Here is a 451,560-nt window from a genome sequence, read left to right as displayed (position 1 = left end):
TCCGGGGGATCGTCGACCACCCGGAGGAGGTGCGGGTCGAGCTCGTCACCAACCGGCGCGGTCGCACGCTCGAGGTCCGGGTACACCCCGAGGACCTCGGTAAGGTGATCGGCCGGGGCGGGCGCACCGCCACCGCCCTGCGCACCGTCATGGGGGGCATCGGCGGACGGGGCGTGCGGGTCGATGTCGTCGACACCGACCGGTAGGACGCCCTCGGGCAGGCCGCGCCGCGCGTCGGCGGGCCTGCGCAAGCCGGCCCCGGCGGCCGCCACGTCCCCGGCTCCGGCCGGGGACGTCCTCGTCGGGATCGTCGCGAAGGCCCACGGCCTGCGCGGCGAGCTCGCCGTGGAGGTCCGGACCGACTCACCCGAGGTGCGGTTCGCCGCGGGGTCCGTGCTGCGGGCCCGCAGGCCCGGCACCCCGGAGCGGACGCTGACCGTCGAGGGCAGCCGACCCCACTCGGGTCGGCTGCTCGTCCGCTTCCGGGAGGCGCCGGACCGGACCACAGCCGAGGAGCTGCGCGGTCTGCAGCTCCTGCTGCCCGCCGCCGAGCTGCCCGCCCCCGAGGACCCGGACGAGTTCCACGCCCACCAGCTCGAGGGCCTGCGCGCCGAGCTGGTGGACGGCACCGTGATCGGGACCGTGCGCGAGGTCGTGCTCGGTCCGGGCGGTGACCTGCTCGCGGTCGCGCGCGAGGGCCGTCCGGACGCGTTGGTCCCGTTCGTCACCGAGATCGTCCCGACCATCGACCTCCCCGGCGGGAGGGTCGTCGTCGCGCCGCCCGAGGGGCTGCTGGACCTGGACGTCTGAGCAGCTCCCGAGCACAGCGCCCGAGAACAGAACCCGAGAGAGGGGCCCACGGCCGTGGGCCCCTTTTTTCGTGCCCGCGGCGTCAACTTTGGTTGACGCCGTGGCGTCGTCAACGTAGGTTGACGACATGGCGGAAGCGACAGCGGTGGCCGCGGCGGCGTCCAGCAAGGACCCGCACGTCGGCCTGGCGGCGGTGGCGGCGCTCCGAGCGCTGCAGGAGTCCCTGGAGGAGCTCCAGGTCGGCAACGCCCGCGCCCAGGGCTGGTCCTGGGCGCAGATCGCGGGCGTGCTGCAGGTGAGCAAGCAGGCGGTGCACAAGAAGTACCGCCGACTCGGCTACTGAGGGGGATCACGGATGTTCGAGAGGTTCACGGTGACGGCCCGACAGGCCGTGGTGCAGGCCCAGGAGGACGCGCGCGAGCGCAGGCAGCCGGAGATCCGCACGGAGAACCTGCTGGTCAGCCTCTACCTCCCGCTCGACGGCGCGGCGGCAGGCCTGCTGCGGAGCGCCGGCGTCGAGCGGGAGGCGGTGGAGGAGGAGGCCGACCGCCGCGCACGCACCACCGGCGCGCCGGACGCGGGCAAGCTGGCCGTGCTGGGCATCGACCTGGACGAGGTGCGGCGCCAGGCGGAGGAGACCTTCGGCCCGGGGGCGCTGGACCGCACCCGGGCGGGCAAGCAGCGGCGGCTGTTCGGGCACATCCCGTTCGACGCGGCGTCCAAGAAGGCGCTCGAGCTGTCCCTGCGGGAGGCGCTGCGGCTCACACACAAGGAGATCCGCAGCGAGCACATTCTGCTCGGGCTGCTGCACGCGGGCGGGGGTGCGCAGGAGATCCTCGAGGCGCGCGGCGTGACGCTCGAGGGGATGCGGGAGGCGGTCGCGTCGCTGGAGGAGGCGAGCTGACGGCTGTCACACGAGCGCCGTCGGAGGGGTCCGCTCACTCCTCCTCGAAGGTGTCCTCGTGGCCGGTGCGGGCGGACCGGACGCCGTCGATCTCGGACAGCTCGGTCGCCAGGGCGGTGAGATCGCCGCGGCCCGCCAGGCGCAGGGTCACGGCCGCGGTGTCGGCGGTGCTCTCCCGGGCGATCTCCAGGTCCTGCACGGCCCAGCCGCGGCGGGTGCACAGCTGTACGACGGTGCGGAGGATGCCCTGGCCGTCGGCGTAGCGCAGGCGCAGCACCGGCGGGTCGCGGCGGCGGCGCTGGGTCGCCCTGGCCAGCGGGAGCAGGCCGCGCGTCACCACGAAGTGGCCCGCGGTCGCGGCGACCGCCAGGACGGGCAGTCCCGCGCCGCAGGCCGTGCCGATGCCGGCGGCGAGCCAGATGGTCGCCGCCGTCGTCAGGCCGCGGACGGCGTCCTGGCGGACGAAGATCAACCCGGCGCCGATGAAGCCGATCCCGGACACGATCTGCGCCCCGATCCGGGACGGGTCCAGTGCGACGTGGTCGGTGCCCAGCAGGTCGTCGAAGCCGTACTTGCTGACCAGCATGAACACGGCCGCGCCCACGCCGACCAGGGTGTGGGTGCGCAGGCCCGCGCTCTTGGCGCCCGCCTCCCGTTCCAGCCCGATGACCGTGGTGAGCACCAGGGCGAGCAGCACCGGCAGCAGCAGCGACCACTGCGTGTCGGAGGACCACAGCGAGGACACCCGACCTCCTTTGGCAGGATCCGCGAGGTGCGGATCGACGTCGTGACGATTTTCCCGAGCTACCTTGCGCCGCTGCGCGAGGCGCTGCTCGGTCGGGCGATCGACCGGGGGCTGATCGAGGTCGCGGTGCACGACCTGCGGGACTGGACGCACGACGTGCACCAGGCCGTCGACGACTCGCCCTACGGCGGCGGGCCCGGCATGGTCATGAAGCCGCAGGTGTGGGGAGAGGCACTCGACAGTGTGATCGGTCCCGTGATCGACACACCGGCGCGGCTGGTGGTCCCCACGCCCGCGGGGCGCCCGTTCACCCAGCAGCTGGCGCACGAGTGGACGAGCGAGGAGCGGCTGGTCTTCGCCTGCGGCCGCTACGAGGGCATCGACCAGCGCGTCGTCGACCACTACGCACAACGAATGCCGGTCGACGAGGTCAGCATCGGCGACTACGTCCTGGTCGGCGGCGAGGTCGCGGTCCTGGTCATGGTCGAGGCCGTGGTCCGGCTGCTGCCCGGGGTGCTGGGCAACCCGCGCTCGGCGGCCGAGGACTCCTTCTCCGACGGCCTGCTCGAGGGCCCGGCCTACACTCGCCCGGAGGTGTGGCGGGACCTGCCCGTGCCGCCGGTGCTGCGCAGCGGCGACCACGCCGCCGTCGACCGGTGGCGGCGTGACCGGGCTCTCGAACGCACGGCGCGCCTACGCCCCGACCTGCTCGCCGCGCTACCGCCGGACGCCCTCGACGAGACCGATCGGGCGGTGCTGGACGCCCTGGGTGAACGCCCGTAGAAGGCGTCTGGCACTATGGATGAGTTGCCAGCGCCGTACCGTGCTGTGTCGGCGCCTCCCCTTGCGAGGACCGGCGCCCCGGCACGTGACCTGACCGGCGAAGCTTGACGAACCATCTGGACGAGGACGGACCCGCGCGATGAACACCCTGGACGACCTGGACGCACAGATCCTGCGCTCCGACATCCCCGCCTTCCGGCCGGGTGACACGCTCAAGGTGCACGTGAAGGTCATCGAGGGCAGCCGCTCTCGGGTCCAGGTGTTCCAGGGCGTCGTCATCCGCCGTCAGGGTGCGGGCGCCCGCGAGACCTTCACGGTCCGCAAGGTGTCCTTCGGCGTCGGCGTGGAGCGCACCTTCCCGGTGCACACCCCGAACATCGAGAAGATCGAGGTCTTCTCGCGCGGTGATGTGCGTCGCGCCAAGCTGTACTACCTCCGTGACCTGCGCGGCAAGGCCGCGAAGATCAAGGAGAAGCGCGAGATCACCACTGCGAGCTGAGCCCGTCACCCCGACGTGACGGCGCCCTGCCGTAGCCTCATCACGTGGCGTCACCCGAGCTCCCCGACGACCGCCGCGGCAGGCCGCGTCGGGACGGTCCCCCGATGACCGGGGACGGTCCGCCGCCGGGCGCCGTGCCGCTCGCCGGAGAGCGCCCGCAGGGCCGGGTGCCCGGCACCGGGGCCAACGGGGCGCCGTTCCCCGGACCGGCGGAGTACCCGCCGTCCGGGCCGCGGGGGCCGATGCCCCCGCCGCAGGCACTCGGCGCACCACCGAATGCCGGCCACCGCAACGGAGGCCCGCGCAACGGGGTGCCTCCGAACGGTGCCGTTCCGAACGGTGCCGTTCCGAACGGTGCCGTCCCGAACGGGGTGGCGCCGAACGGCGCGATCCCGAACGGGGCGCCCGTGCAGGGCCGCGGCCCGAACGGTGCACCGCCGTACGGTGCGCCCGCGCAGCACGGCAGGCCGCAGGGGCCGCCGCCGCGGCGCGTCCCGCCCCGTCCCGTGGAGGACGACCGCCCGACGGACGTCGTCGCACCCGTCGTCGACACGGGTGAGGACCGCCCCGAGGACCGCCCCGAGGGCACTGTCGACCCGCAGCTGCGGGTGGACCTCGACGCCGTCCCCGGCAGGCACCGCCGCCGCGCGGGCGCGTCCCCGCAGGGACGGCCCGCGGGCGAGTACGTGGCCAAGCGCGCCCCCGGCACCAAGAAGCCCAAGTCCGGGCGCAGGCGCCGCTCCACGTTCTGGAAGGAACTGCCGATCCTGGTCGGGGTCGCGCTGGTCCTCACGATCGTCATCCAGGCCTTCGTCGCCAAGGTGTACGTGATCCCGTCGGGCTCGATGGAGACCACGCTGCACGGCTGCACCGGCTGCAACAACGACCGGGTGCTCGTCGACAAGGTCACCTACCGCTTCACCGACCCCGCCCCGGGGGACGTGGTGGTGTTCCGCGGGCCGGACTCCTGGGTCAACACCGAGTTCCAGGTGGACGAGCCGTCGAGCACGGTCGGGGAGATCGTGCAGCAGTTCCTCTCGCTGATCGGGCTCGCCCCGCCGGACGAGAAGGACTTCGTCAAGCGGGTCATCGCCGTCGGCGGGCAGACCGTGGCGTGCTGCGACTCCCGCAACCGCGTGATGGTGAACGACCAGCCGCTGGACGAGCCCTACATCTACTATCTGCCCGCCGCGGGCCCCGCCCGGCAGATCCCGTTCGGGCCGATCACGGTGCCCCAGGGCGAGCTGTGGGTGATGGGGGACAGCCGCAACAACTCGTCGGACTCCCGGATCGACGGGCACGGGCCCATCCCGGTGGAGAACGTGATCGGCAAGGCTCGGATGAAGGTGCTGCCCGTCAGCCGCTTCGGGTTCATCGACGACACCGACCCGCAGACCTCGGCCCTGCAGAACTCGGCACTGCCGCTGGGCCTCGGGCTGGTCGGCGTCCTGCCGTTCATGCTGGTCAGGCGGCGAATGCTCGACCGCGAGGAGGACGAGTTCCTGCCGCACCCGACCCGTTCCCGGCGCCGGTCGTAGGTGGTCGCACCGACACGGCGGCGGCCGCGCCGGAGGCGTCCCGCCCAGCTCCTCCCGCCCGAGTGGCGCCCCACCCGGGCGACCGTGCGCGCGTCCGCCGGGATGTGGACGCTGCAGAGCACCCTGCAGCGCCACGGGCTCGGCCCGGTCGCCGGGGTGGACGAGGCCGGCCGCGGCGCCTGCGCGGGCCCGCTCGTCGTGGCCGCCTGCGTGCTGCGGCCCGGGGACGCCCGGCGCCTGGAGGGACTCACCGACTCCAAGCTGCTCGGCCCCGCCCTGCGCGAGGAGTTCTACTACCGCATCCTGCGCCGGGCCGAGGACCACGCGGTGGTCGTCATCCCGCCCGCCGAGGTGGACCGGCGCGGGGTGCACATCGCCAACATCGAGGGGATGCGACGCGCGGTCGCCGGGCTGAGCAACCCGCCGGGCTACGTCCTCACCGACGGCTTCCCGGTCCGCGGCTTCGGCAGGCCCACGCTCGCCGTGCCCAAGGGCGACCTGACGGCGGCGTGCGTCGCGGCGGCGTCCGTGCTGGCCAAGGTCACGCGAGACCGGTTGATGGTCGGCCTCGACGCGCAGTACCCGGAGTACGGCTTCGCGATCCACAAGGGCTACAACACCCCGCTGCACGAGGAGGCGCTCGCCGGGCACGGGCCCAGCCCGGAGCACCGGTTCTCGTTCGTGAACGTGGCGGCGGCGGCCGGGGTCGGGCGGTCGGGCGGGGTGGTCCAGAATGGGTTCCCGGACGGGGACACCGAGGTAGGGGGAGAGCAGTCGTGAGCGCCGAGGATCTCGAGAAGTACGAGACCGAGATGGAGCTCACGCTCTACAAGGAGTACCGCGACATCGTGTCGCAGTTCTCGTTCGTGGTGGAGACCGAGCGCCGCTTCTACCTGGCGAACTCCGTGGACGTGGCGCCGCGCAACAGCGACGGCGAGGTCTACTTCGAGGTCCGGATGTCGGACGCCTGGGTGTGGGACATGTACCGGCCCGCCCGGTTCGTCAAGAACGTGCGGGTGCTGACGTTCAAGGACGTCAACATCGAGGAGCTCGACAAGCCCGACCTGCGCCTGCCGGAGAACGACCGCTTCTAGCCCGGGGCACTGAGGCACGAGGCACTGGGGCACTAGCACGAGGCCCCGACGGAACCGGCCCGCCGAGGCGGCGGAACCGGAGTTGTCCACCGGAATCGGGGCCTGTGGAGCAGATTCCCGGTTTCGCTCCACAGGCCTTGCGCGCCGGTCATCGTGTCGGCATGGCAGCGAAGGACGAACTGGGCCGCCGCGGTGAGGACGCCGCGGTCGAGTACCTGCAGAGCAGGGGACTGACCGTGCTGGACCGCAACTGGCGGTGCCGGGACGGCGAGATCGACGTGGTGGCGAGCGAGCCCGGCAGGCTCGTGGTCTGCGAGATCAAGACCCGGTCGGGCACCCGGTACGGGGAGCCCGCCGAGGCCGTCACACCGCTGAAGGCGAACCGGATCAGGGCGGTCACCCGCGCCTGGCTGGCCGCCCACACCACCGACTGGTGCCCCGTCCGGTTCGACGTGGTGGCGGTGCTCATGCGCCCCGGCGGCCCGGTCACGCTCCAGCACTTCCAGGACGCGTTCTGATGGGGCTCGCACGCGGGTGGTCCGTGGCCCTGCGCGGGGTCGAGGGGGTGCCCGTGGAGATCGAGGCGCTCGTCGGCGGCGGCATCCCGGGGGTGCAGATCGTCGGGTTGGCGGACACGGCGCTGCAGGAGTCCGTGCACCGGATGCGCTCGGCGGTCGTCAACTCCGGCCAGGACTGGCCCGGGGTGCGGATCCTGCTCGCGCTCTCCCCGGCCACCCTGCGCAAGTCCGGCTCGCGGTTCGATCTCGCCCTGGCGGTGTGCGTGCTGGCGGGCGCAGGCGTGGTCGATGCGGGCCGGCTCGCCGGGATCGCGCTGCTCGGTGAGCTCGCGCTCGACGGTCGGGTCCGCCCGGTCCGCGGCATCCTGCCGTGTGTGCTCGCCGCCCGGGAGGCGGGGCTGCGTCGCGTGGTCGTCCCGGCGGCGACCCTGCCGGAGGCGGCGCTGGTGGAGGACGTGGAGGTGTTCGGCGCGAGCACGCTGGACGAGGTCGTCGGCTGGTTCGCCGGGGAACAGCAGCTCGAGCGGCCAGGGAGCCCGCCGCCCACGCCGCCCTCGAGGTTCCCCGAGCTGGCGGACGTGGTCGGCCAGGAGGACGCGCGGCGGGCGCTCGAGGTGGCCGCCGCAGGCGGGCACCACCTGCTGCTGCTCGGTCCGCCCGGCACCGGCAAGACCATGCTCGCCCGGCGGATCGTCGGGTTGCTGCCGGAGCTGGAACGCGACCAGGCGCTCCAGCTCGCCTCGATCCGCTCGGTGGTGGGCGAGCTGCCCAGCGACCCGCTGGAGCTCGTCGCGCCGTTCGTGGCACCGCACCACTCGTCGACGATGGCGGCCCTGCTCGGCGGCGGCTCCGGCACGGCCCGCCCCGGCGCGGTCTCGATGGCCCACCGCGGCGTGCTCTTCCTGGACGAGTGCACCGAGTTCCAACCGCACGTCCTGGAGTCCCTGCGCACGCCGCTCGAGGAACGGGAGGTGCGGATCTCCCGGGCGGAGGCCACCGCCATCTACCCGGCCCACTTCCAGCTGGTCGCCGCCGCGAACCCGTGTCCGTGTGCGCCGGTCCGGGACCGGGACTGCGTGTGCAAGTCCGTGGACCGGCGGCGCTACCTCGCCCGGTTGTCCGGCCCGCTGCTGGACCGGGTCGACATCCAAGCGCGGATGCTGCCGGTCATCGACCTGGGTGGGGAGGACACGGGTGAGGACACCGCGACCGTGCGGGCCCGCGTCCTGGAGGCCCGGGCGGCCGCCGCGGAGCGGTGGTCGGCGCACGGGTGGCGCACGAACGCCGAGGTGCCCGGCCCCGAGCTGCGGCGGCGCTTCGGCCTCCCGCGCTCGGTGGTACGGCCCCTGGAGGAGCGGATGCGGGCGGGTGAACTGTCCGCACGTGGCGCAGATCGAGCGTTGCGGGTCGCGTGGACCTTGAGCGACTTGGCGGGCACGAGCTCGCCGGACCGGGACGCGGTCGACGGGGCGCTCTACTTCCGCGAGCGGAGTGCGGCGTGAGCGGGCTCGCGACCGGCGCGGCGGCCCCGCGGTCGGCGGCGGTCGCCGAGGAGGTCCTGCGGGCCCGCGCCTACCTGCTGCGGGTGGCCGAGCCGCCCGCCCCGCACACCGGGCGGTTCGTCGAGGCGGTCGGCGCGGTCGAGGCGGCCGCCGCGATCCGGCGCGGAGACGTCTCGCGGGAGGTCGCGGGGGAGACCTCGGGCCGCCGGGCGGCCGACCGGGCCGACCAGGACCTCGCCGCGGCGCGGGCCGTCCAGGCCCGGCTGCTCTGTCCCGAGGACCCGGCCTGGCCGCACTGGCCGTTCACGAGCTTCGCCCTCGCGCAGAGCGAGGACCTCGTGCCGCCCCTCGCCCTGTGGGTACGGGGCGTGGGCGACCTCGCCGAGCTGTGCGGCCGCGCCGTCGCCGTGGTGGGTGCCCGGGCGGCGACCGGGTACGGCACCCACACCGCGGCGGAGCTGGGCGCCGGGTTGGCCGCGGCGGGGCAGACCGTGGTGTCCGGGGCGGCGCTCGGGATCGACGGCGCCGCGCACCGTGGTGCGCTCGCGGCGGGCGGCCCGACCGTGGCCGTGCTCGCCTGCGGGGTCGACCGCCCCTACCCGGACTCGCACACCGGTCTGCTGGGCCGCATCGCGGCGGCCGGGCTGGTGGTGTCCGAGTACCCGCCGGGGGCGGTCCCGGCCCGGCACCGGTTCCTCGTACGGAACCGGCTGATCGCCGCGCTGTGTGCGGGCACCGTCGTCGTCGAGGCCGCCCGGCGCAGCGGCGCCCGGCGCACCGCGAGCGACGCACAGCGGCTGGGGACCGTGCTCATGGCGGTCCCGGGGCCGGTCAGCTCGGCGCTCTCGGCGGGCTGTCACGAGCTGATCCGGTCGGGGGCCCTGCTCGTCACCCGGGCCGAGGAGGTCACCGAGGCGACGGGCAGGCTGGGGATCGAGCTCGCGCAGGAACCGGACGGGCCGCAGCGCCCGACGGACGTGCTCGATGCCGGCCAGGCCCGCGTGCACGACGCGTTGCCCCCGCGGGCCGCCCGCACGGTCGCCTGGCTCGCGGACGAGGCCGGGTTGACCCCCGACCAGGTCCGCTCCGCGCTGACCGGGCTCGAGCGCCGGGGGATGGCCCGGTTCCAGGACGGTCGGTGGCAGCGCCGGACCCCGGGGGAGGGTGCCTCGTGAGGCCACGGCGTGGCACGTTGACGGCGGCCGCAGGGACCCGCACCGTCTGGGGATGGCCGCCGCGCGCACTCCCGCCCCTGGCCCCGACGGCCCGGACTCCGACGGTCCCGCCGCCCCCGGGCTCGGCCCGGAGGTCGAGTCGGCGATCGAGCGGTTCGCGCGGTACCTGGAGCTGGAACGCGGCCGGTCGCGCCACACGGTCCGCGCCTACCGGTCGGATCTGGCCGCGATGCTGGCCGGGCTCGGCGGTCTCGCCGATCTGGACCTCGCGCACCTGCGGCGCAGGCTGGGGGAGGCCCACCGGGCGGGGGCCGCGCGGTCCACGCTGGCCCGGCGCGCGGCCGCGGTGCGGACCTTCACCGCCTGGGCGGTGCGCGCGGGCCTGCTCGCCACCGACCCGGGCGCGCGGCTGAGCTCACCGCCCGCCAAGCCCGCCCTCCCGGAGGTGGTGCGCGCGGACCAGGCCGCCGCGGTCCTGGACGCCGCCGTGTCCGGGGCCGCCGAGGAGGACCCGGAGGCGTTGCGGGACCTGGCCCTGCTCGAAGTCCTCTACGCGACCGGCATCCGGGTCGGCGAGGCGTGCGGACTCGACCTGGACTCCGTCGACGACTCCCAGCGGACCCTGCGCGTCCTGGGGAAGGGGAACCGGGAGCGGACCGTCGTGTTCGGCGTGCCCGCGGCGCGGGCGCTGGACCGCTGGCGGGCCGTGGGGCGGCCCGTCCTGGCGGGCCCGCACTCGCCGCCCGCGCTGTTCCTCGGGGTGCGCGGCGGGCGCATCGACCCGCGCGTCGCGCGCACCGTGGTGCATCGCGCCATGACGGCGGTGCCGGGCGCACCGGACATCGGCCCGCACGGCTTCCGGCACGCGGCCGCCACCCATCTGCTCCACGGCGGCGCCGACCTTCGTTACGTACAGGAGTTGCTCGGTCACGCTACGCTGTCAACGACTCAGCTCTACACGCACGTGACAGTCGACCGTCTGAAGGTGGTCCATGACCAGGCTCATCCCCGGGCATGATGCTCCCGACGTCGAGTCTGCGCAGCTCACGGGCCGATCGACGAGCGGCGCGGCCGCACTGGCGCACAGCCTGGTCCGGGCCCTGGAGGCCCCGCACGAACCGTTCGCCGTCGTGCGCAGGGTGTCACTGCGTGCAGTCGCGGCGGAGACCGGGGCAGACGCTGCTCCGAGCGGGCGCCACCACGACCTGACGGGCGCCGCACCCGCCGGCGACACGCCCGAGCTGGCCGCCGTTCGCCCGATCGGGCACCCCTCGTCGCCGAACGGCACCTCCACCGAGGAGGAGGGGGACGGTGCGGTCGCGGAGGTGCTGGACCTGCCGGTCTCGCCCGCGGCGCTGCCGTCCGCCACCGGGACCACGGCCGCCGGCGCCGACACCGCGGCCGAGATCACCGCGGGCCTCTGGGGGGACTTCCGGGCGACCCGGGCGCGGGCGGCCCGGGATCGGATCGTCCTCCACTACCGCGGCCTGGTCCGCGGGGTCGCCGGGAAGATGGCCGGCGGGCTGCCGAGCCACGTCGACGTCGCCGATCTCGTCCAGGTCGGCATGTTCGGGCTGATCGACGCCGTCGAGCGGTTCGACCCGGCCCGCGAGGTGCGGTTCGAGAGCTACGCCGCCCAGCGGATCCGCGGCGCGATGCTCGACGAGCTGCGCGCGCAGGACTGGGTGCCGCGCAGCGCCCGGGCCCGGCGTCGCGAGGTGGAGCGGACCCGGGAGCGGCTGGAGGGGGCGCGCGGGCGCAGCGTCGCCGACGACGAGGTCGCCGCCGAGCTGCGGATCGGGCTGCGCGAGCTGCGCAGCGCGCTGCAGCACCGTCAGCTGGTCAGTGTGGAGGCGCTCGAGGCCGGGATCCCGGGGCCGGTGACGATGGCCGACCTGCTCCCGGACGACGAGGCACCCGATCCCGTCGCGGTGGCCGAGCATGCCGAGACCGTCCGGGAGCTCGTCGGTGCCGTGCGGGCGCTCGGCGAGCGGGACCGCCAGGTCGTGCGGCTCTACTACCTGGAGAACCGGACCCTCGCCGAGATCGGCAGGCTGCTCGGGGTCACCGAGTCGCGGGTCTGTCAGCTGCACGCGCGCCTGGTCACGCGGCTGCGCACCCGGCTCATGGAGACGGTCGCGGGCTGACGCACGGCTCCGACTCACGGCAGCTTCCGACTCACGGCAGCGGTAGCAGACGGACGTACCGCGGCCGGAGCAGGACCAACGGGTCGAGGTAGTCCGCCGCCGAGCCCGACCCGCGACGCAGGCCCCAGTGCAGGCACGCGGCCACGGGACAGCCCGCGTGCCCGGGCTCGAGGGTGCCGATCGGGTCCCCGAGCCCGACCCGCACCCCCACGGCGACGGTCGCGGCCACCGGCTCGTACGTGGTGCGCAACCCGTCCGGGTGCAGCACGGACACCACGCCGCGGCCCGCGACGGGCCCGGCGAACACCACCTCGCCCGCCCGCGCGGCCAGCACCGCCTGACCGGGCGCGGCGGCCAGGTCGGCGCCGCGGTGTCCGCGCCCGTAGCGGAACGGCGGCTCCTCGAACCGTCGCGCGACCGCCGGGGCGGGGCGCAGCGGCCAGCCGTACTCGCCGGTCGGCGCGCGTTCGGCTCCGTTCCCCCCGCCCCCTACCCCCAGCCCACCCTCCACCTCCTCCACCTCGGCCGGCGGGAGGGGCGCCGCCGCCGCGACACCCCCGCCCGCACCGCTGATCGCGAGGGCCCCGACCAGGCCCGCCGCCGCCATCCGTCGCCCCCAGCGCATGGGCCGAGGATGCCGGGACGGGGAGGGGGGCGGGAGAATCCGTCCACAGGTGGCCGAATCGGTGGACAACCGCCGGTCACGAGGGTGGTCCCGGGTGAGCCGGTCAGGGGGCCCGGCGTACACTCGGAACCGCACCTCGAGAGATCGAGGTGACTTCGCGCGCTCGCGCGCCCCGCAGCACGATCGCCGCAGCGGGGCCCGGTGACCGGGCGGTCCCGAATCCACGTCCGGCAGGGCGGGGGAGCGGGTTCCGGGAACCGGCGCGGCGCCAGGGCGGGGCCTTCACCGGAGGACCCGCGAGAACCGCCACGCGCGGGGTGGAGTCTCATCCCGCGCCCTACCGAGAGGTGCACACCGGCCATGGCCGTCGTCACCATGAAGCAGCTGCTCGACAGCGGCGTGCACTTCGGGCACCAGACCCGTCGCTGGAACCCGAAGATGAAGCGCTACATCCTGACCGAGCGCAACGGCATCTACATCATCGACCTGCAGCAGACGCTGTCGTACATCGACCGTGCGTACGAGTTCGTCAAGGAGACCGTCGCGCACGGCGGAACGATCATGTTCGTCGGCACGAAGAAGCAGGCGCAGGAGGCCATCGCCGAGGAGGCGGGCCGGGTCAACATGCCGTACGTGAACCAGCGCTGGCTGGGCGGCATGCTGACCAACTTCCAGACCGTGCACAAGCGCCTCCAGCGCCTCAAGGAGCTGGAGTCGATGGAGCAGACGGGGGGCTTCGAGGGTCGCACCAAGAAGGAGATCCTCATGCTCACCCGCGAGAAGGACAAGCTCGAGAAGACCCTCGGCGGTATTCGCGACATGTCCAAGGTGCCCAGCGCGGTCTGGATCGTGGACACCAAGAAGGAGCACATCGCCGTCGGCGAGGCCCGGAAGCTCAACATCCCGGTCGTCTCCATCCTGGACACCAACTGCGACCCGGACGAGGTCGACTTCCCGATCCCGGGCAACGACGACGCGATCCGTTCCGCGGCGCTGCTCACCAAGGTGATCGCGAAGGCGGCGGCGGACGGTCTCCTCGCCCGCTCGGGCGGCAACCGCAACGACTCCGCGGGCGCGGCGGGCAACGGCTCCGAGCCGCTCGCCGAGTGGGAGCAGGAGCTCCTCGCGGGCGGGTCGGACGGCGCGAGCCTGCCGGCAGGCGAGGCCGCCCCGGCGGCCCCGGCGGCCCCGGCGTCGACCGACAGCGCGACCCCCGAGCCCGCGGCCGCCGCTCCGGCGTCCACGAGCAACGGCACCCAGCAGACCGCAGGCTGATCCGCTCCCCGCGGCCGAGCGCATCCCGCTCGGCCGCGGGGACCGGTCCCCGGCCCGCGAACTCCACCGCGAAGGACGAGAAAGCACCGAGATGGCGAACTACACCGCCGCCGACGTCAAGCGGCTCCGTGAGCTCACCGGCTCCGGGATGATGGACTGCAAGAAGGCGCTCGAGGAGTCGGACGGCGACCTCGAGAAGGCCACCGAGCTGCTCCGCATCAAGGGCGCGAAGGACGTGGGCAAGCGCGCCGAGCGCGCCACGTCGAACGGCCTGGTCGTCGCCGAGGGCGGCACCATGGTCGAGCTGAACTGCGAGACCGACTTCGTCGCCAAGAGCGAGGACTTCGTCACCCTCGCCACCAAGATCCTCGGCGTGGCCGTGGACCAGAAGCCCGCGGACGTCGAGGCCCTGGCCAAGGCCCCGCTCGACGGTGGCACCGTGGCGGACGCGATCCAGGCCCTCTCGGCCCGCATCGGCGAGAAGCTCGAGCTCAAGCGCTACATCCACGTCGACGGCCCGGTCGCGGTCTACCTGCACCGCCGCTCGAACGACCTCCCGCCCGCCATCGGCGCGCTCGTCGCGTACGAGGGGTCGGACGCCGAGGCCGCCCGCAACGTGGCGATGCACATCGCCGCGGCGCGCCCCCAGTTCACCACGCGTGACCAGGTTCCGGCCGAGGTCGTGGAGAACGAGAAGCGCATCGCCGAGGCGACCGCCCGCGAGGAGGGCAAGCCCGAGAAGATCCTGGACCGGATCGTCGAGGGCCGGATCACCGGCTTCTACAAGGACGTCGTCCTGCTGGAGCAGGCGTCGGTCCTGGACTCGAAGAAGACCGTCAAGAACCTGGTCGACGAGGCCGGGCTGACCGTCAAGGACTTCGTCCGCTTCGAGGTCGGCCAGTCCTGATGACCGAGGGGATCGACGTCGAGGACCACGGCCCCCGGACGGGCTTTCGCCGCGTGCTGCTCAAGCTCGGCGGCGAGATGTTCGGCGGGGGCGGGCTCGGCGTCGATCCCAAGGTCGTGGAGACCGTGTCGCGGCAGATCGCCGAGGTCGTCGCGAGCGGTGCCCAGATCGCCGTCGTCATCGGCGGCGGCAACTTCTTCCGCGGCAGCGAGCTGCAGCAGCGCGGGATGGACCGCTCCCGCGCGGACTACATGGGCATGCTCGCCACCGTGATGAACTGCCTCGCGCTGCAGGACTTCCTGGAGCGCGAGCACCACCTCGACACCCGCGTGCAGACCGCGATCACCATGGGCCAGGTCGCGGAGGCCTACATCCCGCGGCGGGCCATCCGGCACCTCGAGAAGGGCCGGGTCGTGATCTTCGGGGCCGGTGTCGGCATGCCGTTCTTCTCCACCGACACCGCGGGCGCCCAGCGCGCGCTGGAGATCGGGTGCGAGGCGTTGTTGCTGGCCAAGGGCGTCGACGGGGTCTACACCGCGGACCCGAAGACGGACCCGACGGCCGAGATGTACACCGAGATCACGCACCGCGAGGTGCTGGAGCGCGGGCTCAAGGTCGCGGACGCCACGGCGTTCAGCCTCTGCATGGACAACAAGATGCCGATCATCGTGTTCAACCTGCTGACCGAGGGCAACATCGCCAGGGCGGTGCGTGGTGAGAGGATCGGCACGCTGGTCAGCACGACCGAGAACTGAGTACGAGCCAGGGAGCAGCCCCGTGATCGACGAAACCCTCTTCGACGCCGAGGAGAAGATGGAGAAGGCCGTCGACGTGGCCAAGGACGATCTGGCGAGCGTGCGCACCGGTCGGGCCACCCCGGCGATGTTCTCGCGGGTGGTGATCGACTACTACGGCGCCTACACCCCGCTCAACCAGCTGGCCTCGGTGACGATCCCCGAGGCGCGGATGGCCGTGATCAAGCCGTACGACGCGAGCTCGCTCAAGACCATCGAGACCGCCATCCGCAACTCCGATCTCGGCCTCAACCCGAGCAACGACGGTCAGATCATCCGGTGCGTCATCCCGCAGCTCTCCGAGGAGCGCCGCCGCGAGATGGTCAAGGTCGCCCGCAGCAAGGGCGAGGAGGCCCGCGTCACCATCCGCAGCCTGCGCCGCAAGGCGATGGACGAGCTCCACCGCATCGTCAAGGAGGGCGAGGCGGGCGAGGACGAGGTCGGGCGCGCCGAGAAGGAGCTGCAGGGCACCACCGACAAGTACGTCGCCCAGGTCGACGAGCTCGTCAAGAACAAGGAAGCCGAGCTCCTCGAGGTCTGAATGACCACCTCCCACGGCGCAGACAAGGACAGCCCGCCCCCGGTCACCACGGACCTGCCCGGGTCGGGGCTGCCGGGTGTGCCGTCGAAGTCGTCGCGGTCGGCGCGGCTCGGCCGCAACCTGATCGCCGCGATCGCCGTCGGCGTCACGATGGGGGCGGTCATCCTCGCCTCGCTGCTGATCCAGCGGCAGGCGTTCGTCATCGTGCTCGCGGTGGCCGTGGCCGTGGCCACCTGGGAGCTCCCCGGTGCGCTCCGACACAGCGCGCAGGCCATCATCGTGCCGCTCCCGGTGCTGCTCGTGGGCGGGCAGGCGATGGTGTGGCTGGCCTGGCCGTTCGGGCTCACCGGCTCGGCCATCGCGTTCGCGGTGACCGTGCTGGTCTCGCTGCTCTGGCGGATGTTCGCGGCGGGTTCGGCGACGAATCCGGCGTCCGGCTTCGTGCGGGACGTGGGCGCGGGCGTGTTCACCGCCGCCTACGTCCCGTTCTTCGTCTCGTTCGCCGTGCTGCTGGTGCTGCCGGAGGACGGCGTCGGGCGGGTCCTCACGTTCATGATCTGCGTCGTGGCGTCGGACGTCGGCGGGTACGCCGCGGGCGTCCTCGCAGGCAGGCACCCGATGGCCCCGCGGATCAGCCCGAAGAAGTCCTGGGAGGGCTTCGGCGGCTCGCTGGTCGCCGGCATGGTCGCGGGCGCGCTGTCGGTCCACCTGCTGCTGGCGGGCGTGTGGTGGCAGGGCGCGATCCTCGGCGCCGTCCTCGTCATCACCGCGACGCTCGGCGACCTCACCGAGTCCATGATCAAGCGGGACCTCGGGATCAAGGACATGGGCAACCTGCTGCCCGGCCACGGCGGCCTGATGGACCGGATGGACTCGATGCTCCCGGCCGCGTTCGTGTCCTGGGCGCTGCTGAGCGCCTTCGTCCCCGTCTGAGGCTCGGTCGTCGTGCACTACAAGGGCTTCGGGGGCCAGACCAAGAGCGGGCCGGCGATCCCGAGCCCGAACATCTGGCACTGGCCGGAGGTCTACCAGCGGGAGAACGAGGCGCAGGACGCGGACGGTGTCCTGTGGTCCGCGCTCGCCGAGGCCGCGCCGTGGGCCGGGCGGGACGTCGTCGACGTCGGCTGCGGTGACGGGTTCCACCTGCCGCGCTTCGCGGAGTCGGCCCGCTCGGTGGTCGGCGTCGAGCCGCACCCGCCGCTGGTGGCCCGCGCGCAGGCCCGGGGCCTCGACGTCCGGCGCGGGGGAGCGGAGGCGCTGCCACTGCCGGACGCGTCCGCGGACCTCGTCCACGCCCGCACCGCCTACTTCTTCGGCGCGGGCTGCGAACCGGGGCTCGCCGAGGCCGACCGGGTGCTGCGGCCCGGCGGCATCCTCGCGATCATCGACCTGGACTTCACGGTGGGGCCGTACGGGGAGTGGCTGCGCGCCGACCTCCCCCGGTACGACGCGGCCGCCGTCGAACGCTTCTTCGCCCGGCAGGGCTTCGACCAGCGTCGCGTCACCAGTACGTGGCGTTTCCCGGACCGCGACACCCTCGAGGCGGTCCTGCGCATCGAGTTCGCCCCGGCCACCGCGGCGCGGGCGATCGCCCGGACGACGGGGCTGACCATCCCGGTGGGCTACCGCCTGCACACCCGCCGCACGCCGGCGGGTCTCATCCTCTGACGGCCTGCCCGTCGGACGCTCCGGTGGCGCGGGTGTACTGCTCGAGGACCGCGGTCAGGAGCAGACGGTCCGTGCGGGTCGCCGCCGGGTCGAGGCAGGTCTGGAAGCGCGCGCCCTCGACGAGGGCGAGCACCGCCCGCGCCAGCTCCTCCGGCCCCACCGTGAGGCTGCGGCCCGCCCGCCCGGCGGCGTGGGCGATCAGCTCACCCACCCGTCGCCGCAGGTCGGCGCGGTGCTCGGCGACCTGCTCCGCCACGGCGGGGTGGCGCAACGCGTGCAGGGCGAGCTCGGTCTGCAGGACCTGCCACCGGCGGTCGGCCAGGTGGGCCCGCACGATCTCGCCCACGAAGGCCGTGAGGTCCTCGACCGGGGCGGGCTCGATCTGCTCCAGCGCGGCGCCGAGCCCGGCCACCACCGCCGCGTGCCGCTGCGCGACGAGGGCGAGCAGCAGCTCGTCGAGCGAGGAGAAGTTCGAGTAGAACGCCCCGCGGGTGAACCCCGCCGCCTCGCAGACCTGCTCCACGCTCGTGGCCCCGAACCCGCGCTCGACGAACACCTCCGCCGCGGCCTCCAGCAGCCGTGCTCGCGTGTCCGCCCGTCGCCTGGTCGCCATTGTGACCTCCTGAACAGTGACGATACACCAGTGCATCCAATACAGTGGTGTATCGAAACGGAGGAACGATGAGACGCACCGTCGGACTGGTGGTGGCCGTCCTGGGCTTGCAGCTCGGGTTTGTGCTCAGCTACGTGGGGGCCTTCCACGACCCTCGACCGGACGCGATCCCGGTCGAGGTGGTGGCGCAGGCACCCGTGGTCGAGCAGCTGGCCGCGGGACTGGACGGCACCCTGGAGATCACCGGCGCCGACGAGGCGACGGCCCGCGCGGACCTGCTCGCGGACCGGACGTCCGGGGTCCTGATCGTGGGCGAGCACGAGGACGTCCTGCTCGTCGCGAGTGCGGAGGGCACCTCGGTGTCGGGGGCCGTCGAGACGGTGCTGACCCGGGCCGACGCCGCGCAGGGCCGGACGCTGCGGGTCGAGGACGTCGTGGCCCCCCAGGCCGGGGACGCCCGCGGGCTGAGCGGGTTCTACCTGGTCACCGGCTGGATCGTGGGCGGCTACCTGCTCGCGGCCCTGCTGGGGCTCACCGGCGAGAAGCGGCCCGACCTGCGCACCACGGTCCGACGACTGGGCCTCGCCCTCGGGTTCGCCGTGCTGGGCGGGCTGGGCGGCGCGCTGATCGCCGGACCGGTCCTCGGCGCGCTGACCGGGCACGTCCTGGCGCTCTGGGGTCTGGGCACCCTGCTGACCTTCGCGGCGGCCGCCGTCACCGTGGCGCTCTCCGCGCTGCTCGGCGTGGTCGGGATCGGCGTCACGATCCTGCTGTTCGTGATCCTCGGCAACCCGAGCGCGGGCGGCGCCTACCAGGACGGGGTGCTGCCGGCCTTCTGGGCGACCATCGGCGGGTGGCTGCCCAACGGCGCGGGCGTGGACGCGCTGCGCCGGATCGTCTACTTCGACGGCGTCGGCAGCACCGCGCCGCTGCTCGTCGCCGGTGCGTGGGCGGTCGGCGGCATCCTCGTCGCCCTGCTCACCGCCCGGTTCCGCAACGCGCCCCACGGCCGTCACGAGGCCGGGCACGTCCTGCGGGAGCCGGTCGCGGTGTGAGCGCGTTTCGTGCGCACACTGCTGCATGATCACGGTTTCCGTGCGGTCGGTGCGGTCTCGACCGCGCTGACCGCACAACTTCCGCGGATCATGCCGACGGCCGCACGTTTCGTGCGCTCAGCGCTCCCCACCCCACCGTGACGACACACTTTCGGCGATCATGCAGCACCGAGCGCACGACACGTGCCCAGCGGCCGGCCCGGCTCACCCCGCCGGGTGACGCCCTCGCTACCGTGGGCCCATGAGCCGCACCCTGCGCACCCCCGCCGGGATCCCCCTGCCCCAGCTCGAGCTGCTGCTCGGGGCCGCAGGCTGGGTCGCGGGCACGCTCGGCCTCGGGAGCGGTGGCGGCACCCTGCTCATGGCCGCGGGCCTGCTGTTCAGCGGCTGGTGGTTCACCGTGATCCGCAGGCGCCACGGCCGGGGCGCGCGGCTCCCCCGGGAGCTGCGGACCCGCGCGCTGCGGGTCGTGGCGGCGGTCGCGGTGGTGCTGGTCGCGTTGTCGATCGTGCTCCCGATGATCGGGAACGGCTGGGGCGAGCTGACCGTGCCCCTCGGCGCCGTCGCGATCGGCGTGGGCCTCATCGCGCTGGCGTCGGTCCTGGTGGAGCGTTCCTGGACGGCCGTCGGCGGGGCGCTGGTCGTGCTCGGCGCGGTGGGTGCCCTGCTCGCGCTGAACACCGCGGGCACCGCCGTCCCCTACGGCGTCGTCGGCCTGGGCGGCGCCGCCGTCCTGTGGGCGGCCGCCGCGCGGCGGACCGGCGCGGTCACCGACGTCCGCGAGCGCATCGGCCGCTGACACCCTCGCCGAGCTGCGGCGTACCCTGGTGGGCGCGATGTCCACCTCCCTGCCGCTCGTCTTCGACGCGCCCAAGCGCGCCACCCCGCCCCGCCATCTCGCCGACCTGGACCCCGCCGACCGCAAGGCGGCGATCCAGGAGCTCGGTCTGCCCGCGTTCCGCGCCGACCAGCTCGCGCGCCACTACTTCGGCCGCCTCACCGCGGACGTCGAGCAGATGACGGACCTGCCCGCCGCCGCCAGGGCGCAGCTCACCACGCTGCTCCCGCCGCTGGTCCAGACGGTGAAGGAGCAGGTCTGCGACGACGGGCAGACCCGCAAGACCCTCTGGAAGGGCCACGACGGCACGCTCGCCGAGATGGTCCTCATGGGGTACCCGGACCGCGCGACGGTGTGCATCTCCAGCCAGGCGGGGTGCGGCATGGCCTGCCCGTTCTGCGCCACCGGCCAGGGCGGGCTGCAGCGGAACCTGTCGACCGGCGAGATCGTGGACCAGGTGCGCCAGGCCGCCAAGGCCGCGCAGGAGGGTGCGCTCGGCCCGGACAAGCGGTTGTCGAACATCGTCTTCATGGGCATGGGCGAGCCGCTGGCCAACTACAAGCGTGTGGTCGCCGCGCTGCGCCGCATCACCGAGCCCGCCCCGAACGGTTTCGGCATCTCGCCGCGCGGGATCACGGTCAGCACCGTCGGGCTGGTCCCGGCGATCGACAAGCTCGCGCAGGAGGGCCTGCCGGTCACCCTCGCGATCTCGCTGCACACCCCGGACGACGAGCTCCGCGACACCCTGGTCCCGGTGAACAACCGGTGGAAGGTCGGCGAGGTCCTCGACGCGGGCCGCCGCTACGCCCAGACCACCGGCCGCCGGGTCAGCATCGAGTACGCCCTGATCCGGGACGTCAACGACCAGCCGTGGCGCGCCGACCTGCTCGGAAAGGTGCTGCGCCGGCACCTCGGCACCAAGCGCGTGCACGTCAACCTGATCCCGCTCAACCCCACCCCGGGCAGCGAGTGGGACGCCAGCCCCAAGCCCGTCGAGCGCGAGTTCGTGCGCCGGGTCGAGGCCCAGGGCGTGTCCTGCACGGTGCGGGACACGAGGGGCCAGGAGATCGACGCCGCCTGCGGCCAGCTCGCCGCCGCGAACCGCACCTGACGAACGCCGCTCGTGCGTGGTAAGTGGTGCTCTGGCACCACTTACCACGCACAGGCGCCGCAGGCGCGGGCCTAGAGCCGCTCCCCGGACTCCGCGTCGAACAGGTGCAGGTCCTCGCTCGTCGGGGTCAGCACGACCTGGTCGCCGCGGCGGGCCCCCGTGCGGCCGCCGGTGCGCACGACGACGGGGGTCTGCTCCTCGTCGTCGAGGTGGGCGTAGAGGTAGGCGTCGCTGCCCAACTCCTCGACGACGTCGATCTGGGCCTTCACCCCCGAGCCCGCCCCGTCGCCACCCACCCCGTCGGCTCCGCCCCCTGCCGTCCCCCGGCCGTTCGCCACCGCCCACTGCTCGGGGCGGATCCCCAGGGTGACCGTGTCCGCGGAGATGCGCCCGCGCACCTCGCGCGGCAGCCGCAGCTCCGACGAGCCGATGCGGACTCCCTCCGCCGAGACCGGCAGCGTGAACAGGTTCATCGCGGGCGAGCCGATGAACCCGGCCACGAACCGGTTGGCCGGCTTGTCGTAGAGGTCCGCGGGCGTGGCGAACTGCTGCAGCCTCCCGTCGGCCAGCAGTGCCACCCGGTCGCCCATCGTCATGGCCTCGACCTGGTCGTGCGTGACGTAGACGGTCGTGACCCCCAGCCTGCGCTGCATGGCGGCGATCTCGGTGCGGGTGGAGACGCGCATCTTGGCGTCGAGGTTGGACAGCGGCTCGTCCATCAGGAACACCTGCGGCTCGCGGACGATCGCCCGGCCCATGGCCACCCGCTGCCGCTGGCCGCCGGAGAGCGCCTTGGGCTTGCGGTCGAGGAAGTCCGTCAGCCCCAGCACGTCCGCGGCGGCGCGCACCTTCTCCTGCTGCACCGACTTCTCGACGCCCCGCATCTTCAGCGGGAACGCCATGTTCTCGCCCACGGTCTTGTTCGGGTACAGCGCGTAGTTCTGGAACACCATGGCGATGTCCCGGTCCCGCGAGGGCACCCCGACCATGGTGCGGCCGCCGATGCGGATCTCCCCGCCGTCGATCTCCTCGAGCCCGGCGAGCATGCGCAGGGCGGTGGACTTGCCGGAGCCGGAGGGCCCCACGAGGACGACGAACTCGCCGTCGGCGATCTCGAGGTCCAGCCGGTCCACGGCGGGCTTGGCCCCGGCGGTGTACACCCGGGACGCCTGGTCGAACACCACGTCAGCCACGATGGGCCCCCTTCACTTGACGGCCCCGAAGGAGAGGCCCTGGACGAGCTTGTTCTGGGCGATCCAGCCCGCGATCACGACGGGCAGCGCGCACATCGTGGCCGCGGCGCAGAGCTTGGCGAAGTACAGCCCCTCGGAGGTGATGAACCCGACGAGGAACACCGGCACCGTCGCGGCCTGCGCGGCGGTGAGGTTGACGGCGAAGAAGAACTCGTTCCACGCGAAGATCACGCAGATCAGCGACGTGGCGGCGATGCCGGGGGAGACCACCGGCAGCACGACCTCGCGCATGGAGCGCCACAGGGACGCCCCGTCCATCGAGGCCGCCTCGAGGAGCTCCTTGGGCACCTCCTGGAAGAACGAGCGCATCATCCACACGGCGATGGGCAGGTTCATGGCGGTGTAGAGGACGATCAGCGTCCAGACGTTGTCCAGCATCCCGATGTCGTTGACCACGACGTAGATCGGCACGATCGCCGCCACCACGGGCAGCATCTTCGTCGAGATGAAGAAGAACAGCACGTCCTGGGTCTTCTTCACCGGCCGCAGCGACACCGCGTAGGCCGCGGGGATCGCCAGCGCGAGCACGAAGATCGTCGACATGACCGTGGCGAACAGCGAGTTGAGCAGGTAGGGCCCGATGCCGGCGTCGAACACCTCGGCGAACTGGTCCAGCGTCGGGGTGAAGAACAGCGTCGGCGGGGTGGTGTAGGCGTCCGCCTCCTGCTTGAAGGCGGTGAGCACCATCCACAGGATCGGGAAGAAGAAGCCGATCCCGATGATCCAGGTCAGCACCGTGAGCAGCGCGGGCCCGACCTTGTCGCCGCGCTGCGCGGGCGCGACCTCCTCCTGGACGGGGGTCCGTTCCACCGTCGTGGTCATGACTCCTCCTGGAAGCTGCGGAAGATCAGCCGCAGGGCGAACGTGGAGACGATGATCGTCGCGACGACCACCACCACACCCATGGCCGCGGACTGTCCGATGTCGAAGCCCAGGAACGCGCGCTGGTAGATGTAGAAGGGCAGGTTCGCGCTGGCGGTGCCCGGGCCGCCCTGGGTCATCATGTAGATCGCGTCGAACGTGTTGACCAGGTAGATCGCCCCGAGCACGATGCCCAGTTCGATGAACCGGCGCAGGTGCGGCAGCGTGATCTCGCGGAAGATCGCGAAGGAGCCCGCGCCGTCCACCCGGGCCGCCTCCAGCACGTCGTGCGGCTGGGACTGCAGGCCCGCGAGGGTCAACAGCATCATGAACGGCGTCCACTGCCAGACGAGCGCGACCATCACCGAGGTCAGCGGGAAGGCGGAGATCCAGTCCGTCTGGCCCGCGCCGAAGGGCGACAGCACGAAGTTGATCAGGCCGTAGGTCGGGCTGAACAGCACCGTCTTCCACAGCAGCGCGGCCGCGACCGGCGTGATGAGGAACGGGGTGATCAGCAGCGTCCGGACGACGCCGCGGCCGCGGAACTGCCGGTCCAGTAGCAGCGCGAACGCCAGGCCCAGCACCATCGAGATCAGCACCGCACCCACGGTGAGGAGCACCGTGTTCAGTGCGACGCCGCGGAACTGGCTGTCGGTGAAGACGTTGACGTAGTTGTCCAGGCCCACGAACTGCTGCGATCCCGGGCGGACGAGGTTCCAGCTCTGCAGCGAGTACCAGATGGTGAACAGGAACGGCAGCTGCGTGACGATGATCGTGAAGACCAGCGCGGGCAGCAGCGGGGCGCGGCGGACCCACCCCTCCCGGCCCTTGTTCACGGGTTCCCGCGGGACGATCTCCGCGGGCCTCTCGACGGTGGCGGTCATGATGTCTCCTCCGCTGGAGTGAGCGCGTCGTCGGTCACTGCCCCTCCCGCTGGTAGGACTCTCCGACGGTCTCGGCGTAGACCTGGGCCTGGTCGAGGGCCTCGTCGGCGGTCTGCTGCCCGGCGATGGCGGCCGAGAGCTGCTGGCTGACCCGTGTCCCCATGTCCTGGAACTCCGGGATGGCGAGGAACTGCACGCCCGTGTAGGGCACCGGCTCGACGCTGGGGTTGCGCTGGTCGGCCGCGGCGATCGCGTCCAGCGTCTGCCGGGCGTAGGCCTTCGACGCCTCGACGTACTGGGGGATCTGGTACGTCGACTGCCGGGCGCCGGGCGGGACGTGCTCCCAGCCCAGCTCCTGCCCGACCATCGGGCCGTACTCCTTGGACGTCATCCAGGACAGGAACCGCCAGGCCGCGTCCGAGGTGCCCTCCTCCTCGGCGGTCTTCGGGATGGCCAGCGACCAGGTGTAGAGCCACCCGGAGTCCGGCTTCTCGACGACGGGGGCGGGCGCGTAGCCGACGTTGCCCGCGACCCGCGACTCGGCCGGGTTCTCCACGATGCCCGCGGCGACCGTGGCGTCGTACCACATGGCGGCGTTGCCCTGGCTGAACTCGGTGCCGCACTCGGAGAAGCCCGCGGTCGCCGCACCCGGGACGCCGTAGTTCCGCTGCAGGTCGACGTAGAAGTTCGCGGCCTCGCGGAACTTCGGCGAGGTGAGCTGGGCGTTCCACTGCGGGTCGTACCAGCGGGCGCCGAAGGTGTTGACCATCGTGTCGAACGGCGCCATCACCTCGCCCCAGCCCGGCTTGCCGCGCAGGCAGATCCCGGACATGCCCTTGGACGGGTCGTGCAGCTTCTGCGCGGCGGCCGCGACCTCCTGCCAGGTCGGCTGCGCCGAGAGCTGGATCCCGGCCTGGGCGAACAGGTCCTTGCGGTACATCAGGAACGAGGACTCGCCGTAGAACGGCACCGCGTACATGTGCCCGTCGGGGCCGGAGAGGGCCTGGCGCACGGCGGGGATGAAGTCGTCCTCGTCGTACCCCGGGGTCCGGGCCATCAGCGGGTCGAGGTCCACCAGCCAGCCGTTGGCGGCCCACTGCGGGGTCTCGTAGTTGGAGATCATCACGGCGTCGAACTCGCCGCCGCCGGTCGCGACCGACGCGGTGATCTTCGCGCGTGCCTCGTTCTCGCTCAGTGACACGAACTTCAGCCGGATCCCCGGGTTCTCCTGCTCGAACCGGTTGGACAGTGCGATCGCGTCCTGCATCTGCGGGTTGGAGACGATCGCGATGGTGATGGTCTGCCGGCCGTCTCCTCCGCCGCCGAGCGCACCGGCGCCCGCGCAGCCGGAGAGGGCGAGGACGAGGACCGCGATCACGGCGGTCAGGCTGCCGAGTCCTCGGCGCGGGCGGCGGGGTGGACGGTCGGGCGACCTGCTGGGCGGTGCGGCCACGGTGCCCTCCTTCTCGGGTATCGGCGGTGAGTTCCCGTGCGGCACGTGTTCCATGTCACGCCAGTACGTACGGTAAGGCCAATTTAAGCGCTTGCGCAAGCGCTTACGCATCGGAATGCTGCACCATGGCGTGACGCGGCTCACGAAGCGCGGTACACATCGCGGCGATCATGACACCGGGCGGTCCTCCCGGCAGGGCGAGACGAGAGGTGGTGGCGATGGCGACCATGGCGGACGTCGCGCGGCTCGCCGGCGTGTCGATCGCGACGGTGTCGCACGTGCTCAACGGCACCCGCACCGTCCGCCCGGAGACCCGGGCCCTGGTGCTGGACGCCGTGCGCGCCGCCGACTACACCCCCAACACCGTCGCCCAGGCACTCGCCACCGCCCGCACCACGACCATCGGCCTCGCACTCTCCGCCATCTCGAACCCGTTCCTCGGCGAGCTGATCCACGCCATCGAGGCCGAGGCGGCCCGGCAGGGCTACACCCTGCTGCTCGTCGACCCGCACGAGGACCCCGAGTACGAGGAGGTCGTGATCCGACGGCTGCAGGGCCGCCGCGTCGACGGCGTCCTGTTCGCCCCCTCCGCCCGCCCCGGCGCGGCGCTCGCCCACCTGACCTCCCGCGGGGTCCCGACGGTCCTGGTCGACCGCCTCATCGACGACCGGATGGACCAGGTCGGCAGCGAGAACGTCGAGGCCGTGGCGGGGCTCGTCACGCACCTGGCGGGCGCGGGACACGAGCGGATCGCGCTGGTCGCGGGCCACCCGGGCCTGCAGACGACGCTCGAGCGCGTCGAGGGCTACCGGCTCGGTCTGCGGCGGGCCGGGCTCCCGGTCGAGCTGCTGGTCGACGGCCACTCTGCCGAGGAGCCCGCGCGCGTGGCCACCCATGCGTTGCTCGCCCGCGCCGACCCGCCCACCGCGGTGATCACCGCCAACAACTCGATGACGATCGGCGCGATGCAGGCCTTCCGCGAGGCCGGGCTGCGCGTCCCCGAGGACGTCGCCCTCGCCTGCTTCGACGACTTCCCCTGGGCGGACCTGTTCGCCCCGCGGCTCACGGCCGTCGCCCAGCCCTTCGCCGAGATCGGCCGCGAGGCCGTCCGCCTGCTCCTGCGCCGCATGGCGGATCCCGCCGCGCCGCCGCAGACCCTCCGCCTGCCGCCGCGCTTCGTGCACCGGGACAGTTGCGGCTGCGCCGCCCGTGCGCGGTAAGTGGTGCCAGAGCACCACTTACCACGCACGACCGCCGGAGGCGGCAGACTGTCGCCGTGGACCTGCCCGTCATGCCGCCCGTGAAGCCGATGCTGGCCAAGCCGGCGCCCCGCATCCCCGCGGGGTCGCTGTACGAGCCCAAGTGGGACGGCTTCCGCTCGATCGTCTTCCGCGACGGCGACGAGGTCGAGATCGGCAGCCGCAACGAGAAGCCGATGACCCGCTACTTCCCCGAGCTGGTCGAGGCGCTCAAGGCGAACCTCCCGGAGCGCGCGGTGGTCGACGGCGAGGTGATCGTCGCGAACCTCGACGGCAACACCCTGGACTTCGAGGCCCTCCAGCAGCGCATCCACCCCGCCGCCTCGCGCGTGAACCTCCTCGCCGAGCAGACCCCCGCCAGCTTCGTCGCGTTCGACCTCCTCGCCCTGGGGGACGAGGACCTCACCGCGCAGCCGTTCGAGGTCCGCCGCGCCCGGCTGGAGGAGGCCCTCGCCGCGGCGCGGGCGCCCGTCCACGTCACCCCCCTCACCCGGGACGTCGACGAGGCGCAGCGCTGGTTCGAGCAGTTCGAGGGCGCGGGGCTCGACGGGCTGATCGCCAAGAAGCCCGACCAGACCTACCAGCCGGACAAGCGCGTCATGACCAAGATCAAGCACGAGCGCACCTGCGACGCCGTGGTGGCCGGCTACCGCGTGCACAAGTCCGGCCCCGACCTGATCGGGTCCCTGCTGCTGGGCCTCTACGACGACCGGGGCGTGCTCGCGTCCGTCGGCGTCGTCGGCGCGTTCCCGATGGCCCGGCGCCGGGAGCTGTTCGCGGAGCTGCAGCCGCTGGTCACCGAGTTCGAGGGGCACCCGTGGAACTGGGGTGCGCACCTGGAGGGGGAGCGGGCCCCGCGCAAGAACGAGGGCAGCCGCTGGAACAACGGCAAGGACCTGTCCTTCGTGCCGCTGCGCCCCGAGCGCGTCGTCGAGGTGCGCTACGACTACATGGAGGGTGCCCGGTTCCGGCACACGGCGCAGTGGGTGCGGTGGCGTCCCGACCGGACCCCGGAGTCGTGCACCTACGCGCAGCTCGAGCATCCCGTCTCGTTCGATCTCGCCGAGGTGCTCGGCGCCGACTAGCCCTTCTGTGCTGGTAGACGGGCTGGAGTTCGGGCATCCTTGATCCGTGGCTCCCCATGTGCACGGGCCGGACTGCGACCACTCCGCCGACAAGCCGATCGGCTGGTGGCTCCGGCACGTCGACGGGCTGATCGAGTCCTCGATGGACCGGGTGCTGGCGGACGAGGGGATCGGGCGGCGGCACTGGCAGGCGCTCAACGCCGTGGCGGGCGGCGCGGACACCGAGCCGGCGCTCGATGCGGCGCTCGCGCCCTTCGGGGGCACGTCGCGCCTGGTCCTGGACCAGCTCCGGGCGCAGCACTGGATCCAGGAGATCGCGGGCCGGATCACCCTGACGCCCACGGGCTCCGCGGCCCGCGGGCGACTCGTGGTGGCCATCAGGGACTACCGCGCCCGGATCACCGAGGGCGTGTCGGAGGAGCAGTACCGCACCACCGTGGAGACGCTGCAGCGGATGGCGCGCAACCTGTCCTGAGCGCACGGGTCGTGCGCTCACTGCGGCGAGATCCGGAGAAGTGTGCGCTCAGCGGGACGCCCACGACACCGTGCGCACACTTTCGGTGATCATGCGGAGGGCCGCCGGGCGGCGTGATCGCGGCGGGTGGATGATGCCGCCGTGGCCCTGCCGACCGCCGCCGAGCTGGAAGCGGCTCGGTCGCGCCCGCTCCCGGACGTCCTGCCCGGGCCCGGCGCGCCGTTCAAGGTCCTGTTCTGCGGGATCAACCCCGGGCTGGTGTCCGCCGCGACCGGGCACCACTTCGCCCGCCCCGGCAACCGGTTCTGGCCGGTGCTGCACGAGTCCGGCTTCACCCCGCGGCTGCTCGCGCCCGCCGAGCAGGGCGAGCTGACGGCGTCCGGCCTCGGGATCACCAACATGGCCGCCCGCCCCACCGCCCGCGCGGACGAGCTCACCGACGCCGAGCTCGTCGAGGGCGGCCGGATCCTCCGCAGCCTGGTGGAGCGGGCCGCGCCGACCTGGCTCGCGGTCGTCGGGATGGGGGCGTACCGGACGGCGTTCGGGGACCGGGGCGCGGTCGTCGGGGCGCAGGAACCGACGATCGGGTCCACCCGGATCTGGGTCCTGCCCAACCCGAGCGGCCTCAACGCCCACTACCCCAAGCAGCGCCTGGTCGAGGAGTTCGCCCGCCTCCGCGCGGCCGCCCTCCCCTCGTGAGCGGCGATAGTCGCTGGGGCGACTATCGCCGCTCACGGGACTGGCGCCGCTCTCGGGTCAGGCTTCGTCGAGGTCCGGGATCTCGGAGCCGGTGTCCCGGGCGTCCCGGTCCGCCCAGTCCAGCAGCGGTGTGATGTCGAAGGCCGAGCTGTCGATCTCCGCGTGCAGGTCGCCGAGGGCGGCGAACCGGGCCGGGACGGTGGCGATGGTGAAGTCGCCCGGCTCGGCGTCGTCGATCTCGTCCCACCGGATCGGCGCCGAGACCCGGCCCTCCGGGGTGCCGCGCACCGAGTAGGCGCAGGCGATGGTGTGGTCGCGGGCGTTCTGGTTGTAGTCGACGAAGATCGAGTTCGGGTCGCGGTCCTTGCGCCACCAGGACAGGTCGACCAACGGGCAGCGCCGCCCCACCTCCGCGGCGAAGGCGTGGGCCGCGCGCCGCACCTCGGCGAACCCGTGGGTGGGCGGGATCCGCACGTACACGTGCATCCCCTTGCCGCCGGAGGTCTTCGGGTACCCGACGGCGCCGAGCTCGTCCAGCACCTCGTGCGCCACGTGCGCCACCCGCCGGACGTCCCCGTAGGACGCCCCGGGCATGGGGTCGAGGTCGATGCGCCACTCGTCCGGAGACTCGGTGTCCGCGGCCCGGGAGTTCCACGGATGGAACTCCACCGTGGACATCTGCACCGCCCACACGACGTCCGCGGGATGGGCCACGCACAGCTCGTCGGCGTAGCGGTGGTATCGGGGGAAGTGCACCCGGACGGTCGGCACCCAGTCCGGCGCGCCCTTGGGCAGCCGCTTCTGGTGCACCTTGTCGCCGTCGGTGCCCTTGGGGAAGCGGTGCAGCATGCACGGCCGGTCCCGCAGCGCGCGGACGATGCCGTCCCCGACGGCCATGTAGTAGTGCGCGAGGTCGAGCTTGGTCTCGCCGCGTGTGGCGAAGTAGACGCGGTCGGGGCTCGACAGCCGGACGGTCCGCCCGGCGACCTCGAGCTCGACCGCCTCGCTCACTGCCGCCAGTCGCGCCGCTTGCGGACGTTCAGCCAGACGACGCCGGCCAGGATGACCACCGACGGGACCACGGAGAAGAGGATCTCGGTCCAGCTGGTGTGGTGGCCGATCAGCATCAGCGGCAGCAGGATCGCGACCAGCACGCCGGCGATCGACGTGGCCTTCGGGAACTCCCCGTGCCAGCCCCACTCGGCGGACGGCTCGTCCGCGGGGTCGACCTTCGCGAGTTCGGCGCCCGCCATCTTTCCTCCAGTGTCGAGAGTGCGGGCCTCATCCTGTCACAACACGACGGCGAGGATGATGGGCGGTGATGAACGGATTCCCTCCGCGGTCGGTGCTGGTCCTGGGCTCGACCGGCTCGATCGGCACCCAGGCGCTGGACGTCGTCGCGCGGGCGGGCGGCCGCTTCGTCGTGGCCGGGCTGGCCGCGGGCGGCGGGGACGTCGACCTGCTCGCGGCGCAGGTCAGGGCCACGAACGTCACCCGGGTCGCCGTCGCGGACCGGCGGGCGGCGGCGCGGCTGCGGAGCGAGCTGCCGCACCTGGAGGTCGTCGACGGACCCGACGCCGCCGCCGAGCTGACGCGGACCACCCCCGCGGACGTCGTCCTCAACGGGATCACCGGCTCGCGCGGCCTCGGCCCCACCCTCGCCGCGCTCGAGTCCGGCGCCACGCTGGCGTTGGCCAACAAGGAGTCCCTGGTCGCGGGCGGCCCGCTCGTCACCCGTGCCGCCAAGCCGGACCAGATCGTCCCGGTGGACTCCGAGCACTCGGCGCTGGCGCAGTGCCTGCGCGGCGGCACGCGGGACGAGGTCGCCCGGCTGGTGCTCACCGCGTCCGGCGGGCCCTTCCGCGGGCGCCGGCGCGGCGATCTCGAGCACGTGGGCGTCGACGAGGCGCTGAAGCACCCGACCTGGGACATGGGCCCGGTCGTCACGATCAACTCGGCCACGCTCGTCAACAAGGGGCTGGAGCTGATCGAGGCCCACCTGCTGTTCGACGTCCCCTACGACCGGATCGACGTCGTCGTGCACCCCCAGTCCGTCGTGCACTCCATGGTCACGTTCGTCGACGGGGCCACGATCGCCCAGGCGAGCCCCCCGGACATGCGGCTGCCGATCGCGCTCGCGCTGGGCTGGCCGGAGCGGGTGCCCGGGGCGAGCGCGCCGAACGTGTGGGACGCGCCGCAGAGCTGGACCTTCGAGCCGCTGGACCACGAGGCGTTCCCCGGCGTGCGGCTGGCCCGGTACGCCGGGGAGACGGGCGGGTGCCTGCCCGCGGTCCTCAACGCCGCCAACGAGGAGCTGGTCGCCGCGTTCGTCGCGGGCCGGATCGGCTACACCGCCATCACCGACCGACTGGAACGCGTGCTGCGGGCCGCGGACGGGTGGTCGGAGGACCCCGCTACCGTGTCCGACGTCCTGGCCGCGGAGGAATGGGCGCGGACACACGCGCAGGAGCTCACATGACAGTCGTCTGGACGATCGTCGGGATCGTCGTCTTCTTCCTGGGCATCCTGTTCTCGGTCGCCTGGCACGAGCTCGGGCACTTCGCCACGGCGAAGTGGTTCGGGATCAAGGTGCCGGAGTTCTTCGTCGGGTTCGGCAAGACCGTCTGGTCGCGCCGCCGCGGCGAGACCGAGTTCGGGTTCAAGGCGGTCCCGCTCGGCGGGTACGTGCGGATGATCGGCATGCTGCCGCCCGCCAAGGGCGAGCTCTACGGCCGCAGCCGCCGGACCGGCCCGTTCCAGGGCCTGATCGACGACGCCCGGCAGGCCAGCGCCGCGGACGTCGGCCCGGAGGACGCGGACCGGCAATTCTACACCCGCGCGCCCTGGAAGCGGATCATCGTGATGATCGCCGGGCCGCTGATGAACCTCGTCCTGGCGATCGTGCTGTTCGCGATCGTGCTCATGGGCTTCGGCACGATGACGGCCACGTCGACGGTCAGCTCGGTCAGCCAGTGCGTGCTGCCCGCGGGCTCGCAGACCGACGTGTGCCCGCCCGGTGCGCCGCTCACCCCCGCCGCGGCGGCCGGGTTCGAGCCGGGCGACCGGATCGTCTCGTTCGACGGGCAGACCTTCGACTCGTGGGAGGACACCCAGAAGGCCATCCGCGCCGCCACGGGCACGGTCTCGGTGGTCGTCGACCGGGGCGGGCAGCTGGTCACCCTGACCCCCACCCTGATCACCACCGAGCTCCCCGCGCTCGACGGGTCGAACCACACCGTCCAGGCGAGCTTCCTCGGCCTCTCCCCGCTGCAGGAGATCCAGCGGCAGGGGATCGGGGCCGTCGGCGAGCACATGGTCGACATCGTCGGGCTCGTCGGGCAGAAGCTGGTCGAGATGCCGCAGCGGGTGCCGAACCTGTTCGGCGCGGTGTTCCTCGGCGAGCAGCGCGACCAGGACTCGCCCGTCGGCGTGGTCGGGGCCTCCCGGATCGGCGGGGAGATCCTCGCCAGCGACGCCCCGCCCGCCCAGGAGGTCGCGGCCTTCCTGTCGCTGCTGGCGATGGTCAACATCTCGCTGTTCCTGTTCAACCTGCTGCCCATCCCGCCGCTCGACGGCGGGCAGATCTTCCCGGCGATCTGGGAGGCGATCCGGCGCCGCATCGCCGCGCTGCGGGGCAGGCCGGACCCCGGCCCGGTGGACGCGGCGAAGCTCATGCCGGTGGCGATGACCGTCGCGTTGATCTTCATCGGGTGGAGTGCGCTGGTGTTCGTGGCGGACGTCATCAACCCCGTCCGACTGGGTTAGCGATAATGCCGAGGTGATCTCTCGCCCGCTTGCCGTGTTCGACATCGACGGCGTGCTGGCGGACGTCACGCACCGGCTGCACCACCTGCGGGCCCGCCCGCAGCGCTGGGAGCGCTTCTTCGCCGCGGCGGACGTCGACCCGCTGCTGGACGAGGGCGCCGAGCGGCTGCGCGAGGCCCAGGTGGACTTCGACGTCGTCTACCTGACCGGGCGGCCCGAGCGGAACCGGCGGCTGACCGAGCGCTGGCTCGCCCAGCACGACCTGCCCACCGGCCCGCTCTACATGCGGGAGGACGACGACTACCGGCCCGCCCGGATGATGAAGCGCGAGGTGCTGCGCAGGCTGGCACGCACCCGCGAGGTCGCGTCGGTGCTCGACGACGACCCCGCCGTCGTCCGGGTCCTGTCGGACGACGGCTGGCCGGTCGAGCTGGCCACCTGGCTGCCGCACTCCTCCACGCTGGCCGACGCGCAGGAGAACAAGGGCCGCACCTGACGCCCGGGGGAACGGCGGGTGAACCGGCCCGGGTCACAGGGAGATCGTGGCCGGACAGGCGCATACTGGACGTCGTGAGCGTCTCCCTGGGAATGCCGTCGGCCCCCGCCCCAACCCTGGCCCCGCGCCGGCAGACGCGACAGCTGATGGTCGGGTCCGTGGGTGTCGGCAGCGAACACGCCATCTCGGTGCAGTCGATGACCACCACCCTGACCTCGGACGTCAACTCCACGCTGCAGCAGATCGCGGAGCTGACCGCCGCGGGCTGCGACATCGTGCGCGTCGCCTGCCCGAGCCAGGACGACGCGGACGCCCTGCCCGCGATCGCCCGCAAGGCGCAGATCCCGGTCATCGCGGACATCCACTTCCAGCCGAAGTACGTGTTCGCCGCCATCGAGGCGGGCTGTGCGGCGGTCCGGGTGAACCCCGGCAACATCCGCAAGTTCGACGACCAGGTCAAGGAGATCGCCAAGGCCGCGAAGGACCACGGCACCCCGATCCGGATCGGCGTCAACGCGGGCTCGCTCGACCGGCGGCTGCTGGAGAAGTACGGCAAGGCCACGCCCGAGGCGCTCGCCGAGTCGGCGCTGTGGGAGGCGAGCCTGTTCGCCGAGCACGACTTCCACGACATCAAGATCTCGGTCAAGCACAACGACCCGGTCGTCATGGTCCGGGCCTACGAGCTGCTGGCCGCCCAGTGCGACTACCCGCTGCACCTCGGTGTCACCGAGGCCGGGCCGGAGTTCCAGGGCACCATCAAGTCCGCCGTCGCGTTCGGTGCGCTGCTGAGCCAGGGCATCGGCGACACCATCCGCGTGTCGCTGTCCGCGCCGCCGGTGCAGGAGGTCAAGGTCGGGCGGCAGATCCTCGAGTCGCTCAACCTCAAGCCGCGTCGGCTGGAGATCGTGTCCTGCCCCTCGTGCGGGCGCGCCCAGGTGGACGTCTACAAGCTCGCGGACGAGGTCACCGCCGGGCTGACCGGCATGGAGGTGCCGCTGCGCGTCGCCGTCATGGGGTGCGTGGTGAACGGGCCGGGGGAGGCACGCGAGGCGGACCTCGGCGTCGCGTCCGGCAACGGCAAGGGGCAGATCTTCGTCAAGGGCGAGGTCATCAAGACCGTGCCCGAGCACGCGATCGTCGAGACCCTGATCGAGGAGGCGCTGAAGATCGCCGAGACGATGGAGGAGCCCGGTGCACCCTCGGTGACCGTGGGGTGAACGTCCTGGGTGGTCGGGACGGCGCCGGTGTGGGCAGCACGGCCCGGTTGTGGCACCGTAGAGGGGTGCTGAGGGTCGCCGGTGCGCGGTTGCTCGATGATCGGGACCGTGGGGGCGTTCGTGCTGCCCTCGACGCCGACCCGGTGGCGTCCTGCATGGTCGCCGCCCGGGTCGAGGCCGCGGGGCTGGACCCCTGGCGCCTCGGCGGCGAGATCTGGGCCTCCGGCTCCCGGCTGGAGGGCCTCTGCTTCTCCGGCGCGAACCTCGTCCCGCTGCGCGGCGAGAAGACCGCCATCCGCGCCTTCGCCGACCGGGCCCGCCGGCACGGCCGCTCGTGCTCGTCGCTGGTCGGGCGCGCGGAGCTGGTGCTCCCGCTGTGGGAGGAGCTCGCCGCGTCGTGGGCGCCCGCCCGCGAGGTGCGCGCCGACCAACCGCTGATGGTGCTGGCCGGGGCGCCGTCGGTCGTGGCCGACCCGCTGGTGCGGCCCGTCCGGCTCGAGGAGCTCGACCGCTACCTGCCTGCGGCGATCGCGATGTTCACCGAGGAGGTGGGCGTCGACCCGCGCGCGGGGGACGGGGGCGCGGGCTACCGCGCGCGCGTCGCCGAGCTGATCTCCGCGGGCCGCGCGTTCGCCCGGTTCGAGGACGGCGAGGTCGTGTTCAAGGCCGAGATCGGCGCCATGTCCGCGCGGGTCGGGCAGATCCAGGGCGTGTGGGTGGACCCGACGCGGCGGGGCGAGGGGCTGGGCACCATCGGCACCGCGGCGGTCGTCGAGCGGCTGGGGGCGATGGGCCGGATCTCGAGCCTCTACGTCAACGGCTTCAACACCCCGGCCCGCCGCACCTACGACCGCATCGGCTTCACCCAGGTCGCGAGCTTCGCCACGGTCCTCTTCTGACCGCAGTGTGGCTCCATGATGCGGGTCACGCGAGCAGGTAGCGGGTCCAGGAGTCCGTGACGTAGTCGGCGAAGGACTGCGGGCTCCAGCCGCGCTCGTGCACCAGCAGGACCCAGTACTCGGCGGCGTTCATGCTCCAGACGACGTCGGCGACGTGCGCGTCCGTCAGGTCCGCCCGCAGCTCGCCGGTGCCGCGCAGGTCCGCGGCGAAGCGCAGCATGTTCGCCCGGCGGCGCTCGGCGATCTCCCGCCAGAGGGCGGCGCAGTCCGGGTCGGTGGCGGCGGCGTCGCGCAGCGCCAGGAAGATCGGGGCCAGGCGCTGCTGCAGGGCGGCGAGGCCTTCGGCGTAGAGCCGCAGCTTGTCCGCGGCCCGGGGCGCGGCGAGGGTCCGCCGCACGTAGTCCCGCTGCGCGCCCGGCACCGGCTCGTCCGTGCCGGAGAGCGCCGTCTCCACCAGCTCGCGGAGCACCGCGGGCTTGCGGCCGACCGACGCGTACACGGTGTCCACCGAGACCCCCGCCCGGCGGGCGATCTCCGCGACGGTCGTGGCCGCCCACCCGCGCTCCGCCAGGAGCGACCGCGCGGCGGCGAGGACGGCGCGACGGGTGTCCGCCGCCTGCCGGGCGCGCCGCGGGGAGCGGTAGGGGCGGGGCTTGACCGGCTCGGACACGCGCTCTACCTTAATTCATCCGAAGCTAGTTCGGACGAATAGGGGTCACCATGTACGCCTTCGTGCAGGACGTGCCGATCGACGAGCCGACGTACCGGCGGATCATGGCCGAGATCGGCCCCGAGCCCGTCGCGGGCTCGCTGCTCCACCTCTGCGTCCGGCACGAGGGCGGGCTGCGCTACATCGACCTGTGGGAGTCGGAGGAGGCGTGTGCCGCGGCGTTCGCCGAGCGCATCCACCCGGCCGTCGACCGGGCCTTCGGGGGTGCGCGGCCCGCCACCGAGCCGGTCGTCGAGCGGCTGGAGGTCCTCGACGCGTCGGGTGCGTTGCTGGCCCGGACCTGAGGCTACCCTCGGGCGGTGCGTCGACTCGCTCCCCTGATCGCCGCCTGCGCCGTGGTCTGCGCCTCGGCGGGGTGCGGGTTGTTCACCGACAGCGGGCCCGAGGACACCGTCGCGGCCTACCTCGCCGCCTGGTCGGCGGGGGACGACGCGGGCGCCGCGTCCCGCACCGACGCCCCCGACCAGGCCCGCGAGGCCCTCGCCGCCGCCCGGACCGCCCTGCGGCCCACCGCGGTCACCGGCGAGATCGCGCAGGTCCGCACGGCCGGGCAGCGCTCCGAGGCGTCGGTGAACGTGACCTGGGACCTCGGCGGGGACCGGCGCTGGACCTATCTCACCGCGCTGCAGCTGCGCCCGGACGACGCCGCGGAGACCGGCTGGGTCGTCGACTGGAGCTCGGCGAGCCTGCACCCGGAGCTGCAGACCGGGCAGGCCTTGGCCCTGCGCACGGTCACCCCGGACCCCGCGCCGGTCACCGACCGGAACGGGGCGCCGCTGCTCGCCGCCACCCCGGTCGTCACGATCCTGCTGGACCGGGCGGCGGCGGGGGACCTGAACGCCGTCGCCGCGGCGTTGGCCCGCGCGCTCGGCCCGATCGACCGGGCGATCACCCAGCAGTCGATCACCGACGGCGCGAACGCCGCCCCGGCCGCGCAGGCCGCCACCGTCGCCGTGCTGCGCGAGCGGGACTACGACACCGTCCGCGCCGCGATCTACGACCTGCCCGGCGTCCGCTTCACCAGCTCCACCCGACTGCTCGCGCCGGATGCGGGCTTCGCGAGCCAGGTCCTCCCCGCCGTCCGGACGCACGTGGCGGACCAGGTCAACGGCAGGCCGGGCTGGGAGGTCGACGCCGTCGACGCGCTCGGCAACCCGCAGCGGACGCTCGCCGAGCAGCCCGTCACCCCAGGCACCACCGCGCAGATCAGCCTCGACTCCACGATGCAGACCGCCGCGGAGGACGCGGTGAACGCGCTGCCGAACCAGGTCGCGCTCGTCGCCGTGCAGCCCTCGACGGGGGACGTCCTCGCCGCCGCCCAGAACGACGCGGCGGACTCCGCGGGCGCCATCGCCTTCACCGGCCGCTACCCGCCGGGCTCCACCTTCAAGATCGTGACCGCGAACGCCGCCCTGGGGAGCCTCGGGGTGAACGCGGCCACGCCGCAGCCCTGCCCCGGCACCACGTCGATCGGCGGGCGCGTGGTGCCGAACGAGAACGGGTTCGCGCTGGGCACCGTCCCGCTGGCCACGGCGTTCGCCCGCTCCTGCAACACCACGTTCGCGACGCTCGCCGCGCAGCTGGCCCCCGACGCACTGCCCGCCGCGGGGCTGCAGCTGGGCTTCGGCGCCGACTACGACGTGCCCGGCCTCACCACCGTCACCGGGAACGTGCCGCCCGCCGACGACGTCGTCCAGCGCGCCGAGGACGGCTTCGGCCAGGGCCAGGTCGTGGCCACCCCGTTCGGGATGGCGCTGGTGGCGGCGGGCGTCGCGCACGGCGGGCCGGTGGTGCCGCAGCTGATCCGCGGCGAGCAGACGGCGACGACCGTCGCGGCCACCCGGCCCGACCCGGCGGCGCTGGACCAGCTCCGCCCGATGATGCGCCAGGTCGTGACCGACGGGACCGCGACGGCGCTGCGGAACTCGGGCGAGGTCTACGGCAAGACCGGCACCGCCGAGTACGCCCAGGGCGGGCAGAACCGGGCGCACGGGTGGTTCGTCGGCTACCGCGGGGACGTCGCGTTCGCCGTGCTGGTGGTGGACGGCGGCTCGTCGAGCGCGGCGGTCCCCATCGCGCAACGCTTCCTCGCCGGGTTCTGAGTAGTACCCTCGCCCCGTGCGCACCCCCCGGATCGCCACGCTCGCCCTGGCCGCCGACGCGGTGGCCGTCGTCGTGTTCGCGGCGATCGGCCGCGCGAGCCACGAGGAGGCCGGCAGCCTCGTCGGCCTGGCGGGGACCGCCGCACCGTTCCTCGCCGGACTGGCCGCGGCCTGGGCCACCCCGCTGGTGCGCGCGCAGCCCGCCGGGTTCCGGGCGGGCGCCGTGGTGCTGGCGGGCACCGTCGGGATCGGGCTGCTGCTGCGGGCCGCCTTCCTCGGCAGGCTGCCGCTGAGCTTCGCGATCGTGGCCACGCTGAGCCTGGCCGTGTTCCTGCTGGGTTGGCGGGGTGTCTCGGTGCTCACCGCGCGCCTCGCGCACCGCCGCGCTTCCGTACGATAGGGCCTCGTGACCGCAGTACTCGCCCCTGGCACGCCCACCCCCGTCCGTGACGTCCCGGCGCACATCCCGCGCCCGGAGTACGTGGGGCGCAAGGCGCCGTCGCCGAACCGGGACGGGGACGTGCAGACCCCGGAGACCATCGAGCTGATGCGGGTCGCGAGCCGGATCGCCGCGCAGGCGCTGCAGGCGGGCGGCGCGGCCGTGCGGCCGGGCGTGACGACGGACGAGGTGGACCGGGTGGTGCACGAGTTCCTCGTCGACCACGACGCCTACCCGTCCACACTGGGCTACCGCGGCTTCCCGAAGTCCTGCTGCACCAGCCTGAACGAGGTCATCTGCCACGGGATCCCGGACACCACCGTGATCTCCGACGGAGACATCGTGAACATCGACGTCACCGCGTTCATCGGGGGCGTGCACGGCGACACCAACGCCACCTTCCTCGCGGGGGACGTGTCCGAGGAGGACCGCCTGCTGGTCGAGCGCACCCACGAGGCCACCCTGCGCGCGATCAAGGCGGTGCGGCCGGGCCGCGAGCTGAACGTGGTCGGGCGGGTGATCGAGTCCTACGCCCGGCGCTTCGGCTACGGGGTGGTGCGGGACTTCACCGGGCACGGCATCGCCCGCGCCTTCCACAGTGGACTCGTCGTGCCGCACTACGACCAGCCGGACGTGCACGTCGAGCTCGTCCCCGGCATGACGTTCACGATCGAGCCCATGATCACGCTGGGGACGATCGACTACGACATCTGGCCGGACGGCTGGACCGTGGTGACGAAGGACCACAAGCGCACCGCGCAGTTCGAGCACACCATCGTCGTCACCGACACGGGTGCGGAGATCCTCACCCTGCCCTGACGCACGACGGCCCGCCGGGTCTGGTGATCCGGCGCCCGTGGCCGCACGCTGGGGGCATGACGACGGTCTACGACGGCATCTCCGACCGACTGCGCGGCTGGCTCGAGGAGCAGCCGGTGTTCTTCGTGGGCACCGCGCCGCTGTCCGGCGACGGGCTGGTCAACCTGTCCCCGAAGGGCACCCGCGGCACGTTCCGGGTGGTGGACGCGCACACCGTCGCCTACCTCGACCTGACCGGCAGCGGCGTGGAGACCATCGCCCACCTGCGGGAGAACGGCCGGATCTGCGTGATGTTCTGTGCCTTCGACGGCAGGCCGACCATCGTGCGGTTGCACGGCACCGGCAGCGTGCTGGCCCGGGACGAGCCGGGCTTCGCCGAGGCGCTCGCGGCCTTCGGCGAGCCGGGGACCTCCCGACGCCACGGCGCCCGCTCGGTGATCACCGTGGCCGTCGAGCGGGTCGCGGACTCCTGCGGCTACGCGGTGCCGAGGATGGACCTCGTCGAGGAGCGGAACGTCCTGGACCTGGCGCACGCCAAGAAGTCCCCGCAGGTGATGGCCGACTACCACCGGGAGAAGAACGCGCGCTCCCTCGACGGCCTGCCGGGGCTCTGACTCACTCCGCGGGCGCGCCGAAGATGTCCTGCAGCCGCCGCAGCGTGTCGCGGATGGACTTGGCGTTGACCTGCGGGAACTTGAGTCTCGCGATGCCCTTCGGGAACCGGGAGACCCCGTAGTCGAAGGTCTCGGTGACCCGGGTGCCCTCGGGGACGGGCTCCAGCTCGTAGCGCCAGATCGCCTTGGCCCAGTGGCACCAGGCGATCCGGCGGTCCGGGTCGAGCTCCACCACGTGGTTCGTGATCCGGTACGGCAGGCCGATCTTCATCCTGACGCCGAAGGTGTCCCCGAGGCGCAGGGACGACGGCCCGGAGATCGTCGACTGCACGGACCCGCTGCCGTCGAACTCGTGGTGTCGGTGCGGGTTCGCGAGCAGCGCGAACACCTGCTCCGGCGGCGCGGTGACCACCGCGGAGGCCCACACGCGCCCGTCCGCGATCGTGGCTCTCACCGCAGCGCCGCCAGGGCCTTGTCGGCGTGGGCCTGGAACTGGGTCTCGCTGCCGAACTCCGCGAGGATCTCGCGGTCCTGCCCGATCACGTACGTCCGACGGCGGGTGTGCAGGCCGCCCGGCAGCCAGGCCCGGTAGGCGCCCAGCTCCTTCGCGACCGCGTGGTCGGGGTCCGACAGCAGCGGGTAGCCCAGCGAGTGCGCGCCCGCGAACGTCGCCTGGGCGGCGACGTCGTCCGAGCTGATGCCGACGGGCTGCGCCCCGACCGCGGCGAACTCGGCCGCCAGGTCGCGGAAGTGGCAGGCCTCCTGCGTGCAGCCGCCGGAGCTCGCGATCGGGTAGAAGAACAGGACCACGGGGCCCTTCTCGAGCAGCTCGGAGAGCCGCCGGACGGTGCCGGTCTCGTCCTTCAGGGCGAAGTCGCTGATCATGCCCTGTCTCCTGTCATGGGGACCTTCTTCTTCGGGGGGAGCGGGATGAATCCGCTGGTGCGCTTGACGTAGTCGACATAGCCGGGGCGGCGCTCGCCGATGGTGCTCTCCAGCAGCGTGGCGCCGGTGCCCTTGGCCAGGTTCACGGTGATCGCCGCGGCGCCGAGCACGCCGATCAGACCGGCGGGCTGGTGCAGGGCGAGCAGGGCCAGACCCCACCACACGCAGGCGTCGCCGAAGTAGTTGGGGTGGCGGGTGTAGCGCCACAACCCGCGGTCCATGACCCGCCCCTTGTTCGCGGGATCGGCCTTGAACGTGGCGAGCTGGGCGTCGCCGACGGTCTCGAAGAACATCCCGACGGCCCAGACCAGCACGCCGAGCACCGTCACGACCGTCGGCCAGACACCCGACGCGAAGCCGTGCGGAGGCGGAGCCGACCATCCGTACTGCCCGACCTGGACGGGCAGCGACACGACCCACATCACCACGCCCTGGACGAGGTACACCTTCCGGAAGGCGTGCAGCCAGGGGTTGCCGCGGGCCTCCTTCATGAGCTCGACGTAGCGCCGGTCCTCGGGCTGCCCGTGGTTGCGGCGTCCGATGTGGATCGCCAGCCGGGCGCCCCAGACCACCGTGAGGGCGGTGATCAGCCACTGTCGCCAGGCGTCCCCGGAGCCCTGCGCCGCCACCAGCGTGACGATCGCGATCACGCCGAACCCGCTGCCCCACACCACGTCGATGCCGTCGTGCCGCTTGCGGACGTAGGCGACGGCCAGGGCCGCGGCCATCACCAGGAGCACCGCCACGGCGGTGATCCAGAGGTTGGTGAGGAAGGCGCCCCAGGGGAAGCTCACGGGGCCAGTCTCTCGTAGACGGGCTCGCGCAGCCTGTCGAGCGCGGGGTCGGTGCCCAGGGTGGCGGCGCGGCTGCGGGGGAGTCCCGAGCGTCCCTCGGCGTCCGGTCGCACCAGCAGGATCTGGTGCACCCCCATCCGGTTCTCCTCGAACGCCAGCGCGGCGCCCGCGAGGTAGAGCAGCCAGACCCGGAACTGCTCCTCACCGATCAGCGCGATCGCCTCGGAGGCGTTGTCCTGCAACGTGTCCAGCCAGGGCCGGACGGTCCACACGTAGTGCTCGCGCAGCGAGTGGACGTCGACCGCCTCGAGCCCGGCCGCCTCCAGGAAGTTCAGGGTCTCGCCGAGCGGGCGCATGTGCATGTCCGGGGCCACGTAGGACTCCATGAACGCGCCGCCGCCCGGCGCGGAGTTCAGACCGGACGCCCCGCGGGACATCTGCTGCAGGAGCAGCCGCCCGTGGGGGCGGAGCTTCGAGAACAGCTGGGCGGCGTAGACGGGGTAGTTGTCCTGCCCGACGTGCTCGCCCATCTCGATGGACGACACGGCGTCGAACGGCGGGTCGTCCACCTCGCGGTAGTCCTGGAGCCGGATCTCGACCCGGTCCTCCAGGCCCAGCTCGCGGACCCGCCGCAGCCCGAGGACCCGCTGCTCGGCGGACAGGGTCACCCCGACGGCGGTGACGCCGTAGTGCGTCGCCGCGTGGATCAGCAGGGACGCCCACCCGCACCCGACGTCGAGCAGCCGCATCCCCGGCTTCAGGTCCAGCTTGCGGCAGATCAGGTCCAGCTTGTCCCGCTGCGCGTCCTCGAGCCCGTACTCGTCGGAGGCGTCCTGGGTCCAGTAGCCGCAGGAGTAGGCCATCCGCGGGTCGAGGAGGAACTCGTAGAACGCGTTGGACAGGTCGTAGTGGTGGGAGATGGCGGCGCGGTCGCGCAGGAAGGTGTGCCGCCGCCCGCGCAGCCGCGCCTCCGACGCCGGTGGCCGCGGCCGGGGTCCGAGCGCGCCGAGCCGTGCCGCGGTCCGCAGCGCGGCCAGCTTGTCCGCGAGGGTGAGCGGGCGGGCCCCGACCTTCCAGAACCGGGACAGCCCCTCGGCGATGTCCCCCTCGACGCCCAGCTCACCGGCCACGAACGCCCGCGCGAGCCCGAGCTCGCCCGGGTTCCACAGCAGCCGACGCAGCACCCGGCGGTGGCGCAGCAGGATGATCGGCCCCGGCCCGGGGGGACCGGCGATGGACCCGTCCCAGGCCTTGATCCGCACGGGCAGCGGCGCCCCGAGCACGTGCTTCTCGAGCATCTCCGCGATCCGCGAAGCGACAGACATGGCACCTCCGGTGCTCGTGCGCGGTAAGTGGTGCTCTGGCACCACTTACCGCGCACAGGGGTCAGCGGGTGAGGGAGAGCTGGTAGACGTCGAGATAGCCGACGCGGAAGCCCGCCTCGCAGTACCCGAGGTAGAACTCCCACATCCGGCGGAAGGTCTCGTCGAAGCCCAGCGCGGCGACCTCGGACCAGCGCTCCTGGAAGCGTCGGTTCCAGTGGTTCAGGGTGCGGGCGTAGTCCGGGCCCAGCGAGCGGCGCTCGGAGATGTGCAGGCTCGTGTCCCCGAGGCTGCGCTCGATCGACTCGACGCTCGGGATTAGCCCGCCGGGGAAGACGTACTTGTGGATCCAGGTGTAGTCGTTGCGCGCCACCCGCATCCGGTCGTCCGGCATGGTGATCGCCTGCAGCCCGACCCGCCCGCCCGGCTTGAGCAGGCGGTCCAGGGCGGCGAAGTAGGTGGGCCAGTACTTCTCGCCCACCGCCTCGATCATCTCGACGGACACCACGGCGTCGTAGGACCCGCGGGCCTCGCGGTAGTCCCGCAGCAGCACCTGGACGCGGTCGGCGAGCCCCGCCGCGGCGATCCGCTGCTCGGCCAGCGCCGCCTGCTCGGCGGAGATGGTGATCGTCGTGACGCGCGCGCCGCGGCGCGCGGCCCGGATCGCGAGCCCGCCCCAGCCGGTCCCGATCTCCAGGATGTGCTGGTCGGCGGTGACACCCGCCAGGTCCAGGATGCCGTCGATCTTGCGCTCCTGGGCCGCGACCAGGTCGTCCGAACCCGGGGCGAACCACGCCGCGGAGTAGGACATGGTCTCGTCGAGGAACAGCTGGAACAGCTCGTTCGACAGGTCGTAGTGCCGGTGGATGTTCTCCCGGGACCCCTCCAGCGAGTTCGCCTCCTCGGCGGGCTGGCGCGCCTCGACCCAGCGCCGGGCCAGCCTCTGCAGGGCGGGCGGGATCAGTGTGGACAGGGTGGCGGCGAAGGGCTCCAGGAGGCCCGGCAGGTCGTCCGCGGTCCAGTCGCCGACCATGTAGGCCTCGCCGAACCCGATCTTGGAGTCGTTGCCGAGCCTGCGGAAGAAGGCGTCCGGTCGGACGATCCGCATGGTCGGGCCACCGAGGCCCAGCACCTCGTCGCCGATCTCGACGCGCACGGGCAGCGACCGCACCGCACGCCGGAACAGGCCCTCGGCGATCCGGCCCTTGACCGGGGAACGCGGCACCGTGCCCAGCCCCGGCCACACCCCCTCGTTGGGGCGGGGGACGGCGCGCGTGGGCGGCTGCGGCTCGTGAATGGTCATTCAGACCCCCTCCTGAGGGCGGTGCGGCGGGCGCGGCACGACGGGAAGTCGCTTGAGCCACAGGCGGATGCCGTGGACCCGGATGAGCGCGGAGGTGCGCAGGGTGACGAGTGGGCGGCGCAGCGCCAACGCGGCGAGCGCCGGCGGGGTCGCCGCGCGGCGGGTGCCGGTGACGGTGGCGGTCAGCGCGGTGGTCTCGTTGCGGCGCAACGTGATGGCCAGCGCGAGGCGCTCGCCCGGGGCGGGCAGGGACAGCCGGTAGTCACCGTCGACGGCGAAGAACGGCGACACGTAGAAGGCCTTCGCGGTCTCCGCGCGCTCCGCGGGCAGCAGGTAGCAGTGGCGCTCCCCGTAGGTGTTGTGGACCTCGGCGATCACACACTCCAGCTCCCCGGTGTCCCGGTGGCACCAGAAGACCGACAGCGGGTTGAACACGTGGCCGAGGACGCGGGCGTTGGCCAGCATGAGGATCCGGCCGCCGCGCAGGTCGACGCCCTGCTCGGCGAGGTAGGCGTCGACGTTCTCCCGGATCGTCCGGTCCGGGTCGCCCAGGTGGTCCCGCGCCTCGAACCGGGCGAGCGGACCACCGAAGCGGGGCAGGTCGTCGAGGTCGACGAGCCAGAGATAGGTCCGGTGCGCGAACCCGTAGTCCACCGCCTCCCGACGGCGGTGGCGCACCTCGGCGTCGTAGAGGGCTACCACGTCGCCCCCAGGGACTCGGCGGCGCGGACGCCGGAGAGACAGCCGTCCTCGTGGAAGCCCCACCCGTGGTACGCCCCGGCGAACGCGGTGGTCCCGGTGTTCAGGGCGGGCAGGTCCCGCTGCGCCGCCACGGACGCCGGGGTGTAGCTCGGGTGCTCGTAGGTCATCCGTGCGATCACCCGGTCCTCGGCGACCCGGCCCGCGCCGTTGAGCGTGACCACGTACGGGCCGCCGTCGAGGTGCTGCAGGCGGTTCATGTCGTAGCTGACCAGCACGGAGTCCTCGCCCGCGCAGGTGGACTTCAGGTAGTTCCAGCTCGCCCGGGCCCCCGCGGCGCGCGGCAGCAACGAGTCGTCCCCGTGCAGCCAGGTCTCGTTGCGGGAGTAGGCGAACGCGCCGAGGGTCGCGCGCTCGGCGTCGGTCGGGTCGGCGAGCAGGGCCAGCGCCTGGTCGGGGTGGGTGGCGACGACGACCTTGTCGAAGCGTTCGCCGTCCACGGTGACCCCGCCGATCCCGCCGACCCCGCCGCTTCGGCGGACCGAGCGCACGGGGGAGCCGACGCGGACGTCGGACAGGTTCTTGCGGATCAGCTCCACATAGCTGCGGGACCCCCCGACGACCGTGCGCCACTGCGGGGAGCCGCCGATCGCGAGCATCCCGTGGTGGTCGAGGAAGGTGAACAGGTAGCGGGCCGGGTACTCGAGGCTCAGCTCCGCGCCCGCGGACCACACGCAGGACACCACGGGGATCATGAAGTGGTCGACGAAGTACGGCGAGTACCCGCCGACGGCCAGGAACGCCCCCAGCGTGACGTCCCCCGCGCGGGGGTCGGCCAGCACCCGTCGGGCGTGGCGGTGGAAGCGGACGACCTCGCCGAGCATCCGCAGGTAGCGCGGGTTGCGGGCGTTCGCGGGCGTCGGGAACAGCCCGCCGAGCCTGCGGGCACCCGCGTACTCCAGGCCGCACCCCTCGCAGCGCACGCTCATCGACATGTCCGAGTCCTGTGTGGCCACGCCGAGCTCGGCGAACAGGCGCAGCAGGTTCGGGTAGGTCCGGTCGTTGTGGACGATGAACCCGGAGTCGACGAACGTGCCCGCCAGGTCGTGCGTGTGGGCGTGCCCGCCGAGCCGGTCGTCCCCCTCGAACAGGGTGACGTCGTGGGTGCGCCGCAGCAGGTAGGCGGCGGTCAGACCGGACACACCGGCGCCGATCACGGCCACGGACGTCATCGCAGGGCTCCCAGGGGGACTTCGAGGCCGCCCGGGGTGGGCTGCCGCATGGCGTTCGTGATCGCGGGGTCCTCCGGTTCGAACCCGAGCTCGCCCAGCACGAAGCGCTGCACGAGGGAGTGCCAGTCCGCGGCGTGGCGGAGCATGGCGTGGCCGTCGCCGTGGACGTCGAACCGGGCGACGCGGGTGACCTGACGCGCCCGGACGGCGTAGGCGAGGGACTCGCGCGGATCGGTCATGCGTTCGCGGTCCCCGTGGGCGATGAGGACGTCCCGCCCGGCGAGCTGGTCGACCGGGTCGCTGCCGTCGAGCCAGGGCGCGAGCGCGGCCACGGCCCGCACCTGCGGCGCGCCCGCGGCGTGCAGCACCGCCCGGCCGCCCATCGAATGGCCGACCAGGACGGTGGGGAGGTCCCCGGTCAGGAGCTCGGCCACGTCACGGGCGGCGTCTCGCGCCGGTCCGTTCCAGCCGCGGAGCCGGTAGCGGACCATCGCGACGGCCAGGCCCTCGGTCCGGGCGAGGAGCCGCGCGAACGGCAGCATCCGCCAGTAGGTGAGCCGGCGGCGCTCACCGGACTCCGACGACCGCGACCGTCCACCATGGGCCACGACGACGAGCGCGCGCGGATCCTCGGGCGGCGATCCCACCGGCTCCAACCTGGGCAGACTCACGCACACCTCCGTGTCGGGACTTCCGTGGGGCATCCGTGTCCGACCCGGGGCGCGGATGGCGGTCTGTCCGTCATGTCACAACAGGGAGATCATCGCGCCACCCGGCGTACTCCGCCTGTCGATCGTGGGCGAGGATCGGGGGTGGAACCCGAACGCTGGAGGAGTCTGTGCCCACCCCCGACGTGCCGCCGCTGCTGACCGCCCGGCAGAGACTGCTGCTCACGCTGCGGCGCAAGCGTCGGACCTCGGGGTTCTGGTTCGGCCTGGCGATCGAGCTCATCTGGCCGCTCGTGATGGTGTTCACTCGGCTCGGGTGGAGGGGCGGGCAGCACATCCCGCCCACCGGTGGCGTGCTCATCGCGGCCAACCACGTGTCGGGCTGCGACCCGATCTACGACACCGCGTTCGTCATCGCCCACCGGCGCATGCCCCGGTACCTGGCGAAGTCCGAGCTGTGGACCGTGCCGATCGTGCGCTCGGTGCTGGGCAAGGGGCAGCACATCCCCGTCTACCGTGACTCGGCGCGGGCGATGGACGCCTTCCGCGGGGCCGTCGAGGCCCTGGAGCGCGGGGAGGTCGTGGTGTTCTACCCCGAGGCCACCTACACCGCGGACCCGGACGGCTGGCCGATGAAGGCGAAGAACGGCATCGGCCGGATCGCCGTCCAGTCCGGGGTGCCGGTCATCCCGCTGGCCAACTGGGGCACCCAGGAGGTGCTCTCGCCGAAGGGGAAGGTGGGCCTGTTCAAGCGGGTCAGCCTGGTCGCCGGCCCGCCCGTCGACCTGTCGGAGTTCGTGGGCAAGCCCCGGACCAGGAGCAACCTCGACGCGGCCACCGCCACGATCATGAGCGCCATCACGGGCCTGGTGGCGGACGTGCGGGGCGAGGAGCCGCCGGAGCTGGCCTACGACCCGGCCCGCAAACCCCTGGCCGGCTGACACCCGGCGAAGGATCCTGCATCCGGTGTCACCGGTGACACTCGTTGCAGGATCCTTCACCTCGGGGTTCGCGGTCGTGAACGGATGTCGGCGTTTCCCCGTCTGCCGGGCGGTGGGGCTGGTGGCGGGCCCGTCCGCCGCGTGGTGCCACGGGTTCCTCACCCGCGCCCCCGACACCGTGGAGATCGCGTTCCCGGCGAGCAAGCGCTCCCGGCCGGGGGTGCGGGTGCGCGAACGGGTGTTGGCCGTCGAGGATCGCGCCGTACTGAACGGGTTGCCCGTCGTCGGTCCTGCACGGACCGTGCTGGACACCGCCGTCGCGCTGTCGGACGGCTCGGCGTTCCTGGATCGAGCGTTGCAGCGGCACGTGTCGCTCGACCAGCTACGAGCCGCAGAGGCGCGGATGACCGGGGCGAACGGCGTCGTCGAGGCCCGCAGGCTGCTCGCCGCCGCAGGCGATCGGGCGCACTCGACGGCGGAACGGCTGCTGCTGCGCCTCCTGAAGGAGGCGGGCATCGGCGGCTGGGTGCTGCACCTGCGGGTCGGGCCCTACGAGGTCGACGTCGCGTTCCCGGAGACCCGGGTGGCGATCGAGATCGACGGGTGGGCCTGGCACAGCGACGTCGAGCGGTTCCGCTCGGACCGCCGCAAGGGCAACGACCTGGTGGCGGGCGGATGGACCCTGCTGCGCTTCACCTGGCACGACCTGCACCACAGCCCGCAGCGGGTGGTGGCGGAGATCCGTGCAGCGCAGCGCCGGGCCTCGTGAGCGAAGGATCCTGCATCCGGTGTCACCGGTGACACTCGTTGCAGGATCCTTCACTCGCGGGCCAGGCGCTCCAGGCGTCTCGTGGTCGGCCAGCGGACCTCGCGCGCCCAGCCGAGGCGTTCGAACAGGCGGATGGTGACCGCGCTCAGGTCGACCTGGCCCTTCTGCACGCCGTGGCGGGCGCAGGTGGGGTCGGCGTGGTGGAGGTTGTGCCAGGACTCGCCCATCGAGAAGATCGCCAGCCACCAGACGTTGGCGCTGCGGTCGCGGGCGGAGAAGGGGCGCTCGCCCCACATGTGGCAGATCGAGTTGATCGACCACGTGACGTGGTGCAGCAGCGCGACCCGGACCAGTCCGGCCCAGAACAGTGCGGTGAGCGCACCCCACCAGGACCAGGTGACCAGGCCGCCGAGCAGGGCGGGGAGCAGCAGGGTCAGGGTGCTCCACAGGCCGAACAGCGAGTCGATCCGGCGCAGGTCGGTGTCCTGGAGCAGGTCCGGGGTGAAGCGCTCCTCGTTGGTGAGGTCGCGGTCGAACAGCCAGCCGGTGTGCGCGTGCCAGAACCCCTTCGCCAGCGCGCGCGTCGACGTGCCGAACAGCCAGGGGGAGTGGGGGTCGCCCTCCTTGTCGGAGAACGCGTGGTGGCGCCGGTGGTCGGCCACCCACTTGATCACCGGGCCCTGCATCGCGAAGGAGCCGGCCAGGGCCAGCGCGATCTTCAGCCCGCGGGTGGCCTTGAACGAGCCGTGCGTGAAGTACCGGTGGTACCCGACGGTGATCCCCAGGCAGCAGGCGACGTAGAACACGGCCCCGATCAGGACGTCCGACCAGCCCAGGAAGCCGACGACGGCGGCGAGGGGGACCGCGGCCACCAGCGCCGCGAGCGGCAGGAACACGAAGACGTACACCCCGACCTGCTGGGGGAGCGCACGGCGCCCCGCGAGGATCGGCTTCGGGCCTGCCAGGGTCATGGGGCTCACTCCCGGTGTTCGGCGCGCGGGCGCCGGGCGGATCGGCCCGTCCAGGGTAGGTCGGTCAGATCTCCAGGCCCAGCAGTGCGTTCTCCACGACCTCGGGCAGCGCCGGGTGGATCCAGTACTGCCCCGTCGCCATCTCCCGGGCCCCCAGGCCGAAGGACATGGCCTGGATCAGCGGCTGGATCAGCGTGGACGCCTGCGGGCCCATGATGTGCGCGCCCAGCAGCCGCCCGGTGCCCTTCTCCGCGATGATCTTGCAGAGCCCCGTGGTGTCCTCCATGGCCCACCCGAAGGCGACGTCCCCGAAGCGCTGCACCGTGACCGTGTAGTCCAGGCCCGACATGCGGACCATCTCCTCGGTCTTGCCCACGCTGGCCACCTGCGGCTCGGTGAACACGGCCGACGGGACGTTGCGGTGGTTGGTCTCGAGCGGGGCCTCCGGGTGCAACAGGTTGTGCCCCACCACCTTCGCCTCGCGGTTCGCGACGTGCTTGAGCGCCCACGGGGAGCTCACGTCACCCAGCGCCCACACCCGCTCGGCGCTGGTGCGCTGGAACCGGTCCACCTCGATCCGGCCGTCGGAGTGGGTGGCGATCCCGGCCGCGCCGAGGTTCATCCGGTCCCCGTTGGGGATCCGGCCCGCGGCCACGAGGAGGACGTCGGCGGCGACGGAGGACCCGTCGTCGAGCGCGACGGTCAGGTCGCCCGCCTCCCCGGTGACGCCCGTGACCTGGGTGGCCAGCCGGACGTCGAGCCGCTCGGAGAGCAGCTCGGTGTAGGCCGCCGAGATCGTCTCGTCGTGGGAGCGCAGCATCCTGCTGCCGCGCACGACGACGGTGACCTCGGTGCCGAGCGCGGAGAACACGTGCGCGAACTCGGCCGCGATGTACCCGCCGCCGACGATCACCATCCGCCGGGGCAGCTCGTCGATCCGCATGATCGTGTCGGACGTCTCGTACGGCGCGCCCGCGATCGCCGCAGGCACCATCGGGCGCCCGCCCGCGGCGACGACGACCTGGTCGGCGGTGATCTCGTCCACACCGGACCCGTCGGTCCGCTCCACCCGCAGCGCCCTGGGCCCGGTGAAGGAGGCGTGGCCGAGGTAGACGGTGACGTTGTCCGAGCGCTCGGCGCGGTACTCCAGCCCGCCTTTCGCGATGGGGTCGATCCGGCCGAACACGCGGTCCCGGATGTCCGCCCAGCGCACCTTGTCGATGGTGGCGTCGACCCCGTACCGGGAGGCGTGGCGCACCGTCTCGGCGACGTCGGCGGCGTAGACGTACATCTTCGTCGGGATGCAGCCGACGTTCAGACAGGTCCCGCCGAACACCCCGTGCTCGACGATCGCCACGTCCCAGTCGGCGAAGCGCTCGTCGATGAAGGTGTTGCCGGAGCCGGAACCGATGACGACGAGATCGTGATGGGCCACTCCACGAGGCTAACCGCACGGGTGAACGCGGGCGCGGGCACCGGACCGCCCGCTGCGCGATACTGCGCACATGAGCGAGGACTCAGCCACGCGCCCCGCGCCGGACCCGGTGGCCGTCGAGCCCACGGGGACGGTCGCGGTGCCCACCGACGACACACCGCCCACCGCCGAGCGGACGACGACCACCCCGCGCCGCGCACCCGCGACCCGACACTCGCGGGTCAGCGGGATGTGGGTGGGGCTGATCCTCTCCGCGGTCGTCCTGCTGTTCCTGCTGATCTTCATCCTGCAGAACCTGGAGCCGGTGCGGATCCAGTTCCTGGGCCTGGACGGCACCCTGCCCACCGGCGTCGCGCTGCTGCTCGGCGCGATCGCCGGGATCCTGCTGGTCGCCATCCCGGGCAGTGCACGGATCGTGCAGCTGCGCCGGGCCGCGCGGCGCGGCGCCAAGCGCGCGCAGTAGCGCGGGGCGACCCGGGCGCCGCACGTTTCGTGCGCTCAGTGCTGCATGATCACGGTTTCCGTGCGCTCAGGGCGGTGCGAGCAACGCTGAGCGCACGGAACCGGTGATCACGCGGCGCGGCGGCGCCGGGGAGGACGGCCCTGGCCACGGGGCTGACCGCCACCCTGACCGCCGCCGCCGCCACCGCTGCGGCGTCGCCGCCCGGTGCCCGCGGCGGGCTGCTGCTGCGGGGGCTTCGGCGCCTCGACCGGGATGCCGCTGGGCTCCCGCGCGCCGGTGACGTCCACCAGCGAGGCCGAGCCGGGCGCGGCGGTGCTGACGTCCGGCTTCACCCCCGCCTGCCGCATGAGGGTGTCGACGTCTCGCCGCTCGTCCGCGGTCACCAGCGTGACGACGACGCCGGACTCGCCACCGCGGGCCGTCCGACCCGCGCGGTGCAGGTAGTCCTTCGGGTCGCCCGGCGGGTCGACGTGCACGACGAGGCTCACGTCGTCGACGTGGATGCCCCGCGCCGCGACGTCCGTGGCGACGAGCACGGGGATGCTGCCGTCCTTGAACGCGTCGATCGCGCGGTTGCGGGCGTTCTGGGCCTTGCCGCCGTGCAGCGCGCTGGCCTGCACACCGGTGCGGCGCAGCTGCTTCACCACGCGGTCGGCGCCGTGCTTGGTGCGCACGAAGAAGATCGTGCGCCCCTCGCGGGCGGCGATCTGCTGGACGATCTGGTTCTTGTCGTCCCGCTGCACCAGGAACAGGTGGTGGTCCATGGTCTCGACGGGCGCGGCCGCGGACGCCACGGCCCGGGTCACCGGGTCGTGCAGGTAGCGATCGACGAGGGTGGCGACCTCGTTGTCCAGCGTCGCGGAGAACAGCAGGCGCTGGCCGTCCGCGGGCGTGCGGTCCAGGATGCGCTTGACCTGGGGCAGGAACCCCATGTCCGACATGCGGTCCGCCTCGTCGATCGCGGTGATCTCGACGTCGGAGAGGTCGCAGGTGCCCTCGGTGACATGGTCCGTCAGCCGGCCGGGGGTGGCGACCAGCAGGTCGACGCCGCGGCGCAGCGTGTCGATCTGCCGGTTCATCGACATGCCACCGACGACGGAGGCGACGGTCAGGCCCAGCGCCTTCGCGAACGGCTCGACCGCGTCCATGACCTGCTGGGACAGCTCCCGGGTGGGGACGAGCACGAGCCCGCGCGGGCTCTTCGGCCGCGCCCGCTCCCCGGCGAGCCGGGAGACGAGGGCGAGCCCGAACGCGAGGGTCTTGCCCGAGCCGGTCTGGCCGCGGCCGAGCAGGTCGCGGCCGGCCAGGGTGTCCGGCAGGGTCGCGGCCTGGATGGGCCGGGGGTCGGCGAAGCCCTCGTTCGCCAGGGCCTTGAGGACCGGCTCGGGCAGGCCGAGGTCGGCGAAGGTGGGGAAGCCGCTCGCGGGCGGGGTCCAGAGGACCTCCGGCGGCATGGCCCGACGCTGCGGGGCGGCGGGAGCGGAGCCGCCGCGGGAGCGGCGGGGACGGCTCGAACGGGTCGAGCTGGTGCCGCGGTCCGCAGAGCGGGCAGGGCGGCGGGACGGGCTGGTCACGAGACCTCCGTGGACGGTGGCACGTCGCACGGCGGAGCGGGCGGCGATGGCCGCGCCTTCACGGGACGAGCCCGGGCGCGGATGGGGAGTGCGCCCGAATGGATACGTACAGGTGCGCGCGGTGAGGCCCGGGCGCTCGGCTCCAGTGTAGGGGAGTCGAGCGGCGGGCTGGTGGTCGCACCCTGTGATCTCGCCCCCCCCCGAGACGGCGAACGGCGCGTTCGCTCAGTAGTTGTGAGCGAACGCGCCGTTCGCCGGTCAGGTCAGGCCCGCCTCCGCCACCAGGGAGTGGAAGAGGTGCTCGCCTGCGTCCTCGGCCAGGCCGCGGGCGGTGAACCACTCCGCCACCCGTCGGACGTCCCGGACGAGGAACTCCGCCCCGTGCGGGTTGCCGACGAGGTCGACGACCTGCGGGAGGTCGATCACGACGAGCCGTCCGTCGTGGACCAGCAGGTTGTAGGCGGACAGGTCGCCGTGGGCCCAGCCGAGGCGCGCGAGGCCGTGCAGCACCTCGCCGAGCTGCGCCCACAGGTCGTCGCGCTCGGCGGGTGTCGGGCGCAGCTGGGCGAGCCGGGGCGCGGCCTGCTCGCCGTGCCCGACGAACTCGAGCAGCAGCTCGGTGTCGTCGAGCTGGACGGGGTAGGGGGCCGGCAGGCCCGCCGACCACAGCGTGGCGAGCGCGCTGAACTCCGCGGCCGCCCACTGCCCCGCCAGCAGCTCGCGCCCGAACGCGGTGCGCTGCGCCATGGCGCGGGTCTCCCGCGAGCGCCGCACCCGGCGTCCCTCCTGGTAGGCGGGGTCGCGGTGGAAGGCCTTGTGCGCCCGGTACCGCTTGGCCGCCACGACCACTCCGGAGCGGTCGATCAGGTGGACGTCGGCCTCCTTGCCGGACTTGAGCACGCCCAGCTCGGTGTCGACCGCGCCGTGGGCGGTCACCACCCAGCTCGGGCGGGGTTCGGGGCCGTGCTGCGCGCCGGTCCAGGTGGACCAGCGGTCGCCCTCGGGCGGCAGGTCCGGGTCCTCGGACAGGACGGGGGTGGGTGGGACGAAGTCGTCGTCGTCGAAACGGGGCTTGGGCACCGGGGGTGTCTCCAGACGTGGGGTGATCACCCCACGCGAGCGACCCTCAGCGCGGGGTGCGGATGCGGGTGGGCGCGCCGGGGCGCGCCGCCATCCGGGCGGCGGTCGTCACGTCGGCTCACCTCTTCCACGTCTCTGCCCCGACCGTACGGACGGCGTCCAACGAATTACGGTCGGGCCATGACCACCCGTCCGACCCTGCGCGGTTCCTTCGGCATGTCCGCCTCCACCCACTGGCTCGCGACGGCGACGGCGCAGTCGGTGCTCGAACGCGGCGGCACCGCGGTGGACGCCGCCGTGGCGGGCGGGTTCGTGCTGCAGGTCGTGGAGCCGCACCTCAACGGGCCGGGCGGGGACCTGGTGGCGATGTTCGCGCCCCGCGGCAGGGACCCCCGGGTGATCTGCGGCCAGGGTGCGGCGCCCGCGGGGGCGACGCGGGAACGCTTCGCGGACTTCGACTCCGTGCCCGGCGCGGGCGCGCTGGCCGCGGCGGTCCCCGGCGCCACGACGACCTGGCTGTGGCTGCTGGCCGAGCACGGGACCTGGGAGCTCGCGGACGTCCTGGACTACGCGATCCACTACGCCGAGACCGGTTTCCCCGCGCTGCCGAGGTTGCGCGGGACGATCGCGGCCGTCGAGAGCCTCTTCCGCGAGCACTGGCCCGCCTCCGCGGCGCTGTGGCTGCAGGAGGGGGACACCTTCACCAACCCGGACTGGGCGCGCACCCTGCGCCTGCTGCGGGACGCGGGCGGCGACACCCGGGAGGCCCGGATCGAGGCGGCGCGGCGGGTCTGGCAGGAGGGCGAGGTCGCCGAGGCGATGGCGGCGGCCGCCGCGGTGCCCCACCGGCACTCGGACGGACGCGACCACGCCGGCGTGCTCACCGCCGCCGACATCGCCGCGTTCCGGCCCGCGCTCGAGGAGCCGATGACCCTCGACTTCCGCGGGACGACCGTCGCCAAGCCGGGCACCTGGAGCCAGGGACCGGTCCTGCTGCACGCCTTGGCGATGCTCGACCGGCTGCCGCACCTGGACCCCTCGACCGCGGAGGGCGCGCACACGGTCGTCGAGGTGCTCAAGCTGGCGCTGGCCGACCGCGAGGGGTTCTACGGCGACGGGCGCGGGTTCACGCCGTCGGGGGACCGGGCCGCGCTCGTCGGGGAGCGGTCGGCGGGCTACCGGGTGAGCGAGGGTGGGTACGTGCCGCCGCTCGAGCTCGACGGGCCCCCGCAGGACGGCTCCACGAGCTTCGCAGGCTCCGGGGAGCCGACGGTCGCCCGGGACGGGGCGACGCGCGGGGACACCTGCCACCTCGACGTCGTCGACCGCTGGGGGACGATGGTCTCCGCGACGCCGTCGGGCGGGTGGCTGCAGTCCTCGCCGACGGTCCCCGGGTACGGGTTCTGCCTGGGCACGCGGCTGCAGATGACCTGGCTGGACCCGGCGTCGCCCGCCGCGCTGACCCCCGGGCTGCGCCCGCGGACCACCCTGAGCCCCACCCTGCTGCTGCGCGACGGCGAGGCGGTCGGCGCCCTCGGCACCCCCGGCGGCGACCAGCAGGACCAGTGGCAGCTGCTCTACCTGCTGCGGACCCTCGTGCTCGGGATGAGCCCGCAGGAGGCGATCGACGCACCCGCCCTACACACGACCGCGATGCCGGGCTCCTTCTGGCCGCGCACCTGGACCCCGCACGGCGTGGTGGCCGAGAGCAGGCTCGGCCCCGCGGTGCTCGACGGCCTGCGGGCCCGCGGCCACGAGGTGGTCGACGCGGGACCGTGGAGCCTCGGGCGGCTGTCGGTGGTCACCCGCGACCCGCGCACCGGCGAGCTGGGCGCCGCCGCCAACCCCCGCGGCGCCCAGGGCTACGCAGCCGGTCGCTGAGACCCGCCCGGCTTCGGACGCGTGTGTCGCCCCGGATCAGGCGGGGAGGACGAGGTCCAGGTGGTCGGCCTTGCGTTCGACCGTCAGACCCGCCTTGCGGGCGATCCGGGCCACGCCCGCCGCGTCGCTCGGCTCGGCGCGGGTGGTGGCCAGGAGCCGGGCCAGGCCGCCCTTGTGGGACTTGTTGTGGTGGCTGACCACCGAGCGCGTGCCGTCGGGGCGCTCGGCGAGGACGTTCACCGTGACCGCGCCGGGGACCCGGGCCAAGGCGGCGTAGGAGCCCGAGCGCAGGTCCACCACGAGATCGTCGACCTCGGCCAGGACGGGCTCCAGGACGGGGCGCCACCGCGCCGCGAGAGTGCCGCCGCCCGGGAGCGTCGACCCCGCCGAGAGCCGGTAGGCCGGGATCGGGTCCCCGGCCCGGACCAGCCCGAACAGGGCCGACCCGACGGCGAGGCGGGCGTCGGCCCGGGCGCGGCCCGCCCGGGTCAGGGACCGGACGTCGAGCGCGTCGTAGAGCACACCGGTGTAGCGGGTGATCGCGGGCAGGGTCGGCGAGGTCCACAGCGCCGCGTTGCGGGCGATCTCGGCGTCCTGCCGCTCCGACACGCCGAGTGCCGCGCGGGCGGCCGGCAGGTCCGCGGCGAGCTCGACCAACTCGTCGAGCAGGGGCTTGCGCACCGCGTCCAGCGCCGGGTGCGAGAGGGCGGCGAGGTCCAGCGGCGGACCGTCGCCGCCGGCGAGCTTGGTCTCCGACGGGGGAAGCAGGACGAGCACAGGCCGAGGTTAGTTGTGCCCGTATGACGACCCCGTTACGGTCCCAGTCGTGATCCTCCTCGTGTCGCGCAGGCACGTCGATCTCCTGCGCGTGACCAGCGCCGCCTGTCGCGGGCGCTGACGACCCCGCGCCCTACACCGAAGATCACCTGGAGACCCTCGTGTCCGATCCCGTCGACCCCACCGCCGCCTGGTCCTTCGAGACCAAGCAGGTCCACGCGGGCGCCGCCCCCGACACCGCCACCGGTGCCCGGGCGACCCCGATCTACCAGACGACGTCCTACACCTTCCGCGACACCGACCACGCCGCCGCGCTGTTCGGGCTCGCCGAGCTGGGCAACATCTACACCCGGATCATGAACCCGACCCAGGACGTCCTGGAGCAGCGGGTCGCCGCGCTCGAGGGCGGCATCGGGGCCGTCGCCGTGGCGTCCGGGCAGGCCGCCCAGACCCTCGCGATCCTCAACATCGCGCAGGCCGGGGACCACTTCGTGTCGTCGGCGAGCCTCTACGGCGGCACGTACAACCTGTTCCACTACACGCTGCCGAAGCTGGGCATCGACGTCACGTTCGTCGAGGACCCGGACAACGCCGAGGAGTGGCGCGCCGCGGTCCGCCCGAACACCAAGGCGTTCTACGCCGAGACCATCGGCAACCCGCGGTCCAACGTGCTCGACATCCGCCTGGTCGCGGACCTCGCGCACGAGGCGGGCGTGCCGCTGCTGATCGACAACACGGTGCCGACGCCGTACCTGGTGCGGCCCATCGAGCACGGCGCCGACATCGTCATCCACTCCGCCACCAAGTTCCTCGGCGGGCACGGGACGAGCATCGGCGGCGTCGTCGTCGACTCCGGGAACTTCGACTGGGCGGCCCACGCCGAGCGCTTCCCCGGCCTGACCACGGCGGACCCGAGCTACCACGGGCTGAACTACTCCGAGGCGCTCGGCCCGCTGGCGTTCCTGATCAAGTTCCGGGTGCAGCTGCTGCGCGACCTCGGCCCGGCGATCGCCCCGCTGAACTCGTTCCTGCTGATCCAGGGCATCGAGACGCTGTCGCTGCGGATCGAGCGGCACGTGCAGAACGCGCAGGCCGTGGCCGAGTGGCTCGAGGCCCGCGACGAGGTGGAGAAGGTCTACTACGCGGGTCTGCCGTCGAGCCCGTGGCACGCGTTGGCGCAGAAGTACCTGCCGCGCGGGGCGGGCGCCGTGGTGGCGTTCGACATCCGCGGCGGCGTCGAGGCGGGCAAGAGGTTCGTCGACGCGCTGGAGCTGCACAGCCACCTGGCCAACATCGGCGACGTGCGCAGCCTGGTGATCCACCCGGCGTCGACCACCCACAGCCAGCTCTCCGGCGAGGAGCAGCTGTCGACGGGTGTCGGACCGGGCCTGATCCGGCTGTCGGTCGGCCTCGAGGGCATCGAGGACATCAAGGCGGACCTCGACGCGGGCTTCCGGGCCGCGAAGTCCTGACCCGGTCTTGACGCTCGTGGACGCCCCTCCCGCCACCGGTGCGTGGCGGGAGGGGTCCGATCCCGGCCGACGTCGGTTCCTCGACGTCGGCCCCGTCGCCCTGGACGCCGGGGGCGAGCTGGACGTCCGGCTGTCCTACGAGACCTGGGGCTCACCGGACTCCCCGGCGGTCCTGGTCCTGCACGCGTTGACCGGGGACACCCACGTCACCGGACCCGCGGGGCCCGGGCACCCCACCCCCGGCTGGTGGGGCGACCTCATCGGGCCGGGCCGCGCCCTGGACCCCGAGCGCTACTTCGTGGTGGCGCCCAACGTCGTCGGCGGCTGCCAGGGCTCGACCGGACCGTCGTCGACGGCACCGGACGGGCGGCCCTGGGGCAGCCGGTTCCCGGTGGTCACCGCGCGGGACGCGGTCCGCGCGGAGCTCGCGCTCGCGGACCGGCTCGGGGTGGCGCGCTGGTCGCTGGTCATCGGTGGGTCGATGGGCGGCATGCGCGCGCTCGAGTGGGGCGTCACGGCGCCGGAGCGGGTCGAGCGGCTGATGCTGCTGGCCTCGCCCGCGGCCTCGGCGGCGGACCAGATCGGCTGGGCCGCACCCCAGATCGCGGCGATCAAGGCGGACCCGGGCTGGCACGGCGGGGACTACCACGACCTGCCGCCCGGCGAGGGACCGCACCGCGGGCTCGGCGTCGCGCGACGGATCGCGCACCTGACCTACCGCAGCGGCGCCGAGCTCGACACCCGCTTCGGGCGGGAGGCGCAGCCGGGCGAGGACCCGGCCCAGGGCGGGCGGTACGCGGTCGAGTCCTACCTGGACCATCACGCCGCGAAGCTGGTGCACCGCTTCGACGCCGCCTCCTACGTGCGGCTCACCGAGCTGATGAACGCGCACGACGTCGGCCGGGGGCGCGGGGGAGTGGCCGCGGCGCTGGCCCGGGTCACGGCCCGGACGCTCGTCGTCGGGATCAGCTCGGACCGGCTCTACCCGGTGGCGCAGCAGGAGGAGCTGGCCGCGGGCATCCCGGGGGCGCGGCTGGAGATCATCGACTCGCCCTACGGGCACGACGGCTTCCTGATCGAGTGGGAGACCGTGGGTCGGCTCGCGGGCGAACTCCTCGCCGGCTGACGCTTGGGCGTCCCAAGCACCGCTGAGCGGCGCTTGGGACGCCCAAGCGTCGCTGTCGGAGGGTTTGACGCTTGGGACGCCCAAGCGTCGCTGAGTGACGCTTGGGACGCCCGAGTGTCACTGTCGGGGGGTTTGACGCTTGGGACGCCCAAGCACCGCTCAGCGACGCTTGGGCGTCCCACGCGTCAGGCCGGTCCGACGATCGGCGGGCGCGCGCGTCAGCGGCGGATGCTGACGTGGACGTGGTCGTAGTGCCCGCCCGTCGCGTCCTCGGCGTCGTACACGCCGCCGCCGTCGTACGGGCGGCCCCAGCCGCCGTCCGCGTCGGCGAAGAAGGCGCCGCGGTACCAGATCCGGCCCTGCCAGATCACGTACCGGACGTCCAGCTCGGCGGCCTCGTCCCGCAGGTACTGCGCGATCGCCCAGCCCTCGGCCAGGTCGTCGCCCGCGGCGAAGGTGCCGTAGCGGGTGGGGAAGAAGTCACAGGCCCGGCCCTCGGGATGGTCGCTGGACGGGTTCCAGGCGTGCTCGCTCCAACAGGTCGACTCGACCAGCCCGCCCGCGAAGCGCGCCGTCACGGCCTCGTACGCGGCGAGGGTGGCGGGCGTGACGCAGCCGCTCGACGTCGGGTCGTCGGCGATGCAGCCGGGTGAGGGCTCGGGGGCGACCCGTTCCCGGATCCGGTCCACCGCCTCGAACCGCACCACGGCGACCGCGGCGCCGACCAGCAGGACCACCGCGAGCAGGGCGAGGACGACCCGTCGAGAAGTACGCACTTCACCCGAAACTACACCGAGAACACCGCGATCCCGTTGGGCACCAGGCGCGGCGAGGGGTCCGACGGGTCGTTGACGACCGTGGTCGCGGGGTGTCCGGGGGCGCGGTAGGCCAGGGTGGACGAGCCGCCGCCGTCGAGGTTCAGCCCGTCGTCCAGGCCGAGCTCGGCGAGCAGCCGGGAGAACTGCAGCAGCGTGGCGCCGACGCTGTCGGACTGCCTGCCGTCCACGGTGACCAGGGTGAAGTGCCGCCCGTCGGCACTCACCCCGACACCGCTGCGCGGGGCCCGCGCGGTGTCGTTCAGGTTCTCGGTCGGTCGCCCGTCGCGCAGGATGGGGCTGCCGCCGACCGCCATGTACGGGGCGGCGCCGCTCGCCGGTTCGAGGCGGTAGTCGACGGCGACCTCGTCGCCGACGGACAGGCTGCGCAGCGCGGCCGCCCCTCGGTCGCGGCCGACCAGCGCGGTCTCCCCGGGCGGCAGGGTCCCGCCGCGCGGCGGGCGGACCTCGGCGACCCGACCGTCTCGGACCAGGACCTCGACCTGCTCGGCCGCGCACGGCGCGTCCCGGTCGACGTCGGAACCGCACAGGGTGCGGGCCCGGTCGACCTCGCCCCAGTCGCCGGTGAACACCCCGATCCCGTCGACGGGCACGGCGTGCTGGTTGAGCGCCACGATCGGCAGCGGCGGCGGCTGCTCGGCGCCGTTCGCGACGAGCCGGATCCCGGTGCGGCGCACCTCGCCGCGCAGTGGCATCCGGTCCACCCGTGCGACGCCGTGGTGGTCGGTCGTGAACACGTAGTCCATCTCGGCGCCGTCGACGGCCGGGGCGGCGCGCCTGCCCTGCGGCACCGCACCCTTGACCGGCCTGCCGTCGAGCACGGCCGGTCCCGCGGCCGCGTTGGTGCGGCCGATGTCGAAGAAGTCCCCGTTGATCCCGGCGACCGCGCCGACGCCGTCCGCCATGGTCTTCACCGTCTTGCGGGCCGCGACGGCGCCGGGCCACAGGAGGTTCACCTTCACGGCGGGGTTGGTCAGGTCCACCTCGACGACGTCCGCCTGCACCCGTCCGATGCCGAGGTCGGTCGTGAGCTCGCGGTGCGTGACCCCGGGGCCGACCTCGACGGCGGGCCCGACGGACTCGATGAGCGGCTGCGGGACCTCGTCCGCGGCCGCCACGCCGGGCACGAGCAGTGACATCGCCGCACTCACCGTGAGGGCGAGCCGCCCGATCCGCATTTCTCGTCCCCCCGACGTTGTGACTGTCGGGACGGATGTGATCACGTGGTGCGCATGGGACGGGAGGGGCGTCACTCGTCGGGGCGAGATCGCCACCCCGTCCAGCGATGCGGGCGCCCTAGACTCCGATCATGGCGCCGATGCTCGACGGGATCCGGGTCGTCGACCTGACGACCACGTTCATGGGGCCCTACTGCACCATGCTGCTCGCCCGGATGGGCGCGGACGTGGTGAAGGTCGAGGCGCCGGGCGGGGACGTGGTGCGCCACATCGGCCGCGGCCGCAACCCGGGGATGGGGCCGGTCTTCCTGGCCGCCAACCACGGCAAGCGCAGCATCGGGCTGGACCTCAAGGACCCCGCGGGGCTCGCGGCGCTGACCGAGCTGGTCGCGGGGGCGGACGTGTTCGTCACCAACCTGCGGCCCGCCGCCGTCGCGGCGCTGGGCATCGGGCCCGCCGAGCTGGCGGCGCCGGGCCTGGTCTACTGCGCGCTGCCGGGCTTCGGGGGCGACGGGCCCTACCGGGACCGCGCCGCGTACGACGACGTCGTGCAGGCCGCGTGCGGCCTCGCCGCCGTGCAGGGCGGGGACGGGGAGCCGGAGTACGTCCGCTCGGTCGTGGCGGACAAGACGGTGGCGCTCATGGCCGTCGGGGCGATCTGCGCCGCGCTGGTGAGCCGGGAGCGGACCGGGGCGGGCCGGGTCGTCGAGGTGCCGATGTTCGAGACGATGGCCTCGTTCACGCTGCTGGAGCAGCAGCAGGGACACGTGTTCGCGCCGCCCGAGGGGCCGGTCGGGTACGCGCGCACCGCCTCGCCGAACCGCAGGCCCTACCGGACGGCCGACGGCTACCTCGGCGTCGTCGTCTACACCGACAAGCAGTGGCGCACGTTCTTCGACCTGGTCGGGCGCGCCGACCTCGCCGCCGACCCGCGGTTCGGCACGATCACCGGGCGCACCGAGCACATCGACGAGCTGTACGGGCTGCTCGCCGAGGTGCTCCCGGCGCGGACCACGGCGGAGTGGGTCGAGACCTTCACGGCCGCCGGCATCCCGGCCCAGCCGGTCCTGGGGCTGGACGAGGTGCTCGCCGACCCGCACCTGGCCGCGACCGGGCTGCTCGAACGCGTCGAGCACCCCAGCGAGGGCGGCCTCGACCTGCCCCGGCTGCCGGTGACGGTCGACGGCGCCGCCGCGGCGCCGGTGCGCGGGGCGCCCCGCCTGGGTGAACACGGCGCGGAGATCCTGCGCGAGGCGGGCTTCGCCGACGCCCGCATCGAGGCCCTGCAGCGGGCCGGGACGCTGTTCTGAGCCTCAGCGGATCCGGGCGCCGTAGACCTTCTCGACGGTCATCGTCATCAGTACGCGGCGGTCGGCGACCATGACCTGGCGGTACTCCGCCCAGTCCGCGTGCTCGCCCGCGGCCTTGCGGTAGTAGTCCACGAGCGCCTCGACCTCGGGCGAGTCCGGGGTGGAGCCGGGGCCGACGAGCGTCACCGGGCCCTCGGCGGTGGCCCAGGTGAAGCCGTCCGCGCTGGTCACCTCGAGGGCGGCCCGGGGGTCCCGGCGGAGGTTCGCGGTCTTGGCCCGGCCCTCGGTCATCGAGACCGAGATCGTGCCGGCCGCCCGGTCGTAGAACGGGGTGACGGGCGAGAGCTGCGGCGATCCGTCCTTCTTGATCGTCGCGAGGACGCCGAGGCGGGACTCGGCCAGCAGGGCGTGCAGATCTGCGGTGTCGGTCACATCCGACCCAACCGTCCCGGCGCCGAGGCTGTTCCTCGGACCGGCGCCTCGAGGCCCCAGTCCCGAGGCCTCAGTCCCGAGGCCTCAGTCCCGAGACCCACCGGCCAGCGGCAGCACGACCCGCACCACGCCGCCCGACGGCGTCGGCCCCAGCTCCGCGGTGCCGCCCAGCTCGTCGGCCCGGTGCCGGATCGACGTGAGCCCGGTCCCCGCGGACCACGCGCCCGGGTGGGCGCCGTCGTCGGTGACCCGGACGACCACCTCATCGGCGACGGTGATCTCCACACGGGCGCAGGTCGCCCCCGAGTGCCTGCGCACGTTGGTGAGCGCCTCCGACGTGATCCGGAAGACCGCGACCTCCACCGCGGGCGGGAGCGCGGCGTCGGGCAGGGAGAGGTGCACCTCGATCGGCGCGGCGGCCGCCGCCCGCCTGCGCAGCGCCGCCCACAGGCCGTGTTCCTCCAGCTCCAGCGGGCGCAGACCGTAGACGGTGCCGCGCAGTTCGTGCAGTGCGGTGCGCAGCTCCTGCCGGGCGGTGGTGAGCAGTGCGGCGGCCTCCTCGGGGCGGGTGGCGAGCAGTTTGTCGGCGGCGTCGGCACGCAGGACGGCGCCGGTCAGCAGCGGGCCCAGGCCGTCGTGCAGCTCCCGGTGCAGCGCGGTGCGCTCCCGCTCCCGGGCGTCCAGGGTCGCGGCGCGGGCGGCCCGCAGCTGCTCGGTGAGCTCGACGGCGTGCAGCAGCCGGGCCAGCGGGGTGCCGACCAGGACCAGCGCGGCGCGGTCGTCCGGGTGCAACCGGCGCTCCCCGGGCCGCAGGGCCGCGGCCAGCGCGAACCGGCCGTCGAGGGGGACCGGTGCGGTCGGCGCCGTCGGGTCGCCGGAATCCGCGACGACGACCGCGCCGTCCGTCAGCGCCAGGCGCGGCAGCCGCAGCGCGCGGCGGGTCTCCTCGACGATCGCCGCGGGCTCGCCGAGCCGCCCGTGGATCGCGAGCGCCGTGCTCGCCGGGTCGCCGCGCCCGCCGTACACGGCCCGGCCCACCGCGCGGCGCAGCGCGGCGAGCACGGGCTGGAAGAGCAGGGCCACCGCGATCGCCGCGATCGTCTGCACGGTGCGCCCCGCCTCCGCGGGCACCGCCGCCGAGACCGCCGCGACCAGCCCGGCGTACACCGCGACGACCACCACGACCGCCGCCGTGTGCAGCAGCAGCGCGGAGAACACCGAGAGGATCAGGGCGAAGACCAGAACGTTGAGCAGCGCGGACAGCGCGGTGGCGACCACCCAGACCGTCGGGATGCCGGGCAGCAGGAACGCCGGGAGCGACGGGAGGATCGCCACGAGCTGCAGCACCGCGACCACGACCTGCGCCCACCGGACCCCGCGCCAGGCGGGGACGAGCAGCGCGAGGGTGACCAGCGCGATCCCGCCCGAGAGCACGGCGACCGCCGCGGCGGCGGCGATGCTCCCGGTCTCGTCGGGCGCCACGTCCAGCGCGGGGACGGCCGCGGCCACCGACAGGACCGCGGCGAGCAGCAGACCGATCCGCGACGGCCGCCCGGTCGCGACCGGCCGCCCCGCGCCGGGCTCGGAGCCGCTCACGCCCCCAGCCCGCCGTCGCGCGCCCGGACGATCGCCTCGGCGCGGGTGCTGACGCCGAGCCCGCGGAAGACCGCGGAGATGTGGTTGCCGAGCGTCTTGGGGGCGATGCCGAGGTGGGCGGCGATCGCGGTGTTGGACAGGCCCCGGGCCAGCAGCACCAGCACCTCGCGTTCGCGCGGGGTGAGGCCGGGGAACGGAGCGGGCTCGGCGCGCGGCCCCCGCAGCCTGCCCGCGACCTGCGGCGACAGGATCGCCGACCCGGACGCGACCGCCCACACCGCGCGCTCGATCTCGTCCGGCTCGGCGCCCTTGAGGAGGTAGCCGCGGGCCCCGGCGGCGAGGGCCTGGGAGACGAGCTCGTCCTCGTCGAACATGGTCAGGACGAGGATGCCGGTGTCGGGGAAGCCCGCCGTGATGCGGCGGGCCGCCTCGACGCCGTCGAGCTCGGGCATGCGGAGGTCGAGGATGACGACGTCCGGACGGGTGAGCGCCGTCTCGCGGACCGCCGCCGCGCCCGTCCCGACCTCGCCGACGACCTCGACGCCCGCGAGCGTGCGCAACAGCGCGACGAGACCGCCCCGGACGATGGGGTGGTCGTCGGCGTGGTGGTCGTCGCCGTGGTCGCGGCCCTCGTGCTGCTGGGCACGCTGGTGCTGGGCGTGCCCGCCTGGCGCGGGAACCGGCGGGCGGCCCTGGTGGTCGCCGTGCTGGCGCTGGTCGCCATCCTGCCGAGCCTGCCCGCCTTCGTACTCGCCGCGACGGGTGAGATCCCGGCGGTGGCGGCGGTGGCCGCGACCGTCGGCGTTCTGCTCCAGGTGCTCGCGGCGGTGCTGATCCTGCGGGGCCGATGAAAGCCCCTGGCGGGTCTCAGTAACCTTCCAGGGGTGTTGACCAGGATGTCGTCGCTGTTCCTTCGCACCCTCCGCGAGGACCCGGCCGACGCGGAGGTGCCCAGCCACAAGCTGCTGGTCCGCGCGGGCTACGTCCGCCGGATCGCCCCGGGCGTCTACTCCTGGCTGCCGCTCGGGCTGAAGGTGCTGCGGCGCATCGAGCAGATCGTGCGCGAGGAGATGGACGCCATCGGCGCCCAGGAGATCCAGTTCCCCGCGCTGCTGCCCCGCGAGCCCTACGAGGCCACGAACCGGTGGACCGAGTACGGCCCCAACATCTTCCGGCTCAAGGACCGCAAGGGCGCGGACTACCTGCTCGGGCCCACCCACGAGGAGCTGTTCACGCTCACCGTGAAGGGCGAGTTCTCGTCCTACAAGGACTACCCGGTCATCCTGTACCAGATCCAGACCAAGTACCGGGACGAGGAGCGGCCCCGCGCGGGCATCCTGCGCGGCCGCGAGTTCCTGATGAAGGACTCGTACTCCTTCGACCTGACCGACGAGGGCCTGTCGGAGTCCTACGCCAAGCACCGCGCGGCGTACATCAAGACCTTCGACCGGCTGGGGCTGCGCTACGTGATCGTCGCGGCGACGTCCGGCGCGATGGGCGGCTCGGCGTCCGAGGAGTTCCTCGCCGAGTCCGAGACGGGTGAGGACACCTTCGTGCGCGGGCCCGGCGGCTACGCGGCGAACGTCGAGGCGGTGACGACCCCCGCGCCGCCCGCACAGTCCGTCGAGGACAAGCCCGCCGCCGTCGTGCACCACACGCCGGACACCCCCACGATCGAGTCGCTCGTCGACTTCCTGAACGCCAACACCGACCGCAAGTTCACGGCGGCCGACACGCTGAAGAACGTGCTGCTCAAGACCCGGCAGCCCGGATCCGACGAGTGGGAGCTGCTGGCGATCGGCGTGCCCGGCGACCGCGAGGTCGACATGAAGCGCGTCGAGGCGGGGCTGGAGCCCGCCGAGGTGGCGTTGCTCGAGGAGAAGGACTTCGCCGCGAACCCGTTCCTGGTGAAGGGGTACATCGGGCCGAAGGCGCTGCAGGACAACGGGGTGCGCTACGTCGTCGACCCCCGGATCGTCACCGGCACGGCCTGGGTGACGGGTGCGGACCGGGCCGACCACCACGTCGTGGACCTGGTGTGCGGCCGGGACTTCACCCCGGACGGCACGATCGAGGCCGCCGAGGTGCGCGCCGGTGACCCCTCTCCGGACGGCACCGGTGTGCTCGAGGCGGCGCGCGGCATCGAGATCGGCCACATCTTCCAGCTCGGCCGCAAGTACGCGGACGCCTTCAAGCTCGACGCGCTGGGCCCCGACTCCAAGCCCGTCCGGATCACCATGGGCTCGTACGGGATCGGTGTGTCGCGGCTGGTCGCGGCCATCGCCGAGCAGTCGCACGACGACTCCGGCCTGGTGTGGCCGCGGGCCGTGGCCCCCTTCGACGTGCACGTGGTCGTGGCGCACAAGAGCAACCCGGAGCTGCTCGCCGCGGGCGAGGCGCTCTCCGCCGAGCTCGAGGCGCTCGGGCTGTCCGTGGTGCTCGACGACCGCAAGACCAGCCCCGGGGTGAAGTTCGCCGACGCGGAGCTGATCGGCGTGCCCACCATCGTCGTGGTGGGTCGCGGCCTGGCCGAGGGCACCCTCGAGGTCAAGGACCGGGCCACCGGCGAGCGCACCGAGATCGCGGTCGAGGGCGCGGCGGAGACCGTCGCCGCCCTCGTCCGGGGCTGAGCGAACTGTGAGCGGCGTCATTAGGTAAGGCTCACCTTTCTTCCGCTACCGTGTGATCATGCGGGAGTTGCGGATCGCGATCATCGGAGCGGGACCGGCGGGGATCTACGCCGCCGACACGCTGATGAAGTCCGGCACGGCGTGTTCGATCGACCTGTTCGACCGGCTCCCGGCGCCGTTCGGGCTGGTCCGCTACGGCGTCGCGCCCGACCACCCGCGCATCAAGGGGATCGTCGGCGCGCTGCACACCGTGCTCAGCAAGCCCGGTGTGCGGCTGTTCGGCAACGTGGCGTACGGGCGGGACCTGTCGCTGTCCGACGTCCGGATGCTCTACGACGCCGTGATCGTCGCGACGGGCTGCGAGCGGGACCGGGACCTCGACATCCCCGGGATCGACCTGCCGGGCAGCCATGGCGCCGCCGAGTTCGTGAAGTGGTTCGACGGGCACCCGGACGTCCCGCGGGACTGGACCCTCGACGCCGCGCACGTCGGGGTGATCGGGGCCGGGAACGTGGCGTTGGACGTGGCCCGAGTGCTCGCCAAGCACGCCGACGACATGCTCTCGACCGAGATCCCGGACAACGTCCACGCCGGGCTGCTCGCCAACCGCGCCACCGACGTCCACGTGTTCGCGCGCCGCGGCCTGGCGCAGGCCAAGTTCACGCCGATGGAGCTGCGCGAGCTCGACCACGTGCCGGGCGTCGAGGTGGTCGTGGCACCGGAGGACGTCGAGTTCGACGACGGGTCGCTGGCCGCGCTGCGCGAGTCGAAGCAGACCCAGATGGTGGTCAAGACGTTGCAGGACTGGGCCCTGCGGGACCGCAAGCCCGCGCCGCGGCGGCTGCACCTGCACTTCCTGTCCAACCCCGTCGCGGTGCTGGGGCAGGACCGGGTGAGCGGGCTGCGCACCGAGCGGATGGAGCTGCGCGGCGACGGCGGGGTGCGGGGGACCGGCGTGTTCACCGACCACCCGCTGCAGGCGCTCTACCGCGCCGTCGGCTACATCGGCTCCGAGCTCCCCGAGCTGCCGTGGGACGCCCTGTCGGGCACCCTGCCGCACGCGGCGGGCCGGGTCCTGGACTTCGACGGCCAGCACGTCCCCGGCGTCTACGCCGTGGGCTGGATCAAGCGCGGGCCCGTCGGGCTGATCGGGCACACCAAGGGCTGTGCGCTGGAGACGGTCGGGTCGCTGCTGGCGGACACGCTCACCCCCGCACCGGTGCCCGACCCCGCCGCCGTGGTGGAGCTGCTGGAGGAGCGGGGCGTGCAGTACACGACCTGGGACGGCTGGCTGCAGCTCGACAAGCACGAGCGCGGGCTCGGCGAGGAGCGCGGCCGCGAGCGGATGAAGGTCGTGCCGCGCGCGGAGATGGTCGAGCTCTCCCGCACCGCCTGAGCGGGGTCAGCGGCGGAAGTCGTTCGCGAGCCACCAGTCGTAGAGGGCCGCGGCGTCGCCGTCGGTGCGGCGCAGGTAGCCGAAGGACAGCGCGGCGTTGTCGGACCAGAACAGGTACGCGGCGCCGCTCGGGTCGAGGTAGCAGCCGACCCGGCCCGCGAACCGGCCGTCGACGGAGTAGCCGGTGGCGAGCGTGGCGCCGGTGCGGCACTGCGCGTGCTCGGCGCCCTGCTGCACCGAGACGTTGTCCGCCGTGGCGGCGCCGTCGAACCCGCCGTCGAGCAGGCTCTGCTGGGCGTAGCGGCTGAACGTGGCACCGTCCGGCCCGTCCGCGGGCCCGTTCTCGCACTCGACGTACCCGGTCGCGCCGATGGTCGTGGCGGTCTGCAGGTTCGGGGTGCAGTTCGCGGTGGAGAACCCCGCGGGGAGCGCGGCCAGCAGCTGCGCGTCCTCCGAGCCGGGGACGGCCGTGGTGACGGCCTGCGGCGTGGGCGTCGCGGTAGGGGTCGTGGTCGGCGCCGACGCGCCCGTGATCACCCGGTTCACGAAGTAGCCCGCCACGCCGAGGCCCGCCAGCAGCACGACGCAGGTGACGATCACCGCGGCCAGCCCGGCCTTGGAGATCCCGCGCCGCCGCGGCTCGGGCGGTGGCCCGGTCTGCCAGCCCGGCGCGGTCGGTGGCGCCGCGGCCCAGCGCGGGTCCGATGACGCGGCCTGCTGTGCGTACCGGGGATACCGCGGGTCCGACGGCATCGAGCCGAAGGTCGAGGGCCGCGGGGTGTCGGTGGCCGTCGGCGGCGCCGTGGGGACGGCGCCGGAGCCGACCGCGGCCCGGGCCGCCGCGGCGAGCTCGCCCGCGGTGGCGTAGCGGTGGTCCGGGTCCTTCGCCATCCCGCGCGCGACGACGTCGTCCAGGCCGCCGGGCACCTCCGCGCGCTGGATCAGCGGCACGGGCAGGTGCAGGTGGGCGTGCATCAGGGTGGGCAGGTCGCCCGCGAAGGGTGCCTTGCCGGTCAGTGCCTGGTAGAGCACGCAGGCCAGGGCGTAGACGTCGACGCGGCGGTCCGCGACGACCCCGTGGAAGCGTTCGGGGGCCAGGTAGGCGACCGACCCGGGGACGGTGCCGGAGCGGGTGAGCTGCTCGCCGCCGTCGGACACGCCGCTGGAGCTGGCGATGCCGAAGTCGAACAGGTAGGCGAACAGCTCGTCGTCCGGCCCGGTGAGCAGGATGTTCGAGGGCTTCACGTCCCGGTGGACCATGCCCTCGGCGTGGGCGGCGTCGAGCGCGGAGGCGATCTGGGCCACGACCGAGACGGCGACGGCGGGGGTCAGTGGGCCGCGTTCGGCGAGCCGGGTGCCCAGGTCGCTGCCGGAGACCAGGCGCATGTCGAGGTAGAGCCGCCCGTCGATCTCGCCGAAGCGGTGGATCGGGACCACGTGGGGGTCGCGCAGCTTGGCCGCGGCGCGGCACTCGCGGCGGAACCGCTCCGTGTACTCCGGGTCGTCCGCGAGGTGCGCGGGCAGCACCTTGAGCGCGACCTCGCGGTCGGTCTCGGTGTCGAAGGCCCGGTAGACCTCTCCCATGCCGCCACGACCGAGCAGCGACTCGATCGTGTACGGGCCGAACGTCGTGCCCTCCACACCGCCTCCTCTCCCAGTGTCGAGCGAACGGACGACGGTGTTAGCCGGCGGCCGTCGCGCTGTCCAGGATCCGATCGACGACCGCCGGATCCGGGAGCGGGCTGGACGCGGGCCCGCCCGCGGTGTCGACGTTCACGACGAGCAGCGCCGTGCCGCCGCTCGCCACCGGCGCCGCGAGCACCGCGACCACCCCCTCGGTCGCCAGGCAGCCGTCGTCGACCGGGGCGCGGACCCGCGCCTCGACGACGGTCCCGGCGCCGGTGGGGCGCGGGTCGGACAGCGTCACCTCGGGCGTGTGGCCCGCGGTGTCGGTGTAGAACGACCGGCCGAGCCGGTCGGCGAAGTCCGTGGCGGCCGCGGCGGGCTCGGCGTCGGTCTGCACGAGCGTGCTCGTGGCGGTCCCGCGCTTGTAGCCGTCGCCGCGGCAGGTGTAGGCGGGCGCGTCCGCGCCGCCGCCGAATGTGACGCCCAGGATCCGCACGGTCTCCCCGTCGACCGGGGTCCAGTCGGCGGGCACGGCGTAGCGCAGGTACGGGGTGTCGACCGCGCGGAACCCCGCGGGCACCGACGGGCCCAGGGACCCGATCACCAGCCAGAACCCGCCGGCCAGCAGACCCGCCACGACCAGGATCACCGCCGTCAGGCCCGCGATCCAGCGGCCCGTGTGCTCGGGTCGGGGGCCGGGTGGGGGAGGTGGGGGCGGTGGGGGAGGCGGAGGAGCCCAGGGCACTCCCACCTGGGTGGGGTCGGCCCGGGGCACGACACGGGTCTCGTCGTCGGTCCCCTCCGGATCGGCCACCCGCCGAGCCTAACCGCCCGGGGTCTCGGCGTGATCACGTTCGTCACCCGGCGAGGAAGGAGAGCCGCACGGTCCGGACGGCGTTGTCGACGTTGGTGTCCACCAGACAGACCGACTGCCAGGTGCCCAGGGCCATCCGCCCGCCCAGCACCGGCACGGACATCGACGGGGCGATGATCGCGGGCAGCACGTGGTCGCGGCCGTGGCCCGCGGAGCCGTGCCGGTGCGACCACCGGTCGTCTCCGGGGAGCAGGGTCCGCAACGCCTCGAGCAGGTCGTCGTCGCTGCCCGCGCCGGTCTCGATGACCGCGACGCCCGCGGTCGCGTGCGGCACCCAGACGTTCACCAGCCCGTCCTGCTCGTCGCGGCAGAACTCGGCGATCCGACGGGTCAGGTCGACCACCCGCTCGGTGCCGCCGGTCCGGATCTCGATCTCCTCGCTGCGCATGGTGCGAGCGTAGGGTCCGCTCGTGCGCACGGCCTTCGGTTCGCCCTTCGACGTCCCCGCCGGATACCTGAGCACCGCGAGCGTCGGGGTGCCGCCACGCGCGACCGCGGACGCCGTGGACGCGGCCCTGCGGCGCTGGCGTACCGGCGCGGGCCGGGCCACGGACTTCGACGACGTCGTGGCCCGGGCCCGGGCGGCGTTCGGCCGGTTGGTGGGGGTCGACGCCGACCGGGTCGCGGTCGGCGGCGCGGTGTCGCCGCTGGTGGGGCTCGTCGCGGCGGCCACCCCGGACGGCGCGCGGGTCGCGGTGGCCGAGGGCGAGTTCTCCAGCGTCACCTACCCGTTCGCGGTGCAGGGGCGGGGGATCACCGTCACCGAGGTGCCGCTCGAGCGGCTCGCCGAGGCGGACGCGGACGTGCTCGCGGTGAGCGTGGTGCAGTCGCTCGACGGCCGGCTCGCGGACCTCGACGCGCTCCGGGCCCGCACGGACGCGACGGTGCTGCTGGACGTCACGCAGGCGGCCGGGTGGCAGCCGTTGGACCTCGGGTGGGCGGACGCCGTGGTGGGGGCCTGCTACAAGTGGCTCTTCGCGCCGCGCGGGGCGGCCTGGATGGCGGTGCACCCGCGGCTGCGGCTGGTCCCGCACGCCGCGAACTGGTACGCCGCCCAGGACCCGTGGGGGAGCACCACGGGGCTCCCGCCGCGGCTGGCGACCCAGGCGCGCGGCCTCGACACCTCACCCGCCTGGTACTGCCACGTGGGGGCGGCCGAGTCCCTGGAGTGGCTCGCCGGTCTGGACCTCGCGGCGGTCCGCGCGCACTGCGTGGGACTGGCGGACCGGTTCCGCGCGGGGGTGGGGCTCGACCCCGCCGGTTCGGCGATCGTCCACGTGGCCGACCCCGCCGCCGCCGAGCGCCTGCAGGCGGCCGGGCTGCAGGTCACGGCCCGCGGCGGCGGTGCGCGGCTCTCGTTCGCCCTCTACTCCACCGACGACGACGTCGACCGCGCCCTGGCCGCCCTGACCTGACCTGACCGTGAGTGGCGATGGTCGCTCTGGCGACTCCGCTCACCCACCCCGCCGCCTCCGGCGGCTGCCGGCCCCCGGCCTCCACTCACGGGTCAGCGGGTGATGCCGGGCAGGGGCGGGACGACGGGGAGGGTGTTGGTCGCGAGGCGCCAGCGCGCCGCGCGGGCGGTGCCCTCGCTCAGGGCCTTGAAGGCCGCGGCGCGCAGCGGGACCTGGGTGGTCTGCTCCAGGACCGACCGCCAGGCGGCGAGGACGTCCGCCTCCGCGGTGACGGCGAGGCGGCCCGCCGACAGGGCGTCCGTCACGGGGGCGGGGGTGCGGTAGGCGGGCTCGGCGGACACCGGCCGGGCGCCGACGTCGGTCAGCGTCTGCTCGATCTGCCCGCGCAGTGTGCGGTGCGCCTCGATGTCCGTGCGCGCCACGGCCGCCTGGTCCGGCGGCACGAACGCGACGATCAGCGTGTAGACCCAGAGGGCCGCGTGCTCCGCGGCCAACGCGGCCTGCAGGGCGGCGATCGCCTCCGGGTCCAGCTGGGTGGAGCTCACGTGAGCACCGCCGCGTAGGTCGCGCAGCAGGCGGCCAGCGAGCCGACGAGGCCCACCCGGCCGGTCGGGAGGGTGGCCACCAGCCCGGTCGCCTCGCGGGCCGCGGCGTCCAGCGCCTGCCGCACCGCGGCGAGGTCCACCGGGCCGGTCGGGGCGGGCGCGGGTGCGGGGGTCGCGGTGGCCGAGCTCTGCGGGCCCGCCAGCCGGTCGATCTCGGCCTGCAGCGCGGCGGCGTGGTCGTTGCGCGCCGAGCGCAGCGGATCCAGCCGCGGCGTGAGCGCGGGATCCGCGGTGATCGCGGCGGTGACCAGGGCCGCGTCGACGCGGGCCCGCTCGGCCAGCGGGATCAGGGGGTCCGGGCCGTCGTCCGCGGGGGACGTGGTGCAGGCGGCCAGCACGGGCACCGCCAGCCCCAGGACGACGAGCGCCCGGCGGCGGGTGACCCGGGCGGGGGCCACGAGCGGCTCGGACGACACGGACGACACGGCCTCGCATCCTGCCGTATGCGTTCCGTGGTCGGCCGCGACGGGTCCGCCCGTCCGTCCCGGCCGCCGCGCTAGGCTGGACGGCCGTCCGGCCCCTCACGTTCGCCCGCGTCACCGTCACGTCATCTCGCCAAGGAGTCCCATGCCCCCCGGAGTCCCCGAGCAGCTCCCCGGCTCCCTGCGCGGAGTGCTGGAGCCCCTCGTCGCCGACGCCGGGTTCGAGCTCGACGATCTCGAGGTGCGGGCCGCCGGTCGCAAGCACACCGTCAAGGTCGTCGTCGACGTCCCCGAGACCGCGGAGCAGACCGGCGTTCCGCTGGACGCGATCGCCCGGCTGTCCCGCAGCGCCGCCGCGGAGCTCGACCGCCACGAGCACCTGATCGCCGGGTCGTACACGCTCGAGGTGACCTCACCCGGCGTCGACCGGCCGCTGACCCGCCCGCTGCACTGGCGGCGCGCGCACCTGCGGCTGGCGAAGGTCTCGCTGACCTCGGGGGAGACCGTCGAGGTCCGGGTCGGCACGGCGGGGGAGGACTCCGTCACGGTCGTCGAGGCCGGCGCGAAGAAGCCGGAGCCGCGCGAGCTGGCCTACGCGGACGTGACCCGCGCGGTCGTGCAGGTCGAGTTCAAGGCGCCGCCCGCGGCGGAGGTCGAGGCGCTCGGCGCCGGGAACGGAGAAGGACAGTGAACGTCGACATCGCCGCCCTGCGCGCCATCGAGCGGGAGAAGGAGATCCCGTTCGACACGGTGATCGAGGCCATCGAGACGGCGCTGCTCACCGCGTACAAGCACACCGACGGCCACGAGCCGCACGCCCGCATCGACATCGACCGCAAGTCCGGCCTGGTCCGGGTCATGGCGCACGAGGTGTCCGAGGACGGCGCCGCGGGCCCGGAGTGGGACGACACCCCCGAGGGCTTCGGCCGGATCGCCGCCACCACCGCGCGCCAGGTGATCGTGCAGCGCCTGCGAGACGCCGAGCACGAGCGCACCTACGGCGAGTTCGCGGCGTCGGAGGGCGAGATCATCTCCGGCGTCGTGCAGCGGGACGCCCGGGCGAACGCGCGCGGCGTGGTCGTGGTGCAGCTCGAGGACAACTCCCGCCGCGGCGCGGGGGGCCGGATCGAGGGCGTGCTGCCGCAGACCGAGCAGGTGCCCGGTGAGCGCTACGAGCACGGCGACCGGATCCGCTGCTTCGTCGTCGGGGTGACCCGGGGAATGCGGGGGACGCAGATCACGTTGTCGCGAACGCACCCCAACCTCGTCCGCAAGCTGTTCGCGCTCGAGGTGCCGGAGCTGGTCGACGGCTCCGTCGAGATCGTCGCCGTGGCCCGCGAGGCCGGGCACCGCTCGAAGATCGCGGTGCGCTCCACCGTCCCCGGGGTCAACCCGAAGGGTGCCTGCATCGGCCCGATGGGCCAGCGGGTGCGCAACGTCATGAGCGAGCTGCACGACGAGAAGATCGACATCATCGACTGGTCGGCCGATCCGGCGACGTTCGTCGGCAACGCCCTCTCCCCGTCGAAGGTGGTGTCGGTCACGGTGGTGGACGCCAAGGCGCGCACCGCGCGGGTCGTCGTGCCGGACTTCCAGCTCTCCCTCGCCATCGGCAAGGAGGGGCAGAACGCCCGGCTCGCCGCCCGGTTGACCGGCTGGCGGATCGACATCCGCAGCGACGCCGACCCCCGGGCCGCCGCGGACGCCGAGGCGGAGAGTGTGGCGGGGACGGCGGGGACGGAGTCGGTCGGCTGAGTGCGGACGCGCTACACTCGTCCCCGGCCCGCGATTCGGAGCCGGGACCCGTCCGTACGTGTGTCGGGTGTCGGAGACGCGAGCAGGCCACCGGTCTGTTGCGCGTCGTCGTGGTGGACGGGACCCTGGTCCCGGACCCGCGCAGGCGCCTCCCCGGTCGGGGTGCCTCGGTGCATCCCCGCCCGGAGTGTCTCGACCGGGCCGAGCGCCGCTCGGCGTTCCCGCGGGCACTTCGTGTCCCGGGGCCGCTGGACACCGCTGCGGTCCGGAAGCATCTGGAGCAGCAGGAGGGTGTCGAGATCGTCTCGGCGCCGTCATTCACAGAAGACAAGGTCGACCCGTCATGAGCCAGTCGTGAAGATCGCACCATGAACGTGCATCGACTCTAGGTTCGAGGTCGAGCGGACACCTGCCGCCCGGCCTCTCGTCGAAGTCAGAGGAGAGCAGTGGCAGGCAAGGCCCGCGTGCACGAGCTCGCGAAAGAGCTCGGCATCTCGAGTAAGCAGGTCCTGAGCAAGCTGCAGGATCTGGGGGAGTTCGTGAAGTCCCCCTCCTCCACCGTGGAGGCCCCGGTCGCGCGCAAGCTGCGCGACTCGATGGCAGGCAACGGTGGAGCACAGCGCCGGGGCATCCCCGGCAGCGGCAGCCGTCCGCGCCCCGGACAGTCCGGTGGCGCCCCGACGCCCGGTCCCGGCCCCAAGCCCGGCCCGCGCCCGTCGAGCGCCCCCACCCCGGGTCCCGGCCCCCGTCCCGGTGCGCCCGCGCCCGGTGCGGGCAACCGTCCCGGTCCGCGCCCCGGTCCGCAGAACACCCCGGAGACCCCGGCCGCCCCCGCGCAGCCGGAGGCCCCCGCCGCGAGCGCCGCTCCGGCGGCTCCGGCGCGCCCGTCCGGCGCGCCCTCGGGTCCGCGTCCCGGCCCTCGGCCCGGTCCGGCCCAGCCCGCGCCGCAGCAGCGGCCGCAGGGTGAGGGCGACCGTAGGCAGCAGGGTGGCGGCGCGCGTCCCGGCCCCCGTCCCGAGCAGTCGCGTCCCGCGGCCGCCCAGGGTGGTTCCGGTGCGGGCACCGTGCCCCCGCGCAGCGCCGGGCCGCGTCCCGGCCCGCGCCAGCCGCGCGTCGGCAACAACCCGTTCGGCGTCGGTTCCGGGGCCCCGCCCCGTCCGGCCGCGCCGCGTCCGGGCCCGCCGCCCCAGCAGGGTGGCGACCGTCCGCAGGGCGGCGAGGGTCGCCCCGGTGGCGGCGCTCCGCGTCCGGGCGGTCCCGGCACCGGTGGGCCCCGCCCGCCGCAGCGCTCGGGTGACCGTCCCGGTGGTCCGCGGCCGAACCCGGGCAACATGCCCCCGCGGCCGAACCCCGGCATGATGCCCGCCCGTCCGGCGGGTGGCCGTCCGGCGCCCGGTGGGCGCGGCGGTCCCGGCGGCGGCCGTGGTGGCCCCGGCGGTCGTCCGGGCGGTCCCGGTGGTCGTCCCGGCGGCGGTGGCGGCGGTTTCCGTCCCGGCGGCGGTGGCCCCGGTGGCGGCGGCGCCCCGGCGGGCGGTGGCTTCCGCGGTCGTCCCGGCGGCGGTGGCGGTCGTCCCGGTGCCCGTGGTGGCACCGCGGGTGCCTTCGGTCGCCCCGGTGGACCGGCCCGCAAGGGTCGCAAGTCGAAGCGGCAGAAGCGCCAGGAGTACGACGCCATGCAGGCGCCGTCGGTCGGCGGTGTGCGCCTTCCGAAGGGCTCCGGCGAGACGATCCGGCTCCCGCGCGGTGCGTCCCTGACGGACTTCGCCGAGAAGATCAACGCCAACCCGGCGTCCCTGGTCCAGGTGCTGTTCCACCTGGGCGAGATGGTCACGGCCACGGCGTCCGTCGCCGACGAGGTGCTCGAGCTCCTCGGCAACGAGATGAACTACAACGTCCAGGTCGTCAGCCCGGAGGAGGAGGATCGCGAGCTGCTCGACAGCTTCGACATCTCCTTCGGAGACGACGGGGACGAGGAGGACTGGGTCGTCCGGCCGCCGGTCGTGACCATCATGGGTCACGTCGACCACGGTAAGACCCGACTCCTCGACACCATCCGCAAGGCGAACGTCCGCGAGGGCGAGGCCGGCGGCATCACCCAGCACATCGGCGCCTACCAGGTGCAGACGGAGCTGGAGGGTGTCGAGCGTCCGATCACCTTCATCGACACCCCGGGTCACGAGGCGTTCACCGCCATGCGTGCCCGCGGCGCGAAGTCCACGGACATCGCGGTGATCGTGGTCGCGGCGGACGACGGCGTGATGCCCCAGACCGTCGAGGCGATCAACCACGCCCAGGCGGCCGACGTGCCGATCGTGGTCGCGGTGAACAAGATCGACGTCGAGGGTGCCAACCCGGCGAAGATCCGCCAGCAGCTGACCGAGTACAACCTGGTCGCGGAGGAGTACGGCGGCGACACGATGTTCGTCGACATCTCCGCGAAGCAGGGGACGAACATCGACCAGCTGCTCGAGGCGATCCTGCTCACCGCGGACGCGGCGCTGGACCTGCGGGCCAACCCGAACATGGAGGCCCAGGGCGTCACGATCGAGGGTCACCTCGACCGCGGCCGTGGTCCGGTGGCGACCGTCCTGGTCCAGCGCGGCACGCTGCGCGTCGGCGACTCGCTGGTCGCGGGCGACGCGTCGGGTCGTGTCCGGCGGATGGTCGACGAGCACGGGGACGACATCACCGAGGCGCTCCCGTCGCGTCCGGTGCAGGTCATCGGCCTGACGTCGGTCCCGGGTGCGGGCGACACGTTCCTCGTCGTGGACGAGGACCGGGTGGCCCGGCAGATCGCCGACCGGCGGCGGGCGCGCGAGCGCAACGCCGAGCTGGCCAGCCGCCGCAAGCGCGTGTCGCTCGAGGACCTCGACGCCGCGCTGAAGGAGACCAACACCCTCAACCTGATCATCAAGGGTGACAACTCGGGTACCGTCGAGGCCCTCGAGGACGCCCTGATGAAGCTCGACGTGGGAGACGACGTGGACCTCCGCGTCATCCACCGCGGCGTCGGTGGCATCACCGAGGGCGACATCAACCTCGCCATCGCGGACAACGTCATCGTCATGGGCTTCAACGTCCGGGCCGAGGGCAAGGCGACCGAGCTGGCGAACCGCGAGGGCGTGGAGATCCGGTACTACACCGTGATCTACCAGGCCATCGAGGAGATCGAGCAGGCCCTGAAGGGCATGCTCAAGCCGGAGTACGAGGAGGTGGAGCTCGGCCGCGCCGAGGTCCGCGACGTCTTCAAGTCCTCCAAGTTCGGCACGATCGCCGGTTGCCTCGTGATGAGCGGGGAGATCCGCCGCAACGCCCGCGGGCGCCTGCTGCGGGACTCCGTGGTCATCGCGGACAACCTGCCGATCAGCTCGCTGCGGCGCTTCAAGGACGACGTGGTCGAGGTCCGCGAGGGCTTCGAGTGCGGTCTGACCCTGGGCAGCTACAGCGACATCAAGGTCGACGACGTCATCGAGACGTTCGAGATGCGCGAGAAGCCTCGCGCCTGACCCCCTGATCGGCGGGCCCCGCACGGGGCCCGCCGATCGGGTCTACCACCCATGTATGTAGGAGCACTGGAGTGCGACGTCCTGCTCGGGGACGTGCACTCGCTCAAACAGAAGCGCTCCGCCGTGCGGCCCGTGGTGGCCGAGCTGCGGCGGCGCTTCGCCGTGTCCGCCGCCGAGGCGGGACACCTGGACCTGCACCGACGTGCCCTGATCGGGGTCTCGTGCGTGGCCGCGGACGTGGCCCACGTGCGAGACGTGCTGGACTCCTGTGAGCGGCTCGTGGCCGGTCGCCCCGAGCTGGAACTGTTGTCTGCCCGACAGCGCCTGTTCGGGCCGGAAGAGGACTAGGAGCGCGCCATGGTGGACCAGGCCCGCGCCCGCCGGCTGGCGAAGCGGATCACCCAGATCGTCGCCGAGGCGATCGAGCACACGGTGAAGGACCCGCGGCTGGGGGGCGTCACGATCACCGACGCCCGCGTGACCGGTGACCTGCGCGAGGCCACCGTGTACTACACCGTGCTCGGCCGGACCGTCGACGAGGAGCCCGACCTCAAGGGCGCCGCCGCAGCGCTGGAGAGCGCCAAGGGTGTGCTCCGCACGATGGTCGGGCAGCAGACCGGGATCCGGCACACGCCGTCCTTGGCGTTCGTCACCGACGAGGTGCCGCACGAGGCCGCGCGGATGGAGGAGCTGCTCGCGCGCACCCGGGCCTCGGACGCCGAGGTGGCCAAGCTCGCCACCAGCGCTCGGTACGCGGGCGAGCCCGACCCGTACAAGGCGCCCCGCGAGCCGGACCCGGACGACGAGTGACCACCGAGCAGGAGGCCCGCTGGGCCCGTGCCCGTGCCGCCGACCGGGCCCGTGAGCTCGCGCGGCTGACGGCCGCCGACCGTGCCCGTGCGGTCGACGAGGCCGTCGAGACCGCAGCGGACGTCCTGGACGGGGCCACCCGGGTCGTCCTGCTCGGTCACGTCAACCCGGACGCGGACTCGCTCGGTTCGGCGTTGGCGCTGGGTGTCGCGTTGCACCGGCGGGGTGTGCAGGTGGTCGTGTCCTACGGGGCGGCCGAGCCGGACGAGCTGCCGCCCGAGACGCTGCGCGCGCTCGACGTCGAGGGCCTGCTCCACCGGCCCGCCGACGTCCCCGTCGACCCCGAGGTCGTCGTCTGCTGCGACACGGCGGACCGCCGCAGGCTCGGCATCCTCGCCGACCGGGTGGACGCGGCGGAGACGACGATCCTGGTCGACCACCACGCGTCGAACCCCGGGTTCGGGGACGTCCAGGTGCTCGACCCCCGCGCCGAGGCCACCGTGATCCTGGTGCACCGCATCCTCGACCTCCTGGACGTGGACATCGACCCGGTGATCGGGGCGTGCCTGTACGCCGGGCTCGCCACGGACACCGTCGGGTTCCGGATCGGCGGGCCGGGGCCGCACCGGCTGGCCGCGGAGCTCGTCGAGGCGGGGGTGCAGGTCGAGCCGCTGATGCGCACGCTCGTCGACTCGCACCCGTTCGCCTGGCTGGCCGCGCTCGGCGAGATCCTCGCCGGGGCGACGCTCGACGGTGACCTCGTGCACGCCACGGTGCCGCTCGCGGTGGTCGAGTCGTTCCGGCCGGAGGAGGTCGAGAGCGTCGTCGACCTCGTGCGCACGGCCGTGGAGGCCGAGGTGACGGTGGTGCTCAAGCAGATCGCCCGCACCCGCTGGACGGTGTCGCTGCGCTCGCGCGGCGCCGTGGACGTCGCCGCCGTCGCGGTGGCGCTGGGCGGCGGCGGGCATCCCCGAGCCGCGGGCTTCACCCGGGACGGCGACCGGGAGGGAATCCTCGCGGCGATCCGGACGTCGTTGGGCGATTCCGGACGAAGGTGACACGACCCGTTCACCCGGAGTGCGTACGGTGGGCCCCGTGAGCGCTGATCTCGCCGCGCCGTCCGCACGGCGCACCTTCCTCGCGGCCGCCCTCCGTCGACCCGGCCGGATCGGCGCGGTCTACCCGAGCTCCCCGCGCCTGGCGGGCGTGCTGGCGTCGGTGGTGCCGTCGCGGGGCACGCCCACGGTCGTCGAGCTGGGGCCGGGGACCGGGTCGGTGTCCGCGGTGATCGCCGGGCGGCTGCCCGCGGGGTCGCGCCACCTCGCGGTGGAGCTGGACCCCTCGATGGCGGCCTTCCTGCGCCGCACCCGTCCGGGGCTGGAAGTCGTCGCCGGCGACGCCAAGGAGCTCACCACCCTGCTCGCCGACCGGGCCGCGCACCGCGTCGACGCCGTGATCTCGGGCCTGCCGTGGTCGCTGTTCGACGAGGGCGGCCAGCGCGAGATCCTCGGCCAGGTCGGTGTGGCGATCGGTGCCGAGGGCGCGTTCACGACCTTCGCCTACACCCACACGCTCGCGATGCGCGGCGCCCGCAGCTTCCGCAGGCTGTTGGGCGACCGGTTCGACGAGGTGTTGATCAGTCGCACGGTGTGGCGCAACGTGCCTCCTGCGTACATCTACGTCTGCCGGCGGCCCAAGGGGTAGGTGCCCCTTTGCAGTGACAGCGGATGCGCACTGCTGCGTGCTCGTGCGGATCGGCTGTCACTGCGGCGGACCCGAGGGCAGGTGTCTCCGGCGCCTTTGCAGTGGCAGCGGATGCGCACTGCTGCGTGCCCGTGCGGATCGGCTGTCAGTGCAGCGGACACGGGGGTAGGTGTCTCGGGCGCCTTTGCAGTGACAGCGGATGCGCACCGCCGCGTACCGTGCGGATGCGCTGTCACTGCAAAGGGGCGCTTGGTACACACTGCTGCCCCCCGTGCGGATGTGCTGTCACTGCGAAGGCGCGCCGGTGTGCACCGCCGTCCCCCGGTGCGCATCCGCTGTCACTGCAAAGGGGCCGCCGGGTGTGCACCGCCCTCCCGCCGGTGCGGATCGGCTGTCACTGCAAAGGGGCGCCGGGGACACCCCCGCCGACCGAGGCCGGGCGCGCGGGGGAGGATCGGGGCGTGAGTTCCGAGCCCGCCGCCCACGGCGCCTCACCGCGGCAGGTCGTGCGTCTGGCCCTGCAGGCGCTGCCGGTGCTCGCCGCCGAGCCGCTGTACATCCTGGTCGACACCGCCGTCGTCGGGCGGCTGGGGACGGTGCCGCTGGCGGGCCTGGCGGTCGCCGGGGTGCTGTTCGCGCAGGTCACGACCGCGCTGAACTTCCTGTCCTACGGCACCACCGCGCGCTCGGCCCGCCTGCACGGGGCGGGGCGGCGCCAGGACGCCGTCGTGGAGGGCGTGCAGGCGACGTGGGTGGCGATCGCGGTCGGACTGCTCGTGCTGGGGCTGGGACAGCTGTTCGCGCGGCCCGTCGCGGACCTGCTGGGCGACGGCGGCGGGGTGGCCGACGCCGCGGTCGGCTGGCTGCGGACCGCGCTGTTCGGCGCCCCCCTCATCCTGATCACCCTGGCGGGCAACGGCTGGATGCGCGGGGTGCAGGACACCGCCCGCCCCCTGCGCTACGTGCTCACCGGCAACGGGATCTCGGCCGTGCTGTGCCCGATCCTGGTACACCCGCTGGGCCTCGGGCTGGAGGGCTCGGCGATCGCGAACGTCGTGGCGCAGGTGATCGTCGCCGGGCTGTTCCTCCGCGCCCTGCTCAAGGAGGGGGTGTCGCTGCGGCCGCGCCCGGACGTCATCCGCGCGCAGCTGTCGATGGGCCGCGACCTGATCCTGCGCACGGCCGGGTTCCAGATCTGTTTCCTCTCCGCCACGGCGGTCGCCGCCCGGTTCGGCGCGGCGAGCGTGGCGGCGCACCAGGTCGTGCTGCAGCTGTGGAACTTCCAGGCGCTGGTGCTCGACGCCGTCGCGATCGCCGCGCAGGCCCTGGTCGGGGCGGCGCTGGGCGCCGGGGGAGCCGACCAGGCCAAGGCCACCGGCGCCCAGGTCACCCGCTACGGGCTGTGGCTCGGCATCGGGTTCGGGGTGCTGTTCGCCGCGCTCTACCCGGTGCTGCCCGGGGTGTTCACCGCCGACGGCGACACCCTCGCCACGATCCCGCAGGCCTGGTGGTTCTTCGTCGCGCTGCAGCCGATCGCCGGTGTGGTGTTCGCGATCGACGGGGTGCTGCTCGGCGCGGGCGACGCCGCGTTCCTGCGCACCACGACCCTGGTCGCCGCGCTCGCGGGCTTCCTGCCGCTGATCTGGATCTCGCTCGCGTTCGGCTGGGGCCTGCTGGGCATCTGGACGGGCCTGAGCCTGTTCATGCTGGTCAGGCTGGTGGCCGTGGGCCTGCGAGCTCGGTCGGGGCGGTGGGCCGTGACGGGAGTCGGCTAGGCAGCTCCAGCCGGAACACCGTGCCGGGGGAGCGCCCGGACACCTCGATCGACCCACCGAGCCTGCGCACGATCCGCGCCACGAGGGCCAGGCCGATGCCGCGGGGGCGGTCGGGGGCCGCGGGCTTGGTGGAGAACCCGTGGGCGAAGACGTCGTCCGCGGCGTCGGCGGGGATGCCGGGCCCGGTGTCCTCGACCTCCACGATCCATCCGCTCGCGCCGTCCGCCAGCCGCACCCCGACGGCAGCGCCGGGCGAGCCGTCGGCCGCGTCCAAGGCGTTGTCGACGAGATTGCCGACGAGCGAGACGAGATCGTCCGGCTCGACGGGCGTCTCCGCGCTGGTCTCGTCCTCGACGGTGAACGCGATGTCCCGTTCCGCCGCGGACCAGGCCTTGTCCAGCAGCAGCGCGGCCAGCACGGGATCGTGCACGACCAGGTCCGACGGCCCGCGCGCCCGGTCGACGGCGGCGGTGCCCGCCCGCAGCGCGTCGTCGGTCTCGCCGAGCTGCACGAGGGTGAGCACGGTCTGCATGCGGTTGGCGAACTCGTGGGCCTGCGCCGACAGCGCGCGGGCGCGGTCGCGGGCGGCGTCGCGCTCGCGCAGGACGTCCGCGAGCTCGGTCCGGTCCCGCAGCGTGACGACTCGGGTGCCCTCCCCGGCGCGGGGACCGGCGGCGGTGCGCGAGAGCAGCAGGACCCGCTCGCCCGCCAGTGTCACGGTGTCCCGGACGTCCTCCACACCGCCCGTCGCGAGCCGGGTGACGGCCCGCAACGCCGGGTCCACGCCCAGCTCCACCAGTCTGCGACCTTCGACGGGCTGGTCGAGGCCGAACCCCAGCAGCCGCCGGGCCTCGGCGTTGACGACCACGACCCGGCCGTCCTCGTCGAGCACCATCAGCCCCTCGCGCACGGCGCGCAGCACGGCGTCGTGGTGGGTGTAGGCGGCGGCGATCTCGGCCGGCTCCAGGCCGAGGGTCTGCCTGCGCACCCGGCGGGCGAGCAGCCAGGCGAACGACGCGCCCAGGGCCACCGCCACGGCCGCCACGAGGACGATCCAGGGCAGCTCGCGCGCCACGAGCTCGCTGATCCGCGTCTCCAGTACGCCGACGCTGACCAGCCCGACGACCGGGCCGCCCGAGCCTGCGAACACCGGGACGACCGTGCGGATCGAGGGGCCGAGGGTGCCGAGGTAGTGCTCCGTGTACACCTGCCCGGCGCGGGCCTCGGCGATCGTGCCCAGGTAGGTCTGCCCGATCCGGTCCGGCTCGGCGTGGCTGTAGCGCACCCCGTCCGGGCTCATGATCACGACGAACGCCGTGCCGGTGGCCTCCTGCACCCGCAGGGCCAGCGGCTGCATCGTCCGCGCGACGACCTGCGGGTCGCCGCCCGCCGTCACCGCCGCGACCACGGCGGGATCGGTCGCGACGGACTGGGCGGTGGCCGTGGTCAACCGGGCGGCTGCGTCGGTCTCGAGCTGGCGGGCGCCGAGGACCGCCAGTACGGCGGCCCCGCCGACCGTCACCAGGACCGTGGCCACCTGCAGGAACAGCAGGCGACGGACCAGGCTCGACGATCGGCGGGGCCGGGAGGACATGAGGACAGTGTCTACCGTGCGGACTCGACGAGCTCCTTGTCCTCGGGCTCCGCCGACTCCACCGACTCCGCCCGCTCGGCGTCACGGCCTGCGCCGTGCTCGAGCTCCATCGCCGCGTCGACGAGCGACGGGTCGTCCAGCACCGCGGCGAGCCGCTCGCGGTCCAGCTCACCGTTCCAGCGGGCGATGGCCAGCGTGGCGACGACGTTGCCGATGCAGTTGGTGAGGGCGCGGCCCTCGCTCATCACGCGGTCGATGCCGATGATCAGCGCGATGCCGACGGCGATGGCCTCGGCGGTGAAGAACTCGCCGCCGAAGGCCTGCAGCGAGGCCGCCAGGGTCACCAGGCCCGCACCCGTGATGCCCGCCGCGCCCTTGGACGTCAGGACCATGAGCAGCGCGAGGCCGATCTGCAAGCCGATCGGGAGGGTCTCGCCGCCCGCGTGGATGATGAACAGGGCACCGAGGGTCAGGTAGATGCAGGTGCCGTCGAGGTTGAACGAGTAGCCGGTCGGGATGACCAGTCCGACGGTCTGCTTCGACGCCCCCGCCGCCTCCAGCTTGGTCAGCAGCCGCGGCAGCACCGACTCCGACGACGAGGTGCCGACGATGATCAGCAGCTCGTCCTTGATCAGCCGGATGACCTTGAAGATGTTGAACCCGGCCCACCAGGACACCAGGCCGAGCACCGCGACGATGAAGAACAGGCAGGTGCCCCAGAACACGCCCATCAGCTTGAGCAGCTCACCGAGCGACTGGGTGCCGAACTGGGCCACGGTGTAGGCCATGCCGCCGAACGCGGCGACCGGCGCGGCCCACATGATCAGCTTGATGATGCCGAAGATGACCTTGGCGATGGTCTCGATCGAGCCGACGACGCGGGTGCGCAGCGGCGCGGCCAGCAGCGACACCGAGCAGGCGGTGAGGATCGCGAGGACCAGGACGCGCAGGACCTCGTTCTCCACGAACGGGCCGAGGAAGCTGGTCGGGAGCAGGTCGTTGAGCAGGAAGCCGGTCAGGCCGCCCTGGTCGGCGTTCGAGCCGCTCTCCACCTGCTTGGCCGCGGACTCCAGCGCGGCGGCCGACGGCTGCCCGGTGAAGCCCCCGCCGACGTCGAAGACGTTCGCCGCGAGCAGGCCGAGGGTCAGCGCCACGACGGTGGCGACCAGGAAGTAGAACAGCGCCTTGAGCGCCAGGCCGCCCGCGCGGGCGAGGTTGCCGATCGAGGCGATCCCGACGACCACGGTGCAGAAGATCACCGGAGCGACGATCACCTTGATCATCTGGATGAACCCGTCGGCCAGCCACTTCGAGCCCTTGGCGGCGTCGGGGGCGAGCATCCCGAACACGATGCCGCCGAGAATGCCGACGATCACCCAGAACCAGAGCTGGGTGTAGAACCGCCTCTTCCGCGGCGGTGCTGATGCTTCGGTGGTAGCCACTCGTCCTCCTCGACGTCCGATGCCGGACGGCACGTTAGGAACGTGACCGGCGCCATGTCAGGGTGTGCGCGTCCATAATTGGGCGGGCCTTGAGGTTTCGCTGGTTGGGAGACGTCGGAGAAGTGCGCGCACTGCTGGTCGAGGACGACGCCGTCCTGGGTGGCGCCGTGGCCAAGGCGCTGACCGCGCACGGGTTCCGCGTCCAGCACGTGACCAGCGGGTCCGCCGCGCTGGAGGCCGTGGCCCAGGGGGCGCCGGACGTCGTGTTGTTGGACATGGGCCTGCCGGACCGGGACGGGATCGGGGTCTGTCGGGGGATCCGCGCGGTGTCGCGGGTGCCGATCCTCGCCGTCACCGGGCGCGGGGCCGTCGAGGCGCGCGTGGCCGGGCTGCGCAACGGCGCGGACGACTACATCGTCAAGCCGTTCCTGATCGAGGAGCTGCTCGCCCGGATCGACGCGGTGCTGCGCCGCACCCGCGGGCTGGGGGTGGCGCCCGCGGTGGTCGCGGGCGACGTGGAGATCGACCTCGCGCGGCGCTCGGTGAGCGTCGACGGCGCCGAGGTCGCGTTGGCGCGCAAGGAGTTCGACCTGCTCGCGGCGCTGGCCAGGCGGGAGGGTGCGGTCGTCGCCCGCGACGAGCTGCTCGACGAGGTCTGGGGGAGCACGGACTCCTCCGCGCGCCGCACGCTCGAGGCGCACGTCGGCCTGGTCCGGTCGAAGCTCGGCCGCCCCGAGGTGATCGTGACGGCGCGTGGGGTGGGCTACCGGCTCGGAAAGTAGGGTCACGCGGGTGTCCGGGCTCGTGATCGTCGACAAACCGAGCGGGATGACGTCGCACGACGTCGTGTCCCGCCTCCGCCGCATCCTGCGCACCCGCAAGGTCGGCCACGCCGGGACGCTGGACCCGATGGCCACCGGCGTGCTGGTGTGCGGGGTGGAGCGGGGCACCAAGCTGCTCGGACACCTCGCCCTGGACACCAAGGCCTACACCGCGACCATCCGGCTCGGCGCGTCCACCACCACCGACGACGCCGAGGGGGACACGCTCACCGAGGCGGACCCGTCGGGCGTGACGGACGAGGCGGTCGCGGCGGGCATGGCCGCCCTGACCGGCGGCATCGAGCAGGTCCCGTCCAGCATTAGCGCGGTGAAGATCGACGGCAAGCGCGCCTACGCGCGGGTGCGGGCGGGGGAGGACGTGGTGATCCCGCCCCGCCCGGTGACCGTGTCCGCGTTCGACCTGGTCGAGCGGCGGGGCGCCGAGCTGGACGTCGTCGTGGAGTGCTCGTCCGGCACGTACGTGCGCGCGCTCGCCCGCGACCTCGGCGCCGCACTGGGCGTCGGCGGCCACCTGACGGCGTTGCGCCGCACCCGGGTCGGGCCGTTCGGGCTCGCCCACGCCCGCACCCTGGAGCAGCTGGCGGAGGACCCGGCGCTGTCGCTCGACCTCGCCGGGGCGGTCGCGACCGCCTTCGTGCGGCGAGACGTCGACGAGAGCGGCGCGACGGACGTCTCGCACGGCAAGCGGCTGCCCGCCGCGGGTCTGCCGGGCACCTACGGCGTGTTCGCCCCCGACGGCCGTGTCCTGGCCCTCATGGCGGACGCGGGCGCGGTGGCCAAGCCCGTTGTCGTCCTCGCGCCCGCCGCCTCGTAGGCTGCTGATCGTGGAACGGTGGCGCGGGATCGACTCCGTCCCCTCGGGTTGGGGCCGCAGCGTCGTGACGATCGGGGTGTTCGACGGCGTCCACCGCGGGCACCGGCAGCTGATCGCCCGGGCCGTCGCGGTCGCCGAGGAGCGGGGGCTGCACAGCACCGTCGTCACGTTCGACCCGCATCCCGCCGAGCTCGTCCGGCCGGGGTCGCACCCGGCGGCGCTGACGACCCTCGAGCGCCGGGCGGACCTCGTATCCGAGCTGGGGGCGGACGCCTTCTGCGTCATCCCCTTCACCGCCGAGCTGGCCCGGATGGAGCCCGCGGAGTTCGCCCACGAGATCCTCGTGGACACCCTGCACGCCGCGGTCGTGGTCGTCGGCACGAACTTCACCTTCGGCTACAAGGCCGTCGGGGACCTGGACACGCTGCGCGAGCTCGGCTCCCGGTTCGGGTTCGGGGTGGAGGGGCTCGACCTCATGAGCGGCGCGGGTGTCACGTTCTCCTCGACCTACATCCGCTCGTGCATCGACGCGGGGGACATGGAGGCGGCGGCCGCGGCGCTCGGGCGGCCGCACCGGGTCGACGGGGTGGTCGTGCACGGCGACAAACGCGGCCGCGAGCTGGGGTTCCCCACCGCCAACGTGTCCTGCGCCGAGCACACCGCCATCCCCGCGGACGGGGTCTACGCGGGCTGGTTCACGATCGGCGACCGGCGGCTGCCGGCGGCGATCTCGGTCGGCTCCAACCCGACGTTCTCGGGGCGGGTCCGCACCGTCGAGGCCTTCGTGCTCGACGTCCACGAGGACTTCTACGGCCACGAGGTGGGCGTCGAGTTCGCGCACCGGCTGCGCGGCATGGAGCGCTACGACGGCATCGAGCCGCTGATCGAGCAGATGAACAAGGACGTGGAGCGGACCCGGGAGCTGCTCGGCTGACCGCAGTTTCTCCGTTCCGCCTCGGGGACGGGGGCCGCGGTGCGACGATCGTCGGCGTGGATCCCGAGTCGCTCCTCGCCGCGAACCGCGAGCGGCAGCGCGCGCTCTACGGTGCGCCGATCGGGCAGACGGTGCACCGGGTGGTCAAGGCGCTCGGGATCACCCAGGGGGCCCTCGCGCGCACGGTCGGGGTGAGCCCGGCGATGTTGTCGCAGCTGGTCACCGGGCGGCGGGTGAAGATCGGCGACCCGGCGGTGCTCGCCCGCCTCCGGATGCTCGACGACCGGGCCGCGGGCCCGGCGGTCGCGGCCGACCGCGTCCCGGGGCTGCTGGCGGCGGTGCGGTCGTCGACCCCGGTGGCATGGACAGCGCAGCCGGGGCAGCCGGGGCAGCCGGGGCAGCCGGGGCAGCCGGGGCAGCCGGGGCAGCCGGGGCAGCCGGGCAGGCCGGACCCGTCGGGCCCCGCGGACCGCGCGGGTGACCCGCCGCGTCCCGGGCGGCCCGCCGATCCGACCGAGGCGCTGCGCGCGGTCACCACGCCCGCCCGGCTGGTCGCGGCCGCCGCCGCGTTGGGCACGGCGTTCCCGGAGATCGCGGCGCTGCTGCGCCGGGCCGCCTCGAACTAGTGCCCGTACCCCGCCTGACCGGCTCGAACGGGTGGGTCGGCGCGGGCGGGCGGCGGCGCGCTGGTAGCCTGGACACCGGGTTCGGCTGCAGTCCGTGGCGGCCGTTCCGACCACCCGCCCGAGGCACACCTCGCGGACGGGCCCCACGGACGTCACCACCGAAGGAGACACACGTGGCTCTCGACGCCGCAGCGAAGAAGACGATCCTCGACGAGTACGGCACCCACTCCGGTGACACGGGCTCGCCGGAGGCGCAGGTCGCCCTGCTGACCAAGCGGATCAGCGACCTGACCGAGCACCTCAAGCAGCACAAGCACGACCACCACAGCCGTCGCGGGCTGCTCCTCATGGTCGGCCGTCGCCGCCGGCTGCTCAAGTACCTGGCCTCGGTGGACATCAACCGGTACCGGTCCCTGATCGAGAAGCTGGGCCTGCGCCGCTGAGCACCTCCCGAGGGGGTGGCGGATGCCGCCCCCTCGGGTCGCAGAACTGAACACCGCCACCCTCTGACCGACCTGATCCGCCGGTCCTCGGTAGTGGCCCCCGGAGCACGAGGCTCCGGGCGCTTCGATCGAAGACCGGCTCCGCGGAGGATCCACCGGTCTCACGGGGTGGCTCGAGTCTCGAGGAGAGACACCACTTCATGACCGATCCCATCGAGAACGACGGCGTCCACGAGACGACCGCAGTGATCGACAACGGGAGCTTCGGCTCCCGCACCGTCCGGTTCGAGACCGGGCGCCTCGCGCGCCAGGCCGCCGGATCCGTCGTCGCCTATCTGGACGACGAGACCATGCTGCTCTCCGCCACCACGGCGTCGAAGCAGCCCAAGGAGCACTTCGACTTCTTCCCCCTCACGGTGGACGTCGAGGAGCGGATGTACGCGATCGGCAAGATCCCCGGCTCGTTCTTCCGCCGCGAGGGTCGCCCGGGTACGGACGCGATCCTGACCTGCCGGCTCATCGACCGGCCGCTGCGCCCGTCCTTCGTCGACGGCCTGCGCAACGAGATCCAGATCGTCGTCACCGTGTTGTCGCTGGACCCGCAGGACCCGTACGACGCGCTCGCGATCAACGCCGCCTCGGCGTCGACGCAGCTCGCCGGGCTGCCGTTCTCCGGCCCCATCGGCGGCGTGCGCGTGGCCCTGATCGACGGCCAGTGGGTCGCCTTCCCGCAGTGGGAGGACCTGCAGCGCGCCGTCTTCGACATGGTCGTCGCCGGCCGCGTCGTGGGTGACGACGTCGCGATCATGATGGTGGAGGCCGAGGCCACCACCGAGACGATCGAGCTCGTCGCCGGGGGCGCGCAGGCGCCCACCGAGGAGATCGTGGCGCAGGGCCTGGAGGCGGCCAAGCCGTTCATCCGCAGCCTGTGCATCGCCCAGCAGCAGCTGGCCGAGGTCGCCGCCAAGCCGACCCGCGACTACCCGACGTACCCGGCCTACCAGCCGGACGCGTTCGAGGCCGTGGAGAAGGCCGCCTCGAAGGACCTGGCCGCTGCTTTGGCCGTCGGCCCGAAGCAGGAGCGCGAGGCGAAGACCGACGAGGTCAAGCTCGCCGTGCTCGAGTCCCTCGGCGCGCAGTTCGAGGGCCGCGAGAAGGAGCTGGGCGCCGCGTTCCGGTCGCTCAACAAGAAGCTCGTCCGCCAGCGCATCCTGACCGACAAGGTCCGGATCGACGGGCGCGGGCTCACCGACATCCGGCCGCTGTCGGCCGAGGTCGAGGTCGTCCCGCGGGCGCACGGTTCCGCGATCTTCGAGCGCGGCGAGACCCAGATCATGGGTGTCACCACGCTGAACATGCTCCGCATGGAGCAGCAGATCGACTCGCTGGGGCCGGAGACGCACAAGCGCTACCTGCACCACTACAACTTCCCGCCGTACTCGACCGGTGAGACCGGTCGCGTCGGGTCGCCGAAGCGCCGCGAGATCGGCCACGGCGCGCTGGCGGAGCGGGCCCTGCTGCCCGTGCTGCCCACGCGCGAGGAGTTCCCCTACGCGATCCGCCAGGTGTCCGAGGCCCTCGGCTCCAACGGCTCGACGTCCATGGGCTCGGTCTGCGCCTCCACGATGTCGCTGTACAACGCGGGCGTGCCGCTCAAGGCGCCGGTCGCGGGCATCGCGATGGGCCTGGTCTCCGACACCGTCGACGGCACCACCCAGTACGTCGCGCTGACGGACATCCTGGGCGCCGAGGACGCGTTCGGCGACATGGACTTCAAGGTCGCCGGCACGGCGGAGTTCGTCACCGCGCTGCAGCTGGACACCAAGCTGGACGGCATCCCGTCCGAGGTGCTGGCCGCCGCGCTGAACCAGGCCAAGGACGCCCGCCTCACCATCCTCGAGGTGCTGGGCGAGGCCATCGACGGCCCGGACGAGATGAGCACCTACGCGCCGCGGGTCACCGCGATCAAGGTGCCCGTCGACAAGATCGGCGAGGTCATCGGCCCGAAGGGCAAGATGATCAACTCGATCACGGAGAAGACCGGCGCGGACATCTCCATCGAGGACGACGGCACCATCTACGTCGGTGCCGCCGACGGCCCCTCCGCGGAGGAGGCGATCGGCATGATCAACGCCATCGCCAACCCGCAGCTGCCGAAGATCGGCGAGCGGTTCCTGGGCACGGTCGTCAAGACCGCCGCCTTCGGCGCCTTCGTCTCGCTGGTCCCCGGCAAGGACGGGCTGGTCCACATCTCGAAGCTCGGCAACGGGAAGCGGATCGGCAAGGTCGAGGACGTCGTCAAGGTGGGCGACAAGATCCGCGTCGAGGTCACCGACATCGACAACCGCGGCAAGATCTCGCTGATCCCGGTGGTGGAGGAGGGTGCGGCGGCTCCGGCCGACGCCCCGTCCGACGCCGACGTGGTCGTCGAGGCCCCCGCCGAGGTCTCGAGCTGACCTCCTCCGCACGTCCGGACGCCCCCGGGGTGGCTCGCACCGAGCTCCCCGGGGGCGTTCGCGTGCTCACCGAGCAGGTCGCGGGCGTGCGCTCCGTCGCGCTCGGCATCTGGATCGCCATCGGCTCCCGGGACGAGCGCCCGGACCAGGCCGGGGCGGCGCACTACCTCGAACACCTGCTGTTCAAGGGCACGGGGCGGCGCTCGGCGCAGGCCATCGCCGAGGAGATGGACGCGGTCGGCGGCGAGCTGAACGCGTTCACCGCCAAGGAGCACACCTGCTACTACGCGCACGTCCTCGACGAGGACCTGCCGTTGGCGCTCGACGTCCTCGCGGACGTCGTCACCCACGCCGAGCTGGCGCACACGGACGTCGAGCTCGAGCGCGGGGTGGTCCTGGAAGAGATCGCCATGCGGGACGACGATCCCGAGGACCTGCTCGGCGAGCTGTTCGACGAGACGCTGTTCGCGGCCCACCCGCTCGGCCTGCCCGTGATCGGCTCGGAGGAGTCGATCCGCGGGATGAGCCGCGAGACCCTGTTCGAGTTCTGGCGGGGCGAGTACACCGCCCCCCGGATGGTGGTGGCGGCCGCGGGGAACCTGACCCACGACCACGTCGTCGAGCTGGCGGCGAAGGCGTTCGACGGGCCGGACGCGCGGCCCGTCGGGCCCCGCCGCTCCGGCGGGGTCGCGCTGCCCGCGCGGCGGGCGCTCGCCCTGCGCACGGACGACTCCGAGCAGGCCCAGCTCATGCTCGGCGTGCCCGGTCTCGACCGGCACGACCCGCGGCGCCCGGTGTTGGCGGTGCTCAACGCGGCGCTGGGCGGCGGCCTGTCCTCCCGGCTGTTCCAGCAGGTCCGGGAGCAGCGCGGGCTCGCGTACCAGGTCTACTCGTCGAGCGTGTCCTACGCGGACGCCGGCACCTGGTCGGTCTACGCGGGCTGCGCGCCGGAGCGGCTCGGCGAAGTGGTCGGCGTGGTGCGGGACGTGCTCGCGGGCGCCGCCGCCGAGGGGATCACCGAGGCGGAGGTGCGCCGGGCCAAGGGGTCGCTGCGCGGCAGCACCGTGCTGGGCCTGGAGGACACGGCGAGCCGGATGAACCGGCTGGGCCGCTCCGAGCTGGACCACGGCCGACAGCGTTCGCTGGAGGAGAGCCTGGCCCGGATCGACGAGGTCACCGTCGAGGAGGTCGCCGCCCTGGCGGACGAGCTCCTCACCCAGGACCTCACGGCCGCGGTGGTCGGCCCCTACGACGACCCGGACGACCTCCCCGCAGCCCTCCAGGATCTCGCCTGACCCCCTGCTCCATAATGCGGGCGGGGGTGGGCATCGGTGATCCTCTCGCTCGTCGCGGGTGTGGTGATCGTCCTCGGGTTGGTCGGGGTCGTGTCCCAGGTGCTGCCCGGGCTGGTCGTGGTGCTCGCGGGGGTGGCGGTGTGGGCGATCCCGCGCGGGGACGCGCTGGGCTGGTGGGTCTTCGGGATCGCCGCGGCGCTGCTGGTGATCGGCTCGATCGTCAAGTACACGATCCCGGGCAAGCAGCTCAAGGACGCGGGCGTGCCCGGCCGGTCACTGCTGCTCGGGGCGGTCCTCGGGATCATCGGGTTCTTCGTGATCCCCGTGATCGGGCTGTTCCTGGGCTTCGTCCTCGGCGTCTACCTGGCCGAGCTCGCCCGGCTGGGCAGCTCCGCGCAGGCCTGGCCCTCGACGAAGCACGCGCTGCGCGCGGTCGGCTGGAGCATCGTCATCGAGCTGGCGGCCGGGCTGCTGATGACCGCCGCGTGGATCACCGGTCTGGTGCTCGCGTGAAGTGGGCCGCGGGCGTGTGCCCGAAGTGCCTGCGGAAGGCGTCGACGAACCCGTTCAGCGAGGCGTAGCCCACCCGTCGGGCCACCCCGGCGACCGGCATCCCGTCCGCCAGGTGCGGCAGCGCGGCCTGCAGCCGGACCTGTGTGCGCCAGTCCGTGAACGTCATCCCGGTCTCGGCGAACGCCCGGCGCAGGGTGCTCACCGAGGTGCCGGCGGCGGGGGCCAGCTCGTCGAGGCCGCGGGGGTCGTCGGGTCGGGAGACCAGCCACTGCGCGACGGCGCGCGCCCGCCGGTCGTCCGGCAGCGGCACCGCCACGCCGGGATCGGTCACCGCGCCGACGAGGCCGAAGAACAGCGTCCGGGCCGACTCCTCGACCGCCTGCAGCGCCGGCCCGGACAGCGCCAGCATCAGCTCGCGCAGCAGGGGACCGACCCCGATGACGGTCGGTGCGGTCCAGTCCAGCGGGCACGCGTGCGGCCACACGTAGAGACAGTGCAGGGCGGCGGGCGGGCGGTTGACGACGTCGTGGGCGGCGTGCGCCGGCACGAACAGGGCCCGGGTCGGCGGCAGCACCCAGGTGCGGTCCTCGACCACGGCCGTCGTCAGCCCCTCGCTGACCCAGGCGATCTGGTGCTGCTCGTGGCGGTGCAGACCCCAGCCGCCCGGCTCCGCGGGACCGAAGCGGCAGATCCACATGGAGCGTTCGTCGTCGCCCTCGTGGCGCTCGTACGGGATCACGTCGACCGCGACGGTCATGGCTTCTCCCTGGGGTCGTCTGAGCGCTGAGCTGGTACTCGGCCGCTGGAACTGAGGTTAGCCTCACCGAGCTAACCGAACGACCCCCGTGGAGAACCGTTGAGAACCCGTGTCCTGATCCTGGCGGCGGCCGCCCTCGTGCTCGCCGCCTGTTCGACCGCCGCGCCCGAGCCCGCCGCGCCCGCCCAGGTCACGGTGGAGCACCAGTTCGGCAGCACGACCGTGCCGGCGAACCCGCAGCGGGTGGTCAGCGCCGGGTACACCGAGCACGACACCCTGCTGGCGCTCGGCGTGATCCCGGTCGCGGTGACCGACTGGTACGGCGACCAGCCCTACGCCACCTGGCCGTGGGCGCGCGACGAGCTGGGCTCGGCCACCCCCGAGGTCCTCGAGATGACCGACGGCCCGAACTACGAGAAGATCGCGTCCCTGCAGCCGGACCTGATCATCGCGACGAACGCCGGGCTGGACCGGGGGCAGTACGAGCGGCTCGCGGCGATCGCCCCGACCGTGGCGCAGCCCAAGGGCGACAAGGCGTACTTCGCGCCGTGGGACCAGCAGACCCTGCTGATCGGGCAGGCGCTGGGCCAGGGCCCGCAGGCGCAGGCCCTGGTCGACGGGATCAAGAAGCGCTTCGCCGACGCGGCCGCGGCCCACCCGGCCTTCGCGAACACCCCGGCGGTCTTCCTGCAGGCGCCGTACTACGACGGCAGCGCGATCGCCTACCAGGACGGCCTGTCCACCGAGTTCCTCACCGACCTGGGCTTCACCGTCCCGGCGGACATCGACGCCTTCGCCACCGGAGACGACTCGCGCCAGGCCTACATCCCCATCGAGCGGCTCGACGTGCTGAACTCGGCGAAGGTCCTGCTCTGGGCCACCGAGGACGCCGAGGCCCGCACCGAGCTGGAGGCCCAGCCGATCTACCGCACGCTCGCCCCGGTGCAGGGCGGCCACCTGGTCTTCACCGACGCCACCCTGGCGGGTGCGCTCTACTTCACCAGCCCGCTTTCGCTGCCCTACGTCCTGGACACCCTGGTCCCGCTGCTGGACAAGGCGGTCGCCGGCAACCCGGAGACCAGGCCCTCACTAGGCTGACCCGCGTGATCCGAGTGGCGGTGCTGGGGGCGAAGGGGCGGATGGGGTCCGAGGCGTGCGCGGCGGTCCGCGGCGCCCCGGACATGGAGCTGGTCGCGGAGATCGGCTCCACCGACCCCCTGGACGGCATCGCCGCGGCGGACGTGGTGGTGGACCTGACCCGGCCGGACGTCGTCCTGGACAACCTGGCCCACGTCCTCGGCGCGGGCAAGCACGCCGTCGTCGGGGTGAGCGGGTTCTCCCCGGAGCGCCTCGAGGCCGTGCGGCGGCTGATCCCCGACGGCGTGGGCGTGCTGATCGCCCCCAACTTCGGCATCGGCGCCGTGCTGACCATGCACTTCGCGCAGCTCGCCGCCCCCTTCTTCGAGTCGGTCGAGGTCGTCGAGGCCCACCACGAGAAGAAGGTGGACGCGCCCTCGGGCACCGCGGCCCGCACGGCGACGCTGGTGGCGCAGGCCCGGGCGAAGGCGGGGCTCGGTGCGGTGCCGGACGCCACGACGTCGGACCCGGACGGGGCGCGCGGCGCCGTCGTCGACGGCATCCACGTGCACGCCATCCGCATGCCCGGGGTGGTCGCGCAGCAGGACGTGATCTTCGGCGACGCGGGGGAGACCCTGACGATCTCGCACAACAGCGCGAACCGGGCGTCGTTCATGCCCGGGGTGCTGCTGTCCATCCGCAGCGTGGGGCAGCGCCCCGGGCTGACCTTCGGGCTCGAGCCGCTACTGAACCTGTAGGTCGAGGGTGCCGGCGTGGCGGACCTCGCGGAGCGTGCCGTCTCCGGTGTCGAGGGTGCGCACGGCGCCGTCCGCGGCCCAGCCCGCGCGGTCGTAGAAGCGGCGTGAGGCGTGGTCGGCCTCGGGCACCCAGGCCCGCCCGGTCTGCGAGCCCGCCCGGCGCAGCGCGGCGCCCGCCACGGCGAGCAACCGGCCGCCGTGCCCGCGCCTGCCCCAGCGCGGCTCCACGAGGAGGGTGCTGATCTCGGCGATCGAGCCGCCCTGCCCGGCGTAGTGCGCGGCGGCGCAGAACCCCACCGTCCACTCGCCCTCCTGCGCCACGAACACGTGGAAGGGCTCCCCGGCGTGCACGGCGTCCGCCCAGGTCCGCCGCGCGTCCGGGCTGGTGAGGGCCTCCAGGGCGGCGGCCGGGAGGAGGTCGGCGTAGACCAGCCGCCAGGTCTCGGCCTGGATGCGGACGATCTCGTCGACGTCCGCGTCGACGGCGGGGCGGACCGAGGCGAGGGCCATGCCGCATTCGTACCCTGCCTCACTCACGCCTGGCCGTCGGGGGGCGGGCATGACACCGTCGGTGTCCGTGAACGTTCGTTCGGCGGAACCGGCGGTGGGCCTGCGGGCGGCCTGGCTCGCGCTCACCTCGGTCTACGTCCTCTGGGGCTCGATCTACCTGCTCAACCGGCTGACGATCACGGACGTGCCGCCGTTGCTCGCCGGGTCCCTGCGGTTCCTGGCCGCGGGACTCGTGCTGGGGGTGATCGTGCTGCTCACCGGCGGGTTCTCGGCGTTCGGCATGACCCGCGCGCAGCTGCTCACCTCGATGCTGAGCGGGCTGTTGCTGCCCGCCTGGGGGAACGGGTTCGTCGCGCTGGCCCAGACCCAGATCCCGTCGGGCCTGGCCGCGCTGCTGCTCGCGGTCGTCCCGCTCTACATCGCGGTGCTGCGGACCGTGTTCGGCGACCGCCCCTCCCGCGCGACGCTGGTCGGCGTGCTCGTCGGCCTGGTCGGGCTCGGGGTGTTGGTGTTGTCCGGGCCGGGCTCCGGAGGCACGGCCGGGAGCGCCTGGTGGGGTCCGTGGCTGGTGGTGCTGGCGGGCCTGGGCTGGGCGAGTGGCACCTACGCGACGACCCGGCTCCCGGTCCCGCCCAACCCGTTCGCCATGGCGACCGTGCAGATGGTGACCGGCGGCGTGCTGATGGGCCTCGCCGGGCTGCTGACGGGCGCGCGGCTCGATCTCGCGGCCGTGTCCGGTGTGGCCTGGTGGGCCTGGGTCGGGGCGGCCCTGGCCACCCTCGGCGGGTTCAGCGGCTACGCCCTCGCGCTGCGGGGCCTGCCGGTCTCGACGGTCGCGACCTACGCCTACGTCAATCCGGTGATCGCCGTCGTGCTCGGGGTCGCGCTGGTCGGCGAGCGCTTCTCGCTCCTGCAGGCCCTCGGCGGCGCGATCGTGCTCGTCGCCGTGGTGTTGGTGGTGCGCGCGGAACGGACGCCCGCCGAGCTCCCGGACGCGTCGCCGCGCTGACGGCGCCGAGACCGGCTGGAACTGTCGGTGGCTGCCGGCACGATGCCGGTCGTGAGGACGATCTCGGCCGACGTGGCTCGACGGACCGCGCTCGCCGCCCAGGGGTTCGCGGACCCGCGGCCCACGGGCCCGGTGACCCGGCGGCACCTCGCGCGGGTGCTGGGCCGGGTCCGGCTGCTGCAGCTGGACTCGGTGAACGTGGCGGTGCGGGCGCACTACATGCCGGTCTTCGCCCGGCTCGGGGCCTACCCGCGCGCCCTGCTGGACGCCGCGGCCTGGGCGGACTCGGCCCGGCGGCCGCGGATGATGGTCGAGTACTGGGCGCACGAGGCCAGCCTGCTGCCGGTCGCGGACTGGCCGCTGCTGCTCTCCGGGGCGAAGCGGCCCGGCTGGTGGCGGCACTACGCCGAGCTGGCCGAGCGGGAGCCCGCGCTGGTGGCGGACGTGCTCGCCGCGGTCAAGGAGCTCGGCCCGGTGGGGGCGGGCACCCTGGAGGCCGCGCTGGGCGCGCAGAGCAGACCGCCGGGGGTCACCTGGTGGGAACGGTCGGAGGTCAAGCGGATCTGCGAGTACCTGTTCGGGCTCGGCGCGCTCACCACCGGCACCCGCGTGCACTTCCAGCGCCTCTACGACCTGCCCGAGCGGGTGCTGCCGCCCGAGGTGCTGGCCGCGCACCCGATGGACCACGGGCTCGCCGCCCGTGAGCTGGTGCGCCGTTCGGCCCAGGCGCTCGGGATCGGGACGGAGCCGGACCTGCGGGACTACTACCGGCTCGGGCCCGCCGACTCGCAGCGCGCGGTCGCCGAGCTGGTCGAGGCGGGGGAGCTGGAGCCGGTGGCGGTCCGCGGCTGGCGGTCCCCCGCCTACCGGTGGCCGGGCGCCGTGGTGCCGCGGCGGGTCGAGGGCCGCGCGCTGCTCTGCCCGTTCGACCCGTTGATCTGGGAGCGGGAGCGCACCGAGCGGATCTTCGGCTTCCGCTACCGCATCGAGATCTACGTGCCCGAGCCCAAGCGGGAGTACGGCTACTACGTGTTCCCGTTCCTGCTCGACGGCGAGCTGGTCGCGCGGGTGGACCTCAAGGCGGACCGGGCCGCGGGGGTGCTGCGGGTGCAGGGCGCCTTCGCCGAGCCGGGCGTCGCGCATGCCCGCGTCGCCGCCGAGCTGGCGGCGGAGCTGGACCTCATGGCGGAGTGGCTGGAGCTCGACGCGGTGCAGGTGGGGGAGCGGGGCGACCTGGCCGGAGCGCTGCGCCGAGCGTGGTGAGCCGGGGCCGCTGAGGGGCGCTGCCGCCGGGACCGCCGGGGCGACCGCCGGGGCCGCTGACGCTTGGGACGCCCAAGCGTCGCTCAGCGGTGCTTGGGACGCCCAAGCGTCAGAGCCGCCGGTGCTTGGGCGTCCCAAGCGTCGCTCCGTGGTGCTTGGGCGTCCCAAGCGTCAGAGCCGGGGCCGCGGAGATGCTTGGGCGTCCCAAGCGTCAGAGCCCGGGCAGCCGAGATGCTTGGGCGTCCCACGCGTCGCTCAGCGGTGCTTGGGACGCCCAAGCGTCACCCGGGCCTGGCTCAGACCCCCGCGGTCGCGGCGCGGGTCACCAGCACGTCCCCGCTGCCGGTGCGGCCCGTGATGTGCAGCGGCGGGCTGTCCACCGGCGCGACCCCGCCGACGTCCAGGTCGCTGCGCGCCGAGCCGGAACCCGAGAACAGGTCCAGCTCCGCCGCCACGCCCGCGTGCACGCCGATCCGCAGGCCCCCCGAGCCGGTGGTCAGGTCGAAGCGGCCCGCGTGGGCGTCCGCGACCACGACGTCACCGGAGCCGGTCCTGCAGGTGAGGTCGCCGTGCACCTCCCCGAGCGTGACGTCCCCGCTGCCCGCCTTGATCTGGGTGGACCCGCTGAGCGAGGCCACCGAGACCCCGCCGGAGCCGGTGCGCAGCTTGGCGTCGCCGCCGACGATCCCGAGCTCCACCCGGCCGGAGCCGGTGGTGATCTCGCCGGCGCCGGTGATCTCGTCGACCTCTGCGGTGCCGGAGCCGGTGCGGATCGCGGCCCAGCCCGCCCGGCCGGACACCGAGACGTCCCCGGCGCCGGTCTTCACGGCGAGCCGGGACCCCGCGGGCGCCCAGACCGTGACCGACAGCGGCACGACGCGCAGCGGGAGGTCCTGGGTCGACCGGATCACCAGCCGCCTGGCCTCGGCGTCCCAGCGGACCTCCGCGGCACGCACGGCGGCGGCACCCGGGTCGACCGCGGCGTCACCCGAGGCGTTCCCCAGCCAGGTGAGGATGCCGGTGAGCCCCTGCTCCCACGGGCTGTCGCCGTGCGGGTCGTGGCGGACCTCGGCACGCACCTCGGTGGCGGACTCGTTGAGCTCGACCCGGACCCGCCCGACGTCGATCCCGATCTCCAGCTCGGCGGCCTCGGCGCACGGCCAGGCGTCCTGCCTGCGCACGTCCTCGCGCTCGCTCATCCCTGCACCCACCCCTTCAGCCGGCCGTCGCCGTCTCCGCGGCCGTCTCCGCGGCCGTCTCCCCGGCCGTCTCCCTTGTCCTCCCACGTGCGGTCCCAGCCGCGCCGGTGGCGCTGCCTGCCCGCCAGGGCCCCCTGCACCGCCTGGGAGACCCACGAGTTCAGCGAGACGCCCTGGGCCTGCGCGGCCTGCTCGGCCTGCGCCTTGATCTGCTCGACCATGCGCAGGGTGATGCGGCTGATGTCACCCGCGTCTCCCGGCGGGGTGAACCGCGGCGTCTCCGGCTCGCCCGCCGGGGCGGCGCTGACGGCGACGCGCACGTCCCGCCCGTCGAGCCGCACCTCCACCGTGCGGTCGCCCAGCTCCGCGGTGACCTCGGCGGCCAGGTCGGAGAGGGCGTTCATGATCGCGAGCCGCGCGGCGGGCTCGATGGCCGCGCCGAGCAGCGCGGCCGTGCGCTGGGTCTGCTCGTCTCCCGCGGCGGCGGCGGACGCGAGGTCCTCCCGCAGCTGCGCGACGTACTGGCCGATGTCCATGACACCACTATGGCGTCACGACTGACGTCACGCAACCATCATGGTGACGCCACCACTCTGCCGGTTACAGTCGCCGCATGCAGACGGTTCCGCCGAAGGTCCAGCTCATCGCGAAGACCGAGTTCGTCCCCCCGGCGGACGTGCCCTGGGAGACGGACGCGGACGGCGGCCAGGCGCTCGCCGAGTTCGCGGGCCGCGCCTGCTACCAGTCGTGGTCCAAGCCGAACCCGCGCACCGCGACCAACGAGGGCTACCTGCGACACATCCTCGAGGTGGGCCACCTGTCCGTGCTCGAGCACGGCACGGTCTCCTTCTACCTCTCCGGCATCTCGCGGTCGCTGACCCACGAGCTGATCCGGCACCGGCACTTCTCGTACTCGCAGCTGTCCCAGCGCTACGTCCCGGAGCGGGACGCGGCGATGGTCGAGCCGGACGTCATCGCGGACGATCCCGAGCTGCACCAGATGTTCCTCGACGCCGCCGAGGCCTCGGTGAAGGCCTACGAGCAACTGCTCGAGGGCCTGGAGAAGCGCTTCGCGGACGTCCCGAACGCCACGCTGCGCCGCAAGCAGGCGCGACAGGCGGCGCGGGCGATCCTGCCGAACGCCACCGAGACCCGGATCGTGGTCACCGGCAACTACCGGGCCTGGCGGCACTTCATCGCCATGCGCGCGACCGAGCACGCGGACGTCGAGATCCGCGCCCTGGCCATCGCGTGCCTGCGGCAGCTGCAGGACGCGGTGCCGAACGTGTTCCGGGACTTCGAGATCGGCACGCTGGACGACGGCTCGGAGATCGCCAGCAGCCAGTACGTCACGGAGGGCTGACGGCCCGCGGGGCCGGATCGACTCCCCCCACGGTCCCGTCCTCGGCGCGGAGGACCTCGACGAAAGGTCTCCCGTGCTGCAACGGCCCCGTTCCCGGACCGGCCTGATCGGTCCGGTCGCCGCCGTCGTTGTGCCCTGGCTCTGGTTCCCGCTGCGGGACGTGCTGGGTCCGGTGGGGGACGTCCTCGCGATCCTCTGGCCGGTCGTCGTCGTCCTCGTCGTGCTCGTCGTCGCGGTCCTGGCCTGGCGACGCCGGTGGGCGTACCTCCCCGGGATCGTGTCCCTGCTCGTGGTGGGCGTGCTCGTGGTGCTCGCCCCCTGGCGTCCACAGCCCACCGGGCCGGTCGACCCGACGGGCGCGGTGCGCGTCGCCGCAGCCAACATCACCGGGATGGCGGGCGACCCGGCGGCGCTGCTCGCCGACCCCGCGGACGTCACGGTCGTCAGCGAGGACGCGGGCCCCGTCGACGCCCGCTTCCGCGCCGCCTACCGGTACGCCGTGTACGGCGGCGACCGCGACCGGGGCGGCGACACCCACGGAGTCGGGGTCTACTCCCGGTACCCGCTGCGCGTCCTGCAGGTCGCGGGCCCCGACCTGCCCGGCGTGCGGGTGCGGGTCGAGGCGCCGGTCCCGTTCACCCTCTACGCGCTGCACGTCCCGCGCCCGTGGATCTCCGACCGCGGCTTCGAGGTCACGCCGATGGAGCACCACCGCATCGTCGAGGCGCTGGCCGCGCAGGCCGCGGCCGAGCCGGGCCCGGTCGTGCTCGCGGGCGACCTCAACACCACCGACCGCAGCCGCGACTACCGCGTGCTGACCGGCGTGCTCACCGACGCCGTCCGGGACACCTGGCAGGGCCCGACGCAGGTCACCTCGTGGCGGCTGCTGCTCCTGCGGATCGACCACGTGCTGGTCAGTCCGGGCTGGTGCGGGGACGACCCGCTGCACGTCCCGCTGCCGGGATCGGACCACCAGGCCGTGACGGCGACCGTCGGCCCCTGCCGGTAGGCGGGCGGGGCCGGCGCGGGCCCGCTACCGTCGGGTCGGTGAGCCTGGCCACCGCGGAACGTGCTGCCCTGTCCGACACCCTCGACGAGCTGGGGCCGGACCGACCGACCCTGTGCGCGGGCTGGACGACCCGGGACCTGCTGGCCCACCTGCTCGTCCGGGAGCGGCAGCCCTGGGTGTCCGGCGGGATCGTGGTCCCGGCGCTCGCGCCGCTGACCGAGCGGGCGATGGCGGGCTACGCCGAGACCCCCTGGTCGGCGATGGTGGACGAGCTGCGCGGCGGCCCGCCCGCCTGGTCGCCCTTCCGGATCGGGCGGGTCGACGAGACCGCGAACGGCGCCGAGTTCTTCGTCCACCACGAGGACGCCCGCCGCGGCGAGCCCGGGTGGGAACCCCGCCCCGCCGACCGGGAGCGCGACACGCGGCTGTGGGGGCTCGTGACGCGGACGGGTCGACTGTTCCTGCGCCGCAGTCCCGTCGGCGTCGTGGCCCGCCGACCGGAGGGCGCCACCCACGTCCTCAAGACGGGCCCCGGGCTGGTCACCCTGGTCGGCGAGCCCGGCGAGCTCGTCCTGCACCTCTTCGGCCGGGACGCCGCGCGGGTCGAGATCGAGGGCCTCCCGGCGGACGTACAGGCCTACGAGGCCGTCGAACGGGGGATGTAGCGGGGGAGGTGGAGGACGCCGTGAGCGCGTGACCGGACCGCCGGGAGCCGGGGACGGTACCGTCACCCCCATGAGCCCGACGCCCGCGCGCCCCTTCGGCCGAGTGCTGACCGCCATGGTCACCCCGTTCGACGCCGAGGGAGCGCTCGACCTGGCGAAGGCGGAGGAGCTCGCGACGCACCTGGTGGACCTCGGCAACGACGGGCTCGTCGTCAACGGCACCACCGGCGAGGGGCCCACCACCAGCGACGAGGAGAAGGCGGAGCTGGTCCGGGCCGTCGTCTCGGCGGTGGGGGACCGGGCCACCGTGGTCGCGGGGGCGGGCACCTACGACACCGCGCACAGCGTCCACCTCGCGCGGCAGGCGGAGAAGGCGGGCGCGCACGGCCTGCTGGTGGTCACGCCGTACTACTCGCGGCCCCCGCAGAACGGCCTGGTCCTGCACTTCACCGCCGTCGCGGACGCCACGGACCTGCCGGTGATGCTCTACGACATCCCGCCGCGCTCGGTCGTGCCGATCGAGCTGGAGACGCTGCAGCGGCTCGCCCAGCACCCCCGGATCCTCGCGGTGAAGGACGCCCGCAACGACCTGCGCGTCGGCACCGAGGTGCTGGCCACGACGACGCTGGCCTACTACTCGGGCGACGACCCGGTGAACCTGCCGTGGCTGTCCGTCGGGGCGGTCGGCTTCGTGTCCGTGATCGGGCACGTCGTCGCCGACCGGCTGCGCGCGATGCTCGACGCGTACGAGGCGGGCGAGCAGGACCGCGCCCGCGCCCTGCACTACGCCATGATCCCGCTGCTGCGCGGCATGGGCCGGGTCGGCGGCGCGGTGTTCTCGAAGACGGCCCTGCGCCTGCGCGGGATCGACGTCGGGGACCCCCGCCTCCCGCTGCCCCCGGCCACCGAGGAGCAGGTCGCGCTGATCGCGGCCGACCTCATGGCGGGCGGCGTGGCGCTCGACCCGGACCAGGTCCCGCACACCCGCCCGTTCGACACCGGTCACGGCGCCCTCGGCACCCGGACCACCACCGACCTCGGGGCCGAAGTGGCCTACCGCTAGAACCCCCTGCACTACAGAAGAGAGCACAGCAACCTTGAGTCGTCCCTCCTCCCGCAACGACCGGCGGTCCCGCAACCGGCGGGGCCGCGACCGGTCGCAGGACCGTCCGGCGCCGCCGCCGGAGGTCACCAACCCGGCCGAGCTGCCCGGCGGTCCGCCGCCCGCGATCCCCGAGGGGGGCCTGCGGGTCTACGCCCTCGGCGGGATCGGCGAGATCGGCCGCAACATGACGGTCTTCGAGTACGAGGACCGGCTGATGGTCGTCGACTGCGGGGTGCTGTTCCCCAGCGACGACTCGCCCGGCGTCGACCTCATCCTCCCGGACTTCCGCGCCATCGAGCACCGGCTCGACGACATCGACGTCCTGGTCCTGACCCACGGCCACGAGGACCACATCGGCGCCGTGCCGTTCCTGCTGCGCCAGAAGCCGGACCTGCTGGTCGTGGGCTCGCGGTTCACGCTCGCGCTGGTCGCGGCCAAGTGCAAGGAGCACCGCCTCACCCCGCACCTGCTGGAGGTGAAGGAGGGCGACCGGCTGAACCACGGGCCGTGGGACTGCGAGTACTTCGCGGTCAACCACTCCATCCCGGACGCGCTGGCCGTCGCCATCCGCACCCCCGCGGGCCTGGTCCTGCACACCGGCGACATCAAGCTCGACCAGCTCCCGCTCGACGACCGGCTGACCGACCTCGCGGGCTTCTCGCGGCTCGGCGACGAGGGTGTGGACCTGTTCCTGGTCGACTCCACGAACGCGGACGTCCCCGGCTTCGTCACCCCCGAGCGGGACATCGGGCCGGTGATCTCGGACGTCTTCGCCAAGGCGCCGTCGCGGATCATCGTCGCCTGCTTCGCCTCGCACGTGCACCGCGTCCAGCAGGTGCTCGACGCCGCCGCCGCGCACGGCCGCCGGGTCTGCTTCGCGGGCCGCTCGATGGTCCGGAACATGGCGCTGGCGGGCGAGCTGGACCTGCTCAACGTGCCGGACGGGCTGCTCGTCGACCTCGACGAGGCCATGACCCTGCCGGACGACCAGCTCGTCCTGGTCTCCACCGGGTCCCAGGGCGAGCCGCTGTCCGCGCTGTCCCGGATGGCGCGCGGTGACCACCGCAGCGTCGTGATCCGGCCCGAGGACACGATCATCCTGGCCAGCTCGCTGATCCCGGGCAACGAGACCGCGATCTTCGGCGTGATCAACGGGCTGACCCGGCTCGGCGCCAAGGTGGTGCACCAGGGCAACGCGAAGGTGCACGTGTCCGGGCACTCCCCGGCCGGTGAGCTGCTGTTCCTCTACAACGCGGTGCGCCCGTCGAACGTCATGCCCGCCCACGGGGAGTGGCGCCACCTGCGCGCCAACAAGGCCCTCGCGGTGGCGACCGGGGTGCCGGAGGAGAACGTCGTGATCGCCGAGGACGGCGTGGTGGTCGACCTCGTCGACGGCCGGGCCGCGATCACCGGGCGCGTCGAGGTGGGCCGGGTGTACGTCGACGGCAACCTCGTCGGCGACATCGGGGACACCACGCTGTCGGACCGCCTGGTCCTCGGCGAGGGCGGCTTCATCTCCATCACGGTGGCGATCGACAAGCAGACCGGGCGGGCCGTCTCGCGGCCCACCCTGTCCGGCCGCGGCTTCTCGGACGACCCCAAGGCGCTCGACGCCGTGCTGCCGCTGGTCGAGGACGAGCTCTCCCGCACGGAGAACGAGAACATCACCGACCCGCACCGCGTGGCCCAGGCCGTGCGGCGGGTGGTCGGCAAGTGGGTCGGCGAGACCTACCGCCGCCGCCCCATGATCGTTCCGACGGTCATCGCGGTCTGAGCAGGGGCGCGGGAGCCGCCGTGGCGCGGCTCCCGCCCTGCCCGTGGTGGGTGCCGGCTCGACGACCGCACGTGTCGTGCGCTCAGCGCTGCATGATCACGAGTTGTGTGCGCTCAGTGCGGTCCGGGCAGCACTGTGCGCACGAAACGTGCCACCGCGGCCGGCCCGTTCCCGGCGGTGTGAGCCGGGCGGGGTGTGGCGGTCCCGGGAATCGTCGCCGCGGCCGGTTACCGTGGGCGACATGGCGGGGAGAGGGACGGCCGGGCGGACCGGCGGCGGCGAGGCGTGGGCGACGGCCGGATCCGGTCGGCCGCGCGCGTCGTCGTCGCGGTCCCGCACGCCCGCCAAGCGCACCCCGGCCAAGCGCGCACCCGCGAAGCGGGCGCCCGCCAGGAAACAGCCCGACCTGATCGACAAGGGGATCGACGCGGTCGGTCGCGGCGTCGTCAAGGCCACGCGGTCCGCGGGCCGCGCGGCCGGGCGCACCCGGGAGATCGACCCCGCCCACCGGCGGGACGGGCTGGGTGTCCTGTTCATCGTGCTCGCCGTGATCTCCGCGGCGGGGATCTGGTGGGAGGCGGGCGGCCCGGTGGGCCGCGGGTTCTCCGCCGGCGTCGGCGCGGTGTTCGGCCTGGCCGGGGCGCTCCTGCCGGTGATCCTGCTGATCGTCGGCATCGTGCTGATGACCACGCCGGCCCACCCCGAGGCCCGGCCGCGGATCGCCGTCGGCACCCTGCTGCTCACCCTCGGGGTGCTCGGCCTGATCCACCTGTTCTCCGGCTCGCCGGACGTCCCCGCCGACTGGGCCACCGGCGGCGGGGCCGTCGGGTACGTCGCCGCGACCCCGTTGGCCAGCGGGCTCACCCCGTGGGTCGCCGTGCCGGTGCTGCTGCTGCTCAGCTTCTACGCGTTCCTCGTGCTCACGGCCACGCCCGTGCGCGAGGTCCCCAACCGGGTCCGGCGGCTGCTGGGCAGGCCCGAGGTCGACCCCGAGTCCGAGGAGCCGGTCGCCGAGGAGGAGCCGGTCGCCGAGGAGGCCCCGGCCCGCAAACGCCCCGCCCGCCGCCGCCAGGCCGCCAGCGCGGAGGCGTTCGAGGACGAGCCGACGGAGCCGGAGGAGGAGTACTTCCCGGTCGAGCCCAAGCGTCCGCGCAAGGCCGCCGCGGCCCCGTCCGCCGCCGAGGAGCCGCAGGGCCCGGAGCAGGCCGAGAAGGCCGAGAAGGCCGAGAAGTCCAGGCGCGCCGTTCCCGCCCAGGTCGTCGCCACCCCGCCCGCCGAGGACCTCCCGCCCGAGGGCGAGCAGATGTCCATGGCGATCCGCGAGCCCGTCGGCGAGGGCGCGTACACGCTCCCGCCCGCGGACCTGCTGGAGACCGGGCCGCCGCCGAAGCTCCGCTCCGCCGCGAACGACGAGATGATCGAGCGCATCACCGGCGTGCTCGAGCAGTTCAACGTCGACGCCCAGGTCACCGGCTTCACCCGCGGCCCCACGGTCACCCGCTACGAGATCGAGCTGGGCCCGGCCGTGAAGGTCGAGAAGATCACCCAGCTGACGAAGAACATCGCCTACGCGGTGGCCACGGACAACGTCCGCATCCTCGCGCCCATCCCCGGCAAGTCCGCCGTGGGCATCGAGGTGCCGAACTCCGACCGCGAGATGGTCCGCCTCGGGGACGTGCTGCGTTCCGGCACCGCCCGCAGCGAGCAGCACCCGATGGTGATCGGGCTGGGCAAGGACATCGAGGGCCACTTCCTCTGCGCCAACCTCGCGAAGATGCCGCACCTGCTGGTCGCGGGCTCCACGGGCTCCGGCAAGTCCAGCTTCGTGAACTCGATGCTGGTGTCGCTGCTCCAGCGGGCCACGCCCGAGGAGGTGCGGATGATCCTCGTCGACCCCAAGATGGTCGAGCTCACGCCGTACGAGGGCATCCCGCACCTGATCACGCCCATCATCACCCAGCCGAAGAAGGCGGCGTCCGCGCTGGCCTGGCTGGTGGAGGAGATGGAGCAGCGCTACCAGGACATGCAGGCCAACCGGGTCCGCCACATCGACGACTTCAACCGCAAGGTGCGCTCCGGTGAGATCACGGCGCCGCTGGGCAGCGAGCGGGAGTACCGGCCGTACCCGTACATCCTCTGCATCGTCGACGAGCTCGCGGACCTGATGATGACGGCCCCGCGGGACGTCGAGGACGCGATCGTCCGCATCACCCAGAAGGCCCGGGCCGCGGGCATCCACCTGGTCCTGGCCACGCAGCGCCCGTCCGTGGACGTCGTCACCGGCCTGATCAAGACGAACGTGCCGAGCAGGCTGGCGTTCGCCACGTCGTCGCTCACGGACTCGCGGGTCATCCTGGACCAGCCGGGCGCCGAGAAGCTGATCGGCATGGGCGACGGGCTCTACCTGCCGATGGGCGCGTCCAAGCCGGTCCGCATGCAGGGCGCGTACATCTCGGACGAGGAGATCGCCGAGGTCGTCGGGTTCACCAAGGACCAGGCGGAGCCGACGTACCTCGAGGGCGTCACCGCGCAGAAGCAGGGCGAGGCCAAGGAGATCGACCCGGACATCGGGGACGATCTCGAGGTGCTCGTGCAGGCGGCCGAGCTGATCGTCACGTCGCAGTTCGGCTCGACGTCGATGCTGCAGCGGAAGCTGCGGGTGGGCTTCGCGAAGGCGGGCAGGCTGATGGACCTGCTCGAGACCCGCGGGATCGTCGGGCCGTCCGAGGGATCGAAGGCGCGCGAGGTCCTGATCAAGCCGGACGAGCTCGAGAGCGTCATCTGGCTGCTGCGCGGCGGCGGCGGAGAAGCCCCTTCCGACACGGAAGATTGAAGCTTCTACCAGCGCAAACGTGTGTCATTCGGCTCCGCTGAGTGGCCGTTCGCCGTAACCCCGTGTGGTTGCCCCCACAACCGGGCGTCCGGCGTCACCGTTTCGTGATGTCTCATGGTTGAGTGCTCCCCGGCACTCGCACGGCGGAAGGGCACGCATGTTCTGGAGCAAGCGCGGCAGGGGTTCGCGACGCAGCGACACGGGGCGCAACGCCCTCGTCCCGATCCCACTCACCGGCGGCCTGCTCAGCGGTCAGGTGCAGGACGGCGAGGGGCGACCGCTGGCCGGCGCCCAGGTCTCGGTGCTCGACCGGACCAGCACCCGCATCGTCAACGCGGACACCGACCCGTTCGGCTACTTCACCGCCGCGCTCGTCCCCGGCCAGTACCGGGTGCGCGCCGAGGCAGGCGGGTACCGGGGCAACGGCGGCACGATCGAGGTCGAGTGGGGCAAGCACGCCGAGCTCGGCGTCGTCCGGCTCGACCCGGACGAGTCGCTGACCCCGCCCCCGCCCGGGGTCTTCGCGATCGACCCGGACCACTCCTCGGTCCGCTTCGTCGCCCGGCACATCGGTATGTCGCGGGTCTACGGCCGGTTCAACACCTTCCGCGGCCAGATCCGGATCGCCGAGCCGTTCGAGGACTCGGCCGTGGACGTGGTGATCGAGACGGCCAGCGTCGACACGAACGTCGACGCGCGGGACACCCACCTGCGCTCCGCGGACTTCCTCGACGTGGAGCGCTTCCCGCAGATGCGCTTCTCCTCGACCCGCTTCCGGCGCGGGGTGGGCAACCGCTGGCTCGTCGACGGCGACCTCACGCTGCACGGCCTGACCAGCGACGTCCAGCTGGACGTCATGTTCCTCGGCATGGCCGAGTGGAACGGTCAGCGGGCGGGCGCGGTCGCCACGACCGAGCTGCACCGCGAGCACTTCACGCTGAACTGGCAGCAGACCATCAGCCGGGGCGTCCCGGTCGTCGGGTCGACGATCGAGGTCACCCTGGACGTCCAGGGGGTCCGGCAGTAGGGCCGTGACACTCAGCTGAAGCCGTGCTGCCGCCACGCCTCGTAGACGGCGACGGCGGCGGCGTTCGCCAGGTTCAACGACCGGGAGCCGGGCACCATCGGGATCCGGACCCGGTCGGTGGCCCGGGCCTGGACCGCGGGCGGCAGGCCGCTCGACTCGGACCCGAACAGCAGCACGTCGCCCGGCTCGTACGCGAGGTCGGTGTGGAGCCGGGTCGCCGTCGTGGTGAAGGCCAGGATGCGCGCGGGCGCGGTGGCGCGTTCCAGGTCGTCGAACGTCGCGTGGACCCGCAGGTCCGCGAGCTCGTGGTAGTCCAGGCCCGCCCGCCGGACGTTGCGCTCGTCGAGCGCGAACCCCAGCGGCTCGACGAGGTGCAGCTCGGCACCGGTGTTGGCGGCGAGCCGGATCGCGTTGCCCGTGTTGGGCGGGATCTCGGGGGCGTGGAAGGCGATCCGGAACACGCGAGGTTCGTACCACCCCCACGCTGCGGGGGTTCGGTCAGGCGGAGTTCGGTCAGGCGCTGCGGCGTTCGGCGAGCCAGCCCGTGGCGGTCTGGCCTGCGAGGTCGCGGAAGTCCCGGGCGAGGTGGGGCTGGTCCGCGTAGCCGCAGGTCGCGGCGGTGTCGGCGAGCGTGCGGCCGGTGCGGAGCAGGTCGCAGGCGCGTTCGAAGCGGATCACCCGGGCCGCGGACTTCGGGGTCAGGCCGGTCTCGTCGCGGAAGCACAGCGCGAGGTGGCGGCGGCTCCAGCCGATCTCCTCGGCCAGCTCCGCGATCCGCAGGGTGCCGCCGGTCGCGGTGAGCCGGTGCCAGGCGTACGCCACCTCGGGCCGGGGATCGGGTCGGCGGGCGTCCGCGGCGAGCCGGGCGAGCGCGGCGTCGAGCAGGGCGAACCGGCTCCGCCAGGTCGGGGCCTCGGCGAGACGGGCCCGCAGCCGGTCGGCGCGGGCGCCGATCAGATCGTCCAACCCGACGACGTCGCCGGTCAGCGCGCTCGCCGGGGTCCCGAGCAGCACCCGGGCGCCCAACCAGGTGAGCCGCAGCTGCAGACCGGTCTGCGCGGCCCCGGTGGTGATCACCGCCGGGGCGTCGTGCAGGCCGCCCACCATGCTGGTGAACGAGCCGGGGCTGCGGTCCGGGTCCGGCATCCGGGTGATGTCGACGGTCCCCTCCAGGCACAGCAGGAACGTCAGGTGTCCGCCGGCGACCCCCATGTGGACCCCGGGTGCGGCCGCGGGCATCCGGTAGCCCGAGTACAGGTCGACCAGCGGGCGCAGGGCCGGTGCGGGTCGTGCCCACACCAGCTCCCCGCCCTCCGTCATGCTGCAGGAGGGTAGCGCGCGTCCGAGTCAGACGGCGTACATCCGGACCCAGTCGACCTCCAGCCGGGCGGGGGCGTTCCCGCGGCCGGCGTCGTCGTAGTTGTCGAGCTGGATCGTCAGGTGGCCGCTCGGCATGGCCTGGATCGGGGCCCGGCCGCCCGGCCCGGCGCCACCGCTGAAGGAGAACCACTGCTCGCCGTCGATGAACCCGCGGACGTGCTCCGGCGTCCATTCGAAGGCGATCGTGTGCCACTCGGACAGCGGGGCGCCGCAGTCGGTCTCGCCGGCGAACTCCTGCTGGACGGGCAGGGTCGGGTGCGGGTAGTGCAGCCAGGCCTCGGCGCACGCGGCGCCGGGGGAGGAGTTCTCGAGGAAGTCGTACTCGCCGTCCGCGGGCCACTTCTCCGAGTCCGGCCAGACGATCAGCACCGGGTGGTAGGGGGAGGCCCCGCTCCCGGTCTGCAGGCTGCGCACCCGCATCTCCCAGCGGCCGTACTGCGTGCCGTGCGTGCTGGCCAGCCAGCCGGTGTCGCCGTTCGCGAGGCCGGTCTCGACGAGCACCCCGTTCTCGACGGTGGTGCGCGAGGCGCAGCGCCGTCCGTTGCCGGTGTGGCCGGGCCAGCACTCGCCCGCCTGCACCCACTTCGCCGGGTCGGGGGCGCCGGGCCGGTCGAACTCGTCGGACGCGGGGAGCGGGGTCCCCCATCCGTAGCGCTCCGCGGCGGTGAGCGGGACGGGACGGACCCCGGGGTCGTCGGGACCGTGGGTGGGTGGCGTGGTGGTCGGTGGCGTGGTGACCGGCGTGGTGGTGGTCGGTGGCGTGGTGACCGGCGGGGTGGTGGTGACCGGGGTGGTGGTGACCGGCGGGGTGGTGACCGGGGTGGTGGTGACCGGCGGGGTGGTGGTGACCGGCGGAGTGGTGGTCGGCGTCGGTGTGGCCGGAGTGGTGGTCGGCGCGACCGGCGACGTCGTGGGCACGGGCGGGGTGGTCGTCGGCGCCGCGGTGGTGGGCGGGGTCGTGACCGGCGGTGCCGGGTGGTCGACGGTGCCCACGACGACGGGGACGGGTGCGGGCTCGACCGGTCGGTAGCTGCACATCGTCACCGCGAACGGCGCGGGACCGGCCTGGTCGACCGCGACGGCGATCTCCGCGCGGGCGGCGTGCTCGGGGGCGAGGAAGCGGTCCCCGACCCGGGTGTAGCGCTCGCCGCCCCGGACCGTGACCCACTGCCCGCGGGCGCGGCCCAGCGCGGTGTCGTTCGCGTCGAACCAGGTCGCTTCGAGCCGGGCGGCGCTGTCCGCGGTGCTGCGCAGGTCGACGGTGAGGTCCCAGGACCCCGCTCCCGAGACCGCCCGGTCCGGTGCGTGGACCAGGGTCCGGGCCTCGGCGGGGTGCACCACGAGCTCGTGACCGGCCACGATGTGGGCGGTCGTGGCGACCCGGCTGCCGTCGTCCCCCGGGACCGTGGACCATCCGGCCGCATCGGTGGCGAGGACCGGGTTGCCGCACCCGTTGCCGGGGGTGCCGCTCACCGCGACGCGCTGCGGGACGGGGACGCTCGCGGCGGACACGCCGACGACGCAGGCGAGCAGGGCGAACGAGGACAGCACGGACACACCCGTGCGACGCAGTGAGGTCGACATCCTTCTTCCCGGACGGTGGGGTGCGGCGGCACGCGGGGGACGGCCGACGCCGGGGAGCGTCCACACGCGACGGTGGCCGCGGGTGGACGGGGATGATCATGGACCTCGTCCGCGTCACGGTCTGCCACCGTTCGGGTGACGGATGTGGCTGTTGTGACTCTGGTGACGGCTACGACAGCTCCGACGCCCGGCGGGCGCCACGCTCTCGCAGCCAGGTGACCACGTCGGTCGCGCCGCGGCGTTCGGCGGCGTCCAGCGGGGTGCAGCGCTCCCACTCCGGCAGCCGGTCGAGCCCGGCGCCCTGCGCGAGCAGCAGCTGCGCGGCGGCGAGGCTCCCGCCGTGGCAGGCGTACCAGAAGCAGAGATCGACGTCCTCCACCGCGGCGATGCGGTCGAGCATGCCGAGCGCCGCGGCCTCGGCCTGGCGCACGCGCGCCCCGCGCTCGACCAGCCGTCGGGCGGCCCGGTGCTGCCCGAACGCCACGGCGTCCGACAGGGGGGTGCCGTCCGCGATCACGGCTCCGTCGGCGTCGATGTCCGCGCCCGCGTCGAGCAGGGCGTCGAGCAGCGGGACGTCGTCGTTGCTCGCCGCCCAGTGCAGCGGGGTCTCGCGGTGGAATCCCACGAAGCGCGCGTCCACGTCCGCGCCCGCGTCCAGCAGCACGCCGAGCATCTCGACCGCCCACGCCCGGTGCCCCGGGTGGTCGGCCAGGACGTGGAGCAGGGTGCGGTGCCCGTCGGGGCGCGCGGTGGCCAGGGCCGGGTCGGCCGCGAGCAGGGCTGCCAGCTCCTCGAGCGCCCCCGCCCGCACGGCCTCGACGGCGTTCACAGCGTCAGCATCATGCGGACGTTGCCGAGGGTGTTCGGCTTGACGTGCGCGAGATCGAGGAACTCCGCCACACCGGCATCGTAGGAGCGCAGCATCGCGGCGAACACCTCCTGGGACACGGGGGTGCCGTCGATCTCGACGAACCCGTGCCTGCCGAAGAAGTGCTTCTCGAAGGTCAGCACGAACAGCCTGCGCAGCCCGAGCTCGCGGGCGCCGTCGATCAGCGCGGAGACGATCGCGTGCCCGACCCCCTTCCCGAGGGTCGACGGGTGGACCGCCACCGTGCGGATCTCGCCCAGGTCCTCCCACAGCACGTGCAGCGCGCCGCAGCCGACGACCTCGCCGTCCACCTCGGCGACCAGGAACTCCGGGACCGCCTCGTAGAGGGTGACGATCTCCTTGGCCAGCAACACCTTGCCCGCGTAGTTGTCCACGAGGGACTTGATCGTCACGACGTCGGCGGTGCGGGCCCGCCGGACGGCCACCACTGCCATGGCGACGCACCTTAGTGCCCCGGCCGGGAAGGGCGACACCGCGCTCGGCGGGCTCCCGTCTACCCTGATGGCCGTGACTTCCCCCGCCTCGCCGCGTCGCGCGGCCCTGCTGACGCTGGGCTGTGCCCGCAACGAGGTCGACTCCGAGGAGCTGGCGGGTCGGCTCGCCGGCTCCGGCTGGGAGCTGGCGGAGGCGGACGAGGCGGACGTCATCGTCGTCAACACCTGCGGGTTCGTCGAGCAGGCGAAGAAGGACTCGATCGACACGCTGCTGTCGGCGTCGGACGTGGCGGCGAACCGGGGCGCGAAGGTCGTCGCGGTGGGCTGCATGGCCGAGCGGTACGGCAAGGAGCTGGCCGAGTCCCTCCCGGAGGCGGACGCGGTGCTCGGCTTCGACGCCTACCCCGACCTGGCCGAGCGCCTCCAGGACGTGCTCGACGGACACGCCCCGGTCTCGCACGTCCCCGTCGACCGCCGCACGCTGCTGCCGATCGCGCCCGTCGAGCGGCAGGCGTCCGAGCGGGCGATCCCGGGCCACGACTGGGTCCCGCGGGCCCGGCTGCAGGACGGTCCGGTGGCGTCGCTGAAGCTCGCCAGCGGCTGCGACCGGCGCTGCGCCTTCTGCGCCATCCCCTCCTTCCGCGGATCGTTCGTCTCCCGCGCACCCGAGGAGGTGCTCGCCGAGGCCGCCTGGCTGGCCCGCGAGGGCGTCCGCGAGCTGGTGCTGGTCAGCGAGAACTCGACGTCCTACGGCAAGGACCTCCCCGGCGGCACCCGCGCGCTGGTGGGCCTGCTGCGCGACCTGGCCGCGATCGACGGGATCGAGCGCGTGCGGGTCAGCTACCTGCAGCCCGCCGAGACCCGTCCGGACCTCGTCGAGGTCATCGCGACCACCGACGGGATCGCGCCGTACTTCGACCTGTCGTTCCAGCACTCGTCGAACGCGGTGCTGCGGCGGATGCGCCGGTTCGGCTCCACCGAGGACTTCCTCTCGCTCTGCACGCGGATCCGCACGCTCGCCCCGGAGGCGGGCATCCGCAGCAACGTGATCGTCGGGTTCCCGGGGGAGACCGAGGAGGACCTGGCCGAGCTCGAGACGTTCCTGACCGGCGCGCGGATGGACGCCGTGGGCGTCTTCGGCTACTCCGACGAGGACGGCACCGAGGCCGCGGGCTACGACGGCAAGATCGACCCCGAGGAGGTGGCCGCGCGCGTCGCGCGGATCACCGCCCTCGTGGACGAGCTCATGGCGCAGCGGGCCGAGGAGCGGATCGGCACCGGGGTCGTCGTGCTGGTGGAGACCGAGGAGTCGGACACCGAGGACGCCGTGGGGCGGGCCGCGCACCAGGCGCCGGAGGTCGACGGCGAGTGCGTGTTCGAGGCGGGGGACGTCGAGCTGGTGCGGGGGTCCTTCGTGCGGGCCGAGGTCGTCGACTCCGAGGGCGCGGACCTGGTCGTGCGGGCGCTCGAGGTGCTGGTCGAGGCGCCCGGGCTCGTCGCGGCGGCAGGCGGATGAGTGCCGTGCCGGCGGGGGAGCAGGCCTCCCCGCTGCCGGAGGCGCCGATCCTGAACCTGGCGAACGTCCTGACCGGGGTCCGGATCCTGATCGTCCCGTTCTTCCTGGCGGCGCTGCTGACGTCCGACGGCACGGACGTCACCTGGCGGTTCATCGCCGCCGTCCTCTTCGCCGTCGCGGCCATCACGGACCGGTTCGACGGCGAGATCGCCCGCAGGCGCGGCCTCGTGACCTCGTTCGGCAAGATCGCCGACCCCATCGCGGACAAGGCGCTGATGGGCGCGGCGTTGATCGGGCTCTCGCTGCTGGGGATCGTGTACTGGTGGGTGACCGTCCTGATCCTCGGCCGTGAGATCGGCATCACGCTGATGCGGTTCTGGGTGCTCCGCTTCGGGGTCATCCCGGCCAGCCGCGGCGGCAAGCTCAAGACCCTGGTGCAGACGTTCGCGATCGGGCTCTACCTGCTGCCGCTGCCCGAGGTGTCGTCGGTCGAGATCGTCCGGTGGACGTTCATGGCCGCGGCGGTCGTGCTGACCGTCGGGACGGGCGTGGACTACGTCGCCCGCGCGCTGCGGCTGCGGCGGACCGCGGTGCGCCCGCACTGACCGCACCGACTGCACCGACCGCACGGACTGCACGGACCCGCTCGGTCGCCCGCCTCGCTGTTCGCCCACAGCGGACGGGTCGTACGGGGGCACGCGAGGGCCGGACCCGATACGGTGGAGGGCACGGACGAGAGGGGTGGGCACATGGCTCTGCTGCTGCGTGAGGCGATCGGTGGCAGTCTTCGGCGCGCCCGCACCCTGCGGAAGCGCACGCTGCGAGACGTCTCTCGCGCCGCCCGGGTCAGCCTCGGCTACCTCTCCGAGGTCGAGCGCGGGCGCAAGGAGCCCTCGAGCGAGCTGCTGGCGGCGATCTGCGAGGCGCTGGACATCTCGCTCGCCGACCTGTTGACCGAGGTCGTCGAGGACATGACCGCCGTCGAGTTCGTCGGGCGCACGGAGACGCTGGTCCCGATCGGGCAGCGGCACACCGACCTGCGGCTGGCGCCGGTGCGCTCCGCGATGTCGGGTCGGCCCGGTACCCCGGTGGCGTCCGCGGCCTGAGAGCTTCCTGAGGCATTGTCCGGTTGGTCCGGATCTGCGCGCCCCTGCGCGCGACGACCGGTAGCCTGGAGCCCAGGGTCGCCCCGACGGCGGCCTCCGGACGATCCCCGATATCGTCCGTGCGCGGTGGCGGCAGCCCACGTCGCGATGCCACGATGGCGGTCGCGGGGGGACACGCGGTCCGCTCGACCGGTTTTCGCACTCGGAGGTAGGCGGAGCAGATGGCCAACGGTTTCACAAAGGCCTGGAAGTACCTGATGGCCCTGTTCTCGTCGAAGGTCGACGAGTACGCGGACCCCAAGGTGCAGATCCAGCAGGCCATCGAGGATGCGCAGCGCCAGCACCAGGCACTCTCGCAGCAGGCGGCGGCCGTGATCGGCAACCAGCGCCAGCTCGAGATGAAGCTCAACCGGCAGCTGGGGGAGATCGAGAAGCTGCAGGCCTCGGCGCGGCAGGCGCTGGTCCTGGCCGACCAGGCGCGGGCGCAGGGCGACGAGGTCAAGGCCGGGCAGTACGAGCAGGCGGCGCAGGCCACGGCGACCCAGCTCGTCACGGCCGAGCAGTCGGTCGAGGACCTGAAGACCCTGCACGACCAGTCGATCGGCGCGGCCGCGCAGGCCAAGCAGGCCGTCGAGCGCAACGCCATGCAGCTGCAGACCAAGATCGCCGAGCGCACCAAGCTGCTCAGCCAGCTCGAGCAGGCCAAGATGCAGGAGCAGGCCGCCAAGTCGCTCCAGCAGATGACCGAGCTCTCGGCGCCGGGGAACACCCCGTCGCTCGAGGAGGTCCGCGACAAGATCGAGAAGCGCTACGCCAACGCGGTGGGTGCCTCGGAGCTCGCGTCGAACTCCGTGCAGGGCCGCATGCTCGAGGTCCAGCAGGCGACCGTCGACATGGCGGGTGCCTCGCGGCTGGACCAGATCCGCGCCTCGATGGCGGGCAACTCGATCACCGGCGGCGAGAAGCCCACGCAGCAGATCCCGGCGTCGCCGCAGAGCTCGCCGCAGACCCAGCAGCAGCCCGGCACCGCCTGATCCACGACGAACGGCGCTTTCGCTCACTAGGTGTGAGCGGAAGCGCCGTTCGTGTGTTCGGCCCCCGAGCAGCGAGGCGGCGCGTTGGTTCACACCTCGTGAGCGAGGGCGCCGTTCACCGGGCGGCGGCCTGGCCCTGGCGGCGGCTCAGCGACGGCGGGTGCGGGGGCGCGTGGGGGCCGGGGCGGGGCCCTGTTGGCAGCGCGGGCACCAGTAGGCGGGGCGGGCGTAGACCCCCGCACCCTGCTCGGCGATCTGGATCCGGGTGCGACAGCGGCGGCACGGGCGGTTGCCGCGCTCGAACACCCAGTGTGCCTCGTTCGGGTGCAGCGATCCCGTGGTGGTCTGCTCGGGGCGGTCCGCGTTGGACAGCAGCAGCTTCCGGGACAGGGCGATCACCCCCGGGAGGTCGGGCGTGTCGCGCACCAGGGTCCACGGCGTGAGCCCCAGCAGGAAGCACACCTCGGTCTTGTAGAGGTTCCCGACGCCCGCCATCACCCGCTGCTCCAGCAACACCAGCCCGAGCTCGTGATCGCCCCGCGCCCGCATCCGGCGCAGCGCCTCCGCCTCGTGCGCAGGGCCCCAGGCGGGATCGAGCAGATCGGGGCCCAGGTGCCCGACGAGCCGGTCCTCCTCCGCCGTGGGCAGCAGCTCCAGGTCGTGCAGCGCGAACCCGACCGCGACCCGCTCGGGCACCTCCAGCACCGCCCGCGCCTCGTACTCGGGTCGCCGCCAGCGCATGCCGGGGCGGTAGAGGTGCCAGGAGCCGTCCATCCGGAAGTGCGAGTGCAGGCTGGTGCCGTCGTCGAAACGCGTGAACAGGTGCTTGCCCACCGAGGCCACCCCGGTCACGCCGACGCCGCTCAGGTCGACCGCCGCGAGCCGCGGGTGCCGGATCTCCCCGCGGACCAGCGTCTGCCCGGCCAGCGCCGCGTGCAGCCGCTTCCCGGCCAGGTACACGGTGTCCCCTTCAGGCACGCGTCCGAACCTACCGGCGACCGCACCGCTCGGCGATTCCGACGGCGCGGGTACACGTTTCGTGCTCTCAACGCTGCTCGATCCGCGAAAGTGTGCGCTCGGCGCGGTTGGCACAGCGCTCTCGGCGCACAACCGGTGATCATGCAGCGCTGAGAGCACGAAACGTGCACCCGCCCGGGACGCGCCACGGCACCCGCAACGCCGGCGCTGGTAGCGTCGCTGAGGTGAGAGGGATGGGCTGGGTCGTGGCGCTGCTCGCGCTGTCAGTGGCCGGGTTCGCGCTCACCGCCGCCGAGCCGTCGGTGCTGGTCGGGATCGTGGGGGCCGCGCTGTTCGCGCTCGGGTTCGCCCGGGTCGCCGCGCCGAGCCGCCTGGCCGGGCCGCCCGCCGTCGTCGCGCGGCATCGGCACCACCGCGATCCCGGACGTCGGGTTCCGCGGCTCCTCGACCCGGACGCCCCGGGTCGCACTCGCGCACGTGCTCCGTCGGGTCCCCTCCCGGCGGTGTAGCCAGTCCGCTCCACCGCCGGTGTGTCCCTGACACCCCGACCGGAGGAGACCCGTGCTCGACTTCCTGTACTACCCCGTGTCCGCCGTGCTCTGGTTCTGGCACCAGGTGTTCGGCCTGGTCCTGGGCCCCGACGACGGCGTGGCCTGGGCCCTCGCCGTGATCTTCCTGGTGCTCACGCTCCGGACCCTGATGATCAGGCCGGCGCTGAGCCGACTGCGCTCGGCACACCGCATGCGCGCGCTCGCCCCGCGGCTCACCGAGCTGCGCGCGCGCCACCGCGACGATCCGCAGAAGCTCGTCGCCGAGACGCGCGCGCTGCAGGCCGAACACGGTGTGTCGGCCTTCGGCGGGATGGCCTCCGCCCTGCTGCAGGCGCCGGTGTTCCTGGCACTGCTGCACGTCCTGCGCTACTTCAACCGCCCCGGCCTCACCTTCGAGCAGAACGCCGCCATCCCCAACTACGTGTTCGGCCCCGACGAGGTCCGCTCGTTCCTCGAGGCGCGGCTGTTCGGCGCCCCGCTGTCGGCGTACGTGACCATGCCGCAGTCGCTGCTGGACTCGTTCGGCGGCGCGTCGGTCACGTCGTGGCAGGTGCTGGCGGTGGCGCTTCCGCTGGCAGTGCTCGCCGCCGTCGCCACGCACGTCACGGCGCGGCGCTCGCTGCGCACCCAGCCCGACGCCCCGCGGATCATGCGCGCGCTGCCGTGGGTGTTCCCGCTCGGTGCGCTGGCGAGCGTGCCGTTCCTGCTGGTCGCGGTGCTCGTGTACTGGCTGGCGAACAACGGGTGGACCCTCGTCGAGCAGCACGTGCTCGGGTGCATCGTGGAGCGCGAGGTCGTGGTGGTGCCGGACGCGGTCGCGCCACGCCCGCCGGCCCGCGCACCGAAGCCCGGTCAGAAGCCGGTTCGACGACGGTCGTAGCGTGGGCCGCGTGCGAACCGTCCGCGTGCTCGTCCTCGTGCTCGCCCTCGCCCTGCTCGGCGGGTGCGGGGCGGCGACCACGCACACCGCGAGCTCGGGCGGTGGGCCGAGTGCCACCCTGCCCGCCCTGCGCACCAAGCTGGCCGCGCTGTCGTCGGACGAGTGCGTGACGCAGCCCGGCGCGCAGGCCTACCCGAACTGCGGGCGGTTCGTGCGCGAGGTCCAGAACGTGGTGCCGGCGGCGCGGGCCGAGAGTGGGTCGGTCGCGTCGCCGGACGCGCTGACCCGCGCGGCGGACGCCGTCGACGCGGCCGTGAACCGCCTCGCCCAGGACTCGTGCGTCGGGAACGGCGGGGCCCCGGCAGGCGGCCCGGACGCCTGCGGCCCGGACCTCACGGCGTTGCAGGCCTCGTTCGCGGACCTGGTCACCGCGGTCGGATAGCGGGGTCTGTCCGGTCTGTCCGACCTGCGGAAACACGCGAAACGGACGTTCGCGTACCGCCGCAGGCGCGCCGCGCGCGGGGAGCATGATGATCCTCGGTCGACGGGAGGGGCGGAAGCGGATGCGGGCGGTGCTCGGTCTGGTGGTGGCGGTCGTGCTCGGGTTGGGCGTGCTCGTCGGGGTGCGCTCGCCCGCGGTCGCCGGGGTGCTCGGATCGGACGGGCTCGTGCCCGTCGCCGAGCCCGCCGCGCCGGACCACGCGCCCACGCCGATCGTGCACGTGACCCCGGCGTCGGACCTGAACCCGACGACGCCGATCACCGTGACCGTCGCCGACGGCACCGCGCAGGCCGTGCGGGTCACGGACCCGAAGGGCAAGGCCGTCGAGGGCACCCTCGCACCGGACGGCCGGACGTGGACCTCCACCGGCGAGCTCGCCTACGCGACGACGTACGCCGTGGGTGTGGACACCCTCGACCGCGACCGCGCGCCCGGCCACACCGACGCCACGGTCACGACGATCGCGCCGAAGGCCCAGGCCTACCCCTCGTTCGTGCCCGCGCCGAACTCCGTCCCGTCGGTGGGCGTCGGCCAGCCGCTGGTCGTGCGCTTCGACCACCCCATCACCGACCGCGCCGCCGCCGAGAAGGCGCTCACGGTCACCACCAGCCCCGTCCAGGTCGGGGCCTGGTACTGGATCTCGGACACCGAGGTGCACTACCGGGCCGCGCAGTACTGGCAGGCGGGCACCACGATCACGCTGAAGGCCGCGATGTTCGGCGTCGACCTCGGGGACGGCGTCTACGGCTCCACCGACCGCACCCTGAAGCTGGCGGTGCACGACGCCTGGGTCGCCAAGGCCGACGGCGCCACCGAGCAGATGCAGATCTTCGACAACGGCGCCCTGGTCAAGACCATGAACATCAGCCTCGGCGCGCCCGGGTTCCCGTCGCACACCGGCCCGCACGTGATCTCCGACAAGCAGCCGTCGATCATCATGGACTCCTGCACCTACGGTGTCTGCGCCGGTCAGCCCGGCTACTACAAGGAGAAGGTCGACCTGGACCTGCGCATCTCCAACGACGGGGAGTTCGTGCACTCCGCCCCGTGGTCGGTCGGGCAGCAGGGCAACGAGAACGTCTCGCACGGCTGCGTGAACCTCGCGCCCGCCGACGCCCAGTGGTTCTTCGACCACTTCGGCATCGGGGACGTCGTCGAGATCACGAACTCCGGGGGCCCGCCGCTGCCGGTCTACGACACCTACGGCGACTGGGAGCTCAGCTGGGCCCAGTGGCAGACGGGCTCCTGAGCACCGAGGCCAGGTGCGCGCCCAGCACCCGTAGGCCGAGCGCGAGCGGCGGCTCAGCACCCTGAGCTGGGCCCCTGACGCTTGGGACGCCCAAGCGTCACGCCGTCACCCGGCCCTTTGACGCGTGGGGCGCCCAAGCGTCGCTCAGTGATGCTTGGGGCGCCCAAGCGTCACGCCGTCGCCCGGCCCTTTGACGCGTGGGACGCCCAAGCGGCACCCGCCGCCCGCGCCCCTTGACGCGTGGGACGTCCACGCGGCGCTCAGGCCCGCAGGCGCAGTCCCTTCGGGGTGACGCGGAAGCCCGCCTCGGTCAGCACCTCCGCCAGCGCGGAGCCCAGTGCGCCGCCGCCGTCCGCCCGTTCGACGGCCAGCGAGCCGAGCCAGCCCTCGTGCACGGCGCCTGCCAGCGCCTGGGCGGCCGCGCTCAGCTCGTCCTGGTCGGTGGTGAAGGACAGCAGGGACTTGCCGCCGCGCTCGACGTACAGCGCCGGTGCCCCGTCGACCAGCACCACCAGCGCGCCCGCCTTGCGGGCCGGGCGGTGCTTGGCGTCCCCGACCGTGGCGGGCCAGGGGAGGGCCGCGCCGTAGGGCTGAGCGGGATCGGCCGCCGCGAGCACGACCCGGGACAGCCTGCCCTCGCCGGGCTGCTGCTCGACCGGGGAGGCCCCCACGTCCGGGTTCGACAGCGCCCGCACCCGGTCGATGGCACCGGGGACCGCGAACTGCGCCGCACCCAACCCCTCGACGACGTACCCGCGGCGCACCCGCCCGGAGTCCTCCATCGCCCGCAGCACCTTGTAGACCCCGGCGAACCCGCCGGACACGCGCTCGGTGCCCAGTGCGCCCCGGGTGAGCACGCCGTGGCGCTCCAGGAACGCCTCGGCCTTCGCGTGGGCGCGCCGGGTGGCGTCCGCCTCGCGGTCCACGGCGAGGGCCCAGCGACCCCCGACGGACGGCGGCCCGGTGCGGCTGGGCAGCTGCGGCCTGCCCGCACGGAGCTGGGCGTACCGGCCGCGGCCCGCGGTGCGGCGGGTGCGGTGCGCGGGCCCGCCCCGCCGGGACCCGCCCCCGCTGAGCCGGGCACGCAGCGGGCCGAGGGTGTCGTTGGTGAGCAGCCCGGCCCACACGAGGTCCCAGATCGCGGTGACCACGGCCTCGTCCGTCGGGGCCTCCTCGCCCTGCGCCACGAGACCCTGTCCCGCCAGGTCCGCCAGCCCGCGGAAGAACAGCGCCCCGCCGCCCACCGCGGGCTCCTCCAGATCGGGCTTGCCGAGCGCGGCGAGCAGCGCCCGGTGCAGCGGGGTGCCCGCGATCTCCGGGTCGGGCTCGGGCAGCAGCAGGTCCGCCACGTCCGCGGGGGCCACCGCGAGCCAGCCGTCGCTGCCGGCGAGCGGCCCGCAGCCGGTCCAGGTGACCTCGCCCGCCGCGGTCAGCTCGTCCAGCAGGGCCGGGGTGTAGCCCGGCAGCCGGGCGGGCAGGATCAGCGACTCGAGCGCGCTGGCGGGCAGCGGCGCCCCCGCCAGCTGCTCGACCACGCCGAGCACGTCCTCCGCGCCGGGTGCCCGCCGCATGCGGCCGCGCCGTTCCGGACGCTCCGCCGAGCCGGTCTGCACGCCCTGCCACGCCGGCAGGAACCGCCCCAGCGCCCGCTGCTCCACGGGCTCGACCTCGGCCCGCAGCCGCGCGAGCGAGGCCCGCCGCAACCGCCGCAGCACCTCCGCGTCGCAGTACTCGACCACGCCGTCCGCGCCCCCGGCGGCCTGCGGGCGCAGCTCGCCCTTCACCACCCGGCCGAGCCCGGTGAGCCGGTCCAGCACGCCCGCGACCACCGCGACGCCGAGCCCGAACCGCGCCGCGCACTCGGCGGCGGTGAACGGGCCGTGCGTGCGGGCGTAGCGCAGCACCAGGTCACCGAGGGGATCGGGCACCGGCTCGGTGAACGTCTCGGGCACGCCGACGGGCAGCGGGGCGCCGAGCGCGTCCCGTACCCGGCCCGCGTCCTCGATCGCGACGAAGCGCTCCTCGCCCGCGATGCGGACCCGGATGGCGCGGCGCTGGGCCTCCAGCTCGGCCAGCCACGCCGGGTCGACGCCGCGGGCGCGCCCGTCCGCCACCGAGAGGTCCCCGATGAAGCGCAGCAGGTCGGCCGCCCCCTCGACGTCCTTCGCGTGCCGGTCCGGCGCCGTGCGCTGCAGGGAGGCCTCGACCTCGGCCAGCACCTCGGGATCGAGGAGCTCGCGGATGGCCTCCGAGCCCAGCAGCTCGGCGAGCAGCGTGGAGTCCAGCGACAACGCCGCCGCCCGCCGCTCGGCCAGCGGCGCGTCCAGCTCGTAGAGGAACATCCCGATGTAGCCGAACAGCAGGCTGCGGGCGAAGGGCGAGGGCTGCGGCGTCTGCAGCTCGACGACCTTGACCTTGCGGGACTGCACGTCCGCCATGAGATCTCGCAGGCCCGGCAGGTCGTAGACGTCCTGCACGCACTCTCGCATGGCTTCGAGGGTGATCGGGAACTGCTCGTACTTGCCCGCGACCGCCAGCAGCTGGGCCGACCGCTGGCGCTGCTGCCACAACGGGCTGCGCCGCTTGGGGTCGCGGCGCGGCAACAGCAGGGCCCGGGCGGCGCACTCGCGGAAGCGGGACGCGAACAGCGAGGACCCGCCCAGCTCGCCGACCACGATCTGCTCGACCTCGCCGGGCTCGAGCAGCACGTCCTCCGCGGAGGGCATGATCTCGGTGCCCGCCTCGTCCAGCGCGTCCGGCAGCCGCAGGACGATCCCGTCGTCCGCGCCCGCCGCCTGCACCTCGACGCCGCGCCGCTCCCGCATCCGGGCCGCGATGGCGAGCGCCCACGGCCCGTTGACCTGCGCACCGAAGGGGGAGTGCACCACGAGCCGCCAGTCGCCCAGCTCGTCTCGGAAGCGCTCCACCAGGATCGTGCGGTCGCTCGGGACGTGGCGGGTGGCCTCCTGCTGTTCGCGCAGGTAGGCGACCAGGTTGTCGATCGCCCACTCGTCCAGGCCCGCCGCCGCGGCGCGGGCCCGGGCCTCGGCGTCCGACAGGCCCGCCATCTCCCGGACGAACGCGCCGATCGCGCGCCCCAGCTCGAGCGGGCGGCCGATCGACTCGCCCTTCCAGAAGGGCATGCGCGCGGGCTCGCCCGGCGCGGGGGTGACGATCACGCGGTCGTGCGTGATGTCCTCCACCCGCCAGCTCGACGTGCCGAGCAGGAACGTGTCGCCCACGCGCGACTCGTAGACCATCTCCTCGTCCAGCTCGCCGACGCGGGAGCCGGCGCCGTCCGCACCGCCCGGCGTCATGACGGTGAACAGGCCGCGGTCGGGGATCGTGCCGCCGGAGGTGACCGCCAGCCGCTGGGCGCCGGGGCGGCCCTTGAGCTCGTCGGTGACCCGGTCCCAGGTGATCCGGGCCCGCAGCTCGCCGAACTCCTCCGACGGGTAGCGGCCCGCGAGCATGTCCAGCACCGAGTGCAGGGCGGAGTCCGGCAGCGCCGCGAACGGCGCCGCCCGCCGGATGACCGCGGCGAGGTCCGACAGCTGCCACGGCTCCAGGGCGACCATCGCCACGATCTGCTGGGCCAGCACGTCCAGCGGGTTGCGCGGGTAGCGCATCGACTCGATGGCACCGGCGGTCATCCGCTCGGCCACCACCGCGCAGGACACCAGGTCCCCGCGGAACTTGGGGAACACCACGCCCTGGGAGACCGCGCCGACCTGGTGCCCGGCGCGGCCGACCCGCTGGAGCCCCGAGGACACCGACGGCGGCGCCTCGACCTGCACCACGAGGTCCACGGCGCCCATGTCGATGCCCAGCTCGAGGCTGGACGTGGCGACCACGCACGGCAGCCGCCCCGACTTGAGCTCCTCCTCGACCAGGGTGCGCTGCTCGCGCGACATGGACCCGTGGTGGGCCTTCGCGACGACCGGGGGCGCGCCCCCGCCGACCCCGGACTGGCCGATGGCCTCCGCGGGGAACCGGTCGAGATCGACGGCTCCGGGGGCCGCCTCCTCCGCCTCCTCGGCGGCCAGCTCGTTCAGCTTCGCGGTGAGCCGCTCGGCCAGTCGCCGGGAGTTGGCGAAGACGATCGTGGACCGGTGCTCCCGGACGAGCTCCAGCAGCCGCCGCTCCACCGCGGGCCAGATGGAGGGCCGCTGGGCGCCCCCGGCCGCCGATCCGATGACCTCCTCGTCCGCACTGCCCGGCTGGGGCAGCTCGCCCAGCGCGGCGAGGTCCGGCACGGGCACCTCGACCCGCACCTCGATCGTCTTGGGGGTCTTCGGCTGCACGATCTCGACCGGGCGCGCCCCGGACAGGAACGTGGACACCTCGTCCAGCGGGCGCACCGTGGCCGACAGCCCGATCCGCTGGGCCGGCCGCTCGAGCAGCTCGTCCAGCCGCTCGAGGGAGACGGCCAGGTGCGCGCCGCGCTTGGTGCCCGCGACGGCGTGCACCTCGTCGAGGATCACCGTCTCCACCCCGCGCAGCGACTCCCGCGCGGCCGAGGTGAGCAGCAGGAACAGCGACTCCGGGGTGGTGACCAGCACGTCCGGCGGGGTGCGGGCGAACTGCCGCCGCTCGTCCGCCGGGGTGTCCCCGGTCCGCATGCCGACGGTGATGTCCGGCGCGGCATCGCCGAGCCGCACCGACTCCTGCCGGATGCCGGTCAGCGGGGCGCGCAGGTTGCGCTGCACGTCCACCGCCAGCGCCTTGAGCGGCGAGACGTAGAGGATCCGGCAGCGCCGCTTCGTCGGTGCGGGCGGCGAGGACGCCAGCCGGTCGAGTGCCCAGAGGAAGGCGGCGAGGGTCTTACCCGACCCGGTCGGCGCCACGACCAGCGCGTTGCGCCCCGCCTGCGCGGCACTCCACGCGCCCTCCTGGGCGGCCGTGGGCGCGGCGAAGGCGCCCCGGAACCAGCCCCGGGTGGCGGGGGAGAAACCGTCCAGTGCGCTCACCCCGACCACTATGCCGTCGACCCCCGACAGTTTCCCGTCGACCGAGCACGAGCCGGACGCCCACCGCCGCCAGCGCCACCCCCGGGACCGCCCAGATCCCCGGGACCTCCCCGAACATCAGATAGGCCCAGACCATGGTCACCGGCGGGGTCAGGTAGAGCAGCGCCGAGACCCGCGTGGCGCCGTTCCTGCGCAGGACCAGCAGGTACGTGCCGTAGCCGCCGAAGGTCGAGAGCAGGACGACCCACGCGACCGCGCCCCAGAACCCCGGGTCCGCGGGGGGAGCCGCCTGCCCGAGCACCCCGGTGACCGGCCAGAACAGCGCTGCGGCGGCCGTCACCTGCAGGGCCATCGCGACCAGCGGGGTCTCCGGCGGGTTCCACCGCCGCTCCAGCAGCGTCCCCGCGGACAGCGCCAGCGTGCCGCCGAACGGCAGCAGGAAGGCCCACCACGGCGCCGTCCCCGGTCCCAGGTCCCCGGCCACGACCAGGGTCACCCCGACGAGCCCGGCGCCCAGCCCGATCCGTTGGCGGCGGGTCGTGTGCTCGCCGACCAGCGGCCCGGCCACCGCCACGACCAGCGGCTGCAACGCGGCGACCAGGGCCGCCGTGCCCGCGGGCACCCCCAGCGCGACGCCCGTGACGACCCCGCCGAGGTAGAGCGCCTGGCCCAGGGTGCCCAGGAGGGCCTGCCGCCCGACCGCGCCGCGGGGGATCGGCCGCCGCGCCACCAGCACGGCACCCCACAGCAGCGCGGCCGCGATCAGGTACCGCCAGGCCAGCAGCGTGTCCACCGGCGCATACCCGGTCCCCAGCTCGGCCCCGACGAACCCCGAGCTCCAGAACAGCACGAACAGAATGGGCATGCCCTGCAAGTAACCACACCGGTCGGTATACTCGCAGTGTATGGAGACCACCCCGGCGGGCGAGCGGCTGATCGCCGCGGCGAGCAGGCTGTTCTACCGGCAGGGGATCCGGGCGGTGGGCGTCGACCTGATCGCCGAGACCGCGGGCGTCACGAAGAAGACGCTCTACGACCGCTTCGGCTCCAAGGACGCGCTGGTCGCGCTGTACCTCGAGCGGCGGCGCGGGGTCTGGCAGGAGTTCCTGCGTGACCGCATGACCGGCCGTCCGCTGGTCGACGTGTTCGACGTGCTGGCCGACTGGCTGCGCGACCAGGACCGCGGCTGCGCGTTCGTGAACGCCTACGCCGAGGTCGGGGGCACCGGGCACCCCGCGGAGGCGGTGATCCGGGCGGAGAAGGCGCAGATGCGGGCGTGGCTGGTGGCGCGCGCCGCGGCCGAGGGGCTCCCGGAGCAGGTCGGCGAGCAGCTGCACCTGCTCTACGAGGGGGCGACCGTCCTGGCCACGGCGGGCGGCGTGCCGGACGCCCCCGCGCGGGCCAAGCGCGCCGCGCTCACCGTCTGCGGTTCTGCACCCACCAGCGGATCAGCAGCGTGAGCGAGGCGAGCAGCATGAGCAGCACCACCGCCTGACCGAGCGGTGAGGACAGGCCGGTGGGATCGGACATACCGGTCAGGGTAGCCACGTGGGCGTCGCGCCGCCGTAGTCCGGCTCCGACGGCCAGTGCAGCCGCCGCCCGTCGACCGTGCCGGGCGGGGAGGCGATCGTGAACGGCCCCAGCGACTCCAACCACGGCGCGGGGTCCACGTCGACCGCGTCCGGGTCGGTGCGCGGCAGGCGCTGCAGGTGGGCGGCGGTGCCGGCCAGGGCGAGCCGGACGTGGTGCGTGCCGCCGGACCGCCGCTGGGCGGCGACGGCGAGCAGGGCGCCCGCCGCGCCCAGGTAGCCCGTCGCGTGGTCGAGCACCTGCGCGGGCAGGGCTCCCGGATCCCCCTCCACCAGCGCGATCCCGCACGCGGACTGGACGAGCGAGTCGAACCCGCGCCGCCGGGCCCAGGGCCCGGTGTGGCCCCACGCCGACAGCGTGACGACCACGAGCCCCGGATGCCGCTCCGCCAGCTCCTCGGGGGCCAGCCCGAAGCGGTCCAGGGACCCCGGCCGGTAGCCGGTGACCAGCACGTCGGCCCCCGCGACCAGGTCCTCCAGGGGGAGCTCGGCCACCGCGGACCGCTTGCCCGGCAGCGTCTCCCAGGCCTGGACCTCGATCTCCGGGCGGTGCGGCGGGTCGATCCGCAGCACGTCCGCGCCGTGCGCGGCGAGGGTGCGGGTGGCGACCGGCCCGGCGATCACCCGGGTCAGGTCGAGCACCCGCAGCCTGCCCGGCGGCCGGGGTGCGGCCTCGCCGACGACCCGCCGCTCGACGAGGGGCAGGGCCCCGGCCGCGACCCCGGCGTCCGACGCCGCCCACTCCGCCTCCGTGCGGGTGGCCGCCGCGACCCCGCCCGCCTCGTGCAGGGCGGTCTCCAGCGGCACCTTCTCCCAGGTCCCGATCGCGGCGCGGACCTCGTCGAGCCCGGCGTCCGCGGTCAGACCGAGGACCCGCCGGGCCGCCTCCGCGTGCCACGGGTAGTTGGCGTGCAGCCGGATCCAGCCGTCCGCGGTGCGGTGGAAGGCCGAGAGCGGGTCGAACAGGCTCCCGGGCGCGACCCCGACCTTGCGCAGGTACCGCTCGCTGCGCAGGACGACCGCGGCCTGGCGGGTGTCGATCGCGACGGGCCGGTCGGACGCCGCGAGCAGGGCGGCGCCGATCGCCGCGGTGCCGAACGCGGTGACCGGGAACCGACTCCCGAGCGTCCGGTCGGGCCCCGTGGTCGTCAGGCGGCCCGGCGCGGCGGGATCGCCGCCCAGCTCGGCCCACACCTGCTCGATCATCGCGACCCGATCAGCTGGGCGACGCCGTCGAGGATGCGCGTCAGCCCGAACGCGAACCGGCTGTCCCGGTCGCCCTCGGGATCGTCGGTCTCGGCGAACGCGCCCCCGGTGAAGGCGGCGATCAGCGCCGGGAACCGGCCCGGGTCCAGGTGGGTGGTGAACAGCCGCTCGTAGCTGTCGTCGTCCGCGACCTCGGCGCCCGCGAAGATCACGTCGCCGAAGACGTGCGCGTTGATCAGCAGGATCACCTGCAGCTTCTCCGGCTCGGACAGCGGCGTGGCGCGCAGCGCGCGCAGCCCGTGCTCGAGCCAGGTGAGCTGGTGGGGCGTCGCGGGGGGACCCAGGACGGGCAGGGTCTGCAGGATCCACGGGTGGGCGCGCATGCGCGCGCAGGTGCCCCAGGCCCAGCGTTCGACGGCCGGGCGCCAGTCCTCGTCCGGCTCCGTCTCGCGCTCGGGCGGCGGGCCGACCGCGGCGTCCTGCATGTGCAGGATCAGCTCCTCCTTGCTCCCGACGTGCCGGTAGAGCGACATCGTCGTGAAGCCGAGGGCCTTGGCGATCCTGGCCATCGACACGGCGGCGAGCCCCTCGGCGTCGGCCAGGGCGATCGCGGCCGCGACGATCCGGCCCAACGACAGACCTTCGCGGTCGTCGGGCCTGGCCGTCCAGACGGCTTCCAGGGCGTCCATCGACTCGATCCTACGACGTGTGTATGGCATATACTCGTGTGTATGGCATACACAATCGAGGTCGAGGGGCTGCGGAAGTCCTTCGGGGACCGCCCGGTCCTGGCGGGGATCGAGCTGCAGGTGGCGCCGGGCACCGTCGCCGCCCTGCTCGGGCCGAACGGGGCGGGCAAGACGACCACCGTGAAGATCCTCTCCACACTGCTGCGCCCGGACGCGGGCCGCGTGGTGGTCGCAGGGGTGGACGTCGTCGGCGCGCCCGCCGAGGTCCGCCGCCGGATCAGCCTCACCGGCCAGCACGCGACCGTCGACGAGGTGCTGACCGGCCGGGAGAACCTCGTGATGATGGGGCGGCTGCGGCACCTCACCAAGGCGGTCGCCCGAGAACGGGCACAGGCCCTGCTCGAGCGGTTCGACCTGGTCGAGGCCGCCGACCGGAGGGTGTCGACCTACTCCGGGGGCATGGCGCGGCGGCTCGACATCGCCCTCGGGCTGGTCGACGACCCCGTCGTCCTGTTCCTCGACGAGCCCACGACCGGCCTCGACCCCCGTTCCCGGCGAGACGTCCGGGACACGGTGGCGGAGCTCGCGGCCTCGGGCGTCACCGTGCTGCTGACCACGCAGTACCTGGAGGAGGCCGACCGGCTGGCGGACACGATCTCGGTCCTCGCCGACGGTCGGATCGCCGCCGCGGGCACCGCCGACCAGCTCAAGGCGCTCATCGGCGGCGAGACCGTCGAGCTGGTGCTGCCGGACGAGGCGGCGCTCGCCGCGGCCTCCGCACTGCTGGTCGGCGGCCGGGTCGACGGGCTCTCGCTGCACGTGCGCACCGACGGCACGGCCGCCGGGGTCCGCGAGGTCCTGGAGGTGGTGGCCGGGGTGCCGGTGCTGCGGGTCGCCGTGCACCGCCCGACCCTCGACGACGTGTTCCTGCAGGTGACCGCATGAGCGCCTACTCGAAGACCCCCGGCCCGCTGCTCGACGTCGCCGTCCTGCTCGGGCGCAGCCTGCGGCACTCCGCGCGCAGCGTCGACGCCACGATCTCGGCGATCGTGCTGCCCCTGCTGATCCTCTGCGTGTTCGTGTTCGTCTTCGGCGGCGCGATCGACCGGGGCGGTGAGTACCTCACCTACGTCGTGCCCGGGGTGATCGTGCTGTGCGCGGCGTTCGGCACGGCGTCGACCGCGGTCGCGGTCAACCAGGACATGACGACCGGGGTGATCGACCGGCTGCGGTCGCTGCCGGTCGTGGGCTCGGCGGTGCTGGCGGGGCACGTGGTCGCCTCCGTGGTGCGGAACGTCGTCTCCACGGCCGTGGTCGTCGCCGTGGCGGTCGCGCTCGGGTTCCGGCCGGTGGCGTCGCTGTCGGACTGGGTCGCCGTGCTGGGTCTGCTGGTGCTGTTCATGGCCGGGGTGTCGGCGCTGTCGGCGGCGTTCGGGTTGCTCGTGTCCTCGGTCGAGGCGGCGGGCGGGCTGTCCTTCGTGCTGCTCTTCCTCCCGTACGTGAGCAGCGGTTTCGTGCCGCCGGAGACCATGCCCGCGGTGCTGCGCGGGTTCGCGGCGCACCAGCCGATGACGCCGCTGATCGAGTCGGTGCGGGCGCTGCTGCTCGGGACGCCGGTCGGGTCCTCGGCCTGGCTCGCGGTGGCGTGGTGGGGTGGCTTCGGGGCGCTGGGCGTGGTGGCCGCGGGGCTGCTGTTCCGTCGCCGTGCGCGGTGAGTCCGTGCGCCGAGTCCGTGCGCCGAGGTCCGTACGCTGGGGCCGTGCGACTGAGCCAGTTCCGGACCCTGATGCACGACGAGTTCGGCGAGATGCGGGCGGGTTCGCTCGCCCGTGACCACGTGTTCTCCGAGCTCGGCGGGCGGACGGCCGACCAGGCGATCGCGGCGGGGATCGACCCGAAGCGCGTCTGGGAGGTCATCTGCGTGGCCTACGACGTGCCGCCCGCCCGGCGGCTGGGCCGGGACGACTGACCCGGTCCTCGGGACGTCGGGCGGGGCGGTCGGGCCGCTGGGCGCGGCAGGGTAGCCGATCGGCGTGTCGGGTTCGCTTCGAACAGGCGTTCGGCTACGGTGTTGTCCACACCCGGCCCCGGCCGTCCACAGCGGGGGCGTGAGTGTGAGAACTGTCGGTGGGCTCCAATACGGTTCCTCCGTGGCTCCCCGGAAGACGTCGAACACATCCACCCCGGCCCCGTCCCGCACCGAGCGAGGTAGTCAGATGAGCACTCCCGACCGCGAGAAGGCGCTCCAGCTCGCCCTCGCCCAGATCGAGAAGAACCACGGCAAGGGTTCGGTCATGCGCCTCGGCGACGACACCCGCCCGCCGATCGGCGTGATCCCCACCGGGTCGATCGCGCTGGACGTGGCGCTCGGTGTCGGCGGGCTGCCTCGCGGCCGGGTCGTGGAGATCTACGGGCCGGAGTCCAGCGGTAAGACCACGGTCGCGCTGCACGCGGTGGCCAGCGCGCAGGCCGCGGGCGGCACCGCCGCGTTCATCGACGCGGAGCACGCGCTGGACCCGGAGTACGCGAAGGCGCTCGGCGTCGACACCGACGCGCTGCTGGTCTCGCAGCCGGACACCGGTGAGCAGGCGCTGGAGATCGCGGACATGCTGATCCGCTCCGGCGCGCTGGACATCATCGTCATCGACTCGGTGGCCGCGCTCGTGCCCCGCGCCGAGATCGAGGGCGAGATGGGCGACAGCCACGTCGGCCTGCAGGCCCGGCTGATGAGCCAGGCGCTGCGGAAGATCACCGGTGCGCTGAGCCAGTCCGGCACCACCGCGATCTTCATCAACCAGCTGCGCGAGAAGATCGGCGTGATGTTCGGGTCCCCGGAGACCACGACCGGCGGCAAGGCGCTGAAGTTCTACGCGTCCGTCCGCCTGGACATCCGCCGCATCGAGACCCTGAAGGACGGCACCGACATGGTCGGCAGCCGCACCCGGGTCAAGGTCGTCAAGAACAAGGTGGCGCCGCCGTTCAAGCAGGCGGAGTTCGACGTGCTGTACGGCGTCGGCATCAGCCGGGAGGGCTCGCTGATCGACGTGGGCGTCGAGCAGGGGATCATCCGCAAGTCCGGTGCCTGGTACACCTACGAGGGCGACCAGATGGGGCAGGGCAAGGAGAACGCCCGGAAGTTCCTCAAGGAGAACCCGGACATCGCCGCCGAGGTGGAGAAGCGGATCAAGGAGAAGCTCGGCATCGGCGCGGTGCTCGACGCGGACGTCGACAAGGTCGAGCCGCTGCCTGCCCCGGTCGACTTCTGACGGTGGGATCGGGCACGACCCCCGCCTCCGGGCGGCGCCTGTCGATGGACGACCTCGCCCCCTCCGCCCGTGCGGAGGTGGCGGTGGCGTCGTTCGACGACCCGACCGACGAGCCCGCCGACGAGGGTGGGGGACCGGCGGAGCGCACGCGATCGGGCCCCGCCGCGGTCGCGGACTTCGGCGATCTCGCCCCGGCTGCGGCGCCTGCGGACGGGGCGCCCCGGGACCCGGGGGGACAGGACTCGCCAGCACAGGACCGGGCAGCACAGGAGCCGGCCGGTCCGCGCGCCCCGACGCTCGTCGAGTTCGGCGAGCTGGCGGCGCCGAACCGGCAGCCGCCCGCCGAGCTGGGCGGGCTCGCCGCGCCGGTGGAGGGGGCTCCCCGGCTCACGATGGAGGACCTGCGCTTCGGGCGGTCGACGCGCGGGCGGGGCTCGGGTCGTGAGGCGCCGTCGCGCGGCCGCGCCGGGTCGTCCCGGTCGCGGCGCACCTCGGACGACGCGCCGGCGCTGGACACCGAGTCCGCGGCCTGGGAAGCGGGGGAGTTCACCGCCGTCGGAACGGACCCGGAGCGACCCACCCGTGAGCGTGGCCGCGGTCGCGCCCGCTCGCGGCGGGAGCGCCCGCAGGAGCCGGTCGAGGACACCCGCAGCCCGGAGGAGCAGGAGGCCGCGGCCAAGGAGATGTGCCTGCGGCTGCTGACCGACCGGGCCCGCAGCAAGCACGAACTGGGCGTGAAGCTGAAGCAGAAAGGCGTCGCGGACGAGATCGCCGAGCGGGTCCTGGAGCGCTTCGACGAGGTCGGCCTGATCGACGACGAGGCCTTCGCCGGGGCGTGGGTGCGCTCGCGGCACCGCCACCGCGGTCTCGGCCGCCGCGCGATCGCCCAAGAACTGCGCCGCAAGGGCGTCGACCGGGAGGTCGCGGACGAGGCGCTCACCGAGGTGGACGACGAGGCCGAGGCGCTCCGCGCCCGCGAGCTGGTCGACCGCAAGCTCCGCACCGCCCGGGTGGACGGCCCCGACGAGCGCCGCAAGGTCGGCCAGCGCCTGGTCGGCATGCTCGCGCGCAAGGGGTATCCGTCGAGCATCGCCTACAGCGTGGTCCGCACCGCCCTCGCCGAACACGGCGCGGACGAGGACGAGCTCGGCCCCGCCGCGGACACCTGAGCCCCGCCGTCGGGGCCCCGGGCAGCCCCTTGACGCTTGGGACGCCCAAGCGTCACTCAGCGGTGCTTGGGCGTCCCAAGCGTCAGGCGCCCGCTGCACCGCGTGGTGCTTGGGCGTCCCAAGTGTCGCTGGGTGGTGCTTGGGCGTCCCAAGCGTCAGGCCTTCGCGGCGTCGCGTGACGCTTGGGCGTCCCAAGCGTCACTGACCGACGCTTGGGCGTCCCGAGCGTCAAGGGGGCTGGGGCGCTGCGTGGTGCTTGGGCGTCCCCAGCGTCAGGCCCTCAGCCGAGGAGCCGGGTGAGATCGTCCAGGACCAGGTCCGCGCCGAGCGGGCCGAGGCCCAGGAACCAGACCGTGTCGTCGACCTGCTGGGCGTGCCCGGCCGCCACCGCGGGGATGCGGGCCCACAGCGCGCCGTTCACCACGGCGTCCTGGCCGGTGGTCTGCGGGTCCCCGTAGCTGGAGTAGAAGATCCGGTCGCCCGCGGCCTGGTCGATGCGTTCCTCGGAGATCTCGGTGGCGAGCTCGTCGAAGTCCTGCGTCGGGGGACGGGGGAGCCCCACGTCCTGGAGGATCACGCCGATGAACGACAGGTTGCCGTAGAGCCGCAGCCGCCCGGGCATGAACCGGACCAGCGAGATCGTGGGCGGGGCGCCCGCCAGCCGCTCGCGCACCGCGTCCGCCTTGGTCTGGTAGGCGTTGAGCAGCTCGACGGCCTTGTCCTCCTCGCCGAGCGCGGCGCCGACGAGCCGCAGGTTCTCCTTCCACGGGAACCCGGGCCGGATGCTGAGCACGGTCGGCGCGATGGCCGTGAGCTGCGGGTAGAGCTGTTCGACCCGCAGCGCACTGCCGAGGATCAGGTCCGGCTGCAGCGCCGCGACCCCTTCGAGGTTCAGCGGGTCCAGCGGTCCGAGCCGGGTCACGCCGGGGATCCGCGGCTCCAGGTAGGGCGAGACCTTCCCGTCCGGGCTGGCGACGCCGACCGGGGTGATCCCGAGCGCGAGCACGTCGTCGAGCTCGCCGGTGTCCAGGACGACCACGCGGGTGGGCTTGGCCTCGAGTCGGGTCTGCCCGGCGGAGTGCGTGATCGTCCGGGGGAAGACGCCGGGCGCGACGTCCGCGCCGAGTGCCGCGGTCGCCGCGTCGGCCGTGGAGAACCGGGCGCCGCCGGTCGCGACGTCAGTGTTCCCCGATCCGGACACGGCGGGTGCCGCGCACCCGGCCGTCAGCGCGGTGATCAGGAACAGGAGTGCGGTTCGGGAGCGCCAGGACGTCCGGGGGGACGCCGGGTGGCGGGGGAGTGGGGACATGGGACCTCTCCAGAGGATGGGGAGGTGGTGGGTGGTGGCGTCGTCCGGGGGAACGGGGTGGAGCAGGGTTCAGCCGCCGCGCAGCCGGGCGGCGAAGAACCGGTGGACCTCGGGTTGGACCTGCAACCCGCGGTGGCCGATGCCCGGGAGCACCGCGAAGTCGACGCCGATGCCGTGGGCCTCGAAGTTCGCCCGCAGCGACCGCAGCCGGTCGATGCGGGTGTCGCCCCCGGCGTCGAGCCCGGGTTCGGCGATCTCCCGGGTCTCGGTGTCCGCGGCGCCGACCACCATCTGGACCGGCACGCGGCGCAGCCCGTCCACGTCGACCGGGCGCCCGAACCGCTCGAGGACGTCGGCGGTGCCGAGCCACCAGGGGGTGTCCGGGTCGATCCGGGTGACCCGACCGGGCGCGCCGATCGACACCGAGGCGAGCCGCTCGGCGTGCAGCAGCGCGAACCGGTGGGCGAACTGGCCGCCGCCGGAGAAGCCGTGCAGGTGAAACCGCCGCCCGCCGACGCCGATCTCCTCGAGCATCGCGAGCAGGACGAGGTCGTAGCGGGTGCCGCGGAAGGCGAGGCGCTTGTAGCCGGAGAGGTCGCCGGGCTCGTCGGCCCCGGCGGGGAACAGCGGCGCGACGACGAGGCAGTCGTGCTCCTCGGCGAACCCGCGGTAGGCGTCCCGGTAGCGCTCGGCCATCCGCTGCGTGCCGTGGACGACCACCACGACGTGTCGGGGTTCGGCCGGGACGTAGAGGAAGTAGGAGAACCGGCGGTCGACCTGGGCGGCGAAGAGCGGGGAGGGTCCCCGCGAGTCGAGCGCCGTCGTCATGTCGCGAACACTACAGTTCCTGTAGTGGCGACGACAACGCTCCTGGAGCGGATCCGGGCGGTGCGGCTGACCGCGGCGGAGCAGCGCGTGGTGGACCACCTGCTGGGCGCCCCGCGACAGGCCATCTTCAGCACTGCCGGGCAGATCGCCGAGGCCGCCGGGACCAGCGACGCGACGGTGGTGCGCACCGCCCGCAAGCTCGGCTACGACGGCCTGCCCGGCCTGCGGGAGAGCCTCACCGACCACGTCGTGGGGGTGACGGGTCCGGCGGTCCTCGCCCGCGCCGCCGCGACCGCCACCCCGGAGGGCGTGCTCGCGCAGGTCTTCGCCGACGCCGCGGACCGGCTCGCCCGCACGGCCGCGGCGGTCGACGCGCGGGCCTTCGAGGCGGCCGTCGAGCTGCTGGTCGCGGCGGAGGAGGTCGTGGCGTACGGCATCGGCCCGTCCGAGCTGCTCGCGCGCTCGCTGGCGCTGCGGCTCACCCGCGCCGGTCGCCGGGCCCGCGCCACCGGGGCCTCCGGCTTCCGGCTCGCCGACGACCTCATGGGCCTGCGCCCCGGCACGGCCGTGGTGTTGTTCCTGCCGGGCCGCCGCACGGTCGACGCGGAGGTGGTCCTGCAGCACGCCCGCGCCACCGGGGCGAGCTCCCTGCTGGTCACGGACTCGCTGCAGCTCCCGGCGGACGTCACGCTGCCCGCCGCGCACGGCACCGGCGACCTCACCGGCGAGACCCTCACGGCGGGCGTCCTCACCGACGCCCTCCTCCTCGCGGTGTCGGCCCGGGACGAGCAGCGCGTGGTCGCCGCCGACCAGACCCTGACCCGCCTGCGCGAGTCCCTTACCCGCGACCGCCCCTGACCAGCACGAACCCTCAGCGACTGGTGATCACGGCAGGTGAAGATCATCAGGCGCCCAGGGTCGAGCGAACCCGCTCCGCCGACCCTGAGCGCCTGGTGATCGTGCGGGGGCTTGATCACCAGGCGCTCAGGGTCGGCTGTGCCTGCGCTCCCAACCCTCAGCGCCCGATGATCACTGCTCGGGGCGGTGCAGGACCTGGACGTCCGCGGAGAGGCCGCCGATCGCGTCGACGGTGCTCACGAAGTTCAGCAGCACGTCGATGAAGGCCTGGGCGGCGTGGGTGGGGGCGATGTCCGTGCGTCGGGCGAGGGCGACGGTGCGGTAGAGCGGCGGGGTGAGCACCGTGCGGCGCAGCCGGGGGCGCCCCGCGAACACCAGGTCCGGCACCACGGCCACGCCGGTCCCCGCCTCGACCAGGCGCAACACCGCGTCCATCTCGCCGCCCTCCACGGCGAACTTCGGCGTGACGCCCGCCTCCCGGTAGGCCTCCAGCGTCACCTCCCGCAGGTCGTAGCCCTGCCGGACCATCACCAGCGAGCGCCGGGACAGCTCGGTGACCGTCATCGACCCCCGGGACGACGGCGGCCGCCCCGACCGCGGCGAGGCCACCGACAGCCGCTCCCGCAGCAGCGGCAGGGTGTGCAGCGCGGGGTCGACGCCGGACGGCGGCACGATCACCAGCGCCACGTCCAGGGCGCCGCGGGCGAGGTCGCGGACGAGGGACTGCGAGCCGTTCTCGGCGAGCTCGAGGTGGATCTCGGGGTGCCGTTCGTGGAAGAGCCGGAGCACGTCCGCGAGCAGCCCGATGCACATCGACGGGGTGGCGCCGACCCGCACGCGACCCGTCCGCAGGCCCGCGAGCTCGGCGACCGCCGTGCGGGCGGTGTCCATGTCCGCGAGCATCCGGCGGGCCAGGGGGAGGACGGCCTCGCCCGCGGGCGTCAGCGAGACGGTCTTCCCGCGGTTGACCAACGGCGCCCCGAGATCGTCTTCCAATGCCCTGAGCTGGCGAGACAGTGTGGGCTGCGCAACACCCACCACGTCGGCCGCCCGAGTGAAGCTGCGCACGTCGGCGACCGCGACGAAGTACGCGAGCTGCTGAAGTGTCACGCGTATAGCTTACGTGCATAGATCATGGCGTCCTCATGCATTGGACGGCATCCCCCCTGAGTAGTGCACTGGGCGCCGTGGCGACACAGGTGTCTACGGGAGGCTCGGCGAAAGCCTCCGCGACCCCGGCACGGCCCAAGCGGCCGTTGATCCCGGCGGTCCTTCTCAAGTTCGTGATGGCCCTGAGCGGTTTCGTGCTCGTGGCCTACCTCGTGGTGCACATGATCGGCAACCTCCAGATCTTCTGGGGGCCGACGGCGATCAACGGCTACGCGGAGTGGCTCCGGACCCTGCTCGAGCCCGTGCTCGGCTGGGAGGGCTTCGTCTGGGTGGTGCGCATCGCCCTGCTGGCCTCGGTGATCGGGCACATCTGGGCGGCGACTCTGCTGGCCCTGCGGGCCAAGCGGGCCCGGCCGGTCAAGTACGCGGCGGGCAACAAGGTCAAGGGCAGCTACACCACGCGCACGATGCGCTGGGGCGGCGTCATCGTCCTGCTGTTCGTGATCTACCACATCCTCGACCTCACGGTCGGCGTCGCGAACCCGGTCGGTGCCCACCTCAAGCCCTACGAGAACATCACGGCCGGCTTCGCGCCGGACCGCTGGTACGTCACCCTCTTCTACGTGATCGCGCTGCTCGCGATCTGGTTCCACCTGCGCCACGGTCTGTGGAGCGCGATCCAGACCCTGGGCTGGAACAGCAACCGCCGCGAGAAGACGCTCAAGGCGATCGCCACGGTGTTCAGCACCGTGCTGATCGTCGGCTTCCTGATCGTCCCGATCTCCGCCACGTTCGGATGGATCTGACATGAGCTACTCGGACTACACCGTCGGCGCACCGGTCGTCGACAAGGCCGCCCCCGACGGTCCCATCGAGACCCGGTGGGAGCGCCGCAAGTTCGGCGTCAAGCTGGTCAACCCGGCCAACAAGCGCAAGGTCAAGATCATCGTCGTGGGCACCGGCCTGGCGGGCGGCGCGGCGGCGGCGACCCTGGGCGAGGCCGGCTACCACGTCACGAGCTTCTGCTACCAGGACAGCCCGCGCCGGGCGCACTCGATCGCGGCGCAGGGCGGCATCAACGCGGCGAAGAACTACCGCAACGACGGCGACAGCGTCTACCGGCTGTTCTACGACACGGTGAAGGGCGGCGACTTCCGCGCCCGCGAGTCGAACGTGCACCGCCTCGCCGAGATCTCCCGGCAGATCATCGACCAGTGCGTGGCGCAGGGCGTCCCGTTCGCCCGCGAGTACGGCGGTCTGCTCGACACCCGCTCGTTCGGTGGCGTGCAGGTCTCCCGCACCTTCTACGCCCGCGGGCAGACGGGTCAGCAGCTGCTGCTCGGCGCGTACCAGGCCCTCGAGCGCCAGATCCACGCCGGCACCGTGAACATGTACCAGCGCCACGAGATGCTGGAGCTGATCGTGGTCGAGGGCCGGGCGCGCGGCGTCGTGGTCCGGGACATGGTCACCGGCGAGATCTCCTCGCACCTGGCCGACGCCGTGGTCCTGGCCACCGGCGGCTACGGCAACGTCTTCTACCTGTCGACGAACGCCAAGGGCTGCAACGTCACCGCGAACTGGCGCGCGCACCGCAAGGGCGCCCTGTTCGCGAACCCGTGCTTCACCCAGATCCACCCGACCTGCATCCCGGTCTCCGGCGACCACCAGTCGAAGCTGACCCTGATGTCGGAGTCGCTGCGCAACGACGGCCGCGTGTGGGTCCCGAAGCAGCTGGGCGACACCCGCAAGCCCAAGGACATCCCGCACTCCGAGCGCGACTACTTCCTCGAGCGCAAGTACCCGAGCTTCGGCAACCTGGTCCCGCGGGACATCGCGTCCCGGGCGGCCAAGGAGGTCTGCGACGAGAAGCGCGGGGTCGGCCCGTCGGGCCTCGGGGTGTACCTCGACTTCGACGACGCCATCCAGCGCCTGGGCCGCAAGGCCGTCGAGGCCAAGTACGGCAACCTCTTCGAGATGTACGAGCGGATCACGGGCGAGGACCCGTACGAGATGCCGATGCGCATCTTCCCCGCCGTGCACTACACGATGGGCGGGCTGTGGGTCGACTACGACCTGCAGAGCACCATCCCCGGGCTCTACGTCGCGGGCGAGGCCAACTTCTCCGACCACGGCGCGAACCGCCTGGGTGCCTCGGCGCTGATGCAGGGCCTGTCCGACGGCTACTTCGTCCTGCCGGTCACGATCGGCGACTACCTGGCGTCGAACAAGCTGCCCGAGGTCGCGCCGGACGCCCCCGAGGTCGTCGAGGCCGAGGCGGCCGTCCAGAGCCGCATCGAGAAGCTGCTGTCGATCAACGGCAACCGGACCGTCGACTCGTTCCACCGCGAGCTCGGCCACATCATGTGGGACTACTGCGGCATGGAGCGCACCGAGGAGGGCCTGCTCAAGGCCATCGACCTCCTCGCCGAGCTGCGCCGCGAGTTCTGGAACAACGTCAAGGTCCCCGGCACGGGGGCGGAGCTCAACCAGAGCCTCGAGAAGGCCGGCCGGGTCGCCGACTTCATCGAGCTCGGCGAGCTCATGTGCCTGGACGCCCTGCACCGCAGGGAGTCCTGCGGCGGCCACTTCCGCGCCGAGAGCCAGACCGAGGACGGCGAGGCGCAGCGTGACGACGAGAACTTCGCCTACGCGGGGGCCTGGGAGTACACGGGTGCGGGCTCGGCCCCGGTGCTGCACAAGGAAGAGCTGAACTTCGAGTACGTCCACCCGACCCAGCGGAGCTACAAGTGAAGGTCAACCTGCGCGTCTGGCGCCAGAAGGACCCGGTCGACAAGGGCCGCATGGTCGACTACACCGTCGACGACGCGTCGGAGGACATGTCGTTCCTCGAGCTCATCGACGTGCTGAACGAGAAGCTGATCCTCTCGGGCGAGGAGCCCGTGGCGTTCGACCACGACTGCCGTGAGGGCATCTGCGGCATGTGCTCGATGGTGATCGACGGGCAGCCGCACGGCCCCGAGCGGTCCACCACGACCTGCCAGCTGCACATGCGGAAGTTCAACGACGGCGACACGATCACCGTCGAGCCCTTCCGGGCGGGCGCGTTCCCGGTGATCAAGGACCTGGTCGTCGACCGCGGCGCGTTCGACAAGATCATCCAGGCCGGCGGCTACATCTCGGCGAACACCGGCTCGGCCCCCGAGGCGCACTCCACCCCGGTGCCCAAGGCGGCGGCGGACCGGTCGTTCTCCGCGGCGGCCTGCATCGGCTGCGGTGCGTGCGTGGCGGCCTGCCCCAACGGCTCCGCGTCGCTGTTCCTCGGCGCCAAGCTGACCCACCTCGGCGAGATGCCGCAGGGTCAGCCGGAGCGCTGGGAGCGCGTGGTGAACATGGTCGAGACGCACGACGACGCCGGCTTCGGCGGCTGCACCAACACCGGCGCGTGCGCCACGGCCTGCCCGAAGGAGATCCCGCTCGACGTGATCTCCCAGCTCAACCACGACTACCTCAAGGCCACCGTCGGCGGCCGCAAGAAGTGACCCGTGAGTGGCGATAGTCGCTCTGGCGACTATCGCCACTCACAGGTCGGTGGAGCCCGGAACCCCTGGTGGGGGCCGGGCTCGTCGTGTTGCGTGAGTACCCGCGCACGGAGTGTGACCTCCGTCTCGTGTCCGCGAATGTTCCCGACCCGACACCCTCGCGCTGTGATCTGCGTCGTACCCTCCGTGTGATCCGCACGACAGGCAACGACGCCGAACGAGGGACGACGTGTCATCCACCACTGACATGGCGGCCGGCCGCGCACAGATCGCGGCACGGACGCTCCGCACGGACCGCTGGTGGCTCCCACCGCTGCTGAACGTGGCGGGACTGGGCGCCTGGGTCGTCTACGCGACCGTCCGCGCGTTCATGCAGAACTGGTACTTCGTACCCGAGTACAACTACCTGACGCCGTTCTACTCACCGTGCGTCTCGAACGGCTGCGTGGAGCAGGCGGCGCACTTCGGCCGGTTCCTACCGGACGTCTGGTGGCTGCCGTACGCGGCGATCTCGCTGCCGTTCCTGCTGCTGTTCCGGCTGACCTGCTACTACTACCGTAAGGCCTACTACCGGGCCTTCTGGGGCAGCCCGCCCGCGTGCGCGGTGGCCGAGCCGCACGGCAAGTACACCGGCGAGACCCGCTTCCCGCTGATCCTGCAGAACCTGCACCGCTACTTCTTCTACATCGCGGCGCTGATCTCGCTGCTCAACACCTACGACGCGGTCAAGGCGTTCATCAAGGACGACGGGTCGTTCGGCCTGGGTCTGGGCAACATCATCCTGGTCGCGAACGTCGTGCTGCTGTGGCTCTACACCGCCTCGTGCCACTCCTGCCGGTCGATCATCGGCGGCAGGCTGAACCACTTCTCCAAGCACCCGGTGCGCTACAAGGCCTGGGTCGGGGTCAGCAAGCTGAACGCCAAGCACATGCAGCTGGCCTGGGCGACGCTCGCGAGCCTGGCGATCACGGACGCCTACATCATGTGCGTCTCGGCCGGCTGGTTCTCCGACCTGCGGATCGTGGGGTGAGCGGAATGGACAGGAACGTCGAGACGCACGAGTACGACGTCGTCGTCATCGGGGCCGGGGGAGCGGGCCTGCGGGCCGCGATCGAGGCCCGGCTGCAGGGCAAGCGGGTCGCGATCATCTCGAAGTCGCTGTTCGGCAAGGCGCACACGGTGATGGCCGAGGGCGGCTGCGCGGCGTCGATGGGCAACGTCAACCCGAACGACAACTGGATGGTCCACTACCGGGACACCATGCGCGGCGGGAAGTTCCTCAACAACTGGCGCATGGCCGAGCTGCACGCCAAGGAGGCCCCGGACCGCGTCTGGGAGCTGGAGACCTACGGCGCGCTGTTCGACCGCACCAAGGACGGCAAGATCAGCCAGCGGAACTTCGGCGGGCACACCTACCCGCGGCTGGCGCACGTCGGCGACCGGACCGGCCTGGAGCTGATCCGCACCCTGCAGCAGAAGATCGTGTCGCTGCAGCAGGACGATCACAAGGTCACCGGGGACTACCAGTCCCACCTGCGGGTCTACCACGAGTGCACGATCACCGAGCTGCTCAAGACGGACGGCCGGATCGCGGGCTGCTTCGGCTACTTCCGCAACGACGGGCGGTTCGTGCGCTTCGACGCGCCGGCGATCGTGCTGGCGACGGGCGGGGTCGGCAAGAGCTACCAGGTCACCTCGAACTCCTGGGAGTACACCGGGGACGGGCACGCCCTGGCCCTGCGCGCGGGCGCCACCCTGATCAACATGGAGTTCCTGCAGTTCCACCCCACGGGGATGGTCTGGCCGCCGTCGGTGAAGGGCATCCTCGTCACCGAGTCGGTCCGCGGCGACGGGGGCGTGCTGCGCAACTCCGAGGGCAAGCGGTTCATGTTCGACTACATCCCGGACGTGTTCAAGGAGCAGTACGCCACCACCGAGGAGGAGGGCGACCGCTGGTACACCGACCCGGACAACAACCGGCGCCCGCCGGAGCTGCTGCCCCGGGACGAGGTGGCGCGGGCGATCAACTCCGAGGTCAAGGCCGGGCGCGGGTCCCCGCACGGCGGGGTGTTCCTGGACATCGCCTCGCGGCTCAAGCCCGAGGAGATCCTCAAGCGGCTGCCGTCGATGCACCACCAGTTCAAGGAGCTGGCGGACGTCGACATCACCAAGGAGCCGATGGAGGTCGGCCCCACCTGCCACTACGTCATGGGCGGGATCGAGGTCGACCCGGACACCGGCATGAGCTCGGTACCGGGGCTGTTCGCCGCGGGGGAGTGCTCGGGCGGGATGCACGGGTCGAACCGACTGGGCGGCAACAGCCTCTCCGACCTGCTGGTGTTCGGGCGGCGGACCGGGCTGTACGCGGCGCAGTTCTCCGAGGGCGCCCGACCGGCCGTCGCCCGGGAGGACGTGGACGCCGCCGTGGAGCGGGCGCTGCTGCCGTTCACCACGGCCGCGGAGCAGGGCGAGAACCCGTTCGTCGTGCAGCTGGAGCTGCAGAAGTGCATGCACGAGCTCGTCGGGATCATCCGCAAGGAAGACGAGATGGAGATGGCCCTCAAGAAGCTCGAGGACATCGCCACCCGGACCCGCACCGTCGTCGTCGAGGGGCACCGGGAGTTCAACCCCGGCTGGCACCTCGCGCTCGACCTGCGCAACATGCTGCTCGTCTCGCTCTGCGTGGCGAAGGCGGCCCTGGAGCGGCAGGAGAGCCGCGGCGGGCACACCCGGGACGACTTCCCGGTGATGGACTCCGACTGGCGGCACATCCTGCTGGTGTGCAGCGCCCTCGGCGAGGACAACGTGGAGCTGACCCGCAAGGAGCAGATACCGATGCGGCCCGAGCTGTTCGACCTCTTCGAGCTCGACGAGCTGAAGAAGTACTACACCGGCGAGGAGCTCGGGGGGCACCGCGCATGAGCCACTGGCATCACTTCAAGGTGTGGCGCGGCGACCAGGGCGGCGGGAAGCTCGAGGACTACCCCGTCGAGGTCAACGAGGGCGAGGTCGTCCTCGACATCATCCACCGCCTGCAGCAGACCGAGGCCAACGACCTGGCCTGCCGCTGGAACTGCAAGGCGGGCAAGTGCGGGTCCTGCTCGGTGGAGATCAACGGCAAGCCGCGGCTGGCGTGCATGACGCGAATGAGCACCTTCGCCGACGACGAGGTCGTCACGGTGACCCCGCTGCGCACCTTCCCGGTGATCCGGGACCTGGTCACGGACGTCGAGTTCAACTACGTCAAGGCCCGCGAGGTCCCGGCGTTCGCGCCCCCGGAGGGTGTGGCGCCCGGGGAGTACCGGATGCAGCAGGTGGACGTGGAGCGGAGCCAGGAGTTCCGCAAGTGCATCGAGTGCTACCTGTGTCAGAACACCTGCCACGCGGTGCGGGACCACGAGGAGAACAAGGAGGCGTTCTCCGGCCCGCGCTACCTGATGCGCATCGCCGAGCTGGACATGCACCCGCTCGACGCGGCGGACCGCAAGGACATGGCGCAGGACGAGCACGGCCTGGGCTACTGCAACATCACGAAGTGCTGCACCGAGGTCTGCCCCGAGCACATCAAGATCACCGACAACGCGCTGATCCCGATGAAGGAGCGCGTGGTGGACCGCAAGTACGACCCGATCGTCTGGCTGGGGAACAAGCTCTTCCGCAGGTAGTCGACCCCGGCGCATTATGGAACCATAATGCGCCGGGAGAGGGCCTAAAGCCGCGTTATGGAACCATAATGCGCCGGGCGGGTCACAGGCCCATTTGTCGGCGGATCTCGGCGAGCTTGTCCTTGCCCTTCTGCTCGCGCTCCGCGAACTTCTGCTCCGCCTCCTCGACCTCGGCGGTGCGCAGCTCCTCCCAGCCCATCGCCGTCGCGGAGCGGCCCTCGATCTTGTCCCGCACGTAGTCCAGCGTCGGGACGCCCTGGTCGGTGTAGTCCGTGGCGACGGACGGCGGCGCCCAGGGCTCGGCGGTCACGGGCTCGGCCTCGACGATCTCCGCGTCGACGGGTTCGACGGGCTCGGCGGGTTCGGCGGCGGGTCTGTGCTCGGGGGTGCTCATCGGCGACTCCTCGACTCGGCTGACCCCACGCTACCGGCGTCGGCGAGACTGGCGCGGTGCTGCGGGTGCGGGAGGTCGTCGTCGTGTTCGACTCGGCGTGTCCGCGCTGCTCCCGGATCGCCCGCGAGCTGCCCGGCTGTGTGACCGTGCCGGTCCGGGCGCGCGCGTGCGCCGAGCCCCGCCTGGGCGAGATCTACCCCAACCTGCCCGCGGTCGTCGGGGCCTGCGGCGCGCCCGCGATCGGGATCCTCCGCACGGACGGACAGGTGCGGTGGTGGACGGGCCTGCGCGGCGTCGTCGGGCTGCTTCCGGTGCTGCGCCCGGGTGGGCTCCGCCACGCCGCGGCGCTGCTCCGGGAGGCCGCCCGCCGTCGGTGAGCCACGGGCGTGGCGCGCCCCCGCACCCGGCGCAGGGACTAGCGTGATCCCCGTGCCCACCGTGACGCCCTTCGGTTCCTGGCCCACCCCGATCTCGTCCGAGCTGGTCGTCGCCGCCGCCGTGCGGGTGTCCGGGGCGCGGACCGACGGAGACGCCGTGTACTGGGCCGAGGGCCGACCGAGCGAGGGCGGGCGCACGCAGATCGTCCGCCGCGACCCGGACGGCACCACCACCGACCTGCTCCCCGAGGGCTTCGACGCCCGCACGGCCGTCCACGAGTACGGCGGCGGTGCGTGGTGGGTCCGGGGCGGGGTCGTCTGGTTCGCCAACTGGGCCGACCAGCGCCTGTACCGGCTGGCGCCCGGCGGCGAGCCCGAGCCGCTGACCCCCGAGCCCGCGACCCCGCGCGCGGACCGGTACGCGGACGGTTTCGTCGCGGGCGACTCGCTGCTGCTCGTGCGGGAGCGCCACGAGGGCCCGAAGGCCACCGACGTCCGCAACGAGATCGTCCGGCTCTCGGGCGGTGAGGTCGAGGTGCTGGTCACCGGCCCGGACTTCGTCACGAGCCCGAAGCTGTCCCCGGACGGGGTCCGCCTGGTCTGGATCCAGTGGAACCACCCGTCGATGCCGTGGGACGACACCGTCCTGATGGGCCGCAACCTGGAGAACGGCGACGAGGCCTACATCGCGGGCGGCCCCGGCGAGTCGGTCATGGAGCCGCAGTGGCAGCCGGACGGCTCGCTGTGGTTCCTCTCCGACCGCACCGGCTGGTGGAACCTCTACCGCTGGGTGCCGGGCCAGGACATCACCCCGGTCGTCGTGCTCGACGCCGAGATCGGCGTCCCCGCCTGGCAGCTCGGCACCTCCCGCTACGCGGTGCTCCCCGGCGGCCGGGTGGTCTTCGCTCGCTGGTCGAAGGGCTACGACGGGCTGGCCGTCCGCGAGCCGAACGGCGAGTACGTCGAGCTCGACCTGCCCTTCTCGGCCATCGGGTCCGTGGCGCCGTACGGGATCGGCAGCGTCGTCGTGGTGGCCGGCACCCCGACCGAGGAGCCGGGTGTGCACGTGGTGAGCGTCGACGGGGACGTCGAGACCCTGCACGCCCCCCGCGACCTCGGGATCGACGACGGCTACCTCTCCGTCCCCCAGGCCGTCTCGTTCCCCTCGACGGACCCCGCGGGCGAGCCCCGCACGTCCCACGCGCTGTTCTACCCGCCCGCCAACCCCGAGCACGAGGGGCCGGAGGGCGCGCTGCCGCCGCTGCTCGTCGTGATCCACGGCGGCCCGACGGCGGCGGCGCTGCCGGTGCTCTCCGTCGCCGTGCAGTACTGGACCAGCCGCGGGTTCGGGGTGGTCGACGTGAACTACGGCGGGTCCACCGGTTTCGGCCGCGCCTACCGCGAGCAGCTCAAGGGGGCCTGGGGGATCGTGGACGTGGCGGACTGCCTCGCCGCGGCCCGCTACCTCGCCGCGACCGGGCGGGTGGACGGCGAGCGGCTGGCCATCCGCGGCGGCTCCGCGGGCGGGTACACCACCCTCGCCGCGCTGGCCAGGCCCGACACCCCGTTCTCCGCGGGGGCGGACCACTTCGGCGTCGCGGACCTGGAGGCGCTGGCCGCGGACACGCACAAGTTCGAGAGCCGCTACCTCGACGGGCTGGTCGGCCCGTACCCCGCCGCGCGCGAGACCTATGTGGAGCGCAGCCCGATCCACCACGTGGCGGACTTCCACACCCCGCTGATCGTGCTGCAGGGCGCGGAGGACGCGATCGTGCCCCCGAACCAGTCCGAGGCGATCGTGAACGCGCTGCGGGAGCGGAAGGTCCCGGTCGCCTACCTGCTGTTCGAGGGCGAGCAGCACGGCTTCCGCAAGGCGGAGAACATCACCCGCGCCCTCGACGCGGAGCTCTCCTTCTACAGCCAGGTCTTCCGCTTCGCCACCGACGTGGAGCCGGTGGAGGTGGAGAACCTGCCGAGATGAACCTCAGCCACGTCCGGACGGGGTCCGGACGTGGCTGAGGTTCAGCTCGGCGAGGTGGTCAGCCGCCGGTGACGGCACCGACGGCCGCGTCCGCCTCCTGCTCGGCGTCCGCGGGGGCGGCCGCGGTCTTGCGGCCGCGGGAGAGCCTGCGCTCCACGTACTCGGCGAGCTTGCCGAGCGAGTAGTTGATCAGGATGAAGATCGCCGCGACGACCACGTAGGTCTGGATCGGGTTCTGCAGCGTCTGGATGATGATGTTCGCCGTCCGGACGAACTCCTCGTAGCTGATGATGAAGCCCAGCGAGGTGTCCTTGACGATCACCACGAGCTGGCTGATCAGCGCCGGGAGCATGATCCGGAAGGCCTGCGGGAGCAGGATCGAGCGCAGCACCTGGCCCTGGGTCAGGCCCAGCGAGTAGCCCGCCTCGGCCTGGCCGCGGGGGAGTGCGTTGATGCCCGCCCGCACGATCTCGGCGATGATCACGCAGTTGTAGAGCGTGAGGCCGATGACCAGGTACCACATGATCGGCAGGTCGATCCCCACCTGCGGCAGCACCCGCGCCGCGAAGAAGATCGCGATGACGACCGGGACGCCGCGCAGGAACTCGATGACACCGACCACGAGCCAGCGGTAGTAGCGGTTCGCGGTGACCCGGGTGACGGCCAGCAGGGTGCCGATGACCAGCGAGAACACCAGGGTGAGCCCGGCCGCGGACAGCGTCGCGACCAGGGCCTGGCCGAACAGGTTCCACACCGGGCCGAAGTCGCCGTTGGTCGGGTCCAGCAGCGGCCCCCACTTGGCGGCCGTGAACTGGCCCTGGTTCGCCAGCCGGACGATCACGAACACGACCACGCCCAGCACGATCACGCCGGCGACGATCGAGGAGATCAGCGTGCGGGTGCGGGCCTTCGGGCCCGGCGCGTCGTAGAGCACGGAGGTCATCGGGCCACCGCCAGCTTCTTCTCGAGCCGGGCCAGGCCGATGCCGGCCGGGATGGTCAGGACGAGGTAGCCGAGCAGCACCCCGAACAGGGTCGCCGCGGCGGCGTAGCCCTGGGCGGAGGTCAGCGTGCTGCCGACCGCGAACAGGTCGCCGCCGATGCCGAAGGCGCCCGCGATGGCCGAGTTCTTGATCATCGCGATGATGACGCTGCCCAGCGGCGGGACGACCGTCCGGAAGGCCTGGGGCAGGATGACCAGCGACAGCGACTGGGTGAACGTGAGGCCCACCGCGCGGGCGGCCTCGGCCTGGCCCGGGGGCACCGAGTTGATGCCGGAGCGGACGGCCTCGCAGACGAACGCCGAGGTGTAGAACGTCAGCCCGGCGACGCCGAACCAGAAGTACGAGCCGTTGACGCCGAGCTCGGGCAGCCCGAAGGCCACCGCGAACAGCACGACCGCCAGCGGGGTGTTGCGGAAGACGGTCACCCAGGCCGAGCCCAGCGCCCGCAGCGGGGGCACGGGGGAGACCCGGCAGGCCGCGATGACCGTGCCCAGCACGAGCGAGCCGATCGCGGCGAAGACGCAGAGCCGGAGGGTCCCGAGGAACCCCGAGACGTAGAGGGGGAACTGCTCGATCAGGACGCCCACGGCGCTCCTCCTGGTGGACGCGAGCCCGCCCGCCGGTCCGTGGACCGGCGGGCGGGCTCAGGGGGTCACGTGCAGGCGCCTGCGGCGGGCAGCGGCGGAACGTCCGGCGAGACCTTCGACAGCGTGTTGTTCCAGGCCGCGGCGTAGGTGCCGTCCGCCTCGGCCTCCTTCAGCGTCTGGTCGATGAACTGGCAGAAGGCGACGTCGCCCTTCTTGATGCCGATGCCGTACGGCTCCTCGGTGAACTTGTTGTTCACGAGCTTGAAGGCGCCGTTGGAGTTCTCCACCAGGCCGGTGAGGATCACGTTGTCCGTGGTGACGGCCTGGACCTGGCCGGTGCGCAGCGCGTCCGCGCACTTCGAGTACACGTCGAACAGCACGATGTTCGCGGGGTCGACGTACTGCTTGATCTTCTCGGACGGCGTGGAGCCGGTGACCGAGCAGACCTTGGCGTTCGCGGCGCGGAGCGTGTCCGGACCGGTGATGGCGGAGTTGTCGGCGGCGACCATCAGGTCCTGACCGGCGACGTAGTACGGACCGGCGAAGCTGATCCGCTCCTTGCGCTTGTCGTTGATCGTGTAGGTCGCGACGACCATGTCGACGCGGTCCTGCTCGATGACCTCCTCGCGCACCGCCGACGGGGTCTCGGTGTAGGTGATCTTGTCCGCGGGGATGCCGAGCTTCGCGGCGACGATCTTGGCGATCTCGACGTCGAAGCCCTGGGGGTTGCCGTCGAGGCCCTTGAGCCCGAACAGCGGCTGGTCGAACTTCGTGCCGAGCCGCAGCGTGCCCGCCTGGGCCAGCTTCGCCATGGTGGTGCCCTCGGGGAAGGACGCCCCCTCGGCGACCGGCGGCGCGGAGGTGGCACCCCCGCCGAGCTGGGACGAGCCGCCGCCACCACACGCGGTGGCGGCGACGACCACCGCGGCGGCCGCGACGGCCACCTTGGCGAGTCGGTTGAGTCGCATGAGAAAATCCCTCCGGGAGAGCGGTACGGCGTCAGTGGGTGAGGATCTTGCCGAGGAAGTCCTTGGCGCGGTCGCTCGTCGGGTTGGTGAAGAAGTCGTCCGGGGTGGCGTCCTCGACGATCTCGCCGTCGGCCATGAAGATCACCCGGTGCGCGGCGCGGCGGGCGAAGCCCATCTCGTGGGTGACCACGAGCATGGTCATGCCCTCCTTGGCCAGGGTGGTCATGACGTCGAGGACCTCGTTGACCATCTCCGGGTCCAGCGCCGAGGTGGGCTCGTCGAAGAGCATCACCTTGGGGCCCATGGCCAGCGCGCGGGCGATCGCCACGCGCTGCTGTTGCCCGCCGGACAGCTGGGCCGGGTACTTGTCCTTCTGGTTCGCGATGCCGACCCGCTCGAGCAGGCGCATGGCGTTCTTCTCCGCCTCGGCCTTGTTCTGCTTGCGCACCTTCGTGGGCGCGAGCATCACGTTCTCGAGGATCGTCTTGTGCGCGAACAGGTTGAAGCTCTGGAACACCATGCCGACGTCCGCCCGCAGCCCGGCGAGCGCCTTGCCCTCGGCGGGCAGCGCCTTGCCGTCGATCGCGATCTCGCCGCCGTCGATGGGCTCGAGCCGGTTGATCGTGCGGCACAGCGTCGACTTGCCCGAGCCCGAGGGGCCCAGCACCACGACGACCTGGCCCGCCGCGACCTCCAGGTTGATGTCCTTGAGGACGTGCAGCTCGCCGAAGTGCTTGTCGACGGCCGCCATGCGGATCATGGGGGTACCGGTCTCGGTCATGGACGGCCTCCAAGGGTGATGGTCGGCTTCGCAAGCTCCGCCTCCGGCATGGGCGGACGCTAGGGCGAATCGGACATCCGAGTCCATCACCTTGGGCAAGCTTTAGGGTTTCAGTCTCATCACGGAACTCGCGAACGGAGTGAACGTGCACATCCTTCTGGTGGAGGACGACGACCGGGTCGCGGCCGCGCTGCGTCCGGCGCTGCACCGGCACGGGATGAGCACCACCCGTCTCGACCGCGGCCGGGACGCGGTGGAGCACCTCGCCGGCGTCGACGTCGTCCTGTTGGACCTGGGCCTGCCCGACGCCGACGGCGTCGACGTCTGCCGGGCGATCCGCGAGGCCAGCGACGTGCCGGTCATCGTGGTGACCGCGCGCGGGGACGTCGAGGACCGGATCGTCGGGCTGCACTCCGGCGCCGACGACTACGTCGTCAAGCCCTACGACGTCGGCGAGCTCGTCGCCCGCATCCACGCCGTGCAGCGCCGACGGGGTCCCGAGACCGCCGAACCGGTGGACCGGGTGGTGACCGCGGACGGCGTCGCGATCGACCTCGGCAGGCACACCGTGACCGTCGACGGGACCGAGGTCACGCTGACCCGCAAGGAGTTCCAGGTCCTCGCGCTGCTCGCGTCGGCGCGCGGGACGGTGTGCACCCGCACCCGGATCGTGGCCGAGGTGTGGGGCCGGAGCTGGCCGGGGGCCAACCGCACGCTCGACGTCCACGTGGCGACGCTGCGCACGAAGCTCGGCCGCCCGGAGCTGGTGCAGACCGTGCGCGGGGTGGGGTACCGCCTGGGGACGTCGTGAGGCGGGGACAGTCGTGAGGACCCGTCTGCTGGTCATCGTCTGCGTGCTCGTGGGGCTGCTCGCCGTCGGGCTCGGGGTGCCGCTCGCGCTGTCCAACTCCCTCGCCGCCCAGCAGAGCCTGTTCATCGACCGGCTCACGGACACGATCTACTTCGCCTCGCGCGCCCAGCGCCCGATCACCGAGGACACCGCGCCCGGGCTGGCCGAGGAGCTGGCCCGCTACGACGAGGTCTACGGCGTGGCGGTCACGGTGGTGGACCGCGCGGGCACGGTCGTCGCGGCGTCCCGGCCGGACCCGCCCGAGCTGGACGCGGACGGGCTCGACCGGGTGCAGGTCGCCCTGGCCAGCAGACGCTCCGCGGCCCCGCCGCTGATCTGGCCGTGGGACACCCGGCCGCTGGTGCTCGCCGAACCGGTGCTGGTCGACGGCGAGGTCCGCGGCGCGGCGATCACCGTGTCGCCCACCGGGTCCCTGCGGGTGCAGGAGCTCCAGGTCTGGTCGCTGGTCGCCGCGCTGGTGCTGGTGTCGGTGGGGCTGGGCGTCCTCGTCGCGCTGCCCGTCACCCGCTGGATCCTGCGGCCGGTGCGCCGGTTGGACGAGGGGACCGGGCGCGTGACCAGCGCGGTCCTGGCCGGGCGACCCGCCGAACCGGTGTCCGACGGCTCCGGGCCGCCCGAGCTGCGCAGGCTCACCGCGTCCTTCGACCGGATGGCCGAGTCGGTGACCCAGGCGCTCTCGACGCAGCGGGCCTTCGTCGCGGACGCGTCCCACCAGCTGCGGAACCCGTTGACGGCGCTGCGGTTGCGGTTGTCCAACATGGACGGGCGGGTCGCCGCGGACGCCGCCGAGGAGCACGTCGCGGCCATGGAGGAGGCCGAGCGGCTCTCCGGGGTGCTCGACGGGCTGCTGGCCCTGGCCCGCGCCGAGCGGGACGCGGGCGTGGACCGGGAGGCGGACGTCGCGGTCGACGCGATCGTCGACGACCGGCTCGACGCCTGGCGTCCGCTGGCCGAGCACACGGGTCTGCGCCTGCTGCGTGGCGGCGTGCGGGGCCTGCGGGTCCGCATCGCGCCCGGCGGGATCGAGACCGTGCTCGACGCGCTGCTCGACAACGCCGTCAAGTTCACCCCGCCCGGCGGCGCGATCACCGTGACCGTGCGCCCGGTGCGCGACTCGGACCCGGCGCTCGTCGAGATCGCGGTGCTGGACACCGGCCCCGGCATGGCGCCCGAGGACCTCGACCGGGCCGTCGACCGCTTCTGGCGGGCCCCGGACCAGTCCAACGTGGAGGGCTCGGGGCTGGGCCTGGCCATCGCGGCCCGCACCGTGGAGCTGGCGGGCGGCGTCCTCACCCTCGATCTCCCCCACGGCGGCGGCCTCCGCGTCTCCGCCGCCCTGCCCCGAGTCCGCTGAGGTCGGGCGCCCGAGTCGGACGGGCGCGTCAGTCGGGGAGGTCGGGGGCGGCGCGCAGCAGGGTGGCGAGGGCGTGCAGGGACCGCTCCAGCTGCGCGGGGGAGGGGGCGGAGAGGGCGAGGCGGACGGCGTTGGGGGAGTGGGCGGGGATCACGGCGAAGGCCGCGGCGGGCGTCACCGCGATACCCCGCCGGGCGGCCGCGGCGACGAACGTCTCCGCACGCCAGGGGTCGGGCAGGGGCAGCCAGGCGTGATAGGCCGCCGGGTCGGCCCGGAGGGTGGGCAGGATCCGGCGGGCGAGGGTCTGGCGGGCCGCGGCGTCGGCGCGCTTGCCGGCGACGAGGGTCTCGACGACGCCGTCGGACAGCCAGCGCGTGGCGGCGGCCACCGCGAGCCCCTGGGGCCCGTAGCCCGCGGTCCGCGCGGCGACCCCGATCCGCTCGGTCAGCTCCGGCGGGCCCGCGACGAACCCCAGGGTGAGGCCGGGCGCCACCCGCTTCGACAGGCTGTCGACGACGACCGTCCGTTCCGGGGCGTGCGCGGCGAGGGGGCCCGGGTCGGGGCGCAGGAACGAGTAGACGGCGTCCTCGACCGCGACGACGTCGTGCGCGCGGAGCACCGCGGCCACCGCCGCCCGCCGTTGCTCCGACATGGTCACACCGAGCGGGTTGTGGAGCGTGGGTTGCACCGAGACCGCGTGCACGGGTGCCTCGGAGCACACGGCGTCGAGGGCGTCGGGGACCATGCCCTCGTCGTCCAGCGCGACGGGGACCGCGACCAGCCCGAGGCGGTGGGCGATCCCGCGGACCAACGGGTAGGTCAGCGCCTCGACCGCGATCCGGCCCCCGGTGGGCACGAGCCCGGCGAAGGCTGCGCCGATGGCCTGGCGCCCCGACCCGGTCACGATCAGGTCCGGCGGGGCCCAGCCGGGGCGGGCCAGCGCCCGTCCGGCCTGGGCGCGCAGCTCCGCGGTGGCCCGGACGCCGAGCGGAGCGAGGGCGGCGGCGAGGACGTCCGGCCTGCTCAGGCTCTCGATCGCGGGGGCGAGCAGCCCCGGCTGTTCGGGGAGGACCGGGAAGTTCAGCTCGAGATCGACGGGCGCGTGGGCGGGCTCGGCGAGCGCGGGCTCGGGGGTGGGCGCCGCGGCCCGCACGAAGGTCCCGCGCCCGACCTCCCCGACCACGACGCCGCGGCGGGTCAGCTCGGCGTAGACCCGGGCGGCCGTCGACACCGCGATCCGGTGGTCGCGGGCGAAGCGGCGCTGGGTGGGGAGGCGGTCGCCGGGGCGCAGCCGCCCGCGGGCGACGTCCGCGGCCACCCGGTCCGCCAACGTGCGGAAGTCCACGATTGCTCCGAGATCATTGTCGTCCTTGATCCGAGCATTGTGCCTGCTTACGGTCGTGAGCGGGAAGTGGTGCTCCAGCACCACTTCCCACTCACAGGCACCGGAGGTGCAAGACGATGGACACCGTGATGTTCGTGCACGGGCACCCGCTCGACGGGCGGGTGTGGGGGCCGCAGGCGGAGGCGGCGGCCGCGGCGGGCTACCGGGTGCTGAGCCCGGCGCTGCGGGGGTACCGGGACGGCCCGCGGGCGGGGCCCGTCGTGACGATCGCCGATCACGCGGACGACCTGGCCGCCGTCGTCGGTCGTGCGGTCGGCGGAGTCGGCGGGGTCGGCGGGATCGCAGTGGTCGGGGTGTCCATGGGCGGGCAGATCGCGCTCGAGCTGTACCGGCGCCACCCGGGCTCGGTCGCGGCGCTCGTGCTGTGCGGGACCACCGCCGCGGGCGAGACCGCGCAGGGCCGGGCGGACCGGCTCGCCCAGGCCGAGCGGCTGGAGCGGGACGGCATGGTCGGCCACACGCACCGGACGCTGCCGCTCATGGTGGGGCCGGCGACGTCGCCGGACACCCAGGACCTGGTGCGGGACATGATGCTGCGCACCCCCGCCCGCGGGGCCGCCGCCTCCCAGCGCGGGCGCGCCGACCGCGCCGACCTCCGCCCGCTGCTCCCGCGGATCGCCGTGCCCACGCTGGTCCTGGTCGGCGACGACGATCCGTACGTCCCGGTCGAGCAGGCCGCGCTGATGGCCGCCCGGATCCCCGGCGCGGCCCTGCGGGTGATCGCCGGGGCCGCGCACCTGCCGAGCCTCGAACAGCCCGCGGCCACCACCGACGCCCTGCTGGGCCACCTCGCCCGCGTGGGAGAACCCTTGCGCGCCGGGGCGTGTTCCTAGAACTCCATCAGGTTGTCCCGGAAGTGTTCGTGGGTGTAGGCGGTCCGCACCCGGCCGCGGCGCTGCAGCGCCGGGACGAGCCCGTCGCACACCCGGACGGCGAGGTCGCGAGACATGCCGCCGGTGATCAGGAACCCGTCGCCGCCGACCTCGTCGATCGCGGCGCACATGGTGTCGGCGACGGTCTCCGGGCTGCCGACGAGGGGCAGCGACTCGATGGTCCAGCGGGCGGCGGCCTCGCGCAGGGTGGGGGCGTCGGCGGACCGGCGGAGGAAGTCCGCGAGGGTGCTGCGGTGCCCGTTCGTGGTCACCGCGGGCACGGGCCCGTCGAGGTCGAAGCCGGAGAAGTCGTTCTCGGTGAGCGCGGACAGGTGGGCCAGCGCCGCCTCGGCCAGCCACTCGGTGTCCTCGGCCAGGTGGGCGGCCAGGGAGCGGGCCAGCGCGTCGGTCTCCGCCAGGACCGGCGCGACCACGAAGAGGATCTTGCAGCTGTCGGGGTCGCGGCCGAGCCGCTCCATCCGGGCGCGGATGTCCTCCCGGTAGGCCTTCATCCCGGCGACCCCGTCGGCGGAGGCGATGATCGTCTCGGCGTGCGCGGCGGCGAACTCCCGGCCGCGCGTCGAGCCGCCCGCCTGGCAGTAGACGGGGCGGCCCTGGGGCATGGGCAGGGTGTTGAGCGGTCCGCGGCTGCGGAACCACTTGCCCTGGAAGTCGATCGGCGCGACCTTCGTGTGGTCGACGTAGCGGCCGGTCGCGCGGTCCATCACCAGGGCGTCCGGCGCCCAGGACCCCCACAGCCGCTCGACCAGGTCGACGAACTCGTCGGCGCGGTCGTAGCGCTCGTCGTGGTCGGGCAGGGCGTCGAGCCCGTAGTTCTGCGCGGCCCGGTCCTCGCTGGAGGTCACGATGTTCCAGCCGACCCGGCCGGAGGAGAGGTGGTCGAGCGTGGCGAGGCCGCGGGCGAGCAGGAACGGCGGATAGAGCGAGGTGGACATCGTCGCGACGATGCCGAGCCGGTCGGTGTGCTGGGCCAGCGTGGCCTGCAGGGCGACCGGATCGTGCTTGGGCGCGTACAGGCCGTGCTTGAGCTCGGTCTCCAGGCTGCCCGCGTAGCAGTCCGGCACCATCGAGGAGTCCTCGATCATGATGTAGTCGAAGCAGGCCCGCTCCAGCATCCTGGCGAAGTCGACGTGGAAGCGGCCGTCGGGCCAGGTCGCGCCGATGTCGCCGCCCCAGGGGCCGCGCCAGGAGGCGTTGCCGGAGAAGTTCATGAACCACCCGAGGTGGAAACGGCGGTCGGTCACGGGTGCACTCCCAGGGTCGGCGGGGCGGGTTCGGGCGGCTCGACGCGGGCGGGGTCGCGGCGCAGCCCCAGCACGCCGAGGACCGCGCCCACCGTGAGCAGGACGACGAGGGCCTGGTAGGGACGCACCCCGGACAACAGACCCACGAGGGTGATCAGGACGGCGCCGCCGATCTGCTGCGCGCAGGTCAGCACCGCAGACGCCACGCCGGTCCGGCCCGGCGGGATCCCGTCGACCGCGCGGACGGCCAGCGGGACCATGCACAGGGCGCTGCCGGTCGCCAGCATCGCCATCGGCACCAGGAGCAGCGGATCGGCCGCCCCCGTGCTCGGCGGGGCGAGCGCGACCGCGGCCCAGACCATGCCGGCGGCGGCGAGCAGGCACCCGGCCGGCACCAGGACCCGGTCGGGAACCCGGCGCAGCAGCCGCGGCGTGGCCGCCGTGGTCAGCACCATCACGACGATCACGGGGGTGAAGACGAGCCCGGTCGCGGCGGGCCCGAGCCCCCAGTCGCGCTGCACCACCAGCTGCAGGTGGATGAACGCGGTGTGGGTGCTGCCGAACACCAGGGCCGACAGGGCGTACGCGGTCGGGCGTCCGCGCCCGGCGAGCAGCCCGAGCGGTAGGACGGAGTCCGCCCCGGCCCGTCGGACGACGAGGACGGCCGCGACCGCGCTCAGCAGGCCGCCCGCCACCAGCCCGGTGAGGACCGGCCACGGGACGGCCTCACCGGACAGGCCGACGGCGCCCAGCAGCATCGCCAGCGCGGCCCCGGGGAGCACCACCTGCCCCACCCCGAGCCGGGGCCGCTCGCCCGCCGGACCGCGCAGGCCCGGCAGGGCGAGCAGGCAGGGGAGCAGAGCCGCGCAGAGCGGGAGGTTGACGAGGAACACCCACCGCGTGCCGAGCCATTCGACCAGGAGCCCACCTGCCGTCAGGCCGATCCCGCCGCCGACCAGGCCCGCCCCGGTCAGTCGGGCGACGGCGCGGTTGCGCCGCGCGGGGTCGGGAGCCAGCTCCGCGATCACCGCGAGCAGCCCGGGCACGGTGGCCGCCGCGGCCAGCCCCTGCAGGGCGCGGCCCGACAGCAGCGTCGCCGGACCGGTCGCCAGACCGCAGAGCAGGGACGCCAGCCCGAACACCCCGACCGCCACGACGAGGACCCGGCGGGCGCCGAACGCGTCCGTGAGCCGCCCGCCCGCGAGCATCCCGGACCCGAACGCCAGCAGGTAGGAGACCAGGACCCAGCTCAGTGCGGTGTCGTCGAGGCCGTACTCGGCGCGGATCCGGACCAGCGACACGTTGACGACGGTGCCCTCGAGCATCACCAGCACCTGGGTGGCGAGCAGGGTCGGGGTGACCAGCCACCACCGCGGCCCGGATCGCGTCGGACCGGTCCGGACGGACATCGCGCCCGACCTCAGAACGCCAGCAGGTTCTGCCGGAACGTCGGGTGCTCGTAGGACGAGCGGATGAGTCCGCGCTTGCGCAGGGCCGGAGCCAGGCCGTCCGCGATCTCGGTGATGTTGCGCCGGGTGACGGGCATCGCGACCAGGAACCCGTCCCCGCCCGCCTCGACCATCGCCTCGCCCATCTGGGCGGCGACGTCGTCGGGGGTGCCGACGAGCTCGATCGACTCCTGGACGGTGTGGTTGAGGATGGACTCGCGCAAGGTGGTGCCGGAGCGCCGGTAGTCGTTCATCGTCGACTGGTGGCCGTTGTTGCCCGAGAGGTCGGGGAAGGGCTCGTCGAGGTCGAACTTCGAGTAGTCGGTGCTGGTGAAGTAGCTCATGCCGGCGAGGATCGCCTCGATGTTGTCGGCCTTGGCCTGCCGCTGGCGCTCCTGGCGCGCCTCGGCCTCCTCCCGGGTCTCGCCGAGCACCGGCGCGATCAGGAACAGCACCTTGGCGTCGCTCGGGTTGCGGCCGAAGCGCTCCATCCGGGCGGAGATGTCGTCCCGGTAGGCCTTCATCTCCTCGACCCCGCGCACCGCGGCGATGATGGTGTCGGCGTTCTTCGCACCGAAGTCCCGGCCCGCGGGGGAGCCGCCGGCCTGGCAGATCACCGGGTGGCGCTGCGGCCCCGGGATGGTGTTCAACGGGCCGCGGCTGCGGAAGTACTTCCCCTCGAAGTCCACCGTATGGATCTTGGTGTGGTCGGCGAAGAGGCCTTTCTCCTCGTCCATCCGCACGGCGTCCGGCTCCCAGGAGTCCCACAGCGCGGTGACGACCTGGACCCACTCGTCGGCCATGACGTAGCGCTCGTCGTGCTCCACGTGCGCGGTCAGGCCGTAGTTCTGGGCGGCCTGGTGGGGGCTCGCGGTCACCAGGTTGAGCCCGACGCGGCCCTCGGTCACGTTGTCGAGGGTGGAGAACAGCCGGGCGGCGAGGAAGGGCGGGTAGAACGTCGTCGCGACCGTGGCGACGATCCCGATGTGCTTGGTCGCCGCGGCCAGCAGCGGGACGAGCGGGACGGGGTCGAACCGGATCGTGCCGCCGTTGTAGACGCTGGACTCGAACGTGCCCTTGTAGATGTTCGGGAGGACCGAGGAGTCCTCCATCATCATGTAGTCGAACCCGGCCCGCTCCAGGGAGACGGCCATGTCGACGAACAGGCCCGGGCGGCCCACGTCCTGCGTCGCGTTGCCCGACCAGAGCCCGTTCCACTGGTAGACACCGAACCCGGTGCCCAGGAACCATCCCATGTGGAACATGTCGTGTCCTCCTCGCGCCACCACCCGGTCCGTCCGGTGGTCCGGGCGGCTCCGCGTCCGCCCGGCACCGATGACACCCGCGGCCGGTGTCCGGCCGATATCCCCGCCGTCGCGGTTCGATTGCGCCGGAGCCCGACCGTGGCGGCGCAATGACCTGGGCACCGGCGCGCCGCGCACCGGTCATCGGGGCTGTCGAGGATCGGCGGCGGCGGGGCACCCCGCCGCCCCGGTTCCCGACCCGAAAGGGCTCCCATGACCGTCGTGCCGCGTACCTTCTCCGACTCCGGCCGCCCGCTCGGCGTCGGGATCTCGCTGGGCCGGGCGAGCGAGCGCTTCGCCGACCAGCTCGAGCTGGCCCGCCGCGCCGAGGCGGCCGGGTTCGACATGGTGACCGTGGGCGACAACGGGGTCGAGACGTTCGCCATGATGGGCGCGCTCGCGGTGGCGACCGAACGGGTGCGCCTGGTGTCCTCGATCGCCGGCTGGAGTCACAGCCCGGCCACGATGGCGCACGCCGCGTCGACCGTGCAGAACCTGTCGTCGGGGCGCTTCGTGCTCGGTATCGGGGCCACTCCGCGCGCCTGGGTGCGGGACTGGCACGGCATGGAGTTCGACCCCGTGGTCCCCCGGATGCGCGAGTACGTGATCGCGCTCCAGGCCTGCCTGCGGGCGTCCTCGGAGGCCCCGACCGCGGTCGACGGCCGCTGGTTCCCGACCCACGGCTACGCGAACTGGGACGTGGTCCAGTCCGCGCCGCCGCCGGTGCTGCTGGGGGTCACCCTGCCCCGGATGACCACGCTGGCCGGGGAGGTCTGCGAGGGCGTCATGATCAACTCGATCGTCCCGCTCGAGCACATCCGGACCCGCTCGGCGGCGCAGCTGCGGGACGGCCTGGCCGCCGCGGGCCGCGCGCCCGAGGACCGGACCGTCGGGGTCGGGCGGTTCGTCGGGGTGCACCCCGACCGGAGCCGGGCCTACGACCTGGTCCGCGCGCAGCTCGGGTTCTACTTCGCGATCCCCTACTTCCGCACCGTGCTCGCCGACCACGGCTTCGAGGCCGAGCTCGCCGCGGGCGAGGCCGCGGTCGCGGCGGGGGACCCCGCGGCGCAGATCGCCGCCGTCAGCGACCGGATGGTGGACGCCATCGGGCTGGCGGGCACCCCGGGGGAGGTCCGCGAGAAGCTCGGCGCGTACGAGGGGGTCGTGGACTGGGTGGTCCTCGCCGGGGGGATGAACCTGCCCCCCGCGGAGGGGCAGGCCCACACCGCGCGGATCCTGGAGACGTTCGGCGCGGTCACCGCGGTCGGCTGACCGACCCGACGAGCCCGGCGCGGCCCAGCTCCAGGGCCCGCCGGGTGTTGGCCGCCGCCCGGTCCCGGGGGAGACCGAAGGCGGTCACCAGCTCGACCCAGTCGACGACGCCTGCGTACCCGGCGATCCCCGCCGCGACCTCGTCCGCCGTGCCGGTGAGCGCGATGGCGTCCACCATCCGGTCGCTGACGGCGGCGACCTGCGCCGCCGCGTCGCCCGCCGCCACGGCGGCCTCCCCGGCCGCCAGCTCGGCCGCGAAGCCGAACGGCTCGAGCAGCGTGCGGAAGTACGGGACGGCGAAGTAGAAGGCCAGCCCGGGGCGGACCAGGTCCCGGGCGCGCCGCGGGTCGTCGTCGATGCCGACGTAGCGCAGCGTGCCGACCCGCAGCGCACCGCGTTCCCGGCCCGCGCGGCCCAGCCCGGTCGCGATCCGCTCGGTGGCCGCGCCGGACAGCCACGCGTGCGGGTGGATCCCGTTGAACACCAGGCCGTCCGCCACCTCGGCACCGAGCTCCGTCATCCGGGGCCCGGTGGCCGCCAGCAGCATCGGCACCTCGTGGCGGGGCAGCGCGGGGCCCGGGAAGCCGGTGGTGCGGTGGTAGCGGCCCACGGTCGCGGTGGGCCGCTCCGGGGTGGCGTCGAGGGCGTCCCGGGTGGCGAGCAGGTACTCCCGCATCCGGGCGAGCACCGGGTCGAACGCCATCCCGTGCCAGTCGCGGGCCCAGGGCCGGGGCATCGGCCCCAGGCCCAGGGTGTACCGCCCGCCCGACAGGTGGGCCACGGTCGCGGCGGCGTGCGCCGTGGTGACCGGGGTCCGCGCCCAGGTGGCGATCGACGACACGATCCCGATCCGCTCGGTCGTCACCGCCACCGCGGCCGCCGCGGTGAAGGTCTCGGTCCCGGAGTCGCCCGTGGCGACGAAGTCCAGTCCCGCCGCCTCGGCGGCGCGCGCGGACCCGACGACGTCTCGCGGGTCCACCGCGATCCCGACGGCGGGTGCCGACGGCGCGCCCATCAGAAGGCCAGCAGGTTGTCGCGCAGGTACGGCGAGTCGTAGCCGTCCCGGATGAGCCCACGCCTGCGCAGCGCGGGGGAGAGCCCGTCGGTCAGCTCGGCGATCCGGCGCCTGCTGAGGTCCCCGGTGAGCAGGAACCCGTCCCCGCCCGCCTCGGCCATGACCTCCTCCATCTGGGCGGCGACGGAGTCCGGGGTGCCGACGAGCTCGACCGACTCGCTGACGTTGTGCGTGCTCGCCAGCTCGCGCAGGGTGCGTCCGGCGCCCGCCGTGGCGTAGTCGGCCATCGTCGACCGGTGGCCGTTGACCCGGGCGGCGACGTCCGGCATGGGCGCGTCGAGATCGAAGGCCCCGAAGTCCACGCCGCTGTAGTAGGACATCCAGAACAGGTTGTCCTCCAGGACGGCGTCGCTCATCGCCTCCTTGCGCGCCTTGCGGTCCTTGGCCTGGGCCTCCGTCTCACCGAGCACGGGCTGCACGAGGTAGAGCACCTTGAGCTCCGACGGGTCGCGCCCGACGGCCCGCATCCGCGCGCTCATGTCCTCCCGGTAGGCCTTCATCGCCTCGACGCCCAGCACCGCGGACACCACGATGTCCGCGTGCTTCGCGGCGAAGTCCCGCCCCGCAGGCGACCCGCCCGCCTGGCACAGGACCGGCCTGCCCTGCGGGGACGGCGCGGTGTTCAACGGCCCGGCGCTGCGGTACCAGCGCCCCTGGAAGTCCACCGCGTGCACCTTCGCCGGGTCGGCGAACATCCGGCGCGCGCTGTCGGCGACGATCGCGTCCGGCTCCCAGGAGCCCCACAGCGCGCGCACCAGCTCGGCCCACTCGTCCGCCATCGCGTAGCGCTCGTGCTCGACCTGCCGGTCCAGCCCGTAGTTCTGCGCGGCCAGGTGGGTGCTGCCGGTCACCAGGTTGGCGCCGACGCGGCCGCCCGTGAGGTGGTCGAGCGTGGCCATCAGCCGGGCGAGCAGGAAGGGCGGGTAGAAGGTCGTCGCCACCGTCGGGATGATCCCGATGTGCCGGGTCCGCCGGGCGATCACCCCGGCGTAGCAGACGGGGTCCAGCTTGGGGGCCGCGGTGCCGGTCCGCAGCCCGTACTCCATGGTGCCCTGGTAGGTGTCGACGACCTGGGAGGAGTCCTCGAACACGATCGCGTCGAACCCGCCCCGCTCGAGGGACTCCGCGACCTCGGCGTAGTAGCGCGGGTCGGTCCACTCGGTGCGGGCGCGCCCCGCATACGGGCTGCGCCAGGTGTAGGGGGCGATGCTGGAGAAGATCCCGAGATGGAACACGTCAGTACTCCAGGAGGTGGTCGCGGAGGGTGGTGCCGGTGTAGCCGTCGCGGATCAGCCCGCGGCGGGCGAGCTCGGGGCCGAGGCCGTCGGCGACCTCGGCGACGTAGTGCCGGTCGACCGGTCCGGTGACGAGGAACCCGTCGCCGCCGACCTCGGCCATGACCTCGCCCATCTGCGCGGCGACCGAGTCCGGGGTGCCGACCAGTCGGACCGACTCCACCAGCCGGTACGCTCCGGCGGCCTCGCGCAGCGGCCGGTCCGCCGCGGCGGCGAAGAAGTCCGCCATCGTGCTCTGGTGGCCGTTCGTGACGAGGTCGGCGGGCAGCGGGAGATCGGGGTCGAACGCGGCGAAGTCGATCCCGGAGAAGTACGACATGCTCGCCAGCAGGAACGTCGGGTCGGCGGCCTGGGCGGCGTCGGCGGCGGCCCGCCGCTGCCAGGCGTCGGCGTCGGTGTCGCCGAAGGTGGGGCTGACGATGAACAGCACCTTCACCGAGTCCGGGTCGCGCCCGGTCGCCGCCGCCCGCGCCCGGACGTCCGCCCGGTAGGCCTTCATCGCCTCCACGCCCTGGACGAGGGCGATCACGGTGTCGGCGTGGGCGGCCCCCAGGTCGCGGCCCGCCGCCGATCCGCCCGCCTGGCACACCACGGGTCGGTACTGCGGGCCGGGCACGGTGTTCAGCGGGCCGCGGGAGCGGAAGAACCGGCCCTCGAAGTCCACCCGGTGGACCTTGGTGTGGTCGGCGTAGACCTCGGCGAAGCGGTCGGGGACCACCGCGTCGGGCTCCCAGGACTCCCACAGCGCCCGGACCAGCCGGATCCACTCGTCGGCGCGCGCATAGCGGTCGTCGTGGTCCGCGTGGCGGTCCTGGCCGAAGTTGCGCGCGGCCTGGTGGGTGCTGGAGGTGACCAGGTTGATCCCGGCCCGTCCACGGGTGACGTGGTCGAGGGTGACCGCGAGCCGGGCGGCCAGGAACGGGGGGTAGAACGAGGTCGAGACCGTCCCGACCAGCCCGATGTGGGACGTCGCGTCCGCGATCACCGGGAGGTAGGGGAGCGGGTCGTGCTCCGGCGCGCTGAACGCCGCGCGCAGCGCGTAGTCCCGCGACCCGCCGTAGGTGTCGCTCACCTGCAGCGAGTCCTCGAACACGAGGTAGTCGAAGCAGGCCCGCTCGAGCGACCTGGCCACGTCGACGTAGAGCTCGGGGCCGACCCAACCGGTGCCCGGCGCGCCGCCCCAGGTGCGGCTGCGCGGGCCCAGTTCTGCACCGAGACGTTGCCGAACCAGCCCATGTGGAACATCGGTCCTCCTCTGCGGAACGCGCCGTGTCGCGCGGAAGCGTCGAGCCGCAGCGAACCGCGCGGACGTTCCGGGCGGGCGCGCGCTCGGTTTCCGGCTGATTGCGCGGACCGCCGGGGCGGGGCGTCCCCGGGCGGCGGCCTCAGGCGCGCAGCATCACGCGGTCCCCGCGGAACGCGCTGTGCACGATCTCCACCGGCCCGTGTGCGTCGCTGCGCACCGTCGTGCCGATCAGCAGCGGGCTGCCGGGCTCGATCTCCAGCAGCCGGGCGAGCGCGGCGGGGCAGGCGACCGCACGGACCCGGGAGCGGGCGACGGTGTCCGGGTGCCCCCCGCGGGCCGTGGGGTCGGCGGGACCGTCGAGACGCTGGTAGCGGGTCCGCACGAACAGCGGCACGTCGGTGCGCCCCAGCTCCTCGACGACGGCGAAGCGGGCCTGCTGCGGGCCGGGGGCCGACAGGTGCTCCCCGACGTGGCGGACGGTCTCGACGACCCACGGCTCGCCGCCCGCCGTGGTCCGGGGCTCGAGATCGAGGTCCAGCACCCGGTGCGCCACGACCGTCCCGAACCGGGGCGCCCGGCTGACCAGCCCGTCCTCGGCCAGCATCTGCAGGGCGCGGCGGATCGAGTTGCGGCTGAACCCGTAGCCCGCCACCAGCTCCTCCTCCACGAGCTGGGGCCGGGCGTCGGGCCAGTCCCGCAGCGAGACGCGCAGCCGGGCGTAGGCCCGGTGTGGGCTCGACTCGTGCTGCTGGCGGGCAGCGGCCCGCAGTCTGCGGTGCTCGGCCCGGCGCCGGTCGATCTCACGGGGTCTCACGCGGTCCTCCCCTGGTCCGGGCGGGTATGGGGGACGCCGCTGTCCGTACGCGGGACCCGGCGGGGACGCGTACCCCGCCATGGTCGTCGGCGCGGGCCCGCAGGGCCAGGGGGCACCCGGCCGGCGCAAACGGATCGCTGCACCCGGAAACACCACCGTCACACCGGGGGCGGGCTCAGTGGCTAGCGTCCCGGGGAGGGAGCCCGAACGGAGAGGAGTACACGGCGGTGAACGTCGATCGCGGACCTGCGTCGACACCTCGGGAGGGTCCCGTGCCGGGGGCCGCCCGGGACGAGCTGGACGAGCTCTGGGCCGTCTCGGCCGAGTCCACCGGCCCCTCCGGCGAGGCCCTGCTGGTCGTGCCCGCCGACCAGCTGATCCCCCCGGAGCTCATCGCCCCGGGGAGCGGCCTGCGCACCGCGGTCATCGAGCGCCGTGAGGTCGAGCCCGGTGAGGTGCTGCGCGGGGTCATCGGGTCGCCCGGGCAACGGGTGGTGCTCATCGAGCAGCTGGGCACCCTGCACGGCGAGCCGCTCTACGTCGTGTCGAGCTACCACGCCACGGATCGGCCGGACGTGTTGAACAGCGGCTGGGACACGCTCAACCTGCACGGCGACTTCTGGACCCTGCAGGAGGCCTTCACCGAGCTGTTCGGCACCGAGCCGGGGCCCGCCGAGCTGAGCTCGCAGGCCGTGCGGTGCGAGGAACGGACCGCGCGGCTGCTGGGGCTGACGGTCGGGGCGCCGGTGCTCCTGCGGGAGATCCGGCTGCGGGACGTCGCCGGGGTGGTGCGGGTGATCGTCTACGTGCACTACCGGGCCGACCGCGTGGTGCTGGAGGAGTCCTGAGCGGTGCGGGGCGGTGGGGTCCACCGCCCCGCACCGGGGTCAGGCGGGGTTGAGCGCCGTGTAGTCGACGGCGCTGTCGGTGCGCCAGGTCAACCCGGACAGGGTGGTGCGCATCGCCGTCGTCGGCTTGGTCTTGGCGATGTACACCGTCGAGGCCGAGCCGAGCCAGATCCGTTCCGCGGCGTTCCAGTAGGTGCCCGCGGCGGCGCTGAGCGCGTCACCGGCCTGCACACCGGAGTTCACCGTGGCGTAGAACGAGTCGTCGGACCAGTTGGCCAGGTTGGTGCTCGATCCCTTGGTGGTCCCCAGCAGCAGCTCGTAGGGCGGGGAGAGGGAGATCGCCGACCCGGAGTTCAGCGAGGCCTGCGCCTTCCAGGTCTGCACCTTGTCCGAGTACTGGACCGGCGGCAGCGAGTCGACCGTGATCCGGAAGCCCGCGTCGGCGGCCGCACTCTGGATCGCCACCGCCGCGTCCTCCATGCCCGGCATCGAGTTGTTCACGGTGAGCGCGACGTCGACCCCGTTCGGGTAGCCCGCGGCCGCCAGCAGCTGCTTCGCCTTGGCGGGGTCGTAGGTCCACTTCGGCAGCCCGGCCCCGGTGTAGCCGGGGGCGTCGGGTGACAGGAACGAGTTGGTCACCTCGGCGCGGTCCTTGAACGCCTGCGACACGATCTGGTCGTAGTCGATCGCATACGCGAACGCCTGCCGGACGGACTCGTCGGTGAAGGGCGCCTGGCTGGTGGTCAGGGAGACCGAGATGAAGTTGTTGGCGGACAGCTGGGGCACGACCACCGACGAGTCCGCGGCCAGGTCGGTCTGGTCCGAGGCGCGCAGCCCGAGGGCGATGTCGGCGTCCCCGGAGCGCAGGGCGCTCGCCCGGTTGGCCGGGTCGGCCACCACCCGCCGGATGATCCGCTTCACCTTCGGCTCGCCGAGGGCGTAGGTGGGGTTCGCGGTCAGCACGGTCTCGGTGCCCGCGGTCTGGCTCTCCACCCGGTAGGGGCCGAAGCCGAAGTCGAAGCGGCCGCTGGAGTACTTCGTGGCCCAGGGGTCGTCCGCCGTGACGTGCTGCTTGAGGTAGGTGGAGTCGTAGATCTGGCCGGTGATGTCGGCCATGGTGGACAGCAGGGTGAACGTGTCGCCCGCGCTCGGCACGGTGACCGAGACGGTGTACTGGTCCACCTTCGTGAACTGCTTCGCGGGGTCGGTCAGGGCCGGGGCCACGACGTAGGGGGTGACCGAGGTCGGGGAGCCGAACTTGCGCTCGTAGGACCAGATGACGTCGTCCGCGGTGAGCTCGTTCCCGTGCTCGCTCATCACCCCCTTGCGCAGGTGGAAGGTGACGGTCTTGCCGTCCGGGGAGACGTCGTAGGACTCGGCGAGGCGGCCCTCGAACGTGTAGAGGTCCTGCTTGACCACCCCCGCCTGGTCGGTGGCGACGTAGGGCTTGCGGATGAGCGTCTCGTTCAGCGCCAGCGACAGGTCCATGAAGTCCAGCGAGGAGGACCAGCCTGCGTCGAAGGAGACCTGGGTCGCCTGGTCGGGGGTCACCACGACGACGGTGGAGCCGTCGTCGCCGGTGGCCCCCTGCGGCGGCGCGGAACAGGCCGCGGCGAGGGCGAGCCCGACGAGGGCCGCCACGGCGGCGGTCAGTCTGCGTCGGCGCCGTCCGCGGGCGGGACGGGGATCCTGCGCGGCGTGATCCGGGGGCGGGAGCATGGTCGGTCCTTCCTGGGGTGGGGGTGGGTGCGGGTCCGCCGGAGAATCAGTCGGTCCGGGCGAAATGGGCGGACACGACGTCCGCGAGCAGCTCGGGCGCCTCGTCGGCGACGTCCATGCCGACGTCGCCGAGGTCCGCGAGCAGGACGGTGTCCGGATGGGAGGCGGCGACGGCGCGGGTCTCGCCGTCGAGCATCTCCCGGGCCCCGGTCAGGCCGAGGACGGGGATGCGGACCGCGGCGAGCAGGGCGAGGTGGTCCGTGCGGCCGACCGCGTTGTGCCCGTCGGGGCGGTGCTCGGCGCACTGCAGCATCTCGGTGAGCGACCGCGCCATGACCGGGCCCAGCACCGGCCCGGCCGTGTGTGCGACGCGGTTGCGCCACCAGGCGTCCACGTCGTCGATGAAGTCCGGGCCCCAGACCGGCGGCGGCTCCGTCGCGAGCTCGCGGGCGAACTCGGCGGAGAGCACCGGGATGCCCCACATGGCGAGCGAGCGGACCCGGTCGGGGCTGGTCGCGGCCAGGGTGAGCCCGACCGAGGCGCCGGTGTGGTGGCCGAGCACGTGCGCCGCGTCGATGCCGAGGGCGTCCAGGACGTCCAGCGCGGCGTCCGCGTAGTCGCCGAGCCCGGCCGCCGAGGGGACGGGCGTGACCGGGTCGGACGCGCCGTAGCCGGGCAGGTCCATCGCGACGACGCGGTGGCCGCGCTCGGCGAGTGGCCCCAGCAGCGCCGACCACATCGCCGACGAGCTGGGGACCTGGTGGAGCAGCAGGACCGGGGAGCCGTCCTGCGGCCCCGCCGTGCGCAGGTGCACCTGGCCGTGTCGGGAATCCACATAGGACTTACGGGTGACGGTGGTGGTGACGGTGACGGACATGGCGCTCCTCGACGGGCGGGTCGGCTAGAAGGCGAGCAGGTTCTCGCGCAGGGTGGGGAAGGCGTAGCCGTCCCGGATCAGGCCGCGCCTGCGCAGCTCGGGCGCGAGGCCGTCCGCGATCTCGGCGATGAACCGCCGGTCGACCCGACCCGAGACCAGGTACCCGTCCGCGCCGGACTCCGCGACCAGCTCGCCCATCTCGGCGGCGACCGCGTCCGGGGTGCCGGTGAACGACAGGACCGGCAGCGGGCGCGAGGCGATCTCGCGCAGCGTCGTGCCCTCCGGGTGGCCCTCGGTGAGCCACGCCAGGGTGGACTTCGCCGCGTTCGTCTGGACCCGGGGGACCGGGGCGTCGAGGTCGAACCGGGAGAAGTCCTGGCCGGAGGCGAACGACATCATCGCCAGGTTCGCCTCCACGTTGGCGGCCACCGCGGCGGACTGTGCGCGGCGCAGCTCGGCGGCCTGCTCGGCGCTGTCGGTCAGGGCGAAGCTGCAGATGAACAGCACCTTGACGTCCTCGGGGCGGCGACCGGCCGCGACGGCGAGCGCGGAGACGTCCTCCCGGTAGGCCTTCATCTCCTCGACCGTGGTGACCTGGGCGATGATCGTGTCGGCGTGCTTGGCCCCGAACTCCTTGCCCGCCGCTGACCCGCCCGCCTGGCAGAGCACGGGCCTGCCCTGCGGGCCGGGGATCGTGGTGAGCGGTCCGCGGCTGCGGAAGTACTTGCCCTCGAAGTCGATCGGATGGACCTTGGTGTGGTCGGCGTAGATCCCCGCGTCGGGGTCGGCGCGGACCGCGTCCGGCTCCCAGGACGCCCACAGCCGGTTGCAGACCTCGACCCACTCGTCGGCCATCGCGTAGCGCTCGTCGTGCTCGATCTGCTCGCGCAGTCCGTAGTTCTGCGCGGTGCGGACGTTGTGCGAGGTGACCAGGTTCGCCCCGATGCGCCCGGCGGAGAGGTGATCGAGGGTGCTGAACAGTCGGGCCGCGAGGAAGGGCGGATAGAACGTCGTGGTCACGGTCGCGATCAGCCCGATGTTGCGGGTCTGCGCGGCCACGGCGGCGACCAGCGGGATGGGGTCGTGCTTGGGCGCCAGCCGGGCGGTGCGCAGCGCGTAGTCCATCGAGCTCCCGTAGGCGTCCGAGACGAACGAGCCGTCCTCGAACATCAGGTAGTCGAACCCCGCGCGTTCGAGGGAGCGCGCCATGTCGACGTAGAGCTCCGGTTGCGTCCACTCCGTCGCACCCCGACCCGACCATCGACCGTTCCAGGACTGCACCTGGTAGCTGAGGAACCAGCCCATGTGGAACATGCTTCACCCTCACTGTCGCCGTGTCGTCTGTTCGGTCCGCCCCCGGCGGACCACCGCCCACCCGCTAGCGGGTCGGTCGCTCGAAGAAGGTCCGGGAGGCGAGGGAGACCGACGCCACCGTCGCGGCCAGGGCGGCCGCCGGGAACGCGGCGGACCACCACCGCCCGGTCAGCGCGTCGCTCACCCCGCGGGTGAGCATCGAGCCCCACTCCGGGGTGGGCGGCGGGAGCCCGACGCCGATGAACCCCAGCGCGGCGGTGAGGATGACACTCACCGCGAAGATCACCGAGGTGTTCTGCAGCGCGGGCCGCGACGCGTTCGGCAGGACGTGGCGCAGGGTCAGCTCCCACTCGCTCATGTCCTGCATCCGGGCGGCGTCGAGGTAGGCCTCACCGCGGACCCGGAGCACCTCCGTGCGCACCAGCCGGACCTGGACGGGGCACAGGATCACCGACATGGCCACGGTCAGGGTGAGTCCGGTGGCCCCGTAGAAGGACACCACGATCAGCCCGGCCAGCACGGCGGGAACGGCCTCCACCAGGTCCACGATGCGGGCGGACCCGCGGGCCACCGCGGCCCGCGCCCCGCGTCCGGACTCGCTCATCCCGATCGTCAGCCCGAGGACGAGGCCGATCAGGGTGGCGCCGACGGTCGTGCCGAGGGCGATGAGCAGGTTGGTCCGGGCGGCGGCGATCGTGCGGGAGAACACGTCGAGGCCCGCGGAGTCGGTGCCGAAGAGGTACGGCGCGCCGGGCGGCTGGGAGACCGGGCCGATCACCCGCTCGGGGTCGAACGGGACCACGAACGGCCCGACGACGGCGACGAGCACCACCAGGGCGAGCGGCACCAGCGCCGCCGTCCGGCGGGACAGCAGCGGGCGCGCGACGGACGGACGGGGGGCGGCGGTCGGGGCCGACATCATGCCTCCACTCGGGAACCGGGACGCCGCCGCGGGTCGATGACCATGTTGCACAGGTCGACCACCAGGAAGACCAGCAGCGCCATCGTGGCGATGACCATCAGGAAGCCCTGCAGGGCGACGTAGTCCGACGCGGTCACGGCGTCGACGGCGTAGGTGCCCATGCCCGCGAAGCCGAACAGGGTCTCCAGGACCACCGCCCCGCCGAGCAGGTAGCCGAAGAGCGTGCCGCACATCGCGACCGCGGGTGGCAGGGCGCGGCGGTACACCGACAGGACCACCCCGATCCGGCTCGCCCCGGAGGCGATCCGGAACCGGGTCGGTGCGGCGTCGATCGACTCGCCGAGCGACGACACCAGCAGCTTGATCAGGATCGGTGACTGGGCCAGGGCCATCACCAGGACCGGCAGGGCCAGGTGCCGGGCCATCGACCAGGTCGCCGCCCAGTAGGTCTGCAGGATCGTGTCCAGGAACGGGAAACCGGTGATCACGTTCGGGGGGACCAGGCCCGCATCGAGCCTGCCCAACGGCGCGGGCACCACGTGCAGCGCGGTGTAGAACACGAGGAGCCCGGCGACGGCCAGCACGTACTCGGGCACCGCGCCCGCCGCCCTGGCGTACGCGGTGATCACCCGGGACACCGGGTTGTGCGGGTGCCACACCGCCACGTACGAGGCGACGAGGCTGAGCAGGACCGTCGCACCGAGACCCATCAGGGCGAGCTCCACGGTCCCGAAGAGCCGCTGGCCGAGCTCGGTGGCCACCGGCGCCCCGGTGGCGAGCGAGGTGCCGAGATCCAGCCGGGCCAGCTGGGACAGGTAGCGGCCGAGCTGGTCGAACAGGGACCCGTCGAGCCCCATCGCCGTCTGCATCTTGGCGTAGGCGGCATCGTCGTACTGCTGGCCGAGCTTGGCGCGGACCGGGTCGCCGGGGATGGAGCGGATCAGCAGGAAGCTGACCGCGGTGAACACCAGCAGGTGCACCGGGAGCACGGCCAGCCTGCCGAGCCACCACCGGTTCCGGCGCACGACGGCGACGAGCGGGGCGAGCGGGGCGGCGGGGGGCGCCGCAGGGGGCGCTGTGGAGGGCGCCGTGGGGGGCGCGGCGGCGGTCACGAGGCCACCGCCCGCTGGGGGTGCGCCGCGAGCAGGGTGCGGGTGTAGGGGTGTTCGGGAGCGTGCACGAGCCGCGTCGCCGGGCCGTGCTCGACGATCCGGCCGCGGTGCATCACCACGATCTCGTCGCACAGGAACGCCGTCGCGGGCAGGCCGTGGGAGATGAACACCAGCCCGGTGCCCGCGGCCGCGCTCTCGGACTTCAGCAGGTTGAGGATCGCCCCCTGGACCGAGACGTCCAGGGCGGAGACGACCTCGTCGCAGACCAGCATGCGCGGCCGGGCGACGAGGGCGCGGGCGATCGCGAACCGCTGCCGCTGCCCCCCGGACACCTGGTCGGGCCTGCGGTCGGCCATGGCCGGGGCGAGCCCCAGCCGCGCGAGCACCTGCTCGGTCAGCTCCTCGGCCTCCTCCCGCGAGACCGTCAGCAGCCTGCGGGCCGACGTGGTCACCGCGTGGCGCAGGGTGTGCCGAGGGTCGAAGGAACCGGTGGTGTCCTGGCCGATGTACTGCACCTCGCGGCGGAACCCGGAGCGGCCGGGGCGGGTGCCCAGCACGGTCGACAGGTCCAGCCCGCGGTACTCGACGGCGCCGGAGGTGGGGCGGTCCAGGCCGACCAGCATCCGGCCGAGCGTCGACTTGCCCGAGCCGGACTCCCCGACGATCCCGGTCCGCACGCCGAACGAGAACCGCGCGGTCACCTCGTCGACCGCGCGCACGCCGTGGGCGCCGCCGAAGGTGCGGACCACGTCCCGGGCGCGCAGCTCGCCGTGGCCGGGACCCTCGTCGGGTGGGGTGGGTGTGCTCATGCCGGGGCCGCCGAACCGACGAACTGTTCCAGCGTGGGCAGCAGGTCCGCCTCGACGTCGCCGAGGGTGGGCACGCAGCGCAGCAGGCCGCGCACGTACGGGTGGGCGTCCGGGCGGTCGAGCCGGTCCGACGGGCCGTCTCCGACCAGGTCGCCGCGATACATCACCAGGGTGCGATCGGAGTACTCGGCGCACAGGTGGATGTCGTGGCTGACCATGATCACCGCCGTGCCGAGCTCCATGGTGAGCTCGGTGAGCAGGTCCATCGCCGCGCGGGCGGTGGAGGCGTCGAGCGCGCTGGTGGGCTCGTCGGCGATCACCAGGCGCGGTCGGCCCGCGAGCGCCAACGCCAGCATCACCCGTTGGCGCATGCCGCCGGACAGCTCGTAGGGGCGGGCCGCGAGGACGCGCGCGGTGTCGCGCAGCCCCACCCGGGTCACCCAGTCGCCCGCCGCCACCCGGGCCTCCCGGCGGCTGCACCCGGTGTTGGTCCGCAGGACGTCCGCGAGCTGGCTGCCCACGCTCCAGACGGGGTCCAGCGAGGTCATCGCGTCCTGGAACATCATCGAGACCCCCGGCGTGCGCGGAGGCAGCCGCGGCCGTCTGCCGCCGCCTGCCCGCCCCAGGTCCCGACCGTCGAACCGGACGGACCCCGAGACGGTGACCGCGGGATCGAGGAATCCGGCGATCGCCAGCGCCAGGGTGGTCTTGCCCGACCCCGACTCGCCCACGACGGCGATCCGCTCGCCGCGGGCGACCCGGGCGGAGACCGCGTTCACCGCGACCACCGCGGACGCGCCGCTGCCGTAGCTCACGGTGAGGTCGTCGATCTCCAGCAGCGCGCCCTCGGGGGCCGCCGGAGCGGAGTCCTCCGCGGCGCCCGCGTGGGCGGACGTCCGCGGGTCCGCGGGATGTGGAACACCGAGCTGAACACCGAGCGTCACGGGTACCTCCATCAGGGTGGGCTCGGCAATGCTCGGATCGCGGTGTTTCTGGCCCCACGCCGGTGGGTAACCTGCTCGTTGCGCCACGCACGGTTGATGACGGGCACGAGGCGGCTAGGCGACTAGGCGACCTTGCCCGCGCGGTAGAACCGCTCCGCGCCGGGGTGCAGCGGGACGGGCTGGGTGCCGATCGCGGAGCGCGCGTCGATGGTCAGCGCGGCCGGGCTGGCGGCGGCGAGGCGCGCCTGACCGGCGAACATCGTCTGGACCAGTGCGGCGGCCAGGTCGTCGTCCGTCCCGGCGGGGACCAGCAGGAAGTTCCGGACGAACAGCGTCGCCACCGGCTCCCCGATCCCGTAGGCGGACGCGGGCACGGTCCCGGGGGAGTAGACGGGGTAGGCCTTGCGGACGTCCTCCAGGACGTCGGTGAGGTCCAGCAGCCGGATCGGCAGCGCCGCGGCGAGATCGGTGATGCCCGAGGTGGGGAGCCCGCCGGACCAGAAGAACGCGTCGACGGTCCCGTCCCGCAGGGCGGCGATGGAGTCCGCCAGGCCCAGCTGCCGGACCTCGACGCCGTGGTCGGGGTCGATGCCCGCGGTGCGCAGCAGGCGTCGGGCGATCTCGTAGTAGCCCGAGATCGGCGTGCCGACGGCCACGGCCAGCCCGCGCAGGTCGACCAGCCGCCGGGCGGGCGAGTCCCGCCGGACGACGACGTGGACCGCGTCGTCGTAGATCCGGGCCAGGGCGCGCGGGGAGCGCGGATCGCCCGGCGCGTCCACCGCCAGCCGCTCCGCCGCCGTGTCGACCTGGCTGAACGCCACGTCCGCGGTGCCCGCCGCGAGCCGGTCCAAGTTGTCGACGGAGCCCGCCGTGGTCAGCACCTCGGGGGTGGCGCCGAGCTGCTCGGACCAGATCGCGGCGAGCGTGCCCCCGAGCCGGTAGTAGACGCCCGCGCCGACGCCTGCGGCGATCGTGAGCCGCCTGCCGTCGTAGGGCAGGCCGCAGCCGGCGAGCGGGCCGACGAGCGCCGGGACCGCCAGGCCCGCCAGGACGCGCAGCGCCGTCCGGCGGTCCAGGTGCATGGCGGCATCCTCCCGGACCCGCACCCCCGCCGTCATCCCGGTGCCGACGGTCGGTGCCGACGGTCGGTGCCGTGGCCTCCCCTCGCGGGGCCTACCCTCGTGGGGTGACCCGCAGCTACACCATCCGCACCTACGGGTGCCAGATGAACGTGCACGACTCCGAGCGCATGGCAGGCCTGCTCGAGTCGGCGGGCTATGCGCGCGCGGAGGACCCCGGCACCGCGGACGTGGTCGTGTTCAACACCTGCGCGGTGCGGGAGAACGCGGACAACAAGCTGTACGGCAACCTCGGGCACCTGCGGCCTGCCAAGGACGCGAACCCGGACATGCAGATCGCCGTCGGCGGCTGCCTGGCGCAGAAGGACCGCGAGACCATCACCCGGCGCGCCCCGTGGGTCGACGTGGTGTTCGGGACGCACAACGTCGGGTCGCTGCCCACCCTATTGGAGCGCGCCCGGCACAACGCCGCCGCCGAGGTGGAGATCCTCGAGTCGCTGGAGGTCTTCCCCTCCACACTGCCCGCCCGCCGCGACTCCGCCTACGCCGGCTGGGTCTCGATCTCGGTGGGCTGCAACAACACCTGCACGTTCTGCATCGTGCCGTCGCTGCGCGGCAAGGAGCGCGACCGGCGCCCCGGCGACATCCTCGCCGAGGTGCAGGCGCTCGCCGCGGACGGCGTGCTCGAGGTGACCCTGCTCGGGCAGAACGTGAACGCCTACGGCTCCGAGTTCGGCGACCGGCAGGCGTTCGCGAAGCTGCTGCGCGCCTGCGGCGAGGTCGAGGGGCTCGAGCGGGTCCGGTTCACCTCGCCGCACCCGCGGGACTTCACCTCCGACGTGATCGCCGCGATGGCCGAGACCCCGAACGTCTGCCCGCAGCTGCACATGCCGCTGCAGTCCGGGTCGGACCGGGTGCTGCGGGCCATGCGCCGGTCGTACCGCTCGTCGCGCTTCCTGGACATCCTCGACGAGGTCCGGGCCTCGATCCCGGACGCGGCGGTCTCCACCGACATCATCGTCGGGTTCCCGGGGGAGACCGAGGAGGACTTCGCCGCGACCCTCGACGTCGTGCGCCGCGCCCGGTTCGCCCAGGCCTTCACGTTCCAGTACTCCCCGCGGCCGGGCACGCCCGCCGCGGACCTGCCCGACCAGCTGCCCAAGGCGGTCGTGCAGGAACGCTACGAACGGCTCGTCGCCCTGCAGGAGGAGATCTCCTGGGCGGAGAACCGCAGGCTCGAGGGCAGCACCGTCGAGGTGCTGGTGGCCACCGGCGAGGGCCGCAAGGACGGCGCGACCCGCCGGATGAGCGGCCGCGCACGGGACGGCAGGCTGGTGCACTTCGCGCCGGGGACCGCGACACCCCGACCGGGCGACCTGGTCACCGTGACGATCGACTACGGCGCGCCGCACCACCTGGTGTCCGACGGCGGGGTGCACACCCACCGCCGCACGCGGGCGGGAGACGCGCACGAGGCGGGACAGCGGCCCGGCGGCGCGCCGACCGGGTTGGGGCTGCCGGGGTTCGGGAAGCCTGCCGCCGAGCCGGTGGCAGCGGGATGTGGGGTTCGGGGATGAACGACAAGGCACCCTGGGAGCGCGGCTCGAACGGCGGCTCGGGGAACGGCGGCTCCGGGAACGGCACGGACCTGTCCGCGCTCGAGACCGAGCTCGCCGGCGTCGCGCGGCGGGTGGAACGGCGGATCGACCCCGGCGTGGCGGCGCTGGTCGCGGCGGTGGGGGTGCTCGCCGTCGTCGGTGGCTTGCTGCTGCCCTGGGTCGGGTCGACGACGGGCTGGCAGCTGCTGGTCGGGGTCGAGAACCTCGGCCCGCTCCCGCGGCTGTTCACGATCACGGCCACCGTGTTCGGGCTGGTCGCGTCCGTGCTGGCGCTGACCACACGCCTGTGGGCGATCGCGTTCACGGCCGCCGTGGGCTGCGGCATCTCGACCGTGACGGGCGTGTGGGCGATCTGGACCCGTCAGTCCGGCGCGCTGGAGGGCGTGGTGGGCCCCGGCCCCGGGCTGATCCTGGCCGCGGTCGCGGTGGCCGTCCTGACCTTCACCTGGGCGAAGATCGCGCTGCAGCGCGGCTGAGCGTCAGAGGTTCTCGGCCGACTGCTGCGCGGCCTCGAGCCACTCGCGCCACTGCGCGGCCTGGTCCTCGGCCTCCTTCGCCTTCCGCGCGTTCCCGGCCGCCCGGGCCTTCTCGGCCTGCGCCTCGAACTGCTCCACGCGCTCGCGGAACTGGGCCACCCGCGCCTCGGTCTCCGGGTCCGTGCGCCGCCACTCGCGCTCGGCGGCCTGCTTGACCGCGTCCTCGACCGCGCGCAGCCGCTGCTCGAGGGGTCGGATGTCGTCCCGCGGGACCTTGCCGATCTCCTCCCACCGCTCCTGGATGCCGCGCAGCGCGGCCCGGGCGGCGTCGGCGTCCGCGGTGTCGATCTTCTCGGCCTCGGCCAGCAGCGCCCGCTTCGCGGCGGCGTTGGCCTCGAACTCCTCGTCCCGCTCGGCGAACATCGAGCTGCGCCGCTGGAAGAACGCGTCCTGGGCGCCGCGGAAGCGGTGCCAGAGCGCGTCGTCCGTGTCCTTCTGCGCGCGCCCGGCCGCCTTCCACTCGGTCATCAGGTCGCGGAAGCGCGCGGCGGTGGGCCCCCAGTCGTCCGACGACGACAGGGCCTCGGCCTCGGCGACCAGCTCCTCCTTGCGGGCCTTCGCGGCCCCGCGCTGGCGGTCGAGGTCGGCGAAGTGCGAGCCGCGGCGGCGGTTGAACGCCTCCCGGGCCCGGGAGAAGCGCTTCCACAGCGCCTCGTCGGTCTTGCGGTCGATGCCCTTGATGGCGCGCCACTCGTCGAGGATCGCCTTGTAGCGGTCGCCCGCCTGCTTCCACTGGGTGGACTCGTTCGCCATGGCCTCGGCCTCGGCGGCGAGCTCCTCCTTGCGGGCGACGGCGGCCTGGCGGTGCTGGTCGCGGGCGTCCTTCGCGGCCTCGACGGCGTCGGACGCCATGCCGACGAGCTCGTCGAGCCGCTTGCGCAGGCCCTCGACGTCTCCGAGCACGGCCGCGGTGTCGAGGCCGTCACGCAAGGCCTTGGCGCCGGTCAGGGCGTGCTTGGGGTCGCCGCCGCCGGTCGCGAGCCGGGTGACGAGGAGCTCGGTCTCGGCGAGCAGGTCGTCGAACCGGCGGGCGAAGTGGGCCAGGCCCTCGTCGGGAGCGCCCGCCTGCCAGGAGCCGATCTCCCGCTCGCCCTCGGCGGTGCGCAGGAAGACCACGCCCTCGGCGTCCACCCGACCCCAGCGGCGGGGGTCCTCCGACGCCGCGGAGACCGGGGAGGGCTCGACGGGGGCGGCCGCCGGGACGGGCGAGGCGCTCGGCGCCGGCGCGGCCGGGCGGGCGCCGCCGGGCGGCGGGCCGGGGCGGGGGCCGGGCCTCGGCGGGCCGGGGCGCGGCGCGGCGGGGCGCGGCGCGACCGGCTCCGCCTGCGTTGCAGGCGGTGCCGGATCCGTGGCCTGCTCCGGTGCCTGCCGCTCGTCCGGGGTGCTCGCCCCCGCGGGCCCCGGGGCCTGCTCGGCGGTCACCTGCGTGCCGGCGTCGGGCGCCGGGGTGGGGTCCCCGTCGGCCGTGGTGCCGTCCTCCGGTCCGGTCTGCTCGTCCGACACCGTCGTCCTCCCTCGTTCGGGCCCGCCGGGCCGGCGGGCGCCCCGCCCCGCGGTGGACCCGCGGGGTGGAGCCGTGCACGAACCGGCCGGGCGCGACGCGCCCGCCGGTCGGCGAATTCAAACAGGTCAGCGGGGCAGGGGGAACCGCAGCGCCCCGGACGAGACCGCGACCGGGCACCTCGGCGCGCCGAGGAGCGCCGGATGCGACCCTCCGACGTGCCCTCGCTACCGAGGGTCACGGCGCGGCGGTGGGGCGGCCCGGGCGGCACGCACCGCATACGCTCGACCGCGTGCCGTCCGTGGTCGTCGTGGTCCCCCAGCCGCCGCTGCTCGTCCCGGAGCTCGCCTCGGGGGCCGCGAGCGAGACCGCGGAGCTGCGGGCGGCGGTGCGGGAGGCGGCCGCGCGGATGGCCGCCGTGACCACGGACTGGGTCGCCGTGGGCGCGGACGTCGAGCGCCGGACGGTGGAGCACGCCGTCGGGACCTTCCGCGGGTTCGGCCGGGACGTGCGGGTCTCCCTCGCGGGGGATCCCGGCGACCCCGATCCCGAGCTGCCGCTGCCGCTGCTCGTCGCGGGGTGGCTGCGGCCGGACGGGGTGACGATCCGGGGCGAGCTGGTCGCCGCCGACACCCCCACCGCGGACTGCCTGCGACTCGGGCGCTCGCTGGCGGCCGAGGGCCTGCTGGTCGTCGGCGACGGTGCCGCGACGCACACCGAACAGGCCCCCGGCCATCTGGACGAGCGCGCGGAGCCCTTCGACGCCGCCGTCTCCAAGGCCCTCGAGCACGCCGACCCCGCCGCCCTGGCCGCGCTGGACCCGGGACTCGCCGCCGAGCTGTGGGCCGCGGGCCGCGCGCCCTGGCAGGTCCTGGCGGGCGCGGCGGAAGGCCGCGACTGGCGGGGTGAGCTGCTGTACTCCGGCGCGCCGTACGGCGTGGCCTACCACGTGGCCGTCTGGACGCCGGCATGAGACTGGTGTGCGTCGTCGGGCCCACGGCCACGGGCAAGTCCGACCTCTCGCTCGACCTCGCCGAGGCCCTCGACGGCGAGGTGGTCAACGCCGACGCCATGCAGCTCTACCGCGGCATGGACATCGGGACCGCCAAGCTGCCCGTCGCCGAGCGGCGCGGGGTCCCGCACCACCAGCTCGACGTCCTCGACGTCACCGAGGCCGCGTCGGTCGCGGCCTACCAGCGACACGCCCGCGAGACGATCGAGGACCTGCTCGCCCGCGGCCGCACGCCCGTCCTGGTCGGCGGGTCCGGGCTCTACGTGCAGGCCGTGGTCGACGAGCTGGAGTTCCCCGGCACCGACCCCGAGATCCGGGGGAGGTGGGAGCGCGAGCTGGCGGCCGTCGGGGCCCCGGCGCTGCACCTCAGGCTCGCCGAGGTCGACCCCGCCGCCGCGGCGAACGTGCTGCCCGGCAACGGGCGGCGGATCGTGCGCGCCCTGGAGGTCGTCGAGCTGACCGGCAGGCCCTTCCGGGCGACGTTGCCCGGGCAGCGCGTGCCGCGCTACGACGCCGTGCTGATCGGGGTCGACCGGGAGACCGCGGAACTCGACGAGCGGGTCGAGCGGCGGGTCGCGCTGATGCTGGAACAGGGGCTGGTCGAGGAGACCCGGGCGCTGCTGGAGCGGGGGCTGCGAGAGGGCCGGACGGCGTCCCGGGCGCTCGGCTACCAGCAGGTCGTCGCCGCGCTCGACGGCACCTGCTCGCTCGCGGAGGCCGCGGCGGACACCGTGCGCGCGACGCGGCGGTTCGTGCGCAGGCAGCGCTCCTGGTTCCGGCGCGACCCGCGCGTCCACTGGCTCGACGGCGCCGATCCGGACCTGTCGGCGCGGGCTCGTAGGCTGGTCGCGTGATCCCGTTCGTCAAAGGCCACGGCACGGAGAACGACTTCGTGGTGCTGCCCGACCCCGAGGCGCGGCTCGACCTCACGGCCGAGCGCGTGGCCGCGCTGTGCGACCGGCGCCGCGGCCTGGGCGCGGACGGTGTGTTGCGGGTCGTGCGGTCCGCGGCGCTGGGGGTCGACGGGCCCGAGTGGTTCATGGACTACCGCAACGCGGACGGCTCGATCGCCGAGATGTGCGGCAACGGGGTGCGGGTGTTCGCCCGCTACCTGCAGGGACAGGGCTGGGCGGGCGGCGAGGTCGGCACCCGCGCGGGCGTGAAGAGCGTGACGTTCTCCGGGGACCGGGTGTCGGTGGAGATGGGCCCGGCCGTGGTGTTCGGCGAGTCCGTCGCGCGCGTCGGTGGGGTGGAGTTCGCGGGGATCGCGGTGGACGTCGGGAACCCGCACCTGGCCTGCGTGACCAGCGCGGACATCGGCGCGCTCGACCTCACGAGCGCACCCTGGCGCGATGTCGAGCTGTTCCCGAACGGGGCGAACGTCGAGTTCATCGCCCCCGCCGCGCAGGAGCCCGTCGCGATGCGCGTGCACGAGCGGGGCGTGGGGGAGACCCGGTCCTGCGGCACCGGCACCGTCGCGGCCGCGCTGGCCTCGCTGCGGGCGGCCGGGCGCTCGGCGGGGCGGCTCGCCGTCGACACGCCGGGCGGGCGGCTGGAGGTGACGGTCCGGGACGGGGGCGCCTCCACGGCGTTGCACGGGCCCGCGGTGCTGGTCGCCCACGGTGAGCTGACGGCGGACTGGTGGGAATCGACGGGACAACCGGCCCGTTCGGTGGGACACTCGACGGCACGATGACTGAATCCCCCCTCATGCAGGACCCCACCGTCGGCGAGCTGGAGCTCGAGGAACGTTCCTCGCTCCGCAGGGTCGTCGGACTCTCCACCGAGCTCGCGGACGTCACCGAGGTCGAGTACCGGCAGCTGCGCCTGGAGAAGGTCGTGCTCGTCGGGGTCTGGACCGAGGGCACGTCCGAGCAGGCCAACCAGTCGATGGTCGAGCTGGCCCGGCTGGCCGAGACCGCGGGCTCCCAGGTCATGGACGGCCTGGTGCAGCGGCGCCAGAAGCCCGACCCCGCCACCTTCATCGGCTCCGGCAAGGTCGACGAGCTGCACCACGCCGTCGAGGCCGCCGGTGCGGACACCGTGATCTGCGACGGCGAGCTCTCGCCCGGCCAGCTGCGCCAGCTGGAGGACAAGCTCAAGGTCAAGGTGATCGACCGGACCGCCCTGATCCTGGACATCTTCGCCCAGCACGCCCGCTCGCGGGACGGCAAGGCGCAGGTCGAGCTGGCCCAGCTCTCCTACCTCCTGCCGCGGCTGCGCGGCTGGGGTGAGGCGCTGTCCCGGCAGGTCGGCGGCCGGGCCGCGGGCGGTGTCGGCATCGGTGGCCGCGGCCCCGGTGAGACCAAGATCGAGCTGGACCGGCGGCGGATCCGGCACCGCATGTCCAAGCTGCGCCGCGAGATCACCGCGATGGGCAAGGTGCGAGACACCCAGCGCGGCAGCCGCCGCCGGCGCGAGGTGCCGAGCGTCGCGATCGTCGGCTACACCAACGCGGGCAAGTCCTCGCTGCTCAACGCGTTGACCGGGGCCGGGGTCATGGTGCACGACGCGCTGTTCGCCACCCTCGACCCGACCACCCGCAAGGCGGAGACGCCGGACGGGCGGGCGTACACCCTCACCGACACCGTCGGGTTCGTGCGGCACCTGCCGCACCAGCTCGTCGAGGCGTTCCGGTCCACCCTCGAGGAGGCCGGGCAGGCGGACCTGCTGGTCCACGTCGTGGACGCCTCCGACCCGCTGCCGGAGGACCAGATCGCCGCGGTGCGCAAGGTGCTCGTCGAGATCGGCGAGGAGCAGGGCGGCGTGATGCCGCCCGAGCTGCTGGTCGTGAACAAGACGGACGCCGCGGGCGACCTCGCCCTGGCGCGGTTGCGCCACCTGCTGCCGGACGCCGTGTTCGTCTCGGCGCACACCGGGGCCGGCATCGCACGGCTGCGGACGACGCTCGCCGAGCGGCTGCCCCGGCCCGAGGTGGACCTGGAGCTGCTCGTGCCCTACACCGAGGGCGGGCTGGTCGCCCGGATGCACTCCGAGGGTGAGGTGCTCTCGTCGGAGCACGTCGCCGAGGGGACGAGGCTGCACGTCCGGGTGGGCCCGGAGCTCGCCGTGGCGGCCGTGCCCTTCGTGGTCGGCGGCACCGTCCCGGAGCCCGCCTCCAGCGCGGTGGGCTGAGCACGCACGTCCATGGCACCGGACGACCCCGTCCATGATCCACGACCGGGGAGCGGGGCGGTCGGATTCCGACCGCCCCGCTCCCGACGGGTGGATCGTCGTGTGCGGGCGGCTCTCGTCGCGCTGGCGGCGCTCGGGGTGAGCCTGGTCGGGGTGCCCGCGGCCGCCGCGACCCCCGCCGCGCCCGAGGATCTGTGCACCGTCACCGACTCCCGGCTGACCGAGCTGTCCGGTCTCGCCGTGCACGACGGCGAGATCTGGGCCATGGCCGACGGCGGGCGTCGGGTCACGGTGTACCGGCTGGACCCGGCCGACTGCGCGGTCGTCGACACCCGGACCGCCGAACTCGACCCGTTCGACGCCGAGGACCTGGCCGTGGCGCCGGACGGCACGTTCTGGGTCGCCGACACCGGCGACAACAACCGCGCGCGGGAGACCGTCGCGCTGCTCGTCGTCCCCCCGCGCGATCCGCCCCGCCTGCACCGGCTCGTCTACCCGGACGGCGCGCACGACGCCGAGGCGGTCCTGCTCGGCGCCGACGGCGTCCCGGTCGTCGTGACCAAGGAGGTCACGGGGATCGCGGGGGTCTACCGGCCGGACGGCCCGCTCGCCGAGCCGGGCCCGACGCCGCTGCGCCGCGTCGGCAGCGTCGGGTTCGCGCGGTCGGAGACGCGCGGAGGCCCGATCGGGGCGCTCGGCGCGTTCACGGTGACCGGTGGGGCGGTGTCGCCCGACGGGCGCGTGGTCGCGGTGCGCACCTACACGGACGCGTGGCTCTACCGGGTGCCGCCCTCCGGTGACCTGGTGGCGGCCCTGCAGACCACGCCGCTGCAGGTCCCGCTGCCGGACGAGCCGCAGGGCGAGGCGATCGCGTTCCTGCCCGACGGGACCCTGCTGTCGGGGTCCGAGGCACGCGGGCGGGACGGCAGGCTGCGGGCCGTGCCCGGCGCGGTGGACGCCGCACTGGCCGCGGCGCCGCCCGTCCCGACCCCGCCGCCCCCGGCCGCCGCGCCGCCCGAACCGGCGCCCGAGTGGCGGCCCGCCGTGATCGGCGGAGGAGTCGCGGTGGTGGTGCTCGGCCTCGCCGCGGGCGCGCTGGCCCTGCACACCCGCCGCCGCTGACCACCGGCCGCGCCCCCGGGAGACTCGCGTGTCCGGAACGGGGGACTCGCGGGAGGATCCGCGAGTCCCCCACTCGGGACACGCGAGTCGGATGCGCCGCCCTGTGACGTGCTGGTTACAGCCTGCGCACCGGCGCCGTTCGGAGGGTCCACCCGACCTACGCTGGCCCGGTGCCGATCGTGACCGCCTACGAGGACACCCCGGGCGGCCACGACGCCCTGGTCCTCGGGGTCCAGCTGGCCCGGCTGACCGGGCTGACCGCCGTCGTCGCGACGGTGTACCCGACGGACGGGCTGGGGTACTCCGCGGTCGCCCGCGACCCCCGGTGGCGGGACAAGGCCGAGGAGGTCGCGCTCGCCCGGTTCGGCCGGGCCCGCGAGCTGATCGGCGGGGACGCCCTGCCGGAGTTCGCCCCACTCGGCCCCGGACCTGCGGCGACGGTGCTCGCCGAGTACGCGGAGGAATCCGGGGCCGCCGTCCTGGTCGTCGGGTCGACGGGCGGCGGCCTGCTCGGACGGCTCGCCCCCGGCAGCACCGTGCACCGGCTCCTGCCCGCTGCCCGCTGCCCGGTCGCGATCGCCCCCCGCGGCTACCGGCACACCGCGGCCCAGGGCATCACCGTGATCACCGTGGCGTACGACGGCACCCCGGAGGCCGACCGCGCCACGGTCCTGGCCGTCCACCTCGCCGGCCGGACGGGCGCGGCGCTGCGGTTCGCCGTCGTCGCGGCGACCGAGGCGGACGTGCCCGCCGCGACCGAGATCGCCCACAAGGGGATCGCCCAGGCGCCCACGGAGATCGACGCGCTGACCGACGTGGTCGTCAGCCGTCCCGGCCAGTCGGTCGGGGCCACCCTTGCCGACCTGTCCGAGCGGACGGACCTGCTGGTCGTGGGCTCGCGCGGCTACCCGACCATGCGCCGGATCCTGCTCGGCGGGGTGGCGGGTGTGCTGGTCCGCAGCGCCCGCTACCCCGTGATCGTGGTGCCCGCCCCCGACTGAGCCGCTCGGGTCAGAGCCTGCGCAGCACCGTGACGACGCGACCGAGGATGGTGGCCTCGTTGCCGTCGATCGGCTCGTAGGCGGGGTTGGCGGGCAGCAGCCAGATCTGGCCCGCCGTGCGCTTGAACGTCTTGACCGTCGCCTCGCCGTCGATCATCGCGGCGACGATCTCACCCTGCTCGGCCACCGGCTGCTGCCGCACGACGACCCAGTCGCCGTCCATGATCGCGGCCTCGATCATGGAGTCGCCCTTGACGTGCAGAAGGAACAGCTCGCCCTCGCCGACGATCTCCCGCGGCAGCGGGAAGACGCTCTCCACCGCCTGCTCGGCCAGGATCGGCCCACCGGCCGCGATGCTGCCCAGGACCGGCACGAACGCGGGCGCGGGGCGCTCGGTCAGCACGTCCGGCTGGTCCGAGGAGGTGCCCGCCTCCTCCTCGGGGCTGCGCACGTCCACCGCACGGGTGCGGTTGGGGTCGCGGCGCAGGTATCCCTTGCGCTCCAGGGTCCGCAGCTGGTGGTGCACCGACGACGTGGAGGTGAGGCCCACCGCGTCCCCGATCTCGCGCACGCTGGGCGGGTAGCCGAAGCGGTCGACCCAGTCCCGGATCACCGCCAGTACCTTCCGCTGCCGCGGGGTCAGCGTGGTGGGGTCCGCCGGTGGGTCCGGAAAGGCGCGCACCTGTCCGGTCTCGCCGCCGGCGCCGGACTCGTCCCGTGCCATCTCCCTGCCGCCTCCTCGTGTCCCGCTCGCTCGTGCCACCCGATCGACCCCGCTCGGCGAGAGCGGCGAGGTCGGCCCGGCCGACCCGTCAGGGGTCGCCGGGGGTCCGTCGGGTTCGGACGGTAGCCCGGATCCGGTCGTTCGCCAAACACATGTTCGAACGACACGCCGATCGTGGCGGCGCGGGAGGGGTGACGCGCCCGGCGGTCGATGGTAAGAACTCGCACGGACGTTCGAATCGAACATGCGTGCGAGTGGCGCGCGGCGGAGTGGGCTCGCGGGTGCGGGCAGGCGGGAGAGCGGCGATGGACCGGTCGGCTGGCGGGGTCGTGGAGCTCGAGGGCACGAGGGTCGGCTCGGGGGTCGGCCCAGGTCTGGTCGCGGGCGGCGGAGTGCGGCGGTCCGGGACCGGCCCGCGCCCGGTCGGCCCCCGTCCCGTGCGTCCGGCCGCGGCGGGGGAGCGGGTCGCCGTGCTGCGCCGCGGTGTCGCGGTCGGCGCCGCGGCGGGCGGTCCGGGCGGCGTCCGGCTGCTGGAGACGGAGCGGTGGCGGCGCGGTGGCCGGGGCACGTGGTCTCAGGGCGTCGCCGCGCCGGCGCGGCCGTCGTCCACCGGTGCTCCCGACCTCCGGCGGCGCGCCGTCCAGGACGTGCCGGGCAGGTCCGGGCCGGTGACGGCGCGGCGCTACGCGCTGCGCCGGGCGGTGGCCGCGGCGGTGCTCGGCCTGGCGTCGATGCTCGTCGTGGTGGGGTTGGGCCTGGTGGGGCAGGCCTCGGGCGCCGCGCACACCCGGGCGGAGGTGCCGAGCGGCGTGGCGGCCGTGGTGGTCGAGCCGGGGGAGACGGTGTGGGACCTCGCGCGCCGGGAGGTCCCGGAGGCGGACGCCGCCGCGGTGGTCGAGCGGATCGTGGCGGACAACGGTCTCGGGTCGGCCGCGGTGGGTGTGCTGCCCGCGGGCACCGTGGTGCGCGTCCCCGCCTGACCGGTCCTCCGTCGTCCATCGGGGTGAACCCGCGGGTGTGCGGCACCGGTTTTTGTCGGTGCCCGTTGCTAGACATCGCACAGGCGTTCGATCGCCGCCCCGGACATCCGGTTCGGGCCGGTCGGCGCGGGTCGGGAGGCCGTGATGGAACTCGGGAACGCGGTGCGGGCGGTCGAGCGGACCGGTCGCGGCGAGGAGGGGCGCCCGGCCTGCGCGGGCGAGCGCCGGGGGCCGTCGCGCGCCCGGTCGGAGCGCGAGCGGAGCCAGGGGTGGGGCGGGGGCGCGGGCGCACCGCACGCCTCCGGCGCCCCGGCCTCGTACCGGAGGGCGCACGCGGCGGCGGTCCCGGCCGCGGCCCCCACAGCGCCTGTGGTGCCGGCCGCTGCGGCGCTGCGGGTCCTCGGCGCGTACGCCTCGGGGGCCAGGGCCCTGCGCCGGGCGGACGGGCCCGCGGTCCTGCCCGCCTGCCGTCCCGCGCGGCGACAGTCCTCGACGATCGGGGGCCCGTGCGTCCCCACCCGCAGGCCGCGGTTGGGGCGCGGCCGTCCCGGCGGGGCGCGTCGGCTCGCGGGGGAGGTGCGGGCCGGGCTGACCGACCGCGTGCTCGCGGCGGTGGCGGTGGCTCTGGGCTCGGCGACCGTCGTGGTCGTCCTCGGTCTCCTGGCGGACCTGGCGGGCGCGCGATGAGCCGCGCCGCGGGGGTCGCCGCGCGCGCCCGGTTCGCGCGGCCCGTGCGGTGCGCCGGGAGGGGTGCGTCGCGCGACCACCGCGTTCGTCGCGGTGTGGCCGCGCCCGGCGGTGGCGGCGAGCGGGCCCCCGGTTCGGGGGCTCGACCGGGCACGGCGGGTCTCCGGTCGTCCGACCGTGCGCGCGAGCTGGTGCGAGTGAGGTCGCTGTGCGTCCGTGTGGGTGTCGCGCGGCGTGGGGTGCGCACGGTGCGTGCTGGACCGGCCGCCGGTTCGCGACACACCGCGGGCGGCGACACGCCGTCCGCGTGACACGGTCTCGTTCCCCGCATGCGACCCGCCGGTCGTCGACGCGACGAGCGGTCCCGGCGCCCGCCCGGTCTCCGGCGGGCGGTGTCGGCGCCCCGGCTCGATGGTCATGACCTGCGGGGCGTCACGGGCTGTCGCCGGCCGGGCACGGCCGCACCCGGGGCGTGGTCGCGGGCCCGGGCGTGACAGGTTCGTTCCCGATCGGGGGAAGTCCGGCGAGCGGTGCGCCACGGCATTGGCGGTACCCCCACATCTTGTGGTTACATCCGTGTCGTTCGCCTACAGCTTGGGTTTGTGAGTCGATCCGGGCCGACAAGCCGAGTACGGTGGAGAGAGGGAGGGATCCGCAATGCGATGCCCGTTCTGCCGCCACTCGGACTGCAAGGTGATCGACTCTCGCGAGGTCGAGGAGGGCGCGGCGACCCGTCGCCGCCGTTCCTGCGCGGCCTGCGGGAAGCGCTTCACGACCGTCGAGGAGGCCGTCCTCGCGGTGCTGAAGCGCAGCGGCGTCACGGAGCCGTTCAGCCGGGACAAGGTGGTCTCGGGGGTGCGCCGGGCGTGCCAGGGCAGGCCGGTCGACGAGGATGCGTTGCAACAGCTGGCGCACCGCGTCGAGGAGGCCGTCCGGGCGGGCGGTACCGCGGAGATCCCCAGTCACGAGGTGGGGCTCGCGATCCTCGGACCGCTCAAGGAGCTCGACGAGGTGGCGTACCTGCGCTTCGCGAGCGTGTACCGGTCGTTCTCGTCCATCGAGGACTTCGAGAAGGAGATCGCCGACCTGCGCACGGCTGCCGGGGAAGCAGCCGCGTCGTCGGGTCGCGCCCAGCGGGACCCACGACCCGCCGGGTGAGGACCAGGGGCCGACCCGTTCGCCGAGCGAGCACGGGCGAGCCGACCCCGTCACGCAATCCGCCCCGCCGCCCCAGCCGGCGGGACGCGGTGACGTACGGACGCGAATGAGGGAGAGCATGACGGAGACCGTCGGGGCGGAGCCCACCGAGAGCGCTGCCACCGCAGCGTCGAAGGGCTCTGCGGGGGGCAACGGACGGGGCCGCAAGTCCGCGTCGTCTGCACAGACCGCGCAGGCCGCGCAGACCGCGCAGTCCAAGAGCCGCCGGGGCCTCACCGTCGAGCGGCTGCACACCACGCCCGGGGTGCACCCGTACGACGAGGTGACCTGGGAACGCCGGGACGTCGTGATGACGAACTGGCGGGACGGGACGATCAACTTCGAGCAGCGCGGGGTCGAGTTCCCCGACTTCTGGTCGCTGAACGCCACGAACATCGTGACCAGCAAGTACTTCCGCGGCGCCGTCGGCTCGCCGCAGCGCGAGTCGAGCCTGCGCGCCCTGATCGACCGGGTCGTCGGCACCTACCACCGGGCGGGCGTCGAGCACGGCTACTTCGCCACCGACGAGGACGCGGAGATCTTCGCCCAGGAGCTGACCTGGATGCTGCTGCACCAGGTGTTCAGCTTCAACTCCCCGGTCTGGTTCAACGTCGGCACCGCGTCCCCGCAGCAGGTCAGCGCCTGCTTCATCCTCTCGGTGGACGACGAGATGGACTCGATCCTGAACTGGTACCGCGAGGAGGGTCTGATCTTCAAGGGCGGCTCCGGCGCCGGTCTGAACCTCTCCCGCATCCGGTCGTCGAAGGAGCTGCTGTCCTCCGGCGGCACCGCCTCGGGCCCGGTCTCCTTCATGCGCGGTGCGGACGCCTCCGCGGGCACGATCAAGTCCGGCGGCGCCACCCGCCGCGCGGCGAAGATGGTCGTGCTGGACGTCGACCACCCCGACATCGTCGAGTTCGTCGAGACCAAGGCCAAGGAGGAGGCGAAGATCCGCGTCCTGCGGGATGCGGGCTTCGACATGGACCTGGGCGGCTCCGACATCACGTCGGTGCAGTACCAGAACGCCAACAACTCCGTCCGGGTCACCGACGAGTTCATGCACGCCGTCGAGGGCGGGACCGACTTCGGCCTCCGCTCCCGCACGACCGGCGAGATCATCGAGCGCACGGACGCCCGCACCCTGTTCCGCGGCATCGCACAGGCCGCGTGGGAGTGCGCCGACCCCGGCATCCAGTACGACGACACGATCAACGACTGGCACACCACCCCGGAGTCCGGCCGGATCACCGCGTCGAACCCCTGCTCCGAGTACATGCACCTGGACAACTCCAGCTGCAACCTGGCGTCGCTGAACCTGCTCAAGTTCCTCGACGAGGGCGGCCGGTTCGACGCGCCGCGCTTCGCCAGGGCCGTCGAGCTGATCATCACCGCCATGGACATCTCGATCTGTTTCGCGGACTTCCCCACGGAGCCGATCGCGGACACCACGCGCAAGTTCCGCCAGCTGGGCATCGGCTACGCCAACCTGGGCGCGCTGCTCATGGCGACCGGTCACGCCTACGACTCCGAGGGCGGCCGCGCGCTCGCCGCGTCGATCACCTCGCTGATGACCGGTGCGGCGTACAAGCGCTCCGCCGAGCTCGCCGGCGTCGTCGGCCCGTACGAGGGCTACGCCCGCAACGCCGAGTCGCACCAGCGCGTCATGCGCAAGCACGCCGCGGCGAACGACGGCTACCGCACCTTCCCGGCCAGCACCGCGATCCAGAAGCTGGCCACCATCACCTGGAAGGAGGCCCTGGCCACGGGCGAGCGGAACGGCTGGCGCAACGCGCAGGCCTCCGTGCTGGCCCCGACCGGCACCATCGGCTTGATGATGGACTGCGACACGACCGGCATCGAGCCGGACCTGGCGCTGGTCAAGTTCAAGAAGCTCGTCGGCGGCGGCTCGATGCAGATCGTCAACCAGACGGTCCGCCGGGCGCTGGACCAGCTCGGCTACCAGGCCGAGCAGGCCGAGGCGATCGTCGAGTACGTGGCCGAGCACGGGCACGTCGTGGACGCGCCGGGCATGAAGCCGGACCACTACGAGGTGTTCGACTGCGCCATGGGCGAGCGCTCGATCGCGCCCATGGGCCACGTCCGGATGATGGCCGCGGTGCAGCCGTTCCTCTCCGGCGCCATCTCGAAGACGGTCAACATGCCCGAGGCCGCCTCGGTGGACGACGTCGAGAAGATCTACCTCGAGGGCTGGCGCCTCGGCATCAAGGCGCTCGCCATCTACCGGGACAACTGCAAGGTCGGCCAGCCCCTCTCCGCGGGGAAGCAGGCGAAGTCGTCCGCGGAGGCGGAGAAGGCCGAGCCGCAGGTCGTCGTCGAGCAGCGGCCGGTCCGCAAGCGGCTGCCGAAGAAGCGCCCGAGCGAGACCATCTCGTTCACCGTGGCCGGCGCCGAGGGCTACCTGACCGCGGGCTCCTACCCGGACGACGGCCTGGGCGAGATCTTCGTCAAGCTCGGCAAGCAGGGCTCGACCCTGGCCGGTGTGATGGACGCCTTCTCCATGTCGATCTCGGTCGGCCTGCAGTACGGCATCCCGCTGGAGTTCTACGTCTCGAAGTTCAGCAACCTGCGCTTCGAGCCAGCGGGCATGACGGACGACCCGGACGTGCGCATCGCGACGAGCGTCTTGGACTACCTGTTCCGCCGCCTGGCGCTGGACCACCTGCCCTACGAGAAGCGCGCCCAGCTCGGGATCTTCTCGGCGCAGGAGCGGTCGGCGCAGGTCGAGCAGGACTACTCGAGCCCGGCGGAGCTGGACCTCGAGACGGTCCGGTCCACGGTGGACGTCACCCCGCCGTCGGCCACCCCGGCGGGCGTGAGCCCGGCACCGGTCGAGGTAGGCAGCTCCACCGAGCTGCTCGAGCTCCGGCTGGGCAAGGCCGCGGACGCCCCGCTGTGCCTCACCTGCGGCACCAAGATGCGCCCCGCGGGCTCCTGCTACCTCTGCGAGGGCTGCGGCTCCACCAGCGGCTGCAGCTGACAGCGCGTGATCGTCGGCCCGCCCCTCCCCGAGGGGCGGGCCGACGCCGTCTCCACCCCCGGGCCGCATCGTGGCTCCGCATTGGCCGTGTCGACCGCCGGAAACGACAGTCGTGGCTCCACAACGGCCGGGTCGGTCAGGTCGCGGAGCGGGCTCCGGGCGGCTCTGTTGGGGTGGTGCGCAGGAGCTGGCGCCACTGCTCCGGGCTCCAGCGGGCCGGTTCGGTGGCGGCCAGGAACTCCTCCAGCAGGCTCGTGAAGCGCTCGGGGGAGGTGTGGAACGGGAAGTGGCCCGCGTCGTCGAAGATCTCGAACCGGCTGCCCGGCATGGCGGCGTGGGCGCGGTGCCCGTGCTCGACGGGCACGATCGCGTCCCGCCCACCCCACACCAGCAGGGTCGGCATGCCGCGGGTGAGGTAGCAGCGGTCCAGCATCGTCACGACCTGGCCGCGCCAGTCCACGACCGCGCGCAGCGTGCGGATGAAGGCGGCGCGGGAGGTCGCGTCGGGCAGGGCGTCGACGATGCGGAGCATGTCCTCGGCGTCATGCCCGAGGTCGGTGCCCAGCGCCCGCATCAGGCCCACGGCGGCGCCGACCTGCCACCGCATCGTCGGCAGCCGCAGCGCGTGCAGCGCGGCCGCTGCGCCGGGCAGCGTCATGGCCCGCAGGACGGGGTTGACCTCCGGCCCGGCGCCACCGGAACCGACGAGGACGAGCCGCTCGGTGCGGTCCGGGAACTGGTAGGCGAACTGCATCGCGACGCCGCCGCCGAGGGAGTGCCCGACCAGCGTCGCCCGGGTGACCCCGAGGACGCCGAGCAGGTCCCGGATCCCGTTCGCGTACGCCGCGACCGAGTAGTCGGCCCGCGGCTTGTCCGAGTGCCCGTGCCCGAGCAGGTCCGGCGCGATCACCAGGTGGGTGCGGGCGAGCCGCTCGAGCACCGGCGTCCAGGTCCGTGAGCTGTCTCCGATGCCGTGGACCAGCACGATCGCCGGACCCGACCCCGCGACCCGGAACGCCCGCCGGTAGCCGTGGACGGTCCGGAAGCGCAGCTCCGCCTCGCGCGCGGGCACCACGCCGAGTCGACCCGCGACGGGTTGCACGGTCATGGCGCGACGGTAGGACCGGGTGGTCACCGCCGTGTCTCTAGTGTGTGACGCGTGCGCTTCCAGCTCGTCCCCGCCGCCTACGTGATCCTCCGCCGGGACGATCACGTCCTGCTGCAGCTCCGCCGCAACACCGGCTACCGCGACGGGTTCTGGGCCACCGCCGCGGCCGGGCACGTCGAGGAGGGCGAGACGGTCGTCGAGGCCGCGCTCCGGGAGGCCCGCGAGGAGCTGGACGTGGTGCCGACGGACCTCACCCCGGTGACCGCGATGCACCGCACGGGCACCCGCGAGCCGATCGACCAGCGGGTCGACTTCTTCTTCACCTGCACCCGCTGGAGCGGCACGCCCCGCCGGATCGAGGAGGAGAAGTCCGCCGGGATCGAGTGGTTCGCGCTCGACGCGCTGCCCGAGAACGTCGTCCCGCACGAGCGGTTCGTGTTCGACCGCCTCCGCACGGGCCTGCCGCCGATCGTCGAGTTCGGGTTCGACCCGCGCGTCAGCCCAGCCTGACCACCGCGCCCCAGTCCTCCTGGGGCAGCTCGTCGACGACGGCGGTGACCTGCATCCACGTCAGGTCCACGATGCCGTGGTGGGTCGTCAGGAAGGCGGTGTCCGCGGCGTCGCGTCCGGTGTGGATCCGCACCATCGACTCCCGCGGGGCCAGGCCGGTGGCGTCGACCAGCCGCCAGCCCTCGCCGTCCCACGCCTCGACGACCGCGTGGAAGTCCATCGGGGACAGCCCCGGCGCGTAGACGGCGACGAGCCGGGCGGGGACGTCGAGGGCCCGCAGCAGCGTGGTCACCAGGTGGGCGTAGTCGCGGCAGACGCCCTCGCCGAGCAGCAGGGTGTCCACGGCGTCGTCGGTCGGTTTGGAGGACCCGCCGACGTAGAGCAGCCGTTCCCGCACCCACCGGGTGACCGCGTCGATGCGCGCGCCCGCGCCGTGGACGTCCCCGAACTCGCGGGTGGCCGTGAACAGCAGCCGGTCCGACGGGCAGTAGCGGCTGGGGCGCAGCGCGAGCAGCCGCTCCCGGGCGTCCGACCCCGGCACCTCGCGCCGGCCGTCGACCCGGGCTGCGTAGTCCACCGTCAGGTCTCCCGGTGGGCAGTCGAAGAGGTGGGTGCGGTTGCCGAGCTCGTCGATCAGCTCGGTGGGTGCGGGCAGGGCCCCGCCGTCGAGGGTGAGCGCGAGCCGCTCGTCGGCCCCGCCCGCGACGGCGATCTGCAGCGCGAACAGGGCCTGCTCGGAGACGGACAGCTGGAGCCGGGCGGAGAGGTCGCGTCGCATGTCTGAATCGTCGCAGCCACGACGGGCGGCGGCGACTCGCGGGCCGCCGGGTCAGCCCGCCTCGTAGCGCGCGGCGCTGATGTGGCGCTCCACGGCGGCCTGCTGCACCCGGAACGAGCGCCCGAAGCGCACGGCGGGCAGCTCCCCGCTGTGGACGAGCCGGTAGACGGTCATCTTCGACACCCGCATCCGCTCGGCGACCTCGGCCACGGTGAGGAACGGCGCGCCGATCATGTCCGAGTGGTCCTCTGCTGACATCCCCGTGTCCTCCGCCTTTGTCCGATACAGGCTGTCGTGTCACCTGTGGTGCTGCTGTGACGGAAGAGTAGTGGACCCAGCGTCACCGACCGAGCGATCGATGCTTCCCGAAAGGGTGGAAACGACCGGAACGGGCACTCCTCGTGACGGCACCGATGCGCACAGTGACAGGGCGGTCGGCGTGAAGGCGCTGAGGGTTTCACCCCGACACGCCGACATCGTTAGGCCACTCGGAGTAATTCGGCGCCGTAGTCTCCGCGCATGTTCCCGGTCCGGGCCGCGCTCGCCGCCCTCGTGGCGACGACGCTCGCCGCCGGCGTCGGACTCGGCCTGGAGGACTCCCCGCCCGCGCCGGCACCGCCCGTGCCCACCTGCGCCGCCACCGGCCCGTACGCGCCGCCCCCGACCGACAGTGTCGGAACCCCCGCGGGCCTGACCCTCTGCCCGGTGCGCGCGGCGCTGGAGATCCGTACCCCCGGCGCGGTACTCGACGGCCTGGACCTGGTCGGCGGCGTCGTCGTGGCGGCCCCGGACGTGGTGATCCGGCGCAGCCGCATCACCGGCGACGGGAGCACCCCCGCGGGCGTCCGCACGGTCGGCGACGGGGCGGTGCGGATCGAGGACAGCACGGTGACCGGCGACTTCACCGACGCGGCCGTCGACGGTCCCGCCTGGGTGGCCGAGCGCATCGAGATCACCGACGTGGCCGCGGACGGCGCGCGCCTGGGCCCCGGTGCCACGCTGCGCAACAGCTGGCTGCACGACTTCCGGGCCCGACCCGACCGGGAGATCGACGCCGTGACCCTCGCCGGGGGAGACACCGGGGACGTCTTGGTGGAGGCCAACCGGGTCACGCTCGGGCGCGGCCCCGGCCTGGGCAGTGCGGTGCTCGTCGACCCCGCGGTCGACGCCCGGCACCAGTCGGAGGAGCGCGAACCGCTGCGGAAGGGCCCGGTGCTGGTGCGCGGCAACGAGCTCGGCGGCGGCGAGTACACCCTCCTGCAGGACCCCGGCGGCGGGGACGCGAGCGGCGCGACGGTCCGGATCACCGGCAACCGCTTCCATCGCGACGCCGCGGCCGCGACCGTCCGGATCCGCGGCGGTGCCCACCTGGCCGACAACGTGTTCGTCGACGGGGGAGAGGTCCGGCGGTGACTCCCGTACCCGATCGACACTCCCGGCGGCGGGCGACACGCCGCCCCGACCGCGTCAGGCTGGCGGTGATCGCAAGAGTGGGGCACAGTGATCACGCACAGTTTCCGAAGCGAAGAGTCACAGACCGCTGTGAAGACGCGTGGGCGTTGGGGAAGACGATCCACGTCTGTCAGAGCGGAGGTCTGCAGTGGTGAGTACACGCGGCGTGGTCCACGTCCACTCGTCGCCGACTGCGGTCTGCCCGCACGTCGAGTGGGCGGTGTCCGGCGTGCTCGGGACACGGGTGTCGCTCCAGTGGAGCGCGCAGCCCGCCGTCCCCGGGCAGATGCGTGCGGAGTTCAGCTGGTCGGGTCCGGCGGGCAGTGGCGGCGCGCTCGCCGGTGCCCTGCGGGCGTGGCCGATGCTGCGCTTCGAGGTGACCGAGGAGCCCAGCTCCGGGGTCGACGGGCAGCGGTTCTGCCATGTCCCGGGCCTCGGGCTCTGGACGGGCCGGATGAGCGCGAACGGCGACGTCATGCTGGGGGAGGACCAGATCCGGGCCCTGATCGCCGAGGGTCCGGCCTCGGGCATCGCCCAGCGGCTGAGCCACGCGATGGGTGAGGCGTGGGACGAGGAGCTCGAGGCCTGCCGCTACGCGGGCGACGGCGCTCCGGTGACCTGGCTGCACCAGGTCGGCTAGCCGAACGCACCATGGAGCCATAACCGTCGAGTCCGGGCGTCGGAACGACGGTTATGGCTCCATGGTGTCTGGCTACTTGGTGAACAGCAGGCTGGCGTTGTGTCCGCCGAAGCCGAAGGAGTTGTTCACCGCGGCGGTGAGCTCCATCTTGCGCGGCTCACCGGCCACGACGTCCAGCTCGACCTTCTCGTCCTTGTTCTCCAGGTTCAGCGTGGCCGGGATGATCCCGTCCCGCACCGACAGCAGGGTGAACAGGCCTTCGACCGCACCCGCGCCGCCCACCAGGTGCCCCATGTTGCCCTTCGGGGCGGTGAGCACGGGGTGGTCGCCCAGCGCCTTGCGGATCGCGTTCGCCTCACCCACGTCCCCGACGACCGTCGAGGTGGCGTGGCAGTTGACGTGTCCGACATCGGTGGGCTCGAGCCCCGCCGTCCGGACCGCGTTCAGCATGGCCCGGCCCTGTCCGCCGCCCTCGGGATCCGGTCCCGTGATGTGGTAGGCGTCCGACGTCAGGCCGATGCCCGCCAGGGTGCCGTGGATCGTGGCGCCCCGCGCCTCGGCGAACTCGCGCCGCTCCAGCACCATGATCCCGGCGCCCTCGCCGAGCACGAACCCGTCCCGCCCGGTGTCGAACGGCCGCGAGGCCTCCTCGGGCGCCTCGTTGCGCTGGGAGAGCGTGCGGGCCTGCACGAACCCGGCGACGGTGATGGGGGCGATGCACGCCTCGGCGCCACCGGCCACCACCACGTCGACCTCGCCCGCCTTGAGCAGCCGGTACGCCCAGGCCATGGCCTCCGCGCCCGTCGCGCACGCGGAGGCGGGGGAGTGCACTCCGCCCTGGGCTCCGATCTCCAGCGAGATCATGGCCGCGGGCCCGTTCGGCATGAGCATGGGCACGACCAGCGGCGTGACCTTGCGCAGGCCCTCCTGCTCCAGCAGGTCGTCCTGGTCCAGCAGCGTGGTGACGCCGCCGATGCCCGTTCCGACGACCACCGCCAGCCGGGTCGGGTCGACCCGCGGTTCCTCGCCCTTCTCGACGGCGAGCCCGGCGTGCGCCCACGCCTCGCGGGCCGCGATCATTGCGACCTGCTCGGCGCGGTCCATCCGACGGGCCTGCACGCGGGGCAGCACCTCGGACGGGTCGACCGCGAGCTGGGCGGCGATCTTCACGGGCAGGCCGCGGGCCTCCACCCAGTCGGCGGTGATCGCCCGGACCCCGGACTTCCCGGAGAGGAGCGCGTCCCAGGTGGAGGCGGCGTCCCCGCCGAGCGGGGTCGTCGCGCCGTAGCCGGTGACGACGACGTCGGTCATGAAGGGCCTTCCTGCGGCAGGGACAGCGGACTTACTGGTTCTTCTCGATGTACGAGACCGCGTCGCCCACGGTCTTCAGCTCGGCGAGCTGGTCGTCCGGGATCTTGACGCCGAACTTGTCCTCGGCCTGCACGGCGATCTCGACCATGGACAGCGAGTCGATGTCGAGGTCGTCGACGAAGGACTTGTCGGCGCTCACCTCGGCGGTGTCGATGCCGGCGACCTCTTCGACGATCTCGGCGAGGCCGGCGAGGATCTCGGTGCTGTCAGCCACGGGGTTACTCCTTGTGTGTGGGTGGGAAATCCAGGGGGAATCTACGGGACGCGGACGACCTGGCCCGCGAAGGAGAGGCCCGCGCCGAAGCCTACGAGGAGCGCGATCTCCCCGGAACGCACCGTCCCGGCCGTGCGCATGTGGTCGAGCGCCATCGGGATGGACGCGGACGAGGTGTTGCCCGAGTGGATGATGTCGTCGGCCACCCGCATCTCGTCGCGGGCGCCCTCCTTGCGGAGCCGCTTGGCCACCGCCTCCACGATCCGCAGGTTGGCCTGGTGCGGGACCAGGACGTCGATGTCGGCGGGGGTGAGACCCGCCTTCGCGATCGCGTCGAGCGCCACGGGGGCGATCTTGGTGGTGGCCCAGCGGAACACCGACTGGCCCTCCTGGAAGAGCTTGCCGGTGGTGTCCTCGAGGATGTGGATGACCGGGGCCATGTCCCCGGCGCTGCCCCACGAGACCGGCCCGACGCCGACCTCGTCCGGGGTCTGCGCGCCGGTGACGACGGCCGCGCCCGCCCCGTCCGCGAAGATGATGCAGGTCGAGCGGTCGTCCCAGTCGATCCAGTCCGACAGCTTCTCCGAGCCGATGACCAGCACGTTCTTCGCGCTGCCCGCCCGGATGAGGTCCGCGCCGGTGGCGAGCGCGTAGCAGAACCCGGCGCAGGCGGCGTTGAGGTCGAAGGCGGCGGGGGCCTTGATCCCGATCCGGTCGGCGGTCTGCGCGGCGGCGTTGGGGATCGGCGCCGTCATGGTGCAGGTGGCGACGATGACGGTGTCGATGTCGGTCGGCGCGAGCCCGGAGTCCAGCACCGCTCGCGAGCCCGCCTCGACGGCCATGTCGACGAGCGAGGTGTCCTTGTCGGCGATCCGGCGCTCCACGATCCCGACCCGGTCCCGGATCCACTGGTCGTTCGTCTCGACGCGGAGGGCCAGGTCGTGGTTGGTGACGACGTGCTCGGGCTGGGTGCTCCCCAGGCCGATGATCCGCGCGCCCGGTACCGGTGCGGGCAGCTGGAAGCTCACGCGTGCTCCTCGATCAGCGCGGCGGCCTTCTCCAGGTCGTCCGGGGTCTTCAGGGCCAGGGTCGCGACCCCCTTGAGGTCGCGACGCACCAGCCCGACCAGGGTGCCCGCGGGGGGCAGCTCGATCACCGCGGTCACGCCCAGTGCGCCGAGCGTGGCCATGCAGGAGTCCCAGCGCACGGGCCGGGTGACCTGCGCGACGAGCAGGTCCAGGGCCTGCGGGCCGGACTTGACCACCGAGCCGTCGGAGTTGGTGAGCAGGGGCCGCACCGGGTCGTCGGGCGCCAGCTCCGCGGCGGCGGCCCGGACGGCGTCCTCGGCCGGGGCCATGAACCGGGTGTGGAAGGCGCCGGCGACGGGCAGCACGGCGGCCCGCCGCGCTCCCTCCGGAGGCGCCGCGGCGAGGGCGTCGACGGCGGCCTGGGGGCCTGCGGCGACGATCTGACCGGCCCCGTTGCGGTTGGCGGGGTCGAGGCCCAGCTCGGCGAGCCGGGCCAGCACGACCTCCTCCTCACCGCCGAGCACGGCGGCCATGCCGGTCGGCTCGAGGGCGCAGGCGGCGGCCATCTCCCGGCCGCGGATCGCGGCGAGCCGCACGGCGGCGTCGGGGCTGAGTACCCCGGCGACGGCCGCCGCGGCGAGCTCGCCGACGGAGTGGCCTGCGGTCGGGGCGGAGTCCGGGACGGTCAGGTGCGCCGCGGCGAGCAGGGCGTTCACGACGACGAGGGGCTGGGTCACCGCCGTGTCCTTGATCTCGTCGGCGTCGGCGGTGGTGCCGAGCCGCACGAGATCCAGACCGGTGGCCTCCGACCAGGCGGCGACGGTGTCCGACGCCCCGGGGAGCTCCAGCCACGGCGCGAGCATGCCGGGGGACTGCGACCCCTGACCGGGCGCGAGCAAGGCGATCACGACTGCAGAGCCAACACTGCGCGGGCCGCGAACGGAACACCGCCGCGCACCACGATGGGGTGCCGCATTTGTAAGGTTCCTCCAATCGCACGACAACGGGCGACCTCGGACCGGGTCCGGTGGTTCGGGTACCCGGCCTGGTCAGGGGCTACTCCCGGGCTCCGCGAGACGCCCTGCCAGCAGGGCCGTCCGGAGCACGTGGGCGTCCCGGGGATCGGTGGCCGAGCGGCCCGTGAGTTCACTCACGCGCCGCAGCCGGTAGCGCACGGTGTTGGGGTGGACGAACAACGCCCGCGCGCACCCCTCGAGCGACCCGCCACCCTCCAGGTAGGCCGCGAGTGTGCGCAGCAGCTCCCCGCCCGCGGCCTCCACGGGCGCCACGACGGACTCGACGAGCCCCCGCACCGCCGTCGGATCGCCTGCGACGGCCCGCTCGGGCAGCAGCTCGTCGGCGTCCACCGGCCGCGGCGCGTCCGGCCAGCCCGGGGCGGCGCGGAGCCCGGCGAGCGCGGCCAGCGCGGACGCGTGCGCGGCGGCCAGGTTCGCCGCCACCGGTCCGACGACGACCGGGCCCGGTCCGAAGTCGGCGACGATCGGGGCCAGCGCCCGGTCGGGGTCACCCGCCGCCCGGCCCCGGGGCTCGGTCAGCAGGAGCACCAGACGGCTGCCCTGGACCCCCACGAGTACCTGCCTGCCGAGCCGGGTGGCGTGCCGTCGCATCTCCGAGAGGACCTCGGCGGCCTCCTCGCCGCCGTCCTCCGGGGGGCTCCCGACCATCACGCGGACGGCCGCGCCCGGGTCCCACCCGATCGTCGCCGCCCGGGACACCAGGGCGTCGTCGGTCTCGCCGCGGATCACCCCGTCGACGACGAGGGCCTCCTGCCGGGCGTCCCAGGCGCCGCGGGTCTCGGCGGCGTTGGCGTAGACCGTGGCGGCGGCGAACGCGATCTCGCGCCCGAACCGGAGCACGGCCTCGACGAGCGTGCGGTACTCGGGCTCGTCCGCGGCCAGCGGCGGCAGGCGCTCCTCCATCACCTCGGTGGCGATCCGGACGAGATCGACGGTCTGGCGGAGGCTGAGCCGTCGGGCCAGGTCCTTCGGGGCGATCCGGAAGGCCTCGGCGGTGAGCCGCATGGTCTCGCCGGGCTCCCCGAACCAGGCGACGAAGTTGCTGATCCCGGTCTGCGTGACCAGCAGCACGCCCGCGCGCTGGTCGGCGGGGAGGCGGGCGAACCACGGCTGGCCGTCCTCCATCGCGGACAGACAGGCCGCGGCCAGGTCCCCGGTCGCGCGCTCCAGGCGCCGCAGCGTGGCTGCGGACACCGCCTGGACGTCGGACAGGGTCATGGGGGAAGCATGACACGCATGCGGGTGCTGCGACGGGGTCTGGAACGGGCCGTGACGGTCCACGAGGGCTGCGAGGCCCGGCACGGGTTCTCCTTCGGCGCGCACTACGACCCGGACGACGTGTTCTTCGGCGCCCTGACCGCGCACAACGACGAACGGCTGGCCCCCGGGGCGGGCTACCCGACCCACCGGCACGACGAGGCCGACCTGGTCACCTGGGTCGTCGAGGGGGAGCTGCGGCACACGGACTCGCTGGGGAACTCCCACATCCTGCGGGCGGGGGAGGCGCAGGTGCTGGCCGCGGGTACGGGCGTGGAGCACGCGGAGTTCGCGGCGGGCGCCCAGCGCTGCCGGTTCGTGCAGTCCTGGCTGGTCCCGGACGCGCTCGCGTCCCCGGTCCTGCACACGGTCGACCTGCGCGCGGCCCTCGCCGGCGGGCGCCCGGTCCTGGTGGGGGCGGGGTCGGCTCCCGGCCCCTTCGCAGTGACAGCGGATCCGCACGCCGCCGCCGGTGCGGATGCGCTGTCACTGCAAAGCCGTGCGGGGGCACGGGACTCCGCCGCCGGTGCGGATCCGCTGTCACTGCAAAGGGACACGGGGGCAGCGGACTCCGCACCCCGCGCGGATCCGCTGTCAGTGCAAAGGGAGACGGGGGCACGGGACTCTGCCGCCGGTGCGGATGCGCTGTCAGTGCAAAGGGGGACGGGGGCACGGGACTCTGCCGCCGGTGCGGATGCGCTGTCAGTGCAAAGGAGCGCGGGAACACCCCTGCCCCTCCGCCGCGCGGACGCCGCACTCTGGGCCGCCCGGCTGCCCGCGGGGGCGACCTGGGACCTGCCGCCCGCGCGGTTCCTGCACGTCTTCGTCGCGCGCGGCAGCGCGTCCCTCCCCGCCGGAGAGCTGGGGGAGGGGGACGAGCTGCGGCTCACGGACGAACCCGCGCCGACGCTGACCTCGGGCGGCGCGGAGCTGCTGGTCTGGGCGATGGGCAGCGACCTGCGGCCCTGAACGGCGACCGCGGCGGACCGTAGACGTCGAGAACCGGGGTGACCCGGTCTCGCTGGTCACCCCGGCTGTCGACGACGTACGGATCGTTCGCTGACACGCACCGCGAGCAGGCAGAAAGCGGAACGGGTTGTGCGCCGGTAGGTGGTGGAGAAGGTCTCCAGACTCAGCCGATCGGCGTCACCTGGGTGGCCTGCGGGCCCTTCTGGCCCTGCTCGATGTCGAAGGACACGCGCTGTCCCTCGTCGAGGCTCTTGTAGCCGTTCACCTGGATCGCGGAGTAGTGCACGAACACGTCCGCGCCACCACCGTCGGGAGCGAGGAAGCCGTAGCCCTTCTCGCTGTTGAACCACTTGACGGTGCCCTCTGCCATTCTTGCTCTCCTCGTGCGTGCTCACGGGGCCCACGCCCCGGGAAACGCCGACCGGCCACTACTGTCCGTGCCCTGGTCGGAGCGGCGATTCCACCGTCGGTGGGTCGACGCTGGGCGGAGCCTAGCGTGATTCCCGTCGCTTGCCGAGGGGTCGCGAGCTGCGTATTCGTCCCGGAACCGGGACGAAACACGGGAGCGGTCACCTGCCGCCGGGGAGAGGGCCGTTCGGGTGATCCTCTTCCCCGGCGGAGGGGGATCGGCTAGGCGACGCCGCTGTCGGAGGTCTGCGGGCCCGCCGCGCGCGGGTCGTCGATCCGGTACTTCGCGGCGGCCTCGGCGGCCGCCCCCTTCTCGACCTCGCCGCGCGCCGCGAGCGAGATCAGGGCGCCGACGACGATCGACTCGGCGTCCACCGCGAAGTGCCGCCGGGTGGCGGGGCGGGTGTCGGACAGGCCGAAGCCGTCCGTGCCCAGCGACAGGAACGGCGCGGGCACCCACTGCCGGATCTGGTCCGGCACCGCCCGCATCCAGTCCGACGACGCCACGACCGGGGCCTCCGAGCCGCCGAGGACCTGGGTCACGTACGGGACCTTCGGCTCGGCGTCCGGGTGGATCAGGTTGTGGTGCTCGGCCTCGACGCCGTCACGGCGCAGCTCGCCCCAGGACGTCACCGACCAGACCTCGGCGCCGACGCCCCACTCCTCGGCCAGGATCTCGCGCGCCTTGACCGCCCACGGCAGCCCGACGCCCGAGGCCAGCAGCCGGACCTGGGGCCCGTCCGCCCGGCCGGACTCCAGGTACCGGTGGATCCCGCGCAGGATCCCGTCGACGTCCACGTCGGACGGCTCGGCGGGCTGCTGGTACGGCTCGTTGTAGACCGTCAGGTAGTAGATGACGTTCTCGGCGTCCTCGCCCACCATGCGCCGCAGGCCGTCCTTGACGATCGCGGCGATCTCGAAGCCGAACGCCGGGTCGTAGGCCACCACGGCCGGGTTGGTCGAGGCGAGCAGCAGCGAGTGGCCGTCGTTGTGCTGCAGGCCCTCACCGGTGAGCGTGGTCCGCCCCGCGGTGGCGCCGACGAGGAAGCCGCGCGCCATCTGGTCCGACGCCGCCCAGATCGAGTCGCCGGTCCGCTGGAAGCCGAACATCGAGTAGAAGATGTAGACCGGGATCATCGGCTCGTCGTGCGTGGCGTACGAGGTGCCGACGGCGGTGAACGAGCCGACCGAGCCCGCCTCGTTGATGCCCTCGTGCAGGATCTGGCCCTGCTCGGACTCCTTGTACGCCAGCATGAGCGAGGCGTCCACGGAGGTGTACTGCTGGCCGTGCGGGTTGTAGATCTTCTGCGTCGGGAACATGGAGTCCATCCCGAACGTGCGCGCCTCGTCGGGGATGACCGGCACGATCCGGTCGCCGACGCCCTTGTCCTTGATGAGGTCGCGCAGCAGCCGGACGAACGCCATGGTGGTGGCGACCTCCTGCTTGCCCGAGCCCTTGCGGACGGTCTCGTAGACCTTGTCGCCGGGCAGCACGAGCGCCTTGGACGTCGTGCGGCGCGAGGGCAGTGCCCCGCCGAGGGCGCGGCGCCGCTCCTCCATGTACTTGATCTCCGGCGCGTCCGCGCCGGGGTGGTAGTACGGCGGCAGGTACGGGTCCGCCTCGAGCGTGGCGTCGGTGATCGGGATGCGCTGCTCGTCCCGGAACTGCTTGAGGTCGTCCAGCGTGAGCTTCTTCATCTGGTGGGTCGCGTTGCGGCCCGCGAAGTGCGCCCCCAGGCCGTAGCCCTTGATCGTCTTGGCCAGGATCACGGTGGGCTGGCCGTTGTGCTCGGTCGCCGCCTTGTAGGCCGCGTAGACCTTGCGGTAGTCGTGCCCGCCGCGCTTGAGTCCCCAGATCTCGTCGTCGGACAGCGGCTCCACGAGGGCCTTCGTCCGCGGGTCGCGGCCGAAGAAGTGGTCCCGGACGTAGGCGCCGTCGTTGGCCTTGTAGGTCTGGTAGTCACCGTCGGGCGTGGTGTTCATGAGGTTGATCAGCGCGCCGTCGCGGTCCGCGTGCAGCAGCGCGTCCCACTCGCGGCCCCAGATGACCTTGATGACGTTCCAGCCCGCGCCGCGGAAGAACGACTCCAGCTCCTGGATGATCTTGCCGTTGCCGCGCACCGGGCCGTCGAGCCGCTGCAGGTTGCAGTTGACGACGAAGGTGAGGTTGTCCAGTCCCTCGCCTGCGGCCACCTGGAGCAGCCCGCGGGACTCCGGCTCGTCCATCTCGCCGTCGCCCAGGAAGGCCCACACCCGCTGGTCCGAGGTGTCCTTGATGCCGCGGTCGCGCAGGTAGCGGTTGAACCGGGCCTGCATGATGGCGTTCATCGGGCCGATGCCCATCGAGACCGTGGGGAACTCCCAGAAGTCCGGCATCAGCCGCGGGTGCGGGTAGGACGGCAGGCCGTGGCCCCAGCCGCCGTGGCTGACCTCCTGGCGGAACCCGTCGAGGCGGTCCTCCGACAGACGCCCCTCGAGGTAGGCGCGGGCGTAGATGCCGGGGGAGGCGTGGCCCTGGATGTAGACCTGGTCACCGCCGCCCGCGTGCTCCTTGCCGCGGAAGAAGTGGTTGAAGCCGACCTCGTAGAGCGTCGCGGACGACGCGTACGACGAGATGTGCCCGCCGACCCCGATCCCGGGCCGCTGCGCGCGGTGCACGGTCATGGCGGCGTTCCACCGGATCCAGCGCCGGTAGGAGCGCTCCGCGTCCTCGTCGCCGGGGAACCACGGCTCCCGGTCGGTCGGGATCGAGTTGACGTAGTCCGTGCTGGTCAGCGACGGGACGCCGACGTGGCGCTCGCGGGCGCGCTGCAGGAGGCGCAGCATCAGGTAGCGGGCGCGCTGCTGCCCGGCGTTGTCGAGCGCGGCGTCGAACGAGTCGAGCCACTCGGCCGTCTCCTCGGGGTCGATGTCCGGGAGGTGGGCCGCGAGACCGTCGCGGATGACGTGAACGCGCTGGGGGTCGGTGGGGCCGGTCAAGGGGTCTCCCTGCGTGGCTCGGACATGGTTCGGTGCAGTCTGCTCGCGTCGTTGCCGCGGTGCGCGACGGGGACACGGCCGATGCGCTCTATCGTGCCCCTCTCGGCGCGAAGTCGGTACGACGGTTGCGCAGGGCAGTGCGGTCGTGTTCGGATTCCGCATCCGAACACGGTCTTCGGCGGCGCAGTGGTGTGCCGCCACCGACAGGGAAAGAGGTGCACGCGTGGTCGCCGCGGAAGATGCCGGACGCACGTCCGACATCGCCGGCAAGCTCGGCATCGAGCCGGGCCAAGTCGTCCAGGAACTGGGATACGACTCCGACGTCGACGAGGCGGTGCGCGAAGCCGTCGAGGACGTCACCGGTGAGGACGTCCTCGACGAGGACGCCCAAGAGGTCATCGACGTCGTCCTGCTGTGGTTCCGCGAGGGGGACGGCGATCTCGTCGACACCCTCGTGGACGCGCGCGGGATGATGGCCGACGAGGGCACCATCTGGGTCCTCACCCCCAAGACGGGGCGGCCGGGGCACCTGGAGCCGAGTGAGATCGCGGAGGCCGCGCCCACCGCGGGCCTCGCGCAGACCTCCAACGTCACCCTCGGGGACTGGGTCGGGGCGCGCCTCGTGCCACCGAAGGCCGCCCGGAAGCGGCCGCCGGCCTAGGCTGACCGGGGAAGACCCCCGATCGTGCCGAAGGAGAACCCATGTCCGTCGAGGTGGGGGCGCAGGCCCCCGACTTCACCCTGAAGGACCAGGACAAGCAGGACGTGACCCTGTCGTCGTTCCGTGGCGACAAGGCCGTCCTGGTCGTGTTCTACCCCTTCGCGTTCTCCGGCATCTGCACCGGCGAGCTGTGCACCGTGCGGGACGACATCTCGACGTTCCAGAACGACGCGGTGCAGGTCCTCGCCGTCTCCACGGACCCGACCTTCGCCCTCAAGGCGTGGGCCACCGCGGAGAACTACACCTTCCCGCTGCTGTCGGACTTCTGGCCGCACGGTGAGACGGCGAAGGCGTACGGCGTGTTCAACGAGACCGCGGGCATGGCCGTCCGCGGCACCTTCCTCGTGGACACCGCGGGCAAGGTCGCGTTCGCCGAGGTCAACGGCCCCGGCGAGCCCCGAGACCAGGACGCCTGGAAGAAGGCCATCGCGGCGCTGTAGTGCCGCGGAGCCTGCAGGCGTGCCGCTGTCGCCGAGCTGCGGATGCCCGACGCAACGGTCGTGCATCCGCAGCTCGTGACAGGGTCGCCCCGCAGCGTTGTACCGTGAGGAACGCCGAAAGGCACCCGGGCGTGTAGCTCAGCTGGAAGAGCTCCTGGTTTACACCCAGGCGGTCGCAGGTTCGAGTCCTGTCGCGCCCACCCACATGGTCGCCTCCGAGGCTCAGCGGAGGAGCGGGTCTCCCCGGGTCACACACCTGCCCGGGGAACACGTGGTCATGTCAGCGACGGTTCCTGAGGAAGGAGACGTCGTCGTTGCCGATGAGGTCGGGCACGGTCCAGCCGTCGAGGTCGTACTCGGCCAGGCACTGCTCGGCCAGGCCTTTCATGGCCGCGGTGTGGCCTTGGGCTTCGGCGGCGAAGAGCAGTTCGGCCTTGACGTTCTCGTGGTTGCCCGAGTAGTTGCGTTCATACAGTTCGTGACGGCCACCGAACTCGGATCCGACGGCGTCCCAGAGGGCTTTCATGACCTTGACCCGGTCCACGGCCTCGTAGCCGTTGGAGCCGCGGACGTACTTGTCCAGGTAGGGGCGGACCTCGGGGGTTTTGAAGTCGATGGAGTGGGAGTTGAGGTAGATCAGCCCGGAGGCGACGTCGGACTCGATGATCTCCTTGATCCGCGGGTAGGCCTGGATCATCAGCATCCGGTAGGTGAGCCCGAAGTCGAGCTTGGGCAACAGGGCGCCGTTGGTCCACTCGTCGGGGTTGCGGGCCATGGCGTCGGCGAGGGCGTGGAAGGTGTTGCGCCAGCCCACGACCTCCCCGACCCGGGTCTGCACGCCGCGGAAGTCCTTGCTGCCGGTGATCTCCAGGGCCTTGAGCAGCAACCCCGCAATGAAGTCGATCTTGGTGGCGAGGCGGATGCAGCCGTGGAAGGTGAACCGCGGGATGAACCCCGACACGGGGAAGAACCCGTTGATCTTGTCGATGTCGCCGTAGAGGAACACGTTCTCCCACGGCACGAGGACCTTGTCGAACACGAAGATGGTGTCGTTCTCGTCCATCCGCGAGGACAGCGGGTAGTCGAACGGGCTGCCCATCACGGCGGCCTGCTGGGTGTAGCTGGTGCGGCAGATCAGCTTGACCCCCGGTGCGTCCATGGGCACCGTGCAGATCAGCGCGAACTCCTTCTTCTTGATCGGGAGTCCGTAGTGGGCGATGAAGTTGTAGTTCGTGATCGCCGAGCCGGTGGCGACGACCTTGGCGCCGGAGACGATCAGTCCGGCGTCGGTCTCCTTCTCCACCTTCATGAACACATCGCCCACCTCGTCCGGGGGCAGGTTGCGGTCCACGGGCGGGTTGATGATGGCGTGGTTCCAGTAGAGGACCTTCTCCTGCGACTCGCGGTACCAGCGGCGCGCGTTGTCCTCGAACGGTGCGTAGAACTCCGAGTTCGCCCCCAACGTCCCCAGGAAGCTGGCCTTGTAGTCGGGTGAGCGGCCCATCCAGCCGTACGACATCCGCGCCCAGGTCTCGATGGCCTCGCGGTCCTGGAGGATGTCCTCGACCGAGTGCGGGGACCGGAAGAACGGGTGCGTGACCCCGCCGTTGCCGGTGTCCGTCGGCACGGTCAGCTTGTCCTTGGTGGCCGGGTCGTGCAGCGCGTCATACAGCCGCGCGGTCATCCGGACCGGGTTACGGAAGGCCGGGTGGGTGGTCACGTCCTGCACCCGCTCCCCGTACACCCACACCTCCCGCCCGTCCTGGATCGACGCGATGTACTCGTCACCGGTCATCGGCGCCGTCACGGTGGGAACATCAGCCGGGCGGTCCTGCTGGATCGTCATTCTCGAACCCTTCTTCAGCGGGGGGACAACGGGTCTGGCGAACGGATCAGGCTGCGTGCGGACGCAGCGGGGTGAAGGCGGTCGCGGCGTCGAACCAGCCCGCCTCGGGGGAGTCGAGGGAGCCCGTCCAGTGCAGACCGGTCTCGACCGGACCGATCTCGCGGAAGGCCCCGCAGTAGAACAGCAACGGTTCCGCGTCGGTGACATCGATGTGCTCGACCTCGCCGACGACGATGAGGTGGTCCCCGCCGTCGTAGGTGCGCCAGGGTCGGCACGAGTAGACCGCCGACGCCCCGACGAGCACGGGTGCGGTGGGCCCCTCGGCCCACTCCGGCCCGGGGTCGGCCGGGCGACCCGCGAAGTGCCAGGCGGTGTCGACCTGGTCGGCGCCGAGCACGTTGACCGCGAACGGCGCTCCGTCGAGGAAGCCGCACGCCTTCGACTTCCGGGTCAGCGTGACCTGACAGAGCGCAGGCTCCAGCGAGACCGCGGTGAACGCGTTGACCGTGGCGCCGTGCGGGGTGCCCTCGTCGTTCCGGCAGGTCACGACCGTGACGCCGGTGGCGAACCGACCGAAGGCGTTCCGTAGGTCACGGGGTGGGACCGTCATCTCGCGCACCTCCCTGTGCGGTGTGAACGCTATGCGTACACTCTGAACGCTTTGCGTTCACCCGCTGGAGAGTGCCGTACGCCACTGGGCCGGTCAAGTCCCGGCGTCGGATCCGGTACGGAAGAATGGGGTCGATGGCGGTGGAGGGTGGCGACCGTGACTACGTGCAGAGCCTCGAACGGGGCTTCGCCGTGCTCCTCGCCTTCGACGAGGAGCTCACCCATCCCACCCTCGCCGAGCTGGCCGCGAAGACCGGTTTCTCGCGGCCCGCGGTCCGCCGACTGCTGATCACCCTGCAGCGCCTGGGGTACGTGGCGAACGACGGCACGCGATGGTCACTCACCCCGCGGGTGCTCAGCATCGGCCAGCACTACACCGCGACCCGCGCGATGATCGAGTTCGCCCAGCCGCACCTGCTGCGACTCGCCGAGCGCACCGGCGAGTCCGCCTCCCTCGCCGAGCTCGACGGGTTCGACGCCGTCTACGTCGCCCGCGTCCCCGTGCGTCGGATCATGAGCATCAACGTCGCCGTCGGTACCCGCGTGCCCGCGCACGCCACCTCCATGGGGCGCGTCCTGCTGGCGTGGTCCGGGCCCGTCGCGGTCACCCGGTTCCTCGAGCAGGCGCCCCTCAACGCCTTGACCCGGCGCACCGTGACCGACCCGGCTCAACTCAGGCTCGTGCTCTCGCAGGTGCGCGGGGACGGCTTCTCGATCGTCGACGGTGAGTTGGAGGAGGGTCTGCTGTCGGCCGCCGCGCCGGTTCGCGACCGGACCGGGCGGGTCGTCGCCGCCCTCGCCTCCTCCACGTCCGCGGGGCGTCTCGCGCCGGACCGACTCCGCGACGAGACGGTCCCGTTGCTGTGCGAGATCGCCGACGGCCTGTCGGCACAGCTGGGTTACGACCCGCGCACCACGTCCGTGCCCCGAGACGGCTTCTTCTGAGCCGAGGGACCGGGAGTCAGCGGGTCCGGAGCCCGTCGACGACCACGGTGAGCATGCGAGCGAGCTGCGGCGCAGCTCTCCGGGTCAGCGCGACTGGTGGGCGCCGGTCATGATCTCGGCGAGATCGTCCGGGGCGAGGAAGGACGGCGGCGGTGGCGGGCCCCAGTGGAAGAGCCCGCGCGCGCCCTCGAGCGTCTCCGGTGACCAGAGCTGGTCGTCGAGGATGCTGTCCATGTCGGAGTAGTACTCGGAGAAGTTTCCGGCCGGGTCCTTCAGGTACCAGAAGAAGTTCGATCCCGCGTGGTGGCGGCCGAGTCCCCACACGTGGCGCTCGGGGTTGCCCTCCAGCATCGCGAACGCGCCCCGGCCGACCTCGTCGACGTCGTCGACCTGCCAGGAGCTGTGGTGCAGGAAGGTGACCGGCGCGTGGAGGACCAGCAGGTTGTGATGGTCCGTCGAGCAGCGCAGGAAGGCGCCGTGCCCGCCGATCCGGTCGCTCACCCGGAACCCGACGAGGTCGGTGAAGAAGCGGACGGTGGCCTCGTAGTCGGTCGACCCGAGGACCACGTGGCCGAGCTTGCGCGGGCGGACCGGGGTGTCCCGCAGGACCCCCGGGGCGCGGCCCGTGCCGCGGTCGATGCGGCCCGGCCCGTTGTAGGGGGTCGCCGGGGTCGGGGGCTGTCGGATCGGATCGGCGATCCGGACCGCCACCCGCGTCCCCGTCACGGGTTCGACGGTGCGCGCACCGGTCCCGTCCTCCTCGACCGGGACGCCCGCGCCCCGCAGCCGGTGGGCCACCCCGGCGACGTCGTCGAGGTGGTCGGCGCCGATCGACACCTCGACCAGCCGGCGGGTGGGTGCGTGCACGATCCGGAGCTGCCGCCCGCCGTCGGTACTGGACAGCCAGCCGTCCGCCTCCGGCGTGAGGCCGAAGTCGGTGTAGTAGACGGCCGTCGCGGCGACGTCGGGCACCCCGATGGTGATCGAGTTCAGTCGGTGGAGCGGCATCGGCCCTCCCTCTCGTCCGGTGAGCCGGGCGCTCAGGCCGCGGGGGCGACCAGGCGGTGGCGCATCTCGCCGATCCCGCGGATGTAGGTCACGAGCTCGTCGCCGATCTCGAGCCAGCGCTGCGGGGTGCGGCCGAGGCCGACGCCCGAGGGCGTGCCCGTGAAGATGACGTCCCCGGGCAGCAGCGGGGTCACCGCGGAGAGCCGGGCGACCAGCTCGGGCACCGGGAAGACCATGTCCCGGGTCCGGCCCTTCTGCATCTGCTCCCCGTTCACGAGGCACCCGAGCTCGAGATCGTCTCGGTCGGGGAGCTCGTCGGGGGTGACCAGCACGGGGCCGATCGGGCCGAACCCGGGGTGGGACTTGCCCATGCTGAACTGCGGGGCGGGCCCGGACGCCTGCAGGATGCGCTCGGAGATGTCCTGGCCGACCGTGACGCCCGCGACGTGGGACCACGTGTCCGCCGCGGCGACCCGGTGCGCGGGCCTGCCGATGACGACGACGAGCTCGACCTCCCAGTCGACGTGCCCCGGCGGGCGGGTGATCTCGCCGAAGGGGCCGGTCAGGGAGCTGACGAACTTGGTGAAGACGGGGGGGTGGTCGGGCACGGCGAAGTTCGACTCGGCGGCGTGCTCGGCGTAGTTGAGGCCGATCGCGAAGACCTGCCGCGGGGCGGGCGCCGGGTTGCCGAACTCCTCTTCGGCGACCTCCCGCACGTCACCGTTCCCGGTGGCGGCGAACTCGAGGACGGCGTCCCAGTGTTCGTAGGCCTCCTGCGGGTCGGCGGGCAGCCGGCCACCGCTGGCGGCGTTCAGGTCCACGACTCGACCAGGGCTGACGACCTGGTGGAGCCGACCGGAGATGCTGGCGAATCGCACGCGACTGCTCCTCGGGAACGAGGGCCGTGGCCCTCTGTTCCGGGCCGACGACCACACCGGCTTCGGTGTCGGTGGGACATGTGTACGCGGCGGACGCTCGAAGCGTCAAGCATCTTTCGAAAGTTGTTCCTTGGTTCGTATCAGCGTGTAGGGTGCGATCCGTGGCCAGACAGGGAGCGTCCGGGACCCGGACCGACGAGGTGCATCGCAGGCTGCGCAGCGACATCCTCGCCGGGCGTCTGGTCCCGGGGTCGCGGCTGAAGTTCCCCGAGCTGTGCGAGACGTACGGGGTCAGTGTCGGCGCGGCACGCGAGGCCCTGACCCGGCTCACCGCGGAGGGCATGGTCAAGACCCAGCCCCATCAGGGCTACATGGTCACGCCGCTCTCGCACGAGGACCTGGCTGACCTGACCCGGGCCCGGATCGAGATCGAGTCGCTGGTCCTGCGCCTGTCGGTGCAGGAGGGGGACGTGCAGTGGGAGTCTCGCGCCGTCGCCGCCCACCACGTGCTCGAACGCGCCGTGTTCCTGAGCGACGACGATCCGGACCACCCCACGGACGAGTGGGCGGCCGCGCACGCGAGGTTCCACCTGGCGCTGCTCGACGGTTGCACGAACCGGCGCCTGCTCGACGTCGCCCGCGCCCTGCGCGAGGAGGCCGAGCTCTACCGGCAGTGGTCGGTGTCGTTCGGCCAGGAGCCCGACCGCGACCTCGCGGGGGAGCACCGCGCGCTGCTCGAGGCCTCGGTGGGCAGACAGGCCGATCTCGCCGGGCAGCTGCTGCGCGACCACATCGCCCACACCACGTCGCTGCTCATCAGCGTGGCCACCGACGAGCCGATCCGAGCCGCCGCACCTGCGCGCGCGGACGAGCGCGCCGGCTGACGCGTCCCGACCGACCCACCCCGGTGTCGATCCGACCCCCGACCGCGCGATCCGTCAGTCCGAGGTGGACAGGCTCCGCGTGATGCCTGCGGCGGCGACCCGCAGGGCGGCGACGAGGCGGGGGCGCACGCGGCGGAGATCGGGGACGACGAGGCCGAGGGCGGCCACCACCGAGCTCCGGGAGCCGGCCCCGCCCGTCAGGTGGACGGGGACGGCGACCGAGCAGGCTCCCGGGCTCATCTCCTCGACCGTCTCGGCGTAGCCGTCCCGGCGGGCCCGCGCGAGCTGCTCGGCGAGCCTGCCGGGTTGGGTCACGGTGTACGGGGTGATCCGCTCGAGCGACCCGAGGACCTCGCGTTGGACGGACTCGGGGGCCCACGCGAGGAGCACCTTGCCGACGCCGGTGGCGTACAGCGGCAGCCTGCCGCCGACCCGGCTCACCACGGGGACCGACGCGTTCCCCGAGATGCGGTCGAGGTAGACGGCCGCGGTGCCGTCCCGTTCGGCGAGGTGGACCGTGGCGTGGGTGGCGGCGTAGAGGTCCTGCAGGAACGGCGCGGCGACGTGGCGCAGCTCGGTCTGGACCGGGGCGAGGAGCCCGATGTCCCAGAGCCTGCGCCCGATGACGTAGCGGTCCCCGCGGCGGTCGAGCCCGCCGAGCTCGACGAGCTCGGCGGCGAGCCGGTGGGTGGTGCTCAGCGGGAGCGCGGCTCGGCCCGACAGCTCGGTGAGGGTGAGGGCGCGGTGGGTCGCGTCGAAGGCGGCGAGGACGGCGAACAGGCGCGCACCCACCCCGGCACCGGGGGTGGAGAGGTTCCCCGCCATCCACACCTCGTCTCCTCGGCCCTGACCTGGGCAGGGTACGCGGGGAGGGGGCGTTCAGAACCCGATGGGCAGGCCCGCGTAGTTCTCCGCCAGCCCGGTCCTCCCGGCGGTGCTCTGGGCGACCCAGCGGAGCTGGGACAGCTGCAGCTGGGCGTCGAACGGGTCCCCGGACTGGTGCAGCATGGTCGTCATCCACCAGGAGAAGTGCGTGCAGCGCCACACCCGGCGCAGCGCCGCGTCCGAGTAGGCGTCGGCGAGCGCGGGTTCCTTGTCCCGGAGCAGGGCGGCGAGCGCGGGGGCGAGCATCGCGACGTCCGCGACCGCGAGGTTCAGGCCCTTCGCGCCCGTGGGCGGCACGATGTGCGCGGCGTCGCCCGCCAGGAACAGCCGGCCGTGGCGCATCGGCTGCTGCACGAAGCTGCGCATCGGGAGCACGGACTTCTCGGTGAGGGGCCCGGGGGTCAGCGTCCACCCGTTCTCGCCGTGGCCCAGCCGGGTGGCGAGCCCGTCCCAGATCCGGTCGTCGGACCAGTCCGCGATGTCGGTGCCGTTCGGAACCTGCAGGTAGAGACGGGACACGGTGGCCGAGCGCATGGAGTGCATCGCGAAGCCGTCCGGGTGCCAGGCGTAGATCAGCTCGTCGGTGGACGGTGCGACGTCCGCCAGCACGCCCAGCCAGGAGTACGGGTAGGTCCGCTCCCACGACTGCTTCGCGCCGTCCGGGACGGCGGCGCGACACGGGCCGAACGAGCCGTCGCAGCCGACGACCACGTCGGCGTCGAGCCGCTCGGCGGTGCCGTCCGGGCCGGTGAAGGTGACGTACGGGTGATCGGTCTCGATGTCGTGCACGGCCGTGTCGGTGACCTCGTACCGGATCTCCTGGCCCGCGGCCTCCCGGGCCCGGCCGAGGTCCTTGGTGACCTCGGTCTGGCCGTACACGGTCACGCTCCGCCCGACCAGGTCGACGAAGTCGAGGTGGTGCCGCTCGCCGGGCCACTGCAGGTAGATCCCGCGGTGCTCGTCGCCCTCGGCCGCGAGGCGCGCGCCCAGCCCCACCTCGTGCAGCAGGTCGACGGTCGACTGTTCGAGGATCCCCGCCCGGATGCGCGCCTCGACGTACGCGCGCGAGCGGGTCTCGACGATCACGGACTCGACCCCGGCCCGGTCGAGGAGGTGGGAGAGGAGCAGACCGGCCGGACCTGCGCCGACGATGGCGACCTGGGTACGCATGCGGTCACGATCGCAGGAGGTCCGCGGACGGACCAGCCGATCCTTCCACTCAGTGGAAGGTGTGGCCGGCGGTCAGCTCCGGGGTTCGGGGGTGAGGGCGCCGTCGAGCATGCGGGCGAGGGTCTCGGTGAGGACGTCGACCCCGGTGCACAGGTCCTCGTCCGCGGTGAACTCGGCCTCCGCGTGCGAGATGCCCTCCACGCTCGGGACGAAGAGCATGACGGTGGGCACGAGGTCCTTCATGTTGGTGGAGTCGTGCCCGGCGCGGGTGCGCACGATCATGCTGGAGACACCCAGGTCCTCGGCCACCGCGCGGGCGAGCTCCACGCCCTCGGCCTGGTAGACGTGCCCCCGCCAGGTGTGCGCGAAGCGGCGCTCGATCGCGACGTCCGCCTGCAGCTCGATCTCGGCGAACCGGGCCCGCAGGGCGTCGTCCGCCTCGGCGAGCAGCTCGTCGGAGGGGGAGCGCAGGTCCAGGTGCATCCGCACCTCGCGGGCCACCACGACCGGGGAGTTCGGGTAGACGGTCAGCTGGCCGCACGAGGTGTGCAGCTCCTCGCCGAACCGCTCCGCGAGCTCCCGCAGCGCCACGACGATCAGCGCCGCGCCGTACAGGGCGTCCTGGCGGTCGGCGATGGCGGTGGCCCCGGTGTGCCCCTGGCTGCCGACGACGGCGATCTCGTACTTGTTCGCCGCCCAGGTCCGGTCGACCAGCCCCAGGGTGGTGCCGGACTTGTCCAGCTCCCGGCCCTGCTCGATGTGGATCTCGGCGTAGGCGGCCACCCGCCGCTCCGGCCCGAACACGTCGGTCTCCCCGCGGGCGCCGATGTCGTCCAGCGCCTCGGCCACCGAGACGCCTGCGGCGTCGGTGGTGGCCAGCGCGGTGTCCAGCGGCAGCTCGCCGACGAACACCGCACTGCCCATCATGGACGGCTTGAACCGGCTGCCCTCCTCGTTGAACCAGTTCACGACGGCCACGTTGCACCGCGGCGTCGTCCCGGTCTGCGCGTAGTGGCGGCGCAGCCGGTCCGCGGCGTGGGCGGCGGCGAGCACGCCGTAGGCGCCGTCGAACCGCCCGCCGCGCGGCTGGCTGTCCAGGTGCGAGCCTGCGAGCACGTACGGGGCGCCGGGGCTCAGTTCGAGCAGCCCGAACATGTTGCCGATCCGGTCGTGCACCACGGTGAAGCCGCGGTCGGTGAGCCACTCCGCGAGCCAGGCGCGGGTGGCGGCGTCGTCGGCCGTCGCGGCCTGCCGTTCGACGCCGCCCGCGGGGGTGGCGCCGAACGCGGACATCGCGGCGAAGTCGGCCAGCAGCTCCCGGTCGGCCGCGGGGGAGGTGCGGGGGGTGGTCGGAGCGGACACGGGGGACTCCTCAGAGAACGGCCGCGCCGACGGGCCGGATCCCGGGGATCACGGTGTCGCCGTACGCGTGCAGGGTCTGGTCGATGCCGTCGTGTTGCAGGTAGAGCGCGAACTGGTCGACACCGAGCGCCGCCAGCTCGGCCATCCGCTTGACGTGCTCGTCCGCGGTGCCGAGCACGCAGAAGCGCTCCACGATCTCGTCGGGCACGAAGGTCGTGTGGGTGTTCCCCGCCCGCCCGTGCTCGTTGTAGTCGTAGCCCGTCCGCCCCTCGATGTAGGCGGTGAGCTCGCGGGGCACGTCGGACTCGCCGCCGTACTTGGCCACGATGTCGGCCACGTGGTTGCCCACCATCCCGCCGAACCAGCGGCACTGGTCGCGCTGGTGGTCCCGGTCGGTCCCGACGTAGGCCGGGGCGGCCACGCAGATGGTGACGTCCGCGGGGTCCCGACCCGCGTCCGCGGCGGCGTTGCGGACCCGCTCGATGGTCCAGGCGGCGATGGCGGGGTCGGCGAGCTGGAGGATGAACCCGTCGGCGTAGCGGCCGGTCAGCTCCAGGGCCTTGGGGCCGTAGGCCGCCACCCACACCGGCAGCCGGGAGCGCCCCGCCCACGGGATGCGCACCTCGGACCCGTTGACCATCGCGCTGCGGCCGTTGGCCAGCTCCCGGATGACCTGCACCGAGTCCCGCAGCGTGGCGAGCGTGGACGGCTTGCCGGCGAGCACCCGCACCGCGCTGTCGCCCCGGCCGATGCCGCAGACCGTGCGGTTGCCGTACATCGAGTTCAGCGTGGCGAAGGTCGAGGCGGTGACGGTCCAGTCCCGGGTCAGCGGGTTGGTCACCATCGGCCCGACGGTGATCGTCCGGGTGGCCGCGAGCATGGCCGAGTGGATGACGTACGGCTCCTGCCACAGCATGTGCGAGTCGAACGTCCAGGCGTGGGTGAAGCCGCGGTTCTCCGCCTGCACGGTCAGCTCGACGAGCCGGGACGCGGGCGGGTTGCACTGCAGGACGATGCCGAGGTCCACAGTCGCTCCTAGATCAGGTTCTGGGACAGGTCGCGCTTGACGAACCGGCCGTCGCCCTTGCGGCCCCGGTACTCCCCGCCCGCCACGACGACCTTGCCGCGGGACAGGACCGTGTCGACGGCCCCGTCGATCTCGAAGCCCTCCCACGCGGAGTGGTCCATGGCCATGTGGTGGGTCTTCTCCAGGCCGATCGAGGTGTGGCCCGCGGGGTCGTAGACGACGACGTCCGCGTCCGCTCCCGGCGAGATCACGCCCTTGCGCGGGTACATGCCGAACATCCGGGCGGGGGTGGTGCAGCAGACCTCCACCCAGCGTTCGAGGGAGATCCGCCCGCTGACCACGCCCTGGTACATGAGGTCCATGCGGTGCTCGACGCCGCCGATCCCGTTGGGGATCTTCGAGAAGTCCCCGAGGCCCATCTCCTTCTGCCCGCGGAAGCAGAAGGGGCAGTGGTCGGTGGCCACGGTCGTCACGTCACCGGTGCGCAGGTAGCGCCACAGCTCGTCCTGGTGGCCCTCGGCGCGCGAGCGCAGCGGCGTGGAGCACACCCACTTGGCGCCCTCGAAGCCCGGCGCGCCGAGCTGCTCCTCCAACGACAGGTACAGGTACTGCGGGCAGGTCTCGCCGAACACGTTGCGGCCCCGCCCGCGGGCCTCGGCGATCTGGGCGAGTGCCTGCTTGGCCGAGACGTGCACGACGTAGAGCGGGGCGCCGGTCACGTCCGCGAGCATGATCGCGCGGTGGGTGGCCTCCTCCTCCAGCTGCCAGGGCCGGGAGACGCCGTGGTGGTACGGGGAGGTCTCGCCGCGGGCGAGGTGCTGGGTGACCAGCTCGTCGATGGCGATGCCGTTCTCCGCGTGCATCATCACCAGCCCGCCGTTGCCCGCGGCCTGCTGCATCGCGCGCAGGATCTGGCCGTCGGTGGAGTAGTAGACCCCCGGGTAGGCCATGAACATCTTGAAGCTGGTGACGCCCTCGGTGACCAGCTCGTCCATCGCCTTGAGCGCCTCGGCGTCGACGTCGCCGAGGATCTGGTGGAAGCCGTAGTCGATCGCGCACTCGCCCGCGGCCTTCTCGTGCCACTCGGCGAGGGTGTCCTGCACCCGCTGCCCCGGCGTCTGGATGGCGAAGTCGACGATCGTCGTGGTGCCGCCGTGCGCCGCCGCGCGGGTCCCGGTCTCGAACGTGTCCGCCGCCGTGGTGCCGCCGAACGGCATCTCCATGTGGGTGTGGCCGTCCACGCCGCCGGGGATCACGTACTTCCCGGTCGCGTCGATCACGGTGTCGACGGCGCCCGCGAGGTCGGCGCCGAGGGCGGCGGAGCCGGGCTCCACCAGCGCCGCGATCCGTTCGCCGTCGATCAGGACGTCGATGCGTTGCCGCCCGGTGGCCGACACGACCGTGCCGCCCCGGATCAGGGTCGTTCCCATGGCCGGTCCTCCGCTCACTTCTCGGCGAGCTCGGCAAGATAGCGCTCGGTGGCCGCGCCTGCCTTGAGGAACCGCCGCTCGGCGTATGTCTTCTTGATGAACCGCTGCTCCCAGTCGTAGACCGAGACCGCGTCGAACCGCGGGCCCTCCGCGCCGACGGTCGAGGCCAGCGGGTCGATCACGGTGTCGACGGCGGGCAGGTGGAAGGTGGTGAGCGTGGTGCGGTGCCCGGCCGGGTCGGTCGAGGCGATCACGCGGTGCCGGGTGGCGGGCCAGCGGCCGTTGGTCCACCGCATCATCAGCTCGCCCATGTTGATCACGAGCGCCTCGTCGACCACGGGGACCGACACCCATGCGCCGTCCCGGTCCTTGACCTGCAGGCCCTCGTAGGTGCCGCGCTGGTGCAGCATCGTGAGCGTGCCGCCGTCGAAGTGCTCGTCGAAGATGACCGTGGGGTCCTCGCGCAGCGGCGCGCCGCGCGGCGGGTAGTAGTTGATCGAGCAGCTGGACGCGTTCGGCTCGACGAGCGCGTCGAAGTAGTCGATCGGCATCTCCAGGGCCACCGCGAACAGGCGCATCAGCGCCGCGCCGAGCTCCTGGGTGCGGGCGAACAGGGCGCCGACGGCCGCCCGGTAGCCCGCGACCTCGTCCGGCCACACGTTGGGGGAGAAGAAGTCCGCGTAGTCGGCGGGCACCCCGGCGGCCTCGGCGGCGGCCGCGTCGTCGAAGTGGCTCGCGTGGACCCGCAGCGAGCGCACCGTGCCCTCGGCGTCGATGTTGGTGGTCAGCCCGCGGTAGGGGTGGCCGACGGGGGAGACGAGCGAGTCCCGGTACTCCTGCGGGGTGTTCGCGAGCTCGACGGACTTGGCGTAGACGGCGTCGATCAGCTCCCGCGGCACGCCGTGGCCGGTGATCTGGAAGAAGCCGGAGTTCACCGCGGCCTCGTTCACCTGGCGCGGCGCGGTCTCGAGGTCGGAGCCGTCCAGGAACGACGCGACGTCGATGACCGGGATGAAGTCGGCGGGGACCTGGCTGCTGGTCATGGGGAGGACCCTTCGTCGGGAACGGACGGTGGGGACGGTGGCTCAGGCCGCGACGGTGCGGCGGAACTTGCCGAGCAGGTGCGGGCCTGCCTCGACCGGTGCGTAGCGCGGCGTCTCGCCGGGGGCGAGGCAGGAGGGCAGGCAGCGGACGTCGGCGTCCCAGTTGGCGTTGGCGAAGAAGGGCACGCTCTGCCTGCGGGCCGCGGCGGCCGCGCCCTCGACGGGGTTGACGACGCGGTGCAGCGTGGAGCGCCACCGGTCGTTGGTCCAGCGGGCCATCAGGTCGCCGATGTTGAGCACGTAGGCGCCGGGCACCGCGGGGACCGCCGCCCAGGCGCCCGCGTGGTCGAGGACCTCGAGGCCGCCGACGGCGTCCTGGCGCAGGATCGTGAGCAGGCCGTAGTCGGTGTGCGCGCCCGCCCGCAGCTGCCCCTTGGCGAGCGGCACCGAGGTGGCGGGGTAGTTGATGGCCCGCAGGGCGTGCGGGGAGCGGTCGATCTTGTCGTCGAAGAACGTCGCGGGCAGGTCCAGGCCCAGCGCGAACAGCCGCATCAGCCGGGCGGTCAGCGCGGTCATCGCCGCGGTGTAGGCGCGGGCGGCGGGCTCCAGCTCGGGCAGGTCCTCCGGCCACCGGTTCGGCGTGTGGATCGCGGCCTCGTCCGGCCCGGACAGCGGGTGCGCGGGCGGGTCCATCGGGCCGATGTTGAGGCTCTCCTTGACGTCGCCGGGTGCCTCGTCGGTCCCGGTGGAGCGGGCCAGCGCCTCGGCGCCCGCCGGGATGTAGCCGTACGGCTCGCCCGGGCCGGGACGCAGGGCGAGCTTGGCCTCCGCGGGCAGGTCGAAGAAGCGGGTGAAGGCCCGCCAGGCGCGCTCCTCGACCTCGGGGTCGACGCCGTGGCCGACGATCTGGAAGAAGCCGACCTCGCGGCAGACGCGGTCGAGCTCGGCGGCGACGACGGCGTCGTCACGGTCGAGGTCGATCACGGGGACGTACGCGGACATGACATGCCCTCTCGCTCGGCGGCGGTACGCAGGCAGCGCGTTATGCGTATAACGGCAACCTAGGCCGTGATCGGGGGCTCGCACAATGCGGTGCACGTCACCTCGCAACCAAGCGGGAGAGTCACTGCCGTCAGCGGTGGTTATGCGTCTAACATCGTCGCCGTGGACGTGGGGGAGCGGATGTCGCCGCCGAAGGGCCGGGTCAAGGCGACCGACGTGGCCGAGCACGCCGGGGTGTCGATCGCCACCGTCTCCCTCGTGGCCAACGGCAAGGCGGAGGGGCGGGTCTCGGCCGCCACGGCGGCGCGGGTGCGCGCCTCCATCGCCGCGCTCGGCTACGTCGTGAACCCGGCGGCCCGGTCGCTCGTCACCGGGCGCCACCATCGGGTCGCGCTGGTGGCCCACGACATCGCCAACCCGTTCATCGCCGCCACCGCCGCGGGCGTCGGCGAGGTGTTCGGCAAGGACATGCAGCTCATCCTCGCCGCCGCCACCGGCGAGGACGGCCCGCCGGACATCGCGACGATCTCCTCGTTCGGCGTCGACGGGATGCTCGTCAACATCGCCGGGATCCAGGACGACCCCCAGCTCGGCGAGGCCGGGTTCCCGGTCGTCGTGCTCGACGAGTCGCAGGGGCCGCCCGGGCTCTCCCGGGTCTACTTCGACGTCGGCATCGGCGCGACGCAGCTGTCCGAGCACCTGGCGGGGCTCGGCCACCGCGTCGTGGTCTACCTGGACTCCGAGCGCGTCCGCGAGACGTTCGACGACCGCCGCGAACGCTTCACCGCGGCCTTCCGGCAGCACGTCCACCGGGCCAAGATCGTGTCCGCCCGCTCCCGGATCGACATGCACGTCGCGCAGGCGCTCGTCGCCCGGTCGCTGCCGAGCTGGCGGCGCCAGGGCGCCACCGCGATCGTGACCGCCACCGACGTGCAGGCCTACGGGGTCCTCGCCGCCCTCGCCGCGGCGGACGTGGAGGTCCCCGGCGCGCTGTCGGTGGCCTCGTTCGACAACAACCCCATCGCCGCCGTGACCCACCCCCCGCTCACGTCGGTCGACCTCCCCGCCCGCGAGCTGGGCCGGGAGGCCGCGCTGCTCGTGGTCGACCAGATCGAGAAGGACGCGCGGCCGGGCCGCTCGGTGATCCTGCCGACCTCGCTGGTCGTGCGGCGCTCCACCGGCCCCGCCCCGACCTGATCCCCACTCCCAGGATGGTGCCCCCGTGTCCCCACCCGTCCCCCCGTCGCCGGGCCTCGTCGTGACGGTCGGCGACGTCGTCGAGGACGTCGTCGTCCACCCCGCCGGACCCACCCGCGTCGGCACCGACAACCCGTCGACGATCGTGCGGTCGCGCGGCGGCAGCGCCGCCAACGTCGCCGCCTTCGCCGCCGCGCTCGGCCCGGCCCGCTTCATCGGCCGGGTCGGCGAGGACGCCCTCGGCGCGGCCCTGGCCGCCGACCTGCGCGCGAGCGGCGTCGAGCCGCGGGTGCAGCGTGCGGGCCGCACCGGGTCGATCGTGATCCGCATCGAGCCGGACGGCGAGCGCACCATGTTCCCGGACCGGGCCGCGGCCGCCGAGCTCGCCGACGTCCCGCCCGCCTGGGTCGACGGCGCCGCCGCCCTGCACGTCTCGGCCTACGCGCTCGGGACCCCGGCCTCGGCCGCGACGGTGGCCGCCCTGGCCGACTGCGCCCGCACCCAGGGCGCGCTGCTCAGCGTCGACGCCAGCTCGGTCGCCCTGCTCGATGACCTCGGCGTGCAGCACTACCTGGACCTGCTCGCCCACCTCGCACCCGACCTGCACTTCGCGAACGCCCAGGAGGCCGCGCTGGTCCCGGCCGCACGGATCACCGCGCTGGGCGCCGTGGCGGTGGTGAAGAACGGGCCGTGGCCCGTCACCGTGCACCGACCCGGCCTGCCGGTCGCGCAGGTGCCCGTCCCGCCCGTCGAGCGGGTCAGCGACACCACCGGCGCGGGGGACGCCTTCGCCGCGGGGTACCTGCACGCCGTCCTGACCGGCGCGGACCCCGAGCGGGCCGCGGCCGCGGGCAGCGCGCTCGCCGCGCGGGTCCTCGCCGAGCCGGGCGCGATGCTGGCCCCGGCCGCGGAGGTGACGGTGTGAGCGTCCCCGTCGTCCCCGTCCTGCTCGACTGCGACCCCGGGCACGACGACGCGTTCGCGCTGTTCGTGGCGCTGGGGCACCCGGGCCTCGACCTGGTCGGGGTCACCACGGTCTGCGGGAACCAGACCGTCGAGCGGGTCACGGCCAACGCCGCGAAGCTCCTGGACCACCTCGGTGTGGAGGGCGCTCTCCCCCTGGCCCGGGGTGCCGAGCGCCCGCTCGCCCGCGATCACCGGGCCGCGCCGGACATCCACGGCGAGAGCGGGATGGACGGGCCGGTCCTGCCCGCGAGCAGCCGCGCGCTGGACCCCCGACCCGCCGACGAGCTCATCGTCGACCTCGTCCGGGCCCGGCCGGGCACCGTGCTCGTCGCGACCGGGCCGCTGACCAACCTGGCGCTCGCCCTGCGCCGCGACCCGGAGATCGCGCGGCTCGTCGGTGGGGTCGCGATCATGGGCGGGGCCGTGACCACGGGGAACGTCACCGCCTCGGCCGAGTTCAACATCTACGTCGACCCGGAGGCGGCCGCCGAGGTCTTCGCCGCGCCGTGGACCGTGACGATGATGGGCCTCGAGGTCACCCACCAGGCGCTGGCCACCCCGGACGTGCGCGCCCGGCTCGCCGCGCTCGGCGGGCGCGCCGCGGTGCTCGGCGGGGAGCTGCTGGACTTCTTCGGCGCGCGCTACCTGCAGCACCAGGGCTTCGCCGCCCCACCGGTGCACGACCTGTGCCCGATGGTGCACCTGGTCGCGCCCGAGGTGTTCACCACCGTCGAGGCGCCGGTCGCCGTCGAGGTCGCCGGGGCGCTCACCCTGGGGCGCACCGTGGTGGACCTGCGGGACTCCCCGCCCGGCCCCCGGCACGTCGTGGGCCTGTCGATGGACGCCGAGCGCTTCTGGGACGTCGTGCTGGAGGCGGTCGCGAGGCTGCCCTGAGTCGGTGACGCTTGGGCGGCCCGAGCACCGCTGAGCGACGCTTGGGCGGCCCGAGCACCGCTGGGTGACGCTTGGGCGGCCCGAGCACCGCTGAGCGACGCTTGGGCGGCCCGAGCGCCGCGGGCTGACGCTTGGGCGGCCCAAGCACCGCTGAGCGACGCTTGGGCGGCCCAGGCGTCAGGGCCGGGTGGCCGCCAGGTCCGGCTGCTCGGCCATGATCCGCTCGTAGAGGGCGGAGAAGCACAGTTCGGCGTACTCCACCGTGTGCTGCTCGGCGGTCAGCGTGGCCGCGGGCTCGGAGATGGGCACGGGCGTGCCCGCGGCCCGGGCCAGCAGCTCGCTCTGGAAGCAGCGCTCCATCGCCACGAACCACCACACCGCCGCCTCCAGCGAGGCGGCGGCCGTGAGGTGCCCGTGGTTGGCGAGGATGAGTGCGCGGCCCTCCCCGAGCCGGGCGGCGATGCGGTCGCCGTAGACCCGGTCCAGGACGACGCCGTCGAACTCCTCGAACACTGCGTGCCTGCCGTGGAAGGCGCAGGCGTCCTGGGTCAGGGGTGCGAGCGGTGTGTGCAGGCAGGCGAAGGTCTTCCCGTAGGGCGCGTGGGCGTGCGCCGCGCCGTCGACGTCCGGTCGGGCCGCGTGGATCGCGGAGTGGATGCAGAACGCCGCCCGGTTCACCGCGCCGTCACCCTCGACGACCTCGCCCGCCGCGTCGACCCGGATCAGGTCGTGGGGGAGCACGCCGCCGAACCAGCGGCCGAACGGCGCGACCCAGAACGTGTCGGGCTCGAGCGGGTCGCGCACGGTGATGTGCCCGGCCGCCCCCTCGTCGAAGCCGAAGCGCGCGAACAGGCGGTACGAGGCCGCGAGCCGGTGCTTGCGGACCGCCTGCTCGGTGGCCGCGGGGGAGAGTGTCGTGGTCATGCAACGCTCCATGAGGTTATTCGTTTTACCTCGTGCACCGTAGTCGCGCACGAGCCGACGGAGACGAGAATCCGCAGGTCGAAACAGCTTCGCCACCTGCGCGAAACATTGGTCGGGGAGGCGGCGACAGAGGTGACCAGCGCCACAGAGCGGCCCGTTCCCCTGGATCACGTTATGCGAATAACCTTCCGACCGCAGGGCTGACGGCCCGCCTGAACTTCCCCTGATCTCCGCTGATCTCCGCTGTTCCCCCCGAGGGCGCGGCCCACCGCCGGCGCGCTCCCACCACCGTCGACCTCCAGGAAAGAGGGACGTCGTGAACTGGATCCCCGCTCGACCCGGTGCCCGCCGCCGGGTCACCACCGCGCTGGCGAGCGCGGCGGTGCTCGGCGTCGTGCTCGCCGGCTGCGGCGACGGAGGCGTCGACCAGGCCGCGCCCGCGGGCGGCACGGACCGGCCCGCCCGCTCGGACTACTCCGCCTGCCTCATGGTGAGCAGCCTCGGCGTCGCGGACCGGTCGTTCAACCAGCAGGCCTGGGGCGCGCTGCAGAGCGTCGCCTCGGCCACCGGCATCCAGGTGAGCTACCTGGCCCAGTCCGGCTCGATCGACTACCCGCAGATGGGCGACCAGTTCGTCCAGCAGGGCTGTGACCTCATCGTCGGCATGGGCTTCAACACGACCGAGACGATCGAGCGCCTGGCCCCGCAGAACCCGGACATCGACTTCGTCCTCATCGACGACGTCGCGGGCGTCGACCTGCCGAACGTCAGCTCGCTGCACTTCCGCACGGACGAGGCCTCCTTCCAGGCCGGCTACCTCGCCGCCGGGATGAGCAAGACGGGCACGGTGGGCGTGGTCGGCAACGTCTCGATCCCGCCGGTCGAGCTCTACCTCGACGGCTTCGTCAAGGGCGTCGAGCACTACAACCAGGTCAACGGCACGTCGGTGAAGTCGGTCGGCTGGGACCCGGCGGCCCGCACCGGCACCTTCGTCGGCAACTTCACCGACGCCAACCGGGCGCGCCTGCTCGCCGAGTCGGAGATGCAGCTCGGCGCCGACGTGCTCATGGTGCTCATGAGCGGCGGCGGTACCGAGGCCGTCCGCGCCGCGGGTGGCCCCGCCGCGGGCCGCTACCTGATCTGGCCGGACAACGACGGCTGCGTGAGCAACGAGGCGAACTGCGACCTCTTCCTCACCAGCGTGCTGAAGAACATCCAGACCAGCCTCACCGACGTCGCCACGAAGGCCGTCGACGGCGCCCTGCCCGCGGGCACCTACGAGGGCACCGTCGAGAACGGCGGCGTCGGCCTCGCCCCGTTCCACCAGGCCGACGCGGCCGTGCCGCAGGCCCTGCGCGACCAGCTGAGCCAGGTCGGGACGGCCATCGTCGACGGTTCGGTCCAGACGAGCGCGGCCGGCTGACCCCGCGCACCGCGGGCGGCCCTCCGGTCGCCCGCGGTGCCGGCCCGAGGAGGGAGGTACTCGTGGTGCGACCCGCTACGGCGCAGGCGCCACCCCGGCAGGACACGGCCGCGGTGGTGGAACTGCGCGGGGTGAGCAAGGTGTACGGCACGCTGCGGGCGAACGACGGCATCAGCCTGTCGGTGCGCCCCGGCGAGATCCACGCGCTCGTCGGCGAGAACGGCGCGGGCAAGAGCACGCTGATGGGCATCCTGTCGGGCACGGTGCGGCCGGACGAGGGCCGCGTCGTGATCGACGGCGAGGACGTCACCGGGTTCGACGCCAAGGGCGCCATCGCCCGCGGGGTCGGCATGGTGCACCAGCACTTCCGGCTCGTCGGCGCGTTCACCGCGGCGCAGAACATCGCCCTCGGCGACGAGCCGCTGACCCGCCGGGGCCTGCTGGACACGGCCGCGGCGCGGCGGCGGGCCGCGGAGGTGTCCGAGCAGTTCGGGCTCGTGCTCGAGCCGGACGCCGTCGTCGAGGACATGTCGGTCGGCATGCAGCAGCGGGTGGAGATCGTCAAGACGCTCACCCGGGACGCCCGCATCCTGATCTTCGACGAGCCCACGGCGGTGCTCACCGACGAGGAGGCGGCGTCGCTGTTCCGGACGCTGCGCAGGCTGCGCGACGACGGCCGCGCCATCGTCTTCATCACCCACAAGCTCCGGGACGCCCTCGCGGTCGCCGACACGGTGTCGGTGCTGCGCCGCGGGCGCCTGGTGGCCACTCGCGATCCCGCCTCGACGAGCGTCGAGGAGCTCGGCACGCTCATGGTGGGCCGCCGGGTCGGCGGCGCCGAGCGGGCCGCGGACCTGGTGCCGCCGGACGCCCCGGTGCGCCTGTCCGTGCGCGGCGTGACGATGTCCAGTCGCACCCTGCACGGCACCCCGCTGCGGGACGTCGACCTGGAGGTCCACGCGGGCGAGGTGCTCGGGGTGCTCGGCGTCGACGGCAACGGCCAGCACGAGATCGTCTCGGTGTGCACCGGGGCGCAGACCCCGGACGCGGGCGAGGTGGTGCTCGACGGGACCCCGCTGACCGGGGCCGGACCCGCGGCGTTCCTGGCCGCGGGCCTCGGCGTCATCCCGGCCGACCGGCACGCCGAGGGGCTGGTGCTCGGCATGTCGATCGGCCGCAACCTGGTGCTGGACCGGCGCCACGACCCCCGCTTCTCCACGTGGCGCTCGCTCTTCCTGCGCGAGCGGGAGATCCGCGCGCACGCCCGCCGGATGATCGAGAAGTACGACATCCGGGCGCAGTCCCCGGACCAGCTCGTCGGCAGCCTGTCGGGCGGCAACCAGCAGAAGGTCATCGTGGCGCGGGAGATGGAGCGCGACCTCACCGTCATGGTCGCGGCCAACCCGACGCGCGGCCTGGACGTCGGCTCCATCGAGTTCGTGCACGGCAGGTTGGCCGCCATGGCCGGGGCGGGCGGTGCCGTGCTCGTCGTGACCTCCGACATCGACGAGGCCGTCGCCGTCTGCGACCGCATCGCCGTCGTCAGCTCCGGTGTGGTCACCGGCGTGGTGGCGGCACCGTTCGACCGGGACCGCATCGGCGTCCTGATGGGAGGCGACTGATGGTGATCGAGGCGCAGGCCCCCGCCGCGCCGCCGCGTCCGGGGCCCTCCCCGCGGCGCTCGGCCCGGGACGTCCTGGCGGCGGCCTACCGGTGGATCGGCACCCGCAACCAGGGCGTCGTCCTGCTGTTGTCGCTGGTCACGGGGTTCGCCGTGTCGGCCGTACTCATCGTGGCGACCACGGCGGACATCCGCATCGCGCTCGGCGGGCTGTTCCGCTACCCCGGCAACGCGCTCGCCGTCACCGGCGAGGGCCTCTGGTCCTTCTACACCGGGCTGTTCCGCGGCGCGATCGTCGACCCGGAGATGCTCGGGCGGGCGCTCGCCGATCCCTCGGTGGCCGCCTGGCGGCGGGCGCTGACCCCGCTGGGCAACACGATCACCGCGGCCGTCCCGCTGGCCATCGTGGGCGTCGGTCTGGCCATCGCCTACCGGTCGGCCGCCTTCAACATGGGCGCGCACGCCCAGATGGTCGGCGGCGGCATCGGCGCCAGCTGGGTGGCGTTCGGGGTGTCCGGCCTGCCCTGGCTGCTGCACGTGCTGCTGGCGATCGTCGCGGCGGTCGTGGGCGGGGCGCTGTGCGGCCTGCTGCCGGGCCTGCTCAAGGCCGTGACCGGGGCCAGCGAGGTGATCGTCACGATCATGTTCAACTACGTGATGGCGAACGTCCTGGTGTTCCTGCTGTCCTCGACGTTCTTCCGCGCCGAGGGCAACGGGGTGGCCAACCCGGTCGGGCGGGTCACCCCGCCGTCGGCCGCGCTGACCGACCTGGTGCCCTTCCTGCCGGTCAACACCGGCGCGATCGTGGCGCTGCTCGTCGTCATCGCCGGTGCGGTGCTGCTCAACCGCAGCAGGCTCGGCTTCGAGATGCAGATCGCGGGCGCGAGCCCGCGGGCCGCCGACGTCGCGGGCATCCGCCGCAAGGTGGTCGTCGTCTGGGCCTTCGTGATCTCCGGCGCGGTGTGCGGGATCGCGGGTGCGGTGCAGGTGCTCGGCGTCTCCCAGCAGCTGCAGGTGGAGTTCGGGCACACCATCGGCACGCTGGGGATCCTCGTCGCGTTCGTCGGGAACACCCGCCCGGTCGGGGTCGCGGGCGCGGCCCTGCTCTACGGCGCCCTGCAGGCCGGCGGGCTGACCGCCCAGCTGGACTCGGGTGTCAGCTACCAGCTCACCAACGTCATGCAGTCCCTGATCGTCATGTTCGTGACCGCGCCCGCGCTCATCGCGGCGATCTACCGGCTGCGCGAGAGACAGGGGGCCTCCCGATGACGCGCGCGGACACGCCGTCGAACACGGGCGCCCGGATCGACGAGGTCACCCGGTCGCTGGCCGAGCGGCTCGCCGAGCGGGCCCGGCGCAAGGCGTCCTGGTTCGTCGCCGCCCTCGCCGTCGGGCTGGCGCTGCTCGCCTGGAACGGCGGCGGGCAGCGCACCGACCTCGCGCTCGGGGCCTCCTCGGCCTCGACGGTGGTGACGGCACCGGTGTGGGTGTTCTGCGGCGTCGGCGCGCTCGTGGCGGCGGGCTGCGCCGTCGCGGTGCACCGGCTGCGGCGCGCGACCGGCCGGGTCCACTCGGTCCCGGTGCTCGTCGCCCTCGGGGTGCTGGCCGGGGTCGTCGGGGTGGTCGCGTGGGCGGCCCGCGGCAGCCAGGCGAGCCTCGGCGGCATCCTCGCCCTGTCCGTGGTGGCGGCGGTGCCGATCATCCTGGGCTCGACGTCCGGGGCGCTGGCCGAGCGCAGCGGCACCTTCAACATCGCCATCGAGGGGCAGCTGCTCGTCGGGGCCTTCGCCTCGGCGCTCGTCGCCTCCGTCACCCGCAGTGCGTGGCTGGGTCTGCTCGTGGCGCCGCTGGCCGGTCTCGCGCTCGGCGCGCTGCTCGGCGTGCTGACGATCCGGTTCCGGGTGCCGCAGGTGGTGGCCGGGTTCGTGCTGGTCGCGCTGGGCACGAGCCTGACCGCCTACCTGGCGGAGCAGATCATGGTGCCGGACCTCGCCACCTACAACTCGCCCCCGGTGTTCGCGGTGTGGCAGATCCCGCTGCTGTCGGACATCCCGGTCGTCGGGCCCGCGCTGTTCGCCCAGGGGCCGATCTTCTACCTGGCCGTGCTCATCGTCGTCGTGGTCGAGTTCGTGCTCCGGCGCACCCGGCTCGGACTGCGGGTGCGGGCCGTGGGGGAGGCGCCGCAGGCCGTCGAGAGCTCGGGCATCGACGCCAAGCGCATCCGGTTCTGGGGCACCGCGGTGTCCGGCGCGATCGCGGGCATCGGCGGCGCGGCCCTGACCATCGGCTCCGCGGGGCAGTTCGTCGCGGGCATGAGCTCGGGGCTCGGGTTCGTCGCGCTGGCCGCGGTCATCCTCGGGTCCTGGCGGGTGGCCCAGGGTGCGGCGTCGGCGCTGCTGTTCGGGTTCGCCTCGTCGGTGTCCGCCGTGTTCGGGCTGCTCGCCGTGGCGATCTCGCCGCCGCTGCTCATGACCGCGCCCTACGTCGTCACGATCCTGGTGGTGGCGGGGGTCGTCGCGAAGGGCCGCGGCCCGGCCGCGGCCGGCGGGGTCCTGGACTGAGCGTGCCCGGCCCGTCCCCGACCGTCGCCCTGCCCGACGACGACCTGCGCGCCCTCGCCGGTCCGTTCCCGTCCGGGGTCCGCACCGTGGTGTGGGACTGGCGGGAGCCGGGCCCGGTCCCCACCGAGGTGACGCTGCTGGTCAGCGAGCACAGCCCGCGCCCGCCCGCCCCGGAGGTCCTGGCCGCGCTGCCGCGGCTGCGCCTGGTGCAGCTGCCCTCCTCCGGCGTGGACCCCTGGCTCCCCGTCGTCCCCGCCGGGGTGGTGCTGTGCAACGGCCGCGGCATCCACGGCGCCGCCACCGCCGAGGCCGCGGTCGCCGGGGTGCTCGCCGTGCTGCGCAGGCACGGGGAGGCGCACGACGCCCGCCGCGCACGCCGGTGGGAACCCCTGGTCGTCGAGCAGCTGGGCGGGAGGCGGGTCACCGTGGTGGGCGCGGGGGACGTCGGCGGGCGGATCGCCACGATCCTGCGGGCCTTCGGCGCCGAGGTCGCCGTCGTCGGGCGGACGCCCCGCGCCGGCGTCACGACGCAGGCCGACCTGCCCACCCTGCTGCCGGCCACCGACGTGCTCGTGCTCGCCGTCCCGCTCACCGACGCCACCCGCGGGCTCGTCGACGCCGCGGTCCTGGCCGCGCTGCCCGCCGGGGCCGTCGTGGCCAACGTGGCGCGGGGCCCGGTCGTCGACACCGACGCGCTCGTGGCCGAGGTGGCGCGCGGGCGGCTGCGCGCCTACCTCGACGTCACCGACCCCGAACCCCTGCCCACCGACCATCCACTGTGGCACCTGCCCGGCGTCGTCCTCACCCCGCACACCGGCGGCGGCGAGACCGCCTGGCGGCGCCGCTTCGCCGAGCTCGTCCGCGAGCAGGTCCGCCGCGCCGCCGCGGGCCTGCCGCCGGTCAACGCCGTTCCCACCGTCCCCGCCTGACCCCTCCGGAGGAGAACCCATGTCCGTCGCCGTGTCCGACGAGGTCCGCACCGCCCTCGCCGAGGGCCGCCCGGTCGTCGCGCTCGAGTCGACGATCTTCACCCACGGCCTGCCCCGCCCGCGCAACCTCAAGGTCGCCACCGAGGCCGAGGCGATCATCCGGGACGCGGGCGCGGTGCCCGCCACCATCGGCGTGCTGGACGGCGTGCCGCGGGTCGGGCTCGCCCCGGACGAGATCGCCCGGCTCGGCGAGGACGACACCGTCGTCAAGATCAGCGAGCGGGACCTGCCGGTCGCGGTGGCCCAGCGCCTCTCCGGCGGCACCACCGTCGCCGCCACGGCCGTGCTCGCCCACGGGGCCGGGATCGCCGTGTTCTCCACCGGCGGGCTCGGCGGGGTGCACCGCGGGGCCGCGACGACGTTCGACGAGTCCGCCGACCTCGTCGCGCTGGCCCGCACCCCGATCCTGGTGATCAGCGCCGGGGTGAAGTCGATCCTCGACGTCGGCGCCACCCTGGAGCGGCTCGAGACCCTCTCGATCGGCGTGCTCGGCTACCGCACCACGGCCTTCCCCGGTTTCTACGTCCGCGACTCCGGGCACGCGATCTCCCACTCGGTGCAGACGCCCGAGGAGGCCGCCGCCGTGCTGCGGGCGCGGGACGCGCTCGGCATCCCCGCGGCGATGCTGCTGGCCAACCCGGTCGCCGAGGCGGCCCAGCTCGACGTCGAGGAGCACCGCGCCGTGCTGGCTGCCGCACTGGCCGCGGCCGAGGAGCAGGGGATCACCGGCAACGACACCACGCCGTTCCTGCTCGACTGGATCCAGCGCGCCACCGACGGCCGCAGCCTCGACGTCAACGTCGAGGTCTACCGCGGCAACGTCGCCCTCGGCGCCGCCGTGGCCACCGCGCTCGCGGGCGCGTAGTCCCGCGCCGGGTGGCCGGGCCCGTCAGCGCCGGGGATCGCGTTCGGCCCGCTCCCGGCGGAGCCCGTCGAGGTCGTCGGCGGCCAGGGCGGTCCAGAACCGCAGGGCGGCGTGCTCCATCTCCAGCCCCAGCTCGAGGGTGATCATGCGCGGCTCGGCCCACGGCTCCCGGCCGTGTCGGGCGACCATGTCCTCGTAGTCCGCGATCCGGCTCTCGTGCTGGCGGATCTGCTCGCGGGCCAGCTTCGGGACGTCGTCCGGGGAGCCGGCCTCGTTGAAGAACAGCTTGAGCTCGGCGACGTCTCGCATCTCGAAGTGCTCGGGGGTCGGTGCCGCGAGCCAGTCCCGCAGCGCGGCGCGACCCTCGTCGGTCAGCGAGTAGGTCTTGCGGCGCCGGCCGCCGTCCTCGGTGTCCAGGGCGAGCAGGCCCGCCTCGGCGAGCCGGTCCGGCTCGGAGTACAGCTGCGCGTGGGGGAAGTGCCAGAAGTAGCCGACGGAGCGGCTGATCGCCCGCTTGAGGTCGTACGGCGTCGAGGGCCCACGCAACGCGATCATCCCCAGGACCAGGTACGAGGTCGTGGACAGTCGCATCGGCTCTCCTCTCGTGCCGGCCGGCGCATCGCGGACTCTAGTGCCCCGTACGGGAAGGTTTAGCGCCGAACTCGGCGACCCAGTCACGCGTGGGTGGCGCCACCCCGGAGGACCGGACCCCGGGCTTCCCTTCTAACAGTCCGAAACGTATGGTCTGAAACAGACGTACGACGACGAGGGGGTCGCATGGACCTGGTGACGACGCTTCGGTGGGCGGTCGAGCGCAACCCCGACCGGCCCGCAGTGCGGGGGACCGGCCGATGGCTCTCCTACCGGGAGTGGGACGCGCGGACCGACCGGCTGGCCGGGGCCCTGCGCAGCCTCGGTGTGGAGCGGGGGGCGCGGGTCGGCCTGGTGATGCACGGCGGCGAGCAGCTCGCGAGCCTGCACCTGGCCGTGCAGAAGCTCGGTGCGGTCTCGGTGCCGCTCTCGACCCGCTTCGGGACCGAGGAGCTCGGCTACTGCCTGGGAGACGCCGATGTCCGCCTGGTGGTCGCGGACGCCGCGCACGCCGAGCGGGTCGCGGCCTCCGGCCGGGGTGACCTGCTGCGCGAGGTGACGGCCGTCGACGCGCTCGCGGAGCGGCTCGACAGCCCGACCTGCGTGGTCCCGGCGGACGAGGACGTCAGTGTGATGCTGTACACCTCGGGCACCACCGGGAAGCCGAAGGGCGTGCCGCGCACCCACCGCGCCGAGCACCTCGCGGCGGTCGCGCACGTGATGCAGACCCGGCAGCGCCAGGGCGTCCCGACCCTCGGGGTGATGCCGCTGTTCCACACGATGGGCCTGCGCACCCTGCTCGCCTCCATCGTCGTCGGCGGCACCTGGGTCGGTCAGCCCGCGTTCGACGCCGACGAGTCGATGCAGCTGATCCTCGACGAGCGGATCGGCTCCCTGTACCTGGTGCCGACGATCTACTGGTCGCTGCTTCGCACGGGCAGGCTCGGCGACGCCCGGGCGCTGGACAACCTGGCCTACGCGGGGGCCGCCATGACCCCGTCGCTGGCCGAGAAGCTGGTCGAGCAGGTGGCACCCGCCTCGTTCGTCAACCACTTCGGCTCGACCGAGATCTACACCTTCACCATCGGGCCGGACGTCGCCGCCAAGCCCGGCTGCGCGGGCCGGGCCGGGCTGTTCTCCCGGGTGCGGTTGATCGCCCCGGACGCGGGCGCCCCGGTCGACGAGGAGGTCGAGCGCGGGGCGCAGGGTCAGGTGATCGTCTCGATGGCCTCGCCCGAGGCCTTCGGCGGCTACTGGAACCGGCCGGACGCGAACGCCAAGGCCATCCGGGACGGGTGGTACCACACCGGTGATCTCGCGATCGCCGACGAGGACGGGGACCTGTGGGTCTCCGGGCGCACCGACGACATGATCAACTCCGGTGGCGAGAACATCTACCCGGACGAGATCGAATCGGTCCTGGCCCGGTGTCCCGCGATCGACGACGTCTGCGTGGTCGGGCTCCCCGACGAGCGCTGGGGGCACGCGGTGACCGCGTTCGTGGTCCCCGTCCGCGGGGCCGACCCGCTGGCCACCGCCGAGCAGGCGCTGGCCTGGGCGCGGCAGGAGCTGCCGTCGCTGAAGCGGCCGAAGCGGGTGATCGCCGTCGACTCGATCCCGCGCTCCGGGGTCGGCAAGACGCTGCGCCGCACGCTCGCCGCGGGCGAGTACGACCTGAGGGGAGAAGCACGTGTCTGATGTCGTGGAGGCCACCCGCACCTGGGTCCCCAGCCGGGACGAGGACGCCGCGCTGGTGACCGGTCGGGGCGCGTTCCTCGACGACCTGGACCCGTTGCCCGGCACGCTGGTCGCCACCGTCGTGCGTTCCACCCGTCCGCACGCCCGGCTGCGCTCGGTCGACCTGAGCCGCGCCCGGGCCCACCCGGGGGTGGCGGCGGTGATCGGCCCGGAGGAGGTGCGCGCCGCGCTGCGGCCCTTCCCCCTGTCGACCGGCGCGGTGATGCCGTACCTGCCCACCGGCGTGGACAAGGTGCGCTTCGTCGGCGAGCCGATCGCCGTCGTCGTCGCCTCGGACCGCTACGTCGCCGAGGACGCCGCCGAGCTGGTCGCCGTGGAGTACGAGGAGCTGGGCGCCGTCACGGCGGCGCGCGCCGCGCTGGAGCCGGACGCCCCGCTGCTGCACGAGGACGCCGGGTCGAACGTCGCCACCGACCGCACCTTCTCGTTCGGCCCGGTGGAGGAGCGGTTCCGGGACGCCGCGCACGTGGTGACCGGCCGCTACGACTTCCCCCGCTACTCCTCGGTGCCGATGGAGTGCTACTCCGTGATCGCCCAGTGGCTCGAGGGCGACGGCGGCCCGTCGGTGGAGTGCTGGGCGAACTTCCACGGACCGTTCTCGATGGTCCCGGTCATGGCGGGCGCGCTCGGGATCCCGACGTCTCGGGTGCGGTTGCACGTCCCCGCGGACATCGGGGGCAGCTTCGGGATCAAGGCGGGCATCTACCCGTACGTCGTGCTGATGGCGCTGGCCTCCAAGCACGCGGGGACGCCGGTCCGGTGGGCCGAGGACCGCGTGGAGCACCTGATGGCGAGCTCCACCGGCGCGGACCGGGCGATGACCTTCTCCGCCGCCGTCGACGCCGACGGCACCGTCACGGCCCTGCGCACCGACCTGATCGACAACGTCGGCGCCTACCTGCGCCCGCCGGAACCCTCCACGCTCTACCGCTGCTACGGCAACATCACCGGGCCCTACCGCATCGACGCGGTCGAGATCCGGGCCCGCGCCGTGGTCACCAACACGATGCCGACCGGGCTGAACCGGGGCTTCGGCGGCCAGCAGCTCTACTTCGGTCTGGAGCGGCTGATGGACGCGGTCGCCGCGGCGACGGGGCTCGACGTCGTCGAGGTGCGGCGCCGGAACCTGGTGTCGGCGTTCCCGCACGAGACGGCGACCGGGGGCGTGTACGACTCCGGTGACTACGCCGCGGCGCTGGACCTGGTCGTGAAGAACGCCGACCTGGCCGAGCTGGAGCGCAGGCGGGAGGCGGCCCGGGCCGCGGGCGCCTTCTACGGCATCGGCACCGCGCTCGTCGTCGACCCCTCCGGCACCAACATCGGCTACGTCGGCCTGGCCACCCCGGCCGAGGAGCGCAAGCCGGGCCGGGACAAGTCCGGCTCGACCGAGCACGTCCGGATGTCGGTGGACCTGCAGGGGATCGTGACCGTGCTGCTGGGGTCGGTCCCGCAGGGGCAGGGCCACGCCACGGTGGCGCGCAAGGTCGCGGCGCAGCGGCTCGGGCTGCCCCTGGAGCAGGTGCGGGTGGTCGTCGACATGGACACCGCGACGACCCCGTGGACGGTCACGTCCGGGTCGTACTCCTCGCGGTTCGCGCCGCTCGTCACGAGCGCGGTCGTCGCGGCCGCGGACACCATCGCCGCCACGGTGAAGGCGGCCGGGGCCACGCTGCTGGAGGGGGCCGACCCGGGCGAGCTGACCCTGCTCGACGGGAAGGTCGTGCACCCGGACGGTCGCGCGGTCGCCTTCCGGCACGCCGCAGGCGTCGTGCACTGGGACCCGGCGTCGCTGCCGGACGGCGTGCCCGCCCGGCTCTACGCCGAGGCCGAGTTCTCCCCGCGCGAGACCCGCGCGGCCACGGCGGACGACCGGATCAACTCCTCGCTCTGCTACGGCTTCGTGGCCGAGATCGTGGCGGTCCGGATCGACCCGGACACCCTCGAGATCACCGTGGACCGGGTGTCCTCGGTGCACGACGCCGGCACCGTGCTCGACCAGACCCTGCTCGACGGCCAGGTGTACGGCGCGCTCGTGCACGGCCTCGGTGGGGCCGCCTACGAGGAGTTCACCCACGCCGACTCCGGCCAGCCGACGGCGGCGACGTTCCTCGACTACCTGTGCCCGACCAGCGCGGAGGCCGGGTTCGACCTGCGCACCGACCACGTGGTGACCCCGTCCCCGCTGACCCCGCTCGGCGCCAAGGGCTGCGGTGAGGGGTCGTCCATGAGCTTCCCGGTGGCCTACGCCAACGCCGTCGCCGACGCGCTGGCCCCCCACGGGATCGAGATCACCCGCCTGCCGCTGCACGGCGAGGTACTGCACCGACTGCTCACCGAGAAGGAGAACTCCTGACATGGCACTCACCGGCGGCGACGTCGTCCTGGAGCGCGCGCACGACGGGCGGGTCGCGTACCTGACCCTGTCCCACGGCAAGTACACGGTCGTCACCATGGAGATGCGCAGGCTCGTCGCCGAGCGCTTCGCCGAGATCGACCGGGACCCGCAGATCCGCGTCGTCGTGGTCCGCTCGGACGGCGAGCACTTCACCTCCGGCGGCGACATCGCCGGGTTCATGGAGGTCGAGCCCATCGACCTCACCGACCTGGGCCAGGACGTCACCGCGCCCGCCCGCAGCACCAAGCCCGTCATCGCCGCGATCGACGGCTACTGCTTCGGCGTCGGCCTGGAGATGGTGCTGTCCTGCGACATCCGGCTCGGCACCCCGCGCACCCAGCTCGCGCTGCCCGAGATGAACCTCGGCATGATCCCCGGCTCCGGCGGCACCCAGCGCCTGGCCCGGCTGATCGGGCTGTCCCGGGCGAAGTTCCACATCATGACCGCGACGCGGATCCAGGCCCAGCAGGCGCTCGACTGGGGCATCCTGGCCGGCCTGCACGACGACCGGGACGCCCTGTACTCGGCCGTCGACGCGCTGGCGCTGAAGATGGCGGGCTTCTCACCCGCCGCGCTGCGCACCGCGAAGGAGGTGCTCGACCGCGGCGTCGACGGGCCGCTCTACACCGGCATCGAGCTGGAGCGGAAGGCCTACTCGATGCTGCGGGCGACCGCGGACTTCGCCGAGGGCGTGAAGGCGTTCGGGGAGAAGCGCGCCCCGCACTTCACGGGGCGCTGATGAAGGCCGCACCGTTCGCCTACGTCCGCCCCGGCAGGCTCGACGACGTGCTCGGCGAGCTCGCGGGCGGGGACGGCAAGGTCCTGGCAGGCGGGCAGTCCCTGGTGCCGGTCCTCGCGATGCGGCTGGGCCGCCCCGGCACGCTGGTCGACATCACGGCCGTGCCGGAGCTGGCCTCGGTGGGCCCGGACCAGCACGGCTACCGGATCGGCGCGGCGGTGCGGCAGCGCGCGGTCGAACACGACCCGGCGGCCCGGGCTGTCCCGCTGATCGGGATGGCCATGCCGTTCGTCGGGCACCGGGAGCTGCGCAGCCGGGGCACCGTCTGCGGCAGCCTCGCCCACGCCGACCCGGCCGCCGAGCTGCCCGCCGTCGCCTGCTGCCTGCAGGCGACCGTGGAGCTGGCGGGCCCGGCCGGGCGGCGCAGGCTGCCCGCCGAGGAGTTCGTGACCGGCGCGATGACCACCGCGGCCGGCCCGGAGGACGTCGTCGTCGCGGTGACGTTCCCCCACGCCCGGACGGGCGAGGGGTACGGGTTCGCCGAGATCGCCCGCCGGCACGGTGACTTCGCCCTCGCCGGCGTGGTCACCCGGGTCCGGGTCGGTGCCGACGGCGGGGTGACCGAGGCCCGGCTGACCGGGTTCGGGATCTCCGACCGGGCCGTCACCCGGGACGTCACCTCGCTGCTCGCCGAGCACGAGGACGACCTGCGCCCGGCCACCGCCGCGCTGGCCGACGACGTCGTCGACACCGGCGGGGACACCCACGGTTCCACCGGCTACCGGCGCCGGTTGTTCGGAGTGCTCGCCGCCCGCGAGCTGTCCCGTGCGCTGCAGCGCGCCCGGGACCGGAAGGAGGGTTCATGACCACGGTCGAGCCGAGGCACGACGGTCTCGCAGGCCCCGCTCAGCCCCGCGACCGCGTCGCCGCCGACGAGACCGTCGGGATCACGATGACGGTGAACGGCACCGAGACCACGGTCACCGTGCCGCCGCGCGCGCACCTCGGTGACGTGCTGCGGGAGCAGCTCGGCCTCACCGGGACCCACCTGGGCTGCGAGCACGGCGTCTGCGGCATGTGCACCGTGCTCGTCGACGGCGAGGCCGCCCGGGCCTGCCTGCTGTTCGCGGTGCAGTGCGAGGGCGCCGAGATCGTGACCGTGGAGGGGCTGGGCACGCCCGACGACCAGCACCCGCTGCAGCAGGCGTTCTCCGCCCACCACGCGCTGCAGTGCGGCTTCTGCACCCCCGGGATGCTGATGAGCAGCTACGACCTGCTCACGACCACTCCCGAGGTGGAGAGCGAGGAGCTGCCCGAGCAGATGTCCGGCGTGCTCTGCCGGTGCACCGGCTACCGCGGGATCCTCGCGGCCGTCGACGACGTGCGGCAGCGGTACCCGGACGGCGTCCCCGGGCCACGGGCGTGCGGCACGCGCACCCTGGTCGGGCGGGGGAGCGGCGGCGGGACCGGCGCCGCGGCCGCGGGGGAGGACGTCCCCGCGGCGGCACTGGCACAGGAGGTGCGGCTGCCGTCCGGACCGCCGTCCGCGGTCGTGGACGTCACCAGCGCCCTGGGTTCCCCGGTCGAGCGGGTCTGGGCCGTGCTCGACGACTTCGACCTGCTCGCCCGGTGCCTGCCCGGGGCGCGGCTGACCGAGGTGCTCGACGGCGACCGCTACCGCGGCCGCGCCGTCGTCGCGCTCGGCCCGGTGAAGCTGTCCTTCGACGGCCTGGCCCAGGTCGTCGAGCGGGACCCGGCCGCGCACCGGCTACGGTTCCACGCCCAGGGCGCCGACGCGGGCGGCAGCGCCACCCAGGCGGACGTGGTGCTGGCGGCCGAGGCCGGGCCGGACGGCGGCACGGTCCTGACCGCGCACGCCGACGTCCACCTCACCGGTCGGGTCGCGCAGTTCGGCCGGGCGCTGGCCGGGGACGTCTCGCGCAGGCTGTTCGAGCAGTTCGCGGCGAGCGTCGACGAGGCGGCGGAGACCGGGTCGGTCACCGCGCCGAGCCGCGGCGCGCAGCTGCGCCTGGTGGCGGGGACCGTCCGGGACACCGTCCGCGCGCTCGTCCGCCGCGGGTTCGCGCGCCTGCGGCGCTAGGGACACCGCTAGCGCACACCAGAACGATCGCAAGGAGGCGACACGATGACCGCACCCGAGGGTGGCCCCACCGACGGCTCGACCACCGCCGCGCCCCCGCGGCGGCCCGCCCGCCGCATCGAGCCGGGGCCGGGCATCCGGTCCGGGCTGCGCGCACTGCCCCGACGGCTGAACCCCGCGACCGTCGGGGCCGGCGTGGTCGCCGCCGTGTTCGGCTGCACCGGCCCGGCGCTGATCGTGATCGACGGCGCCGCCGCGAACGGACTGCCGGGACCGCTGATCTCGTCCTGGATCTTCGGGATCTACGTGTTCGGGGGGCTGATCTCGCTGCTCCTCGCGTTGCGCTACCGGATGCCGATCGTCGGCGCGTACTCCATCCCGGGCGCGGTGCTGGTGGTCGGGGCGCTCGGGACGTTCCCGTTCTCCGCCGTCGTCGGGACGTTCCTCGTCGCGGGCCTGCTCGTGCTCGTGCTCGGGCTGTCCGGGCTGATCGGCACGGTGTCCCGATGGCTGCCCCAGCCGATCGTCATGGCGATGATCGCCGGCGCGCTGGTCCGGTTCGGGACCGGGGTGGTCACCGCGGCCGAGTCCGCGCCCTGGATCGCCGCGGCCGCGATCGTCGGGTTCCTGCTGCTGTCCCGGTTCGTGCCGGTGGTGCCCGGCGCCCTCGGCGCCCTGGTCGCCGGGGTGATCGCGGCCGCGGCCACGGGTGGGTTCGCCACGCAGGCCTCCGCCGTGGACGGCTGGACGGCGCCGGTGCTCGTCGCCCCGACGTTCGACGTCGCCGCGATCCTGGCCGTCGGGGTCCCGCTGGCGGTCCTCGTGATCGCGGCGGAGAACGCCCAGGCCTACGGTGTGCTGCTCAGCCAGGGCTACCGGCCGCCGATCAACGCCATGACCGTCGCGAGCGGCGTGGGCGGCCTGCTGGCCCCGCTGACCGGGGGCCACAACGCCAACATCGCCGGCCCCATGACCGCGATCTGCTCGGGCCCGCAGGCGGGGCCGGACCCCGACGCCCGCTATGCCGCGAGCGTCGTCAACGGGGTGCTGTTCATCGCGTTCGGCGTCCTCGCCGGTGTCGCGGTCACGGCGGTCACGGCGCTGCCGTCCGAGCTGGTGGCGGTCGTCGCGGGGCTCGCCATGATCGGGGTGCTGGTGTCGTCGTTCCGGGGCGCGTTCGGCGAGGGCCGCTTCCGGATCGGCGCGCTGACCGCACTGGTGGTGGCGATGAGCGAGGTCGCGCCGCTGGGGATCTCCAGCCCGTTCTGGGCGCTCGTCGCCGGGGTCGCGATCTCGGCGGTGCTCGAGCCGGGGGACTTCCGGGTGCGGGCCGAGACCGACTGAGCCGGGATCCCGGGCGCACGCCGGACACCCGAACGGGTGCCGCGCGTGCGCCCGGCGAAGTATCTGTACTAGCGTACGAATTGTGGATGGCCGCCACAGCCGAAGCGCCCGGACCCGGGCCGCGCTGCTCGATGCCGCGATCGAGATCATCTGCACCGAGGGCGTCGCCGCCGCGACCCAACGGGCGGTGGCCGCGCGGGCGGGCACGTCGCTGGCCTCCACGACCTACCACTTCAGCACCGCGGACGACCTGCTGGTCGCCGCGTTCGAGCTGACCTGCAGCCGCACCCTCGCCGACTTCCGCAGGCTGGAGCAGGAGGTCGTCGCGCGCCGGATGACGCTCCTCGACGCGGCGATGGAGCTGGTGGGCCGCGCGCCCTACGGCACCCACGTGCCGGCGGACGGCGTCATCCAGCTGACCCTGACCGCGATCCACGAGCCGCGGCTGCGGCCGATCGCGGACGCCTTCGTCGAGGGCTTCTCCGCCCTGTTCCGGCCGCTGGTGCAGCCCCCCGCCGCGGCGGACACCCTCGTGCGCGCGCTGTCCGGGCTGATCCTGCACGAGATGGCCCGCGGCGCCGCCACCCCCACCGCGACGATGCGCGCCGACATGGCGCGCCTGTTCGCGGCCTTCGGCATCCCCGTCACCGACACCGACCCAGCCCGTCACGAGGAACCGGAGTGAGACATGACCACCACCACGACCACGACGACCGCCGCGTGGCCCAGCGGCCGATCGGGTCACGACGCCGTGCTCGCCCAGTTCGGCGACGGTCGCGCCGACCTGATGCGCTGGGCGCTGACCACCGGTGACCCGCTGGCGGACGCCGTGGTCACCGAGATGCACGAGCTCGGCACGGCGGTCGCGCGACCGCTGCTCACCCGGGGGATCCAGGACGGGCTCGGCTCCCTCGACGATCCGCCGCCCGCGCTGGCGGCGTTCCTGCACCAGACCGAGACGCCGCCCGCCTACGCGGACGACCACCTCCTCGACCAGGCGTCGCGGCCGTACTTCAGCTCGCCGACCCCGGTCCACATCCTCTCGCTCAGCGCGGGCGCCCTGGTCCGGGTCTACGAGTCCCCGTCGATCGCGAAGGTGCTCTCCACGACCGGCAGGCTCGTGGACCGCGCGGAGAAGCGGCTCACCGAGACCGGCACCTGGGTCACCCAGGCGATGCTGCCGGGCAACCTGCGCCCCGGGAAGCCCGGGTACGTCGCGACGCTGCACGTGCGGATGCTGCACGCCCACATGCGCAAGCTGGCGCTCGACCGCGGGTACGACAGCACGGTCGACGGCGTGCCGATCAACCAGGTCGACCTGGCCCGGACCTGGATGGACTTCACCCTCACCGCCTACACCGCCGAGGAGCTGATGGGGTTCGGGCTCACCGGGCGCGAGCTCGACGGTCTGTACCGGTACTGGTGGCACGTCGCCCACCTGCTCGGCGTGGATGCCCGGCTGGTCGAGGGGATCACCGGCAACCAGGCCGCCCGCCGGGTCGACGACCTCCTGCAGGCCGTGACCGGGCCCGTCTCGGACGACTCCGCACGGCTCGCCGACGCGACCCTGGACTCGATCGCCTCCCTCCTGCAGCAGTTCCTGAAGCTGCCGCCGCGCCTGTCGCGGCCCGCCCTCGACGCCCTCACCCGCCGGATCCACGGCGCCTCGATGAGCGAGGACCTGCAGATCGCGCCCGAACCCGTCGCGGACGCCGTGCTCACCCCCGTGATCGCGGGCTTCCGTGCGGCCCGCTCGGCCCGTCGCCGGTCGCCGGAGCGCTGGGAGGCCGCCATCGACGCGAACATCGCCGCCGAGCGGGCTCGGGGGGACGCGAAGGCCGAGCCCACCGCCTACGAACGGGGCGCCACGGGATCGGAGGACTGAGCGCCGCTCCGCCGGCGGGCCGTCTCGCGGGTGGCGCAGGTCGAGGACCGCGGCGGCGACGGTGAGGTGGTCAGCGTTCGGTGAACCGGCGCATGTGGGTCTGCGGTTCGCCGGTGGTGAAGGCCGCGCCGAACTCGGCCACGCTCGCGCGGGTGGCGTCCTCGATGGACTGGGACTGCCACTCCCGGAGCAGCCGCTTCTGCTGCCGCAGGACCTGCGGGCCGAAGCCCGCGAAGCGCTCCGCGTGCGCGGCGATCCGCGCGTCGAGCCCGTCGAGCGGGACCAGCTCGTCCACCAGACCCCAGGTCAGCGCGGTGGCGGCGTCGATGGGCTCGCCGGTGAGCAGCATCCGGGAGGCGCGCGCGGCGCCGACCAGTCGCGGCAGGAGCGCGGCGTGGATGACCGACGGGATGCCCAGGGCCACCTCGGGCATCCCGAACCGGGCGTCCTCGGCGGCGATGCGCAGGTCGCAGGCCATCGCCAGCTCCAGCCCGGCGCCCAGGGTCCAGCCGGGCAGCCTGCAGACGACCGGGGTCGGGAACAGCCGGACCGCCTCGCACAGCTCGCGCAGCCCGTCGATGAACACCTCGGCGGTGCCCCGGTCGAGCCCGGCCATCTCGTAGACGTCCGCGCCGGCGACGAACGCCTTGTCCCCGGTGCCGCGCAGCACCAGGACCCGCAGGTCGGACCGCGCGAGAGCGGCGAGCGCGGCGCGCAGGTCGGCGACCACGGGGGAGCCGAGGACGTTGGCGGAGGTGGCGTCGGTGATCGTCAGGGTGGCGATCCCGGACTCGACGACGGCGTCGGCGTGGGTCATGGCTCCATCCTCACCCGGGCCGGGTCAGGGACCTCCAGGAGGCGGTCCGGGTCGGCGAGCACCTCGGCCAGGACCGCCTCGGCAGCGCCCCGCACGGTCGCGGCGTCCCCGTGGCGGGAGGCCACGACGCGCTCCGGCGGATGCCCCATGCAGCGGGTCGCGAGCTCGGCCTCCACCGCGGGCAGCAGGTGGGGGACGAGCTCGGCGAACAGCCCGCCGAGCACCACGACCGGCAGGTCGACGACGTTGACCACCGACGACAACCCCACGCCCAGCGCCGTGCCCGCCCGGCGGACCGCCTCGACCGCACTCGGCTCGCCCCGCTCCAGGGCCCGCCGGAGGGCGGCGAGGTCCGCGCACCCGCTCGTCGCGAGCAGCGCGTCCCGGCCTGCGAACTGTTCGACGCAGCCGCGGCCGCCGCAACCGCAGGCGGGGCCGTCCGGCTCGACGACGACGTGCCCGATCTCGCCCGCGAACCCGCGGGTGCCCCGCAGCACCCGCCCGTCGACGACGAGCCCGCCGCCGATGCCGACGTCCGCGGAGACGTAGATCAGGTCGGGCGCGACGTCGAGATGGGCGAGCGCACCGAAGGTCGCCTCGTTCCCGACCAGCACCCGCCGGGGGGTGGGGGCGGGTGCCGGGCTCAGGGTGGGGCGGGTCCCGTCCAGGGCGGGGAGGTTGGGGGCCCGCACCACCACCGTGTCGTCCGGTGTGCCGCTGAGCAGGGCGGGGAGGGCGAGGCCGGTGCCGAGCACCGGTCGTCCCAGCTCGGCGGCGAGGCCGGCGGCGACCTCGGCCGCGCCGGCGTAGATCGCGTCGGCGGTCAGGGCGCGGTGGTCGCGGGGCACCCGGCGCCTGCCCGCGGACACGCCGTCCAGGCCCGACGCCCCCGCCACGACGGCGTCGACCTCGATCGACACGCCGACGGCGACGGGCGAGCGCGGCCCGAACCCCACCGGCCGGGCGGGCCGCCCCGGTCCGGCCGGCGCCGCGGTCTCCTCGACGAGCACCCCGACACGGACGAGGGGGTCCAGCAGCGAGGCGACGGTCGCGCGGGTCAGACCGGTGCGGCTCGCCAGCGCCGCCCGGGAGGCGGGTCCGGCACGCAGGGCCGCGAGCAGCAACCCGAGGTTGTGACGCCGGAGCGCGGCGGGCCCGATCGCGCGGGGCGTGGACAGGACGACCTCCCGAGGGATCGGCGCCTCCGGCGCTCGTGAGTGGTAAGTGGTGCCAGAGCACCACTTACCACGCACGGGCGCCGAAGGCGCGGGTCGGGTCAGCGGGCGCCGGTGAGGTGTTCGAGGGCCAGCTGGTGGAGGCGGACGAAGCCGTAGCCGCGTTCGCCCGCGGCGTCCGGGTCGTAGTCCTCGAAGGCGCTGCGGTCCGCGAGCAGGTCCTGGAGGGACTCGCCGGGGTCCAGGGTCGGCAGGGCCAGGTCCGGGATGCCCGCGAGCGCCTGCGCCTGCACGACCTCGGGGTCCGCGCGGAAGGCCGCGGCCCGCTCGGCCAGGATCAGGTAGGTGCGCATGTTGGCCGACGCCGAGTCCCACACCCCGGTGATGTCCTCGGTGCGCGAGGGCTTGTAGTCGAAGTGCCGGGGCCCCTCGTAGCCCGCGGTCTCCAGCAGGTCGACCAGCGCGAAGGCGTTCAGCAGGTCGCCGTGGCCGAACACCAGGTCCTGGTCGTACTTGGCGCCGCGCTGCCCGTTGAGGTCGATGTGGAACAGCTTGCCCGCCCAGAGCGCCTGGGCGATGCCGTGGGCGAAGTTGAGCCCGGCCATCTGCTCGTGGCCGACCTCGGGGTTCACCCCGACCAGCTCGGGGTGCTCCAGCCGCTCGATGAAGGCCAGCGCGTGCCCGACCGTCGGGAGCAGGATGTCGCCGCGGGGCTCGTTGGGCTTGGGCTCGAGGGCGAACCGGATGTCGTAGCCGCGGTCGAGGACGAAGGCGCAGAGCAGGTCCATCGCCTCGGCGTAGCGGTCCAGCGCGGCCCGCACGTCCTTCGCGGACTCGTACTCCGCGCCCTCCCGGCCGCCCCACAGCACGAACGTCTGCGCGCCGAGCTCGGCCGCCAGCTCGATGTTGCGCAGCACCTTCCGCAGGGCGAACCGGCGGACGCCGCGGTCGTTGCTGGTGAAGCCGCCGTCTTTGAACACGGGGTGGGTGAACAGGTTGGTCGTGATCATCGGGACGACCATCCCGGTGCTCTCCAGGACCTCGCGCAGCCTGCCGACCTGCTTGTCCCGGGTGGACTCGTCCGGGCGGAAGCCGAACAGGTCGTCGTCGTGGAAGGTCAGGCCCCAGGCGCCCCGCTCGGCCAGCCGGTGGACGGCCTCGACGACGTCGAGCGGGGGGCGGGTCGCCTCGCCGAACGGGTCGCGGGCCTCCCACCCGACCGTCCAGAGACCGAAGGAGAACCTGTCCGCGGGGGTGGGCGACCTCATCGTCCGCTCCTTTTCGATGGAACCTGAACTAATTCGGCCGGACTGTAGCCCCGGAGGATCCGGGGCCACAACCCTCAGCTGAGCCGCTCGTAGACGACGGCCATGCCCTGGCCGCCGCCGACGCACATGGTCTCGAGCCCGATGCTCTTGTCCTTGGCGCGCAGGCCGTTGAGCAGGGTGGTGGTGATGCGGGCGCCGGTCATGCCGAAGGGGTGGCCGACGGCGATGGCGCCGCCGTGGACGTTGAGCTTGTCCCCGAACGGGTCGATGCCCAGGTCGCGGGCCGAGGGGATGACCTGGGCGGCGAAGGCCTCGTTGATCTCGACGAGGTCGACGTCGTCGATGGTCATCCCGGCGCGGGCGAGGGCCTGCTTCGAGGCCTCGACCGGCCCGTAGCCCATGATCTCCGGCGACAGCCCGGTCACCCCGGTCGAGACGACGCGGGCGAGCGGGGTCAGGCCGAGGTCGCGGGCCCGGGTGTCGGACATGACGATCAGGGCGGCGGCGCCGTCGTTGAGCGGGCAGCAGTTCCCGGCGGTGACGAACCCGTCAGGGCGGAACACCGGCTTGAGCTGGGACACCGCCTCGTAGGTGACGCCGGCGCGGGGCCCGTCGTCGGTGCTCACCGTGGTGCCGTCGGGCAGGGTGACCGGGGTGATCTCGCGGGCGTAGAACCCCTCGTCGATGGCCTGCTCGGCGAGGTTCTGGGAGCGGACGCCGAAACGGTCCATGTCCTCGCGGGTGACGCCCTTGAGCCGGGCGAGGTTCTCCGCGGTCTGCCCCATGGCGATGTAGGCGTCCGGGAGGACGCCGTCCGCGCGGGGGTCGGTCCAGGTGTCGGTGCCGGACTCGGCGGTGGCGACGGTGCGGGCCTCGGCGTCCGCGAAGAGCGGGTTGTGGGTGTCCGGCCACGAGTCCGAGCTGCCCTTGTCGAAGCGCGACACGGTCTCCACGCCGGCGGAGACGAACACGTCCCCCTCGCCGGCGCGGATGGCGTGCATGGCCATGCGGGTGGTCTGCACCGAGGAGGAGCAGTAGCGGGTGACGGTGGTGCCGGGCACGGTGTCCAGGCCGAGCAGTACCGCGACGATGCGGCCGAGGTTGTTGCCGGACTCGCCGCCGGGCAGGCCGCAGCCGAGGATCAGGTCGTCGATCTCGGTGGGGTCCAGCGCGGGGACCTGGTCCAGGGCGGCCCGCACCATCTGGACGGTGAGGTCGTCCGGTCGCATGCTCGCCAGCGAGCCCTTGCGGGCGCGGCCGATGGGGGAACGGGCGGCGGCGACGATCACTGCTTCGGGCACGGTGTCTCCTTCGACGTGGAACGAGATCACCTTAACGGCGGGGTCCCCCGGGCCGACTCCTCTGCGAGAGGAAGGACACTGACGTGGACGACATCGCCGGCGCGCTCGACAGCCTGCTCGCGATCACGGCGGTCGCGGCGTTCGCCCCCCTGCTCGCCGGGCTGGTCCCGAGGCTGCCGGTGCCGCAGGTGGTGCTGCTGCTGGCGGGCGGGATGGTCATCGGGCCGCAGGTCCTCGGGCTGGCCTCGCCGACGGCGGTGGAGCCGCTGGCGGACCTCGGGCTCGGGTTCGTGTTCCTGCTCGCGGGCTACGAGATCGACCAGCGGCTCTACCGACAGGACGCCGGCAGGCGCGCGATCATCGCGTGGTTCGCGTCGCTGGCCCTCGGGCTGGCGGTGGTGGGCCTGCTGACCTGGCTCGGGGTGGTGCGCGCGTTCGTCCCGGTCGCCCTCGCGATGACCACCACGGCGCTGGGCACGCTCGTGCCGATCCTGCGCGAGAACGCCATGCTGCGCGGCCGGTTCGGGAGCTACCTGCTCGCGGGCGGGGCCGCGGGGGAGCTGCTGCCGATCCTGGCGATCGCGGTGTTCCTCGGCATCGGCAACCGCTGGGTGGCCCTGCTGTCCCTGGGCACGGTCCTGGTGCTCGCGGTGCTGCTCGGCTTCGCCACCCGGGTGCTGCGCCCGGGCGGGCGGCTCGCGGCCGTGTTCACCGAGCGCCAGCACGAGACCAGCCAGATCCAGCTGCGCTTCACCGTCCTGCTGTTGGTGTTGCTCCTCGCCGTCACCGAACGCTTCCATCTCGACGCCGTGCTGGGCGCGTTCGTCGCGGGGATGGTGCTGCGGCGCTGGGCGGGCGGGAGTGCGCCGGTGCTGGAGGAGAAGCTCGACGTCACCGGGCACGGGTTCCTCATCCCGATCTTCTTCGTGTACTCCGGCATGACGATCGACCTCGACGCCATCGCGCAGGCGCCGCTGCGGCTGCTGCTGTTCTTCGGGCTGATGGTGGGGATCCGGGGGCTGCCCGCCCTGCTCGTCTACCTCGGGGTGCTGTCGCTGCGCGAGCGCGTGCAGCAGGCGCTGGTCACCGCCACCGCCCTGCCCCTGGTCGTCGCGCTGAGCGAGATCGGGCTGCGCAACGGCACGATGCTGCCCGAGAACGCCGCGGCCCTCGTCGGCGCGGGGATGCTGACCGTGCTGGTCCTGCCCGCGATCGCGGTGGCGCTGCGCCGCCCCGAGCCCGTCCCGCTGCAGCAGGAGCCGGAGCAGGGCGTGCTCTAGTGCGGTGACCACGAACGTTCACCGGTCCTCGCGGGCCCGGGCGGCCCCTCGCGGCGTTGCCCCCGCACCCCGGTACACCCGGTACAGGCGGCGCGGGGGCGCCTTGCGAGGAACCACCCGGATCCCGCGATCACCCGGCGAACGTTCGCGGTCACCGCACTAGCGAACGATCGATCTGGACGCGGGCGGTCCCACCGCGCAGAATCCCTCGTCGATGGACATCACCTATCCGCCCGACGCCGAGCGGTTCCGGGCCCGCATCAGGACCTTCCTCGCCGAGAACCTGCCTGCGGGCTGGGCCGGGGTGGGCGCCCTCCCGCCGGACGAGCGGGCGGAGTTCGCCACCCGGTGGCGGGCCACGCTCACCGAGAACGGGCTGGTCGCCGTCTCCTGGCCGAAGGAGTACGGCGGGGCCGGGCTCACGGACGTCGAGCAGGTCGTCCTGGCCGAGGAGCTCGCCCGCGCCGGCGCCCCGAGCGGCGGCGAGAACGACGGGTTCGGCATCGGCATGCTCGGCAACACGCTGATCCAGCTGGGCACCGAGGAGCAGAAGTCGTACTTCCTGCCGCGGATCCTGTCCGGCGAGCACCGCTGGTGTCAGGGCTACTCCGAACCGGACGCCGGGTCCGACCTGGCGGGCCTGCGCACCCGCGCCGTGCTCGACGGCGACGAGTGGGTGATCGACGGCCAGAAGATCTGGACCTCCGCCGGGCACACCGCCAACTGGATCTTCGTGTTGGCCCGCACCGACCCGGCGGCGCCGAAGCACAAGGGCATCACCTTCCTGCTGGTCCCGATGGAGCAGCCCGGGGTGGAGGTGCGGCCGATCGTCAACGCCGCCGGGCACTCCCTGTTCAACGAGGTGTTCTTCACCGGGGCCCGCACGCGCGCGGACCTCGTCGTCGGCGGGGTCGGCGGCGGGTGGCGCACGGCGATGACGCTGCTGGGCTTCGAGCGCGGCGGCCAGGTCACCACGCAGGCGATCGAGTTCGCCCGGGACCTCGACCGGCTCGTCGAGCTGGCCCGCGACCGCGGCCTGACGGGCGACCCGCGGATCCGGGACGAGCTCGCCTGGTGCGCGGCGCGGGTGCAGGTCATGCGCTACCGCGGCCTGCGCGGGCTGACCGCGCTGCTGCAGGGGTGCACCCCGGGGGCGGACGGCGCGATCAGCAAGCTGGTCTGGAGCGAGTACTTCCAGCGCTACACCGAGCTGGCCGCCGAGATCCTCGGCCCGGAGCTGCTCGCGCCGACCGGGCCGGGCAGCGGCGAGGTGCTCCGCGTGGCCGAGGTCGGCACGCCCAACTCGTCGAGGGCGTGGGTCGACGAGCTGCTCTACGCCCGCGCCGGGACGATCTACGCGGGGAGCTCGCAGGTGCAGCGCACGATCATCGGCGAGCAGCTGCTCGGCCTGCCGCGCGAACCCCGGCTCGACGGCGGCCCGTTCGCCGAGATCCGCCCCGGGAAGGGTGCCTGATGGACTTCGCCTACGACGCCGAACAGGACCAGTTCCGCGCGAGCATCCGCAGCTTCCTCACCGACCACGCGGACCCCCGCGCGGCCGACGGGCACGACGGCCCGCTCTGGCAGCGGTTGTGCACGGACTTCGGCGCGGCCGGGCTGCACGCCCCCGAGGAGCACGGCGGCGGCGGGTTCACGCTGGTCGAGACGGCGCTGGTGCTCGAGGAGCTCGGCCGGGCACTCGCGCCCGTCCCGGCCTGGGGCACGGTGGCCGCGGCCGAGGCCGTGCTGCGGCTCGGCGGCGCGGACGTTCGCAAGGAGGTGCTCCCGCCGCTGCTCGCGGGGGAGCGGATCGGCGCGTTGGCCCTGGTCACGGAGGCGGACCTCGACCCCGCGCGGGTGCCCGTGCGGGCGGACGGCGGGACCCTGACGGGCACGGTGCCGGTCGTGCCGAACGGGCACGTGGCGGACGTGCTGGTCGTCCCGGCCCTGGTCGGCGACCGGGTCGTGCTCCACGTGGTCACCGAGTTCGAGGCCGAGCGGCAGGACTCCCTCGACCTCACCCGCCCCGTCGCGGCCGTGCGGCTCACCGACGCCCCCGGGACCCCGCTGGACGAGGGGGACCTCGACCGGCTGCTCGACGTCCTGCGCGTGCTGCTCGCCGCGGAGCTGCTCGGCACCGCCGGCGCCTGCCTGGACGCCGTGGTGGAGTACGCGAACACCCGGGTGCAGTTCAACCGGCCGATCGGCTCGTTCCAGGCGGTCAAGCACCGGTGCGCGGAGCTCGCCGTGGAGCTCGACGCCGCCCGCGCCGCCGTGATGTTCGCGGCGCTGGCCGCGGCCGAGGACTCACCCGAGCTGGCCACGGCCGCGCCGGTGGCCAAGTTCCAGGCCGCGGACACCGCGGTGGCCTGCGCCGCGGCGTCGATCCAGATCCACGGTGGCATCGGCTTCACCTGGGAGCACGACGCCCACCTGTTCTACCGCCGCGCCCTGACCGGGGCGGCCCTGCTCGGCAGCAGCGCCCGCCAGCGGGAGGTGCTCGCGAGCCGGCTCGGCTTCTGACGCCGGGGGAGGGAGATCGGCTCGACGGGATCGAGCGCAGGGGGCGGCGTCCGCGAGGGCCGCTGCCCCCACCCGCCCGAGCGCCGGTTCGCCGCGCTCGGGCCGGCCGAGACGCTGGAGCTAGCGTTCGACGTGCGCCCGCACCGCTGAGCCGTCCTCGCTGGTCCAGCCCTTCTTCTGCGCGTAGGCGAGCATCCCGGCGAGGTCGTCCTCCCAGCCCGCGGGGACGGTCCCGGCCAGCCTGCGGATCGCCGCGACGTCGATCATCACGTGCTCGCCGTCCGGCAGGACGGCGCCGAGCGCGGCCCGCTCGACGGCGGCGGCGAGGTCCGCGCCGCCCAGGTCCGACCGGACGGAGAAGGCGGTGACGTTCTCGGGCTCGACGAGCTCGGCCGCGTCGGCGGTGAGGCGGAAGTACATGAGCCCAGTATGGGTCACCGCAGGCGTGCGGAAAGATCTCTCCCGTGGCGACCCCCGTGTACCTCGACTGCGACACCGGCATCGACGACTCACTGGCCCTGCTCTACCTGCTGCACTCGCCCGAGGTCCGGCTGCTCGGGATCGGCGCGGTGCACGGCAACATCGACGCCGAGACCGCCGCGCGGAACACCCTGGACCTCCTCGCGTTGGCGGGCGCGGAGGTCCCGGTGGCGATCGGGGCCCGGGACCCCCGGGCCGGGGTGTACGCGGGCGGGGCGCCGCACGTCCACGGGGTCGACGGGATCGGCGGAGTCGCCCTCCCGCCGTCGGGCCGGGCGGCGGTCGCGGAGTCCGCGGCCGAGATGCTGGTCCGGCTCGCGGCCGAGCACCCGGGCGAGCTGGAGGTCCTCGCCGTCGGGCCGCTGACCAACCTGGCCGCCGCGCTGGACCTCGACCCGGACCTGCCCGCGAAGGTGCGGCGGGTCGTGGTGATGGGTGGGGCGGCGCAGACCTCGGGCAACGTCTCGGCGGTCTCCGAGGCCAACATCCACAACGACCCCGAGGCGGCGGCCCTGGTCGTCGCCGCGCCGTGGCCGATCGTGCTGGTCCCGCTGGACGTCACCATGGCCCACCGGTTCACCGAGGCGGACCAGGCGGCGTTGGCGGCCTCGGCCGATCCCGCGGCGCGCGCCGTCGGGGACATGCTCGACCAGTACTTCACCTTCTACCAGGGCGTCTACGGCGTCCGCGGCTGCGCGCTGCACGACCCGCTGGCCGCCGCGCTGCTCGTCGGCGGGATCACCGCCACGCACGCGCCCGCCGTCCCGGTCGTGGTGGACGACACCCACGGCCCCGGCCGCGGGCAGACGCTGGTCGACCTGCGCCACCAGCGCAGCGGCGAGACCGACGTGCCGGGCGCCCACGTGCGCGTCGTGCTGGACATCGATCCGCCGCTGGCGCCACACCTGCGCGAGCGGCTGCTGGCGCGGTACGGTCCGTCCGTGGGGTGAAGCAGGCCGCCCCTCCCTGACCCGGGAGGAGTGCACCCATGACGCTCGCCGAATCCGCACCGATGGGCATCGCGGTCCCGGCCGCGGGGTTCTACACGATCACCCTGCGCGGGTCGCTGGACCGGATGGTCGGCGCCCGGTTGCTCCGGCTGGTCGATGCCCGCCTGCAGATGGCCACCTACGGCCACGCGGTCACCCGGCACGTGCTGCTCGACGTCAGCGGGCTCGAGGCCGTCGCCCCGGGAGGCGAGGCCGCCCTGCGGCACGCCGCGCACGCCTGCGACCGCCGCGGCATCACCTTCGACCTGGTCGGGGCCGCCGCGGTCGGGCCGCACCTGGGCATCGGGGCGCGGCAGGCGCTGGCGCGGTACCGCAGCTTCCCGGACGTCCCCGCGGCGGTGGCCGCCCTCAGCGACTGACCAGCGCGGCCACGATCTCCAGCTCGCGCCGGTCGCGCGGCGCGGGGACCAGGACCACGCCCGCATCGAGCCGCACGCCGGCGAGGGGGTGGGGGACCGCCCATCCCTTCCCGACCGCGTCGTAGGCCCACGCCGGGGGCAGCGCGACGTGCACGCTGCCGTCGGGGTGCAGGTGGGCGCGCTCGCGGGTGGCCGGGTCGACGTAGGGCCCGTGGTCGGCGAGCAGGGAGCGGGTGCCCGGCGGGCCGATCGCCGCGGGCGCCCACCGTCGGGTGTCGAGCCGCTGCCACAGGGCGTCGGACAGGTCGGCGCCGCAGGCGACCGGGAGCTGCGGCAGGTCCGTGGTGGTGTCCGGTGGGCCGCCGGGGCGGGCGGGCAGCCTGCCCAGGCCCGGCCAGTCCGCCTCCGGCCCGTCGGGCAGCGGGTTCTCGCCGTGGGCGTGCAGGTGGTCGAGCCGGTCGCCGAGCCAGCTGCCCGCCGCCCCGACGATCTCGCCCGCCAGCTGCGCCGCGGACGCGGTGCGCGCCAGCCGGACCGGGGCCCCCGACTCGCGCCGCAACCAGTGGCGGGTGCGCGCGGCAAGGTCGGAGCCCTCCTCCTCGGTCGCCTCCGCGAGGAACACCGGCACGCCGCGGAGCGCGCCGGACGGCAGCTCGCCCGCGGGCAGGGCGCCGTGCAGCAGGACGGCCCCCGAGAACCGCTCGGGCGCGGCGAGCAGCAGCGCGCCCGCGACCGTGACGCCGGTGCGGAAGGCGAGCAGGAGCACCGACCGGTCGGGATCGCCCTCGCCGCCCAGCCAGCCGAGCAGCCAGTCGACGGTCGACGCGAGCTCGGACTCGTCGGTGAACCAGGTGTAGCCGCGCGCCGCGGGCCGTGGCGCGCGCACCGCGGCGTACGCGACCGGGCCGTGCGGCAGCCACGGCGAGATCTCGATCATGGAGTGCTCGCTCGTGCCGTTCCCGTGCACCACCACGACCAGCGGCGCGGCGGGGTGCTCGGAGCCCCACCGGGCCACCATCGGCTCGCCGAGCGTCATCCGCCGGACGCTAGCGGCGGCCCCGCCACGCCGCCGTCTCAGTTCGAGGCACCCGCGGCGGCCACCGTCGCGGCGGTCCGCGAGTCGACGTGACGCCCCGGCCGTCCGCCCGTTCGTCTCCGGCCTGCTACCGCCGACTGGTCGGTGAATCGACATTCACCGAATTCGTTTCCGCGGCCGCGCGGAGCGCCTAGGGTCGAATGCGCGAGTCGAACGTGGACATGCTCGAAGGAGTGCATGGTGCGTACCAATCCGCTGTATGCGAATCCGGTCGTCCGTCGTCGTCACGCCCTGTCCACAGTGGGCGCGGGAGCCGTTCCGGCCTGGTGGGCCCCGCGCGCGGCGGGAAATCGCAGTTGGTGGACAGCACGCTGGGCACGTCCCGGGAATTGACGCCACCGCGCGACCATTCGAGAAGAAGCCCGAGGTCTCACCCTCCCGCCGGCGCTCCCGAGCCGGCACGATCGCTCTACCGAACGATCGCTCAGGGAGGAGTGCGCGTGAACGACCTGACGGGTCTGGTCGCGGTGGTGACCGGGGGCAACGGCGGAATCGGCCTCGGCATGGCGACCGGCATCGCGAAGGCGGGCGGCGACATCGCGATCTGGGCGCGGGACGCCGCCAAGAACGCCGACGCGGTGAAGCGGCTGACGGACGTCGGGGTGAAGGCGATCGCCCTGCAGGTCGACGTCACCGACGAGGCGCAGGTGGGCGAGGCCATGGAGCGCACGGTCGCCGAGCTCGGACCGCTCGGCTGCATGATCGCCAACGCGGGCACCTCGGACCGCACCCCGGTCGCGGACCTGTCGCTGGAGACCTGGCGGCGGGTGCACGCGGTCAATCTCGACGGCGCGTTCCTGGTGTGCCGCGAGGCCGCCCGACGGTTCATCGCGCAGGGGACGGGCGGGTCGATGGTCGTCGTCAGCTCGATGATCTCCCGCTACGGCGGGGTCGGTCAGGGGGCCTACGCGTCGAGCAAGACCGCGATGCTGGGGCTGAGTCGCACCCTCGCCGTCGAGCTCGCCCGCCACCGGGTCCGGGTCAACGCGCTCGTCCCGGGCTGGACCCGCACGGGCCTGTCCGAGGGCGGCTACCAGGACGAGCGCTTCCGGGACGCCACCACACGCCGCACCCCGGCCCGCCGCTGGGCCGATCCCGCGGAGTTCGAGCGGGTCGGTGCCTACCTGGCCGACCCGTCGCTGACCTTCCACACGGGCGACGAGATGGTCGTGGACGGGGGATACTGCGTCTTCTGACACGGGTAGCCTCGCGCGGGTGAAGCGTGCGGGGACGGTCGGGGCGCTCGTGGGTGCCGCAGGCGCGGCGGCGGCGTGGGTGGCGAAGGACTACCGCCGGTGGCGGGCGCTCGATCCCGTCGACGTCCCGGCCACCCCGGTCGGCTGGGCGATCGTGAGCGGGCTGCGGCTGCGCGCGCGGGACCCGCTGCGCTGGCGGGACCGGGGGAGCGGGGACGTCAGCCGCGGGCTCGTGCAGCTCGAGCCGCGCCCGGGCGGGCGGCCCGCGGTGGACCCGCACCCGATCCCGCACCGGGTGCTCGAGCAGCACGCGGACCAGGTGTCGACCGCGGCGCTGGCCGCGGCGCTCGCCGAGTTCGAGGAGCGCCCCGAGCTGGAGACGCGTCCGAGCGCGCACTCGCGGGGGCGCACGGCCCTCGCGGTCCGCGGCGGTGCCGAGATCGCGCACCTCCACCCGGCGGACGGGTCGATGCACGTCGCGCTCTCCCCGCTCGACGCCCGCGTGGTCGTCGCCCGCCGCTGGGGCGAGTTCCACCCGCTGGCCGGCGTGGCCCGCGGGCTGCCCGAGGGCTGGGTGCTGCTCTACCCGCCGCAGGACCCCGCGGCGGTGGAGGCGCTGCGCGCCGTCCTCGCCGCCGCCGTCGGACACGCGCTGGATCCCGCACCCCGGGAGGCGGAGCCGGACCGCGAGCCCGCGACGGTCCTGGGCGTGCCCACCGTCCCGAAACGCTCCCCGAGATGAACCTCAGGGCGATTCGAGCACGGTCGGAATCGCCCTCAGGTTCATCTCGGCAGGGATCTGGCGCACGGGCCGGGGGCGGGCAGGGCTCGTCCGGTGAGGGTGCCGAGCAGGAGCATCGCGCCCCACGGGCCCGCGACCCACATCGGCCAGAAGTACAACGCATGCCCCGCGCCCAGCGAGGTCGCCACCCAGATGATCAGGCAGATCGCGCTCGTCGCGACCCAGGGCGCCCAGGCCGCGCCCACCGGGAGCCGGCGCGCCGTGGGTACCGACGACGACGGTGTCGGTCGGGGCACCGCGGACGGCAGGTCCGCCGTGACCGCCGCCAGGTCCGCGGCCGTGCGGGCGGCGTAGGCGCGGTCGACGCGCTGCTCGTACTCCGCGAGCGTGAGACGACCGGTGCCCACCTCGTCCGCCAGCCGTGCGGCCGTCCGTTCCCGCTCCGCGTCCCCGATTCGCACGTCGCTCATGACACGCCCTCCCCGTCGGTGCGGGGAAGTCTGCACCGGTCGGATGCGACATGTCAAGCTCGACATGTCGACTCAGGCCGGTGGCACCGTGCACTGCAGGACGAGCATCGACCGGGGGATGACCCGCAGGCGGGCGTTGGACTTGTGGCTGCGGCGCCGGGCCCCCGCCAGCAGCGGGTCCGCGGTGTCGACGACGGTCTCCCAGGCCCGGCCGTAGCTGTCGTCGGGCAGGTAGCAGGTCACCTGCTGGTGGCTGGCGTTGACCAGCAGCAGGAACGAGTCGTCGATCACCTGCATGCCGAGCATGTCCCGGTCCGGGATGCCCTGGCCGTTCAGGTAGATCATCAGCGACTGGGTGCCCGCGCGCTGCCAGTCCTCGTCCGTCATCTGCCTGCCGTTGGGCTTCAGCCAGGCGATGTCCTCGATGCTGGAGCCCTCGATGGGGCGGCCCTGGAAGAAGCGCTGCCTGCGGAAGATCGGGTGCTTCGCGCGCAGTGCGGTGAGCCGGGCGACGAAGTCGGTCTGGACGTCGAACTCCCGCGCCCGGGTCCAGTCCACCCAGGCCAGCTCGTTGTCCTGGCAGTAGACGTTGTTGTTGCCCTGCTGGGTGCGGCCGAGCTCGTCACCGTGGGCGAGCATCGGCACGCCCTGGGACAGCAGGAGCGTGGCGAGGATGTTGCGCTTCTGCCGCTCGCGCAGGGCGTGCACGGCCACGTCCTCGGTGGGGCCCTCCGCGCCGTGGTTCCACGAGCGGTTGTGGCTCTCCCCGTCCCGGTTGTCCTCGCCGTTGGCCTCGTTGTGCTTCTCGTTGTAGGACACCAGGTCCTCGAGGGTGAAGCCGTCGTGCGCGGTGACGAAGTTGATCGAGGCGATCGGACGGCGGTTGTCCGCCTCGTAGAGGTCCGACGACCCGGTGAAGCGCGCCGCGAACTCGCCCAGCGAACGCGGCTCGCCGCGCCAGAAGTCCCGCACGGTGTCCCGGTAGCGCCCGTTCCACTCCGTCCACAGGGGCGGGAAGCCGCCGACCTGGTAGCCGCCGTCCCCGACGTCCCACGGCTCGGCGATCAGTTTGACCTGGCTCACCACCGGGTCCTGGTTGACCAGGTCGAAGAAGGCCGACAGCCGGTCGACGGCGTGGAACTCCCGGGCGAGGCTCGAGGCGAGGTCGAACCGGAACCCGTCGACGTGCATCTCGGTGACCCAGTACCGCAGCGAGTCCATGAGCAGGCGCAGCGACTCGTGGTGGCGGACGTTGAGGCTGTTCCCGGTGCCGGTGGTGTCGAAGTAGTAGGCCTCGTCCCCGTCGACGAGCCGGTAGTAGGCCTGGTTGTCCACGCCGCGGAAGGACAGCGTCGGGCCCAGGTGGTTCCCCTCGGCCGTGTGGTTGTAGACGACGTCGAGGATGACCTCGATCCCCGCCCGGTGCAGCGCGCGGACCATGGACTTGAACTCGGTGACCTGCTCGCCGCGGGTGCCGAAGCAGGCGTAGCCGTTGTGCGGGGCGAAGAAGCCGATCGTGTTGTAGCCCCAGTAGTTGCGCAGGCCCTTGTCGGCGAGGGTGGAGTCGTGCACGAACTGGTGCACCGGCATCAGCTCGACGGCCGTGACCCCGAGCTGCTTGAAGTGGTCGATCATGACCGGGTGGGACAGGCCCGCGTACGTGCCGCGCACGTCGTCGGGGATGTCCGGGTGGCGCATGGTCATGCCGCGGACGTGCGCCTCGTAGACGACGGTCTCGTTGTAGGGGATCCGCAGCGGCCGGTCGCCCTGCCAGTCGAAGTACGGGCTGATCACCACCGAGGTCGCGGCGTACGGCGCGGAGTCGGTGTCGTTGAAGCTCGACGGGTCCCCGAAGCGGTAGCTGAACAGCGCCTCGTCCCACCGGTACTCCCCGTCGACCGCCTTGGCGTAGGGGTCCAGCAGCAGCTTCGCCGGGTTGCAGCGCTGCCCGCGGGCCGGGTCGTAGGGGCCGTGCACCCGGTAGCCGTAGCGCTGCCCGGGCCCGACGCGCGGCAGGTAGCCGTGCCAGATCAGCCCGTTGCGCTCGGGGAGGACGACCCGTTCCTCGCGGCCCTCGTCGTCGAACAGACAGAGCTCGATCGAGTCGGCGACCTCCGAGAAGATCGCGAAGTTGGTGCCGCCGCCGTCGAAGGTGGAGCCCAGCGGATAGGGCGAGCCGGGCCAGATGTGCACCCCGTGATTCTGCCGGTACGTCACCGGGCCGCGATCTCCTGGGTGCCCACGGCCGCCAGCAGGTCGAGCCTGCTACGGGCGTCCGTGCCGGGGCTGGGGGTGAACACGACGACGCGCAGGTTGCTCCCCCGGGTGGCCAGGGTGTCGCAGTCCAGGTCGATCGGGCCCACCTCCGGGTGCTCGACGACCTTGTGCGAGCCCTGGTGCTCGGCCACCACCCGGCGCCCCCAGAGCTCCCGGAACCACGCGGACCGCTGCAGCCTCGTGAGCAGCGCCGCGAGGTCGGATCCTCGGGATAGCGGCTGGTGGTGGTGCGCAGGTCGGCGACCATCGACTCGGCGAACGCGGCCAGCTCCTGCGCGGTGTGCCGGACCCGGCCGTGCACCGGGCTCGCCTCGAACAGCCCGATCAGCGTGTTGCGCCGCTCGGCGGGGAGCGTGCTGGGATCGCCGAACGTCGCCGCGAACAACGTGTTCCAGTGCAGGAGGTTCCAGGTCGCGTCGTAGACGGCGAGCGGGTGGCCCGCGAGCTGGTCCATGATCCGGTGGACGCTGCCGGGGATCACCCGCGGGATCCGGGCGGGGTCGGCGGCGTGCCCGGCGAGGCGCATGAGGTGGGCCTGTTCCGCGTCGTCGAGCTGCAGGGCGCGGGCCAGGGCGCCGCAGACCTGCGCCGACGGGGCGCCGGCCCGGCCCTGCTCGAGCCGCACCACGTAGTCGATCGAGATGCCGGCGAGGATCGCCAGCTCCTCGCGGCGCAGGCCGGGCGCGCGGCGGACCCCGTTGCGCGGCAGCCCGACGGCCGCCGGGTCCAGTCGGTCCCGCCACGTCCGCAGCGCCGTGCCCAGGTCGTCGTTCACGGGTCCATCATCCGTCCGGACGGCCCGGACTGCCTGGGAAGAGCGTTACCAGGCTGCGGCGCGTCGGAAGGGGCAGGCTGGAGCCCATGAAGGACGACACCCTGACCCTGGCCGACGACCTCGTGCTGACCCGCATGGGGTACGGCGCGATGCAGCTCGCGGGACCCGGCGTCTTCGGCCCGCCCCGCGACCGCGCGGAGGCCGTGCGCGTGCTGCGCACCGTCGTCGACCTGGGGATCACCCACATCGACACCAGCGAGGCCTACGGCCCGGTGGTCACCAACGAGATCATCCGCGAGGCCCTGCACCCCTACCCGGCGGACCTGCGCCTCGTCAGCAAGATCGGCGCCCGCCGCGGGCCGGACGGCTCCTGGAACCGGTCCGACGATCTGCGCGAACAGCTCCTCGACAACCTCGCCCAGCTGGGCGTCGACGCGCTCGACGGGGTCAACCTGCGTGCCATGTCCGACGAGCCGATCGGCGAGCTGTTCGCGGCCACCGTCGCGCTGCAGAAGGAGGGGCTGGTCCGACACGTGGGCCTGTCCAACGTCACGGCCGCGCAGGTCGCGGAGGCGCGGGAGATCGCGCCGATCGTGTTCGTGCAGAATCTGTACAACGTCGCCCACCGCACGGACGACGCGCTGATCGACTCCCTCGCAGCCGACGGGATCGGCTACGTCCCGTTCTTCCCGCTCGGCGGGTTCACCCCGCTCCAGTCGGACACGCTGGCCCGGGTCGCGGCGTCCCTCGGGGCCTCCCCGCAGCAGACCGCGCTGGCCTGGCTGCTGCAGCGCAGCCCGAACATCCTGGTCATCCCGGGGACGAGCGCGGTGGCGCACCTGCACGAGAACGTGGCCGCCGCGGATCTCGAGCTGCCCGCCGAGGCCCTCGCACAGCTGGACACGATCCAGGGCTCCTGGTCCCCGGCCCACTGACGGGGGCTGTCAGGGATCGCGACTACACCGGAGGGCATGAGGATCCTCGTCACCGCACCCACCGGAAACGTCGGCACGCACGTCGTGCGGGTGCTGCTCGCCGCGGGCCTGCGGCCCCGCCTGCTGGTCCGCGACCCGGCGCGGCTGCCCGTCGGGGTCCGGTCCGCGTGCGACGTCCGGGTCGGCGACCTGACCCGCGCCGACGACGTCCGGGCCGCCGCCGAGGGGATCGACGCCGCGTTCTGGCTGGACACGACCCCCCACACGGCCGAGGACCCGATCGCGGAGTCGGCCGCGCTCGGGGAGGTGTTCGCGGCGGCCCGGGTGCCGCGCGCGGTGTTCGTGTCCAGCAGCGGGGCCGAGCGGGGGAGCGGGGCCGGGCACCTCGACGGGCTGGCGGCGATCGAGCGCGCCCTGATCGGCGACGTCTGCGTGCTGCGCTGCGGGTACTTCGTCACCAACCTCCTGGCGGACCTCCCCGGAGACCGACTGCACGGCACCCGGGACCCGCAGGAGGCGTTCCCGTGGGTCGCGCCGCGAGACATCGGCGAGGTCGCGGCCGCCCGGCTGCTGTCCGACCGCTGGTCCGGCCGGGTCGTCCAGGGCGTCTACGGCCCGCGCGATCTCTCGTTCGCGCAGGTCGCGGGCATCCTCACCGACGTGCTGGGGCATCCGGTCGAGTACTCGCCGAGCTCCGACGACGAGCTGCGTGCGATGCTCGCCGAGCTGCCCTCGAAGGCCGTCGAGGCCATCGTGGGGATGACGGCCGGCACCCGCGGACGACCGCTCGACCCGCCGCGCGGCGTCGAGAGCACCACGCCCACCACGCTCGCCGAGTGGGCGGTGGCTACCCTGCGGTAACCGTTCCAGCGTCGGAAGGCCGCCCCATGGACTTCACCCTCCCCGAGACCGCCCTCGCCGTGCAGGAGGGCGTCCGGGCGATCGGCGCGAAGTACGACCACGCCTACTGGTCCCGGTGCGAGGACGAGCACCGGTTCCCGTGGGAGGTGTGGTCGGACCTGGGCCGGGGCGGCTGGCTCGGGCTCACCGTCCCCGAGGAGTACGGCGGCGGGGGCCAGGGGCTCCTGGAGCTGGCGGTCGCCTGCGAGACCCTCGCCGCGTCCGGCGGCACGGGCGGGATCTTCCTCTACATCCTCACGCCGGGGTTCGGGGCGACGACCCTCGCCCGGCACGGCACCGCGGAGCAGAAGGCGCGGATCCTGCCCGGTGTCGCGACCGGCGAGACCCAGTTCTGCATGGCGCTGACCGAGCCGGACGCCGGCAGCGACGCCCTGCGCATCCGCACCCGCGCCGTCCGGGACGGCGGCGACTTCGTGATCGACGGACAGAAGATCTGGATCTCCGGGCTGGAGAACGCGGACTGGATGGTGGCGATCACGCGCACCGTCCCCGCGGCCGACGCCAGGCCCCGGACCAGCGGTTTCACCCTGCTGCTGGTCGACGTCAAGGAGGCGGTCGCCGCCGGCACGCTGCGCTACACCCCGATCCCGAAGCTGGGGTCGAACGTGGTGACCTCGAGCCAGGTCTTCTTCGACGGGGTCCGGGTGCCCGCCGAGAACGTGCTCGGCGAGGTCGACGGCGGCTTCGCCGTGCTGTGGGACGTCCTGAACCCCGAGCGGGTGCTCGCCGCCGCCGGGGGAGTGGGGACGGCCGACGCGGCGCTCGACGTCGCCGTCCGGTACGCGAGGGAACGGGAGGTGTTCGGCCGCCCCATCGGGGCGAACCAGGCCATCCAGTTCCCGCTCGCGCAGATCAAGGCGAAGACCGAGCTCGGCAGGCTGATGACGTACAAGGCCGCGTGGCTGTTCGACCGCGGGCTGCCCTGCCACGCGGAGACGAACATCGCGAAGCTGACCGGCGCGCAGGTGGGGTGGGAGGCCGCCAACCAGGCCTTCCAGACCTTCGGGGGGATGGCCTACTCGAAGGAGTACCCCGTCGAGCGGCTGTTCCGGGACAGCCGGATCGCCAAGAACATCCCCGTCGCCGAGGAGCTGGTCCTCGCCCACATCGGCACCCAGGTCCTCGGCCTGCCCCGCTCCTACTGACCTCGGGAGTGGCGGCCGGGGGACGGCAGCCGGCGGAGCCGGCGGGGTGGGTGAGCGGAGTCGCTGGAGCGACTATCGCCACTCACAGGAGGAGGGGGGTGCCGGAGTCCAGGAGCAGGCGCATCGACGGAGCGCCGTCCGGGGTCAGGGAGACGCCGGGGAGCCTCGGGCCGGGTGGGGTGGCGCCGGTCAGGCGGGTCGCCACGATCCCCGTCGCGCCGGACTTGTGCGGTGGGGTGAGGCGGTGCGGGAGGGCGGCGAGCTGCTCGTCGCTCAGCTCCGCGACGGCCAGGAACGGCATGTCCGGGGTGCCCTGGTGGATCGCGAGGGTGGGCCCGTCCGGCACGGTGTGGCGCCGCCAGTCGCCGTCGGGCGGGGTGCCGCGCAGGACGACGCCGTAGGGGTAGGCCTCCCGCGCGCAGCGGGCCGCGAACCCCAGGTCCTCCACCCCCGGCTCCTCGATCCACAGCAGCTCGACGTAGTGCCGCGGGAAGCGCACCCGCCGGTTCCGGGTCCCCTGACCGGCGTGTCGGGTGCCCTCGTCGAGGAAGAACCCGACAGGCGGCTCGGGCGGCCCGGGCAGGAAGGCGATCACGTGGTCGAGTTCGAGCATGGGGGGTATTCAACCCGGGTGATCGATCGCTTCGACGGCTGGATCTCCGGGCTCGGCACCCCTGCGGGACTCCGTGTGGTGGTGGGGCACTGGCCGCGCTCGCCGCTGGGCTCCTTCACCGACGTGATGGTGGAACGCCCGGACGGGCACCGGCTGCTCCTCGCCCCCTCCGAGCCCGTCGCCGAGTTCGTGACCGCGACCTACACCTTCGACGAGGTGCGGCTCGGCCCGGTCGTGCACGTCGAGCGCGGGGACCGGCGACAGGTCACCGCGGGGCCGCTGGAGTGCGCGTGGCGCGTCGGTGGGCGGGGCGCCCTGGGGTGGCTGCTGCGTGCGGTCCCGGGCCCCCTGCAGACGGACCCGCGCTGGGTCGCCGCGATCGACGTCGTCGCGCGGCGGGTCCTGCCCGGCGTCCGGACCGTCGGGTCCGCCGGGCAGGGCCGCCGCGAGTACTACTGCGCCCGTGACCTGCACCGCGTCACGTCGGCGGTGGTGCGGTGGGACGGGGTCGACCAGGGTGGGCTCGCCCCGGTGGACCCGCCGGTCCGCTTCGGGTTCGGCTCCACCCCGGCCACCCCCGCCCACACCCGGATCACCACGCTGGTCTACAGCGCGGCGAGGTAGGCGATCGACGGGGCGAAGAAGTACTCGCCGCCCTTGAGCGTCACGGTCTGCGGGAACACCTCGGCGGGCCGCAGCCCGGGGCCGCCCCAGGGCACGGGGCACGGCGGGAGCGACGGCCGGTGGCCCTGCCCGATCACCGGGTCGAGGCCGGGCTGTTCGCCGGCCTTCGGGAACCCGGCGAAGTCCGCCCAGTTGGCCTGGGTGAACTCGAACTGGTCCACCACACTGCTCATGTACGCCATGAACAGCAGCCCGACCCCGCCGGTCGGCCGCAGCGCCGGGTCGATGTCGGCGTTCGGTCCGTCGTAGCGCTCGCCGTAGGTCTGGCCGCGGCGGGCCATGATGTGCGAACGCTCGCCCTCGACCGCCTCGAACCCGCCGGTGCCGCGCGGGTTGGTCTTGCGGATGTGGGCGAAGTGCGGGCACTTCAGCCCGTCGGGGTCGCCGTCGTACCCGAAGTCGTTGACCACGTGGGGGTCGCCCGCCTCCTGTCCGGACAGGACCACCGGCGTGCCGTCCTCGAAGCGCCCGACGATCAGGGCGCCCGCCCGCTCCCGGTCCGGCTCGGACAGCGCCAAGGTGTCGGCGAGGTGCTCCTCGGCCGTCTTGAACGCGCGGACGTTCTGCTCGAGCTTGCGGAACACGAAGTAGCTGCCGAACCTGTTCGCCGACTCCGGGACGAGCACCTGCTTCAGCGGGAACGCCGGGTCCCAGGCGGTCTTGTCCTCGGCCGCGATCTCGGCCTCGACGAACAGGGGCTGGCTGCGGCCGTCGACGTAGCCGAAGTGCTCGATGCCGTTGCCGTCGGCGTTGTGCTGCCCGCGCCCGGTCTCCCGCTGCAGCACGGTGACCGTGGGCGGCAGGACCGCCCGGACCGCGTCCTCCGCGGCCTCGACGTCGTCCGCCGAGACGCCGCCGATCAGCACGACGGCGTGGACGTCCCCCTGGTAGCCCGCCTCCCACGTCTCCTGCGCGGGGTCGGCCAGCTTCGCCGTGCTGGACTTCATCCCGCCGCGGAAGGCGGTGTCGGTCGGGGCGTCGGCCTTGCGGCCCAGGGCGCCGTACCCCGACGCCGACAGCGCGGCCCCGACCCAGACCGGGCGGATCGGCAGGTGCGCCTTGAAGGCGGCGGTCTCCCAGCGCTGCACCGCGTACGGCTTGATCATCGGGGCGAGCGCGCGGAGGAACGCGCAGCCGTCCGCCGCGTCGCCGAAGTGCACGAACAGGGCCAGGAACCGCTCCCGCACGTGGCCGGAGAGGATGTTGGCCTGCAGGGTGTCGAGCGCCTCCTCGGTCGCGGGGTCGAGTGTGGTGGGCAGGGACTTCTCGAGATCCATCGCTCCTCCTGCGTCGGTGTCGGGCAGGGAGGAGAGGCCGGTGGGTGCCCCGCAGAGACGTCCGGCGGGTACGCACAACTGCGTACCCGCCGGACGGATCAGCAGGCCGGCGTGAAGTTCTCCCGGTGGATCAGGCGCGGCGCCATCCGCCTGCGCTTGAACGCCTTCACCCCGGCGTCCACCATCGCGGGCGGGCCGCACAGCCAGCCCGACCAGCCGCGGGCGCTGGGGACGTCCTCGACGAACGCGTCGGTCGGCAGGCCCGAGCGGTGGTCCGGGTCCGGCTCGTGCGAGAGCACCGGGAGGAACCGGAAGCCGGAGTACCGCGCCGCCAGCTCCGCCATCGCGTCGCCGTCGTAGAGGTCCGCCGCCCCGCGGACGCCGTGGTAGAGGTGGATCTCCCGCCCGGGGTCGCGGGCCAGGGCGGTGCGGGCGAGCCCGACCAGCGGGGCCAGGCCGGTACCGCCGCCGATCATGACCATCGGGCCCTCGGCGTCGTCGAGGACGAAGTCGCCGAACGGCCCGCTGACCTCGATCTCGTCGTCGACCCGGAGGGAGTCGAAGATCCACCCCGCGGTCGCCGCGCCACCGGGGACGAGCCGGACGTGCAGCTCCAGGACCTTGTCGACGTCCGCGGTGTTCGCCAGGGAGTACTGCCGCCGCACCCCGGACCCCGGCACGGTCAGCTCCACGTACTGCCCGGCGTCGAACGCGAGGGGCTCGCCCAGGGCGATCCGCAGCCGTCGGGTGTCCCGGGCGACGTCCGCGAGCTCCACGACGGTCCCCACCAGGTCCCGCAGGGGATGGGCGGTGCGGCCCGCCGCCGCGGCGGGCCCGTCCAGGGCGAGGGTGAGGTCGGAGCGGGGCCGCGCCTGGCAGGCCAGCGCCAGGCCTGCGGCCCGCTCCGCCGCGGTGAGGGTGTCGGCGGGGGAGTCGCGGTGGTCGACGTCACCGCGGACCACCCGCAGCTTGCAGGTGCCGCAGGTCCCCTGGTTGCAGGAGTTCGGCATCCAGACCCCGGCCCGGAGGAAGGCGTCGAGCAGGGGCTGGTCCGGGCCGCAGGGGACGGTCCGGTCGCCGAGGGCGGCTCCGAAGGTGGGCGCGGTGGACGTCATGGGGGTCAGACCTCCCAGGTGACGGGCAGGGCGGTCGGGCCGCGGAAGCCCCAGCCCCAGAACTCGACCTCGGCCGAGGTGTCCCGCTCCATGTTCGGGATCGCCTCGAACAGCTCCTCCAGCGCGATCCGCATGACGTGGTTGGCGTAGTAGATGCCGGCGCAGGCGTGCCGGCCCGCGCCGAACGCCAGGTGCGGCAGCGGCGGGCGGTGCAGGTCGAAGCGGGTCGGCGCCTCGTACAGGCCGGTGTCGTGGTTCGCCGAGCCGTAGGACTGGATCACCGGGGTGCCCTTCGGCAGGTCCACGCCCGCGAGGTGCACGTCCGCGGTGGTGATCCGCGCCGTCGCCGACCAGATCGGCGAGGTCCAGCGCATGCCCTCCGCGATCGCCCGGGGGATGAGCGCGGGATCGTCGACGACCTGCTCGAACTGCTCCGGCTCGCCGAACAGCCCGACGAGCGTGGACGCGATGCCGTGGCCGGGCTCCTGCATGGCGCCGAGCAGGTACACGTAGATCGTCGGGTAGATGTACTCGCGGTCCCGCGTCTTCCCGGGCGGCATGCCGTCGTGGAGCCAGTGCGAGATCGCGGTGTCCGCGGGCTCGGTGATCCACCGGTCGATCAGCGGGTCGACGGCGGCCTTGATCTCCTCCTTGGCCCGGTCGCCGTCGAGGAACCCCTCCGGGTTGGCGAACTCGCCGTCGGCCGTCATGGCGGCGTTGGTGAAGGAGCGGTTCAGCCGGGCGAACCAGTCCCGCAGGGTGTCCGACGAGACGTCCGTGAGGCCCAGCAGGTCACCGAGGGACCGCACGCTGACCGGCTCGGCGTACTGCCCCACGAGCTCCGCGCGGCCGTCGTTCTCGAACGCCTCGACGTACCGGCGGGCGATGGGGCGCACCAGGTCGTCGACCCAGCGGTCCACCTCGACGGGCTGCAGCTGCGGCTCGACCATGCCGCGCAGGTCGGCGTGCACGTCGCCGTTCACCCCGATGATCGCGGGGTGACCGAACGTCCGGCCGCCCGCCGGGGTGATCACGGCTTCGAAGTCCGGGCTGGTGGCGATCTCGCGGCAGAGCTCCGCGGTCGAGGCCACGTAGGAGCCGAGCACGGGGACGTAGGCCAGCGGGGCCTCGGCCCGCAGCCGCTCGTAGACGGGGTAGGGGTTGCGTTCCAGCTGGCTCATGGTGATGTCGTCGAGCCAGCCCAGGTCGTTCTCGGTCGTCGTCATCGACGTTCCTCCACAGGGATCCGAGTCGGCGGTGTCCGGGATGGCCGCGAAGGTAGGTCCGCGGCACCGCCGCGACGACACGGATCGCGCGGATCCGAGACGCATCGCGCGCCGGGTCGCCCGCGCTGCGCTGGGCTACCATCCTCGGCATGCCCGCACGCAGTGGTGCGACGTTCCGGGACTGGCAGCGCGCCTCCCAGTCGGTGGCGGCGGCGTACTTCCCGCACGAGCTCACGCCGCTGGGCGGCGGGGGCGACCCGCGGCTGACGTTGCGCACGGTGGACCTCGGCCCGGTGCTCATCGGGTACGTCGGGTGGGGTGCGGACGTCGCCGTGGCCTGCGACTATCCCGCCGCCTACGAGGTCAACCTGCCGCTGACCGGGCACCTGGAGAGCCGCGGGCGGCACGGCACGGTCACCTCCGTGGCCGGGCAGGCCACCGTCTTCCGGGCCGACACGCCGTCGTTGATCAGCCACTGGGACGCCACCTGCACCGTCCTCGGCGTGAAGTTCGACCGGGACTGGATGGACCGCGAGGCCGAGCGGGTCCTCGGCAGGCCCGGGACCGTCGGGTCGCTGCCCGACCAGGTCCGGCTCGACGCCGCGGGGCCGGGTCGGGACTGGCGGCACCTGGTCGCCGGCCTGTCCTCGCACGCCCGCACCACGCCGCTGTTCTCCGACCAGCCCGTCGTGCGGGCCCAGCTGGCGGGGGCGGTGTCCGCGGGCTTCCTGCTGGCGGTCTGCCCGGAGGACGGCGGCCCGCCCGCGCGGCCGCGGATGATCAGCCGGGTGGTCGACGCGGTGGCGGACGACCCCGCCCGCGCGTGGACCGCCGCCGAGATGGCGGACGTCGCGGGCACCTCGGTGCGGCGGCTGCAGGACGGGTTCCGCCGGTGGATGGGCTGCACCCCGACCGAACACCTGGTCGCCGTGCGGCTGCACCGCGCCCGCGCCGACCTCGCCGCCCGGCCGGGCCTCACGATCAGCCAGGTCGCCGCGGCCTGGGGTTTCTCCAGCGCCAGCCGCTTCGCCGCCGCCTTCCGGCGCCGCTACGGTCACCCGCCCTCCGCCGCCCGCTGACGGCGGACCCGGACCCTGAAACGATCGTTCGGTTGACGGCGGCGGCTAGCATGGCCCGATGGACTCGCCTGTCACCCTCGAGCGCGACGGCGCCGTCGCGGTCGTCACGCTGAACCGGCCCGAGCGGCGCAACGCGCTGACCGTCGAGCTGAAGGAGGCGCTGCACCAGGCGCTGGCGGAGGTCGCGGCCGACCCGGACGTCCGCGCCGTGGTGCTGGCGGGCAGCGGCAAGTCGTTCTGCGTGGGGCAGGACCTGGGCGAGCACGTGAAGTCCCTGCGCGGTGACTCGGCCACCTCGTTCGACACCGTGGAGAAGCACTACAACCCGATCGTCACGCTGCTCGCGACGATGCCGAAACCGGTGGTCTGCGCGATCAACGGCGGGGCGGTCGGGGCGGGCCTCGGCTTCGCCATGGCCTGCGACCTGCGGATCGCGGCCGAGGGCGCCACGTTCGCCACCGCCTTCTCGGCGATCGGGCTGACCGCGGACTCGGGACTGTCGGCCACGCTCACGCACTCGCTCGGCGCGGCCAGGGCCACCGAGCTGCTGCTGCTCGGCGAGTCGTTCGACGCGGCGCAGGCACTGGCGTCCGGCCTGGTCCGGTCGGTCGTCCCGGCGGACGAGGTGCTCGGCGCGGCGCTCACGCTCGCCCGGAAGCTGGCCGCCGGGCCCACGCTGGCCTACGCCGAGATCAAGAAGGCCGTGGCGATCGGGGCGGTGTCCTCCCTGGACACGGTCCTGGCCGCCGAGGCCGCGGGGCAGGCGCGGCTGGGCGTCACCCGGGACCACCACGAGGCCGTGGAGGCGTTCCTCGAGAAGCGCGCCCCCGCGTTCGAGGGGCGATGACGGCCCCCACCGGGCGGCGCCGACCGGCCTACGACGCGGCGTCCCTGCTCGCCGTGGCGGTCGCGGAGTTCAACACCCGCGGCTACGACGCCACGTCGATGGAGGACCTCTCCCGCGCCGCGGGCATCACCAAGTCCAGCTTCTACCACCACGTCTCGGGCAAGGAGGAGCTGCTCAAGGCGGCTCTCACCCGGGCCTTGGACGGTCTGTTCGGGATCCTCTCCGAGCCGGAGTCGCTCTCCGGTCCGGCGCTGGACCGCCTGCGGCACATCATCTACCGGCAGGTGGAGGTGCTGCAGTCGGAGCTGCCGTACGTCACGCTGCTGCTGCGGGTGCGGGGCAACACCGAGACCGAGCGGTGGGCGCTCGCCCGCCGCCGCGCCTACGACGCCTCGATCGCCTCGCTCGTCGCCGAGGCGGTGGCGGACGGTGAGGTGCGCGCCGGCGTCGAGCCCTCGCTCGCCGCCCGCCTGCTCAGCGGCACGGTCAACTCGATCAGCGAGTGGTACCGCCCCGGCCGCCCCGGCTCCGACGCCCTGCCGGGTGAGGTCGTGCGGATCGTGGGCGAGGGCATCATCCCGCCTGCGTAGCGTCCCCGTAGGCCGCGGCGATCTCGTCGGAGCCCATCCACCGCGCGTAGGCGGGGCCCTGCGGCCAGCCCTCGGGGGAGTCCTGCCACTCCTCCCGGCGGCCGTAGGGCAGGACGTCGACCAGCGCGAACAGGTGGCTGAGCTGCTCCACCCCGCGCCCGTTCGTGTGCCAGGTCCGGTAGACCCGGTCGCCGTCGCGCAGGAAGACGTTGACGCCGAAGCCCTCGTTCGGCCCCGCGCCGACGTCCGCGCCGAACGCGCTGCCCGCCGTCGAGTACCACTCCATGCGGTTGCCGACCTCGTCCCGGTAGGCGAGCGCGTCGGCGATCGGGCCCTGGGTGACGATCACGAACCGGGCGCCGAACTTCGCCAGGCCCGCGAAGCGGGTGAACTGCGTGGTGAAGCTCGTGCAGCCGCCGCACTGCCACCGGGCCCCGTCCTCCCACATGTGGTGGTAGACGATCAGCTGGTCCTGGTCGCCGAACAGGTCGACCAGCCGGACCGGCCCGTCCGGGCCCTCCAGCACGTAGTCCGGCATCTCGACCATGGGCAGCCGCCTGCGCTGCGCGGCGATCGCGTCCAGCTCGCGCGTGGCGGCCTTCTCCCTGGTCCGGAGCGCGGCGAGCTCCCGCTCCCAGGTCTGCGTGTCGACGACGGGCGGTCGTGCGGTCATGGGTCCTCCCGGTTCGGTGGAGCTTCGGTGACGTCGTGGGGGTGGACTCTCCCGGGGCGCGGAACTCATCGTTCGGTCGGGGACGGCACGGGTGCGGCTGCGGCGCGAGTGCGCCCGCAGTAGCGTCGAGCTGATCACGACACTTCGCGAAACGAGGCACCCCATGGCCCTCTCGGCCGGCGACACCCTTCCCGAGGTCACGCTGACGACGATGCGCGACGACAAGCCCACCCCCGTCACGAGCACCGAGGTGCTGGGCACGGGCACGGTCGTGCTGTTCGGCGTCCCCGGCGCCTTCACCCCCACCTGCTCGGACCAGCACCTCCCCGAGTACGTGCTGCGGGCGGACGAGCTCAAGGCCAAGGGCGTGGACACGATCGCCTGCGTCTCGGTCAACGACGCCTTCGTCATGGACGCCTGGGGCAAGTCCCGGGACACCGGGGACGCCGTGCTCATGCTCGGCGACGGGAACGGCGACCTCGCCAAGGCCCTCGGGCTCACCCTGGACGGCACCGGCATGGGCCTGGGGCTGCGCAACCAGCGCTACGCGGCGGTCTTCACCGACGGGGTCGCGAAGGGTGTGTGGGTGGAGAGCTCGCCCGGCGACGTCACCGTCAGCTCGGCCGACGCCGTGCTCAAGTCCCTCTAGGCGGGTGTGGGCGGGGTCATAGCCGAACTGAGCGGTCGATCAGTCAGGGTGGACCCGTGCTGCGCGTGGTGTGTACCGAGTTCGGAGACCCGGAGAAGCTGACGCTCGTCGAGGAGCCCGACCCCCTGCCCGGGCCCGGTGAGGTCCTCGTGGGCGTCGAGGCCGCGGGGGTCAGCTTCGTCGACGGGTTGATCGTGCAGGGCCGCTACCAGGTGAGGCCGCCGCTGCCGTTCACCCCCGGGTCGGCGGTCGCGGGCACCGTCCTCGCGGTCGGCGACGGTGTGGACCCGGCGCAGAAGGGCACCGCGGTCGTCGGCTCGGTGCTGGGGTTCGGCGGGTACGCGAGCCGTGCCGTCCTGCGGAACCCCGTGTCGCTGCCGCCGGGTGTGGGTCCGGTCGTGGCCGCCTCCGCGCTCGAGTCCTACTGCACGCTGGTCTTCGCCGTGACCCGCCGCGTGGCGATCGCGCCGGACGAGTGGGTCGTCGTGCTGGGTGCGGGCGGCGGGATCGGGCTGGCCGCGGTGGACGTCGCCCGCAGCCTGGGCGCGCGGGTGCTGGCCGTCGCGTCGAGCGCGGAGAAGCGGGCGGCGGCGGTCGCGGCCGGCGCCACCGAGGCGATCGACTACACCGACCTCAAGGACGGCATCCGTGCGGCCACGGGCGGCGGCGCGGACGTGGTCGTCGATCCCGTCGGGGGCCCGGCGGCGGAGTCCGCGCTGCGCGCGCTCAGGGCGGGCGGGCGGTTCTGCGTGCTCGGGTTCGCGAGCGGCGAGATCCCGCGGCTGCCCGCCAACATCGTGCTGCTGCGCAACCGCACGGTCGTCGGCGTGGACTGGGGGGACTGGGCGCGGGAGGTCGGCGGGGCCGAGGGTCAGGCCGCCCTGCTGGCGGACGTCGTCGGGCGGATCGGGCGCGGTGACCTGCACCCGCCGCAGCCGGTCACCGCCCCGTTGGCCGAGGCCGCGCAGATCCTGCGCCGCTACGCCGACCGAACGGCCGTCGGCAAGTACGTGCTGGTCCCCTGATCCTCGACGGCGAACGGCGCGTTCGCTCACCAGGTGTGAGCGGACGCGCCGTTCGTCGGGTCACCAGATGCGGACGCGGGCCTCGGGGGAGGTGTAGAGCGCGTCGTCGGGGGAGACCTCGAACGCCTCGTGGAAGGCGTCCAGGTTGGTCACCACCGCGTTGCAGCGCAGGTCCGGCGGGGAGTGCGGGTCGACGGCGAGCCTGCGGACCGCCTCGGCGTCCCGGGTGGCCGCCCGCCACACCTGGGCCCACCCGACGAGCACCCGCTGCAGCCCGGTGAACCCGTCGATCACCGGGGCCTCGGTGTCCCCGAGCGCGATCCTGTAGGCCTTGATCGCGATCGTCAGCCCGCCCAGGTCGCCGATGTTCTCGCCGACCGTGAGCGCCCCGTTGACCTTGTGCTCGGGCAGCCCGGCGGGGGAGAGCAGCGAGTACTGCTCGATCAGCGCGCCGCTGCGCTTGTCGAACTCCGCCCGGTCCGCGGTCTCCCACCAGTCGGTCATGTTGCCGTCGCCGTCGTAGCGGCTGCCCTGGTCGTCGAAGCCGTGGCCGATCTCGTGCCCGATGACGGCGCCGATGCCGCCGTAGTTGGCCGCGTCGTCCGCCTCGGGGTCGAAGAAGGGCGGCTGCAGGATCGCGGCCGGGAAGACGATCTCGTTCATCCGCGGGTGGTAGTAGGCGTTGACCGTCTGCGGGGTCATCAGCCACTCGTCCTTGTCGACGGGCCCGCCGATCCGCGCGAGGTCGTAGTCGAAGTCCCACTCCGCCGCCCGCAGCATGTTGCCGAGCAGGTCGTCCCGGGAGACGACGAGCGACGAGTAGTCCTTCCACCTGTCGGGGTAGCCGATCTTCGGGCGGAACTTGCCCAGCTTCTCCAGCGCCCGCTCGCGGGTCTGCGGCGACATCCAGTCCAGCGTGGAGATCGACTGCCGGTAGGCCTCGACGAGGTTCGCGACGAGCTCGACCATCCGCTCCTTCGACGACGCCGGGAAGTGCCGCTCCACGTAGAGCTTCCCGACCTCCTCGCCGACGGCGCCCTCCACCACCGAGACCCCGCGCTTCCAGCGCTCCCGCAGGGCGGGGGTGCCGGACAGGGTGCGGCCGTAGAAGTCGAAGTCCTCCTCGACCACGGCGTCGTTCAGGTAGTCCGCGCAGGCGGACGCCACCCGGATCGACAGCCAGGCCTTCCACTGCTCCAGCGGGAGCTCGGCCCACAACCGGGCCGCGGCCAGCACGAAGGCGGGCTGCCGCACGACGACCTCGTCGAACGCGCCCTCCGGGGCCGCGAGCGCGGCGTGCCACGCCGACCAGGGGAACTCCGGGGCGTTGGCCTGCACCGCGGGCCAGGTCATCAGGGTGTAGGTCTTCTCGGCGTCCCGGTTGGTCACCCGGTCCCAGGAGATCGCGGCGAGCCGCGTCTCCAGGTCCAGCACCGTGGCGGACTCGTCCGGCAGGCCCACCAGGGCGGACAGCCGGGACAGGTGCGTCAGGTACGCGGCCCGGATCTCCGCGTACTGCTCCTCGCGGTAGTACGACTCGTCCGGCAGGCCGAGCCCGGCCTGCGACAGGTGCACCAGGTAGCGCGACGAGTCCTTGGCGTCGGTCCCGACGAAGGCGCCGAAGAGCGCGGCCCGGCCCTGCCGCTGGCGGCGGCCGAGCACCCCGGCGAGCTCCTCCTTCGACGACGCGTCCGCGATCTCCGCCAGGAGCGGCTGCAGCGGGGCGGTGCCCAGCTCCTCGATCCGCTCGGTGTCCATGTAGGAGGCGTACAGGTCGGCCACCCGGCCCTCGCGGACCTCCTCGACGATGGCCCGGACGTCCTCCTCGGCCCGGTCGCGCAGGTCCCGGAAGGCGCCGTCCTGCGCCCGGTCGTCCGGGATCACGTGCCCCGCGAGCCACTTGCCGTTGACGTGGGTGAACAGGTCGTCCTGCGGGCGGGTGCCGGTGTCCACCCAACGCAGGTCCAGGCCACTGCGGCGCTGCTCGGTATCGGTCACCCGGCCATCCTGCCTAAGCGGGCGCCGTGCTCGCCACGGGTCGACGGTAGGAGTCCCGCGCCGCCCGGCCGACCTCGAGGGTCCGCAGGTGCGTCGCGCGGTCGGTCCGCGTGGGCTGGGTCTGCACGAGGAGCGTGGTCGCCCAGCTCAGGGCGGGGTCGGCGCGCAGCCGGGCGGTCACCTCCGCGGCGGGCTCCCCGGCCCGGACCAGCCGCGACACCGCGACCCGCGGCTCGCCGACCGACCGTCCCCAGAACCGCTCCAGGTCCACGGCGGCGCCCTGCGGCCTGCCCGAGATCACCCCCGTCCCGCGGGCCGCGGCCGCGTCGACGCCCCGGGCCGATCCCGTCGCCCACCACATCCGGTCCAGCAGCCCGGGCGCGTCCGGCACGAGCGTGATCCCGCCGAGGACGGCCCGCAGCTCGTCGACGGCCGCCGCGGTCTCGGCGTGCCGACGCTCGTGGTCGCGCCCGAACAGGGCCGACGCGGCCGGGTCCGACCCCGCCCCGACGCCGAGCTCCAGTCGCTCGCCGGACAGCGTGTCCAGCACGGCGGCGTCCTCCGCGACCCGGCGCGGGTCCTCGAGTGCCACCGCGACGACACCCACCCCGAGCCGGATCCGCTGCGTGGCCTGCGCGACCGCCGCGAGCAGCACGAACGGCGACGGCAGGTACCCCTGCGCCTCGCTGTTGTGGTGCTGGGCGACCCAGAACGAGTCGTAGCCCGCCGCCTCCGCCGCCACGGCGAGGGCCACGGTGTCGCGGTAGGCGTCGCGCGGCGAGCCGAGCCCGCCGACGTGCGTGAGGTAGCCCAGCTCCATACCTACGCAGGGTATCGATCAACGTACGCACGGTAGTCATCGGGCCCGGTGACGGCGACCACCCTTGCCGTGCCGCTGCGCGGGCGTCACGATCGGCACGTGGACCTTCGGCTGGTGGCGCGACTCTACGTCGACCTCTGCCGGACGGCCGTGGCGCTCTGTCGGTGACCCCGTCCCCGTCCCCGTCCCCGCCCCCGTCCGCACCGCTCCCGAGGAGCCCCGCCGTGTCCCCGCTGTCCCCCGTGTCCCCGTCGTCCCCGCTCGCCGCCGTCGACCTGACCCTCGAGCCGCTCGGCCCGCGCTTCGGCGCGATCGTCCACGACGTCGACCTGGCCACCGCCTCCGACGCCCAGGTGGCCGCCATCCGCGCCCGGCTCACCGAGCGCAAGGTGCTGTTCTTCCGCGGCCAGCACGCCCTCGACCCGACCGGCCAGGTCCGGCTGGGCAACCGGATCGGCGAGCTGACGGCGTCCCACCCGGTGGTCCCGGGCATCGACGACGAGCACACCGAGATCTACGCGCTGGACTCCGCGGACAACGGCTTCTCCGACGTCTGGCACACCGACGTCACCTTCATGAAGCGGCCGCCGCTGGGCTCGATCCTGCGGGCGGTCACCCTGCCGGCCGCCGGCGGCGACACGAACTGGGCCGACCTGGAGCTCGCCTACGAGTCCCTGTCCCCGGCGGTGCAGCGCCTCGCCGACGAGCTCGACGCGGTCCACGACGGCAACCGCGAGTTCGGCTACTACCTCGCGCAGCGCCGCCAGGGCCGGGGCAGCGTCTGGGAGGGCGAGACGGTCACCAGCCTCGAACCGGTCGTGCACCCCGTGGTGCGCGTGCACCCCGAGACCGGGCGTCGGTCGCTGTTCGTGAACCCCGGCTTCACCGAGCGGATCCAGGGCGTGTCGGACGCCGAGAGCAGGCACCTGCTGGACCTGTTCTACGCGCACCTCACCAAGCCCGAGCACATCGTGCGCCACCGCTGGGCCGAGGGGGACGTCGCGATGTGGGACAACCGCTCCACCGTCCACTACGCGAACCGCGACTACGGGGACGCCCGCCGCGTGATGCACCGCGTCACGCTGCGCGGGGACGCGCCGGTCGGGGTGGAGGCGCTGCGCTCCCAGGCGGTCTGAGCGCCGGCTGGGGATAGGTAGCCTGGCTCGTGTGAGTAGACCTCTGGCCGGGTTGCAGGTGGTGGAGTGCGCGAGCTTCGTCGCGGGACCGACGGGCGGCATGACCCTCGCCCAGCTCGGTGCCTCGGTGATCCGGATCGACCCGCTGGGCGGCGGGTCGGACCATCTGCGCTGGCCGGTGGACCGGGCGGGTGACTCGTTCTACTGGGCCTCGCTGAACAAGGGCAAGCGCTCGGTCGCCGTGGACATGCGCTCCGACGAGGGCCGCGCCCTGGTCACCGACCTGATCGCCGCGACCGGCGTGCTGGTGGACAACGTCGTCGGGCGGCGGTGGATGGCCCCGGAGACCCTGCGCGCGAAGCGGGCCGACCTGATCCACGTCCGGGTGCAGGGCTATCCGGACGGGCGGCCCGCCGTCGACTACACCGTCAACGCCGAGGTCGGGATCCCGCAGATCACCGGGACCGAGGAGGGCGCCGCGCCGGTCAACCACGTGCTCCCCGCCTGGGACCTGGTCACCGGTCTGTCGGTGTCCACGGCCGTCCTCGCCGCGCTCTACGCCAGGTCCACGACCGGCGAGGGGGCGTTCGTGGAGCTCGCGCTCTCGGACGTCGCGCTGGCCGGGGTGGCGAACCTGGGCTGGCTGTCGGAGGCCGCCGAGCGGGGCACGGAGCGCCCGCGACACGGCAACCACGTGTACGGCTCGTTCGGCGTGGACTTCGCCTGCTCGGACGGCCAGCGGGTGATGGTCGTGGCGCTGACCCCCGGCCAGTGGTCCGCCCTGACCTCGGTGACCGGGACCGGCGAGGTGTTCGCCGCGCTCGAGCAGGCGCTCGAGGCGGACCTGACGAGCGAGTCGGAGCGCTACCGGCTGCGGGACACCATCGCGGCCGTCCTCAAGCCCTGGTTCCTGGCCCGCGACTCCAAGACGGTGTCCGACGAGCTGGACACCGCCCGCGTGCTCTGGGGCCGCTACCAGGGCATGACGGACGTGGTGGCCGCCCACCGCACCGGCGGGCACGCGGTCCTCGCGGACCTGGAGATGCCGGACGGGACGTCCGCGATCACCGCCCGGTCGCCGCTGCGGTTCGACGGCGACCACGGCGACGCGGGCGCCACCCCGGTGCTCGGCCGCGAGACCGACGAGGTGCTGAGCGAGGTGCTGGGCCTGTCCCCGGCCGAGCTCGGCGGGCTGCACGACCGCGGTGTGGTGTAGCGGCTTCGCCGCCCGTGCGTGGTAAGTGGTGCTCCAGCACCACTTACCACGCACGACTCTCGGCTCAGCACTCCACGACGGTCAGGGCCAGGCCGCCGCGGCTGGTCTCCTTGTACTTGCTCTTCATGTCCCGGCCGGTCAGCCGCATGGTCCGGATGGCCTTGTCGAGGCTGACGTGGTGCACGCCGTCCCCGCGCACCGCCATCCGGGCCGCGGTGATCGCCTTCGACGCGGCGACGGCGTTCCGCTCGATGCAGGGGATCTGGACCAGGCCGCCGATCGGGTCGCAGGTCAGGCCCAGGTTGTGCTCGATGCCGATCTCCGCGGCGTTCTCCACCTGCTCCGGGCTGCCGCCCATGACCTCCGCGAGCCCGGCGGCAGCCATGGAGCAGGCCGAGCCCACCTCACCCTGGCAGCCGACCTCGGCGCCGGAGATCGAGGCGTTCTCCTTGAACAGGCTGCCGACGGCGGTGGCGGCCAAGAGGAACCGGACGACGCCGTCGTCGTCGGCGCCCCGGCAGAACCGCCGGTAGTAGTGCAGGACCGCGGGCACGATCCCGGCCGCGCCGTTGGTGGGGGCCGTGACGACGCGCCCGCCCGCCGCGTTCTCCTCGTTGACGGCCAGGGCGAACAGCGTGACCCACTCGGCGGGGTCCGCGTCCTCCTCCTGCAGCGCCGCCCGCATGTCGGCCGCCCGCCGTCGGACCTGCAGGCCGCCCGGCAGCACCCCGGTCGTCGTGGACCCGCGCTCGACGCACTCCTGCATCACCGCCCACAGCGCGAGCAGCCCGTCGCGGACCTCGGCCTCGGTGCGGCTGGCGCACTCGTTGGCCAGGGTGAGCGCGCTGATCGACAGCCCGGTCTCCCGGCAGCGCGTGAGCAGCTCGGCCCCGGTCGAGTAGGGGTGCGGCACCGCGACGGCGGGTGGGCGCCACGCCTCGCCGTCGACGACGAACCCGCCGCCCACCGAGAAGTACTCCGCGGTCAGCAGCGTGGTGTCCCCGGCGGTGGCGGTGAAGCGCATCCCGTTGGGGTGGAAGGGGAGCACCCGCCTGCGGTGCAGGATCACCTCCGGGGCGGCGGCCTCGTGCACACCGGCCAGACGGATGCGGCCGGTCCGCTCGACGTCCGCCACGGTCGACGACCGCGGGTCGACCGTCTCCGGCTCCTCCCCGGCCAGTCCGCGCACCACCGCGCCGACGCTGCCGTGCCCCTTCCCGGTCGCCCCGAGGCTGCCGAACAGCTCCGCCCGGACACGGACCACCCGGGGCAGGAGCCCCTCGCGCCCCAGCCGCTCGACGAACAGGCGCGCCGCCCGCATCGGACCCACCGTGTGAGAGCTCGACGGCCCGATGCCCACGGTGAACAGGTCGAACGCGGACACGGTCATCCGCGGTGCTCCGCCCCGGTGTCCGTGCGCCACTCCGTGGCGGTGTCCGTGCGCCACTCCGTGGCGGCGTCGAGCAACCACTCCGCCAGGTACGCGGCGAACGAGGACCGCACGAGGATGCGGTAGTCGTTCTCGCCCAGGCAGAGCAGGATCACGTTCGCCTGGCCGAGCGTGGTGACCGCCGCCGAACCCGCGCCGAACACGCGCGGGTGCAGGTCGATCGCGCACCCCGTCTCCAGGACGTCCCGGGCGTGGGCCCCGCGCAGCCGGATCGTGGTGCGCTGCGCGGAGACGTCCGTGCCGCCCAGCTCGGCGGCGGAGCGGAACGGGCTGGTCCGCAGGACCTCGTCGGGGCCGAGCCACACGGCGTCGAACCCGTCGTCCGCCACCCAGGTGTTCGGGCGCAGGGCGGTCTCGCCGCGGACGCTCGTCATCGTGTGGAACGGCTCGGCCAGGAGGGCGACCGAGTCCGGGAGCTCGGCGAACCGGGCGGCCCAGCCGTCGAGCGCGCCGGTGCGGGTGAGCGTCTCAGCCATCGCGGCGGGTCCCCTCGGGGTCGACGAGCACGGATCCGGTGACCTCGACGGGGACCAGGTCCCCGGCCACCGGGACGGTCAGCCGCTCGCCGATCCGCGCGTGCCCGCCCTTGACCAGGGCCAACGCGAACGTGCGGCCGAGCGCGGCGCTGCGGTAGCTGGACGTGACATGGCCGAGCATCGGCACCGGGGGCGGCGGCAGCTCCTCGGTCTGCTCGACGATCTGCGAGCCCTCCGGCAGCTTCACCGTCGGGTCCAGCGGCAGCAGCCCCACGAGCTGCTTGCGCAGCGGGTTGCGGTTCTCCGCCCGCGCGAACGACCGCTTGCCGATGAAGTCGACCTTCTTCGTCGAGACCGCCCAGCTCATCCCGAGGTCCTGCGGGGTCACGGTGCCGTCGGTGTCCTGCCCGATGATCGGGTAGCCCTTCTCCGCGCGCAGCACGTGCATCGTCTCGGTGCCGTAGGGGGTGATCCCGTACGGCTCGCCGAGCGCGATCAGCCTGCGCCACAAGGCGGGGGCGTGCCAGCCGTCGACGTTGACCTCCCAGGCCAGCTCGCCGGAGAAGCTGATCCGGGCCAGCCGGACCGGCACGCCGTCCACCTCGGTGTCCTGCCAGGTCATGAACGGGAAGGCCGCGGCGGAGACGTCGACGTGCGGGGCGAGCGCGCCCACCACGTCCCGGCTCCGCGGCCCCACGACCGGGAAGGTCGCCCACTGCTCGGTCACCGACGTCAGCGTGACGCGCAGGTGCGGCCACTCGGTCTGCAGCCACTCCTCCATGTGGTCCAGGATCGGCGCGGCGCCGCCGGTGGTGGTGTAGACGAGGAAACCCTCGTCGTCCAGCCGCAGGACGGTGCCGTCGTCGATCACCATGCCGTCGAGGCCGCACATCACGCCGTAGCGGACCCGGCCGGGCCGCAGGCTGGACATGAGGTTCGTGTAGATCATGTCGAGGAAGGCGCCCGCGTCCGGGCCGCGGACCTCGATCTTGCCGAGCGTGGAGCCGTCGAGGATGCCGACGTCCCGGCGGACCGCCGCGCACTCGCGCAGCACCGCGGTGTCCATGTCCTCAGTGCCACCAGCCTCACCGGGCAGCGGGTAGTACCGTGCCCGCTTCCACTGGCCGACGTCCTCGAACACCGCCCCGCGCGCCACGTGCCAGGCGTGCAGCGCCGTGGTCCGGACCGGGTCGAAGAGCTGCCCGCGCTCCCGCCCGGCCAGCGCCGCGAACGCGACCGGGGTGTACGGAGGCCGGAACGTGGTGGTGCCCAGCGACTCGATCGGCACCCCGAGCAGCTCGGCGGTGATCGCGCTCGCGAGCACGCCGGAGGTCTTGCCCTGGTCGTGCGCGGTGCCGATCGTGGTGTAGCGCTTGACGTGCTCGACGCTGCGCAGCCCGGCCCCCGTGGCGCGCGCGATGTCGGCGACCGTCGAGTCGCGCTGCAGGTCGACGTACTGGCGCGCGGGGTCGCCGTCGGTCCGCCACAGGACCAGGTTGGTGCGGGGGAGGGGCTCGGGGGTCTCGCCCCGGCCCTCCGCGAGGCACCCGGCGAGGTCGAACGTCCCGTTCGCGGCGCCGACCACGGTCACCCCCGCCAGGGCCTCACCCGGTCGGAACGCGCCCAGCTCGGCGTCGTAGCGCAGGGCGCCGCGGACGTGCGAGAACAGGTGGGAGGTCGGGTTCCAGCCGCCGGAGAGCAGGAGCAGGTCGCAGGGCAGCTCGCCCTGGTCGGTGAGCACGTGGCTGATCGCGCCGTCCGGTCCGGCACCGGTCCCCAGCACCAGCCCTCGTGCGCGGCGATAGTCGCCGGAGCGACTATCGCCGCGCACGGGGCGGGGGTCGAGGAGCGTCACTTCCGCGCCCGCCCCGGCGAGGTCGGCGGCGGCGTCGTAGGCGGCGTCGTCGCTGGTGAAGACCACGACCCTGCGGCCCGCGAGCACCCCGTACCGGTGCAGGAGGTCGCGCGCGGAGGCGGCGAGCATGATCCCGGGACGGTCGTTGTCCGCCACCACGATCGGGCGCTCGTGGGCGCCGGTCGCCACGACCACGTGCCCGGCCCGGATCCGCCAGACCCGCTGCCGGGACAGGCCCTGCGGCGCCGGGGCCAGGTGGTCGGTCCGGCGCTCCAGGGCGAGGACGAACCCGTCGTCGTAGTGGCCGAACGCGGTGGTGCGCAGCAGGATCCGCACGTCCGGGTGCGCGCGCAGCTCGGCGAGCGTGTCGGCGACGAAGTCCAGCGCGTCCCGGCCGCAGATCCGTTCGGTGCCGGTCAGCGAGCCGCCCGCGGCGGGGCGGTCGTCCACCAGCACCACGCGGTCGCCGCGGCGGGCCGCGGTGCGGGCGGCGAGCAGGCCCGCGGGGCCCGCCCCGACCACCAGGGTCTCGCAGTGCGCGTACCGGCGGTCGTAGCGCGCGGTGTCGGGGACCTCGGCCAGCCGGCCGCGACCGCCGATCGAGGAGGCGACCAGGCCGTCGACCAGCTCGATCGTGGTGGCGAGCAGCATCGGCTCGGGGAAGGGCTCCTCGACCTGCACGAGGCCGGTCGGGTCCTCGCTCCAGGCGGCCGTGACGCCGCGCGGGCGGTCATGCTTCACGCTGCGCGCGATCGTCCGGACCCCGTGGGCGAGCAGCGCCGAGGCCAGCGTGTCGCCGGGGTGGCCGGTGTAGGAGACCCCGTCGAAGGTGAAGCGCAGCGTGCGCGTCCGGTCGACCCGGCCGTACCCGTCGACGCGCGTCATCGCGAGAACCGGTAGGTCGCGGTGTCCCGGACGGCGGTGAACCAGCGGCGGCAGCCCGCCGCGTGGCTCCAGCGCTCCTCGAAGCGCCCCTTGGGGTTCGCGCGGACGAACACGAAACGCCCCCACTCCTCGTCGGTCAGGGCGGCGGGGTCCGCGGGGTAGGCCACCCCGGCCTGTCCGCCGTAGTGGAACTCGACCTCCTCGCGGGGGCCGCAGTACGGACACTCGATCAGCTGCATGACGGCTCCTAGTGGGCGACGGCCGCGGCGCCGTGCTCGTCGACGAGCGCGCCGGTCGTGAACCGGTCGAGGGCGAACGGGGCGACGTAGGGGTGCGGGCGGCCGTGCGCGACGGTGTCCGCCAGGCACCACCCGATGCCGGGGGTGGCCTTGAAACCGCCTGTGCCCCAACCACTGTTCAGGTACACGTTGGCGTAGGGCGTGTGCCCGACGATCGGCGACGCGTCCGGGGTGACGTCCACGATCCCGCCCCACGTCCGCAGCAGGTGCGCGCGGGCGAACACCGGGAACAGCTCCACCGCGGCCGCCATCTGACGCTCGATGATGTGGAAGGCGCCGCGCTGGCCGTAGCCGTTGTAGGAGTCCACACCCGCGCCCATCACCAGCTCGCCCTTGTGCGCCTGGGAGACGTAGACGTGCACCGCGTTCGACATGACGATCGTGGGGTGGACGGGCTCGAGCAGCTCGGAGACCAAGGCCTGCAACGGGTGTGACTGCAGCGGCGCCGGGACGCCCAGCATGTCCAGCAGCACGGACGTGTGCCCGGCCGCGCACAGCGCCACCGTGCCGCAGGCGATGTCACCCCGGGTCGTCCGGACTCCGGTGACCCGGTCGCCGTCGGTCTCGAAGCCCACGACCTCGCAGTCCTGGATCAGGTCGATCCCGGCCTCGTCGGCGCGGCGGGCGAACCCCCAGGCCACGTAGTCGTGCTTCGCGATGCCCGCGCGCGGCTGGTAGGTCGCGCCGTGGACGGGGTAGCGGATGTCCCCGGACACGTTGACGATCGGGCAGATCTTGGCGACCTCGTCGGGGGAGAGCCACTCGGCGTCGATCCCGTTGAGCCGGTTGGCCTCGACGCGGCGGACCGAGTCGCGGACGTCCTGCTCGGTGTGGGCGAGGTTCAGCACGCCGCGCTGGGAGAACAGGATCGGGTAGCCGAGGTCCTCCTCCAGCCCCTCCCACAGCTTCAGCGCGTGCTCGTAGATCGCCGCGGACTCGTCCCACAGGTAGTTGGAGCGGATCAGGGTGGTGTTGCGGGCCATGTTGCCGCCCGCGAGCCAGCCCTTCTCCAGCACCGCGACGTTCGTGATCCCGTGGTTCTTCGCGAGGTAGTGCGCGGTGGCCAGGCCGTGCCCGCCGCCGCCGACGACGACCACGTCGTAGCTGCGGCGAGGGTCCGGTGTACGCCAGAGGAAGTCCGGGTGCTCGGGAAGGTTCTCAGCCATCAGATCTCCGGGTAGAGCGGGTGGCGGGCGACGAGCGCGTCCACTCGGGACCTCAGCGCGGCGAGGTCCGGGTCGGGGCGCAGGGCGAGGGCGATGACGTCCGACACCTCGGTGAAGTCCGCCTCGGTGAACCCGCGGGTGGCGAGCGCGGGGGTGCCGATCCGCAGGCCGGAGCTGACCATCGGGGGGCGGGGGTCGAAGGGGACGGCGTTGCGGTTGACCGTGATCCCGACGGCGTCGAGCCGGTCCTCGGCCTGCTGTCCGTCGAGCTCGTGGTGGCGCAGGTCGACGAGCACGAGGTGGACGTCCGTGCCCCCGGACACCACGCTCACGTTCTCCTCGGCCAGCAGCCGCGAGGCCAGGATCCGGGCGCCGGCGAGGGTCCGCTCCTGGCGCTCGCGGAACTCGGGCGTGGCGGCCAGCTTGAACGCCACCGCCTTCGCGGCGATGACGTGCTCGAGCGGCCCGCCCTGCTGGCCGGGGAACACCGACGAGTTGAACTTCTTCGCCAGGTCGCCTCGGGCGAGGATCACGCCGCCGCGCGGCCCGCCTAGCGTCTTGTGCGTGGTCGAGGTGACGACGTGGGCGTGCGGCACCGGGCTCGGGTGCAGCCCCGCCGCGACCAGGCCCGCGAAGTGCGCCATGTCCACCATGAGGTAGGCGCCCACCGAGTCGGCGATCCGGCGGAACTCGGCGAAGTCCAGCTGCCGCGGGTAGGCCGACCAGCCCGCCACGATCAGCGTCGGCCGCCGCTGCAGGGCGAGCCGCTCGACCTCGGCCATGTCGACGCGGTGGTCCGACTCGCGGACGTGGTAGGCCGCGACGTCGTAGAGCTTGCCGGAGAAGTTCAGCCGCATCCCGTGGGTCAGGTGCCCGCCGTGCGCGAGGTCGAGGCCGAGGATCGTGTCGCCGGGGGAGAGCAGGGCGGCCATGGCGGCGGCGTTCGCCTGCGCGCCGGAGTGCGGCTGGACGTTGGCGTACTCGGCGCCGAACAGGGCCTTCAGCCGGTCGATCGCCAGCTGCTCCACGACGTCGACGTGTTCGCAGCCGCCGTAGTAGCGGCGGCCCGGGTAGCCCTCGGCGTACTTGTTGGTGAGCACCGAGCCCTGCGCCTGCAGCACGGCCAGCGGCGCGACGTTCTCGCTGGCGATCATCTCGAGGGTGTCCCGCTGCCGGGCCAGCTCGGCGGTGACGGCGGCGTGCACCTCCGGATCGGCCTCGGCGAGCGGGAGTCCAAGGGCGGAGCGGGTGGCGAGCGACATGGCGTGCTCTCTCTGGTCGGCACGTACGCGTGGACTGGTATATCAACCATGGGGTACGGTGGCCGCGAGGTCAAGGGGGAGTGCGGATGAGCGTGACGGCAGAGCTCGGCGCGGGCGAGTCGCTGGCCGACCGCGCGTACGCGGCGATCCGGGACCGGCTCGTCATGCTGGAGATCCGCCCCGGCGACCCGCTGAACGACGACCGGCTGGCCGCCGAGCTCGGCACCGGGCGCACCCCGGTGCGCGAGGCGCTCAAGCGGCTCGAGGTCGACCGGCTCGTCGTCGCCTATCCGCGGCGGGGCACGTTCGCGACCCCCGTGGACATCACCGACCTGGCGAACCTGTCCCAGGTCCGGTTCGTGCTCGAGCCGCTCGCCGCCCGCGCGGCCGCCCGGGACGCGGGCGCGGCCGACCGCGCCGCCCTGCGGGAGCTCGCCCGCACGATCGCCGGGCTGGACCCCGAGGGCGACCCGCGGGCGCTGCTGCGCGCGGACGTCGAGGTCCACCGGGCGCTCTACCGCGCCACGGGCAACCCGCACCTCGAGGACGTCTGCGTGCGCCTGGACAATCTCGCCACCCGGATCTGGGTCCTGTTCCTCGACCGCCTGCCCGCGCTCCCCGGCCACGTCCACGAGCACGCCGACCTGTTGGACGCGGTGGTGGCGGGCGAGGAGGACAGGGCCGAGGCACTGGCCCGAGCCCACGTGGAGGGCTTCGAGCGCAGCATCCGCGCCCTCCTCTGACGCACTATGGAACCGTAACGTCCGTTTCGAGGCCTCGGATCGACGTTATGGTTCCATAGTGCGTGGGCTAGAAGCGGCCGCCACCGCCCCGGCGCCCGCGGGATGCCGAGCCGCCGAAGCTGCCGGGGGAGCGGCCGCCGCCGAACCCGCCACCGCCGAAGCCGCCGCCTCGGGACCCGCCTCGGTAGCCGCCGCCGCGCATGGCCTCGTTGAGGATGCCGCCGAGCACCAGGCTGCCCAGGTCGACGCCGGTGCTGCCGCCGCCCTGGGTGGGTCCGGACCAGCGGTTCACGTCCTGGCGGGCCAGGTTCAGGGCCTCGTTGCCGAGGGACTCGGCCTGCTGGGCCTCGCGCAGGGCCGCGGTGGGGTCACCGCCCGCGGTGGCGGCGGCGAGGTGCCGCTGCGCCTCGGCGAGCCGGGTGCGGGCCGGGGTCCCGATGGCGCCGCGGCGCGTCGACACGAAGTCCGACGCCGCCGACACCGCGGCGCGCGCGGAGACGAGGGTCTGGTCGAGCATCGCGGCCGCCCGGCGCGCCCGCTCCTCCGCCTCGCGGGCCGCCGCGATCGCCTGGTCCAGGGCGACGTTCGCCTCGTCGAGCAGGTGCAGGGCGGCCAGCGGATCGGGTTGCGCGGCGGTCGCGGCCTGCTCGGCGGACTCCAGGGCCGCCCGCGCCCTGGCGAGCACACCGGCGTCCACCCCGGACAGCGCCGAGGCCTCGGCGAGGTCCTGTTCCACCTCGGCCCGCGCCGCGGGGATCCGGCCCGCCGCCTCGACGAGCTCGGTCTCCCGGCGTCCCACGCCGTCGAGCAGGGTCTCGGCCTGGGTCAGCGCGTCCTCGGCGGCCCGTCCGTCGACGACCGCGTAGGCGGGGCGGGAGGCGCCGAGCTGGGTGCGGGCCTCGCCGATCTCCTTCTCGGCGTCGGCGAGCAGGGCGTGCGCCTGGGCGAGGTGGTCCGCCACGGGCTCCAGCGCGGCGGGCGCGTAGCGGGCGCCGAGCCGCGCCCACGCCGCCTCGACCTCGGGGATCCGTGCGGTCAGGCCGAAGTGCCGCGAGGCCAGGCCGTCGACGTACCCGCCCGCGTCCGCCTCCAGGGCGCGCATCCGGTCGAACGCCTCGACCTGCGCGTCGAGCCGGTCGTCCGCCTGCGTGGCGAGCCGGAGGATCTCCGCGTGCAGGGCGCGCTGCTGGGGCTCGGTCTCGGGGATCTCGTCGTCGAGCCGCTGGCGGATCTCGAAGGCCGCCAGCATGTCCGCCCGCGACGCCTCCAGGGCGGCGACGAACGGGGCCACCGCCTCCTCGCCGAAGTGGCCGCGGGCGGCCGCCAGCTCGGTCTCGGAGGTGCCGACGGCGTTGTCGACGTCCAGCAGGGCCTGCGACGAGCGGAAACCGAGGTCCTCGGTGGACTCTCCGGGGAAGGGGTCCGCGATCTGCTCCTCCTGCGGGGCGGGAGCGGGCGCCGCCTTCCTCCGACGCCGCGAGACCAGGTACGCCCCGCCGCCGACGACCACCGCGCCGCCCACGACGTACGGCACGACCGAGCCGCCGGACCCGCTCGACGAGCCGCCCGTGCGGAGCCCGTCGGCCAGCGCGACCGCGGCGCCCGCCCAGTCCGACCGCGCGAGCAGGGGCTGCACGTCGTTCGCCTCGATCGCGTCCGTGGCGGACGCCGACAGGGGGAAGCCCTGGTCGAACGAGGTGCCGTACACCCGGTCCCCGGTCGCCACGGCGAACAGCACCTGGTTGCGACCCAGCTGGGACGCCTGCGCGGTGGCCTCGGCCCAGGCCTGTCCGTCCCGGCCGTCGAACGAGTCGACGTAGACGACGTAGAGCTCCCAACCCTTCTCGCTGCGCAGCTGCGCGGCCGCCTGCGTGATCCGCGTGGTGTCCGCGGGGGTGAGCACCCCCGCCCGGTCGGTCACCCGGTCCGGTACGCGGAAGGGCGCGTCGGCCGAGGCCGTGCCGACGAACAGCAGGAACGGCAGGACGAGAAGGGCGGCAAGGGCCGCGAGCCGGCGCAGCGTCACGCGTCCATCTTGGCCCCTCAGGCCCCGCCGATCACCAAGGCCCGCAGTTCCAGGGCGATCCGGTCCCGCAGCTCGGCGTGGGCGGCGGCGGCGCGGTGCTCCTCGGCCTCCAGGTCCGGGTAGCGCCAGACCGGCCGCGAGCGGTACTCGTCCGGCTCCCAGGAGTAGCGCGGGTGGACGTGGGCGTGCAGGTGGGGCCAGCTGTTGCCGAGGATCTCGTAGTTCAGCCGCCGGAACGCGGGGTCGCCGCGCAGCGCGGTGACGACCGCCTGGCCGAGCAGGGCGAGATCCTCCAGGAAGGCCGTCCGCTCGGGCGGCTCGAGATCGGTGAGGTGGTCGGCCTCGCCGCGGTGGATCAGCAGGCAGTAGCCCGGCAGCTTCTGGTGGTCGCCGAACACCGCGTACCCCGACACGGTCTCGCCCACCAGGTTCTGGGGCTTCTCGCCGCGCCGCAGCGCGGCCAGCCTCCCGTCGCTCATGGGGGCAGGCTATTGGCTCGGGGCCGTCGGCGCCGGACCACCGGCCCCCAGCAGGGCTGCGAGCCGCTCGAGGTCCTGCCGCACGGCCGCGACGTCCCGGGCCAGGTCCTCGGGGGTCATGTCCGGCCGCTGCCGGACGGTGAACAGGACGTCGCAGCCGTCGCCGTTGGGCAGGACGCGCAGCGGGTTGGACACGACCTCCCCGCCCGGCAGGGTGACGTCGTGGTCCGCGACGCCGTGCTCGTTGCGCGGGGCGAAGGCGATCTCGACCTCGCCCATGGGGGAGTCGGTCACCCAGCGCCCCTCGCGGAGCTCGACCGTCGCCCCGGCGAGCCCGGCCGCCCAGCGCGGGAGGTTCGTCGGGTCGGTCACGAAGGCGTAGACGGCCTCCGCGGGCGCGGCGACCTGGACCGCGACGTGGGTACTCGGCACCGTCCCTGTCACGGCAGCTCCAGCAGGAACGAGTGGCCCTGGTGGGGCTCCAGCTCCACCAGGAACGCCCGCAGGTCGTCCACCACCCCGGCCTCCTTCTCGGTGAACATGTCCACCACGCGGGAGCCGGGCACGAGGTGCTCGCTGCGGATCGTGCCGGTCACGGCCTCGGGGCTGAAGTTCAGCACGGTGACGTGCTGGTCGCCGCCCTCCAGCTCGTGCACCATCACCAGCATGCCGCGGTGCGAGACGTCCGGGACGTCGATCTGGCGGCTCGTGGCGATCCCGTGCCGGGACCGGACCGCCAGGATCGCCTGGAGCTGGCGCAGGAAGCTGCGCTCGTCCGCGAGCTGCTCGGGCAGCGGGCCGTAGAGCGAGCGGCCGCGCGGCATCCCGGCGCTGGACTTCACGGCCTGGGGCGCCACGCCCATCAGGTCGTGGGCGGCCCGGTTCATCCAGCGGGTGTCGCCCTCGGCGATCAGCTCGGCGACGTCCTCCGCGGGCAGGGTGAGCATGCCGGTGAGGTCCCACCCGGAGAGGGCGAAGACCCCGGGCTGCAGGGCGTTGAACATGGCCAGCAGCAGGTGCACCCGCATGATCGCGGGGACGTCCGCCTCGGTGATGTCGTCGAGCGAGCGGAAGCCCAGCGTGGCCGCGATGACGGTCGCCGTGGTGCAGGCGATGCCGTTCGTGGTGAACACCCGGTTGTAGTCGACGCTCACCAGCGTCTCGGACAGGTCAGCGCGGATCCGCTCGGCCAGCTGCTCGCCGGTGACGTCCTCGCCCGCGAACGGGTAGACGTCGTCGCGGTGGCCGGTGGCCCAGTGCAGCAGCTCGTAGGTGAGCTCGTCGTGGTTCTGCAGGGCGTGCACGAGCCCGGCCGGGTCGACGCCCAGCTCCAGGGACGTGCGCAGGGTCAGCCGCAGGAACTCGGTGTCCGCGGTGACCAGCGCGTGGTGGTAGGCGGGGCGGTTGACGAAGTCGTAGGACAGGTCCGCGCCCGCGGCGGAGGTGGCCCGGATGTCGTCGATGGTGAGGTTGAGCTCCTGGAAGGTGAACCCGCCGACCTTGCGGACCATGGAGCCGATGAGGTGGTTGGCCGCGGCGCTCAGCGGGTGCCCCTCCGACCAGGCGGGCATGCCCTCCGCCGCCTTCTCGACGCCGAGGAACCCGTTGGCGTCCAGGCGCAGCGCGCCCGCGCCGAGGTCGGCCAGCGAGTGCAGCGCGTCCCCGATGACCAGGCGCATCCCGGCGAAGCTGGGGTCCAGCCAGTTGATGGAGGGCTGCCCGTCCTTGAAGTAGTGCAGGTACACCCAGCGCCGTGAGACCCCGTCCACGCCGATCACCGGCTTGGTCGCGCTCCAGTTCGTCTCCTTCACCCCGGGCGCGTAGAAGATGACGCGCTGCAGGCGGCCGATGATGTAGCCGGCCTTCTCCAGGGCCTCCTCGGTGGCGGCGTCGAGGTTGGCGGAGTCCCGGCCCGCCGGGACGTCCGGCAGCAGGTCCCAGTCCTCCTCCTCGATCTCCACCATGTGGTAGATGCCGGGGTAGTCGGCGTGCTTCATCTCGGCGAGCCGGAAGTCCGCGCCCTTGCCGGTGTGGCCGGGGACGATGTCGTCGATGATCGTGCCGCCGGACCAGGTGGCCATGCCGCACATGGCCCGGAACTCGGCCTCCGTGCCGAAGGCGGGGTCGATCTCGGTGGACATCCGGTCGAAGTGGCCGTCGACGGAGCTGGTGAGCTGCCAGCCCGAGATGCCGCCCGCCCGCTTCACCGGTCCGGTGTGGACGGCCTCGATGCCCACCGCGGAGAAGACGTTCCAGAGCGCCTCGTCACCCAGGGCGCCCAGGAAGGACTCGCCCGGCCGGGTGATGAACGAGATGGGGTAGGCGGTGAACCACACCGACGCCGTCTCGACCGCCTGGCGCGGGCCGGGATCGGCGAAGGGGTTCTGCCACATCGAGCCCTGGCCGGAGAACTGGCGGGCGATCTCGTTGGCGTCCGCGAGCATCGACTGGCTGAGCAGCCAGGACACGTAGGCCGGGTTCTCGCCGGTCGCGGCGCCGTCCTTGGCCACCGAGCGCCGGACGACGGGTGTCTTGGCCCGCGCGCGGTGGCGCAGCGTCCGCGGCCGCGCCGGGTACTCGTGCTCCGCGTAGGTGATCTCGCTCGGTTCGTGGGGTGCCTGCTCGGGCGTCCGGCCCGATGTCTGCAGCCCCTGCTCGTCCGTCATCAACGCTCCGTGCTCGCCTGGTGCCCGCCTCAGCCGGGGGAGGTGTACCACCCACCCCGACGAGGCAACGACGGTGACGCGCCCACGATGCGCCGCGCTCCCTGTGATCGCATGCCGAGCGGTCAGCCGCGCAGGGAACGGACCATGCTCCGGAGTATCCGCAGGGCGCTCTCCCGGTCGGCCTCGGTCAGGCCGGACAGCATCCGGACCTCGACGGACCGCACCGCGGCGGTCGCCTTCGCCAGGCTCCGCCGCCCGCTGGGCGTGAGCCGCGTCGGCAGCACCTTGCCGACGGGTGCCTGCGCGGGCCGGGCGACCAGGCCCTCCCGTTCCAGCGTCTGGAGCAGCACGTTCATCGACTGCCGGGTCACGAACGCGCCCCGCGCGAGGTCGGAGTTCGACAGGCCCGGCCGCTGGGCGAGCAGCTCCAGGCAGGAGTAGCGGGTCACCGTCATCCCCAGCGGGCGCAGCACGTCCTCCATCGCCAGGCGCAGCGCGCTCGACGCCTCCTTCAGCAGATAGCCGAGCGACGTCTCGAGAACGACGCCGTCGACCTCGTCTTGACTCATGTCAGGATTCTGACATAGCCTGGCTCGTGTCAGAAAGCTGACACGAAACGAGGAGTGCCACCATGCCCGTCACCGGCCCCGACTTCATCTCCCTCCAGGCGCGCGACCTCGCCGCCTCGCAGGCCTTCTACGAGCGGTACCTCGGGCTCGTCCGCGCGCAGGCCGGGCCGCCGCACGCGGTCGTGTTCGAGACCGAGCCCGTCGCGTTCGCGCTGCGGGAGGTCGTGCCCGGCACCGACCTCGACTCCGCCGCGCACCCCGGCATCGGGGCGGCGATCTGGCTGCACGCCACGGACGTGCAGGCCGTCCACGACGCGCTCGTCGCCGACGGGCACACGATCGTGGCCGAGCCGATCGACGGCCCCTTCGGGCGCACCTTCACCTTCGCCGACCCGGACGGCTACCGGATCACCCTGCACGACCGCGCCTGACGCGCGCCGCAGGCTCAGTGGCCGCAGCCGGAGGCGCCGCCCGCGGTGTGCCCGAGGCCGAACGGGTCGAGGTCGCGGGTGTCCCCGCGCGGGGTCCAGCGCCCCTGGACCTCGTGGTAGTCCCCGGCCGGGCCCTGCTCGGCGATGCTGCGCACCGCCGCCACCAGCCGGTCCACATCGGATGCGGTGGTGTTCAGGCCCAGGCTCACCCGGACCGCGTCCGCGCCGCCCGCCAGGCGGGCCAGCAGCGGGTGGGCGCAGAACCGGCCGTCCCGCACGCCGATGCCGTGCTCGGCGGACAGCGCGGCGGCGACCAGACCGGCCGGGACGTCCCGCACCACGATGCTGACGACCCCGACCCGGTCCTCGGCGTCCGCCCAGATCCGCAGCGGCACCACCTCGGCCACCTCGGCCAGGCCCGCCGTCAGCCGCTGCAGCAGCGCCCGCTCGTGCGCGGGCACCGCGGTGTCGATCACCGGGTCCAGGGCGCGGCAGGCGGCGGCCAGGGCGGCGGCGCCGAGCACGTTCGGCGTGCCGGCCTCGTGGCGGTGCGGCGCGGGGGCCCAGGTGACCTCGGCGGTCGCCCCGGACACGCCCACGGCCTGCACCGCGCCACCGCCCGCGAGGTAGGGCGCGGCCACGTCCAGCCAGTCCCGACGCCCGACCAGCGCACCCGCGCCGTAGGGGGCGTAGAGCTTGTGCCCGGAGACCACCACGTAGTCGACGTCCCAGGCGGCGATGTCGACGCGGCGGTGCGGGGCGAGCTGCGCGGCGTCCAGCACCACGCGGCACCCCGCGGCGTGCGCGAGGGCGGTGATCTCGGCGATCGGCGGGATCTCGCCGGTGACGTTCGACGCGCCGGTGATCGCCAGCAGGGCGGTGGGTCGCTCGGTCAGCGCCTCGGCGAGCCGCTCGAGGGTCTCCGCGACCGTGTCCGCCGCGGCGAGCACGCGGTGGTCGCCGCGCCAGGCGAGCAGCGTGGCGTGGTGCTCGAGGTCCAGGCAGAGCGTCGCACCCGGCACGGCCCCGGCCAGCAGGTTCAGCGCGTCGGTGGTGTTGCGGGTGAACACCGTGACGTCGTCCTCGCGGGCCCCGAGGAACCGGGCGACCGTGCCGCGGGCCGCCTCCAGGACCGAGGTGCACACCTGGCTGGCGTAGCCCGCGCCGCGGTGCACGCTGGAGTAGTAGGGGAGCAGCTCGGCGACGTGGTCGGCGACCGCCTGCAGGGCGGGCGCGCTCGCGGCGAGGTCGAGGTTGGCGTAGGGCACCGTGCGCCCGTCGACCAGCGGCACGGGCAGGCCGGTGCCGACCAGGGCGGGCAGTGCGACAGCGGCGGGCGGCGCGACCGCGGCGCCAACGGGTGCGGTCGGGGCGGCACAGGGCGCGACGGCGGTGTGGGACATGGTGATCCTCCCGGATCCGTGACAGGACCCGGCGCTGCACGCGGGTCCGCGCTTGCCACCGCGGGTTCGCGGCGGCCAGGTCGTCACCCGGAGCACCCCACCGCGGAGGAGGGTTGCCGACCAGCGAGCCGGGGCTTGACGCTGGCACTCATGACCTGCCGACGACGGTAGGCAACCGATCCGGCCCCGGTCAAGTGTGATCCGGGAAACGCCGAAATGACTGGACATTGTCGGGTCGAGCTCCCAGGAATGGTGGCCGATTGTCTGTTCTAGGCGGCGGCGCGCAGATTAACGGCGGATTTCCCCGGCCGGATCGGGAAATCGCGACCCTGGGTGATCATGGGGCCGTGCCAGCGGGCATCGTGTGGGCTTCCGTCGGCCTCCGAGCCCTGGTGAGATCGTCGTGCCGTGATCGGTTCCCGGGCAGGGGAACACGATGGGGTGAGAGTGGGTGCGACCCGCGCCGCGTGGGGACCGAGCCGTTTTCGGCGTCGAATCGCGTGGCCCCGGTCACGATTTCCGCCATTTCGGCCGTCCCAGACGCACCGGACAATGTCGATCTCGGGGGGCGCTGTTCGCCATTGCTCCATACGGGTGGCACAGTCCTCGGCATGCGCCTCACCACCACCTTCGCGGTTCGACGCCACGTCGACCTGCGCCGCGTGGCGAGCGCGCTGTGTAGCGCGACGGTGAGCTGAGGTCCGGGGCCGTTCGGCGACACCGCCGCAGACCCCGCCTCCCCCTCCTCGCTCCGACGCACCCCCGCGGTGCGCCAGGTTCGCGCCCGACCCGCCGTCCCGCCGTGTCCCAGGGCTCCCCGCTCCACATCGGACACCCCGGCGACGCGGGTCCCGCCGAGCCGTCCGCTCCCCAGAGAAGAAGGAATCACCATGTCCAGACTCCGAACGCGCCTGCTCGGCAGTGCCGTCCTCGCCAGCGCGGGACTCGCCGCGCTGGCGGGCACCGCGCAGGCCGCGACGCCGGACCTCGTGCCGGACCTCGCGCCGGTGCTGTCCGCGCCGACCGGGATCGACCCGGCGCCCGCCCCCACGGCGCCCTACGTCGAGCCCAGCCAGACGTACTACGACGACCCGCTGAACCAGCAGCTCGACTTCGCCCCCGCCGGCGTGCCGATCGCGGGCCTGATCAAGTCGGTCGCGGGCGCGCCCACCCGACTGCTCCCCAGCTGATGCGCGGCGCACGCAAGGTCCTGCTCGGCCTGCTGGCGGTGGGGGTGGTCGCCGGGGTCACGGCGATCCCGAGCGGCGACGCCTACGCGGACGTCCAGACGGTCCGGTCCTCGATCAAGGGCGCGGACGGCAAGGACTACTGGGTCGAGAACAACCTGGTGGACACCGCGACGAAGCCGGACGCGGGCACCCGTCCCGAGTACATGGTCGTCTGGGCCGGTGACGAGAACGTCGCGGACACCGTCGTCCCGGACGTCAAGAACCTGCCCGGGTCGCTGGCGAACCCGCTCGACAAGGCGCGCAACGCCCTGCCGGGGCCGGACTTCATGGCGGTCGTCGACGTCACCAAGGGGTCGGCGAACTACGGCAAGGTCGTGAACACGGCCACCGTGGGCCCGCTGGTCGAGAACGAGCCGCACCACATGCAGTACTCGTGGCGCAAGGGCGACAAGATCTACGCGGGTGGCCTCTTCTCGGCGGCCACCTACGTCTTCGACGTGTCCGCGCTGCCGGAGCTCAAGCTCTCCGGCATCAGCCTCCCCAGCCAAACCCTCTGCGGGTCGGTGCCGGACGCGTACTGGGTTCTGAAGGACGGGACCGCGTACGGGACCTACATGGGCGGCCCGGTCGTCCCCGGTCCCTGCACCTACTCGAACGGCGAGGTGCGCACCGGCAACGGGTTCGCGGGTACGCCGGGCGAGGTCGTGCGCTTCGGTCCGGACGGGCAGAAGCTGGTCGAGGCCCCGGCCGCGACCCGCACCCCCGAGGACCCGACGCAGTGCCTCAACATGCCGGCGCTCGGGCAGCCCAGCTGCGCGAACCCGCACGGCATCCAGGTCCGCGAGGACCTGAACACGATGGTCACGAGTGACTACGCCGAGCCGCGGACGATCATCCTCGACCCGGTGAAGGCGCCGTCGCCGTACCTGCGTCGACCCACGGTGCGGACCTGGGACATCTCCGACCTGAACCACCCGAAGGTCAAGTCGGTGTCCTACCTGCCGACCGGTCCGCGCTCCGGCGCGGGCGACCCGCTGCACAACGAGAACCGGGCCGCGATGGAGACCACCGTCACCAACCTGCCCGGCCACAAGGGCGCCTTCGCCCAGACCATGCAGGGCGGCGCGCTGTTCTACACGCCGGACATCACCGTTCCCGAGCCGGAGTGGAAGGAGATCTACGACCTCTCCGCCGCGGTGAAGGAGCTGGACCCGAAGGCGGGCGACAACGGCGGACCGTCGTCCAACGGCGGCTGGCTGCAGACCAGCCCGGACGACAAGACGCTCTACCACGCGATCATCGGCCGCAAGCCGGGCGCGCTCGGGCCGACCGACCCGGGGACGAACGGCGGCGTCATCGCGCTGGACATCGAGAAGCTGGTGAACGCCGGCACCGACGCCCAGTGCTCCATCGACACCGAGGCCGAGATCGCGGCGGGCGGCGCCGAGTCCGACTGCCCGACGCTCAAGGGGCACCAGACGATCAACCCCGGCAAGGCCGCGGGTGGTCCGCACTGGGGCGCGCTGGACACCCTCGAGCTGGGGGCCGACGGCTTCTACCACCAGACCGACCAGCCGAAGCGGCTCGCGACCGCGAACTACTTCGTGGCGCGCACCGGCACCGACGGTGACCACCGGGTCTGCCTCGTGGACATCGCGCAGGACGGGTCCCTGACCCTCGACGCGGACTTCAAGGACGAGAACACGGGTGACACCTGCATCTCGTTCAACCGGGAGCGCTGGCCGCACGGCGCCTTCGGCAACGCGAAGCCGCACTCGATGCTGTTCGTCGCGAACGATGCCGACATCAAGTAGGCGTCTCCTGGTCGTGCTCCCGCTCGCCCCGCTCCTCGCGGTGGCGGGCGGGGGCACGGCCTCCGCCCTCGACGCGGGCTCGCCCACCTCCGCCGCACGTGCGGCTGCGGCGCTGGGGGAGCAGGCGGGGGCGTTCGCGGTGGGCCTGCGGGTCGCGCTGCTAGTCGGGACCGCGCTGGTCGCGGGCCTGGCACTGGTCGGGCTCGTCGCCCCGGCGCCCGCCGGTCGGCCCGGGCGCGGCATCCGGGTGACGGGCTGGGTGGCGGCGGGCGTCGTGGCCGTCGCGGCCGAGGTCGTGCACCTGACCGGGGACGTCGCGGTGCTCGGAACGGTCCTGCAGGTGGTGGCGGCCCTGGCGGCCGCGGCGCTGATCGGGTCCCGCTGGGCCGCCCTCCCCGGGGCGGTCCTGCTGGGTCTGCTGGCGGTGCAGCTCGGGTCGGTCCGGACCGGCCTCCCGTTCCTGCTCGACGTCGCGTACGCCATCGGGGCCGCCGCCCTGCTCGGCGCCGCGGCGACGCTCGCCGCGGCCCGGCGCGGGTCCGCTGCCACGCGCACGCGAGTCGCCCCTCCCCAGGGGACTCTCGAGGCGCGCCGCTCCCGCGAGAACGCAGAGGCCCCGACGGTGCAGTTCGCGGCCGTGGCGTCGGGCGCCGCCGTCCCGGACGAGCCCGCCGGTCGGGGCGGGCCCCCGCTCGTCCCGGTCGCGATCGTCGGCGGGCTGCTCGCGACGGCGGCCGCGCTGGCACAACTGCTGGTCAGCGGCCCGCAGACGAGCCACGACCTGGTCGGCAGCCCCTACGGCCTCGCCTCGCTCGCGGCGGTGGCGCTGCCGCTGCTCGCGGTCGTGGGCGTGGCGGTCGCGGCCCGGCCCGAGCGCACGTTCCGTGCCGGCGGCGCGATCGCGGCGGCACCGGGCGCACACGACTCGCGAGCGTCCGGCGCCGAGCACACGACACCGGCGCTCGGCGCCCCGCGCCCGGGCCGCGAGCTCGCCCGCATCGGGGCGGTCGTCGGCGGCGTGGGGCTCGCGGCGGCGTCCGTGCTGGCGGCGCTCCCGCCGCCCGGTCCCGCACCCGTACCCGGCCAACCGCTGCTGCGGACCGTGGCGAGCGGCGGCGAGACCCTCGCCGTGCTCGTCGCGCCGCTGCGGCCGGGACCCAACCTGGTGCACGTCTCGGGGGACTACACCGCCCCGGCCGCGACCACCCCGGTCGCGCACCACCACGGAGCCACCCCGGCGACGGCGACCGTCGCCGCCGGGGACGCCCCGCCCGTCCCGATCACGGCGCGGGACGGCGCCGGGGGCGGCTGGGCCGTCGTCGACCTGCCCCCGGGGAAGGGCACGCTGACGCTCGCCGTCGGCACCGGGTCGGCGACGGTCCCGGTCGACACCGGGACCGCGCCGGAGCAGGCCGGGGCGCTGGTCGGCCCGGACGGGCCGGAGTGCGCGTCCGCCCTGCTCGGGGACCTCGCCGGGCAGCGGCCCGGCACCCCCGCGCCGGAGGTGGGCGCCTGCCCGTCGGACGCCCTGTCCGAGGCGGACGCCGACGCGCTGCGGGCGACCGTGCGCGGCATCGTCGACCGCGGGGTGGACCGGATCCGGCTGGTCGCCGACGACTCACCCCGCTCGGTGCAGGCCGCCGCCGTCGTGCACGAGGCCGCCCCGGACGTCTCCTACTCCGACCGGCCCGACCCGGACTCGGCGCTGGTCGTCGTGTCCGGCTGGGCGCCCGCGCGGGCGGCGCTGGACGACGCGTCGGCCCGCGCGCTGGAGACCCCCACCCACCTGGGTGGGACCTACCTGGCGCCCTGGCTGCTGACCCCCGGAGTCGTCACGGCGACGGCGTCCTCGGTGCTGCCGCTGACGTTCGACCCGCAGGACACCCGGTCGCGGAACTACGCGGGAGCCGTCGCCGCGCTGTTCCCGGGTGAGCCGCCCGCCACCGCCGGGTACCTGGCGTGGGCGCGGCACGAGGGCGTCCCGCCCGCCCCGCGACCGACGCTCTACGGCGCCGCCCCGGTGGACGTGCCCATGACCAGCACCGGCGAGCACCACGCCGGCACCCCCAACCCGGCGTCGTGGTTCCCCGGCGGGACCGTCGTCCCGGTCTCCGCCCCACTCGACTAGAGGAGTCACCGTGTCCGTACTCACCGACCTGCGCGCCACCGAGCGCGCGGCGTTCGGACCCCAGGACCGCAAGGCCGCGCCCGTCCAACCCGTCCCGACCGCCGCCGCGGTCCTGCTCGCCGCCCTGTTCCTGTGGGGCGTCTCGCGGGTCGCGCCGACGACGATGGTGCTGACCGGCGCGCTCGGGCTGCTGCTCGGGTTCACCCTGTTCCACTCGCGCTTCGGCTTCACCTCCGGGTGGCGCCAGCTGGTCGCCGTGGGGCAGGGCGCGGCCATCCGGGCGCACATGCTGATGCTCGGCGTGGCGACGGTCCTGTTCGGCGTCATCTTCGCGACCGGCATCGGCCTGTCCGGCGACCCGCGGGGCTATGTCAACCCGGTCGGCATCGGGCTGGTCGTGGGCGCCTTCCTGTTCGGCGTCGGGATGCAGATCGGCGGCTCCTGCGCGTCCGGCACGCTGTTCGCCGTCGGCAGCGGGCAGTCGGCGATCGTGCTGACCCTGTTCGGGTTCGTCGTCGGCTCCGTCTTCGCCGCGCTGACCTTCCCCTTCTGGACGTTCGTGGTGCCCCAGGGCATCCCGGTCGACCTCAGCACGGTCTTCGGCATCCCCGGCGCGGTCGCGGTCTCGCTGCTCGTCATGGTGCTGATCGCCGGCGCCACGTACGTGGTCGCACGCAGGCGGAACCCCCCGCCCGTCGAGCGTCCGCCGTCGGCGGCGGGCCTGGCCCGTGCGCTGCGGGGCTCGTGGCCGATGTGGGTGGGCGCGATCGCGCTCGCGGTGCTGAACGCCGGCGTGCTGTTCGTGTCCGGCCAGCCGTGGGGCGTGACGTCCGCGTTCGGGCTCTGGGGCGCGAAGGTGCTGCAGTGGTTCGGGGCCCAGCCCGAGAACTGGGCGTTCTGGCAGGTGCCCGCCAACGCGAAGATGCTGGCCGGGCCGGTGCTCGCCGACCGGATCTCGGTGCTGGACATCGGGATCATGGTGGGGGCGCTCTTCGCCTCCGGCGTGGGCGGCGCCTTCCTGCTGCACAAGCGGATCCCGTGGCGGATCGCGGTGGGCGCGGTCGTCGGCGGGATCCTCATGGGGTACGGCGCGCGGCTCGCGGGCGGCTGCAACATCGGCGCCTACTTCTCCGGGATCGCCTCGTTCAGCCTGCACGGCTGGATCTGGGGTGTGGTCGCGCTGGCCGGGACGTGGGTCGGACTGCGGCTGCGGCCGCTGTTCGGGCACACCAACCCCAAGCCGGTCGACTCGCTGTGCTGAACACATCATCGAAGGGACACACCATGATCCGCAGCTCCACCACCGCCGTCCTCGGGGGCGTCGCCCTCGCCGTCCTCGGGGCGGGTCTGACCGCCACCACCGCGAGCGCGGCCCCGGTGATCGCCGAGCCGTCCACCCCGCCGGCGGAGACGCCGGTCGCCGGCAACCCGGTGTGGGTGACCGACCACCTCCCGGTGCCGATCGACGACCCGACCCTGGGCGTGTTCGACCTGCTGGCGCCGGTGTACGGCGCCCTCGGCGGGGTCAACTGACCCACCGCACCGTGGAGCCACGGCGGTCGTTCCGAGCCCCGAGAACGACGGTCGTGGCTCCACACCGCGTCGGCCGTGACGGAGAGCCGATTGACGCCCCCGCCTCCGCCCGGCACGATCACGAGCACCTGAAGTCATCGATCGTTCGTTCAGTGACTCGTGCGCCGACGCCCGCCGGGCCGGCCCGCGGATCCTGGGCGGGGACGGGAGTGCGGATGCGGACGCGGTTCACGGAGCTGTTCGGGGTCGAGCACCCGATCGCCCAGGGGGGCATGCAGTGGGTCGGGCGCGCGCCGCTCGTGGCGGCGGTGGCGAACGCGGGGGCCCTGGGGTTCATCACGGCCCTGACCCAGCCGACGCCGGAGGACCTGCGTGCGGAGATCCGCCGCTGCCGAGAGCTCACCGACCGGCCCTTCGGGGTGAACCTCACGATCCTCCCGGCGATCACGCCGCCGCCGTACGCCGAGTACCGGCAGGTGATCATCGACGAGGGCGTGCCCTTCGTCGAGACGGCGGGCGCGAACCCGGTGGACCACCTGCCGCACTTCCACGACGCGGGGATCAAGGTCATCCACAAGTGCACCTCGGTGCGCCACGGCGTGAAGGCCCAGTCGCTCGGGGTGGACGCGCTGTCGATCGACGGCTTCGAGTGCGCCGGGCACCCCGGTGAGGACGACATCCCCGGCCTGATCCTGCTCCCCGCCGCCGCGGACGCGCTCGAGATCCCGTTCATCGCCTCCGGTGGCTTCGGGGACGGCCGCGGTCTGGTCGCGGCGCTCGCGCTCGGCGCGGACGGGATCAACATGGGCACCCGGTTCATGGCGACCGTCGAGGCCGACATCCACCAGAACGTCAAGGACCGCCTGGTGGCGGCCCAGGAGCGGGACACCCAGCTGATCTTCCGGCAGCTGCGCAACACCTCCCGGGTCGCCGACAACGCGGTCTCCCGCGAGGTCGTCGAGAAGCTGAACGCCGGCGCGACGTTCGAGGAGGTCCGCGACCTCGTCGCGGGCACCCGCGGCCGGCAGGTCTACGAGACGGGCGACCTGGACGCGGGGATCTGGTCCGTGGGCATGGTGCAGACGCTCATCCGCGACGTCCCGACCTGCGCGGAGCTCGTCACCCGCATCGTGCGGGACGCCGAGCAGATCATCACCGAGCGCCTCGCCGCCGCCGTCGGCACCACGGCGGCCGCCTGAGCGCCCTGCCACCCACGCGCATTGTGGAGCCACAACTGTCGTTTCGGGCCCCGAAAACGACAGTTGTGGCTCCACAATGCGTCAGGCGACCGTGCGTCAGGCGACGGCGCGGACCGTCACCGTCTCGTCGCCCTGCGGGGCGCCCATGAGCGGGTCGCCGTCGCACACCAGCAGGCCGCGGTCGGCGAGGTAGCGGACGTGCGAGGCGGTCTCGGCGAGCGCGCCGATCCGCATCCGGCCGACCTCGTCCCAGGGGCGCGACCAGGTCAGCTTCGCCGTGACCTCCCACATCGTGGGGCGGCCCGCCTCCCGGACGATGTCGAGCAGCTCGGCGCAGCGCTCGGCGTGGTGGGCCTGCAGCGCGCGGGCCCGGGCCGCGAGACCGCGGAAGCGGTACTCGTGCGCGGGCAGCGCGGTGAGGCCGCCGAGCTCCTCGTCCTGGCGGGCGACCTTGTCCAGGGAGTCCAGGAAGGTGGCGAGGGCGGGGGAGTCCGACTGGTGCGGTGTCATCCCGATGTTGGGGGTGATCCGGGGCAGCACGTGGTCGCCGGTCAGCATGACCCGGGCGTCGGTCTCCAGCAGGCAGATGTGGCCCGGCGTGTGCCCCGGCGTCCAGACGGCCGTGACCCGCCTGCCCGTGATCGGCAGCGGGTCGCCGTCGGCGAGCAGCACGTCCGGCCGGGCCATGTGCTCGAGGTCCGCCCGCCACGCCTGCGGCCCGGTGAGCTCGTCGATCTCGGGCTCCGACGCGCCGCACCCGCACAGCCAGCCGGCCATGGTGTCGCTGCGCCCCACCGGGGAGCCGCGCTCGGGGAGCGTGGCGGCCTCCTCGGGGTGCATGGCGATCCACGCGCCGGAGCGCTCGGCGAGCCTGCCGGACAGGCCGTGGTGGTCCGGGTGGATGTGCGTGGCCACGATCCCGACGACGTCCTCGGCGCGGGCGCCCGCGGCCGTGAGGCCCGCCTCCAGGGCCGACCAGCCCTCGGGGCTGTCCCACCCCGGGTCGACCACGACGACCCCGTCGTCCGCCGGGATCAGGTAGGCGAGCGTGTAGCGCAGCGGGTTGTCCGGGATCGGCACGGGGACCGACCACATGCCGGCCTCGAGCCGCTCGACCGGCGGGAGCACCCGCGCCATCCAGGCCTGCTGCTGCGCGGTCCCGACCACCTCGACGCCGCCCGTCACCGGCCACCTACTTTCGACACGCTGAACGTCCGATATCCACTGGCGACGGTAACCTCCCGCCGCGCGCTCACTCAACCGCCCGTAACAGGAAGGTGACGAGGCGCTCCGCGTACCCGTCGACGTCGATGTCGCCGCGCCGGGCGTCCGGCGTGGACGTCGTGTGGATCATGACCCCGCCGCAGAGCGCGTCCAGCAGCAGCGTGGGGGAGGTGTCGCGGCGGATCTCGCCGCGCTCGATCCCGCGCCGGATCATCGCGCGCGCCGCCTCGAGCCGGCTCCGGCGATGGGTCTCCCAGGCCTCCGCGACGTCCGGGATGGTGAGGTACTCCACACCGAGCCGCCGCAGCGCCTGGCCCTCCGCGCCGAGATGGTGGACGAGCAGCTGGCGCGCCAGCGCCAGCAGGTCGCCGCGCAGCGTGCCCGTGTCGGTGTCCAGGACGAGCGGCACCCCGTCCGCGAGCGCGGCCCCGAGGAGTGCCTCCTTCGTCGGCCACCGCAGGTAGATGGCCGCCTTGCCCACGCAGGCGAGCCGGGCGACCGCGTCCACGCTGAAGGCCGCCCACCCGTGGTCGGCGTAGCGGGTCACGGCCGCCCGCAGCACCCGCCGGTCGACCTCCGGGTCCCGCGGCCTGCCCGCCGTCGTCGCGCTCATGAGACGGCCAGGCTATCGGGTGATCCCGGCGGCTCACGTTGCATGCCACAAGCATCGGAGTTAGCTTGCATGTAGCACGCAAAGGAGAAGAGTCGTGATCAGCACGTCGACCGCCGCCGACCTCATCGAGGTGATCCGGGACGTCGTCGCCCTCGGCCGGGCGGCCCGGCAGGCCCCCGAGGGGGAGCCCGGCGGCCCCTGCGCGGTCCACCACGCCCAGGCGGGAGTGCTCGTGCTCCTGCACGAGGAGGGCGAGCAGCGGCTGGGCCGGTTGGCCGGGTCCCTGGAGCTCGACGCCTCGGTGATCAGCCGTCGGGTGGCCGTCCTGGAGGAGTCCGGCCTGGTGGTCCGCCGCCCGGACCCGGACGACCGCCGGGCCCAGCTCGTCGGCCTGACCGACCAGGGCGCCGAGGCACTGCGCTGCTACCGCACCGCGCGCGCCGAGGAGGTGGCCGCCGCCCTCACCGACCGGGAGGACGCGGACGTCGCCACCCTCGTCGCAGGTCTGCGCGGCCTGCTGACCGATCTGAGCCGGATGCCCGCCCCCAGGCACCGCACGCCCGTCGGCTGAGCGCCGACACCGAGAGTCGAGGAAGTATGTCCAGCCCCACCGCCGCCACGGCCACCGCCCCGGTGACCGCGCAGGACAGCGGCACCATGACGCAGCGCCAGGTGGTCCAGGCGCTGTCCGGCATGTTGCTCGCGATGTTCACCGCGTTCCTGTCGGCGACCATCGTGTCCAACGCGCTACCGGTCATCATCACCGACCTGCACGGCTCCCAGAGCCAGTACACCTGGGTCGTCACCGCGACCCTGCTGGCGTCCACGGCGAGCACCCCGATCTGGGGCAAGCTCTCCGACCTGTTCTCGAAGAAGCTGCTGGTCCAGCTCGGCATCGTGCTGTACATCGGCGGCTCGGTGCTGGCCGGTTTCTCGCAGTCCGTCGAGACGCTGATCGCGTGGCGCGCCGTGCAGGGCCTCGGCCTCGGCGCCCTCCAGTCGCTGATCATCATCGTGATCGCGGCCATGATCAGCCCCCGCGAGCGCGGCCGCTACACCGGTCCGATCGCCGCGGTGATGTCGCTGGCCACGGTCGCGGGCCCGCTGATCGGCGGCCTGATCGTGGACAGCCCGCTCGGCTGGCGCTGGTGTTTCTGGGTGGGTGCGCCGGTCGCGGTCGTCGCGCTGATCGTCGTGCAGCGGACGCTGAACCTGCCGGTGGTCAAGCGCCGGGTGAAGATCGACTACCTGGGCGCCGCGCTCATCGCGGGCGGCGTCTGCGACCTGCTGATCTGGGTCACGCTGGCGGGCGACGAGTTCGCCTGGACCTCCGGCACGTCCTGGCTGCTGCTCGGGATCGGCGTGGTGCTGTTGGCGCTGGCCGTGTTCGTCGAGTCGCGGGCCGCCGAGCCCATCGTGCCGCTCTACCTGTTCAAGAACCGCACCACCACGCTCGCCACGGTCGCGAGCATCGCCGTCGGCGTCGCGATGTTCGGCGGCGCGGTCTTCCTGGGGCAGTACTTCCAGATCGCCCGCGGCTACTCGCCGACGGCGTCCGGCCTGCTGACGCTGCCGATGATCCTGGCCTCCACGCTCTCGGCGACGTTCTCCGGCATCCTGATCACCCGCCTCGGCCGCTGGAAGGCCTTCCTCGTCGTCGGCTCGATCCTGATGGTCGTCGGGTTCGGGCTGCTGGGCACGATCGACCACACCACGGACATGGTGCTCATCGGCGGGTACCTCGCGGTGCTCGGCCTCGGCATGGGCATGACGATGCAGAACCTGGTGCTGGCCGTGCAGAACACGGTGCAGCCCTCGGACCTGGGCGCGGCGTCCTCGACCGTGACCTTCTTCCGGTCCCTCGGCGGCACCGTCGGGGTCTCCGTGCTCGGCGCGGTCCTCGCCTCGCAGGTCGCGGACCGGACGGCGGACGGCCTCGCCGCGGCGGGCGTCGCGGTGCCCGAGGGCGGCGCGGGCGCGGACGTCAGCCTCGCCTCGCTCAACGACCTCCCGCCCGCGCTGGGCGACATTGTCCGCGGCGCGTACGGCGACGGCACGGCCACGATCTTCCTGGTGGCGGGCGCGCTCGCGATCATCTCGGTGCTCGCGATCGTGTTCATCAAGGAGGTGCCGCTGCGCACCCTCAGCGGCATCCAGCAGCAACAGGCCGAGTCCGCGGGCGGCGCTGAGACCACCGCTGAGATCACCGCAGAGACCGTGGTCGAGCCGGTCCGCGAGCCCGTCTGGCACCAGGGCCGCCACGCCCTGCACGAGAGCACGCCGCGCGCCGCGGCCGACCCGGACGGCATCGGACCGGCGGTGTACGGCTTCGTCGGCACCGCGGGCGGAGCCGGCATCGGGTCCGCGGTCGTGACCCTGACCGGGCCGGACGGCGTCCAGGTCGGCCGGGCGGGCACCGCCGCGGACGGCGGCTTCGAGTTCCACCTGCCGACCGGCGGGACGTACCTGCTGGTCGTCGCGTCCGGAGCGCTGCGGCCGTCGGCCACGATGGTCGCGGTCGCGGACGCCCCGGTGCGCCACGACGTGGTGCTCGGCGGCGGCGTCGAGGTCACCGGCACCGTGCGGCCCGCCGTCCCCACCACGCTCACCGCGATCGACGCCCGCGGCGACGTCGTCGGGGTCGCCCGCACCGACGCCGGGGGCCGGTACCGGATGGACGGGCTGGCCGCCGGCACCGTCACCCTCACCGCCGCGGGGGAGGGGCACCCGCCGGTCGCCACGACCGTCACCCTCACCGACGGCACCCCGCTGGTCCACGACGTCACGGTGCCCGACCGGGCCACGCTGCGCGGCACGGTCACCGCGGACGGCACCGGGCGCGGGGTGCCGGAGGCGGTCGCCACGCTCGTCGACCCCGACGGGCACGTGGTCGGCTCGACCACCACGGACGCCGACGGCCGGTTCGGCTTCGACGACCTGCCTGCCGGCCGCTACACGCTGACCGCCGCGGGGTACGCCCCGGACGTGCAGGTCGTGCGCGTCGAGCCGGGCGGCACCACCGACGTCCGCGTGGCGCTCGGTCCGGCGGGCGGGCCGGGGTACGACACGGCCCGCCGCGCCGACCGCGACACCGAGCTGGAGGCGGAGCTCGACGCCGAGCTGGACACCGGACCGGTCCGGGTCCAGCCGGTCGCGGGCGACTGACCCGGAGACGGATTGGACAGCACCGACGACGACGGCCCCCGCACCCACGGTGCGGGGGCCGTCGTCGTCGGCCGGGCTCAGGCGACGGTGGCCTCGAGGGTCACCGGGATGTTGCCGCGGGTGGCGTTGGAGTACGGGCAGACCTGGTGGGCGGCCTCGACCAGCTGGTCGGCGGTGGCCTGGTCCACGCCCGCCAGCTCGACGTACAGGGCGACGGACAGCGCGAACCCGCCCGCGTCGTTCGGGCCGATGCCGACCTCGGCGGACACCGACGAGTCGGTGACGGGTGCCTTCTGCTGGCCCGCGACCAGCTTCAGCGCGGAGTGGAAACAGGCGGCGTAGCCGGCGGCGAAGAGCTGCTCGGGGTTGGTGGCGCCGCCCGCCCCGCCCATCTCCTTCGGGATCGCCAGGTCCTGGTCGATCTGGCCGTCCGACGAGCGGACGTGGCCGTTGCGGCCGTCTCCGGTCGACATGGCGGCGGCGGTGTAGAGGGTGGACACGGGAGGCCTCCGAGGGGGTAGAACGATCGGTCTCTTCGAGCCTGGCACGAGCGGTCCGAAAGCGCAAGACCGATCGTTCTTTCTGCTAGCCTGGCGCCCATGTCCGTGCTCTCTCCCGCCCGGGAGCGGCTGCTCGCCACCGCGTCCGCGCTCTTCTACGCCGACGGCATCCGCGCCGTCGGCGTGGACCGGGTGATCGGCGCCGCGCAGGTCACGCGCGCCACCTTCTACCGGCACTTCCCGAGCAAGGACGACCTGGTCGTCGCCTACCTCGGCGCCGTGGACCGGGCCGTCCGCGCGGTCGCCGACGCCGCGCCCGAGGGGGCGGCCCGGCTGCGCGCCGTCGTCGGGGGGATGGGCGAGCAGCTGTGCACCGAGGGCTTCCGCGGCTGCGCGTTCCTCAACGCGGCCGCCGAGTTCCCGGAGCGGGACAGCCCCGTGCACCGTGCGGTCGCCGCGCACCGCGCCTGGCTGTCCGAGCTGTTCGTGCACGAGCTCGCCGTGGTGGGCCACCCGGACCCGCAGGCGGGCGCCGCCCACCTGATGATGCTGCGCGACGGTGCCATGGTCGCGGGCTACCTCGGCGACCCCGCGGTGGCCCGGGAGACGCTGCGGCGCGGCCTGGAGGAGATCCTCGCGGCGTGAGGGTGCGCGCGAGACGTGATCGCACGTTTCGTGCGCTGAGGGCGGCATGATCGTTGTTTGCGTGCGCTCAGTGCGGTCGGCACGACGGTGAGCGCACGACACGTGCGATCACCACAGCCGCTGCGGGACCCCGCCGATCCACACCGCCCGCACGGCCGCGGCGGAGGGCTCGCGCAGGGCGTCGGCCAGCGGGGTGTGCAGCAGGACCAGGTCGGCCCGCACGCCCGCGGCGACGCGACGTGCCGGCGCGCCCGGGGTCGGCGCGAGATACCCCGCCAGGGCCTCGGCGGCCGTGATCGCCTCGTCCGGTCCGAGCGGCGCCCCGTCCGGTGTGGACCGGGTGGTCGCCGCGGCGATCACCGCCCAGGGGTCCACCGGCCCGTACGGGGCGTCGGAGGACGGCGCCACCGCCACGCCCGCGTCGAGCAGGCTGCGGCAGCGGTAGAGGTCCCCGTGGTCGGCGACCGGGACCTCGCGGCGGAAGGCGTCGCCGCGGTCGGCGAGGAACCCCGGCTGGGTCACCACGGCGAGGCGGCCCAGCTCCCCGATCAGCTCCGCGGGCACCATCGCCGCGTGCTCGACGCGGTCGCCCGGGAGCACGCCCGCCACGTGCAGCGCGACGAGGAGCAGGACCAGCGACTCCCGGGTCACCGAGTGCACCGCCACGGGGCGCCCGACGGCGTGGGCGGCGCGGATCCGCTCCACGAGCTCGTCGAGCCCCGGCAGCCCGGAGTCCGCGAGCACGATCTTGTACGGCCCGGCGACGACCCCCGGGGGAGGCGCGGCGCCGAGCGCCACGCCGAGCAGCGTGAGCCGCTGCGGGACCACCGCGAGGGAGGCCGGGTCGGCGAGGTCGGGGGTGGCGTCGGTCAGCGCGGTGAGGCCGAGGGACGCCAGCTCGGCGCCGAGTCCGCGCAGGTCGGGCGGGTCGGCGGCGGGGAGGCGGGCACGCAGCCAGTCGTCGGCGCGCAGGACCCGGCCGGTGGGCGCCCCGTCCCGCAGCTCGACGCCCGGGTGGTCCGGCGGCCCGATCCGCGCCAGCGCCGCGCTGTTCAGCACCCACATCGCCCCGCTGCGGTGCTGGATCCGGACCGGTCGCTCGCCGTGCAGCCGGTCGAGGACGGCGGCGTCGAGATCGTCCCCGGGATAGCCGACGCCGCGGACCCAGCCGTGGACGTCCGCCTCGGCCGCGCGCAGGGCGACGGCCAGCGCGGCGTGGTCGGCCGGACAGCGCACCGACCGCCGGGCCGCGGCGAGGGCGTGCAGGTGCAGGTGGTGGTCGTGCAGGCCGGGCAGCAGCGCGCCGCCGCGGCACTCGACGACCTCGACGACCTGCACGACCTCGGCGGACCCGCGCTCCCGCGCACCGACCGCCACCACCCGGCCGCCGTCCACCAGCACGTCCGTCCGTGTGCCGTGCACCTCGGCGTCGCGGAGCAGCAGGGTGTCGGTCATGCCCGCAGACCGAGGTCGGCGAGGACCGCGGCGGTGTCGGCCCCGAGCGCCGGGCCGCCGGACGGGATCTCGCGGTGTCGGGGGAGCGGCGCCTCCTCGACCGGGCCGCCCGCGCTGCCGTCGAGGGTGTCCGCGACCACCGCGGTCATCGAGACGTCGTGCAGCACACCGGGTGCGCGCACCGCGAGCGCCGCCGCGGTGAGGCCCGTGAGCGGGTCGGCGATCGCGTCCCCGACGAACACCGGCAGGCCGTCGCGGTCGAGCGCGACGAGCCCCGCGGCGGCGGCCACGTCGTCGCCGAACCCGACCCGGTCCGACGCCCGCCCCGCCGCGGTGATCGACACCCACGTCGAGCCCCGCGCCACCGCCTCCTCGGCGTGCAGCCCCCAGGCCCGCAGGGCCCGCGGACGCGACCCTTCGATCACCACGTCCGCCGCGGCGACCAGCGCGTGCAGCGCCGCCCGGTCGCGGACCGGGTCCAGCACCACGGAGCGCTCGCCGTGGTGGAGCAGCGCGTGGAAGCGGGGCTCGCCGCGCCGCGCGCCGTCGGGCCGCTGCGGGGTCTCGACGGTCACGACCGCCGCGCCCGCGCGTCGCAGCAGGTGGGCGCACAGCGGACCCGCCCAGAGCGCGGCGAAGGACACGACCAGCCGCCCGCGCAGGTCGGCCCGCCCGGCGGAGGCCACACCGGGGGGCCCGGGGTGGGACGACGGGTGGGACGACGGGTGCGCGACGGGCGCGGCGGCGACCCCGAGGAGGGTGGCGCGCTCGGCGAGCTCGGCGGCGGGCATGACCGCGAGGGCGGCCCGCAGGAGCGGCCAGGGATCGTCGTCGGGGAGCGGGTGCTCGACCAGGGCGCCGAGCAGGGCGGGATCGTCCGGCCGGGCGCAGGAGACGGCCGCCCAGCCGTCGGACAGCGGGACCAGCCTGCAGGCGCCCCCGACGGAGGTCCGGCCCGCGCGGGTGCGTCCGGTGAGGGCGGCGCGCTCACCCAAGAGCGCGGCCCCGTCGATCCCGAACATCGCGCCGAGCCCCGCGGCGACCGAGGCCGCACGCCCGGGCGGGACCAGCGGCGGGCCGTCCGGATGCCCGGTCAGGGCCGCGACCCCGCAGGCCAGCCAGTCCGCCCGCGCGTCCACGCCGCGACCCTACCGACCGATCGGCGCGGCACTACCCTGCGAGCACCATGACCGTGCCCGTCCTCGCGCCCGCCGAGCTCGCCGAGCTGCCCCCGCTCCTCGACGGCGACGGGGGGATCGTGCACCCCCTCGTCGCGGTGGACCTCGACGGGCCGGGCGACTCGGTCCCCGCGGGCGACCGCATCCTGGTCGGGATCGGCACGCCGCGGGCGCTGTGCGCGGACCTCGACCTGACGCTGGTCACGACCGCCACGGACCGCACGCAGGTCGCGGTGGCGGACCCGGCGGCCGCCCTGGCGCACCTGGACGCCGTGGTCGCGGCGAACCCGCAGGCCTCGACGGTGCTCGCCGGGCTGCTGCGCTGGTCGGGCACCCTGGACGTCCCCGCCGCGCTCGACGCCGAGTCGCTCGCCTACTCCACCCTGCTCGGCGGGCCCGAGTTCGGCCGCTGGCTCGCCGCCCGCGGCCCCCGCCCGCTCCCGCCCCCGGTCGCCGACCCGGTGCTCGCCGCGCGGGAGGGGGGCACCCTGCACCTCACCCTCAACCGGCCCGAACGCCGCAACGCCTACGGCCGCCTGCTCCGGGACGCCCTGGTCGGGCTGCTCGACCTGGCGCTGCTCGACCCGACGGTCGAGCGGGTCGTCCTCGACGGCACGGGCCCGGCCTTCTGCGCCGGGGGCGACCTCGACGAGTTCGGCACCACCCCCGACCCGGTCACCGCGCACCTCGTCCGCACCCGGGCGGGTGCCGCGCTGCCCCTGCACGCCCTGCGCGGGCGCGTCGAGGTGCGGTTGCACGGCGCGTGCGTCGGTGCCGGCATCGAGCTGCCCGCCTACGCCGGGCGGGTCGTCGCCGACCCCGACACGGTGCTGCGGCTCCCGGAGGTCGCGATGGGCCTGATCCCCGGCGCGGGCGGCACGGTCAGCATCCCGCGCCGCATCGGCAGGCACCGTGCGCTGTGGTGCGCGCTGTCCGGGCTGCCGGTCCCCGCCGCGACCGCACTGGAGTGGGGACTCGTGGACGCGATCGTCCCGGCTCGTGCCAGGCTGTCCCCATGAGCGACCCGGACAGCTTCGACACCGAGAGCGACCAGCTCGAACCCGAGGACACGTTGATGGACACGGGTGTCGCCGACGTGCTCGACGAGGGCTACTCGCCGCCCGAGCGGCCCTGGACCGCGGACGAGGACGCGACCCTCGACGAGCGGCTGGCGCGCGAGCTCCCCGACGAGACGGTGGAGGACGAGGACGACGAGGACCCGGACTGGGAGGCGGACACCGACGACACCGACGGGGAGCTCCTCGACGACCAGGTCGGCGAGCGCCGCTCGGGCCGGTTGGTCGACGCGGCCGAGGGTGGGCTGTCCGACACCGACTCCGACGCCTGGGCCTCGGACGTGGGCATCGACGGCGCCGGGGCGTCGGCCGAGGAGGCCGCGGTCCACGTCGTCGACGAGTGATCCGGGGACGACCCGGAGGGCTCAGGCCTTCTCGAGCTCACTCTCCAGCTTGAGGACGGTCGTGCCGTCCTCCTGCACGAGGACGTAGGCGGGGTTGTCGTCGGTCCCGTTGCGGGACTGCTTCTTGCCCTTGATGGTCTTCTCGACGCGGTCGGTGTGCACCGAGTCGACCTTGCCCTCGCCCTGCCCGTTGCCCCAGTTCCACGCGACCCGGGATCCCTTGCGGTACTTCGCCATGCGCGGGGGATCCCCGCCGGTGCGGGCGCCGAAACCGGGGCCCTGGGTCAGGCCGGCGTCAGGCGGTGCGTCAGGCGCTGTCCCGGGGCACGAGCCGGGCCGGGAGCCGCCGCACGGCGAGCTCGGGATCCCACCGGCCCTCGAGGGCGGCCAGCACGGCGTCCGCCATCCGGGACTCGTCGGCGGCGAGGTCGGCGCTCACCGTCGTCAACCGCGGTCGGACCAGCTCGGCCTGCGGTTCGTCGTCCGCGGCGAGGACCGCGACCTGCTCCGGCACGCGCACGCCCGCGTCGACCAGTGCGGTGAGGATGTGCGCCGCGTGGGTGGTGGTGGCCCCGACGACGCCGTCGGGCAGGGTCCCGTCCGTCAGCCAGGTCCGCACCAGGACCGCGGCGGTGTCGCGGTCCGGGCTGAACGGCACGCGCCGGGTCTCGGCGCCGCCTGCCTCGGCGGCGGCCTCCGCCTCGTCCATCCGGTGTCCGAGGGTCTGCCGATCCACGAGCCGGGAACAGCCACCGAGCACCACGATCCGCCTGCACCCGCGGTCCAGCAGGTGCTGGGCGGCGGTCCGACCGAGGTCCCCGTCGTCGATCACGACGGTCGCGGTGAGGTCCGAGGGCGTGTGCGACAACGCGATCGGCACGGTGCCCGCCTCGGCGAGCATCGCGACGCTGTCCTCGGTGTAGCGGTCCAGGGTGGCCACGACCGCGGCGGGCCGCAGCGCCAGCCACGACCGGGCGGCCGGGATCCCGGTGACCGTGGGGTCGCCGTGGATCAGGAAGGTGTAGCCCGCCTCGCGGACGTCTCGGGCCACCTGGATCAGGGTGACGAACGACAGCCCGCCGCGCAGCACGGCCGCGCCGTCGACGTGGCCCACCACGAGGTCGCTGCGCCCGCGTCGCAGCGACCGTGCGCTCACGTGCGGCACGTAGCGCAGCTGCTCCGCCGCCTCGAGCACCCGCGCGCGGGTCGGCTCGGGGATCCGGGCGCCCGGCGTCCGGTTGAGCACGTAGGAGGCCGTGGCGCGCGAGACGCCTGCCTGCCGGGCGACGTCGCTCATGGTCGCCGCGCGGGGACCGGTCGAGTCCCCGCGTCCGCTTATACCGTCCACGAGGGAGATCGTGCAGCAGCCCGCTCCGACACGATCGGGTCCTCCCCGCACCCACACGGGCGAGATCACCGCGCTCACCCGTGGTGACCCGAGTGCGCCGTCCGAGCGTCGGCGCCGTCCCCGTTCAGGGGGTGGAGCGTGACACCTGTTGCGGCTCAACGGGTGGCGCCCCGGGGGTCCGGGCGCGCCCCACGTGCGCGAGGTGGGGTCCGCCATGTCGGGCAGACACGGCGGGGCCGCGGCGCGCACACTGGCGCGCTCGACCGGGGATCGGGCCCGGCGCGGGAGGAGCGGCATGACGGTGATGGTGGCGGTACCGGACTCGCCCGAGGGGCGGACGGCGCTGTCGGCGGCGATCGACGAGGCGCGGCGGCGCGCGACCGACCTGGTCGTGCTCAACCTGGCGCTCGGGCCGCTGGACCTGGTGGGCATGCCCACCGACCTGACGATCACGGTGAAGGAGCGCACCGGCTACGCGGACCTGGCGGACTGCGTGCTGGCCGCGCTCGACGAGCACGCGGACGCCGTCGACGTCCTCGTGATCGGCATGAAGCGGCGCAGTCCGATCGGCAAGGCGCTGCTCGGCTCGCTGTCACAGCGGCTGCTGTTGGAGGCCGAGGTCCCGGTGCTGGCGGTGAAGCGCTGACCCGTCCGACGCGCTGACCCGTCCGACGCGCTGTCCGATCCGACGCAGAACGAGGCCGGCCGACCCGTTCCTCGGGTCGGCCGGCCTCGTCGTCGGGTGGCGCGGACTACTTCTCCTCGGCCGCCTGCTCCTCCGCCGCGGGGGCGGGGACGGTCACCGGGATGCGGGTCGCACCCGGCGTCTGCGGCTCGGTGTAGGCGCCGGCCACGCGCACCTTCAGCACGCCCGCCTGGTAGGTGGCGCTGACGGCCTCGGCCGTGACGTGCTCGGGGAGCGCGAAGCTGCGGCGGAAGGAGCCGTAGCGGACCTCGCGGAAGCGGCGTGCGCCGTTCTGCTCGGAGCGCTCGTCACGGCGCTCGCCGTGCACCAGGAGACGACCGTCCTCGACGTCCACCCGGACGTCCTGGGCGGTGTCGATGCCCGGCAGCTCGAGGGCGACGACGGCGTCGTCACCGTCGCGGGTCACCTCCGCGGCGGGGGTGAAGCCGGTCTGCCGCTGCACCGGCACCGGTGCGAAGGCGCGGCGGACGAGGGCGTCGAAGTCGGCGAAGAAGGGGTCGCGTCGGGTCAGGGTGCTCATCGGATGCCTCCGTTGTTCTGCGTTCCTGACTCACTAAACATGAGTCGGTTCCGCTCAATTCCGGAGCCGGACCGAGGTGATGCGAGTCACCGACGTGACCTCTTCGGGAACGATTCAGAAGATCAGCGCGTCTTCGGTACTGTAAGTGCATAACTGAGGAGAGGAGGACAGCATGACCACGTTCTGGACCACGGTCCGCCGCACCGCACGTCGTTTCGACGACTGGACGCTGCAGGCGTTCAACCCGCAGTACCCAGTCGGCTCCCGGAAGTGAGCCCGGGAGCCGACCAGGGCTCCTAGTGAGAGGGGCCGGCAGTGTCGCCGGCGGTCCCCTCGATCTCCGCCGCGGGTGCCTTCACCGGGCGCAGCCGCACCCAGGTGAGGAAGAAGACCGCGAGCACGAGCATCGCGATCCCGGTGTCCAGGTTGATGTTCCAGCCGCCCGCCTTGTCGATGTCCGCCTGCGTCGTCGAGAACAGGCCCAGGACGAGCAGCACGATCCCGTAGACGCCGAACATCAGGGCGAGGATCGTCCGCAGGTCGAACAGGCGCGAGGCCGTCGTCGAGGCCGGGGCACTGTGCCCGGTGGCCGGACCGTCCGGTTCCGTCATGTCGTCCGTCCTTACCAGAAGAGGATGTAGAGGATGGCGGTCAGGACGAGCACGCCGACGCCCAGGGTCACGGGGCTGCGGTACCAGCCCGCGTCCTCGCCGTGGGTCTCGTGGGTGCGCTCCTCCTTCGACGTCAGGCTCCACACCAGACCGGTCAGCTCGGCCGCGGGCCGCGGCGTGCTGACCATGGAGACCGCCACCGCGACCACCACGCCGACGACGAACGCCGCGCTGGCCCCGACGAAGCTGCCCGCCTGGCTCGACAGCGGGAGGACCCCGGTCGTGACCAGCACGTTCACCGCGACGGCCGCGGCCGTGCCCGAGAGCAGGCCGATCCACGCCGACGTCCCGGTCATCCGCCGCCAGAACAGGCCCAGGATGAAGATCGCGAACAGCGGCGCGTTGAAGAAGCTGAACAGCGACTGCAGGTAGTCCATGATGTTGCCGGACCCCGAGGCGATGAACGCCGTGCCGATCGCGATCACACAGCCGATGACGGTGATCCAGCGCCCGACCTGCAGGTAGTACTTGTCCGACTTGCCGGGCCGCACCCAGTCCTGCCAGATGTCGTAGGTGAACACCGTGTTGAACGAGCTGATGTTCGCCGCCATGCCGGCCATGAACGCCGCGAGCAGACCCGCGATCGCGACGCCCAGGATCCCGTTGGGCAGGACCTCCTTCATCAGCAGCGACAGCGCGTTGTTGTACTCGACGTCCGTGGTGCCGCCCGCCTTGAGCGTGACGATCTGCGGGACCAGGACACCGGCGATCATGCCGGGGATGATGATGACGAGCGGCAGCAGTGCCTTCGGGTAGGCGCCGATCAGCGGGGTGCGCTTGGCCGCCGACATGCTCTTGGCGGACAGCGCGCGCTGGACCTCCGCGAAGTTCGTGGTCCAGTAGCCGAAGGACAGCACGAAGCCGAGACCGAACACGATGCCGATCACCGAGAGCGTCGGGTTCGCGATCTCGGTCAAGGTGGTGCCGGGCCAGGACGACAGCTCCTCGGCCCCGCCCGGGCCCGCGGTCACCGCCGCCTTGAGCCCGTCCCACCCGCCGACGCGGCTGAGGCCTGCGATCGTGAGCGGGATCAGCAGTGCCAGGATCACGAAGAACTGCAGCACCTCGGAGTAGATGGCCGCGGACAGCCCGCCGAGGGTGATGTAGGCGAGCACGATGAGCGCGGCGATCGGGATGGCGAGCGCCAGCGACCAGCCGAGCAGGGCCTCCAGGAGCAGGCCGAGCGAGAACAGGTTGACACCCGCGATCAGCACCGCGGAGAGCGCGAAGATCACGGCCTGCACGCGCTGGGTGGTCCGGTTGAACCTCTTGAAGAGGAACTCGGGCACCGAACGGGCCTTGGAGCCGTAGTAGAACGGCATCATCACCAGGGCGAGGAAGACCATCGCCGGGATCGCGCCGATCCAGTAGTAGTGCACCGTCGGGATGCCGTACTGGGCCCCGTTGGCCACCATGCCGATCAGCTCGAGCGCGCCGAGGTTCGCCGAGATGAACGCCAGGCCGGTCACCCAGGCGGGCATGGACCGGCCGGACAGCAGGAAGTCCAGGCTCGACGACACCGACCGTCGGGCCGCGTAGCCGATGCCCAGGACGAGCAGGAAGTAGAACGCCACCAGGACGTAGTCCAGGGCGTTGGCGTCGAGCCGGAGGTCGGTCTGTTGGGCGAGGATCATGGGTGGCCTCGCAGCCGTCCGGTGTGCATAGCGGCTCCCTCGCCGATGTCCGTGCGATCGTGTCGCGCCGGAACATACCCTCTCCGCCGACGAAGTGAACATTATCCGACAGACTGAATCGGTGGAGTCTGTGCGGTACGGGCGGGTACGGCCCCGCAGGTCCGTTGACGCTGGTTCGAACGCGTTGCATTGTGTGCGGTGTGAACGGCGGTCGAGGGTGAGCCTGCTCGCCCGGCAGCGCCAGGAGCTGATCCTGGAGCAGGTCCGGGAGCGCGGCGCCGTGCGCGTCTCCGACCTCGCCGAGCGGTTCGGCGTCTCGGACATGACCGTCCGCCGCGACCTCGACGTCCTCGCCCGCCGCAGGCTGGTCGCCAAGGTGCACGGTGGCGCCACCGCGCTCGGGGTCCCCAGCACGCACGAGCCGGGCTTCGTGGAGAAGTCCGGCCGTCAGCAGGCGGAGAAGGAGGCGATCGCCGCGGCCGCGGCCGAGCTCGTCGAGCCGGGCACCGCGATCGGCCTGTCCGCGGGCACCACCACCGCCGCCCTGGCCAGGGCCCTGCTCGAGGTCGAGGGGCTGACGGTCGTGACCAACTCGATGGCGGTGGCCGAGGTGTTCAGCGCGGAGCGTCCCGGGCGCACGGTCATCCTCACCGGGGGGATCCGCACGCCGTCGGAGGCGCTGGTGGGGCCGGTGGCCGTGGCGGCGCTGCGGACCCTGAACCTCGACGTCGTGTTCCTCGGCGTGCACGGGATGAGCGCGGCGAGCGGGTTCACCACCCCGAACCTGATGGAGTCCGAGACCGACCGGGCCCTCGTCGAGGCCGGACACCGGCTGGTCGTGGTCGCGGACTCGACGAAGTGGGGGACCGCCGGGATCTCGACGATCGCCGAGCTCGCCGAGGCGGACGTGCTGGTCACCGACAGCGGCCTCGACGACGAGGCCCGCGCGGTCCTCGCGGGCGAGGTCGACCAGGTGGTCGTCGCCGAACCCCGCTGACGCGGTCGTGCGTGGTATGTGGTGCTCTGGCACCACTTACCACGCACGGGCGGCGCAGCCGCCAGACCTAAACCCGACGGGCGCCCGAGTACGGGAAGCTGCTCATGTCCGAGATCTTCACCGGTTCGCCGCTGGTGCTGGCGTGCAGGATCTTGCCGCCGCCCATGTAGATGCCCACGTGGCTGACCGGCTGGTAGAAGAAGACGAGGTCGCCGGGCTGCAGGTCGCCCTTGGCGACCGGGGTGCCGAACGTCGACTGGGCCGCCGAGGTGCGCGGGATGGTGATCCCCGCCTGCTTGAACGCCCAGCTGGTGAGGCCGGAGCAGTCGAAGGCGTTCGGACCCGACGAGCCCCACGAGTACGGCGCCCCGAGCTTGGTCTGCGCCGCCGCGAGGGCCTTGGCGCCGAGCCCGGACACCCCCGAGATCACGTCGCCGACCGAGGCGCCCGCGGCGGCCTTCTTCAGCGCGTCCGCCCGGGCCTGCGCCTCGGCCGCCTTCTTGAGGACGTCCGCCTGCGCGGTGTTCGCGTGGCCCAGCACCTGGGGCAGGGCGCCCAGCGCGGAGCCCAGCGCCGTGGCGCTGGTGCCGTCCGTGCCGACCGGCGGGACCGCCGGGATGACCTGCGTGACCTGGGTGGCCTGCGCGGCGAGGTCCGCGCCGGTCGCGGTGGCGCCGTCTCCCGCGGCGTCCGTGCCGTCGGTGAGTGCGGGCAGCACGTCGTCCGCGGCGGCGAGGTGGAACGCGCCCGTGGCCTGCGCGATCTCCTGGGCCGGATTCGGCATGCCGGTGAGCAGCGCGGACGCGCCCACGGCCCCGACACCCGCGGCCGCGACCATGGCCCGGGGCGAGCGCAGGACGGCCGGGAAGGTGCCCGTCAGGCCGCCGGCCACGCTGCGGAACGCGCCGGTGACCCCGGCGCCGGTGAAGAACGAGCCGGTGAGCCCGGCGGGCGGCTCCGGCGCGGCGGCCGGGAACGCCCGGGTCGCCTCGTCCACCGGGGCCACCGGGGTCTCGGGGGACCCGGCGCGGCGGGCCCGACGGCCGCCGGAGGGCGGCGGGACGTCGCCGGAGAGCCGGGAGATCAGGTCGGCGGCCGAGAGGCCACCGGACCGGTCCTCGGCGCTGTGACGGGCGGCCGGGACGAACAGGTCGAAGCCCCTCGGGGACAGGGCCACGCTCGCGCCTGGTGCAGTCATGCAGTCGTTCCTCGCCGTCCACGGGCGGGAGCGCTGGGGAGCGCCGCCTGTACCTGCCCCGTGCCGGGGAGTGGGCGCCCGGGGGAGTGTCGGCGGGCAGGTGGGACGGGCCGACCGGGCGTGCCCCCGGACGCGGTTCCCGGAGGCGGGTACGACCGTAACCGGGCCGTGATCGGGACGCGCCCCGAACCGTGACCCGCGCGCCGACCGGTCGGCTCTCCGGGACGAGACGTCGTTTCCGTCGGCCGAGAGCCGTTCGGCGCCTGGTCAGCGTGTCGTGCTCGCGTAGAGCGCGCGGAGCCGTTCGGCCCAACCGCCCGCCTCGAAACGGTCCAGATAGCGGGCGCGGGCGGCGTCGCCGAGCCGCGCGCGCAGCGCGGGGTCGGCCGCCAGCTCCGCGACGGCCTCGGCGACGGCGTCCGCGTCGAGCGGGACGGTCCGGCCGGTCTCCCGGGTGACGATCTCGGGCAGGCCCCCGGTCCGGCCGGTCACCGCGGGGATGCCCGCGGCCAGTCCGCGCACCGCGGCCGTCGGCATCACGTCGGTGCGGGTCACGTGCACCTGCAGGTCCGCGGCCTGCAGCAACGCGGCCGGGTCGGGCAGCGGGCGGAAGCTCACCCGTCCCGTCAGCTCCTCCTCCCGGCCCACCCGCGCCTCCAGCCAGGGCCGCAGCGGCCCGTCCCCGGTGAGCACGACGCGGACGCCGAGGTCCTCGGGCAGGGCGGCGACGGCGTCGAGCAGGAGGTCCTGGCCCTTGCCCCGGCGCATGGGGGCGGCGGAGACGACGAGCACGTCGTCCGCGCCCACCTGCAGCGCCGCCCGGGTGCGCGCGCGGTCGGGCAGCGGCGCGGGATCGGTCACGCCGTCGGGCAGCACGACGAGGCCGTGCGCCGAGCCCGCCACCCGCCGGTACCAGTCCACCTGCAGCCGCGAGACGGCGATGGTGCGGGTGACGAACCGGGCGCGGGCGGTGGTCTTGGCCGCCCGCCGCAGCCGGTCCAGCCTGCCCGCGGGCTCCTCCTCGATCCGGTGCAGCGTGGAGAACACCGGGATCCGCAGCCGGGTGCCCGCCGCCGCGCCGACGACGTCCGCGTTCGGGGCGTGGGTGTGCACCAGCTGCGCCCGGTGCGCGCGCAGGGTGTCGAGGAGCGCGGGCACCGCCCGGGGGTCCCAGGGCGCCAACCCCTCCTCGACCACGACGGCCCCGGCCGCGCGCAGCGCCTCGGCCCGGCGGCCCCCGCTCCCGGTCAGGGCGACGACGACGAGCTCGAGCCCCGCGCCCGCCGCGGCGCCCGCCAGTGCGGGCAGCCCGTACTCCCCGTCCGCGGGGTGCAGCGTGTCGACGAGGTGCGCGACTCTCACCGAGGATCTCCTCACCGGGCTGTCACCCGATCGTGGTCGTGGAGCGGCCGAGGGTAGCGAGAATGCCCCAGACCGGCCCGAAGATCCCTCGCCCGGCGGGCCGGTTAGCGTTCCCCCTCGGTGCGCGCGCTGATCCTGGACTCACCCCTCCTCTTCGGGTGGCTGCCGACGACCCTGACCTGGCTGGGCGTCGGCTCCCTGGTGTTCCTCTTGGTGCGGTTCCGCAGGCGCTGGTGGACGCGCCGGGTGCCGCTCATCCTGCTGGTCACGGGCCTGGTGCTGGGCGCGGCGGCGATCACCTTGGCGGTGTGGGCGCCGTTCCCGGACCCGCTCGGGTGGCGGGTCTGGATGTGGAGCGGGGTGGGCGTCGGCGCGCTCGTCGCCGGGACCGTCGGCTTCGGGGGCCGGTGGTGGCGCCGGGTGCTGATCGTCCCCGCGGTGGTGCTCGTGCTGCTCACGGCGGGAGTGAAGATCAACGCCGTGTACGCCTACCGGCCCACCCTCGCAGGCGTGCTGGGCGTCCCGGCCGCGAACGCGATCGACTTCGCCGCCGTGCCCGGGACCGGGCCCGTGGTGCCTGTCGCAGGCTGGCAGCCGCCTGCGGACCTGCCGCGCGCTGGGCGGGTCGCGACCGTCGACATCCCGGGCACGGTCTCCGGGTTCGCCGCCCGGCCCGCGTCGGTGTACCTGCCGCCCGCCTACCTGGTGACCCCGCGCCCCGAGCTCCCGGTGCTGGTGCTCATCGGCGGCCAGCCCGGGGACGTCTCGGACTGGCTGCAGGCGGGCGAGCTCCCGACGATCATGGACCGGTACGCGGCGGCCCACGGCGGCCTCGCGCCCGTCGTCGTGGTGCCGGACGCGACCGGCAGCAGCTTCGCCGACCCGCTCTGCCTCGACTCCCGGCTCGGGAACGTGCAGACCTACCTGGCGACCGACGTGCCCGCCTGGGTCGCGGCGCACCTGCAGGTCGGGCCGGGCCGCGCGATCGGCGGCTTCTCCTACGGCGGGACGTGCGCCGTGCAGATGGCGACGAACCATCCGGACGCCTACCCGACCTTCCTCGACATGTCCGGGGAGGTGGAGCCCTCACTCGGCGACCACGCGAAGACCGTGCAGGCCGCCTACGGGGACCGGACCGACCCGGAGGCCGCCTACCGCGCGACCCTCCCGCTGACGCGGTTCCCGCAGGTGAGGGGCATCGCCGGCCGGGTGGTCGTGGGGCGCGACGACGCGATCTACGGCCCGCAGGCCCGCCAGGTGGTCGACGCCGCGCAGGCCGCGGGGCTGGACGTCACGCTGTCGGTGGTGAACGGGACGCACTCCTGGACCGTGGCGAAGGACGGGCTGGCGGCGGAGCTGCCGTGGGTGTGGGGTCGCCTAGTGTCGTCGCCGTGACCAGCACGGTGTATGTGATCGGCATCGGGTCCGGCGACCCGGACCACCTGACCCTCGCGGCGGTCTCGGCCCTGCAGAAGGTCGACGTCGTCTTCGTGATCGACAAGGGGGAGGCGAAGGAGGACCTGGTCGCGCTGCGCACCGAGATCCTGCACCGCCACCGCACGCCCGGCTCGTACCGCGTGGTCGAGGCCGCCGACCCGGAGCGGGACCGGACCGCCGAGCGGTACACCGAGGCCGTCGTCGACTGGCAGGACCGGCGGGGCGCGCTCTACGCCGAGATGGTCGCCGGGCTGGCGCCGGGAGAGACCGGCGCGTTCCTGGTGTGGGGCGATCCCGCGCTCTACGACGGCACGCTGCGCCTGCTGGAGGGGCTGGACGTCGAGGTGGTCTCGATCCCCGGGATCTCCAGCGTGCAGGCGCTCGCGGCCGCCCACCGGCTGATCCTCAACCGGGTGGGCCGCCCGGTGCTGATCACCACCGGGCGCCGCATCGCGGGGGGCCTGCCCGCGGACGTCGACGACGTCGTCGTGATGCTCGACGGGGGCACCGCCTTCGCCGACCTGCCGGACGCCGAGGTCGCGGACGTCGACGTCTACTGGGGCGCCTACGTCGGGAGCGCGGACGAGATCCTCGTGGCCGGGCCGGTGCTCGAGGTGCGCGACGAGGTCCGCCGCGTGCGGGCCGAGGCGCGCGCCCGCAAGGGCTGGATCATGGACACGTACCTGCTCCGACGCCACCCCGCCGAGCGCTGAGCGCGCGCTCTGCCAAGCTGTGCGGCGACGAGCGGGGGGACCAGTGGCAGGCGAGCACGACCGGGCGGGGAACGGGGCCGCGAACGGGGCCGCGAACGGAGCTGCCGAGGGGGCGGCGAACGGGGCCGCGGACGGGGCGACGGACGGGGCGACCGAGGTGCGCCCGACGGGGCCGCAGCCGGTCGCGCGCGACCGCAGCGTCGTGATCGAGTCCGGTGTCACCCGGCTCGCGGGATGGAGCGCGCGCATCCTGCTGATCGCGCTCGGGCTGGTGCTGCTGGGCCTGGTCATCGGCCAGCTGTGGTCGATCGTGCTGCCCACCGCGTTGGGCGTGATCATCGCGACCGTGCTGCGTCCGCCGGTGCGCAAGCTGGTCGAGCTCCGGTTCCCGCCGGCGCTCGCCGCCCTGCTGGTGCTCGTGGTGACGGTGGCCGCGGTCGCCGGGATCTTCGCGGCCTTCGCCCCGCAGATCGTCGGGCAGACCGACCAGATCGTGTCTGGCGTGACCAGCGGGCTCGTGCAGATCCAGCAGTGGCTGGAGGGGCCGCCGTTCAACCTCGGCGAGGGCCAGCTCGGCAACCTGCTGGACCAGGTCGTCACGCAGCTGCAGTCCAGCGCGTCCACGATCGCGGGCGGTGTGCTCACCGGGGTGGGCACGTTCGCCAACGGGCTGCTGAACCTCGTGCTCGCCGTGATCCTCGCGTTCTTCTTCGTGAAGGACGGCCCGCGGTTCCTGCCGTGGCTGTCGCGGGTCAGCGGGGAGAAGGCGGGCAGGCACCTCTCGGCGGTGCTGGAGCGGGCCTGGGCCACGCTCGGGTCGTTCATCCGCACCCAGGCGCTCGTCGCGCTGATCGACGGCGTGTTCATCGGTGTCGGGCTGGCGATCCTCGGGGTGCCGCTGTGGCTCCCGCTGGCCGTGCTGACGTTCTTCGGCGGCTTCATCCCGGTGGTCGGGGCCTTCGTCGCCGGTGCGCTGGCCGTGCTCATCGCGCTGGTCACGCAGGGCTTCACCACGGCGCTCATCGCGCTGGCGATCATCGTGGCGGTGCAGCAGATCGAGGGCAACGTGCTCCAGCCGATCCTGCAGAGCCGCAGCATGGGGCTGCACGCCGCCGTGGTGCTGCTGGCGGTCACCGCGGGCGGCACGCTGTTCGGCATCGCCGGGGCGTTCCTCGCCGTGCCCGTGGCGGCCGTCGCCGCGGAGATCCTGCGCTACCTCGGCGAGCAGATCGACCTGCGCTCGGGAGGCCCCGTGGCCGAGCCCGACGAGCCGATCGAGGACCCCTCGCCGTCCTGACCCCCGTCCTGACCCAGCCTGCGGCGAGCGGTGCGACGAGCGGACCGGCGGGGTCGACCGGCGGTGTTTCCCCGGGTCCCGAGCCGGTCATCCTCCTGACGACCGGCTCGACACACCCCGACTCCCCGGAGAGCGCATTGCTCAGCCAGTCGGACGCCTCCCCGATCAGCACCCCGATCAGCACCCCGATCACGCCCCCCACGTCCGAGCTCGACGAACACTTCCCCGCCGTGGAGCACAGCACCGAGCTGAGCGACACCGGCATCGAGTACATCCACCGCAGCTGGCCCGCGGACGCGAGCAGGCTCGCGGTGATCCGCCACGAGCTGCGTCGCTGGGTGACCCCGCTGGGGCTCACCGGCGACGAGATCGACGACCTCGTCCTGGCGGTGGACGAGGCCGTCGCGAACGCCGTGCGGCACGCCTACCCCGCGGACCGGCCCGGCGAGGTGGAACTGACCCTCTGGACCGAGAACGCCGCCACCGGACCGGCGCTCTGCATCGAGATCACCGACCACGGCAGCTGGCGTGCCCAGGACACCGTGACCGGTGACGCGCAGGGCGGGCGCGGCATGCTGCTGATGCAGCACATGGTGGAGACCGTGCTCGTGCACTTCGACGGCCGCGGCAGCCGGGTGCTGCTGCGCCACCGCTTCGGCGGTCCCGCGGAGCAGGCGGCGCCGCCCGCGCCGAGGCATGCTCGGTAGGTGATCGACTCCCTCCTGGACCGCACCGTCGTCCTCGGCTGGTCGCGCGTCGGGTTCGCGCTGCGCCGCCGGGGCTGGACCGACCCGCCCCCGGACGCGTTGCGCGGGACGCGCGCGCTGGTCACGGGGGCGAGCGGAGGGCTGGGCCTCGCCACCGTCGAGGGCCTGGCCCGGCTCGGCGCGACCGTCCACCTGACGGGACGCAGCGCCGAGCGCGGCGAGGAGGCGGCGGCCCGGGTCCGCGCGGCCGTCCCGGGCGCCGACCTCCTCGTCTCGACCGTCGACGTCGGCGACCTCGACGACGTCCGCCGGTTCGCCGCAGGCCTCCCGCACCTCGACGTGCTCGTCCACAACGCGGGCGTGCTCCCGAAGGAGCGCGTCGAGACCGCGCAGGGCCACGAGCAGACCCTCGCGGTGCACGTCCTCGGGCCCTACCTGCTGACCGTGCTGACCCGGCCGGGGCGAGCGCTGTTCGTGTCCTCCGGCGGGATGTACGCACAGCGGCTCCCCGTCGACGACCTGGAGTTCCGGTCGGGCCGCTACGGCGGCACCGCCGCCTACGCGCGGACCAAGCGGATGCAGGTCGTGCTGGCCGGGCTGCTCGCCCGCGAGCTCGCCCCGGACACGCTGGTGCACGCGCTGCACCCCGGGTGGGCGGCCTCACCCGGGCTCACCGACGCGCTGCCCGGGTTCGACCGGCTCGTCCGGCCGATCCTGCGCACCCCCGAGCAGGGCGCGGACACCGCGGTCTGGCTCGCGGCCGCCCCCGACGTCGGCACCGGCCGGTTCTGGCAGGACCGGGCGCCGCGCCCGATCCACTACCTCCCGTGGACCCGGGAGGACCCGAAGGACCGAGAGCGCTTCCTCGCGGAGGTCCGCAGGCTCACCGGGTGAACCGGCGGCGCGCTCGCGGGTCCTCAGTGGGTCTCGGTGCCGAGCAGGGTGTCGACGGCCGCCGTCACGTGCGCGACCACGGCCTCGGGATCGGCGGCGACCACCGCCTCGGTGCGCAGGACCGTGCGCAGCAGCGCGATCCCGAGCAGCCAGGCCAGGGTGAGCTCGGCCCGCAGCTCGGCGTCCGCCCGGTCCTCGCCCTCGGCGAGCTCGGCGAGGGCCCCGCCGAACGCCGCCCGCAGCTCCTCGCGCACCGTCTGGGCGGCGTCGGAGTTGCCCGCGGACCGCAGGGCGGAGAGGAACAGGGGGGACTGCACGTCGTCGCCCGTCATGATGGCGCGCACGGTCCGCGGGACGAGGTCCGTGGCGGGCCCGTCGTGCAGCACCTCGAGCGCCTGACCCGTCACGGCCTCGGTGAACAGCCCGTCCTTCGAGCCGAAGTGGCGGAACAGCAGGGCCTGGTTCACCCCGGCCCGCTCGGCGATGGCCCGGACGGTCGTGCCGTCGTAGCCCACGGACGCGAACAGCTCGCGCGCCGCGGCCAGGAGGGCGGCGCGGGTCGCGGCGGAGTCGCGGGGTCGGGCGGGCACGTCCCTATCGCACCACGCGGGGTGTGTGGCGGCCCGGCGCGGGGTACGCGACCGACATGGCTTCCCGGGAGAACGACACCGAACGACCCGACACCGCCGCGGACATGGCGGGGGCCCTGCAGCTCGACCCCGAGGAGACGCTGACCACGGGGGATCCGCTGGACGCGGGCTACTCGCCGCCCGACCGGCCCTACGCCGTCGAGGACCCCGCCGTGACCGGCGAGGAGGAGACCCTCGACGAGCGGCTGCGCCGCGAGGAGCCCGAGGACGCCACCGGGGCCGACGAGGACCGGACCGGGCGGCTGATCGCCGACGGGGCCGACGGAGAGGCCCTGGACGTGGGCGTCGACGGGGGCGCGGCCTCGGCGGAGGAGGCGGCGGTGCACGACGTCGAGACGGGGATCGAGCCCGTGGTGGACGACTCGCCCGCGGGGGACCCCGAGGTGGAGGAGGCGTTGGAGGAGGAGCGCAGGCCCCGGGCGGCGCAGCGGGACGCGGAGCGGGACATCGCCACGCAGCTCGACCAGGAGTCCGAGACCGGCGGGGTGCCGGGCGTCGCGGGGAGCCGCGACGCCGGGGTCACTCCGGGCAGTTGGACGTGAGCGCGGCGATCACTCCGTCGAGGTCGAGCGCCTCGGCCTCCTCACCGAACGCGACGACCTCGCCGCTCGCCTCGACGAAGTGGCGCAGCAGGTCCCGGTCGACCTCGAGGACGGCCCGGCCGTCGTGCGAGCGGATCTCGATCTCGACGATGTCGTAGCCCTGGACGAGCTGCGGGCTCATCCGGATGTCGCCGTAGCCCGCGGGACCCGAGAGCGCGTCGCGCACCAGGTCGCGGGCGACCAGCCACTCGACCCAGCGGTCCTGCCTGGTCCGCACCGCGAGCACGACGGCGAAGGGATCGGACGCCGAGTAGGTCCAGCGCGTCACGACGGGCGCGGGCTGCCCGTGCAGCACGGTGAACATGTCCTGCTGGACCGAGTCGCTGCCGATCATGGCGTGTCTCCCTGGCGTGGGGGCCGTTCGGCGGTGTCCGTCGGCCTTCACAGGGGGAATCGGCGGCGCGCTCCAGAACGCAGCACGTTCTCGTCGCTTTCACCCATTGTGGTGATCAGCAGCGTGATCAGCTGCGGGTGGCCGCGGAGACGACCCAGATGCCCGTGGTCCCCGCCCGCACCGGCTGCACCAGCGTGAGGGCGGCGGTGCCCTGCGGGTCGGTGAGGGTCACCGCGCCCGGGGTCGAGCTCGTGGGCTCCGGGTCCGTCCAGCCCCAGGTGGCCGTCGCGTAGTTCCGCGCCACCTCCTCGGGGTCCAGCGTCCACGGCTGGGCCCCGCCGTCCACCTGGTCCTGCAGCGTCCGGGCCTGGTCGATCGCCGTCACCGGCCAGAGCAGCGCGGTGCCGGTCGGGGCGGCCTGCGGTGTGGTGGGCGCCGCGGCCGGGGCCTGCTGGATGCGGGCGGCGCCCTCGCCGCTGCCCGCGCAGCCGGTGAGCACGGCGAGGGCGGCGACCGCGATCAGGAACATCCTCGTCACCTGGACGAAGGTAGGGGTCGACGCGCGAGGCCCGCTCACGACGCTCCGGCCACGTTAGGGTTCCGCGCATGTCTGAGAGCAGCGCCGCGTTCTACCGGGCGAGGGACTTCCTGCTGGCGAACCGCGAGGACTACGACACCGCCGTCCGGGACTTCCGCTGGCCCGAGCTGACCGAGTTCAACTTCGCGTTCGACCACTTCGACGCCGTCGCGGCCGATCCCGAGCGCGGCGGCCGCAAGGCGCTGTGGATCGTCGAGGCGGACGGCAGCGACGCGTCCTGGACCTACGCGGAGCTGTCCGAGCGCTCCAGCCGGGTCGCGAACTGGCTGCGGGAGCGCGGGGTCGCGCGCGGCGACCGGATCATCCTGATGCTCGCCAACCAGCTGGAGCTGTGGGAGACCCTGCTCGCCGCGATGAGGCTCGGCGCCGTCGTGATCCCGGCGACGACGCTGCTGACCGCGGACGACCTGCGGGACCGGGTGGACCGCGGGCACGCCAAGCACGTGATCGTCGGTGCGGCGGACGCCGCGAAGTTCGACGACGTGCCGGGCGACTACACGCGGATCTCCGTGCGCGGGGCCCCCTCCGGGTGGCACGACTACACCGACGCCTACGACCGCAGCGCCGTGTTCCTGCCGGACGGGCCGACCCTGGCCACCGACACGCTGCTGCTCTACTTCACCTCCGGCACCACGGCGAAGCCGAAGCTGGTGGAGCACACGCACCAGAGCTATCCCGTCGGGCACCTGTCGACGATGTACTGGATCGGGCTCGAGCCCGGCGACGTGCACCTCAACATCTCCTCGCCCGGCTGGGCCAAGCACGCCTGGTCGAACGTCTTCGCGCCGTGGCTGGCGGAGGCGACCGTGCTGGTCATGAACTACACCAAGTTCTCCGCCGAGGAGCTGCTCGGCGTGCTGGACACCTACGGTGTGAACAGCTTCTGCGCGCCGCCGACGGTGTGGCGCATGCTGATCCAGGCCGACCTGACCGGGCTGCGGACGCCGCCGCAGAAGGTCGTCGGGGCCGGGGAGCCGCTCAACCCCGAGGTGATCGAGCAGGTCGAGAAGGCGTGGGGCCGCAAGATCCGGGACGGCTTCGGGCAGACCGAGTCGTCGGTCCAGATCGCGAACCCGCCCGGCTCGCCGATCAAGCCCGGCTCGATGGGGCGCCCGATGCCCGGCTTCCCGATCGTGCTGGTGGACACCGTGACCGGGGAGCCCGCGGACGAGGGCGAGATCTGCATCGACCTCGCGCGGCGGCCCGTCGGGTTGATGGTCGGCTACAAGGACGACCCCGAACGCAACGCCGAGGCGATGGCGGGCGGGTACTACCACACCGGGGACGTCGGCTCCCGGGACGCGGACGGCTACATCACCTACGTCGGCCGCGCGGACGACGTCTTCAAGGCCTCCGACTACCGGATCAGCCCGTTCGAGCTGGAGAGCGTGCTGATCGAGCACCCGGCCGTCGCCGAGGCGGCGATCGTCCCGTCGCCGGACCCGGTGCGGCTGGCGGTGCCCAAGGCCTACGTCGTGCTCGCCGCGGGCTACGACCCGACCGAGGAGACCGCCCAGGACATCCTGCGGTTCGCCCGCGAGAACCTGGCGCCCTACAAGCGGATCCGGCGGCTGGAGTTCTTCGAGCTGCCCAAGACGATCTCCGGCAAGATCCGGCGGGTCGAGCTGCGCGGGCGCGAGGGCGAGCTGCACGCGGACCCGCAGGCGGCACCGTCGGGGGAGTACACGCTGTAGTGGCGGGGGTTCCTCGGGCGTGGGCGGGCCCCGTCCGGTAGGTATGCCGTCACGCCGTCCGACGGCGGATCGAGTTCGACTCAGGGGCCGGGAACGGTCCGCAAGGCGAGGGGGCGGCATGGCGGCTGGCGACGGGGCGTACACACCCGGGGACGGCCCGATGGCCGGTGTGCTGGCGGGCATGCCCGAGGTGATCGAGCGACTGCTGGCCCAGCACGTCCCGGACCGGCTGGGCCGGTGCACGGCCTGCCGCAACGCCGGGTCCGGTGTGGTGTGGCCGTGCACCCTGCACCAGATCGCCACCCGGGCCCAGGTGCTGCGGACCCAGAACGGGCAGCGACCCCGCAGCGGTGCTCAGCCGTTGTAGGTATCAGCCGGTGTAGGTATCAGCCGCTGTAGTGGCCGGGCCACTTCTTGTACGGGATCCGGGTGATCTCGAGGATCTCGCCGAGGGTGGACCACTCGTTGCGGCCCAGGCGGGCGAGCGGGCGGAGTTTCGTGGCGCTGGGCAGGTGGTTGCCGCGCTCGTCGGTGTCGAAGACGTCCTCGTCGATGGCCGCGTGCAGGACCCGGCCGATCACGACCGTGGAGTCGCCGAGCTCCAGCGTGTGCTCGGTGCGGCACTCCAGGGCGACCGGGGACTCCTTGACCCGGGGCGGCGCGACGGTCAGGCTCGGCTCCGGGGTCAGGCCCACCTCGGTGAACTCGGAGACCTCGGCGGGGAAGTCCGTCGCCGTGGCGTTGATCTTCTCGAACATGGGCTCGTTCGCGAGGCACACCACGAACTCGTTCGTCTCCACGCAGTTGCGCAGCGAGTCCTTCTTCCCGACGCTCGTGAACTGCACCATCGGCGGGTCGACGCAGGCCGCCGTGAAGAACGAGTGCGGCGCCAGGTTGTCGACGCCGGCGGCCGAGCGGGTGGAGACCCACGCGATGGGCCGCGGGACGATCACGCTGTTCAGGACCTTGTAGAAGGCCTGGCTGCCCAGCTCGGCGGGGTCGATGTCCGTGCGCATGCCCCGATCATGCCGCGCGGTAGCGTCCGGGGCATGGGTCGTGCGCGTGCTCTCGGTCTCCTGCTGGGCGCGGCCGCCGACCTGGTCCTCGCCGACCCCCGCCGCGGCCACCCGGTCGCCGGTTTCGGCCGGGTCGCGGGGGCGCTCGAACGGCGGCTGTACGCGGACTCCCGGGCCGCGGGCGTCGGGCACGTCGCGGTCCTCGTGGGCGGGACGGTCGCGGGGGCGGGGGTGCTCTCCGCGGCCCTTTGCAGTGACAGCGGATCCGCACGCGGGTCGGGGTGCGGATCGGCTGTCAGCGCAAGGGGTGCGGCGAGGGTGCTCTCCGCGGCCCTTTGCGCTGACAGCCGATCCGTACCTCACCCGAGGGGCCGATCCGCTGACACTGCAAAGGGTCTGTCCGTCGGGTCCGTCTTTCGCCCGTGGCGCGGATCCGCTGACAGTGCAAAGGGTGTGGCGGGCGGGTCGGTGTTCAGCCCGTGCCGCGGATCCGCTGTCAGTGCAAAGGGCGTGGCGGGCGGGTCCGAACCTCGCCCGTGGTGCGGATCGGCTGTCACTGCAAAGGGCGTGGCGGAGGTGGTGCTGACCGCGGCGGCGACCTGGGCGGTGCTCGGCGGGACCTCGCTGGTGCGGGAGGGGGCGGCGCTCGCCGGCTCGCTCGACGCGGGTGACCTCGCCGCCGCCCGGGCCCGCATCCCGCACCTCTGCGCCCGTGACCCCGCCCTGCTCGACGCCGACGGGATGGCCCGCGCGGGCGTGGAGTCGCTCGCCGAGAACACCTCCGACGCCGTCGTCGCGCCCCTGTTCTGGGGGGCGGTCGCGGGCGTGCCGGGGCTGCTCGGGTACCGCGCGGTCAACACCCTCGACGCGATGGTGGGGTACCGCTCACCCCGCTACGCCCGCTTCGGCTGGGCCGCGGCGCGCCTCGACGATCTCGCCAACCTGCTCCCCGCCCGGCTCTGCGCCCTGCTCACCGCGGCGGCCGCGCCACTGGTCGGGGGGCGTCCGGCCGCGGCGCTGCGCGCCTGGCGGCGGGACGCCCGCGCGCATCCCAGCCCCAACGCCGGACCGGTGGAGGCCGCCGCGGCAGGCGCCCTCGGCGTCCGGCTCGGCGGGCGCACCGAGTACGCCTACGGCGTCGAGGAGCGCCCCGCACTCGGCGACGGCCCCGCCCCGACCACCGCCGACCTGCATCGCGCCGCCCGCCTCTCCCGCGCGGTCGGCCTGCTCGCCGCGGTCGTGGCGGCCGGTGTCGCCGCGCGGGCTCAGGGCCGCGGCTCGGCCTGATCCTGCTCCCGGTCCTGCTCCATGTCGCGACCGGACAGGGCGTCCCGCAGGCCCGCCCGGCGCTCGCGGCGTTCCCGGCGACCGCGGCGCTGCAGCACCTCGAGGCGCACGAAGTAGCCCAGGGCGAGCAGCGCGATCGCGCCGAAGGTCAACCACTGCAGCGCGTACGAGCCGTTGGTGAACGGGGCCGCGCTGGTCGGTGTCGAGATCGGGATCGGGGTGAGGACCCCCGGCTGGCCGGGGGCGAGCACGACATAGCCCTCGACGACGTCCGACAGCCCGGTCGCGGCCGCCAGCGACCGCGAGTCCGCGGCGTAGATCTGCAGGTGGGAGCCGTCGACGAGCGGGGCGCGGCCGGTGCCGTCCGTCTCGTTCAGGCGCAGCCTGCCGGTGAGCGTGACCGGTCCCGCCGGGGCGGGTGCGACGTCCGGGACGGTCTGGCCCTCGTCCGCGGCGATGGAGCCGCGATCCACCACCACGACCCGGCCGTCGCCCAGCCGCACGGCGGTGAGGACCTCGGAGGCGGGCTTGCCGTCCACCACCCGGAGCCGGACGAGCGCCTCGTCCGCGGGCAGGTACTGCCCGGTCACGGTGACCTGGCGCCACTCGTCCGCCGCGGCGACCGAGCCGCCCGGCACGAGCGACTCGAACGGGACGGGCGGTGTCGCGTTCGCCTCGGCGATCGCGCGCTCCTGCGCCTGCCGCTGCCCCTCCCGGTCGAACTGCCACGGTGCCAGCAGCGTGTAGCAGGCCACGACGAACCCGATGACGACCACCACGAAGGCGATCCAGCCGGGTCGCAGCAGGAAGCGCATGCCGCCCAGACTAACGAGGCAGACTGTGCCGGTGACTCCCCATGGTGCGCTGCTCGTGGCCGGGACGACCTCGGACGCCGGCAAGAGCGCCCTCGTCGCGGGCCTGTGCCGGTCGCTGCACCGGCGCGGGATCTCCGTGGCGCCGTTTAAGGCGCAGAACATGAGCAACAACTCGATGGTCACCCCGGACGGCGGTGAGATCGGCCGGGCCCAGGCCATGCAGGCCCACGCCTGCGGCCTGACGCCGAGCGTCGACCTGAACCCGGTGCTGCTCAAGCCGGGCAGCGACCGGACCTCGCAGGTCGTGGTCCGCGGGCGGGCGGACGGGCACGTCTCGGCGCTGTCCTACCGGACCCGGACCGGAGCGCTGAAGGAGGTCGTCGTCGACGCGCTGACCCGGCTGCGGTCGCGCTACGACGTCGTCGTCTGCGAGGGCGCGGGCTCGCCCGCCGAGATCAACCTGCGGGCCACGGACCTGGCCAACATGGGGCTCGCCGAGGCCGCCGACCTGCCGGTGGTCGTGGTCGGCGACATCGACCGCGGGGGCGTCCTGGCGCACCTGTTCGGGACGGTCGCGGTGCTCTCGCCGTCCGACCAGGCCCGTATCGCCGGATTCGTGATCAACAAGTTCCGGGGCGACCCCGCGCTGCTCGCCCCGGGGCTGGAGCAGCTGCGGGCCCTGTCCGGGCGACCCACGTTCGGGGTGGTGCCGTGGTCGGACCGCCTGTGGCTCGACGCCGAGGACTCGCTCTCCGCCGTCGCCGACGGGGTCCTCGGCCGGCCCGGCCCGCCGGTGGGCGACCAGTGGCTGCGGGTCGCGGTCGTCCGGCTGCCGCGGATCTCCAACGCGACCGACGCCGAGGCGCTGGCCTGCGAACCGGGTGTCGCGGTGCGGTACGTGACCGAGCCGTCGCGGCTGCTGGACGCGGACGTCGTGCTCCTGCCCGGATCGAAGGCGACGGTGTCCGACCTGGCCTGGCTGCGGGACTCCGGCCTGGCCGAGGGGGTGCTCGCCCACGCCGCCGCCGGCAAGCCGGTCCTCGGGATCTGCGGTGGGTACCAGATGCTCGGACGGCGGATCACCGACGCGGGCGTCGAGTTCACCGGGTCCGTCGACGGGCTCGGCCTGCTCGACCTGGAGATCGTCTTCGACCCCGAGAAGCACCTCGGCACCCCCACCGGCACGGCCCTCGGCGAGCCCGTGACCGGCTACGAGATCCACCACGGCCGGGTCGTGCGGTCCGGTGACCCCACGCTGGTGGGGGACGAGGGCTCCGACCGCGGGAACGTCCTCGGGACCCACTGGCACGGGCTCCTGGAGAACGACTCCTTCCGCCGCGTCCTGCTCGGCAGGCTCGCCGACCTCGCCGGAAGGACGGGCTTCGCGGTCGCCCCGGACACGTCGTTCGCCGCGGAGCGGACGGCGCAGCTCGACGTGCTCGCCGACCTGGTGGACGAGCACCTCGACATCGGCGCGCTTGATCATGTGATCAGTCACGGTCCGGACCGGGACCTCCCGGTCGTCGCGTCCGGTCTGGCAGAGTCCCGGCAGTGAGCGAGCGGGCGAGCGGCATGTCGGCACAGGGGTTTCCCTTCTCGGCGGTCGTCGGGCACGACGACCTGCGCCTGGCCCTGGTCCTGAACGCGGTGCACGACGGGGTCGGCGGCGTGCTGGTGCGGGGGGAGAAGGGCACGGCCAAGTCGACGGCGGTCCGGGCGCTGGCGAGCCTGCTGCCCGCGGTCGAGGTCGCGACGGGCTGCCGGTTCGGCTGCGACCCGGCGGCGCCGGACCCCGCCTGCCCGGACGGCCCGCACCCCGGCGGCGGGACGGCGCGGCCCGCCCGGCTCGTCGAGCTGCCGGTGGGGGCCACCGAGGACCGGCTGGTCGGGTCGCTGGACCTGGAGCGGGCGCTGTCCGCGGGGGAGCGGGCCTACCAGCCCGGCCTGCTCGCGGAGGCGCATCGCGGCGTGCTCTACGTCGACGAGGTCAACCTGCTCCACGACCATCTCGTGGACCTGCTGCTCGACGCCGCGGCCATGGGACGGGTCCACGTGGAGCGCGACGGGGTGTCGGTGTCGCACGCCTCGCGGTTCCTGCTGGTCGGGACGATGAACCCGGAGGAGGGCGAGCTGCGGCCGCAGCTGCTCGACCGGTTCGGGCTCACCGTCGAGGTCAAGGCCGCGCGCGAGGTCGGGACGCGCGTCGAGGTCGTCCGGCGGCGGATGGCGTTCGAGGCGGACCCGGCGGCGTTCGGGGCGGCCTGGGCGGCGGCGGACGCGGCCGTCGCCGCGCAGGTCGTGGACGCCCGCGCGCGGCTCGGGTCGGTCCGGCTCAGTGACCGCGAGCTCGCCCGGATCGCGTTCGTGTGCGCCCGGTTCGACGTCGACGGCATGCGCGCCGACCTGGTCATCGCCCGGACCGCGACGGCGCACGCCGCGTGGCGCGGGGCAGCCGCCGTCGCCGAGGAGGACGTGCGGGTCGCGGCCCGGCTCGCGCTGCCGCACCGCCGCCGTCGGGACCCGTTCGACGAGCCGGGGATCGACGAGAAGGACCTCGACGAGGCCCTGCGCGACGCCGAGGACTACCTGGGCCCCGAGGACCCGAAGGACCCCGAAGACCCGGACGACCCCGACGACGACCCGGACGGCGGCGGCGAGCCCGACCCGACCCCCGACGACGCACACACGGGAGACGCCGGGGCCACGCAGGAGGGCTCCGCCGAGCACCGTGCCACCGAGCACCGTGCCACCGAGCAGCGTGCCGCCGAGGACCCCGCCTCCGGGAACTCCACCGGAGCCGGCGCGTCCGGCACCTCCGACGCCCCGAACGAGCCGCCCGGGGCACCGGAGCCGGACGGGACGACGGGCGAGACGGAGGGCGGGGCGCAGGCCGTGGAGCGGCCCGCCGCGATGGGGGCCGGCACCGCGATCCCGCTCGGCGAGCGCGCGCGGCTCGACCGCGCCCAGACCCGCCGGTTCACGATCCCCGGCGTGGGAGAGGGGACTCCCGGACGGCGGTCGCGGGCCCGGGTGGACACCGGACGGATCGTGCGGCCCACCGACGGGGCGCCACGGCGGGCCGCGGACCTGCACCTGCTCGCCACGATCGCCGCCGCCGCGCCGTTCCAGGTCGAGCGGGGCCGCTCCGGCCCGGGGTTGCGCCTGCACCGCGCCGACCTGCGCGGGGCGGTGCGCGAGGGACGCGAGGGGAACCTCGTGCTGTTCGTCGTGGACGCCTCGGGCTCGATGGCCGCGCGCAAGCGGATGCAGACCGTGTCCGGTGCGATCCTCGCCCTGCTCCGGGACGCCTACCAGCGCCGGGACAAGGTCGGGCTGGTGACGTTCCGGTCCGCGGGCGCCGAGCTGGTCCTGCCGCCGACGACGAGCGTCCCGACCGCGCAGGTCCGGCTCGCCGCGATGCGCACCGGCGGCCGCACGCCGCTCGCGGACGGGCTGTTGCTGGCCCGTCGGACGTTGGCGGGTGAGCGGGTCCGGGACCCGCGACGGCGACCGCTGGTCGTGCTGGTGACGGACGGCCGCGCGACGGTCGCGGCCCGCCCGGGCGGCGACCCGGTCGCCGACGCCTGCCGCGCCGCGGGCCTGCTCGCCGCCGACGGGGCGCACACCGTCGTCGTGGACTGCGAGTCCGGGTTCGTGCGGCTCGGGCTGGCCGGGCGGGTCGCCGCCGCCGCGGGCGCACCCGTGATCACCATGGACGAGCTGACCGTGGCGGACCTGACCGCCGCGGCGTCGGCGTGAGGGGGTTCTGATGCCTCAGGGGCAGGTCACCACGGTCCCGCAGGACGGGCTCACCACCCGGCAGCGCCGCAACCGGCCGCTGCTGGTGGTGCACACCGGCGCGATGAAGGGGAAGTCGACGGCGGCGTTCGGCATGGCGCTGCGCGGCTGGAACCAGGGCTGGTCGATCGGGGTGTTCCAGTTCGTGAAGTCCGCGAAGTGGAAGGTCGGCGAGGAGGAGGCCTTCCGCGCCCTCGGGCGGCTGCACGAGCAGACCGGTGAGGGCGGCCCCGTCGAGTGGCACAAGATGGGCTCGGGCTGGAGCTGGAGCCGCCGCGCGGGCACCGAGTCCGACCACGCCGCGGACGCGCTCGAGGGCTGGCGGGAGATCCGCCGCCGGATCGAGAACCAGGTCCACCAGGTCTACGTGCTCGACGAGTTCACCTACCCGATCAAGTGGGGCTGGGTGGACGTGCACGAGGTCGTCGAGGTGCTGGCGGCGCGCGAGGGCCGCCAGCACGTGTTCGTCACCGGCCGCGACGCCGCGCCCGAGCTCGTCGAGGCCGCCGATCTCGTCATGGAGACGACCAAGGTCAAACACCCGATGGACGCCGGGCAGAAGGGGCAGCGGGGGATCGAGTGGTGACCCGGGCGCTGGTGATCGCCGCGCCCGCGTCCGGCTCCGGGAAGACGACGGTCGCCACCGGGCTGATGGCCGCGCTGACCCGGCGCGGCACGGCGGTCGCGCCGTTCAAGATCGGACCGGACTACATCGACCCCGGCTACCACGGCCTCGCGGCCGGACGCCCGGGCCGCAACCTCGATCCCGTCCTCGTGGGCGCCGAGCGGATCGGGCCCCTCGTCCGGCACGGGTCGGCGGGCTGCGCGGTGGCGGTGGTCGAGGGCGTCATGGGGCTGTTCGACGGCCGGGTGTCCGACGGCGCCGGGTCCACCGCGCAGGTCGCGGGCCTGATCGGGGCGCCCGTGGTGCTGGTCGTGGACTGCCGGGGCCAGTCCCGCTCGCTCGCCGCCCTGCTGCACGGCTTCCGCTCGTTCGACCCGGGGACGACGGTCGCGGGGGTGATCCTCAACCGGGTCGGGTCGCCGCGCCACGAGGAGGTGCTGCGCGCGGCGTGCGACGAGGTGGGGCTCCCGGTGCTCGGCGCCCTCCCGCGCCGCGCCGCGCTGGCGGTCCCGTCCCGGCATCTCGGCCTGGTCACGGCCGTCGAGCACGGCCCCGCGGCGCTGGCCGCGGTGGACGCGATGGCGGAGCTGGTCGCCGCGCACGTCGACCTCGACGCCGTGCTGGCCCTCGCCGAACCCCTGCCGCAGGGCGAGACCTGGGACCCCGCCGCCGCCCTGGACACGCGAGTCGGACGTCCGGTGGTGGCGGTGCTCGGCGGGCCCGCCTTCTCGTTCGGGTACGCCGAGCACCCGGAGCTGCTGGCGGCGGCGGGGGCGGAGGTGGTGATCGTCGACCCGCTGCGGGACGAGACGCTGCCCGCCGGGACCGGCGGCCTGGTGCTGCCCGGCGGGTTCCCCGAGGAGCACGTGGCGGCACTGGGCGCCAACGAGAAGCTGCTGCTCGCGATCCGTGAGCTCGCGGCCGCGGGCGCGCCGGTCCGGGCCGAGTGCGGCGGGCTGCTCTACCTCTGCCGCGAGCTCGACGGGGTCCCCCTGGTCGGCGCGCTGGACGCCACCGCGGCCATGACCGGGCGGCTGACCCTGGGCTACCGGGACGCCGTCGCGCTCTCGGGATCGACCGGGTTCGCGGCCGGGGAGCGGGTGCCCGGGCACGAGTTCCACCACTGCGCGGTGACCCCGCGCGGGGGCGCGACGCCCGCCTGGGGCTGGCGCGGCGCCGAGCCGGAGGGGTTCGTGGTCGGCGGGGTGCACGCGTCCTTCCTGCACACCCATCCGGCCGGGCACCCGGGCTCCGTGGCGCGTTTCGTCGCCGCGTGCCGGTGATCGCGGCCCCTGCCGTGGTCGTGGTCGTCGTCGTCGGGATCGGGGCCCGGCGCGGGGTCTCGGCGGAGGCGGTCCGGGCGGCGCTGGCCCGTCTCGAACGTGACCTGCCCGACGATCCGGCCCGCCCCGCGGCCAGGATCTACGCCTCCGTGGACACCAAGGCGGACGAGGCCGGGATCCTCGCCGCGATCGCGCCCGCACCGCTGCACACCCGGCCCGCCGCCGCGCTCGCGACGGTCGCGGCGCGCGACTCCGCGGCGAACCCGCTGGTCGAGGCCGTGACGGGCACCCCGAGCGTCGCGGCGGCGGCGGCGCTGCTCGTCGCCCGGGAGATCGACCCGGCGGCCCGGCTCGCGGTGGCGAAGACGGTCGTCGGACCGGTGACCGTCGCCGCCGCCCTCGCCGATACCCCCGAGGGGTACATCGCCGCCGGCACGTGCGGCGCCGTTTATCATTCGGGGCCACTTCCGGAAGGGACACACTCACGGTGACCGAGCACGACCAGTACCTCGTCGGCCTCGACCTCGGCGGCCGCAGGGTCGTCGTCGTGGGGGGCGGGCAGGTGGCGCAGCGCCGGGTGTCCCGGCTGATCGCCGCGGGCGCACTGGTGGAGGTCGTCTCGCCCGAGGTCACCCCCGCCGTCGAGGGCATGGCGTCGGCCCGCGAGATCACCTGGACCCCGCGCCGCTACGCCGACGGCGACCTCGACGGCGCCTGGTACGTCCTCGCCTGCACCGACGACCCGCAGGTCAACGCCGCCGTCAGCGCCGCCGCCGAGGAGCGCCGGACCTTCTGCGTCCGGGCGGACGAGGGCAGCCTCGGCTCCGCCGTCACGCCCGCGACCGGGGAGTACGACGGGCTGACCGTCGGCGTCCTCGCCCGGGGCGCGCACCGCCGCTCGGCCGCCGTGCGGACGGCGCTGGTCGAGGCCCTCGCCGCCGGGGTCGTGTCGGACTCGGCGGACCCGGTGCTCCCCGGCGTCGCGCTGGTCGGCGGCGGACCCGGCGACCCCGAGCTGATCACGGTGCGCGGACGGCGGCTGCTGGCGCGGGCGGACGTCGTGGTGGCGGACCGGCTCGGCCCGCGCGACCTGATCGAGGAGCTGGGCCCGGACGTCGAGGTGATCGACGCCTCCAAGATCCCCTACGGCCGGGCGATGGCCCAGCAGCGGATCAACGAGCTGCTCGTCGAGCACGCGCGGGCCGGGAAGTTCGTGGTGCGGCTCAAGGGCGGCGACCCGTTCGTCTACGGCCGCGGGTTCGAGGAGGTCCAGGCGTGCGCGGCGGCCGGCGTGCCGGTCACCGTGGTCCCCGGGATCACCAGCGCGTTCGCCGCGCCCGCGGTCGCGGGGGTGCCGGTCAGCCACCGCGGCGTCGCGCACGAGATCGTCGTGGTGAGCGGGCACGTGGCGCCGGACGACCCGCGCAGCCTCACCGACTGGGCCGCGCTCGGCCGGATGAGCGGCACGGTCGTGCTGATGATGGCGGTGGAGCGGGCGGGCCGGTTCGCCGAGACGCTGATCGCGCACGGCCGCCCCGCGGACACCCCGGCGATCGTGATCCAGGACGGGACCACGCGCATCCAGCGCAGCGTCCGCACCCGGCTCGACGCCCTGGAGGCGGACATCAAGGCCGAGGAGATCAGCCCCCCGGCGATCATCGTGATCGGCCCGGTGGCCGGGCTCACCGCGTAGTGCCCGACAGCGCCGTCAGCGCCGTTCTGGTGCGGCACGGCGAGTCGGTCTGGAACGCCGCGGGCCTGCTGCAGGGACGGACGCACGCGGTCGGGCTCACCGCACGGGGGCGGGCGCAGGCGCGGGCCGCGGACCTGGGAGCCCTGGGAGCCCTGCGAGACCTGCGCGGTGTGCGGATCCTCACCAGCCCCCAGCTCCGCGCGCTGGAGACGGCGTGGATCCTCGCCGAGCGCATCGGGTCGCCGGTCGAGGAGTGCGCCGAGCTGCGCGAACAGGGCCACGGCGGGTGGGAGGGTCGCCCGGTCGCGGTGTACGCCCCGCTGCTCGCCGCGGCGGGGCCGGACTGGGCGCCGCCGGGCGGGGAGACCTTCCGGGAGCTGTGGACCCGGGTGCGCGGGATCGACCTGACCGGCGCCGTCGTCGTCACGCACGGGGAGACGATCCGGGCGCTGCTCGCCCCGTCGCCGGAGGAGCCGCCGCGGCGGATCCCACCCAACGGCGCCGTGCTTGCGCTCGGGGGCCCCGGCGTGATGTCGTTCGGGTGACGGCAGTGGAGGAACCCGGTGCGACTCCGGGGCGGTCCCGCCACTGTGACCGGGGAGCACGTCCCCACGCTCGGCCACCGCTCGCGCGGGAAGGCCGGGGACGTGCGGCGATCCGGGAGCCAGGACACTCGCCGCCGTCACCGGTGATTCCACGATGAGGGCGCGGACCCTCGAGGAGGCCAACATGTCCGGTGACGTCCGGAGCAGGGTCGTCGTACTCGGTGTCGGCTCGGGTGATCCCGAGGCGGCCTGTCTGGAGCAGGCGGACCACGTCCTGGTGGCGCCCGAGCTCGAGTCGGCCGTGTTGTTCTACGCGGAGGCCTGGCGGGTCGACCGGGTCCGTCCGGGTGACGCGGTGACCACCGTCGCCGACCTGCTGGCGCTGGACGGGCCGTGCACGGTCGCGCTGGTCGTGCCGGACGAGCCCGCCTGGCGCGCGGTCGTGGACGGGCTGCGCGTCGCCGCGGACGCCGAGGTCACGGTGCCGGGGACGGCGGTCGTCCCGCCGCGCCTGAGCCCGCTCTGGTGAGCGACTTCTACGAGGTCCTGCGCGGCAGGCGGGACGTGCGCAGCGGCTTCCTGCCTGCGGTCCCGGTCGCCGACGACGCGCTGCGCCGCGTCCTGGAGGCCGCGCACGCCGCGCCCAGCGTGGGGTTCTCGCAGCCGTGGGACTTCGTGGTGGTGCGGTCGGTGCAGACCCGGCGCGCGGTCGCGGACCTGGTCGCGCGGCAGCGGTCGGCCTACGCGGCCTCGCTGCCGCGGGCGCGGGCCGCCGCGTTCGGCGCGCTGAAGGTGGAGGCGGTGCTCGACGCCCCGGTCAACGTCGTCGTGACCAGCGACGCGACCCGGGGCGGACGGCACACGCTGGGCCGGTTCGGGCGCCCGGAGATGGCGGCGCACTCGACCGCCGCGGCCGTGCAGAACCTGTGGCTGGCGGCCCGGGCCGAGGGCCTGGGCGTCGGGTGGGTGAGCTTCTTCGACGACGCCGGGCTGGACGCCCTGCGCGGGCTGCTCGGCCTGCCCGCGCACGTGGACGTCGTCGCCTACCTGTGCGTGGGCCACGTGCGGGAGTTCGCGGCCGAGCCGGAGCTGGCCGCCGCGGGCTGGGCGCGCAGGCGGCCCCTGGGCTGGGCGGTGCACGCCGAACGGTACGGATCACGGGCGCTGCCCGGGGAGGTCGCGATGAACCTGATCGACGAGACGACGGCGGCGATCGCGCCCGCCTCGGCCGCGGCCGCCGCGGAGGCGCGGGACCGGCTGGACCGGATGACCAAGCCGCGGGGCTCGCTCGGGCGGGTCGAGGACCTGGCCGTGCGGCTCGCCGCCATCGCGGGGGAGTACCCGCCGCCGGTGCCCGAGCCCGCGGCGGTCGCGGTGTTCGCCGGGGACCACGGCGTGCACGCGCAGGGGGTGTCGCCGTGGCCGCAGGAGGTCACGGCGCAGATGGTCGGGAACTTCCTCGCGGGCGGCGCGGTGGTGAACGCGTTCGCGCGCCAGCTCGGGGCCGAGGTGTGTGTGGTGGACGTCGGCGTCGCGGCGCCGCTCGAGTCGGACCTGGACCCCGTGCCGGGTCTGCTGCCGCGGCGGGTCCGCAACGGCACGGCCGACCTGTCACAGGGCCCCGCGCTCACCCGCGACGAGGCGCGGCGGGCGGTCGAGGTGGGCATCGAGGTGGCCCGCGACCTCGTCGCCGCCGGGAACCGGCTGCTGGTCACCGGCGACATGGGGATCGCGAACACCACGGCCGCGGCGGCGCTGATCTGCGCGGTCACTGGGGCCGCGGCGGCGGACGCCACCGGGCGGGGGACGGGGATCGACGACGCGACCCTGGACCGCAAGACCGCGGTCGTCCAGGCCGCCGTCGACGCGCTGACCTGGGAGGACGGGCTCGACCTGCTCGTCGCCCTCGGCGGGCTGGAGCACGCCGGGCTGGCCGGGTTCGTGCTCGGCGCGGCCGCGCTGCGGGTCCCCGTGCTGCTCGACGGGGTCAACGCGGGCGCCGCGGCCCTGGTCGCCTCCGTCCTCGCCCCGTCCGCCGTGGACTACTGCGTGGCCGGACACCGCTCCGCCGAGCCCGGCCACGCCCTCGCCATGGCGCACCTGGGTCTCGACCCCCTGCTCGACCTCGGGATGCGGCTGGGGGAGGGCACGGGGGCCCTGCTGGCGATGCCGGTGGTGCAGGGCGCGGCCCGCGCGCTGGCGGACGTCGCGACGTTCGACTCCGCCGGGGTCGCGGACAAGGACGCCTGACCGGCCGCCGGGTCGTCAGCGGGCGGGGGCGGGCAGCCGCCAGCTCGCCACCGGATCGGCGAACGCGAGGTCCGGGTCGTCCACGGCGAAGGAGCGGGCGCGGCCCGGGCCCGTCGCGCGGGTCTCGAAGCGGACGGTGACCCGGCCCTTCCCGGCGCCCTGCACCCAGCCGTGGCCGAACTCGGTGTGCTCGAGGTCGTCTCCCGCCCGGTAGGGCTCCGCCGGGTTCCGGGGGGTGCCGCGGCCGCCGGGGCGGGGCCCGAACTCACCGCCGGGCTCAGGGTGCTCGTTCTCGGCCGCGACGGCGGCGGGCGTCTCGACGGGCGTCTCGGGGGGAGTCTCGGTGGCCACCCAGCCCGTCTCCGACGGCACCGCCTCGAACAACGCGGGCGGCGGCGAGTCCGACAGCCCCGACAGCGACACCCCGACCAGCCGCACGCCGCCCTCGGGGACCGCGGTGCGGGCGAGGCGGTGCGCCACCGCCGTGAGGACGGCCAGGTCGGTGGAGGCGAAGGCCGTGGTCTCCGAGCGGGTGTGGGTCTCGAAGTCCGCGTTGCGCGCCTTGACCGTGACCGTGCGGGCGGCCCGCCCGTCGAGCAGCAGCCGCCGGTGCGCGGCGGCCGTCATCCTCCCGACCTCCGCCAGGACCGCGGACATCTGCGTGAGGTCGTGCTCGAAGGTCGTCTCCGCCGAGATCTGCTTGGCCGCGCCCCGCGGCGCCACCGGCCGGTCGTCGATCCCGCGGGCGAGCTTGTGCAGCTCCGTGCCCACCGCCGTGCCGAGCACCCCGGTGACCTCGCGCGGGTCCATCGCGGCCAGCGCCCCGATCGTCTCGACCCCGACCCGGCGCAGCGACGCCTCGGCCACCGGCCCGACGCCCCACAGCGACCGCACGGGCAGCGGGTCCAGCACCGCCCGCTCGACGGCCGGGTCGACGACGCGCAGCCCGTCCGGTTTCGCGAGCTCCGAGGCGATCTTGGCCACCTGCTTGCCGGATCCGGCGCCGACCGAGGCGGGCAGCCCCGTGCGGGCCCGGACCTGCGCCCGCAGTGCCACGCAGAACTCCTCGACCTCCGCCGCGCCCGCCCCGACCAGCGCGGGTGGCTCGAGGAACGCCTCGTCCACCGAGATCGGCTCCAGCACCGGCGCGGCCTCCCGCAGCACGGCCATGACCTCGTCGGAGATCACCTTGTACAACGCGAACCGCGGGGGCAGGACGGTCGCGTGCGGGCACCGGCGCCGCGCCTGCCCCATCGGCATCGCCGACCGGGCGCCGAACGCGCGGGCCTGGTAGCTGGCGCCCGCGACGACCCCGCGCCCGCCGGTGCCGCCGACGAGCACGGGCCGGTCCGCGAGCGTGGGCCGGGTGAGCTGCTCGACGGCGGCGAAGAACGCGTCCATGTCGAGATGCAGCACCCACCGACCGACCGTGCTCACGCCCCCATTGTGCCCACGACCCCCGACAGAACCGCCGGGATCACTGGGCCGGGGTGGTCGAGGTGAGCGCGTCGAGGAGAAGATCGACCGTGACCGGGCCCCGGTACACCTCGCCGTTGACGAACAGCGTCGGCGTGCCCCGGACGCCGCTGCGGACCCCGGAGTTGAAGTCCGCCTCCACCCGGTCCTCGACGGCGCGGGTGCGCGGCCACACGACCGAGTCCGGGTCCACCCCGGCCCGGACCGCGTGCTCGCGCAGGTCCGCCTGGGTGAGCCGCGGCGGGCCGGGCGCGTAGAGGCTCGCGTGCATCGGCCAGAACCGGCCCTCCAGCGCGGCCATCTCCGACGCCGTCGCCGCGGCCAGAGCGTGCGGGTGCAGCTCGGCGAGCGGGAAGTGTCGGAACGCGAAGCGCAGCCGGTCGCCGAGCTCCGCGCGCACCTCCTCGATCACGGGCGCGGCGTCCCGGCAGTACGGGCATTCGAAGTCCCCGTACTTCAGGAGCGTGAGGGGCGCGTCCGTGTGACCCTGGACGTGGTCGTACGGGCCGAGTGGCGGGTCGAGCACGATGTGTCCCTTACGGCAGGATGGTCCGGGTGGCGGTGACGACCCTATCCGAGCGCGGCGAGCTCTCCCGGGCTGCGCGGCAGTTCCTGCGCACCGAGTCCGGTTCGGCGTTCCTGCTGATCGGGGCGGCCGTCGTCGCCCTGCTGTGGGCGAACCTGCCGCTCGGCTACGAGACCTTCTGGCACACCCCGCTCACGATCGACTTCGGCGGCGCCGCGATCGACATGGACCTGCGGCACTGGGTCAACGACGGCCTCATGGTGCTGTTCTTCTTCAGCGTCGGGCTGGAGATCGCCCGCGAGATGACCCTCGGCGAGCTGCGCGGCTTCCGCGCCATCGCCGCGCCCGCGGCCGCGGCGGTCGGCGGGCTGGTGGTCCCCGCGCTGGTCTTCCTCGCGTTCAACGCGGGCGGCGAGGCGGCGAACGCCTGGGGGATCGCGATCTCCACGGACACGGCGGTGCTGCTCGGGGTGCTGGCGCTGGTCGGCCCGCGCTGCCCGGACCAGCTGCGGGTGTTCCTGCTCGCGCTGGCCATCGTCGACGACATCGGCGCCGTGATCGCCATCGCGATCTTCTACACCGAGGACGTCGACGTCCTGGCCCTGCTGCTCGCCGTCGTGCTGTTCCTGGCGCTGCTCGGGCTGCGGTACGTGAACTTCTGGCGGACGCCCTTCTACGCCGCGATCGGCATCGTGATGTGGGTGGCGGTGCTCGCGTCCGGCGTGCACCCGAGCGTCGTCGGCGTGGCGCTGGGTCTGGTCGTCAACGCCTACACCCCGCGCCGCCAGGACATGAAGCGCGCGCTGAACGTGGGCAAGACCTTCCTGCTCGACCCGACGCCGCAGCGGGCGCTGGCCGCGCAGGCCGCCGTCGTCGAGGCGGTGTCGCCGAACGAGCGGCTGCAGCTGCGGATCCAGCCGTGGTCGAGCTACGTGATCGTGCCGCTGTTCGTGCTGGCCAACGCCGGCGTCGTGCTCTCCGGGGAGACCCTCCGGGCCGCGTTCACCTCGCCGCTGACCTGGGGGATCGTCGCGGGTCTGGTGCTCGGCAAGCCGATCGGCGTGGCGCTCGGCACCTGGGTCGCGCTGCGGACCGGGATCGGCCGGGTCCCGGACACCCTGCGCTGGGGGCAGCTCTTCGGCGGCGCGGCGCTGTCCGGGATCGGGTTGACCGTCGCGCTGTTCGTGACCGAGCTCGCGCTCGACGACGAGCTGCTGGTCAGCGAGGCGAAGATCGGCATCCTGACCGGGTCGATCCTCGCCGCGATCGTGGGCTGGCTGGTCTTCCGCCTCGCGGGCGAGCGGGGCGGCCAGTGCTCGCCGAGCGGCCTGCCGACCCTGCCCCCACGCCCCTGGCGCCCCGTCGACTGACGCTGCTCAGGGCTGCAGGAGGGCGTCTCCGTCGTGCTGCCGGACGGGCGGCGCCTCGGCCCCCAGCCCGGCGACGGCGGCGGGGTGGGCGGGGCCCGCCTCCAGGTCCACCAGCCACGCCTGCGGGCCGTCCGTCCAGCTCACCACCCGCGGGCCCGCCAGCGTGATCGTGTTCATCGGGCTCGACAGGCCGTCCCCGGTGGCCTTGAGCAGGGCCTCCTTGCGGGTCCACACCTGCAGGAACGCGGCGGCGGACGACGGGCGGGGTTCGGCGGGGGACAGGGCGTGCCCGGCGAGGGCGTCGACGTCCGCGAGGTCGCGCAGCTCCTCGACGTCCAGCCCGATCGGCCCGCCCTCGCTCAGCGCGACGCCCACCCGGTCGCCCGAGTGCGTCATCGAGAACTCGACGCCCGGCACCGTCGGTTTGCCGTGGGGCTTCCCGCACCGGCAGGTCCGGTCGATCTCGAGCGCGGCGGGATCGGCGCCCAGCCGCTCGGCGAGGACGATCCGGGCCAGCGCGTGCGCCCCGAGGTAGCGCGCCGCGTCGGCCGGCCTGCGGAAGCGGTCGAGCCGCGCGCGCTCGTGGGCGTCGAGCAGCGCGACCAGCCGAGGCACATCCAGCACAGGCCGCCCCCACCACACATCGACCACTCCCGAAGCCTACGGGGCACCGGGCATTGTGGAGCCACAACTGTCGTATCGGACCCCGAGAACGACAATTGTGGCTCCACAATGCGGGCAGGCCGCGACTCAGCCGCTGCGACGGGCGGCGTAGTCGACGCGGGTGTGCATCGGTTTCGTGCTCGCCCGCCCGTCGCGCAGCGGAACCGGGGACGACGGCGGGTGCGGGGCCGCCTTGCCGCGCTTCGCGGCGCGGCGGGCGGCCCGGTTGGCGGGCTGGGGCTGCGGATGGCGAACCTGCATGAGGACCTCCCGAAGGGATGGCTGCTCCCGTGTCGCAGGCACGGCCGTGCCAGGACGGTTCCACGGGAGACCGGACGGATCAGGTGAAGGTCGTGGGGCGCGGCGGAGTGCCGCGCCGACTCACAGGGTGATCAGGTCCATGGGCGCAACGGTACGGACACCCCCGCGGGGCCACCACCGAATTACCGTGGCCCCGTGCAGAACCCCGACGTGATCGTGATCGGCGGCGGCATCGCGGGCGCGTCCGTGGCCTACGAGCTCGCCGCGGACCGGACGGTGCTCCTGCTGGAGGCCGAGCCCTCGCTGGCGATGCACTCGACCGGCCGCTCGGCCGCGACCTACATCCCCGGCCACGGCACCGCCACGTTCCGCGCGTTGATCAGGGCGAGCGCGGCCCGGTTCCCGGCGCTGGCCGAGGAGCTGGACGCGCCGCCCTTCCTGCGCCCCCTGACCGTGGTCTTCACCGCCCTGGACGCGGACGGCGAGCGCGAGCTCGACGCGCTGCAGCGGGAGTGGTCCGCCGAGCCGGACGGCCCCCGCCCGCTGACCGGCGCCGAGACCGACGCGGCCTGCCCCGGCCTGCGCGGCTCGCGCGCGGGCGCGGTGGTCGAGGCCGCGGACGCCGACGCGATCGGCCTGCACGGCGCGTACGTCCGCGGCCTGCGGCGCCGCGGCGGACGGGTCGTGCAGGGCGCGCGGGTGCAGGGGATCGCGCGGACCGGCGGGGGATGGCGGGTGGAGACCGCGCAGGATTCGTGGACCGTGCCGGACGTCGTCGCCGCGGCCGGGGCCTGGACCGACCGGCTCGCCGCCCTCGCCGGCGTCCCCGGGGCCGGGTTGCAGCCCTACCGCCGCACCATCGCGATCTCGCCCTGCGCCGTCCCGGCGGGCATGCCGATGCTCATCGACGCCGCCGAGCGCTTCTACGCCAAGCCCGAGGGGGACGCGCTGCTGCTGTCCCCGAGCGACGAGACGCCCGTCGAGCCCGGCGACCCGCGGCCCGACGAGCTGGACGTCGCGCTCGCCCTGGAGCGCGTCGAGGAGGCCCTGCACCTGGGCCTGCGCTCGGTCCGGACGGCCTGGGCCGGGCTGCGGACGTTCGCGCCGGACCGCGACCCCGTCGTCGGGAGCAGGCCGGAGCACCCGGGGTTCCACTTCTTCGCGGGCCACGGGGGCTCCGGGATCGAGTCCGCGCCCGCGCTGGCCGCCCTCGGCGCCGCGGTCGTGACCGGCGGGCCGGTCCCGGGCGACATCGACGTGACCCCCGCCCGGGTCTCCTGTAAGCGCTTGCTGACTTAGGCTGGGCCCATGGCTCCCACCACGGCTCCCACCACCGCCTCCGGACGCCCGCTGTTCGACGGCCCGTTCTGGGCCGACCCGTTCCCCGCGCTGGCCGAGCTCCAGGCCGACGAGCCCGTCCGCAGGCTCGACCTGCCGGACGGCCCGATGTGGCTGGTCACCCGGTACGCCGACGTCCGCGCGGCCTTCGTCGACGCGCGGCTGAGCAAGGACTGGCGCTACACCCTGCCCGAGGACCAGCGGGCCGCGTTCCCGGCCGCGCCGACCCCGATGATGCTGCTGATGGACCCGCCGGACCACACCCGGCTGCGCAAGCTGGTCAGCCGCTCGTTCACGGTGCGCCGGATGGAGGAGCTGCGCCCGCGCGTCGAGCAGATCGCGGCCGACCTCGTGGCCGGGCTGTCCGGCACCGTCGACCTGATGCGCGAGTACGCCTTCGTGCTCCCGGTGCAGGTGATCTGCGAGCTGCTCGGCGTCCCGGCGAGCGACCGCGAGGACTTCGGGGCCTGGTCCTCGACCCTGATCGACGAGTCGTCTCAGGAGGACTCGATGGCCGCGATGCAGAAGCTGAGCGGCTACCTGAACGACCTCGTCGAGCGCAAGCGCGCCGAGCCGGACGACGCCCTGCTCTCCGCTCTGACCCAGGAGGTCGACGACGGCGACCGGCTCTCCCAGGAGGAGCTCGTCGCCATGGGCATGCTGCTGCTCATCGCGGGCCACGAGACGACCACGAGCCTGATCGGCAACGGCGTCATCGCCCTGCTCACCCACCCCGAGCAGCGGGCGCTGCTCGCGGCGCGGCCGGAGCTGTGGCCCGGGGCGATCGAGGAGCTGCTGCGCTGGGACCCGCCGGTCACCAACACCCCGGTGCGCTTCGCCGCCGAGGACGTCGAGATCGCCGGCACCACCATCCCGGCCGGCTCCGTCGTGATGCTCGGGCTGAGTGCCGCCAACCGGGACCCGGAGCGGTTCGGGAGCGGCCTGGACGTCACCCGGGCCGACCGCGGGCACGTCGCGTTCGGGTACGGGCTGCACCACTGCCTCGGCGCGCCGCTCGCCCGGATCGAGGGGCAGGTCGGGCTGCAGACCCTGTTCGCGCGCAAGCCCGACCTGGCCCTCGCCGTCGACCCGGCGGAGCTGGCGTACCGGCGCAGCGTGCTCGTCCACGGCGTGAGCGCGCTTCCGGTGACCGTCTAACGGGTACAACGGAGGGGAGACCTCGGGGAGGCCCGCGTGCCGCAGGACCGTGACCAGGATCGTGGCGACCCGTTCGGTGGGTTCGACGCGTTCGGCCCGCTGGGACCGCTGGGTGGGCTGCTGCGCGGGCTCGCCGACGGGCTGGGGCTCGACGAGGACCCCGTCCGTCCGCAGCCGCGCGACCCCGCCGGGCGGGCCCCCTCGGCCCGCACCCGCACGCTGGACCGCTTCGGCCACGACCTGACGGCCGCGGCGCGGGCGGGCCGCCTCGACCCGGTCGTCGGGCGGGACGCCGAGATCGACCAGGTCGTGGAGGTCCTCGCGCGGCGCACCAAGAACAACCCGGTGCTGGTCGGCGAGCCGGGCGTGGGCAAGACCGCGATCGTCGAGGGGCTCGCCGGGCGGATCGTCGCGGGGGAGGTGCCGGTCGCGCTCCGGGACGTCCGGGTCGTCGCGCTGGACCTCGCGGGCATGGTCGCGGGCACGCAGTACCGCGGCCAGTTCGAGGAGCGGCTGACCACCGTCGTCGACGAGATCACGGCGGCCGGGCGCTCGCTGGTGGTGTTCGTCGACGAGATCCACCTGATCGTCGGGGCGGGCTCGGCCCAGGACCAGACGATGGACGCCGCCGCGATCCTCAAGCCCGCCCTCGCCCGCGGTGAGCTGCAGCTGGTCGGCGCCACCACACCCGAGGACCACCGCCGCCACTTCGAGCGGGACGCCGCGCTGGACCGCCGGTTCGAGGCCGTCCGGATCGGGGAGCCCACGCCCGAGGCCACCCTCGGGATCCTGCGCGGGCTGCGCGCCCGCTACGAGGAGCACCACCGGGTCCGGATCACCGACGCCGCGCTGGCGGCCGCCGTCACGCTCTCGGTCCGCTACCTGCGGGACCGGTTCCTGCCGGACAAGGCCCTGGACCTCGTCGACCGGGCCGCGGCCCGGGTGGGTCTGCGCGGCGGGCCGTCGTCGACCTCGCGGGTGGACGAGCTCGTGCGCGCCCGGGAGGTCGCCGCCGACGCGGGGGACGCCGAGCGGGTCGCGATGCTGGACCGCGAGCTGGAGCGGTTGGTGCTCGAGCCGGACGGGGGCGGGGGCGGCGGGGAGATCGGCGCGCGGGAGATCGCCGAGGTCGTCGCGGACCGGACCGGCATCCCCGTGGCCGAGCTGACGACCTCGGAGCGGGCCCGGCTGCTGGAGCTGGAGGCGTTGCTGGGCAGGCGGGTCGTGGGGCAGCACCGGGCCGTCGAGGCGGTCGCGGACGCGGTGCGCAGCTCCCGGGCCGGGCTCGCCGGGCCGGACCGGCCCGCGGGGTCGTTCCTGTTCCTCGGCCCGACCGGGGTCGGGAAGACCGAGCTGGCCCGGGCGCTCGCCGCCGTGCTGTTCGGCTCCGACGAGCACCTCGTCCGGCTGGACATGACCGAGTACGCCGACCGCGCGTCGGTGTCGCGGCTGGTCGGGGCCCCGCCGGGCTACGTCGGGCACGAGGACGCGGGGCAGCTCACCGAGCAGGTGCGGCGCAACCCGTACTCCGTCGTGCTGCTCGACGAGATCGAGAAGGCCCATCCCGAGGTCCTCGCCGTCCTGCTCCAGGTGCTCGACGCGGGCCGCCTCACCGACGCCCGCGGCCGCACCGTGGACTTCCGGCACACCCTGGTGGTGATGACCGGGAACGTCGGGCTGCAGGCGCTCGCCCTGCGGCCGGAGTTCCTCAACCGGATCGACGACGTCGTGACCTTCGACCCGTTGTCCCCCGCCGAGATCCGGGAGATCGCCGCGCTGACGGTCGGCGAGCTCGTGGCGCGGGTGGCGGCGCAGGGCGTGGTGCTGGAGGTCGAGCCCGCCGCCCTCGACCGGCTCGCCGAGCTGGGGTACTCCGCGGAGTACGGCGCGCGGCCGCTGCGGCGGGTGGTGGCGCGGGAGGTGGAGCGGAAGCTGGCGAAGCTGCTGCTGGCCGAGGAGGTGCGGGGGCGCGTGGTGCTCGCCGCGGACCTGACGCTGCGGGTGCAGTGACGGGCGGAGTGATCCAGCCCCGCGTGGGGAGCGTCATCTCCGCGGGACGGCCGGGGCCGCGTGCGCCAGGATCGGCGGCGTGGAGACCCTGACCGTCGGTGGGCGGACGCTGCGGGTGGACGTGCGGCCCGGGACCGGGACCCGGCCGCCGTTGCTGCTGCTCAACGGCATCGGCGCGAGCCTGGAGATGCTGGACCCGTTCGTCGAGGCGCTGCCCGCGGACCTGGAGGTCGTCCGGTTCGACGTCCCCGGTGTCGGCGGGTCGCCGCAGCCGTCGGCGCCGTACCGGATGCCCGCGCTCGCCCGGACCGTCGGCGCGCTCGTCCGGGAGCTGGGCCACCCGCAGGTCGACGTGCTGGGCTACTCCTGGGGCGGTGGGCTCGCCCAGCAGGTCGCGCTGTCCGAGCGCGCGCTCGTCCGCAGGCTCGTCCTGGTCGCCACCGGCACCGGCTCGCTCATGGTCCCCGGCAGGCCGAACGTCCTGTCGAAGATGCTCACCCGCCGCCGCTACTCCGACCCGGCCTACGCGGCCCAGGTCGCGGGGGAGATCTACGGCGGCTCCATGCGGACCCACCCCGAGCGCGCCGCGCGGCTGCTGCACGGCGGGCCGACCCAGCGGGGCTACCTCTACCAGCTGCTGGCGGGTGCGGGCTGGACCACGCTGCCCGCGCTCTGGATGATCGGCGCGCCCACCCTCGTGGTCGCGGGCGACGACGACCCGATCATCCCGCTGGTCAACGCCCGGATCCTGCACCGGGGCATCCCGCGGTCGACGCTGCACGTCTACCGCGGCGGCCACCTCGCGCTGCTCACCGAGCCGGCGGAGCTGGCTCCGACGATCGAGCGCTTCCTGCGTCCGTGACCCGCTGCGCCGGGATCTCCACGAGCTCGGCCGTGGGCTCGACCACCACGGCCGACGCGACCAGATAGCCGATCGTCCCGAGGCACCCCGCGGCCACGAGCCCGGCCCCGGTCGCGGGGTCGCCGACGGCGAGGGCCCGCAACGCGACCGCGGCGCCGAGCGTCAGCCCGGTCGCCACCAGCAACATGACCACGGCCTCGGCGCCGCGCACGCCCTCGCGGTGCCGCACGAACAACCCGACCGCCAGCACGGCCGAGACGACTGCCCCCGCCAGGTGGAAGCCGGACGATCCCCCGGCCGGCCACAGCGCCAGGGTCACGAAGTAGGCCGCCAGGGCCACGCCCGCGTGCAACGCGGGGGTGCGCATCGGGCCGGGGTCGGCGAGCACGGCCATGACCAGCACCGCGCCGACGACGATCCCGACCAGGGCGACGATCGTCATCGTCGTGACGGTGCCGAGGCCCGCGAGGCCGCGGTAGCCCGCGTAGCCCCCGACGAGGAGCGCGACGCCGCCCGACCAGCCGCGCCAGCCGGGGCGGTACGGCCGGCTCATGTGTGCAGGGTCGCGCCCTCGGCGCGCTGTGGTGCGGGCATGATCCCGCAGTATGGCCTACGAGACGCTCGACTACGCCGTCGAGGACGGGATCCTGACCCTCACGCTGAACCGCCCGGCGGCGCTGAACTCCTTCACCGTCACGATGGCCGAGGAGCTCATCGCGGCGTACGGGCGGGCGAGCGCGGACGACGACGTGGCCGCGATCGTCGTCACCGGGGCCGGGCGGGCCTTCTGCGCGGGGATGGACCTGTCCGCGGGCGGAGACGGAGCTCGCGGAGTCGACCATCGGGGGAGCAACGTGTTCGGCCTCGACGAGTCCCTCCACCCCACCCCCGCCGACCTGCGTGACCGCTTCGAGGACCCGGAGATCGTCGCCGGGGTGCGGGACACCGGCGGGCGGGTCTCGCTGGCCGTGTACGCCTGCACCAAGCCCGTGATCGGCGCGATCAACGGCGCCGCCGTGGGCATCGGCGCCACGATGACGCTGCCCATGGACATCCGCATCGCGAGTGAGAACGCCCGGATCGGGTTCGTGTTCGGGCGGTTGGGGATCGTGCCGGAGGCGGCGTCGAGCTGGTTCCTGCCGCGGATCGTCGGGATCAGCCGGGCGCTGGAGTGGGTCTACACCGCCGACATCCTCTCCGCCCGGGAGGCGCTCGAGGGCGGCCTGCTCCGCTCCGTCGTCCCCGCCGACGCGCTGCTGGACACCGCCTACGGGCTCGCCCGCCGGTTCGTCGACCACCACTCCCCGGTCGCGACCGCGCTGATGCGGCAGATGATGTGGCGCAACAGCGCCGCGCCCCACCCGGTGGAGGCCCACCGGGTGGACTCGCTGGCGATGTTCCACACCTCCGTCGCCGACGGCAAGGAGGGCGTGGCGGCCTTCCTGGACAAGCGGCCGCCGCAGTTCCGCGGCCGGGCCAGTGAGCTGCCCGAGGTGTTCTAGCGAGCTCAGTAGGCGATGAACAGGATCTCGTCGCGGCTGTACTCGTGGCCGGGGTGGTTCTCCTTCAGGTGGGCCTGGGTCTTCGTGACGAGGTCGTCCTCGTCGGTGCCCTGGATCTGTTCGCCGCACGGGCAGTTCAGGCGCGTCTTCATCGGTGCCTCCTGAGGTGGTCGGATGCGCATCACGCTACCCCCGGCCGAGGAACGGCATGGCGGTCGCGGTGATCGTCAGGAACTGGACGTTCGCGTCGAGCGGCAGGTCCGCCATGTACCGGACGGCGTCGGCGACGTGGACGGCGTCGAACGTGGGTTCCGGGCGCACCGACCCGTCGGCCTGCCGCGCGCCCGTCGCGATGCCCGCCGTCATGTCCGTGGCGGCGTTGCCGATGTCGATCTGTCCGCAGGCGATGCCGAAGGCCCGGCCGTCCAACGACAGCGACTTCGTCAGGCCCGTGATCGCGTGCTTGGTCGCGGTGTAGGCGATGCTGCCCGGCCGCGGCGCGTGCGCGGAGACCGAGCCGTTGTTGATGATCCGCCCGCCGCCGTGCGTGCGCATGAGGGCGAAGGCCTCGCGTGCGCACAGGAACGCGCCGGTCAGGTTGGTGTCGACGGTGGCCCGCCAGGCGGAGACGTCGATCTCGTCCGGTGTGCCGCTCGGGCCGAACCCGCCGGCGTTGTTGACCAGCAGGTCCAGCCGCCCCCACCGCTCGCGGACGGCGGCGAACAGGGCGGCGACGGCCGCCTCGTCGCCGACGTCCGTGGGGACCGCGAGGACGTTCTCCCCGGTCGCGGTCTCGGTCAGGGCCTCGGGGCGGCGGCCGGCGAGCGCCACCGCCCACCCGTCCGCGAGGAGGGCGCGGGCGACGACCCGGCCCAGGCCCGATCCGGCTCCGGTCACGACGGCGGTGCGCATGCGGTCAGTCATACCGGGCCGGTCGCTCCCGCGGGGCCCGGGACTCGGGGCGCAGCACCCGGGTCGCGGTGAGCAGCAGCAGGAGGAAGCCTGCCACGTAGGCGTCCGGCCACAGCGAGATCAGCCCGGTGGCCGGGATGGGTCCCACCGTGGGGCTCGGCAGCTTCGTGATCACCGCGGCGGTGACGACGAGCGTCGCCGCGACCGCGACCCACCGGCGGCGCACCACGAGCAGCACGAGCAGCGGCACGCACCAGACGTAGTGGTGCGACCAGGCGAACGGGGCGGCCGCCGCCGCGCCGAGCCCGACGACGGTGAGTCCGGCGAGGTCGTCGAGCCTGGGGGCGACGAGCAGCGTCGCCACGGCGAGCAGGGCGGCTCCCGCGAGCGGCCACGGCACCCCCAGTCGTCCGAGGGTGCCGACCAGCGCGTGGTTGCTCGGCCCGTCGACCGCGGAGATGCGGTCGGCGGCGAACACGGTGCCGCGCAGCCAGTACTGCACGCTCGCCGCGGGGGCGAGCAGGAACCCGAGCCCGGTCAGCGCCGCGAAGGTGCCCGCGGCCGTGGCGGCGGCCCGGTGGTCCCGCTTGACCAGCAGGTACGCCACGAAGAGCAGGGGCGTGAGCTTGACCGCGGCGGCGAGTCCCAGCGCGAACCCGCGGCGGCGCCCGGTGAGGTCGAGGAACACCAGCGCGAGCAGCACGATGTTGATCTGGCCGAGGTACAGGGTGGTGCGGACCGGATCGAGCCACAGGGCGGCCGCGGTGAGCAGCGCGACGAGGGGTGCGGTGAGGGGTGCGGTGAGGGGCGCGGTGAGCGGGGCCGGGGCGCCGCAGCGGCGGATCACCAGGACGAGCAGGACGATCTGCAGCGCCGTCCAGGCGATCTTCAGCACCGGGAGCGGCACGACCGTCAGCGGCGCGAACAGGACCGCGGCGATCGGCGGGTAGACGAACGGGAGGTCGAGGAGGACGCCGCCGTCGTAGAGCGGGGCGCCCGCCAGGACGTGCGCGCCGCCCGCCACGTAGACCTGCAGGTCGATCAGGAGCGTGTGGGCGTCCGGCCGGCAGGCGAGCACCACCACCTGGGCGGCGACCAGCAGGACCGTCAGGGTGCGCACCCCCGAAGTGCACCAGATGTGACGCGCACCACACGATCTGGCATGCTGGTCGCATGCGCAGCGCCTTCGCCCACACCGCCGAGCTGGACCTGGCTCCCGGCAGCGACGAGACCGACCCCGGGGCCGCGATCGACCTGGAGGTCCGGCCCGTCGCCGTCCTGCACACCGAGGCGGGCCGCTGCGGGGACCGGATGCGGCTGCGCGTGCTGTTCGCCTGCGACGTCGACCTCGAGGACGAGGTGCGGCGGCGCATCGACCTCGCGCTGACCTCCCGCTGGTCCGTGCGGGACGCGCTGCCCGGCGCGGTGCGCGAATGCGAGCGCGCGGAGGCGGAACGCCTGCTGAATGGGTGATTAGCGCGGGTCCGACACACAGCGGCGTTCCGGCGGCAACACATCGGCAATGGATCCGCTCGATGCTCTCGGACCATGAGTAGCGACCAGATGGAGCAGGCGTGAGTCGCCCGCCGTTCCCGCCGTTCACCCTGGAGTCGGCGCGGAAGAAGGTCCAGGCCGCCGAGGACGCGTGGAACTCGCGCGACCCGGAGCGGGTGTCCCTGGCCTACAGCGAGGACTCCGTGTGGCGCAACCGCGACCGGTTCGTCACGGGCCGCGCCGAGATCGTCGCGTTCCTGGCCGACAAGTGGGAGCGCGAGCTCGACTACGCTCTGCGCAAGTCGCTGTGGACCTTCGCCGACAACCGGATCGCCGTCCGCTTCCAGTACGAGTCGCACGACGCGAGCGGTCGGTGGTGGCGCAGCTACGGCAACGAGAACTGGGAGTTCGACGCCGAGGGCCTGATGGTGCGCCGCGAGGCCAGCATCAACGACCTGGCGATCACCGAGGCGGACCGCCGGATCTTCGGCACCCGCCCCGAGTCCGAGTACGGCGTCGACATCCCCCTCGCCTGACCGTGAGCGGCGGGGCCTGATCAGCGGCGGTGGCGGTCGGCGAGGGCGCGCAGGCCCGCGGGGACGTCGAGGGCGTCGAGCCGCACGTGCAGGACGGCCATGCGGTCGTCGGCCAGGGCGGCGGACAGCTCCGCGGCCAGCTCGTCGGGGGTGCTCGGGGTCGCCGTGCGCAGGTCGACCCCCGGCGCGAAGGCCCGGGCGAGGGCGGTCCAGTCCCAGGCGGCGACGTCGTTGTACACCGCCTGCGGGCTCTGCAGCGCCCGTTCGATCGTGTACCCGGAGTTGTCCACGACCACGATCACCGGGTTCGCGTGCCGCGCCAGGGTCCCCAGCTCCTGGACGGTCATCTGCGCGGCGCCGTCGCCGATCACGAGCACCGGGCGGCGCTCCGGGGCGGCCAGCGCGCAGCCCAGGGTCGCGGGCAGCGCGTAGCCGATGGAGGACCACACGGGCTGGGCGACGACGTCGACACCCGCGGGCAGGGTGATCCCCGCGGCGCCCCAGAACGTGGTCCCGATGTCGGTGACCAGGCGCGAGCCCGCGGGCAGCAGCCGTTCGAGCGTCGCCCACAGGGTGTCCTGGTCGAGGGTCTCGCCGACGACGGGGCCCGCGGCGGGGACGTCCGGCAGCTCGCGGGGGAGCGGGGCGGCGAGCTCGGTGAGGATCCGCAGCGCCTCCGCGAACGGCACCGCGTACTCGCGGCCCGCCACCCGGGCGGTCCGGACGCCGAGGTGGATCGTGTGGGCGGGGTCGTCGCGGTGGCTGAACATTCCGGTCACGGCGTCCGCCATGAGGGTGCCGACCTCGATCAGGACGTCCGCGGTCTCGACGGCGAGCTGTGCCCGCTTCGCCCCGATCCCGCCGATGTAGACCCCCGCGAACCGGGGGTGCGTGGCGTCGATCGCGCCCCGCCCCGAGCTGAGCGTGACGACGGGGGAGTCGAGCGCGGAGACCAACGCACCGAACACGCCCTGGCTGCGGGTCCGCTCCACGAGGTGCCCCGCGATGACGGCCGCACTCTGCGCCGACCCCAGCAGCGCGCGCACGGCCGCCGAGAACCGCAGTGTGGAGCCACAACTGTCGTTCTCGGCGCCCGAAACGACAGTCGTGGCTCCACACTGCGCTTCGGTGAGGGCGACGTCGGCCGGGACGACGAGGTAGACGGGGCGTTGTTCGTCGATCGCGGCCTGCAGGACCTCGTCGATCCTGGCGCAGGGGTCGTCGTGGGTCAGGATCGCGCCGGCGGCCGTCACCTCGGCGTAGGCGCGGGCGAAGTGGGCGAAGTCCCCGTCGCCCAGGGTGTGGTGCAGGAGCATCCCGTCCCGGGTGGTCGCCGGGGCGCCGGTGATCTGCACGAGCGGCACGTTCTCGGCGTAGGCGCCCGCGACGGCGTTGAGCGCGGACAGCTCGCCGACGCCGAAGGTCGTCACCAGGGCGCCGATGCCGCGAGTGCGGGCGTAGGCGTCCGCCGCGTAGCCCGCGTTCAGCTCGTTAGGCGAGCCGACCCACTCCAGGAGCCCGGCCTCCAGGACCGAGTCGAGCAGGGACAGGCTGAAGTCACCCGGGACCCCGAACAGGTGTCGGGCGCCGAGCGCGTGCAGCTTCCGGGCGAGGTACTGCGCGACGGTCTCCATGCGGTCCAGGAGACGCTCGTTGCGCGTCGTGTTCAAGTGAGCGACTCTGAACGACGCAGAATGCTCAACATCCACCCGACGACTGCGAAGGAACCGCTCACCGTGCTCGACCGGACGGACGCCCGCATCCTCCTCGCACTGGACGACGACCCGCAGGCCACCGTCGTCGCGCTGGCCGAGCGGCTGACCCTCGCCCGCAACACCGTCCAGTCCCGGATCCGCCGCATGGAGGCCGACGGTGTACTGGCGCCCGTCAGCGTGCGCGCCCGGCACGCGGCCGCGGGCTATCCGGTCCTCGCCTTCCTGACCCTCGCCATCGACCAGGCGGACGCCGAGCGCACCCTCGCCGACATCGCCGAGGTGCCCGAGGTCTGCGAGGCCCACGCGATCACCGGCGACGGCGACCTGCTGGTCCGGGTGATCGCCCGGGACACCCCGGACCTGCACCGGATCACCCTGGAGCTGCTGCGCTGCCACGGCGTCGCGCGCTCCAGCACGGCGATCGCGATGGTCGAGTCCATCCCGTTCCGCATGGCGCCCGCGCTGCGCAGGACGCTCTGACCTCGTGAGTGGCGATCGTCGCCAGGGTGACTCCGCTCGCCCACCCCGCCGCCTCCGGCGGCTGCCGACCCCCGGCCGCCACGCACGGCTCAGGGGAGGGGGAGGCGGGCGGCCTCGACGGGTTCGCCCAGGCCGTGCGCCTCGGCGGTCCGCCGGACGGCGTCGACCACGTGCTGCATCGCGAGCTTGCGGACCGCGCGGGTGCGGTAGGCGATCGACACGGTGCGCAGGACGGGCTCGGCGAGCGGGTAGGTCGCGACGCCCGCGGGCCGGTTCGCCAGCCCCAGGTCGGACACCAGCGTGACGCCGTGTCCCCCCGCGACCAGGGCCAGGGCCGTGAACTGCTCCTCGGCCTGGTGGATGGTCCGCGGCTCGAACCCGGCCCGCCTGCAGGCGTTGCGCGCGGCGCGGCCGAAGTGCGAGCGCGGCCCGGCCAGGATCCAGGGGCGGTCGGCCAGCTCGCCCAGCTCCACCGTCGGGCCGTGCGGCTCCGCCGCGGGCAGCGCCGCGTACAGCCGCTCGACGGCGACGACCTCCCTGGTCAGCGACGGGTCCCAGGACATCGGGTGCCCGGAGTAGTCGATCACGAACGAGAAGTCGAGGGCGCCGTCGCGGACCGCCCCCGCGGTCTCCTCGGGCGCCAGCTCCCGGGTGCTGACCGTGATCCCCGGATGGTCCTGCGCGAGCCGGGCCAGCGCCGCGGGTAGCAGGCCCGCCGTGACCGAGGCCCACACACCGGCCGTCAGCCGCACCGACCGCTCGTCGCGCGCCTCCTCCAGGGCGAGCTCGGCGCGCTCCACCGACCCCAGGATCTCCTCGGCGTGCTCGGTGAGCACCAGGCCGAGCTCGGTGAACCGCACGCGGCGGCCGAGCCGTTCGAACAGCGGGCCGCCGACTTCGCGCTCGAGCTGCGCGAGCTGCTGGGAGACCGCGGACGCGGTGTAGTGCAGCGACGCGGCGGCCGCGGTGACCGTCCCGCGCCGGTACAGCTCACGGAGCATCCGCAGGCGGGTGAGGGAGAGCTCCACCCGGCCACCGTAGGCGTGCAGTCGGGGTGAACGCGACCGTGAACGTTTCGTTGATGGACGAGCACGGCCCGCCTGCCGCACAGTGGTGGTACCGGCCGACCCCGCCGCCGGTCCCCGCACCGAACCAGGCCCTGGCCAGGGCCTGTCTCGCCATGCCCCCGATCTGATCCGTCAGGAGGACTGCCCGTGACCACGATGCAGGAGCCGCTCGGCGCCGTGCCGACCACCGCCGCGTCGACCCCCGCCGTGTCCCAGGACCCGATGTTGCGGCTGACCTGGACCGACCGGGTCACCGACGCCCGCGGCTACCTCGTCGTGCACACGCTGCGCTCCGGCATCGCGACCGGCGGCACCCGGATGCGCCCGGGCTGCACGCTGGGCGAGGTCGAGGACCTGGCCCGCGGCATGGCGGCCAAGACCGCCGCCTTCGACCTGCCGGTCGGCGGGGCCAAGGGCGGCATCGACTTCGACCCGAAGGACCCGCGCGCCTTCGGCGTGCTGCAGCGCTTCATGGCCGCCATGCGGCCGTGGATCGAGGCGCACTGGGTCACCGCCGAGGACCTCGGCGTGCCGCAGCACCGGGTCGACGAGGTGTTCGCCTCGCTCGGCATGGGCCAGTCCTACTACTCCGCGATCCGCCGCTCGGCCGACCCGGTGCAGACGATGGAGCGGGTCCGGAAGGGGCTGAACGCGCAGGTCCCGGGTGGGCTGCTCGGCGACGTCATCGGCGGCTACGGCGTGGCGCACGCCTGCCTGGGCGTCGCGCGCTCCTCTCGGTGGGAGAACGAGCGGACCACGGTCTCGATCCAGGGCGTCGGCACGATGGGCGGGGCCGCCGCCTGGTACCTGCACGAGGCCGGGATGAAGGTCGTCGCCGTCGCGGACGCCGCGGGCACCCTGCACGACCCCGCGGGCCTGGACGTCCCCGCCCTGCTCGACCTGCGGGACGCCTACGGCGAGATCGACCGCACCCGGCTGCCCGCCGGCGTGGTGCAGCTGCCGCGTGCCGCCGTCGTCGGGATCGAGGCGGACGTGTTCGTCCCCGCCGCGATCTCCTACGCGATCACCCCGGACAACAGCTTCGACGTGGCCGCGAAGGTCGTCGTCGAGGCGGCCAACGCGGCCACCACCCCGGAGGCGGAGGCCATGCTGGCCGCCCGCGGCATCCCGGTGGTCCCGGACTTCGTGGCCAACGCCGGCGCGGCGGCCTGGGCGTGGTGGCTGCTGCTGGGCTGGGTCGGCATGGAGCACAACGACGTCACCACCGCCGAGGACTCCTTCCGCCTGCTGCGCACGCAGATGGCCGAGCGCGTGCAGCTGCTCCTGGGCCGCTGGCACGCCGAGGGCGTCCGCCCCCGCGAGACCGGCCTGCAGATGGCCGTCTCCGACCTCGACGGCCAGGAGAACACGCTCGTCATCCCCTGACCTGCGGCCCCGCCGCTCGTGCGCGGTGAGTGGTGCTCCGGCACCACTCACCGCGCACGGGCGCGTCAGCGCACCTGGTGGGTGTCCAGGTGGCGCAACAGGTTCTGGACGAAGCGGTCGCCCGTGCGCTGCAGGGTCACGTTCATCAGCGCGGTGACCCCCGGGCTCGCCAGCCGGCTCAGCGGCAGCTCCACGTGCAGGGTCAGCTTGATCGCCAGGTGGGTGCCGCCCGGGGCGTCCTGCAACACGTACCAGCCCTCGGCGCCGGTGTACTCGTGCCCGCCCGCCGGGGGCTCGTGGGTGTAGTCGATCCGCGCGCCGTCGGTGAAGGTCATCCGCTCGGTGAAGGTCGGCGCGATCCCCACGCCGAGCACCTTCAGCCGCACCATCGACCACCGCCACAGGTCGCCGTCGGTCTCGATGCTGGTGAGCAGCGGGGTGAGCCGGGGGAGCATCTCCGGGTCCGTCAGCACGGCCCAGATCGCGGCGCGTTCGGCCGCGACGACCGCCTCGGACTCCGTCGTGGTCGTGAACCTATTCACCGGCTACCTTCCGCAACAACCTGCCGAGCTCCGCCCGGTCGTGTGCGTCCAGTGTCGCGAACACGTCCGCGGACCGCGCGTGCCGGGCCGCCTGGATCTCCCCGACCAGGGTGCGCCCCCGCTCGGTGAGGGTGACGAGCGTGGCCCGCCGGTCCCCGGGGTCGGGGCTGCGCTCGACGAGCCCGCGGGACTCCAGGTCGTCGACCACCTCGGTGGCGCTGCGCGGCGCGATCCGCAGGTGCTCGGCCAGCGCGGACAGCCGGATCGGCCCGTGCCGCGCGACGACGGCCGCCGCGCGGAACTGCGACGGGGTGAGCTCCCAGGGGGCCAGGGCCTCCTTGTTGCGGCTGCGCAGCTGCCGCGCGACCCCCCAGAAGGCGTCGGCGAGTGCGTCGGCGTCCACGGGAACATCCTACGCGGGGTCGATGTTGTAGCCTCATGATGAGGTTACCTCAGTAAATCGACCGAAAGAGGACGCGCACTTGGACACCCCACGAGAACGTTCCGGACGCCCCGGCCGTCCCACCGTCACCGCCGCCGAGCGCGAGGAGGCCAAACGGGTCTCGCTCCGCCGCATCGGCGCGCTCTTCGCCCCGCACCGCGGCCCCATCGCCGTCGTCACCGCGATCATCGCGGCGTCGTCGCTGGTCGCGATGGCCTCGCCCTTCCTCCTGCGCGCCACGATCGACGTCGCCCTGCCCCGGCAGGACCTGCGCCTGCTCGCCTGGCTGGTCGCGGGCATGATCGGGGTGGCCGCCGTGACCGCCGCGCTCGGCGTCGCCCAGACCTGGATCTCCACCCGCGTCGGGCAGGAGGTCATGCACGGGCTGCGCAGCAGCGTGTTCGCGCACCTGCAGCGCCAGTCGCTCGGCTTCTTCACCCGGACCCGCACCGGCGAGGTGCAGTCCCGCATCACCAACGACATCGGCGGGATGCAGTCCGTGGTCACCTCCACGGCCACGTCCATCGCCTCCAACCTGACGACGGTCGTCGCGACCCTCGTCGCCATGCTCGCCCTGTCCTGGCGGCTGACCCTGATCTCGCTGGTGGTCCTGCCGCCGTCGATCTGGCTGTCCCGCCGGGTGGCCCGGATGCGCCGCGCGATCACCGCACGGCAGCAGCGCGAGCTCGCCGACCTCAACGTCACCGTCGAGGAGGGGCTGTCGATCTCCGGGATCCAGCTCTCCAAGACCCTGGGCGCGGGCCCCGCCGTCGCGGCGCGGTTCACCGAGAGCTCGGAGCGGCTGGTGGACCTGGAGCTGCGCAGCCAGCTCGCGGGCCGCTGGCGGATGGCCGCCACGACCGTGATCTTCGCGGCCATCCCGGCTGTCATCTACCTGTCCGCGGGCTTCTTCCCCGGCGCGATGACGATCGGCACGCTCGTCGCCTTCACCGCCCTGCAGGGCACCCTGTTCCGCCCGATCACCGGGCTGCTCAACGTCGGCGTCTCGCTGGTCAGCTCGCTGGCCCTGTTCGCCCGGATCTTCGAGTACCTGGACCTGACCGTGGAGATCGACGACCCCGCGTCGCCGGTGGTGCTGGCCGCGCCGACGGGGCACGTCCGCTTCGAGGACGTCACCTTCACCTACCCGGGCAGCGACACGGCGGCCGTCGCCGGGGTCACGCTCGACGTCCCCGCGGGCACCTCGCTGGCCCTGGTCGGGGAGACCGGCTCGGGCAAGTCGACGCTGGCCTCGCTGATCTCGCGCCTGCAGGACCCCGACGCGGGCAGGCTCACGATCGACGGCGTCGACGTGCGCGACCTGCGCCTGGCCGACCTGGCCGGGATCGTCGGGGTGGTGAGCCAGGAGACCTACCTGCTGCACACCACCGTCCGGGAGAACCTGCGCTACGCCAAGCCGTCCGCCACGGACGCCGAGATCGAGGCCGCGGCCCGGGCGGCCCAGGTCCACGACCTGATCGCCGGGCTGCCCGAGGGCTACGACACCGTCGTCGGCTCGCGCGGGCACCGCTTCTCCGGCGGGGAGAAGCAGCGGCTCGCGATCGCGCGGACGCTGCTGCGGGACCCGAAGGTCCTGGTCCTCGACGAGGCGACGAGCGCGCTGGACACCGAGACCGAGCGGGCCGTGCAGCGCGCCTTCGCCGAGCTGGCCGAGGGTCGTACGGTGATCACCATCGCGCACCGGCTCTCCACGGTCCGCGACGCCGACCAGATCGCGGTGATCGACCACGGCCGCGTCGTCGAGCGGGGGACGCACGACGATCTCGTCGCGCGGGACGGTCGGTACGCGGCCCTGGCGGCATGACGGTTGAACGTTGTACGATCGAAGGGAAGTTGAACGCTCAAGCGAGGAGATGCCGGCATGACCCACCCCTTCGACACCCATCTGGCCCGGGTCGCGCAGGCCGGTGAGCACGCCGTCTGGACCCCCGCCGACGGCGCGCTCCCGGCCCTGTTCCTGAGCCACGGCGCCCCGCCGCTGTTCGAGACCCCGGACTGGATGGAGCAGCTGTTCACCTGGGCGCGCTCGATGCCGCGGCCCAAGGCGGTGCTGATCGTCTCGGCGCACTGGGAGGAGGCGCCGCTGGCGATCTCCTCCGCGCAGGCCGCCGTCACCCCGGTCTACGACTTCGGCGGCTTCGACCCGATGTACTACCGGATGCGCTACGACACCCCCGAGGCCCACGACCTCGCGGGCCGGGTGCTGAAGACGCTGAGCGGCGAGCACATCCACGAGACCGGCCGCGGCCTGGACCACGGCGCCTGGGTGCCGCTCAAGGTGATGTACCCCGAGGCGGACATCCCGGTGATCCAGCTCAGCCTGCCCACCGGGGACCCCGCGTCGCTGCTGGAGCTGGGCGCGAAGCTGCGCCGCCTGCGGGAGGAGGGGGTGCTGGTGATCGGCTCGGGTTTCACCACGCACGGCCTGCCGTTCCTCACCCGCGAGAACATGACCGGGCAGGCCGCCGCGCCGGGCTGGTCGGTGCAGTTCGACGCGTGGGCGCGCGAGGCGCTGAAGCGCGGGGACGTCGACGAGCTGGCCGCCTACCGCGCCAAGGCGCCGGGCATGCCCTACGCGCACCCGACCGTCGAGCACTTCACCCCGCTCTTCGTGACCCTCGGCGCGAGCAGCGACCCGGAGGCGAAGCGGGACTTCACCATCGACGGCTTCTGGATGGGCCTGTCCAAGGGCAGCTTCACCGCCGCCTGATCCGCGAGGGCCCGCGCGCGTCAGGTGAGGTGGGTCCGGAAGAAGCGCTCGATGCGCTCCCAGGCGTGGGCGGCGGACTCCGGTTCGGGGCCGGTGCCCGTGACCCGCAGGAACGGGCGCATCAGGGCCGGGGCGTTGTCCGACCCGTTGAGGAACGAGTGGCCCGCCCTGGGGTACTCGACGACGTCGTGCGGAACGTCAGCCCTGGTCAGGGCGGCTTCCAGGGTTCCCGCGGCCCCGCGCAGGCTGAGGTCCGCGGCGCCGTAGCTGCCGACGATCGGGCACGCGCCCGCCACCGCGGCGTCGAGCTCGCGGGGGAGCATGCCGTAGTTGACCGAGGACGCGTCGAACCCGCGCGTCGCGGTCAGCAGGGCGAACCCGCCGCCCATGCAGAACCCGATCACCCCGACCCGCCCGGTGCAGTCCGCCCGGGAGACCAGCTCGGTCCGGGCGGCCTCGATGTCCGCGAACGCCCGGCCCCGGCCGGAGAACAGCGCCCGGAACGTGCCGACGAGGCAGCGCCGCGCCCCACCCGCGCTGAACAGGTCCGGGGCGAGGGTGAGGAACCCCCTGCCCGCCAGCCGGTCCGCGTGGGCCCGCATCTCGTCGTCGAGCCCGAAGGCTTCGTGCACCAGGACGAGCCCGGGCCACGGCCCCGCCCCGTCGGGGACGGCGCCGGGGATGGCGTCGGGGATGGCGAGGTAGCCGCCGAGGGTGGGGGAGCCGCCGGTCGCGGCGGCCCGGGCGGTGAGGTCCACGGTGGTCACGGCCATCGATCGTGCCCGATCCGACCGCCCGGGGCGAGCGGGCCCGCCGCGGTCGGGACTGCTTGTCGCCGAGGTCCCGCCGTGCGACCGTGGCGCGCGTGGCACAGGACGAGGGACCGGGCGCGATGCTGTCCGGGCTGCGCCTCGACCAGCTCCTCGGCGAGGTCCAGGAGCGGCTCGGTGAGATCCGGCTCGCCCGCGACCGCGTCCAGGGCCTGCTCGACGCGGTGCTGGCCGTGGCGTCGGGCCTGGAGCTGGAGACCACGCTGGAGCGGATCGTGCAGGCCGCCGTCGACCTCGTCGACGCCCGGTTCGGCGGCCTCGGCGTGCTCGCGCCGGACGGGTCGCTGGACCGCTTCATCGACGTCGGGCTGGACCCGCACGCGCGGGCGGGGCTGCTCGGCCACCCGCCCGAGGGGAAGGGCCTGATCGGGCAGCTGATCGTGGCGCCCCAGCCGCTGCGCCTCGCCGATCTCGAGTCGCACCCGTCGTCGGTGGGGGTGCCGCCGGGGCACCCTCGGATGCACAGCTTCCTGGGCGTGCCGGTCCGGGTGCGGGACGCGGTGTACGGCAACCTCTACCTGACCGAGAAGCGCGGCGGCGGCGAGTTCACGGCGGACGACGAGGTGATGCTGGCGGCCCTCGCGGCCGCGGCCGGCATCGCGGTGCAGAACGCGGACCTCTTCGAACAGACCCGGCTGCGCCAGCACTGGCTGGAGGCGCTGGGGGAGATCCGGTCCGCGGTGCTCGCCGACGCCGACGAGCCGGACGTCCTCGCGCTCGTCGCGCTGCGCAGCCAGGAGCTGACCCGGTCGGTCGCGGCGGTCGTGGCGCTGCCCGGCGAGGACGGCGGGTTCACCGTCGCCGCCCGCAGCGGCGCCCCGACCGGCACCGGGCTCGACGAGGCGCTGCTGCTGGAGGTGGCGGAGAGCCGCAACCCGGTGCTCGCCGAGGGCCCCACCGTCGCGGTCCCGCTGCGGGCCGCGGAACGGGTGCTGGGTGTGCTCGTCGGCTTCCGCAGGCCCGGCGACGCCGCCTTCCGACCCGACGAGATCCCGCTGCTGGACTCCTTCGCCCAGCAGGCCGCGCTGGCCCTGGAGCTGGGCGAGCGCAACCGCGCGCAACGCAGGCTCGACGTGCTGTCCGACCGCGACCGCATCGCCCGCGACCTGCACGACCACGTCATCCAGCGGCTGTTCGCCACCGGGCTGCGGCTGCAGAGCACGCTCAAGCTGGACGCGGGCACGGAGGTGCGCGCCCGGATCGAGCAGGCCGTGGCGGACCTGGACCGCACGGTCCGCGACATCCGGACCTCGATCTTCGACCTGCACACCGCGGGCGGGGACGGCGTGCGCCGCACCCTGCTCGACGCCGTCACCGAGGCCGGGGAGGGGGTCCGCACCTCGGTGCGCACGGCCGGGCCGGTGGACACGATGGTGCCGCCCGAGCTGGCCGCGCACGTCGCGGCCGTCGCGCGCGAGGGGGTGACCAACGCCGTGCGGCACGGACGGGCCGCCGCGGTCACCGTCACCCTGGACGTCGGGCCCGCGGAGCTGCTGCTGGAGGTGGTCGACGACGGCCGCGGGATCACCGAGGGGGTGGCGCGCAGCGGGCTGCGCAACCTCGCCGCCCGGGCCCGGGAACTCGGCGGGTCGCTGGACGTGCGCCCGCTGCGGGACGGCGGCACGCGGCTGAGCTGGCGCGTGCCCGTCTGAGCGGTGGCGCGGCCCGAAAAGGCCGCGCGCCCGCGGCGGCGGTCCCGTTACCGTTCCCCGTCGCCACGACGACTATCGTCTTCTGTCCCACCACCTCGCGCCAGGGGGCCCGCGTGCTGCTGCGTCTGCTCCGCACCCACCTGCGGCCCTACACGCGTCCGTTGCTCGCGATCGTCGCGTTGCAGCTGGTCGGGACGATGGCCGCGCTGTATCTGCCCAGCCTCAACGCGGACATCATCGACCGCGGCATCGCCACCGGGGACACCGGCTACATCCTGTCCACCGGCGGCTGGATGCTCGTGGTCACGCTCGTGCAGATCGTCTGCTCGGTCGCCGCGGTCTACGTCGGCTCGCGCACGGCGATGGGCTTCGGCCGGGACCTGCGGGGCGCGCTGTTCCACCGGGTCGGCGGGTTCGCGGTCCGCGAGGTGAACCGGTTCGGCGCGCCCTCGCTGATCACCCGCGGCACCAACGACGTGCAGCAGGTCCAGATGCTCGTGCAGATGAGCGCGACCATGATGGTCGCCGCGCCGATCATGTGCGTGGGCGGCGTGATCATGGCGCTGCAGGAGGACGCCGGGCTGTCCTGGCTGGTCGCGGTGTCCGTGCCGGTGCTGGCGGTGAGCATCGGCCTGGTCGTGGTGCGGATGGTGCCCAAGTTCCGGCTCATGCAGGAGCGGATCGACGCCGTCAACCGCGTGCTGCGCGAGCAGATCACCGGCATCCGGGTGGTGCGGGCGTTCGTCCGCGAGCCGGAGGAGACGGCCCGCTTCGGCGCCGCGAACGCCGCCGTCACCGAGGTCGCGACGGCCGCGGGCAGGCTGCAGGCGCTGATCTTCCCGATCGTCATGCTGATCCTGAACGTCTCGAGCGTCGCGGTGCTGTGGTTCGGCGCCATGCGCATCGAGGCGGGGGAGATGCAGATCGGGGCGCTGACCGCCTTCCTCGCCTACCTGCTGCAGATCCTGATGGCCGTCATGATGGCCACGTTCATGGCGATGATGATCCCGCGCGCCGCGGTCTGCGCGGAGCGGATCACCGAGGTGCTCGACACCGAGTCCTCCGTCTCGCCGCCCGCGTCCCCGGTCCCCGCGCCGCCCGCCGTCGGGGAGCTGGAGTTCGCCGCCGCGACCTTCGCCTACCCCGGCGCCGCCGCCCCCGTGCTGCGGGACGTCACCTTCACCGCCCGCCCCGGCGAGACGACCGCGGTCATCGGCTCCACGGGTGCGGGCAAGACCACGCTGCTCTCGCTGGTCCCGCGGATGTTCGACGTCACCGGCGGCGCCGTCCTGGTCGACGGCGTGGACGTGCGCTCCTACGACCCGGAGGAGCTCTGGTCGCGGATCGGGCTGGTGCCGCAGAAGCCGTACCTGTTCTCCGGGACCGTCGCCTCGAACCTGCGCTACGGGGACCCCGCGGCCACCGACGAGGAGCTCTGGGCGGCCCTGGAGGTCGCGCAGGCCGCGGACTTCGTGCGCGCCATGCCCGACGGGCTCGACGCGCCGATCTCCCAGGGCGGCACCACCGTCTCCGGCGGGCAGCGCCAGCGCCTCGCGATCGCCCGCGCGCTGGTCAAGCGCCCCGAGATCTACCTGTTCGACGACTCCTTCTCCGCGCTCGACCTCACCACGGACGCCCGGCTGCGGGCGGCCCTGGCGCCGGTCACCGCGCACGCCACCGTCGTCATCGTGGCCCAGCGGGTGTCCACGATCCGCACCGCGGACCGGATCGTCGTGCTGGAGGACGGCGCGGTCGTCGGGTCGGGCACGCACGACGCGCTGCTCCGGTCGTGCCCCACCTACGTCGAGATCGTCGAGTCCCAGCTGAGCGTGGAGGAGGTCGCGTGAGCACCACGGAGAAGCGGACCGGCCCCACCCAGGACGCGGACACCGTCTCCGCCGCGCGCGGGGCCGCCGCCCAGCGCCGCGGCGGGGGACCGCCGTGGATGGGGGCCGGACAGCCGGTCGAGAAGGCGGAGACGTTCACACCCTCGGCGAAGCGCCTGGTCCGGCGGCTGGCCCCGGAGCGGCTCGGTGTGCTCGCGGTGCTCGCGCTCGGGGTGATCTCGGTGGCGCTCAACGTGATCGGGCCCAAGATCCTCGGCCACGCCACCGACCTGATCTTCGCCGGGATCATCGGCGCGCAGCTGCCCGCGGGCATCACGGCGGCCCAGGCCGCCGCGCAGGCCCGCGCGGCGGGGAACGACACGATCGCCACGCTCATCGAGTCCCAGGGCGTGGTGCCCGGCCAGGGCATCGACTTCCGGGCGCTGGGGTTCGTGCTGCTCGGCGTGATCCTGATCTACCTCGGCTCCTCGGCGTTCTCCTACGCCCAGGGCTACCTGCTCAACGGCATCGTGCAGCGCACCGTGTTCCACCTGCGGCGCGAGGTGGAGGACACGATCAACCGGCTCCCGCTGCGGTACTTCGACACCCGCAGGCGCGGCGAGGTGCTCAGCCGGGTCACCAACGACATCGACAACGTGCAGCAGACGCTGCAGCAGACGATGTCGCAGCTGCTCACCTCGCTGCTGACGATCGTCGGCGTGCTGGTCATGATGTTCGTGATCTCGCCGCTGCTCTCGCTGGTCGCGCTGGTCACGATCCCGGTGTCGCTGTGGCTGACCCGGGTGATCGCGAAGCGCTCGCAGAAGCAGTTCGTGGCGCAGTGGCGCACCACCGGGATCCTCAACGGGCACATCGAGGAGGCCTTCACCGGGCACGAGCTCGTCCGCGTGTTCGGGCGGCGCCGCGAGGTCGAGGCGCAGTTCGAGGTGCAGAACGAGGCGCTGTACCAGGCGAGCTTCCGCGCCCAGTTCATGTCCGGGACCATCATGCCGTCGATGATGTTCATCGGGAACGTCAACTACGTGCTGGTGGCCGTCATCGGCGGGCTGCGGGTGTCCTCGGGCGCGATGAGCCTCGGCGATGTGCAGGCCTTCATCCAGTACTCCCGGCAGTTCACCCAGCCGCTCACGCAGGCGGCGTCGATGGCGAACCTGCTGCAGTCCGGCGTCGCGTCCGCGGAGCGGGTGTTCGAGCTGCTCGACGCCGAGGAGGAGACCCCGGACCCCGCCGTCCCGGCCGTGCGGTCCACCCGCCGGGGGCGGGTGGAGTTCGAGCACGTGTCCTTCCGGTACCAGGAGGACACGCCGCTGATCACCGACCTGTCGCTGGTCGCGGAGCCCGGGCAGACGGTCGCGATCGTCGGCCCGACCGGCGCGGGCAAGACCACCCTGGTCAACCTCGTGCTGCGCTTCTACGAGCTCGACGGGGGCCGGATCACGCTCGACGGCGTCGACATCGCCGCGATGACCCGGGCCGACCTGCGCAGCGGGATCGGCATGGTCCTGCAGGACACCTGGCTCTTCCACGGCACCATCCGGGACAACATCGCCTACGGGCGGCCCGGGGCGTCGGAGGAGGAGATCCTGGCGGCGGCGCGCGCGACGTACGTGGACCGGTTCGTCCGGTCCCTGCCGCTGGGGTACGACACGGTGATCGACGAGGAGGGCACCGGCGTCAGCGCGGGGGAGAAGCAGCTGATCACGATCGCCCGCGCCTTCCTCGCCGACCCGTCCCTGCTGATCCTCGACGAGGCCACGTCCTCGGTGGACACCCGCACCGAGGTGCTGGTGCAGCGCGCGATGGCCGCGCTGCGCACCGACCGCACCAGCTTCGTCATCGCCCACCGCCTGTCCACCATCCGGGACGCCGACCTGATCCTGGTCATGGAGGCGGGCGCGATCGTGGAGCAGGGCACCCACGAGCAGCTCCTCGCGCGCGACGGGGCCTACGCGCGGCTCTACCACGCCCAGTTCACGGCCGCCACGACGGATCACTGAGCTACGGAACCGCCAGGGTCTGCGCCTCCCGGGCCACCCCGCGCAGGCCGGCCGCCTCGGCGTCCGCCGCCAGGGTCCGCGCCGCGGCGGGGTCGGGGTCCAGCTGCAGCGCCAGCAGGCGACACCGCAGGATCGACGGGACACCGCCCGCCCGCTCGGCGAGCGCCGCCGCGACGGCCAGGTCCGCGCGAGCGCGGTCCGCGTCGCCGCGCAGCAGGTGCAGGCGGGCGGTGGCCAGGGCGACCGGGCCGACGACGCCGACCTGCCCGGTCGTGGCGACCAGACCCGTCAGCGGCGTCAACACCTCGAGGACCCGGGCGACGTGCGGGTGCAGGCGCAGGTCGGCGACCAGGTGCGCGAGCAGCGTGAACCGCCCGTGCGTGATCCACCCGGTCGGCTCGGGCCGGGCGAGCTCGGCGGCGACCCACTGGGCGGCCAGCGCCGACCGGCCCAGCCCCGCGGCCGCGGCCGCGCACAGCAGCGGGACGATCCGGTCGTCGGGTGCGGCGGCGGCGGACGGCGGCGCGGTCGTCACGCCCGGGAGGCCGACCAGCTCGGCGAGCCTGCCCTGCTCCCACCGCAGGGTCAGCACCGCCAGCGAGTAGACGCCCGCCTGGTACAGCTCGGTCCGCCGGTGCAGCGCGTAGGCGTGCTCGAAGCGGGCCTCGGCCGCGTCGAGGTCGCCGCGCCACTGGGTGAGCATGCCCTCCGCCCACCGCAGCTGGGCGCGGTCGACCGGCAGCCGCAGCAGGTCGCTCGCCGCGATGCCCTGCCGCACGTGTTCCTCGGCCCGCGCGGTGTCGCCCAACGTCATCCGCGCCATGAGCAGCAGGCTGTGCCGCACGGCGTCGTCCGCGGGCGGACCCGCCCGCAGGGCATCCTGACGCTCCAGCAGCGCGATCGACTCGGCCGCCCGCCCGGCGACCCCGGAGTAGACCAGGGCCCGGCCGAGCAGCGCGTCGGACAGCGCCTCGGCGTCTCCGCACTTCTCGGCGACCTCGATCGCGCGGGCGGACAGAACGTCCGGCACGGACTCGTCCCGGTCGTAGCAGCTGCCGACGGCCAGCGCCGCCAACACCCGCGCGTGCGCGGGCGGGTCCCCTGCCACCAGCCGCTCGATGCCGGCGAGCCGGGAGACCAGGCGCCCGTGGCCGGTCGCCGACCCCGCCCGCCCATCCTCCGCGTCCTGGCCGTAGGTGGGCCAGGGCCACGCGCCCGCCGTGCGCAGCAGCGTCCCCGCGAGCAGCCCGGCGGAGCGGGTCCGGCCGTGCCGGACGGCCGCGAGCAGGGCCGCGTCGACGACGTCGAGCACGGTCTGCCCGCGGCCCGCGCGGGCGAGCGCGCCGAGCCGGGCGACCAGCAGCTCGTCCCGTTCGGTGTCCCCGCCCCCGGTCTGGTCGAAGACGTCGAGGGCGGCGCCCCACCAGCGGGCGGCGCTGTCGGCGTCCCAGCGGGCGTCGGCGTCCCGGGCGGCGGTGCGGCACGCGTCGAGGACCTCGGCGGGGTCGACCAGCGGCAGCGCGGCGACCAGGTGGGCCGCGCGCCGCGACCCCGTGGTGAAGCCGGCCGCGCACGCGTGGGCCCGGCGCCGCCGCACGTCCGACAGGCCGGCCAGCACCTCGTCGCGCAGCAGGCCGTGGGCGAAGCCGTACCGCCCCTCGGCGGCGACGATGATCTGGGCGTCGGCGGCCTCGTCGAGCAGGTCGACGACCTCGTCGAGGTCGAGCCGGGTGATCGCGCCGATCACCTCCAGATCGAGCGGGTCGCCGGTGACGGCGGCGGCCCGCAGCACGCGCAGGACGTCGTCGTCCAGGGCGCCGAGCCTGCGCCCGAGCACGGTCCGCACCGCCCCCGGGACCTCGCCCGCCAGCCGGTCCGCGCGCGGCAGCCGGGCGTACTCGCCGACGAAGAACGGGTTGCCGCCGGTGTGGTCGGCGAGGGCGCGGACCTCGTCGGCGGCCAGCGGCTCGCCGCCGATCCGTTCGGCCAGCTCGGCGACCTCGGTCTCGGCGAGCGGCCCCAGCGCGAGCGTGCGGGTGCCCGGGCGGCGGGCCGCGGCGGCGAGCAGGCGGTCGAGATCACCCCCGCCGCGGCCGTCCCGCCCCCCGGGCCCGTCGCGGACGGTGAGGACGAGCCGCGCCGGGCCCGCGGCGAGGTGGGTCAGCAGCCCCAGGCTGGCGGGATCGGCCCACTGGACGTCGTCGACGACGACCGTCGCGTCCCCGACCAGGGCGTCGACCTGCTCGTAGACGGCGTAGCGGGCGTCGTCCGCCTCGGCGCCCGCGGGTGGGGTGAGGACCCGGGCCGGGTCGCCGCCGAGCGCCTTGACGAGCGTGCGGATCGGCCACCAGGGCGGGACGCCGTCGTCGTCCGGGCAGGTCACGCGGACCGCGTCCGGATGCGGGCGCAGGACCTCCTCGGCGAGCCGGGTCTTCCCGATGCCGGCGGGGCCGGTCAGCACCAGCCATCCGGTCGCCGCCCGCAGCGCCTCGAGCTCGCGCACCCGTCCGACCAGCTCCGACCGCGCGGGCTCCGCCGCGGCGACCGGGGTGCGGGCCGCCCCGGGCCACGCGTCGACTGCCGGGTCCCGGTTCAGCACCGCGGTCTGCAGCGCCCGCAGCGCGGGTGAGGGTTCGAGGCCGAGCTCGTCGGCGAGCACGCGGACGTGGGCGCGGAGGGCCTCGAGCGCGTCGGCCGTGCGACCGGCGCGGTACAGCGCGGTGACGTGCAGCCGACACGAGCGTTCGCGCAGCGGGTCGCTCGCCTGCAGCTCCCGCGCGAGCCCGACGGCACGGGCGACCCCGCCGACCCCCAGCAGGCCGGTGACCAGGTCCTCGCCCAGCTCGGCGCGGCGTTCGTCGAGCTCCGCGGCGGCGACCCGGACCCACTCGGCGTCGGCCAGCTCGGGGAGCAGCGGACCGCGCCAGACGGCGAGCGCGGCGTCCGCCGCCGCGACCGCACCGGCCCAGTCGTGGGCGGCGACCGCGGCGCGGGCCGCGTCCGCACCGGCCCGGAAGGCGGCGACGTCGGTGCACTCGGCCGGGACGTCGAGCAGGTAGCCGGGGGCGCGTCGGACGATCGCGGGGCCGGACCCGTCGCGCAGCGCCCGGCGCAGGTTCGACACGTACGCCTGCAGGCCCGCGGTCACCCGCGGCGGCCGGTCCGGGCCCCAGACGGCCTCGACGATCGCGTCCGTGGCCACGACGCGGCCCGCGTCGAGCGCCAGGACCGCCAGCACGGCACGCTGCTTGGGGCCGCCGAGGTCCGCGGGAGGTCCGTCGCCGTCCCGGACCGCTTCCAGGGCACCGAGGAGGCGGAAGCGCAACGACACGTCACCGATCCTGCAGCACGGCCGCCCGCACCGGCGCCGCGGCCGCGATCACCCCGTGCGGGTCGAACGTGGCGACCAGGGTCGAGAGCCGGGCGAGCGTGGGCGGGTCGTAGGCGCGGGCGACCTCGGCGGGGTCGGCGGACACGGCGAAGTTCGGCAGCCTGCCCCCGGTCGACCAGGGCGCGAGCGCGGCGATCACGGAGCGGCAGCCCGCGGGATCGTCGCCCGGTCCCTGGGCGACTCCGATGGCGCTCACGCAGTACGCCGCGTCCCGGTGGCAGACCGCGCTCGGCTCCGGTGCACGTGACAGCGCGCCGCCCAGCTGCCGGATCTCGACCACGATCTGCTCGGGCCCGGCCGCGGCGAGCAGCGCGTCGACCGCCGCGGCCGGCAGGGCGCGCAGCAGGGTGCTCGCCTCGGCGACCGGCATCGGGTCGACGGGGTCGGCGTGCACCGACCCGATCTCGGCGTACGGCAGCGGCCCGACGCCGCCGAGCACGGGCTCCGGGAACCCGGCGCGGTCCAGCACGGTCCGGCCCGCGGCGGGGGCGCCGACCCAGGCGTAGCGCACCGCCACGCCGACCCGGCCGCCCAGCGGACCGGCGCCGGGTGGCAGGCGCACGATCGCGACCGAGGTGGTCGCCTCCTCGGGCAGGCCCGCGCACCACTCCCGCCAGGTGTGCAGGACCGCGGCCGCGTCCGCGCCGTCGAACCAGAGGCAGCCCGCGAGCAGACCGGGCAGCCGGACGAGGTCGAACTCCACCGCCGTCACGATCCCGAGGGCGCCCTTCCCGCCGCGCAGACCCCAGTACAGGGCCGGGTTCTCGGTGGCGGCGGCGCGGCGCACCCGGCCGTCCCCCGTCACCACCTCGAACGCCGTGACCAGGTCGGACGCCACTCCGAACGTGCGGGCGAGGGGGCCGTGACCGCCGCCGGTGAGGTACCCGACCACCCCGACCGCGGGCGCGGAGCCGGTGAGCCCGGCGAGGGGTTCGGGGGTGGCGGCGAGGACGTCGGTCCAGCGCACGCCCGCGCCTGCCCGGACCCGGGCGCCGTCGACCACCAGTCCGGTCATCCGTCCGGTGTGGACGAGCAGGGTGCCCGGGCTCGCGGCCGTCGCGCCGTGGCCGGTGTGCTGGACGGCGACCTGCAGCCCGTGCGCGGCGGCGCAGCGCACCGCGGTGGCGACGTCCGTCTCGTCGAGCGCCTCCACGACCGCGACCGGGCCCGCGGCCGGGTTCCAGGCGGCGAGGTTCCACGGCACGGCGAGCGCGGCGTAGCCGGGGTCGCCGGGGCGGTGCAGGGGCCCGCGCAGGTCGGCGGCGAGCGCGTCCAGCGGGGTGGTGGGGACGGGCAGCGTGGTCATGGGGACACCGTGGCCGCAGGGACTTGGCGTGCTCTTGGGGTCGTCTTGTCGGGGGCGGGGTCTGCCGCGCGGGTCTGCCGCGCGGGTCTGCCGCGCGGCCCTGCCGCCTGGCCCTGACGCTTGGGACGCCCAAGCGTCGCTTAGCGGTGCTTGGGCGTCCCGCGCGTCAGGCCCGGCCGGCCCGGCCGGTCCGGGCAGCAGCGGGCCCGGGGAGCAGGGAGCGCAGGACGCGGCCCGCCCGGGCGCCGTCGGGCTCCTCGCCGGTGATCAGCTTGAGGTAGACGAAGGACTCCACGACCCGGACCACCGTGAACGCGAGGTCCGCCGGGGGCAGCGGGCTGACCAGCCCACCCGCGGCGGTCTCCGCGGCGGCGAGGGTGTCGACGAGCGCGATGAACCGCCGCTGGAAGGCGCTGGAGGACAGGGTGAGCAGCCGCATGGCGAACTCGCCCTCCTCGGCGAGGAACCGACGCATGCCCGGGTGGGCGAGGGTGTCCTCCACGAACAGGGTCAGCCGGACGGCCAGCTCCGAGGGATGGTCGGGGTCGGCCGCGGCCCGGTCGCGGGCCCGCTCGGCCGACGCCTCGACCGTGCGCTGCGCGAGCGACCAGATGATCTCGGTCAGCAGCTCCTCGCGGGAGCCGACCCAGCGGTAGACCGTCGCCCGGTTCACCCCGAGCTCGGCCGCGAGGGCGGTCATGTCGACCCGCCGCCCCGCCTGGAACGCCCGCCGGGCGACCCGGAAGGCGGTGAGCGGGTCCGGCCTGCCCCCGCCGGCCAGTCGGTCCTGCAGCGATGTCCGCATCCGCACCCCCGGTGGACGTTGACGACGTACTGTGATCTGGGTCATGCTATGCGACATCGTCTCGAAATGTCGCATCGACGCGACAGGGCGAGGCGCTGTCGCATCTCGACGAGGAGAAGCCGCATGACGGAAACGCAGCACGTCCCCGCGGGTCGGCTCGGCGACCCCGCCCACACCCTCGGCACCGACCCCCGGGCCGACCCGCGCATGGTCGCGGTGTTCGGCGCGTTGGGTGCGCTGGACCACCCGGCGCCCGCACCGCTGACCGCGCAGGCGAGCCGCGAGGAGCTGTTGGCCTTCGTGGACGCCGCCGAGGAGGGCTTCGAGGGCCTGTTCACCGCGCTCGGCCAGGACTGGGCGCCGGTCGACGGCGTGACCCGCGAGCACCGGACGATCACCGGCGCGGGCGGGCACGAGATCGGCCTGCACATCCACCGTCCCGAAGGCGGGACCGGGCCGCTGCCGGTGATCTACCAGGTGCACGGCGGCGGCATGGTCATGCTGCAGACCGAGGGCCCGCTGTACACGCACTGGCGAGACGAGCTCGCGGCGGCGGGCACGGTCGTCGTGGGGGTGGAGTACCGCAACGGCGGCGGGGTGCGCGGCCCGCACCCCTTCCCCGCGGGTCTGGAGGACTGCGCCGCGGGTCTGCAGTGGGTGCACGCCCACCTCGCGGAGCTCGGCGGCACGCACCTCACGGTCACCGGGGACTCCGGCGGCGGGAACCTGGCGCTCGCCCTGGCGATCAAGGCGCGCCGCGAGGGCTGGGGCGAGGTGATCGCGGGCGTCTACGCGCAGTGCCCGTACATCCTCGGCACCTGGGACAAGCCGCCCGCCGAGCTGCACTCGCTGTGGGAGAACGACAAGTACTGGCTGGACCGGGCGCTGTTCCCGCTGCTCGCCACGGTCTACGACCCCGAGGGCGCGCACGTCGACGACCCGACCTGCTGGCCGCTGCGCGCCCGCACCCCGGACCTGACCGGCCTGCCCCCGCACATCATCTCGACCAGCGAGCTCGACCCGCTCCGCGACGAGGGCCTGGCCTACCACCGCATGCTGCTGGCGGCGGGCGTCCCGTCGGTCGGCAAGATCAACCTGGGCCTGTGCCACGTCGGCGAGCTGCTCTTCCGCGAGGCGATGCCGGACGTGTACGCCGAGGCCGTGCGGGACGTCACCGGGTTCGCGAAGTCCCTGGCCTGAGCGAGCGGCGCGCTCGCTCCTGAGGTGTGCGCGAGCGCGCCGTCCGCCGTCAGGTCTGGTGGGGGTAGGTGTGGTTCAGGGGCGGCACGAGGGTCTCCTTGATCGCTCGGGGGCTGGTCCAGCGCTGGAGGTTGAGGATCGAGCCCGCCTTGTCGTTGGTGCCGGAGGCGCGGCTGCCGCCGAAGGGTTGGCGGCCCACGATGGAGCCGGTGGGGCGGTCGTTGACGTAGAAGTTGCCCGCGGCGTGGCGGAGCTCGCGGTGGGCGGTCTCGATCGCGGTGCGGTCGGTGGCGAAGACCGCGCCGGTGAGGGCGTAGGGGCTGGTGCGGTCGACGAGCCGGAGCACCTCCTCCCACGGGGAGTCGTAGACGTGCACGGCGAGGATCGGGCCGAAGTACTCGGTGGTGAACGCGTCGTCGGCGGGGTCGTCGGGGGTGAGGACGGTCGGCTGGACGAACCACCCCTCGTCCGACGACGTGCCCCCGCCGACCAGCACGTCCGACCGGTTCTCGAGCACGCGGGAGAGGCGGCGGAAGGCGCGTTCGTCGATGACGGCGCCGCCGAAGTTCGCGAGGTCGGCCACGTCGCCGTAGGTCAGTGACTCGGTGACGGCGACGAGGGAGTCCCGCAGCGCGGGCCAGAGCGCCCGCGGCACGTAGGCGCGGGAGGCGGCCGAGCACTTCTGGCCCTGGTACTCGAACGCGCCGCGGACCAGCGCGGTGGTCAGCGGGGCGGGGTCGGCGGAGGGGTGGACGACGACGAAGTCCTTGCCGCCCGTCTCGCCGACGATGCGCGGGTAGGCGCGGTAGCGGTCGAGGTTGTCGGCGACGGTGCGCCACAGCGTCTTGAAGGTGGCGGTGGAGCCGGTGAAGTGCAGCCCGGCGAAGCCGGGGTCGGTGAGCGCGACGCGGGAGACGGCGAGCCCGTCGCCGGTGACGAGGTTGACCACCCCGGGCGGCAGCCCGGCGGCCTCGAGGACCTCCATCGTGTACTGCGCCGCGAGCTGCTGGGTCGGGGTGGGCTTCCAGACGACGGTGTTCCCCATCAGCGCGGGCGCGGTGGGCAGGTTCCCGGCGATGGCGGTGAAGTTGAACGGGGTGATCGCGACGACGAACCCGTCGAGGGGCCGCCAGTCCATCCGGTTCCACTCGCCGGGGACGCTGCGGGGCTGTTCGGCGAGGATCCGGCGGGCGTAGTGGACGTTGAACCGGAGGAAGTCGATCAGCTCGCAGGCCGCGTCGATCTCCGCCTGCTGGACGCTCTTGGACTGGCCGAGCATGGTGGCGGCGTTGATCCGGTCGCGCCAGGGCCCGGCGAGCAGGTCCGCGGCGCGCAGGAACACGGCGGCGCGTTCGTCGAAGGGGAGGGCGGCCCAGCCGGGGGCGGCCGCCCGGGCGGCGGCGACGGCGTCCGCGACGTCCGCGTCCGTGGCGTTCGCGGACACCCCGATCACGGAGCGGTGCAGGTGGGGTTCGCGCACCTCGAAGGGCTCCCCGGCGGCCATCCGGCGCTTCCCGCCGATCGTGAGCGGCAGCTCGGGGCTCGCCGCGCGGACGGCCGCGACGGCGGCGACCAGCGCGGCCCGCTCCGCGGTGCCGGGTGCGTAGGTCCGGACCGGTTCGTTGGCGGGCTCAGGCACGACGGTGACGGCGTCCATGATCATCCCTTCACGAGCGAGCGGAGGAGGAAGCCCAGGTTGGCGGGGCGTTCGGCGAGCCGGCGGGCGAAGTAGGCGTACCAGTCGGCGCCGTAGGGGACGTAGACGCGCATCCGGTGCCCGGCCGCGGCGAGGCGGCGTTGCTCGTCGACCCGCACGCCGTAGAGCATCTGCAGCTCGAAGGTGTCCGCGGCGCGTCCGTACCCCAGCGCCCGCTGGATCAGCCGCGGGTCGTGGGTGCCGATCATGGGGTGGCCCGAGCCGGCCATCAGGATGTCGAGGCAGCGCGCGTACGCGGCGCGGACCTCCGACGGGTGCTGGTGGGCGATCGCGGCGGGCTCGGCGTAGGCGCCCTTGACCAGCCGCACCCGGGATCCCGCGAGGGCGCGGCAGTCCGCCTCGGTGCGGTGCAGCGCCGCCTGCACCACCGCCCCGACCCAGGGGAACTCCTCCCGCAGCCTGCCGACGACGGCGAGGGTGTCGTCCACCGTGGACGAGTCCTCCATGTCCACGGTGACCGTGGTGCCTGCGCGGTCGGCGGCGGCACAGATCTCGGCGGCGGCGTCGAACGGGCGGGGGCCGAGCGCGGAGAGCTTCACCGACACCTCGGCGGGCAGGTCGCCGACCCCGGCGAGCAGGTCGAGGTAGGCCCGCACGGTGGCGGCGACGCGCGCGGGATCGGTCACGTGCTCGCCGAGATGGTCCAGGGTGGCCAGGCGGCCGTCCGCGGCCAACGTCCGCACGGCGGCCAGCGCCGAGTCGGTGCTCTCCCCGGCCACGAACCGGTCGACCAGCCCACGCCCGGCCGCGGCCGTCACGAGCCTGCGGACGGCGGGCACCCGGGCGGCCGCGTGCACGGTCGCGCTGAACACCGTCATCGCGGGTCGTGCTCCAGGGGGACGTGCACGCCGCGGACCACGCCGAGCTGGACGTCCTGGCGGGGGAGGAGCGCGTCGAGCAGCCAGTCCGCCGCCACGCGCACGCGGTTGCCGGGCATCGACAGCAGGTGGTAGCCGCGGGTGACGACGGTCGCGGGGAACCCGGACAGCGGGATGCCGAGAGGGTTGGCGGCGGCGTCCGTGCCGCCGAGCTCCACGACGAAACCCAGGTCGTGGTGTCGGTAGGTCCCCGGCGAGCCGACGCCCAGCGACGCGGCGACGTTCCGGGCGGCGAGCGTGCCCTGCCGGGTGGCGTGCTGGGCCGTCATCGCGGTGGCCGAGCCCGGGCGCGTCACGTCCGGCACCGCCGCGGCGTCCCCGCACGCGAACACCTCGGGATGCGCGGCCACCCGCAGATCGGTCCGGACGACGAGCCGCCCGCGGTCGGTCGCGAGCCCGACGGCCTCGACGAGCGGGTCCGGCCGCACCCCGACGCACCAGGCCAGGGTGTGCGTCGGCACGGTCTCGCCGGTGGTGAGCAGCACCTCGCGGGCGCGGGCCTCCTGGACCGACTGCCCCGTGCGCACCTCGACGCCGCGTTCGCGCAGCACCCGGTCGGCGGTCCGGGACAGCCGCGGGTCCAGCTCGGGCAGCACCCGGTCGGCGAGGTCGAGCAGCAGCCAGCGGGTCGGGGTGTCCCGCAGCGTCGGGTAGCGGGCGGCGATGTCCGCGGTGAACGTGGCGGCCTGCGCGGCCAGCTCGGTCCCGGTGTAGCCCGCCCCGACCGTGACGAAGGTGCAGCGCGCCGCCCGTTCGGCCGGGTCCGCCGCCGTGGCGGCCAGCTCGATCTGGCGGATCAGGTGATCGCGCAGGTAGAGGGCCTCGGGCAGCCCGCGGAAGCCGTGCGCGTACTCGGCCACGCCCGGCACCGGCAGCAGCTTGTTCACGCTGCCGACCGCCAGCACGAGCCGGTCGTAGGGGACCGAGCCGGTGCCGCCGTCCGGATCGCGCCAGGTCACCGTGCGGGCCTCGACGTCCACCGTCTGGACCTCGCCGAGCACGATCTCCGCGCCCTTCAGCGACCGCGCCAGCGGCACCGCCACCCGCCGCGGGTCCAGGGTGCCGACGGCGACCTCGGGCAGCAGCGGCAGGTAGAGGAAGTGGTCGAGCTGGTCGATCACGGTGATCCGCGCCTTGCCGCGCAGGGTCCTGAGCAGCCTGCGCGCGGCCGTGTGCCCCGCGAAGCCGGCACCGACCACGACCACCCGCGGGAGCTCCGTCATGCGGTCAACATAGCCTCCACGTGCACGTTCCTCATGACGTCGAGGACGGTGCCGACGGGGTCGACCACCGCGGCGGTGAGGACGCCGGGGCCGCGCTCGATCGGCGGCCGGTGCGGCGTCGCCCTCAGCGCGCGCCGAGCTCGGCCGCGACCGCGGCGAGGGTGTCGAAGGCGGCCGCGTACTCCGCCTCGGCGCGCTCCCGGAACTGCGCCAGCGGCGGCGCCACGTCCACCAGGGCCAGCGGCACCGTGACCACGGTCAGGGCCATGCCGAGCGCCTCGCCGAGCAGGATCTCCAGCAGCGGGACGGCGTGGTCCCAGCCCTCGCGCGGGGTCCCCGGGTCGTAGAGCGCACCCTGGCTGGTCACGATCACCGCCTGCCTGCCCGCCATCGGCTGGGTGGTGTCGTCGAACGGGGTGGTCACGCCGGGGACGTGGATGTAGTCCAGCCACGCCTTGAGCGTCGAGGGCACCGAGTAGTTGTAGAGCGGCGCCCCGACCAGCAGGACGTCCGCGTCGACCAGCTCCTCGATCAGCTCCCGCTGCAGGGTCTCCGCCGCGGCGGGCGGGTGCGCGTCCGCCGGGCGCAGCCGCGGCGGCCAGTGCAGCGCGGCGTCCGGCAGGTGGGGCAGCGCGTCGCGGTGCAGGTCCCGGCGGGTGACGAGATGGTTCGGGCCCGCGGCCCGCCACGCCTCGGCGAAGTGGGCGGTGAGCGCCCGGGTCCGGGAGTGCACCAGATCGGCCGAGGAGTCGAGGTGCAGCAGGGTGGGCACGAACGCCGAACCTACGGCAGGCTGACCGATCATGAGCGACCGCATCGAGGTGACCCGGGTCATCGCCGCCGAGCCCGCGGCGATCTTCGCCGTCCTGAGGGACCCGAAGGGGCACGTCGACATCGACGCGTCCGGCATGCTGCAGAGCCACACCGGGGAGCCCGCGTCCGCGGTCGGGGACTCCTTCACGGTGCACATGGACCGCGAGGCCCTCGGGGACATGCCGGAGCTCGGGCGCTACGACGTCGAGGTGCACATCGAGACCTACGAGCCGGACCGGGCGATCGCCTGGTCCATCGTGGGGCTCGCGAGGCCGCCGCTCGGGCACGTCTACGGGTACACCCTCGAGCCCGTGGCGGGCGGCACCCGGGTGACCTCCTACTACGACTGGTCGGCGGTCCGGGAGGACTGGAAGCACCGCTTCCCGATCGTCCCGGAGTCCGCGCTCAAGGCCACCCTCGGCATCCTGGCCCGCACCGTCCGCCGGGGGTCGTGACCGCGGCCACCCCGGGAAATACGGAGGCCCCTCCGGTCGGTTGCCACGGGACATGAAGACGTGGTTCATCACCGGTTCGTCCCGCGGTTTCGGTCGGGAGTGGGCGGTCGCGGCCCTGCGGCGCGGCGACCGGGTCGCCGCCACGGCGCGGGACGCCTCGACCCTCGACGATCTCGTCGCGACCTACGGGGACGCCGTGCTGCCCCTGACGCTCGACGTGACCGACCGGGCGGCCGTGTTCGCCGCCGTGGCGCGGGCGCACGAGCACTTCGGCAGGCTCGACGTCGTCGTGAACAACGCGGGCTACGGGCAGTTCGGCATGATCGAGGAGCTCTCCGAGGCCGACGCCCGCGACCAGATCGAGACGAACGTGTTCGGCGCGCTGTGGGTGACCCAGGCCGCGCTGCCCCTCCTGCGCGCGCAGGGTTCGGGACACTTCCTGCAGGTCAGCTCGATCGGGGGGATCAGCGCGTTCCCGAACATCGGGATCTACAACGCGTCGAAGTGGGCGCTGGAGGGCTTCAGCCAGTCCCTCGCCCAGGAGGTCGCGGACTTCGGCATCCACGTGACCCTGATCGAGCCGGGTGGGTTCGACACCGACTGGGGTGGCGCGTCCGCCCGGCACGCCACGCCGAACCCCGCCTACGACGCGTTCCGGGTGAAGGCGGCCGAGCAGCGCCGCTCCCGCACCGCGAAGTCCGGGGACCCCGAGGCCTCCGCCGCGGCGGTGCTGGAGCTGGTCGACGCCGAGAACCCGCCGCTGCGCGCCTTCTTCGGCGAGGTCCCGCTGTCGATCGCGAAGGCGGACTACGAGTCCCGCCTGCGGGAGTGGGAGCAGGGCCAGGACCGCGCGGTCCGGGCGGGCGGCCGCTAGCCCGGTCGCTGGTCGGGCCGGCGGGCTAGGGCGGCGCGCCGTTCGCCCGGCCCGGGCCCGTGCGCAGCTCGCGCAGGGTCCAGCGGCCCGGGTCGCCGACCAGGGTCGTGACGCTCAGCGGGTCCACGTCCACACGCCACACGCTCGCGGGCGGCGCGCCCAGGGCGTGGGCGATCGCGGCCCGCACCACGGCCGGGTCCACCACGACCAGCAGGCCGCGGGGGCGCTGGGGCACCGCGCGGAGCCAGGCGCCGATCCGGGACACGAAGTCCTGCATCGACTCGCCCCCGTGCGGGGTCGACTCGGGGTCGGTGAGCCAGCGGGTGAGGCCGTCCGGGTCGGCGGCGGCGACGTCGTCGAGCGTGCGGCCGGCCCACCGCCCGTGGTCCAGCCCCGCCAGCGCGGGGTCGACGGCCGCGGGCAGGTTCAGCGCGTCCGCGGTCTGCCTGCAGCGCAGCGACGGCGCCGACCGCACCTCCTCGTAGCGCGGGAGGGCATGCGTGGTGAGCTCGCTGCTCTCCAGGGGCTCGTCGGCAGCGAACGAGGACCGACGCACGGCGGCCGTGGCCCCGTGCGCGAGGAGCACCACCCGCACACCGCGCATTATGTATGGAGCAGTGCCGTGGGTCAGGCGGGCCGTGGGTCAGGCGGCCTTCGGTGCGGCCGCGGCCATGGCGTCCAGGACGGTGATGTTCAGCTCGAAGGCGCGGACCGCCTCGTCGCACACCCGGCGCTGCTCGATCTCGTCCCACGGCGCCCCGTCGAGCAGGGCGCGGTAGCGCACCCGGAACCTCGACGGGCTGCCCAGCGCCGAGAAGTCGTAGAACAGGGCGCCCGCGCCGGTGATCCCGTAGGTCTTCTCCAGCAGCTTCCCGACGACCTGGCCGCCCGCGAGGTCGCCCAGGTACCGGGTGTAGTGGTGGGCCACGAACCGGGCGGGGTCCGCCGCGCGCAGCCGGGCGGCGTAGGCCTCGGTCTCGGGGAGCAGCCGCGGCGCGGCCGTCGAGCCGCCGAGCGCCTCGACGTCTCGCAGCAGGGCGGGGAGCCTGCGCAGCTCGTCGATCACGAACGGGCCCGCGACGGGGTCGTCCGCCAGCTCGTCGCCCCGGGCCTCCAGGGCGCCGTAGATCCCGAGGTACTGCTCGGCGAGCAGGGTGTAGCCCGCGATCGGCAGCTCGCCCGCGAGCAGGGCGGCCATGTAGGTGGAGTGGTGCGCGCGCTCGTGGACGACCATGGTCGCCTCCCGCAGTGCGGTCGACAGTGGCACCGGGATCCCCCTTTTGCTGACGCCGTGTCAGCAAAAGGGTAGCCCACGCCCGCGACTGAGGCCAGCCTAAGTTGCGGCGCCCGCCATGGCCAGCACGATCCGCACGGCCGCCTCGATGGTCTCCGGGAGCTCGTCGGCGGGCACGTCGACCAGCTGCCGGGCGCCCAACGCCGCCGCGATCATGGCGACGACGACCGCGGGCTCGGCCACCCCCAGCTCGGTGACGATGGCGGTCAGCCGCGCCGAGATGGGGTCGGCGTGCGCGGCGATCCGGCGGTAGGCCGCGGGATCGAGGGCCTGGGTCAGCGCCTGCCCGGGTGGCAGGTGGAACTCCGCGAGCCGCTGCAGCTGCAGCCGGACGAACACCGCCAGCCGCTCGGCCGGGGTGGGTGCGGCCTCGAGCGCGGCCTCCAGGTCGGCGACGTAGCGGGCGGCCTCGTGCTCCACGAACGCGACGAGCAGCGCCTGTCGGTCGGGGAAGTGGTTGTAGATCGAGGAGCGCCCCACCCCCGCGGCGGCCGCCACCCCCGAGAGCGTGACGGTGTCGAAGCCGCGCTCGTAGAGCTGTTCGCGCAGCGCCGCGAACACACGCGCGCGCACCTCGTCGCGGTGGGCGGCCAGCGACCCCCCGAGCACCTTCGGCACCGTCTCAGGGTAGGTCGTCGGCCGCCGCCCGGCACGCACCTACCCGCGTCTGCGTGAGCCAAACGTGAAGAACCAGACGCCCGCCGTCACCGGTCTGCCGGTTGACCGGCCCGTCCGCCCGGCGAAGGGTGAGGATCCGGCGGTCGGGTAGGGGAGGCGGCACTGTCCACGGCAGTGAGCTCGGTACCGGGTTCGGCAGCGGGATCGGCACCGAACACGGCGACACGGGAGCGCGCGGGATTCTGCGCGGGATTCTGCGCGGCCACCGTGTCACTGGACCACGGCACGGTCGCCCTGCGGCTCGCGGGCCGGCTGGACGGCGAGTGCGCGGCGCGCCTGCACCACGCGCTGCACGCGGCCACGGTCGGCGCCCGCGCGGTGGTCGTCGACCTGAGCGAGGTGACCCACCTGGGGTCGGTCGGGGTGAGTGCGCTGCTCGGCGCCTACACCCGCGGGGGCGGCCGGGTCCACCTCGCGGGCCTCACCCACCCGGCGGTGCGGCAGGTCGCCACGCTGCTGGAGCTGGAGCGACACTTCACCGTGCACCCGGACATCGAGGGGTTCGTCGACTCCGTCCGCTGAGGACGTGGTCTGCTTGTGCCATGCGGATCAGTGTCTTCGGCTTCGTGGGTGACGGCGGCGGGCGGAGCGTCGTGGACGCGTTCGTCGCGGAGCTCGAGACCCTGCGGGCGGAGGGCTTCGGCCGGATGTGGGCGGCCCAGCTGCCCCAGGAGCCCGACCTGCTGACGGTGCTGGCGATCGCGCTGCGCGAGGTGCCGGACATCGAGGTCGGCTCCGGTGTGGTGCCGATCCAGCCGCAGCACCCGATGGCGCTGGCCCAGCGCGCGCTGACCACGAACCTGGTCGGGGAGGGCAGGCTCACCCTGGGGCTGGGGCTCAGCCACCGCGCCGTCACCGAGGGCCAGTGGGGGATGTCCTGGGACCGCCCGCTGCGGCGGATGACCGAGTACCTCGATGGTCTGCTCCCGCTGCTCGCGGGCGAGCAGGCGGACGCGACCGGCGAGCTGCTGACCACCCGCGGGCGGCTGCGGATCCCGGGCGCCCCGGCGCCCGAGGTGTACCTGGCCGCCCTGGGCCCGCAGATGCTGCGGCTGGCGGGGCGGCGCACGGCGGGCACGGTGACCTGGCTGACCGGCCCGAAGACCCTGGCCGAGCACGTGCTCCCGACGATCACCGCCGCGGCCGAGGAGGTCGGCCGGACCGCGCGGGTGGTGAGCGCGCTGCCCGTCTCGGTGACCGACGACGTCGACGCGGCCCGCGCCCTCGCCGCCCGCCGGTTCGCGATCTACGGCAGGCTGCCCTCCTACCGCGCGATGCTCGACCGTGAGGGGTACGCGGGCCCCGCGGACGCCGCGATCATCGGCGACGAGCAGGAGGTCGGCGAGCGGCTGGCCGAGCTGGCGGCGCTCGGGGTGGCCGAGTTCGTCGGCATCCCGGTGGCCTCGGACGCCGAGGGCGCGGCCCGTACGCGAGCGGTCATGCGCGCGGCCGAGTCGGAGCCCGCGCGAGACGGTGCGCGTCCCCCGGTGGACGCCGGGGTGACGAACGGCCTGCCGGGACGTGAGGAGTGACGCGTCGGCCTTCAGGGCGCCCGCGGAGTGCCCCTAGTCTGGCCACGTAGTCCCAGCGATCGATCCCTTTGAGGTGACCGTGTGAGCGTCGAGGCCCCCGACGTCGTCCCCCCGGAGTCCGGCTCCGCGTCCACACCGGACCGCGCGCGGCCGGTGACCGGCCAACGCCGCAGCGGTTGGCAGCAGGGCCTGGTGTGGGCCTTCGTGGTGATCCCGATGCTCGCGCTGCTGGCCACCGTGCCCGTGGTCTGGGGCTGGGGTCTCGGCTGGTGGGACCTGGCCATCGCCGCGGTGTTCTACACCGTCGGGATCCTGGGGGTGACGGTCGGCTACCACCGGCACTTCACCCACGGCTCGTTCAAGGCCCGCCGCTGGCTGCGGGTCACGCTGGCGATCACCGGCTCCATGGCCATCCAGGGCTCGATGATGGCCTGGGTGGCCGACCACCGCCGCCACCACGCCTACTCCGACAAGGAGGGCGACCCGCACTCGCCGTGGCGCTACGGCACCACGCCCCTGGCGGTGGCCCGCGGCTTCTTCTGGGCGCACGTCGGCTGGGTGTTCGACCGGGACAAGACGAACTGGGAGCGGTTCATCCCGGACCTGCTGGCCGACCGGGCGCTGCGCCGGGTGTCCGGTCTGTTCGGGCTGTGGGTGACCGCCAGCCTGGTGCTGCCCGCGGCCCTCGGCGGGCTCCTGACCTGGTCGTGGGCGGGTGTGCTCACCGGCTTCTTCTGGGGCGGCCTGGTCCGGATGGCCGTGTGCCACCACGTGACCTGGTCGATCAACTCCATCTGCCACATGGTCGGCGCCCGGCCGTTCCGCTCGCGGGACCGCAGCCGCAACTTCTGGCCGCTGGCGATCCTGTCCATGGGCGAGAGCTGGCACAACCTGCACCACGCCGACCCGACGTGCGCCCGGCACGGCGTGCTGCCGGGGCAGATCGACATCTCGGCCCGGGTGATCTGGTTCTTCGAGCGGTTCGGCTGGGCGTGGGACGTCCGCTGGCCCACCACCCGCCGCCTCGACCGGCTCAAGCGCGCCTAGGTCGGTTCTAGCGACAGCCCAGCCCGAACCGGCGGCCCCGGGTGCGGGGCCGCCTGCGGGCGCAGCGCCAGGCGGCGAGCAGCCGGACCAGGGGGTCCGGGTCGTCGATCCCGCGGGCGCCGGTGCGCACCGCGTCGAGCAGGGCGTCGTCGGCGAGCACGGCCGCGGAGTCGACCGGGCCCGCAGGCATCGGGAGGTCCTTCATCGCGTCCATGCCTGGTCATCGCGCCGCGCGCGCAGAACGTGTCGGCGCGGACGGGTGATCTACGAGACGTTTGCTACTCGTCAGTAGTAGGTGACACCCGGCTGGCCGCCGCCCACGGCCACGGCGTCCCCGTTGATCGCCACGCTGCGCGGCGAGCACAGGAACGCGATCACGTCCGCCACCTCCTCGGCGGTGACCAGCCTGCCCAGCCGGGTGGACCGGCCCAGGGCGCGCTCGGCCTCCTCCTGCGAGGTGCCGTCCGCCGCGGCCTTGGCCGCGATCATGCCGGGCGTGCGTTCGGTGACCGTGAGGCCCGGGTGGACCACGGTGACCGTGACCCCGCGCGGGCCCAGGTCCTCGGCCAGCGCGGCGGTCAGCGCGGCGACCGACACGTTCCGCACCGACCCGACCAGCGACGTCGAGGCGCGGGCGTTCAGCCCGCTGACGTTGACGATCCGGCCGAAGCCCTGCGCCGTCATGTGCGGGGCGACCGCCCGGGCGCAGCGCAGGTAGCCGAGCACCTTGGTCTCGAACTGCTCGCGCAGGAGCGCGTCCGTGGTCTCCGCGGCTGCGGGCTGCGGGCCCGCGCCCGCGGGTTGGGCGGCCGCGTTGACCAGCACGTCCACCCCGCCCAGCTCGGCCACGACCTGCGCGACCATGGCCTGTACGGCCGCCTCGTCCGTGGTGTCGGCGGCGATCGGCAGCACCCGGGTGCCGTGCCGGGCGACCCGGCGCACCGCCTCGTCCGACGGGGTGCGGGAGACAAGGGCGACGTCGCACCCCTCGGCGGCCAGCGTGTCGGCTACGGCGAGGCCGATGCCGCGGCTGCCCCCGGTCACGACGGCGCGTCTGCCCGTCAGCTGCAGGTCCACGGCGTCAGCCCGGGAGGAGGCCGCGGACGAACTCGGCCTGGCCGAGATGCTTCGCGTCGTCGTCGAACACCGAGACCAGGCGGACGCCGCGGGTGACCGGGGGGTCCCAGCGGTCGTCGATCACCTCGTCCAGCTGTTCGGGCGTGACGTCGGCGAGCAGCTCCCTGGTCCGCGCGAACACGGCGGCGTGGTAGCCGGCCAGCCGGGTCTCGTCCGCCCGCACGGCCGCGACCTGGTCGGGGCTGTGGCCGTAGCCGGTGTCGGTGGGGTCGAGGGGGAGCCCGAAGCGCTCGTGCCAGCCGTCGGCCAGCCAGACCTGCTCGGTGCCGAACGCGTCCGCCACGTGGTCGTCCTGCACCCGGGTGAGGTGCCAGACGAGCCAGGCGATGGAGTTCGCCTCCCCGTCCACCCGCAGGGCCAGCCGGTCCTCGGTGAGGCCGTCCACCACGGCGGGCACCCCCTCCCCGATCCGGCCGAAACAGTCGATCAGCAGCTCGGCGGGCGTCATGGCGATCACGCTACCGCTACCCTCCGACGATGGCTCGGTACGTCGACGTCCACCCCGAGAACCCGCAGCGCCGCGCGATCGGACAGGTGATCGCCCTCGTCCGGGAGGGCGGGCTGATCGCCTACCCCACCGACTCCTGCTACGCGCTGGGCTGCGCCCTCGGCAACGCCGAGGGGCTGGCCCGCATCCGGCAGATCCGCAAGCTGGACGACAAGCACCACTTCACCCTGGTCTGCCGGGACTTCGCGCAGCTGGGGCAGTTCGTGCAGGTCTCCAACGCGGTGTTCCGCGCGGTCAAGGCCGCGACCCCGGGGCAGTACACGTTCATCCTCCCGGCCACCAAGGAGGTGCCGCGCAGGCTGCTGCACCCGAAGAAGAAGACCGTCGGCGTGCGCATCCCGGACCACCGCGTGGTCCAGGCGCTGCTGGACGAGCTGGGCGAGCCGCTGCTGTCCTCCACCCTGCTGCTCCCCGACGCCGCGGAGCCGCCCACCCAGGGCTGGGAGATCAAGGAGACCCTGGATGCCGCCCTGGACGCCGTCGTCGACTCGGGGGAGTGCGGCACCGAGCCCACGACCGTCGTCGACCTGTCCGGCCCGGAGCCGGAGATCGTGCGCCGGGGCGCGGGCGACCCGAGCCGGTTCGAGTAGCCGAGCCTCTGGACGCCCGCCCGACTGTCACCTAAGTTCTGTGACCGGGCGCACCGCCGCAGCGTCGCGGTCGGAGCGCCTGTCGTCCAGCCCCCTGCGCCGTTCCGTGTCGGATCGTGCGCCCTGCGGAATCATCCCGAGATCATCCCGAGCTCCCCGGCGTGTCGACTTGCCGTTCACCGCCGGTCCACCCGTAGGCGACCGGTCATCGCACGCCCGTCCGACGAGCCGCTCGGCGCGGATCTCCCCGGTAGTGTCCCGAGCACCAAGAGATGCCGGGGCGCGCAGCTCCCCCGGCGGCCCCCGCGCTCGTCGCCCGCTCCGGGTGCGAGTGACCGAGCGGGGTCCGTGCGGCGTTCCGGCGGGTTCGGGGCCGGCGAACGCGGAGGACAGTGTGGAGCGAGACCTCTCGTCCACCTCCTGGCTCGACGAGCCGGGTGGCGGCGCGACCGGTGCGGTCGACTCGGTCGACTCGGTGGCCGGCGGGGCGGACGCCCTGCTCGCCGGTCTGGCCCGCAGGATCTGTGGTCACGCCGAGCGGCAGCTCGCCGTCGCCGAGCGGCTCGCCGGCGGTGCGGAGGGCGGCGCGGGCGCGGAGATCGCCGCGGGCGCGCGCCGGCTGCTGCGAGACGGCGAGAGCGTGCTGACCCTGGTCGGCGGCGTCCCGGAGCGCCGCGGGCCCGTGCCGACCGGGTTCGGCCGGATCCTCGCGGACGTCGCCGCGGGCGCGGAGGACCCGCGCCGGGTCTCGGTGCCCCCCGCACCGTCCGCGGCCCTGCCCGCCGGGGTGGCGGTCGGCGCCGGACAGGTCCTCGCCGAGCTGCTGGCCCACGCCGAGCGCAGCACGCCGCGCAGCGCGCGGATCGAGCTGGTCGGCCGGTGGGCGGGGGACGGCGGCGTCACGATCGAGCTGCAGGCCGAGGGCGTCGAGCTGCCGTGGCAGCGGGCCGCGGCGCTGGAGAACGAGATCGCGGGCGGCGTGTCCGGCGCGATCCCGCCGGAGCGGCTCGGCCTGCACCTCGCCGCGCGGCTCTCCCGGCGGCTCGGGGCGCGGGTGGAGCTGCAGGCCCCGCTCGGCGGTCCCACCACGCCCGGCTTCGGCACGGTGGCGCTGGTGCGGTTCCCGCGGGCCCTCGTCGAGCCCGCCCCCGGCGTGCACCCGCCGCAGGTCCCGGCCGAGCCGGTCCCGTCGCCCCGCAGCACCCCACCCGAGATCACGTGGGAGCCCGTCCGCGAGGGCGCGGCGCCCGCCCCGGCCACGGTGGACGAGCTGTTCGGCGCCTTCGACGCCTCGCTGGCCCGCGCCGGGGACGACCTGGCGGGCACGCCGATCTTCGCCGCCGTCGCGTCGGCGTGGTTCCGCACCGACGACGACCCGGCCCCGCTCAACGGCACGAACGGCACGAACGGCACGAACGGCTCCCACAACGGCGCGTCCAACGGGCACCGCAACGGCGGCTCGTTCGGGCTGGCGGACAGCTGGCTGACCGGCGGGTCCGCGTCGGCCCCGCGCAACGGCTCGCCGTCGAGCTGGTCCGGCACCCGGGACGACGAGTGGCGGGCCGCCGCCGAACGCGCGGCCGCCGCCGAGGCCGAGTCGGCCCCGCCGGTGACCGGGAGCGGGCTGCCCCAGCGGCGCCCCGGCAAGCAGATGGTCACCCCGCCGCTGCGCGGCAGGCGCGCCGAGACGGCCGCCGCGGCCGAGCGCGAGCCGGAGAAGGTGCGCCGCAGGCTGTCGACCTACCAGCGCGGCCTCGAGGCGGGCAGGCACCGCGCCGCGGACCCGGACGAGGCCGAGGAGCGCTCGTTCCAGGACGGCACCGCCGAGCCCGCGCAGGGCCCGGTCCCCGGCCCCGTCCTGGAGCGCTACGAGGAGGACCGCGACCCCTGGACGGGCGAGGGCCTCTGGGAGGACGACCGCCGCTCCTGACCCCGTGAGTGGCGGCCGGGGGTCGGCAGTCGCCGGAGGCGGCGGGGCGGGTGAGCGGAGTCGTGATAGCGACTATCGCCACTCACGGGGTCTGAGCTGGGGATTCGGTGCGCCAGACGGGTGCGCCGCTGCCGCGCGGCACCAGGACCGGGTCGTAGGAGCCCGGCGTCACCGACATCCGCACCTGGTCGGTCACGCCCTGATAGTGGCCCAGCGGGGTGTCGGCGGTGAAGGTCTCCGGGTCGAGGTAGGCGTGCTCGTCGTCCGATCCCGCGACCCGGGCGGCCTGCGCGAGGTCGAGCACGCCGAGGTCCAGGATCCACATCGCGACCCTGGTCAGCGACACGTGCACCCGCCAGCTGCCGCCCTCCACGGCCCGGCGGCGCAGCGCCGCGACGATCCCCGCGGCGGTCAGCCAGGAGACGATGTAGTCGTTGACCACGAGGATGGGGGAGAGCCTCGGCTCGGCGCCCCCGCCCTCGAGGTGCGCCATCCCGGTGACCGCGCCCGCGGTCTGGTCGAACCCGATCCGGTCCCGCCACGGGCCGTGCTCACCGTGGAGCGAGTTCGTGGCGTGCACGATCCCGGGGCGCACCGCGGCGGCCTCCTCGGCGGACAGCCCGATCGACGCCAGGTAGCCGGGCCTGCGGTTCGCGTAGAAGACGTCCGCGCCCGCCAGGAGCTCCCGCACCACCGGGTCGGTGGGCCGGACCGTGGCCGACCGCACGCCGACGTTCGCCGACAGGTAGGTGGTGTCGTGCTCGAACTCGGTGGGCCGCCACAGGTTCAGCACGTCCGCGCCGTCCAGCGCCAGGCTCCGCCCGGTCCCGGCGCCCGCGATCACGTGCCCCATCCCGAGCGCCCGCACCCCGCCCAGCGGGGCCTGCGCGGCGGGCAGCGGCTCGGGTGCGCTGTCACCGATCCGCTCGAGCGTGACGAGCGGGGTGGCCTCGAGGACGGCGGCCTGCTCGGTCGCGCGGAACTCCTCGGGCGTGCGGACCAGCGGCATCACCACCCCCGCCGCGGCCCCGGCCGCCTCCAGGTCGGCGCCCGACCACCGGCCGACCGCCCGCGCCACCGCCTCCGGGGTGTCCGCGCAGTCGAGCAGGCGTTGGGCGGCGACCTTGAGCGCGGGATAGCCGTTGAGCGGCATGACCCAGCGGTCGTCGGCGGTGCGGTAGAAGCGGAAGCCGAAGGCGGGCGAGGCGTTGACCGGCGAGGCGATCGGCAGCCCGTGCAGGAGCTCCCACCTGCGGTCGTAGAAGGGGCACAGCCGGTGCGGGGCGGTCCGCAGGTCCACGGCGACGTCCTGGCCCACGCCGGTGCGGTCCCGGTGCAGCGCCGCGACCGCGACCGACTTCGCCGCGAGGGCGAGCGCCGCGGCCCCGGCCAGCCGCAGCGCGCTCGGGACGACCGGGTCGGCCCCGGTGAAGGCGACCGTGCCGCCCGCGTCGGCCGCGGCCAGCCCCAGCCCACCCAGCAGCCGGTCGAGCTCGGCGGGCAGATCGGGGGTGAGATCGGGGCCGGTCACGGCAGCATCACGTGCTTCGCGCGGAGGTACTCGCCCACGGACTTGCCGATCTGGTCCACCCGCAGGTTCGACGAGCCGCCCGTCCCCAGCAGCCCGCGCAGCACCACGTGCACCGCGCGCAGGTGCGGGAACTCGTGCCGCACGATGTCGCAGTCCTCGGCCTCCGGCAGCAGCGCCCGCAGGTTCTCGGTGCTCAGCGTGCTGCGCAACCAGTCCCAGTGCGCGGGGTCGGGCACCCAGACCCCGACGTTGGAGTTGCCGCCCTTGTCGCCCGCGCGGGCGTGGGCCACCGTGCCGAGCCGACCGCGCCGACCGCGCTCCCCGTCGCCCCGGACCGGCGGCGGTTCGGGGGAGCGGCCCTGCGCGAGCTGCTCCGGGCTCGCGAACGTGCGGGACACCGGCGCCTCGATGCGCCGCCCGTCCGCCAGCACGGCGGTGTGCGGGACGAGCTCGACCGGCAACAGGGCGGGCCAGTAGCCGATCCGCGGCCAGGGCGCCCGGACCGGCTGCGCGCCGCCGTCGTGGTGGAAGCCGGGGTAGCCCTGCAGGTAGAGGCTCCCGACGGCGGCGGGGAAGGCCGCCAGCGCCTCGGCGGCCGACGCGGTGGCCATGACCCGGATCGGCACGGTCGCCTCCCACTGGGACCGGGGGTCCTCCGCGGCCGTGCCGAGCGGCGTGACGTCGAGCTGGTCCACGTGCCCGTCGAGCTGCAGGCGGAGCTGGCGGCGCAGCAGCGCGACCTTCTCCTCGACGTCCGGCGAGGTGCAGAACAGCATGGTCGAGATCTGCCAGCCGAGCTGCGCGAACACCGCGACCTTGTGCGTGGGCGGCGGCGGCGACCCGACGACCGGGCCGATCGCCACCCGGTCCGGCCCGACCCGACTGAGCCGGACGGTGTCCAGGTGCACCGTCGCGTCCGGGTTGAGGTAGCGGGGGCCCTGGATCTCGTAGACGAGCTGGGCGGTCACCGTGTCGACGGTGACCGTGCCGCCGTCGCGCGCGTGCTTGGTGATCACCGACGAGCCGTCCGCGGCGACCTCCGCGATCGGGAAGCCGCAGCGGTCCATGCCGGGCACGGTCCGGAAGCCGGAGAAGTTCCCGCCGGTCGCGTGGGCGCCGCACTCGATGATGTGTCCGGCCGTGATCGCGCCCGCGAGCGGGCCGTGGTCGTCGGGGGTCCAGCCGTGCCACCAGGCCGCGGGCCCCGCGGTCAGCGACGCGTCGGTCACCCGCCCCGTGACGACGATGTCCGCGCCCGCCCGCAGCGCCTCGGCGATGCCGAACCCGCCGAGGTAGGCGTTGGCGGCGATCGGCTCGAACCCCCAGTCCTTGAGCGGGGCGCCGGAGTCGAGGTTCTCCAGGGCGTACCCGTCCCGGTGGAACTCGGGCAGGCGGTCGAGCACGGCGTCCCCCTCGACGTGGGCGACCGTGAGCGACACGCCGGCCTCGGCGAGGTCCGCGCGCAGGGCGGCGGCGAGCCCGGCGGGATCGAACCCGCCCGCGTTCGTGACGACCTTGATCCCGCGCTCGGCCAGCGTCGCGAGGTGGGGGCGGAGCTGCTTGCGGAAGTAGGCGACGTAGCCGCGCCGATCCGCGGCCAGCGCGGCGAGCGTGACCTCGGCCAGGTAGTCGCCCATCAGCACGTCGACCGGATCGCCGGCGAGCACCTCGTCCACGGCGGTGAACCGGTCCCCGAGGTAGCCGCTGAAGTTCCCGATCCGCACCGATCGTTCGTTCATGAGTGGAGCGTAGCGTTCAGCGAACGCTCAGCAAGCCGTTGCGCGGCGGTACTACCGTCGGGCGGCGTGACGACCACCACGGATCCGCGCCCCCTCGACGACGCGTTCTTCGCCGACCCCGACGCCCTCTACCGGGTCCTGCGGACGGAGGCGCCGGTGTCCCGGGTGGTCACGACGATGGGGCTGACGGTCTGGCTGGTCACCCGCTACGCCGACGCCCGGCCCGCGCTGAACGACGCCCGGCTCGCCAAGTCCGGCTCCGGGTTCGCCACCGTGCTGGAGAAGCAGGGGATCGAGAACCGGGCCCGGTTCGCCGACTCGCTCGTCGGGCACATGCTCAACACCGACCCGCCCGACCACACCCGGCTGCGCAAGCTGGTGAGCCGCGCGTTCACCGTGCGGGCCATCGCCGCGATGCGCCCGCGGCTCACCGCGCTCGCCGAGGAGCTGGCGGACGCGATGACCGGCGACGAGGCGGACCTGCTCGACGCCTTCGCCTTCCCGCTCCCGATGACCGTGATCAGCGAGCTGCTGGGCGTGCCCCCGGAGCATCGGGAGGACTTCCGCGGGTGGTCGAACACCCTGCTCTCGGCCGGTGAGCCCGAGACCCGCACGGCGGCCGCGGGGGCGATGGCGCAGTTCCTGTCGCAGCTCGTGGCGGACAAGGCCGCAGACCCCGGGGACGACATGCTCTCCGCGATCGTCCGGGCCGCGGAGGACGGGGACTCGCTGTCTCACACCGAGGTCATCTCGATGGCGTTCCTGCTGCTGGTCGCCGGGCACGAGACCACGGTCAACCTCATCGCGAACGGCATGCGGGCGCTGCTGCAGCACCCGGACCAGGCGGCCCTGCTGCGGGCGGACCCCACGCTCGTCCCGAACGCCGTCGAGGAGTTCCTGCGTTACGACGGACCGGTCAACCTCGCGACCCTGCGCTTCAGCACCGAGGACGTCGAGATCGGCGGGACGACGATCCCGGCGGGGGAGGTCGTGCTCGTCTCGCTGATCGGGGCGAACCGGGACCCCGAGCGCTACGAGCGCCCCACCGAGCTCGACGTCACCCGCGACGCCCGGGGGCACCTGGCCTTCGGCTACGGGATCCACCACTGCCTGGGTGCGCCGTTGGCCCGCCTCGAGGGCGAGATCGCCTTCCGCACGCTGCTGTCCCGGTTCCCGGCGATGACCCTCGCCGCCGATCCGCGGTCGCTGACCTGGCGCGAGAGCACCCTGATCCACGGCGTCACGAGCATGCCGGTCCGGCTGCGCTGATCCGGCTCCGGCCCCCTCGTGAGCGGCGATGGTCGCCAGAGCGACCATCGCCGCTCACGGGGGCTGAGCCGGGGATACCTCAGGTGCCGGTGTCCGTGCCGTGGTGGGCGGCCGCGCCGAAGCCCGCCGGCTGGGAGTCGGGGGCGGTCGCCGGGCTGGCGGCGGGCCCTGCGGCGGCGGGGGTCCCGTTGGCGCCCATGGCGGCCCACGTGCCGCCGACGCCCTCGCCCTTCGCCTCGCCGGGCCGGGTGTCGCCCGCGTAGCGGTAGAGCGGCCAGCCGTTCAGGGTGAGCTGCTGGGTGCCGTCGGGCCTGCCGACCGTGCCGACCAGCCCGGTCGGGATGCCCTGCAGGGCGGGCTGGCCGTCCCCCTTGACCGGCGGCCACTTCGCCGCGCACTCGCCCACGCAGGTCGAGGCGGACGGGGTGGTGCGGTCGTTCGCGAAGCGGTAGACGGTGAACCCGTCGGTGGTCACCACGGTCCCGACGGCGGTGACGCCGGTACCGAGCCCGCCGGTGGGGACGGTCGTGGTGCCGGCCGCGGCGCCCGCCGCGGTGCCGACGGGGGCGGCGTCGCGGGCGTCGGTGAAACCACCCGCCGAGCAGGCGGACAGGGCGAGGGTCAGGGCGGCCGCGGCGGTGAGTGCGGCGACCCGCGGAAGGCGACGGGGGAGCGTCATCGTGGGGTGTCCTCGGACTCGGTCACATCGGGGGAGCGTTCGTGCGGATCCCGACGGCGGGGGGCGTGACGTCGGGATCCGCTGCGATGGACCCTACGAATCCGGACACCGCGCCCGTTGTGTCACTGAGAGGCGGTCACGCCGCGCGACGTGCCGGACGCGCCGAGCGGCGCGGCGCTGCTGCCTGCGCCCCGTGATGTTCGGCCGAATGCCGCAGGGCCTCCTCAGAATCGACGAGACGGCGCCGTTCGACCCCTCACGGAGCGCGTTGACCCGGCCACGCGGCGAGAGATCGCGCACTCTCGAACCGCCTGGCCCGTCCGGTGAGCGGGTCGTCGAATTCCAGGGTCGTCGCGAGGAGCTGCAGCGGGTTCGTGAAGTCGTCGAGCGGGGTCTCGCGGAGCACGGGGTAGAAGTCGTCCCCCAGGATTGGGATGCCGAGCCCGGCCAGGTGCAGCCGCAGCTGGTGCGTGCGCCCGGTGTGCGGGTGCAACCGGTAGAGCCCGCGCTCCCCGCGCGTCTCGACGAGCTCGACGAGGGTCTCGGCGTTCGGCTCGCCGGGCTCCTCGTAGGCGCAGATCACCCCGCGCTCCTTCACGATCCGGCTGCGGACCGTCCGCGGCAGCTCCAGCTCCGGCCGGACGGGCGCGACGGCCCGGTAGGTCTTGCGGACCCGCCGGTCGCGGAACAGCGTCTGGTAGCGCCCGCGCAGCTCGGGCCGCACGACGAACAGGACCAGCCCGGCCGTCACGCGGTCGAGCCGGTGCGCGGGGGAGAGCTGCGGCAGGTCCAGGTCGCGGCGCAGCCGGACCAGCGCGGTCTCCAGGACGTGGCGCCCGCGCGGGATCGTGGCGAGGAAGTGCGGCTTGTCGACGACGAGGATGTCCTCGTCCCGGTGCACGATCCCGATCTCGAAGGGGACCGGCACCTCCTCGGGCAGGTCGCGATGGAACCACACGAAGGACGCAGGCCGGAACGGGGCGTCCACACCCAGCGGTCCGTCCTCGTCGACGATCCGGCCCTCGGCGAGCATCTCGGCGACCCGCTCGGGCGCCACCCGCGGCAGCCGCTCGACCAGGTGCTCCCGCAGCGTGGCCCACGGGCCGGCGTCCGGGGTGCGCAGCCGGACGGGATCGAGCCCGTGCCGCTGCGGCAACGGCGCGGGCCGCCGCCGTCTGCTCACCTCACCACGGTACTCAGAACGGGATCAGCGGAACCAGGAAGGTGCGCAGCAGCAGCACCCCGAAGAACACGACCATGAACGCGAGGTCCAGGCCGAAGTTGCCCAGCCGCAGCGTCGGGACGACCCGGCGGACCGGGGCGATCACCGGCTCGGTGATGCCGTGGGTGATGCGCCGCGCCTGGTAGAGCGCGCTGCCACCGCCGCCCGCCACCGAGATCCAGTCCACGATCACCCGGGCGAACAACACGATCTGGAACAGCACGAGGACCGTGCCGACGAGCCATCCGACCACGGCTCCTCCTCTCTCTCCCGGTCTCTCCCGGGACCTCTCACGGGGGCAACGAGTCGGCGGTGGTCGGAAGTTCCTAAGGTGGTCGCCGATGACGAGCGCACCGGTGGTGTCGCCCGCCGCGGACGCCACCGCGCGGGCCCGCTGGCGTGCGCTCACCCTCACCGACCCGATCTCCCGCCTCGTCCGCAACGCGGCCCACGCGGGCATCGACGACGAGGCGTTCGACCTGCGCCAGCTCGCCCTCGCGGCGGTGGACCTCGTCGTCGGGTCGATGGGGTTCGCCCGCGAGGCGACCCTGGACGAGGTCGCGGACGACCTCACCCGGCTCGCGCTGCGGATGCGCCCCGAGCTCGCCCACCAGGCCCGGGACGTGGCGCAGGTCGTGCTCAAGGGCCTGCTGAACGAGGCGCACGAGCACCGCCGCTTCACCTACTGGTTCGCCGACCTGTCCGGCGACCAGGTGGTGCGCGAGCCCTACAGCTTCCGGCTGCTGTCCCTGCGCGAGGCCGAGTACGGGCCGGTGCTGACCGCGTCGGACCAGGCGATCACGCTCTTCCTGCACGGCCTGGACGTGGACATCGAGGACGCCGACCGCGCGCTGGCCCACGTGCTGCAGCGCCAGCTGGACGACCGGCGGTTCGACGCCGCCGCCCGCACCGCGGCGCAGGCCGAGCGGACGTCGGTCGGCATCGCCGCCACCCTCGCCGAGCTGCTGGACGCGACCCGGCGAGACGTCGGATCGCACGACTGGCTCGTCGACGTGCCGGACCGGCTGAGCGCGGCGCGCCGGCACGTCGAGGAGCGGATCGCCGAGGACGACCGGTTCCTGGAGCACGTCCAGGGCGGCCTCGACGCCGAGACCGGCGCGGACGTGCGGGCCACGTCCGGCCGGATCGTCGACCTGCTGCGGCGGGTCCGGCAGGTCCATCTCGACCTGGAGAAGCGCCTGGTCGGCGCGCGCGAGGTGTTCCTCGCCGCCCAGGTCCGGCAGCGCCTGGCCCGCCGGCGCAGGCTGCGCATGCTCGCCGTCGGCGAGGACGTCCTGCTCCCCACCCTGGGGCTGCCGCGCGAGCAGGCCCTCGAGGTCGGCACGGCGTTCGCCGACCGGGCGCTCGGGGTGACCGTGCCCCGGCTCGTCCGGTTCGACGACCTGCTGGACCAGCTGTGGGCGCCGCCGCGGCAGCGGGAGACGGTGGAGCCGCTCGCCGAGGACGAGGGCCTCGACGAGGTCGAGGAGCCGGACCTGCAGCGCTACCCGCCCGAGGTCGTCGCCGCGGCGGGCGAGGTGCTGGCCGTGGCGCGCGCGGACGCGGCGGGCGCCCCGTTGTCCGCCCTGCTGGACCGGTGCCCGGACGACGAGGTCGCCGAGCTGGTGATCCTGACGACGCTGTGGGCGTTCGCGCCGGACCCGGCCGCGGACTCCGAGGAGCCGGACGACTCGGTGGAGCTGGCCGCGGGGCTGGAGGCGGTCGACCGGGACGGAGCGGCCGGGGTGCTGGATCACCGGCTGGCCCGCGGCCGTGACCTGGTGCTGCGCCCCCTGCCCGCCGAACGTGCGGTGACGGACGAGGACGAACGGGTGATGGCCGGTGGGTAGCAGCTCCGTCGCGGCGGACCTGACCGAGGTGCGAGCGGCCGCCGAGCTGCTCGGCTTCGGTCTGCAGCGGCGTTCGCGTCCGGTGGAGGGCGGCGACTACCGCGCCCTGCTGGACCGCTACCGCAGCGAGCTGCGCTTCCGGGACGTGGTGGACACGATGGCCGAGGGGCTCGGGCTGGAGGTGCTGGGCACCCCGCGGTCCGGGCTGGTGCTCGCCCCCGAGCCGGGCGGGCCGTTCGCCACCCGGCTGACCGACTTCCGGGCGATGGACCAGGCGGAGCGGCTGGTCTTCGGCCTGGTCCTGATCGGGATCGCCGCCTACGCCTACCCCCAGGACGTGGACTTCGACGACCCGGAGACCAAGCTCGTCGACCTCGTGAAGGTGGACGAGTTCCTGCGCTCGGCGATCGACACGTTGCGCGCCCAGGAGGGCGGCGAGGGCACCCCGGAGGAGCGGGCCCGGGCCGCCGCGGAGGTGTACGCGGACATGCCGCAGCTGATCACCACGCAGACCGGGCGGCGCGGGCGCGGCTGCACGCTCAAGGCGATCGAGGACGCGCTGGGCTGGCTCGTCGACCAGGGCGCCGCCCGGGAGGCCACCTCCCTGGGCCCGGACGTCTACCAGCTCACCGACCGCTTCCGGCTGCTCGTGGCCGACTCCGCGGGCGGGGCGGCGCTCGACGCCCTGCGCGCGCTGCGCAGCGGTGGGCCGGGAGCCGCCGCGTGAGCGCGCCGGTGATGTGGAAGATCAGCCGGGTCCGGATCGACCGGATGGGGCCCTCGGCGGCACGCTTCCTCGACGTCACGCTGGACTTCACCGACGCCGAACGCAAGCCGGTCGACTCGATCCTCTGGCTGCGCAACGGCGGCGGGAAGTCCACCGTGCTCTCGCTCATCTGCGCGCTGATCCGGCCCGCCCGCCGGGACTTCCTCGCCACCGCGGCCACCGGCAAGCACCTCGAGGACTACGTCCTCGGGGCGGACACCGGACACGTCGTCGTCGAGTGGTCGGGGCCGGGCGGACGCCTGGTCACGGGCGCGGTCTACGAGTGGGCCGACCGGGCCCAGCCCGCGGACCCCAACCGCGAGCACGACCGGCTCGGCGCCCGCTGGTACCTGTTCCGCGAGGTGGACGACCGGGTGGCGCTCGACCGGCTGCCACTGGCCGAGCGGCTCACGCAGAAGGACTTCGTCGCGGCGCTGCGGGCGTGGGACACCGTGCCCGGCGCGGGCGTCGTGGTGACCGACCGGCAGGACCGCTGGGCGCAGGCGCTCGACGAGCACGGCCTCGACCCGGCGATCTTCAACGCGTTGCTGCAGATGAACGCCACCGAGGGCGGCATCGAGGGGCAGTTCCAGTTCCGCAACGCCGACCAGTTCGTGCGGTACCTGCTCGAGCTCATCGTCGATCCCGAGGTGCCCGGGCAGGTCTCGCAGATCCTGGAGAAGGTGCGGGCCGGGCTGGCCGAGCGCCCGGAGCTGCTGGCGGACCAGGCGTTCGCCACCGAGGCCGTCCCGCTGGTGCGCGCGCTGGCCGAGAGCCGAGACGCGCTGACCGGCGCGGAGGAGGCCGAGCGGGCGCTGGCCGAGCGCGCGGCCGCCCTCGCCGGCGCGATCGCGGCCGGCGTCTCGCGGGCCCGGCGGGAGGAGGCCGAGCACGCGGACCGGGCCGAGGAGATCGGCGGCGAGGCCGCCGAGCACCGCGACCGGGCCGCGCTGGCCGAGGCCCGGTCGGCCGCGCTGTACGGGCTCGCGGCGCGCTACCGGCTGGCCGCGGCGCAGGAGGAGCTGGCGCGGGCCCGGGAGGCGCAGACGCGCACCGCCCGAGCCGAGGCCGCGTGGCGCGGGGTCGGGGAGCTCCTGCGGCTGCGGGCGGCCCGGGACCGGGTGACATCGCTGGAGGAGCAGCTGGCGGCGGCGACCGCGGAGGCCGAGCCGCTGCGGGTGCGGCTCGCGGCGGCGGCGGCGGACCTCGCCCGCGCCCTGGACGCCGCCCTCGCCGAGCACACCGCCCGGGCGGACGAGCTGGACGCGCGGCTGGCGGCGGCCCGCGAGACCGAGACCGCGGCCCGGGCGGCGGTCCGGCGGTCCACGGCGGAGGAGGGCAGGCTCTCCGGCGAGCTCGCCGCGGCGCAGCGCACCCTGGCGGACGTCGACGAGAGCATCGCCGCCGCCGTGCGGGCCGGGCACCTGGAGGCCGACGAGGACGTGGCCGTCGCCGCGGACCGGCACCGGACGGCGGACGCGGAGGCGGCCGTCGAGCTCGGGCGGCTGGTCGAGGAGCGGGCGGCGCTGCGGGAGCGGCGCGAGGAGCTGCGGGCCGCCACCGAGGCGCTGGTCGCCGAACGGCGCACGCTGACCGAGACGCACACCGCGGACACCGCCCGCGCGGCGGAGCTGCGCGAACGCGCCGCGGCGCTGGCCGCCGAGGAGCGGCTGGCCGCGCTGGCCGGGGGTGGGACGGTCGATCCCGTCGCGGAGGCCGGAGACCTCGACGAGCTGCTCACCGCGGCGATCGCGCGCACCGAGCGGCGGCGCGTGGAGCTGGCGGTCGAGGGCGCGGAGGACGAGCGGGCCCTCGACGCGTTGGCCGCCACCGAGCTGCTGCCCCCGGCCCTGGACCTCGACCGGGCGCGGCAGGCCGTCGAGGTCGCCGGCATCGCCGTGACCACGGGCTGGCGCTATCTGGCGGACTCGGTCGCCCCCGCCCGCCACGAGGCCGTCCGGGAGGCGGCGCCCGCGCTGGTCGCGGGCCTGCTGGTGCACGACCCGGCGGACCGCGGCGCGGCGCTCGAGGCGGTGCACGGCGCCGGTCTGCGCCCCACCTCGATGATTATCGTGAGCACCACTGCGGCCCTGCAGGCCGTGGTCGACGGGGAGGCCGCCTCCGCGCACGCGGTCGTGCGCCCGGCGCCCGCGCTGACCGACCGCGCCGCGAGCGGCCCGGAGATCACCGCCCGCGAGCGGGCCCGGGCTGGGCGGGCGGGTGCGGACGCCGAGCTCGCCGCCGAGCGGGAACGGGACGCGGACCTGCGCCGCCGCGTGCGGGACCTCCGGGCCGACTGCCCGCCGGGGACCCTGGCCGCGCTGGACCGGTCGATCGCCGAGGCGGCCGCCGGGTTGTCGCGCGTCGCCGCCGACGACCAGCGGGTCGCACAGGACCTCGCCGCGGCGGACGCCGCCGAGGAGGCCCTCGACGCGCGCCGGTCCGCGGCCGAGGAGGTCCGCCGGGCGGCCGCCGTCGCCGGTGCGGTGCTGGCCGGGCTCGCCGAGCGGCTGCGCACCGCGGAACCGGTGCGACAGCGGGCCCGCGCGCTGCCCGCCGAGATCGCCGCGGCCCGCGCCGCGGGCGAGGAGGCGGCCCGCACCGAGGAGACCGCGCAGCGCGAGGCCCGCGAGGCGGAGGAGTCCGGCGGCGCGACCCGCCGCGCCCTCGCGGACCTGCGCGCGGAGCGCGACCGGCTCGGGGAGATCGGTGAGGTCGGGGCCGGCCCGGTCCCGGACCTCGGCGAGGCCCGCCGGGCCCACGAGTCCGCCGAGCAGGCCTACCGCCGCGAGGTGTCGGACTCGGCGCTGGCCGCGTCCCTGGCGGAGGCGCGGCGCGTGCTCGCCGATCCCGGCGGGCCGTCCGCGCAGGTCGCGGCCCTGGATTCGGCGGTGCGCGCCGCGGCCGAGGAGCTGCTGGGCGCCCCCGAGGCGGTGGACGCACCCTCCCGCGAGGCCGCGCTCGCCCGGGCCGTCGAGGCGGGGCGGGCGGCCACCGAGGCGGTCGGCGAGCGACGCAGCGCGGTGGCGGCCGCGGAGGCGGAGGTCGCGCGCCACCCGGAGGGCGGGGACCTCCCGGACCCCGTGCCGGACACCGTCGAGGCGGCGCTGGCCGGCGCGGCCGAGGCGGAGGACGAGCGGGCGGGCCACCGTGCCGCCGCCGAACGGTCCCGCAGCGAGCTGGAGCTCGTCGGCGGGCTGCGGGCCGAGGCTCGGGAGCGGGTCACCGGGCTGGCGCACCAGGGCGAGCTGCTGGGCGTGGCGCCCGCGGCGGACGTGCCCGCGGCGCCGGAGCCGGCGGAGCCGCTCACGGTCGCGGACGCGCGGGAGGCGGTCGTCGCCCTCCGCGAGCGGCTCGACGCCACCGCCGCCGCCGTCCGACGCGCCCGTGCGGCCCTGGAGAAGGGCGCCCGGGAGATCGTTGTGTGGGCGTCGGTGGAGCGGTTCGCCCAGGTCAAGCCCGCGATCCGGGACCGGTTCCGGGTCCCGGACGTCGCCGGGGAGATCGGGCCCGTCGCGGCCGATCTCGCCGCCGAGCTGGAGCTGTTCGCGGAGAACGTGCGCATGCGCCTCGAGGAGCTGGAGGAGCACAAGTCCGTCGTGGTCACCGCGATGACCGGGATGGTCCGGCAGGCGCTGCGGTCGTTGGCGCGGGCCCAGTCGCTGTCCGAGCTGCCCGAGAACCTCGGGCCGTGGGCCGGACACCGGTTCCTCGACGTCGGGCCGCGGTCGGCGGTGGAGACGGCGGACGCGGTCGTCCGGGACCGCTGCGCCCGGCTGGTGGACGTGCTGACCGCCCGCGGCGCCGAGGTGCCCCGCGGCCAGGAGCTGCTCTGGCAGGCCACGAACGCCGTCGTCGGCGACGGGAACTGGCGGGCCCGGGTGCTCAAGCCGTCCACGGCGCTGGCCCTGGAGCGGGTGTCGGTCGAGCGGATGCGCAAGTGGTCGGGCGGGGAGAAGGTCACCATCTCGCTGCTGCTGTTCTGCATGGTCGCGAAGCTGCGGGCCACCAGCCGCGGCCGGGACCTGCCGGGGCTGGGCGCGCTGCCGCTGGACAACCCGCTGGGCAAGGCGAACTACGTGGTGTTCCTGGACCTGCAGCGCAAGGTCGCCAACGCCAACGGCGTGCAGCTGATCTTCCTCACCGGCGTGGGGGACATGAAGGCGGTCGGCCGCTTCCCGAACGTCGTCAGGATGCGGAACGCGGCCCGCCGCGGCCGGGAGTACGTGCAGGTCGCGGAGCGGATCCAGGCCGAGGAGGATCCGGTGGGGGCCATCGACACCACCCGCATCCACCGGGACGACCCGGTCCTCACCCTGCTGTGACGCCGGCCCTGTCCCCGGTCGCTGCCGCCATGGCGGCGCAGCTGCGGGGCCGACGGGTGCCGTGGGCGGACCTGCGCGTCGCCGCCCTGGGCCGGGACTCGAGCCTGCTCGGCGACCCCGACCAGCGTGAACGCCTCCGAGCCGCGGTCGACGAGCTCGTCGCCGCGGGCCTGGTCGAGCTCCCGGCACCCGGCGGCCGCTCCTGGGACCGCGGCCGCATCGACCTCCCGCTCTGGGTCCAGCGGGTCGCGAACCGTGAGAGCGCGCCCGAGCCGCCGCGGGCCCCGGCCTGGCACGTCCGGCTGAGCTGGGTCCCGCACTTCCTCGCGACGGAGCGCCGCGGCCTGAGCGAGAACGAGTGGCTGCTGCTCCGGGGCGTGCAGGAGATGCTCGCCGGGGGAGTGGCGACCCACGTCGTCCCCACCCGCGAACGGTCCCTCGACCTGCTCGGGGACGAGAAGCTGCTCGACCGGATGCTGTCGGGCAGGCTGTTCACCCGCGGCGGGCTGTCCCTCGCCCTGCTGCAGGCGCGGCAGGTCGCGCGGCCGATCACGACCGGTGCGATCGGGCCGGGCCCGGTCACGCTGATCGTCGAGAACGTCGCGACCTACGACTCGCTGTCTCGCACGCTGCCGCCCGACGGCGAGGTGGGCCGGCTCGTGTTCGGCCAGGGTAACGACCTCGGCAGCGCCCTCTCCGCCCTGGCGGCCGAACCGGAACCGGTCCGCGACCTGCGGTACTTCGGTGACCTCGACCCCGCGGGCGTGCGGATCCCGAGCAGGGTCGACACCGCGGCCCGCGGCCTCCCGCCGCTGCGCCCGGCGGCCCGGCTCTACCGGCTCCTGCTGCAGGTCGGCCACCCCCGCCCGGGCGGCTCGGGCGCGGCCGACCTGGACTGGCTGCCCGAGGAGGTCCGACCGCGGGTCGCCGCACTGTTCGGCGCGGGCGAACGGCTGGCCCAGGAGTGGCTGGGCCTCGAACAGCTCGCCCACGAGGACCTGTCACGGGTGTGATCGCGACCCGCGATCACGGTCGGTCAGAGTCGGGGCAGGGGGTGGGCGGCGGCCTCGCGGTAGCGCTCCTCCAGGCCCTTCGTCAGGGTGCCCTCGTGCACCCGCGACCCGCCGCTCTCCCAGGTGGGGAGCGTGCCGGTGGCCACCCAGGCCGCCTGTCGGGCCGCGCCGTCCGCGACGTACTCGCCCGGCTCCGGGACCACGACCGGGACGCCGAACACGGTCGGCGCGATGCGCCGGACGGCCTCGGAGCGGGCGGCGCCGCCGATCAGCCGGACCGCCGCGGGCCGCACGCCGAGGGCGGCCAGGGCGTCGATGCCCACCTTCTGCCCGCTGAGCATGCCCTCGACGACGGCGCGCGCGAGGTGCGCGGGGGTGCCGTTGGCCAGGGTCAGGCCGTGGACGGAGCCGGTGGCGTCGGGCAGGTTCGGGGTGCGCTCGCCCTCCAGGTACGGGACCAGGACGAGGCCGTCGGCGCCGGGCGGGGCGGACAGGGCGAGGTCGGACAGGGTGGCGTGGTCGACGCCGAGGAGCCGGCCCGCGGCGTCGAGCACGCGGGCGGCGTTCAACGTCACGACGAGGGGGAGGAACGCCCCGGTCGCGTCCGCGAAGCCGGCGATCGTGCCGGACGGGTCGGCGCCCTGGCGGTCCCCGCGCGCGGACACCACCCCGGACGTCCCGAGCGAGACGATCACGTCGTCTCCCGCGCCGAGGCCCAGCGCGGCCCCGGCGTTGTCCCCGGCGCCCGCGCCGAGCCGGAAGCCCGGACCCGCCACGGACTCGGCGGGCCCGAGCACCCGGGGCAGGACGACGTCGTCCCGGCCGAGGCCGAGCCGCAGCAGGTCGCGGCGGTACTCGCCGGTCGAGGCGTCGAAGTACCCGGTGCCCGAGGCGTCCGACCGGTCGGTGACCAGGTCCTCCAGGTCGGTCGACCCGGAGAGCCGCCAGGTCAGCCAGTCGTGGGGCAGGCACACGGCGGCGACCCGGGCGGCGTGGTCCGGCTCGTGCTCGGCGAGCCAGCGCAGCTTGGTCACCGTGATCGACGCGACGGGCACGGTGCCGGTGGCGTCCGCCCACGCCTGCGCCCCCAGCTCCTCGACCAGCGCCGCCGCGGCCCCCGCCGACCGCGTGTCGTTCCACAGCAGCGCGGGCCGCACGACCTCGCCCGCCGCGTCCAGGCACACCATGCCGTGCTGCTGCCCGGCGACGCTGACGGCGGCGACGTCCTCCAGCCCGCCCGCCTGGGCGAGCGCCTCCTGCAGCGCCGTCCACCAGTGCCGCGGGTCGATCTCGGTGCCGTCGGGGTGGGCCGCCTTGCCGGAGCGGACCAGCTCCCCGGACTCGGCGTCCCGGACGACGACCTTGCAGGACTGGGTGGAGGAGTCGACACCGGCGACGAGCATGCCGACACCCTGCCAGGATCAGGCGCGTGGAACGAGTACTGATCACGGGTGCGGCCGGACGGATCGGCGGAATGCTGCGCGAGCGGCTGACGGGTGTCGAGCTGCGGCTGCTCGACGTGGAACCGGCCGGGAGCGGGTCCATCGTCGCCAGCGTCACCGACCCCGACGCGATGCTGGAGGCGTGCACCGGCGTGGACGCGGTGGTGCACCTGGGCGGGATCTCCGGCGAGGACACGTGGGAGCGGATCCGGGACGTCAACATCGAGGGCACCTACGGCGTCTTCGAGGCGGCCCGGCGGGCGGGGGTGCGGCGGGTCGTGTACGCCTCCAGCAACCACGCCGTCGGCTTCTGGCCGAACCCCACCGAGAACGCCCCCGAGCTGCCCGACGACCTGCCCCCGCGCCCCGACACCTTCTACGGCGTGAGCAAGGTCCTCGGCGAGGCGCTCGGCGCGCTCTACCACGACCGGCACGGGATGGACGTGGTCTGCCTGCGGATCGGCAGCTGCTTCCCCGCGCCCCGCGACCTGCGCGGGCTCGCGACCTGGCTCTCGCCCGGCGACTGTGCCCGGCTCGTGCACGCGGCGCTGACCTGCGAGAACCCCGGCTTCCGCACGGTCTGGGGGATCTCGGCGAACACCCGCCGCACCTGGTCCCTCGCGGGCGGAGCGGCGATCGGCTACCACCCGCAGGACGACGCCGAGGTCTTCGCCGCGCAGCTCACCGCGGGCTCCCCGGAACGCGAGGAGGCCGGTCGCCGCTACGTCGGCGGGGCCTTCACGTTGTGAGCGCTACAGCGCCATCGCGTCGGTCCACAGCCGCGCGCTGCGTCCGGTGAGGACGTCGAGGAGGGCACCGGCCTGCGCGTCGGTGAGCGAGGCGACGTAGTCGACCACGGCGCGGCCGCGGGCCAGGTGGGGGACCTCGGCCGCGGGCACGTCGAGCCGCGCGTACTGCTCACGGGCCAGCTCGACGAGATCGTGCAGCCGGGGCGGCAGGGCGGGGGAGTGGGTGTCGCCGAGCCAATCGTGCAGGGCGCCCACCAGCCCGGTGACGACGGTCGCCTGGCCGCGCTGGTGCGAGGCCAGGTCCGCGCGGAGCAGCACGAACTGCTGGTGCACGAACTTCAGCACGGCGACCTCGTGCCACTGCGCCTCGCCCAGCACCACGTGGGCGGCGCGGACCGGGGGATCGGCGAGCACCCGGATGCCGCCGACCAGCCGGGCGGTCCAGCGCGCGGAGAACTCGGCGACGGCGCGCTCGGCGGCCATCGACCCGTCGAAGGGCAGCGCGAGCAGCCCGTCGACCAGTTCGTCCCGCACCCGGGCGACGGCGGCGGCGAACGCGTCGTCGGAGTAGATCCACGCCTCCCGCTCGGCCATCCGCCGCCGCAGCCGCTCGAGCGCGGCGCCGGGTCCGGACGAGGGGTGCGTCTCCCACCCGCGCAGCTCGGCCGCCACCCCGGCCTGCTGCAGGACGCCGACCCGGTGGAAGTCCTCGACGTCGTGGATGGCGTAGGCGATGTCGTCCGCGGTGTCCATCACCGACGCCTCGACGGTCTGCTGCCACGGCCCCACCGGGAAGGGGCGGCGCGCGGCGATGAGCTCGTCGAGCTCGGTGTCGTAGGCGGAGAACTTGCCGACCGCGCCGCGCGGCGGCAGGGCGGCCGTGCCCGGGTGCGGGTCCGGGTAGGTCAGCCGCGTCCACGGGTACTTCAGCACGGCGGCGCGCACGGCCGCGGTGAGGCCGAGGCCGGTGCGGCCCGGCCCGTGCAGGTCGATCGTGGTGAGGATGCGGAAGGACTGGGCGTTGCCCTCGAAGCCGTCGGAGAGCCCGAGGCGGTCGCGGGCGATCCGGTCGAGGACCTGTTCGCCGAGGTGGCCGAACGGCGGGTGCCCGAGGTCGTGGGCGAGCGCGGCGGCCTCCACGACGTCCGGGTCGCACCCGCCGAGCTTCTCGACGAGCGCGGAGGACTCCGCACCCACGTGCTCGGCGATCGCCCTGGCCACCTGCGCGACCTGCAGCGAGTGCGTGAGCCGGTTGTGCAGCAGGAGCCCGGACCCGTTGGGGCTGACCACCTGCGTGACGCCGGCGAGGCGGGCGAAGAAGGGCGAGGCCGCGATCCGGTCGCGGTCCACCCGGAAGGGCGAGCTCGCGATCCCCGCCCCGGTCTCCGCGGCCCCCGCCGACCGCTCCTCCCGCCCCACACCCATGTGCGGGAGCGTAGGCCGTGCCCCGGGACACGGCCTGTGCCGTGGCTAGCCGACCCCGACCGGGGCCCGCTGCGGCCGGACCGTCGAGCGGACCAGGGCGAGGACCAGCAGCCCGCCCAGCACGCCCGCGGCCCCGGCGACGAGGTAGCCGTGCCGCAGCCCCTCCGCGACCGCCCCGGCCGCCGCGCCGTGTCCCGCGGCGAGGGACTCGACGTCTCCCGCCGAGCGCTGGAACACCAGCCCCAGCACCGCCACCCCCAGGGCGAACCCGAGCTGGCGGGCGGTGTTGAGGGTGCCTGCCACCATGCCGCCGAGCTGCGGGGGCGCGGCGGACATCGCCGCGGCGGTGAGGGTCGGGATCGCCAGCCCGACCCCGATCCCGACGACCGCGAGCCCGGGCAGCAGCACCCACTGCGACGAGTCCTCCCGGACGAGGGCCTGCAGCCCCGACCCCACGCCGACCAGCAGCAGCCCGGTCCCGACCGTCCAGCGCGGCGAGACGCCCTGCAGCGCCCGCCCCGCGACCGCCGAGACGGCGAAGGAGCACACCGCCATCGGCAGCAGCGCGACGCCCGCGGCGATCGGCGTCAGCCCCAGGACGCCCTGCATCCACACCGAGGCGTAGGCGAGCATGGCGAAGGCCGCGGCCATGAGCAGCAGCCCGGCGGTGATCGTCGCGCTGAAGGAGGCCGAGCGGAACAGCGCCAGGTCCAGCAGCGGGTGGGCGGCGCGGCGCTCGATCCACAGGAACACCGCGAGCGCCACGGCCGCGAGCACGAGGAACGGCGCCGCCGCGGCCCAGCCGTGGGAGCCGGCCCGGATCAACGCGTAGGTGAGGCCGCCCGCGAACACGGTGAACGCCAGGATCCCGGGCACGTCCACCGTGACGCCCGGACGGCGGGTCTCGGCGCACACCGCGAGCGTCAGGACGATGGTCACCACGGAGACGGGCAGGTTGACGAGGAAGATCCACCGCCAGCCCGCGTGCTCGGTGAGCAGCCCGCCGACCAGCGGGCCGAGCGCGGAGCCCGCCCCGTTGACGGCGCCCCACACGCCGAACGCGACGCCCCGGTCGCGGCCGTGGTAGGTGGCGTTGAGCATGGCCGTGGTCGTGGCGAACATCAGCGCGCCGCCGACGCCCTGCAGGCCCCGCGCGGTGATCAGGACGCTCGCGCTCGGGGCGAGCCCGCAGGCCAGCGACCCGAGGGCGAACAGGGCGAGGCCTGCGACGTAGGCCCGCCGCCGTCCGACGATGTCCGCGAGCGACCCGGCGCCGAGCAGCAGGGCGGCGAGGACGAGGGCGTAGACGTCCAGCACCCACTGCAGCGCGCTGAAGGAGGCCTGCAGGTCCGCGGCCATGTCCGGCAGCGCGACCGTCACGATCGTGACGTCCAGCAGGAGCATGAAGGATCCGAGACAGATGGCCACGAGCGGCCACCACCGTGAAGTCATGCGACGAGCATCGGGCTGTGGCCGCCGAAAACGGCCTAGGATCGGGGATCGTGCAGAAATCCGACACTCTCGACGGCGTCGATCGAAGAATCCTGCATGCGCTGAGCATCGACGGCCGGGTCTCGTTCGCCCGGGTCGGGGAGGTGCTGGGGGTGTCGGACCGGACCGTCGCGCGGCGCTGGGCCCGGATGCGGGAGTCGGACTCGGTGCGGCTGGTCGGGGCGCGCGGACCCGACCGTCAGGCGAGCGCGCAGTGGATCATCCGGGTGCGGTGTCGGCCGGGCAGCGCCACCGAGGTCGCGCACGCCCTGGCGCGCCGCGAGGACACCCGGTGGGTCCAGCTGCTGTCCGGCGGCACCGAGATCACCGCGAGCGTCCAGTCCTGGTCGGCCGAGGAGCGCGACGAGCTGATCCTGCAGCGCCTGCAGCGCACCGCCCAGGTCCAGACCGTGACCGCGCACAGCATCCTGCACGTCTTCACCGGCGGGCCGGACGTGTTCGCCGCCGTCGAGGTGCTGGAGGCCGACGAGGTCGCCGCCCTCACCCCGGTCTTCCGGGAGCGCGCCACCGGGCTGACCGAGGCGGACCGCCCGCTGCTGCGCGTCCTGAGCCGGGACGGCCGCGCCCCCTACGCCGAGCTGGCCGCCGCCACCGGGTGGTCGGAGTCCACCGTGGCCCGCCGCCTCGAGGCCCTGCGCGGCGCGGGCCTGCTGTTCTTCGATCTCGACGTCGACGACCGGCGGCTCGGCTTCCACGCCCACACGCGCATGTGGCTGAGCGTCCCGCCCGCCCACCTGCTCGAGACGGGCCGGGCGATCGCCGCGCACCCGGAGGCCGCCTTCTGTGCGGCGACGACCGGCCGGTCGAACCTCACGGCGTCGGTCGTGTGCCGCGACGAGGCGGACCTCTTCCGGTACCTGACCGAACGCGTCGGCGCCCTGCCCGCCGTGTCGGACGTCGAGACCGGTCCGATCATGCGCACGGTGAAACGGGCGGGCGCCTACCCCTGACCTGCGCCTTCGGCGCTCGTGCGTGGAAAGTGGTGCTCCAGCACCACTTTCCACTCACAGGCGGCGGAGGCGCACGGGAACACCACCGACCGGCACGGGCAGGGAGGTGTTGTCCCAGCGCAGGCCGGGTTCGCTGGTCCAGCGGTGGGTGCGGAGCAGCTCGTGCAGGATCGTCAGCACCTCGTAGCGCCCGAACCACAGCCCGATGCACTTGTGCACGCCGCCGCCGAAGGGCACGAACGCGTCCCGGTCCTTCGGCGGCGCGGCGAACCGGTCCGGGTCGAAGGTCTCCGGCGAGTCCCAGCACTGTGGGTCGTAGTGGTTGACCGCCTGCGCCACGGTGACGCGCGTCCCGGCCGGGATGTGGTGGCCGAGGACCGTCGTGTCCTTCACCGCCGTCCGCAGCACCACGGGCACGGGCGCGTCGAGCCGCAGGGCCTCGGACACGACGCGGTCGAGGGTGGTCAGCGACCTCAGCTCGGCGACCCCGAGGTGCCCGTCACCGAGCGCGAGGGACTCCGCCCGGGCCTTCTCCTGCCACTCCGGGTGCCGTCCGAGGTGGTAGGCGGCGGACGCCGCGGTGGTCGTCGAGGTGTCGTGCGCGGCCATCATCAGGAAGATCATGTGGTTGACGACGTCGTCGTCGGAGAAGGCCTCGCCCTCCGGCGTGCGGGCGTGGCACAGGGCGCTGAACAGGTCGTCCCCGGTGCCTGCCCGCTTGGCGGACAGGGCATCGCGGAACCAGCGCTCCAGCACCGCGCGCCCGTCGAGCCCCTTCTTCCACCGGGTGCCCGGCAGCGGCCTGCGCACGAACGCGTTCGCCCCGCGCACGCAGGCCACGAAGGCCCGGTTGATCTCGTCCGACCGGGACCCGGAGTCCATGAACACCCGCGCCGCGACGTCCAGGGTGAGCTGTTTGAGGGCCGGGTGGATCCGCATGTCCCCGGACCAGGTGTCCAGCGTGGAGCGGACGACGGGCGCGGCCTGGCGGACGTAGCCCGCGACCCGGTCCGCGGTGAACGCCTCCTGCATGATCCGCCGGTGCATCCGGTGCTCGTCGAAGTCCAGCAGCATGAGCCCGCGGTGGAAGAAGCGGTCGACGAGGGTCCGCCAGCCCTCCTGGGAGAAGGCCTTGTCCCGGTTCACCAGCACCTCGCGCGTGGCCGCAGGCCCCGCGACCACGACCGAGCGCCCGAGCGGCCCGCCCATCCACCACACCGGGCCGTAGCGCTCGGTGCGCCTGCGGGTGAGCTCGTGGCCGAGGCGGACGTAGCCGAGGGTGTGGCCCAGCAGGGGGAGCCCGAAGTCCCCAGGGATCTCGGCGGTGCCCGGGGGCACCGGGCCGAACGGGCGGGCGGCGCCGGGCTCGCGCAGCCTGCGGTCGACGCTGCGGGGCAGCGGGACGGTCAGCACGGACGAGTACCGGGCACGCACCTGGTCGACGATGGCCATGGGCCGACCGTAGACAGATTGCAGGAAAGTGTCCAGAGAGTTGACGCGACCTCTAGAGTTGTCCCATGCGACCGATGGCCGAACGTGCCCGCGCCCAGCTGCGCGCCGAGGCGCTCGACGTCGCGGAGGAGCTCGTCGTCGCCGGCCGGTTCGGCATGCCCGAGCTGGCGAGCAGGCTCGGGGTCAGCAGGCAGACGCTCTACAACGAGTTCGGCGACCGCCACGGCGTCACCTCCGCGCTGGTCCTGCGCTCGACCGAGCGGTTCCTCGACGGCATCGAGGCCGCGCTGGCGGGGGAGCGGGACCTGCACGCCGCCTGGGTGGCCGCGGTGGCCGCGGCGCTGCACCGGGCGGCGGACGAGCCCCTGCTGAAGGCGCTGCTGACCGGGGACTCCGACGTCCTCGGGGCCGAGCCCATCGTCGTCGCCGCCCGGGACCGCGCCGCCGCCTACCTGCGCCGCACCTGGCCGGAGCTGGAGAACGTCGACCTCGCCGCCGAGACCGCCGCCCGGCTGACGGTGAGCCACATCGGCCTGCCCCTCGCCCCGCCCGAGGTGATCGCCGAGCAGGTCGCGACCGTCGTGGTCCGCACCTGTGCGCGGCGATAGTCGCCCTGGCGACGATCGCCGCGCACGAGGGTCAGCGGGTCAGGCGGGGCAGCACGGCGCTCGCCAGACTGATCATCAGCGCCGCCGCGCCGAGCAGCACGGCGAAGCAGAGGCCCAGCCGGGCGGGTTCGCCGATCATCAGGCCGCGCAAGGCCTCCACCTCGTACGACAGCGGGTTGACGTGGTTGACCCACTGCAGCCAGGTGGGCATCAGGGCGACGGGGTAGAGCGCGTTGGAGGCGAAGAACAGCGGCATCGTGATCGCCTGGCCGATCCCCATCAGCCGGTCCCGCGACAGCACCAGCCCCGCGATGGCGATGGACAGGCAGCAGAAGATCGCCGACCCCAGCATCAGCGCGGCGACCACGCCCAGCCACTTCAGCGGGTTCGCCGTCAACGAGACCCCGAGGACCAGCGCCAACGCCAGCACGACCACCGCCTGGGCCACGGCACGGATGCCGGCGGCGAAGGCCTTCGCGGCGACCATCGCGACCCGCGGGGTGGGGGTGACCAGGAGCTTCGACAGCACCCCGGCGTCCCGCTCCCAGATGATCTGGATGCCGTAGAAGATCGCGATGAACAGCGCGGACTGGGCGAGGATGCCCGGCGCGAGGAAGTCCAGGTAGGGCACGTTCCCGGTGGGGATCGCGTGGATCGCGGTGAACACGTTGCCGAACACCAGCAGCCAGAGCGCGGGCTGCACGGCGCGGGTGACGAGCTCGGTGCGGTCGTGGCGCAGCTTCTGCAGCTCCACCAGACACATCGTGGCGATCCGGGAGAGGAACACCCGCACCGGTGCCCACCAGGACTCAGCCCAGCCTGCCTGCGGTGCGGCGAGCGCTGCGGACATCGGAGATCCCTCCCTGCTCCAGGTCGTCCCCGGTGTGGTGGCGGAAGACGTCGTCGAGCGTGCCGATCCCGTCCTTGAGCGCGGCGGGTGTGCCGAGCGCCCGCACCCGGCCGCGGTGCATCAGCGCGATCCGGTCGCAGTGCTCGTCCGCCTCCTGCATGGCGTGCGTGGTGACCAGGACGGTCATCCCGGTCTCGGCGCGCGTGGCGGCGATCCGGTCCCACACGCCGTCTCGCGCGACGGGGTCGAGCCCGACCGTCGGTTCGTCGAGCACGAGCAGCTGCGGTGCGCTGACCAGCGCCTGCGCGAGCTCCAGGCGGCGGACCATGCCGCCGGAGTAGGTCTTGGCGGGTCGGTCGGCGGCCTCGGTGAGGTCCATCGCCGCGAGCACCTCCGCGACCTTCTCCCGCCGGACTCGCCGCGGGACGTCGAACAGGCGGGCGAACAGCGCCACGTTCTCCCGGCCGGTCAGCGTGGCGTCCGCGGACAGCTGTTGGGGGACGTACCCCAGCAGGCGCCGGACCCCGATCCGGTCCCGGGCGACGTCGTGCCCCAGGACGGTGATCGAGCCCGGCTCGGTGGGCAGCAGGGTGGTGATCATCCGGATGGTGGTGGTCTTGCCCGCGCCGTTCGGGCCGAGCAGGCCGAACACCTCCCCGCGCTCGACGCGAAGGTCCAGCCCGTCCACGGCCGTCGTGCCGCCGAACGCCTTGCGCACCCCCCGGCACAGGACCGCCGGTTCGGGTGGGTTCTCGCTGGTGGACACGCGTCGACGGTACTGCGGTCGAGCAGTGATGAGCAATGCGAACGACTGGGCTGCCGGCTCGACGGGGAGGGGGCGAGCTGCCAGGCTCGCACCCATGAGCGACGAGCAATGGTTCTTCTGCCTCAAGCACCACACCGTCGAGGGGCCGGACGGCTGCCGGGCCGCGGACCGGCTCGGGCCCTACCCGGACAGGGAGACGGCCGCGCGCGCCCTGGAGATCGCCAAGGAGCGCACCGAGGCCGCCGACAAGGCGGACGAGGAGTGGCGCGAGCGGGGCTCGACCCGCTGAGGAACCGGCATTAGGCTCTCGGGAGATTTGATGCAGTCGCATCGCTGTCGAGAGGGGCACACCGTGGTGGAGGGCAAGGTCGCGGTCGTGACCGGCGGCAGCCGGGGCATGGGCCGGGAGATCTGCCGGGACCTGGCGCGGCGGGGCTTCCGGGTGGTCGTCGCCAGTCGCAAGGCCCCGGCCTGCGAGGAGCTGGCCGAGGAGCTCGTCGCGGAGTTCGGGGCCGAGGCGATCGGCGTGGGTGCCCACGTGGGCCACTGGGCGGACTGCGACGCGCTGATCGACCGGACCCTGGACACCTGGGGCCGCATCGACGTGCTGGTCAACAACGCGGGCATGTCGCCCCTCTACGACAGCCTCGGCGCGGTCGGCGAGGACCTGTTCGACAAGGTCATCGGCGTGAACCTCAAGGGGCCCTTCCGGTTGGCGGTGCGTGCGGGCGAGGCGATGCAGCGCGGAGACGGCGGGCAGATCGTCAACATCTCCAGCATCGCGGCCGTGGCTCCCGCTCCCGGCGAGCTGCCCTACGCCACCGCCAAGGCGGGCCTCAACGCCCTGACCCTGGGGTTGGCCCGGGCGTTCGGGCCCACGGTGCGGGTCAACTGCGTGATGCCGGGCATGTTCCGCACCGACATCAGCAAGGCGTGGGGCGAGGAGATGTTCGCGCAGGCGAGCCGGGTGCCCGCGGGCCGGATCGGGGAGGCGTCCGAGATCGTCGGGGCCGTCCGGTACCTCACCAGCGACGACTCCACCTACACCACCGGCGCGGTGCTCAAGGTGGACGGCGGCGCGACCTGGGCGCCCGCATGAGCACGGCGTCCTCGGCCGCCGGTCGCCCGGACACCCGGTCGCGGCTCCTCGACGCCGCGGAGGCGCTGTTCGCCGAGCGCGGCACCGAGGCGGTGTCGCTGCGGGAGATCGGCCGGGCCGCCGAGGCGCGCAACGTCATCGCCGCCCAGTACTGGTTCACCGACCGGGACGGCCTGGTCCGCGCCCTGATCGAGCGGCACGCGCCGGAGATCGAGGCCGCCCGCCACGCCCTGCTCGACGAGTACGAGGACCTGTTGGCCCGCGGCGCCGCGGGCACCGAGCAGGACCGGCTGCACCTGCTCGCGGGCGCGTTGGCCCGCCCGCCCGCGCGCAAGCTCGAACAGGGCGTGAGCGGGGCCGGATACCTGCGCACCGTCGCCGACCTGCTCACCCGCCCCGAGCCCAGCACCGAACACGTGGGCTACGACCGCGAGGGCGGGAGCATCATCCGCTGGCGGCACCTGCTCGAGCCGCTCCTGGACCCGGACGCCGTCGTCCTGCACCGGAGGTTCTACGTGATCCGCTTCGTCGATGTCGAGCTCGCCCAGCGCTCCCGCGCCCCGGGCAGGCGCGACCACCGGCTGTTCGTCAGCCAGCTCGTCGACTCCGCCGCGGGCCTGCTCGGCGCCGCCACCTCGGACGAGACCCGCAGGCTGCGCGCGGAGCGGGGGTGAGCACCGGGACGGGCGCGGGTGTGGTCGATCTCGACGACCTGGGCCGCTGGGTGCGGGCGCAGGGGATCGCCGAGGAGATCGGCGAGGTGACCCCGCTCGCGGGTGGCACCCAGAACGTCGTCCTCAAGATCGAGCTGGACGGTCGGCCGGTCGTGCTCCGCCGCCCGCCCGAACACCCCCGGCCCACCTCCGATCGCACCCTGACCAGGGAGATCACCGTGCTGCGCGGGCTGGCGGGCACCGACGTGCCGCACCCGCGGCTGATCGCCGGGTGCACCGACACGTCCGTGCTGGGCGTGGTGTTCTACCTGATGGAGCTGGTCGACGGCGTCAATCCCGGCGAGGAGGTGACCGAGGCGCAGCGCACGGACGCCGCCCTGCGCCGCGGTCAGGCCCTCGCCGTGGCCCGGGCGCTGGCCCGGCTCAGCGCGGTCGACCCCGTCGCCCAGGGACTCGACGTGCTGCGCAAGCCCGGCGCGTTCCTCGCCAAGCAGGTGCCGCAGTGGCTCGGCCAGCTGGAGTCCTACCGGGAGTTCGCGGGTTGGGACCCGGCGGGGCTGCCGGACGTCGAGCCGATCGCGCGGTGGCTCACCGCCCACCTCCCGCCCGAGCCGGAACCCGGCGTGATGCACGGCGACTTCCATCTCAACAACATCATGCTCGCCCGGGAGGAGCCCGCGGTCGCGGCGGTGGTGGACTGGGAGATGTGCACGGTCGGCGACCCGCTGCTCGACCTGGGATGGCTCATGGTCACCTGGCCCCAGCCGCCCCGCACCCTCGAGGTGGGCGGTCCGTTCGCGCAGCTCGGCGGCCTGCCGACGCGTGCGGAGCTGGTCGCCGAGTACACCGCCGCGGGCGGGCGGCTCGCCCGGGACGTCGACTGGTACACCGCGCTGGCGGGCTTCAAGCTGGGCATCGTGCTGGAGGGGACCCACGCGCGGGCGGGTGCGGGCAAGGCGCCGAAGGAGATCGGCGACCGCCTGCACCGCCACGCGGGCGCCCTGCTCACCCTCGCCCGCTCCATCGCCGACGGCGAGTGGTCCGTCCACCCCTGAGCGCATTGTGGAGCCACGATGCCGGGGGTCAGGTGCGGTGGAGACCCGTCAGGTGTTCGTAGGCCGCCGCGTTGAGGGTGATGCCGTTGCGCGCGGCGTCGTCGGTCTGGGAGCGCACCTTCGCCGGGACGCCCGCGACCAGCGAGTTCGGGGGGACCACGGTCCCCTGGGTGACGACGGCGCCCGCCGCGACGATCGACCCGCTCCCGATCCGGGCCCCGTTCATCACGACGGCGCCCATGCCGACCAGCACGTCGTCCTCGACCGTGCAGCCGTGCAGCACCACCCGGTGCCCCACGCTCACCCCGTCGCCCACGGTGCACGGGAAGCCGGGGTCGGTGTGCACCACGGTGCCGTCCTGCAGGTTGCTGCGGGCGCCGATCGTGATCGGCTCGAACTCGGCGCGGAGCACGCAGGTGTACCAGACCGACGACCGCACGCCGATCGTGACGCGGCCCGCCACCACCGCACCCGGCGCGACCCAGGCGGTCGGGTCCACCGACGGCGTGTGGCCGTCCACAGTGATCATCTACACTCCTTCGAACGCGCGCAGGATCTCGGCGCTGAACAGCACGAACCGTGCGATCTGGACCTGCGACGGCGTGTCCCGCACGGTGGTCACGGCGATCCGGGCGGCGTCGTCGAGCGGCCAGCCGTAGATGCCCGCGCTCACCGCCGGGAAGGCGACGGTGCGGGCCCCGAGCTCGTCGGCGACCCGCAGCGACTCGCGGTAGGCGGAGGCGAGCAGCGCGGAACGGTCCTGGCGCTTCGCGTAGACCGGCCCGACGGTGTGGATCACCCAGCGGGCGGGCAGCCGACCCGCCGTGGTCGCCACCGCCCGGCCGGTCGGCAGCCCGTCGGGGAACCGCGTGCGGCGCAGCTCCTCGCACTCGCGCAGGATGTCCGGCCCGCCCGCGCGGTGGATCGCCCCGTCGACGCCGCCCCCGCCGAGCAGGCCGGAGTTGGCGGCGTTGACCACGGCGTCCACCTCCTGCGTCGTGATGTCGCCCTGGACGAACTCGATGGTCAACGGAGCCTCCCGAGCAACGGGATCGCGGCGATCTTGGCCTCGGTCAGGGACTCCCAGAGGATGCCCGCGGCGGGCCGGTCCTCCCGCGCGGACCGGCAGTCGATCACCCGCTCCGGGGTGACGACGAGGTCGACCGGCACGTCGTGCGCCGCGGTCGGGATCACACCCGCCGGCCTGACCTGCAGCTCGTGCACGGTCGTCACGACGAGGGTCTCCTCCGCGACGAGCCCGGCCGCCCGGGCCAGCGCGAACTCCAGGTCCGCGAACCCGCCGCCCTTGCCCAGCCGCGCGCCGTCCGCGCCCACGGCGACGCAGCCGGTCACCACGAGGTCGACGGGGTCGAGCTCGTCGACGGCGACCCGGCGGGCGTTCGCGGTGGCGTTCTTGATCGACACGGCGCGGCGCGGCGGATCGGTGAGGTGCGCGGGATCGAGCAGGAAGAAGGGGTCGTCCTCGGCGAGCTTGGGCACGGCCATGTAGAGCGTCTTGCCGTCCTCGAGGGCCCGCTGCCGCACCGGGAGCTGCGCGGAGTCCGGGTTGGACTTCACCGTCGCGGCCGCCGTCCACTCCGGGCGGGAGCGCAGCAGCTCGGCGGCCCGCTCGGCGCCGGTGAAGTTCGAGATCCGGTGCCGCGCGCCGGGGAAGCGCGCGACCTTCGCCTCGGTCAGCGCCGTCCACACCTCGTCCCGCAGCGCCGCCTTGGCCTCGAGCAGGGCGCGGTCGCCGCCCGCGTCGTGGTCGTGCCGCCGGGGCGTCCGTGCCATGCGTGCACCCTACGGCGCCTCGTTCAGCAGCGCGTGCACCCGCTGGACGACGTCGATCTGGGCGTCGTTGTACAGGTCGCGCAGCGCCTTTCCCATGGTCTCGCCCGCGAACCGGGCGCCGCCGGGGGCGTCCGTGCCCAGGTCCGCGGCATCCGGATGGCGCTGCCACATCCCCCGGACCTCCTCGGCCATCCGACGGGCGAGGTCCGCGCGGGTCGCCTCGTCGGCGTCGGTGGACAGCCCGTCGAACTCGGCGTCCGCGGACGTGCGCTCGAGCGAGCCGAGCAGCTCCGAGTAGGCCTGCATCCCGCGCGGGCCCAGCACCCGCGACAGCACGACGGTGAACGACCGGTCGGCGGCGGAGATGTCCGCCCGCGCCGCCGACGCGAGCTCGGGCGGCAGGTCGGTGGGCAGCGGCTGCGTCATGATCGCCGCGAGTTCCCGGCGGATCCGCTGCAGCCGCTCGATGGTGGCGGCCAGTTCGGCGTCGAGGGTGCGCAGGGCTTCCTCGGGGTGGTCGTCGGCGTCCCCCATCTCCGCGATCTGGGACAGGGAGAAGCCGAGGTCGGTGAGGCGCTTGATGCGCAGCACGCGGACGAGGTGCGCCACGCCGTACTGCTTGTAGCCGTTGGCGCGGCGTTCGGGCTCCGCGAGCAGCCCGACGTCGTGGTAGTGCCGGACCGCGCGCAGCGTCGTCCCGGTCAGCTCGGCGATCTCGCGAGTGCTCCAGGCCATGCACTGATCACACACCATGCCCGTGCGCGGTAAGTGGTGCTCTGGCACTACTTACCACGCACGACCGCACGTAGGCTGAGCGACGATGACCGTCTCGCACAGCGCGCACTGGGGAGTCTTCCGGGCCGAGTGGGAGGGGGAGCGGCTGCGGGTCACCCCCCACCCGGACGACCCCGACCCCTCGCCGGTGCTGCAGAACATCCCGGACGCGGTGCGCCACCCGGCCCGCGTCGCCCGGCCTGCCGTGCGTCGGGGCTGGTGGGAGCACGGGCCCGGGCCGTCGGACCGGCGTGGGCACGAGGAGTTCATCGAGGTCGGTTGGGACGAGGTGCTGGACCGGCTCGCCGGCGAGCTGCGCCGAGTGCACACCGACCACGGCCCGACCGCGGTCTACGGCGGCTCGTACGGCTGGGCCAGCGCGGGGCGGTTCCACCACGCGCAGAGCCAGATCCACCGGTTCCTGTCCATGGCGGGCGGCTACACGCAGTCGGTGAACACCTACTCCGGCGGCGCGGCGGAGGTGCTGATCCCGCACGTCCTCGGGCCGTTCGACGCGGTGACCCGCTCCGTCGTGACCTGGGACCAGATCGCCGCGCACACCGACACCGTGCTGGCCTTCGGTGGCATGGCGCTGAAGAACTCGCAGATCGCACCGGGCGGGATGTCGCGGCACGTCGAGCGGTCCGCGATGGCGGCGGCCTCCGCGCGCGGGACGCGGTTCGTGCTGGTCAGCCCGTTGCGTCCGGATCTTCCGGCCGCGGTGTCCCCGCAGTGGCTCGCCCCGGAGCCGGGCACCGACGCGGCGCTGATGATCGGCCTGGCCCACACGCTGCTGGCCGAGGACCTCCACGACCCGGACTTCCTCCGCGACCACTGCGACGGGTGGGAGGCCTTCCGCGACTACCTCCTCGGGGGTCGGGACGCCGACTGGGCCGCCGAGATCTGCGGGATCCCGGCGGACGAGATCCGGTCGCTCGCGCGGCGGCTCGCGGCGGGCCGCACGGTGATCACGGTGGCGCAGTCGCTGCAGCGCGCCGAGCACGGCGAGCAGCCGGTGTGGGCGGCGCTCGCGCTGGCCGCGATGCTCGGCCAGATCGGCCTGCCCGGCGGCGGGTTCTGCTACGGCCTGGGGTCGCTCGCCCACTACGGGCGGGTGCGCACCGCCGTCCCCGTCCCGACCCTGGCGCGCCGGCCCAACCCGGTCCGCTCGTTCATCCCGGTCGCGCGGGTGGCGGACATGCTGCTGGACCCGGGCGGGAGCTACGCCTACAACGGGTCCGACCTCACCTACCCGGACATCCGGCTCGTCTACTGGTGCGGCGGCAACCCGTTCCACCACCACCAGGACCTGTCGCGGCTGCGACGGGCGCTGGCGCGCGTGGACACCTTCGTGGTGCACGAGTCGGTCTGGACGGCCACGGCCCGGCACGCGGACGTCGTGCTGCCCGCCACGACGACCCTCGAACGCGAGGACATCGGCGCGGGCGGCACGGACGCGCTGGTCGTGGCGATGAAGCCGGTCGCCCCGCCGTACGAGTCCGCGCGGGACGACCACGCGATCTTCGCCGAGCTCGCCGCCCGCCTGGGCTTCGCGGAGCGGTTCACCGAGGGCCGCACCCCGCGCGAGTGGCTGGTGCACCTCTGGGAACGGACCGAGAAGGCGTTGGCGAACAAGGGGTTCCCGGCGCCCACCTTCGAGGAGTTCTGGGCCGCGGGCGAGGTCACCCTGCCCACTGGCCCGGACGACGGCGGCATGCTCGCCACCCTGCGCGACGGCGGGCGGCTGACCACCGAGAGCGGGCGGGTCCAGATCGGGTCCGCGGTGATCGCGTCCTTCGGCTACGACGACTGCCCCGGCCACCCCGCCTGGATCCCGCCCAGCGACCCGCCGTCGGCCCGGCACCCGCTGTGGCTGGTGTCGAACCAGCCCGCGACGCGGCTGCACAGCCAGCTCGACTTCGGGGCCACGAGCGCCGCAGGCAAGGTCGACGGGCGCGAGGTGATGCGGATCCACCCCGCGGACGCGGCCCCGCGCGGGATCGAGGACGGCGCCGTGGTCCGGCTGGTCAACGACCGCGGAACCTGCCTCGCCGCGGCGCGGGTGACCGACGAGATCCGCGCCGGGGTGGTGCAGCTGCCGACCGGGGCCTGGTACACGCCGGCCGCGGACGACGACCCGACCTGCGTGCACGGCAACCCCAACGTGCTCACCAGGGACGTCGGCAGCTCCCGCCTCGCGCAGGGCTGCACCGGCCAGCTGACCACGGTGCAGGTCGAGGCCTACGTCGGGGTGCCGCCCGCGGTGCAGGCCCACCGTCCCCCGCGGATCCGCCAGGCGGAGTAGCCCCGCCCGCCGCCGCGGGTCGCGCGGCGGTGGGCGGGCTTCCGACGGGGTCGGGGAGGCATGCCGCGACCAGGCCGGGACTTCCTGCACGGCCCGGAGTCGTGTCCCGCGTCGCACCGACTACTGAGTGACCGGTGCGGCGGGGGCGCAAACCTCGCGTCCCGTCTCGGAGCACTAGTGGGTGCGGAGCGCCTCGATGAGCTCGTCCTTCGACATGCTCGACCGGCCGTCGATGCCGACCCGCTGGGCGCGCTCGTAGAGCTCGTCCTTGGTCATGTCCTCGTACGAGCCTGCCCGGCCGCCGCGGGCGGCGACCGTCTGCTCGCCCTCCGCCGCGGAGCTGTTGGCGATGCGTGCCGCCTTCTCCTTCGACGCCCCCTCGTCCCGGAGCGCCTGGTACACCTTCTCGTCCTTGATGCTGGGATTCGGCATGGCGCAGAGGTACCCGCCGGGCACGACGTCCATTCCCGGCCGAGGGTGGCGCGGGAGGGTGCACGTCTCACCCGGCGGGCACCGGTTCCGGGGTCGGTGCGACCACCGTCGGGTGCGACGGCCGCGGCGCCGGCCGGGGGTCGACGGCGGCTCGCTCGACGAGCGTGGCACCGCGGAGCATCGACGGCCGCACCGGAACGGCGACCCGCGCACCCGTGGTCGGGATGATCCGCAGGGGCTGCACGCGGGCGTCGACCATCAGCGGCCGCCCGGTGCGCACCACGGGGCGCAGCGGACGCAGAACCACCCGGCGCGTGGCGTCCCCCCGCGGTCCCGGCCGCAGGTCCGCGGACGCCGGGACCGTGACCAGCCTGCGCAGGACGGGTCCCGGCCCGCGGGCGGCCAGTACCTGGGCCTGTCTGCGCAGCGCCGGCCGCACGGCGGGTACGACCCGGGGGAGCGGCAGCCGCGCGGGCAGCGTGACCCGCGGACGCGCAGGCCCGACGATCAACGCCAACGCCGCGGCGGTCAGCGCCAGCACCGGGACCAGCGCGAGCGCGGTGGGCAGGCCCGCCTGCTCGGCCACGAATCCGATCACCGGCGGACCCCCGAGCAGCCCGGTGTACCCGACCGTCGAGGCGAGTCCGACACCGCGGGCGCCCGAGTGCGCGCCCGCGCGGGCGATCGCGACCGGGAACAGGTTGGCCAATCCCAGCCCGACCAGCACGAACCCGGCCAGCGCGAGCTCGGGCGAGCCGGTGAGCAGGGCCAGGCTCATGCCGGCGGCGGCGAGCCCGCCGCCGCCCGCGAGCAGCCGCGTCTGGCCGATCCGGCGCAGCAGCACCCCGCCCGCCAGCCGCCCGCACGCCATCGCGAGGGAGAAGCACGAGTATCCGGCCGCGGCCAGCGCAGGGCCGGCACCGAGGGTCTCCTGCAGGTGCAGTGCGCCCCAGTCGGTGATCGCGCCCTCGCCGAACGCGGTGCAGCCCGCGATCAGCCCGAGCAGCACGACCAGGCCGCGCCCGCGCCGAGCGTCACGGGAGCGCGGCGGTGCGAGCGGTTCGGTGACGTTCGTCGGGGGTGTGGTCGTCGAGTGTGTCGGGGGTGTGGTCGAGGGTGCGTTCGCGTGACCCTCGGAACGATCATGGGGACGGGTCGCGGGGAGGCCCAGGTCGCGCAGCGCCGGACGGGTCCAGGCGGTCACGCCGAGCCCGACCAGGCCGACGCCGACCAGGTGTGGGAGCACCGGGCCGAGGGCGGTCGCGACCCCGCCGACCGCCGCGCCGACCAGCCCGCCGAGGCTGAACGCGGCGTGCAGGAACGGCAGCAGCGGCCGGTCGGGGCGTCGGGCCTCGACCGCGACGCCCGCGCTGTTGATCGCGACGTTGACCAGGCCGGTGCAGGCACCGAACACCAGCAACGCCGCGCAGAGGGTGGGAATGGAGCCGGCGAGGCCCGGCAGCGGGACCACCACGCAGACGGCGAACGAGCCGAAAACGGCCACCCGACCCGCGCCGAAGCGGGTGGCCAGCAGGCCGGTGAGCTGCATCGACGCCAGAGCGCCGAGGGACACGCAGAGCAGGGCCACGCCGAGGGTCGCGTGGGTGGCCCCGACCTGCTCGGTGACGTCGGGGATGCGGGCGGCCCAGCTGCCGAACACGGCACCCGCCAGGGCGAACAGCGCCATGACGGGGTTGCGGGCACCGGTGGTGGGACGGGGGGACGGACGGAACCGGCCGGACGCGCGCAGGCGCGTCCCGACGGGAAGGACGGGCATCGGGGATGTTCCTCGGGCGGGGCGCTCCGGCGGCGTTCGGGTTGCCGGACCGGGGCGCCCGCCGTGACGGCCACGCGCGGCGCGCGTGGCGGGGCGGTCGGAGTGGGGAGACGCACGACCGCGTGCGCCGAGGTGTCCACGGTGCCAGAACGCCGACCGTGATCGCCAGCTCGCCGCAGGTGAGACGGCTCACGATCGATTCAGAAGCGGCTACTGCAGGAGCGCGACGAGCCGGTCCAGGAAGGCGCGCTGGCCCTTGACCAGCTTCTCCCGGGCCGTGTCCAGGTCGAACCAGCCCGCCCGGTCGATCTCGGGGAAGCGCAGCAGCCGCCCACTGTGGCGGGGCCACTCGATCTCGACCCAGTCGCCCTCGTCCGGGCGGTCGGCGACGGCCGCGACGAGCTCGTCCGGCACGTCCCCCGCGAGCGCGAAGCCGAGCACGGTCTTGCGCCGCCCGGACTGGACCACGTGCCCGAGCTCCCGCAGCTCACCCGCCGGGGCCGGGAAGCCCAGCTCCTCGGCGAACTCGCGGCGGGCCGCCGCGACCGGCTCCTCGCCGTCGTCCAGCTCGCCCTTCGGAATCGACCAGGCCGCGGCGTCCTTGCGGGACCAGAACGGCCCACCCATGTGTCCGAGCAGCACCTCGACGCGGCCCGCGCGCTCGCGGTGGAGCAGGATCCCGGCACTGGTCAGCACACCGGGATTCTGCCCTCCGTCAGTGGACCCGCGTACGCCAGTCCGCCGGGACCCGTCCGGCCGGGCCGGGCGTGGGCTGGTCCGCGGGGTGCGACGTGGGCGGGGCGAGCTCGGGCCCGGACAGGCCGACCTCCCGCTCGTAGTCCCAGAACCAGTCCTCGCCCGGCTCGAAGCTCTGCACGACCGGGTGCCCGGACGACCGGAAGTGGGCGGTGGCGTGCTGGGCGGGGGAGGAGTCGCAGCAGCCGACGTGCCCGCACGTGGCGCAGCGGCGCAGGTGCACCCACCAGCCACCGGCGGCGTCGCACTCCGCGCAGCCGGTGCCCGACGGCGGGACCACGGAGTCGATCACGGGCTCGGTCACGAGGCCTCCTCGGCATCGTCGAACGGCAGGAGCACCTGGAAGCGGGTGTCGCCCGGCGCGGAGACGACCCGGAGGTCGCCGTGGTGGCGGTTCACCACGATCCGCCACGAGATGTCCAGGCCGAGCCCGGTGCCCTCGCCGACGGCCTTGGTGGTGAAGAAGGGCTCGAAGATCCGCGACCGGATCTCCTCCGGGACCCCCGGCCCGGTGTCGCCGATCTCGACGAGCATGCGGTCGCCCTCGCGGGCGGTGCGCACGGTGAGCGTGCCCTGCCCGCCCATGGCCTGCAGGGCGTTGTCGATCAGGTTCGTCCACACCTGGTTGAGCTCGGCGGCGTACACGGAGATCTTCGGCAGCGTGCGGTCGAAGTCCTTCACGAGCTGCACGCCGTCGCCGAACTTGTTGTGCAGCATCACGATGGTGGACTTGAGCAGCTCGTGGATGTCCACCGTCTGGTACGGCGCCCGGTCCATCTGCGAGTACTGCTTGGCCGCCCCGACCAGCGTGGACACCCGGGTGGTCGAGTCCGCGATCTCGTTCATCAGCAGCTCGGTCTCGACCGTGTAGTTCAACCAGCGCACCGCGCCCTCGAGCACGGACGCCGGGACGCTCTCCTTGACCCGCGTCAACCACTCGACGTCGATCCCCGCGGCGACGAAGTTGGGCGCGATGTCCCAGCCGCCGTCGATCCCGGCCTCCTCGAGCCACTCGCCGACGGCGTCCTCGGCGTCTCCGGTCTCCAGCGGGGACAGGTCGGGCGCCTTCCCGACGCGGTCGGCCGCGTCCTCCTGGATGCGCACCAGGGTCTCCAGGTCGACCCGGTCCCAGTTGCCCGCCCCGATCATGCCCAGCTTGTGGCGCATCCCCGCGACGCGTTCGCGCAGCGTGGCCGTGGCGCGCACGGCGGCGGCCGCCGGGTTGTTGAGCTCGTGGGTCAGACCGGCGGACAGCGACCCGAGGGCGAGCAGCCGCTCCCGCTGGGCCACCGCGTTCTGCGTGTTCTGGAACCCGAAGAACAGGCCCTCCAACAGGTGCAGGGCCATCGGGAACCACTCGCGCATCAGCGTGGACAGCTTCTCCGCGTCGAGCACGTAGAAGCGCGACGGGACCGTGACCCGCAGGGAGTTGTTGTAGACCTGCGGCACCCGGTCGCCGAGGTAGGCCTGCCAGGCACCGGCGTACACCCCGGGCTGCGCGGTCCGCTCGACCTCGACCTCCTCGCCGCCCGAGCGCCGGGTGAGTACGACGGTGCCCTCGATCAGCACGTAGAAGCAGGTCGCGGGGGCACCCTCGGTGTAGACCGGCCCGGGCCCGAACTCCTCGACGCGGCCCTGCTCGCACAGCGCCTCGAGCTGGGCGGGCTCGAGCTTCTCGAAGAGGAAGAGGGTCTTGAGCTCCTCCGGATCGCACACCGACCGTGCTGACGACTCGCTCTCGCTCATGACGGGTTCCCTCTACGGATTCTCTAGGTACCGGTGGACGAGCGACACGGCCATCGCCCCGTCGCCCACGGCGGACGCGACCCGCTTGACGGACTCGGCGCGGGCGTCCCCCGCGACGAACACGCCGGGCAGGCTCGTCTCCAGGTGCAACGGATCGCGCTCGGCATCCCATCCCGCGGGGCGCTTCCCGCCGACCAGCAGGTCCGGCCCGGCGAGGACGAAACCGCCCGCGTCCCGCGCGATCCGCTCGCCCAGCCACTCGGTGCGGGGGCTGGCCCCGATGAACACGAACAGGTACCCGGCGTCCACCGTCTCGGTCTCGCCGGTGGTGCGGTCCCGCAGGGTCAGCTTCTCCAGGTGCTCCCCGCCGGTGGCCTCGACGACCTCGCTGCAGGTGCGCACGGTGATCTCGGGGATGCCCTCGATCTGCTCGATGAGGTACTGCGACATCGACGCCTGCAGGCTGGGCCCACGCACCACCATCGTCACGCTGCGGGCGTGCCGCGAGAAGTACACGGCCGCCTGACCCGCCGAGTTGGCGCCGCCGACGACGTAGACGTCGCTGCCCGCACAGCCCGCCGCCTCGGTGAGCGCCGAGCCGTAGAACACCCCGCGGCCCGCGAGCTCGGTCAGCCCCGGCGCCTCCAGCTCGCGGTAGGTCACCCCGGTCGCCAGGACGACGGCGTGGGCGTGGATCGCCGTGCCGTCCGCGAACCGGACGGTGCGGGCGCTGCCGTTCGCCTCCAAGGCGACGACCTCGCGGGCGGTGAGCAGCTCGGCGCCGAGCCGGATGGCCTGCCGCCGGGCCCGGTCGGTGAGCTGGGCGCCGGACACGCCGTCCGGGAAGCCGAGGTAGTTCTCGATCCGCGAGCTCTGGCCCGCCTGGCCGCCGGTCGCCATGCGCTCGACGAGCACCGTGCGCAGGCCCTCCGACGCCCCGTACACGCTCGCGCCGAGGCCCGCCGGGCCGCCGCCGATCACGATGAGGTCGTAGAAGTCCGCGGCCGGGATCGTCGAGAGCCCGACGCGGTCGGCGAGCTGCATCTCGTCCGGGCAGACCAGGCACTCCCCGGACGGGGAGATCACCACCGGCAGCTGCGAGTCGTCCACCCCGGCGGCCTCCAGCAGCCGGCACGCCTCCGGCTGGTCGACCGGGTACCAGCGGTAGGGGACCTGGTTGCGGGCCAGGAAGTCCCGCACCTCGTGCGAGCGGGCCGACCAGCGGTGCCCGATCACCCGCGTCTCGCTCACCTCGTGCCGGTCCGCCTGCGCCCAGGCCTCGATCATCGCGTCGACGACCGGGTAGAGCTTCTCCTCCGGCGGGTCCCAGGGCTTGAGCAGGTAGTGGTCCAGGTCGACGACGTTGATCGCGGTGATGGCGGCGTCGGTGTCGGCGTAGGCGGTGAGCAGCACCCGGCGGGCCACCGGGTAGAGGTCCAGGGCGCGTTCGAGGAACTCCAGCCCGTTCATGCCGGGCATGCGGTAGTCGGCGAGCAGGACGGCGACGTCGTTGCCGCGCAGCGCCATCTCCTTGAGCGTGTCGAGCGCCTGCTGGCCGGACTCGGCGCGCACGATGCGGAACCGGTCGCCGTAGCGGCGGCGCAGGTCGCGGGCCACGGCGCGGGACACGCTCGGGTCGTCGTCGACGGTGACGAGGGCGGGTTTGGCGGGGACGAGCGAGCTCGGAGCTGTGGGGGCCCCAGTCGACGTGGGGGCGTCGGTCATGGTGTCCATCCTGCCGTGTGACGGGTGCGCGGTGCACGGGTTTCGCTCAGGGGTGCTCACCCCAGCCGTTCGCGCAGGCCACTGGCCCTGCTGACCGGTCTCCCGACGGCCGCGCGGACGGCCTCCTCGCTGCCCACCAGCCGCACGACGCGCTCGGCCCGGGTGACCGCCGTGTAGAGCAGCTCGCGGGTGAGCAGCGGCGACTCCGGCGGGGGCAACACGACGGTGACGTGCTGGAACTGGCTGCCCTGGCTGCGGTGGACGGTCATCGCGTGCACGGTCTGCACCCCGCCGACGCGGGCCGGGGCGAAGGACTGCGGCTCGCCCGGGCGGCCGAACACCGCGCGCAGCACGCCGTGCTCGCGGACCACGACGCCGGTGTCGCCGTTGTAGAGGCCCAGGTCGTAGTCGTTCCCGGTGACCAGCAGCGGCCGACCGGCCCACCAGGGGCTCGCCCGCTCGCCGGGGGCGGGGTCGGCGAAACCCGGGTGCGCCTGGCCGAGCCAGCGCTCGACCTCCTGGCTCCAGCGGGTGACCCCGAACGGCCCGCGCCGGTGCGCGCACAACAGCCGGTGCCGGTCCAGCCCGCGCAGCGCGTCCGCCGTGCGACCCTCGCGTGCCGCGGCGAGCAGCGCGCCGGACGCCTCCACCACGTCCGCGCGCAGCCCGTCGAGACCCGCGGGCTCGCGCACCTCCAGGTCGGACTCGACGAAGAGCAGGTCCGGGTGGCCCGCGCGGAGCAGGGCGACCGCCTCGTCCGCGGACCCGCGCTGCACGGCGTCCGCGAACGCGGCGATGCCGCCCTCGAAGCGCCAGGTGTGGGTCAGCGTGACGACGCCGTGGACCACCGCCGGATCGTCCGGGGCGAGGGCGCCGATGCTCCGCAGCCGCTCGTCCAGCGCCGGCTCCGGGGTGCCCGACGCGCGGGCGAGGTCGCCGAGGACCGCGCCCGCCTCGACCGACGCCAGCTGGTCCGGGTCGCCGACCAGGACGATCCGGGCGTCCGGGCGGACCGCCTCCAGCAGCCGGGCCATCAGGGTGAGGGAGACCATCGAGGTCTCGTCGACGACCACGACGTCGTGCGGGAGGCGGTTGGCGCGGTCGTGTCGGAAGCGGCTCGACGAGCCCGGCCGCCTGCCCAGCAGCCGGTGGATCGTCGAGGCCGTGGGCGCACCCACCCGGGCACGATCCTCGGCGGGGAGCCGGCCGGTGTGGTGGCCGACGGACTCGCCGAGCCGCGCCGCGGCCTTCCCGGTGGGCGCGACCAGCGCGACCCGCAGGGGGGTCGGTCCGGTGTGCAGGTCGTGCAGCAGCGCGACCAGGCGCGCCACCGTCGTCGTCTTGCCCGTGCCGGGGCCGCCCGCGAGCACGGTGACCCGGCGCAGCGCCGCGACCGCCGCGGCGAGACGTTGCAGGTCCGTGCCGGGCGGCGGGGCGGGCACGGCGCCCGTGTCCGGCGGGGGGTCGAAGAGTCGGGCGAGGCCCGCGCGCAGCCGGTCGAGGTCCACGACGGGCTGCTCCGCGGCCGCCCGGTCCCGCAGCTCGCGCCGGACCAGCTCCTCCTCGGCCCAGTAGCGGTCGAGGTAGAGCAGGGACCGGCCGTCCTGCACGGGGACCAGCCGCAGCGGGTGCCCGGACGCGGCCTCCGCCCCGACCGCGGTGAGCGGGCTGCGCTCCACGGCCGCGAGCCAGGCCGCGGGCTCCGGCCACGGCAGCGCCGCGACGTCCACCGACTCCTCACCCTCGCCGAGCACGGTGTGACCGACCTCGGCGAGGTCCACGCACACCGAGCCGTTCCGGATGGCGCGCACCGTGAGCGCGACCGCGAGCAGCACCTCCTCGGGCTCACCCGCCGGATCCCCGCCGAGCCGCCCGAGCCGGGTCGCGACGTGCACGTCCGCCGCCGTGAGCACGCCCGCGGTGTTGAACTCCGCGAGCAGACCCGTCGCGGACCGGGCGGTCCGCAGGTCGTAGGGGTCGCGATCGAGCTCCACGCTGGTCATGTCAGGTCCCCCAGGTCGAACAGCCCCGGCTCGTCCGGCTCGGGCTCGCTCGGCCGGGGCTTCTTCGGCGGGGTGGGTGCGGTCGGCGGGGTGGGTGCGGTCGACTGCTCGACGACCACGGGCAGGTCGAGGGCCAGCTCGTCCGGGCCGTCCACGCCGTCCACGCCGTCCACGCCGTCCACGCCGTCCACGCCGTCCACGCCGTCCGGGCCGTCCGCGCCGACTGGGCTGTCCGGGCCGACAGCGTCGTCGGGGTCGACTGGACCGCCGTCCGGGCCGCCCGGGCCGCCCGGGTCGACCGCCTCGGCCTCCGCCGGCACGGGACCGGCCGCGGACCGCTCGCCCGGCTCGGCGACGTCCGGAGCCGCCACCCGTGCTCGTGAGTGGCGATAGTCGCTCTGGCGACCATCGCCACTCACGGAGTCCAGGGTGTCCGACAGCGCCTCGACCAGGCCCGCGGGCGGGCGCCAGCCGAAGACGCCGCAGGGCGTGCCCGCGACCTGCGGGGTGCCGGCGCCGCACATCCCGCGCAGGAACAGGTAGAGGACCCCACCCAGGTGCTCGGCCGGGTCGTAGGACGGCAGCCGCCACCGCAGGTAGCGGTGCAGCGCGACCGCGTAGAGCAGGGCTTGCAGCGGGTAGTGCGCGGCCTGCATGGCCGGGACCAGCACGGCGGGGGCGTAGTGCGCCGCCGTGAGCGGCTCCCGGCCCGCCGGGCCCGCGGGCCCGAGCCAGTTGGTCTTGTAGTCCACCACGAGATAGCGCCCGTCGACCCGCAGCACCGCGTCGATCGAGCCGGTGAGGTACCCGCGCAGCGGCTGGTCGGCGAGACCGGGGGCACTCAGCAGGTCCGGGTAGCCCGCGAGCGGGTCGTCCGCGGGCAGGTACCGACGCAGGACGGGGGCGAGGTCGCCCAGCGTGACCCGGCCTGCGGGGGTGTCGCCGCCCGCGAGGGGCATCTCGAAGTCCAGCTCGGCGAGGCGGTCCCGAGGCGGGATCGCCCGCAGCGCCCGGCCGCCCGCGAGCGGCCCCAACGGGGTCTCGACGACCGGGACCAGGGCCGCGGCGAGGGCGTCCGGGTCGATGTCCGTGGGCTGCGCGGCGAGCGCCGCGCCGACCTGGGCCCGCAGCTCGGCGGCCAGGTCCGGTGCGGTGGGGTCGAGGTGCTCGAACACCGCGTGCACCAGCGTGCCGAATCCGGCGCCCAGCGGGAGGTCCGCCATGGGGGAGGGCACGTCCGCCCCCAGGTCCGCCGCGGTCTCCGGCAGCTCGATCTCGGCCTCGTCGTCCGTCCCCGCGTGCTCCGGCTCGGACCCCACTCCGGATCCGGTCGGAGCCGACCCGTGTGCATCCGCCGTCAGCGCCGAGTAGGACGTGCGCCGCCACGCGGTGTCCAGGACCCGGGCGAACCGTGCGGTCCCGAGGGCGGGCAGCGGCTCCGGGCGGGCGGGCGGTGGCGCGGGAGCGCGCTCGGACAGGGTCTCGACCCTGAGCCCCGGAATCCCGCGCAGGATGTCCAGGGCCGCCGCATCCGCCGGCACCTTGTACCCCGGCATCGGCACGGTCCCCGCCGCCGGACGCCCGATCAGCAACCGGTTCAGCGCCGAGCACTCGGTGGTCGTCGAGGGCGCCCACCACGCCACGACCTGGCACTTCGCCCGGGTCAGCGCCACGTACATCAGCCGCAGGTCCTCGCCCGCCTCCTCGTCCAGGTGGCGCTGCAGCCGCTCGGCGCGGGCCGGGCCGAGCGGGCCGCCGACGTCGAGCACACGGGCCCCCTCGTCGTCGTGCACCAGCAGGACGTCCGCCTTGTCGTTCACCCAGCGGTCCCAGCCGAACGGCACGTAGACGACCGGGAACTCCAGGCCCTTGCTGCGGTGCACGGTGACGATCTGCACCGCCTCGGCGTCCGACTCCAGCCGCCGCGACCGCTCCGTGGTGGTGTCCCGCGCCGCGTCCGCCATGCGGTGGCGCAGCCACTCGACCAGCGCGGACGGACCCAGGTGCCGGTCGAGCGCGGCACCGTGGAGCACCTGCCCGATGTGCCGGACGTCCGTCAGCCGCCGGTCGCCCTCGCGCAGCCCGAGCAGGCGTTCGGGCAGCCGGGTCCGGGTGGTGACGGCCTCCAGCAGCGCCGCGACGCCGCGCTCGGCGAGCACCGCGTGCCAGGCGCGCAGGTCGGCCCCGAGCCCGTCGATCAGCTCCTCGGCGCGCGCGCCGCACAGCTCCTCGACGGTGTGCCCCACGAAGCAGGTGAGCGCCACCGCCCGCAGCCGGGTGGTGCGCTGCGGCTGCTCGACGGCCTCGAGGAGGGTGAGCCACTCGGCCGCCGCCTCCGTGGTGAACACGCTGGTGGTGCCGGTCAACACCGCCGGGACGCCCGCCTCGGTGCAGGCCGCCCGCACGGCCAGGCCCTGGTTGTTGGTCCGGACGAGCACCGCCACGTCCCCGGCGTGCAGCGGCCGGTCCTCGACGGTGGCGCCCGAGGCGAGCAGGGCCGCGACGTCCCGGGCGACGTCCTCGGCGACGACCTCGCGAGCCTTCGCCGCCCGGCCCAGCCTGCGGCCGGTGAGCGGGCCGATCCGGTCCCGGTCCACGACGCGCAGCCGGAACGGCTCGTCCGAGTGCGCGCCGCCGGGGACGGCGAACCGCCGCGCCGTGTGGTGGGCCTCGACCCGCCGCACGACGATCTGGTCGCTGCCCAGCGCCACGCCCTCGCCGGACGCCGAGCCGAACACCCCGTCGAGCGCGTCCAGCAGGGCCTCGTCGGTGCGGAAGTTCCGGCCGAGCGTGCGGACCGAGCCCTCCCGGACCGCCTGCAGGTAGGACACCACGTCCGCCCCGCGGAACGCGTAGATCGCCTGCTTGGGATCCCCGATGAGCACGAGCGTGACCTGGCCGTGGAAGGACCGCTCGAGGATCTCCCACTGGATCGGGTCGGTGTCCTGGAACTCGTCGACGAGCACCACGTCGTAGCGGGCCGCCAACCGCGCCCGCGCGGCCTCGCCGCGCACCGGGTCCCGCAGCGCGTCCGCGAGGCGGGTGAGCATGTCGTCGTAGCTGAACAACCTGCGGGCGCGCTTGCGGCGGTCCACCTCGGCGCGGACGGCCTTCGCGAACCCCTGCCGCACCTGCGCGACCGACTCCGGGGCGGCGTCCGCGGGCTCGAGCCGGGCCTGCGGGTCGCCGACGGCGCGCCGGGCCAGGGCGAGGGCCTCGTCCCGGCCGAACAGCGGCGACCCGGCCCCGCGGGCGGCGTACTTGCGCACGTAGAAGTCGTCCACGACCTCGGTGACCAGGTCGTCGGTGTGCTCGACGAACTCCGCGTCCGGATCGCTGTCCCCGGCCACCCCGAGCCCGGCCAGCATCTGCTGGCAGAACTGGTGGGTGGTCGCGATGGTGGCCGCGTCGAACTCGGCGAGGGCGGCGCGCAGGTTCGCCCGGGCCTGCTCCACGTCACCCTTCTGCAGCAGCGTGATCACCGGATCGTCCGTGAGCGCCCCGCGGGCCAGCCCGCGCTCGGTCGCCGCGAGCCGCTCCCGGACCCGTTCGCGCAGCTCCTGGGTGGCCTCCCGGCCGAAGGTGACCAGCATCAGCCGCGAGAGGGGGACGCCGTCGGCCACGTACCGGGTGGTCAGCGCGGCGATCGTGTACGTCTTGCCGGTGCCCGCGCTCGCCTCCAGCACGGTGGTGCCCTCGGGCAGGTCACCGTCGACCGCGAACTGCGGGTGGGTGGGGAGTACCTGGGTCACAGGACCTCCAGGTGCTCGGTGTCGAGCAGGGGCCGCCAGATCCGCTCGGCCAGCGTGCCGAACCGCGACTGCGCCCCCTCGCGCTGCGCGAGCAGCGCCCGGAACTCCGGGTCGGGCCCCAGGACCGCGATGATCGACTCGTCCTCCTTCTCGAACCGCCACTCGCCCTCCGCGGCGGCCTCCGCGTCCGCGACGGCGGTGCCCAGCCTGCGCGCCTTCGCGTACCCCAGCGCGCAGGGCATGGACAGCGGCAGCGGCTCGCGCAGCCCCTCGCGGTGCACGGCGGCGAGATCGGCCAACGCCGACCGGGCCTCCTCGACCCCCACCGGGCCCACCACGGCCCGCGCCGTGCCGCCGCGCCCGCGCCCCAGGGTGACCGCCCGCCACGGCACGCCGGGCCGGGTCACGGTGAGCGCCAGCAGCCGCGCCCAGGCCTGCAGGCGGTGCTTCGCCGCCAGCCGCGAGTACACGACGGTGACCAGCGTGTGGTCGTGGATCCCGGCGACCGTGCCCACCACGCGGACACCCGAGGGCAGCGGCGCCGCGACGTCCAGCGACACGGGCTCCCCGACGCGCAGCTCGCGACTGGCCTCCACCAGCGGTTCCACCGCCCGGTCGACCTTCTCCAGCACGGCCCCGCCGAGCGCGCCCGGCGGCAGGTCGCCGCGCCGCCACTCGGCCGCCGCGGTGTGCTGCTGCCCCGCGCCCGCGAGCCGGTCGCGCAGCATCCGGTCGCCGACGGCCCACTCCTCCAGACCGTTGAGCGCCACGGGCAGCGCGTCGCCGGGCTCGGTGTCCTCGGACCGCGGGACCATGCCCACCCGCTGGCGCAGGAACGCCTTCATCGGGTGGTCGAGGAACCGGACGAGGTCGTCCAGCTCCACGGTGTCGGTCTCCGCGGGCGGGGCGAGTGGCCCCGACAGGAACGGCGGGACCGGACGCCGCTCGCCCTGGGACGCGCGGGCACCCGCGAGGGCGGTGCGGTCGAAGCTGAACGGCTCGGGCAGGGCGAAGTTGCGGGGGTCGAAGGGCTGCAACGGGTGGCGGTGGGTGATCGCCTCGCTCGCCTTGCCGCCGACCACCCGCACGGTCTCGTCCACGGCGTCGAGCAGCTCGCCGATCGGCACCGCGGGCGGGCGGGGCGCACCGGTCCGCTCGTTCATCCCCGAGTGCACCACCACGAGGTGCTCGGTGGCCGCGGTGATCGCGTCGAGCAGCAGCTGGCGGTCCTCGGCGCGCGGGTCCCGTTCCCCGATGCGCGGTGCCCTGGCCAGCACGTCGTCCCCGTCCGGGGCACCGGTACGGGGGAACACCCCGTCGTCCACCCCCAGCAGGCAGACGACCCGGTGGGGGACCGAGCGCATCGGCACCAGGGTGGCGACGGTCAGCGTGCCGGTGCGGAAGTTCGCCCGGCTCGGCCTGCCGCGCAGGCGGTCGGCGAGCAGGCCCCGGACGTCGGACAGCGACAGCGGGACGGTCTCGGCCTGCGGGCCCGCCGACCGCACCACGTCCGCCAGCTCGGCGCGGGCCTGGGTGTCCTGCCAGGCGTCCGACGTCGTGGTGGCGGTGAGCGCCGACAGCCCCTCCTGCAGCGCGGCCACCCACGCGGTGAGCGGCTGCGGACCGCCCAGCGCGCCGAGGACGGCGGCGAGCCGGTCGAGGATCTCGGCGAGCGACCCGACCAGGTCGACGTCCGAGGAGTCCACGTCGTCCAGCGGGAGCGCCGTGCCCAGCCAGCCCTGCTCGCCCGGGCGCTCGGCCATCGCGACGCCGAGCAGCATCCGGTCCAGCCCGGCCGCCCAGGTGTTCTGCGGGAACCCGTCGAGCCGGAAGGGGCGGCGGTGCTCGCCGTCGAGCCCCCAGCGGACGCCGGACAGCGCGACGAGCTCGCCGATCCGGTCCACCGCGTCGTCGTCCAGGCGGAAGCGGCGGCGGACCGGGCCGGAGCCGACCAGGTCCAGCACCTGGGAGGCCGCGACCCGCGAGTCGGCCAGCTCCAGCAGTGCCGACGCCGTGCCCAGCAGCGGGTTCGCCTGCCGCAGGGCGCGGTCGGCGAGCCGGACGCGCAGCCGGTGGCCGGGGTGGGCCTCCTCCTCGTCCTCGGCGGCCAGGCCGAACGAGGCCGAGATCAGCGGGGCGAACGCCTCGATGTCCGGGCACATGACGATGACGTCTCGCGGTTCGAGGGTCGGGTCCGCGGCGAGTAGGCCCAGCACGATCTCGCGCAGCACCTCGACCTGCCGGTCCGGGCCGTGACAGGCGTGGACCGCGACGCTGCGGTCCGCGGGGTCCAGGAGGGGGAGCTCCCCGCCGGGGGCCCGGTCGGTGCGCAGCGCCTCCTGCAGCCTGCCGAGCAGCGTCCGCGGGGTGGGCGCGCCGGGGTGGTAGTGGTCCTGCGCCGCGGGGAGCCGCAGCTGCAGCTCCCGCACGTCTCGCCCCAGCGAGCGCAGGAGGGGGTTGCCGACGGCGGCCGCGGACCCGTCCTGCTCGCGGAGCAGGGCGGGCTCCCGGCCCCTCAGCGTCTCCCGCAGTGTCTCCCACAGCGCGGGCGAGGGATGGGGCAACCAGAGGTGCACCGCGCGGTGGACGGCCAGGGCCTCCAGGACCGCGAGGTGCTCGGCGGCGAGCCGGGTGGGCCCGAACACGCTCACCGACTCGGGGAGCTCCACGCGCGACGGATCGGCCCGCAGGACCGCCTCGGCCGCGGCGAGCCGTTCGGCGGGGCCCGGTTCGCCGATCCGGGCGCGCAGCCTGCGCCAGAGCTCGACCTGCCAGCGCAGGTCGGGCGGGGTGTCCTGCGGGTTCCCCCCGTGCCAGGCGCGGAGCATGTCCGGGCGGTGGACCGCGTAGCTCGCGAACAGGTCCGAGAGCCTGCGGGCCACGGCGTAGGTGCGGGTCTCCCCGCTGTGGCGCAGGTGCGCGGCCAGCGCCGCGAAGGTCGCCCCGGGGTCCGCGACGGCCGCCCGGACCTCCTCCAGGAGCGGCCAGACCGCGCGGCGGGGGTCCCAGGGATCGGTGTCGGGGTCCGTCCCGGTGGCCGCGTCCACCGCCTCGGCGAGGAGCTGACCGGGGGAGGGGAAGACGACGTTCGCGCACACGCCGTCCGCACCCGCCCGGGTGCCGGTGCGGGTGCCGAGGCGCAGGGACAGGCGCTGTTGGAGCCACCGCTCCACGCCGCGCTCGGGCACCGCGACGACCACGGGCGCGAACGGGTCGCCCGCGGGCTCGCCGAGGACCTCGGCGAGGGCGGTGGCGAGCGTGTCCGCTCGTTCGGCACGGTGGATGTGGAGCACGTGCTGGAACCTAACGGGGGCCGCCGACAGTCGCGGACACCCCTCCACGGTTGTCCACAGGCCTACCAGTTCGCGATCGCGTAGTCCTTCAGGAAGACGCCGTAGAGGTCCTCGCCCGCCTCGCCGCGCACGACCGGGTCGTAGACGCGGGCGGCGCCGTCGACCAGGTCCAGCGGGGCGTGGAAGCCCTCCTCCGCCAGCCGCAGCTTCTGGTGATGGGGGCGTTCGTCGGTGATCCACCCGGTGTCCACCGCGGTCATCAGGATGCGGTCGGTGTCGAACATCTCCTGCGCCGAGGTGCGGGTGAGCATGTTCAGGGCGGCCTTGGCCATGTTCGTGTGCGGGTGCCCGGGTGCCTTGTACCCGCGGCCGAACACCCCCTCCATCGCGCTCACGTTGACCACGTACGACCGGCCGTGCGCGGCGGCGCCCGCGGCCAACGCGGAGCGCAGCCGGGAGACCAGGATGAACGGCGCCGTCTGGTTGCACAGCTGCACCTCGAGCAGCTCGAGCGGGTCGACGCCCTCGACGTTCGCGACCCAGCTGTTGACCCGGGCCGTGTCCGGCAGCAGGCCGCCCGCGTCGACCGCGATGCCCGCCTCGATCCGCTCGGGGGACGCGCTGCGGGCGGTCATCGCCAGCTCCGCGAGCCGGTCGGCGGCCTTCGACCCGCCCTCGGCGGTCTCCACCACCGCACCCAGCGTCGGGACCGCGCCCGCGAGGGCGGCCGGGTGCGCGTCGCTCGCGTGGGAGAAGACGAGCACGTCCGGCACCGTGTCGGCCGGGAGCGGCGTGCTCTCGGCCTCGGCGAGCGCGGCGTAGGAGCCGGGTGCGCGGCGCACGGTCTGGGCCGCGTTGTTGATCAGGACGTCGAGCGGGCCCTGCCCCGCGACGTCGTCGGCCAGCGCCGCGACCTGCGCGGGGTCGCGCAGGTCGATGCCGACGACCCGCAGCCGGTGCAGCCAGTCCGCCGAGTCCTCGACCGCGGTGAAGCGGCGCACCGCGTCGTGCGGGAACCGCGTGGTGATCGTCAGGTGCGCGCCGTCCCGCAGCAGCCGCAGCGCGATGTACATCCCGATCTTGGCCCGGCCGCCGGTCAGCAGGGCCCGCCGCCCCCGCAGGTCCGTCCGCGCGTCCCGCCGGGCCCGGTTGAACGCGGCGCACGACGGACAGAGGTTGTGGTGGAAGGCGTCCACCACGGTGTAGCGCTGCTTGCACATGTAGCAGGACCGGGCGCGCCGCAGCGTCCCCGCGACCGCGCCGGGGATGGTCGACGCCAGCGGGATGCCCGCCGTCTCGTCGTCCACCCGGCCGGGGGCGGCCGTGGCGGTGGCGGCGAACACGGCGTTGTCGGCGTCGGTGACCGCCTTGCGGCGGGCGCTCTTGCGGCGCTGCTTGACCGACTTCCACACCCGGGCCGTGGCGCGCCGCACCGCGACGGCGTCGGGGTGCTCGGGGTCCAGCTCGTCGACCTGCGCGAGCACCTTCAGCGCGGTCGCCAGGTCGTTCGGGTCGATGGCGCTCATTCCAGCTCGGCGAGCGCCTTCCGGGCCTGCTCGAGCTGGGCCTCCAGCTCGGCGACCTTGGCCTCGCGCGTGGCCCGGGCCTCGGCGATGACCTCGTCGATCGGGCCGGAGATCTCCGGGTGCAGCTCGGCGGCGGCCTTGAGCACCGCGCCCGCGGACACCGGCAGGCCGCGGGCCAGCCAGGTCGCGCCGCGCTTGAGCTCGGCCTGCCACTCGCCGTCGACCGCGCCGCTGACGGTGAGGGTCAGCTCGACCACGCGGGTGGTCTTGGCGGTGGAGCCCTTCGGGCGGCCGCGCTTGCGCGGGGCGGGGTCCCCGGGCGCGTCGGTGGGGGCCGGGTCGGCGGGGGCTTCGACGGCGGGGGCCTCGACGACGGGGGCCTCGGGCGTGGAGTCGGCGGGCTCCGGAGTCGGTGCGGTCACCGCTCCAGGATGACGCTCGAACAGGTGTTCGAGTTCGCCCGCCGGCGGCACATCGCGCAGCTATATAGTTGTGTGATGTAATGGTCCGCGTGAACCGAACGGCCACGAACGACGTCGCGGAGCTCGCCCACGTGCTCGAACGCACCGTGAGCTGGCTGCGCCGCTCGGCCCGGGAGGCGGAGTGGAACACCGTCGCCCTCTCGGTGCTCGACGAGCTGGATCGGGGCGGCCCGCGGCGGATCACCGTGCTGACCGCGCTGGAACGCACGTCGCAGCCGGGGATGACCGGGATCGTCGGGCGTCTGGAGGCCGCGGGCCTGGTGACCCGGTCCCCGGACCCCACCGACGGCCGCGCCGTGCTCGTCTCCGCCACCCGCGCGGGCCGCGCCTACATCGCCGAGCGGCACGCCGCCCGCGCGACGTTCGTGGCCGACCGGATCACGACCCTGTCCGACGACGACCGACGCGCGCTGCTCGCCGCGACGCGCGCCCTGGCCGCCCTCATCGAGTCCGAGGGGAAGCCCCTGTGAGCACTGTGAGCAGTACCGCGAGCCCGTTCCGCCAACCCAGGGCGGTGTGGGCGGTCGCTTTCGCGTGCGTCATCTCGTTCATGGGCATTGGGCTGGTCGACCCGATCCTGCCCGCCCTCGCCGACCAGCTGCAGGCGAGCCACGCCCAGGTCGAGCTGCTGTTCACCAGCTACCTGGTGGTCACCGCGCTCGCCATGCTGGTGACCGGCTGGGTGTCCAGCCGGATCGGCCCCAAGCGCACCCTGATCGCCGGGCTCGTGCTCATCGTGATCTTCGCCGCGGCGGCGGGGGCCGCGGGCGGCATCGGCGGGATCGTCGGCTTCCGGGCCGGGTGGGGCCTCGGGAACGCCCTGTTCATCGCCACCTCGCTCGCCGTGATCGTCGGCTCCGCGAGTGGCGGGTTCGCCGGCGCGATCGTGCTGTACGAGACGGCGTTGGGCGTGGGGATCGCCTCCGGTCCGCTGCTCGGCGGGCTGCTCGGGAACATCTCCTGGCGGGGCCCCTTCTTCGGGGTCGCCGTGCTGATGCTGATCGCCCTGGTGGCGACCGTGGTGTTCGTCGAGAAGACCCCGCCGACGCAGCCCAGCAGGCTCTCGGAACCGCTCACCGCGTTGCGGCACCGGAGCCTGCGCACCACCAGCCTGGTCGGGCTCCTCTACAACTGGGGCTTCTTCACCCTGCTCGGCTACGCCCCGTTCCTGATGAACCTCTCGGCGCTGCGCCTGGGTGCGGTGTTCTTCGCCTGGGGCGTCCTCGTCGCGCTGTTCGCGGTGTTCGGCGCCACCTGGTTGAAGAACCGCTTCGGCACCGCGCGCACGCTCTACGGCTCGCTGGTGGGGGTCGCGCTGGTCCTCGCCGTGATCGGCACGTTCTCCGGGTCGGTGCCCACGGTGATCGTCGCGACGGTCCTCTCCGGCGCCTTCGTCGGGCTGAACAACACCCTCGTCACCACGGCGGTCATGAGTATCTCGCCGGTCCCGCGCCCGGTGGCCAGCGCCACCTACGGCTTCGTCCGGTTCATCGGCGGCGGGCTCGCCCCGTTCGTCGCGGGACTGCTGGCCGCGGCGGTGAACGTCCACCTGCCGTTCTGGATCGCCGCGGTGGTGGTGCTGGGCGGGCTCGCCCTGCTCACCACCGTGCACCGCGATCTCGAGCAGGCCGACGGCGGGGAGTCCGAGGTGGACAGGGCCGAGGAGGTCGCGGTCGGCGAGGGTGCCGTCGAGCCCTCGGAGATCCGGTCGTGAGCGCGCGGTCGGTGCTGCCGTCGGTGCTGCGGTCGGCGGCGCCGCGCCGGGCCGGGGCGCTGTGCGCGCGTGGTGAGGGGGAGCGGTGAGCTTCGAGTACGGGGCGGACGGGCCGCGGTCGGTGGTCGTCGGCGTGGACGGCTCGGAGACCGCCTACCGGGCCCTGCACTACGCCGTCGGGCAGGCGCGGCGCCAGGGCGGACGGGTGCTCGCGGTCTACGCCGACCAGATCCCGTCGCTCGCCTTCGCGACCGCCGTCCCGCTCGCCGCGTCCGCGGTGGTCGACGAGTCCACGGACACCCTGGTCGCCGAGCTGCGCACCACGGTCGACGGCCTGGCCCGCGAGTACGGCGTGCAGGCCGTGTTCGAGGTCGTGACGGGCGACCCGGTGAACGCCCTGGTGCACATCGCCGAGCGGGAGCGGGCGGACGCGATCCTGGTGGGCGCGAGCGTCCAGGCGGGTCACAAGCTCTTCGGCTCGGTCGCGATGCGCGTGGTCAAGATCGGCCGCTGGCCGGTGACGGTGGTGCCGTAGGGGGCGTGCCGCGCGGCGGCACTGCGGTGGCGCTGCGTGCCGGCGTGACGGTCGGGGGTGACGAGAGCGCGCGGGTGAGTGCGCTCGCGTGGCGCTCGGAAGGATCTTGCTCGGTGAAGGTGACGGGAGCGTTGAGGTGGTCGCGCTCCCGTGACGCTCGGGCAGGGGTCCGGGTCGGGCGAGCGGCCGGTTACCGCGCGAGGTAGGTGCCCGGCGCGGGGTGGATCGGGTGCAGGCCGCGACCGCCGCCCAGCTCCGGTGGTGCGTCGACGGTGTCGCCGCCGCGTTCGGCGAGCCAGTCGACGAGGTCGTCCCACCACGGCCGCGGGTGTCGGCGGGCGTGCGCGCGCCACCATTCGGGATCGGCGGGGTTGCCCGGTGAGACCGGGCCGTCTCCCGCCCGCAGCTCGGCGGACCCGAAGCCGACCGCGGCGGCCGTGCTCCCGGGCACCAGCACGAACCGGCTCTTCCCGCCGAGCAGCTGGGTCGTGCGATAGGCCGACTGCCAGCCGCCGACCAGGTCCGTGGCGCCGGCGAGGACGTAGGCGTCCGACGCCACGGCGGCGAGGTCGACCGGCTCGCCCAGCACCGTCAGACCGCCGGGGCGGGTGAGTGCGCCGGACAGCGCCGCCTCCGCCAGGTCGCGGTACAGCGCGGCGGGAACGTCGCGTGCGGCCAGGTTCCATGCCCGCAGCGGGTCCGGCGCGGTTCCCGAGCTCCCGGGTCCTGCCCGTTCGGTCCCCCGATACCGGCGCTCCCAGGCGGGCCGGATCAGGGCGGCGGGGTCGAGCAGGGCGTGCACCTCGGCGAGGGTGCGCCCGTCGAGCGAGCCCGCCCGCGCGACGGCGGCGACGGCGGACCGCACCGACGCCTCGTCGACCGGCAGCCCCGCACCCGGCCGGGCGCGGTCCCGCCCGCCCTCCAGCGCGGCCCCGGCGAGGACCAACGCGGCCACCCGCTCCGGACGCGCGAGCACCGCCGTGGTCACGGCCGCGAGCAGGCCGCCGCCCGCCACACCGAGCAGGACGGTGCGCTCGCTGCGGCAGATCCGCTCGACCGCGCCGAGGGCCTCGACCAGTGCCGCAGCGGCGGCGTCCAGGCCGTGGGACGGGTCCTGGACCGGGTGCCACGACAGGGTGAGGACCTGGTGTCCGGCCGCGACGAGCGTGCGGACCAGGCTCCGGTCCGGCGCCAGGTCGACCAGCGCGTACGAGTTCGCGAAGGGCGGCACCACGAGCACCGGCACCTCGGCGACCTGCTCGGTGGTGGGCAGATGGTGGATCAGCTCGAACGCCGCCGTCCGCAGCACGACGGCGCCGGGCGCGGTCGCCGTCTCGACCCCCGGCTCGAGGTGCGCACGGCCGCCGGGCAGCCGCGGTGCTGTGCGGCGGGTAACGCCCGGATCGGACCCCAGGACGGCTCCGAGCGCACCGCCCAGCTCCTCGAGCAGGAGCCGGGCCGCGTCCGCGCTGCTCCGCACGGCGGCCCGCGGTTCGGACCGCAGCGCGTCCGGGTCCAGCAGCGGGTGCGAGCCGGGGACGGTCAGCTCCGCCAGCCCGTCGACGGCGAAACGCAGCCGGTCGGCGTCTGCGCGGTCGCGGGCCAGGTCGTCGACGAGGTCCAGGGCGGCCGACCGGCCCGCCCGGTGCGCGCGCCGCAGGCGGCCGAGCACCCCGTCCACGCGCCCGCGATCCTCGGGGCCTGCGAGATCGGCGCCGATCCCGATCCGGCCGAGCTCGGCGAGCAGGCCGACGGTCCGGCCCGCGGCCGTCGCGGCGGCGGCCGGGCGGCGCAGCATTCCGAGCGCGAGCCGCGCGGCGGGCCCGACGGGCAGCAGCCGGGCACGCGGGCCGCGGGCGGCCTCGAGCAGGAGGGCGTCGAGTGCCAGCGCGGCGTCTGCGGCGTCTGCGGCGTCTGCGGCGTCTGCGGTCTCGGGGTCGGCGGGGGCGGCGTCGTTGTCGGGCGTCGTCCCGGCTCCGTCCGTCGGGGAGTGCGCAGGCGGCATCCGTCAGGTCTACCGGCTCCCCGGCCGGGTCGCGACGACCGCCCTCGTGGCGGCCGTCACGCGGGGCGCGGGCGGGGAGTCCCGGGCACGGGCCGGTCGGCTGCGGCGGATACCCTGAACGGCGGCCCTGAGGACGCTCGGCAGAACAGGGAGACGTGTGTCGCAGACGGAATCCGTACCGGTTCAGGGGCTCTCCCCGGCCTCTCGTCCCCTGCGTGCCTGGCAGCGCTCGGCGCTGGCCCGCTACCTGGCGGCGAAGCCCCAGGACTTCCTGACGGTCGCGACCCCGGGCGCGGGCAAGACCACGTTCGCCCTGCGGGTGGCCGCCGAGCTGCTGGCGGACCGGACGATCGAGGCGATCACGGTCGTCACGCCGACGGAGCACCTGAAGTACCAGTGGGCGGCGGCCGCGGCGGCGGTGGGGATCGCGCTGGACCCGGAGTTCCGCACGTCCTTCGGCGGCACCTCCCGGGACTACCACGGGATCGCGATCACCTACGCCGGTGTGGCCACCCACCCGGCCCGGCACCGGGCGCGCACCGAGAACCGCCGGACCCTGGTGATCCTCGACGAGATCCACCACGCGGGCGACGCGAAGTCGTGGGGCGAGGGCGTCCAGCTGGCGTTCGAGCCCGCGGAGCGCAGGCTCGCCCTGACCGGTACGCCGTTCCGCTCCGACGACAACCCGATCCCGTTCGTCGAGTACGAGCGCGACGCCGAGGGCGCCCTGCGCTCGCGTTCGGACCACTCCTACGGGTACGCGGACGCGCTCGCCGACAACGTCGTGCGGCCGGTGGTCTTCCTGGCCTACTCCGGGACCTCCAGCTGGCGGACCAGCGCGGGCGAGGAGATCACCGCGCGGCTCGGCGAGCCGATGACCAAGGAACAGACGGGCATGGCCTGGCGCACCGCGCTGGACCCGGCGGGGGAGTGGATGCCCTCGGTGCTCGCCGCCGCGGACAAGCGGCTGACCGCGCACCGCAACGGCGGCATGTCCGACGCGGGCGGGCTCGTCATCGCGACCGACCAGACGGCCGCCCGGGCCTACGCGGCGTTGCTGGAGAAGATCACCGGCACGCGTCCGGCGCTGATCCTGTCCGACGAGACGGGGTCGTCGGAGCGGATCGACGCCTTCTCCCGCTCGCAGGAGCGCTGGATGGTGGCGGTCCGGATGGTGTCCGAGGGCGTCGACGTGCCGCGGCTCGCCGTCGGCGTCTACGCGACCTCGGCGTCGACCCCGCTGTTCTTCGCCCAGGCCATCGGCCGGTTCGTGCGGTCGCGGCGCCAGGGTGAGACGGCGTCGGTGTTCGTGCCGTCGGTGCCCGTGCTGCTGGGTCTGGCGTCGGAGCTGGAGGCGCAGCGCGACCACGTCCTCGGGGCCCCGCACCGGCCCAAGGAGGAGTGGAACGACCAGGAGCTGATGCTCGCCAACCGGCAGGAGGACGAGCCGGGGGAGGACGAGAAGTCGTTCACCGCCCTGCACGCCGACGCCGAGCTGGACCAGCTCATCTTCGACGGTGCCTCGTTCTCCGCGGACGAGGAGGACTACATCGGCCTGCCCGGCCTTCTCGACGCCGACCAGGTCCGCTCGCTGCTGCAGCAGCGCCAGCAGGACTGGGTGGACCGCGGCTCCCCGCGCTCCGGGGCCGCCGCCCGCGCCACTCCGCCTCCGCCGGCCCCCGAGCCCCAGCGCGGCCTCTCGGTGCGCGAGCAGATCCAGAAGCTCCGCAAGGAGCTGAACTCGCTGGTCGCACTGCAGAACCACCGCACGAAGAAGCCCCACGGCATGATCCACAACGAGCTGCGCAGGCAGTGCGGCGGCCCGCCGACGGCCATGGCGACCATCGAGCAGCTCGAGGAGCGCATCGCGACCATCCGCAGCTGGCGCTGAACGGCTCCCGACACACGGAAGGGCGGGCACCCGCAGGTGCCCGCCCTTCCGACGACGCTACTCAGACCGGCCAGGGGAGTGGCCGGCGCCCATCACTCGCCCTGCTGGACGTCCACCTCGAGCTCACGCAGTTTGTCCGCGTGGGCCCGGGCGTGGTGCCCGCAGAACAGAAGCTCGCCGCCGGACGGCAGTACGGCACGAACCTTTGCGGCCGCTCCGCAGCGGTCACAGCGGTCGGCGAGGGTCAACTCGGGCCGGGTCAGGGTTCCGGGCTGCATAGCGGTCTCCCTCCGTCTCCGCACCGGTCCCCCGGTGCGGCTTGCTGTGACGACCGCTCACGCGGTGCGTCCACTCTTGCAGACGTTCGACACCCCTGCATGTGTTCCCGGCCCGTGTCGCGACGACAATCACGTTTCGACGGGAATCCGTCGGCGGAAGGTCGACCCGGTGGCGGTCCGGTGACGAACACTTGATTCAGTTGACTACGAGTGAATGATGCGGTGCCTGTGGTGACACCGCAAGGTGTCGTGTGTAAACAGTCGGGTCCTGCCGACTACGGAGTGCAAGCATGGTAATGGCGTCGTCGAAGGGGTTCGCGAGCCGGGTCCCGGCTCCGGTCCTCTTCGTCGTCGGGGGCGTCTCGATGTACGTCGGGGCGGCCCTCGCGGTCGGACTGTTCGACCGGTTGTCGCCGTCCGCGGTGGCGGTGTTACGGATCTTGGCCGCGGGGCTGTTGCTCCTTCTGGTCGTACGGCCCGGGAGGGTCGCGTGGAGTAGCGGCAGGCTCCGCCGGAGCGTCCCGTTCGGGGTGGCCACGGCGCTGATGAACGCGGCGTTCTACGAGGCCATCGCGCGCCTGCCGCTCGGGACGACGGTCGCGCTGGAGTTCTGCGGCCCGGTCGCCGTGGCGGCCGCGCTGAGCCGCCGCCCCCGAGACGTCGGGGCGGTCGTGCTGGCCGCGGGCGGGGTGGCCCTCATCGCGGACGTCCGCTGGTCGGGCAGCCCGTCTGGGGTGGTCTGGGCGCTCGCGGCGGCGGCGCTGTGGGCGGCCTACATCGTGCTCGGGAAGCGGGTCGCGCGCGGCGGGAGCGGCATCGACGACATGGCCGTCGGGTTCGCCGTGGCGGGGGTGCTGTGCTCCCCGCTGCTGGTCCTGCCGGTGTTCCGGGACGGCTGGTCGGCACTCGCCCCGTTGGCCGAGCCGGTCGTGCTGCTGCTCGTCCTGGGTGTCGGGCTGCTGTCGAGCATCGTGCCCTACGGCCTGGACCAGGTGGTCCTGCGCCGGGTCGGGCAGGCGCGGTTCGCGGTGCTCCTCGCCCTGCTCCCGGCCACCGCCACAGTGATCGGGTTGGTGGTGCTCGGGCAGCTCCCGGGGGTGGCCGAGGCCGTCGGGATCGCCCTGGTGGTCGGCGCGGTGCTGCTCCGCTCGCGCGACGGGGACACGCCGCCGGAGACCCCGCCGGCCCCATCGGGGTCACGCAGCGTCACCACTCGGAGGGGTGACGCAGAGTGAGGGCCGCCGACGCGGTCGAGTGAAGATCGCCCGAGCGGGTGGAGAGTCGTCGCGGGCCGTCCTCGGCGGGCGTCCGTGCGCGCTGTGTGACGCCCCGTGTCCGGCCCGTGTCGACCCCGTCCGGCCCACTCCCTGCGGTCAGGTCACGCCGAGCGACGGCGCCGATCGTCGTCGGCCGGGGTGGGTGAGGTCTCACCCGCCCGGCGCGCGGACGTTCGGCGGTGTCAGGACTGCTCCGGTCCGGGCGGGATGGGGGTGCCGCCGGGCGGTCGTGGCGATGGTCGAACAACAAATCACGCGACCCGTGACCGAATCGTGATGATCGTCCGGGAACTTTCACGATCCAGAATGCTTCACCTCACACCGAATCCCCGCATACGTTGTCGCCCACAACATTCATCCGGCGCAACACCGCGTCGGATCCACAGCGACGT

Annotated in this window: 431 protein-coding genes, 1 tRNA gene, 2 pseudogenes and 2 riboswitches (1 of these 436 only partly in view); of the genes and pseudogenes, 237 read left to right on the top strand and 197 right to left on the bottom strand. The window is 74.1% G+C overall.

The window, feature by feature from the left end; all coding sequences use genetic code 11:
• From L3X23_RS15445 to L3X23_RS15430, 4 genes are all read left to right on the top strand, one after another.
• Positions 1-206, top strand: the 3' portion of a protein-coding gene (locus L3X23_RS15445) for an RNA-binding protein (RefSeq protein WP_093079585.1). 34 nt of this gene lie to the left of the window's left edge; only the last 206 of its 240 coding nucleotides appear in the window; its start codon lies beyond the left edge, outside the window; it ends in the stop codon at positions 204-206.
• Positions 184-810 (top strand): ribosome maturation factor RimM, encoded by a 627-nt coding sequence (rimM, locus tag L3X23_RS15440; protein ID WP_237192865.1) that lies wholly within the window; start codon positions 184-186, stop codon positions 808-810. Before L3X23_RS15445 ends, rimM begins: the two co-directional genes overlap by 23 nt.
• 127 nt (positions 811-937) lie before the next feature.
• A complete protein-coding gene (locus L3X23_RS15435) occupies positions 938-1,153 on the top strand; it encodes an AsnC family protein (protein WP_093079575.1) in 216 nt (71 codons plus the stop codon).
• A gap of 12 nt (positions 1,154-1,165) precedes the next feature.
• Positions 1,166-1,714 (top strand): Clp protease N-terminal domain-containing protein, encoded by a 549-nt coding sequence (locus L3X23_RS15430; RefSeq protein ID WP_237192864.1) that lies wholly within the window; start codon positions 1,166-1,168, stop codon positions 1,712-1,714.
• Positions 1,715-1,748: 34 nt separating this feature from the next.
• Here the strand turns inward: L3X23_RS15430 and L3X23_RS15425 are convergent, their stop codons facing one another.
• Positions 1,749-2,459, bottom strand: a complete 711-nt coding sequence (locus L3X23_RS15425) for an MgtC/SapB family protein (protein ID WP_237192863.1) — start codon at positions 2,457-2,459, stop codon at positions 1,749-1,751.
• A 27-nt stretch (positions 2,460-2,486) separates the two neighbouring features.
• On the opposite strand from L3X23_RS15425, the gene trmD reads away from it, so the two are divergent.
• From trmD to L3X23_RS15375, 10 genes are all read left to right on the top strand, one after another.
• Positions 2,487-3,242 (top strand): tRNA (guanosine(37)-N1)-methyltransferase TrmD, encoded by a 756-nt coding sequence (gene trmD / locus L3X23_RS15420; RefSeq protein WP_237192862.1) that lies wholly within the window; start codon positions 2,487-2,489, stop codon positions 3,240-3,242.
• A 139-nt stretch (positions 3,243-3,381) separates the two neighbouring features.
• Positions 3,382-3,741 (top strand): 50S ribosomal protein L19, encoded by a 360-nt coding sequence (rplS, locus tag L3X23_RS15415; RefSeq protein WP_093079557.1) that lies wholly within the window; start codon positions 3,382-3,384, stop codon positions 3,739-3,741.
• 506 nt (positions 3,742-4,247) lie between these two features.
• On the top strand, positions 4,248-5,279 hold the full coding sequence (gene lepB, locus L3X23_RS15410; protein WP_374204989.1) for a signal peptidase I: 1,032 nt from the start codon (positions 4,248-4,250) through the stop codon (positions 5,277-5,279).
• A gap of 84 nt (positions 5,280-5,363) precedes the next feature.
• Positions 5,364-6,059 (top strand): ribonuclease HII, encoded by a 696-nt coding sequence (locus tag L3X23_RS15405; RefSeq protein WP_308116905.1) that lies wholly within the window; start codon positions 5,364-5,366, stop codon positions 6,057-6,059.
• On the top strand, positions 6,056-6,373 hold the full coding sequence (locus L3X23_RS15400) for a DUF2469 domain-containing protein (RefSeq protein WP_093079553.1): 318 nt from the start codon (positions 6,056-6,058) through the stop codon (positions 6,371-6,373). Before L3X23_RS15405 ends, L3X23_RS15400 begins: the two co-directional genes overlap by 4 nt.
• Before the next feature lie 161 nt (positions 6,374-6,534).
• Complete coding sequence (locus tag L3X23_RS15395; RefSeq protein ID WP_093079549.1) at positions 6,535-6,891, top strand: YraN family protein; 357 nt, start codon at positions 6,535-6,537, stop codon at positions 6,889-6,891.
• Positions 6,891-8,393 carry a YifB family Mg chelatase-like AAA ATPase gene (locus tag L3X23_RS15390; protein WP_237192861.1) on the top strand — a complete coding sequence of 501 codons (1,503 nt, stop codon included), beginning with the start codon at positions 6,891-6,893 and terminating at the stop codon, positions 8,391-8,393. Before L3X23_RS15395 ends, L3X23_RS15390 begins: the two co-directional genes overlap by 1 nt.
• Complete coding sequence (gene dprA, locus L3X23_RS15385; RefSeq protein ID WP_237192860.1) at positions 8,390-9,568, top strand: DNA-processing protein DprA; 1,179 nt, start codon at positions 8,390-8,392, stop codon at positions 9,566-9,568. Before L3X23_RS15390 ends, dprA begins: the two co-directional genes overlap by 4 nt.
• A gap of 52 nt (positions 9,569-9,620) precedes the next feature.
• Complete coding sequence (locus L3X23_RS15380; RefSeq protein WP_237192859.1) at positions 9,621-10,586, top strand: tyrosine recombinase XerC; 966 nt, start codon at positions 9,621-9,623, stop codon at positions 10,584-10,586.
• Positions 10,561-11,715 carry a FliA/WhiG family RNA polymerase sigma factor gene (locus tag L3X23_RS15375; protein ID WP_237192858.1) on the top strand — a complete coding sequence of 385 codons (1,155 nt, stop codon included), beginning with the start codon at positions 10,561-10,563 and terminating at the stop codon, positions 11,713-11,715. Before L3X23_RS15380 ends, L3X23_RS15375 begins: the two co-directional genes overlap by 26 nt.
• A 31-nt stretch (positions 11,716-11,746) precedes the next feature.
• On the opposite strand, the gene L3X23_RS15370 is transcribed toward L3X23_RS15375, so the two are convergent.
• Positions 11,747-12,340, bottom strand: coding sequence for a murein hydrolase activator EnvC (locus L3X23_RS15370; protein WP_237192857.1), 594 nt, complete (start codon positions 12,338-12,340; stop codon positions 11,747-11,749).
• A gap of 360 nt (positions 12,341-12,700) precedes the next feature.
• Between L3X23_RS15370 and rpsB the strand changes: the two genes are divergently transcribed.
• The 6 genes from rpsB to L3X23_RS15340 all read left to right on the top strand — a co-directional run bounded on the left by rpsB (position 12,701) and on the right by L3X23_RS15340 (position 17,525).
• Positions 12,701-13,615: a 30S ribosomal protein S2 gene (gene rpsB / locus L3X23_RS15365; RefSeq protein ID WP_237192856.1), complete on the top strand. Its 915-nt coding sequence runs from the start codon at positions 12,701-12,703 to the stop codon at positions 13,613-13,615.
• A 91-nt stretch (positions 13,616-13,706) separates the two neighbouring features.
• Entirely contained in the window at positions 13,707-14,522 is an 816-nt protein-coding gene (gene tsf / locus L3X23_RS15360; RefSeq protein ID WP_093079517.1) for a translation elongation factor Ts, read from the top strand.
• Positions 14,522-15,277, top strand: coding sequence for a UMP kinase (gene pyrH / locus L3X23_RS15355; protein WP_237192855.1), 756 nt, complete (start codon positions 14,522-14,524; stop codon positions 15,275-15,277). The genes tsf and pyrH overlap by 1 nt, the downstream gene beginning before the upstream one ends.
• A 22-nt stretch (positions 15,278-15,299) precedes the next feature.
• The gene (gene frr / locus L3X23_RS15350) at positions 15,300-15,857 is read left to right on the top strand and encodes a ribosome recycling factor (protein WP_093079507.1); all 558 of its coding nucleotides are present in this window, start codon (positions 15,300-15,302) and stop codon (positions 15,855-15,857) included.
• Positions 15,858-16,790 (top strand): phosphatidate cytidylyltransferase, encoded by a 933-nt coding sequence (locus L3X23_RS15345; RefSeq protein WP_237192854.1) that lies wholly within the window; start codon positions 15,858-15,860, stop codon positions 16,788-16,790.
• A 12-nt stretch (positions 16,791-16,802) separates the two neighbouring features.
• Positions 16,803-17,525 carry a class I SAM-dependent methyltransferase gene (locus tag L3X23_RS15340; protein ID WP_237192853.1) on the top strand — a complete coding sequence of 241 codons (723 nt, stop codon included), beginning with the start codon at positions 16,803-16,805 and terminating at the stop codon, positions 17,523-17,525.
• Here the strand turns inward: L3X23_RS15340 and L3X23_RS15335 are convergent.
• Complete coding sequence (locus tag L3X23_RS15335) at positions 17,515-18,138, bottom strand: TetR/AcrR family transcriptional regulator (protein WP_237192852.1); 624 nt, start codon at positions 18,136-18,138, stop codon at positions 17,515-17,517. The two genes, L3X23_RS15340 and L3X23_RS15335, sit on opposite strands and share 11 nt — an antisense overlap.
• Positions 18,139-18,206: 68 nt before the next feature.
• On the opposite strand from L3X23_RS15335, the gene L3X23_RS15330 reads away from it, so the two are divergent.
• The 3 genes from L3X23_RS15330 to rlmN all read left to right on the top strand — a co-directional run bounded on the left by L3X23_RS15330 (position 18,207) and on the right by rlmN (position 21,142).
• A complete protein-coding gene (locus L3X23_RS15330) occupies positions 18,207-19,193 on the top strand; it encodes a DUF3533 domain-containing protein (protein WP_237192851.1) in 987 nt (328 codons plus the stop codon).
• Positions 19,194-19,434: 241 nt separating this feature from the next.
• On the top strand, positions 19,435-19,992 hold the full coding sequence (locus tag L3X23_RS15325; RefSeq protein WP_237192850.1) for a hypothetical protein: 558 nt from the start codon (positions 19,435-19,437) through the stop codon (positions 19,990-19,992).
• A gap of 37 nt (positions 19,993-20,029) precedes the next feature.
• Complete coding sequence (gene rlmN / locus L3X23_RS15320; protein WP_237192849.1) at positions 20,030-21,142, top strand: 23S rRNA (adenine(2503)-C(2))-methyltransferase RlmN; 1,113 nt, start codon at positions 20,030-20,032, stop codon at positions 21,140-21,142.
• A 71-nt stretch (positions 21,143-21,213) separates the two neighbouring features.
• Here the strand turns inward: rlmN and L3X23_RS15315 are convergent, their stop codons facing one another.
• Genes L3X23_RS15315 through L3X23_RS15300 form a run of 4 tightly spaced genes read right to left on the bottom strand, consistent with a single transcriptional unit; the run spans position 21,214 to position 25,593 of the window.
• Entirely contained in the window at positions 21,214-22,335 is a 1,122-nt protein-coding gene (locus tag L3X23_RS15315; protein WP_237192848.1) for an ABC transporter ATP-binding protein, read from the bottom strand.
• A 12-nt stretch (positions 22,336-22,347) separates the two neighbouring features.
• Positions 22,348-23,217: a carbohydrate ABC transporter permease gene (locus L3X23_RS15310; protein ID WP_237192847.1), complete on the bottom strand. Its 870-nt coding sequence runs from the start codon at positions 23,215-23,217 to the stop codon at positions 22,348-22,350.
• Positions 23,214-24,140: a carbohydrate ABC transporter permease gene (locus L3X23_RS15305; protein WP_237192846.1), complete on the bottom strand. Its 927-nt coding sequence runs from the start codon at positions 24,138-24,140 to the stop codon at positions 23,214-23,216. The genes L3X23_RS15310 and L3X23_RS15305 overlap by 4 nt, the downstream gene beginning before the upstream one ends.
• A 34-nt stretch (positions 24,141-24,174) precedes the next feature.
• Positions 24,175-25,593 carry a sugar ABC transporter substrate-binding protein gene (locus L3X23_RS15300; protein WP_374204852.1) on the bottom strand — a complete coding sequence of 473 codons (1,419 nt, stop codon included), beginning with the start codon at positions 25,591-25,593 and terminating at the stop codon, positions 24,175-24,177.
• 218 nt (positions 25,594-25,811) lie between these two features.
• Here L3X23_RS15300 and L3X23_RS15295 point away from each other — a divergent pair, with 218 nt between their 5' ends.
• The 4 genes from L3X23_RS15295 to mug all read left to right on the top strand — a co-directional run bounded on the left by L3X23_RS15295 (position 25,812) and on the right by mug (position 29,111).
• The gene (locus tag L3X23_RS15295) at positions 25,812-26,813 is read left to right on the top strand and encodes a LacI family DNA-binding transcriptional regulator (RefSeq protein ID WP_237192845.1); all 1,002 of its coding nucleotides are present in this window, start codon (positions 25,812-25,814) and stop codon (positions 26,811-26,813) included.
• Between the two features lie 56 nt (positions 26,814-26,869).
• Positions 26,870-27,937 carry an ATP-dependent DNA ligase gene (locus tag L3X23_RS15290; protein WP_237192844.1) on the top strand — a complete coding sequence of 356 codons (1,068 nt, stop codon included), beginning with the start codon at positions 26,870-26,872 and terminating at the stop codon, positions 27,935-27,937.
• A gap of 46 nt (positions 27,938-27,983) precedes the next feature.
• Entirely contained in the window at positions 27,984-28,412 is a 429-nt protein-coding gene (locus tag L3X23_RS15285; RefSeq protein ID WP_237192843.1) for a MarR family transcriptional regulator, read from the top strand.
• Positions 28,413-28,553: 141 nt separating this feature from the next.
• A complete protein-coding gene (gene mug, locus L3X23_RS15280; RefSeq protein WP_237192842.1) occupies positions 28,554-29,111 on the top strand; it encodes a G/U mismatch-specific DNA glycosylase in 558 nt (185 codons plus the stop codon).
• Between the two features lie 57 nt (positions 29,112-29,168).
• Here mug and ligD read toward each other — a convergent pair whose 3' ends face one another.
• Complete coding sequence (gene ligD, locus L3X23_RS15275) at positions 29,169-30,131, bottom strand: non-homologous end-joining DNA ligase (RefSeq protein WP_237198040.1); 963 nt, start codon at positions 30,129-30,131, stop codon at positions 29,169-29,171.
• Positions 30,119-30,364 (bottom strand): DUF2631 domain-containing protein, encoded by a 246-nt coding sequence (locus L3X23_RS15270; RefSeq protein WP_237192841.1) that lies wholly within the window; start codon positions 30,362-30,364, stop codon positions 30,119-30,121. Before L3X23_RS15270 ends, ligD begins: the two co-directional genes overlap by 13 nt.
• A 68-nt stretch (positions 30,365-30,432) precedes the next feature.
• On the opposite strand from L3X23_RS15270, the gene dxr reads away from it, so the two are divergent.
• The 5 genes from dxr (at position 30,433) to L3X23_RS15245 (ending at position 35,488) form a co-directional block, all read left to right on the top strand.
• Positions 30,433-31,590, top strand: a complete 1,158-nt coding sequence (gene dxr / locus L3X23_RS15265) for a 1-deoxy-D-xylulose-5-phosphate reductoisomerase (RefSeq protein ID WP_237192840.1) — start codon at positions 30,433-30,435, stop codon at positions 31,588-31,590.
• Complete coding sequence (locus L3X23_RS15260) at positions 31,587-32,876, top strand: RIP metalloprotease (protein WP_237192839.1); 1,290 nt, start codon at positions 31,587-31,589, stop codon at positions 32,874-32,876. The genes dxr and L3X23_RS15260 overlap by 4 nt, the downstream gene beginning before the upstream one ends.
• 13 nt (positions 32,877-32,889) lie before the next feature.
• Positions 32,890-33,372 carry a hypothetical protein gene (locus tag L3X23_RS15255; protein WP_237192838.1) on the top strand — a complete coding sequence of 161 codons (483 nt, stop codon included), beginning with the start codon at positions 32,890-32,892 and terminating at the stop codon, positions 33,370-33,372.
• Positions 33,373-33,446: 74 nt separating this feature from the next.
• Positions 33,447-34,589, top strand: a complete 1,143-nt coding sequence (gene ispG, locus L3X23_RS15250) for a flavodoxin-dependent (E)-4-hydroxy-3-methylbut-2-enyl-diphosphate synthase (RefSeq protein WP_176921229.1) — start codon at positions 33,447-33,449, stop codon at positions 34,587-34,589.
• Between the two features lie 65 nt (positions 34,590-34,654).
• Positions 34,655-35,488 (top strand): GNAT family N-acetyltransferase, encoded by an 834-nt coding sequence (locus L3X23_RS15245; RefSeq protein ID WP_176921228.1) that lies wholly within the window; start codon positions 34,655-34,657, stop codon positions 35,486-35,488.
• Between the two features lie 25 nt (positions 35,489-35,513).
• Here L3X23_RS15245 and L3X23_RS15240 read toward each other — a convergent pair whose 3' ends face one another.
• Positions 35,514-36,158 carry a TetR/AcrR family transcriptional regulator gene (locus tag L3X23_RS15240; RefSeq protein WP_237192837.1) on the bottom strand — a complete coding sequence of 215 codons (645 nt, stop codon included), beginning with the start codon at positions 36,156-36,158 and terminating at the stop codon, positions 35,514-35,516.
• A gap of 50 nt (positions 36,159-36,208) precedes the next feature.
• Here L3X23_RS15240 and L3X23_RS15235 point away from each other — a divergent pair, with 50 nt between their 5' ends.
• Genes L3X23_RS15235 through L3X23_RS15215 form a run of 5 tightly spaced genes read left to right on the top strand, consistent with a single transcriptional unit; the run spans position 36,209 to position 40,192 of the window.
• Positions 36,209-36,502, top strand: a complete 294-nt coding sequence (locus tag L3X23_RS15235; RefSeq protein ID WP_237192836.1) for a hypothetical protein — start codon at positions 36,209-36,211, stop codon at positions 36,500-36,502.
• Between the two features lie 15 nt (positions 36,503-36,517).
• Positions 36,518-38,320 (top strand): penicillin-binding transpeptidase domain-containing protein, encoded by a 1,803-nt coding sequence (locus L3X23_RS15230; RefSeq protein WP_237192835.1) that lies wholly within the window; start codon positions 36,518-36,520, stop codon positions 38,318-38,320.
• Between the two features lie 16 nt (positions 38,321-38,336).
• Entirely contained in the window at positions 38,337-38,720 is a 384-nt protein-coding gene (locus L3X23_RS15225) for a DUF3054 domain-containing protein (RefSeq protein ID WP_237192834.1), read from the top strand.
• A gap of 6 nt (positions 38,721-38,726) precedes the next feature.
• Positions 38,727-39,578, top strand: a complete 852-nt coding sequence (gene map, locus L3X23_RS15220) for a type I methionyl aminopeptidase (RefSeq protein ID WP_237192833.1) — start codon at positions 38,727-38,729, stop codon at positions 39,576-39,578.
• Between the two features lie 56 nt (positions 39,579-39,634).
• Positions 39,635-40,192 (top strand): pyridoxamine 5'-phosphate oxidase family protein, encoded by a 558-nt coding sequence (locus tag L3X23_RS15215; RefSeq protein ID WP_237192832.1) that lies wholly within the window; start codon positions 39,635-39,637, stop codon positions 40,190-40,192.
• Between the two features lies 1 nt (position 40,193).
• Here the strand turns inward: L3X23_RS15215 and L3X23_RS15210 are convergent, their stop codons facing one another.
• The 8 genes from L3X23_RS15210 to L3X23_RS15175 form a co-directional block, all read right to left on the bottom strand.
• Positions 40,194-40,646: an SRPBCC family protein gene (locus tag L3X23_RS15210; protein WP_237192831.1), complete on the bottom strand. Its 453-nt coding sequence runs from the start codon at positions 40,644-40,646 to the stop codon at positions 40,194-40,196.
• Positions 40,643-41,077 (bottom strand): peroxiredoxin, encoded by a 435-nt coding sequence (locus L3X23_RS15205; protein ID WP_093079388.1) that lies wholly within the window; start codon positions 41,075-41,077, stop codon positions 40,643-40,645. The genes L3X23_RS15210 and L3X23_RS15205 overlap by 4 nt, the downstream gene beginning before the upstream one ends.
• A complete protein-coding gene (locus L3X23_RS15200; protein WP_237192830.1) occupies positions 41,074-41,931 on the bottom strand; it encodes a DUF1295 domain-containing protein in 858 nt (285 codons plus the stop codon). The genes L3X23_RS15205 and L3X23_RS15200 overlap by 4 nt, the downstream gene beginning before the upstream one ends.
• Complete coding sequence (locus L3X23_RS15195; RefSeq protein ID WP_237192829.1) at positions 41,928-43,256, bottom strand: cyclopropane-fatty-acyl-phospholipid synthase family protein; 1,329 nt, start codon at positions 43,254-43,256, stop codon at positions 41,928-41,930. The genes L3X23_RS15200 and L3X23_RS15195 overlap by 4 nt, the downstream gene beginning before the upstream one ends.
• A 61-nt stretch (positions 43,257-43,317) precedes the next feature.
• Positions 43,318-44,556, bottom strand: coding sequence for a cyclopropane-fatty-acyl-phospholipid synthase family protein (locus L3X23_RS15190; RefSeq protein ID WP_237192828.1), 1,239 nt, complete (start codon positions 44,554-44,556; stop codon positions 43,318-43,320).
• Positions 44,557-45,258, bottom strand: coding sequence for a DUF1365 domain-containing protein (locus tag L3X23_RS15185; RefSeq protein ID WP_237192827.1), 702 nt, complete (start codon positions 45,256-45,258; stop codon positions 44,557-44,559).
• Positions 45,252-46,487, bottom strand: coding sequence for an NAD(P)/FAD-dependent oxidoreductase (locus L3X23_RS15180; protein ID WP_237192826.1), 1,236 nt, complete (start codon positions 46,485-46,487; stop codon positions 45,252-45,254). The genes L3X23_RS15185 and L3X23_RS15180 overlap by 7 nt, the downstream gene beginning before the upstream one ends.
• Positions 46,484-47,158: an alpha/beta hydrolase gene (locus tag L3X23_RS15175; protein ID WP_237192825.1), complete on the bottom strand. Its 675-nt coding sequence runs from the start codon at positions 47,156-47,158 to the stop codon at positions 46,484-46,486. The genes L3X23_RS15180 and L3X23_RS15175 overlap by 4 nt, the downstream gene beginning before the upstream one ends.
• A 167-nt stretch (positions 47,159-47,325) precedes the next feature.
• On the opposite strand from L3X23_RS15175, the gene L3X23_RS15170 reads away from it, so the two are divergent.
• Positions 47,326-48,096, top strand: a complete 771-nt coding sequence (locus L3X23_RS15170; protein WP_237192824.1) for a 1-acyl-sn-glycerol-3-phosphate acyltransferase — start codon at positions 47,326-47,328, stop codon at positions 48,094-48,096.
• A 34-nt stretch (positions 48,097-48,130) separates the two neighbouring features.
• Complete coding sequence (locus L3X23_RS15165; RefSeq protein ID WP_237192823.1) at positions 48,131-48,865, top strand: DUF559 domain-containing protein; 735 nt, start codon at positions 48,131-48,133, stop codon at positions 48,863-48,865.
• Between the two features lie 50 nt (positions 48,866-48,915).
• Here the strand turns inward: L3X23_RS15165 and L3X23_RS15160 are convergent, their stop codons facing one another.
• Entirely contained in the window at positions 48,916-49,836 is a 921-nt protein-coding gene (locus L3X23_RS15160; protein ID WP_237192822.1) for an acyl-CoA desaturase, read from the bottom strand.
• A 64-nt stretch (positions 49,837-49,900) separates the two neighbouring features.
• A complete protein-coding gene (locus L3X23_RS15155) occupies positions 49,901-51,271 on the bottom strand; it encodes a mycothione reductase (RefSeq protein ID WP_237192821.1) in 1,371 nt (456 codons plus the stop codon).
• A 70-nt stretch (positions 51,272-51,341) separates the two neighbouring features.
• Between L3X23_RS15155 and L3X23_RS15150 the strand changes: the two genes are divergently transcribed.
• Complete coding sequence (locus L3X23_RS15150) at positions 51,342-51,734, top strand: lipopolysaccharide assembly protein LapA domain-containing protein (protein WP_237192820.1); 393 nt, start codon at positions 51,342-51,344, stop codon at positions 51,732-51,734.
• Between the two features lie 107 nt (positions 51,735-51,841).
• On the opposite strand, the gene L3X23_RS15145 is transcribed toward L3X23_RS15150, so the two are convergent.
• Both L3X23_RS15145 and L3X23_RS15140 read right to left on the bottom strand, forming a co-directional pair.
• Positions 51,842-53,188, bottom strand: a complete 1,347-nt coding sequence (locus tag L3X23_RS15145; protein ID WP_237192819.1) for a DEAD/DEAH box helicase — start codon at positions 53,186-53,188, stop codon at positions 51,842-51,844.
• A 378-nt stretch (positions 53,189-53,566) separates the two neighbouring features.
• Complete coding sequence (locus tag L3X23_RS15140) at positions 53,567-54,337, bottom strand: serine protein kinase RIO (protein WP_237198039.1); 771 nt, start codon at positions 54,335-54,337, stop codon at positions 53,567-53,569.
• A gap of 231 nt (positions 54,338-54,568) precedes the next feature.
• Here L3X23_RS15140 and L3X23_RS15135 point away from each other — a divergent pair, with 231 nt between their 5' ends.
• Positions 54,569-56,269: a gamma-glutamyltransferase family protein gene (locus tag L3X23_RS15135; protein WP_237192818.1), complete on the top strand. Its 1,701-nt coding sequence runs from the start codon at positions 54,569-54,571 to the stop codon at positions 56,267-56,269.
• Between the two features lie 36 nt (positions 56,270-56,305).
• On the opposite strand, the gene yaaA is transcribed toward L3X23_RS15135, so the two are convergent.
• The gene (yaaA, locus tag L3X23_RS15130) at positions 56,306-57,046 is read right to left on the bottom strand and encodes a peroxide stress protein YaaA (RefSeq protein ID WP_237192817.1); all 741 of its coding nucleotides are present in this window, start codon (positions 57,044-57,046) and stop codon (positions 56,306-56,308) included.
• A 49-nt stretch (positions 57,047-57,095) separates the two neighbouring features.
• On the opposite strand from yaaA, the gene L3X23_RS36605 reads away from it, so the two are divergent.
• The 3 genes from L3X23_RS36605 to L3X23_RS15120 are packed head-to-tail and all read left to right on the top strand — an operon-like array spanning position 57,096 to position 59,644.
• Positions 57,096-57,167 (top strand): putative leader peptide, encoded by a 72-nt coding sequence (locus tag L3X23_RS36605; RefSeq protein WP_374204988.1) that lies wholly within the window; start codon positions 57,096-57,098, stop codon positions 57,165-57,167.
• Between the two features lie 40 nt (positions 57,168-57,207).
• On the top strand, positions 57,208-58,518 hold the full coding sequence (locus L3X23_RS15125; RefSeq protein ID WP_093079326.1) for a bifunctional o-acetylhomoserine/o-acetylserine sulfhydrylase: 1,311 nt from the start codon (positions 57,208-57,210) through the stop codon (positions 58,516-58,518).
• 16 nt (positions 58,519-58,534) lie between these two features.
• A complete protein-coding gene (locus L3X23_RS15120) occupies positions 58,535-59,644 on the top strand; it encodes a homoserine O-acetyltransferase (RefSeq protein ID WP_237192816.1) in 1,110 nt (369 codons plus the stop codon).
• Positions 59,645-59,862: 218 nt separating this feature from the next.
• Here L3X23_RS15120 and L3X23_RS15115 read toward each other — a convergent pair whose 3' ends face one another.
• Both L3X23_RS15115 and L3X23_RS15110 read right to left on the bottom strand, forming a co-directional pair.
• Positions 59,863-60,420: a hypothetical protein gene (locus L3X23_RS15115; RefSeq protein ID WP_237192815.1), complete on the bottom strand. Its 558-nt coding sequence runs from the start codon at positions 60,418-60,420 to the stop codon at positions 59,863-59,865.
• A gap of 11 nt (positions 60,421-60,431) precedes the next feature.
• Positions 60,432-61,619, bottom strand: a complete 1,188-nt coding sequence (locus tag L3X23_RS15110) for a phosphodiester glycosidase family protein (RefSeq protein WP_237192814.1) — start codon at positions 61,617-61,619, stop codon at positions 60,432-60,434.
• A gap of 170 nt (positions 61,620-61,789) precedes the next feature.
• Between L3X23_RS15110 and L3X23_RS15105 the strand changes: the two genes are divergently transcribed.
• The gene (locus L3X23_RS15105; protein WP_237192813.1) at positions 61,790-62,968 is read left to right on the top strand and encodes a CaiB/BaiF CoA-transferase family protein; all 1,179 of its coding nucleotides are present in this window, start codon (positions 61,790-61,792) and stop codon (positions 62,966-62,968) included.
• A gap of 3 nt (positions 62,969-62,971) precedes the next feature.
• On the opposite strand, the gene L3X23_RS15100 is transcribed toward L3X23_RS15105, so the two are convergent.
• From L3X23_RS15100 to L3X23_RS15090, 3 genes are all read right to left on the bottom strand, one after another.
• Positions 62,972-63,400, bottom strand: coding sequence for a PPOX class F420-dependent oxidoreductase (locus L3X23_RS15100; protein ID WP_237192812.1), 429 nt, complete (start codon positions 63,398-63,400; stop codon positions 62,972-62,974).
• A gap of 84 nt (positions 63,401-63,484) precedes the next feature.
• Positions 63,485-64,996 (bottom strand): sensor histidine kinase, encoded by a 1,512-nt coding sequence (locus L3X23_RS36165; RefSeq protein ID WP_237192811.1) that lies wholly within the window; start codon positions 64,994-64,996, stop codon positions 63,485-63,487.
• A complete protein-coding gene (locus L3X23_RS15090; RefSeq protein ID WP_237192810.1) occupies positions 64,993-65,556 on the bottom strand; it encodes a response regulator transcription factor in 564 nt (187 codons plus the stop codon). Before L3X23_RS15090 ends, L3X23_RS36165 begins: the two co-directional genes overlap by 4 nt.
• A 30-nt stretch (positions 65,557-65,586) precedes the next feature.
• On the opposite strand from L3X23_RS15090, the gene L3X23_RS15085 reads away from it, so the two are divergent.
• From L3X23_RS15085 to L3X23_RS15075, 3 genes are read left to right on the top strand one after another with little or no spacing between them, the layout of a single operon-like run.
• Entirely contained in the window at positions 65,587-65,847 is a 261-nt protein-coding gene (locus L3X23_RS15085; RefSeq protein WP_237192809.1) for a hypothetical protein, read from the top strand.
• Between the two features lie 33 nt (positions 65,848-65,880).
• Entirely contained in the window at positions 65,881-67,626 is a 1,746-nt protein-coding gene (locus L3X23_RS15080; RefSeq protein ID WP_237192808.1) for a proline--tRNA ligase, read from the top strand.
• 58 nt (positions 67,627-67,684) lie between these two features.
• A complete protein-coding gene (locus tag L3X23_RS15075; RefSeq protein ID WP_237192807.1) occupies positions 67,685-69,022 on the top strand; it encodes an FAD-dependent oxidoreductase in 1,338 nt (445 codons plus the stop codon).
• A gap of 6 nt (positions 69,023-69,028) precedes the next feature.
• On the opposite strand, the gene L3X23_RS15070 is transcribed toward L3X23_RS15075, so the two are convergent.
• The 3 genes from L3X23_RS15070 to L3X23_RS15060 are packed head-to-tail and all read right to left on the bottom strand — an operon-like array spanning position 69,029 to position 71,910.
• Positions 69,029-70,663 carry a serine/threonine-protein kinase gene (locus L3X23_RS15070; RefSeq protein WP_237192806.1) on the bottom strand — a complete coding sequence of 545 codons (1,635 nt, stop codon included), beginning with the start codon at positions 70,661-70,663 and terminating at the stop codon, positions 69,029-69,031.
• A gap of 40 nt (positions 70,664-70,703) precedes the next feature.
• On the bottom strand, positions 70,704-71,462 hold the full coding sequence (locus L3X23_RS15065) for a hypothetical protein (RefSeq protein ID WP_237192805.1): 759 nt from the start codon (positions 71,460-71,462) through the stop codon (positions 70,704-70,706).
• A gap of 43 nt (positions 71,463-71,505) precedes the next feature.
• A complete protein-coding gene (locus L3X23_RS15060) occupies positions 71,506-71,910 on the bottom strand; it encodes a YjbQ family protein (RefSeq protein WP_237192804.1) in 405 nt (134 codons plus the stop codon).
• A 22-nt stretch (positions 71,911-71,932) separates the two neighbouring features.
• On the opposite strand from L3X23_RS15060, the gene L3X23_RS15055 reads away from it, so the two are divergent.
• Entirely contained in the window at positions 71,933-72,937 is a 1,005-nt protein-coding gene (locus tag L3X23_RS15055; protein WP_237192803.1) for an aminotransferase, read from the top strand.
• A 92-nt stretch (positions 72,938-73,029) separates the two neighbouring features.
• Here the strand turns inward: L3X23_RS15055 and L3X23_RS15050 are convergent, their stop codons facing one another.
• Complete coding sequence (locus L3X23_RS15050) at positions 73,030-73,482, bottom strand: ferritin-like domain-containing protein (protein ID WP_237192802.1); 453 nt, start codon at positions 73,480-73,482, stop codon at positions 73,030-73,032.
• On the bottom strand, positions 73,479-73,967 hold the full coding sequence (locus L3X23_RS15045; protein WP_237192801.1) for a hypothetical protein: 489 nt from the start codon (positions 73,965-73,967) through the stop codon (positions 73,479-73,481). The genes L3X23_RS15050 and L3X23_RS15045 overlap by 4 nt, the downstream gene beginning before the upstream one ends.
• A gap of 142 nt (positions 73,968-74,109) precedes the next feature.
• Between L3X23_RS15045 and rimP the strand changes: the two genes are divergently transcribed.
• The 9 genes from rimP to L3X23_RS15000 all read left to right on the top strand — a co-directional run bounded on the left by rimP (position 74,110) and on the right by L3X23_RS15000 (position 83,514).
• Positions 74,110-74,655 carry a ribosome maturation factor RimP gene (gene rimP / locus L3X23_RS15040; protein WP_237192800.1) on the top strand — a complete coding sequence of 182 codons (546 nt, stop codon included), beginning with the start codon at positions 74,110-74,112 and terminating at the stop codon, positions 74,653-74,655.
• A complete protein-coding gene (gene nusA, locus L3X23_RS15035; RefSeq protein WP_237192799.1) occupies positions 74,652-75,719 on the top strand; it encodes a transcription termination factor NusA in 1,068 nt (355 codons plus the stop codon). Before rimP ends, nusA begins: the two co-directional genes overlap by 4 nt.
• A complete protein-coding gene (locus tag L3X23_RS15030; protein ID WP_308116984.1) occupies positions 75,620-76,066 on the top strand; it encodes a YlxR family protein in 447 nt (148 codons plus the stop codon). The genes nusA and L3X23_RS15030 overlap by 100 nt, the downstream gene beginning before the upstream one ends.
• 99 nt (positions 76,067-76,165) lie before the next feature.
• Entirely contained in the window at positions 76,166-79,225 is a 3,060-nt protein-coding gene (infB, locus tag L3X23_RS35870) for a translation initiation factor IF-2 (RefSeq protein WP_237192798.1), read from the top strand.
• 51 nt (positions 79,226-79,276) lie between these two features.
• Positions 79,277-79,573, top strand: coding sequence for a DUF503 domain-containing protein (locus tag L3X23_RS15020; protein WP_093079275.1), 297 nt, complete (start codon positions 79,277-79,279; stop codon positions 79,571-79,573).
• 9 nt (positions 79,574-79,582) lie between these two features.
• Positions 79,583-80,035 (top strand): 30S ribosome-binding factor RbfA, encoded by a 453-nt coding sequence (gene rbfA / locus L3X23_RS15015; protein ID WP_093079272.1) that lies wholly within the window; start codon positions 79,583-79,585, stop codon positions 80,033-80,035.
• Positions 80,032-81,093 (top strand): DHH family phosphoesterase, encoded by a 1,062-nt coding sequence (locus tag L3X23_RS15010; RefSeq protein ID WP_308116904.1) that lies wholly within the window; start codon positions 80,032-80,034, stop codon positions 81,091-81,093. Before rbfA ends, L3X23_RS15010 begins: the two co-directional genes overlap by 4 nt.
• A gap of 37 nt (positions 81,094-81,130) precedes the next feature.
• On the top strand, positions 81,131-81,739 hold the full coding sequence (locus tag L3X23_RS15005; protein ID WP_237192797.1) for a class I SAM-dependent methyltransferase: 609 nt from the start codon (positions 81,131-81,133) through the stop codon (positions 81,737-81,739).
• 461 nt (positions 81,740-82,200) lie between these two features.
• Positions 82,201-83,514 (top strand): MATE family efflux transporter, encoded by a 1,314-nt coding sequence (locus L3X23_RS15000; protein WP_237192796.1) that lies wholly within the window; start codon positions 82,201-82,203, stop codon positions 83,512-83,514.
• Here the strand turns inward: L3X23_RS15000 and L3X23_RS14995 are convergent.
• Positions 83,450-85,108, bottom strand: coding sequence for an ATP-binding protein (locus tag L3X23_RS14995; protein WP_237192795.1), 1,659 nt, complete (start codon positions 85,106-85,108; stop codon positions 83,450-83,452). The two genes, L3X23_RS15000 and L3X23_RS14995, sit on opposite strands and share 65 nt — an antisense overlap.
• A gap of 11 nt (positions 85,109-85,119) precedes the next feature.
• Positions 85,120-86,550: a cation:dicarboxylate symporter family transporter gene (locus L3X23_RS14990; protein ID WP_237192794.1), complete on the bottom strand. Its 1,431-nt coding sequence runs from the start codon at positions 86,548-86,550 to the stop codon at positions 85,120-85,122.
• A 122-nt stretch (positions 86,551-86,672) separates the two neighbouring features.
• Here L3X23_RS14990 and L3X23_RS14985 point away from each other — a divergent pair, with 122 nt between their 5' ends.
• The 8 genes from L3X23_RS14985 to L3X23_RS14950 all read left to right on the top strand — a co-directional run bounded on the left by L3X23_RS14985 (position 86,673) and on the right by L3X23_RS14950 (position 94,473).
• Positions 86,673-87,332, top strand: coding sequence for a response regulator transcription factor (locus L3X23_RS14985; protein WP_093079262.1), 660 nt, complete (start codon positions 86,673-86,675; stop codon positions 87,330-87,332).
• Positions 87,333-87,378: 46 nt separating this feature from the next.
• On the top strand, positions 87,379-88,206 hold the full coding sequence (gene truB / locus L3X23_RS14980) for a tRNA pseudouridine(55) synthase TruB (protein ID WP_237198036.1): 828 nt from the start codon (positions 87,379-87,381) through the stop codon (positions 88,204-88,206).
• A 10-nt stretch (positions 88,207-88,216) separates the two neighbouring features.
• Complete coding sequence (locus tag L3X23_RS14975) at positions 88,217-89,140, top strand: bifunctional riboflavin kinase/FAD synthetase (protein ID WP_237192793.1); 924 nt, start codon at positions 88,217-88,219, stop codon at positions 89,138-89,140.
• A 56-nt stretch (positions 89,141-89,196) separates the two neighbouring features.
• The gene (locus tag L3X23_RS14970; RefSeq protein ID WP_237192792.1) at positions 89,197-89,766 is read left to right on the top strand and encodes a helix-turn-helix transcriptional regulator; all 570 of its coding nucleotides are present in this window, start codon (positions 89,197-89,199) and stop codon (positions 89,764-89,766) included.
• Between the two features lie 173 nt (positions 89,767-89,939).
• Entirely contained in the window at positions 89,940-90,209 is a 270-nt protein-coding gene (rpsO, locus tag L3X23_RS14965) for a 30S ribosomal protein S15 (protein WP_237192791.1), read from the top strand.
• Between the two features lie 200 nt (positions 90,210-90,409).
• On the top strand, positions 90,410-92,665 hold the full coding sequence (locus L3X23_RS14960) for a polyribonucleotide nucleotidyltransferase (RefSeq protein WP_237192790.1): 2,256 nt from the start codon (positions 90,410-90,412) through the stop codon (positions 92,663-92,665).
• Positions 92,666-92,694: 29 nt separating this feature from the next.
• Positions 92,695-93,960: a pitrilysin family protein gene (locus L3X23_RS14955; protein WP_308116902.1), complete on the top strand. Its 1,266-nt coding sequence runs from the start codon at positions 92,695-92,697 to the stop codon at positions 93,958-93,960.
• A gap of 36 nt (positions 93,961-93,996) precedes the next feature.
• Positions 93,997-94,473 carry a DUF456 domain-containing protein gene (locus tag L3X23_RS14950; RefSeq protein WP_237192789.1) on the top strand — a complete coding sequence of 159 codons (477 nt, stop codon included), beginning with the start codon at positions 93,997-93,999 and terminating at the stop codon, positions 94,471-94,473.
• Here L3X23_RS14950 and L3X23_RS14945 read toward each other — a convergent pair.
• Positions 94,451-95,230 (bottom strand): helix-turn-helix domain-containing protein, encoded by a 780-nt coding sequence (locus tag L3X23_RS14945; RefSeq protein ID WP_237192788.1) that lies wholly within the window; start codon positions 95,228-95,230, stop codon positions 94,451-94,453. The two genes, L3X23_RS14950 and L3X23_RS14945, sit on opposite strands and share 23 nt — an antisense overlap.
• A gap of 99 nt (positions 95,231-95,329) precedes the next feature.
• On the opposite strand from L3X23_RS14945, the gene L3X23_RS14940 reads away from it, so the two are divergent.
• Together L3X23_RS14940 and dapB are read left to right on the top strand one after the other, a co-directional pair.
• On the top strand, positions 95,330-96,328 hold the full coding sequence (locus L3X23_RS14940) for an iron-siderophore ABC transporter substrate-binding protein (protein ID WP_237192787.1): 999 nt from the start codon (positions 95,330-95,332) through the stop codon (positions 96,326-96,328).
• On the top strand, positions 96,325-97,065 hold the full coding sequence (gene dapB, locus L3X23_RS14935) for a 4-hydroxy-tetrahydrodipicolinate reductase (RefSeq protein ID WP_237198034.1): 741 nt from the start codon (positions 96,325-96,327) through the stop codon (positions 97,063-97,065). The genes L3X23_RS14940 and dapB overlap by 4 nt, the downstream gene beginning before the upstream one ends.
• Here dapB and L3X23_RS14930 read toward each other — a convergent pair.
• Complete coding sequence (locus L3X23_RS14930; RefSeq protein ID WP_237192786.1) at positions 97,051-97,575, bottom strand: GNAT family N-acetyltransferase; 525 nt, start codon at positions 97,573-97,575, stop codon at positions 97,051-97,053. The genes dapB and L3X23_RS14930 overlap by 15 nt on opposite strands.
• A 67-nt stretch (positions 97,576-97,642) precedes the next feature.
• Here L3X23_RS14930 and L3X23_RS14925 point away from each other — a divergent pair, with 67 nt between their 5' ends.
• Together L3X23_RS14925 and L3X23_RS14920 are read left to right on the top strand one after the other, a co-directional pair.
• Positions 97,643-98,584 (top strand): EamA family transporter, encoded by a 942-nt coding sequence (locus tag L3X23_RS14925; protein WP_237192785.1) that lies wholly within the window; start codon positions 97,643-97,645, stop codon positions 98,582-98,584.
• Positions 98,585-98,626: 42 nt separating this feature from the next.
• Positions 98,627-99,847 (top strand): winged helix-turn-helix domain-containing protein, encoded by a 1,221-nt coding sequence (locus L3X23_RS14920; RefSeq protein ID WP_237198033.1) that lies wholly within the window; start codon positions 98,627-98,629, stop codon positions 99,845-99,847.
• A gap of 296 nt (positions 99,848-100,143) precedes the next feature.
• Here the strand turns inward: L3X23_RS14920 and L3X23_RS14915 are convergent, their stop codons facing one another.
• Together L3X23_RS14915 and L3X23_RS14910 are read right to left on the bottom strand one after the other, a co-directional pair.
• Complete coding sequence (locus tag L3X23_RS14915) at positions 100,144-101,046, bottom strand: DUF4097 family beta strand repeat-containing protein (protein ID WP_237192784.1); 903 nt, start codon at positions 101,044-101,046, stop codon at positions 100,144-100,146.
• Positions 101,043-101,582: a toxin-antitoxin system HicB family antitoxin gene (locus tag L3X23_RS14910; protein WP_237192783.1), complete on the bottom strand. Its 540-nt coding sequence runs from the start codon at positions 101,580-101,582 to the stop codon at positions 101,043-101,045. The genes L3X23_RS14915 and L3X23_RS14910 overlap by 4 nt, the downstream gene beginning before the upstream one ends.
• Before the next feature lie 77 nt (positions 101,583-101,659).
• Here L3X23_RS14910 and thyX point away from each other — a divergent pair, with 77 nt between their 5' ends.
• The 7 genes from thyX to L3X23_RS14875 all read left to right on the top strand — a co-directional run bounded on the left by thyX (position 101,660) and on the right by L3X23_RS14875 (position 110,822).
• Entirely contained in the window at positions 101,660-102,409 is a 750-nt protein-coding gene (thyX, locus tag L3X23_RS14905; RefSeq protein WP_237192782.1) for an FAD-dependent thymidylate synthase, read from the top strand.
• Positions 102,410-102,482: 73 nt separating this feature from the next.
• Entirely contained in the window at positions 102,483-103,418 is a 936-nt protein-coding gene (locus L3X23_RS14900; RefSeq protein ID WP_237192781.1) for an endonuclease/exonuclease/phosphatase family protein, read from the top strand.
• A gap of 38 nt (positions 103,419-103,456) precedes the next feature.
• Complete coding sequence (locus L3X23_RS14895; RefSeq protein WP_237192780.1) at positions 103,457-104,083, top strand: TIGR03085 family metal-binding protein; 627 nt, start codon at positions 103,457-103,459, stop codon at positions 104,081-104,083.
• 70 nt (positions 104,084-104,153) lie between these two features.
• Positions 104,154-105,146, top strand: a complete 993-nt coding sequence (gene dapA, locus L3X23_RS14890; protein ID WP_237192779.1) for a 4-hydroxy-tetrahydrodipicolinate synthase — start codon at positions 104,154-104,156, stop codon at positions 105,144-105,146.
• A gap of 142 nt (positions 105,147-105,288) precedes the next feature.
• Complete coding sequence (locus tag L3X23_RS14885; RefSeq protein ID WP_237198032.1) at positions 105,289-106,962, top strand: ribonuclease J; 1,674 nt, start codon at positions 105,289-105,291, stop codon at positions 106,960-106,962.
• 241 nt (positions 106,963-107,203) lie between these two features.
• Positions 107,204-109,795, top strand: coding sequence for a DNA translocase FtsK (locus L3X23_RS14880; RefSeq protein ID WP_237192778.1), 2,592 nt, complete (start codon positions 107,204-107,206; stop codon positions 109,793-109,795).
• Between the two features lie 157 nt (positions 109,796-109,952).
• Positions 109,953-110,822: a YceI family protein gene (locus L3X23_RS14875; RefSeq protein ID WP_237192777.1), complete on the top strand. Its 870-nt coding sequence runs from the start codon at positions 109,953-109,955 to the stop codon at positions 110,820-110,822.
• A gap of 11 nt (positions 110,823-110,833) precedes the next feature.
• On the opposite strand, the gene L3X23_RS14870 is transcribed toward L3X23_RS14875, so the two are convergent.
• The 5 genes from L3X23_RS14870 to L3X23_RS14850 form a co-directional block, all read right to left on the bottom strand.
• Positions 110,834-111,283 (bottom strand): tRNA (cytidine(34)-2'-O)-methyltransferase, encoded by a 450-nt coding sequence (locus L3X23_RS14870; RefSeq protein WP_237192776.1) that lies wholly within the window; start codon positions 111,281-111,283, stop codon positions 110,834-110,836.
• A 52-nt stretch (positions 111,284-111,335) separates the two neighbouring features.
• Positions 111,336-112,142, bottom strand: coding sequence for a helix-turn-helix transcriptional regulator (locus tag L3X23_RS14865; protein WP_237192775.1), 807 nt, complete (start codon positions 112,140-112,142; stop codon positions 111,336-111,338).
• Between the two features lie 27 nt (positions 112,143-112,169).
• The gene (locus tag L3X23_RS14860; protein ID WP_237192774.1) at positions 112,170-113,786 is read right to left on the bottom strand and encodes a glycoside hydrolase family 16 protein; all 1,617 of its coding nucleotides are present in this window, start codon (positions 113,784-113,786) and stop codon (positions 112,170-112,172) included.
• 169 nt (positions 113,787-113,955) lie between these two features.
• The gene (locus tag L3X23_RS14855) at positions 113,956-114,615 is read right to left on the bottom strand and encodes an ankyrin repeat domain-containing protein (protein ID WP_237192773.1); all 660 of its coding nucleotides are present in this window, start codon (positions 114,613-114,615) and stop codon (positions 113,956-113,958) included.
• Complete coding sequence (locus L3X23_RS14850; protein WP_093079146.1) at positions 114,612-115,109, bottom strand: amino-acid N-acetyltransferase; 498 nt, start codon at positions 115,107-115,109, stop codon at positions 114,612-114,614. The genes L3X23_RS14855 and L3X23_RS14850 overlap by 4 nt, the downstream gene beginning before the upstream one ends.
• Positions 115,110-115,176: 67 nt before the next feature.
• Between L3X23_RS14850 and rimO the strand changes: the two genes are divergently transcribed.
• The 4 genes from rimO (at position 115,177) to L3X23_RS14830 (ending at position 118,765) form a co-directional block, all read left to right on the top strand.
• On the top strand, positions 115,177-116,625 hold the full coding sequence (gene rimO, locus L3X23_RS14845) for a 30S ribosomal protein S12 methylthiotransferase RimO (RefSeq protein ID WP_237192772.1): 1,449 nt from the start codon (positions 115,177-115,179) through the stop codon (positions 116,623-116,625).
• Positions 116,622-117,230 carry a CDP-diacylglycerol--glycerol-3-phosphate 3-phosphatidyltransferase gene (gene pgsA / locus L3X23_RS14840; protein ID WP_237192771.1) on the top strand — a complete coding sequence of 203 codons (609 nt, stop codon included), beginning with the start codon at positions 116,622-116,624 and terminating at the stop codon, positions 117,228-117,230. Before rimO ends, pgsA begins: the two co-directional genes overlap by 4 nt.
• A 144-nt stretch (positions 117,231-117,374) precedes the next feature.
• Positions 117,375-117,731, top strand: coding sequence for a helix-turn-helix domain-containing protein (locus L3X23_RS14835; protein WP_093079131.1), 357 nt, complete (start codon positions 117,375-117,377; stop codon positions 117,729-117,731).
• A 221-nt stretch (positions 117,732-117,952) separates the two neighbouring features.
• On the top strand, positions 117,953-118,765 hold the full coding sequence (locus tag L3X23_RS14830) for a PspA/IM30 family protein (protein ID WP_237192770.1): 813 nt from the start codon (positions 117,953-117,955) through the stop codon (positions 118,763-118,765).
• A 147-nt stretch (positions 118,766-118,912) separates the two neighbouring features.
• Here the strand turns inward: L3X23_RS14830 and L3X23_RS14825 are convergent, their stop codons facing one another.
• Complete coding sequence (locus L3X23_RS14825; protein WP_237192769.1) at positions 118,913-119,743, bottom strand: DNA-formamidopyrimidine glycosylase family protein; 831 nt, start codon at positions 119,741-119,743, stop codon at positions 118,913-118,915.
• Between the two features lie 233 nt (positions 119,744-119,976).
• Between L3X23_RS14825 and L3X23_RS14820 the strand changes: the two genes are divergently transcribed.
• From L3X23_RS14820 to L3X23_RS14805, 4 genes are all read left to right on the top strand, one after another.
• Positions 119,977-120,252, top strand: coding sequence for a DUF6412 domain-containing protein (locus L3X23_RS14820; protein ID WP_237192768.1), 276 nt, complete (start codon positions 119,977-119,979; stop codon positions 120,250-120,252).
• Between the two features lie 52 nt (positions 120,253-120,304).
• Positions 120,305-121,174: a membrane protein insertase YidC gene (gene yidC / locus L3X23_RS14815; protein ID WP_237192767.1), complete on the top strand. Its 870-nt coding sequence runs from the start codon at positions 120,305-120,307 to the stop codon at positions 121,172-121,174.
• 10 nt (positions 121,175-121,184) lie between these two features.
• Entirely contained in the window at positions 121,185-121,616 is a 432-nt protein-coding gene (locus L3X23_RS14810) for a hypothetical protein (RefSeq protein WP_237192766.1), read from the top strand.
• Between the two features lie 88 nt (positions 121,617-121,704).
• Positions 121,705-122,925, top strand: a complete 1,221-nt coding sequence (locus L3X23_RS14805) for an Ig-like domain-containing protein (RefSeq protein ID WP_237192765.1) — start codon at positions 121,705-121,707, stop codon at positions 122,923-122,925.
• A 260-nt stretch (positions 122,926-123,185) separates the two neighbouring features.
• Here L3X23_RS14805 and L3X23_RS14800 read toward each other — a convergent pair whose 3' ends face one another.
• Together L3X23_RS14800 and L3X23_RS14795 are read right to left on the bottom strand one after the other, a co-directional pair.
• Positions 123,186-127,895 (bottom strand): ATP-dependent helicase, encoded by a 4,710-nt coding sequence (locus L3X23_RS14800; protein WP_237192764.1) that lies wholly within the window; start codon positions 127,893-127,895, stop codon positions 123,186-123,188.
• A 103-nt stretch (positions 127,896-127,998) separates the two neighbouring features.
• Positions 127,999-128,760 (bottom strand): annotated as a pseudogene (locus L3X23_RS14795) (DMT family transporter); the annotation flags it as partial.
• A 40-nt stretch (positions 128,761-128,800) separates the two neighbouring features.
• Between L3X23_RS14795 and L3X23_RS14790 the strand changes: the two are divergent.
• Positions 128,801-129,355, top strand: coding sequence for a TetR/AcrR family transcriptional regulator (locus L3X23_RS14790; RefSeq protein ID WP_237192763.1), 555 nt, complete (start codon positions 128,801-128,803; stop codon positions 129,353-129,355).
• A gap of 75 nt (positions 129,356-129,430) precedes the next feature.
• On the opposite strand, the gene L3X23_RS14785 is transcribed toward L3X23_RS14790, so the two are convergent.
• Positions 129,431-130,690, bottom strand: coding sequence for a CoA transferase (locus tag L3X23_RS14785; protein WP_237192762.1), 1,260 nt, complete (start codon positions 130,688-130,690; stop codon positions 129,431-129,433).
• Positions 130,687-131,379: a TetR/AcrR family transcriptional regulator gene (locus L3X23_RS14780; RefSeq protein WP_237192761.1), complete on the bottom strand. Its 693-nt coding sequence runs from the start codon at positions 131,377-131,379 to the stop codon at positions 130,687-130,689. Before L3X23_RS14780 ends, L3X23_RS14785 begins: the two co-directional genes overlap by 4 nt.
• Before the next feature lie 42 nt (positions 131,380-131,421).
• Here L3X23_RS14780 and L3X23_RS14775 point away from each other — a divergent pair, with 42 nt between their 5' ends.
• The 5 genes from L3X23_RS14775 to L3X23_RS36160 all read left to right on the top strand — a co-directional run bounded on the left by L3X23_RS14775 (position 131,422) and on the right by L3X23_RS36160 (position 135,814).
• On the top strand, positions 131,422-132,324 hold the full coding sequence (locus L3X23_RS14775) for an ATP-binding cassette domain-containing protein (RefSeq protein ID WP_237192760.1): 903 nt from the start codon (positions 131,422-131,424) through the stop codon (positions 132,322-132,324).
• A complete protein-coding gene (locus L3X23_RS14770) occupies positions 132,321-133,094 on the top strand; it encodes an ABC transporter permease (RefSeq protein WP_237192759.1) in 774 nt (257 codons plus the stop codon). The genes L3X23_RS14775 and L3X23_RS14770 overlap by 4 nt, the downstream gene beginning before the upstream one ends.
• Positions 133,095-133,138: 44 nt before the next feature.
• The gene (locus L3X23_RS14765; protein ID WP_093079094.1) at positions 133,139-133,348 is read left to right on the top strand and encodes a DUF3046 domain-containing protein; all 210 of its coding nucleotides are present in this window, start codon (positions 133,139-133,141) and stop codon (positions 133,346-133,348) included.
• A 247-nt stretch (positions 133,349-133,595) separates the two neighbouring features.
• The gene (gene recA / locus L3X23_RS14760) at positions 133,596-134,645 is read left to right on the top strand and encodes a recombinase RecA (RefSeq protein WP_093079091.1); all 1,050 of its coding nucleotides are present in this window, start codon (positions 133,596-133,598) and stop codon (positions 134,643-134,645) included.
• A gap of 2 nt (positions 134,646-134,647) precedes the next feature.
• Positions 134,648-135,814, top strand: a complete 1,167-nt coding sequence (locus tag L3X23_RS36160) for a RecX family transcriptional regulator (protein WP_308116901.1) — start codon at positions 134,648-134,650, stop codon at positions 135,812-135,814.
• A 280-nt stretch (positions 135,815-136,094) separates the two neighbouring features.
• Here L3X23_RS36160 and L3X23_RS14750 read toward each other — a convergent pair whose 3' ends face one another.
• Positions 136,095-137,123, bottom strand: coding sequence for an ABC transporter substrate-binding protein (locus L3X23_RS14750; protein ID WP_237192758.1), 1,029 nt, complete (start codon positions 137,121-137,123; stop codon positions 136,095-136,097).
• Positions 137,124-137,192: 69 nt separating this feature from the next.
• Positions 137,193-137,951, bottom strand: a complete 759-nt coding sequence (locus L3X23_RS14745) for an alpha/beta hydrolase (RefSeq protein ID WP_237192757.1) — start codon at positions 137,949-137,951, stop codon at positions 137,193-137,195.
• A 24-nt stretch (positions 137,952-137,975) separates the two neighbouring features.
• On the opposite strand from L3X23_RS14745, the gene L3X23_RS14740 reads away from it, so the two are divergent.
• Positions 137,976-138,809 carry a MurR/RpiR family transcriptional regulator gene (locus L3X23_RS14740; RefSeq protein ID WP_237192756.1) on the top strand — a complete coding sequence of 278 codons (834 nt, stop codon included), beginning with the start codon at positions 137,976-137,978 and terminating at the stop codon, positions 138,807-138,809.
• 171 nt (positions 138,810-138,980) lie between these two features.
• Here the strand turns inward: L3X23_RS14740 and L3X23_RS14735 are convergent, their stop codons facing one another.
• Positions 138,981-139,919, bottom strand: coding sequence for a LysR family transcriptional regulator (locus L3X23_RS14735; RefSeq protein WP_237192755.1), 939 nt, complete (start codon positions 139,917-139,919; stop codon positions 138,981-138,983).
• A gap of 89 nt (positions 139,920-140,008) precedes the next feature.
• On the opposite strand from L3X23_RS14735, the gene L3X23_RS14730 reads away from it, so the two are divergent.
• The 6 genes from L3X23_RS14730 (at position 140,009) to L3X23_RS14705 (ending at position 147,084) form a co-directional block, all read left to right on the top strand.
• Positions 140,009-140,725 carry a succinate dehydrogenase cytochrome b subunit gene (locus tag L3X23_RS14730; protein ID WP_237192754.1) on the top strand — a complete coding sequence of 239 codons (717 nt, stop codon included), beginning with the start codon at positions 140,009-140,011 and terminating at the stop codon, positions 140,723-140,725.
• 1 nt (position 140,726) lies between these two features.
• Complete coding sequence (locus L3X23_RS14725; RefSeq protein ID WP_237192753.1) at positions 140,727-142,670, top strand: fumarate reductase/succinate dehydrogenase flavoprotein subunit; 1,944 nt, start codon at positions 140,727-140,729, stop codon at positions 142,668-142,670.
• Positions 142,667-143,419, top strand: coding sequence for a succinate dehydrogenase/fumarate reductase iron-sulfur subunit (locus L3X23_RS14720; RefSeq protein ID WP_237192752.1), 753 nt, complete (start codon positions 142,667-142,669; stop codon positions 143,417-143,419). The genes L3X23_RS14725 and L3X23_RS14720 overlap by 4 nt, the downstream gene beginning before the upstream one ends.
• A gap of 247 nt (positions 143,420-143,666) precedes the next feature.
• Positions 143,667-144,449 (top strand): hypothetical protein, encoded by a 783-nt coding sequence (locus L3X23_RS14715; RefSeq protein ID WP_237198030.1) that lies wholly within the window; start codon positions 143,667-143,669, stop codon positions 144,447-144,449.
• 5 nt (positions 144,450-144,454) lie between these two features.
• Positions 144,455-146,341: a fumarate reductase/succinate dehydrogenase flavoprotein subunit gene (locus tag L3X23_RS14710; protein ID WP_093079064.1), complete on the top strand. Its 1,887-nt coding sequence runs from the start codon at positions 144,455-144,457 to the stop codon at positions 146,339-146,341.
• The gene (locus L3X23_RS14705; RefSeq protein WP_237192751.1) at positions 146,338-147,084 is read left to right on the top strand and encodes a succinate dehydrogenase/fumarate reductase iron-sulfur subunit; all 747 of its coding nucleotides are present in this window, start codon (positions 146,338-146,340) and stop codon (positions 147,082-147,084) included. The genes L3X23_RS14710 and L3X23_RS14705 overlap by 4 nt, the downstream gene beginning before the upstream one ends.
• 82 nt (positions 147,085-147,166) lie before the next feature.
• Here the strand turns inward: L3X23_RS14705 and L3X23_RS14700 are convergent, their stop codons facing one another.
• Positions 147,167-147,478: a hypothetical protein gene (locus L3X23_RS14700; RefSeq protein WP_237192750.1), complete on the bottom strand. Its 312-nt coding sequence runs from the start codon at positions 147,476-147,478 to the stop codon at positions 147,167-147,169.
• A 56-nt stretch (positions 147,479-147,534) separates the two neighbouring features.
• On the opposite strand from L3X23_RS14700, the gene L3X23_RS14695 reads away from it, so the two are divergent.
• Complete coding sequence (locus L3X23_RS14695; RefSeq protein ID WP_237192749.1) at positions 147,535-147,855, top strand: hypothetical protein; 321 nt, start codon at positions 147,535-147,537, stop codon at positions 147,853-147,855.
• 52 nt (positions 147,856-147,907) lie between these two features.
• Positions 147,908-149,836: a prolyl oligopeptidase family serine peptidase gene (locus L3X23_RS14690; RefSeq protein ID WP_237192748.1), complete on the top strand. Its 1,929-nt coding sequence runs from the start codon at positions 147,908-147,910 to the stop codon at positions 149,834-149,836.
• Between the two features lie 58 nt (positions 149,837-149,894).
• On the opposite strand, the gene L3X23_RS14685 is transcribed toward L3X23_RS14690, so the two are convergent.
• From L3X23_RS14685 to L3X23_RS14670, 4 genes are all read right to left on the bottom strand, one after another.
• Entirely contained in the window at positions 149,895-150,779 is an 885-nt protein-coding gene (locus L3X23_RS14685) for an amino acid ABC transporter permease (protein WP_093079052.1), read from the bottom strand.
• Entirely contained in the window at positions 150,776-151,426 is a 651-nt protein-coding gene (locus L3X23_RS14680) for an amino acid ABC transporter permease (protein WP_093079049.1), read from the bottom strand. Before L3X23_RS14680 ends, L3X23_RS14685 begins: the two co-directional genes overlap by 4 nt.
• A 65-nt stretch (positions 151,427-151,491) precedes the next feature.
• Complete coding sequence (locus L3X23_RS14675; RefSeq protein WP_237192747.1) at positions 151,492-152,394, bottom strand: glutamate ABC transporter substrate-binding protein; 903 nt, start codon at positions 152,392-152,394, stop codon at positions 151,492-151,494.
• Positions 152,395-152,425: 31 nt separating this feature from the next.
• On the bottom strand, positions 152,426-153,154 hold the full coding sequence (locus tag L3X23_RS14670; protein ID WP_237198029.1) for an amino acid ABC transporter ATP-binding protein: 729 nt from the start codon (positions 153,152-153,154) through the stop codon (positions 152,426-152,428).
• A 166-nt stretch (positions 153,155-153,320) separates the two neighbouring features.
• Here L3X23_RS14670 and L3X23_RS14665 point away from each other — a divergent pair, with 166 nt between their 5' ends.
• Both L3X23_RS14665 and L3X23_RS14660 read left to right on the top strand, forming a co-directional pair.
• Complete coding sequence (locus tag L3X23_RS14665) at positions 153,321-153,986, top strand: response regulator transcription factor (protein WP_093079933.1); 666 nt, start codon at positions 153,321-153,323, stop codon at positions 153,984-153,986.
• A gap of 13 nt (positions 153,987-153,999) precedes the next feature.
• A complete protein-coding gene (locus tag L3X23_RS14660; protein ID WP_093079041.1) occupies positions 154,000-155,400 on the top strand; it encodes a HAMP domain-containing sensor histidine kinase in 1,401 nt (466 codons plus the stop codon).
• A 28-nt stretch (positions 155,401-155,428) separates the two neighbouring features.
• Here the strand turns inward: L3X23_RS14660 and L3X23_RS14655 are convergent, their stop codons facing one another.
• Entirely contained in the window at positions 155,429-156,748 is a 1,320-nt protein-coding gene (locus tag L3X23_RS14655) for a PLP-dependent aminotransferase family protein (RefSeq protein WP_237198028.1), read from the bottom strand.
• 113 nt (positions 156,749-156,861) lie between these two features.
• Here L3X23_RS14655 and L3X23_RS14650 point away from each other — a divergent pair, with 113 nt between their 5' ends.
• Positions 156,862-157,638, top strand: a complete 777-nt coding sequence (locus tag L3X23_RS14650; protein WP_237192746.1) for an alpha/beta fold hydrolase — start codon at positions 156,862-156,864, stop codon at positions 157,636-157,638.
• Here L3X23_RS14650 and L3X23_RS14645 read toward each other — a convergent pair.
• Genes L3X23_RS14645 through L3X23_RS14635 form a run of 3 tightly spaced genes read right to left on the bottom strand, consistent with a single transcriptional unit; the run spans position 157,635 to position 161,655 of the window.
• Positions 157,635-158,942, bottom strand: coding sequence for an NtaA/DmoA family FMN-dependent monooxygenase (locus L3X23_RS14645; RefSeq protein WP_237192745.1), 1,308 nt, complete (start codon positions 158,940-158,942; stop codon positions 157,635-157,637). The two genes, L3X23_RS14650 and L3X23_RS14645, sit on opposite strands and share 4 nt — an antisense overlap.
• A complete protein-coding gene (locus tag L3X23_RS14640; RefSeq protein WP_237192744.1) occupies positions 158,939-160,351 on the bottom strand; it encodes an MFS transporter in 1,413 nt (470 codons plus the stop codon). Before L3X23_RS14640 ends, L3X23_RS14645 begins: the two co-directional genes overlap by 4 nt.
• Before the next feature lie 11 nt (positions 160,352-160,362).
• Positions 160,363-161,655: an NtaA/DmoA family FMN-dependent monooxygenase gene (locus L3X23_RS14635; protein ID WP_237192743.1), complete on the bottom strand. Its 1,293-nt coding sequence runs from the start codon at positions 161,653-161,655 to the stop codon at positions 160,363-160,365.
• A gap of 261 nt (positions 161,656-161,916) precedes the next feature.
• Between L3X23_RS14635 and L3X23_RS14630 the strand changes: the two genes are divergently transcribed.
• Positions 161,917-162,966, top strand: a complete 1,050-nt coding sequence (locus L3X23_RS14630; RefSeq protein ID WP_237192742.1) for an LLM class flavin-dependent oxidoreductase — start codon at positions 161,917-161,919, stop codon at positions 162,964-162,966.
• On the opposite strand, the gene L3X23_RS14625 is transcribed toward L3X23_RS14630, so the two are convergent.
• From L3X23_RS14625 to L3X23_RS14610, 4 genes are all read right to left on the bottom strand, one after another.
• Positions 162,950-163,981 (bottom strand): LLM class flavin-dependent oxidoreductase, encoded by a 1,032-nt coding sequence (locus tag L3X23_RS14625; protein ID WP_237192741.1) that lies wholly within the window; start codon positions 163,979-163,981, stop codon positions 162,950-162,952. The two genes, L3X23_RS14630 and L3X23_RS14625, sit on opposite strands and share 17 nt — an antisense overlap.
• Positions 163,981-165,276, bottom strand: a complete 1,296-nt coding sequence (locus L3X23_RS14620) for an NtaA/DmoA family FMN-dependent monooxygenase (protein ID WP_237192740.1) — start codon at positions 165,274-165,276, stop codon at positions 163,981-163,983. The genes L3X23_RS14625 and L3X23_RS14620 overlap by 1 nt, the downstream gene beginning before the upstream one ends.
• Before the next feature lies 1 nt (position 165,277).
• Positions 165,278-166,540 carry an NtaA/DmoA family FMN-dependent monooxygenase gene (locus L3X23_RS14615; RefSeq protein ID WP_255734927.1) on the bottom strand — a complete coding sequence of 421 codons (1,263 nt, stop codon included), beginning with the start codon at positions 166,538-166,540 and terminating at the stop codon, positions 165,278-165,280.
• Positions 166,541-166,721: 181 nt separating this feature from the next.
• Complete coding sequence (locus tag L3X23_RS14610; RefSeq protein ID WP_237192738.1) at positions 166,722-167,396, bottom strand: GntR family transcriptional regulator; 675 nt, start codon at positions 167,394-167,396, stop codon at positions 166,722-166,724.
• Between the two features lie 272 nt (positions 167,397-167,668).
• Here L3X23_RS14610 and L3X23_RS14605 point away from each other — a divergent pair, with 272 nt between their 5' ends.
• A complete protein-coding gene (locus L3X23_RS14605; RefSeq protein ID WP_237192737.1) occupies positions 167,669-168,244 on the top strand; it encodes a UTRA domain-containing protein in 576 nt (191 codons plus the stop codon).
• Between the two features lie 39 nt (positions 168,245-168,283).
• Here L3X23_RS14605 and L3X23_RS14600 read toward each other — a convergent pair whose 3' ends face one another.
• From L3X23_RS14600 to L3X23_RS14565, 8 genes are all read right to left on the bottom strand, one after another.
• Positions 168,284-169,963 (bottom strand): ABC transporter substrate-binding protein, encoded by a 1,680-nt coding sequence (locus L3X23_RS14600; RefSeq protein WP_237192736.1) that lies wholly within the window; start codon positions 169,961-169,963, stop codon positions 168,284-168,286.
• 46 nt (positions 169,964-170,009) lie between these two features.
• A complete protein-coding gene (locus L3X23_RS14595) occupies positions 170,010-170,840 on the bottom strand; it encodes an alpha/beta fold hydrolase (protein ID WP_237192735.1) in 831 nt (276 codons plus the stop codon).
• 24 nt (positions 170,841-170,864) lie between these two features.
• The gene (locus L3X23_RS14590; RefSeq protein ID WP_237192734.1) at positions 170,865-172,145 is read right to left on the bottom strand and encodes an NtaA/DmoA family FMN-dependent monooxygenase; all 1,281 of its coding nucleotides are present in this window, start codon (positions 172,143-172,145) and stop codon (positions 170,865-170,867) included.
• A gap of 73 nt (positions 172,146-172,218) precedes the next feature.
• Positions 172,219-173,073, bottom strand: coding sequence for an ABC transporter permease (locus L3X23_RS14585; RefSeq protein WP_237192733.1), 855 nt, complete (start codon positions 173,071-173,073; stop codon positions 172,219-172,221).
• Positions 173,073-174,188 carry an ABC transporter permease gene (locus L3X23_RS14580; protein WP_237192732.1) on the bottom strand — a complete coding sequence of 372 codons (1,116 nt, stop codon included), beginning with the start codon at positions 174,186-174,188 and terminating at the stop codon, positions 173,073-173,075. The genes L3X23_RS14585 and L3X23_RS14580 overlap by 1 nt, the downstream gene beginning before the upstream one ends.
• Complete coding sequence (locus tag L3X23_RS14575) at positions 174,185-174,997, bottom strand: ABC transporter ATP-binding protein (RefSeq protein WP_237192731.1); 813 nt, start codon at positions 174,995-174,997, stop codon at positions 174,185-174,187. Before L3X23_RS14575 ends, L3X23_RS14580 begins: the two co-directional genes overlap by 4 nt.
• Positions 174,994-175,941: an ABC transporter ATP-binding protein gene (locus L3X23_RS14570; protein WP_237192730.1), complete on the bottom strand. Its 948-nt coding sequence runs from the start codon at positions 175,939-175,941 to the stop codon at positions 174,994-174,996. The genes L3X23_RS14575 and L3X23_RS14570 overlap by 4 nt, the downstream gene beginning before the upstream one ends.
• A 122-nt stretch (positions 175,942-176,063) precedes the next feature.
• Entirely contained in the window at positions 176,064-177,023 is a 960-nt protein-coding gene (locus L3X23_RS14565; RefSeq protein WP_237192729.1) for a TAXI family TRAP transporter solute-binding subunit, read from the bottom strand.
• A gap of 104 nt (positions 177,024-177,127) precedes the next feature.
• Here L3X23_RS14565 and miaB point away from each other — a divergent pair, with 104 nt between their 5' ends.
• Together miaB and L3X23_RS14555 are read left to right on the top strand one after the other, a co-directional pair.
• The gene (gene miaB / locus L3X23_RS14560; protein ID WP_237192728.1) at positions 177,128-178,597 is read left to right on the top strand and encodes a tRNA (N6-isopentenyl adenosine(37)-C2)-methylthiotransferase MiaB; all 1,470 of its coding nucleotides are present in this window, start codon (positions 177,128-177,130) and stop codon (positions 178,595-178,597) included.
• The gene (locus L3X23_RS14555) at positions 178,594-179,115 is read left to right on the top strand and encodes a hypothetical protein (protein ID WP_237192727.1); all 522 of its coding nucleotides are present in this window, start codon (positions 178,594-178,596) and stop codon (positions 179,113-179,115) included. Before miaB ends, L3X23_RS14555 begins: the two co-directional genes overlap by 4 nt.
• A gap of 3 nt (positions 179,116-179,118) precedes the next feature.
• Here L3X23_RS14555 and L3X23_RS14550 read toward each other — a convergent pair whose 3' ends face one another.
• On the bottom strand, positions 179,119-180,678 hold the full coding sequence (locus tag L3X23_RS14550) for a DUF349 domain-containing protein (protein WP_237192726.1): 1,560 nt from the start codon (positions 180,676-180,678) through the stop codon (positions 179,119-179,121).
• A gap of 290 nt (positions 180,679-180,968) precedes the next feature.
• Here L3X23_RS14550 and L3X23_RS14545 point away from each other — a divergent pair, with 290 nt between their 5' ends.
• The 6 genes from L3X23_RS14545 (at position 180,969) to L3X23_RS14520 (ending at position 186,946) form a co-directional block, all read left to right on the top strand.
• A complete protein-coding gene (locus tag L3X23_RS14545; RefSeq protein ID WP_237192725.1) occupies positions 180,969-181,649 on the top strand; it encodes a hypothetical protein in 681 nt (226 codons plus the stop codon).
• Positions 181,646-182,542: a tRNA (adenosine(37)-N6)-dimethylallyltransferase MiaA gene (miaA, locus tag L3X23_RS14540; protein ID WP_237192724.1), complete on the top strand. Its 897-nt coding sequence runs from the start codon at positions 181,646-181,648 to the stop codon at positions 182,540-182,542. Before L3X23_RS14545 ends, miaA begins: the two co-directional genes overlap by 4 nt.
• Positions 182,539-183,384: a diaminopimelate epimerase gene (gene dapF, locus L3X23_RS14535; RefSeq protein WP_237192723.1), complete on the top strand. Its 846-nt coding sequence runs from the start codon at positions 182,539-182,541 to the stop codon at positions 183,382-183,384. Before miaA ends, dapF begins: the two co-directional genes overlap by 4 nt.
• Positions 183,381-184,823, top strand: coding sequence for a GTPase HflX (hflX, locus tag L3X23_RS14530; RefSeq protein WP_237192722.1), 1,443 nt, complete (start codon positions 183,381-183,383; stop codon positions 184,821-184,823). Before dapF ends, hflX begins: the two co-directional genes overlap by 4 nt.
• A 102-nt stretch (positions 184,824-184,925) precedes the next feature.
• Complete coding sequence (locus tag L3X23_RS14525) at positions 184,926-185,945, top strand: hypothetical protein (RefSeq protein WP_237192721.1); 1,020 nt, start codon at positions 184,926-184,928, stop codon at positions 185,943-185,945.
• Positions 185,946-186,115: 170 nt separating this feature from the next.
• Complete coding sequence (locus L3X23_RS14520; RefSeq protein WP_237192720.1) at positions 186,116-186,946, top strand: universal stress protein; 831 nt, start codon at positions 186,116-186,118, stop codon at positions 186,944-186,946.
• Positions 186,947-186,956: 10 nt separating this feature from the next.
• Here L3X23_RS14520 and lexA read toward each other — a convergent pair whose 3' ends face one another.
• Positions 186,957-187,670 (bottom strand): transcriptional repressor LexA, encoded by a 714-nt coding sequence (lexA, locus tag L3X23_RS14515; protein ID WP_237192719.1) that lies wholly within the window; start codon positions 187,668-187,670, stop codon positions 186,957-186,959.
• Between the two features lie 305 nt (positions 187,671-187,975).
• Here lexA and L3X23_RS14510 point away from each other — a divergent pair, with 305 nt between their 5' ends.
• The 4 genes from L3X23_RS14510 (at position 187,976) to L3X23_RS14495 (ending at position 193,532) form a co-directional block, all read left to right on the top strand.
• Positions 187,976-188,650 carry a hypothetical protein gene (locus tag L3X23_RS14510; RefSeq protein WP_237192718.1) on the top strand — a complete coding sequence of 225 codons (675 nt, stop codon included), beginning with the start codon at positions 187,976-187,978 and terminating at the stop codon, positions 188,648-188,650.
• Between the two features lie 144 nt (positions 188,651-188,794).
• Positions 188,795-189,337, top strand: a complete 543-nt coding sequence (locus L3X23_RS14505; RefSeq protein ID WP_237192717.1) for a hypothetical protein — start codon at positions 188,795-188,797, stop codon at positions 189,335-189,337.
• A 657-nt stretch (positions 189,338-189,994) separates the two neighbouring features.
• The gene (nrdR, locus tag L3X23_RS14500) at positions 189,995-190,495 is read left to right on the top strand and encodes a transcriptional regulator NrdR (protein WP_093079000.1); all 501 of its coding nucleotides are present in this window, start codon (positions 189,995-189,997) and stop codon (positions 190,493-190,495) included.
• A 118-nt stretch (positions 190,496-190,613) separates the two neighbouring features.
• Positions 190,614-193,532, top strand: a complete 2,919-nt coding sequence (locus L3X23_RS14495) for a vitamin B12-dependent ribonucleotide reductase (RefSeq protein WP_237192716.1) — start codon at positions 190,614-190,616, stop codon at positions 193,530-193,532.
• Positions 193,533-193,668: 136 nt separating this feature from the next.
• Here L3X23_RS14495 and L3X23_RS14490 read toward each other — a convergent pair whose 3' ends face one another.
• The gene (locus L3X23_RS14490; RefSeq protein WP_237192715.1) at positions 193,669-194,640 is read right to left on the bottom strand and encodes an alpha/beta fold hydrolase; all 972 of its coding nucleotides are present in this window, start codon (positions 194,638-194,640) and stop codon (positions 193,669-193,671) included.
• Between the two features lie 51 nt (positions 194,641-194,691).
• On the opposite strand from L3X23_RS14490, the gene L3X23_RS14485 reads away from it, so the two are divergent.
• Positions 194,692-195,150 (top strand): NUDIX domain-containing protein, encoded by a 459-nt coding sequence (locus L3X23_RS14485; RefSeq protein ID WP_237192714.1) that lies wholly within the window; start codon positions 194,692-194,694, stop codon positions 195,148-195,150.
• Here L3X23_RS14485 and L3X23_RS14480 read toward each other — a convergent pair.
• Both L3X23_RS14480 and L3X23_RS14475 read right to left on the bottom strand, forming a co-directional pair.
• On the bottom strand, positions 195,137-195,928 hold the full coding sequence (locus tag L3X23_RS14480; RefSeq protein ID WP_237192713.1) for a transglutaminase family protein: 792 nt from the start codon (positions 195,926-195,928) through the stop codon (positions 195,137-195,139). The genes L3X23_RS14485 and L3X23_RS14480 overlap by 14 nt on opposite strands.
• A gap of 51 nt (positions 195,929-195,979) precedes the next feature.
• Positions 195,980-196,186, bottom strand: coding sequence for a helix-turn-helix domain-containing protein (locus L3X23_RS14475; RefSeq protein ID WP_237192712.1), 207 nt, complete (start codon positions 196,184-196,186; stop codon positions 195,980-195,982).
• A gap of 261 nt (positions 196,187-196,447) precedes the next feature.
• Between L3X23_RS14475 and L3X23_RS14470 the strand changes: the two genes are divergently transcribed.
• Positions 196,448-197,341, top strand: a complete 894-nt coding sequence (locus L3X23_RS14470; RefSeq protein WP_237192711.1) for a hypothetical protein — start codon at positions 196,448-196,450, stop codon at positions 197,339-197,341.
• Positions 197,342-197,531: 190 nt separating this feature from the next.
• Positions 197,532-198,020, top strand: a complete 489-nt coding sequence (locus tag L3X23_RS14465) for a DUF3145 domain-containing protein (RefSeq protein ID WP_176921221.1) — start codon at positions 197,532-197,534, stop codon at positions 198,018-198,020.
• A gap of 72 nt (positions 198,021-198,092) precedes the next feature.
• On the opposite strand, the gene L3X23_RS14460 is transcribed toward L3X23_RS14465, so the two are convergent.
• The 5 genes from L3X23_RS14460 to L3X23_RS14440 form a co-directional block, all read right to left on the bottom strand.
• Positions 198,093-199,331 carry a beta-ketoacyl synthase gene (locus tag L3X23_RS14460; RefSeq protein ID WP_237192710.1) on the bottom strand — a complete coding sequence of 413 codons (1,239 nt, stop codon included), beginning with the start codon at positions 199,329-199,331 and terminating at the stop codon, positions 198,093-198,095.
• 31 nt (positions 199,332-199,362) lie between these two features.
• Positions 199,363-199,605 carry an acyl carrier protein gene (locus L3X23_RS14455; RefSeq protein WP_093078976.1) on the bottom strand — a complete coding sequence of 81 codons (243 nt, stop codon included), beginning with the start codon at positions 199,603-199,605 and terminating at the stop codon, positions 199,363-199,365.
• Positions 199,606-199,646: 41 nt separating this feature from the next.
• On the bottom strand, positions 199,647-200,633 hold the full coding sequence (locus L3X23_RS14450; RefSeq protein ID WP_237192709.1) for a beta-ketoacyl-ACP synthase III: 987 nt from the start codon (positions 200,631-200,633) through the stop codon (positions 199,647-199,649).
• Positions 200,630-201,541, bottom strand: coding sequence for an ACP S-malonyltransferase (locus L3X23_RS14445; RefSeq protein ID WP_237192708.1), 912 nt, complete (start codon positions 201,539-201,541; stop codon positions 200,630-200,632). The genes L3X23_RS14450 and L3X23_RS14445 overlap by 4 nt, the downstream gene beginning before the upstream one ends.
• A 141-nt stretch (positions 201,542-201,682) precedes the next feature.
• A complete protein-coding gene (locus tag L3X23_RS14440) occupies positions 201,683-202,888 on the bottom strand; it encodes a CdaR family transcriptional regulator (protein WP_093078968.1) in 1,206 nt (401 codons plus the stop codon).
• A gap of 9 nt (positions 202,889-202,897) precedes the next feature.
• Here L3X23_RS14440 and L3X23_RS14435 point away from each other — a divergent pair, with 9 nt between their 5' ends.
• Positions 202,898-203,896, top strand: a complete 999-nt coding sequence (locus tag L3X23_RS14435) for a pirin family protein (RefSeq protein WP_237192707.1) — start codon at positions 202,898-202,900, stop codon at positions 203,894-203,896.
• Between the two features lie 163 nt (positions 203,897-204,059).
• Here L3X23_RS14435 and L3X23_RS14430 read toward each other — a convergent pair whose 3' ends face one another.
• Positions 204,060-204,266: a cold-shock protein gene (locus L3X23_RS14430; protein WP_037052393.1), complete on the bottom strand. Its 207-nt coding sequence runs from the start codon at positions 204,264-204,266 to the stop codon at positions 204,060-204,062.
• A gap of 260 nt (positions 204,267-204,526) precedes the next feature.
• Positions 204,527-207,283, bottom strand: a complete 2,757-nt coding sequence (gene aceE, locus L3X23_RS14425) for a pyruvate dehydrogenase (acetyl-transferring), homodimeric type (RefSeq protein ID WP_237192706.1) — start codon at positions 207,281-207,283, stop codon at positions 204,527-204,529.
• A 223-nt stretch (positions 207,284-207,506) separates the two neighbouring features.
• On the opposite strand from aceE, the gene L3X23_RS14420 reads away from it, so the two are divergent.
• The 3 genes from L3X23_RS14420 to L3X23_RS14410 all read left to right on the top strand — a co-directional run bounded on the left by L3X23_RS14420 (position 207,507) and on the right by L3X23_RS14410 (position 208,644).
• Positions 207,507-207,944 (top strand): DUF3052 domain-containing protein, encoded by a 438-nt coding sequence (locus tag L3X23_RS14420; RefSeq protein WP_093078962.1) that lies wholly within the window; start codon positions 207,507-207,509, stop codon positions 207,942-207,944.
• Positions 207,945-207,985: 41 nt separating this feature from the next.
• Entirely contained in the window at positions 207,986-208,444 is a 459-nt protein-coding gene (locus tag L3X23_RS14415; protein WP_093078960.1) for a peroxiredoxin, read from the top strand.
• Positions 208,445-208,571: 127 nt separating this feature from the next.
• A tRNA-Val gene (locus L3X23_RS14410) sits at positions 208,572-208,644 on the top strand.
• 80 nt (positions 208,645-208,724) lie between these two features.
• On the opposite strand, the gene L3X23_RS14405 is transcribed toward L3X23_RS14410, so the two are convergent.
• Positions 208,725-210,290, bottom strand: coding sequence for a 4-hydroxyphenylacetate 3-hydroxylase family protein (locus L3X23_RS14405; RefSeq protein ID WP_237192705.1), 1,566 nt, complete (start codon positions 210,288-210,290; stop codon positions 208,725-208,727).
• Between the two features lie 46 nt (positions 210,291-210,336).
• Positions 210,337-210,900, bottom strand: coding sequence for a flavin reductase family protein (locus L3X23_RS14400; protein WP_237192704.1), 564 nt, complete (start codon positions 210,898-210,900; stop codon positions 210,337-210,339).
• A 125-nt stretch (positions 210,901-211,025) separates the two neighbouring features.
• Here L3X23_RS14400 and L3X23_RS14395 point away from each other — a divergent pair, with 125 nt between their 5' ends.
• Positions 211,026-211,844, top strand: a complete 819-nt coding sequence (locus L3X23_RS14395) for an IclR family transcriptional regulator C-terminal domain-containing protein (RefSeq protein ID WP_374204846.1) — start codon at positions 211,026-211,028, stop codon at positions 211,842-211,844.
• Positions 211,845-211,928: 84 nt separating this feature from the next.
• On the opposite strand, the gene L3X23_RS14390 is transcribed toward L3X23_RS14395, so the two are convergent.
• Entirely contained in the window at positions 211,929-212,852 is a 924-nt protein-coding gene (locus L3X23_RS14390; protein WP_237192702.1) for a VOC family protein, read from the bottom strand.
• 32 nt (positions 212,853-212,884) lie between these two features.
• Entirely contained in the window at positions 212,885-213,730 is an 846-nt protein-coding gene (locus L3X23_RS14385; RefSeq protein WP_237192701.1) for a fumarylacetoacetate hydrolase family protein, read from the bottom strand.
• Between the two features lie 161 nt (positions 213,731-213,891).
• On the opposite strand from L3X23_RS14385, the gene L3X23_RS14380 reads away from it, so the two are divergent.
• The gene (locus tag L3X23_RS14380; RefSeq protein WP_237192700.1) at positions 213,892-214,614 is read left to right on the top strand and encodes a GntR family transcriptional regulator; all 723 of its coding nucleotides are present in this window, start codon (positions 213,892-213,894) and stop codon (positions 214,612-214,614) included.
• 54 nt (positions 214,615-214,668) lie between these two features.
• On the opposite strand, the gene L3X23_RS14375 is transcribed toward L3X23_RS14380, so the two are convergent.
• The 7 genes from L3X23_RS14375 to L3X23_RS14345 form a co-directional block, all read right to left on the bottom strand.
• Positions 214,669-215,439, bottom strand: a complete 771-nt coding sequence (locus L3X23_RS14375; protein ID WP_237192699.1) for an IclR family transcriptional regulator — start codon at positions 215,437-215,439, stop codon at positions 214,669-214,671.
• 54 nt (positions 215,440-215,493) lie between these two features.
• Complete coding sequence (locus L3X23_RS14370; RefSeq protein ID WP_237192698.1) at positions 215,494-216,669, bottom strand: 4-hydroxybenzoate 3-monooxygenase; 1,176 nt, start codon at positions 216,667-216,669, stop codon at positions 215,494-215,496.
• 72 nt (positions 216,670-216,741) lie between these two features.
• Complete coding sequence (locus L3X23_RS14365) at positions 216,742-218,031, bottom strand: M20 family metallo-hydrolase (protein ID WP_237192697.1); 1,290 nt, start codon at positions 218,029-218,031, stop codon at positions 216,742-216,744.
• A 10-nt stretch (positions 218,032-218,041) separates the two neighbouring features.
• Complete coding sequence (locus L3X23_RS14360; protein ID WP_237192696.1) at positions 218,042-219,058, bottom strand: TIGR03842 family LLM class F420-dependent oxidoreductase; 1,017 nt, start codon at positions 219,056-219,058, stop codon at positions 218,042-218,044.
• Between the two features lie 8 nt (positions 219,059-219,066).
• Complete coding sequence (gene hydA / locus L3X23_RS14355; protein WP_237192695.1) at positions 219,067-220,488, bottom strand: dihydropyrimidinase; 1,422 nt, start codon at positions 220,486-220,488, stop codon at positions 219,067-219,069.
• 14 nt (positions 220,489-220,502) lie between these two features.
• Complete coding sequence (locus L3X23_RS14350; RefSeq protein WP_237192694.1) at positions 220,503-221,531, bottom strand: isopenicillin N synthase family oxygenase; 1,029 nt, start codon at positions 221,529-221,531, stop codon at positions 220,503-220,505.
• Positions 221,532-221,573: 42 nt separating this feature from the next.
• Positions 221,574-222,533, bottom strand: coding sequence for an isopenicillin N synthase family oxygenase (locus tag L3X23_RS14345; RefSeq protein ID WP_237192693.1), 960 nt, complete (start codon positions 222,531-222,533; stop codon positions 221,574-221,576).
• Positions 222,534-222,695: 162 nt separating this feature from the next.
• Here L3X23_RS14345 and L3X23_RS14340 point away from each other — a divergent pair, with 162 nt between their 5' ends.
• The 3 genes from L3X23_RS14340 to L3X23_RS14330 are packed head-to-tail and all read left to right on the top strand — an operon-like array spanning position 222,696 to position 225,590.
• On the top strand, positions 222,696-223,730 hold the full coding sequence (locus tag L3X23_RS14340; RefSeq protein WP_237192692.1) for a LacI family DNA-binding transcriptional regulator: 1,035 nt from the start codon (positions 222,696-222,698) through the stop codon (positions 223,728-223,730).
• Positions 223,731-223,755: 25 nt separating this feature from the next.
• Positions 223,756-224,655 (top strand): PfkB family carbohydrate kinase, encoded by a 900-nt coding sequence (locus tag L3X23_RS14335; protein WP_237192691.1) that lies wholly within the window; start codon positions 223,756-223,758, stop codon positions 224,653-224,655.
• Positions 224,652-225,590: a nucleoside hydrolase gene (locus L3X23_RS14330; RefSeq protein WP_237192690.1), complete on the top strand. Its 939-nt coding sequence runs from the start codon at positions 224,652-224,654 to the stop codon at positions 225,588-225,590. The genes L3X23_RS14335 and L3X23_RS14330 overlap by 4 nt, the downstream gene beginning before the upstream one ends.
• A 177-nt stretch (positions 225,591-225,767) precedes the next feature.
• On the opposite strand, the gene L3X23_RS14325 is transcribed toward L3X23_RS14330, so the two are convergent.
• A complete protein-coding gene (locus L3X23_RS14325) occupies positions 225,768-226,514 on the bottom strand; it encodes a class II aldolase/adducin family protein (protein WP_237192689.1) in 747 nt (248 codons plus the stop codon).
• Positions 226,515-226,830: 316 nt separating this feature from the next.
• On the opposite strand from L3X23_RS14325, the gene L3X23_RS14320 reads away from it, so the two are divergent.
• The 6 genes from L3X23_RS14320 to L3X23_RS14295 all read left to right on the top strand — a co-directional run bounded on the left by L3X23_RS14320 (position 226,831) and on the right by L3X23_RS14295 (position 233,973).
• Positions 226,831-227,937, top strand: coding sequence for a BMP family protein (locus tag L3X23_RS14320; RefSeq protein ID WP_237192688.1), 1,107 nt, complete (start codon positions 226,831-226,833; stop codon positions 227,935-227,937).
• A gap of 62 nt (positions 227,938-227,999) precedes the next feature.
• Positions 228,000-229,559, top strand: a complete 1,560-nt coding sequence (locus L3X23_RS14315) for an ABC transporter ATP-binding protein (protein WP_237192687.1) — start codon at positions 228,000-228,002, stop codon at positions 229,557-229,559.
• Positions 229,559-230,827, top strand: coding sequence for an ABC transporter permease (locus L3X23_RS14310; RefSeq protein ID WP_237192686.1), 1,269 nt, complete (start codon positions 229,559-229,561; stop codon positions 230,825-230,827). The genes L3X23_RS14315 and L3X23_RS14310 overlap by 1 nt, the downstream gene beginning before the upstream one ends.
• On the top strand, positions 230,824-232,119 hold the full coding sequence (locus tag L3X23_RS14305; RefSeq protein WP_237192685.1) for an ABC transporter permease: 1,296 nt from the start codon (positions 230,824-230,826) through the stop codon (positions 232,117-232,119). Before L3X23_RS14310 ends, L3X23_RS14305 begins: the two co-directional genes overlap by 4 nt.
• A 2-nt stretch (positions 232,120-232,121) precedes the next feature.
• On the top strand, positions 232,122-233,048 hold the full coding sequence (locus L3X23_RS14300; protein ID WP_237192684.1) for an NAD(P)-dependent oxidoreductase: 927 nt from the start codon (positions 232,122-232,124) through the stop codon (positions 233,046-233,048).
• 19 nt (positions 233,049-233,067) lie between these two features.
• Complete coding sequence (locus L3X23_RS14295) at positions 233,068-233,973, top strand: pseudouridine-5'-phosphate glycosidase (protein WP_237192683.1); 906 nt, start codon at positions 233,068-233,070, stop codon at positions 233,971-233,973.
• Between the two features lie 24 nt (positions 233,974-233,997).
• Here the strand turns inward: L3X23_RS14295 and L3X23_RS14290 are convergent, their stop codons facing one another.
• Positions 233,998-234,564, bottom strand: coding sequence for a PadR family transcriptional regulator (locus L3X23_RS14290; protein WP_237192682.1), 567 nt, complete (start codon positions 234,562-234,564; stop codon positions 233,998-234,000).
• 186 nt (positions 234,565-234,750) lie between these two features.
• Between L3X23_RS14290 and L3X23_RS14285 the strand changes: the two genes are divergently transcribed.
• The 8 genes from L3X23_RS14285 to L3X23_RS14250 all read left to right on the top strand — a co-directional run bounded on the left by L3X23_RS14285 (position 234,751) and on the right by L3X23_RS14250 (position 244,786).
• The gene (locus L3X23_RS14285) at positions 234,751-236,262 is read left to right on the top strand and encodes a class I adenylate-forming enzyme family protein (RefSeq protein ID WP_237192681.1); all 1,512 of its coding nucleotides are present in this window, start codon (positions 234,751-234,753) and stop codon (positions 236,260-236,262) included.
• Positions 236,255-238,675 (top strand): xanthine dehydrogenase family protein molybdopterin-binding subunit, encoded by a 2,421-nt coding sequence (locus L3X23_RS14280; protein WP_093078951.1) that lies wholly within the window; start codon positions 236,255-236,257, stop codon positions 238,673-238,675. The genes L3X23_RS14285 and L3X23_RS14280 overlap by 8 nt, the downstream gene beginning before the upstream one ends.
• Position 238,676: 1 nt before the next feature.
• Positions 238,677-239,456: an enoyl-CoA hydratase/isomerase family protein gene (locus L3X23_RS14275; protein ID WP_093078948.1), complete on the top strand. Its 780-nt coding sequence runs from the start codon at positions 238,677-238,679 to the stop codon at positions 239,454-239,456.
• Positions 239,456-240,322 (top strand): xanthine dehydrogenase family protein subunit M, encoded by an 867-nt coding sequence (locus L3X23_RS14270; protein ID WP_237192680.1) that lies wholly within the window; start codon positions 239,456-239,458, stop codon positions 240,320-240,322. Before L3X23_RS14275 ends, L3X23_RS14270 begins: the two co-directional genes overlap by 1 nt.
• Positions 240,319-241,557 (top strand): 2Fe-2S iron-sulfur cluster-binding protein, encoded by a 1,239-nt coding sequence (locus L3X23_RS14265; protein WP_237192679.1) that lies wholly within the window; start codon positions 240,319-240,321, stop codon positions 241,555-241,557. Before L3X23_RS14270 ends, L3X23_RS14265 begins: the two co-directional genes overlap by 4 nt.
• Before the next feature lie 45 nt (positions 241,558-241,602).
• Positions 241,603-242,901: a benzoate/H(+) symporter BenE family transporter gene (locus L3X23_RS14260; RefSeq protein ID WP_237192678.1), complete on the top strand. Its 1,299-nt coding sequence runs from the start codon at positions 241,603-241,605 to the stop codon at positions 242,899-242,901.
• A gap of 82 nt (positions 242,902-242,983) precedes the next feature.
• Positions 242,984-243,586: a TetR/AcrR family transcriptional regulator gene (locus tag L3X23_RS14255; RefSeq protein WP_237192677.1), complete on the top strand. Its 603-nt coding sequence runs from the start codon at positions 242,984-242,986 to the stop codon at positions 243,584-243,586.
• A 3-nt stretch (positions 243,587-243,589) separates the two neighbouring features.
• The gene (locus tag L3X23_RS14250) at positions 243,590-244,786 is read left to right on the top strand and encodes an oxygenase MpaB family protein (RefSeq protein ID WP_237192676.1); all 1,197 of its coding nucleotides are present in this window, start codon (positions 243,590-243,592) and stop codon (positions 244,784-244,786) included.
• 70 nt (positions 244,787-244,856) lie between these two features.
• Here L3X23_RS14250 and L3X23_RS14245 read toward each other — a convergent pair whose 3' ends face one another.
• The 4 genes from L3X23_RS14245 to L3X23_RS14230 form a co-directional block, all read right to left on the bottom strand.
• Positions 244,857-245,603 carry an enoyl-CoA hydratase gene (locus L3X23_RS14245; RefSeq protein ID WP_237192675.1) on the bottom strand — a complete coding sequence of 249 codons (747 nt, stop codon included), beginning with the start codon at positions 245,601-245,603 and terminating at the stop codon, positions 244,857-244,859.
• On the bottom strand, positions 245,600-246,727 hold the full coding sequence (locus L3X23_RS14240; protein WP_237192674.1) for an ROK family protein: 1,128 nt from the start codon (positions 246,725-246,727) through the stop codon (positions 245,600-245,602). Before L3X23_RS14240 ends, L3X23_RS14245 begins: the two co-directional genes overlap by 4 nt.
• Before the next feature lie 152 nt (positions 246,728-246,879).
• Entirely contained in the window at positions 246,880-248,046 is a 1,167-nt protein-coding gene (gene xylA / locus L3X23_RS14235) for a xylose isomerase (RefSeq protein WP_237192673.1), read from the bottom strand.
• A 74-nt stretch (positions 248,047-248,120) separates the two neighbouring features.
• Entirely contained in the window at positions 248,121-249,347 is a 1,227-nt protein-coding gene (locus L3X23_RS14230; protein ID WP_237192672.1) for an acetyl-CoA C-acetyltransferase, read from the bottom strand.
• A gap of 83 nt (positions 249,348-249,430) precedes the next feature.
• On the opposite strand from L3X23_RS14230, the gene L3X23_RS14225 reads away from it, so the two are divergent.
• The 3 genes from L3X23_RS14225 (at position 249,431) to L3X23_RS14215 (ending at position 253,150) form a co-directional block, all read left to right on the top strand.
• Entirely contained in the window at positions 249,431-250,627 is a 1,197-nt protein-coding gene (locus tag L3X23_RS14225) for a cation:proton antiporter (protein WP_237192671.1), read from the top strand.
• A gap of 214 nt (positions 250,628-250,841) precedes the next feature.
• Positions 250,842-252,101 carry an acyl-CoA dehydrogenase family protein gene (locus L3X23_RS14220; protein ID WP_237192670.1) on the top strand — a complete coding sequence of 420 codons (1,260 nt, stop codon included), beginning with the start codon at positions 250,842-250,844 and terminating at the stop codon, positions 252,099-252,101.
• A complete protein-coding gene (locus L3X23_RS14215) occupies positions 252,101-253,150 on the top strand; it encodes an acyl-CoA dehydrogenase family protein (protein ID WP_237192669.1) in 1,050 nt (349 codons plus the stop codon). Before L3X23_RS14220 ends, L3X23_RS14215 begins: the two co-directional genes overlap by 1 nt.
• 120 nt (positions 253,151-253,270) lie before the next feature.
• On the opposite strand, the gene L3X23_RS14210 is transcribed toward L3X23_RS14215, so the two are convergent.
• On the bottom strand, positions 253,271-253,570 hold the full coding sequence (locus L3X23_RS14210; protein ID WP_237192668.1) for a hypothetical protein: 300 nt from the start codon (positions 253,568-253,570) through the stop codon (positions 253,271-253,273).
• 44 nt (positions 253,571-253,614) lie between these two features.
• On the opposite strand from L3X23_RS14210, the gene L3X23_RS14205 reads away from it, so the two are divergent.
• Positions 253,615-254,580 carry a nucleoside hydrolase gene (locus L3X23_RS14205; protein WP_237192667.1) on the top strand — a complete coding sequence of 322 codons (966 nt, stop codon included), beginning with the start codon at positions 253,615-253,617 and terminating at the stop codon, positions 254,578-254,580.
• A 38-nt stretch (positions 254,581-254,618) separates the two neighbouring features.
• Positions 254,619-254,999, top strand: a complete 381-nt coding sequence (locus tag L3X23_RS14200; protein WP_237192666.1) for a hypothetical protein — start codon at positions 254,619-254,621, stop codon at positions 254,997-254,999.
• Here L3X23_RS14200 and L3X23_RS14195 read toward each other — a convergent pair.
• A complete protein-coding gene (locus tag L3X23_RS14195) occupies positions 254,989-256,035 on the bottom strand; it encodes a luciferase family protein (RefSeq protein WP_237192665.1) in 1,047 nt (348 codons plus the stop codon). The genes L3X23_RS14200 and L3X23_RS14195 overlap by 11 nt on opposite strands.
• 500 nt (positions 256,036-256,535) lie before the next feature.
• Here L3X23_RS14195 and L3X23_RS14190 point away from each other — a divergent pair, with 500 nt between their 5' ends.
• On the top strand, positions 256,536-257,291 hold the full coding sequence (locus tag L3X23_RS14190) for an SDR family NAD(P)-dependent oxidoreductase (RefSeq protein WP_237192664.1): 756 nt from the start codon (positions 256,536-256,538) through the stop codon (positions 257,289-257,291).
• A gap of 19 nt (positions 257,292-257,310) precedes the next feature.
• Complete coding sequence (locus L3X23_RS36155) at positions 257,311-258,033, top strand: luciferase family protein (protein ID WP_237192663.1); 723 nt, start codon at positions 257,311-257,313, stop codon at positions 258,031-258,033.
• Between the two features lie 41 nt (positions 258,034-258,074).
• On the opposite strand, the gene L3X23_RS14180 is transcribed toward L3X23_RS36155, so the two are convergent.
• The 3 genes and pseudogenes from L3X23_RS14180 to L3X23_RS14170 form a co-directional block, all read right to left on the bottom strand.
• The gene (locus L3X23_RS14180) at positions 258,075-258,503 is read right to left on the bottom strand and encodes a DUF1707 domain-containing protein (RefSeq protein ID WP_237192662.1); all 429 of its coding nucleotides are present in this window, start codon (positions 258,501-258,503) and stop codon (positions 258,075-258,077) included.
• Positions 258,504-258,575: 72 nt separating this feature from the next.
• Positions 258,576-260,696 carry a glycogen debranching protein GlgX gene (glgX, locus tag L3X23_RS14175; RefSeq protein WP_237192661.1) on the bottom strand — a complete coding sequence of 707 codons (2,121 nt, stop codon included), beginning with the start codon at positions 260,694-260,696 and terminating at the stop codon, positions 258,576-258,578.
• Positions 260,697-260,716: 20 nt separating this feature from the next.
• Positions 260,717-261,555, bottom strand: a pseudogene (locus L3X23_RS14170) (helix-turn-helix transcriptional regulator).
• Between the two features lie 86 nt (positions 261,556-261,641).
• Here L3X23_RS14170 and L3X23_RS14165 point away from each other — a divergent pair.
• From L3X23_RS14165 to L3X23_RS14155, 3 genes are read left to right on the top strand one after another with little or no spacing between them, the layout of a single operon-like run.
• On the top strand, positions 261,642-262,490 hold the full coding sequence (locus L3X23_RS14165) for an oxidoreductase (protein WP_237192660.1): 849 nt from the start codon (positions 261,642-261,644) through the stop codon (positions 262,488-262,490).
• 36 nt (positions 262,491-262,526) lie between these two features.
• The gene (locus L3X23_RS14160) at positions 262,527-263,351 is read left to right on the top strand and encodes an NAD(P)H-binding protein (RefSeq protein WP_237192659.1); all 825 of its coding nucleotides are present in this window, start codon (positions 262,527-262,529) and stop codon (positions 263,349-263,351) included.
• A 26-nt stretch (positions 263,352-263,377) separates the two neighbouring features.
• The gene (locus L3X23_RS14155; RefSeq protein WP_237192658.1) at positions 263,378-264,556 is read left to right on the top strand and encodes an acyl-CoA dehydrogenase family protein; all 1,179 of its coding nucleotides are present in this window, start codon (positions 263,378-263,380) and stop codon (positions 264,554-264,556) included.
• Positions 264,557-264,638: 82 nt separating this feature from the next.
• Here the strand turns inward: L3X23_RS14155 and L3X23_RS14150 are convergent, their stop codons facing one another.
• Positions 264,639-265,169 (bottom strand): VOC family protein, encoded by a 531-nt coding sequence (locus L3X23_RS14150; RefSeq protein ID WP_237192657.1) that lies wholly within the window; start codon positions 265,167-265,169, stop codon positions 264,639-264,641.
• A gap of 18 nt (positions 265,170-265,187) precedes the next feature.
• On the opposite strand from L3X23_RS14150, the gene L3X23_RS14145 reads away from it, so the two are divergent.
• Entirely contained in the window at positions 265,188-265,793 is a 606-nt protein-coding gene (locus tag L3X23_RS14145) for a hypothetical protein (RefSeq protein ID WP_093078877.1), read from the top strand.
• Here the strand turns inward: L3X23_RS14145 and L3X23_RS14140 are convergent.
• The 3 genes from L3X23_RS14140 to L3X23_RS14130 all read right to left on the bottom strand — a co-directional run bounded on the left by L3X23_RS14140 (position 265,775) and on the right by L3X23_RS14130 (position 269,471).
• Positions 265,775-267,130: a peroxidase gene (locus L3X23_RS14140; RefSeq protein WP_237192656.1), complete on the bottom strand. Its 1,356-nt coding sequence runs from the start codon at positions 267,128-267,130 to the stop codon at positions 265,775-265,777. The two genes, L3X23_RS14145 and L3X23_RS14140, sit on opposite strands and share 19 nt — an antisense overlap.
• Positions 267,131-267,228: 98 nt before the next feature.
• Positions 267,229-268,245 carry a 2Fe-2S iron-sulfur cluster-binding protein gene (locus L3X23_RS14135; RefSeq protein WP_237192655.1) on the bottom strand — a complete coding sequence of 339 codons (1,017 nt, stop codon included), beginning with the start codon at positions 268,243-268,245 and terminating at the stop codon, positions 267,229-267,231.
• Between the two features lie 5 nt (positions 268,246-268,250).
• On the bottom strand, positions 268,251-269,471 hold the full coding sequence (locus L3X23_RS14130; RefSeq protein WP_237192654.1) for a cytochrome P450: 1,221 nt from the start codon (positions 269,469-269,471) through the stop codon (positions 268,251-268,253).
• 149 nt (positions 269,472-269,620) lie between these two features.
• On the opposite strand from L3X23_RS14130, the gene L3X23_RS14125 reads away from it, so the two are divergent.
• The 3 genes from L3X23_RS14125 to L3X23_RS14115 are packed head-to-tail and all read left to right on the top strand — an operon-like array spanning position 269,621 to position 271,987.
• Positions 269,621-270,550, top strand: a complete 930-nt coding sequence (locus L3X23_RS14125; protein ID WP_093078865.1) for an AraC family transcriptional regulator — start codon at positions 269,621-269,623, stop codon at positions 270,548-270,550.
• 58 nt (positions 270,551-270,608) lie between these two features.
• A complete protein-coding gene (locus tag L3X23_RS14120) occupies positions 270,609-271,397 on the top strand; it encodes an enoyl-CoA hydratase/isomerase family protein (RefSeq protein ID WP_237192653.1) in 789 nt (262 codons plus the stop codon).
• A complete protein-coding gene (locus tag L3X23_RS14115; protein ID WP_237192652.1) occupies positions 271,394-271,987 on the top strand; it encodes a TetR/AcrR family transcriptional regulator in 594 nt (197 codons plus the stop codon). The genes L3X23_RS14120 and L3X23_RS14115 overlap by 4 nt, the downstream gene beginning before the upstream one ends.
• Here L3X23_RS14115 and L3X23_RS14110 read toward each other — a convergent pair.
• The gene (locus L3X23_RS14110) at positions 271,971-272,660 is read right to left on the bottom strand and encodes a DUF899 family protein (RefSeq protein ID WP_237192651.1); all 690 of its coding nucleotides are present in this window, start codon (positions 272,658-272,660) and stop codon (positions 271,971-271,973) included. The genes L3X23_RS14115 and L3X23_RS14110 overlap by 17 nt on opposite strands.
• Before the next feature lie 163 nt (positions 272,661-272,823).
• Here L3X23_RS14110 and L3X23_RS14105 point away from each other — a divergent pair, with 163 nt between their 5' ends.
• Complete coding sequence (locus tag L3X23_RS14105) at positions 272,824-273,309, top strand: peroxiredoxin (RefSeq protein WP_237192650.1); 486 nt, start codon at positions 272,824-272,826, stop codon at positions 273,307-273,309.
• A 56-nt stretch (positions 273,310-273,365) separates the two neighbouring features.
• A complete protein-coding gene (locus tag L3X23_RS14100; protein WP_237192649.1) occupies positions 273,366-274,334 on the top strand; it encodes a zinc-binding dehydrogenase in 969 nt (322 codons plus the stop codon).
• A gap of 60 nt (positions 274,335-274,394) precedes the next feature.
• On the opposite strand, the gene L3X23_RS14095 is transcribed toward L3X23_RS14100, so the two are convergent.
• A complete protein-coding gene (locus tag L3X23_RS14095; RefSeq protein WP_237192648.1) occupies positions 274,395-276,332 on the bottom strand; it encodes a M13-type metalloendopeptidase in 1,938 nt (645 codons plus the stop codon).
• Positions 276,333-276,345: 13 nt separating this feature from the next.
• Positions 276,346-277,152, bottom strand: a complete 807-nt coding sequence (locus tag L3X23_RS14090; RefSeq protein ID WP_237192647.1) for an LLM class flavin-dependent oxidoreductase — start codon at positions 277,150-277,152, stop codon at positions 276,346-276,348.
• 224 nt (positions 277,153-277,376) lie between these two features.
• Here L3X23_RS14090 and L3X23_RS14085 point away from each other — a divergent pair, with 224 nt between their 5' ends.
• Positions 277,377-278,288 carry a TauD/TfdA family dioxygenase gene (locus L3X23_RS14085; RefSeq protein ID WP_237192646.1) on the top strand — a complete coding sequence of 304 codons (912 nt, stop codon included), beginning with the start codon at positions 277,377-277,379 and terminating at the stop codon, positions 278,286-278,288.
• 31 nt (positions 278,289-278,319) lie between these two features.
• Positions 278,320-279,504, top strand: a complete 1,185-nt coding sequence (locus tag L3X23_RS14080) for a CoA transferase (protein WP_237192645.1) — start codon at positions 278,320-278,322, stop codon at positions 279,502-279,504.
• A 64-nt stretch (positions 279,505-279,568) separates the two neighbouring features.
• Here the strand turns inward: L3X23_RS14080 and L3X23_RS14075 are convergent, their stop codons facing one another.
• From L3X23_RS14075 to glyA, 6 genes are read right to left on the bottom strand one after another with little or no spacing between them, the layout of a single operon-like run.
• Positions 279,569-280,894, bottom strand: a complete 1,326-nt coding sequence (locus tag L3X23_RS14075; protein WP_237192644.1) for an L-serine ammonia-lyase — start codon at positions 280,892-280,894, stop codon at positions 279,569-279,571.
• Positions 280,891-281,430, bottom strand: coding sequence for a sarcosine oxidase subunit gamma (locus L3X23_RS14070; protein ID WP_237192643.1), 540 nt, complete (start codon positions 281,428-281,430; stop codon positions 280,891-280,893). The genes L3X23_RS14075 and L3X23_RS14070 overlap by 4 nt, the downstream gene beginning before the upstream one ends.
• A complete protein-coding gene (locus tag L3X23_RS14065) occupies positions 281,423-284,170 on the bottom strand; it encodes a 2Fe-2S iron-sulfur cluster-binding protein (protein WP_237192642.1) in 2,748 nt (915 codons plus the stop codon). The genes L3X23_RS14070 and L3X23_RS14065 overlap by 8 nt, the downstream gene beginning before the upstream one ends.
• Positions 284,167-284,409, bottom strand: coding sequence for a sarcosine oxidase subunit delta (locus L3X23_RS14060; protein ID WP_093078829.1), 243 nt, complete (start codon positions 284,407-284,409; stop codon positions 284,167-284,169). The genes L3X23_RS14065 and L3X23_RS14060 overlap by 4 nt, the downstream gene beginning before the upstream one ends.
• An 8-nt stretch (positions 284,410-284,417) precedes the next feature.
• Positions 284,418-285,635 carry a sarcosine oxidase subunit beta family protein gene (locus tag L3X23_RS14055; protein ID WP_237192641.1) on the bottom strand — a complete coding sequence of 406 codons (1,218 nt, stop codon included), beginning with the start codon at positions 285,633-285,635 and terminating at the stop codon, positions 284,418-284,420.
• Positions 285,635-286,897, bottom strand: coding sequence for a serine hydroxymethyltransferase (gene glyA / locus L3X23_RS14050; RefSeq protein ID WP_237192640.1), 1,263 nt, complete (start codon positions 286,895-286,897; stop codon positions 285,635-285,637). The genes L3X23_RS14055 and glyA overlap by 1 nt, the downstream gene beginning before the upstream one ends.
• 86 nt (positions 286,898-286,983) lie before the next feature.
• On the opposite strand from glyA, the gene L3X23_RS14045 reads away from it, so the two are divergent.
• Entirely contained in the window at positions 286,984-287,640 is a 657-nt protein-coding gene (locus tag L3X23_RS14045; RefSeq protein ID WP_237192639.1) for a GntR family transcriptional regulator, read from the top strand.
• Positions 287,641-287,707: 67 nt separating this feature from the next.
• On the opposite strand, the gene L3X23_RS14040 is transcribed toward L3X23_RS14045, so the two are convergent.
• From L3X23_RS14040 to L3X23_RS14020, 5 genes are all read right to left on the bottom strand, one after another.
• The gene (locus L3X23_RS14040) at positions 287,708-289,666 is read right to left on the bottom strand and encodes a TPM domain-containing protein (protein WP_237192638.1); all 1,959 of its coding nucleotides are present in this window, start codon (positions 289,664-289,666) and stop codon (positions 287,708-287,710) included.
• Between the two features lie 17 nt (positions 289,667-289,683).
• Positions 289,684-290,145 (bottom strand): HIT family protein, encoded by a 462-nt coding sequence (locus L3X23_RS14035; protein ID WP_237192637.1) that lies wholly within the window; start codon positions 290,143-290,145, stop codon positions 289,684-289,686.
• Between the two features lie 9 nt (positions 290,146-290,154).
• The gene (locus L3X23_RS14030) at positions 290,155-290,589 is read right to left on the bottom strand and encodes an SRPBCC family protein (RefSeq protein ID WP_237192636.1); all 435 of its coding nucleotides are present in this window, start codon (positions 290,587-290,589) and stop codon (positions 290,155-290,157) included.
• Entirely contained in the window at positions 290,586-292,811 is a 2,226-nt protein-coding gene (treS, locus tag L3X23_RS14025; RefSeq protein WP_237192635.1) for a maltose alpha-D-glucosyltransferase, read from the bottom strand. The genes L3X23_RS14030 and treS overlap by 4 nt, the downstream gene beginning before the upstream one ends.
• Before the next feature lie 122 nt (positions 292,812-292,933).
• Complete coding sequence (locus L3X23_RS14020; protein WP_237192634.1) at positions 292,934-293,380, bottom strand: MarR family winged helix-turn-helix transcriptional regulator; 447 nt, start codon at positions 293,378-293,380, stop codon at positions 292,934-292,936.
• Positions 293,381-293,442: 62 nt separating this feature from the next.
• On the opposite strand from L3X23_RS14020, the gene L3X23_RS14015 reads away from it, so the two are divergent.
• Positions 293,443-293,811, top strand: coding sequence for a VOC family protein (locus L3X23_RS14015; RefSeq protein ID WP_237192633.1), 369 nt, complete (start codon positions 293,443-293,445; stop codon positions 293,809-293,811).
• A 14-nt stretch (positions 293,812-293,825) separates the two neighbouring features.
• On the opposite strand, the gene L3X23_RS14010 is transcribed toward L3X23_RS14015, so the two are convergent.
• Positions 293,826-295,214 carry an aminotransferase class V-fold PLP-dependent enzyme gene (locus L3X23_RS14010; RefSeq protein ID WP_237192632.1) on the bottom strand — a complete coding sequence of 463 codons (1,389 nt, stop codon included), beginning with the start codon at positions 295,212-295,214 and terminating at the stop codon, positions 293,826-293,828.
• A gap of 43 nt (positions 295,215-295,257) precedes the next feature.
• Positions 295,258-295,370, bottom strand: a riboswitch (SAM riboswitch).
• 455 nt (positions 295,371-295,825) lie between these two features.
• On the opposite strand from L3X23_RS14010, the gene L3X23_RS36600 reads away from it, so the two are divergent.
• From L3X23_RS36600 to L3X23_RS13980, 7 genes are all read left to right on the top strand, one after another.
• Entirely contained in the window at positions 295,826-295,912 is an 87-nt protein-coding gene (locus tag L3X23_RS36600; RefSeq protein ID WP_374204987.1) for a putative leader peptide, read from the top strand.
• Between the two features lie 192 nt (positions 295,913-296,104).
• Positions 296,105-296,404 (top strand): hypothetical protein, encoded by a 300-nt coding sequence (locus tag L3X23_RS14005; protein ID WP_237192631.1) that lies wholly within the window; start codon positions 296,105-296,107, stop codon positions 296,402-296,404.
• On the top strand, positions 296,404-298,218 hold the full coding sequence (locus tag L3X23_RS14000; RefSeq protein WP_237192630.1) for a selenium-binding family protein: 1,815 nt from the start codon (positions 296,404-296,406) through the stop codon (positions 298,216-298,218). The genes L3X23_RS14005 and L3X23_RS14000 overlap by 1 nt, the downstream gene beginning before the upstream one ends.
• A 13-nt stretch (positions 298,219-298,231) precedes the next feature.
• Positions 298,232-300,346, top strand: coding sequence for a hypothetical protein (locus L3X23_RS13995; protein ID WP_237192629.1), 2,115 nt, complete (start codon positions 298,232-298,234; stop codon positions 300,344-300,346).
• A 10-nt stretch (positions 300,347-300,356) separates the two neighbouring features.
• On the top strand, positions 300,357-301,607 hold the full coding sequence (locus L3X23_RS13990; RefSeq protein ID WP_237192628.1) for a YeeE/YedE family protein: 1,251 nt from the start codon (positions 300,357-300,359) through the stop codon (positions 301,605-301,607).
• 23 nt (positions 301,608-301,630) lie between these two features.
• Entirely contained in the window at positions 301,631-301,879 is a 249-nt protein-coding gene (locus tag L3X23_RS13985; RefSeq protein WP_237192627.1) for a hypothetical protein, read from the top strand.
• 215 nt (positions 301,880-302,094) lie between these two features.
• On the top strand, positions 302,095-303,078 hold the full coding sequence (locus tag L3X23_RS13980) for a nitronate monooxygenase family protein (protein WP_237192626.1): 984 nt from the start codon (positions 302,095-302,097) through the stop codon (positions 303,076-303,078).
• A 96-nt stretch (positions 303,079-303,174) separates the two neighbouring features.
• On the opposite strand, the gene L3X23_RS13975 is transcribed toward L3X23_RS13980, so the two are convergent.
• Both L3X23_RS13975 and L3X23_RS13970 read right to left on the bottom strand, forming a co-directional pair.
• Positions 303,175-304,263 (bottom strand): MBL fold metallo-hydrolase, encoded by a 1,089-nt coding sequence (locus tag L3X23_RS13975; RefSeq protein ID WP_237192625.1) that lies wholly within the window; start codon positions 304,261-304,263, stop codon positions 303,175-303,177.
• A 67-nt stretch (positions 304,264-304,330) separates the two neighbouring features.
• Positions 304,331-304,915, bottom strand: coding sequence for a TetR/AcrR family transcriptional regulator (locus tag L3X23_RS13970; protein WP_237192624.1), 585 nt, complete (start codon positions 304,913-304,915; stop codon positions 304,331-304,333).
• A 94-nt stretch (positions 304,916-305,009) separates the two neighbouring features.
• Between L3X23_RS13970 and L3X23_RS13965 the strand changes: the two genes are divergently transcribed.
• Both L3X23_RS13965 and L3X23_RS13960 read left to right on the top strand, forming a co-directional pair.
• Entirely contained in the window at positions 305,010-305,486 is a 477-nt protein-coding gene (locus L3X23_RS13965; protein WP_237192623.1) for a MarR family transcriptional regulator, read from the top strand.
• Positions 305,487-305,512: 26 nt separating this feature from the next.
• A complete protein-coding gene (locus L3X23_RS13960; protein ID WP_237192622.1) occupies positions 305,513-308,080 on the top strand; it encodes an MFS transporter in 2,568 nt (855 codons plus the stop codon).
• A gap of 77 nt (positions 308,081-308,157) precedes the next feature.
• Here L3X23_RS13960 and L3X23_RS13955 read toward each other — a convergent pair whose 3' ends face one another.
• Positions 308,158-308,580, bottom strand: coding sequence for an organic hydroperoxide resistance protein (locus L3X23_RS13955; RefSeq protein WP_093078785.1), 423 nt, complete (start codon positions 308,578-308,580; stop codon positions 308,158-308,160).
• A 99-nt stretch (positions 308,581-308,679) separates the two neighbouring features.
• Between L3X23_RS13955 and L3X23_RS13950 the strand changes: the two genes are divergently transcribed.
• The gene (locus L3X23_RS13950) at positions 308,680-309,225 is read left to right on the top strand and encodes a TetR/AcrR family transcriptional regulator (protein WP_237192621.1); all 546 of its coding nucleotides are present in this window, start codon (positions 308,680-308,682) and stop codon (positions 309,223-309,225) included.
• Between the two features lie 108 nt (positions 309,226-309,333).
• On the opposite strand, the gene L3X23_RS13945 is transcribed toward L3X23_RS13950, so the two are convergent.
• Both L3X23_RS13945 and L3X23_RS13940 read right to left on the bottom strand, forming a co-directional pair.
• Positions 309,334-310,680, bottom strand: coding sequence for an amidohydrolase family protein (locus L3X23_RS13945; protein ID WP_237192620.1), 1,347 nt, complete (start codon positions 310,678-310,680; stop codon positions 309,334-309,336).
• Positions 310,677-311,819, bottom strand: coding sequence for a CoA transferase (locus L3X23_RS13940; RefSeq protein ID WP_237192619.1), 1,143 nt, complete (start codon positions 311,817-311,819; stop codon positions 310,677-310,679). The genes L3X23_RS13945 and L3X23_RS13940 overlap by 4 nt, the downstream gene beginning before the upstream one ends.
• 47 nt (positions 311,820-311,866) lie before the next feature.
• On the opposite strand from L3X23_RS13940, the gene L3X23_RS13935 reads away from it, so the two are divergent.
• Positions 311,867-312,877 carry an enoyl-CoA hydratase/isomerase family protein gene (locus L3X23_RS13935; RefSeq protein ID WP_237192618.1) on the top strand — a complete coding sequence of 337 codons (1,011 nt, stop codon included), beginning with the start codon at positions 311,867-311,869 and terminating at the stop codon, positions 312,875-312,877.
• The gene (locus L3X23_RS13930; protein WP_237192617.1) at positions 312,874-313,278 is read left to right on the top strand and encodes a DUF5709 domain-containing protein; all 405 of its coding nucleotides are present in this window, start codon (positions 312,874-312,876) and stop codon (positions 313,276-313,278) included. Before L3X23_RS13935 ends, L3X23_RS13930 begins: the two co-directional genes overlap by 4 nt.
• A 21-nt stretch (positions 313,279-313,299) precedes the next feature.
• On the opposite strand, the gene L3X23_RS13925 is transcribed toward L3X23_RS13930, so the two are convergent.
• Together L3X23_RS13925 and L3X23_RS13920 are read right to left on the bottom strand one after the other, a co-directional pair.
• Positions 313,300-313,515, bottom strand: coding sequence for a DUF2945 domain-containing protein (locus tag L3X23_RS13925; protein ID WP_237192616.1), 216 nt, complete (start codon positions 313,513-313,515; stop codon positions 313,300-313,302).
• A 70-nt stretch (positions 313,516-313,585) separates the two neighbouring features.
• Positions 313,586-314,575, bottom strand: a complete 990-nt coding sequence (locus L3X23_RS13920) for a LacI family DNA-binding transcriptional regulator (protein ID WP_237192615.1) — start codon at positions 314,573-314,575, stop codon at positions 313,586-313,588.
• Between the two features lie 346 nt (positions 314,576-314,921).
• On the opposite strand from L3X23_RS13920, the gene L3X23_RS13915 reads away from it, so the two are divergent.
• Entirely contained in the window at positions 314,922-315,272 is a 351-nt protein-coding gene (locus tag L3X23_RS13915) for a universal stress protein (protein ID WP_237192614.1), read from the top strand.
• Between the two features lie 106 nt (positions 315,273-315,378).
• Here L3X23_RS13915 and L3X23_RS13910 read toward each other — a convergent pair whose 3' ends face one another.
• The 3 genes from L3X23_RS13910 to L3X23_RS13900 form a co-directional block, all read right to left on the bottom strand.
• Positions 315,379-315,852, bottom strand: a complete 474-nt coding sequence (locus tag L3X23_RS13910; protein ID WP_255733949.1) for an Hsp20/alpha crystallin family protein — start codon at positions 315,850-315,852, stop codon at positions 315,379-315,381.
• A gap of 296 nt (positions 315,853-316,148) precedes the next feature.
• Positions 316,149-316,463, bottom strand: coding sequence for a hypothetical protein (locus L3X23_RS13905; protein ID WP_237192613.1), 315 nt, complete (start codon positions 316,461-316,463; stop codon positions 316,149-316,151).
• A gap of 11 nt (positions 316,464-316,474) precedes the next feature.
• Positions 316,475-318,157 carry a sodium:solute symporter family protein gene (locus tag L3X23_RS13900; RefSeq protein WP_237192612.1) on the bottom strand — a complete coding sequence of 561 codons (1,683 nt, stop codon included), beginning with the start codon at positions 318,155-318,157 and terminating at the stop codon, positions 316,475-316,477.
• 223 nt (positions 318,158-318,380) lie between these two features.
• Here L3X23_RS13900 and L3X23_RS13895 point away from each other — a divergent pair, with 223 nt between their 5' ends.
• The gene (locus L3X23_RS13895; RefSeq protein WP_237198026.1) at positions 318,381-319,154 is read left to right on the top strand and encodes a DeoR/GlpR family DNA-binding transcription regulator; all 774 of its coding nucleotides are present in this window, start codon (positions 318,381-318,383) and stop codon (positions 319,152-319,154) included.
• 67 nt (positions 319,155-319,221) lie between these two features.
• On the opposite strand, the gene L3X23_RS13890 is transcribed toward L3X23_RS13895, so the two are convergent.
• Both L3X23_RS13890 and L3X23_RS13885 read right to left on the bottom strand, forming a co-directional pair.
• The gene (locus tag L3X23_RS13890) at positions 319,222-320,352 is read right to left on the bottom strand and encodes a C40 family peptidase (protein ID WP_237192611.1); all 1,131 of its coding nucleotides are present in this window, start codon (positions 320,350-320,352) and stop codon (positions 319,222-319,224) included.
• 267 nt (positions 320,353-320,619) lie between these two features.
• Positions 320,620-321,714 carry a glycosyltransferase gene (locus tag L3X23_RS13885; protein WP_237192610.1) on the bottom strand — a complete coding sequence of 365 codons (1,095 nt, stop codon included), beginning with the start codon at positions 321,712-321,714 and terminating at the stop codon, positions 320,620-320,622.
• Between the two features lie 120 nt (positions 321,715-321,834).
• Between L3X23_RS13885 and L3X23_RS13880 the strand changes: the two genes are divergently transcribed.
• From L3X23_RS13880 to L3X23_RS13860, 5 genes are all read left to right on the top strand, one after another.
• Positions 321,835-323,109 (top strand): esterase family protein, encoded by a 1,275-nt coding sequence (locus L3X23_RS13880; protein WP_237192609.1) that lies wholly within the window; start codon positions 321,835-321,837, stop codon positions 323,107-323,109.
• Positions 323,106-323,864, top strand: coding sequence for a precorrin-6A synthase (deacetylating) (gene cobF / locus L3X23_RS13875; RefSeq protein WP_237192608.1), 759 nt, complete (start codon positions 323,106-323,108; stop codon positions 323,862-323,864). The genes L3X23_RS13880 and cobF overlap by 4 nt, the downstream gene beginning before the upstream one ends.
• A 43-nt stretch (positions 323,865-323,907) precedes the next feature.
• The gene (locus L3X23_RS13870; protein WP_237192607.1) at positions 323,908-325,161 is read left to right on the top strand and encodes an AI-2E family transporter; all 1,254 of its coding nucleotides are present in this window, start codon (positions 323,908-323,910) and stop codon (positions 325,159-325,161) included.
• A gap of 137 nt (positions 325,162-325,298) precedes the next feature.
• The gene (locus L3X23_RS13865) at positions 325,299-325,868 is read left to right on the top strand and encodes an ATP-binding protein (protein WP_237192606.1); all 570 of its coding nucleotides are present in this window, start codon (positions 325,299-325,301) and stop codon (positions 325,866-325,868) included.
• Complete coding sequence (locus L3X23_RS13860; protein WP_237192605.1) at positions 325,869-326,762, top strand: SDR family NAD(P)-dependent oxidoreductase; 894 nt, start codon at positions 325,869-325,871, stop codon at positions 326,760-326,762.
• A 23-nt stretch (positions 326,763-326,785) separates the two neighbouring features.
• Here L3X23_RS13860 and L3X23_RS35345 read toward each other — a convergent pair whose 3' ends face one another.
• Positions 326,786-327,352: a TetR family transcriptional regulator gene (locus tag L3X23_RS35345; protein WP_308116900.1), complete on the bottom strand. Its 567-nt coding sequence runs from the start codon at positions 327,350-327,352 to the stop codon at positions 326,786-326,788.
• Between the two features lie 56 nt (positions 327,353-327,408).
• Between L3X23_RS35345 and L3X23_RS36150 the strand changes: the two genes are divergently transcribed.
• Entirely contained in the window at positions 327,409-327,954 is a 546-nt protein-coding gene (locus L3X23_RS36150) for a DUF5709 domain-containing protein (RefSeq protein ID WP_308116899.1), read from the top strand.
• Here the strand turns inward: L3X23_RS36150 and L3X23_RS13840 are convergent.
• Complete coding sequence (locus L3X23_RS13840; protein WP_237192604.1) at positions 327,932-328,348, bottom strand: SsgA family sporulation/cell division regulator; 417 nt, start codon at positions 328,346-328,348, stop codon at positions 327,932-327,934. The two genes, L3X23_RS36150 and L3X23_RS13840, sit on opposite strands and share 23 nt — an antisense overlap.
• A gap of 127 nt (positions 328,349-328,475) precedes the next feature.
• Positions 328,476-328,886 (bottom strand): hypothetical protein, encoded by a 411-nt coding sequence (locus L3X23_RS13835; protein WP_237192603.1) that lies wholly within the window; start codon positions 328,884-328,886, stop codon positions 328,476-328,478.
• A 68-nt stretch (positions 328,887-328,954) separates the two neighbouring features.
• Between L3X23_RS13835 and L3X23_RS13830 the strand changes: the two genes are divergently transcribed.
• Both L3X23_RS13830 and L3X23_RS13825 read left to right on the top strand, forming a co-directional pair.
• Positions 328,955-330,640: an AMP-binding protein gene (locus L3X23_RS13830; protein WP_237192602.1), complete on the top strand. Its 1,686-nt coding sequence runs from the start codon at positions 328,955-328,957 to the stop codon at positions 330,638-330,640.
• A 118-nt stretch (positions 330,641-330,758) separates the two neighbouring features.
• Positions 330,759-331,007: a hypothetical protein gene (locus L3X23_RS13825; protein WP_237192601.1), complete on the top strand. Its 249-nt coding sequence runs from the start codon at positions 330,759-330,761 to the stop codon at positions 331,005-331,007.
• Positions 331,008-331,026: 19 nt separating this feature from the next.
• Here L3X23_RS13825 and L3X23_RS13820 read toward each other — a convergent pair whose 3' ends face one another.
• Entirely contained in the window at positions 331,027-331,848 is an 822-nt protein-coding gene (locus L3X23_RS13820; RefSeq protein ID WP_374204842.1) for a flavin reductase family protein, read from the bottom strand.
• Positions 331,849-332,052: 204 nt separating this feature from the next.
• On the opposite strand from L3X23_RS13820, the gene L3X23_RS13810 reads away from it, so the two are divergent.
• Positions 332,053-332,943 carry a cobalamin biosynthesis protein gene (locus L3X23_RS13810; RefSeq protein ID WP_255734892.1) on the top strand — a complete coding sequence of 297 codons (891 nt, stop codon included), beginning with the start codon at positions 332,053-332,055 and terminating at the stop codon, positions 332,941-332,943.
• Here the strand turns inward: L3X23_RS13810 and L3X23_RS13805 are convergent.
• Positions 332,922-333,758 carry an SURF1 family protein gene (locus L3X23_RS13805; protein ID WP_237192599.1) on the bottom strand — a complete coding sequence of 279 codons (837 nt, stop codon included), beginning with the start codon at positions 333,756-333,758 and terminating at the stop codon, positions 332,922-332,924. The two genes, L3X23_RS13810 and L3X23_RS13805, sit on opposite strands and share 22 nt — an antisense overlap.
• Between L3X23_RS13805 and L3X23_RS13800 the strand changes: the two genes are divergently transcribed.
• The 9 genes from L3X23_RS13800 (at position 333,757) to cobT (ending at position 343,952) form a co-directional block, all read left to right on the top strand.
• Complete coding sequence (locus tag L3X23_RS13800) at positions 333,757-335,313, top strand: cobyric acid synthase (RefSeq protein ID WP_374204841.1); 1,557 nt, start codon at positions 333,757-333,759, stop codon at positions 335,311-335,313. The two genes, L3X23_RS13805 and L3X23_RS13800, sit on opposite strands and share 2 nt — an antisense overlap.
• Before the next feature lie 17 nt (positions 335,314-335,330).
• Positions 335,331-337,517, top strand: coding sequence for a VWA domain-containing protein (locus L3X23_RS13795; protein ID WP_237198023.1), 2,187 nt, complete (start codon positions 335,331-335,333; stop codon positions 337,515-337,517).
• Between the two features lie 10 nt (positions 337,518-337,527).
• Positions 337,528-338,142, top strand: coding sequence for a cob(I)yrinic acid a,c-diamide adenosyltransferase (cobO, locus tag L3X23_RS13790; RefSeq protein WP_237192597.1), 615 nt, complete (start codon positions 337,528-337,530; stop codon positions 338,140-338,142).
• Positions 338,139-339,464, top strand: a complete 1,326-nt coding sequence (locus tag L3X23_RS13785; protein ID WP_237192596.1) for a cobyrinate a,c-diamide synthase — start codon at positions 338,139-338,141, stop codon at positions 339,462-339,464. The genes cobO and L3X23_RS13785 overlap by 4 nt, the downstream gene beginning before the upstream one ends.
• A complete protein-coding gene (locus L3X23_RS13780) occupies positions 339,455-339,955 on the top strand; it encodes a cobalamin biosynthesis protein (RefSeq protein ID WP_237192595.1) in 501 nt (166 codons plus the stop codon). The genes L3X23_RS13785 and L3X23_RS13780 overlap by 10 nt, the downstream gene beginning before the upstream one ends.
• The gene (gene cobA / locus L3X23_RS13775) at positions 339,952-341,157 is read left to right on the top strand and encodes a uroporphyrinogen-III C-methyltransferase (RefSeq protein WP_237192594.1); all 1,206 of its coding nucleotides are present in this window, start codon (positions 339,952-339,954) and stop codon (positions 341,155-341,157) included. Before L3X23_RS13780 ends, cobA begins: the two co-directional genes overlap by 4 nt.
• Positions 341,157-341,702 carry a histidine phosphatase family protein gene (locus L3X23_RS13770; RefSeq protein ID WP_237192593.1) on the top strand — a complete coding sequence of 182 codons (546 nt, stop codon included), beginning with the start codon at positions 341,157-341,159 and terminating at the stop codon, positions 341,700-341,702. Before cobA ends, L3X23_RS13770 begins: the two co-directional genes overlap by 1 nt.
• Positions 341,686-341,853: riboswitch (cobalamin riboswitch) on the top strand. It overlaps the preceding gene by 17 nt.
• Positions 341,854-341,856: 3 nt before the next feature.
• Positions 341,857-342,231: a hypothetical protein gene (locus L3X23_RS13765; protein ID WP_237192592.1), complete on the top strand. Its 375-nt coding sequence runs from the start codon at positions 341,857-341,859 to the stop codon at positions 342,229-342,231.
• A complete protein-coding gene (cobT, locus tag L3X23_RS36145) occupies positions 342,228-343,952 on the top strand; it encodes a nicotinate-nucleotide--dimethylbenzimidazole phosphoribosyltransferase (protein WP_237192591.1) in 1,725 nt (574 codons plus the stop codon). Before L3X23_RS13765 ends, cobT begins: the two co-directional genes overlap by 4 nt.
• 15 nt (positions 343,953-343,967) lie before the next feature.
• On the opposite strand, the gene L3X23_RS13755 is transcribed toward cobT, so the two are convergent.
• Both L3X23_RS13755 and L3X23_RS13750 read right to left on the bottom strand, forming a co-directional pair.
• Positions 343,968-345,389 (bottom strand): DNA polymerase IV, encoded by a 1,422-nt coding sequence (locus L3X23_RS13755; RefSeq protein ID WP_308116898.1) that lies wholly within the window; start codon positions 345,387-345,389, stop codon positions 343,968-343,970.
• 40 nt (positions 345,390-345,429) lie between these two features.
• Positions 345,430-345,954: a DsbA family protein gene (locus L3X23_RS13750; RefSeq protein ID WP_237192590.1), complete on the bottom strand. Its 525-nt coding sequence runs from the start codon at positions 345,952-345,954 to the stop codon at positions 345,430-345,432.
• 35 nt (positions 345,955-345,989) lie between these two features.
• Here L3X23_RS13750 and nhaA point away from each other — a divergent pair, with 35 nt between their 5' ends.
• A complete protein-coding gene (gene nhaA / locus L3X23_RS13745) occupies positions 345,990-347,324 on the top strand; it encodes a Na+/H+ antiporter NhaA (protein ID WP_237192589.1) in 1,335 nt (444 codons plus the stop codon).
• A 6-nt stretch (positions 347,325-347,330) separates the two neighbouring features.
• Here the strand turns inward: nhaA and L3X23_RS13740 are convergent, their stop codons facing one another.
• Positions 347,331-347,948, bottom strand: coding sequence for a 4'-phosphopantetheinyl transferase superfamily protein (locus tag L3X23_RS13740; RefSeq protein WP_237192588.1), 618 nt, complete (start codon positions 347,946-347,948; stop codon positions 347,331-347,333).
• 126 nt (positions 347,949-348,074) lie between these two features.
• Entirely contained in the window at positions 348,075-348,248 is a 174-nt protein-coding gene (locus L3X23_RS13735) for a hypothetical protein (protein WP_237192587.1), read from the bottom strand.
• Between the two features lie 195 nt (positions 348,249-348,443).
• Between L3X23_RS13735 and L3X23_RS13730 the strand changes: the two genes are divergently transcribed.
• From L3X23_RS13730 to phaZ, 4 genes are all read left to right on the top strand, one after another.
• Positions 348,444-349,547, top strand: a complete 1,104-nt coding sequence (locus tag L3X23_RS13730; protein WP_237192586.1) for an FAD-binding oxidoreductase — start codon at positions 348,444-348,446, stop codon at positions 349,545-349,547.
• A 9-nt stretch (positions 349,548-349,556) separates the two neighbouring features.
• Positions 349,557-350,744: a cytochrome P450 gene (locus L3X23_RS13725; protein WP_237192585.1), complete on the top strand. Its 1,188-nt coding sequence runs from the start codon at positions 349,557-349,559 to the stop codon at positions 350,742-350,744.
• 36 nt (positions 350,745-350,780) lie between these two features.
• Complete coding sequence (locus tag L3X23_RS13720) at positions 350,781-352,754, top strand: ATP-dependent Clp protease ATP-binding subunit (RefSeq protein ID WP_237192584.1); 1,974 nt, start codon at positions 350,781-350,783, stop codon at positions 352,752-352,754.
• Positions 352,755-352,833: 79 nt separating this feature from the next.
• Positions 352,834-353,616 carry a poly(3-hydroxyalkanoate) depolymerase gene (gene phaZ / locus L3X23_RS13715; protein ID WP_237192583.1) on the top strand — a complete coding sequence of 261 codons (783 nt, stop codon included), beginning with the start codon at positions 352,834-352,836 and terminating at the stop codon, positions 353,614-353,616.
• Here phaZ and L3X23_RS13710 read toward each other — a convergent pair.
• Positions 353,564-354,169: a hypothetical protein gene (locus tag L3X23_RS13710; protein WP_237192582.1), complete on the bottom strand. Its 606-nt coding sequence runs from the start codon at positions 354,167-354,169 to the stop codon at positions 353,564-353,566. The two genes, phaZ and L3X23_RS13710, sit on opposite strands and share 53 nt — an antisense overlap.
• Before the next feature lie 52 nt (positions 354,170-354,221).
• Between L3X23_RS13710 and L3X23_RS13705 the strand changes: the two genes are divergently transcribed.
• Complete coding sequence (locus tag L3X23_RS13705; protein WP_237192581.1) at positions 354,222-355,118, top strand: crotonase/enoyl-CoA hydratase family protein; 897 nt, start codon at positions 354,222-354,224, stop codon at positions 355,116-355,118.
• 5 nt (positions 355,119-355,123) lie between these two features.
• On the opposite strand, the gene L3X23_RS13700 is transcribed toward L3X23_RS13705, so the two are convergent.
• Genes L3X23_RS13700 through L3X23_RS13690 form a run of 3 tightly spaced genes read right to left on the bottom strand, consistent with a single transcriptional unit; the run spans position 355,124 to position 357,150 of the window.
• Positions 355,124-355,270 carry a DUF1059 domain-containing protein gene (locus tag L3X23_RS13700; protein WP_093078695.1) on the bottom strand — a complete coding sequence of 49 codons (147 nt, stop codon included), beginning with the start codon at positions 355,268-355,270 and terminating at the stop codon, positions 355,124-355,126.
• Positions 355,271-355,304: 34 nt separating this feature from the next.
• Positions 355,305-356,030 carry an SDR family oxidoreductase gene (locus L3X23_RS13695; protein WP_237192580.1) on the bottom strand — a complete coding sequence of 242 codons (726 nt, stop codon included), beginning with the start codon at positions 356,028-356,030 and terminating at the stop codon, positions 355,305-355,307.
• A gap of 4 nt (positions 356,031-356,034) precedes the next feature.
• Entirely contained in the window at positions 356,035-357,150 is a 1,116-nt protein-coding gene (locus L3X23_RS13690) for a glycosyltransferase 87 family protein (protein ID WP_237192579.1), read from the bottom strand.
• A 53-nt stretch (positions 357,151-357,203) separates the two neighbouring features.
• Between L3X23_RS13690 and L3X23_RS13685 the strand changes: the two genes are divergently transcribed.
• Positions 357,204-357,503: a hypothetical protein gene (locus L3X23_RS13685; protein WP_237192578.1), complete on the top strand. Its 300-nt coding sequence runs from the start codon at positions 357,204-357,206 to the stop codon at positions 357,501-357,503.
• A gap of 101 nt (positions 357,504-357,604) precedes the next feature.
• Positions 357,605-358,060 (top strand): nuclear transport factor 2 family protein, encoded by a 456-nt coding sequence (locus tag L3X23_RS13680; RefSeq protein ID WP_237192577.1) that lies wholly within the window; start codon positions 357,605-357,607, stop codon positions 358,058-358,060.
• 20 nt (positions 358,061-358,080) lie between these two features.
• On the opposite strand, the gene L3X23_RS13675 is transcribed toward L3X23_RS13680, so the two are convergent.
• On the bottom strand, positions 358,081-359,730 hold the full coding sequence (locus tag L3X23_RS13675; protein ID WP_237192576.1) for an alpha-keto acid decarboxylase family protein: 1,650 nt from the start codon (positions 359,728-359,730) through the stop codon (positions 358,081-358,083).
• A 24-nt stretch (positions 359,731-359,754) separates the two neighbouring features.
• Between L3X23_RS13675 and L3X23_RS13670 the strand changes: the two genes are divergently transcribed.
• A complete protein-coding gene (locus tag L3X23_RS13670; RefSeq protein WP_237192575.1) occupies positions 359,755-360,255 on the top strand; it encodes an Lrp/AsnC family transcriptional regulator in 501 nt (166 codons plus the stop codon).
• An 89-nt stretch (positions 360,256-360,344) separates the two neighbouring features.
• On the opposite strand, the gene L3X23_RS13665 is transcribed toward L3X23_RS13670, so the two are convergent.
• Positions 360,345-361,283, bottom strand: a complete 939-nt coding sequence (locus L3X23_RS13665; protein WP_237192574.1) for a LysR family transcriptional regulator — start codon at positions 361,281-361,283, stop codon at positions 360,345-360,347.
• A 38-nt stretch (positions 361,284-361,321) separates the two neighbouring features.
• On the opposite strand from L3X23_RS13665, the gene L3X23_RS35330 reads away from it, so the two are divergent.
• On the top strand, positions 361,322-361,450 hold the full coding sequence (locus L3X23_RS35330) for a hypothetical protein (protein ID WP_255733947.1): 129 nt from the start codon (positions 361,322-361,324) through the stop codon (positions 361,448-361,450).
• A 28-nt stretch (positions 361,451-361,478) separates the two neighbouring features.
• Complete coding sequence (locus tag L3X23_RS13660) at positions 361,479-362,708, top strand: Glu/Leu/Phe/Val dehydrogenase dimerization domain-containing protein (RefSeq protein ID WP_237198021.1); 1,230 nt, start codon at positions 361,479-361,481, stop codon at positions 362,706-362,708.
• A 65-nt stretch (positions 362,709-362,773) separates the two neighbouring features.
• Here the strand turns inward: L3X23_RS13660 and L3X23_RS13655 are convergent, their stop codons facing one another.
• Together L3X23_RS13655 and L3X23_RS13650 are read right to left on the bottom strand one after the other, a co-directional pair.
• Positions 362,774-363,250: an SRPBCC family protein gene (locus L3X23_RS13655; protein WP_237192573.1), complete on the bottom strand. Its 477-nt coding sequence runs from the start codon at positions 363,248-363,250 to the stop codon at positions 362,774-362,776.
• Positions 363,243-363,653, bottom strand: coding sequence for a MarR family winged helix-turn-helix transcriptional regulator (locus tag L3X23_RS13650; RefSeq protein WP_237192572.1), 411 nt, complete (start codon positions 363,651-363,653; stop codon positions 363,243-363,245). Before L3X23_RS13650 ends, L3X23_RS13655 begins: the two co-directional genes overlap by 8 nt.
• A 79-nt stretch (positions 363,654-363,732) precedes the next feature.
• Here L3X23_RS13650 and L3X23_RS13645 point away from each other — a divergent pair, with 79 nt between their 5' ends.
• Positions 363,733-365,517 carry an ABC transporter ATP-binding protein gene (locus L3X23_RS13645; RefSeq protein ID WP_255733946.1) on the top strand — a complete coding sequence of 595 codons (1,785 nt, stop codon included), beginning with the start codon at positions 363,733-363,735 and terminating at the stop codon, positions 365,515-365,517.
• A 57-nt stretch (positions 365,518-365,574) separates the two neighbouring features.
• Positions 365,575-366,423, top strand: a complete 849-nt coding sequence (locus L3X23_RS13640) for a class III extradiol ring-cleavage dioxygenase (protein ID WP_237192571.1) — start codon at positions 365,575-365,577, stop codon at positions 366,421-366,423.
• 20 nt (positions 366,424-366,443) lie between these two features.
• Here L3X23_RS13640 and L3X23_RS13635 read toward each other — a convergent pair whose 3' ends face one another.
• Positions 366,444-367,196, bottom strand: a complete 753-nt coding sequence (locus L3X23_RS13635) for a dienelactone hydrolase family protein (RefSeq protein ID WP_237192570.1) — start codon at positions 367,194-367,196, stop codon at positions 366,444-366,446.
• 92 nt (positions 367,197-367,288) lie between these two features.
• Here L3X23_RS13635 and L3X23_RS13630 point away from each other — a divergent pair, with 92 nt between their 5' ends.
• The 3 genes from L3X23_RS13630 (at position 367,289) to L3X23_RS13620 (ending at position 372,749) form a co-directional block, all read left to right on the top strand.
• A complete protein-coding gene (locus tag L3X23_RS13630) occupies positions 367,289-368,905 on the top strand; it encodes a GAF domain-containing protein (protein ID WP_308116897.1) in 1,617 nt (538 codons plus the stop codon).
• Positions 368,906-369,018: 113 nt separating this feature from the next.
• Positions 369,019-370,752, top strand: coding sequence for an ABC transporter ATP-binding protein (locus L3X23_RS13625; RefSeq protein WP_237192569.1), 1,734 nt, complete (start codon positions 369,019-369,021; stop codon positions 370,750-370,752).
• The gene (locus L3X23_RS13620; protein WP_374204840.1) at positions 370,749-372,749 is read left to right on the top strand and encodes an ABC transporter ATP-binding protein; all 2,001 of its coding nucleotides are present in this window, start codon (positions 370,749-370,751) and stop codon (positions 372,747-372,749) included. The genes L3X23_RS13625 and L3X23_RS13620 overlap by 4 nt, the downstream gene beginning before the upstream one ends.
• Position 372,750: 1 nt before the next feature.
• Here L3X23_RS13620 and L3X23_RS13615 read toward each other — a convergent pair whose 3' ends face one another.
• The 3 genes from L3X23_RS13615 to L3X23_RS13605 all read right to left on the bottom strand — a co-directional run bounded on the left by L3X23_RS13615 (position 372,751) and on the right by L3X23_RS13605 (position 378,251).
• A complete protein-coding gene (locus tag L3X23_RS13615) occupies positions 372,751-376,080 on the bottom strand; it encodes a BTAD domain-containing putative transcriptional regulator (protein ID WP_237192568.1) in 3,330 nt (1,109 codons plus the stop codon).
• Position 376,081: 1 nt separating this feature from the next.
• Positions 376,082-377,446, bottom strand: a complete 1,365-nt coding sequence (locus tag L3X23_RS13610) for an FAD-binding oxidoreductase (protein WP_237192567.1) — start codon at positions 377,444-377,446, stop codon at positions 376,082-376,084.
• A 166-nt stretch (positions 377,447-377,612) separates the two neighbouring features.
• Entirely contained in the window at positions 377,613-378,251 is a 639-nt protein-coding gene (locus tag L3X23_RS13605; RefSeq protein WP_237192566.1) for a QsdR family transcriptional regulator, read from the bottom strand.
• 123 nt (positions 378,252-378,374) lie between these two features.
• On the opposite strand from L3X23_RS13605, the gene L3X23_RS13600 reads away from it, so the two are divergent.
• Positions 378,375-379,451 carry an alpha/beta hydrolase fold domain-containing protein gene (locus tag L3X23_RS13600; protein ID WP_237192565.1) on the top strand — a complete coding sequence of 359 codons (1,077 nt, stop codon included), beginning with the start codon at positions 378,375-378,377 and terminating at the stop codon, positions 379,449-379,451.
• 49 nt (positions 379,452-379,500) lie between these two features.
• On the opposite strand, the gene pruA is transcribed toward L3X23_RS13600, so the two are convergent.
• The 4 genes from pruA to L3X23_RS13575 form a co-directional block, all read right to left on the bottom strand.
• Positions 379,501-381,108, bottom strand: coding sequence for an L-glutamate gamma-semialdehyde dehydrogenase (pruA, locus tag L3X23_RS13595; protein WP_237192564.1), 1,608 nt, complete (start codon positions 381,106-381,108; stop codon positions 379,501-379,503).
• 2 nt (positions 381,109-381,110) lie between these two features.
• Positions 381,111-381,980, bottom strand: a complete 870-nt coding sequence (locus L3X23_RS13590) for a proline dehydrogenase family protein (protein ID WP_237198017.1) — start codon at positions 381,978-381,980, stop codon at positions 381,111-381,113.
• A 2-nt stretch (positions 381,981-381,982) separates the two neighbouring features.
• Positions 381,983-383,269, bottom strand: a complete 1,287-nt coding sequence (locus L3X23_RS13585; protein ID WP_237192563.1) for an NAD(P)/FAD-dependent oxidoreductase — start codon at positions 383,267-383,269, stop codon at positions 381,983-381,985.
• Between the two features lie 124 nt (positions 383,270-383,393).
• Positions 383,394-384,041, bottom strand: a complete 648-nt coding sequence (locus L3X23_RS13575; protein ID WP_176921212.1) for an FMN-dependent NADH-azoreductase — start codon at positions 384,039-384,041, stop codon at positions 383,394-383,396.
• Positions 384,042-384,072: 31 nt separating this feature from the next.
• Between L3X23_RS13575 and L3X23_RS13570 the strand changes: the two genes are divergently transcribed.
• Positions 384,073-384,537 (top strand): SRPBCC family protein, encoded by a 465-nt coding sequence (locus L3X23_RS13570; protein WP_237192562.1) that lies wholly within the window; start codon positions 384,073-384,075, stop codon positions 384,535-384,537.
• Positions 384,538-384,589: 52 nt separating this feature from the next.
• Positions 384,590-385,411, top strand: coding sequence for an SDR family oxidoreductase (locus L3X23_RS13565; RefSeq protein ID WP_237192561.1), 822 nt, complete (start codon positions 384,590-384,592; stop codon positions 385,409-385,411).
• Between the two features lie 25 nt (positions 385,412-385,436).
• On the opposite strand, the gene L3X23_RS13560 is transcribed toward L3X23_RS13565, so the two are convergent.
• From L3X23_RS13560 to L3X23_RS13550, 3 genes are all read right to left on the bottom strand, one after another.
• Positions 385,437-386,006 (bottom strand): histidine phosphatase family protein, encoded by a 570-nt coding sequence (locus tag L3X23_RS13560; RefSeq protein ID WP_237192560.1) that lies wholly within the window; start codon positions 386,004-386,006, stop codon positions 385,437-385,439.
• 48 nt (positions 386,007-386,054) lie between these two features.
• Entirely contained in the window at positions 386,055-386,678 is a 624-nt protein-coding gene (locus L3X23_RS13555; RefSeq protein ID WP_308116896.1) for a biliverdin-producing heme oxygenase, read from the bottom strand.
• Between the two features lie 66 nt (positions 386,679-386,744).
• Complete coding sequence (locus L3X23_RS13550) at positions 386,745-387,323, bottom strand: TetR/AcrR family transcriptional regulator (RefSeq protein ID WP_237192559.1); 579 nt, start codon at positions 387,321-387,323, stop codon at positions 386,745-386,747.
• A gap of 267 nt (positions 387,324-387,590) precedes the next feature.
• Between L3X23_RS13550 and L3X23_RS13545 the strand changes: the two genes are divergently transcribed.
• The 3 genes from L3X23_RS13545 to L3X23_RS13535 all read left to right on the top strand — a co-directional run bounded on the left by L3X23_RS13545 (position 387,591) and on the right by L3X23_RS13535 (position 389,962).
• The gene (locus L3X23_RS13545; RefSeq protein ID WP_237192558.1) at positions 387,591-387,905 is read left to right on the top strand and encodes an STAS domain-containing protein; all 315 of its coding nucleotides are present in this window, start codon (positions 387,591-387,593) and stop codon (positions 387,903-387,905) included.
• Between the two features lie 20 nt (positions 387,906-387,925).
• The gene (locus tag L3X23_RS13540) at positions 387,926-388,915 is read left to right on the top strand and encodes a TIGR03564 family F420-dependent LLM class oxidoreductase (protein WP_237192557.1); all 990 of its coding nucleotides are present in this window, start codon (positions 387,926-387,928) and stop codon (positions 388,913-388,915) included.
• 153 nt (positions 388,916-389,068) lie between these two features.
• The gene (locus L3X23_RS13535) at positions 389,069-389,962 is read left to right on the top strand and encodes an acyl-CoA desaturase (protein ID WP_237198015.1); all 894 of its coding nucleotides are present in this window, start codon (positions 389,069-389,071) and stop codon (positions 389,960-389,962) included.
• 7 nt (positions 389,963-389,969) lie between these two features.
• Here L3X23_RS13535 and L3X23_RS13530 read toward each other — a convergent pair whose 3' ends face one another.
• The 3 genes from L3X23_RS13530 to L3X23_RS13520 all read right to left on the bottom strand — a co-directional run bounded on the left by L3X23_RS13530 (position 389,970) and on the right by L3X23_RS13520 (position 391,547).
• Entirely contained in the window at positions 389,970-390,176 is a 207-nt protein-coding gene (locus L3X23_RS13530; protein WP_093088693.1) for a hypothetical protein, read from the bottom strand.
• 71 nt (positions 390,177-390,247) lie between these two features.
• Positions 390,248-391,039, bottom strand: a complete 792-nt coding sequence (locus tag L3X23_RS13525) for an SDR family NAD(P)-dependent oxidoreductase (RefSeq protein WP_237192556.1) — start codon at positions 391,037-391,039, stop codon at positions 390,248-390,250.
• A 4-nt stretch (positions 391,040-391,043) separates the two neighbouring features.
• Complete coding sequence (locus L3X23_RS13520) at positions 391,044-391,547, bottom strand: DUF664 domain-containing protein (protein WP_237192555.1); 504 nt, start codon at positions 391,545-391,547, stop codon at positions 391,044-391,046.
• A gap of 29 nt (positions 391,548-391,576) precedes the next feature.
• On the opposite strand from L3X23_RS13520, the gene L3X23_RS13515 reads away from it, so the two are divergent.
• The gene (locus L3X23_RS13515) at positions 391,577-392,197 is read left to right on the top strand and encodes an L-threonylcarbamoyladenylate synthase (RefSeq protein WP_093088695.1); all 621 of its coding nucleotides are present in this window, start codon (positions 391,577-391,579) and stop codon (positions 392,195-392,197) included.
• Positions 392,198-392,591: 394 nt separating this feature from the next.
• Positions 392,592-394,127, top strand: coding sequence for an ATP-binding protein (locus L3X23_RS13510; protein ID WP_237192554.1), 1,536 nt, complete (start codon positions 392,592-392,594; stop codon positions 394,125-394,127).
• Positions 394,128-394,209: 82 nt separating this feature from the next.
• On the opposite strand, the gene L3X23_RS13505 is transcribed toward L3X23_RS13510, so the two are convergent.
• Both L3X23_RS13505 and L3X23_RS13500 read right to left on the bottom strand, forming a co-directional pair.
• Positions 394,210-395,658, bottom strand: a complete 1,449-nt coding sequence (locus L3X23_RS13505; protein WP_237192553.1) for a CoA transferase — start codon at positions 395,656-395,658, stop codon at positions 394,210-394,212.
• Entirely contained in the window at positions 395,655-397,397 is a 1,743-nt protein-coding gene (locus L3X23_RS13500; RefSeq protein ID WP_237192552.1) for an acyclic terpene utilization AtuA family protein, read from the bottom strand. The genes L3X23_RS13505 and L3X23_RS13500 overlap by 4 nt, the downstream gene beginning before the upstream one ends.
• A 66-nt stretch (positions 397,398-397,463) precedes the next feature.
• Between L3X23_RS13500 and L3X23_RS36140 the strand changes: the two genes are divergently transcribed.
• Positions 397,464-398,666 (top strand): cytochrome P450, encoded by a 1,203-nt coding sequence (locus L3X23_RS36140; RefSeq protein WP_237192551.1) that lies wholly within the window; start codon positions 397,464-397,466, stop codon positions 398,664-398,666.
• 79 nt (positions 398,667-398,745) lie between these two features.
• On the opposite strand, the gene L3X23_RS13490 is transcribed toward L3X23_RS36140, so the two are convergent.
• From L3X23_RS13490 to L3X23_RS13480, 3 genes are all read right to left on the bottom strand, one after another.
• Complete coding sequence (locus L3X23_RS13490; RefSeq protein WP_237192550.1) at positions 398,746-399,345, bottom strand: hypothetical protein; 600 nt, start codon at positions 399,343-399,345, stop codon at positions 398,746-398,748.
• Between the two features lie 256 nt (positions 399,346-399,601).
• Positions 399,602-400,528 (bottom strand): RluA family pseudouridine synthase, encoded by a 927-nt coding sequence (locus L3X23_RS13485; RefSeq protein WP_237192549.1) that lies wholly within the window; start codon positions 400,526-400,528, stop codon positions 399,602-399,604.
• A gap of 13 nt (positions 400,529-400,541) precedes the next feature.
• A complete protein-coding gene (locus L3X23_RS13480) occupies positions 400,542-400,820 on the bottom strand; it encodes a YggT family protein (RefSeq protein ID WP_237192548.1) in 279 nt (92 codons plus the stop codon).
• 88 nt (positions 400,821-400,908) lie between these two features.
• On the opposite strand from L3X23_RS13480, the gene L3X23_RS13475 reads away from it, so the two are divergent.
• From L3X23_RS13475 to L3X23_RS13460, 4 genes are read left to right on the top strand one after another with little or no spacing between them, the layout of a single operon-like run.
• Positions 400,909-402,417, top strand: coding sequence for a hypothetical protein (locus L3X23_RS13475; protein WP_237192547.1), 1,509 nt, complete (start codon positions 400,909-400,911; stop codon positions 402,415-402,417).
• Entirely contained in the window at positions 402,410-403,144 is a 735-nt protein-coding gene (locus L3X23_RS13470; protein WP_093088703.1) for a hypothetical protein, read from the top strand. The genes L3X23_RS13475 and L3X23_RS13470 overlap by 8 nt, the downstream gene beginning before the upstream one ends.
• On the top strand, positions 403,141-407,508 hold the full coding sequence (locus L3X23_RS13465) for a hypothetical protein (protein ID WP_237192546.1): 4,368 nt from the start codon (positions 403,141-403,143) through the stop codon (positions 407,506-407,508). Before L3X23_RS13470 ends, L3X23_RS13465 begins: the two co-directional genes overlap by 4 nt.
• A 29-nt stretch (positions 407,509-407,537) precedes the next feature.
• On the top strand, positions 407,538-408,521 hold the full coding sequence (locus L3X23_RS13460; protein WP_237192545.1) for a hypothetical protein: 984 nt from the start codon (positions 407,538-407,540) through the stop codon (positions 408,519-408,521).
• A gap of 23 nt (positions 408,522-408,544) precedes the next feature.
• On the opposite strand, the gene xylB is transcribed toward L3X23_RS13460, so the two are convergent.
• A complete protein-coding gene (gene xylB / locus L3X23_RS13455) occupies positions 408,545-409,924 on the bottom strand; it encodes a xylulokinase (RefSeq protein WP_237192544.1) in 1,380 nt (459 codons plus the stop codon).
• Positions 409,925-409,950: 26 nt separating this feature from the next.
• On the opposite strand from xylB, the gene L3X23_RS13450 reads away from it, so the two are divergent.
• Positions 409,951-410,712: an NAD(P)-dependent oxidoreductase gene (locus L3X23_RS13450; RefSeq protein WP_237192543.1), complete on the top strand. Its 762-nt coding sequence runs from the start codon at positions 409,951-409,953 to the stop codon at positions 410,710-410,712.
• A gap of 3 nt (positions 410,713-410,715) precedes the next feature.
• Here the strand turns inward: L3X23_RS13450 and L3X23_RS13445 are convergent, their stop codons facing one another.
• Positions 410,716-412,137: a deoxyguanosinetriphosphate triphosphohydrolase family protein gene (locus L3X23_RS13445; protein WP_237192542.1), complete on the bottom strand. Its 1,422-nt coding sequence runs from the start codon at positions 412,135-412,137 to the stop codon at positions 410,716-410,718.
• A 45-nt stretch (positions 412,138-412,182) separates the two neighbouring features.
• Positions 412,183-413,589, bottom strand: coding sequence for an MFS transporter (locus tag L3X23_RS13440; RefSeq protein ID WP_237192541.1), 1,407 nt, complete (start codon positions 413,587-413,589; stop codon positions 412,183-412,185).
• Between the two features lie 50 nt (positions 413,590-413,639).
• Between L3X23_RS13440 and L3X23_RS13435 the strand changes: the two genes are divergently transcribed.
• The gene (locus L3X23_RS13435) at positions 413,640-414,599 is read left to right on the top strand and encodes an Lrp/AsnC family transcriptional regulator (protein ID WP_237192540.1); all 960 of its coding nucleotides are present in this window, start codon (positions 413,640-413,642) and stop codon (positions 414,597-414,599) included.
• A 54-nt stretch (positions 414,600-414,653) separates the two neighbouring features.
• Here the strand turns inward: L3X23_RS13435 and L3X23_RS13430 are convergent, their stop codons facing one another.
• The gene (locus L3X23_RS13430; protein ID WP_237192539.1) at positions 414,654-416,051 is read right to left on the bottom strand and encodes a cytochrome P450; all 1,398 of its coding nucleotides are present in this window, start codon (positions 416,049-416,051) and stop codon (positions 414,654-414,656) included.
• Between the two features lie 74 nt (positions 416,052-416,125).
• On the opposite strand from L3X23_RS13430, the gene L3X23_RS13425 reads away from it, so the two are divergent.
• Positions 416,126-416,659 carry a TetR family transcriptional regulator gene (locus tag L3X23_RS13425; protein ID WP_093088710.1) on the top strand — a complete coding sequence of 178 codons (534 nt, stop codon included), beginning with the start codon at positions 416,126-416,128 and terminating at the stop codon, positions 416,657-416,659.
• A 31-nt stretch (positions 416,660-416,690) separates the two neighbouring features.
• Here the strand turns inward: L3X23_RS13425 and L3X23_RS13420 are convergent, their stop codons facing one another.
• Positions 416,691-417,509, bottom strand: a complete 819-nt coding sequence (locus tag L3X23_RS13420; protein WP_093088711.1) for an ABC transporter permease — start codon at positions 417,507-417,509, stop codon at positions 416,691-416,693.
• Complete coding sequence (locus tag L3X23_RS13415; protein ID WP_237192538.1) at positions 417,469-418,275, bottom strand: ABC transporter ATP-binding protein; 807 nt, start codon at positions 418,273-418,275, stop codon at positions 417,469-417,471. Before L3X23_RS13415 ends, L3X23_RS13420 begins: the two co-directional genes overlap by 41 nt.
• A gap of 94 nt (positions 418,276-418,369) precedes the next feature.
• On the opposite strand from L3X23_RS13415, the gene L3X23_RS13410 reads away from it, so the two are divergent.
• From L3X23_RS13410 to L3X23_RS13395, 4 genes are read left to right on the top strand one after another with little or no spacing between them, the layout of a single operon-like run.
• Complete coding sequence (locus L3X23_RS13410) at positions 418,370-418,564, top strand: hypothetical protein (protein ID WP_093088713.1); 195 nt, start codon at positions 418,370-418,372, stop codon at positions 418,562-418,564.
• Between the two features lie 30 nt (positions 418,565-418,594).
• Positions 418,595-419,374: an SDR family NAD(P)-dependent oxidoreductase gene (locus L3X23_RS13405; RefSeq protein WP_237192537.1), complete on the top strand. Its 780-nt coding sequence runs from the start codon at positions 418,595-418,597 to the stop codon at positions 419,372-419,374.
• Entirely contained in the window at positions 419,371-420,048 is a 678-nt protein-coding gene (locus L3X23_RS13400; protein WP_237192536.1) for a TetR family transcriptional regulator, read from the top strand. The genes L3X23_RS13405 and L3X23_RS13400 overlap by 4 nt, the downstream gene beginning before the upstream one ends.
• Positions 420,045-421,103, top strand: coding sequence for a phosphotransferase family protein (locus L3X23_RS13395; protein ID WP_237192535.1), 1,059 nt, complete (start codon positions 420,045-420,047; stop codon positions 421,101-421,103). Before L3X23_RS13400 ends, L3X23_RS13395 begins: the two co-directional genes overlap by 4 nt.
• 28 nt (positions 421,104-421,131) lie before the next feature.
• On the opposite strand, the gene L3X23_RS13390 is transcribed toward L3X23_RS13395, so the two are convergent.
• Genes L3X23_RS13390 through L3X23_RS13375 form a run of 4 tightly spaced genes read right to left on the bottom strand, consistent with a single transcriptional unit; the run spans position 421,132 to position 423,632 of the window.
• Positions 421,132-421,632, bottom strand: coding sequence for a gamma carbonic anhydrase family protein (locus tag L3X23_RS13390; protein WP_237192534.1), 501 nt, complete (start codon positions 421,630-421,632; stop codon positions 421,132-421,134).
• A complete protein-coding gene (locus L3X23_RS13385; protein ID WP_237192533.1) occupies positions 421,633-422,133 on the bottom strand; it encodes an O-acetyl-ADP-ribose deacetylase in 501 nt (166 codons plus the stop codon). It abuts the gene before it with no gap.
• Positions 422,130-422,897 (bottom strand): 5-formyltetrahydrofolate cyclo-ligase, encoded by a 768-nt coding sequence (locus L3X23_RS13380; RefSeq protein ID WP_093088718.1) that lies wholly within the window; start codon positions 422,895-422,897, stop codon positions 422,130-422,132. The genes L3X23_RS13385 and L3X23_RS13380 overlap by 4 nt, the downstream gene beginning before the upstream one ends.
• Before the next feature lie 9 nt (positions 422,898-422,906).
• Entirely contained in the window at positions 422,907-423,632 is a 726-nt protein-coding gene (locus L3X23_RS13375; RefSeq protein ID WP_237192532.1) for a MerR family transcriptional regulator, read from the bottom strand.
• An 85-nt stretch (positions 423,633-423,717) separates the two neighbouring features.
• Here L3X23_RS13375 and L3X23_RS13370 point away from each other — a divergent pair, with 85 nt between their 5' ends.
• Positions 423,718-425,976: a molybdopterin-dependent oxidoreductase gene (locus tag L3X23_RS13370; protein WP_237192531.1), complete on the top strand. Its 2,259-nt coding sequence runs from the start codon at positions 423,718-423,720 to the stop codon at positions 425,974-425,976.
• 174 nt (positions 425,977-426,150) lie between these two features.
• Here the strand turns inward: L3X23_RS13370 and L3X23_RS13365 are convergent, their stop codons facing one another.
• From L3X23_RS13365 to L3X23_RS13315, 11 genes are all read right to left on the bottom strand, one after another.
• Positions 426,151-426,441, bottom strand: a complete 291-nt coding sequence (locus L3X23_RS13365; RefSeq protein WP_237192530.1) for a Rho termination factor N-terminal domain-containing protein — start codon at positions 426,439-426,441, stop codon at positions 426,151-426,153.
• A 34-nt stretch (positions 426,442-426,475) separates the two neighbouring features.
• A complete protein-coding gene (locus L3X23_RS13360; protein ID WP_237192529.1) occupies positions 426,476-428,185 on the bottom strand; it encodes an MFS transporter in 1,710 nt (569 codons plus the stop codon).
• A 210-nt stretch (positions 428,186-428,395) separates the two neighbouring features.
• Entirely contained in the window at positions 428,396-428,881 is a 486-nt protein-coding gene (locus L3X23_RS13355; protein ID WP_374204839.1) for an NUDIX domain-containing protein, read from the bottom strand.
• A 19-nt stretch (positions 428,882-428,900) separates the two neighbouring features.
• Positions 428,901-429,245, bottom strand: a complete 345-nt coding sequence (locus L3X23_RS13350) for a UBP-type zinc finger domain-containing protein (RefSeq protein WP_237192528.1) — start codon at positions 429,243-429,245, stop codon at positions 428,901-428,903.
• Positions 429,242-430,687: an ATP-binding protein gene (locus tag L3X23_RS13345; RefSeq protein ID WP_237192527.1), complete on the bottom strand. Its 1,446-nt coding sequence runs from the start codon at positions 430,685-430,687 to the stop codon at positions 429,242-429,244. Before L3X23_RS13345 ends, L3X23_RS13350 begins: the two co-directional genes overlap by 4 nt.
• Positions 430,688-430,699: 12 nt before the next feature.
• Positions 430,700-432,412 carry an FAD-dependent oxidoreductase gene (locus L3X23_RS13340; protein ID WP_237192526.1) on the bottom strand — a complete coding sequence of 571 codons (1,713 nt, stop codon included), beginning with the start codon at positions 432,410-432,412 and terminating at the stop codon, positions 430,700-430,702.
• Between the two features lie 56 nt (positions 432,413-432,468).
• Complete coding sequence (gene recD, locus L3X23_RS13335) at positions 432,469-434,415, bottom strand: exodeoxyribonuclease V subunit alpha (protein WP_237192525.1); 1,947 nt, start codon at positions 434,413-434,415, stop codon at positions 432,469-432,471.
• Positions 434,412-438,167, bottom strand: a complete 3,756-nt coding sequence (locus L3X23_RS13330) for a UvrD-helicase domain-containing protein (protein WP_237192524.1) — start codon at positions 438,165-438,167, stop codon at positions 434,412-434,414. Before L3X23_RS13330 ends, recD begins: the two co-directional genes overlap by 4 nt.
• Positions 438,164-441,460 (bottom strand): exodeoxyribonuclease V subunit gamma, encoded by a 3,297-nt coding sequence (recC, locus tag L3X23_RS13325; protein WP_237192523.1) that lies wholly within the window; start codon positions 441,458-441,460, stop codon positions 438,164-438,166. Before recC ends, L3X23_RS13330 begins: the two co-directional genes overlap by 4 nt.
• A gap of 62 nt (positions 441,461-441,522) precedes the next feature.
• Entirely contained in the window at positions 441,523-442,986 is a 1,464-nt protein-coding gene (locus L3X23_RS13320) for an SDR family NAD(P)-dependent oxidoreductase (RefSeq protein ID WP_237192522.1), read from the bottom strand.
• The gene (locus tag L3X23_RS13315; protein ID WP_237192521.1) at positions 442,983-443,408 is read right to left on the bottom strand and encodes a DUF6319 family protein; all 426 of its coding nucleotides are present in this window, start codon (positions 443,406-443,408) and stop codon (positions 442,983-442,985) included. Before L3X23_RS13315 ends, L3X23_RS13320 begins: the two co-directional genes overlap by 4 nt.
• A gap of 89 nt (positions 443,409-443,497) precedes the next feature.
• On the opposite strand from L3X23_RS13315, the gene L3X23_RS13310 reads away from it, so the two are divergent.
• The 3 genes from L3X23_RS13310 to L3X23_RS13300 all read left to right on the top strand — a co-directional run bounded on the left by L3X23_RS13310 (position 443,498) and on the right by L3X23_RS13300 (position 445,717).
• A complete protein-coding gene (locus L3X23_RS13310) occupies positions 443,498-443,938 on the top strand; it encodes a MarR family winged helix-turn-helix transcriptional regulator (RefSeq protein WP_237192520.1) in 441 nt (146 codons plus the stop codon).
• A complete protein-coding gene (locus L3X23_RS13305) occupies positions 443,935-445,182 on the top strand; it encodes an MFS transporter (protein ID WP_308116895.1) in 1,248 nt (415 codons plus the stop codon). The genes L3X23_RS13310 and L3X23_RS13305 overlap by 4 nt, the downstream gene beginning before the upstream one ends.
• Positions 445,183-445,267: 85 nt before the next feature.
• On the top strand, positions 445,268-445,717 hold the full coding sequence (locus L3X23_RS13300; protein WP_237192518.1) for a universal stress protein: 450 nt from the start codon (positions 445,268-445,270) through the stop codon (positions 445,715-445,717).
• 190 nt (positions 445,718-445,907) lie between these two features.
• Here L3X23_RS13300 and L3X23_RS13295 read toward each other — a convergent pair whose 3' ends face one another.
• Positions 445,908-447,722 carry an alpha/beta fold hydrolase gene (locus L3X23_RS13295; RefSeq protein ID WP_237192517.1) on the bottom strand — a complete coding sequence of 605 codons (1,815 nt, stop codon included), beginning with the start codon at positions 447,720-447,722 and terminating at the stop codon, positions 445,908-445,910.
• A gap of 157 nt (positions 447,723-447,879) precedes the next feature.
• Between L3X23_RS13295 and L3X23_RS13290 the strand changes: the two genes are divergently transcribed.
• Entirely contained in the window at positions 447,880-449,613 is a 1,734-nt protein-coding gene (locus L3X23_RS13290; protein WP_237192516.1) for a DEAD/DEAH box helicase, read from the top strand.
• A gap of 92 nt (positions 449,614-449,705) precedes the next feature.
• Here L3X23_RS13290 and L3X23_RS13285 read toward each other — a convergent pair whose 3' ends face one another.
• Positions 449,706-449,891: a hypothetical protein gene (locus tag L3X23_RS13285; protein WP_093088732.1), complete on the bottom strand. Its 186-nt coding sequence runs from the start codon at positions 449,889-449,891 to the stop codon at positions 449,706-449,708.
• A 290-nt stretch (positions 449,892-450,181) separates the two neighbouring features.
• On the opposite strand from L3X23_RS13285, the gene L3X23_RS13280 reads away from it, so the two are divergent.
• Positions 450,182-451,126 carry a DMT family transporter gene (locus L3X23_RS13280; RefSeq protein ID WP_237192515.1) on the top strand — a complete coding sequence of 315 codons (945 nt, stop codon included), beginning with the start codon at positions 450,182-450,184 and terminating at the stop codon, positions 451,124-451,126.
• The last annotated feature ends 434 nt before the right edge of the window (positions 451,127-451,560 follow it).

Source organism: Pseudonocardia sp. WMMC193 (genome assembly GCF_021728735.1).
In the GTDB taxonomy this organism is placed as follows: Bacteria; Actinomycetota; Actinomycetes; order Mycobacteriales; family Pseudonocardiaceae; genus Pseudonocardia; species Pseudonocardia oroxyli.
Note: the sequence above shows the minus strand (reverse complement) of the source record. Positions and strands in the feature narration are given on the sequence as shown.

What these genes read in the sequence shown, in the direction of transcription:
- rimM (WP_237192865.1), top strand. Translation starts at nt 184, where the DNA reads ATGTCGTCGACACCGACCGGTAGGACGCCCTCGGGCAGGCCGCGCCGC.
- L3X23_RS15435 (WP_093079575.1), top strand. Translation starts at nt 938, where the DNA reads ATGGCGGAAGCGACAGCGGTGGCCGCGGCGGCGTCCAGCAAGGACCCG.
- L3X23_RS15430 (WP_237192864.1), top strand. Translation starts at nt 1,166, where the DNA reads ATGTTCGAGAGGTTCACGGTGACGGCCCGACAGGCCGTGGTGCAGGCC.
- rplS (WP_093079557.1), top strand. Translation starts at nt 3,382, where the DNA reads ATGAACACCCTGGACGACCTGGACGCACAGATCCTGCGCTCCGACATC.
- L3X23_RS15395 (WP_093079549.1), top strand. Translation starts at nt 6,535, where the DNA reads ATGGCAGCGAAGGACGAACTGGGCCGCCGCGGTGAGGACGCCGCGGTC.
- L3X23_RS15390 (WP_237192861.1), top strand. Translation starts at nt 6,891, where the DNA reads ATGGGGCTCGCACGCGGGTGGTCCGTGGCCCTGCGCGGGGTCGAGGGG.
- L3X23_RS15380 (WP_237192859.1), top strand. Translation starts at nt 9,621, where the DNA reads ATGGCCGCCGCGCGCACTCCCGCCCCTGGCCCCGACGGCCCGGACTCC.
- L3X23_RS15375 (WP_237192858.1), top strand. Translation starts at nt 10,561, where the DNA reads ATGACCAGGCTCATCCCCGGGCATGATGCTCCCGACGTCGAGTCTGCG.
- L3X23_RS15370 (WP_237192857.1), bottom strand. Translation starts at nt 12,340, where the DNA reads ATGCGCTGGGGGCGACGGATGGCGGCGGCGGGCCTGGTCGGGGCCCTC.
- rpsB (WP_237192856.1), top strand. Translation starts at nt 12,701, where the DNA reads ATGGCCGTCGTCACCATGAAGCAGCTGCTCGACAGCGGCGTGCACTTC.
- tsf (WP_093079517.1), top strand. Translation starts at nt 13,707, where the DNA reads ATGGCGAACTACACCGCCGCCGACGTCAAGCGGCTCCGTGAGCTCACC.
- pyrH (WP_237192855.1), top strand. Translation starts at nt 14,522, where the DNA reads ATGACCGAGGGGATCGACGTCGAGGACCACGGCCCCCGGACGGGCTTT.
- L3X23_RS15345 (WP_237192854.1), top strand. Translation starts at nt 15,858, where the DNA reads ATGACCACCTCCCACGGCGCAGACAAGGACAGCCCGCCCCCGGTCACC.
- L3X23_RS15335 (WP_237192852.1), bottom strand. Translation starts at nt 18,138, where the DNA reads ATGGCGACCAGGCGACGGGCGGACACGCGAGCACGGCTGCTGGAGGCC.
- L3X23_RS15330 (WP_237192851.1), top strand. Translation starts at nt 18,207, where the DNA reads ATGAGACGCACCGTCGGACTGGTGGTGGCCGTCCTGGGCTTGCAGCTC.
- L3X23_RS15325 (WP_237192850.1), top strand. Translation starts at nt 19,435, where the DNA reads ATGAGCCGCACCCTGCGCACCCCCGCCGGGATCCCCCTGCCCCAGCTC.
- rlmN (WP_237192849.1), top strand. Translation starts at nt 20,030, where the DNA reads ATGTCCACCTCCCTGCCGCTCGTCTTCGACGCGCCCAAGCGCGCCACC.
- L3X23_RS15310 (WP_237192847.1), bottom strand. Translation starts at nt 23,217, where the DNA reads ATGACCACGACGGTGGAACGGACCCCCGTCCAGGAGGAGGTCGCGCCC.
- L3X23_RS15305 (WP_237192846.1), bottom strand. Translation starts at nt 24,140, where the DNA reads ATGACCGCCACCGTCGAGAGGCCCGCGGAGATCGTCCCGCGGGAACCC.
- L3X23_RS15295 (WP_237192845.1), top strand. Translation starts at nt 25,812, where the DNA reads ATGGCGACCATGGCGGACGTCGCGCGGCTCGCCGGCGTGTCGATCGCG.
- L3X23_RS15270 (WP_237192841.1), bottom strand. Translation starts at nt 30,364, where the DNA reads ATGGCGGGCGCCGAACTCGCGAAGGTCGACCCCGCGGACGAGCCGTCC.
- dxr (WP_237192840.1), top strand. Translation starts at nt 30,433, where the DNA reads ATGAACGGATTCCCTCCGCGGTCGGTGCTGGTCCTGGGCTCGACCGGC.
- L3X23_RS15260 (WP_237192839.1), top strand. Translation starts at nt 31,587, where the DNA reads ATGACAGTCGTCTGGACGATCGTCGGGATCGTCGTCTTCTTCCTGGGC.
- L3X23_RS15235 (WP_237192836.1), top strand. Translation starts at nt 36,209, where the DNA reads ATGTACGCCTTCGTGCAGGACGTGCCGATCGACGAGCCGACGTACCGG.
- L3X23_RS15215 (WP_237192832.1), top strand. Translation starts at nt 39,635, where the DNA reads ATGACGACGGTCTACGACGGCATCTCCGACCGACTGCGCGGCTGGCTC.
- L3X23_RS15205 (WP_093079388.1), bottom strand. Translation starts at nt 41,077, where the DNA reads ATGATCAGCGACTTCGCCCTGAAGGACGAGACCGGCACCGTCCGGCGG.
- L3X23_RS15195 (WP_237192829.1), bottom strand. Translation starts at nt 43,256, where the DNA reads ATGTCTGTCGCTTCGCGGATCGCGGAGATGCTCGAGAAGCACGTGCTC.
- L3X23_RS15190 (WP_237192828.1), bottom strand. Translation starts at nt 44,556, where the DNA reads ATGACCATTCACGAGCCGCAGCCGCCCACGCGCGCCGTCCCCCGCCCC.
- L3X23_RS15180 (WP_237192826.1), bottom strand. Translation starts at nt 46,487, where the DNA reads ATGACGTCCGTGGCCGTGATCGGCGCCGGTGTGTCCGGTCTGACCGCC.
- L3X23_RS15160 (WP_237192822.1), bottom strand. Translation starts at nt 49,836, where the DNA reads ATGACCCTGGCAGGCCCGAAGCCGATCCTCGCGGGGCGCCGTGCGCTC.
- L3X23_RS15150 (WP_237192820.1), top strand. Translation starts at nt 51,342, where the DNA reads ATGAGCGAGGACTCAGCCACGCGCCCCGCGCCGGACCCGGTGGCCGTC.
- L3X23_RS15145 (WP_237192819.1), bottom strand. Translation starts at nt 53,188, where the DNA reads ATGCCGCCGGAGGTCCTCTGGACCCCGCCCGCGAGCGGCTTCCCCACC.
- L3X23_RS15135 (WP_237192818.1), top strand. Translation starts at nt 54,569, where the DNA reads ATGACCACCCGTCCGACCCTGCGCGGTTCCTTCGGCATGTCCGCCTCC.
- L3X23_RS15110 (WP_237192814.1), bottom strand. Translation starts at nt 61,619, where the DNA reads ATGTCACTGCTCGTGCCCGGCGTGGCGGCCGCGGACGAGGTCCCGCAG.
- L3X23_RS15105 (WP_237192813.1), top strand. Translation starts at nt 61,790, where the DNA reads ATGGCGCCGATGCTCGACGGGATCCGGGTCGTCGACCTGACGACCACG.
- L3X23_RS15075 (WP_237192807.1), top strand. Translation starts at nt 67,685, where the DNA reads ATGCGGGAGTTGCGGATCGCGATCATCGGAGCGGGACCGGCGGGGATC.
- L3X23_RS15060 (WP_237192804.1), bottom strand. Translation starts at nt 71,910, where the DNA reads ATGCGCAGCGAGGAGATCGAGATCCGGACCGGCGGCACCGAGCGGGTG.
- rimP (WP_237192800.1), top strand. Translation starts at nt 74,110, where the DNA reads ATGCCCCCCGGAGTCCCCGAGCAGCTCCCCGGCTCCCTGCGCGGAGTG.
- L3X23_RS15020 (WP_093079275.1), top strand. Translation starts at nt 79,277, where the DNA reads ATGTATGTAGGAGCACTGGAGTGCGACGTCCTGCTCGGGGACGTGCAC.
- rbfA (WP_093079272.1), top strand. Translation starts at nt 79,583, where the DNA reads ATGGTGGACCAGGCCCGCGCCCGCCGGCTGGCGAAGCGGATCACCCAG.
- L3X23_RS14995 (WP_237192795.1), bottom strand. Translation starts at nt 85,108, where the DNA reads ATGTCCTCCCGGCCCCGCCGATCGTCGAGCCTGGTCCGTCGCCTGCTG.
- truB (WP_237198036.1), top strand. Translation starts at nt 87,379, where the DNA reads ATGACGTCGCACGACGTCGTGTCCCGCCTCCGCCGCATCCTGCGCACC.
- L3X23_RS14960 (WP_237192790.1), top strand. Translation starts at nt 90,410, where the DNA reads ATGACCGATCCCATCGAGAACGACGGCGTCCACGAGACGACCGCAGTG.
- L3X23_RS14945 (WP_237192788.1), bottom strand. Translation starts at nt 95,230, where the DNA reads ATGACCGTCGCGGTCGACGTGATCCCGTACGAGCGCCACGAGGGCGAC.
- L3X23_RS14930 (WP_237192786.1), bottom strand. Translation starts at nt 97,575, where the DNA reads ATGGCCCTCGCCTCGGTCCGCCCCGCCGTCGACGCGGACGTCGACGAG.
- L3X23_RS14920 (WP_237198033.1), top strand. Translation starts at nt 98,627, where the DNA reads ATGCCGGTCGTGAGGACGATCTCGGCCGACGTGGCTCGACGGACCGCG.
- L3X23_RS14915 (WP_237192784.1), bottom strand. Translation starts at nt 101,046, where the DNA reads ATGAGCGAGCGCGAGGACGTGCGCAGGCAGGACGCCTGGCCGTGCGCC.
- L3X23_RS14910 (WP_237192783.1), bottom strand. Translation starts at nt 101,582, where the DNA reads ATGGACATCGGCCAGTACGTCGCGCAGCTGCGGGAGGACCTCGCGTCC.
- thyX (WP_237192782.1), top strand. Translation starts at nt 101,660, where the DNA reads ATGCAGACGGTTCCGCCGAAGGTCCAGCTCATCGCGAAGACCGAGTTC.
- dapA (WP_237192779.1), top strand. Translation starts at nt 104,154, where the DNA reads ATGAGCCCGACGCCCGCGCGCCCCTTCGGCCGAGTGCTGACCGCCATG.
- L3X23_RS14880 (WP_237192778.1), top strand. Translation starts at nt 107,204, where the DNA reads ATGGCGGGGAGAGGGACGGCCGGGCGGACCGGCGGCGGCGAGGCGTGG.
- L3X23_RS14875 (WP_237192777.1), top strand. Translation starts at nt 109,953, where the DNA reads ATGTTCTGGAGCAAGCGCGGCAGGGGTTCGCGACGCAGCGACACGGGG.
- L3X23_RS14865 (WP_237192775.1), bottom strand. Translation starts at nt 112,142, where the DNA reads ATGACGGAGGGCGGGGAGCTGGTGTGGGCACGACCCGCACCGGCCCTG.
- L3X23_RS14860 (WP_237192774.1), bottom strand. Translation starts at nt 113,786, where the DNA reads ATGTCGACCTCACTGCGTCGCACGGGTGTGTCCGTGCTGTCCTCGTTC.
- L3X23_RS14850 (WP_093079146.1), bottom strand. Translation starts at nt 115,109, where the DNA reads ATGGCAGTGGTGGCCGTCCGGCGGGCCCGCACCGCCGACGTCGTGACG.
- rimO (WP_237192772.1), top strand. Translation starts at nt 115,177, where the DNA reads ATGGCCGTGACTTCCCCCGCCTCGCCGCGTCGCGCGGCCCTGCTGACG.
- pgsA (WP_237192771.1), top strand. Translation starts at nt 116,622, where the DNA reads ATGAGTGCCGTGCCGGCGGGGGAGCAGGCCTCCCCGCTGCCGGAGGCG.
- L3X23_RS14835 (WP_093079131.1), top strand. Translation starts at nt 117,375, where the DNA reads ATGGCTCTGCTGCTGCGTGAGGCGATCGGTGGCAGTCTTCGGCGCGCC.
- L3X23_RS14830 (WP_237192770.1), top strand. Translation starts at nt 117,953, where the DNA reads ATGGCCAACGGTTTCACAAAGGCCTGGAAGTACCTGATGGCCCTGTTC.
- L3X23_RS14820 (WP_237192768.1), top strand. Translation starts at nt 119,977, where the DNA reads ATGGGCTGGGTCGTGGCGCTGCTCGCGCTGTCAGTGGCCGGGTTCGCG.
- L3X23_RS14805 (WP_237192765.1), top strand. Translation starts at nt 121,705, where the DNA reads ATGATCCTCGGTCGACGGGAGGGGCGGAAGCGGATGCGGGCGGTGCTC.
- L3X23_RS14790 (WP_237192763.1), top strand. Translation starts at nt 128,801, where the DNA reads ATGGAGACCACCCCGGCGGGCGAGCGGCTGATCGCCGCGGCGAGCAGG.
- L3X23_RS14785 (WP_237192762.1), bottom strand. Translation starts at nt 130,690, where the DNA reads ATGATCGAGCAGGTGTGGGCCGAGCTGGGCGGCGATCCCGCCGCGCCG.
- L3X23_RS14780 (WP_237192761.1), bottom strand. Translation starts at nt 131,379, where the DNA reads ATGGACGCCCTGGAAGCCGTCTGGACGGCCAGGCCCGACGACCGCGAA.
- L3X23_RS14775 (WP_237192760.1), top strand. Translation starts at nt 131,422, where the DNA reads ATGGCATACACAATCGAGGTCGAGGGGCTGCGGAAGTCCTTCGGGGAC.
- L3X23_RS14770 (WP_237192759.1), top strand. Translation starts at nt 132,321, where the DNA reads ATGAGCGCCTACTCGAAGACCCCCGGCCCGCTGCTCGACGTCGCCGTC.
- recA (WP_093079091.1), top strand. Translation starts at nt 133,596, where the DNA reads ATGAGCACTCCCGACCGCGAGAAGGCGCTCCAGCTCGCCCTCGCCCAG.
- L3X23_RS14750 (WP_237192758.1), bottom strand. Translation starts at nt 137,123, where the DNA reads ATGTCCCCACTCCCCCGCCACCCGGCGTCCCCCCGGACGTCCTGGCGC.
- L3X23_RS14745 (WP_237192757.1), bottom strand. Translation starts at nt 137,951, where the DNA reads ATGACGACGGCGCTCGACTCGCGGGGACCCTCCCCGCTCTTCGCCGCC.
- L3X23_RS14725 (WP_237192753.1), top strand. Translation starts at nt 140,727, where the DNA reads ATGAGCTACTCGGACTACACCGTCGGCGCACCGGTCGTCGACAAGGCC.
- L3X23_RS14715 (WP_237198030.1), top strand. Translation starts at nt 143,667, where the DNA reads ATGGCGGCCGGCCGCGCACAGATCGCGGCACGGACGCTCCGCACGGAC.
- L3X23_RS14710 (WP_093079064.1), top strand. Translation starts at nt 144,455, where the DNA reads ATGGACAGGAACGTCGAGACGCACGAGTACGACGTCGTCGTCATCGGG.
- L3X23_RS14705 (WP_237192751.1), top strand. Translation starts at nt 146,338, where the DNA reads ATGAGCCACTGGCATCACTTCAAGGTGTGGCGCGGCGACCAGGGCGGC.
- L3X23_RS14700 (WP_237192750.1), bottom strand. Translation starts at nt 147,478, where the DNA reads ATGAGCACCCCCGAGCACAGACCCGCCGCCGAACCCGCCGAGCCCGTC.
- L3X23_RS14685 (WP_093079052.1), bottom strand. Translation starts at nt 150,779, where the DNA reads ATGACCTCCGTGCTCTACGACGCGCCGGGCCCGAAGGCCCGCACCCGC.
- L3X23_RS14675 (WP_237192747.1), bottom strand. Translation starts at nt 152,394, where the DNA reads ATGCGACTCAACCGACTCGCCAAGGTGGCCGTCGCGGCCGCCGCGGTG.
- L3X23_RS14670 (WP_237198029.1), bottom strand. Translation starts at nt 153,154, where the DNA reads ATGATCCGCATGGCGGCCGTCGACAAGCACTTCGGCGAGCTGCACGTC.
- L3X23_RS14650 (WP_237192746.1), top strand. Translation starts at nt 156,862, where the DNA reads ATGGACACCGTGATGTTCGTGCACGGGCACCCGCTCGACGGGCGGGTG.
- L3X23_RS14640 (WP_237192744.1), bottom strand. Translation starts at nt 160,351, where the DNA reads ATGTCCGTCCGGACCGGTCCGACGCGATCCGGGCCGCGGTGGTGGCTG.
- L3X23_RS14635 (WP_237192743.1), bottom strand. Translation starts at nt 161,655, where the DNA reads ATGTTCCACATGGGATGGTTCCTGGGCACCGGGTTCGGTGTCTACCAG.
- L3X23_RS14625 (WP_237192741.1), bottom strand. Translation starts at nt 163,981, where the DNA reads ATGGGCGCGCCGTCGGCACCCGCCGTCGGGATCGCGGTGGACCCGCGA.
- L3X23_RS14600 (WP_237192736.1), bottom strand. Translation starts at nt 169,963, where the DNA reads ATGCTCCCGCCCCCGGATCACGCCGCGCAGGATCCCCGTCCCGCCCGC.
- L3X23_RS14595 (WP_237192735.1), bottom strand. Translation starts at nt 170,840, where the DNA reads ATGTCCGTCACCGTCACCACCACCGTCACCCGTAAGTCCTATGTGGAT.
- L3X23_RS14590 (WP_237192734.1), bottom strand. Translation starts at nt 172,145, where the DNA reads ATGGGCTGGTTCCTCAGCTACCAGGTGCAGTCCTGGAACGGTCGATGG.
- L3X23_RS14585 (WP_237192733.1), bottom strand. Translation starts at nt 173,073, where the DNA reads ATGTCGGCCCCGACCGCCGCCCCCCGTCCGTCCGTCGCGCGCCCGCTG.
- L3X23_RS14575 (WP_237192731.1), bottom strand. Translation starts at nt 174,997, where the DNA reads ATGAGCACACCCACCCCACCCGACGAGGGTCCCGGCCACGGCGAGCTG.
- L3X23_RS14565 (WP_237192729.1), bottom strand. Translation starts at nt 177,023, where the DNA reads ATGCACCTGGACCGCCGGACGGCGCTGCGCGTCCTGGCGGGCCTGGCG.
- L3X23_RS14555 (WP_237192727.1), top strand. Translation starts at nt 178,594, where the DNA reads ATGAACGACAAGGCACCCTGGGAGCGCGGCTCGAACGGCGGCTCGGGG.
- miaA (WP_237192724.1), top strand. Translation starts at nt 181,646, where the DNA reads ATGAGACTGGTGTGCGTCGTCGGGCCCACGGCCACGGGCAAGTCCGAC.
- hflX (WP_237192722.1), top strand. Translation starts at nt 183,381, where the DNA reads ATGACTGAATCCCCCCTCATGCAGGACCCCACCGTCGGCGAGCTGGAG.
- lexA (WP_237192719.1), bottom strand. Translation starts at nt 187,670, where the DNA reads ATGGCACGGGACGAGTCCGGCGCCGGCGGCGAGACCGGACAGGTGCGC.
- L3X23_RS14510 (WP_237192718.1), top strand. Translation starts at nt 187,976, where the DNA reads ATGGACCGGTCGGCTGGCGGGGTCGTGGAGCTCGAGGGCACGAGGGTC.
- L3X23_RS14505 (WP_237192717.1), top strand. Translation starts at nt 188,795, where the DNA reads ATGGAACTCGGGAACGCGGTGCGGGCGGTCGAGCGGACCGGTCGCGGC.
- nrdR (WP_093079000.1), top strand. Translation starts at nt 189,995, where the DNA reads ATGCGATGCCCGTTCTGCCGCCACTCGGACTGCAAGGTGATCGACTCT.
- L3X23_RS14495 (WP_237192716.1), top strand. Translation starts at nt 190,614, where the DNA reads ATGACGGAGACCGTCGGGGCGGAGCCCACCGAGAGCGCTGCCACCGCA.
- L3X23_RS14490 (WP_237192715.1), bottom strand. Translation starts at nt 194,640, where the DNA reads ATGACCGTGCAACCCGTCGCGGGTCGACTCGGCGTGGTGCCCGCGCGC.
- L3X23_RS14480 (WP_237192713.1), bottom strand. Translation starts at nt 195,928, where the DNA reads ATGCGACGCGACCTCTCCGCCCGGCTCCAGCTGTCCGTCTCCGAGCAG.
- L3X23_RS14475 (WP_237192712.1), bottom strand. Translation starts at nt 196,186, where the DNA reads ATGTCAGCAGAGGACCACTCGGACATGATCGGCGCGCCGTTCCTCACC.
- L3X23_RS14470 (WP_237192711.1), top strand. Translation starts at nt 196,448, where the DNA reads ATGTTCCCGGTCCGGGCCGCGCTCGCCGCCCTCGTGGCGACGACGCTC.
- L3X23_RS14460 (WP_237192710.1), bottom strand. Translation starts at nt 199,331, where the DNA reads ATGACCGACGTCGTCGTCACCGGCTACGGCGCGACGACCCCGCTCGGC.
- L3X23_RS14440 (WP_093078968.1), bottom strand. Translation starts at nt 202,888, where the DNA reads ATGACCCTGTCCGACGTCCAGGCGGTGTCCGCAGCCACGCTGCGGCGC.
- L3X23_RS14435 (WP_237192707.1), top strand. Translation starts at nt 202,898, where the DNA reads ATGACACGCATGCGGGTGCTGCGACGGGGTCTGGAACGGGCCGTGACG.
- L3X23_RS14430 (WP_037052393.1), bottom strand. Translation starts at nt 204,266, where the DNA reads ATGGCAGAGGGCACCGTCAAGTGGTTCAACAGCGAGAAGGGCTACGGC.
- L3X23_RS14415 (WP_093078960.1), top strand. Translation starts at nt 207,986, where the DNA reads ATGTCCGTCGAGGTGGGGGCGCAGGCCCCCGACTTCACCCTGAAGGAC.
- L3X23_RS14405 (WP_237192705.1), bottom strand. Translation starts at nt 210,290, where the DNA reads ATGACGATCCAGCAGGACCGCCCGGCTGATGTTCCCACCGTGACGGCG.
- L3X23_RS14400 (WP_237192704.1), bottom strand. Translation starts at nt 210,900, where the DNA reads ATGACGGTCCCACCCCGTGACCTACGGAACGCCTTCGGTCGGTTCGCC.
- L3X23_RS14395 (WP_374204846.1), top strand. Translation starts at nt 211,026, where the DNA reads ATGGGGTCGATGGCGGTGGAGGGTGGCGACCGTGACTACGTGCAGAGC.
- L3X23_RS14390 (WP_237192702.1), bottom strand. Translation starts at nt 212,852, where the DNA reads ATGCCGCTCCACCGACTGAACTCGATCACCATCGGGGTGCCCGACGTC.
- L3X23_RS14375 (WP_237192699.1), bottom strand. Translation starts at nt 215,439, where the DNA reads ATGGCGGGGAACCTCTCCACCCCCGGTGCCGGGGTGGGTGCGCGCCTG.
- L3X23_RS14370 (WP_237192698.1), bottom strand. Translation starts at nt 216,669, where the DNA reads ATGCGTACCCAGGTCGCCATCGTCGGCGCAGGTCCGGCCGGTCTGCTC.
- hydA (WP_237192695.1), bottom strand. Translation starts at nt 220,488, where the DNA reads ATGGGAACGACCCTGATCCGGGGCGGCACGGTCGTGTCGGCCACCGGG.
- L3X23_RS14350 (WP_237192694.1), bottom strand. Translation starts at nt 221,531, where the DNA reads ATGACCAGCAGCCAGGTCCCCGCCGACTTCATCCCGGTCATCGACGTC.
- L3X23_RS14345 (WP_237192693.1), bottom strand. Translation starts at nt 222,533, where the DNA reads ATGTCCGCGTACGTCCCCGTGATCGACCTCGACCGTGACGACGCCGTC.
- L3X23_RS14325 (WP_237192689.1), bottom strand. Translation starts at nt 226,514, where the DNA reads ATGACCACGACACTCTCCCCCGCGGCCACCGAGCAGGCGGTCCGCAAG.
- L3X23_RS14310 (WP_237192686.1), top strand. Translation starts at nt 229,559, where the DNA reads ATGGTGATCGAGGCGCAGGCCCCCGCCGCGCCGCCGCGTCCGGGGCCC.
- L3X23_RS14305 (WP_237192685.1), top strand. Translation starts at nt 230,824, where the DNA reads ATGACGCGCGCGGACACGCCGTCGAACACGGGCGCCCGGATCGACGAG.
- L3X23_RS14295 (WP_237192683.1), top strand. Translation starts at nt 233,068, where the DNA reads ATGTCCGTCGCCGTGTCCGACGAGGTCCGCACCGCCCTCGCCGAGGGC.
- L3X23_RS14290 (WP_237192682.1), bottom strand. Translation starts at nt 234,564, where the DNA reads ATGCGACTGTCCACGACCTCGTACCTGGTCCTGGGGATGATCGCGTTG.
- L3X23_RS14285 (WP_237192681.1), top strand. Translation starts at nt 234,751, where the DNA reads ATGGACCTGGTGACGACGCTTCGGTGGGCGGTCGAGCGCAACCCCGAC.
- L3X23_RS14275 (WP_093078948.1), top strand. Translation starts at nt 238,677, where the DNA reads ATGGCACTCACCGGCGGCGACGTCGTCCTGGAGCGCGCGCACGACGGG.
- L3X23_RS14270 (WP_237192680.1), top strand. Translation starts at nt 239,456, where the DNA reads ATGAAGGCCGCACCGTTCGCCTACGTCCGCCCCGGCAGGCTCGACGAC.
- L3X23_RS14265 (WP_237192679.1), top strand. Translation starts at nt 240,319, where the DNA reads ATGACCACGGTCGAGCCGAGGCACGACGGTCTCGCAGGCCCCGCTCAG.
- L3X23_RS14260 (WP_237192678.1), top strand. Translation starts at nt 241,603, where the DNA reads ATGACCGCACCCGAGGGTGGCCCCACCGACGGCTCGACCACCGCCGCG.
- L3X23_RS14250 (WP_237192676.1), top strand. Translation starts at nt 243,590, where the DNA reads ATGACCACCACCACGACCACGACGACCGCCGCGTGGCCCAGCGGCCGA.
- L3X23_RS14245 (WP_237192675.1), bottom strand. Translation starts at nt 245,603, where the DNA reads ATGACCCACGCCGACGCCGTCGTCGAGTCCGGGATCGCCACCCTGACG.
- xylA (WP_237192673.1), bottom strand. Translation starts at nt 248,046, where the DNA reads ATGAGGTCGCCCACCCCCGCGGACAGGTTCTCCTTCGGTCTCTGGACG.
- L3X23_RS14220 (WP_237192670.1), top strand. Translation starts at nt 250,842, where the DNA reads ATGGACATCACCTATCCGCCCGACGCCGAGCGGTTCCGGGCCCGCATC.
- L3X23_RS14215 (WP_237192669.1), top strand. Translation starts at nt 252,101, where the DNA reads ATGGACTTCGCCTACGACGCCGAACAGGACCAGTTCCGCGCGAGCATC.
- L3X23_RS14210 (WP_237192668.1), bottom strand. Translation starts at nt 253,570, where the DNA reads ATGTACTTCCGCCTCACCGCCGACGCGGCCGAGCTCGTCGAGCCCGAG.
- L3X23_RS14200 (WP_237192666.1), top strand. Translation starts at nt 254,619, where the DNA reads ATGACGCTCGCCGAATCCGCACCGATGGGCATCGCGGTCCCGGCCGCG.
- L3X23_RS14195 (WP_237192665.1), bottom strand. Translation starts at nt 256,035, where the DNA reads ATGACGCTCGGCGAGCCGATGGTGGCCCGGTGGGGCTCCGAGCACCCC.
- L3X23_RS14180 (WP_237192662.1), bottom strand. Translation starts at nt 258,503, where the DNA reads ATGAGCGACGTGCGAATCGGGGACGCGGAGCGGGAACGGACGGCCGCA.
- L3X23_RS14165 (WP_237192660.1), top strand. Translation starts at nt 261,642, where the DNA reads ATGAAGGACGACACCCTGACCCTGGCCGACGACCTCGTGCTGACCCGC.
- L3X23_RS14160 (WP_237192659.1), top strand. Translation starts at nt 262,527, where the DNA reads ATGAGGATCCTCGTCACCGCACCCACCGGAAACGTCGGCACGCACGTC.
- L3X23_RS14155 (WP_237192658.1), top strand. Translation starts at nt 263,378, where the DNA reads ATGGACTTCACCCTCCCCGAGACCGCCCTCGCCGTGCAGGAGGGCGTC.
- L3X23_RS14150 (WP_237192657.1), bottom strand. Translation starts at nt 265,169, where the DNA reads ATGCTCGAACTCGACCACGTGATCGCCTTCCTGCCCGGGCCGCCCGAG.
- L3X23_RS14140 (WP_237192656.1), bottom strand. Translation starts at nt 267,130, where the DNA reads ATGGATCTCGAGAAGTCCCTGCCCACCACACTCGACCCCGCGACCGAG.
- L3X23_RS14135 (WP_237192655.1), bottom strand. Translation starts at nt 268,245, where the DNA reads ATGACGTCCACCGCGCCCACCTTCGGAGCCGCCCTCGGCGACCGGACC.
- L3X23_RS14130 (WP_237192654.1), bottom strand. Translation starts at nt 269,471, where the DNA reads ATGACGACGACCGAGAACGACCTGGGCTGGCTCGACGACATCACCATG.
- L3X23_RS14125 (WP_093078865.1), top strand. Translation starts at nt 269,621, where the DNA reads ATGCCCGCACGCAGTGGTGCGACGTTCCGGGACTGGCAGCGCGCCTCC.
- L3X23_RS14120 (WP_237192653.1), top strand. Translation starts at nt 270,609, where the DNA reads ATGGACTCGCCTGTCACCCTCGAGCGCGACGGCGCCGTCGCGGTCGTC.
- L3X23_RS14115 (WP_237192652.1), top strand. Translation starts at nt 271,394, where the DNA reads ATGACGGCCCCCACCGGGCGGCGCCGACCGGCCTACGACGCGGCGTCC.
- L3X23_RS14110 (WP_237192651.1), bottom strand. Translation starts at nt 272,660, where the DNA reads ATGACCGCACGACCGCCCGTCGTCGACACGCAGACCTGGGAGCGGGAG.
- L3X23_RS14105 (WP_237192650.1), top strand. Translation starts at nt 272,824, where the DNA reads ATGGCCCTCTCGGCCGGCGACACCCTTCCCGAGGTCACGCTGACGACG.
- L3X23_RS14090 (WP_237192647.1), bottom strand. Translation starts at nt 277,152, where the DNA reads ATGGAGCTGGGCTACCTCACGCACGTCGGCGGGCTCGGCTCGCCGCGC.
- L3X23_RS14075 (WP_237192644.1), bottom strand. Translation starts at nt 280,894, where the DNA reads ATGACCGTGTCCGCGTTCGACCTGTTCACCGTGGGCATCGGGCCGTCG.
- L3X23_RS14070 (WP_237192643.1), bottom strand. Translation starts at nt 281,430, where the DNA reads ATGGCTGAGACGCTCACCCGCACCGGCGCGCTCGACGGCTGGGCCGCC.
- L3X23_RS14065 (WP_237192642.1), bottom strand. Translation starts at nt 284,170, where the DNA reads ATGACGCGCGTCGACGGGTACGGCCGGGTCGACCGGACGCGCACGCTG.
- L3X23_RS14060 (WP_093078829.1), bottom strand. Translation starts at nt 284,409, where the DNA reads ATGCAGCTGATCGAGTGTCCGTACTGCGGCCCCCGCGAGGAGGTCGAG.
- L3X23_RS14055 (WP_237192641.1), bottom strand. Translation starts at nt 285,635, where the DNA reads ATGGCTGAGAACCTTCCCGAGCACCCGGACTTCCTCTGGCGTACACCG.
- glyA (WP_237192640.1), bottom strand. Translation starts at nt 286,897, where the DNA reads ATGTCGCTCGCCACCCGCTCCGCCCTTGGACTCCCGCTCGCCGAGGCC.
- L3X23_RS14045 (WP_237192639.1), top strand. Translation starts at nt 286,984, where the DNA reads ATGAGCGTGACGGCAGAGCTCGGCGCGGGCGAGTCGCTGGCCGACCGC.
- L3X23_RS14035 (WP_237192637.1), bottom strand. Translation starts at nt 290,145, where the DNA reads ATGAGCGACGGGAGGCTGGCCGCGCTGCGGCGCGGCGAGAAGCCCCAG.
- treS (WP_237192635.1), bottom strand. Translation starts at nt 292,811, where the DNA reads ATGACGGACGAGCAGGGGCTGCAGACATCGGGCCGGACGCCCGAGCAG.
- L3X23_RS14020 (WP_237192634.1), bottom strand. Translation starts at nt 293,380, where the DNA reads ATGAGTCAAGACGAGGTCGACGGCGTCGTTCTCGAGACGTCGCTCGGC.
- L3X23_RS14015 (WP_237192633.1), top strand. Translation starts at nt 293,443, where the DNA reads ATGCCCGTCACCGGCCCCGACTTCATCTCCCTCCAGGCGCGCGACCTC.
- L3X23_RS14010 (WP_237192632.1), bottom strand. Translation starts at nt 295,214, where the DNA reads ATGTCCCACACCGCCGTCGCGCCCTGTGCCGCCCCGACCGCACCCGTT.
- L3X23_RS36600 (WP_374204987.1), top strand. Translation starts at nt 295,826, where the DNA reads ATGCGCCTCACCACCACCTTCGCGGTTCGACGCCACGTCGACCTGCGC.
- L3X23_RS14005 (WP_237192631.1), top strand. Translation starts at nt 296,105, where the DNA reads ATGTCCAGACTCCGAACGCGCCTGCTCGGCAGTGCCGTCCTCGCCAGC.
- L3X23_RS14000 (WP_237192630.1), top strand. Translation starts at nt 296,404, where the DNA reads ATGCGCGGCGCACGCAAGGTCCTGCTCGGCCTGCTGGCGGTGGGGGTG.
- L3X23_RS13985 (WP_237192627.1), top strand. Translation starts at nt 301,631, where the DNA reads ATGATCCGCAGCTCCACCACCGCCGTCCTCGGGGGCGTCGCCCTCGCC.
- L3X23_RS13980 (WP_237192626.1), top strand. Translation starts at nt 302,095, where the DNA reads ATGCGGACGCGGTTCACGGAGCTGTTCGGGGTCGAGCACCCGATCGCC.
- L3X23_RS13970 (WP_237192624.1), bottom strand. Translation starts at nt 304,915, where the DNA reads ATGAGCGCGACGACGGCGGGCAGGCCGCGGGACCCGGAGGTCGACCGG.
- L3X23_RS13960 (WP_237192622.1), top strand. Translation starts at nt 305,513, where the DNA reads ATGTCCAGCCCCACCGCCGCCACGGCCACCGCCCCGGTGACCGCGCAG.
- L3X23_RS13950 (WP_237192621.1), top strand. Translation starts at nt 308,680, where the DNA reads ATGTCCGTGCTCTCTCCCGCCCGGGAGCGGCTGCTCGCCACCGCGTCC.
- L3X23_RS13945 (WP_237192620.1), bottom strand. Translation starts at nt 310,680, where the DNA reads ATGACCGACACCCTGCTGCTCCGCGACGCCGAGGTGCACGGCACACGG.
- L3X23_RS13935 (WP_237192618.1), top strand. Translation starts at nt 311,867, where the DNA reads ATGACCGTGCCCGTCCTCGCGCCCGCCGAGCTCGCCGAGCTGCCCCCG.
- L3X23_RS13930 (WP_237192617.1), top strand. Translation starts at nt 312,874, where the DNA reads ATGAGCGACCCGGACAGCTTCGACACCGAGAGCGACCAGCTCGAACCC.
- L3X23_RS13925 (WP_237192616.1), bottom strand. Translation starts at nt 313,515, where the DNA reads ATGGCGAAGTACCGCAAGGGATCCCGGGTCGCGTGGAACTGGGGCAAC.
- L3X23_RS13920 (WP_237192615.1), bottom strand. Translation starts at nt 314,575, where the DNA reads ATGAGCGACGTCGCCCGGCAGGCAGGCGTCTCGCGCGCCACGGCCTCC.
- L3X23_RS13915 (WP_237192614.1), top strand. Translation starts at nt 314,922, where the DNA reads ATGACGGTGATGGTGGCGGTACCGGACTCGCCCGAGGGGCGGACGGCG.
- L3X23_RS13910 (WP_255733949.1), bottom strand. Translation starts at nt 315,852, where the DNA reads ATGAGCACCCTGACCCGACGCGACCCCTTCTTCGCCGACTTCGACGCC.
- L3X23_RS13905 (WP_237192613.1), bottom strand. Translation starts at nt 316,463, where the DNA reads ATGACGGAACCGGACGGTCCGGCCACCGGGCACAGTGCCCCGGCCTCG.
- L3X23_RS13900 (WP_237192612.1), bottom strand. Translation starts at nt 318,157, where the DNA reads ATGATCCTCGCCCAACAGACCGACCTCCGGCTCGACGCCAACGCCCTG.
- L3X23_RS13890 (WP_237192611.1), bottom strand. Translation starts at nt 320,352, where the DNA reads ATGACTGCACCAGGCGCGAGCGTGGCCCTGTCCCCGAGGGGCTTCGAC.
- L3X23_RS36150 (WP_308116899.1), top strand. Translation starts at nt 327,409, where the DNA reads ATGGCTTCCCGGGAGAACGACACCGAACGACCCGACACCGCCGCGGAC.
- L3X23_RS13840 (WP_237192604.1), bottom strand. Translation starts at nt 328,348, where the DNA reads ATGATCGGCAGCGACTCGGTCCAGCAGGACATGTTCACCGTGCTGCAC.
- L3X23_RS13830 (WP_237192602.1), top strand. Translation starts at nt 328,955, where the DNA reads ATGTCTGAGAGCAGCGCCGCGTTCTACCGGGCGAGGGACTTCCTGCTG.
- L3X23_RS13825 (WP_237192601.1), top strand. Translation starts at nt 330,759, where the DNA reads ATGGCGGCTGGCGACGGGGCGTACACACCCGGGGACGGCCCGATGGCC.
- L3X23_RS13800 (WP_374204841.1), top strand. Translation starts at nt 333,757, where the DNA reads ATGCCGCCCAGACTAACGAGGCAGACTGTGCCGGTGACTCCCCATGGT.
- L3X23_RS13805 (WP_237192599.1), bottom strand. Translation starts at nt 333,758, where the DNA reads ATGCGCTTCCTGCTGCGACCCGGCTGGATCGCCTTCGTGGTGGTCGTC.
- L3X23_RS13795 (WP_237198023.1), top strand. Translation starts at nt 335,331, where the DNA reads ATGTCGGCACAGGGGTTTCCCTTCTCGGCGGTCGTCGGGCACGACGAC.
- cobO (WP_237192597.1), top strand. Translation starts at nt 337,528, where the DNA reads ATGCCTCAGGGGCAGGTCACCACGGTCCCGCAGGACGGGCTCACCACC.
- L3X23_RS13765 (WP_237192592.1), top strand. Translation starts at nt 341,857, where the DNA reads ATGAGGGCGCGGACCCTCGAGGAGGCCAACATGTCCGGTGACGTCCGG.
- L3X23_RS13735 (WP_237192587.1), bottom strand. Translation starts at nt 348,248, where the DNA reads ATGCAGGTTCGCCATCCGCAGCCCCAGCCCGCCAACCGGGCCGCCCGC.
- L3X23_RS13725 (WP_237192585.1), top strand. Translation starts at nt 349,557, where the DNA reads ATGGCTCCCACCACGGCTCCCACCACCGCCTCCGGACGCCCGCTGTTC.
- L3X23_RS13710 (WP_237192582.1), bottom strand. Translation starts at nt 354,169, where the DNA reads ATGAGCCGGCCGTACCGCCCCGGCTGGCGCGGCTGGTCGGGCGGCGTC.
- L3X23_RS13705 (WP_237192581.1), top strand. Translation starts at nt 354,222, where the DNA reads ATGGCCTACGAGACGCTCGACTACGCCGTCGAGGACGGGATCCTGACC.
- L3X23_RS13700 (WP_093078695.1), bottom strand. Translation starts at nt 355,270, where the DNA reads ATGAAGACGCGCCTGAACTGCCCGTGCGGCGAACAGATCCAGGGCACC.
- L3X23_RS13695 (WP_237192580.1), bottom strand. Translation starts at nt 356,030, where the DNA reads ATGCGCACCGCCGTCGTGACCGGAGCCGGATCGGGCCTGGGCCGGGTC.
- L3X23_RS13685 (WP_237192578.1), top strand. Translation starts at nt 357,204, where the DNA reads ATGCGCAGCGCCTTCGCCCACACCGCCGAGCTGGACCTGGCTCCCGGC.
- L3X23_RS13670 (WP_237192575.1), top strand. Translation starts at nt 359,755, where the DNA reads ATGCTCAACATCCACCCGACGACTGCGAAGGAACCGCTCACCGTGCTC.
- L3X23_RS13660 (WP_237198021.1), top strand. Translation starts at nt 361,479, where the DNA reads ATGCAGGAGCCGCTCGGCGCCGTGCCGACCACCGCCGCGTCGACCCCC.
- L3X23_RS13640 (WP_237192571.1), top strand. Translation starts at nt 365,575, where the DNA reads ATGACCCACCCCTTCGACACCCATCTGGCCCGGGTCGCGCAGGCCGGT.
- L3X23_RS13635 (WP_237192570.1), bottom strand. Translation starts at nt 367,196, where the DNA reads ATGGCCGTGACCACCGTGGACCTCACCGCCCGGGCCGCCGCGACCGGC.
- L3X23_RS13610 (WP_237192567.1), bottom strand. Translation starts at nt 377,446, where the DNA reads ATGACCACGCTGCCCGTCCCCACCACCCCGCTGGACGCGCTCGCCGCC.
- L3X23_RS13605 (WP_237192566.1), bottom strand. Translation starts at nt 378,251, where the DNA reads ATGCGGACATCGCTGCAGGACCGACTGGCCGGCGGGGGCAGGCCGGAC.
- L3X23_RS13600 (WP_237192565.1), top strand. Translation starts at nt 378,375, where the DNA reads ATGACGGAAACGCAGCACGTCCCCGCGGGTCGGCTCGGCGACCCCGCC.
- pruA (WP_237192564.1), bottom strand. Translation starts at nt 381,108, where the DNA reads ATGGACGCCGTCACCGTCGTGCCTGAGCCCGCCAACGAACCGGTCCGG.
- L3X23_RS13585 (WP_237192563.1), bottom strand. Translation starts at nt 383,269, where the DNA reads ATGACGGAGCTCCCGCGGGTGGTCGTGGTCGGTGCCGGCTTCGCGGGG.
- L3X23_RS13570 (WP_237192562.1), top strand. Translation starts at nt 384,073, where the DNA reads ATGAGCGACCGCATCGAGGTGACCCGGGTCATCGCCGCCGAGCCCGCG.
- L3X23_RS13565 (WP_237192561.1), top strand. Translation starts at nt 384,590, where the DNA reads ATGAAGACGTGGTTCATCACCGGTTCGTCCCGCGGTTTCGGTCGGGAG.
- L3X23_RS13540 (WP_237192557.1), top strand. Translation starts at nt 387,926, where the DNA reads ATGCGGATCAGTGTCTTCGGCTTCGTGGGTGACGGCGGCGGGCGGAGC.
- L3X23_RS13530 (WP_093088693.1), bottom strand. Translation starts at nt 390,176, where the DNA reads ATGGACGCGATGAAGGACCTCCCGATGCCTGCGGGCCCGGTCGACTCC.
- L3X23_RS13520 (WP_237192555.1), bottom strand. Translation starts at nt 391,547, where the DNA reads ATGACGCCCGCCGAGCTGCTGATCGACTGTTTCGGCCGGATCGGGGAG.
- L3X23_RS13515 (WP_093088695.1), top strand. Translation starts at nt 391,577, where the DNA reads ATGGCTCGGTACGTCGACGTCCACCCCGAGAACCCGCAGCGCCGCGCG.
- L3X23_RS13500 (WP_237192552.1), bottom strand. Translation starts at nt 397,397, where the DNA reads ATGAACGAACGATCGGTGCGGATCGGGAACTTCAGCGGCTACCTCGGG.
- L3X23_RS13490 (WP_237192550.1), bottom strand. Translation starts at nt 399,345, where the DNA reads ATGACGCTCCCCCGTCGCCTTCCGCGGGTCGCCGCACTCACCGCCGCG.
- L3X23_RS13475 (WP_237192547.1), top strand. Translation starts at nt 400,909, where the DNA reads ATGACGAGCGCACCGGTGGTGTCGCCCGCCGCGGACGCCACCGCGCGG.
- L3X23_RS13460 (WP_237192545.1), top strand. Translation starts at nt 407,538, where the DNA reads ATGGCGGCGCAGCTGCGGGGCCGACGGGTGCCGTGGGCGGACCTGCGC.
- xylB (WP_237192544.1), bottom strand. Translation starts at nt 409,924, where the DNA reads ATGCTCGTCGCCGGTGTCGACTCCTCCACCCAGTCCTGCAAGGTCGTC.
- L3X23_RS13445 (WP_237192542.1), bottom strand. Translation starts at nt 412,137, where the DNA reads ATGGGTGTGGGGCGGGAGGAGCGGTCGGCGGGGGCCGCGGAGACCGGG.
- L3X23_RS13440 (WP_237192541.1), bottom strand. Translation starts at nt 413,589, where the DNA reads ATGACTTCACGGTGGTGGCCGCTCGTGGCCATCTGTCTCGGATCCTTC.
- L3X23_RS13430 (WP_237192539.1), bottom strand. Translation starts at nt 416,051, where the DNA reads ATGGCCATCGTCGACCAGGTGCGTGCCCGGTACTCGTCCGTGCTGACC.
- L3X23_RS13425 (WP_093088710.1), top strand. Translation starts at nt 416,126, where the DNA reads ATGGCCGAACGTGCCCGCGCCCAGCTGCGCGCCGAGGCGCTCGACGTC.
- L3X23_RS13420 (WP_093088711.1), bottom strand. Translation starts at nt 417,509, where the DNA reads ATGTCCGCAGCGCTCGCCGCACCGCAGGCAGGCTGGGCTGAGTCCTGG.
- L3X23_RS13410 (WP_093088713.1), top strand. Translation starts at nt 418,370, where the DNA reads ATGAGCGACGAGCAATGGTTCTTCTGCCTCAAGCACCACACCGTCGAG.
- L3X23_RS13405 (WP_237192537.1), top strand. Translation starts at nt 418,595, where the DNA reads ATGCAGTCGCATCGCTGTCGAGAGGGGCACACCGTGGTGGAGGGCAAG.
- L3X23_RS13400 (WP_237192536.1), top strand. Translation starts at nt 419,371, where the DNA reads ATGAGCACGGCGTCCTCGGCCGCCGGTCGCCCGGACACCCGGTCGCGG.
- L3X23_RS13390 (WP_237192534.1), bottom strand. Translation starts at nt 421,632, where the DNA reads ATGATCACTGTGGACGGCCACACGCCGTCGGTGGACCCGACCGCCTGG.
- L3X23_RS13380 (WP_093088718.1), bottom strand. Translation starts at nt 422,897, where the DNA reads ATGGCACGGACGCCCCGGCGGCACGACCACGACGCGGGCGGCGACCGC.
- L3X23_RS13375 (WP_237192532.1), bottom strand. Translation starts at nt 423,632, where the DNA reads ATGGCCTGGAGCACTCGCGAGATCGCCGAGCTGACCGGGACGACGCTG.
- L3X23_RS13370 (WP_237192531.1), top strand. Translation starts at nt 423,718, where the DNA reads ATGACCGTCTCGCACAGCGCGCACTGGGGAGTCTTCCGGGCCGAGTGG.
- L3X23_RS13365 (WP_237192530.1), bottom strand. Translation starts at nt 426,441, where the DNA reads ATGGACGTCGTGCCCGGCGGGTACCTCTGCGCCATGCCGAATCCCAGC.
- L3X23_RS13360 (WP_237192529.1), bottom strand. Translation starts at nt 428,185, where the DNA reads ATGCCCGTCCTTCCCGTCGGGACGCGCCTGCGCGCGTCCGGCCGGTTC.
- L3X23_RS13345 (WP_237192527.1), bottom strand. Translation starts at nt 430,687, where the DNA reads ATGAGCGAGAGCGAGTCGTCAGCACGGTCGGTGTGCGATCCGGAGGAG.
- L3X23_RS13340 (WP_237192526.1), bottom strand. Translation starts at nt 432,412, where the DNA reads ATGACCGACGCCCCCACGTCGACTGGGGCCCCCACAGCTCCGAGCTCG.
- recD (WP_237192525.1), bottom strand. Translation starts at nt 434,415, where the DNA reads ATGACCAGCGTGGAGCTCGATCGCGACCCCTACGACCTGCGGACCGCC.
- L3X23_RS13320 (WP_237192522.1), bottom strand. Translation starts at nt 442,986, where the DNA reads ATGAGCGCCATCGACCCGAACGACCTGGCGACCGCGCTGAAGGTGCTC.
- L3X23_RS13295 (WP_237192517.1), bottom strand. Translation starts at nt 447,722, where the DNA reads ATGCCGCCTGCGCACTCCCCGACGGACGGAGCCGGGACGACGCCCGAC.
- L3X23_RS13285 (WP_093088732.1), bottom strand. Translation starts at nt 449,891, where the DNA reads ATGCAGCCCGGAACCCTGACCCGGCCCGAGTTGACCCTCGCCGACCGC.
- L3X23_RS13280 (WP_237192515.1), top strand. Translation starts at nt 450,182, where the DNA reads ATGGTAATGGCGTCGTCGAAGGGGTTCGCGAGCCGGGTCCCGGCTCCG.